General features: G+C 54.5%; 427 protein-coding genes, 6 tRNA genes, 4 rRNA genes, 2 other RNA genes and 6 pseudogenes (2 of these 445 cut by a window edge). 271 read left to right on the top strand and 174 right to left on the bottom strand.

From position 1 onward, the window contains the following. The 4 genes from GJ746_RS24410 to selB all read left to right on the top strand — a co-directional run. On the top strand, positions 1-175 hold the 3' end of the coding sequence (locus GJ746_RS24410; RefSeq protein WP_154682477.1) for an HlyD family secretion protein. Its footprint begins 962 nt before the window's first position; the window shows 175 of its 1,137 coding nt (coding positions 963-1,137); its start codon lies beyond the left edge, outside the window; its stop codon occupies positions 173-175. A gap of 91 nt (positions 176-266) precedes the next feature. Then, positions 267-875, top strand: a complete 609-nt coding sequence (locus GJ746_RS24405; RefSeq protein ID WP_154682476.1) for a glutathione S-transferase — start codon at positions 267-269, stop codon at positions 873-875. Positions 876-970: 95 nt separating this feature from the next. Then, positions 971-2,359, top strand: a complete 1,389-nt coding sequence (gene selA, locus GJ746_RS24400; RefSeq protein WP_154682475.1) for an L-seryl-tRNA(Sec) selenium transferase — start codon at positions 971-973, stop codon at positions 2,357-2,359. After that, positions 2,356-4,203 (top strand): selenocysteine-specific translation elongation factor, encoded by a 1,848-nt coding sequence (gene selB, locus GJ746_RS24395; RefSeq protein WP_154682474.1) that lies wholly within the window; start codon positions 2,356-2,358, stop codon positions 4,201-4,203. The genes selA and selB overlap by 4 nt, the downstream gene beginning before the upstream one ends. Positions 4,204-4,312: 109 nt before the next feature. Here selB and GJ746_RS24390 read toward each other — a convergent pair whose 3' ends face one another. After that, positions 4,313-6,268: a glycoside hydrolase family 127 protein gene (locus GJ746_RS24390; RefSeq protein ID WP_154682473.1), complete on the bottom strand. Its 1,956-nt coding sequence runs from the start codon at positions 6,266-6,268 to the stop codon at positions 4,313-4,315. Between the two features lie 10 nt (positions 6,269-6,278). Next, positions 6,279-7,679 (bottom strand): MFS transporter, encoded by a 1,401-nt coding sequence (locus GJ746_RS24385; RefSeq protein ID WP_154682472.1) that lies wholly within the window; start codon positions 7,677-7,679, stop codon positions 6,279-6,281. A gap of 252 nt (positions 7,680-7,931) precedes the next feature. Between GJ746_RS24385 and GJ746_RS24380 the strand changes: the two are divergent. Next, a pseudogene (locus GJ746_RS24380) lies at positions 7,932-8,734 on the top strand (helix-turn-helix domain-containing protein). Positions 8,735-8,845: 111 nt separating this feature from the next. Next, on the top strand, positions 8,846-9,334 hold the full coding sequence (locus GJ746_RS24375; protein ID WP_154682471.1) for a 4Fe-4S binding protein: 489 nt from the start codon (positions 8,846-8,848) through the stop codon (positions 9,332-9,334). A gap of 579 nt (positions 9,335-9,913) precedes the next feature. Here GJ746_RS24375 and avtA read toward each other — a convergent pair. Next, positions 9,914-11,170, bottom strand: a complete 1,257-nt coding sequence (avtA, locus tag GJ746_RS24370; RefSeq protein WP_154682470.1) for a valine--pyruvate transaminase — start codon at positions 11,168-11,170, stop codon at positions 9,914-9,916. Positions 11,171-11,344: 174 nt separating this feature from the next. Next, a complete protein-coding gene (locus GJ746_RS24365) occupies positions 11,345-13,375 on the bottom strand; it encodes an alpha-amylase (RefSeq protein WP_154682469.1) in 2,031 nt (676 codons plus the stop codon). Between the two features lie 315 nt (positions 13,376-13,690). Here GJ746_RS24365 and GJ746_RS24360 point away from each other — a divergent pair, with 315 nt between their 5' ends. Next, positions 13,691-14,518: a protein bax gene (locus GJ746_RS24360; RefSeq protein ID WP_154682468.1), complete on the top strand. Its 828-nt coding sequence runs from the start codon at positions 13,691-13,693 to the stop codon at positions 14,516-14,518. A 60-nt stretch (positions 14,519-14,578) separates the two neighbouring features. Here the strand turns inward: GJ746_RS24360 and xylR are convergent, their stop codons facing one another. The 4 genes from xylR to xylF form a co-directional block, all read right to left on the bottom strand. Beyond that, positions 14,579-15,757, bottom strand: coding sequence for a D-xylose utilization transcriptional activator XylR (xylR, locus tag GJ746_RS24355; RefSeq protein ID WP_154682467.1), 1,179 nt, complete (start codon positions 15,755-15,757; stop codon positions 14,579-14,581). A gap of 122 nt (positions 15,758-15,879) precedes the next feature. Beyond that, on the bottom strand, positions 15,880-17,061 hold the full coding sequence (gene xylH / locus GJ746_RS24350) for a xylose ABC transporter permease XylH (protein ID WP_154682466.1): 1,182 nt from the start codon (positions 17,059-17,061) through the stop codon (positions 15,880-15,882). Further along, complete coding sequence (locus tag GJ746_RS24345) at positions 17,039-18,580, bottom strand: xylose ABC transporter ATP-binding protein (RefSeq protein WP_154682465.1); 1,542 nt, start codon at positions 18,578-18,580, stop codon at positions 17,039-17,041. Before GJ746_RS24345 ends, xylH begins: the two co-directional genes overlap by 23 nt. Before the next feature lie 66 nt (positions 18,581-18,646). Then, positions 18,647-19,639: a D-xylose ABC transporter substrate-binding protein gene (gene xylF, locus GJ746_RS24340; protein WP_154682464.1), complete on the bottom strand. Its 993-nt coding sequence runs from the start codon at positions 19,637-19,639 to the stop codon at positions 18,647-18,649. 375 nt (positions 19,640-20,014) lie between these two features. Here xylF and xylA point away from each other — a divergent pair, with 375 nt between their 5' ends. The 3 genes from xylA to yiaB all read left to right on the top strand — a co-directional run bounded on the left by xylA (position 20,015) and on the right by yiaB (position 23,397). Then, positions 20,015-21,337 carry a xylose isomerase gene (gene xylA / locus GJ746_RS24335; RefSeq protein WP_154682463.1) on the top strand — a complete coding sequence of 441 codons (1,323 nt, stop codon included), beginning with the start codon at positions 20,015-20,017 and terminating at the stop codon, positions 21,335-21,337. 61 nt (positions 21,338-21,398) lie between these two features. Further along, complete coding sequence (gene xylB / locus GJ746_RS24330; RefSeq protein WP_154682462.1) at positions 21,399-22,853, top strand: xylulokinase; 1,455 nt, start codon at positions 21,399-21,401, stop codon at positions 22,851-22,853. 169 nt (positions 22,854-23,022) lie between these two features. Next, on the top strand, positions 23,023-23,397 hold the full coding sequence (gene yiaB / locus GJ746_RS24325; RefSeq protein ID WP_154682461.1) for an inner membrane protein YiaB: 375 nt from the start codon (positions 23,023-23,025) through the stop codon (positions 23,395-23,397). Between the two features lie 2 nt (positions 23,398-23,399). Here yiaB and GJ746_RS24320 read toward each other — a convergent pair whose 3' ends face one another. Continuing rightward, the gene (locus GJ746_RS24320; RefSeq protein ID WP_154682460.1) at positions 23,400-24,395 is read right to left on the bottom strand and encodes an acyltransferase; all 996 of its coding nucleotides are present in this window, start codon (positions 24,393-24,395) and stop codon (positions 23,400-23,402) included. Between the two features lie 179 nt (positions 24,396-24,574). Here GJ746_RS24320 and GJ746_RS24315 point away from each other — a divergent pair, with 179 nt between their 5' ends. The 5 genes and pseudogenes from GJ746_RS24315 to GJ746_RS24295 all read left to right on the top strand — a co-directional run bounded on the left by GJ746_RS24315 (position 24,575) and on the right by GJ746_RS24295 (position 30,524). Further along, entirely contained in the window at positions 24,575-24,880 is a 306-nt protein-coding gene (locus GJ746_RS24315; RefSeq protein WP_154682459.1) for a YsaB family lipoprotein, read from the top strand. A 127-nt stretch (positions 24,881-25,007) separates the two neighbouring features. Beyond that, positions 25,008-25,919: a glycine--tRNA ligase subunit alpha gene (gene glyQ / locus GJ746_RS24310; RefSeq protein WP_004126458.1), complete on the top strand. Its 912-nt coding sequence runs from the start codon at positions 25,008-25,010 to the stop codon at positions 25,917-25,919. 9 nt (positions 25,920-25,928) lie between these two features. Further along, entirely contained in the window at positions 25,929-27,998 is a 2,070-nt protein-coding gene (glyS, locus tag GJ746_RS24305; protein WP_154682458.1) for a glycine--tRNA ligase subunit beta, read from the top strand. Positions 27,999-28,496: 498 nt separating this feature from the next. Continuing rightward, a pseudogene (locus tag GJ746_RS24300) lies at positions 28,497-28,601 on the top strand (Hok/Gef family protein); the annotation flags it as partial. A 303-nt stretch (positions 28,602-28,904) separates the two neighbouring features. Then, on the top strand, positions 28,905-30,524 hold the full coding sequence (locus GJ746_RS24295; RefSeq protein ID WP_154682457.1) for an ATP-binding cassette domain-containing protein: 1,620 nt from the start codon (positions 28,905-28,907) through the stop codon (positions 30,522-30,524). Positions 30,525-30,616: 92 nt separating this feature from the next. Here the strand turns inward: GJ746_RS24295 and cspA are convergent, their stop codons facing one another. From cspA to GJ746_RS24280, 3 genes are all read right to left on the bottom strand, one after another. Next, on the bottom strand, positions 30,617-30,829 hold the full coding sequence (gene cspA / locus GJ746_RS24290) for an RNA chaperone/antiterminator CspA (protein WP_000014594.1): 213 nt from the start codon (positions 30,827-30,829) through the stop codon (positions 30,617-30,619). Between the two features lie 262 nt (positions 30,830-31,091). Next, entirely contained in the window at positions 31,092-31,382 is a 291-nt protein-coding gene (locus GJ746_RS24285; RefSeq protein WP_154682456.1) for an HTH-type transcriptional regulator, read from the bottom strand. Positions 31,383-31,618: 236 nt separating this feature from the next. After that, positions 31,619-32,977 carry an MFS transporter gene (locus tag GJ746_RS24280; protein WP_154682455.1) on the bottom strand — a complete coding sequence of 453 codons (1,359 nt, stop codon included), beginning with the start codon at positions 32,975-32,977 and terminating at the stop codon, positions 31,619-31,621. Positions 32,978-33,516: 539 nt separating this feature from the next. Between GJ746_RS24280 and GJ746_RS24275 the strand changes: the two genes are divergently transcribed. After that, positions 33,517-34,227 carry a DUF3053 domain-containing protein gene (locus tag GJ746_RS24275; RefSeq protein ID WP_154682454.1) on the top strand — a complete coding sequence of 237 codons (711 nt, stop codon included), beginning with the start codon at positions 33,517-33,519 and terminating at the stop codon, positions 34,225-34,227. Positions 34,228-34,277: 50 nt separating this feature from the next. On the opposite strand, the gene ghrB is transcribed toward GJ746_RS24275, so the two are convergent. From ghrB to GJ746_RS24245, 6 genes and pseudogenes are all read right to left on the bottom strand, one after another. After that, positions 34,278-35,249 (bottom strand): glyoxylate/hydroxypyruvate reductase GhrB, encoded by a 972-nt coding sequence (ghrB, locus tag GJ746_RS24270; protein ID WP_154682453.1) that lies wholly within the window; start codon positions 35,247-35,249, stop codon positions 34,278-34,280. Positions 35,250-35,273: 24 nt separating this feature from the next. After that, complete coding sequence (locus GJ746_RS24265; RefSeq protein WP_154682452.1) at positions 35,274-36,554, bottom strand: MFS transporter; 1,281 nt, start codon at positions 36,552-36,554, stop codon at positions 35,274-35,276. Between the two features lie 99 nt (positions 36,555-36,653). After that, complete coding sequence (locus tag GJ746_RS24260; RefSeq protein ID WP_154682451.1) at positions 36,654-37,592, bottom strand: sugar kinase; 939 nt, start codon at positions 37,590-37,592, stop codon at positions 36,654-36,656. A gap of 3 nt (positions 37,593-37,595) precedes the next feature. Continuing rightward, the gene (locus GJ746_RS24255) at positions 37,596-38,345 is read right to left on the bottom strand and encodes a sugar phosphate isomerase/epimerase family protein (protein WP_154682450.1); all 750 of its coding nucleotides are present in this window, start codon (positions 38,343-38,345) and stop codon (positions 37,596-37,598) included. 108 nt (positions 38,346-38,453) lie between these two features. Continuing rightward, entirely contained in the window at positions 38,454-39,470 is a 1,017-nt protein-coding gene (locus GJ746_RS24250) for a LacI family DNA-binding transcriptional regulator (RefSeq protein WP_154682449.1), read from the bottom strand. A gap of 95 nt (positions 39,471-39,565) precedes the next feature. After that, positions 39,566-40,228 (bottom strand): annotated as a pseudogene (locus GJ746_RS24245) (OmpA family lipoprotein). A gap of 167 nt (positions 40,229-40,395) precedes the next feature. Here GJ746_RS24245 and GJ746_RS24240 point away from each other — a divergent pair. Next, on the top strand, positions 40,396-42,726 hold the full coding sequence (locus GJ746_RS24240) for a molybdopterin guanine dinucleotide-containing S/N-oxide reductase (protein WP_154682448.1): 2,331 nt from the start codon (positions 40,396-40,398) through the stop codon (positions 42,724-42,726). On the opposite strand, the gene GJ746_RS24235 is transcribed toward GJ746_RS24240, so the two are convergent. Together GJ746_RS24235 and tag are read right to left on the bottom strand one after the other, a co-directional pair. Next, the gene (locus GJ746_RS24235) at positions 42,689-43,135 is read right to left on the bottom strand and encodes an N-acetyltransferase (protein ID WP_154682447.1); all 447 of its coding nucleotides are present in this window, start codon (positions 43,133-43,135) and stop codon (positions 42,689-42,691) included. The genes GJ746_RS24240 and GJ746_RS24235 overlap by 38 nt on opposite strands. After that, positions 43,113-43,694: a DNA-3-methyladenine glycosylase I gene (gene tag / locus GJ746_RS24230; protein ID WP_154682446.1), complete on the bottom strand. Its 582-nt coding sequence runs from the start codon at positions 43,692-43,694 to the stop codon at positions 43,113-43,115. The genes GJ746_RS24235 and tag overlap by 23 nt, the downstream gene beginning before the upstream one ends. A 359-nt stretch (positions 43,695-44,053) precedes the next feature. On the opposite strand from tag, the gene GJ746_RS24225 reads away from it, so the two are divergent. From GJ746_RS24225 to GJ746_RS24205, 5 genes are all read left to right on the top strand, one after another. Next, the gene (locus GJ746_RS24225) at positions 44,054-44,695 is read left to right on the top strand and encodes an autotransporter outer membrane beta-barrel domain-containing protein (protein WP_154682445.1); all 642 of its coding nucleotides are present in this window, start codon (positions 44,054-44,056) and stop codon (positions 44,693-44,695) included. A 239-nt stretch (positions 44,696-44,934) separates the two neighbouring features. Then, positions 44,935-46,137, top strand: a complete 1,203-nt coding sequence (locus tag GJ746_RS24220; protein WP_154682444.1) for an MFS transporter — start codon at positions 44,935-44,937, stop codon at positions 46,135-46,137. A 241-nt stretch (positions 46,138-46,378) separates the two neighbouring features. Further along, complete coding sequence (gene eptB / locus GJ746_RS24215) at positions 46,379-48,067, top strand: kdo(2)-lipid A phosphoethanolamine 7''-transferase (RefSeq protein ID WP_154682443.1); 1,689 nt, start codon at positions 46,379-46,381, stop codon at positions 48,065-48,067. An 89-nt stretch (positions 48,068-48,156) separates the two neighbouring features. After that, a tRNA-Pro gene (locus tag GJ746_RS24210) sits at positions 48,157-48,233 on the top strand. A 33-nt stretch (positions 48,234-48,266) separates the two neighbouring features. Next, a non-coding RNA gene (locus tag GJ746_RS24205) (RtT sRNA) lies at positions 48,267-48,398 on the top strand. Here the strand turns inward: GJ746_RS24205 and GJ746_RS24200 are convergent. After that, positions 48,389-48,679: a hypothetical protein gene (locus tag GJ746_RS24200; RefSeq protein WP_154682442.1), complete on the bottom strand. Its 291-nt coding sequence runs from the start codon at positions 48,677-48,679 to the stop codon at positions 48,389-48,391. The two genes, GJ746_RS24205 and GJ746_RS24200, sit on opposite strands and share 10 nt — an antisense overlap. Positions 48,680-49,350: 671 nt before the next feature. On the opposite strand from GJ746_RS24200, the gene dppA reads away from it, so the two are divergent. The 5 genes from dppA to dppF all read left to right on the top strand — a co-directional run bounded on the left by dppA (position 49,351) and on the right by dppF (position 55,057). Continuing rightward, positions 49,351-50,958 (top strand): dipeptide ABC transporter periplasmic-binding protein DppA, encoded by a 1,608-nt coding sequence (gene dppA, locus GJ746_RS24195; protein WP_154682441.1) that lies wholly within the window; start codon positions 49,351-49,353, stop codon positions 50,956-50,958. A gap of 163 nt (positions 50,959-51,121) precedes the next feature. Continuing rightward, complete coding sequence (gene dppB / locus GJ746_RS24190) at positions 51,122-52,141, top strand: dipeptide ABC transporter permease DppB (RefSeq protein WP_154682440.1); 1,020 nt, start codon at positions 51,122-51,124, stop codon at positions 52,139-52,141. Positions 52,142-52,150: 9 nt separating this feature from the next. After that, positions 52,151-53,053, top strand: coding sequence for a dipeptide ABC transporter permease DppC (gene dppC / locus GJ746_RS24185; protein WP_154682439.1), 903 nt, complete (start codon positions 52,151-52,153; stop codon positions 53,051-53,053). A 10-nt stretch (positions 53,054-53,063) separates the two neighbouring features. Beyond that, positions 53,064-54,047, top strand: coding sequence for a dipeptide ABC transporter ATP-binding protein (gene dppD, locus GJ746_RS24180; RefSeq protein ID WP_154682438.1), 984 nt, complete (start codon positions 53,064-53,066; stop codon positions 54,045-54,047). Continuing rightward, the gene (gene dppF / locus GJ746_RS24175; RefSeq protein ID WP_154682437.1) at positions 54,044-55,057 is read left to right on the top strand and encodes a dipeptide ABC transporter ATP-binding subunit DppF; all 1,014 of its coding nucleotides are present in this window, start codon (positions 54,044-54,046) and stop codon (positions 55,055-55,057) included. The genes dppD and dppF overlap by 4 nt, the downstream gene beginning before the upstream one ends. Before the next feature lie 134 nt (positions 55,058-55,191). Here the strand turns inward: dppF and GJ746_RS24170 are convergent, their stop codons facing one another. The 7 genes from GJ746_RS24170 to GJ746_RS24140 all read right to left on the bottom strand — a co-directional run bounded on the left by GJ746_RS24170 (position 55,192) and on the right by GJ746_RS24140 (position 63,303). Further along, a complete protein-coding gene (locus tag GJ746_RS24170; protein WP_154682436.1) occupies positions 55,192-56,790 on the bottom strand; it encodes a regulator in 1,599 nt (532 codons plus the stop codon). 16 nt (positions 56,791-56,806) lie between these two features. Beyond that, positions 56,807-57,202, bottom strand: a complete 396-nt coding sequence (locus GJ746_RS24165; protein WP_154682435.1) for a glutamyl-tRNA amidotransferase — start codon at positions 57,200-57,202, stop codon at positions 56,807-56,809. Between the two features lie 61 nt (positions 57,203-57,263). Continuing rightward, entirely contained in the window at positions 57,264-58,217 is a 954-nt protein-coding gene (locus GJ746_RS24160; RefSeq protein WP_154682434.1) for a carbamate kinase, read from the bottom strand. Continuing rightward, positions 58,210-59,610 (bottom strand): DUF1116 domain-containing protein, encoded by a 1,401-nt coding sequence (locus GJ746_RS24155; protein WP_154682433.1) that lies wholly within the window; start codon positions 59,608-59,610, stop codon positions 58,210-58,212. Before GJ746_RS24155 ends, GJ746_RS24160 begins: the two co-directional genes overlap by 8 nt. Before the next feature lie 3 nt (positions 59,611-59,613). Beyond that, positions 59,614-61,164 (bottom strand): acyl-CoA synthetase FdrA, encoded by a 1,551-nt coding sequence (fdrA, locus tag GJ746_RS24150; RefSeq protein ID WP_154682432.1) that lies wholly within the window; start codon positions 61,162-61,164, stop codon positions 59,614-59,616. Positions 61,165-61,235: 71 nt separating this feature from the next. Continuing rightward, complete coding sequence (locus GJ746_RS24145; protein WP_154682431.1) at positions 61,236-61,898, bottom strand: cysteine hydrolase family protein; 663 nt, start codon at positions 61,896-61,898, stop codon at positions 61,236-61,238. 484 nt (positions 61,899-62,382) lie between these two features. Continuing rightward, positions 62,383-63,303, bottom strand: coding sequence for a LysR substrate-binding domain-containing protein (locus GJ746_RS24140; RefSeq protein WP_154682430.1), 921 nt, complete (start codon positions 63,301-63,303; stop codon positions 62,383-62,385). Positions 63,304-63,984: 681 nt separating this feature from the next. On the opposite strand from GJ746_RS24140, the gene bcsO reads away from it, so the two are divergent. The 8 genes and pseudogenes from bcsO to GJ746_RS24100 all read left to right on the top strand — a co-directional run bounded on the left by bcsO (position 63,985) and on the right by GJ746_RS24100 (position 75,776). Further along, complete coding sequence (bcsO, locus tag GJ746_RS24135; protein ID WP_154682429.1) at positions 63,985-64,536, top strand: cellulose biosynthesis protein BcsO; 552 nt, start codon at positions 63,985-63,987, stop codon at positions 64,534-64,536. Position 64,537: 1 nt separating this feature from the next. After that, positions 64,538-65,330 (top strand): annotated as a pseudogene (locus GJ746_RS24130) (cellulose synthase operon protein YhjQ/BcsQ). Positions 65,331-65,350: 20 nt separating this feature from the next. Beyond that, positions 65,351-67,462 carry a UDP-forming cellulose synthase catalytic subunit gene (bcsA, locus tag GJ746_RS24125; RefSeq protein WP_154682427.1) on the top strand — a complete coding sequence of 704 codons (2,112 nt, stop codon included), beginning with the start codon at positions 65,351-65,353 and terminating at the stop codon, positions 67,460-67,462. Further along, entirely contained in the window at positions 67,459-69,867 is a 2,409-nt protein-coding gene (bcsB, locus tag GJ746_RS24120) for a cellulose biosynthesis cyclic di-GMP-binding regulatory protein BcsB (RefSeq protein WP_154682426.1), read from the top strand. The genes bcsA (GJ746_RS24125) and bcsB (GJ746_RS24120) overlap by 4 nt, the downstream gene beginning before the upstream one ends. Then, positions 69,864-73,916 (top strand): cellulose biosynthesis protein BcsC, encoded by a 4,053-nt coding sequence (locus tag GJ746_RS24115; protein ID WP_154682425.1) that lies wholly within the window; start codon positions 69,864-69,866, stop codon positions 73,914-73,916. Before bcsB (GJ746_RS24120) ends, GJ746_RS24115 begins: the two co-directional genes overlap by 4 nt. Continuing rightward, the gene (gene bcsD, locus GJ746_RS24110) at positions 73,916-74,392 is read left to right on the top strand and encodes a cellulose biosynthesis protein BcsD (RefSeq protein WP_195908886.1); all 477 of its coding nucleotides are present in this window, start codon (positions 73,916-73,918) and stop codon (positions 74,390-74,392) included. Before GJ746_RS24115 ends, bcsD begins: the two co-directional genes overlap by 1 nt. 11 nt (positions 74,393-74,403) lie before the next feature. Next, positions 74,404-75,402 (top strand): glycosyl hydrolase family 8, encoded by a 999-nt coding sequence (locus tag GJ746_RS24105; RefSeq protein WP_154682423.1) that lies wholly within the window; start codon positions 74,404-74,406, stop codon positions 75,400-75,402. A 266-nt stretch (positions 75,403-75,668) separates the two neighbouring features. Beyond that, complete coding sequence (locus tag GJ746_RS24100) at positions 75,669-75,776, top strand: type I toxin-antitoxin system toxin Ldr family protein (protein ID WP_154682422.1); 108 nt, start codon at positions 75,669-75,671, stop codon at positions 75,774-75,776. Positions 75,777-75,860: 84 nt separating this feature from the next. On the opposite strand, the gene bcsG is transcribed toward GJ746_RS24100, so the two are convergent. Genes bcsG through bcsE form a run of 3 tightly spaced genes read right to left on the bottom strand, consistent with a single transcriptional unit; the run spans position 75,861 to position 79,284 of the window. Beyond that, entirely contained in the window at positions 75,861-77,537 is a 1,677-nt protein-coding gene (gene bcsG, locus GJ746_RS24095) for a cellulose biosynthesis protein BcsG (protein ID WP_154682421.1), read from the bottom strand. Further along, positions 77,534-77,731 carry a cellulose biosynthesis protein BcsF gene (bcsF, locus tag GJ746_RS24090; protein WP_154682420.1) on the bottom strand — a complete coding sequence of 66 codons (198 nt, stop codon included), beginning with the start codon at positions 77,729-77,731 and terminating at the stop codon, positions 77,534-77,536. Before bcsF ends, bcsG begins: the two co-directional genes overlap by 4 nt. Further along, positions 77,728-79,284 (bottom strand): cellulose biosynthesis protein BcsE, encoded by a 1,557-nt coding sequence (gene bcsE, locus GJ746_RS24085; RefSeq protein ID WP_154682419.1) that lies wholly within the window; start codon positions 79,282-79,284, stop codon positions 77,728-77,730. Before bcsE ends, bcsF begins: the two co-directional genes overlap by 4 nt. Before the next feature lie 168 nt (positions 79,285-79,452). Here bcsE and bcsR point away from each other — a divergent pair, with 168 nt between their 5' ends. The 9 genes from bcsR to GJ746_RS24040 all read left to right on the top strand — a co-directional run bounded on the left by bcsR (position 79,453) and on the right by GJ746_RS24040 (position 95,411). Then, on the top strand, positions 79,453-79,641 hold the full coding sequence (bcsR, locus tag GJ746_RS24080; RefSeq protein ID WP_154682418.1) for a cellulose biosynthesis protein BcsR: 189 nt from the start codon (positions 79,453-79,455) through the stop codon (positions 79,639-79,641). An 11-nt stretch (positions 79,642-79,652) separates the two neighbouring features. Then, entirely contained in the window at positions 79,653-80,390 is a 738-nt protein-coding gene (bcsQ, locus tag GJ746_RS24075) for a cellulose biosynthesis protein BcsQ (protein ID WP_154682417.1), read from the top strand. Continuing rightward, the gene (bcsA, locus tag GJ746_RS24070) at positions 80,387-83,005 is read left to right on the top strand and encodes a UDP-forming cellulose synthase catalytic subunit (protein WP_154682416.1); all 2,619 of its coding nucleotides are present in this window, start codon (positions 80,387-80,389) and stop codon (positions 83,003-83,005) included. The genes bcsQ and bcsA (GJ746_RS24070) overlap by 4 nt, the downstream gene beginning before the upstream one ends. Positions 83,006-83,015: 10 nt before the next feature. Further along, positions 83,016-85,367 carry a cellulose biosynthesis cyclic di-GMP-binding regulatory protein BcsB gene (bcsB, locus tag GJ746_RS24065; RefSeq protein ID WP_154682415.1) on the top strand — a complete coding sequence of 784 codons (2,352 nt, stop codon included), beginning with the start codon at positions 83,016-83,018 and terminating at the stop codon, positions 85,365-85,367. A gap of 3 nt (positions 85,368-85,370) precedes the next feature. After that, positions 85,371-86,480 (top strand): cellulose synthase complex periplasmic endoglucanase BcsZ, encoded by a 1,110-nt coding sequence (gene bcsZ, locus GJ746_RS24060; protein WP_195908774.1) that lies wholly within the window; start codon positions 85,371-85,373, stop codon positions 86,478-86,480. Continuing rightward, complete coding sequence (gene bcsC / locus GJ746_RS24055) at positions 86,462-89,947, top strand: cellulose synthase complex outer membrane protein BcsC (protein WP_154682414.1); 3,486 nt, start codon at positions 86,462-86,464, stop codon at positions 89,945-89,947. The genes bcsZ and bcsC overlap by 19 nt, the downstream gene beginning before the upstream one ends. 292 nt (positions 89,948-90,239) lie before the next feature. Then, positions 90,240-92,246 (top strand): biofilm formation regulator HmsP, encoded by a 2,007-nt coding sequence (gene hmsP, locus GJ746_RS24050; protein WP_154682413.1) that lies wholly within the window; start codon positions 90,240-90,242, stop codon positions 92,244-92,246. A 153-nt stretch (positions 92,247-92,399) separates the two neighbouring features. Beyond that, positions 92,400-93,686: a dicarboxylate/amino acid:cation symporter gene (locus GJ746_RS24045; RefSeq protein ID WP_154682412.1), complete on the top strand. Its 1,287-nt coding sequence runs from the start codon at positions 92,400-92,402 to the stop codon at positions 93,684-93,686. 219 nt (positions 93,687-93,905) lie between these two features. Continuing rightward, complete coding sequence (locus GJ746_RS24040; protein ID WP_154682411.1) at positions 93,906-95,411, top strand: M16 family metallopeptidase; 1,506 nt, start codon at positions 93,906-93,908, stop codon at positions 95,409-95,411. A 193-nt stretch (positions 95,412-95,604) separates the two neighbouring features. On the opposite strand, the gene GJ746_RS24035 is transcribed toward GJ746_RS24040, so the two are convergent. Continuing rightward, positions 95,605-96,534 carry a sugar kinase gene (locus GJ746_RS24035; protein ID WP_154682410.1) on the bottom strand — a complete coding sequence of 310 codons (930 nt, stop codon included), beginning with the start codon at positions 96,532-96,534 and terminating at the stop codon, positions 95,605-95,607. A gap of 195 nt (positions 96,535-96,729) precedes the next feature. Here GJ746_RS24035 and GJ746_RS24030 point away from each other — a divergent pair, with 195 nt between their 5' ends. Then, entirely contained in the window at positions 96,730-98,781 is a 2,052-nt protein-coding gene (locus tag GJ746_RS24030; RefSeq protein ID WP_154682409.1) for an AsmA family protein, read from the top strand. Between the two features lie 49 nt (positions 98,782-98,830). On the opposite strand, the gene GJ746_RS24025 is transcribed toward GJ746_RS24030, so the two are convergent. The 3 genes from GJ746_RS24025 to GJ746_RS24015 form a co-directional block, all read right to left on the bottom strand. Then, the gene (locus tag GJ746_RS24025) at positions 98,831-100,153 is read right to left on the bottom strand and encodes an MFS transporter (protein ID WP_154682408.1); all 1,323 of its coding nucleotides are present in this window, start codon (positions 100,151-100,153) and stop codon (positions 98,831-98,833) included. A gap of 270 nt (positions 100,154-100,423) precedes the next feature. Next, positions 100,424-101,455 (bottom strand): inner membrane protein YhjD, encoded by a 1,032-nt coding sequence (yhjD, locus tag GJ746_RS24020; RefSeq protein WP_154682407.1) that lies wholly within the window; start codon positions 101,453-101,455, stop codon positions 100,424-100,426. Between the two features lie 269 nt (positions 101,456-101,724). Continuing rightward, entirely contained in the window at positions 101,725-102,624 is a 900-nt protein-coding gene (locus tag GJ746_RS24015) for a LysR family transcriptional regulator (RefSeq protein ID WP_154682406.1), read from the bottom strand. 119 nt (positions 102,625-102,743) lie between these two features. Here GJ746_RS24015 and GJ746_RS24010 point away from each other — a divergent pair, with 119 nt between their 5' ends. Both GJ746_RS24010 and GJ746_RS24005 read left to right on the top strand, forming a co-directional pair. Further along, positions 102,744-103,502, top strand: coding sequence for an SDR family NAD(P)-dependent oxidoreductase (locus GJ746_RS24010; protein ID WP_154682405.1), 759 nt, complete (start codon positions 102,744-102,746; stop codon positions 103,500-103,502). Positions 103,503-103,797: 295 nt separating this feature from the next. After that, a complete protein-coding gene (locus tag GJ746_RS24005; protein WP_154682404.1) occupies positions 103,798-104,406 on the top strand; it encodes a response regulator transcription factor in 609 nt (202 codons plus the stop codon). Between the two features lie 145 nt (positions 104,407-104,551). Here GJ746_RS24005 and GJ746_RS24000 read toward each other — a convergent pair whose 3' ends face one another. The 3 genes from GJ746_RS24000 to GJ746_RS23990 form a co-directional block, all read right to left on the bottom strand. Next, positions 104,552-105,088, bottom strand: a complete 537-nt coding sequence (locus GJ746_RS24000; protein WP_154682403.1) for a GNAT family N-acetyltransferase — start codon at positions 105,086-105,088, stop codon at positions 104,552-104,554. A 69-nt stretch (positions 105,089-105,157) separates the two neighbouring features. Continuing rightward, the gene (locus tag GJ746_RS23995; RefSeq protein WP_154682402.1) at positions 105,158-106,810 is read right to left on the bottom strand and encodes an alpha,alpha-trehalase; all 1,653 of its coding nucleotides are present in this window, start codon (positions 106,808-106,810) and stop codon (positions 105,158-105,160) included. A gap of 266 nt (positions 106,811-107,076) precedes the next feature. Further along, complete coding sequence (locus tag GJ746_RS23990) at positions 107,077-108,225, bottom strand: iron-containing alcohol dehydrogenase (protein ID WP_154682401.1); 1,149 nt, start codon at positions 108,223-108,225, stop codon at positions 107,077-107,079. Between the two features lie 120 nt (positions 108,226-108,345). Here GJ746_RS23990 and GJ746_RS23985 point away from each other — a divergent pair, with 120 nt between their 5' ends. Next, positions 108,346-108,969 carry a glutathione S-transferase family protein gene (locus GJ746_RS23985; protein WP_154682400.1) on the top strand — a complete coding sequence of 208 codons (624 nt, stop codon included), beginning with the start codon at positions 108,346-108,348 and terminating at the stop codon, positions 108,967-108,969. Positions 108,970-109,030: 61 nt separating this feature from the next. On the opposite strand, the gene gorA is transcribed toward GJ746_RS23985, so the two are convergent. The 5 genes from gorA to ompR all read right to left on the bottom strand — a co-directional run bounded on the left by gorA (position 109,031) and on the right by ompR (position 114,195). Beyond that, positions 109,031-110,383 (bottom strand): glutathione-disulfide reductase, encoded by a 1,353-nt coding sequence (gene gorA, locus GJ746_RS23980; protein ID WP_154682399.1) that lies wholly within the window; start codon positions 110,381-110,383, stop codon positions 109,031-109,033. A 71-nt stretch (positions 110,384-110,454) separates the two neighbouring features. Next, positions 110,455-111,297 carry a 23S rRNA (adenine(2030)-N(6))-methyltransferase RlmJ gene (locus tag GJ746_RS23975; RefSeq protein WP_154682398.1) on the bottom strand — a complete coding sequence of 281 codons (843 nt, stop codon included), beginning with the start codon at positions 111,295-111,297 and terminating at the stop codon, positions 110,455-110,457. A 72-nt stretch (positions 111,298-111,369) separates the two neighbouring features. Continuing rightward, positions 111,370-111,897, bottom strand: coding sequence for a hypothetical protein (locus GJ746_RS23970; RefSeq protein WP_154682397.1), 528 nt, complete (start codon positions 111,895-111,897; stop codon positions 111,370-111,372). Between the two features lie 220 nt (positions 111,898-112,117). After that, a complete protein-coding gene (envZ, locus tag GJ746_RS23965; RefSeq protein WP_154682396.1) occupies positions 112,118-113,479 on the bottom strand; it encodes a two-component system sensor histidine kinase EnvZ in 1,362 nt (453 codons plus the stop codon). Continuing rightward, positions 113,476-114,195 carry a two-component system response regulator OmpR gene (gene ompR, locus GJ746_RS23960; protein WP_001157751.1) on the bottom strand — a complete coding sequence of 240 codons (720 nt, stop codon included), beginning with the start codon at positions 114,193-114,195 and terminating at the stop codon, positions 113,476-113,478. The genes envZ and ompR overlap by 4 nt, the downstream gene beginning before the upstream one ends. 237 nt (positions 114,196-114,432) lie before the next feature. Between ompR and greB the strand changes: the two genes are divergently transcribed. From greB to feoC, 5 genes are all read left to right on the top strand, one after another. Next, positions 114,433-114,912 (top strand): transcription elongation factor GreB, encoded by a 480-nt coding sequence (gene greB, locus GJ746_RS23955; protein ID WP_154682395.1) that lies wholly within the window; start codon positions 114,433-114,435, stop codon positions 114,910-114,912. 101 nt (positions 114,913-115,013) lie between these two features. Beyond that, the gene (locus GJ746_RS23950; RefSeq protein ID WP_154682394.1) at positions 115,014-117,347 is read left to right on the top strand and encodes a Tex family protein; all 2,334 of its coding nucleotides are present in this window, start codon (positions 115,014-115,016) and stop codon (positions 117,345-117,347) included. 411 nt (positions 117,348-117,758) lie between these two features. Continuing rightward, positions 117,759-117,986: a ferrous iron transporter A gene (gene feoA, locus GJ746_RS23945; protein ID WP_154682393.1), complete on the top strand. Its 228-nt coding sequence runs from the start codon at positions 117,759-117,761 to the stop codon at positions 117,984-117,986. 27 nt (positions 117,987-118,013) lie between these two features. Further along, the gene (feoB, locus tag GJ746_RS23940; RefSeq protein ID WP_154682392.1) at positions 118,014-120,332 is read left to right on the top strand and encodes a Fe(2+) transporter permease subunit FeoB; all 2,319 of its coding nucleotides are present in this window, start codon (positions 118,014-118,016) and stop codon (positions 120,330-120,332) included. 9 nt (positions 120,333-120,341) lie between these two features. Next, positions 120,342-120,578 carry a [Fe-S]-dependent transcriptional repressor FeoC gene (gene feoC, locus GJ746_RS23935; protein ID WP_154682391.1) on the top strand — a complete coding sequence of 79 codons (237 nt, stop codon included), beginning with the start codon at positions 120,342-120,344 and terminating at the stop codon, positions 120,576-120,578. Between the two features lie 207 nt (positions 120,579-120,785). Here feoC and GJ746_RS23930 read toward each other — a convergent pair whose 3' ends face one another. After that, the gene (locus GJ746_RS23930; protein WP_154682390.1) at positions 120,786-121,055 is read right to left on the bottom strand and encodes a YdgH/BhsA/McbA-like domain containing protein; all 270 of its coding nucleotides are present in this window, start codon (positions 121,053-121,055) and stop codon (positions 120,786-120,788) included. 110 nt (positions 121,056-121,165) lie between these two features. Further along, positions 121,166-121,948, bottom strand: a complete 783-nt coding sequence (gene bioH, locus GJ746_RS23925; RefSeq protein ID WP_154682389.1) for a pimeloyl-ACP methyl ester esterase BioH — start codon at positions 121,946-121,948, stop codon at positions 121,166-121,168. Between the two features lie 37 nt (positions 121,949-121,985). Here bioH and gntX point away from each other — a divergent pair, with 37 nt between their 5' ends. From gntX to rsmJ, 5 genes are all read left to right on the top strand, one after another. Beyond that, positions 121,986-122,660, top strand: a complete 675-nt coding sequence (gene gntX, locus GJ746_RS23920; RefSeq protein WP_154682388.1) for a DNA utilization protein GntX — start codon at positions 121,986-121,988, stop codon at positions 122,658-122,660. Between the two features lie 58 nt (positions 122,661-122,718). Then, positions 122,719-123,294 carry a Fe-S biogenesis protein NfuA gene (gene nfuA / locus GJ746_RS23915; protein ID WP_154682387.1) on the top strand — a complete coding sequence of 192 codons (576 nt, stop codon included), beginning with the start codon at positions 122,719-122,721 and terminating at the stop codon, positions 123,292-123,294. A 333-nt stretch (positions 123,295-123,627) separates the two neighbouring features. Further along, the gene (gene gntT / locus GJ746_RS23910; RefSeq protein ID WP_154682386.1) at positions 123,628-124,944 is read left to right on the top strand and encodes a gluconate transporter; all 1,317 of its coding nucleotides are present in this window, start codon (positions 123,628-123,630) and stop codon (positions 124,942-124,944) included. 209 nt (positions 124,945-125,153) lie between these two features. After that, positions 125,154-127,196, top strand: a complete 2,043-nt coding sequence (gene prlC / locus GJ746_RS23905; RefSeq protein ID WP_154682385.1) for an oligopeptidase A — start codon at positions 125,154-125,156, stop codon at positions 127,194-127,196. Between the two features lie 7 nt (positions 127,197-127,203). Then, on the top strand, positions 127,204-127,983 hold the full coding sequence (rsmJ, locus tag GJ746_RS23900; RefSeq protein ID WP_154682384.1) for a 16S rRNA (guanine(1516)-N(2))-methyltransferase RsmJ: 780 nt from the start codon (positions 127,204-127,206) through the stop codon (positions 127,981-127,983). A 340-nt stretch (positions 127,984-128,323) separates the two neighbouring features. Here rsmJ and dtpB read toward each other — a convergent pair whose 3' ends face one another. Together dtpB and uspA are read right to left on the bottom strand one after the other, a co-directional pair. After that, positions 128,324-129,790 (bottom strand): dipeptide/tripeptide permease DtpB, encoded by a 1,467-nt coding sequence (dtpB, locus tag GJ746_RS23895; protein ID WP_154682383.1) that lies wholly within the window; start codon positions 129,788-129,790, stop codon positions 128,324-128,326. Between the two features lie 254 nt (positions 129,791-130,044). Beyond that, the gene (uspA, locus tag GJ746_RS23890) at positions 130,045-130,482 is read right to left on the bottom strand and encodes a universal stress protein UspA (RefSeq protein ID WP_004106650.1); all 438 of its coding nucleotides are present in this window, start codon (positions 130,480-130,482) and stop codon (positions 130,045-130,047) included. Between the two features lie 502 nt (positions 130,483-130,984). Here uspA and uspB point away from each other — a divergent pair. After that, positions 130,985-131,320, top strand: coding sequence for a universal stress protein UspB (gene uspB, locus GJ746_RS23885; RefSeq protein WP_154682382.1), 336 nt, complete (start codon positions 130,985-130,987; stop codon positions 131,318-131,320). 70 nt (positions 131,321-131,390) lie between these two features. Here uspB and pitA read toward each other — a convergent pair whose 3' ends face one another. Continuing rightward, complete coding sequence (pitA, locus tag GJ746_RS23880; RefSeq protein ID WP_154682381.1) at positions 131,391-132,887, bottom strand: inorganic phosphate transporter PitA; 1,497 nt, start codon at positions 132,885-132,887, stop codon at positions 131,391-131,393. A gap of 229 nt (positions 132,888-133,116) precedes the next feature. Between pitA and GJ746_RS23875 the strand changes: the two genes are divergently transcribed. After that, positions 133,117-134,313 carry an NAD(P)/FAD-dependent oxidoreductase gene (locus tag GJ746_RS23875; RefSeq protein WP_154682380.1) on the top strand — a complete coding sequence of 399 codons (1,197 nt, stop codon included), beginning with the start codon at positions 133,117-133,119 and terminating at the stop codon, positions 134,311-134,313. Between the two features lie 26 nt (positions 134,314-134,339). On the opposite strand, the gene GJ746_RS23870 is transcribed toward GJ746_RS23875, so the two are convergent. The 5 genes from GJ746_RS23870 to GJ746_RS23850 form a co-directional block, all read right to left on the bottom strand. Beyond that, positions 134,340-136,229 carry a sigma 54-interacting transcriptional regulator gene (locus tag GJ746_RS23870; RefSeq protein ID WP_154682379.1) on the bottom strand — a complete coding sequence of 630 codons (1,890 nt, stop codon included), beginning with the start codon at positions 136,227-136,229 and terminating at the stop codon, positions 134,340-134,342. 290 nt (positions 136,230-136,519) lie between these two features. Further along, positions 136,520-137,683 (bottom strand): metallo-dependent hydrolase, encoded by a 1,164-nt coding sequence (locus tag GJ746_RS23865; RefSeq protein WP_154682378.1) that lies wholly within the window; start codon positions 137,681-137,683, stop codon positions 136,520-136,522. A gap of 12 nt (positions 137,684-137,695) precedes the next feature. After that, positions 137,696-139,090: a DASS family sodium-coupled anion symporter gene (locus GJ746_RS23860; protein ID WP_154682377.1), complete on the bottom strand. Its 1,395-nt coding sequence runs from the start codon at positions 139,088-139,090 to the stop codon at positions 137,696-137,698. Positions 139,091-139,156: 66 nt separating this feature from the next. Beyond that, the gene (locus GJ746_RS23855; RefSeq protein WP_154682376.1) at positions 139,157-139,855 is read right to left on the bottom strand and encodes an RraA family protein; all 699 of its coding nucleotides are present in this window, start codon (positions 139,853-139,855) and stop codon (positions 139,157-139,159) included. Positions 139,856-139,866: 11 nt separating this feature from the next. Continuing rightward, positions 139,867-140,820, bottom strand: a complete 954-nt coding sequence (locus tag GJ746_RS23850; protein ID WP_154682375.1) for a hydroxyacid dehydrogenase — start codon at positions 140,818-140,820, stop codon at positions 139,867-139,869. 343 nt (positions 140,821-141,163) lie between these two features. Here GJ746_RS23850 and GJ746_RS23845 point away from each other — a divergent pair, with 343 nt between their 5' ends. Further along, positions 141,164-141,439, top strand: a complete 276-nt coding sequence (locus GJ746_RS23845; RefSeq protein ID WP_154682374.1) for a LysR family transcriptional regulator — start codon at positions 141,164-141,166, stop codon at positions 141,437-141,439. 134 nt (positions 141,440-141,573) lie between these two features. Here GJ746_RS23845 and nikR read toward each other — a convergent pair whose 3' ends face one another. From nikR to GJ746_RS23810, 7 genes are all read right to left on the bottom strand, one after another. Continuing rightward, on the bottom strand, positions 141,574-141,990 hold the full coding sequence (nikR, locus tag GJ746_RS23840; protein WP_154682373.1) for a nickel-responsive transcriptional regulator NikR: 417 nt from the start codon (positions 141,988-141,990) through the stop codon (positions 141,574-141,576). 5 nt (positions 141,991-141,995) lie between these two features. Continuing rightward, on the bottom strand, positions 141,996-142,766 hold the full coding sequence (nikE, locus tag GJ746_RS23835) for a nickel import ATP-binding protein NikE (RefSeq protein WP_154682372.1): 771 nt from the start codon (positions 142,764-142,766) through the stop codon (positions 141,996-141,998). Further along, entirely contained in the window at positions 142,763-143,527 is a 765-nt protein-coding gene (gene nikD, locus GJ746_RS23830; RefSeq protein ID WP_154682371.1) for a nickel import ATP-binding protein NikD, read from the bottom strand. The genes nikE and nikD overlap by 4 nt, the downstream gene beginning before the upstream one ends. Then, the gene (gene nikC, locus GJ746_RS23825) at positions 143,527-144,360 is read right to left on the bottom strand and encodes a nickel ABC transporter permease subunit NikC (RefSeq protein WP_154682370.1); all 834 of its coding nucleotides are present in this window, start codon (positions 144,358-144,360) and stop codon (positions 143,527-143,529) included. Before nikC ends, nikD begins: the two co-directional genes overlap by 1 nt. Continuing rightward, positions 144,357-145,301 (bottom strand): nickel ABC transporter permease subunit NikB, encoded by a 945-nt coding sequence (nikB, locus tag GJ746_RS23820; protein WP_154682369.1) that lies wholly within the window; start codon positions 145,299-145,301, stop codon positions 144,357-144,359. Before nikB ends, nikC begins: the two co-directional genes overlap by 4 nt. Next, complete coding sequence (nikA, locus tag GJ746_RS23815; protein WP_154682368.1) at positions 145,301-146,869, bottom strand: nickel ABC transporter substrate-binding protein; 1,569 nt, start codon at positions 146,867-146,869, stop codon at positions 145,301-145,303. Before nikA ends, nikB begins: the two co-directional genes overlap by 1 nt. An 849-nt stretch (positions 146,870-147,718) precedes the next feature. Then, the gene (locus GJ746_RS23810) at positions 147,719-148,579 is read right to left on the bottom strand and encodes a LysR family transcriptional regulator (RefSeq protein WP_154682367.1); all 861 of its coding nucleotides are present in this window, start codon (positions 148,577-148,579) and stop codon (positions 147,719-147,721) included. Positions 148,580-148,676: 97 nt separating this feature from the next. On the opposite strand from GJ746_RS23810, the gene GJ746_RS23805 reads away from it, so the two are divergent. From GJ746_RS23805 to arnF, 8 genes are all read left to right on the top strand, one after another. Continuing rightward, positions 148,677-149,183: a phenolic acid decarboxylase gene (locus GJ746_RS23805; protein WP_195908884.1), complete on the top strand. Its 507-nt coding sequence runs from the start codon at positions 148,677-148,679 to the stop codon at positions 149,181-149,183. Positions 149,184-149,580: 397 nt separating this feature from the next. Beyond that, positions 149,581-150,720 (top strand): UDP-4-amino-4-deoxy-L-arabinose aminotransferase, encoded by a 1,140-nt coding sequence (gene arnB, locus GJ746_RS23800; RefSeq protein WP_154682807.1) that lies wholly within the window; start codon positions 149,581-149,583, stop codon positions 150,718-150,720. Between the two features lies 1 nt (position 150,721). Next, entirely contained in the window at positions 150,722-151,705 is a 984-nt protein-coding gene (gene arnC, locus GJ746_RS23795; protein ID WP_154682365.1) for an undecaprenyl-phosphate 4-deoxy-4-formamido-L-arabinose transferase, read from the top strand. After that, positions 151,702-153,687, top strand: coding sequence for a bifunctional UDP-4-amino-4-deoxy-L-arabinose formyltransferase/UDP-glucuronic acid oxidase ArnA (arnA, locus tag GJ746_RS23790; RefSeq protein WP_154682364.1), 1,986 nt, complete (start codon positions 151,702-151,704; stop codon positions 153,685-153,687). Before arnC ends, arnA begins: the two co-directional genes overlap by 4 nt. Then, positions 153,684-154,586, top strand: a complete 903-nt coding sequence (gene arnD / locus GJ746_RS23785; protein WP_154682363.1) for a 4-deoxy-4-formamido-L-arabinose-phosphoundecaprenol deformylase — start codon at positions 153,684-153,686, stop codon at positions 154,584-154,586. Before arnA ends, arnD begins: the two co-directional genes overlap by 4 nt. Next, positions 154,586-156,241 (top strand): lipid IV(A) 4-amino-4-deoxy-L-arabinosyltransferase, encoded by a 1,656-nt coding sequence (gene arnT / locus GJ746_RS23780; protein WP_154682362.1) that lies wholly within the window; start codon positions 154,586-154,588, stop codon positions 156,239-156,241. Before arnD ends, arnT begins: the two co-directional genes overlap by 1 nt. Then, complete coding sequence (gene arnE, locus GJ746_RS23775) at positions 156,238-156,576, top strand: 4-amino-4-deoxy-L-arabinose-phosphoundecaprenol flippase subunit ArnE (RefSeq protein ID WP_154682361.1); 339 nt, start codon at positions 156,238-156,240, stop codon at positions 156,574-156,576. Before arnT ends, arnE begins: the two co-directional genes overlap by 4 nt. Continuing rightward, positions 156,576-156,959 carry a 4-amino-4-deoxy-L-arabinose-phosphoundecaprenol flippase subunit ArnF gene (gene arnF / locus GJ746_RS23770; RefSeq protein WP_154682360.1) on the top strand — a complete coding sequence of 128 codons (384 nt, stop codon included), beginning with the start codon at positions 156,576-156,578 and terminating at the stop codon, positions 156,957-156,959. Before arnE ends, arnF begins: the two co-directional genes overlap by 1 nt. Here the strand turns inward: arnF and GJ746_RS23765 are convergent. Next, positions 156,956-158,005 (bottom strand): AI-2E family transporter, encoded by a 1,050-nt coding sequence (locus GJ746_RS23765; RefSeq protein WP_154682359.1) that lies wholly within the window; start codon positions 158,003-158,005, stop codon positions 156,956-156,958. The genes arnF and GJ746_RS23765 overlap by 4 nt on opposite strands. A gap of 132 nt (positions 158,006-158,137) precedes the next feature. Here GJ746_RS23765 and GJ746_RS23760 point away from each other — a divergent pair, with 132 nt between their 5' ends. Next, positions 158,138-159,358 (top strand): MFS transporter, encoded by a 1,221-nt coding sequence (locus GJ746_RS23760; RefSeq protein ID WP_154682358.1) that lies wholly within the window; start codon positions 158,138-158,140, stop codon positions 159,356-159,358. On the opposite strand, the gene GJ746_RS23755 is transcribed toward GJ746_RS23760, so the two are convergent. Together GJ746_RS23755 and GJ746_RS23750 are read right to left on the bottom strand one after the other, a co-directional pair. Beyond that, on the bottom strand, positions 159,359-159,916 hold the full coding sequence (locus GJ746_RS23755) for a DcrB family lipoprotein (RefSeq protein WP_154682357.1): 558 nt from the start codon (positions 159,914-159,916) through the stop codon (positions 159,359-159,361). It abuts the gene before it with no gap. A gap of 73 nt (positions 159,917-159,989) precedes the next feature. Next, positions 159,990-160,655 (bottom strand): 7-cyano-7-deazaguanine/7-aminomethyl-7-deazaguanine transporter, encoded by a 666-nt coding sequence (locus GJ746_RS23750; RefSeq protein WP_154682356.1) that lies wholly within the window; start codon positions 160,653-160,655, stop codon positions 159,990-159,992. Positions 160,656-160,946: 291 nt separating this feature from the next. On the opposite strand from GJ746_RS23750, the gene tusA reads away from it, so the two are divergent. Beyond that, complete coding sequence (gene tusA / locus GJ746_RS23745) at positions 160,947-161,192, top strand: sulfurtransferase TusA (protein WP_004106582.1); 246 nt, start codon at positions 160,947-160,949, stop codon at positions 161,190-161,192. A gap of 149 nt (positions 161,193-161,341) precedes the next feature. Here the strand turns inward: tusA and GJ746_RS23740 are convergent, their stop codons facing one another. From GJ746_RS23740 to GJ746_RS23730, 3 genes are all read right to left on the bottom strand, one after another. Continuing rightward, a complete protein-coding gene (locus tag GJ746_RS23740; protein ID WP_154682355.1) occupies positions 161,342-161,836 on the bottom strand; it encodes a DUF2004 domain-containing protein in 495 nt (164 codons plus the stop codon). Between the two features lie 68 nt (positions 161,837-161,904). Continuing rightward, a complete protein-coding gene (gene zntA, locus GJ746_RS23735) occupies positions 161,905-164,109 on the bottom strand; it encodes a Zn(II)/Cd(II)/Pb(II) translocating P-type ATPase ZntA (RefSeq protein ID WP_154682354.1) in 2,205 nt (734 codons plus the stop codon). Between the two features lie 78 nt (positions 164,110-164,187). Continuing rightward, entirely contained in the window at positions 164,188-164,814 is a 627-nt protein-coding gene (locus tag GJ746_RS23730; RefSeq protein WP_154682353.1) for a lysoplasmalogenase, read from the bottom strand. 142 nt (positions 164,815-164,956) lie between these two features. Between GJ746_RS23730 and GJ746_RS23725 the strand changes: the two genes are divergently transcribed. Then, entirely contained in the window at positions 164,957-165,316 is a 360-nt protein-coding gene (locus GJ746_RS23725) for a DUF2500 domain-containing protein (protein WP_195908773.1), read from the top strand. A gap of 15 nt (positions 165,317-165,331) precedes the next feature. Here GJ746_RS23725 and GJ746_RS23720 read toward each other — a convergent pair whose 3' ends face one another. Continuing rightward, a complete protein-coding gene (locus GJ746_RS23720) occupies positions 165,332-165,610 on the bottom strand; it encodes a DUF1145 family protein (protein ID WP_004106574.1) in 279 nt (92 codons plus the stop codon). Then, a complete protein-coding gene (gene rsmD, locus GJ746_RS23715; protein ID WP_154682351.1) occupies positions 165,600-166,196 on the bottom strand; it encodes a 16S rRNA (guanine(966)-N(2))-methyltransferase in 597 nt (198 codons plus the stop codon). Before rsmD ends, GJ746_RS23720 begins: the two co-directional genes overlap by 11 nt. A 192-nt stretch (positions 166,197-166,388) precedes the next feature. On the opposite strand from rsmD, the gene ftsY reads away from it, so the two are divergent. The 4 genes from ftsY to rpoH all read left to right on the top strand — a co-directional run bounded on the left by ftsY (position 166,389) and on the right by rpoH (position 170,739). Then, complete coding sequence (gene ftsY, locus GJ746_RS23710; protein ID WP_154682350.1) at positions 166,389-167,906, top strand: signal recognition particle-docking protein FtsY; 1,518 nt, start codon at positions 166,389-166,391, stop codon at positions 167,904-167,906. Between the two features lie 2 nt (positions 167,907-167,908). Next, positions 167,909-168,577, top strand: a complete 669-nt coding sequence (gene ftsE / locus GJ746_RS23705) for a cell division ATP-binding protein FtsE (RefSeq protein ID WP_154682349.1) — start codon at positions 167,909-167,911, stop codon at positions 168,575-168,577. After that, positions 168,570-169,628 carry a permease-like cell division protein FtsX gene (ftsX, locus tag GJ746_RS23700; protein WP_154682806.1) on the top strand — a complete coding sequence of 353 codons (1,059 nt, stop codon included), beginning with the start codon at positions 168,570-168,572 and terminating at the stop codon, positions 169,626-169,628. Before ftsE ends, ftsX begins: the two co-directional genes overlap by 8 nt. A gap of 256 nt (positions 169,629-169,884) precedes the next feature. Next, a complete protein-coding gene (gene rpoH / locus GJ746_RS23695; protein ID WP_004106554.1) occupies positions 169,885-170,739 on the top strand; it encodes an RNA polymerase sigma factor RpoH in 855 nt (284 codons plus the stop codon). Positions 170,740-170,770: 31 nt separating this feature from the next. Here rpoH and GJ746_RS23690 read toward each other — a convergent pair whose 3' ends face one another. After that, the gene (locus GJ746_RS23690; protein ID WP_154682348.1) at positions 170,771-172,285 is read right to left on the bottom strand and encodes a PLP-dependent aminotransferase family protein; all 1,515 of its coding nucleotides are present in this window, start codon (positions 172,283-172,285) and stop codon (positions 170,771-170,773) included. Positions 172,286-172,402: 117 nt separating this feature from the next. Here GJ746_RS23690 and GJ746_RS23685 point away from each other — a divergent pair, with 117 nt between their 5' ends. From GJ746_RS23685 to GJ746_RS23675, 3 genes are all read left to right on the top strand, one after another. Further along, a complete protein-coding gene (locus tag GJ746_RS23685) occupies positions 172,403-173,668 on the top strand; it encodes a 4-aminobutyrate--2-oxoglutarate transaminase (RefSeq protein ID WP_154682347.1) in 1,266 nt (421 codons plus the stop codon). Between the two features lie 149 nt (positions 173,669-173,817). Beyond that, positions 173,818-175,062, top strand: coding sequence for an aromatic amino acid transport family protein (locus tag GJ746_RS23680; protein WP_154682346.1), 1,245 nt, complete (start codon positions 173,818-173,820; stop codon positions 175,060-175,062). A gap of 253 nt (positions 175,063-175,315) precedes the next feature. Then, positions 175,316-176,419, top strand: a complete 1,104-nt coding sequence (locus GJ746_RS23675) for a branched-chain amino acid ABC transporter substrate-binding protein (protein WP_154682345.1) — start codon at positions 175,316-175,318, stop codon at positions 176,417-176,419. 365 nt (positions 176,420-176,784) lie between these two features. Here GJ746_RS23675 and panM read toward each other — a convergent pair whose 3' ends face one another. Continuing rightward, positions 176,785-177,171 (bottom strand): aspartate 1-decarboxylase autocleavage activator PanM, encoded by a 387-nt coding sequence (gene panM / locus GJ746_RS23670; RefSeq protein WP_154682344.1) that lies wholly within the window; start codon positions 177,169-177,171, stop codon positions 176,785-176,787. A 422-nt stretch (positions 177,172-177,593) separates the two neighbouring features. Between panM and livK the strand changes: the two genes are divergently transcribed. The 5 genes from livK to livF are packed head-to-tail and all read left to right on the top strand — an operon-like array spanning position 177,594 to position 182,462. Continuing rightward, positions 177,594-178,703 (top strand): high-affinity branched-chain amino acid ABC transporter substrate-binding protein LivK, encoded by a 1,110-nt coding sequence (gene livK / locus GJ746_RS23665; protein ID WP_154682343.1) that lies wholly within the window; start codon positions 177,594-177,596, stop codon positions 178,701-178,703. Between the two features lie 60 nt (positions 178,704-178,763). Continuing rightward, complete coding sequence (gene livH, locus GJ746_RS23660; RefSeq protein WP_154682342.1) at positions 178,764-179,690, top strand: high-affinity branched-chain amino acid ABC transporter permease LivH; 927 nt, start codon at positions 178,764-178,766, stop codon at positions 179,688-179,690. Then, entirely contained in the window at positions 179,687-180,967 is a 1,281-nt protein-coding gene (locus GJ746_RS23655; protein ID WP_154682341.1) for a high-affinity branched-chain amino acid ABC transporter permease LivM, read from the top strand. The genes livH and GJ746_RS23655 overlap by 4 nt, the downstream gene beginning before the upstream one ends. Beyond that, a complete protein-coding gene (livG, locus tag GJ746_RS23650) occupies positions 180,964-181,731 on the top strand; it encodes a high-affinity branched-chain amino acid ABC transporter ATP-binding protein LivG (RefSeq protein WP_154682340.1) in 768 nt (255 codons plus the stop codon). Before GJ746_RS23655 ends, livG begins: the two co-directional genes overlap by 4 nt. Before the next feature lie 17 nt (positions 181,732-181,748). Next, a complete protein-coding gene (livF, locus tag GJ746_RS23645) occupies positions 181,749-182,462 on the top strand; it encodes a high-affinity branched-chain amino acid ABC transporter ATP-binding protein LivF (RefSeq protein WP_154682805.1) in 714 nt (237 codons plus the stop codon). A 47-nt stretch (positions 182,463-182,509) separates the two neighbouring features. Here livF and GJ746_RS23640 read toward each other — a convergent pair whose 3' ends face one another. The 4 genes from GJ746_RS23640 to GJ746_RS23625 form a co-directional block, all read right to left on the bottom strand. Continuing rightward, positions 182,510-184,105: a UxaA family hydrolase gene (locus GJ746_RS23640; RefSeq protein ID WP_154682339.1), complete on the bottom strand. Its 1,596-nt coding sequence runs from the start codon at positions 184,103-184,105 to the stop codon at positions 182,510-182,512. 33 nt (positions 184,106-184,138) lie between these two features. Continuing rightward, entirely contained in the window at positions 184,139-185,449 is a 1,311-nt protein-coding gene (locus GJ746_RS23635) for an MFS transporter (protein WP_154682338.1), read from the bottom strand. 18 nt (positions 185,450-185,467) lie between these two features. Beyond that, entirely contained in the window at positions 185,468-186,367 is a 900-nt protein-coding gene (locus tag GJ746_RS23630; protein WP_154682804.1) for a dihydrodipicolinate synthase family protein, read from the bottom strand. Between the two features lie 226 nt (positions 186,368-186,593). Next, positions 186,594-187,361: an IclR family transcriptional regulator gene (locus GJ746_RS23625; protein WP_154682337.1), complete on the bottom strand. Its 768-nt coding sequence runs from the start codon at positions 187,359-187,361 to the stop codon at positions 186,594-186,596. A gap of 271 nt (positions 187,362-187,632) precedes the next feature. On the opposite strand from GJ746_RS23625, the gene ugpB reads away from it, so the two are divergent. The 5 genes from ugpB (at position 187,633) to ugpQ (ending at position 192,616) form a co-directional block, all read left to right on the top strand. After that, positions 187,633-188,949 carry a sn-glycerol-3-phosphate ABC transporter substrate-binding protein UgpB gene (ugpB, locus tag GJ746_RS23620; protein WP_154682336.1) on the top strand — a complete coding sequence of 439 codons (1,317 nt, stop codon included), beginning with the start codon at positions 187,633-187,635 and terminating at the stop codon, positions 188,947-188,949. A gap of 128 nt (positions 188,950-189,077) precedes the next feature. Further along, positions 189,078-189,965, top strand: coding sequence for a sn-glycerol-3-phosphate ABC transporter permease UgpA (gene ugpA / locus GJ746_RS23615; RefSeq protein WP_154682335.1), 888 nt, complete (start codon positions 189,078-189,080; stop codon positions 189,963-189,965). After that, complete coding sequence (gene ugpE, locus GJ746_RS23610; RefSeq protein ID WP_004116045.1) at positions 189,962-190,807, top strand: sn-glycerol-3-phosphate ABC transporter permease UgpE; 846 nt, start codon at positions 189,962-189,964, stop codon at positions 190,805-190,807. The genes ugpA and ugpE overlap by 4 nt, the downstream gene beginning before the upstream one ends. 1 nt (position 190,808) lies before the next feature. Continuing rightward, complete coding sequence (locus tag GJ746_RS23605; protein WP_154682334.1) at positions 190,809-191,879, top strand: sn-glycerol-3-phosphate import ATP-binding protein UgpC; 1,071 nt, start codon at positions 190,809-190,811, stop codon at positions 191,877-191,879. Further along, on the top strand, positions 191,876-192,616 hold the full coding sequence (gene ugpQ, locus GJ746_RS23600; RefSeq protein ID WP_154682333.1) for a glycerophosphodiester phosphodiesterase: 741 nt from the start codon (positions 191,876-191,878) through the stop codon (positions 192,614-192,616). The genes GJ746_RS23605 and ugpQ overlap by 4 nt, the downstream gene beginning before the upstream one ends. A gap of 17 nt (positions 192,617-192,633) precedes the next feature. Here the strand turns inward: ugpQ and GJ746_RS23595 are convergent, their stop codons facing one another. Next, entirely contained in the window at positions 192,634-192,954 is a 321-nt protein-coding gene (locus GJ746_RS23595) for a DUF2756 family protein (RefSeq protein WP_154682332.1), read from the bottom strand. 120 nt (positions 192,955-193,074) lie between these two features. Here GJ746_RS23595 and ggt point away from each other — a divergent pair, with 120 nt between their 5' ends. Beyond that, a complete protein-coding gene (gene ggt / locus GJ746_RS23590) occupies positions 193,075-194,817 on the top strand; it encodes a gamma-glutamyltransferase (RefSeq protein WP_154682331.1) in 1,743 nt (580 codons plus the stop codon). 46 nt (positions 194,818-194,863) lie between these two features. On the opposite strand, the gene yhhY is transcribed toward ggt, so the two are convergent. Together yhhY and GJ746_RS23580 are read right to left on the bottom strand one after the other, a co-directional pair. After that, entirely contained in the window at positions 194,864-195,355 is a 492-nt protein-coding gene (gene yhhY / locus GJ746_RS23585; protein ID WP_004126120.1) for an N-acetyltransferase, read from the bottom strand. Between the two features lie 247 nt (positions 195,356-195,602). Continuing rightward, positions 195,603-196,262 carry a bactofilin family protein gene (locus GJ746_RS23580; RefSeq protein ID WP_154682330.1) on the bottom strand — a complete coding sequence of 220 codons (660 nt, stop codon included), beginning with the start codon at positions 196,260-196,262 and terminating at the stop codon, positions 195,603-195,605. Positions 196,263-196,522: 260 nt separating this feature from the next. On the opposite strand from GJ746_RS23580, the gene GJ746_RS23575 reads away from it, so the two are divergent. The 11 genes from GJ746_RS23575 (at position 196,523) to glgP (ending at position 212,774) form a co-directional block, all read left to right on the top strand. Then, complete coding sequence (locus GJ746_RS23575; protein ID WP_154682329.1) at positions 196,523-197,560, top strand: oxidoreductase; 1,038 nt, start codon at positions 196,523-196,525, stop codon at positions 197,558-197,560. A 121-nt stretch (positions 197,561-197,681) separates the two neighbouring features. Then, on the top strand, positions 197,682-198,377 hold the full coding sequence (gene yhhW / locus GJ746_RS23570) for a quercetin 2,3-dioxygenase (RefSeq protein ID WP_154682328.1): 696 nt from the start codon (positions 197,682-197,684) through the stop codon (positions 198,375-198,377). A 113-nt stretch (positions 198,378-198,490) separates the two neighbouring features. After that, entirely contained in the window at positions 198,491-199,486 is a 996-nt protein-coding gene (gene gntR, locus GJ746_RS23565; protein ID WP_154682327.1) for a gluconate operon transcriptional repressor GntR, read from the top strand. A 181-nt stretch (positions 199,487-199,667) separates the two neighbouring features. Further along, the gene (gene gntK / locus GJ746_RS23560) at positions 199,668-200,198 is read left to right on the top strand and encodes a gluconokinase (protein ID WP_154682326.1); all 531 of its coding nucleotides are present in this window, start codon (positions 199,668-199,670) and stop codon (positions 200,196-200,198) included. Next, a complete protein-coding gene (gntU, locus tag GJ746_RS23555; RefSeq protein WP_154682325.1) occupies positions 200,198-201,538 on the top strand; it encodes a gluconate transporter in 1,341 nt (446 codons plus the stop codon). Before gntK ends, gntU begins: the two co-directional genes overlap by 1 nt. A gap of 450 nt (positions 201,539-201,988) precedes the next feature. Further along, complete coding sequence (gene asd, locus GJ746_RS23550) at positions 201,989-203,095, top strand: aspartate-semialdehyde dehydrogenase (protein WP_154682324.1); 1,107 nt, start codon at positions 201,989-201,991, stop codon at positions 203,093-203,095. A gap of 247 nt (positions 203,096-203,342) precedes the next feature. Next, positions 203,343-205,529 carry a 1,4-alpha-glucan branching enzyme gene (glgB, locus tag GJ746_RS23545; RefSeq protein ID WP_154682323.1) on the top strand — a complete coding sequence of 729 codons (2,187 nt, stop codon included), beginning with the start codon at positions 203,343-203,345 and terminating at the stop codon, positions 205,527-205,529. Next, positions 205,526-207,502: a glycogen debranching protein GlgX gene (gene glgX, locus GJ746_RS23540; RefSeq protein ID WP_154682322.1), complete on the top strand. Its 1,977-nt coding sequence runs from the start codon at positions 205,526-205,528 to the stop codon at positions 207,500-207,502. Before glgB ends, glgX begins: the two co-directional genes overlap by 4 nt. Positions 207,503-207,582: 80 nt before the next feature. Next, positions 207,583-208,878 (top strand): glucose-1-phosphate adenylyltransferase, encoded by a 1,296-nt coding sequence (gene glgC, locus GJ746_RS23535; protein ID WP_154682321.1) that lies wholly within the window; start codon positions 207,583-207,585, stop codon positions 208,876-208,878. After that, on the top strand, positions 208,878-210,311 hold the full coding sequence (gene glgA / locus GJ746_RS23530; RefSeq protein ID WP_154682320.1) for a glycogen synthase GlgA: 1,434 nt from the start codon (positions 208,878-208,880) through the stop codon (positions 210,309-210,311). Before glgC ends, glgA begins: the two co-directional genes overlap by 1 nt. A 15-nt stretch (positions 210,312-210,326) precedes the next feature. Then, positions 210,327-212,774, top strand: coding sequence for a glycogen phosphorylase (glgP, locus tag GJ746_RS23525; RefSeq protein ID WP_154682319.1), 2,448 nt, complete (start codon positions 210,327-210,329; stop codon positions 212,772-212,774). Positions 212,775-212,846: 72 nt separating this feature from the next. Here glgP and glpD read toward each other — a convergent pair whose 3' ends face one another. Then, positions 212,847-214,355 carry a glycerol-3-phosphate dehydrogenase gene (gene glpD / locus GJ746_RS23520; protein WP_154682318.1) on the bottom strand — a complete coding sequence of 503 codons (1,509 nt, stop codon included), beginning with the start codon at positions 214,353-214,355 and terminating at the stop codon, positions 212,847-212,849. Positions 214,356-214,569: 214 nt separating this feature from the next. On the opposite strand from glpD, the gene glpE reads away from it, so the two are divergent. Genes glpE through GJ746_RS23505 form a run of 3 tightly spaced genes read left to right on the top strand, consistent with a single transcriptional unit; the run spans position 214,570 to position 216,567 of the window. Beyond that, positions 214,570-214,899: a thiosulfate sulfurtransferase GlpE gene (gene glpE / locus GJ746_RS23515; protein WP_154682317.1), complete on the top strand. Its 330-nt coding sequence runs from the start codon at positions 214,570-214,572 to the stop codon at positions 214,897-214,899. Positions 214,900-214,958: 59 nt separating this feature from the next. After that, complete coding sequence (gene glpG / locus GJ746_RS23510) at positions 214,959-215,789, top strand: rhomboid family intramembrane serine protease GlpG (RefSeq protein ID WP_154682316.1); 831 nt, start codon at positions 214,959-214,961, stop codon at positions 215,787-215,789. 19 nt (positions 215,790-215,808) lie between these two features. Beyond that, entirely contained in the window at positions 215,809-216,567 is a 759-nt protein-coding gene (locus tag GJ746_RS23505; RefSeq protein WP_154682315.1) for a DeoR/GlpR family transcriptional regulator, read from the top strand. Here GJ746_RS23505 and rtcR read toward each other — a convergent pair. Further along, a complete protein-coding gene (gene rtcR, locus GJ746_RS23500) occupies positions 216,549-218,147 on the bottom strand; it encodes an RNA repair transcriptional activator RtcR (RefSeq protein ID WP_154682314.1) in 1,599 nt (532 codons plus the stop codon). The genes GJ746_RS23505 and rtcR overlap by 19 nt on opposite strands. A gap of 188 nt (positions 218,148-218,335) precedes the next feature. Here rtcR and GJ746_RS23495 point away from each other — a divergent pair, with 188 nt between their 5' ends. The 4 genes from GJ746_RS23495 (at position 218,336) to rtcA (ending at position 222,499) form a co-directional block, all read left to right on the top strand. Continuing rightward, entirely contained in the window at positions 218,336-219,892 is a 1,557-nt protein-coding gene (locus GJ746_RS23495; protein WP_154682313.1) for a vWA domain-containing protein, read from the top strand. Between the two features lie 155 nt (positions 219,893-220,047). Beyond that, positions 220,048-220,171, top strand: a tRNA-OTHER gene (locus GJ746_RS23490). A gap of 87 nt (positions 220,172-220,258) precedes the next feature. Next, positions 220,259-221,473, top strand: coding sequence for an RtcB family protein (locus GJ746_RS23485; RefSeq protein WP_154682312.1), 1,215 nt, complete (start codon positions 220,259-220,261; stop codon positions 221,471-221,473). A 6-nt stretch (positions 221,474-221,479) separates the two neighbouring features. Beyond that, positions 221,480-222,499: an RNA 3'-terminal phosphate cyclase gene (rtcA, locus tag GJ746_RS23480; protein WP_154682311.1), complete on the top strand. Its 1,020-nt coding sequence runs from the start codon at positions 221,480-221,482 to the stop codon at positions 222,497-222,499. On the opposite strand, the gene malT is transcribed toward rtcA, so the two are convergent. Beyond that, on the bottom strand, positions 222,496-225,201 hold the full coding sequence (gene malT / locus GJ746_RS23475; protein ID WP_154682310.1) for an HTH-type transcriptional regulator MalT: 2,706 nt from the start codon (positions 225,199-225,201) through the stop codon (positions 222,496-222,498). The genes rtcA and malT overlap by 4 nt on opposite strands. A gap of 618 nt (positions 225,202-225,819) precedes the next feature. Between malT and malP the strand changes: the two genes are divergently transcribed. Both malP and malQ read left to right on the top strand, forming a co-directional pair. After that, a complete protein-coding gene (gene malP / locus GJ746_RS23470; RefSeq protein WP_154682309.1) occupies positions 225,820-228,210 on the top strand; it encodes a maltodextrin phosphorylase in 2,391 nt (796 codons plus the stop codon). Positions 228,211-228,220: 10 nt separating this feature from the next. Then, positions 228,221-230,314, top strand: a complete 2,094-nt coding sequence (malQ, locus tag GJ746_RS23465; RefSeq protein ID WP_154682308.1) for a 4-alpha-glucanotransferase — start codon at positions 228,221-228,223, stop codon at positions 230,312-230,314. A gap of 61 nt (positions 230,315-230,375) precedes the next feature. On the opposite strand, the gene pckA is transcribed toward malQ, so the two are convergent. The 5 genes from pckA to GJ746_RS23440 form a co-directional block, all read right to left on the bottom strand. Next, positions 230,376-231,995 carry a phosphoenolpyruvate carboxykinase (ATP) gene (gene pckA / locus GJ746_RS23460; RefSeq protein ID WP_154682307.1) on the bottom strand — a complete coding sequence of 540 codons (1,620 nt, stop codon included), beginning with the start codon at positions 231,993-231,995 and terminating at the stop codon, positions 230,376-230,378. Positions 231,996-232,342: 347 nt separating this feature from the next. Continuing rightward, complete coding sequence (gene hslO / locus GJ746_RS23455) at positions 232,343-233,227, bottom strand: Hsp33 family molecular chaperone HslO (protein ID WP_195908772.1); 885 nt, start codon at positions 233,225-233,227, stop codon at positions 232,343-232,345. A gap of 18 nt (positions 233,228-233,245) precedes the next feature. Beyond that, a complete protein-coding gene (gene hslR, locus GJ746_RS23450) occupies positions 233,246-233,647 on the bottom strand; it encodes a ribosome-associated heat shock protein Hsp15 (RefSeq protein WP_154682305.1) in 402 nt (133 codons plus the stop codon). After that, positions 233,644-234,327: a GMP/IMP nucleotidase gene (gene yrfG, locus GJ746_RS23445; protein WP_154682304.1), complete on the bottom strand. Its 684-nt coding sequence runs from the start codon at positions 234,325-234,327 to the stop codon at positions 233,644-233,646. The genes hslR and yrfG overlap by 4 nt, the downstream gene beginning before the upstream one ends. Before the next feature lie 63 nt (positions 234,328-234,390). Then, positions 234,391-236,520 carry an intracellular growth attenuator family protein gene (locus GJ746_RS23440; protein WP_154682303.1) on the bottom strand — a complete coding sequence of 710 codons (2,130 nt, stop codon included), beginning with the start codon at positions 236,518-236,520 and terminating at the stop codon, positions 234,391-234,393. Positions 236,521-236,850: 330 nt separating this feature from the next. On the opposite strand from GJ746_RS23440, the gene nudE reads away from it, so the two are divergent. Continuing rightward, a complete protein-coding gene (gene nudE / locus GJ746_RS23435; protein ID WP_154682302.1) occupies positions 236,851-237,411 on the top strand; it encodes an ADP compounds hydrolase NudE in 561 nt (186 codons plus the stop codon). Between the two features lie 85 nt (positions 237,412-237,496). Here the strand turns inward: nudE and mrcA are convergent, their stop codons facing one another. Beyond that, complete coding sequence (gene mrcA / locus GJ746_RS23430) at positions 237,497-240,055, bottom strand: peptidoglycan glycosyltransferase/peptidoglycan DD-transpeptidase MrcA (RefSeq protein WP_154682301.1); 2,559 nt, start codon at positions 240,053-240,055, stop codon at positions 237,497-237,499. A gap of 117 nt (positions 240,056-240,172) precedes the next feature. On the opposite strand from mrcA, the gene GJ746_RS23425 reads away from it, so the two are divergent. The 12 genes from GJ746_RS23425 to trpS all read left to right on the top strand — a co-directional run bounded on the left by GJ746_RS23425 (position 240,173) and on the right by trpS (position 250,133). Further along, entirely contained in the window at positions 240,173-240,964 is a 792-nt protein-coding gene (locus GJ746_RS23425) for a pilus assembly protein (protein ID WP_154682300.1), read from the top strand. Then, positions 240,961-241,500, top strand: coding sequence for a PilN domain-containing protein (locus GJ746_RS23420; protein WP_154682299.1), 540 nt, complete (start codon positions 240,961-240,963; stop codon positions 241,498-241,500). Before GJ746_RS23425 ends, GJ746_RS23420 begins: the two co-directional genes overlap by 4 nt. Continuing rightward, positions 241,484-241,924 (top strand): hypothetical protein, encoded by a 441-nt coding sequence (locus tag GJ746_RS23415; protein WP_154682298.1) that lies wholly within the window; start codon positions 241,484-241,486, stop codon positions 241,922-241,924. The genes GJ746_RS23420 and GJ746_RS23415 overlap by 17 nt, the downstream gene beginning before the upstream one ends. Continuing rightward, the gene (locus GJ746_RS23410; protein ID WP_154682297.1) at positions 241,914-242,321 is read left to right on the top strand and encodes a HofP DNA utilization family protein; all 408 of its coding nucleotides are present in this window, start codon (positions 241,914-241,916) and stop codon (positions 242,319-242,321) included. Before GJ746_RS23415 ends, GJ746_RS23410 begins: the two co-directional genes overlap by 11 nt. Continuing rightward, positions 242,230-243,471 (top strand): DNA uptake porin HofQ, encoded by a 1,242-nt coding sequence (gene hofQ / locus GJ746_RS23405; protein ID WP_154682296.1) that lies wholly within the window; start codon positions 242,230-242,232, stop codon positions 243,469-243,471. Before GJ746_RS23410 ends, hofQ begins: the two co-directional genes overlap by 92 nt. A 269-nt stretch (positions 243,472-243,740) precedes the next feature. Continuing rightward, positions 243,741-244,262, top strand: a complete 522-nt coding sequence (gene aroK, locus GJ746_RS23400; RefSeq protein ID WP_004106441.1) for a shikimate kinase AroK — start codon at positions 243,741-243,743, stop codon at positions 244,260-244,262. 54 nt (positions 244,263-244,316) lie between these two features. Beyond that, positions 244,317-245,411, top strand: a complete 1,095-nt coding sequence (gene aroB / locus GJ746_RS23395; RefSeq protein WP_154682295.1) for a 3-dehydroquinate synthase — start codon at positions 244,317-244,319, stop codon at positions 245,409-245,411. An 84-nt stretch (positions 245,412-245,495) separates the two neighbouring features. Then, complete coding sequence (gene damX, locus GJ746_RS23390; protein WP_154682294.1) at positions 245,496-246,782, top strand: cell division protein DamX; 1,287 nt, start codon at positions 245,496-245,498, stop codon at positions 246,780-246,782. Positions 246,783-246,860: 78 nt separating this feature from the next. Then, positions 246,861-247,688 carry an adenine-specific DNA-methyltransferase gene (gene dam / locus GJ746_RS23385; RefSeq protein ID WP_154682293.1) on the top strand — a complete coding sequence of 276 codons (828 nt, stop codon included), beginning with the start codon at positions 246,861-246,863 and terminating at the stop codon, positions 247,686-247,688. A 17-nt stretch (positions 247,689-247,705) separates the two neighbouring features. Further along, on the top strand, positions 247,706-248,383 hold the full coding sequence (gene rpe, locus GJ746_RS23380; protein WP_154682292.1) for a ribulose-phosphate 3-epimerase: 678 nt from the start codon (positions 247,706-247,708) through the stop codon (positions 248,381-248,383). Then, a complete protein-coding gene (gph, locus tag GJ746_RS23375) occupies positions 248,376-249,125 on the top strand; it encodes a phosphoglycolate phosphatase (RefSeq protein WP_154682291.1) in 750 nt (249 codons plus the stop codon). Before rpe ends, gph begins: the two co-directional genes overlap by 8 nt. Before the next feature lie 3 nt (positions 249,126-249,128). After that, positions 249,129-250,133 (top strand): tryptophan--tRNA ligase, encoded by a 1,005-nt coding sequence (trpS, locus tag GJ746_RS23370; RefSeq protein WP_154682290.1) that lies wholly within the window; start codon positions 249,129-249,131, stop codon positions 250,131-250,133. Between the two features lie 90 nt (positions 250,134-250,223). On the opposite strand, the gene cysG is transcribed toward trpS, so the two are convergent. From cysG to nirB, 4 genes are all read right to left on the bottom strand, one after another. Beyond that, positions 250,224-251,597, bottom strand: a complete 1,374-nt coding sequence (gene cysG, locus GJ746_RS23365) for a siroheme synthase CysG (RefSeq protein ID WP_154682289.1) — start codon at positions 251,595-251,597, stop codon at positions 250,224-250,226. A gap of 11 nt (positions 251,598-251,608) precedes the next feature. After that, on the bottom strand, positions 251,609-252,418 hold the full coding sequence (nirC, locus tag GJ746_RS23360; protein WP_154682288.1) for a nitrite transporter NirC: 810 nt from the start codon (positions 252,416-252,418) through the stop codon (positions 251,609-251,611). A gap of 196 nt (positions 252,419-252,614) precedes the next feature. After that, on the bottom strand, positions 252,615-252,941 hold the full coding sequence (nirD, locus tag GJ746_RS23355; RefSeq protein ID WP_154682287.1) for a nitrite reductase small subunit NirD: 327 nt from the start codon (positions 252,939-252,941) through the stop codon (positions 252,615-252,617). After that, positions 252,938-255,481, bottom strand: coding sequence for an NADPH-nitrite reductase large subunit (nirB, locus tag GJ746_RS23350; protein WP_154682286.1), 2,544 nt, complete (start codon positions 255,479-255,481; stop codon positions 252,938-252,940). Before nirB ends, nirD begins: the two co-directional genes overlap by 4 nt. A gap of 240 nt (positions 255,482-255,721) precedes the next feature. Between nirB and GJ746_RS23345 the strand changes: the two genes are divergently transcribed. Further along, entirely contained in the window at positions 255,722-257,044 is a 1,323-nt protein-coding gene (locus GJ746_RS23345) for a cytosine deaminase (RefSeq protein WP_154682285.1), read from the top strand. Here the strand turns inward: GJ746_RS23345 and tsgA are convergent. Then, positions 257,041-258,225 carry an MFS transporter TsgA gene (gene tsgA, locus GJ746_RS23340; RefSeq protein WP_154682284.1) on the bottom strand — a complete coding sequence of 395 codons (1,185 nt, stop codon included), beginning with the start codon at positions 258,223-258,225 and terminating at the stop codon, positions 257,041-257,043. The genes GJ746_RS23345 and tsgA overlap by 4 nt on opposite strands. A gap of 277 nt (positions 258,226-258,502) precedes the next feature. Here tsgA and ppiA point away from each other — a divergent pair, with 277 nt between their 5' ends. The 5 genes from ppiA (at position 258,503) to argD (ending at position 261,845) form a co-directional block, all read left to right on the top strand. Then, positions 258,503-259,072: a peptidylprolyl isomerase A gene (ppiA, locus tag GJ746_RS23335; protein WP_154682283.1), complete on the top strand. Its 570-nt coding sequence runs from the start codon at positions 258,503-258,505 to the stop codon at positions 259,070-259,072. A gap of 106 nt (positions 259,073-259,178) precedes the next feature. Further along, positions 259,179-259,346, top strand: coding sequence for a YhfG family protein (locus GJ746_RS23330; RefSeq protein ID WP_154682282.1), 168 nt, complete (start codon positions 259,179-259,181; stop codon positions 259,344-259,346). Beyond that, entirely contained in the window at positions 259,336-259,938 is a 603-nt protein-coding gene (locus tag GJ746_RS23325; RefSeq protein WP_154682281.1) for a putative adenosine monophosphate-protein transferase Fic, read from the top strand. The genes GJ746_RS23330 and GJ746_RS23325 overlap by 11 nt, the downstream gene beginning before the upstream one ends. Before the next feature lie 32 nt (positions 259,939-259,970). Beyond that, the gene (pabA, locus tag GJ746_RS23320; RefSeq protein WP_154682280.1) at positions 259,971-260,534 is read left to right on the top strand and encodes an aminodeoxychorismate synthase component 2; all 564 of its coding nucleotides are present in this window, start codon (positions 259,971-259,973) and stop codon (positions 260,532-260,534) included. 90 nt (positions 260,535-260,624) lie between these two features. Continuing rightward, positions 260,625-261,845: a bifunctional acetylornithine/succinyldiaminopimelate transaminase gene (gene argD, locus GJ746_RS23315; protein ID WP_154682279.1), complete on the top strand. Its 1,221-nt coding sequence runs from the start codon at positions 260,625-260,627 to the stop codon at positions 261,843-261,845. On the opposite strand, the gene GJ746_RS23310 is transcribed toward argD, so the two are convergent. Continuing rightward, positions 261,835-263,913, bottom strand: coding sequence for a YccS/YhfK family putative transporter (locus GJ746_RS23310; protein ID WP_154682278.1), 2,079 nt, complete (start codon positions 263,911-263,913; stop codon positions 261,835-261,837). The two genes, argD and GJ746_RS23310, sit on opposite strands and share 11 nt — an antisense overlap. A gap of 51 nt (positions 263,914-263,964) precedes the next feature. Further along, positions 263,965-264,597: a cAMP-activated global transcriptional regulator CRP gene (crp, locus tag GJ746_RS23305; protein ID WP_000242758.1), complete on the bottom strand. Its 633-nt coding sequence runs from the start codon at positions 264,595-264,597 to the stop codon at positions 263,965-263,967. Positions 264,598-264,901: 304 nt separating this feature from the next. On the opposite strand from crp, the gene GJ746_RS23300 reads away from it, so the two are divergent. Next, entirely contained in the window at positions 264,902-265,306 is a 405-nt protein-coding gene (locus GJ746_RS23300) for an OsmC family protein (RefSeq protein ID WP_004106401.1), read from the top strand. Positions 265,307-265,352: 46 nt separating this feature from the next. On the opposite strand, the gene GJ746_RS23295 is transcribed toward GJ746_RS23300, so the two are convergent. The 4 genes from GJ746_RS23295 to GJ746_RS23280 form a co-directional block, all read right to left on the bottom strand. Beyond that, positions 265,353-266,222, bottom strand: a complete 870-nt coding sequence (locus GJ746_RS23295) for a phosphoribulokinase (RefSeq protein ID WP_154682277.1) — start codon at positions 266,220-266,222, stop codon at positions 265,353-265,355. A gap of 35 nt (positions 266,223-266,257) precedes the next feature. After that, entirely contained in the window at positions 266,258-266,476 is a 219-nt protein-coding gene (locus tag GJ746_RS23290) for a YheU family protein (protein ID WP_138359210.1), read from the bottom strand. Continuing rightward, positions 266,473-267,471, bottom strand: a complete 999-nt coding sequence (locus GJ746_RS23285) for a hydrolase (protein WP_195908883.1) — start codon at positions 267,469-267,471, stop codon at positions 266,473-266,475. Before GJ746_RS23285 ends, GJ746_RS23290 begins: the two co-directional genes overlap by 4 nt. A 190-nt stretch (positions 267,472-267,661) precedes the next feature. Further along, complete coding sequence (locus GJ746_RS23280; protein ID WP_154682275.1) at positions 267,662-269,566, bottom strand: ABC transporter ATP-binding protein; 1,905 nt, start codon at positions 269,564-269,566, stop codon at positions 267,662-267,664. 175 nt (positions 269,567-269,741) lie between these two features. On the opposite strand from GJ746_RS23280, the gene kefG reads away from it, so the two are divergent. The 4 genes from kefG to slyD all read left to right on the top strand — a co-directional run bounded on the left by kefG (position 269,742) and on the right by slyD (position 272,989). Then, complete coding sequence (gene kefG / locus GJ746_RS23275; RefSeq protein ID WP_154682274.1) at positions 269,742-270,302, top strand: glutathione-regulated potassium-efflux system ancillary protein KefG; 561 nt, start codon at positions 269,742-269,744, stop codon at positions 270,300-270,302. Next, entirely contained in the window at positions 270,289-272,094 is a 1,806-nt protein-coding gene (kefB, locus tag GJ746_RS23270) for a glutathione-regulated potassium-efflux system protein KefB (RefSeq protein ID WP_154682273.1), read from the top strand. The genes kefG and kefB overlap by 14 nt, the downstream gene beginning before the upstream one ends. Before the next feature lie 12 nt (positions 272,095-272,106). Next, the gene (locus GJ746_RS23265) at positions 272,107-272,307 is read left to right on the top strand and encodes a YheV family putative zinc ribbon protein (RefSeq protein WP_154682272.1); all 201 of its coding nucleotides are present in this window, start codon (positions 272,107-272,109) and stop codon (positions 272,305-272,307) included. A 94-nt stretch (positions 272,308-272,401) separates the two neighbouring features. Further along, positions 272,402-272,989 carry a peptidylprolyl isomerase gene (slyD, locus tag GJ746_RS23260; RefSeq protein WP_139538955.1) on the top strand — a complete coding sequence of 196 codons (588 nt, stop codon included), beginning with the start codon at positions 272,402-272,404 and terminating at the stop codon, positions 272,987-272,989. Between the two features lie 58 nt (positions 272,990-273,047). Here the strand turns inward: slyD and GJ746_RS23255 are convergent, their stop codons facing one another. Beyond that, a complete protein-coding gene (locus GJ746_RS23255; RefSeq protein ID WP_154682271.1) occupies positions 273,048-273,266 on the bottom strand; it encodes a protein SlyX in 219 nt (72 codons plus the stop codon). Between the two features lie 222 nt (positions 273,267-273,488). Between GJ746_RS23255 and fkpA the strand changes: the two genes are divergently transcribed. The 11 genes from fkpA (at position 273,489) to bfr (ending at position 281,710) form a co-directional block, all read left to right on the top strand. Continuing rightward, a complete protein-coding gene (gene fkpA / locus GJ746_RS23250) occupies positions 273,489-274,334 on the top strand; it encodes an FKBP-type peptidyl-prolyl cis-trans isomerase (protein WP_154682270.1) in 846 nt (281 codons plus the stop codon). Positions 274,335-274,500: 166 nt separating this feature from the next. Further along, on the top strand, positions 274,501-275,223 hold the full coding sequence (locus tag GJ746_RS23245; protein WP_004106380.1) for a transcriptional regulator: 723 nt from the start codon (positions 274,501-274,503) through the stop codon (positions 275,221-275,223). Beyond that, on the top strand, positions 275,223-275,609 hold the full coding sequence (tusD, locus tag GJ746_RS23240) for a sulfurtransferase complex subunit TusD (RefSeq protein WP_154682269.1): 387 nt from the start codon (positions 275,223-275,225) through the stop codon (positions 275,607-275,609). Before GJ746_RS23245 ends, tusD begins: the two co-directional genes overlap by 1 nt. After that, on the top strand, positions 275,609-275,968 hold the full coding sequence (tusC, locus tag GJ746_RS23235; RefSeq protein ID WP_154682268.1) for a sulfurtransferase complex subunit TusC: 360 nt from the start codon (positions 275,609-275,611) through the stop codon (positions 275,966-275,968). Before tusD ends, tusC begins: the two co-directional genes overlap by 1 nt. Before the next feature lie 7 nt (positions 275,969-275,975). Continuing rightward, positions 275,976-276,263: a sulfurtransferase complex subunit TusB gene (tusB, locus tag GJ746_RS23230; protein ID WP_154682267.1), complete on the top strand. Its 288-nt coding sequence runs from the start codon at positions 275,976-275,978 to the stop codon at positions 276,261-276,263. A gap of 124 nt (positions 276,264-276,387) precedes the next feature. Beyond that, positions 276,388-276,762 (top strand): 30S ribosomal protein S12, encoded by a 375-nt coding sequence (rpsL, locus tag GJ746_RS23225; RefSeq protein ID WP_002920115.1) that lies wholly within the window; start codon positions 276,388-276,390, stop codon positions 276,760-276,762. 95 nt (positions 276,763-276,857) lie between these two features. Next, the gene (rpsG, locus tag GJ746_RS23220) at positions 276,858-277,328 is read left to right on the top strand and encodes a 30S ribosomal protein S7 (protein ID WP_004106370.1); all 471 of its coding nucleotides are present in this window, start codon (positions 276,858-276,860) and stop codon (positions 277,326-277,328) included. A 96-nt stretch (positions 277,329-277,424) separates the two neighbouring features. Further along, the gene (fusA, locus tag GJ746_RS23215; RefSeq protein ID WP_154682266.1) at positions 277,425-279,539 is read left to right on the top strand and encodes an elongation factor G; all 2,115 of its coding nucleotides are present in this window, start codon (positions 277,425-277,427) and stop codon (positions 279,537-279,539) included. 70 nt (positions 279,540-279,609) lie between these two features. Further along, the gene (gene tuf / locus GJ746_RS23210) at positions 279,610-280,794 is read left to right on the top strand and encodes an elongation factor Tu (RefSeq protein ID WP_004097636.1); all 1,185 of its coding nucleotides are present in this window, start codon (positions 279,610-279,612) and stop codon (positions 280,792-280,794) included. A gap of 170 nt (positions 280,795-280,964) precedes the next feature. Beyond that, positions 280,965-281,159 carry a bacterioferritin-associated ferredoxin gene (gene bfd / locus GJ746_RS23205; protein ID WP_004125913.1) on the top strand — a complete coding sequence of 65 codons (195 nt, stop codon included), beginning with the start codon at positions 280,965-280,967 and terminating at the stop codon, positions 281,157-281,159. A 74-nt stretch (positions 281,160-281,233) separates the two neighbouring features. Then, positions 281,234-281,710: a bacterioferritin gene (bfr, locus tag GJ746_RS23200; RefSeq protein ID WP_004125910.1), complete on the top strand. Its 477-nt coding sequence runs from the start codon at positions 281,234-281,236 to the stop codon at positions 281,708-281,710. Here the strand turns inward: bfr and GJ746_RS23195 are convergent. Further along, positions 281,694-282,170, bottom strand: a complete 477-nt coding sequence (locus GJ746_RS23195) for a prepilin peptidase (RefSeq protein WP_154682265.1) — start codon at positions 282,168-282,170, stop codon at positions 281,694-281,696. The genes bfr and GJ746_RS23195 overlap by 17 nt on opposite strands. Positions 282,171-282,547: 377 nt before the next feature. Here GJ746_RS23195 and rpsJ point away from each other — a divergent pair, with 377 nt between their 5' ends. The 31 genes and pseudogenes from rpsJ (at position 282,548) to GJ746_RS23040 (ending at position 297,411) form a co-directional block, all read left to right on the top strand. Further along, a complete protein-coding gene (gene rpsJ, locus GJ746_RS23190; RefSeq protein ID WP_001181005.1) occupies positions 282,548-282,859 on the top strand; it encodes a 30S ribosomal protein S10 in 312 nt (103 codons plus the stop codon). A gap of 32 nt (positions 282,860-282,891) precedes the next feature. Continuing rightward, positions 282,892-283,521 (top strand): 50S ribosomal protein L3, encoded by a 630-nt coding sequence (gene rplC / locus GJ746_RS23185; RefSeq protein WP_004106354.1) that lies wholly within the window; start codon positions 282,892-282,894, stop codon positions 283,519-283,521. A 10-nt stretch (positions 283,522-283,531) separates the two neighbouring features. Further along, the gene (rplD, locus tag GJ746_RS23180; protein WP_003031119.1) at positions 283,532-284,137 is read left to right on the top strand and encodes a 50S ribosomal protein L4; all 606 of its coding nucleotides are present in this window, start codon (positions 283,532-283,534) and stop codon (positions 284,135-284,137) included. Beyond that, a complete protein-coding gene (gene rplW / locus GJ746_RS23175; RefSeq protein ID WP_000617546.1) occupies positions 284,134-284,436 on the top strand; it encodes a 50S ribosomal protein L23 in 303 nt (100 codons plus the stop codon). Before rplD ends, rplW begins: the two co-directional genes overlap by 4 nt. Before the next feature lie 17 nt (positions 284,437-284,453). Then, positions 284,454-285,275, top strand: coding sequence for a 50S ribosomal protein L2 (gene rplB, locus GJ746_RS23170; RefSeq protein ID WP_042312092.1), 822 nt, complete (start codon positions 284,454-284,456; stop codon positions 285,273-285,275). 16 nt (positions 285,276-285,291) lie between these two features. Then, positions 285,292-285,570: a 30S ribosomal protein S19 gene (rpsS, locus tag GJ746_RS23165; RefSeq protein WP_001138117.1), complete on the top strand. Its 279-nt coding sequence runs from the start codon at positions 285,292-285,294 to the stop codon at positions 285,568-285,570. Positions 285,571-285,584: 14 nt separating this feature from the next. Beyond that, positions 285,585-285,917, top strand: coding sequence for a 50S ribosomal protein L22 (gene rplV, locus GJ746_RS23160; protein ID WP_002919773.1), 333 nt, complete (start codon positions 285,585-285,587; stop codon positions 285,915-285,917). A 17-nt stretch (positions 285,918-285,934) separates the two neighbouring features. Then, complete coding sequence (gene rpsC / locus GJ746_RS23155; protein WP_004106350.1) at positions 285,935-286,633, top strand: 30S ribosomal protein S3; 699 nt, start codon at positions 285,935-285,937, stop codon at positions 286,631-286,633. Positions 286,634-286,645: 12 nt separating this feature from the next. Further along, a complete protein-coding gene (gene rplP, locus GJ746_RS23150; protein ID WP_002919759.1) occupies positions 286,646-287,056 on the top strand; it encodes a 50S ribosomal protein L16 in 411 nt (136 codons plus the stop codon). Continuing rightward, complete coding sequence (gene rpmC, locus GJ746_RS23145) at positions 287,056-287,247, top strand: 50S ribosomal protein L29 (protein WP_002919754.1); 192 nt, start codon at positions 287,056-287,058, stop codon at positions 287,245-287,247. The genes rplP and rpmC overlap by 1 nt, the downstream gene beginning before the upstream one ends. Beyond that, a complete protein-coding gene (gene rpsQ, locus GJ746_RS23140; RefSeq protein WP_004106347.1) occupies positions 287,247-287,501 on the top strand; it encodes a 30S ribosomal protein S17 in 255 nt (84 codons plus the stop codon). Before rpmC ends, rpsQ begins: the two co-directional genes overlap by 1 nt. A gap of 165 nt (positions 287,502-287,666) precedes the next feature. Then, positions 287,667-288,038, top strand: a complete 372-nt coding sequence (gene rplN, locus GJ746_RS23135; protein WP_000613954.1) for a 50S ribosomal protein L14 — start codon at positions 287,667-287,669, stop codon at positions 288,036-288,038. 10 nt (positions 288,039-288,048) lie between these two features. Beyond that, positions 288,049-288,363: a 50S ribosomal protein L24 gene (gene rplX / locus GJ746_RS23130; RefSeq protein WP_004106345.1), complete on the top strand. Its 315-nt coding sequence runs from the start codon at positions 288,049-288,051 to the stop codon at positions 288,361-288,363. Between the two features lie 14 nt (positions 288,364-288,377). Beyond that, a complete protein-coding gene (gene rplE, locus GJ746_RS23125) occupies positions 288,378-288,917 on the top strand; it encodes a 50S ribosomal protein L5 (protein ID WP_001096202.1) in 540 nt (179 codons plus the stop codon). Between the two features lie 14 nt (positions 288,918-288,931). Beyond that, entirely contained in the window at positions 288,932-289,237 is a 306-nt protein-coding gene (rpsN, locus tag GJ746_RS23120; protein WP_002919667.1) for a 30S ribosomal protein S14, read from the top strand. Positions 289,238-289,270: 33 nt separating this feature from the next. Further along, the gene (gene rpsH / locus GJ746_RS23115; RefSeq protein WP_004106343.1) at positions 289,271-289,663 is read left to right on the top strand and encodes a 30S ribosomal protein S8; all 393 of its coding nucleotides are present in this window, start codon (positions 289,271-289,273) and stop codon (positions 289,661-289,663) included. Between the two features lie 12 nt (positions 289,664-289,675). Beyond that, complete coding sequence (rplF, locus tag GJ746_RS23110; protein WP_154682264.1) at positions 289,676-290,209, top strand: 50S ribosomal protein L6; 534 nt, start codon at positions 289,676-289,678, stop codon at positions 290,207-290,209. Positions 290,210-290,218: 9 nt separating this feature from the next. Next, positions 290,219-290,572 carry a 50S ribosomal protein L18 gene (gene rplR, locus GJ746_RS23105; protein WP_000358960.1) on the top strand — a complete coding sequence of 118 codons (354 nt, stop codon included), beginning with the start codon at positions 290,219-290,221 and terminating at the stop codon, positions 290,570-290,572. Between the two features lie 14 nt (positions 290,573-290,586). Beyond that, positions 290,587-291,090 (top strand): 30S ribosomal protein S5, encoded by a 504-nt coding sequence (gene rpsE / locus GJ746_RS23100; protein WP_004106339.1) that lies wholly within the window; start codon positions 290,587-290,589, stop codon positions 291,088-291,090. Positions 291,091-291,093: 3 nt separating this feature from the next. Beyond that, positions 291,094-291,273: a 50S ribosomal protein L30 gene (gene rpmD, locus GJ746_RS23095; RefSeq protein ID WP_001140434.1), complete on the top strand. Its 180-nt coding sequence runs from the start codon at positions 291,094-291,096 to the stop codon at positions 291,271-291,273. A gap of 3 nt (positions 291,274-291,276) precedes the next feature. Continuing rightward, positions 291,277-291,711 (top strand): 50S ribosomal protein L15, encoded by a 435-nt coding sequence (rplO, locus tag GJ746_RS23090; RefSeq protein ID WP_004106336.1) that lies wholly within the window; start codon positions 291,277-291,279, stop codon positions 291,709-291,711. 7 nt (positions 291,712-291,718) lie between these two features. Beyond that, positions 291,719-293,050 (top strand): preprotein translocase subunit SecY, encoded by a 1,332-nt coding sequence (gene secY, locus GJ746_RS23085; protein ID WP_004106334.1) that lies wholly within the window; start codon positions 291,719-291,721, stop codon positions 293,048-293,050. Positions 293,051-293,081: 31 nt separating this feature from the next. After that, positions 293,082-293,198 (top strand): 50S ribosomal protein L36, encoded by a 117-nt coding sequence (gene rpmJ, locus GJ746_RS23080; RefSeq protein WP_000868187.1) that lies wholly within the window; start codon positions 293,082-293,084, stop codon positions 293,196-293,198. Between the two features lie 146 nt (positions 293,199-293,344). Then, a complete protein-coding gene (gene rpsM, locus GJ746_RS23075) occupies positions 293,345-293,701 on the top strand; it encodes a 30S ribosomal protein S13 (protein WP_138361777.1) in 357 nt (118 codons plus the stop codon). A 16-nt stretch (positions 293,702-293,717) separates the two neighbouring features. Beyond that, a complete protein-coding gene (rpsK, locus tag GJ746_RS23070) occupies positions 293,718-294,107 on the top strand; it encodes a 30S ribosomal protein S11 (protein ID WP_004138423.1) in 390 nt (129 codons plus the stop codon). 33 nt (positions 294,108-294,140) lie between these two features. Then, the gene (gene rpsD / locus GJ746_RS23065; RefSeq protein WP_004106330.1) at positions 294,141-294,761 is read left to right on the top strand and encodes a 30S ribosomal protein S4; all 621 of its coding nucleotides are present in this window, start codon (positions 294,141-294,143) and stop codon (positions 294,759-294,761) included. 25 nt (positions 294,762-294,786) lie between these two features. Beyond that, the gene (locus GJ746_RS23060; protein ID WP_002919219.1) at positions 294,787-295,776 is read left to right on the top strand and encodes a DNA-directed RNA polymerase subunit alpha; all 990 of its coding nucleotides are present in this window, start codon (positions 294,787-294,789) and stop codon (positions 295,774-295,776) included. Positions 295,777-295,816: 40 nt separating this feature from the next. Further along, positions 295,817-296,203 carry a 50S ribosomal protein L17 gene (gene rplQ / locus GJ746_RS23055; protein ID WP_001216372.1) on the top strand — a complete coding sequence of 129 codons (387 nt, stop codon included), beginning with the start codon at positions 295,817-295,819 and terminating at the stop codon, positions 296,201-296,203. A gap of 107 nt (positions 296,204-296,310) precedes the next feature. Further along, positions 296,311-296,668: pseudogene (locus tag GJ746_RS23050) on the top strand (DUF1992 domain-containing protein). Continuing rightward, on the top strand, positions 296,668-297,093 hold the full coding sequence (gene zntR, locus GJ746_RS23045; RefSeq protein ID WP_154682263.1) for a Zn(2+)-responsive transcriptional regulator: 426 nt from the start codon (positions 296,668-296,670) through the stop codon (positions 297,091-297,093). Before GJ746_RS23050 ends, zntR begins: the two are co-directional and overlap by 1 nt. Before the next feature lie 57 nt (positions 297,094-297,150). Next, entirely contained in the window at positions 297,151-297,411 is a 261-nt protein-coding gene (locus GJ746_RS23040) for an alternative ribosome-rescue factor A (RefSeq protein ID WP_154682262.1), read from the top strand. On the opposite strand, the gene mscL is transcribed toward GJ746_RS23040, so the two are convergent. From mscL to def, 5 genes are all read right to left on the bottom strand, one after another. Further along, on the bottom strand, positions 297,365-297,778 hold the full coding sequence (mscL, locus tag GJ746_RS23035) for a large-conductance mechanosensitive channel protein MscL (protein WP_154682261.1): 414 nt from the start codon (positions 297,776-297,778) through the stop codon (positions 297,365-297,367). The two genes, GJ746_RS23040 and mscL, sit on opposite strands and share 47 nt — an antisense overlap. A gap of 140 nt (positions 297,779-297,918) precedes the next feature. Next, on the bottom strand, positions 297,919-299,295 hold the full coding sequence (trkA, locus tag GJ746_RS23030; RefSeq protein ID WP_154682260.1) for a Trk system potassium transporter TrkA: 1,377 nt from the start codon (positions 299,293-299,295) through the stop codon (positions 297,919-297,921). A gap of 21 nt (positions 299,296-299,316) precedes the next feature. Next, positions 299,317-300,606: a 16S rRNA (cytosine(967)-C(5))-methyltransferase RsmB gene (gene rsmB, locus GJ746_RS23025; RefSeq protein ID WP_154682259.1), complete on the bottom strand. Its 1,290-nt coding sequence runs from the start codon at positions 300,604-300,606 to the stop codon at positions 299,317-299,319. 52 nt (positions 300,607-300,658) lie between these two features. Then, a complete protein-coding gene (gene fmt, locus GJ746_RS23020) occupies positions 300,659-301,606 on the bottom strand; it encodes a methionyl-tRNA formyltransferase (RefSeq protein ID WP_154682258.1) in 948 nt (315 codons plus the stop codon). 14 nt (positions 301,607-301,620) lie between these two features. Next, positions 301,621-302,130, bottom strand: coding sequence for a peptide deformylase (def, locus tag GJ746_RS23015; RefSeq protein WP_154682257.1), 510 nt, complete (start codon positions 302,128-302,130; stop codon positions 301,621-301,623). Positions 302,131-302,262: 132 nt separating this feature from the next. On the opposite strand from def, the gene dprA reads away from it, so the two are divergent. Genes dprA through GJ746_RS22985 form a run of 6 tightly spaced genes read left to right on the top strand, consistent with a single transcriptional unit; the run spans position 302,263 to position 306,055 of the window. Next, complete coding sequence (dprA, locus tag GJ746_RS23010; RefSeq protein ID WP_154682256.1) at positions 302,263-303,387, top strand: DNA-protecting protein DprA; 1,125 nt, start codon at positions 302,263-302,265, stop codon at positions 303,385-303,387. Continuing rightward, a complete protein-coding gene (smg, locus tag GJ746_RS23005) occupies positions 303,359-303,832 on the top strand; it encodes a DUF494 family protein Smg (protein WP_004125874.1) in 474 nt (157 codons plus the stop codon). Before dprA ends, smg begins: the two co-directional genes overlap by 29 nt. A 27-nt stretch (positions 303,833-303,859) precedes the next feature. Next, the gene (locus tag GJ746_RS23000; RefSeq protein ID WP_154682255.1) at positions 303,860-304,402 is read left to right on the top strand and encodes a topoisomerase DNA-binding C4 zinc finger domain-containing protein; all 543 of its coding nucleotides are present in this window, start codon (positions 303,860-303,862) and stop codon (positions 304,400-304,402) included. Between the two features lie 4 nt (positions 304,403-304,406). Then, positions 304,407-304,979 (top strand): L-threonylcarbamoyladenylate synthase type 1 TsaC, encoded by a 573-nt coding sequence (gene tsaC, locus GJ746_RS22995; RefSeq protein ID WP_154682254.1) that lies wholly within the window; start codon positions 304,407-304,409, stop codon positions 304,977-304,979. 3 nt (positions 304,980-304,982) lie between these two features. Continuing rightward, positions 304,983-305,801 (top strand): shikimate dehydrogenase, encoded by an 819-nt coding sequence (gene aroE / locus GJ746_RS22990; protein WP_154682253.1) that lies wholly within the window; start codon positions 304,983-304,985, stop codon positions 305,799-305,801. Next, positions 305,798-306,055, top strand: a complete 258-nt coding sequence (locus GJ746_RS22985; protein WP_154682252.1) for a DUF1488 domain-containing protein — start codon at positions 305,798-305,800, stop codon at positions 306,053-306,055. The genes aroE and GJ746_RS22985 overlap by 4 nt, the downstream gene beginning before the upstream one ends. Here the strand turns inward: GJ746_RS22985 and GJ746_RS22980 are convergent. Next, positions 306,031-306,585 (bottom strand): gamma carbonic anhydrase family protein, encoded by a 555-nt coding sequence (locus tag GJ746_RS22980; protein ID WP_154682251.1) that lies wholly within the window; start codon positions 306,583-306,585, stop codon positions 306,031-306,033. The two genes, GJ746_RS22985 and GJ746_RS22980, sit on opposite strands and share 25 nt — an antisense overlap. Before the next feature lie 473 nt (positions 306,586-307,058). On the opposite strand from GJ746_RS22980, the gene GJ746_RS22975 reads away from it, so the two are divergent. The 6 genes from GJ746_RS22975 to rrf (GJ746_RS22950) all read left to right on the top strand — a co-directional run bounded on the left by GJ746_RS22975 (position 307,059) and on the right by rrf (GJ746_RS22950) (position 312,399). After that, positions 307,059-308,598, top strand: a 16S ribosomal RNA gene (locus tag GJ746_RS22975). Between the two features lie 87 nt (positions 308,599-308,685). Further along, a tRNA-Glu gene (locus GJ746_RS22970) sits at positions 308,686-308,760 on the top strand. Positions 308,761-308,942: 182 nt separating this feature from the next. Then, positions 308,943-311,848, top strand: a 23S ribosomal RNA gene (locus GJ746_RS22965). 191 nt (positions 311,849-312,039) lie between these two features. Further along, positions 312,040-312,155, top strand: a 5S ribosomal RNA gene (rrf, locus tag GJ746_RS22960). 14 nt (positions 312,156-312,169) lie between these two features. After that, positions 312,170-312,245, top strand: a tRNA-Thr gene (locus GJ746_RS22955). A gap of 38 nt (positions 312,246-312,283) precedes the next feature. Continuing rightward, positions 312,284-312,399 (top strand): 5S ribosomal RNA (rrf, locus tag GJ746_RS22950). The 16S, 23S and 5S rRNA genes sit together here with 2 tRNA genes alongside, the layout of an rRNA operon. Before the next feature lie 237 nt (positions 312,400-312,636). Here the strand turns inward: rrf (GJ746_RS22950) and GJ746_RS22945 are convergent. The 3 genes from GJ746_RS22945 to GJ746_RS22935 form a co-directional block, all read right to left on the bottom strand. Continuing rightward, positions 312,637-312,858 (bottom strand): hypothetical protein, encoded by a 222-nt coding sequence (locus GJ746_RS22945; protein WP_154682250.1) that lies wholly within the window; start codon positions 312,856-312,858, stop codon positions 312,637-312,639. Positions 312,859-313,140: 282 nt separating this feature from the next. Beyond that, the gene (locus GJ746_RS22940) at positions 313,141-316,251 is read right to left on the bottom strand and encodes an efflux RND transporter permease subunit (protein WP_154682249.1); all 3,111 of its coding nucleotides are present in this window, start codon (positions 316,249-316,251) and stop codon (positions 313,141-313,143) included. Between the two features lie 13 nt (positions 316,252-316,264). Further along, positions 316,265-317,404: an efflux RND transporter periplasmic adaptor subunit gene (locus tag GJ746_RS22935; protein ID WP_154682248.1), complete on the bottom strand. Its 1,140-nt coding sequence runs from the start codon at positions 317,402-317,404 to the stop codon at positions 316,265-316,267. Between the two features lie 374 nt (positions 317,405-317,778). Here GJ746_RS22935 and envR point away from each other — a divergent pair, with 374 nt between their 5' ends. Then, entirely contained in the window at positions 317,779-318,429 is a 651-nt protein-coding gene (gene envR, locus GJ746_RS22930; RefSeq protein ID WP_154682247.1) for an acrEF/envCD operon transcriptional regulator, read from the top strand. A 64-nt stretch (positions 318,430-318,493) separates the two neighbouring features. Here the strand turns inward: envR and fis are convergent, their stop codons facing one another. From fis to GJ746_RS22880, 10 genes are all read right to left on the bottom strand, one after another. Then, positions 318,494-318,790 carry a DNA-binding transcriptional regulator Fis gene (gene fis, locus GJ746_RS22925; protein ID WP_000462905.1) on the bottom strand — a complete coding sequence of 99 codons (297 nt, stop codon included), beginning with the start codon at positions 318,788-318,790 and terminating at the stop codon, positions 318,494-318,496. A gap of 24 nt (positions 318,791-318,814) precedes the next feature. Then, positions 318,815-319,780 (bottom strand): tRNA dihydrouridine synthase DusB, encoded by a 966-nt coding sequence (gene dusB / locus GJ746_RS22920; RefSeq protein ID WP_154682246.1) that lies wholly within the window; start codon positions 319,778-319,780, stop codon positions 318,815-318,817. 359 nt (positions 319,781-320,139) lie between these two features. Continuing rightward, positions 320,140-321,021 carry a 50S ribosomal protein L11 methyltransferase gene (gene prmA / locus GJ746_RS22915; protein ID WP_154682245.1) on the bottom strand — a complete coding sequence of 294 codons (882 nt, stop codon included), beginning with the start codon at positions 321,019-321,021 and terminating at the stop codon, positions 320,140-320,142. An 11-nt stretch (positions 321,022-321,032) separates the two neighbouring features. Further along, the gene (gene panF / locus GJ746_RS22910) at positions 321,033-322,484 is read right to left on the bottom strand and encodes a sodium/pantothenate symporter (RefSeq protein WP_154682244.1); all 1,452 of its coding nucleotides are present in this window, start codon (positions 322,482-322,484) and stop codon (positions 321,033-321,035) included. Next, positions 322,474-322,716: a YhdT family protein gene (locus GJ746_RS22905; protein ID WP_154682243.1), complete on the bottom strand. Its 243-nt coding sequence runs from the start codon at positions 322,714-322,716 to the stop codon at positions 322,474-322,476. Before GJ746_RS22905 ends, panF begins: the two co-directional genes overlap by 11 nt. Positions 322,717-322,826: 110 nt before the next feature. After that, positions 322,827-324,176: an acetyl-CoA carboxylase biotin carboxylase subunit gene (accC, locus tag GJ746_RS22900; RefSeq protein WP_004125846.1), complete on the bottom strand. Its 1,350-nt coding sequence runs from the start codon at positions 324,174-324,176 to the stop codon at positions 322,827-322,829. A 10-nt stretch (positions 324,177-324,186) separates the two neighbouring features. Further along, positions 324,187-324,660, bottom strand: coding sequence for an acetyl-CoA carboxylase biotin carboxyl carrier protein (gene accB, locus GJ746_RS22895; RefSeq protein WP_154682242.1), 474 nt, complete (start codon positions 324,658-324,660; stop codon positions 324,187-324,189). A gap of 393 nt (positions 324,661-325,053) precedes the next feature. Then, positions 325,054-325,653 (bottom strand): protein-methionine-sulfoxide reductase heme-binding subunit MsrQ, encoded by a 600-nt coding sequence (msrQ, locus tag GJ746_RS22890; RefSeq protein WP_154682241.1) that lies wholly within the window; start codon positions 325,651-325,653, stop codon positions 325,054-325,056. Next, positions 325,653-326,654 carry a protein-methionine-sulfoxide reductase catalytic subunit MsrP gene (msrP, locus tag GJ746_RS22885; protein WP_154682240.1) on the bottom strand — a complete coding sequence of 334 codons (1,002 nt, stop codon included), beginning with the start codon at positions 326,652-326,654 and terminating at the stop codon, positions 325,653-325,655. The genes msrQ and msrP overlap by 1 nt, the downstream gene beginning before the upstream one ends. A 77-nt stretch (positions 326,655-326,731) precedes the next feature. Then, the gene (locus tag GJ746_RS22880; RefSeq protein ID WP_154682239.1) at positions 326,732-327,706 is read right to left on the bottom strand and encodes an MDR family oxidoreductase; all 975 of its coding nucleotides are present in this window, start codon (positions 327,704-327,706) and stop codon (positions 326,732-326,734) included. Between the two features lie 219 nt (positions 327,707-327,925). Here GJ746_RS22880 and csrD point away from each other — a divergent pair, with 219 nt between their 5' ends. The 9 genes from csrD to GJ746_RS22835 all read left to right on the top strand — a co-directional run bounded on the left by csrD (position 327,926) and on the right by GJ746_RS22835 (position 340,442). After that, positions 327,926-329,866 carry an RNase E specificity factor CsrD gene (csrD, locus tag GJ746_RS22875; RefSeq protein ID WP_154682238.1) on the top strand — a complete coding sequence of 647 codons (1,941 nt, stop codon included), beginning with the start codon at positions 327,926-327,928 and terminating at the stop codon, positions 329,864-329,866. A 305-nt stretch (positions 329,867-330,171) separates the two neighbouring features. Continuing rightward, the gene (gene mreB / locus GJ746_RS22870) at positions 330,172-331,215 is read left to right on the top strand and encodes a rod shape-determining protein MreB (protein WP_002918653.1); all 1,044 of its coding nucleotides are present in this window, start codon (positions 330,172-330,174) and stop codon (positions 331,213-331,215) included. Between the two features lie 70 nt (positions 331,216-331,285). Then, positions 331,286-332,272: a rod shape-determining protein MreC gene (mreC, locus tag GJ746_RS22865; RefSeq protein ID WP_154682237.1), complete on the top strand. Its 987-nt coding sequence runs from the start codon at positions 331,286-331,288 to the stop codon at positions 332,270-332,272. Continuing rightward, the gene (gene mreD / locus GJ746_RS22860) at positions 332,272-332,760 is read left to right on the top strand and encodes a rod shape-determining protein MreD (RefSeq protein WP_154682236.1); all 489 of its coding nucleotides are present in this window, start codon (positions 332,272-332,274) and stop codon (positions 332,758-332,760) included. The genes mreC and mreD overlap by 1 nt, the downstream gene beginning before the upstream one ends. Before the next feature lie 7 nt (positions 332,761-332,767). Further along, on the top strand, positions 332,768-333,349 hold the full coding sequence (locus GJ746_RS22855; RefSeq protein WP_154682235.1) for a Maf family protein: 582 nt from the start codon (positions 332,768-332,770) through the stop codon (positions 333,347-333,349). A gap of 2 nt (positions 333,350-333,351) precedes the next feature. Continuing rightward, on the top strand, positions 333,352-334,821 hold the full coding sequence (gene rng, locus GJ746_RS22850) for a ribonuclease G (protein WP_154682234.1): 1,470 nt from the start codon (positions 333,352-333,354) through the stop codon (positions 334,819-334,821). 78 nt (positions 334,822-334,899) lie between these two features. Then, positions 334,900-338,697 carry an AsmA2 domain-containing protein YhdP gene (gene yhdP / locus GJ746_RS22845; protein WP_154682233.1) on the top strand — a complete coding sequence of 1,266 codons (3,798 nt, stop codon included), beginning with the start codon at positions 334,900-334,902 and terminating at the stop codon, positions 338,695-338,697. An 88-nt stretch (positions 338,698-338,785) separates the two neighbouring features. Further along, entirely contained in the window at positions 338,786-340,231 is a 1,446-nt protein-coding gene (gene tldD, locus GJ746_RS22840) for a metalloprotease TldD (protein WP_154682232.1), read from the top strand. Between the two features lie 58 nt (positions 340,232-340,289). Next, positions 340,290-340,442 carry a DeoR family transcriptional regulator gene (locus GJ746_RS22835; RefSeq protein WP_413773422.1) on the top strand — a complete coding sequence of 51 codons (153 nt, stop codon included), beginning with the start codon at positions 340,290-340,292 and terminating at the stop codon, positions 340,440-340,442. 70 nt (positions 340,443-340,512) lie between these two features. Here GJ746_RS22835 and aaeR read toward each other — a convergent pair whose 3' ends face one another. After that, complete coding sequence (aaeR, locus tag GJ746_RS22830) at positions 340,513-341,442, bottom strand: HTH-type transcriptional activator AaeR (RefSeq protein WP_154682231.1); 930 nt, start codon at positions 341,440-341,442, stop codon at positions 340,513-340,515. 131 nt (positions 341,443-341,573) lie between these two features. Between aaeR and aaeX the strand changes: the two genes are divergently transcribed. The 4 genes from aaeX to GJ746_RS22810 all read left to right on the top strand — a co-directional run bounded on the left by aaeX (position 341,574) and on the right by GJ746_RS22810 (position 345,099). Then, positions 341,574-341,777 (top strand): p-hydroxybenzoic acid efflux pump operon protein AaeX, encoded by a 204-nt coding sequence (gene aaeX, locus GJ746_RS22825; RefSeq protein WP_002918640.1) that lies wholly within the window; start codon positions 341,574-341,576, stop codon positions 341,775-341,777. Between the two features lie 7 nt (positions 341,778-341,784). Next, complete coding sequence (gene aaeA, locus GJ746_RS22820) at positions 341,785-342,717, top strand: p-hydroxybenzoic acid efflux pump subunit AaeA (RefSeq protein ID WP_154682230.1); 933 nt, start codon at positions 341,785-341,787, stop codon at positions 342,715-342,717. A gap of 5 nt (positions 342,718-342,722) precedes the next feature. Next, a complete protein-coding gene (gene aaeB / locus GJ746_RS22815; protein WP_154682229.1) occupies positions 342,723-344,690 on the top strand; it encodes a p-hydroxybenzoic acid efflux pump subunit AaeB in 1,968 nt (655 codons plus the stop codon). 139 nt (positions 344,691-344,829) lie between these two features. Beyond that, positions 344,830-345,099 (top strand): barstar family protein, encoded by a 270-nt coding sequence (locus GJ746_RS22810; protein WP_154682228.1) that lies wholly within the window; start codon positions 344,830-344,832, stop codon positions 345,097-345,099. 56 nt (positions 345,100-345,155) lie between these two features. On the opposite strand, the gene yhcN-B is transcribed toward GJ746_RS22810, so the two are convergent. From yhcN-B to argR, 3 genes are all read right to left on the bottom strand, one after another. Then, complete coding sequence (gene yhcN-B / locus GJ746_RS22805; protein ID WP_154682227.1) at positions 345,156-345,422, bottom strand: DUF1471 family stress response protein YhcN-B; 267 nt, start codon at positions 345,420-345,422, stop codon at positions 345,156-345,158. Between the two features lie 106 nt (positions 345,423-345,528). Further along, complete coding sequence (gene yhcN, locus GJ746_RS22800; RefSeq protein ID WP_154682226.1) at positions 345,529-345,792, bottom strand: peroxide/acid stress response protein YhcN; 264 nt, start codon at positions 345,790-345,792, stop codon at positions 345,529-345,531. A gap of 354 nt (positions 345,793-346,146) precedes the next feature. Next, a complete protein-coding gene (gene argR, locus GJ746_RS22795; protein WP_154682225.1) occupies positions 346,147-346,617 on the bottom strand; it encodes a transcriptional regulator ArgR in 471 nt (156 codons plus the stop codon). A gap of 402 nt (positions 346,618-347,019) precedes the next feature. Between argR and mdh the strand changes: the two genes are divergently transcribed. The 10 genes from mdh to GJ746_RS22745 all read left to right on the top strand — a co-directional run bounded on the left by mdh (position 347,020) and on the right by GJ746_RS22745 (position 356,729). Then, a complete protein-coding gene (gene mdh, locus GJ746_RS22790; RefSeq protein ID WP_154682224.1) occupies positions 347,020-347,958 on the top strand; it encodes a malate dehydrogenase in 939 nt (312 codons plus the stop codon). Between the two features lie 131 nt (positions 347,959-348,089). Continuing rightward, entirely contained in the window at positions 348,090-348,734 is a 645-nt protein-coding gene (locus GJ746_RS22785; RefSeq protein ID WP_154682223.1) for a GntR family transcriptional regulator, read from the top strand. Then, a complete protein-coding gene (locus GJ746_RS22780) occupies positions 348,706-349,371 on the top strand; it encodes a GntR family transcriptional regulator (RefSeq protein ID WP_004139740.1) in 666 nt (221 codons plus the stop codon). The genes GJ746_RS22785 and GJ746_RS22780 overlap by 29 nt, the downstream gene beginning before the upstream one ends. Before the next feature lie 210 nt (positions 349,372-349,581). Beyond that, on the top strand, positions 349,582-350,850 hold the full coding sequence (locus GJ746_RS22775) for an SLC13 family permease (RefSeq protein WP_154682222.1): 1,269 nt from the start codon (positions 349,582-349,584) through the stop codon (positions 350,848-350,850). A gap of 32 nt (positions 350,851-350,882) precedes the next feature. Then, the gene (gene ttdA / locus GJ746_RS22770) at positions 350,883-351,782 is read left to right on the top strand and encodes a L(+)-tartrate dehydratase subunit alpha (protein ID WP_154682221.1); all 900 of its coding nucleotides are present in this window, start codon (positions 350,883-350,885) and stop codon (positions 351,780-351,782) included. Further along, the gene (ttdB, locus tag GJ746_RS22765; RefSeq protein ID WP_154682220.1) at positions 351,782-352,399 is read left to right on the top strand and encodes a L(+)-tartrate dehydratase subunit beta; all 618 of its coding nucleotides are present in this window, start codon (positions 351,782-351,784) and stop codon (positions 352,397-352,399) included. The genes ttdA and ttdB overlap by 1 nt, the downstream gene beginning before the upstream one ends. Positions 352,400-352,555: 156 nt before the next feature. Next, positions 352,556-352,807, top strand: coding sequence for an oxaloacetate decarboxylase subunit gamma (locus tag GJ746_RS22760; RefSeq protein WP_154682219.1), 252 nt, complete (start codon positions 352,556-352,558; stop codon positions 352,805-352,807). A 15-nt stretch (positions 352,808-352,822) separates the two neighbouring features. Further along, positions 352,823-354,592, top strand: a complete 1,770-nt coding sequence (gene oadA / locus GJ746_RS22755; RefSeq protein ID WP_154682218.1) for a sodium-extruding oxaloacetate decarboxylase subunit alpha — start codon at positions 352,823-352,825, stop codon at positions 354,590-354,592. Between the two features lie 15 nt (positions 354,593-354,607). Next, positions 354,608-355,909: an oxalacetate decarboxylase subunit beta gene (locus tag GJ746_RS22750; RefSeq protein ID WP_154682217.1), complete on the top strand. Its 1,302-nt coding sequence runs from the start codon at positions 354,608-354,610 to the stop codon at positions 355,907-355,909. 121 nt (positions 355,910-356,030) lie between these two features. After that, complete coding sequence (locus GJ746_RS22745; RefSeq protein ID WP_154682216.1) at positions 356,031-356,729, top strand: triphosphoribosyl-dephospho-CoA synthase; 699 nt, start codon at positions 356,031-356,033, stop codon at positions 356,727-356,729. Between the two features lie 26 nt (positions 356,730-356,755). Here GJ746_RS22745 and degS read toward each other — a convergent pair whose 3' ends face one another. The 3 genes from degS to zapG all read right to left on the bottom strand — a co-directional run bounded on the left by degS (position 356,756) and on the right by zapG (position 359,842). Continuing rightward, complete coding sequence (gene degS / locus GJ746_RS22740; protein ID WP_154682215.1) at positions 356,756-357,817, bottom strand: outer membrane-stress sensor serine endopeptidase DegS; 1,062 nt, start codon at positions 357,815-357,817, stop codon at positions 356,756-356,758. Positions 357,818-357,903: 86 nt separating this feature from the next. Beyond that, positions 357,904-359,271 (bottom strand): serine endoprotease DegQ, encoded by a 1,368-nt coding sequence (gene degQ / locus GJ746_RS22735; RefSeq protein WP_154682214.1) that lies wholly within the window; start codon positions 359,269-359,271, stop codon positions 357,904-357,906. A 172-nt stretch (positions 359,272-359,443) separates the two neighbouring features. After that, positions 359,444-359,842, bottom strand: a complete 399-nt coding sequence (gene zapG, locus GJ746_RS22730; RefSeq protein ID WP_154682213.1) for a Z-ring associated protein ZapG — start codon at positions 359,840-359,842, stop codon at positions 359,444-359,446. A 190-nt stretch (positions 359,843-360,032) separates the two neighbouring features. On the opposite strand from zapG, the gene zapE reads away from it, so the two are divergent. From zapE to nanQ, 11 genes are all read left to right on the top strand, one after another. Continuing rightward, positions 360,033-361,166, top strand: a complete 1,134-nt coding sequence (gene zapE / locus GJ746_RS22725; RefSeq protein ID WP_154682212.1) for a cell division protein ZapE — start codon at positions 360,033-360,035, stop codon at positions 361,164-361,166. Between the two features lie 219 nt (positions 361,167-361,385). After that, a complete protein-coding gene (rplM, locus tag GJ746_RS22720) occupies positions 361,386-361,814 on the top strand; it encodes a 50S ribosomal protein L13 (protein WP_123756283.1) in 429 nt (142 codons plus the stop codon). 15 nt (positions 361,815-361,829) lie between these two features. Beyond that, the gene (gene rpsI / locus GJ746_RS22715) at positions 361,830-362,222 is read left to right on the top strand and encodes a 30S ribosomal protein S9 (protein ID WP_000829815.1); all 393 of its coding nucleotides are present in this window, start codon (positions 361,830-361,832) and stop codon (positions 362,220-362,222) included. Between the two features lie 311 nt (positions 362,223-362,533). Continuing rightward, a complete protein-coding gene (gene sspA, locus GJ746_RS22710; RefSeq protein WP_014226997.1) occupies positions 362,534-363,172 on the top strand; it encodes a stringent starvation protein SspA in 639 nt (212 codons plus the stop codon). A gap of 3 nt (positions 363,173-363,175) precedes the next feature. Beyond that, positions 363,176-363,664, top strand: a complete 489-nt coding sequence (gene sspB / locus GJ746_RS22705; protein ID WP_154682211.1) for a ClpXP protease specificity-enhancing factor — start codon at positions 363,176-363,178, stop codon at positions 363,662-363,664. A 93-nt stretch (positions 363,665-363,757) separates the two neighbouring features. Continuing rightward, a complete protein-coding gene (nanR, locus tag GJ746_RS22700) occupies positions 363,758-364,537 on the top strand; it encodes a transcriptional regulator NanR (RefSeq protein WP_154682210.1) in 780 nt (259 codons plus the stop codon). Between the two features lie 148 nt (positions 364,538-364,685). After that, positions 364,686-365,579, top strand: coding sequence for an N-acetylneuraminate lyase (gene nanA / locus GJ746_RS22695; RefSeq protein WP_154682209.1), 894 nt, complete (start codon positions 364,686-364,688; stop codon positions 365,577-365,579). Between the two features lie 104 nt (positions 365,580-365,683). After that, positions 365,684-367,171, top strand: coding sequence for an MFS transporter (locus GJ746_RS22690; protein WP_154682208.1), 1,488 nt, complete (start codon positions 365,684-365,686; stop codon positions 367,169-367,171). A 49-nt stretch (positions 367,172-367,220) separates the two neighbouring features. Next, positions 367,221-367,910: an N-acetylmannosamine-6-phosphate 2-epimerase gene (locus GJ746_RS22685; protein WP_154682207.1), complete on the top strand. Its 690-nt coding sequence runs from the start codon at positions 367,221-367,223 to the stop codon at positions 367,908-367,910. Beyond that, positions 367,907-368,791, top strand: coding sequence for an N-acetylmannosamine kinase (nanK, locus tag GJ746_RS22680; RefSeq protein ID WP_154682206.1), 885 nt, complete (start codon positions 367,907-367,909; stop codon positions 368,789-368,791). The genes GJ746_RS22685 and nanK overlap by 4 nt, the downstream gene beginning before the upstream one ends. Further along, a complete protein-coding gene (nanQ, locus tag GJ746_RS22675) occupies positions 368,778-369,245 on the top strand; it encodes an N-acetylneuraminate anomerase (RefSeq protein WP_154682205.1) in 468 nt (155 codons plus the stop codon). The genes nanK and nanQ overlap by 14 nt, the downstream gene beginning before the upstream one ends. Positions 369,246-369,316: 71 nt before the next feature. Here nanQ and gltD read toward each other — a convergent pair whose 3' ends face one another. After that, complete coding sequence (gene gltD / locus GJ746_RS22670; RefSeq protein ID WP_154682204.1) at positions 369,317-370,735, bottom strand: glutamate synthase subunit GltD; 1,419 nt, start codon at positions 370,733-370,735, stop codon at positions 369,317-369,319. 9 nt (positions 370,736-370,744) lie between these two features. Then, positions 370,745-375,205, bottom strand: a complete 4,461-nt coding sequence (gene gltB, locus GJ746_RS22665) for a glutamate synthase large subunit (protein ID WP_154682203.1) — start codon at positions 375,203-375,205, stop codon at positions 370,745-370,747. 673 nt (positions 375,206-375,878) lie between these two features. Here gltB and GJ746_RS22660 point away from each other — a divergent pair. The 4 genes from GJ746_RS22660 (at position 375,879) to mtgA (ending at position 380,971) form a co-directional block, all read left to right on the top strand. Beyond that, the gene (locus GJ746_RS22660) at positions 375,879-376,814 is read left to right on the top strand and encodes a TIGR01212 family radical SAM protein (RefSeq protein WP_154682202.1); all 936 of its coding nucleotides are present in this window, start codon (positions 375,879-375,881) and stop codon (positions 376,812-376,814) included. A gap of 207 nt (positions 376,815-377,021) precedes the next feature. After that, a complete protein-coding gene (gene arcB, locus GJ746_RS22655) occupies positions 377,022-379,361 on the top strand; it encodes an aerobic respiration two-component sensor histidine kinase ArcB (protein ID WP_154682201.1) in 2,340 nt (779 codons plus the stop codon). A 234-nt stretch (positions 379,362-379,595) separates the two neighbouring features. After that, the gene (gene elbB / locus GJ746_RS22650) at positions 379,596-380,249 is read left to right on the top strand and encodes an isoprenoid biosynthesis glyoxalase ElbB (RefSeq protein ID WP_154682200.1); all 654 of its coding nucleotides are present in this window, start codon (positions 379,596-379,598) and stop codon (positions 380,247-380,249) included. Continuing rightward, positions 380,246-380,971: a monofunctional biosynthetic peptidoglycan transglycosylase gene (gene mtgA / locus GJ746_RS22645; protein WP_154682199.1), complete on the top strand. Its 726-nt coding sequence runs from the start codon at positions 380,246-380,248 to the stop codon at positions 380,969-380,971. Before elbB ends, mtgA begins: the two co-directional genes overlap by 4 nt. 53 nt (positions 380,972-381,024) lie before the next feature. On the opposite strand, the gene npr is transcribed toward mtgA, so the two are convergent. The 11 genes from npr to GJ746_RS22590 form a co-directional block, all read right to left on the bottom strand. Next, the gene (gene npr, locus GJ746_RS22640; protein ID WP_004106170.1) at positions 381,025-381,297 is read right to left on the bottom strand and encodes a PTS phosphocarrier protein NPr; all 273 of its coding nucleotides are present in this window, start codon (positions 381,295-381,297) and stop codon (positions 381,025-381,027) included. Further along, on the bottom strand, positions 381,294-382,148 hold the full coding sequence (gene rapZ / locus GJ746_RS22635) for an RNase adapter RapZ (RefSeq protein WP_004106169.1): 855 nt from the start codon (positions 382,146-382,148) through the stop codon (positions 381,294-381,296). Before rapZ ends, npr begins: the two co-directional genes overlap by 4 nt. Positions 382,149-382,193: 45 nt before the next feature. Continuing rightward, positions 382,194-382,682, bottom strand: coding sequence for a PTS IIA-like nitrogen regulatory protein PtsN (ptsN, locus tag GJ746_RS22630; RefSeq protein ID WP_154682198.1), 489 nt, complete (start codon positions 382,680-382,682; stop codon positions 382,194-382,196). Between the two features lie 66 nt (positions 382,683-382,748). Next, complete coding sequence (gene hpf / locus GJ746_RS22625; protein WP_004106167.1) at positions 382,749-383,036, bottom strand: ribosome hibernation promoting factor; 288 nt, start codon at positions 383,034-383,036, stop codon at positions 382,749-382,751. A 22-nt stretch (positions 383,037-383,058) separates the two neighbouring features. Then, positions 383,059-384,492, bottom strand: a complete 1,434-nt coding sequence (gene rpoN / locus GJ746_RS22620) for an RNA polymerase factor sigma-54 (protein WP_154682197.1) — start codon at positions 384,490-384,492, stop codon at positions 383,059-383,061. Positions 384,493-384,539: 47 nt separating this feature from the next. Beyond that, positions 384,540-385,265, bottom strand: coding sequence for an LPS export ABC transporter ATP-binding protein (gene lptB, locus GJ746_RS22615; protein ID WP_004106165.1), 726 nt, complete (start codon positions 385,263-385,265; stop codon positions 384,540-384,542). Between the two features lie 6 nt (positions 385,266-385,271). After that, positions 385,272-385,817 (bottom strand): lipopolysaccharide ABC transporter substrate-binding protein LptA, encoded by a 546-nt coding sequence (gene lptA, locus GJ746_RS22610; RefSeq protein ID WP_154682196.1) that lies wholly within the window; start codon positions 385,815-385,817, stop codon positions 385,272-385,274. Continuing rightward, entirely contained in the window at positions 385,798-386,361 is a 564-nt protein-coding gene (gene lptC, locus GJ746_RS22605; RefSeq protein WP_154682195.1) for an LPS export ABC transporter periplasmic protein LptC, read from the bottom strand. Before lptC ends, lptA begins: the two co-directional genes overlap by 20 nt. After that, positions 386,358-386,924: a 3-deoxy-manno-octulosonate-8-phosphatase KdsC gene (gene kdsC / locus GJ746_RS22600; protein ID WP_154682194.1), complete on the bottom strand. Its 567-nt coding sequence runs from the start codon at positions 386,922-386,924 to the stop codon at positions 386,358-386,360. The genes lptC and kdsC overlap by 4 nt, the downstream gene beginning before the upstream one ends. A gap of 14 nt (positions 386,925-386,938) precedes the next feature. After that, positions 386,939-387,943: an arabinose-5-phosphate isomerase KdsD gene (gene kdsD, locus GJ746_RS22595; RefSeq protein ID WP_195908771.1), complete on the bottom strand. Its 1,005-nt coding sequence runs from the start codon at positions 387,941-387,943 to the stop codon at positions 386,939-386,941. Beyond that, complete coding sequence (locus GJ746_RS22590) at positions 387,940-388,917, bottom strand: calcium/sodium antiporter (protein ID WP_154682192.1); 978 nt, start codon at positions 388,915-388,917, stop codon at positions 387,940-387,942. The genes kdsD and GJ746_RS22590 overlap by 4 nt, the downstream gene beginning before the upstream one ends. A gap of 209 nt (positions 388,918-389,126) precedes the next feature. Between GJ746_RS22590 and mlaF the strand changes: the two genes are divergently transcribed. From mlaF to murA, 7 genes are all read left to right on the top strand, one after another. Then, positions 389,127-389,939, top strand: coding sequence for a phospholipid ABC transporter ATP-binding protein MlaF (gene mlaF / locus GJ746_RS22585; protein ID WP_154682191.1), 813 nt, complete (start codon positions 389,127-389,129; stop codon positions 389,937-389,939). A 7-nt stretch (positions 389,940-389,946) separates the two neighbouring features. After that, positions 389,947-390,729, top strand: a complete 783-nt coding sequence (gene mlaE, locus GJ746_RS22580) for a lipid asymmetry maintenance ABC transporter permease subunit MlaE (protein ID WP_154682190.1) — start codon at positions 389,947-389,949, stop codon at positions 390,727-390,729. 4 nt (positions 390,730-390,733) lie between these two features. After that, complete coding sequence (mlaD, locus tag GJ746_RS22575) at positions 390,734-391,285, top strand: outer membrane lipid asymmetry maintenance protein MlaD (RefSeq protein WP_154682189.1); 552 nt, start codon at positions 390,734-390,736, stop codon at positions 391,283-391,285. Between the two features lie 18 nt (positions 391,286-391,303). Further along, the gene (mlaC, locus tag GJ746_RS22570; RefSeq protein ID WP_154682188.1) at positions 391,304-391,939 is read left to right on the top strand and encodes a phospholipid-binding protein MlaC; all 636 of its coding nucleotides are present in this window, start codon (positions 391,304-391,306) and stop codon (positions 391,937-391,939) included. After that, a complete protein-coding gene (mlaB, locus tag GJ746_RS22565) occupies positions 391,939-392,229 on the top strand; it encodes a lipid asymmetry maintenance protein MlaB (protein ID WP_154682187.1) in 291 nt (96 codons plus the stop codon). Before mlaC ends, mlaB begins: the two co-directional genes overlap by 1 nt. A gap of 135 nt (positions 392,230-392,364) precedes the next feature. Continuing rightward, complete coding sequence (gene ibaG, locus GJ746_RS22560) at positions 392,365-392,619, top strand: BolA family iron metabolism protein IbaG (protein WP_004106141.1); 255 nt, start codon at positions 392,365-392,367, stop codon at positions 392,617-392,619. A gap of 54 nt (positions 392,620-392,673) precedes the next feature. Beyond that, entirely contained in the window at positions 392,674-393,933 is a 1,260-nt protein-coding gene (gene murA / locus GJ746_RS22555; RefSeq protein ID WP_154682186.1) for a UDP-N-acetylglucosamine 1-carboxyvinyltransferase, read from the top strand. 57 nt (positions 393,934-393,990) lie between these two features. Here murA and sfsB read toward each other — a convergent pair whose 3' ends face one another. Together sfsB and ispB are read right to left on the bottom strand one after the other, a co-directional pair. Beyond that, positions 393,991-394,263 (bottom strand): DNA-binding transcriptional regulator SfsB, encoded by a 273-nt coding sequence (gene sfsB, locus GJ746_RS22550; protein WP_004106127.1) that lies wholly within the window; start codon positions 394,261-394,263, stop codon positions 393,991-393,993. A 195-nt stretch (positions 394,264-394,458) separates the two neighbouring features. Continuing rightward, positions 394,459-395,430: an octaprenyl diphosphate synthase gene (ispB, locus tag GJ746_RS22545; protein ID WP_154682185.1), complete on the bottom strand. Its 972-nt coding sequence runs from the start codon at positions 395,428-395,430 to the stop codon at positions 394,459-394,461. Between the two features lie 260 nt (positions 395,431-395,690). Here ispB and rplU point away from each other — a divergent pair, with 260 nt between their 5' ends. The 4 genes from rplU (at position 395,691) to cgtA (ending at position 398,528) form a co-directional block, all read left to right on the top strand. Beyond that, positions 395,691-396,002: a 50S ribosomal protein L21 gene (gene rplU / locus GJ746_RS22540; RefSeq protein ID WP_004106123.1), complete on the top strand. Its 312-nt coding sequence runs from the start codon at positions 395,691-395,693 to the stop codon at positions 396,000-396,002. A 19-nt stretch (positions 396,003-396,021) separates the two neighbouring features. Continuing rightward, on the top strand, positions 396,022-396,279 hold the full coding sequence (rpmA, locus tag GJ746_RS22535; protein WP_003861831.1) for a 50S ribosomal protein L27: 258 nt from the start codon (positions 396,022-396,024) through the stop codon (positions 396,277-396,279). A gap of 95 nt (positions 396,280-396,374) precedes the next feature. Then, positions 396,375-397,340 (top strand): DMT family transporter, encoded by a 966-nt coding sequence (locus tag GJ746_RS22530; protein ID WP_154682184.1) that lies wholly within the window; start codon positions 396,375-396,377, stop codon positions 397,338-397,340. A 15-nt stretch (positions 397,341-397,355) separates the two neighbouring features. Further along, on the top strand, positions 397,356-398,528 hold the full coding sequence (gene cgtA / locus GJ746_RS22525; RefSeq protein WP_154682183.1) for an Obg family GTPase CgtA: 1,173 nt from the start codon (positions 397,356-397,358) through the stop codon (positions 398,526-398,528). Positions 398,529-398,573: 45 nt separating this feature from the next. Here the strand turns inward: cgtA and dacB are convergent, their stop codons facing one another. Beyond that, positions 398,574-400,007, bottom strand: a complete 1,434-nt coding sequence (gene dacB / locus GJ746_RS22520; RefSeq protein WP_154682182.1) for a serine-type D-Ala-D-Ala carboxypeptidase — start codon at positions 400,005-400,007, stop codon at positions 398,574-398,576. 234 nt (positions 400,008-400,241) lie between these two features. Between dacB and greA the strand changes: the two genes are divergently transcribed. Next, complete coding sequence (greA, locus tag GJ746_RS22515) at positions 400,242-400,718, top strand: transcription elongation factor GreA (protein ID WP_154682181.1); 477 nt, start codon at positions 400,242-400,244, stop codon at positions 400,716-400,718. Between the two features lie 152 nt (positions 400,719-400,870). On the opposite strand, the gene yhbY is transcribed toward greA, so the two are convergent. Then, positions 400,871-401,164 carry a ribosome assembly RNA-binding protein YhbY gene (gene yhbY / locus GJ746_RS22510; RefSeq protein WP_004139797.1) on the bottom strand — a complete coding sequence of 98 codons (294 nt, stop codon included), beginning with the start codon at positions 401,162-401,164 and terminating at the stop codon, positions 400,871-400,873. A gap of 124 nt (positions 401,165-401,288) precedes the next feature. On the opposite strand from yhbY, the gene rlmE reads away from it, so the two are divergent. From rlmE to GJ746_RS22480, 6 genes are all read left to right on the top strand, one after another. Next, the gene (rlmE, locus tag GJ746_RS22505) at positions 401,289-401,918 is read left to right on the top strand and encodes a 23S rRNA (uridine(2552)-2'-O)-methyltransferase RlmE (RefSeq protein WP_004106110.1); all 630 of its coding nucleotides are present in this window, start codon (positions 401,289-401,291) and stop codon (positions 401,916-401,918) included. A gap of 99 nt (positions 401,919-402,017) precedes the next feature. Next, on the top strand, positions 402,018-403,952 hold the full coding sequence (gene ftsH, locus GJ746_RS22500; protein WP_004139802.1) for an ATP-dependent zinc metalloprotease FtsH: 1,935 nt from the start codon (positions 402,018-402,020) through the stop codon (positions 403,950-403,952). A 97-nt stretch (positions 403,953-404,049) separates the two neighbouring features. Beyond that, complete coding sequence (gene folP / locus GJ746_RS22495; protein WP_154682180.1) at positions 404,050-404,898, top strand: dihydropteroate synthase; 849 nt, start codon at positions 404,050-404,052, stop codon at positions 404,896-404,898. After that, positions 404,891-406,228 carry a phosphoglucosamine mutase gene (gene glmM / locus GJ746_RS22490; protein ID WP_154682179.1) on the top strand — a complete coding sequence of 446 codons (1,338 nt, stop codon included), beginning with the start codon at positions 404,891-404,893 and terminating at the stop codon, positions 406,226-406,228. The genes folP and glmM overlap by 8 nt, the downstream gene beginning before the upstream one ends. 229 nt (positions 406,229-406,457) lie before the next feature. Beyond that, the gene (gene secG, locus GJ746_RS22485) at positions 406,458-406,787 is read left to right on the top strand and encodes a preprotein translocase subunit SecG (RefSeq protein WP_004106103.1); all 330 of its coding nucleotides are present in this window, start codon (positions 406,458-406,460) and stop codon (positions 406,785-406,787) included. Positions 406,788-406,801: 14 nt separating this feature from the next. After that, positions 406,802-406,888, top strand: a tRNA-Leu gene (locus GJ746_RS22480). A gap of 148 nt (positions 406,889-407,036) precedes the next feature. Here GJ746_RS22480 and argG read toward each other — a convergent pair. After that, a complete protein-coding gene (gene argG / locus GJ746_RS22475; protein ID WP_154682178.1) occupies positions 407,037-408,380 on the bottom strand; it encodes an argininosuccinate synthase in 1,344 nt (447 codons plus the stop codon). 307 nt (positions 408,381-408,687) lie between these two features. Between argG and GJ746_RS22470 the strand changes: the two genes are divergently transcribed. The 12 genes from GJ746_RS22470 (at position 408,688) to mtr (ending at position 422,392) form a co-directional block, all read left to right on the top strand. Further along, a tRNA-Met gene (locus tag GJ746_RS22470) sits at positions 408,688-408,764 on the top strand. A gap of 206 nt (positions 408,765-408,970) precedes the next feature. After that, positions 408,971-409,423, top strand: coding sequence for a ribosome maturation factor RimP (rimP, locus tag GJ746_RS22465; RefSeq protein ID WP_154682177.1), 453 nt, complete (start codon positions 408,971-408,973; stop codon positions 409,421-409,423). A gap of 27 nt (positions 409,424-409,450) precedes the next feature. Beyond that, complete coding sequence (gene nusA / locus GJ746_RS22460; RefSeq protein WP_004125657.1) at positions 409,451-410,938, top strand: transcription termination factor NusA; 1,488 nt, start codon at positions 409,451-409,453, stop codon at positions 410,936-410,938. A gap of 24 nt (positions 410,939-410,962) precedes the next feature. Continuing rightward, positions 410,963-413,653 (top strand): translation initiation factor IF-2, encoded by a 2,691-nt coding sequence (infB, locus tag GJ746_RS22455; protein ID WP_154682176.1) that lies wholly within the window; start codon positions 410,963-410,965, stop codon positions 413,651-413,653. Between the two features lie 91 nt (positions 413,654-413,744). Next, positions 413,745-414,146, top strand: a complete 402-nt coding sequence (gene rbfA, locus GJ746_RS22450; RefSeq protein WP_004106092.1) for a 30S ribosome-binding factor RbfA — start codon at positions 413,745-413,747, stop codon at positions 414,144-414,146. After that, positions 414,146-415,090, top strand: a complete 945-nt coding sequence (gene truB / locus GJ746_RS22445; RefSeq protein ID WP_154682175.1) for a tRNA pseudouridine(55) synthase TruB — start codon at positions 414,146-414,148, stop codon at positions 415,088-415,090. Before rbfA ends, truB begins: the two co-directional genes overlap by 1 nt. A 146-nt stretch (positions 415,091-415,236) precedes the next feature. After that, positions 415,237-415,506: a 30S ribosomal protein S15 gene (gene rpsO, locus GJ746_RS22440; RefSeq protein ID WP_004106090.1), complete on the top strand. Its 270-nt coding sequence runs from the start codon at positions 415,237-415,239 to the stop codon at positions 415,504-415,506. 241 nt (positions 415,507-415,747) lie between these two features. Beyond that, entirely contained in the window at positions 415,748-417,886 is a 2,139-nt protein-coding gene (gene pnp / locus GJ746_RS22435) for a polyribonucleotide nucleotidyltransferase (RefSeq protein WP_154682174.1), read from the top strand. Positions 417,887-417,993: 107 nt separating this feature from the next. Further along, positions 417,994-418,878: a lipoprotein NlpI gene (gene nlpI / locus GJ746_RS22430; RefSeq protein ID WP_154682173.1), complete on the top strand. Its 885-nt coding sequence runs from the start codon at positions 417,994-417,996 to the stop codon at positions 418,876-418,878. Between the two features lie 101 nt (positions 418,879-418,979). After that, positions 418,980-419,060 (top strand): protein YrbN, encoded by an 81-nt coding sequence (gene yrbN / locus GJ746_RS22425; RefSeq protein ID WP_085903200.1) that lies wholly within the window; start codon positions 418,980-418,982, stop codon positions 419,058-419,060. Continuing rightward, the gene (locus tag GJ746_RS22420) at positions 419,053-421,005 is read left to right on the top strand and encodes a DEAD/DEAH family ATP-dependent RNA helicase (protein ID WP_154682172.1); all 1,953 of its coding nucleotides are present in this window, start codon (positions 419,053-419,055) and stop codon (positions 421,003-421,005) included. Before yrbN ends, GJ746_RS22420 begins: the two co-directional genes overlap by 8 nt. A gap of 142 nt (positions 421,006-421,147) precedes the next feature. Further along, complete coding sequence (mtr, locus tag GJ746_RS22415) at positions 421,148-422,392, top strand: tryptophan permease (protein WP_154682171.1); 1,245 nt, start codon at positions 421,148-421,150, stop codon at positions 422,390-422,392. Between the two features lie 32 nt (positions 422,393-422,424). Here the strand turns inward: mtr and GJ746_RS22410 are convergent, their stop codons facing one another. From GJ746_RS22410 to ubiU, 3 genes are all read right to left on the bottom strand, one after another. After that, the gene (locus tag GJ746_RS22410) at positions 422,425-423,432 is read right to left on the bottom strand and encodes a luciferase-like monooxygenase (protein ID WP_154682170.1); all 1,008 of its coding nucleotides are present in this window, start codon (positions 423,430-423,432) and stop codon (positions 422,425-422,427) included. A 142-nt stretch (positions 423,433-423,574) separates the two neighbouring features. Then, complete coding sequence (locus GJ746_RS22405; protein WP_154682169.1) at positions 423,575-424,453, bottom strand: U32 family peptidase; 879 nt, start codon at positions 424,451-424,453, stop codon at positions 423,575-423,577. An 8-nt stretch (positions 424,454-424,461) separates the two neighbouring features. Further along, positions 424,462-425,457 carry a ubiquinone anaerobic biosynthesis protein UbiU gene (ubiU, locus tag GJ746_RS22400; protein ID WP_154682168.1) on the bottom strand — a complete coding sequence of 332 codons (996 nt, stop codon included), beginning with the start codon at positions 425,455-425,457 and terminating at the stop codon, positions 424,462-424,464. 221 nt (positions 425,458-425,678) lie between these two features. On the opposite strand from ubiU, the gene ubiT reads away from it, so the two are divergent. Continuing rightward, entirely contained in the window at positions 425,679-426,203 is a 525-nt protein-coding gene (gene ubiT, locus GJ746_RS22395) for a ubiquinone anaerobic biosynthesis accessory factor UbiT (protein WP_154682167.1), read from the top strand. Next, on the top strand, positions 426,197-426,700 hold the full coding sequence (locus GJ746_RS22390) for a GNAT family N-acetyltransferase (protein WP_154682166.1): 504 nt from the start codon (positions 426,197-426,199) through the stop codon (positions 426,698-426,700). The genes ubiT and GJ746_RS22390 overlap by 7 nt, the downstream gene beginning before the upstream one ends. Here the strand turns inward: GJ746_RS22390 and GJ746_RS22385 are convergent. Further along, the gene (locus GJ746_RS22385) at positions 426,687-426,980 is read right to left on the bottom strand and encodes a GIY-YIG nuclease family protein (protein WP_195908882.1); all 294 of its coding nucleotides are present in this window, start codon (positions 426,978-426,980) and stop codon (positions 426,687-426,689) included. The two genes, GJ746_RS22390 and GJ746_RS22385, sit on opposite strands and share 14 nt — an antisense overlap. A 46-nt stretch (positions 426,981-427,026) precedes the next feature. On the opposite strand from GJ746_RS22385, the gene GJ746_RS22380 reads away from it, so the two are divergent. Next, a complete protein-coding gene (locus GJ746_RS22380; RefSeq protein ID WP_154682165.1) occupies positions 427,027-427,470 on the top strand; it encodes a YhbP family protein in 444 nt (147 codons plus the stop codon). Here GJ746_RS22380 and GJ746_RS22375 read toward each other — a convergent pair. Continuing rightward, entirely contained in the window at positions 427,450-427,968 is a 519-nt protein-coding gene (locus GJ746_RS22375) for a type 1 glutamine amidotransferase domain-containing protein (RefSeq protein ID WP_154682164.1), read from the bottom strand. The two genes, GJ746_RS22380 and GJ746_RS22375, sit on opposite strands and share 21 nt — an antisense overlap. A 128-nt stretch (positions 427,969-428,096) precedes the next feature. Here GJ746_RS22375 and GJ746_RS22370 point away from each other — a divergent pair, with 128 nt between their 5' ends. Beyond that, positions 428,097-428,744, top strand: coding sequence for an NAD(P)H-binding protein (locus GJ746_RS22370; protein ID WP_154682163.1), 648 nt, complete (start codon positions 428,097-428,099; stop codon positions 428,742-428,744). A 72-nt stretch (positions 428,745-428,816) separates the two neighbouring features. Then, positions 428,817-429,857 (top strand): permease, encoded by a 1,041-nt coding sequence (locus GJ746_RS22365; RefSeq protein WP_154682162.1) that lies wholly within the window; start codon positions 428,817-428,819, stop codon positions 429,855-429,857. A gap of 106 nt (positions 429,858-429,963) precedes the next feature. Here GJ746_RS22365 and dolP read toward each other — a convergent pair whose 3' ends face one another. The 4 genes from dolP to GJ746_RS22345 all read right to left on the bottom strand — a co-directional run bounded on the left by dolP (position 429,964) and on the right by GJ746_RS22345 (position 433,720). Then, the gene (gene dolP / locus GJ746_RS22360) at positions 429,964-430,539 is read right to left on the bottom strand and encodes a division/outer membrane stress-associated lipid-binding lipoprotein (protein WP_154682161.1); all 576 of its coding nucleotides are present in this window, start codon (positions 430,537-430,539) and stop codon (positions 429,964-429,966) included. A gap of 9 nt (positions 430,540-430,548) precedes the next feature. Next, entirely contained in the window at positions 430,549-431,139 is a 591-nt protein-coding gene (gene diaA / locus GJ746_RS22355) for a DnaA initiator-associating protein DiaA (RefSeq protein ID WP_002918211.1), read from the bottom strand. A gap of 140 nt (positions 431,140-431,279) precedes the next feature. Next, complete coding sequence (locus tag GJ746_RS22350; RefSeq protein ID WP_154682160.1) at positions 431,280-431,666, bottom strand: YraN family protein; 387 nt, start codon at positions 431,664-431,666, stop codon at positions 431,280-431,282. Then, positions 431,624-433,720 (bottom strand): penicillin-binding protein activator, encoded by a 2,097-nt coding sequence (locus GJ746_RS22345; protein ID WP_154682159.1) that lies wholly within the window; start codon positions 433,718-433,720, stop codon positions 431,624-431,626. The genes GJ746_RS22350 and GJ746_RS22345 overlap by 43 nt, the downstream gene beginning before the upstream one ends. Before the next feature lie 63 nt (positions 433,721-433,783). Here GJ746_RS22345 and rsmI point away from each other — a divergent pair, with 63 nt between their 5' ends. Further along, complete coding sequence (gene rsmI / locus GJ746_RS22340; protein ID WP_154682158.1) at positions 433,784-434,644, top strand: 16S rRNA (cytidine(1402)-2'-O)-methyltransferase; 861 nt, start codon at positions 433,784-433,786, stop codon at positions 434,642-434,644. 34 nt (positions 434,645-434,678) lie between these two features. Here the strand turns inward: rsmI and GJ746_RS22335 are convergent, their stop codons facing one another. The 9 genes from GJ746_RS22335 to kbaZ all read right to left on the bottom strand — a co-directional run bounded on the left by GJ746_RS22335 (position 434,679) and on the right by kbaZ (position 444,066). Further along, positions 434,679-436,568 (bottom strand): enterotoxin, encoded by a 1,890-nt coding sequence (locus GJ746_RS22335; RefSeq protein WP_154682157.1) that lies wholly within the window; start codon positions 436,566-436,568, stop codon positions 434,679-434,681. Positions 436,569-436,667: 99 nt separating this feature from the next. Next, the gene (gene kbaY / locus GJ746_RS22330) at positions 436,668-437,540 is read right to left on the bottom strand and encodes a tagatose-bisphosphate aldolase subunit KbaY (protein WP_154682156.1); all 873 of its coding nucleotides are present in this window, start codon (positions 437,538-437,540) and stop codon (positions 436,668-436,670) included. Positions 437,541-437,552: 12 nt separating this feature from the next. Next, positions 437,553-438,707: an AgaS family sugar isomerase gene (locus GJ746_RS22325; RefSeq protein ID WP_154682155.1), complete on the bottom strand. Its 1,155-nt coding sequence runs from the start codon at positions 438,705-438,707 to the stop codon at positions 437,553-437,555. Between the two features lie 301 nt (positions 438,708-439,008). Then, complete coding sequence (gene nagA / locus GJ746_RS22320) at positions 439,009-440,142, bottom strand: N-acetylglucosamine-6-phosphate deacetylase (protein ID WP_154682154.1); 1,134 nt, start codon at positions 440,140-440,142, stop codon at positions 439,009-439,011. Continuing rightward, positions 440,139-440,573, bottom strand: a complete 435-nt coding sequence (gene agaF / locus GJ746_RS22315) for a PTS galactosamine/N-acetylgalactosamine transporter subunit IIA (protein WP_154682153.1) — start codon at positions 440,571-440,573, stop codon at positions 440,139-440,141. The genes nagA and agaF overlap by 4 nt, the downstream gene beginning before the upstream one ends. Positions 440,574-440,590: 17 nt before the next feature. Further along, a complete protein-coding gene (gene agaE / locus GJ746_RS22310; protein ID WP_154682152.1) occupies positions 440,591-441,469 on the bottom strand; it encodes a PTS N-acetylgalactosamine transporter subunit IID in 879 nt (292 codons plus the stop codon). Then, the gene (gene agaW / locus GJ746_RS22305) at positions 441,459-442,238 is read right to left on the bottom strand and encodes a PTS N-acetylgalactosamine transporter subunit IIC (RefSeq protein ID WP_061076209.1); all 780 of its coding nucleotides are present in this window, start codon (positions 442,236-442,238) and stop codon (positions 441,459-441,461) included. Before agaW ends, agaE begins: the two co-directional genes overlap by 11 nt. Before the next feature lie 10 nt (positions 442,239-442,248). Next, the gene (agaV, locus tag GJ746_RS22300; RefSeq protein ID WP_154682151.1) at positions 442,249-442,722 is read right to left on the bottom strand and encodes a PTS N-acetylgalactosamine transporter subunit IIB; all 474 of its coding nucleotides are present in this window, start codon (positions 442,720-442,722) and stop codon (positions 442,249-442,251) included. Positions 442,723-442,734: 12 nt separating this feature from the next. After that, positions 442,735-444,066 (bottom strand): tagatose-bisphosphate aldolase subunit KbaZ, encoded by a 1,332-nt coding sequence (kbaZ, locus tag GJ746_RS22295; RefSeq protein WP_195908770.1) that lies wholly within the window; start codon positions 444,064-444,066, stop codon positions 442,735-442,737. A 220-nt stretch (positions 444,067-444,286) separates the two neighbouring features. Between kbaZ and GJ746_RS22290 the strand changes: the two genes are divergently transcribed. Then, positions 444,287-445,096 (top strand): DeoR family transcriptional regulator, encoded by an 810-nt coding sequence (locus GJ746_RS22290; RefSeq protein ID WP_154682149.1) that lies wholly within the window; start codon positions 444,287-444,289, stop codon positions 445,094-445,096. 46 nt (positions 445,097-445,142) lie between these two features. Here GJ746_RS22290 and garD read toward each other — a convergent pair whose 3' ends face one another. Then, the gene (garD, locus tag GJ746_RS22285) at positions 445,143-446,714 is read right to left on the bottom strand and encodes a galactarate dehydratase (RefSeq protein ID WP_154682148.1); all 1,572 of its coding nucleotides are present in this window, start codon (positions 446,712-446,714) and stop codon (positions 445,143-445,145) included. Between the two features lie 598 nt (positions 446,715-447,312). On the opposite strand from garD, the pseudogene GJ746_RS25680 reads away from it, so the two are divergent. The 6 genes and pseudogenes from GJ746_RS25680 to GJ746_RS22260 form a co-directional block, all read left to right on the top strand. Continuing rightward, positions 447,313-447,408, top strand: a pseudogene (locus GJ746_RS25680) (hypothetical protein); the annotation flags it as partial. Between the two features lie 28 nt (positions 447,409-447,436). Continuing rightward, a complete protein-coding gene (gene garL / locus GJ746_RS22280; RefSeq protein WP_154682147.1) occupies positions 447,437-448,216 on the top strand; it encodes a 2-dehydro-3-deoxyglucarate aldolase in 780 nt (259 codons plus the stop codon). A 219-nt stretch (positions 448,217-448,435) separates the two neighbouring features. Then, positions 448,436-449,326 carry a 2-hydroxy-3-oxopropionate reductase gene (gene garR / locus GJ746_RS22275; RefSeq protein ID WP_154682146.1) on the top strand — a complete coding sequence of 297 codons (891 nt, stop codon included), beginning with the start codon at positions 448,436-448,438 and terminating at the stop codon, positions 449,324-449,326. Positions 449,327-449,391: 65 nt separating this feature from the next. Continuing rightward, complete coding sequence (garK, locus tag GJ746_RS22270; protein WP_154682145.1) at positions 449,392-450,537, top strand: glycerate 2-kinase; 1,146 nt, start codon at positions 449,392-449,394, stop codon at positions 450,535-450,537. Between the two features lie 32 nt (positions 450,538-450,569). Then, an RNA gene (gene rnpB / locus GJ746_RS22265) (RNase P RNA component class A) lies at positions 450,570-450,948 on the top strand. A gap of 434 nt (positions 450,949-451,382) precedes the next feature. Continuing rightward, positions 451,383-451,793, top strand: coding sequence for a Spy/CpxP family protein refolding chaperone (locus GJ746_RS22260; RefSeq protein WP_154682144.1), 411 nt, complete (start codon positions 451,383-451,385; stop codon positions 451,791-451,793). A gap of 33 nt (positions 451,794-451,826) precedes the next feature. On the opposite strand, the gene GJ746_RS25270 is transcribed toward GJ746_RS22260, so the two are convergent. Together GJ746_RS25270 and GJ746_RS22255 are read right to left on the bottom strand one after the other, a co-directional pair. Beyond that, positions 451,827-451,988: a hypothetical protein gene (locus tag GJ746_RS25270; RefSeq protein WP_195908769.1), complete on the bottom strand. Its 162-nt coding sequence runs from the start codon at positions 451,986-451,988 to the stop codon at positions 451,827-451,829. 24 nt (positions 451,989-452,012) lie between these two features. After that, complete coding sequence (locus GJ746_RS22255) at positions 452,013-452,714, bottom strand: pirin family protein (RefSeq protein ID WP_154682143.1); 702 nt, start codon at positions 452,712-452,714, stop codon at positions 452,013-452,015. A gap of 104 nt (positions 452,715-452,818) precedes the next feature. On the opposite strand from GJ746_RS22255, the gene GJ746_RS22250 reads away from it, so the two are divergent. Further along, on the top strand, positions 452,819-453,715 hold the full coding sequence (locus tag GJ746_RS22250; protein WP_154682142.1) for a LysR family transcriptional regulator: 897 nt from the start codon (positions 452,819-452,821) through the stop codon (positions 453,713-453,715). 36 nt (positions 453,716-453,751) lie between these two features. On the opposite strand, the gene GJ746_RS22245 is transcribed toward GJ746_RS22250, so the two are convergent. From GJ746_RS22245 to exuR, 10 genes are all read right to left on the bottom strand, one after another. Then, positions 453,752-454,120: a DUF805 domain-containing protein gene (locus GJ746_RS22245; RefSeq protein WP_154682141.1), complete on the bottom strand. Its 369-nt coding sequence runs from the start codon at positions 454,118-454,120 to the stop codon at positions 453,752-453,754. Positions 454,121-454,246: 126 nt separating this feature from the next. Then, complete coding sequence (locus GJ746_RS22240; protein ID WP_154682803.1) at positions 454,247-455,233, bottom strand: glutathione S-transferase family protein; 987 nt, start codon at positions 455,231-455,233, stop codon at positions 454,247-454,249. A 193-nt stretch (positions 455,234-455,426) separates the two neighbouring features. After that, positions 455,427-455,819 carry a DoxX family protein gene (locus GJ746_RS22235; protein WP_154682140.1) on the bottom strand — a complete coding sequence of 131 codons (393 nt, stop codon included), beginning with the start codon at positions 455,817-455,819 and terminating at the stop codon, positions 455,427-455,429. 339 nt (positions 455,820-456,158) lie between these two features. Further along, positions 456,159-456,458: a YqjK-like family protein gene (locus GJ746_RS22230; RefSeq protein ID WP_154682139.1), complete on the bottom strand. Its 300-nt coding sequence runs from the start codon at positions 456,456-456,458 to the stop codon at positions 456,159-456,161. Continuing rightward, positions 456,455-456,853: a phage holin family protein gene (locus GJ746_RS22225; protein WP_154682138.1), complete on the bottom strand. Its 399-nt coding sequence runs from the start codon at positions 456,851-456,853 to the stop codon at positions 456,455-456,457. The genes GJ746_RS22230 and GJ746_RS22225 overlap by 4 nt, the downstream gene beginning before the upstream one ends. 2 nt (positions 456,854-456,855) lie before the next feature. After that, positions 456,856-457,161 (bottom strand): DUF883 family protein, encoded by a 306-nt coding sequence (locus GJ746_RS22220; RefSeq protein WP_154682137.1) that lies wholly within the window; start codon positions 457,159-457,161, stop codon positions 456,856-456,858. Positions 457,162-457,203: 42 nt separating this feature from the next. Continuing rightward, entirely contained in the window at positions 457,204-457,572 is a 369-nt protein-coding gene (locus GJ746_RS22215; protein WP_154682136.1) for a DUF1090 domain-containing protein, read from the bottom strand. 150 nt (positions 457,573-457,722) lie between these two features. Beyond that, on the bottom strand, positions 457,723-458,100 hold the full coding sequence (gene mzrA, locus GJ746_RS22210) for an EnvZ/OmpR regulon moderator MzrA (protein WP_195908881.1): 378 nt from the start codon (positions 458,098-458,100) through the stop codon (positions 457,723-457,725). Between the two features lie 8 nt (positions 458,101-458,108). Beyond that, positions 458,109-458,771 carry a DedA family general envelope maintenance protein YqjA gene (gene yqjA, locus GJ746_RS22205; RefSeq protein WP_154682134.1) on the bottom strand — a complete coding sequence of 221 codons (663 nt, stop codon included), beginning with the start codon at positions 458,769-458,771 and terminating at the stop codon, positions 458,109-458,111. A gap of 339 nt (positions 458,772-459,110) precedes the next feature. Further along, on the bottom strand, positions 459,111-459,127 hold the 3' portion of the coding sequence (exuR, locus tag GJ746_RS22200; protein WP_154682133.1) for a transcriptional regulator ExuR. Its footprint extends 760 nt past the window's final position; 17 of the gene's 777 nt are visible here — the last part of the coding sequence; its start codon lies beyond the right edge, outside the window — the gene reads right to left on this strand; the stop codon is at positions 459,111-459,113.

Below are 459,127 nucleotides of genomic sequence, written 5' to 3'. Positions count from 1 at the left end.
CGACGGCGTGCTGGCGACTATCGAGCTGGAGCCCAATGCCGCCGTAGACGCTCTGCCGGACGGGATTTATGCCCAGGTGGCGGTCTATTCCGATCATTTCACCCACGTCTCAGTGATGCGCAAAGTGCTACTGCGCATGACCAGCTGGATGCACTATCTCTATCTGGATCATTAGCGTGAACGTTTTATCCTGAGGTGATTTTGCTCTCTGCTTTTTACCTGCTCCTGCGCCATACTGACTACTTTGTTGGCGAAAGGAGCAGGCAATGAAACTGATCGGCAGCTACACCAGTCCCTTTGTGCGCAAAATTTCCGTCATACTGCTGGAAAAAGCGATCCCCTTCGAGTTCGTCAACGAATCCCCTTATACCGATGCCAGCGGCGTGGCGCAGTACAACCCGTTAGGTAAAGTCCCTGCGCTGGTTACCGACGACGGCGAATGCTGGTATGACTCGTCCATTATTGCTCAATATCTGGAGCTGCTCGGCATCGCGCCGGATATGCTGCCAGCGGAACCGAAAGCGGCGCTGAAACTACGTCAAATTGAAGCGCTGGCTGATGGGGTGATGGAGGCCGCGCAAACGCTGGTAAGAGAGAAAACGCGCCCGGCAGCCCAGCAATCGGAAAGCGAACTGCTACGCCAGAGAGAAAAGGTCGCGCGCGGTCTTGATGCGCTGGAAGGATATGCGGGCGATGGAACGCTACGACCCGATGAACTCAACCTGGCGGGCATTTCAACCGCCTGCGCTATTGCTTATCTTAATTTTCGCCGCGTTGCGCCCGGCTGGTGCGCCACCCGACCCAAACTGGTTCGCCTGGTGGACTCGCTCTTTCAGCGTCCCAGCTTTGCACGTACCGAACCGCCGGTGAGTTGACTCAGGCAGGTAACAGTTTTTGCGCGGAAGCATTACAATTGCCGCTCATTTGTTGACTCCCTCTCCCGTCGGGAGGGGGGAAAATAGGTTCATTCATGACTACCGAAATTCGTGCGCTTTATACCCGGCTTCCGGCCATCGACCGTCTACTCCGCGATCCCGCATTTTCACCGCTGCTGACGCAATACGGTCACTCCCAGACGGTAGCGCTGCTGCGTCAGATGCTGGACGAAGCGCGGGAATTTATCCGCCTGAACCTGGCGCTGCCGACGTGGTGCGAAGAGTGGCAACAGGAAACTCTACGACGCCTGGAGCTGACGCAGCAAAGCGCTCTGCGCCCGGTTTTCAATCTTACCGGCACCGTGCTGCATACCAATCTTGGCCGCGCGATTCAGGCGGAAGCTGCGGTGAAGGCGGTGGCTCAGGCGATGCGTGCGCCGGTGACGCTGGAATACGATCTTGACGATGCCGGACGCGGTCACCGCGACCGCGCGCTGGCCGATCTGCTTTGCCAGCTCACCGGTGCGGAAGACGCCTGTATCGTTAACAACAACGCGGCGGCGGTGCTGTTGATGCTGGCGGCTACCGCTGGCGGTAAAGAGGTGGTGGTTTCGCGCGGCGAACTGGTAGAGATCGGCGGCGCGTTCCGTATTCCCGATGTGATGCGCCAGGCCGGCTGCGTCCTGCATGAAGTGGGGACCACCAACCGTACCCACGCGAAAGATTATCGTCAGGCTGTTAATGAGAATACCGGCCTGCTCATGAAGGTTCATACCAGCAACTACAGCATTGAGGGTTTTACTAAAGCTGTGGATGAGGCGGAGCTGGCGGAGATTGGCCGCGAGCTGAATATTCCGGTGGTTGCCGATCTCGGCAGCGGCTCGCTGGTTGATTTAAGCCAGTACGGCCTGCCGAAAGAGCCGATGCCGCAGGAGATGATTGCCGCCGGCGTGAGCCTGGTGAGCTTCTCCGGCGATAAACTGCTGGGCGGCCCGCAGGCGGGGATCATCGTTGGCAAAAAAGCGCAGATCGCTCGTTTGCAGAGTCATCCGCTCAAGCGCGCCCTGCGGGCGGATAAAATGACCCTCGCGGCGCTGGAGGCTACGCTGCGCCTCTATCTGCACCCGGAAAAACTGGCCGCTGAACTGCCGACCCTGCGTCTGCTGACCCGCCAGGCGGATGAGATCACTCAGCAAGGCGAGCGCATTCAGGCCACGCTGGCTGAGCATTATGCTGATTTTGAGCTGCGGGTTGAGCCGTGCCTGTCGCAGATCGGCAGCGGTTCGCTGCCGGTGGACCGGCTACCCAGCGCGGCGCTGACGTTTACTCCGCGCGATGGCCGCGGTAGCCAGCTGGAGGCCCTGGCGGCCCGCTGGCGTCTGTTGCCCGTGCCGGTTATCGGTAGGATCTACGATGGCCGTCTGTGGCTCGATCTGCGCTGTCTTGAGGATGAAACCCGGTTTATGGAGATGTTATTGAGATGATTATTGCCACCGCTGGTCACGTTGACCACGGCAAAACTACGCTGCTACAGGCGATTACCGGCATCAATGCCGATCGCCTGCCGGAAGAGAAAGCGCGCGGGATGACCATCGACCTCGGCTACGCCTACTGGCCGCAGCCCGATGGGCGGGTGCTGGGTTTTATCGACGTTCCCGGCCACGAAAAGTTCTTGTCCAATATGCTGGCCGGCGTTGGCGGTATCGATCATGCGCTGCTGGTGGTGGCCTGCGATGATGGGGTCATGGCGCAGACGCGCGAGCACCTGGCGATCCTCCAGCTTACCGGGAGCCCGACGTTAACCGTTGCGTTGACTAAAGCGGACCGCGTAGAAGCAACGCGGATCGAAGAAGTAAAGGCGGAAATCGACGCGGTACTGGCGGAGTTCGGTTTTACCGGAGCGACCCTGTTTGTCGTTGCGGCGACGGAAGGACGGGGTATCGCCGAGCTGCGGGAACATCTACTGCAGCTTGCAGCACGCGCGCATCCGCAGCATCAACGCTTCCGTCTGGCGATCGACCGGGCGTTTACCGTTAAAGGCGCGGGGCTGGTGGTTACCGGGACGGCGTTATCCGGCGAAGTTAACGTTGGCGATACGCTGTGGCTGACCGGCGTCGATAAACCGATGCGCGTGCGCGGTCTGCACGCGCAAAATCAGGCGGTTGAGCAGGCCTGCGCCGGCCAGCGTATTGCCCTGAATATTGCCGGCGATGCGCAAAAAGAGGATCTCAACCGCGGCGACTGGCTGCTGGCGGTGCCGCCGCCGGAAGCCTCTGAACGGGTCATTGTCGAACTCCAGTGCCACACGCCGCTTAGCCAGTGGCAGCCGCTGCATATCCACCATGCCGCCAGCCATATCACCGGCCGCGTGTCGCTGCTGGAAGGTTCGCTGGCGGAGCTGGTTTTTGATACGCCGCTGCGGCTGGCGGATAACGACCGCCTGGTGCTGCGCGATATTTCCGCGCGCCTGACGCTCGCCGGCGCGCGGGTAGTTGCGCTTAATCCCCCGCGCCGGGGCAAGCGTAAGCCGGAGTATCTACAGTGGCTGCACGCGCTGGCCGCTGCGCAGGGTGATGATGCCCGGGCGTTAGATATTCATCTCCAGCGCGATGCGGTGCGTCTCAATGATTTCGCCTGGGCGCGTCAGCTCAGCGATGAGGGCCTGAAAGCGCTGATTAACCGTCCTGACTATCTCCAGGCGGGAAATAGCCTGCTTAGCGCCCCGCTGGCCGCGCGCTGGCAGCGAAAGCTGCTTGATGCCCTTGCGCGCTATCACGATCAGCATCGCGATGAGCCGGGACCGGGACGCGAACGCCTGCGGCGTATCGCGCTGCCGATGGAAGATGAAGCGCTGGTGCTGCTGCTGATTGAACAGATGCGCGAAAGCGGTATTGTTCATAGTCACCATGGCTGGCTGCACCTGCCGGAGCATAAAGCGGGTTTTACCGATGAGCAGCAGGCAATCTGGCTGAGGGTTGCCGGGCTGTTTGCCGATGAGCCGTGGTGGGTGCGCGATCTGGCGCGGGAAGCCAACGTGGAAGAGTCGTTGATGCGTGCGGTACTACGCCAGGCGGCACAGCAGGGGATGATTACCGCGATCGTGAAAGATCGCTACTATCGTAACGATCGGATTATCGCCTTCGCTAAAATGATCCGCGAGCTGGACCAGGAGAGAGGATCAACCTGCGCGGCCGATTTTCGCGATACGCTGAACGTTGGGCGCAAGCTGGCGATTCAGATCCTCGAGTATTTCGACCGTATCGGCTTCACCCGCCGCCGTGGAAATGACCATATTCTGCGCGATAAGGCATTGTTTATTAAAGAATAAAATAATCCCCCGGAGGCGGCGCCTGGCGCGCCTGTCCGGGCTACTGGCTACGATAACGCACAAACCTTGTAGCCCCGGTAAGCGCAGCGCCACCGGGGAATGCTCACACTTACGCTTCCTTCACCCAGATACGCATTTCGCCTTCGCCGCGGTTGGCCCAGCTAAACCACGGAATAAAGGTCAGCGTTTGCGGCTGGCGGGTGGAGGGGACGTGGTCGTAGTTCCACAGCGTCTGGCTTTCAGCATCCTCCGCCGTTTGCTTATACCCCGGCGCCTGGAGAAGTATCTTGTGGGCAAAAATCCCTTTGCCTTCAAAGGCGGTAAACCGGGCATCGCGCGGCAACTGTAGGTTATGCAGCTGCTCGCCGTTATCCGCCTGCTCCAGGCAGTAAACCAGCGGGCCGCGCTGGACGGCGACCTGACCGACCTGATGGCGCACCAGCGGGTTGCCGTAAATGCGGCGTACCGGCATCGGTAGGGTCAACAGCAGCGTGTCGCCCTCCTGCCAGAGATGGCTAATATGCAGATAACCTCTGCGTACATCCTGCGTAGCCGGTACGCCGTTGAGCGTGACCTGCGGCTTATCACACCAGTCCGGCAGGCGCAGCGCCAGGGTATGATTAACCGGTGAAGATGAATCGATGACTATCTTCACCTGTTCCTGCCACGGATAGTTGCCGCTGATGCGCAGGTGTAGCGTCTCCTTGCCCACCGGGATCTCCACGCTGTTGCCGACATACAGGTTGATGTACAGGGCGTCATCGCGCGGCGTGTAGATATAGTGCCCCAGCGAGGTCAGCACGCGGGCGATATTCGGCGGACAGCAGGCGCAGCCGAACCAGCGCTGACGGACGGGTTTAACGTGATCGTAAATATGGTTGAATTTTAAGGATTTGGGATGCACTTCCAGCGGATTGACGTAGAAGAAGTGCTTGCCGTCCAGCGCCATACCGCCCAGAACGGTGTTATACAGCGCGCGCTCCATCACGTCGGCATATTGGCTGTCGGCTTCCATCTCCAGCATCCGACGGGCAAACATCATCAGCCCAATGGAAGCGCAGCTTTCGGCATACACCGTGTCGTTTGGCAGATCGTAGTCGCTGCTGAACGCCTCGCCGCTGCTCTGCGAACCAATACCGCCGGTGATATACAGCTGGCGCTGGGCCATGTTTTTCCACAGGCGCAGGCAGTCCTGACGCTTGCCCTCGTCCTGGCTTAAGCGAGCAAGATGGGCGATGCCGGTCATCAGATAGACGAAACGCACCGCGTGGCCGATGGCGACCGGCTGTTCGGAAACCGGCTGATGCGCCTGACTGTAGGGTTTATCCATGACCATCCACGCCGGACCGTAGGTGTTCCAGTAAGAGGTTTTGCCGCGCTTCTCATATTCGATATCGTAAAAATGCGGCCGCGTTCCGCGCGCCTCAACGAAGTAGTTTACTAACGCCAGGTAGCGCGGTTCCTGCGTCACTTCGTACAGACGCATTAACGCCAGCTCAATTTCCGGGTGTCCAGGGTAGCCGTGCAGCTGGTTATCTCCGGGGCCAAACACGCTATCAATGTGGTCAGCGAGGCGGCAGACGACATCCAGCAGACGACGTTTGCCGGTAGCCTGGAAGAAGGCGACGCCCGCTTCAATCATGTGCCCGGCGCAGTACAGTTCGTGGCATTCGGCGAGGTTGGTCCAGCGCTCCTCTGGCGCTTTGACCGTGAAATATGTATTCAGATAGCCATCTTCACACTGGGCGGCCGCGACCAGTTCAATCACCTCATCGGCGGTTTTTTCCAGCCCGGCGTCCGGCTTCTGACACAGCGACCAGGCCACCGCCTCCAGCCATTTCGCCACGTCGCTGTCCTGAAAGACCATGCCGTAGAATTCGCCCTCCTGTCGCCCGGCGGCGATGCGGAAGTTCTCTATCGCATGGCTCGGGTCCGCCTCCTCGATACGGTCGTTAAGCGCATCCCACTGATAAGGGATCACCACATCGCGCACCAGCTGCTGGTACTGGCCGAGGAACGAGTCGTTGATTTTCAGTTTGTGCAGATCGACTTCCATAACAGACATGACGGACTCCTTAAGGCTGAACATGACGCGTACGCAGATCGCTGGCGATGCGCGCCATCATCGGATTGTTGAGCTTGCAGGCGCGAATGGAAAAGGCCAGCAGCAGATGGAACAGGGCGGGCAGCAGGGTCTCCATGGAGGTGATACCCGCCAGTGATGATGCAGTCTGGTTTTCCGCACCCGGCAGATAAGCCACGTAGATAAACACGAGGCTAATAATCCCGGCGCTGGAGGCCCACGCCAGCTTGATAAAGAACAGGTTAAAGGCGAAGTTCATCCCGGAAGAGCGCACCCCGGTTTTCCATTCGCCGTAATCGTCGGAGAAGGCCATCAGCGAAAAGTGCAGCGGCAGGGTGAAGCCAAGAATAATGCCGTTGCCGAGGATGACGACCAGCCACAGGATCTGGTACGCCTGCCCGGTGGGCAAAAACCACATCGTCACGGCCAGCGCGGCCAGCGTCAGGTTGGTGTAGTAGTAGAGTTTGACGGTATCGAAGCGGTGCGACAGCAGGTTAATGATGACGGAACCGCCAATGGAGGCGAAGGTTACCATAGTGAAGAATAGCGATGTGTAGCCGGTAGAACCGCCCAGCACGTAGGTAATGAAGTACATGTAGCCGCCACCGCGGATATTGAAGACGTTGATGAGCAGAAATGACATCACCAGCATCAGCAGCAGCTGGTCGTTTTTACGCAGCCCGGCGATATGCTCGCGCAGGGTAAATTTCCCCATCACATCCAGCGAGACGCGTTCGCGAACCCAGAAAAAACAGCACAGGAACATCGCCACCGCGATAGCGCAGAGTACGCCAACGCCGTACTGATATCCCTGCGCGGTATCGCCCTGGCCGAGCGCTTTTACCATCCACGGCAGCCCAACGGAGACTAAGAAACCCGCCACGCCGCACAGCACAAAACGCCATGCCTGGCATGAGATAACCTCGGTATGACGCGTGGTCATGGTGTTAATCAGCGCGCAGTAGGGGACGTTTATCGCGGTGTAGCTCACCGACAGCAATAGATAGGTGCCGAATGCCCAGGCGATTTTTATCCCCATGCTGGCATCGGGCACGGTAAACGTCAGGACGCCGATAACGCCGATCGGCACGGCAATCCACAGCTGCCAGGGACGAAAGCGTCCCCAGCGGCTCTGGGTACGATCGGCGAGCACGCCCATGATCGGGTCGGAAACGGCGTCGAAAACGCGCAGGGCCAGGAACATGGTCCCGACCAGCGCGGGCGTCAGGCCGAAGACATCGGTATAGAAAAAAGTCAAAAAGTTCATGATCAGGCAGGTAATCACCGTCCCGCCCGCGTCGCCCAGTCCGTAGCCTATTTTTTCCCGAAGGGATAATTTGTCGTCCTGGGCACGCTGTGCCAAATCAGTTGTGGTAATCGGAGCCGAAGTCATAAATAACTCCCGGAGATGATGTGCGAATAATATCCCGCTGAAGTGCGGGCTTTAATTGTGTTATTTGCAAATGACGTTATTTATTCTGCACTAAATGTTGGGGGCAACAAGGGAAGGAAAAAGTATAAAAAGAGGACGATTCCGACCTGATGGTAAAAATGTGATTTCGATCCAGCAGGCGGCTATTTTATCGTGAATAATCAAAGTTAACAGGAGTTATTAATGATATTAAAAGCGGAATATTGAATGTCTATGCTTGAATTGTCCATGTCACTTCCGATTAAGGTGCAAAATGGGGGTTGTTTATTTCTCGTGGTATCGGTAGCCATCCAGCGCGCCAGCTTCACTCCTGGGAAATAATCTTTGTGGAAAAAGGGACATTAACGATTCGCGAAAACAACAACGTTTTTAGCGTTAATGCCGGGGAAAGTTTGCTGCTCTGGCCACAGCGATTACACGTTGGGATCGGACAATTTCCGGCAGATTTAAAATTCTACTGGCTGCATTTTGAAGTGACCTCTGCTGAAGGCGGTTCGCTGCTTTCTATTCCACAACACACGCGAGTTAATGAACCGCAGTATATTATTTCGCTGTTTCGCCAGTTCTTACGTGAGCAGGAAAATATTCATCGTAGCGTAGCGCTGGAATTAATCCTGCTGCTGATTTTGCAGCAAATCTCGGCGGCGGCAAATGAACAGCCTACCGATAGCCCCGGCAACGCGCTGGCGTGGAGAGCACAGCAAATCATTCATACCCAGTTTCATCTACCTATTTCCGCCTCAACGCTGGCGCGGGAACTGCACTGCAACGCCGATTATCTGGGGCGGGTTTATCGACATGCTTTTCGTCTAACTCTAACCGAAGCGCTGCACCGCCAGCGGGTGAGGGCGGCGGAAAAGCTGCTTATCAGCGATTTCCTGTCGCTTACCGAGGTGGCGATGAAATGCGGTTTTAACGACGTGGGCTATTTCCGTAAAATTTTCCGCAAGCACACCAGCCTGACGCCTGCAGCGTGGAAGCGCCGTTACTGCAAGGAACATATTAATTCGGTATAAGGAATAAATTTTGTACCGCATATGCCAAAAAAGCCGCTGACTCCATTCAGGATCAAGGCGCGGAAGCGGTTTTTTCTGGCACTCTGCGTTTTTATCCCCATTGGAGCAAGGATGAACCGGTTTATTATCGCGGATGCGCAAAAGTGCATTGGTTGCCGTACCTGTGAAGTCGCCTGCGTGGTGTCCCATCAGCAGAGTCAGGATTGTTCTGGCGTGTCAGCTGCGCGCTTTGCGCCGCGGATACGAGTGGTGAAAAGCGATGATCTTTCAACAGCAACGCTGTGCCGACAGTGTGAGGACGCTCCCTGCGCCAATGTGTGTCCTGAGGGCGCTATCCGCCGTGAAAACTCAGTCTGGCGCGTAGATCAGCGGCGCTGCATCGGATGCAAAAGCTGTATGGTGGCCTGTCCCTATGGCGCGATGACCGTGGTGCTGGTGGATGATGGGGTACAGGCGCTGAAGTGCGATTTGTGCAGCCATCGCGAGGAAGGCCCGGCGTGCGTGGCGGCGTGCCCGACTCAGGCGCTGTACTGCATGGAGCCGATGGAGCTGGAGAGAATGGCCGCTGAACGTCGCCAGAGAATGGCGCTGGCGATCTAGCCTGTCTCCCCGGAGGCGGCGCTTAACGTGCCTTGTCCGGGCTACTGGCCCACAGAGGGCTGTGACCTGGTAGCACGGTTAAGCGCAGCGCGAGCCGGGAAGAAAACAGCAGCAGTTCTTCAGGCTCCGCATCTTCCCGGAGGCGGCGCTTAACGCGCCTTGTCCGGGCTACCGGCCCGCAGAGGGCTGTGACCTGGTAGCCCGGCTAAGCGCAGCGCGAGCCGGGAAGAAAACAGCAGCAGTTCTTCAGGCTCCGGATATCCCCGGAGGTGGCGCTTAACGCGCCTTGTCCGGGCTACTGGCCCGCAGAGGGCTGTGACCTGGTAGCCCGCTAAGCGCAGCGCGAGCCGGGAAGAGAACAGCAGCAGTTCATCAGGCCCCGTATCTCCCCGGAGGCGGCGCTTAACGCGCCTTGTCCGGGCTACCGGCCCGCAGAGGGCTGTGACCTGGTAGCCCGGCTAAGCGCAGCGCGAGCCGGGAAGAAAACAGCAGCAGTTCATCAGGCCCCGAATCTCCCCGGCTAAGCGCAGCGCGAGCCGGGAATAGCCCTGGCTTATTCGGGCCTCTGGCGCGTGCTTATTACGCGCGCTGTTCACTCCATGCGCGTTCAACTTCTTCGGCGAGAATCTTCACGCCCGCTTCAATCTTCTGCGGATCCGGCACGTAGTTCATACGCATGCATTGATGCGTGTGCGGCCACGGCTTATCCAGTCCAGGAAAGAAATAATCGCCCGGTACCATCAGTACGCCGCGTTTTTTCAGACGCTGATACAGCAGCTCGGTAGAAATCGGCAGATCTTTAAACCATAGCCAGAGGAAAATCGCCCCTTCCGGCTTATGAATCAGGCAGCGATCTTCCGGCAGATAGCGGCGAATAATGGCGATAGTTTCCTGTACGCGCTGGAAATAGAACGGCTTAATCACCGTTTCTGACAGGCGCAGCAGGTCGTTACGTTTAATCATCTCACACATTATCGCAGGCCCCATTCCTCCAGGAGCGAGGCTGATAATGCCGTTCATATTACTGATGGCGGTGATGATTTTTTCATTGGCGACGATAATTCCGCAGCGGCTGCCCGGCAGGCCGAGCTTGGAGAGGCTCATACACAGGACAATATTCGGATTCCACAGCGGTCGGGCGTCGCTGAAAATAATCCCCGGGAACGGAACGCCATAGGCATTATCGATAACCAGCGGGATGCCGTGCTGGTTAGCCAGCGCATCCAGCTTGATTAGCTCATCGTCGGTTATCACGTTACCGGTGGGGTTAGTGGGACGGGAAACGCAGATCATGCCCGTTTCGTCCGTTACCTGTAAATGTTCGAAATCCACGTGGTATTTAAACTGGCCCTCAGGCAGCAGCTCGATGTTCGGGCGAGTGGCGACAAACAGGTCTTCTTCGAGGCCGGAATCGGCGTAGCCTATGTACTCGGGTGTCAACGGAAACAGCACTTTACGGGTGGTTCCATCCGCACGACGGCCTGCGAAGAGGTTAAACAAGTAGAAAAACGCGCTCTGGCTGCCGTTTGTCAGTGCAATATTCTGTGGTTCTATCTCCCACCCCAGTTCTTCGCGCAGCATTCGCGCCAGCAGGCTCAGCAGCTCGCTTTTACCCTGCGGACCATCATAATTGCAAAGCGCATCAAGGGCTTTGCCGTTATTTAGCATATCGTTCAGCAGGTTATGAAAGTAATCATTCATTTCAGGAATCTGTGCGGGATTACCGCCGCCCAGCATGATGGCGCCCGGCGTGCGCAGGCCGTCATTAAGGTCTTCCATCAAGCGGGTTATGCCCGAATGACGGGTAAATTTGTCGCCAAAAAGTGAAAATGTCATCGCGATTAGTCTGTCGGTATCCCAGGAAAGTGGGTAACCATAACGCCAGCACAGGCAGGGTGCAAATCGAGGTATCAGAAAGAAATTTTGTTTTTATGCTGCAAGATGTGGGTTTTTTGGACGTTTATCCTGATATGACTCCCCCGGAAGCCGGGGGAGCCTTGCGTCAGAAAGCTATTGCTGTCCCGCCCATACCACCATCACTTTGTCATCACCGCTCTCGCGGATAAAGCCGTAGCCTTTCGCCATCGATAGCGTGGTTTGTTTACCCATGCCAATGGCCGGATGACGGGCGCGGAACTGGCCCAGTTTCTCCCAGTGGGTTACGTTATGCGCGGCTTTACCGTTGACGTCCTGCCAGTTCATATCCGAACGCGTGCCCTGAAGCGGATCGGAGCCGGTCGGGCCGAACGGTCGTGAGGATTCGTCGCCATAGAAGATCTGCACTGCGCCAGGCGCGAGCAGCAGCAGTTCCGCCGCCGTACTGCCGCCCTTACGGAACAGGCTGGTGTCGTGTGAGGAGAGATAGCTTAAAACGTTGAAGTCCTGGAGCTTCTCCGCCATTTGTTGCCAGATCAGGTCCATATTTGCCAGGCAACTGGTCGCTTTTGCCGCCTGGTCCTGATAATCAAAGTTGAGCATTGCATCAAAGCCGTGGCGATAGTAATCACTCTGCATCACGCCGTGGCCCCAGGCTTCGCCGGTCATCCAGAAAGGCGCGCTATCCAGCGCTTTATCCGGATTCGCTTTTTTCCATTCGGCCAGCGCTTCTGTAGCCTGGGTTTTTAACTGTAGCCAGGCGGCCTGCTCAACGTGCTTAGCGGTATCGACGCGGAAACCGTCGATGCCGTAATCACGCACCCATTGGCTCAGCCAGTGGGTCAAATAATCGCGCGGCGTGTAGCCGGGGATCTCTTTAGCCGCGCTATCCGGCTTATGGCGATAGAAGTTCGGCAGACCGGATGGCTCTGTGGATTCAGTTTTCAGATCCGGCAGGAACGCCAGCGACATGGTCAGGTCGTCAAAACCGGGGTTGTCGTAGTCGCCAATGTCGGTGCGGATCCATTTTTTACCCCACCATTTCTCCCAACCGGCTTTATCGCTGAAGTTGATGTAGTCGTTAAAGCTGTGCCAGCTCTGACCGGCGCGGGGCTTCCAGTCGGTCCAGCGCTCTCCGAGGGTCTTTTTCAGCTCATCGCCCTGAATGTACAGAGAACCAAACTGAAACGCCTGCATATCGGCCAGGGTCGCGTAGCCGGTATGGTTCATTACAATGTCGAACAGAATACGGATCCCGCGCTTGTGGGCTTCATCCACGAGTCGACGCAGATCGTCTTCCGTCCCCATATTGGCATCGAGCTTCGTCCAGTCCTGGGTGTAATAGCCGTGATAGGCGTAATGCGGAAAATCGCCTTTCGTACCGCCGCCAACCCAGCCGTGAATTTGCTCCAGCGGTGAGCTGATCCAGAGCGCGTTGACCCCGAGCTGCTGAAGATAATCAAGTTTACTGGTCAGCCCCTGCAGGTCGCCGCCGTGGAAGGTGCCGATTTCCTCCATGCCGTCTTTATGGCGGCCATAGCTATTGTCGTTGGCCGGGTTGCCGTTAACAAAGCGATCGGTCAGGACAAAATAGACGGTGGCGTTATGCCAGTCGAAGGGCGCGGCGGCCTGCGTTTCCGCGCGCTCAAGCAGCAGTAGACCATTGCTGTTAAAGGCCGGTTGAAGGGTAATTTTACCGCCGCTTACGGTAGCAATATTGCCGCTGTAGAAGTCGCGAACTTTACTGCCTTCAGCAAATGATTTACTGACGTCAATGGTCAGCGGTTTGCCATCCCATTTCGGGCATTGCTGAATCTGCGGCGCGGCGGCGGCAGTCTGTGTCTCTACCAGGGAGACCATCAGAGTTGGCGTACCCGAGCGGGTATCGACTTCCAGGTTATAACGGCCATCGCGGAAGACGCGCCACTGCGGCGCAGAGTCGCGGCAGGGCTCCATAGATAGCATCTGGTTAAGCTTGATCGCGCCAGCGGGCTGCCAGCACTGTTGGTCAAAATTAATTCGCAGAGGGCGAGTACCCTTTGCCACCTCGTTCTGACTGATAAATCTGCCGGTGCCTTCTTCGGTAAAGGCGGGGAAATCTGCGGTAGTCCAGGCGGCGAAGGCCATCCCAGGCAACAGCAGCGATGCAAGCGCAGCGAGTTTCATTCCGGAGTCCTGTGTACGGTATTTTGTTCAGTTTGCGCGTCTGCTCCTCTAATGAACTCATCCCGGCTGCGCTTTTCGAGGGAGGATGAATAAGGGTGAGTGATCGCGTTCAAAAAATGAGCGCGAAATGAGATTTTTGTCGCATTTTTGAGCTGTTGTAATGCCGCAGAAACCGATTTCAGAGGACAGCTTTTCGGAATTGGACTATTTCTGTGGGTGCGTCATCTGGGTATTTTTGATACTATTCGCGATTCAACTATCGATTTTTTGTGAAAAACAAGGCGTTGCAATGATTGCATCCGACCAGGAGACCTAATGATATCGACTCCCATTCGACGATATGGGGCCGCGATACTCATGTTACTTACCTGTATATTTTCAGGTAGTGTGCTGGCAACAACACACACGGCAACAACGAGTCATAAAGCCCCAATTGTTAAAAAGAAAAGTACCGATAAAGTAAGCAAGGTAAGCAGTAAACAAGAGTATTCTCGCAATAGTGTAAAGAGCAGTTCACTTCCTGATTTGCGAAAATACCCTTCCGGGACACCAAGGAAAAAAGCGTTTCTCCGGACGGTAATGCCTTATATTACGAAACAGAATCAGGTGATTACTGCCGATCGTAACTGGCTGGTTTCCAAGCAGTACGATGCGCGTTGGTCACCTTCGGAGCGTGCGCGCCTGAAAGAGCTCGCCTCTCGCTACAAAGTGAAATGGTCCGGCAATACTCGCCATATTCCATGGAACTCGTTGCTTGAGCGCGTGGATATTATCCCGAACAGCATGGTAGCTACCATGGCGGCGGCGGAAAGCGGTTGGGGAACGTCAAAGCTGGCGCGCGTTAACAACAATCTGTTTGGTATGAAGTGTGGCGGTGGAAACTGCCGCGGCGCGGTGAAGGGTTACTCCCAGTTTGATTCTGTGGAACAGTCCGTTCAGGCCTACGTGAGAAACCTGAATACGCATCCGGCCTATTCATCGTTCCGTAAATCGCGTGCGCAGCTGCGTAAAGCCGATCAGGAAGTGACCGCCAGCACAATGATTCATAAGCTGAAGGGCTATTCGACCAAAGGGTCGAGCTATAACAACTATCTCTTCGCGATGTATCAGGATAACCAGCGGTTGATTGCTGCACACATGTAATTGCTCATACATGTTTTTATGAATGCCCGGCGCGCAAGCCCGGGCATTTTTCTTTGCGCTTTACATCATCACTTCACTGTGCCGATCGCGGTACTCCTTCGGCGTCACGTCGTACTCTTTCTTAAACACCGAATAGAAATACTGCAGCGATGGATAACCGCACATTTGGGAGATTTCGTTAATCGATAGCGTGGTCGAGACCAGCAGGCTGCGCGCTTTTTCCAGCTTCTCGCTATGAATTACCGTATGTATGGTCTCGCCCACTTCCTCTTTAAAGCGCTTTTCCAGATTTGAGCGAGAAATGCCAACGGCATCCAGTACCTGTTCAACTTTAATCCCTTTACAGGCGTGGTTGCGAATATAGTGCATTGCCTGAATAACCGATGGATCGGTGAGCGAGCGGTAGTCGGTGGAACGGCGCTCTATCACGCGCATCGGTGGGATCAGCTGGCGCTGGAGCGGTAACTCTTCTTTCTCCAGCAGGCGGTGCAGCAGCTTTGCCGCCTGGTAGCCCATCTGACGTGTTCCCTGGGCAACTGATGACAGCGCCACGCGCGACAGGTAGCGGGTGAGCTCTTCGTTATCAATGCCGATAACGCACAGTTTTTCCGGCACCGGGATGTGCAGTAGCTCACAGGCCTGTAAGACGTGGCGCGCACGGGCGTCGGTGACGGCGATAATGCCGGTTTGCGGCGGCAGAGTTTGCAGCCAGTCGGCAAGGCGATTTTGCGCATGCTGCCAGTTTTCTGGCGCCGTCTCGAGGCCCTGATACACCACGCCGCGATACTTCTCTCTGGCGACCAGCTGGCAAAACGCATGTTCGCGCTCGGCGGCCCAGCCCTTACAGCTGGAAGTTGGCAGGCCGTAAAAAGCGAAGCGGTTGATGCCTTTTTCCTTCAGATGCAGGAAAGCGCTCTCAACCAGAGCGGCGTTATCGGTGGCGATATAGTGTACTGGGGGATAGCATTCAGGGCGATGGAAAGAGCCACCGACGCCGACAATCGGAACATTAACGTCGATCAGCAGGTTTTCAATTTCCGGATCGTCGTAATCGGCAATAACGCCGTCGCCTAACCAGTCCTTGATGTTTTCAATTCGCGCCCGAAAATCTTCCTCGATGAAGATATCCCATTCCAATTGCGATGCTTGTAGATATTCGCCAACGCCCTCAACGACCTGACGGTCGTAGGCCTTGTTGGCGTTAAATAACAGCGTAATACGGTGACGCTTTTCAAACATAGTGTTGTTCCTGGTCTTTCTGGCAGGCCATACAATACCGGCCAATGCCCGGTTTATTTCAAGCTACTTGTGTCTAAGTTTGGCGGTAGCGCAAATAATTCGGGCATTTTTTTTCACGGTCCTCAGTTTCGACGTTTAGTTGCTGAATCCATCCACACCGCCAGCAATAAAATGACTCCTTTAACGATGTACTGCCAGAAGGTGGCGACGTCCATCATGCTCATGCCGTTGTCCAGCGCGGACATGATAAAAGCGCCCATTACTGCGCCCGCGACGCTGCCTATACCGCCGGCAAGGCTGGTACCACCGATCACGCAGGCGGCGATAGCGTCCAGTTCGGCAATGTTACCGGCGGAAGGGGAGCCAGCTCCCAGGCGTGAGCTGAGAATTAGCCCGGCGATAGCCACCATCAGGCCGTTAATGGCAAACACCGCCAGCTTGGTGCGTTCCACGCTGATGCCGGATAAACGCGCGGCTTCCAGATTGCCGCCGATGGCGTAGATGCGTCGCCCAAAGGCGGTACGGGTGGCCATGAACATGCCTGCCAGCAGCAGTGCTGCGAGAATAAGTACCGGCGTTGGAACGCCGCGATAGTCGTTTAACAGCCAGATGGCTCCCAGCACAATAACGGCGGTAATCGTCTGGCGCCCTACGGTTGAAGCGGATGCTGGCGTGGAAAGCCCAAGGGACTGGCGTCGCATACGGCCGCGCCATTGCCAGACGATAAAGGCCGCCATACCCACCACGCCGATGCCAAAGCCAATACCATCAGGCAGATAGCTTTGGCCAATTTGCGACATAGCCGGACTGGTCGGGGAGACGGTAGTGCCATTAGTGATGCCTATCAGAATGCCGCGAAATGCCAGCATGCCGGCAAGCGTTACGATAAACGACGGGACTTTACGGTAGGCGACCCACCAACCGTTCCAGGCCCCCAGCAGCAGACCCAGGGCCAGCGTAACCACAATCGTCAGCGGTAACGGCCAGCCGAACCAGACGTCAAAAATCGCCGCAGCGCCGCCGAGCAGGCCCATCATTGAGCCGACGGAGAGGTCGATCTCGGCGGAAATAATCACAAACACCATACCGACCGCGAGAATGCCGGTAATGGCGGTCTGACGCAGCAGGTTGGAGATATTACGCGCGCTCAGGTAAGCGCCTTCGGTAGTCCAGGTGAAAAACAGCATAATGGCCACGATAGCGGCAATCATCACAAATACCTGGAGATTTATCCCTTTCAGCCCTGTCAGCGCGCCAGGGGCTGGTGGGGTGAGTTTCATTTCAGACGACGTGTTCTTCGACATGGCGTTCGCTCCTCAGTGCGGCTTCCATCACCTTTTCCTGGGTCAGACCCTGATTGACCAAATTGGCCTTCAGTTTTCCTTCATGCATTACCAGCACCCGGTCGCTCAGCCCCAGGACTTCGGGCAGTTCGGATGAAATGACAATGACGGCGATCCCCTGCTGCACCAGCTGGTTAATTAACTTATAGATTTCGTATTTGGCACCGATATCGATGCCGCGGGTGGGTTCATCAAGAATCAGGATGCGCGGATTCAGCAGCAGGCAGCGGGCGAGAATCGCCTTTTGCTGATTGCCGCCGCTCAGGCGACCAATCGCCAGCTCCGGCGATGAGGTTTTGATCTTCAAACGCTGAATGGATTGCTGGATACAGTGCTGCTCTCCGGCATCGTCAAGGCTGCTCAGCGGGCCGGTAAACTGATTTAACGCGGCGAGGGTGATGTTTTTACCCACCGCCATCACCGGCACGATACCGTCTTTTTTTCTGTCTTCCGGCACCATGGCGATGCCCTGCGCGATGGCCTGCTGGCAGTTTTGAATCGTCACCTGCTGGCCATCAATAAAAATTTTACCCTGCCAGCGGCCCGGCCAGACGCCAAAAAGACACTGTACCGCCTCGGTTCGGCCCGCGCCGACCAGCCCGGCAATTCCCAGAATTTCGCCGCGTCGCAGCGAGAATGAAACGTCATTGACTCGCTTAATATGGCGATTCACCGGGTGCCAGGCAGTTAGATTCTCTACTCGCAGGATTTCATCGCCGCAGCTGTGGGCTTCGTTCGGATAGAGGGCGGTTAGCTCGCGGCCTACCATCATGGTGATAATGTCATCTTCATCCATGCCGTCAGCGCTGCGGGTACCGATATGCTGCCCATCGCGGATTACGCAGACGGTGTCAGAGATAGCTTTGACTTCATTGAGCTTGTGGGAAATGTAAATGCAGGCAATACCGTGATTTTGCAGATCGCGAATGATGTTCAGCAGAATTGCCGTCTCTTGCTCCGTTAATGAGGCGGTGGGTTCATCGAGAATTAACAGCCGTACCTGTTTATTCAGCGCTTTGGCTATTTCAACCAGCTGCTGCTGGCCGAGGCCCAAATCCCCAACGCGAGTATCTGGCGAAATGGATAAATTAACCTGAGCCAGCAGCTTCTCACAGCGCAGGGTCATGGTTTCATAATCCAGCAGACCGTAGCGGGAGATCTCGGTGCCGAGAAAAATATTCTCCAGAACGGTCAGATGTTTTACCAGCGCCAGTTCCTGATGAATGATGGCAATCCCTTTACGCTCGGTATCGCGAATATGGCCAGGCTGCAAAGTTTCCCCGGAAAAAATAATCTCTCCATCATAGCTACCGTGCGGGTATATTCCGCACAGTACCTTCATAAGAGTCGATTTTCCGGAACCGTTTTCTCCGCACAGCGAGACCACTTCACCGGCGTTAAGCCGCAGACTGACATTATCAATCGCCTTCACCGTGCCGAAGGTTTTAGTAATGTTTTTCATTTCGAGTAACCAGGACATAGAGGCTCCGCATAAGCGATATCCGGCTGGATGGGGTAACGCCCCCGGAAGAGGGGGCGTCAGAAATTACAGTTCGCTTTTTTTGTGGAAACCGTCTTTGATCACCGTCTGGTCAATGTTGTCTTTATTGACTTCGATAGGCGTCAACAGGCGGGAAGGCACGTCTTTAAGGCCGTTGTTGAGCGTGGCGTCGGACTGCGGCTGCTTATCGTTACCCAGCTCAACGGCGATCTCTGCCGCGGTAGTGGCAAGCGTAGTGATAGGTTTATAAACGGTCATCGTTTGGGTGCCGGCGATAATACGTTTCACGCCGGCAAGATCGGCATCCTGACCGGAAATCGCCACTTTGCCTGCGAGCCCCTGAGCGCTTAAGGCCTGAATAGCGCCACCGGCGGTGGCATCGTTGGAGGCGACGACCGCATCGATTTTGTTATTGTTGGCGGTCAGGGCGTTTTCCATAATTTTCAACGCATTTTCTGGTAACCATCCGTCGACCCACTGATCGCCGACGACTTTAATTTTTCCGTCATCAATATAGGGCTTAAGGACTTTCATTTGTCCGGCGCGGAAAAGCTTGGCGTTATTATCTACTGGCGAGCCGCCCATCAGGAAATAGTTACCCTGAGGTACTTTATCGACCAGGCTTTGTGCCTGCATTTCACCGACTTTTTCATTATTAAAAGAAATATAAAAATCAATATCAGCGTTATTGATAAGACGATCGTAGGCGAGAACTTTAATTCCCTCCTGTTTGGCCTCTTTGATAACATTGCTCAGTACCTGGCCGTTATAGGGAATAATCACCAAAACGTCGACGCCGCGATTGATCATATTTTCGATTTGCGACATTTGTGTTTCTTCGTTGCCGTTGGCAGACTGAACGAATACTTTTGCACCTAATGATTCAGCTTTATTGACAAAAATATCGCGATCTTTTTGCCAGCGTTCCAGTCGCAGGTCGTCAATCGCCATGCCAATTTTAACTTCTTTAGCCATGCCCGAGAGACTGGTGAGGAGGAGTGAAGCGCAGAGCGTTAGGCAAAGGTTCTTTATCTTCATAATAATAACACCTTTATTGTAAAGTGCAGGATAAGACGAACGATAAAAATAAACAGCCTGATACGTAGCAGATTTTTAACAGGGAAACGAGCGCTGGCAATTATCTATGCTTATTTTGCTGTTATGAAATTTTGTTTATTTGTTAATTTATGACCGCGATCGTACTTTAATAATTATTTATCATCGTATTTCATTGATTTTTCGAGGCGTAAGCAGAGCAATGGTTACTTTGATGTATTATTTTTGCGACCTGGCGCACGTTTGTGGATTCTCTCAATCACGGTGTGAAATAACGTAATTGAGGAAACTAAAAAGAGAATTCTATATTGGGTCATGACTTATTTACTCGCCGCATCCCTGAATATGGAGTTCATTATGCAGACCTATTTTGATCAGCTCGATCGCGTTCGTTATGAAGGCCCGAAATCCGCTAACCCATTGGCTTTCCGTCATTACAATCCGGATGAGCTGGTTCTGGGCAAACGAATGGAAGACCACTTGCGCTTTGCGGCCTGCTACTGGCACACCTTCTGCTGGAATGGTGCTGATATGTTTGGCGTGGGATCCTTTAATCGCCCATGGCAGCAACCGGGCGAAGCGATGGAAATGGCGAAACGTAAAGCCGACGTTGCGTTTGAGTTTTTCCACAAACTGAATGTGCCGTACTACTGCTTCCACGATGTTGACGTTTCTCCTGAAGGGGCATCGTTGAAAGAATATGCTAATAACTTCGCACAAATGGTTGATGTACTGGCGGAAAAACAGCAGCAGAGCGGCGTCAAGCTGCTGTGGGGTACCGCGAACTGCTTCACTAACCCGCGTTACGGTGCGGGTGCGGCGACTAATCCGGATCCGGAAGTGTTCAGCTGGGCGGCGACTCAGGTAGTCACCGCGATGGATGCGACCCACAGACTGGGGGGTGAAAACTATGTCCTGTGGGGCGGTCGTGAAGGTTATGAAACCCTGCTGAATACCGACCTGCGTCAGGAGCGCGAACAGATTGGCCGCTTTATGCAGCTGGTCGTTGAGCATAAGCACAAAATTGGTTTCCAGGGCACGCTGTTGATTGAACCAAAACCGCAGGAGCCAACCAAGCACCAGTACGATTACGACGCATCTACCGTGTATGGCTTCCTGAAACAGTTCGGTCTGGAAAAAGAGATCAAGCTGAATATCGAAGCGAACCACGCGACGCTGGCTGGCCACACGTTCCATCACGAAATTGCTACCGCGATCGCCCTCGGCTTGTTTGGTTCCGTTGATGCGAACCGCGGCGACCCGCAGCTGGGCTGGGATACCGACCAGTTCCCGAACAGCGTTGAAGAGAACGCGCTGGTAATGTATGAAATCCTTAAAGCGGGCGGTTTCACCACCGGCGGCCTGAACTTTGATGCTAAAGTGCGTCGTCAGAGTACCGACAAATACGACCTGTTTTACGGCCATATCGGCGCGATGGATACTATGGCGCTGGCGTTGAAAGTCGCTGCTCGTATGATTGAAGGCGGTGAGCTGGATAAGCGCGTTGCCAAACGCTATGCCGGGTGGAACGGCGAGTTAGGTCAGCAAATCCTCAAAGGCCAGATGAATCTGGCAGACATAGCTCAGTATGCCACACAGCATAATCTGGCACCGCAGCACCAGAGCGGCCATCAGGAACTGCTTGAAAACGTAGTGAACCGCTACCTCTTTGATAACTAATGATGATGCCCGGCTGGCCCGGGCATTAACTCTAACAGAGGCGCCAGTAAGGAGAGGCTGAATGTATATCGGGATTGATCTGGGTACTTCGGGCGTTAAGGCCATTCTGCTCAACGAGCAGGGTGAGGTAGTGGCTTCGCATACCGAAAAGCTCAACGTGTCGCGTCCGCATCCTTTATGGTCTGAACAAGACCCAGAGCACTGGTGGTTGGCGACGGACAGCGCGATGAAAGCGCTGGGCGCACAGCACTCTCTGCGCGCAGTGAAAGCACTGGGTATTGCTGGACAGATGCACGGCGCGACGCTGCTCGATAAGCAACAGCGCGTCCTGCGTCCGGCGATTTTGTGGAACGATGGTCGCTGCGGCGAAGAGTGCGCGCTGCTGGAAGAGAAAGTTAGCCGTTCGCGGCAGATCACCGGTAACCTGATGATGCCGGGATTTACCGCGCCGAAGCTGCTGTGGGTGCAACGTCATGAGCCCGAGACTTTCAGTCAGGTTGATAAAGTACTGTTGCCAAAGGATTATTTACGTTTACGTATGACTGGCGAATTTGCCAGCGATATGTCAGATGCCGCCGGAACGATGTGGATGGACGTGGCGCGGCGCGACTGGAGTGATGAGATGCTGGCCGCCTGCGGTCTGAGCCGCGATAATATGCCCGCGCTGTTCGAAGGCTGCGAAGTGACGGGCTCGCTGCGCCCGGCCGTTGCCCAGGCGTGGAATATGCCGGAAGCGCTGGTGGTCGCTGGCGGCGGTGATAACGCGGCGGGCGCGGTGGGCGTGGGCATGGCGGATGCTGGCCAGGCGATGCTGTCGCTGGGGACTTCGGGCGTCTATTTTGCCGTTAGCGACGGCTTTCTTAGCAAACCGGAAAGCGCTGTTCACAGTTTTTGCCACGCCCTGCCTGGCCGCTGGCACCTGATGTCGGTGATGCTGAGCGCGGCTTCCTGTCTCGATTGGGCTGCGACATTAACCGGTCTCGGCACGGTTCCGGCGCTGATTGCAGCGGCGGAATCAGCCAACGACAATGCCGATCCGGTCTGGTTTCTGCCTTATCTCTCCGGCGAACGTACGCCGCATAATAATCCGCAGGCGAAAGGCGTCTTTTTCGGCCTGACTCATCAACATGGTCCGGCGGAACTGGCGCGGGCTGTGCTGGAGGGGGTTGGCTATGCTCTGGCGGACGGTATGGATGTGGTTCACGCCTGCGGCGTCAAACCGCAAAGCGTAACGTTGATCGGCGGCGGTGCGCGAAGCGCGTACTGGCGGCAAATGCTGGCGGATATTAGCGGCCAGCAGCTTGATTTTCGCACCGGTGGCGATGTCGGACCAGCCCTTGGCGCGGCGCGGCTGGCGCAGCTGGCGTTGCATCAAAACGTCGCTTTCTCCGATTTGCTGCCGCAGCTCCCGCTGGAACAGGCTCATCGTCCGGACGCCGAACGTTTTGCCCGCTATGCCCCCCGTCGGGAGACCTTCCGACAGATTTATCAGCAGCTTTTACCGTTGATGTCCTGATATTTTCGCCCCTGTTGATGGGGCGAGATTCATCCCATGAATGCTTTTAAATTCATTTAGTTATCGCTTGTATTTATATATTCCGAATTTGTCGTTTCGGATGCGAAAAGTGCGGATAATCACCTGCTACCAGTACACAATGGGGGCTGTCTTTTGCCAGGGAGTCCTCATGAAAAATAATATTATTCCAGGGTTATTGATGTCCATTGGGGCGCTGGTTTATCTGGTGGGTATCTGGCGCACCTGTCCGCTCTTCAGCGGAAAAGGCTATTTTTTGAGCGTTCTGGTGATGGGCATGTTCGCGATTTTAGCCCATCAGCGTACGAGGCGGCAAAAAGAGGCTGACGATGGCTTTGCTTCACTGTGCCGCCTTGTACTGTTGCTGTCAGTCGGTTTACTTATGGTCGGAGCCTGGTTCGTCCCCGTCGGATGGGATGAAAAGATTATCTACGTGGTTGCCTGGTTTGTGTGCTTATACGGCGTTTCTGCATTGCCCCATAAAACGGTATCAACCTATATAGCGCAGCAGGATTCGCCGGAATAGCTTTAGCTGACCAGGCGACGGGTATCAAACCGCTGTACCAGGATCGAGAGCAGTAAACTACCCAGCAGCGCGGCGCTGAAGATCCAGACGATATCCAGTAACGGCCAGGAGGTTAGCTCAATCTTGCTGGCGCGTAGTGCGTGAATAATCAGCGCATGAAAACCGTAAATTCCTAACGAATGACGCGCAATCAGCGCAATAAGCGGCAACGGACGCGTATTAAGCGTATTTTTTACCAACGTCAGTAGGGCAATTGCGCAGACAAAAACCGCGGGACCACAGTATAAATACCAGGTATCACCAAAATCGCCGCGCCAGCGCAGTTCGTGTAGCGTGCCGCGTGATATCACCCAGACTCCCGCAATGAAAAGCGCGGCGCAGAGCGGAGTCAGCCATTTTTTATTGGTATCCAGCATGCCGATTGCCCGTCCCAGCACGCCGTACATCACATAGTAAAATGTATCACCATTAATATAGAGATTGACCGGCAACCACTCTATCCCCCCCGCTTTCACCGTTACCATATTGGGGTTGGCGATAATCCCTATCACCAGCATCAGCGCCAGCAGCATTTTGCCGTTAATCTGTTTGACCTGAACCAGAGGCGACAGCAGGTAGATGACGACGATAGCGAAGAAGAACCACAGGTGGTAGAACACCGGTTTTTGCAGCAAATTCTTCAACGATAGCTCAACGTTGATATGGGTAAACAGAGTGATGTAGAGCAGCGAAAACGTGCTATAAAACAGGATACACAGCGCGATACGCAGAAAATGTCGGGACTGCGCGCTGCGCTCGCCGAAAAACAGATAGCCAGAAATCATAAAAAACAGCGGTACGCTGACGCGAGACGCAGAGTTCAGGATATTCGCTAAATCCCACTCCAGCAGGGTGATGGTGTGCGGGTGGGTGATATACCAGGTCGTGCTGTGAATCATGACGACCATCAGGCAGGCAATGCCGCGCAAGTTAGTAATCCAGTTTATTTTTTCCTGCATCAGTACCTCTGTTTCTCCTCTCATAAAGAGTCTGACTGCCCTTATCCGCTTGTATTTCAGTGGAATAATCCGAGTTTTTCGGCATAGACTTGTCGAGGTGTGGCCCAATTCGCACAATGAGCCGGTCATTTAACGTAACCTGCACGATAACAATTTACTAACAAGGCGGTCGAGAAAAAATGGTAATGAAATATGCGTTTTCTGGGCTGCTGCTCTGCATGCTGGCGGGCTGTAGCACAACGTCGTCTCAGCCGGTGCAGAAGGCGCAAAAAGGACGGATAACGCCGCAGGCGACGCTTAATATGGAGCAATTGTGCAAAGATAACGCCGCAGTGCGCTACAGCACGGGCGTACATCAGATTGATGTCAGTCGTTTCGAACAGTTCCAGGGGAGCTACGAGCTTTCAGGAGTGACTTCGCGTAATGAACGCTTTATCTGTTCTTTTGACCCGGAAGGGCAGTTTTTACATCTTTCCATGCGCTAAATGCGCCTCCGGTGGCGCTTATTTCCGCAATTTTCCCTAAACAATCCCGTTTCGTACTGTATATCTCGCAGCCAGCGGGTATACTGGCTCCTTCCTTTAAATCCACACGTATCCAGCACGAAATCATATGCAAAAGTTTGATACCAGGACCTTCCAGGGCCTGATCCTGACCTTACAGGATTACTGGGCTCGCCAGGGCTGCACCATTGTTCAACCACTGGACATGGAAGTTGGCGCCGGCACCTCTCACCCGATGACCTGCTTACGCGCATTGGGCCCGGAGCCGATGGCTACCGCTTACGTGCAGCCTTCTCGCCGACCGACCGACGGCCGCTATGGTGAAAACCCGAACCGTTTACAGCACTACTATCAGTTCCAGGTGGTGATAAAACCTTCTCCGGATAACATTCAGGAGCTGTACCTTGGGTCTTTGAAAGAGCTGGGTATGGATCCGACCATCCATGATATTCGCTTTGTCGAAGACAACTGGGAAAACCCGACGCTGGGCGCCTGGGGTCTGGGTTGGGAAGTGTGGCTGAACGGTATGGAAGTTACGCAGTTCACCTACTTCCAGCAGGTAGGCGGTCTGGAGTGTAAGCCGGTTACCGGCGAGATCACCTATGGCCTCGAGCGTCTGGCGATGTATATTCAGGGCGTAGACAGCGTTTACGACCTGGTCTGGAGCGATGGCCCGCTGGGTAAAACCACCTACGGCGACGTGTTCCATCAGAACGAAGTTGAGCAATCCACCTACAACTTCGAATACGCTGACGTTGACTTCCTGTTCTCCTGCTTTGAGCAGTATGAGAAAGAAGCTCAGCAGCTGCTGGCGCTGGAAAATCCGCTGCCGCTGCCTGCCTACGAGCGCATTCTGAAGGCCGCCCATAGCTTTAACCTGCTGGATGCGCGTAAAGCCATCTCCGTCACCGAACGTCAGCGCTACATCCTGCGTATTCGTACCCTGACTAAAGCAGTGGCTGAAGCTTACTATGCTTCCCGTGAAGCCCTTGGCTTCCCGATGTGCAACAAGAATAAATAAGAGGCGGCCATGTCTGAGAAAACTTTCCTGGTGGAAATCGGCACTGAAGAGCTGCCACCAAAAGCACTGCGCAGCCTGGCTGAATCCTTTGCTGCGAACGTGACCGCTGAGCTGGATAACGCTGGCCTGGCGCACGGTAAAGTTGAATGGTTTGCTGCCCCGCGTCGCCTGGCGCTGAAGGTGGCGAATCTGGCGTCTGCACAAGCAGATCGAGAAGTTGAAAAACGCGGTCCGGCGATTGCCCAGGCGTTTGATGCCAGCGGTCAACCGAGCAAAGCGGCTGAGGGCTGGGCGCGTGGTTGTGGCATTACCGTCGATCAGGCTGAGCGTCTGGTGACCGACAAAGGCGAATGGTTGCTGTATCGCGCCCACGTGAAGGGCGAGAGCACCGAAGCGCTGCTGCCGAATATGATTGCCGCTTCGCTGGCCAGGCTGCCGATCCCGAAACTGATGCGCTGGGGAGCCTCTGACGTCCACTTCGTACGTCCGGTTCATACCGTGACTCTGCTGCTGGGTGACACCGTGATCCCGGCGACAATTCTGGGCGTACAGTCCGACCGCGTTATTCGCGGCCATCGCTTTATGGGTGAGCCGGAGTTCACCATCGATAATGCCGATCAGTACCCGCAAATCCTGCTGGAGCGCGGTAAAGTCATCGCCGATTACGAACAGCGTAAAGCCAGAATCAAAGCCGATGCGGAAGAAGCAGCGCGTAAAATTGGCGGCAATGCCGATCTAAGCGAAAGTCTGCTGGAAGAGGTGACTTCACTGGTGGAATGGCCGGTGGTGCTGACGGCGAAGTTCGAAGAGAAATTCCTCGCGGTGCCTGCTGAAGCGCTGGTTTACACCATGAAGGGCGATCAGAAGTACTTCCCGGTTTACGACAACGCGGGCAAGCTGCTGCCGAACTTTATCTTTGTGGCCAACATCGAGTCGAAGGACCCGCAGCAGATTATCTCCGGTAACGAGAAGGTCGTTCGGCCGCGTCTGGCAGATGCTGAGTTCTTCTTCAATACCGACCGTAAAAAACGTCTGGAAGATAACCTTCCGCGTCTGCAAACCGTGCTGTTCCAGCAGCAGCTGGGTACCTTACGCGATAAAACGGACCGCATTCAGGCGCTGGCCGGCTGGATCGCCGGGCAGATTGGCGCTGACGTGAACCATGCTACCCGCGCGGGCCTGCTGTCTAAGTGCGATCTGATGACCAACATGGTCTTTGAGTTCACCGATACTCAGGGCGTGATGGGTATGCACTACGCGCGCCATGATGGCGAAGCGGAAGACGTCGCGGTTGCCCTTAACGAGCAGTATCAGCCGCGTTTCGCTGGCGATGATCTGCCGTCAAATCCGGTAGCCTGCGCGGTTGCGATTGCCGATAAGATGGACACCCTGGCGGGAATCTTTGGTATCGGTCAGCATCCGAAAGGTGACAAAGACCCGTTTGCGCTGCGTCGTGCCGCGCTGGGCGTGCTGCGTATCATCGTTGAGAAGAACCTGAATCTGGACCTGCAGACTCTCACTGAAGAAGCGGTGCGTTTATACGGCGACAAGCTGACTAACGCCAACGTTGTTGATGATGTTATCGATTTCATGCTGGGCCGTTTCCGAGCCTGGTATCAGGATGAGGGTTACACTGTCGACACTATTCAGGCGGTGCTGGCGCGTCGTCCGACCCGTCCGGCAGACTTTGATGCGCGTATGAAGGCGGTTTCGCATTTCCGTACCCTCGAAGAGTCTTCCGCGCTGGCGGCGGCGAACAAGCGTGTCTCCAACATTCTGGCGAAATCAGACGTTACGCTGAACGATATCGTTCATGCCTCCGTGCTGAAAGAAGCTGCTGAAATCAAACTGGCAGGTAATTTAGTCGTGCTGCGCGATAAGCTGCAGCCGTACTTCGCCGAAGGACGTTACCAGGATGCGCTGATTGAGCTGGCGTCCCTGCGCGAGCCGGTGGATGAGTTCTTCGAGAACGTGATGGTGAACGCTGAAGACCAGAACGTGCGCGTGAATCGTCTGACGCTGCTGTCCAAGCTGCGCGATCTATTCCTGCAGGTAGCGGATATTTCCCTGCTGCAGTAAGCGTATCGTTAATAATAAAAGACCTGCCTCAGGGCAGGTTTTTTTATCTGTGAAATATAAATAGCCGAACCGTTAATAATTCTTTCGCTGATATTTCTATTATTTTTATTCATTAGTGAGAAATATTTTAGGAATATGCCAACGCAGTCTGCTCAGATATTTGCGGTAGAATAGCTGCGGGTGCTTGAGACTGTTTGACTCAGGCATTTAGCGGGAGACAGACAGAGAAAAACCCCACCTGATGATAAATCAAAGTGAGGCTCCCCTATGCATCAACACCGTAAAAGTAGCCTCTTACTTGTTGGAAATCAACACCGGAAGCGAGGAATGCCGCAAAAGTATCTGTTGTTTGGCTTAATAGTGATTTGCTTCGCTATACCTAAATAATTCGATTTGCAGGAAGGCGGCAAGTGAGGGAATCCCAGGAGCTTACTGAGGTAAGTGACCGGGATGAGCGAGGGCCGCCAACGCACGTGCAAATTGAAGTATGACGGATATATTTTATTATTCACCTGGATGGTACGTGACTCACCATGTGAATTACAGCTCAGACAGGGGAATATTGAGCTGGTGGCCTTCTTAGCCTGTGGAATTAAACAGTAAGAGCATCTGGCGGGGAGCGATTCCCGTCATTCTTACGGCGTGAAGCATTCTCAGTGCACCCTGTTATTTTCCATCAAATAGATATTTTGCCTCCTGTCACCAGGAGGCTTTTTTTTAACTTTCGTTATCTGGTGAAAAAACAGACTTGAAATTCATGTCGGGGTGTGGCTATCCTATGTCCCGACGAATCCCTCGTCTCACTGGAGAGCACACGCCAAATGAACAAACACGACTGATGAATTTCACGCCTTGCTTAGCGCTAATTGCCAGCAGGGGAAGTATTGATTTCATTCAGGAGTGCTTATGGCTCATTGTGCCCAGTCCCCCTCTTTTATTTTGCATCAGGTCACCTGTCAGTTTGCGACGGGAGATACCCTTTTTGGTCCGCTAAATTTATCGCTGGAAGCCTCACTGTGTGGTCTTGTCGGTCGTAATGGCGTTGGGAAAACCCGGCTGTTGCGTTTGCTGGCGGGGCTTGACTCGCCGTCAGGCGGACATATCGAACGTATGGCTTCAGTCGGCTATGTTGCTCAGCAGCAGATGATTACGCCAGCTACGACATTAGCGGAATTGTTGGGTTTCGAATTCATTTTTTCTGCTCTGACTCGTCTTGAGCGAGGCGAGGGGCGAGCCGACGATCTTGAACGCCTGGATGGTTTTTGGGATCTCCCGGATCGTCTGAATACCGCATTCCTGGCCGCTGGCTTGGGTGAGTTTTCCCCCGGGCGGCTCGCCTCTTCGTTGAGCGGCGGCGAAAGAGTTAAGGCGCAACTCAGCGGAGCATTTTTATCCGGCGCGGATTTTCTGCTGCTTGACGAACCTACCAACCATCTCGATCGGCAGGGTCGGAAGTGGTTGTATCAGCAGCTTGAGCAATGGCGCGGTGGGGCGCTGATTGCCAGCCATGACCGGGAGCTGTTGATGTTAATGCCGCGTATCATGGAGCTGACGCCCACTGCTTTGCGAATCTATGGGGGCAACTATGCGGATTATCAGCAGCAACGAGAGGTGGAGCAGCAGGCGGCTCGCGCCGCGCTGGAACATGCCGTAACTGAACGTCGTCGTACTCGCGCACGAATGCATAAAGAGCACGATGCCTGCCAGCGGCGTTCCGCGCAGACGCTACGCACCGTTGATACGCTAAATATCGCGTCGTTCGAGCGGGTGGCTTACAAAGGCGCGGCGAAAGAACGGCCTGGCAGCCTTCAGCGCCAGCATCGCCAACAAAATGGCGCGCTCAACAATGCTGTAATGCAGGCCCGGGAGCGGGTAGAAGAGGACAGCCCGGTGATGTTTACGTTGGCGGGCAGTCATATAGCCGCCGGAAAACAGGTGCTGGAGCTGGAGGCATTGCAGCTGGCGCATACGGTTATGGCGCCGCTGAACTGGCGTATGGATGGACCGATGCGCGTGGCCCTGCGTGGCCCCAACGGCTGCGGTAAGACCACGTTGCTCAAAACGTTGCTGGGGCTGGAGCCTCCGCTTTCAGGAAACTGCCGCTTATCGGTTAACGCGGCGTATCTCGACCAGCATCTGACTCAGCTGGATCTGTCTCTGTCGGTAATGGCGCTTCTGAATCTCGGCGACACGCCCTTAGAAGAAGGCGTGTTACGCAGCCAGCTGGCGCAGCTACAGCTTGGCGCGGATAAAGTCCATCTGCCGCTATCGGCGCTGAGCGGAGGAGAAAGATTGAAGGCGGCGCTGGCCTGTGTGCTCTGGCGACGGGATGCCACTCAGCTCCTGCTGCTGGACGAACCGACTAACCATCTCGATCTGGCGTCTACTCAGGCCATTGAAGCTGCGTTGGCGGCGTTTCCCGGCGCAATGATAGTGGTGTCGCATGATGACGCTTTTTTACAGGCTCTCAAGCTGACTCACAGCCTGGAATGGCGGGAAGGCGACTGGTACTTTGAGACGATATAAATACAAAACCGCCATCCTGCGATGGCGGTTTGTTAAGTGCAAAAAAATCCCCGCCGTTTGGCAGGGACTTTAGAATTCTGAGCTTTTTAAGCTTACAGGCTGGTTACGTTGCCAGCTGCCGGGCCTTTAGCGCCGCTTTCGATGGTGAAGGAAACTTTCTGACCTTCATCAAGGGATTTGTAGCCATCGTTCTGGATAGCAGAGAAGTGTACGAACACGTCTTTAGAGCCATCGTCAGGAGTGATGAAGCCGAAGCCTTTGTCAGCGTTGAACCATTTTACGATACCAGTCATTTTACCGGACATAGTGAATTACCTTTAAAAAAATAAATGAGCCTTTCGGCGTTACGGTCTGGACTACAGATTTGAAGCGATAAAGGGAAAGTTCACTACCGGGGTATCAACGGATAACCTTTGAAGGACTGCTCTATTCGAATGCTCTGTGGTCTTTACATCAAACCTGCGAGCATTAACGCATTTTCGCGGGGTGATAGCAAACTTTTTTTTCGCTGGCTTGAAAACGGCCCTTAACAGGACCGCTAGCCAAAATCAAAAATATTTAAATTTATCAATCAATAAGCTGTCTTGAAAGCTGTGGGTTAGCCTGTATTAAGCGCATCAGTTTTAGCTCTGTAATCGAGGGTTTGACGCGTCTCGATTCCCACTCTTGCACCATTGCTACGCTGACGCCCATGGCGTTGGCAAAATCATCTATCTTCAGCCCGGTACCTTTGCGCAGCTGTTCAAATTCGCTGAATACGGCGGGCTTACGCGTCAGGGAGGCCGCCTGAGACTGATCTTTAAAAATAATTTGTTCCAGGTTGCTCAGTAGTTCAAATGCAGGATCTTTATATTCCATTGAGAACTCCTCTCTTTCATACGGCGGAGGGTGAATTATGTAGAGCTTCTTAAGAATAGTCGTAAAAAAACAAAAAAATGATCACGCTAGTGATTATTTGCCGGCATGGCTTAGGTCAGGGGGGATCGCCCGGAGATAAGGCGATGATTAATATCAATACAAACGGATTAGAAAATTATTGTAAACAGTTAAGAAGAAAAGCGGAAAAGGCCAGCGCGCTCACGCTGGCCTCGGGGTTACGCTTTCTGCAGTTTATCCACTTCACTCTGCAAAGTCGTGGGTTGGCGCTGGCTCAGCTTGTATTTCACCAGCAGCGCAATGGCGGACAAGAAGGCCGGGATAGCCAGCAGTGAGAAGATTGTTTCGAAAGAGAGCTGGGCCTGCATCAGAAATGCGCCGCTAAATGCGCCAAGGATGCCACCAAAGCGACCAATTCCTAACATCCAGGCGACGCCGGTCGCACGTCCTTGCGTAGGATAAAACCCTGCCGCCAGCGCAGGCATTGACGATTGCGCGCCGTTCATAATGCTGCCGGCAATAAATACCATTACTCCCATCAACAGCAGACTGTGGGTTGAGAAACCGACCAGGCAAACGAATACCCCGGTTAGCAGCCAGCCTACGGCAACCACTTTGTTCGGGTTGATTTTATCCATCAGCGCTCCGAGGATGAGTACGCCGATGCCGCCACCCAGCGGGAACAACGCGGTGATAATAGAGGCCTGGCTCATCGTCGCGCCGGTTTCGCGAATCAGCAGCGGTAGCCAGCTGGTCAGTAAATAGAAGATCAGCAGGCCCATAAAGTAGGTCAGACAGAGCATGACGGTACCGACGGCGTAGCGCGGAGAAAAAATAACGCCGATGGCGGACTTCTCTTGTATCTGTCCCGCCTCACGGAGTTCAAATTCTGCCTGCTCGGGAACAGGCGCGATGCGGCGCAGAATAGCGGCGATACGCTCAGCGGATTGCCGTTTGACGACCATATAGCGCGCTGACTCCGGCAGAAGAAAAATCAGTACTACCGCCAGCAGCAGCGGCATCACGCCACCAAGCACCAGCACGCTTTGCCAGCCGTAATGGGGAATCATCCACGCGGAGAGAAAGCCTCCCAGCGAGGAGCCCATCGGGAAGCCGACGAACATCAGGTTGACCATCAGCGCCCTACGGCGCTCGGGGGCATATTCGCTCATCAGCGTTGCGGCGTTCGGCATGGCGGCCCCCAGCCCAAGGCCGGTGAGAAAACGCAGTAGCGTCAGCTGATTCAGGCTGGTTGCAAAGGCGGTCAGCAGGCTGAAGCCGCCGAAAACCACGATGGACATAATCAGCACTTTTTTACGCCCAACGCGATCGGCGAGCGGGCCGGCGGTGAGCGCGCCGACGGCGAGTCCGACTAAGGCGGCGCTCATCACCGGGCCTAACGCTGATTTTTCGACGCCCCATTCCTGCACCAGGTCAGAGGCGATAAAGCCGATTATCGCGGTATCGAATCCGTCCATCGCGACGGTGATAAAACATAAGGCCAGAATCATCCACTGGTATTTCGTGAAGGGATGTTCATTAATAAAAGCCTGAATATCGATGGTTGTTTTCTTCATGCGGCATTCCTGGCAGGCAGAGCGGGGGACAGAGATATACCCGTCATATTTCAAGTTGCCTGTGCGTTGGCTTCGCCTTTAGGGGCTGCGCAAGCGCTGTTCAGCTTGTCCTGCAACTCGGATTATGTTGGGTATAGATTATTATTATCTCCCTCGCGGGCGTTGATGTTGTTTGTGCGATTATCGAACAAGTTGTCGTTAATCGCTCATTTAATAAAATCATCGAACGGCGGTTCAGGCAATGCAGGCAAAAAGGGAAGCGTGCGATTATCGTCCGCTTTACTGGTGCGTAAAGAGCCCTGTTTAATTAAAAATAATTAAATCAGTCTATTAGATAAATTCGTTGCGGGCTGAGCGATGATGGTAATTGTGATGAGCTTAACAGACGGTACTACCGCACGCGAAAACGCCAAAAACCCGGTTTTAAGGCGGAAGATTGTGAGGAAAAGGTATCCTGCAAGGCCGACCTGGACTATCCTTGTCAGCGTCTGGCACGTGTGTGTCTGTTTGCGCTTTTTTTGGCTGAAAGGAGTAAAAAAATGGCGACAGGAAAGTCCTGCTCTCGCTGGTTTGCGGCTATTGCGGCCCTGTTAATGGTGGTTAGCCTGAGTGGGTGTTTTGATAAAGAAGGCGATCAGCGCAAAGCGTTTATCGACTTCCTGCAAAATACGGCAATGCGTAGCGGCGAACGTCTGCCGACGCTGACCGCCGATCAGAAAAAACAGTTTGGGCCTTTCGTTTCCGATTACGCGGTGATTTACGGCTACTCGCAGCAGGTGAGCCAGGCGATGGATGCGGGTTTGCGTCCCGTGGTTGATAGCGTCAACGCGATTCGCGTACCGCAGGATTATGTGACCCAACGCGAGCCTCTGCGTCAGGCAAACGGCGCGTTAGGTGTCCTTAGCCAGCAGCTCGAAAACGCAAAAATGCAGGCGGATGCCGCTCGCGGTGCGCTGAAACAGGGTGACGATCTCAAGCCGGTCTTTGACCAGGTATATAATAAAGTCGTCACCGCTCCGGCGAACGCGCTACAGCCGTTAATCCCGGCCGCGCAGGTATTTACTCAGCAGCTGGTGCAGGTGGGCGATTTTATTGCTCAGCAGGAAGCCCAGGTCAGCTTCGTGGCAAACGGTATTCAGTTCCCGACTTCACAGCAGGCCAGCCAGTACAATACGCTGATTGGGCCGCTGGCTGCTCAGCACCAGGCCTTTAACCAGGCATGGACTGCGGCAGTTAACGCGACCCGTTAACGCTTCTGACAACCCGGGCTGGGATTGACCTTTGCCCGGGTTTTCTTTTCTCACTTCACCTGCGGGTTTACGCAGTTTTTCTCTACCTTGCCGTTCAGGGCATCAATCAGGTTATCTACCGCACAGGCCGCCATGTTGTAGCGCGTTTCATGGGTCGCAGAGCCGATATGCGGCACCGCAACGACGTTCGGCATGCTCAGCAGCGGGGAGTCTTTCGCCAGCGGCTCTTGCTCGAAAACGTCCAGTCCGGCGGCATGAATAACGCCTTCCTGCAGCGCGGCAATCAGCGCTTTCTCATCAACTACCGGACCGCGCCCGGCGTTAATAAAGATGGCGGATCGTTTCATTCTGGCGAACTGCGCTTTGCCGAACAGATGATGAGTCTCTTCGGTCAGCGGCAGGATCAGACAGACAAAATCAGCTTCCTGAAGCAGGGTGTCAAGATCGCAGTAGCGGGCGTTAAAGCGCTCTTCCGCCTGCGGATGCGGGCGGCGAGCGTTATACAGAATCGGCATGCCGAAGCCGGCGTGGGCGCGCTGGGCAAGCGCCATTCCAATACGTCCCATGCCGACAATACCAAGCGTTTTATGGTGCACGTCGTTACCAAACCAGTCCGGGCCGATGCTTTTGGTCCACTCTCCGGCCTTCACGCGGTTAGCTACTTCAACTACCCGACGCGCGGTGCTTAACATCAGCGCCATAACGGTATCGGCGACGGTTTCGGTCAGCACGGTTGGCGTGTGCACCAGCAGCACGCTACGCGCGTTCAACGCCTCGACGTCAAAGTTGTCGTAGCCGACGGAGATAGTCGAGGTTGCACGAAGCTTCGGCATTTTCTCCAGTAACGCGGTATCGACTTTTTCGCTGGAACCCAGCAGTCCAACCGCTTCGGCGAAGGCGGCGGCGTGCTGCGAAACGGTCTCCGGGCTCAGGTTCTTCACCTGAGTAACGGCGAAGTGTTGTTCCAGACGCTGTTGCAGGTCGTCGGGAAGCGTTTTGTAGAGAATAACTGACGGCTTCATGCGGTTCTCCGTTGCGTTGAGGTTTCAGGCGTGACGTGCGCCGAGCGGAAGGTTTTGATTATTAGCAGGCTTAACAATCAGAGTAAGCCATACCGAGACGAAAAGCGCCACTCCCATGAAGATGTACGATGCTGACGGGCTGCCGGTGGTACCGTTCAGGTAGCCAACAAACCATGAGCCAAAGAATGAGCCCAGCGCGCCCATGCTGTTAATCAGCGCCATGGCGCCCCCAGCAACGTTACGCGGCAGCATTTCAGGAATGATAGCGAAGAACGGCCCGTACGGGGCGTACATCGCCGCGCCGGCAATCACCAGCAGAGTATAAGAAGCCCAGAAATGGTTCGCGCCGACGGCCCACGAGCCGATAAACGCGAAGGCGGCAATTAACAATAGCGGCCAGACGAACAGTTTGCGGTTCTGCATTTTATCGGAGGCCCATGACACCACGATCATCGCAATGGTTGCCGCCAGATAAGGAACGGAAGAGAGCCAGCCGACTTCCACCATGCCCATATTTTCTCCGCCGCTGCGGATGATTGACGGTAGCCACAGTACAAAACCATAAACCCCGATGCTCCAGGCAAAATACTGCATGCACAGCAGAATAACGTTACGCGAGCGGAAGGCCTCGCCGTAGTTGCGCACCGGTTTGATCCCCTGCTGTTCACGCTCCAGCTGCTCCTGCAGGGCCGCTTTTTCGCTTTCCGCCAGCCAGTTGACCTGCGACGGTTTATCTTTCACCAGCACCCACCAGCAGAAAGCCCAGATAATTGCCGGAACCCCTTCAATAATAAACATTTCCCGCCAGCCGAAGGCCTGAATCAGATAGCCGGAAACCACCGACATCCACAAAACCGTTACCGGGTTGCCGAGGATCAGGAAGGTGTTAGCGCGCGAGCGCTCGGATTTGGTAAACCAGTTGCTGATATAAATCAGCATCGCCGGCATTACCGCCGCCTCTACCACGCCAAGGATAAAACGGATCGCCGCCAGCGCGGGAATATTGTGTACCATCCCGGTCAGCGAGGCGCACGCGCCCCACAGGATCAGGCAGATAAAAATCAGTTTGCGGACGCTGCGGCGTTCGGCGTAAATCGCACCGGGGATTTGAAAGAAGAAGTAGCCGAGGAAGAACAGCGCCCCCAGCAGGGAGGAGATGCCTTTGGTGATCCCCAAATCTTCAGTGATACCGGCCGCCGAAGCGAAGCTGAAGTTAGCGCGGTCGAGGTATGCCAGGCTGTACGTGATAAACACGATAGGCATGATGTACCACCAGCGTTTTGTTGCATTCGTCGAGCTATTCATAGGTTTGCCTCTGTTAGTGAGGTGACACTTATCATTGTGGTCTGTTACGCCGCGCTGCATGTAGGGTACAGGGCGGCCCTGACGTTGTACTGAATCTGCTTACTCGCCCAGCGCTTCGCGCGTGGGTAATCCTTCGCTATCGCCCTGAACCTGAATGGCCAGCGAACCGATTTTGTTACCGCGTTTAACCGCCTGCGGCAGCGGCTTACCTTCCAGCAGGGCGCTAATCACCCCAACGGCAAAACCATCGCCTGCGCCGACGGTATCGACGACGTTATCCACTTTTATCGCCGCCACGGCCCCTTGTTCGCCGTCGGCGGTTTTATACCAGGCGCCGTCGAAACCGGTTTTAATGATCACCGCGCGAACGCCGCGAGTGAGATAAAAATCCGCGATGGCTTCCGGCGTTTGCTGCCCGGTCAGGATCATCCCTTCTTTTAAACCCGGCAGAACCCAGTCGGCCTGGAAGGCGAGCTGGTTGAGCCTCTCGACCATTTCGGCTTCACTTTTCCACAGAGTGGGGCGCAGATTAGGGTCGAAAGAGATCGTTTTTCCGTGTGCCTTCATGGTGCGGGCCGCGAGGTCCAGCAGGGCATATGAGCTTTCCGACAGCGCAGCGGCTACGCCGCTTAAATGCAGATGGCGGGCGCTGGTGAAGTACGACTCGTTGAAATCATCCGACGACAGATGGCTGGCAGCGGAACCTTTACGGAAATACTCCACAATGGGATCGGTTCCATTTTCAACTTTAGATTTCAGCTGAAAGCCGGTAGCGTAGCGGCCATCGGTGCTCACTCCGCATGCGTCGATCCCCTCTTTTGCCAGCGCATTGAGGACGAAACGGCCGAAGCTGTCCTGACCAACGCGGCTCACCCAGCCGACGCTTAAGCCGAGGCGGGCCAGGCCGGTTGCGACGTTAAGCTCCGCGCCCGCCACGCGCTTCATAAAATGTTCTATATCGGCCAGCTCACCGGTTTCGGTGGCGATAAACATCGCCATGGCCTCGCCTATGGTGATGACATCTAACGTTTTTTGCATAACTTAATCCTCGCGTAACAGGTTGACGTAGCGGCGGGTCACGGCCGTCAGGTCATGGCCGGTCAGCGGAAACTCAATCCCGCGTGGGGCATCGGCGGGCAGGTTGTCGAGCAGCGCCAGCCAGCGCCCGGAGGCTTCATCCGGCGGAACTGCGCGAAACTGAGAATGGTGCGGCTCAGCGGCCTTAACATGAATATAGCTGACGGCAGGAGCCAGGTGACGCGCGGCCTCTTCCGGCGAATCACCTACCCATAGCCAGTTGCCCATATCAAAGGTCAGGGTGATCGGCAGCTGATTAATCCGGCAGGCGGCTTTAAAGCGCTGCATCGGCGCCAGCTGGCCGCAGTTGGTTTGATCGTTTTCCACCACCAGCGCCATGCCGCTCTCTTGCAGAATATCGCGCAGGCTTTCGAGACCTTCGTGATGGATAAAGTGGCCCAGCGAGAGCTTCAGCCACAGTGCGTTAAGCGTTTGTGCTTCCAGTAAAAGCGCGGAAAGATGGGGGTTGAGCGAACCGTCTGCGGCGAACAGGGGTTCCGGCGCGGAATAGCAGGCCAACAGGCCGCGGCGCTCAATTTTTGCGGCTAAATCCGCCAGACGATGTCGTTCATCAGCGCTGAACAGCTCGCGGCGGATCTCCACGCCGTCCGCGCCGGAATCGGCGATAAACGGCAGCACGGCGGACTGCCCGCCCAGCGCTTTAACATGGTCATTCCCGTACGCGGCGGTAACGACAATAATTTTTCTGGCCATCCTGTAAACTCCGGCGATTATCTGATGCGTTGTTTATTACGCTAGATGGTATCGGTTCCAAAACAAAGGCCAGGATGTCTAATTTATGATCGTCATCACGAAGGATCGTTAGCGGGAGGTGGAGCCCCTGACGATCAGTTCTCCGGAAAACACGCGCTCACAAACCGGATCGGTGCTGCCTTCAATCCGGCGGACCACCTGCTCAACGGCGGCAAAGCCAATCTGCCAGGTTGGCTGCTTGAGGGTCGTTATCCCCACGCCTGCCAGCTCGGCCCACTCCAGCTCGTCGAAGCCCAGCAGGCCGATATCGCTACCCCAAATCAGGCCAACGCGTTTCAGGGAGCGCGCAACTTGTAGAGTCAGCGCACCGTTGGCGGAAATCACCGCTTTACGCATTCCACGATGGTGGGAGTGAAAATGACGCAGGACGTTATCGAGCATCGCGCTATCGTTAAGCGGTACTTCGGCGTTTTCCGCAACGATGCCGGTATGGCGCTGGAGAGTGCTACGAAAGGCGCTCAGACGTTCGCGGCGGGTGTTGACCGAGCCTATAGGTTCGCTGAGGAACAGTAAGGCTTCGAAGCCTTTTTCCACCAGATGTTCCGTGGCGGTGGTGGCGGCCTGGGCATTATCAAGTCCGACGACATCGCAGGCGAATTCCGGGATTTTGCGATCGATAAGCACCATTGGCAGCGCCGACTGCTGCAGGCGGTTGAGGCCATCCTCACGCATCCCGACGGCGTTGACCACGATCCCTTCAACCTGATAACTGCGCAGCAGGTCGAGATAGTGCAGTTCCTGATCCAGCTCGTTATTGGTATTACACACCAGCAGGGTGAAGCCTTTTTCGCGACAGGCGGCTTCGATGCCGCTGAGCACATTGACGGAGTAGGGGTTGGTTATATCGGCGATGATCAGGCCAATTAGCCGGGTGCGGCCATGCTTCAGGCCGCGGGCCATCAGGCTGGGACGATAATCGAGCTCGGCAATCGCTTTTTCAATACGCCTCAGTAAATCGTCGGAAAGCAGATGCTTCTCGCCGTTCAGATAACGTGAAATGCTGGTTTTGCCGGTCTTTGCGGCTTTCGCCACATCGCTGATGGTTGCTCGCGCCGCTTTCGCCATGGTGGCTTCCTTTGCTGAAATCTGCACACACCTTAGCGCGAAAATTCGCTATATCAAGCATTTTGCCCGGCAATTCGCCGGGCAGAGGAGGGAGGTTACTGCAGCGGGCTGAGGGTAATCTCAACGCGGCGGTTCTGCGCTTTACCTTCTGCGGTGCTATTGCTGGCGATAGGGTTTGCCGGGCCCATACCGGTAGTACGAATACGATTAGCCGCTACGCCCTGGGTGATAAGCGAGCTGGCGACGCTCTCTGCACGCTGTTGTGACAGGCGCATATTCAGCTCCTAGCTGCCGGTGCTGTCGGTGTAGCCAACCACGTTAACCGCGGTTTTTTCATACTCTTTCAGCACCATCGCCACGCCGGTCAGGGTATTGGCGCCCGCTGGTTTGAGGTTGGCGCTGCTGCTGTCGAAGGTCACGTTGTTGGGCATATTCAGCACGATGTTGTTGCCGTTGCGCGTCACGCTGACGCCGGTTCCCTGCATTTTCTCGCGCAGCTTCGCTTCCTGAACGTCCATATAGTAACCGATGCCGCCGCCCAGCGCCGCGCCGGCCGCAGCGCCAATGAGCGCGCCTTTGCCGCGGTCATGTTTGGATGACGAGAGCGCCCCGACGCCAGCGCCGACTAACGAACCAATACCCGCGCCGATACCGGATTTACCCGCTTCACGTTCGCCGGTATACGGGTTGGTGGTACAGCCAGAAATGACCAGTGCGCCGCTAACGATAGCCGCAATCATGAGTACGCGTTTTTTCATCTTATTTCCTTAATCCTTTTTATTCTTTGCCACAGCGACCGTGACGGTTGATTATGACGCCCGAAGCCGGAGAAAATTCCGCAGAGCGCATCTCAATTTGTAAATAACATTGAACAACTGAATAACTTATCGTCACCATACCTGCTATCGCTGACCAGGAGCCTGCTTTGCCAACCTCATCTACCACTAAAACTATCCTGACCGCAGCCCACTGGGGACCCATGCTGGTCGAAACCGACGGAGAAAACGTCATCTCGTCGCGCGGGGCGCTTGATACGCCTTTTGCCAACTCCCTGCAAACGGCCGTGCGCGATCAGGTACATAGCAAGACTCGGGTGCGTTATCCGATGGTGCGTAAGGGATTTCTTGCGTCTCCTGAAAGTCCACAAGGCGTGCGCGGCAAGGATGAGTTTGTGCGGGTGAGCTGGGAACAGGCGCTGGATCTGATTCACGCTCAGCATCAACGCATTCGCGACAGTTATGGCCCGAGCGCCATCTTCGCGGGCTCCTACGGCTGGCGTTCTAACGGCGTGCTGCACAAAGCGGCGACGCTGCTCCAGCGCTATATGAGCCTGGCGGGCGGCTATACCGGGCATCTGGGGGATTATTCCACCGGCGCGGCGCAGGCAATTATGCCGTACGTGGTAGGCGGTAATGAGGTTTATCAGCAGCAGACCAGCTGGCCGATGGTGCTGGAACATAGCGAGGTGGTAGTGCTGTGGAGCGCTAACCCATTAAATACGCTAAAAATTGCCTGGAATGCTTCTGACGAACAGGGGATCCCGTGGTTTGACCGCTTGCGCCAGAGCGGGAAGCGGGTGATCTGCATCGATCCAATGCGATCGGAAACGGCGGAGTTCTTTGGCGATACGGCGGAGTGGATCGCGCCGCATATGGGCACTGACGTGGCGCTGATGCTCGGCATCGCCCACACGCTGGTGGTAAACGGCTGGCAGGATGATGCATTTTTGGCCCGCTACACCAGCGGCTACGACGTTTTTGCCCGCTATCTGACCGGGGAAAGCGACGGAACGCCTAAAACGGCAGAGTGGGCTGCCGAGATATGTGGCGTTAATGCAGATAAAATTCGCCAACTGGCAAAATTATTCCACGAAAATACCACGATGTTGATGTCCGGCTGGGGAATGCAGCGCCAGCAGTTTGGTGAACAAAAGCACTGGATGCTGGTGACGCTTGCCGCCATGCTCGGCCAGATTGGCACCGAGGGCGGAGGCTTTGGCCTCTCCTATCACTTTGCCAACGGCGGTAATCCAACGCGCCGCGCAGCGGTGCTGGCCTCGATGCCGGGTAGCGTGGCGGGTGGTACCGACGCGGTAGAAAAAATTCCGGTCGCTCGTATCGTTGAAGCGCTGGAGAACCCCGGCGCGGTCTATCAGCATAATGGTATGGAACGCCGCTTCCCGGATATTCGTTTTATCTGGTGGGCGGGCGGCGCCAACTTTACTCATCATCAGGATACCAATCGCCTGATCCGCGCCTGGCAAAAGCCGGAGCTTATCGTTATTTCCGAATGCTTCTGGACCGCGGCGGCGCGCCATGCCGATATCGTGCTGCCCGCGACCACTTCTTTTGAACGTAACGATATGACCATGACCGGAGATTACAGCAACCAGCATCTGGTGCCGATGAAGCGGGTGGTTGCGCCGCGCGATGAGGCGCGCGATGACTTCGATGTTTTTGCCGACCTTAGCGAACGCTGGGAAAAGGGCGGGCGGGAGCGCTTTACCGAAGGTAAAAACGATCTGCAGTGGCTGGAGACGTTTTATCAGATTGCCGCCCAGCGCGGGGCGCAGCAGCAGGTAACGCTGCCGCCGTTCGCCCAGTTCTGGCAGGCGAATCAGCTGATTGAAATGCCGGAAAATCCTCAAAACGCGCGTTTTGTCCGCTTTGCCGCCTTCAGGGCCGATCCGCTGGCAAACCCGCTGAAAACCGCCAGCGGTAAAATTGAAATACACTCGCCAACCATCGCCGGGTTTGCTTATCCTGATTGTCCTCCGCACCCGATGTGGCTGGCGCCGGACGAGTGGCATGGCAATGCTCAGGCAGGCCAGCTGCAGGTGCTTTCCGCGCATCCGGCGCATCGTCTTCACAGCCAGCTCAATCATACGTCGCTGCGCGAGCAGTATGCGGTGGCGGGGCGCGAACCGTTAACCATTCACCCGCAGGATGCGCAGGCGCGTAATATTGCCGATGGCGATCTGGTGCGGGTATGGAATTCACGCGGCCAGGTGCTGGCCGGCGCGGTGGTCACCGACGGCATTCGTCCGGGGGTTATCTGCTTGCATGAAGGAGCCTGGCCCGATCTTGACCCTCAGGCGGGCATTTGCAAAAACGGCGCCGTGAACGTGCTGACCAAAGATATTCCGACATCGCGGTTAGGCAACGGCTGCGCCGGAAATACGGCGCTGGCCTGGCTGGAAAAATATACCGGACCCGAGCTTACGCTAACGGCATTTGATCCGCCGACCAATGCATAATCCATGTCGGATGCTGGGTTTCATCCTGCCATGCGCAGTCTTCAATGCGGAAGCCTTGCGCATGGTAGAAATTCACCGCCTGCACGTTTTTCTGATACACCTCAAGGCTTAGCCAGCCGTAGTGTTTTTTGACTTCACCGATCAGGGCGCTGCCGATACCCTGCCTGGCGGCATCCGGCGCGACGAACAGCGCGCCGATGAAGCGGGATTCCATCACGCTGATAAAGCCCTTCAACGCGTCGCCCTGCTCCCAAACCCAGGTTCGGGCGGCGGGCAGATAAACGTCGCGTACTATCGCCAGACTGTCATGCCAGTAGCTTTCAGCGATAAACGGGTGCGCGTGGATCGTACTTTCCAGCCATAGTTCAAGCAGCGGGCCGGTTTCGTTAGCGTCCCAGTTGCGAATCATTCTGGCCTCCCGGGTGACAGAAGCAGTCGGTGACGTGGTCATTGACCAGACCGCAGGCCTGCATAAAGGAGTAGCAGATGGTTGAGCCGACAAACTTAAAGCCGCGTTTTTTTAGCGCTTTTGACAGCGCGTCCGAAGCCGGGGTAGTCGTCGGAATCTCCGCCAGGGTGGCGGCGTGAGTCACCTGCGGTTGATTGTCGACGAATGACCAGACGAAATCTGCGAAAGGTTCGCCATTTTCTTCCATTGCCAGGAAGGCACGGGCGTTACCGATGATGGCCTGAATTTTACCGCGATGGCGAATAATGCCGGCATCCAGAACCAGGCGTTCAACGTCTTCTTCGCCCATAGCCGCCACGCGAACCGGGTCAAACTGGTGAAAGGCGTTGCGGTAGTTTTCACGCTTTTTCAGCACAGTGATCCACGATAGTCCGGCCTGCTGGCCCTCAAGACAAATCATCTCAAACAGCTTCCGGGGATTCTTTTCAGCTACGCCCCATTCGCTATCGTGATACTCAATATATAAAGGATCCTGACTGACCCATCCGCAACGTTGCATCTGTCTCTCCCTTTTGTCATAAAACTCAGCCGTTCAACTTGACGGCTGAAAGATAAAGATAATAGTTAATACAGGGTTATTATCCCTAATACAGGGATATATCCGTCATACTTCAAGTTGCTTATGTGTTGGCTACGGATTACTCGGCCCATCCATGGGCCTCGCCCTCACGGGCCGTCGCAAGAGACGTTCAAATCTGCTCCCGGCAGATTTGTCACTCACCCCAGTCACATAGTTATCTATGCTCCTGGGGGTTCACTCCCTTGCCGCCTTAAAGCAACTCGAATTATTTAGGGTATAGGACACCCCATAAAAAACACAGCAACCTTGCCGTTTCGGCTCTTTTTGGAGTCGCATTAATGATAATAAAGAAATGCAATGGCCTCCGGGGACTCCTGGTCCCGGCTTGCGTATCAGTCTGGGCGTCGTGTGTTGTCGGTGCGAACGCCTGGCAACAGGAATATATCGCTATCGATACAAAAAGTAATACAGCAGAACGCTATACATGGGACAGCGATCACCAACCGCGCTATGAAGATATTCTCGCGGAACGAATAAATGCGTCCGATGAGGCTCCCGGGCTGGCGTTTAATCAGGCAATACCGCCTGCGGATAGCGCGCGCGGCATGAGCGTCGGCTGGAATTTCTCTCTGGTCGACGGCATAACCTCCGGCCCGGTAGCCAGTTTACATTCAGACCTGACGTCGCCCCCTCTTAGCCATAATCCGTCCGCAGCGGGTTACGTCAATACGCTGGGATGGCGGGTTGATTATCAGAAATTGTGGGGCGTACATCCCTGGGCGCAGGTGAGCTATAACCAGGGATTGACGGCGGATGCTGGTGGACCGAATCGTCAGGACGGGGCATGGCGTGACGTGACGTTGGGCGCGGATATGTCGCTCAACTCCCATCTTGCCGCCTGGGCGGCGCTATCGCAGGCGGATAATTTGCCCTCCGGGGAAAATTATCTCTATTTGATGGGCGTAAGCGCCAATTTTTAATTTATTCGCATCATGTTTGATTTAATTTGTTAACGTATTATTTACAGTAATGACGCATATTACAGCGATAGTGGGCACTAACTTTCCGGTAAATATTTAAGGTGTGAATGTTTTGCAATGTCATTCATTCCGCCTTTAATGCATTTCATTCCGCGCTGACGGCAGCTCATGCCTTTTTTCCCCAGACCCGGAGGGGACTTCGCTATTGTGGCGGCAGTTAATTATTCAGGACAACTGCTATGAACGCTGAGAACCGTCAATACACCCGCTGGCTTACCCTGCTCGGCACCATTATTACGCAATTTGCGCTGGGCTCGGTTTATACATGGAGTTTGTTCAATAGCTCTCTTTCCACCAAGCTGGATGAGCCGGTAAGTCAGGTGGCGTTCTCATTTGGCCTGTTAAGCCTCGGTCTGGCGCTCTCCTCATCCGTAGCGGGTAAATTACAGGAGCGTTTTGGCGTCAAACGCGTCACCATGGCGTCCGGCGTTTTGCTCGGCCTCGGGTTCTTTCTTACCGCACATTCAAACAGTTTGATGATGCTGTGGCTTAGCGCGGGTCTGCTTGTGGGGCTAGCGGACGGTGCCGGCTATCTGTTGACGTTGTCGAACTGCGTCAAATGGTTCCCGGAACGTAAGGGGCTGATCTCCGCCTTTTCTATAGGTTCCTACGGGCTTGGCAGCCTGGGTTTTAAATTTATAGATTCCCATCTGCTGGCGACGGTCGGCCTCGAGAAAACCTTTATTATCTGGGGCGCTATTGTGCTGGTGATGATCGTTTTCGGCGCGACGCTGATGACCGATGCGCCGGACCATACCGCTGTTGCGAATAATGGCGTGGTCGAGAACGACTTTACCCTTGCCGAATCGATGCGTAAGCCGCAGTACTGGATGCTGGCGGTAATGTTTCTGACTGCCTGCATGAGCGGTCTGTACGTGATTGGCGTGGCGAAAGATATTGCTCAGGGGATGGTGCATCTCGATGTGGCGACCGCAGCCAACGCGGTAACCGTGATTTCCATCGCTAACCTTAGCGGCCGTCTGGTGCTGGGGATTCTGTCCGATAAAATGTCCCGTATCCGGGTGATTACCATCGGCCAGGTTGTGTCGCTTATCGGTATGGCGGCGCTGCTGTTCGCCCCGCTGAACGCCACCACCTTCTTCGCCGCCATTGCCTGCGTGGCCTTTAACTTCGGCGGCACTATTACCGTTTTCCCGTCGCTGGTCAGCGAGTTCTTTGGACTCAATAATCTGGCGAAAAACTACGGCGTAATTTATCTCGGTTTCGGTATCGGCAGCATCTGCGGTTCGCTGATTGCTTCCCTGTTTGGCGGATTCTACGTGACCTTCTGCGTTATCTTCGCTCTGCTGATCCTTTCCCTGGCGCTGTCGACCACCATCCGCCAGCCGAAAAGTGAGATTTACCATCAGGCCCATGCCTGAAACAGGCGGGCGTCGTGCTCCTGATGTTTAATGAATTAAGCTAATAGTGCCTATCCAGCCAAATATTTTGTAAATGTTTGGCTGGATCACATTCCCTCCTGATACTTTTCCCGTTTGCTGTGGTCTACTTAGCGCGCTTTGTAGAGGTTTCTTATAACCAAGCTAAACGCACTTTATTAACCTGCTTACTTATATCGCTTAAGTAGGGCGGTTTTATCTTTTCGTTTTCCAGGTTTTTTGCATGAAATACATTAAAACGATGACGCAGCTGAAGCTAAGTATCTGGCTGGCGCTGTACATCGGCTGGTTTATGAACGCTGCCGTATTCTTTCGTCGTTTCGAAGGGTACGCTCAGGAATTTACCATCTGGAAAGGACTCTCAGGTGCAGTAGAACTGGTCGGGGCTTTCCTGGTCACCTTCTTTCTATTGCGTATTTTGTCGCTTTTCGGGCGCAGGGTCTGGCGTGTCCTCGCGACCATCGTCGTTATCTTCTCCGCTGCCGCCAGCTATTACATGACCTTCCTGAACGTAGTAATTGGCTACGGCATTATTGCGTCGGTAATGACCACCGATATTGATTTGTCCAGAGAGGTCATCGGCTTACATCTGATTCTCTGGCTGATACTGATGAGCGCGCTGCCGCTACTGCTTATCTGGAGCAACCGCTGTCGCTTTACACTGCTGCGCCAGATTCGTACGCCTGGTCAGCGTATGAAGAATATTACTATCGTGGTGCTGGCTGGACTGATGGTCTGGGGACCAATCCGTCTTCTTGAGGTCCGGCAGAAGAACTTCGAGCGCAGCTCAGAGGTCGACCTGCCAAGCTATGGCGGCGTGGTGGCCAACTCCTACCTGCCGTCTAACTGGCTTTCGGCGCTGGGGCTGTACGCGTGGGCGCAGGTTGATGAGTCTTCAGATACTAAATCCCTGATTAACCCGGCAAAAAAATTCACCTACGTAGCTCCTGAAGGGCTGGATGATACTTACGTAGTGTTTATCATCGGCGAAACTACCCGCTGGGATCATATGGGTATCCTTGGCTATAACCGCAATACCACCCCTAAGCTGGCGCAGGAGAAAAACCTGGTCGCTTTCCGCGGATACTCCTGTGATACCGCTACTAAGCTATCGCTGCGTTGTATGTTTGTACGTCAGGGCGGGGCGGATGATAATCCGCAGCGGACGCTGAAAGAACAGAATGTCTTTGCCGTCCTGCATCAGCTCGGTTTTACCGGCGACCTGTATGCTATGCAGAGTGAGATGTGGTTCTACAGCAACACGATGGCGAACAATATCGCCTATCGCGAGCAGATTGGCGCCGAGCCGCGCAACCGTGGGAAGAGCGTTGACGATATGCTGCTGGTGGACGAAATGCAGCGCGGTCTGGCGAAGAATCCTGGCGGTAAGCACCTGATCGTTTTGCATACCAAAGGTTCGCATTTTAACTACACCCAGAGATATCCTCGCAGCTTCGCGCAATGGCAGCCGGAGTGCGTGGGCGTCGATAATAAATGTTCGAAGGATGAGCTGATCAACTCGTACGATAACAGCGTGACCTATGTCGATCACTTTATCGTCAGCGTGCTGGATCAGCTGCGGGATAAGAAAGCGATTGTTTTCTATGCGGCCGACCACGGCGAGTCTATTAATGAGCGCGAGCATCTGCACGGCACGCCGCGCAAGATGGCGCCGCCGGAACAGTTCCGGGTACCGATGATGGTGTGGATGTCGGATAAGTATCTGGAATCTCCTGACCATGCAGCTTCATTTGCGCGCCTGAAGCAGCAGGCGGCGATGAAGGTACCGCGTCGTCATGTAGAGCTGTATGACACCATTATGGGCTGTCTTGGCTATACCTCGCCGGACGGCGGAATAAACGATTATAACAACTGGTGTCACGTGCCTGACGCTGCGGCGAAGAAGGGATAAGAGAGTGGCGAGTTTCTCGCCGTTTGAGCGACTTTTTCATAATAAGGCATTGACGGGTGTGTATCTCAGCAGTAAGATGCGCCCGCATTCGGTGATTGGCGCAGCCTGGTAGCGCACTTCGTTCGGGACGAAGGGGTCGGAGGTTCGAATCCTCTATCACCGACCAAATTCAAAAGCCTGCTCAACGAGCAGGCTTTTTTGCATCCGTAGTAGATGAGGATGAGAACCTCCGGGGGAAGAGGTTCGACTCGAGCGAAGCGAGAGAACGTTGCGTCAGCAACGGCCCGCAGGGCGAGCCACATAGTGGCGAGTCATCCTCTATCACCGACCAAATTCAAAAGCCTGCTCAACGAGCAGGCTTTTTTGCATCCGTAGGCTCGTGAAATCCCCGGCTCGCGCTGCGCTTAGCCGGGCTACAGGTTCACCGCCGACTACGGTCCGGTAGCCCGGACAGATGCGCAGCATCGCCTCCGGGAAATGCAGCCATATGTACACCGCTTCCGAGGGCGGCGCAAAGCGCCTTGCCTGGGCTACAGGTTCACCGCCGGCTACGGTCCGGTAGCCCGGACAGATGCGCAGCATCGCCTCCGGGAAATGCAGCCATATGTACACCGCTCCCGGGGGCGGCGCAAAGCGCCTTGCCCGGGCTACAAGTTCACCGCCGGCTGCGGGCCGGTAGCCCGGACAGATGCGCAGCATCGCCTCCGGGAGATATGCAGCTCGTCAGGAGTGCGAAAAAACGCATCCATCCTCATTTCCTGCCGCCAGTTCCCTGTTTTGTGACATCTTCCATTGTATTTTTTTATATATACTCCGATCTTTTTTCGCGAAGCTTATGGCTAACTTCAGCATTTTTCGCTGTGCGCTTTAACGTTCGCGCTATTTCTCGCTCACATATTGGTCACATTACAAGAATTTTTTACCATTTCACATAATTGCTTATCACTGGCTGCCGAAGGATATTAAGGGCTTTATTCTGTCTACTGGCCGCTAGCATAAATTTCTCTGCTGGAAATAGCGCTTTGCACTTTTTTTAATCTTTGCCCGCAGATTCTCACCCCGGATGTAAAACCAGGTTGGCTGTATTGACGTTTCCCCATTCTGTTGACAGATTGTAGGGCATGAGGGGCATTTGATGGAGAATCCGTACTGCAACTCAGTCGTTTTTGCGAAAGGAATCCCCATCTCTCTCAACGCTTTCGGGCACCACCGACCGGACCGGGCATAACATAAATAAAGGTCTGGCGGATATATGCAAACAACATCACATTTGGAGCAGAATAATGAGTATTTCCTTGAAAAAGTCAGGGATGCTGAAGCTTGGTCTGAGCCTGGTTGCCATGACCGTCGCAGCAAGCGTACAAGCGAAGACCCTGGTTTATTGTTCAGAAGGTTCGCCGGAAGGCTTTAACCCACAGCTCTTCACCTCTGGCACCACTTACGACGCCAGCTCGGTACCAATTTATAACCGCCTGGTCGAATTCAAAACCGGCACCACGGAAGTGATTCCTGGCCTGGCTGAAAAGTGGGAAGTTAGCGAAGATGGTAAAACCTATACCTTCCATCTGCGTAAAGACGTGAAGTGGCAGGATAACAAAGATTTCAAACCGACCCGCACGCTGAACGCCGATGACGTTGTCTTCTCATTCGACAGACAAAAAAATACCAACAACCCGTACCATAAAGTGTCTGGCGGCAGCTATGAATACTTTGAAGGCATGGGGCTACCTGACCTGATTAGCGAAGTGAAGAAAGTGGACGATAACACCGTCCAGTTTGTGCTGACTCGTCCGGAATCACCGTTCCTCGCTGACCTCGCCATGGACTTTGCCTCTATTCTGTCAAAAGAGTATGCCGACAACATGCTGAAAGCCGGTACGCCGGAAAAAGTGGACCTGAACCCAATCGGTACCGGCCCGTTCCAGCTGCTGCAGTATCAGAAAGACTCCCGTATTCTTTATAAAGCTTTCCCGGGCTACTGGGGCACCAAGCCGCAAATCGATCGCCTGGTCTTCTCCATTACCCCTGACGCTTCCGTGCGCTACGCTAAGCTGCAGAAAAATGAATGCCAGATCATGCCTTATCCGAATCCGGCAGATATCGCGCGTATGAAGGAAGACAAGAACATCACCCTGCTGGAGCAGCCGGGCCTGAACGTGGGCTACCTCTCTTTCAACACCGAGAAGAAGCCGCTGGATGATGTGAAAGTTCGCCAGGCGCTGACCTACGCGGTCAACAAAGAAGCGATTATCAAAGCGGTTTACCAGGGCGCAGGCCAGGCCGCGAAGAACCTGATCCCGCCGACGATGTGGGGCTATAACGACGACGTTAAAGACTACACCTACGACCCTGAGAAAGCGAAAGCGCTGCTGAAAGAAGCAGGCCTGGAAAAAGGCTTCACCATTGACCTGTGGGCAATGCCGGTACAGCGTCCGTATAACCCGAACGCGCGCCGTATGGCTGAGATGATTCAGGCCGACTGGGCTAAAGTTGGCGTCCAGGCCAAGATCGTCACCTTCGAGTGGGGTGAATATCTGAAGCGCGCGAAAGCGGGCGAACACCAGACCGTAATGATGGGCTGGACCGGCGACAATGGGGATCCGGATAACTTCTTCGCGACTCTGTTCAGCTGCGCTGCGGCCAAAGATGGCTCTAACTACTCCCGCTGGTGCTACAAGCCGTTTGAAGATCTGATTCAGCCGGCCCGCGCTACCGACGACCACAACAAACGCATTGAGCTGTACAAGCAGGCTCAGGTGGTGATGCATGACCAGGCTCCGGCGCTGATCGTCGCTCACTCCACCGTCTACGAGCCAGTGCGTAAAGAAGTCAAAGGCTACGTGGTCGATCCATTAGGTAAACACCACTTCGATAACGTCTCTATCGAATAATCAGCAAGACGTTCCCCTCTCCCCTGAGGGAGAGGGGCGGGTTGAGGGTGGGAAATAACTCCCCTCAACCTTACCTTCTCCCCCAGGGGAGAGGGAGTTTACTTTTGTGAGCAATACAGACGCCCTGTCACCAGGCGGGTCGTCACTAGAGAGAATCCGGGTTATGTTGCAGTTCATTCTCCGACGTTTGGGACTTGTCATCCCAACATTTATCGGTATTACCCTTCTCACTTTTGCCTTCGTCCATATGATCCCCGGCGACCCGGTGATGATTATGGCGGGCGAACGTGGTATTTCCCCTGAACGTCATGCGCAGCTGCTGGCCGAAATGGGTCTTGATAAACCCATGTGGCAGCAGTACGTCAACTATATTTGGGGCGTGATGCACGGTGATTTAGGCATCTCGCTGAAAAGCCGTATTCCCGTCTGGGAAGAGTTTGTACCACGCTTTAAAGCCACTATGGAGCTGGGCGTCTGCGCGATGATTTTTGCCGTCATCGTCGGGATCCCGGTTGGCGTGCTGGCAGCGGTCAAACGCGGCTCTATCTTCGACCACACCTCCGTAGGTCTGGCGCTGACCGGCTACTCTATGCCCATCTTCTGGTGGGGCATGATGCTGATTATGCTGGTCTCCGTGCACTGGAACCTGACGCCGGTCTCCGGGCGTATCAGCGATACCGTCTTCCTTGACGATACCCTTCCTCTGACCGGCTTTATGCTGATTGATACCGCGATTTGGGGCGAACAGGGCGACTTTATTGATGCGGTAATGCATATGATCCTGCCCGCCGTGGTGCTGGGCACCATTCCGCTGGCGGTGATCGTGCGTATGACGCGCTCATCGATGCTGGAAGTGTTGGGCGAGGATTATATCCGTACGGCGCGAGCGAAAGGGCTAACCCGTATGCGGGTGATCATCGTCCATGCTCTGCGTAATGCGATGCTGCCGGTGGTCACGGTTATCGGCCTGCAGGTTGGTACGCTGCTGGCGGGGGCTATTCTTACCGAAACCATCTTCTCCTGGCCGGGCCTTGGCCGCTGGCTGATTGACGCGCTACAGCGCCGCGACTATCCGGTGGTGCAGGGCGGGGTACTGCTGGTGGCGACGATGATTATTCTCGTCAACCTGCTGGTCGACCTGTTGTATGGCGTGGTGAACCCGCGTATTCGGCATAAGAAGTAAGGGGCCATCATGTCACAAATAACTGAAAATAAAGTTGTCGCCGCGCCGGTGCCAATGACCCCTCTGCAGGAGTTCTGGCACTATTTTAAACGCAACAAAGGCGCCGTCGTGGGGCTGGCTTATGTCGTGGTGATGATTATCATCGCCGTCTTCGCCAACTTCCTTGCGCCCTATAACCCGGCGGATCAGTTCCGCGATGCGCTGCTGGCTCCGCCGTTCTGGCAGGAGGGTGGTAGCGTAACCCATCTGCTCGGTACCGATGACGTTGGCCGCGATATCCTGTCGCGCCTGATGTACGGCGCGCGCCTGTCGCTGCTGGTCGGCTGTCTGGTGGTGGTGCTGTCGCTAATTCTCGGGGTGGTGCTCGGTCTGATTGCTGGCTATTTTGGCGGCGTTGTTGACTCGGTCATTATGCGCGTTGTCGATATTATGCTGGCCTTGCCGAGCCTGCTGCTGGCGCTGGTGCTGGTGGCGATCTTTGGTCCGTCGATCGTCAACGCCTCGATAGCGCTGACCTTTGTCGCCCTGCCACACTACGTGCGCCTGACCCGCGCCGCGGTGCTGGTGGAAGTGAACCGCGACTACGTCACCGCGTCTCGGGTGGCGGGCGCAGGCGCGATGCGCCAGATGTTTATCAATATTCTTCCAAACTGTCTTGCGCCGCTGATTGTTCAGGCGTCGCTGGGCTTTTCAAACGCCATTCTCGATATGGCCGCTCTTGGCTTCCTGGGCATGGGTGCGCAGCCGCCAACACCGGAGTGGGGCACCATGCTCTCCGATGTGTTGCAGTTCGCGCAGAGCGCCTGGTGGGTCGTCACCTTCCCGGGTGTCGCGATCCTGCTGACGGTGCTGGCATTTAACCTGATGGGTGACGGTCTGCGTGACGCGCTCGATCCCAAACTGAAGCAGTAAGAGGTTCGAGATGGCGTTATTAAATGTAGATAAACTATCGGTGCACTTCGGCGACGAAGGGACGCCGTTCCGCGCCGTAGACCGCGTGAGCTACAGCGTAAATCAGGGCGAAGTGGTCGGTATCGTCGGTGAGTCCGGCTCGGGTAAATCGGTCAGCTCGCTGGCGATTATGGGGCTGATTGACTACCCCGGCCGGGTGATGGCTGAAAAGCTGGAGTTTAACGGCCGCGACCTGAAGCGCATTTCCGAAAAAGAGCGCCGCCAGCTGGTGGGTGCGGAAGTGGCGATGATCTTCCAGGACCCGATGACCAGCCTGAATCCGTGCTATACCGTTGGCTACCAGATTATGGAAGCCATCAAGGTCCACCAGGGCGGCAATAAGAAAACCCGCGTGCAGCGGGCGATCGACCTGCTGACGCTGGTCGGTATTCCCGACCCGGCTTCGCGCCTTGATGTCTATCCACACCAGCTTTCCGGCGGTATGAGCCAGCGCGTCATGATTGCGATGGCTATCGCCTGTCGGCCAAAGCTGCTGATTGCCGATGAACCGACGACGGCGCTGGACGTGACCATCCAGGCGCAGATCATTGAGCTACTGCTGGAGCTGCAGCAGAAAGAGAATATGGCGCTGATCCTGATCACCCACGATCTGGCGCTGGTGGCCGAAGCGGCGCACAAAATCATCGTTATGTACGCGGGTCAGGTCGTGGAAACCGGCGACGCGAAGGATATCTTCCGCGCCCCGCGCCATCCGTACACCCAGGCGCTGCTGCGCGCGCTGCCGGAGTTTGCCCAGGATAAAGCGCGGCTGGCCTCGCTGCCGGGCGTGGTGCCGGGCAAATATGACCGTCCGAACGGCTGTTTGCTCAACCCGCGCTGTCCCTATGCGACGGACAAATGCCGCACTGAAGAACCTGAGCTGAACCTGCTCAACGGCGGTCGCCAGTCAAAATGTCATTACCCACTTGATGATGCCGGGAGGCCTGGGCTATGAGTACGCATGAGGCCACCACGCAACAGCCGCTGTTGCTGGCCACCGATCTGAAAAAATACTATCCGGTGAAGAAGGGGCTATTTGCGCCGGAGCGCCTGGTCAAAGCGCTGGATGGCGTCTCATTTACCCTTGAACGCGGCAAAACGCTGGCAGTTGTCGGGGAGTCCGGCTGCGGTAAATCGACGCTTGGTCGTCTGCTGACGATGATCGAAATTCCCACCGGCGGCGAGCTGTATTATCAGGGCCAGGACCTGCTTAAGCACGATCCGCAGGCGCAGAAGCTGCGTCGGCAGAAAATCCAGATTGTGTTCCAGAACCCCTACGGTTCGCTAAACCCGCGCAAAAAGGTGGGGCAGATTCTGGAAGAGCCGCTGCAGATCAACACCAGCTTAAGTAAAGAGCAGCGTCGTGAGAAAGCGCTGGCGATGATGGCGAAAGTCGGCCTGAAAACCGAACACTACGACCGCTATCCGCATATGTTCTCCGGCGGCCAGCGTCAGCGTATCGCGATTGCCCGCGGTCTGATGCTTGATCCGGACGTGGTGATTGCCGATGAACCGGTCTCCGCGCTGGACGTTTCGGTGCGCGCGCAGGTACTGAACCTGATGATGGATTTGCAGCAGGAGCTGGGGCTTTCTTACGTCTTTATCTCCCACGACCTGTCGGTGGTTGAGCACATTGCTGATGAAGTGATGGTGATGTATTTAGGCCGCTGCGTGGAGAAAGGGTCGAAGGATCAAATTTTCAACAACCCGCAGCATCCTTATACTCAGGCGCTGCTGTCGGCAACGCCGCGCCTGAATCCGGATGACCGCCGCGAACGCATTAAGCTGACCGGCGAGCTGCCGAGCCCGCTGAATCCGCCGCCGGGCTGCGCGTTTAACGCCCGCTGTCGTCGTCGCTTCGGCCCATGTACCCAGCTTCAGCCGCAGCTGAAAGACTACGGTGGCCAGCTGGTGGCCTGCTTTGCCGTCGACCAGGATCAAAACGGCGAGAAACCGCTGAGCTGATAATCAGGTATTGTCTTCCCCGGTGGCGCTAACGCTTACCGGGGCTACGGGTTCGCAGACGCCTGCGTTCCCGTAGCCCGGCTAAGGCGTTACGCCGCAAGCCGGGGAAAATCCCGGCAGCGGCGGTTTATGACTTAATGTACCACCTCATCACCATTATCAATTGGCGACCAGTCAATTTTCCCTTCTTCCTGAACCTGTCGCCAGGCCATAAAGGTCAGGAACAGCGTGGCAACGCCATAGCCAAACGTCACCGTCGGTGAAGCGTTAAACGCCATCTGATGGCCGTGAATAAAGCCGAAGAACGACAGGACGGTGGCCGCAGCGGCATAAAGCGCCGCCCAGTTAAAGCGCCGGTCGATAATAAACGCGGCAATGGCGCCCATCATCAGGCCCGCCAGTACCGCCCCGCCGCCAGTCGTTGCCATGCCGTGATACAGCACGCCATTATTGGCCATGGTATTCACCACCTCCGTCGGGAGATTGACGGTATTAGCCCCGGCGGCGGCCAGCGCGCCATCGACCTGGGTCTTCGCCCATTCGGCGATATTCGGCACCAGCGCCAGCACGATGGCCGGAGCGTGGCGTTTGGGCGAAACCTGAAACGCCTGAGCGCCAATGACCAGACCGATAAACAGCAGAATCGGCACAATCGCCACCAGTGGGATAATCGACAGCAGCAGCGCAGTTAAGCCCAGAAAGCAGACGACAGCCATGCAAATGCCGGTTACCAGCGAATAGCCGATACGCCCACCCATCGCTTTCCAGCCCGGATGACCGATATAGACTGCGGGCGGGAACGGTGAACCCAAGAGCGCGCCGACAATTGCGCCCAGTCCGTCAGCCGCCAGTACCGCGCGCAGGTTGTAGCTATCGCCGCCTACTGCCGCGGACTCAACGTTGTTGAGGATTTCGGTAAAGTTGAAAATCCCTAGCGGGATTGCCGTCACCAGCAGCGGCCATACCAGATGCATGGGGACGTTAAAGACATCGGTTGATAGGGTAGGTAAATAGAGCGAGAAGCGCCCCGCCGCCTCTTTGACTTCCGCCGGATTCATCAGGTCGCTAAAGCCGAGCCAGGTTGCGCCCCAGCCCAGCAGGCAGCCCACCAGAACCACCGCCAGTCCGCCCGGTAGACCAAACGGCAGACGTACGTTACCGACCCAGTTGAGCAGGATAATGGCGAAGCAAACAATACCTATCCACGCGGTATCGAACATCTGATACGCCGGACGCATGGCGATAAACGCAATCGCGATACCTGCAAGCGTGCCCAGCATCGCGGCTCGCGGCGTATATTTACGAATCGCCGGGCCAACCAGCACGCCAGCCAGCACAATGAAGCCGACGATCATTGCCCAGATAAGCCCCAGCTTCCACGCCAGCATCCAGTCCTTATGGATAAGCAGCGTTGGTAGCATTACGACGAACACGACGATAAACATATGCGGCACGCTTGGCCCATACGGTAGGGCCGTCACGGTGTCGCGGCCCTCTCGTTTTGCCAGACGCCAGGCAAGCCAGGCATAAAAGAGGTTACCCAGCGGTAGTGCGATACCGAGCGCCGGCAGGATGCGGCCATAGACCGTCGCTGCCGGAATCTGCGCGACATACAGCGCCAGGCCTGACAGAACCAGCACGTTCAGCAGTACGTTAGTAAAGAGTCCGAAAAAAGCGTTAAGATCGCCCGTCACCCATAGCCGTGGGCGGATAGTGAGTTTTCCTTGCTCCATAATCCTTCTCCTGATGTTAATCAGTCAGATGATGACCGGTATATGCGCGCCAGCCGCCGAGGTCGGTGATCTCCGGCTGTCCTTTAACCAGCCATGATTCCGCCAGAACGCCCAAAACTTCGCTGCCGTCTTCCAGTACCACTTTACCAATACAGAGCCCGGCAGGTTCTTTTTGCAGAATATTTCCCAGCCCGGCCGGAGGAACCGCCCAGATTTCCAGCGCAATCTTCGCCCCGCCTTCGGGCGAGCGAATCATGCCCGGATGATCGTCATTGATGCTCCAGCAGCGGTAGCAGGGCGCCGTTTTATCTTCACGAACAAATTCAGCATTTACAGCCAGCATGTTGGGATTGAGCTTCAGGCCTCGCATCAGCGTGCCGTTGACCGCCAGTAGAATTTTGCTATCCGACATCTTTTTATCCTTATTTCTCTGAATACAGGGCCGCCATTCGCCGTGCGCATGGCGGCATAAATTAACCGATAAACCGGGTTCCGCCGTTGCCGCCAATGGCCCGAACGATAGCCTCCGGGCTGGTAATTAGCCCGACGCCTGCCGGATTACCTCTGAGATAGGTCAACATGGCTTCGACTTTTGGCGCCATGCTTCCCGCGCCGAACTGACCGCTTGCGAGCAGCGTTTGCGCTTCTGCTAACGTCAGCGTGTCGAGCCAGCGCTGCTCAGGGGTACCAAAGTTGATAGCGACCCGTTCAACGCCGGTTGGGATGAGCAGCATATCCGCCTGTAATTCGCAGGCCAGCAGCGCCGAAGCCCGGTCCTTATCGATGACCGCCTGAGCGGCGATGAGCTTGCCTGAGGCATCGCGCCAAACCGGAATGCCGCCGCCGCCGCAGGCAATAACCAGAACGTTTTGTTCGAGCAGGGTGCGAATGACCGGCGTTTCAATGACCTCTTGCGGAGCGGGCGAGGCTACGACGCGTCGCCAGCCGCGGCCAGAATCTTCCGCGATATCCCAGCCCTGTGCGTTCGCCAGCGTTTCCGCCGTTTCCTGCGTCATATAGTCGCCGATAGGCTTATCAGGATGGCTGAAGGCGGAATCGTTGGGGTCGATCAGCGTCTGCGTTACCAGCGCGACCACCGGCGTGGTAGCAATACCACGTGCGGACAACGCGTTGTTGAGGGCGTTCTGAAACATAAAGCCAATGGCGCCCTGGGTATCGCCAACCGCGTACTCCAGCGGTACCCCGGGGACGGCGTCTTTGGCTATCTCGCTCCGGCGCAGGATAAAACCCACCTGCGGACCGTTGCCGTGCGTCAATACCACGCGCCAGCCTGCGGCAATCAGATCGACGACGTTTTCAGCGGTGGCCTTTACCGCTTCGTACTGCTGCTCCAGCGCGTTTTCGCCGGGATTGCGGATTAGCGCATTGCCGCCGACGGCCACGACGGCGATTTTCGTTTTAACCATGAGATACCTCCTCTGCCAGCGCGAGAAGCGCAGCGGTAAAACAGGCCAGCGGCGCGGTGGTGATCCCCGCGCCTATCTGCCCTACGCCCGCATGTTTATGGGCAATCCCGGTGTTGATGACCGGCAAAATATTGCGGTCGACAACGTAGCGGGCATCGATACCACAGCCGCTACCGGCGAAGTTCAACGCCGGCAGCGTGAACGCCGGATGAGTCGTGAGAGTGATCTCCTGCATCGTCAGACTATGGCGCACGGCATCGGCCGGCGTACCGCCGACGAATTTGACGATTGCCGGCGAAGCCGCCATCGCAAATCCGCCAATCCCGGCGGTCTCGGTGATCGCCGAGTCGCCTAAATCCGCCGCCGCATCGTCTATGCCGTAGCCCGGGAAGAACAGGCCGTCGACCGGGTTTGCCGGAGCCTGGAACCAACGGTCACCGGTACCGGAAAGGCGAATACCGAAGTTAACGCCGTTGCGCGCCATCACCGTGACCATTGAGCTGTGCGGCACATCGCAGGCGGCATCCAGCATCGATTTACAGGCCGCCATCGACAGGTTAAGGAAGAAGTGATCGTTGGCGGCGATAAATTCGAGGGCTTCCGGGCCATGCTCAATACGCGCCAGATGCGGCGCCAGGCGTTTAAAGAACAGCCCGCTTGCCGCCGCGTTGCGGTTATGGCACTCGTCGCCCATATGCAGCGCCTGGGCAATCAGCGGTTTGAGTTCGATTTCACCGCTCAGCGCCAGCGCCTGCTTCAGCGCGGGAGCCAGCACATCACCCATCCAGGCGAGACGACTCAGCACATCTTCATTATTGGCGCCGAAACGCAGCACTTTGCCGAGTCCTTCATTGAAGTTACAGAACGCGCGGTTGCCGTGAGTACGGTTTTCCACCACCCATACCGGCATAGAAGGGCTGATAATCCCGGCCATCGGCCCGGTTGCATGGTGGTGGTGGCACGGCTCGAGGTCTACCTGTCCCGTTGCCGCCATTTGCATCGCTTCTTCCGTGCTGCTGGCCCAGCCCTCGAAGACAATGGCGCCAGCAATCGCGCCCTGCATCGGTCCGCACATGTTGGCCCAGGCGATTGGCGGCCCGGCATGCAGGATTTTACGTATCCCATTAAGACCTGAAATCGCCTCGCTGGCCCTGGCGATATCGACCAGTACCGGCTGGGCGTCGAGATAGCGCTGCAGCGCCTGTTGATTAGCGGCTTTTATCCGCTCGTCGGCCAGCAGAGTCGCCAGCGTCCAGCCGGTTTGCTCATTGCCCTGGGCGACCGGTTGCCATTGCAGGTGGAGTACTTCGCCGCCGGCTTCGCGCAGATTATCGGCAAAACTTTCCAGCCCGAGATTGATCACCGAAAGCGGTTGTTGAAATAACGTCGTCATAATTTATTTCCGTTGTTGCGCGATAAATGCCGCCAGGCGAGCGGCCTCAATGTTGCTGTCAGCTACCACTACCCCGGCATGCTGCAGCAGCGCTATCTGCTGTGCTCTGTCCTGCGGGTCGGCGTCCGTGCCGCAGACGTGAGCGAGCAAGACAATGTGGCGCTGCCCGGCAGCTTCAATACGCTGAATTTCTTCGATGACGGGAAGCAGAGCGCTGCATGGCTCGCTGCTGGCGCCATAGCCCAGCACGATGTCAAACAACAGAACGGCTGTGCGCGGATCGAGAGCTTCCGAGAGCAGGCGCGCGTTACGCAGCGCAGGGTCGATCATCGGATGCGGACGTCCCTGGGTGAACTCATCGTCCCCCATGTCCACCAGGCTGTGCCCGTGACCGTGGTTTTTGTCGAGTAACGCCCGCGCGCCCGCCACCGGGGCATTGGACTCACAGGATAATCCTGCCGCCTGAAGCGCGAGCTGGGCTTCATAGCAGAACGTTCCACCAGCGAAAACGCCGCGGATATCGCTTTGCTCAACGCTCATCCCGGCAATCCACTGCATTGCCTGTTGCTGTAGCGGTTCCGATAAGCCATGGCTGGCGGCTGGCGTTTCGCCCCTCAGCGTGGCTACAGCAATGTCCGCTGCATGTTGCAGGCTGTGTGCCGGAATGATGCCGTAGGCCAGCAGCGCCGCATCGCTTGCGCCGAGGAAATGCGCCACAACGGGCTTACCGCACTGGCGCGCAGCCTCCAGCACTTTATCCATAATGGCAGGTGAGGGCGGCTTAGAGACCAGCGCAATCAGCCGGGTATCGGGGTCGTCCGCCAGCATTGCGATCCCTTGCAGCATGCTCAGGCCGCCGATCTCTTCATGCAGATCGCGACCGCCGGTGCCGATGGCTTGTGAAACTCCTTCGCCGAGATGATGAATGCGGCAGCTCACTTCCTGTAAACCGGTGCCGGAAGCGGCCACGAGGCCAATCGACCCGCGACGGACCACGTTAGCAAATCCCAGCGGCATACCATTGACGATCGCGGTGCCGCAGTCAGGTCCCATCACCAGCAGATTCCGCTGGCGTGCATACTGTTTTATGGTCGCTTCCTGGCACTCCGGAACGTTATCGCTGAACAGCATCACGTTCAGGCCCGCGGCGAGCGCTTTGAGCGCTTCAGCGGCGGCGTAGCTGCCCGGAACGGAAATCAGCGCCAGGTTAGCCTGGGCGCGCGCTTCCACGCCTTCGGCAATGCTGGTCGCGGGACGGCGGGCGGTTCCTTCGGTGTTTTCCGTGGGCGTTGGCGGGCTCAGCAGCTCATCCGCCAATGCCAGCGCCCGTTGTGCCGTCTCCTCATCGGCCAGCAGCGCAATAAGCAGGTCGTTAGGGCGAGCTTCAAGCTCTACGGGCATTCCCGCATCGCGCATGCGTTCGATGTTGGCCGCCGTCGCCATGGCGACGGAAGCTTGTTCAACCCCCTCCATGGCGTTAAGTTTTGCGGAAACCTGCATCAACGAGACGGAGTCTTTATACAGGTTAGGGAAACATTGGTAATGCAGAGTCATTTCCTGTCCTCGGGCAATAAGAGGCCACCGCCACTCACGTGGCGGAAGATTATTACCGGTTGTCGAAAAAATTAGTTTCGCAGTGCGCCGATGATGCTTGCTGAATCGCTGACCCAGCCGACGATGGCTCCCTGGGCTTTCATCATGTCGAGCGCGGCGCGATGGAATTCTGGAAAGTAGGAGGCGCAGCAGTCTTCGGGGATCACCAGCTCATACCCTCTGTCATTGGCTTCCCTTGCGGTGGTTTGTACGCAGACTTCCGTGGTTACGCCGCAGATAATCAGTGACTTAATACCGCGAGTTTGCAAAATCAGCCCCAGATCGGTGGCGTAGAAAGCCCCTTTACCGGGTTTATCGATAATGGGTTCGCCGGGCAGCGGCAAGAGCTCCGGGATTATGTCGTGGCCCTGCTCGCCGCGGATTAGGATGCGGCCCATCGGGCCGGACTCGCCGATAAATGTTTTACCGCCTCGGGTTTTTTTCGCCTGGGGACAGTCGGTCATATCTGCGCGATGGCCTTCCCGAGTATGAATAATAAATAAGCCCGCGGCTCTGGCCTGCTCCAGTAGCTGACGGCATGGGACGATAGTTCTGCGCAGATGCGAGACGTCATTCCCCAGCACTTCACCAAAACCGCCGGGTTCGACAAAGTCACGCTGCATGTCGATGATGATCAGGGCGGTACTGGCAGGATCAAACGTGAAATCAAAAGGTTGAGCTTGAATAGTTCGCATAAACGATCCCTTGTTAGCTATGACTACACTAGTTGCAGTCTATGGAGAGAATTCTGCGGATGCGCAGAAAGGTTTTCTGCTTATCCCTCAAAAAATATGAGGGATAAATCCATATCGACACGGCAAAATGGCTGCGATCCCGATGCCATGGGGACTGCGGTAAAAAGGAGATATCAGGCGCACGGACATCGGAGCGAAAATGGATGTGCAAAAGTGTGAAGCCCCTCGGAAAATAAGGATAACCTATGACTCTGAATGCGCTTAAGCATTGCGCCATGCTGAAGGGTGGGCAGGAGGGGCGCGTACATTCGGTCTTCACCCATGCCTGAAATGCTGGGGCATGCATGCCGAGGCCGCCACAGTCAGCATTTATTAGCCGCGGTGACGTTTTCTGCGGCCGATTTTTGTGCGGCGGCTCATTATGGCCATACTTCAGTCCTGGATATGCTGGCCGGTATGGCGGCGATGGTTAGCGTGTTAGCGGCTAACCGGCTTCGCTGAGATCGGTTAAAAACCCCTGCAGAACGTCTGCCCGCTGTAGCTGAGTTAACCACCAATGGCAGCAGGGCCGGGGAGGCTCATTTTGCCAGGCGAGGAAAAGCGGCGTCGGGGGTTTACTGACATCCACCGGCACGCTTACCAGACTGCCGTTATCAATGTAGCGCTGGCAAAAATGGCGAGGAAGAAAACCGATTCCCAGGCCGTGGAGATGCATCGCGATTTTACTGTGATAATCGGCGGCAACCAGCGCTTTCTGTCCGCGTAATTGCCAGGCTACCTTCGGCTCCAGCTGTACGGAGGTATCCTGGATACAAATAGCGGGATAGCGGCGCAGGTCGTCGGCCTGTAGCGGCCGATGTACCGCAGCCAGCGGATGGTGGGGGGCAATGGCAAACAGCCACTCAACGGCGGGCATTTCCGCACAAAGTACTTCACCGCTACGAACCACCTGATTAGGCGCGCCGATAGCAATATCCGCCCGTTTTTCCAGCAGGGCATCCCAGACGCCATCGTGCACATCGATACTTAACTGAATCTCGGTTTGTGGGAAGTGTTGCTCGCTTTGTTTCAACAGCGCATATAGCGGCTGCAGGCTGATAATATTATTCAGCGTCAGGCTTAAGCTTGTCTCGGCACCGCTGGCAATACGACGGGTAGTGTGCTGTAACTCCCCCAGTTCGCTCAGGATCAGTTGGCCTTTTTTGATGAAATAGCGGCCCGCCTCCGTCAGGATCAGCTGTTTGCCCTGGCGCTGAAACAGTTTGGCTCCAAGCTCATCCTCCAGCTTGTGTACCGTATAGCTGAGCGCCGTCGGCACCTTATGCAGCTCCTCGGCCGCAGCGCTAAAGCTGCCACAGCGTGCGATGGTGACGATGACGTTCAATGCCTGGACGTTTATCAACATGCCTTCTTCCTGCCGGTAGCCTGAACAATCCCTTCATGACCGGGAACATAAAACGAACATTTATCGAATATAGAGGATTTTAAATCACTCTGTCCATTGGCCGGGGTAACTCTATGAATATATTTTATTTTAATTTTCCTGGGCCCTGCTTAAATTGTAAAAAGAACGTATGGCGACGGTTAGCGCTGTTCTTTGTTGCCCGGTCAACTCATTATATTTTTGATTTTTGGATAACATCCTGAGCTATTTATTTTAACCCTGAACGTTACTTATTTTTTTAATAAGCATGGTAAGTAATATCTAAACACATGAAAAAATATTAAAATGTATTCTCTTTAGCGCCCGGCAGGCGTGTATTACGCCAATTTTAAAAATGTAGGCAGTATAAAAAACTACTCAACGCTAATAGCCTCTCAGGTAGCGGGGAGATTGACGGTGCGGACGCCTAAAAAATGGGGGCTATCATTTTGAAAAAGAACTGATAGTGTAGCCACACTACCACTATGGAATTACACCAATCCGGATTAATTTAAATAATCAAATCGATACTTTAGTTTGCGTATTGTTACGTACTAAATGTGGGCGACTGCCGAAAAAAACAACAAATTAAACTATGCTTTAGCGGTATAGAGTGACAATTAAAAAAGATTAAATTGATGTATTTAAATCATGAGGTTATCTATGAACCATTATGATGATTTGCAGCGCTTCAAGGAAAAGACGCGGACACTCAGTCTAAAATTCAAGGACCTTTCATCAGAAGCCGCCGCCGGTGAAAAAGGGGATTGGGTTATTCTCAACCAACTTATTCCTGCGGAAGAAAAATCCTCTTTGGCTATGGGAGGGTCAGTTTCGTTACCGCAGCCGCAGCTGGTTCCTGCAGATATGTTCCACAAGGTGGAACCTGAGGCCGTTCAGCGGACAGTCGAACCCTCTTTTGTTACTCCGGCCATGACCATTCCTGAGGCTGCGGCGGTATCCGCGCCGCGGCCCGCCCCCGTACAGACTGAGGCGCAGGCAAGCGCGGCTGCGCCTGAATCAGCCCCTCTGGCGGCGGCGTCTCAACCGCCATCTGCCAGCGTCTCTGCCCCGGCAATTCGACCCCGCCCGGCGACAGCGCCGACGGCGGAAGGTTTTGCCCATCTTTTTGCCGCCAAAACCGTGGAGCCGGTGGCAAAAGATAAAGATCAGTCCCTGAAATCTCTCTTAGAAAGGATTGCTACATGCCGTTGATCTGCGTGTGTTCTCCCAAAGGCGGCGTAGGAAAAACGACCCTGGCGGCAAACCTGGCCTGGGCGCTTGCGCGCGCAGGCAGCAAAGTTCTGGCTCTGGATTTTGATGTGCAGAACGCTCTGCGTCTGCATTTTGGCGTGCCTCTCGGCGATGAGCGCGGCTATGTCGCCAAAGCGCTGGATCTCCATGACTGGAGCCAGTGCGTGTTAAGCGCCGGCAGCAATATTTTCGTTCTGCCCTACGGCGACGTGAGCGAAGCGCAGCGCCAGGCTTTTGATGAACGATTGATTCTCGATGAGCATTTCCTGACGCGCGGTCTGGCTGCACTCCTCAATTATCCAGGGTTGATTACTATCGCCGACCTGCCGCCTGGCCCTTCGCCCGCGCTAAAGGCGCTGGCTCCGCTTGCCGACATGCATCTGGTACCGCTGCTGGCGGATACCGCGTCGATGTCCGCGTTGTCGCACATTGAAAAACAGCGCCTGACCGGCGATGAGCTCAACGATAAACATGGGCACTATTTTGTCATTAATCAGAGCGACAACCGTCGCCAGGTCAGTCGCGATGTTACGGCGCTGATGGAAGAAAAGCTGGGCGATCGTCTGCTGGGTATCATCCATCGTGATGAAAGCGTGGTGGAAGCAAACGCTTCCCAGAAGTCGATACTCGACTTTAATTCATCCTCTGCAGCCGCCTTTGATATTGAAATTATTGCCAAAAAAATCTCTGCGCAGTTGGGTATCAATATTGGCGATGGCAAGGTGCATAACCAGCCTCGCAGGTCAGGGCTTTAATTTAATTGCAGGGCTGCTGAATGAAAAAGACGCTTTTCTGGTTGCTGGTACTGGTGCTTTCGCCCGTTGCCGTGCTGGTGGTGATCACGCCGATGGATAGCCAAAAGCAGTATATTTTTGGTCTGCTGAGCATCGGTATTCTCTTCGTTATGGGCTTCAGTAAGAACCGTAGCGTTTCTGTCATTATGGTCGTGACATCGCTGCTGATGTCGACCCGTTATATGTATTTTCGTCTGACCCAGACCCTGCATTTTAACTCCACAATCGAAGCGATTCTGGGCATGGGCTTGTTCCTGGCCGAAGTCTATATCTGGGTAATGCTGCTGCTGAACTATCTGCAAACGGTCTGGCCGCTGAAGCGTGAGATCGTGCCGCTGCCCGACGATATGAGCACGTGGCCGACGGTAGATATCTACATTCCAAGCTATAACGAGCCGCTTGAGGTGGTCCGTGACACCGTGCTGGCCGCACAATGTATTGATTATCCAAAAGATAAGTTAAAAATCTATTTGCTGGATGATGGGAAACGCAACGAATTTGCGGTCTTTGCCGCCGACGTTGGCGTCGGCTATATCACCCGTAACGATAACAAGCACGCCAAGGCAGGTAACCTCAACCACGCGATGACGCTGACCAACGGCGAGCTGATCTGCGTTTTTGACTGCGACCACGTGGCGACCCGGGTCTTCCTGCAGGCGACGGTTGGCGGATTTCTTAACGATCCTATGCTGGCGCTGGTGCAGACGCCGCACTATTTCTACTCACCGGATCCCTTTGAGCGTAACCTTTCCGTTGGCCGCAATATTCCTAACGAAGGGATGCTGTTTTATGGCCCGATTCAGCAGGGGAACGATAACTGGAACGCAACCTTCTTCTGCGGCTCCTGCGCCGTCATTCGCCGCGCCGCGCTGGATCAGATCGGCGGCTTTGCGGTAGAGACCGTCACCGAAGATGCCCATACCGCGCTGAAGTTCCAGCGTCTGGGGTGGAAATCAGCGTTTCTTGATATTCCACTGGCGGCGGGTCTGGCGACCGAACGTCTGGTGGTGCACGTTATCCAGCGTACCCGCTGGGCGCGCGGAATGACGCAAATCTTCCGTCTGGATAACCCGTTACTGGGTCGCGGACTTACGTTCCAGCAGCGCCTGTGTTACCTCAGCGCCATGCTTTACTACCAGTTTGCTTTGCCGCGCGTGGTGTTTGTCACCGCTCCGCTGGCCTACCTGCTGTTTAACCTGAATATTATCTATTCTTCGGCGAGCCTGATCGTCTCCTACGCGCTACCGCATCTGTTCCTCGCGATCTATGTTGGATCGCGAATGAACGGCCGTTATCGCTACAGTTTCTGGGGTGAAATCTACGATATCGTACTGGCTTTCCACCTGGTGCTGCCAACGCTGGTAACCATGATTTTCCCCAAACGCGGGAAATTCAACGTAACGGATAAAGGCGGCCTGCTGGACGTCGGCTACTTTGACTTTACCGTCGTCAGGCCGCATCTGGTCGTTGCCTGTCTGCTGGGACTGGGCGTAGTGGTCGGCATTGTGCGCGCTATTGGCCATGATTACTTTGGCTCAGACCCGAACGTTATCGCGCTGAACGTCGGCTGGGGGATCTACAGCCTGATCTTCCTGCTGGCCGCCATTGCCGTGGCGCGCGAAACCCGCCAGGTACGAAAAACGATTCGTATTGATGTTGATATCCCGGTGCTTATTCACTACGCCAGCGGCATTGTGTCCCGTAGCCACACCGCGGATCTGTCGATGGGCGGATGCCGCGTTAGCGCGCCGGATAAGCGTCACCAGCAGGATGAAATTGAAGAGATTGAGCTGATTCTCCGGTCCGGAGCGATCTCAATTCCGGTTCGCCAGGTGACCGCCGACGAACGTTTTATACGTCTGCAATTTGACGAAAATATTCCGCTGTCCCGTCGCCGCGAACTGGTGCGCGTAGTTCTGGCCCGCGCCGATGCGTGGATTAACCCACCGCGCCCGCAGGACAACCCGTTCCGCTCTTTTGCCACTATTTTGCGCTGCGTTTTTGAACTGTTCTGGCTGACGTGGAGGACGCGGCGTAGCCAGCGTCGTCAGCCGCCTGCGGCGAAGCCCGCGCAGGAGGATGGCGGTCTATGAAACGATTAACAACGCTCGCGCTGCTGATCGGTATGCTCTCTGCGCCAGCGCTGCATAGCGAGGAGACGCCTGCAGGATCATTGCCGCCGCTAAATTTTCCGCTGCCTGATGGCGCAGCGGCGACGGAAGCCGCGCCTGCCAGCGAAACGAACCCTCCGGCCACGGTGGAGCCCTACCCTGCAAACGCCGCTGAACCGACTCCGCTCCCGTCCATGCCGCCGCCGGTTGTTTCTGGCGAACCTGATAGAGTCCCGTTATCCCCAGTTGTCGGGGGAGACCTCAACCTGATGCAAATGGGAATGCCGGATGGCATCATCCTCAGCGGTGGACAAAACCAGGGCGGCGCCAGCTTTACGCTTCCCTCGGATCAGGTTGTCACCCACGCCCAGCTGATGCTGGAGGTGAAAGTTTCACCGGAGATAGCGACCCGTAACGCCACGCTGCAATTAATGCTTAACGGCCAGCCGCTCGGCACTTTACCGCTGGGCGCAGATGGCGAGGATATTTCGCACTACCAGCTGGATATTCCGGCGGCGCTGATGGTGTCCAGTAACAACCTGAGCTTTAAGATTAACGACGGCGATGCGATGCAGTGTCGGCTCGATATCCACGACACCTCGCGGGTGACCATTTTGCCGGCCTCGCACTTCAGCTGGGAGAGCCAGCAGCTTAATATCAGCAACGATTTAAGCTACTTTCCGCGTCCGTTTTTCGACAACATGCAAATGACTCCGGCGGACATTGCTATCGCCTGGCCGGAGAACGCGACGGCGGATATCTTTAGCGCTGCGGCGCTGGTGTCGTCATGGCTGGGAATACAGGCCGACTATCGCGGTATCGCTTTTGACGCCCTGCGCGATCGCTTACCCGAGAAGCACGGTATTATCATTGGCCATCCCGGCGAGCAGGTGGGTGGCCTGACGCTACCGCAGAGCGACAAACCGCTGCTGCGGATCGTAGAAAATCCCGGTAATCCGGCCTATAAACTGCTACTGATCGTCGGAAAGAATGATGCCGCGCTGCGGATGGCCGCCTGGCGCCTGACTCGCGGGGATTTCGCTCCGCAGACGGCCAGCGTGGATGTAGATCCGCAGGCGATACCCGTCGGCAAGCCGTATGACGCGCCGCGCTGGATCTCCACCGATCGTCCGGTAAAAATTAGCGAACTGATCCGCCCGGATCAAAGCATGACCGTCAGCGGCGTATGGCATGAACCGCTGCGGGTGGCCTTCCGCGCCGCGCCTGATCTCTATTTGTGGGATGGTGAAACCATTCCCCTGCAGATTGGCTATCGTTTCCCTTCGGAGAGCTGGATTAACGAGGATAAGTCGCTGCTCAGCGTGACGCTCAACAGCACTTTCCTCAACAATTTGCCGATGAACAAACAGGGACCGCTGGAGAAACTGTGGCGTCATCTGGGCGGCGATGCGCGTCAGGAGCGTTTTACCATCCCTCTCGCGCCGTATCTGATTTACGGCGATAACCAGCTGTCGCTCTATTTCAACCTGGTGCCGAAGGATGACGCGCCTTGTACCGTTCTGTTAAACAGCAATATCAAGAGCCGAATCACCGACGATTCGTGGATTGATTTAAGCGGCACGCGGCACTTCTCGTTGTTGCCGAATCTTTCTTATTTTGTCGGCGCTTCGTTCCCGTTTTCCCGCTTAGCGGATTACTCGCAAACCACGCTGTTGCTACCCGAGAGGCCCTCGGAAATACAGGTTGCGACCATGCTGAATCTGGCTGCCCGCTCGGGTAATTCCACCGGTAAAGCGCTGGCGAATAATCGCGTCGTGCTCGGGATCCCTGATGGCGGCGCTAATTCACAGTTGCTGCGCGATCGCGACGTGCTGGCGGTGAGCGCTCTTGATCAAAAAGCGTTTAATCAGCGCCTGCTGGCCAATTCTCCCTATAACCCGGTCGATAATCTCCTGAGCGTACGTGAACCCACGCTGTGGCAAAAAATCCAGCGCAGGCTAAGCGGCGACTGGGCCTCCGACGGCGTAGATGCCGACCGCTATTTCTCCTCCAGCAGCGCCTGGCGTGGGTTTATCAGCTATCGCTCGCAGTGGGATCCGCGGCGGGTGGTGGTGGTGGCGATGGCCAGCAGCGACGACCAGCTGGAAAAACTGGAAGACGATCTGAATTCTCCGCGTATCAACGCCGGTATTCGCGGCGATACGGCGGTGATCACCAGCGATAACGGCGTTCGTAGCTTTCAGGTCAGCACGCCGTTTCCGAGCGGTCAGATGCCGTGGTACATGATGGCGGTGTGGTATGCCAACCAGCATTCCGGCCTGCTGGCGGTGCTGGGGTTAATTGTGACATCGATTCTGGGCCTGGCGCTGACCGCTATGTTTAAACGCCATGCCCGTAAGCGCCTCGGTTCGGGGGATAGCCAATGAAAAGAGTCAGCAGAATGAATAATAAGGCGGCTCGTCAATTTTCCACGCTGTGCCTGTCCGGCGCGCTCACGCTCGGCGCTTTCGGCGAGGCGCGGGCGGCGAGTAACGATGCGGCGCTACAGGCGCTGTTTGCGCAGGCCAATTACTGGCATGAAAAATCGCACGATGAGCTGGCGATAGAGTCGCTGCAGAAAGTGCTTTCAGTTGATGCTAATAACACTCAGGCGCTGTACCTGATGGCGCTGTGGACCCAGCAAGGGGGGAATCTTAAGGCTGCGGCCCAGTGGCGGGCGCGGCTGGAGAAAGCGGACCCTAACAGCCACGAATTGCAGGATCTGGATAGCGCTAAAAAAATGGCGCAGGTCCCGCAGGGACAGTTAAACCTCGCAAGACAACAGGCGCGAAGCGGCAACGTTCCCGCCGCGCTGACGACCTGGCGGAGTATGTTTAACGGTAACCTTCCGCCTTCCGGACTGGCGGCGGAATACTATATGACGATGGCCAGCGATAAATCGCTTTATCCGCAGGCGGTGAGCGAGCTGCGCCAGTACGTCGCGCAGCACCCGCAGGAGAATGGAACGCGCGTGGCTCTCGGTAAGGCGCTGACCTGGCGGGAAGATACCCGCCGGGAAGGGATCGCCATGCTGGAGTCGATGGCCAGCGGCAGCAAGGAAGCCGATGCGGGATTGCGTCAGGCGCTGCTGTGGCTGGGGCCGCAGCCGGGGGATGAGCAGTTTTACGCGACCTGGATGCAGCGCCACCCGCAGGATAGCGAAGTGCAAAACTACTTCCGCGAGCGGCACAGCGGCCAGGCTCGCGGCCAGGGCTATTCTGACCTCAACAGCGGCAATACCGCCGCGGCGAAGCAGCAGTTTGAACAGGTTCTGCAAAGCAACCCGCAGGATGCTGACGCGCTGGCCGGAATGGGCTATATCGCCCAGCGCAGCGGCGATTTTCAGGCGGCCTCTCAGTATTTGAGCCGGGCGGCGGATCTCGGCGGCGATGGCTCGGAAACCCGTCGTCAGCAGGCGGCGGATGCGCTGTTTTACGGGCAGCTCGCTCAGGCGCAGCAGGCTTACAAGCAAGGGAATATTAGCCAGGCGCTGGCGCTCTCTGCGCCGCTGGCGCAGCAGAGCGGGACGCAGGGCACGGCGGCGAAGCTGTTCCGCGCCGACGTTCTGCGCCATAACAAAGATTTGCCGCAGGCCGAACAAACGCTACGGGCGCTGCTCAACGACCAGCCGCAAAACGGCCCGGCGCGGGAGAATCTCTATTACGTTCTGCGCGAACAGAATAAAACGGCGGAAGCGCAGGCGATGCTGCGCACGCTGCCGGAAAGCCTGCAGCAAAAACTGCAGCCGCGGGTGGTCATCGGACAGCCCGGCGATTCGCTGCGTCGCCAGGCGCAGGAGCAGGCCAGCGCCGGTAACGTGACGGCGGCTATCGCCATGCTGCGCCAGGGGCTTTCTCGCTATCCGGACGATGCGTGGATGCGCCTCGATCTGGCCCGTATGCTGCAAAAAGCCGGTAACGACGGTGAGGCAAATGCGGTTATGGGCGCCGCCTGGCGTCCCGGCGCCGGCGCCAGCTCGCTGTACGCCGCGGCACTTTTTGCCAGCGAGAACGGCGGCTGGCAGCAGGCGCAAACCCTGCTGGCAAGAATTCCCCCCGCCAGTCAGACCAGCCAGATGCGCGACCTGAAACAACGGGTGAACTACAACCTGCAGCTGGCGACGGCGGAGGGCTATCTGGCGCAGGGCAATACCGTTGCCGCTGCTAATACGCTCAGGACGATGACCGCAACGCCGCCTGAAGCCCCGGCGGATGTGGGTAAACTGGCGCGGCTGCTGGCCCAGAGTGGCGATGTCACCACCGCGGTATCGCTGGTGCGCAACAATATTAACGGCGGTATCTCAGGTAATGCCGGGGATTATGCCGATCAGGTGACGGTACTTAACCAGGCGGGCCTGACAACCGAAGCGCAGAGTCTGCTCACTAACCCGCAGCTGCAGGCAAGCAGTACGCCGACGCAGCTGGCCAGTATTCGCAACGGTTATGTGATTAACGAAGCGGACCATCTGCGCGAGCAGGGCAACTACGCGGCAGCGTATGACAGGCTGATGGGCGCGATGCAGAACGACCCGCAAAATACCGATCTGATGTTCGCTATGGCGCGGCTCTATCAGAGCGGCAAAATGAACAAAGAGGCCGGTGTCGTCTATGACTATCTGATGACCCGCGATACGCCGACGCAGGATGCGCGCAGCGGGGCTATTGATGTCGCACTCTCGGCGGGGAATAGCGAACGGGCGGCGCAGCTGGCGGGTGGACTGCGCCCGGATAACTCGCCGGACCGCTTGCTGCTGCTGGCGCGCGTTGCCGAGTCGCAGGGGCATCATCAGCAGGCGATGACTTACCTGCGCAGCGCCCGCGGCAGGCTGCTGGGACAACAGAGCAGCAATGGCGCGCAAACGCCGACCGTGGGCGGCGCGCTGGCGGCGGATAATCCGTTTGTCGGCGTCTCGCGTACCCCCGGGGCGACGCGTGCGGCCTCCGCCTACGGGCAATATATGCCGTGGCAGGTCTCTCAGGTATCGACCGGGGATGGCGGCGCGCTGCCGGGGATCCAGCGCACCGATCTGCCGGTCGAAACCGCCCAGACCCGGATGCTGCGCCAGGTGGATACCATGATGGAGACGTTGCAGGAAAAAACCGGCACCTGGCTGCAGGGGGGCATGGAGGTTCGCGGTCGCGACGGCGAATCCGGCACCAGTAAGTTCAGCGAGATAAAAACCCCGCTCACCTGGTCCTCATCGCCGTTTGGTGATTCGCGTTTCGATTTTACCGTTACGCCGATTACGCTGAACGCGGGGACGGCGACCGGCGACGCCTGGCGGCGTTACGGCGCGAACCCGCTATCCAATGCAGTCTCCAATATGATTTCCACCGCGACCAGCGAGCAGGCGGCGATTGCGGCGATGACCGCGACCGAGCGCACGACGTACTTTGCCAACAATCCGGGGGCAGAAGCCTTGAGCGGTTTGGGCACGCTCAAGGCCTCTGACTTTAACGCCACCACCAGCAGCGGTATGGAGAATCTGGCGAAACTCGGAACTTACGATTCCGGGCAGGTCGCCAGCTATCTGGCCTCTTCCAGCCTGAAGCCGAATGTCGATCAGGCGAGCGGCTCAACCGATTCACAAAAAGCCAACGGCGTGGAGCTGGCTCTGGCGCTGAGCGGCGACGAATACCGCGTCGATATCGGCAGCACGCCGCTGGGCCAGGATCTCAATACCGTGGTGGGCGGCGTAAAGTGGTCGCCGAAGCTGACCAACTATCTGTCGTTGATTTTTACCGGCGAGCGTCGGTCGCTGACCGACAGTCTGCTCTCCTGGGTAGGGCTGAAGGATTCCTATTCCGGCAAGACCTGGGGGCAGGTGACCAAAAACGGCGGTACCCTGCAGCTAAGCTATGACGACGGCGATGCCGGTTTCTACGTCGGCGGCGGGGGCTATAGCTACCTGGGACAAAACGTCGCCAGCAATACCAGCATAAACGCCAACGCCGGAGTTTATTTGCGGCCTTACCACGATGAGTATCGTCAGCTGCAGACCGGGTTGAGCATGAGTTACATGGATTACTCGAAAAACCTGAGCTACTTCACCTACGGGCAAGGGGGCTACTTCAGCCCGCAGAACTACGTCAGCGTATCGCTGCCGGTGAGCCTGACGGAAAAATATGACAACTGGACGATGAAACTTGGCGGCTCGGTGGGCTATCAATCCTATAGCCAGGATAAGAGCGCTTATTTCCCGACTAACGCCGGGTGGCAGCAGGCCCTCGAGACCGCAGTGAGCAACGGTTTTGCCAAAGAAGCCTACTATTCAGCCACTTCGAAGAGCGGTATCGGCTATACCCTACGCGCCGGCGCGGATTACAAAGTGAATAAGCAGATGACGCTTGGCGGCCAGGTAGGTTATGACACTTTTGGTGATTATAACGAGAGCACCGCTGGTCTCTATATCCGCTACATGCTGGGAGATAACTGATCGTGACGGACAATAATAACGCGCAGGTTATGACGTGGTTTCAGCAGCAGCAAACACCTGCCGGATGGTTCGATCTGCTGCTCATTATGGTTGATGGGATGGTCAACAACGCGGGTGAGCTGGAGAGCCAGCCCTTTCTGCGGCAGATGGGCGAGGCGCTGGCCGATGAACATCCGCTGCCGGAGTCTGAGACTCTCGGCCAGCTGGAGACCAACATGAATGCGCTGCTAAGCCGCTTTCAGTGGGGCTTCGTCAGCGTCGAGGTGAACGATGAAGGCCTGCGATTACGCCATCAGGCTCTGCCGGTCAGCCGCGATGAAGTGCGGCGCATCCGCTGGTGTAATGCATTTTGTGCCATACTCGAGGGGCTCTATTCCCGCTGGTTACAGGGACAGGGCGGCGCGGCGCACGTGGTTTTACAGCGCGAGCGGCTGTTTTCAGTCTCTTACGTTCAGTTTCTTTACTTCCATCCCTAATGGGTGAATTTATGTCCTTGCGTGCTTTAGCGACAGTCGTGGTCACGACGGTGATGATGCTTCCCCACGCGTGGGCCGATACGGCGTGGGAAAGTTATAAATCGCGTTTTATGATGCCGGACGGGCGTATTGTTGATACCGGTAACGGCAACGTCTCTCATACTGAAGGGCAGGGTTTTGCCATGCTGTTAGCGGTGGCCAACGACGATCGTCCCGCCTTTGACAAGCTCTGGCAGTGGACAGATAAAACCCTGCGCAACAAAGATAACGGGCTGTTTTACTGGCGCTATAACCCGGTGGCGCCCGATCCGGTGGCGGATAAAAATGACGCCACCGATGGCGATACCCTGATTGCCTGGGCGCTGCTGCGCGCGCAGCAGCAGTGGCATGAAAAAACCTACGGTACCGCTTCGGATGCGATAACCGCTTCGCTGCTGAAGCATACGGTGGTGACCTTCGCCGACCGTCAGGTGATGCTCCCGGGCGCAAAGGGATTTTATCTCAACGACCATCTGAATCTGAATCCATCCTACTTTATCTTTCCCGCCTGGCAGGCCTTCGCCGCGCGTACGCACCTGACCGCATGGCGAAAGTTGCAAACCGATGGGCAGGCCCTGCTGGGGAAAATGGCGTGGGGGAAATCGCAGCTTCCCAGCGACTGGGTGGCCTTAAGAGCTGACGGCAAGATGGAGCCGGCAAAAGAGTGGCCTGCTCGGATGAGCTATGATGCGATCCGTATTCCGCTGTATGTCTACTGGAGAGACCCGAAAAGCAGCCTGTTGACGCCGTGGAAAAACTGGTTCCAGAGCTATTCGCGTCTGCAAACGCCGGCGTGGATAAACGTCAATACTAATGAAGTTGCTCCGTGGTTTATGGCCGGCGGGCTGCTGGCGGTCCGGGATTTAATCCTCGGCGAAGAACTGGCCGATCCTGTGATTAGCTCGCAGGATGACTACTACTCCGCCAGCCTGAAGCTGCTGGTCTGGCTGGCAAATAAAGACCAACAGTAAACTCTGGAATGTGTCTCGCACGGCTTGTTATCGCGGCGTGCGGGTATCAGGGTAGCGCAGTAGAATCGTCGGCAAGCCGGGCTTGCCCGGTGAGGCGCAGTGTTGCGGGGGCTTGAACCCCGGCGGCATAGAGAGATGGGTTGCTGGAAAGAGAAAAACCCCCGCACGTTGTTTGGTATACACCTGTCAACATATCGGGGGCTACTCTCGAACCTCAACAATTCGAGGATAGCCGCGAACGGTTGCCATTGCAACAAGGCGGCTGTATGACGCTCGCTCAGTTGGGCCTGGTATTCTGGGACGATCTGGCGGCTCCGGTGATTGCTGGCATTCTCGTCAGCATAATCGTGAGCTGGATGGATAGCCGGAAGTAAACCGGCCAGTGGGTATCTGCCTGCCTCAGTGGCAGCATGCGCCCGGACGGGGCCGCAGGAATAAAATCCTGCGGCCTTTTTCGCTTATTGCGGATAAGGCACCCAGCTGCCGCCGTTCAGCTGAACGTAAGGTTTGCCCTGATACTGAATCACTTTAGCGTTTGAGTTTTCCGACACTGCGGCGCTCTGCGGCAGGTTGGCAATATACTGCTGCCAGTTGATATCGGTGTCGTCAAACATCTTGCCGTCCAGGGCCCGGACTACCAGTTCAGAAACCGCCAGATAGCTGCTTGGCTGATCGATGACAATCGGCGCATCGGGATGCCGCGCTTTGATGCCGAAGAATTTCACCGCCGCCGGAACGTTGGTAATGGATGGGCTAGGAATATCTCGCAGGCCAGAAACCTGCATTTTGTCGCCTTTCAGCGCCGCACCGTGTTCCGGTACGACGATGACCATCACTTTACGACCCGATTTCTCCAGCTCAGTAAAGAAACTGTCCAGCTCATCGAAGAATTTCTGCGCACGAGCTTTATAGTCCGCGGTTTTGCTCTGGCCAGGATAGTGATTACCATCGTGCAGCGGCAGAGTGTTGTAGAAGGTTGCGGTGCGCGGGGTATTCAGTTTATCTACCGTCTGCAGCCAGCGGTTCAGCGTCGCCTGATCGTCATAGACCGGCGAACCATCAAAGCCCTGCAGAATCACCGGCAGGCCAGTTTGATCCATCAGCGGACTCTGGATACCGCCCAGCTCGCGAAGCTCTTTCAGGAAGTCGCCGAAGACACCGTTGTGGCCGAGCATGAGCTGCTGAGTAAAACCTAGCTTAGCAAGATTTTCAAACAGATAGCATTCGCTGCCCGATGGCTTATACAGGTTGGTGTGGGAGAGCTGGCCGCAGCTTGCGCGCAGCAGACGCGCCGCCGCCGGGCCGCTGTAAGAGGTCGCCGAGTTGAAGTTTTTGAATAATAAATCGAAATGCTTCCACAGCGGATGATCCATTAATCCGGCAGCTTCAATATCTGACCATGAGAGAGAGCAGATATTGATAACCAAAATATCAAACGGCTGCGCATCGGCCGGGAGCGTGTCCGGGAAAGGGGTTTTACGTTTCTGCTCAGAGGCATAAAAGGTGTTCAGCCAGTTGTTCAGGTTCGCTGACGTCGGTGGCTCCGTTTGCGGCGGAATATCGTTATTCGCCGCTGCAGCCGTAGCGGTGGTGGCCGTCGTACCGCCCGTATTTGCCGCGGTGTTCGCCGTTGCGGCAGTTGGCTGACCTGCTGGCCAAAGGGTGAAAGAGGGCAGCAGCGGGCTGATAACCAGCCAGACCATGATCGCCGAGACGAATACCGTGACTCGTAGCCACTGGCTAATAAACAACCACATGACCAGCAGCACGAAGAACGCGCCGATCATATTCCAGTTAATAAAGCGGGTGATCAGATCCCAGATATAGTCGGCGCTAAAGCCGGCAATCTGCGAACCCTGGCTGAAAATGCTTTCCGGGCCGGGTAGCCAGGTATCGTGCCAGAACAGGAAGAAGCCCAGCGGGAGCGCTATCCAGTGACGAATCCGGTGCAGCTTATATTGCGGAATCGGCACCAGCAGGAAAGCCAGGAACACCAGGTTCAACATGGGGTGAAAATTGAGATATCCCGCCCACAACAAAGCAAACTTCACCAGAAAGTAAAAGTTCCAGCCGGATAAGCCGCGCCAGTACTGCCAGAGTGGAAGCGACGCGGTGGATGTTTTGGGTTTGGTCATTTTATTGATTTGCCTTGCCTGGATGCCGCTTCCCGGCGTAGCACGCCAGCCGGTTTGACATAACGGGGTTTAAAGAACATCAGTCTTAATGTGGTGCGAATACGCCGCTGGTAGTGGCGCGTCAGGTATCCCAGCGGAAAGAATAACAGGGCGCACAGGATGACCAGCTGAATAATATCGGCGATAGACATCATAAGGTTGGCTCCCCATCGATGGACAGACGGTGCGGCTCGGGGTTTCGCCGCCAGCTTCGCCCGTCGTGGGTTGCGTTGATGGTTTCATTTTTGCCAAGCGAAATGGGCAGCGGCGTGTTCCAGTTCTCCGGCATCAGCCCGCGCATCTGCATGATTTCGGCGGATATCTGCTTATCTTCAAACCAAATCATGCGGTTAGAGAAAATATCGCCGGTAGGCAAAGGGAAGATATGGTTTAACGCGGTGTCCAGGTCATTTACGCGACAAAACGACAGAAACAGCACCAGACGATTGTTGCCGATGGTCATAATATCGCCCATACGGTTGGGTTTACACAGCGTCAGAGCCTGTTCTACGCGCAGCCCCGGGGCCGGGCGCAGCGCGACCATGACGCCTTTGCCGTCGTCAGGCAGCATGGTGTTGGCCATAATATTGTGCACCGCTTCGCAGAAGGCGTCCCACTTCTGGTAGCCACGCAGTTTTAACGGCTGGCTCCAGGCGAGCAGGGTAGAAAAATCTTCCGGGATATGGCGGGTAAATTGTTGTTTTTGAACGCTCTCTATCAGCGTAAGGCAGCGGGATAGCGGCGCGCCGCTGGGGATAACCATATTTGCGCCGCTGCTCAGCAACAGCCGTTCATCGGTGGCGCGCAGGCTCGGCGTCTGTTCACGGACGATGATTTTTAAGGCGCTGCCGCGCTGTCGGCGCAGAGTGTGGATATAACGTCCCAGCTGTTCAATCTGTTCATTCTGGGTGACGGAGAAGATAAGCGTCGCCGCCTGAGCCGTTCTGCCGGCGTTGAAAACGGCGTCGTTGGTCTCAAGCAATGTCCAGTACTCGGAAAGGGCAGGCGCTCCTTCCAGGACGCGCAGGTTGCTGAAAATCGCTTTTTCATCGCTGCGCGGCTGTACTTCCGTCTCTTCATCCTGCGCCAGCCGCCATCCGCTCTCATCCTGCAGGATAACCAGCTGCTGCCGGGCGCTGATGCCTTTTTCGCTGCCCCACCAGGCAATATCAAACAGGTGGCTATCCCCCTGGTAACGTATACTTGCCAGACCGGAAAGCGAGCGGTACTCACGTAATAAAGGGGAGAGTTGCATATCGATATCGTGCCCTGAATTAAGCACTAATAATGAACAACGATGATAATTAGTCCACCGATATGATTTCTCAACCCAATTGCATAATTCTGCGCTTTTAATATTCTGCCAGGCATTTTCGGCACATAGCAGAATAAACAAATAATTTCCAGGTTCGAGGGAACAAACTAAATCACGATGCATTTCTTCCAGCCCTTCAAAACGGTTGGGCATGGTGAATAATTCAACCTTTTCAGGTCCGCGATCTTTTTCTAATGAAATGATTTTATTTGGATTCTCACCCATGACTATCGCCGCAACATGGCTTTTTTTATCCTGAGCCGCAAGCGTATGGTTGAGCAGGCTTACCGCATCGGCATAGCGGTCAACGTTAAGCCACCATACTCCACCAACGGGCATATGGCGTACTTCGTCCCATAATGATGAAATACCCAAAGAATATACGATATCCACGGTGTCCCTCGTGAGACTTGATTTACACTTGATTAGTTTACTAGCGAAAGCGTGAGAGTAAACCTAACATTGAAATTAAAGGATATCAGTTTTAGCATGTAAACCTATTTTACGTATGAACTTACACCTTTCAGTTTAATTTGTTGTATTTTGCAACGGACAGAGATAATGCCAGCGAAAGAGCCTGCTGTACCCACTGATGCAAGTTTGGGCTATACGTTTCAAAATGATTTCCTGGCCTTGAGCCGGGCATTTTCCCTGCCTGATATTGATTACCACGATATTTCCCGACGCGAGCAGTTAAACGCGGCATTGAAACGCTGGCCATTACTGGCTGAATTAGCAGAGAAAAAGTAAGGAAGCCATCGATGGCTATTCTGGGATTACAAGGCGTGCGCGGCGGCACAGGTACTACGTCGATTACCGCTGCGCTGGCCTGGGCGCTGCAGTTACTCGGGGAAACCGTGCTGGTGATAGACGCCAGCCCGGACAATATGCTGCGCTTCTTTTTCAACGTCGACTTTAATCATAAAGCGGGCTGGGCGCGCGCAACGATCGACGGCAATGACTGGCGCGACGCCGGACTACGCTACACTTCGCATATCGACCTCCTGCCCTTTGGCCAACTGACGCCGGGCGAGCGCCAGAATATTGACCAGCTTCAGTCGACCCTGGAGCCGATGGCCGAAATGGTGCAGAAGCTTCAGCAGCAGGGCGACCATCGCTGGCTGCTGATTGACCTGCCGGACGGTTATTCCCCGCTGACCCGCTCTTTAATCAACATCTGCGACCGCACGCTAGTGGTAGTTCATCCGGACGGTAACAGCCATATTCGCCTCCATCAGCAGGCGCTGCCGGTAAATAGCGATATTTTGATTAACGATCTGCGCGTCGGCAGCCAGCTGCAGGAGGATTTGTATCAACTGTGGCTGGAAAGCCAGCGCCGCATTTTGCCGGTGACTATTCATCGCGATGAAGCTATGGCGGAGTGTCTGGCGGCGAAACAGCCGCTTGGCGAATACCGTCAGGACTCTCTGGCGGCGGAGGAGATACTGACGCTTGCCAACTGGTGCCTGCTGCACTATGCCGGCAAGGAGGCTGGATGATTCGCCTGAGTACGCTGCTGCTGGCTCCGCCGGTCGGAGAGCGTCTGAGCGAGCGCTATCGCGACTATCGCCAGAACGGCGCGTCGTGGCTGGCGGCCGCGCTGGGCTGCCTGTGGGCGTCTCTGGCATGGGCCTTTATGCCGCTGGAAACGCCGCGCTGGCAGGCTATACGCGAGCGCCACGACGAGTTTTTCCCGCATATCAATCCGCATCGGCCACGTCCGTTAGATCCGATTCGCTATCTGCTGCAGTCCCTGTGGCTGCTGGCGACGCGGGGACCGGATCCGGATAAAAAAGTTAGCTGGCGTTCACTGGTTGCGCTGAAAGGCGTGCAGGGACGCTATGCGCAGTGGCTGGAAAAGCTGCCGGAAAAGGTCAACGACCGCACCGGTCATCTGGACAAGCAAAAAGAGCTGGCGCACCTGCATCCGAAGATTCGCCGGTTTATTCTTGGCACGATTACCTTTTTCTCACTCATTCTGGCGCTGCTCTGTATTACCCAGCCGTTTAACCCGCTCTCGCAGTTTATTTTCCTGCTGCTGCTGTGGGGCGTGGCGCTGTTGGTGCGCCGTATCCCGGGACGTTTCTCGGCGCTGATGCTGATCGTGCTTTCGCTGACCGTCTCCTGCCGCTATATCTGGTGGCGCTACACCTCCACGCTAAACTGGGATGACCCGGTGAGCCTGGTATGCGGGATCGTGTTGCTGTTTGCGGAAACCTACGCCTGGTTGGTGCTGGTGTTGGGTTATTTCCAGGTGGTCTGGCCGCTGAACCGTCAGCCCGTACCGTTGCCGAAAGACATGGAGCAGTGGCCGACGGTCGACATCTTCGTACCAACCTATAACGAAGACCTCAACGTGGTGAAAAACACCATTTACGCCTCGCAGGGGATCGACTGGCCGAAAGACAAACTCAATATCTGGATCCTCGACGACGGCGGGCGCGAAGAGTTTCGCCAGTTTGCCAAAGACGTCGGGGTACACTACATCGCGCGCACCACCCACGAACACGCGAAGGCCGGTAATATCAACAACGCGCTGAAGTACGCCAAAGGCGAGTTCGTGTCGATTTTCGACTGCGACCACGTGCCGACCCGTTCGTTCCTGCAGATGACCATGGGCTGGTTCCTGAAAGAGAAAGAGCTGGCGATGATGCAGACGCCGCACCATTTCTTCTCTCCGGATCCGTTTGAACGCAACCTAGGACGTTTTCGCAAAACGCCGAACGAAGGCACGCTGTTTTATGGCCTGGTGCAGGACGGGAATGACATGTGGGATGCGACCTTCTTCTGCGGCTCCTGTGCGGTGATCCGCCGCGGTCCGCTGGATGAAATCGGCGGGATTGCCGTGGAAACGGTTACTGAAGACGCCCACACTTCTTTGCGCCTGCATCGCCGCGGCTATACTTCAGCCTATATGCGTATTCCACAGGCTGCCGGTCTGGCGACGGAGAGCCTGTCGGCGCATATCGGCCAGCGTATCCGCTGGGCGCGTGGGATGGTGCAGATATTCCGCCTTGATAACCCTCTGTTCGGCAAAGGGCTGAAGCTGGCGCAGCGCGTCTGCTACGTTAACGCCATGATGCACTTCCTGTCCGGTATTCCGCGTCTCATCTTCTTGACCGCGCCGCTGGCGTTTCTGCTACTGCACGCCTATATCATTTATGCGCCCGCGCTGATGATAGCCCTGTTCGTTCTGCCGCATATGATTCACGCCAGCCTGACCAACTCGAAGATTCAGGGTAAATACCGTCACTCTTTCTGGAGTGAGATCTACGAAACGGTGCTGGCGTGGTATATCGCGCCGCCGACGTTTGTCGCGTTGATTAACCCGCATAAAGGCAAATTCAACGTAACGGCGAAAGGCGGACTGGTGGAGGACGAGTACGTCGACTGGGTGATTTCTCGTCCCTATATCTACCTGGTGCTGCTGAATCTGGTCGGCGTCGGCGTCGGGATCTGGCGCTTTATGTACGGCCCGGAAAACGAAATTTTAACCGTCTGGGTGAGCATTATCTGGGTGTTCTATAACCTGATTATTCTCGGCGGCGCGGTAGCGGTATCGGTTGAAAGCAAACAGGTTCGGCGCTCGCATCGCGTAGAGATGTCTATGCCGGCGGCAATTGCCCGCGAGGATGGGCACCTGTTCTCCTGTACCGTCCACGACTACTCTGATGGCGGCCTGGGCGTCAAAATTCACGGCGAGGCGCAGGTGCTGGAAAGCCAGCACGTCAAGCTGCTGCTAAAACGCGGGCAGCAGGAGTACGCCTTCCCGGTGCGGGTAGCGCGGGTGAACGGCAGTGAGGTTGGGCTGCAGCTGCTACCGTTAAGCAATCAACAACATATCGATTTTGTGCAATGTACGTTTGCCCGCGCAGATACGTGGGCGCTTTGGCAGGATAGCTTCCCGGAAGATAAGCCGATGGAAAGCCTGCTGGATATCCTGAAGCTGGGGTTCCGTGGATATCGTCACCTGGCGGAGTTTTCGCCGCCGTCGGTGAAGGTTATTTTCCGCTCGCTCACCATGCTGGTGGCCTGGTTTGTATCGTTTATTCCGCGCCGTCCGGAACGGGAAGCGGCGATACTCTCGGCCGATCCGGCGATGGCTCAACAATGATGATAATGCGATGAACAGAAAACTCTCTTTGATTTGTGCAGTAGCGGTGGGCATTGGCGGTTGGTCTCCCTTCGCTTCCTATGCGGAACGGGCTACAGCGGTGGCGGCAGCTCCAGAAGCCGCGCAGACCACGGCCGTTCCCGGTATTGCCGGTACGGTGGCCGACGGCCAGCCAACGGCCACCGTCGCCGACCCGGCAGCGCCGGTAGTGGTGATGGAGAACGCCCCGACTCGCGACGTGAAGCTCACCTTCGCCAAAATCGCCCCGCCTCCGGGCAGCATGGTGCTGCGCGGCGCGCGCCCGGATGGTTGGGTGGAGTTCGGCATGCGCAGCGATGAAGTCGTGGCGAAGGCGATGCTGAATCTTGACTACACCCCATCACCGTCACTGCTGCCGGTGCAGTCGCAGCTGAAGGTTTATCTTAACGATGAGCTGATGGGCGTTTTGCCGGTCACCAAAGAGCAGTTGGGCAAAAAGGTCAGCGCGCAGATCCCCGTCGATCCGCTTTATATCACCGACTTTAACCGCGTGCGTCTGGAGTTTGTCGGCCACTATCGCGATGTCTGCGAAAACCCGGCCAGCAGCACCCTGTGGCTGGACGTGGGTCGCGATAGTTATCTGGATTTAACCTACCAGTCGCTGAACGTGCGCAACGATCTCTCGCATTTCCCGGTCCCGTTCTACGACTCTCGGGATAACCGTCCGCTGACGCTACCGATGGTCTTTGCCTCCTCGCCGGATGTCCAGCAGCAGCAGGCTGCGGCGATCGTCGCCTCCTGGTTCGGCAGCAAAGCGGGCTGGCGCGGCCAGCAGTTCCCGGTTCAGTTCAACGCGCTGCCGGATCGCAACGCCATTGTTTTCGCTACCAACGATAAGCGCCCGGACTTCCTGCGCGAGCATCCCCCGGTTAACGCGCCAACGATTGAAATGATCGACCACCCGGACAACCCTTACGTTAAGCTGCTGGTGATATTCGGCCGGGATGACAAAGATCTGCTGCAGGCGGCGAAAGGGATAGCCCAGGGCAATATTCTGTTCCGCGGCAGCAGCGTAACGGTAGACGATGTTAAAGAGCTACAGGCGCGTAAACCGTACGATGCGCCAAACTGGGTGCGTACCGACCGGGCGGTGACCTTTGGCGAGCTGAAAACCTACGAACAGCAGCTGCAATCCAGCGGCCTGGTGCCGGATTCCATCAACGTGGCGCTGAACCTGCCGCCGGACCTGTATCTGCTGCGCGCGAACGGCATCGATATGGACCTGAACTACCGCTACACCATGCCGCCTATCAAAGACAGTTCGCGCATGGATATCAGTCTTAATGACCAGTTCTTGCAGTCGTTCAGCCTGAATAGCTCGCAGGATGCGAACAAACTGATACTGCGTCTGCCGGTGCTCCAGGGACTGCTGGACGGTAAAACGGAAGTCACGATCCCGGCGCTGCGCCTCGGCGCGATGAACCAGCTGCGCTTCGACTTCCAGTACATGAACCCGATGCCGGGCGGTTCCATCGAAAACTGTATTACCTTCCAGCCGGTGCAGAACCACGTGGTAATCGGCGACGACTCGACCATCGATTTTTCAAAGTACTATCACTTTATGGCGATGCCGGATCTGCGCGTGTTTGCTAACGCGGGCTTCCCGTACACCCGGATGGCCGATCTTTCCGACACTCTGGTCGTGGTGCCAAAAACTCCTACTCAGGGTCAGGTCGCCACGCTGCTGCAAACTGCCGGCGGCATCGGGGCGCAAACCGGTCTGGCGGCAATCAACCTGCGTATGACCGATGACGGTAGCCAGATTAAAGATAAAGACGCCGACCTGCTGCTGATTGGCTCTATTCCGCAGGCGCTGAAGGACGATACTAAAATTAATCTGCTGGTTGAAGCGACCAAAAGCTGGGTGAAAATGCCGATGCGCCACTACGACCTGGCCAGCATCTATCCTGACGCCGAGGCCAGAACGCCGAATACCCGTACTGATATCACCTCGTCCGGACCTATGGCGGCAATTATTGGCTTCCAGTCGCCGTACAACGATCAGCGTAGCGTCGTGGCGCTGCTGGCCGATAGCCAGCGCGGCAACGAACTTTTGACGCAGGCGCTTAACGACAGCGGTAAGCGTGCGGCGATGTTTGGTTCGGTTTCGGTGATTCGTGAATCGGGCGTCAACAGTCTGCGGGTGGGCGATATTTACTATATCGGGCATTTGCCGTGGTTCGAACGTATCTGGTTTGCGCTCTCCAACCACCCGGTGCTGCTGGCGATTCTGGCTGCGGTAAGTATCGTGCTGCTGGCATGGGTACTGTGGCGCATGCTGCGCATTATCAGCCGTCGTCGCCTGCATCTTGATGATGAGTAATTGATGATGAACGCGGTACGCGGCGTGGTGATATCGATATTGATACTGGCGGCGGCGCAGGTTAGCGCCGCCTGCCGGTGGCCGGCCTGGGAGCAGTTTAAAAAAGAGTACGTCAGCGCCGAAGGGCGAGTTATCGACCCCAGCGATTCACGGAAAATCACCACTTCGGAAGGGCAAAGCTATGGGCTGTTCTTTGCTCTGGCAGCCAATGACCGCGAGGCCTTCCGCAAGCTGTTTGAGTGGACGCAAAATAACCTTGCCGAGGGCGATCTGCGCGCGCATCTGCCGGGCTGGCTGTGGGGGAAAAAAAGCGATGACGAATGGACGGTTCTGGACGACAACTCGGCGTCGGACTCGGATTTGTGGATAGCCTGGGCGCTGCTGGAGGCCGGGCGCCTGTGGGAAACGCCTCAGTATACCGATGTCGGTAAAGCGCTGCTGACGCGGATTGCCGATGAAGAAGTCGCGACGTTGCCGGGGCTGGGACCGATGATACTGCCGGGGAAAGTCGGCTTCGTCGATGATGGAGGCTGGCGTTTTAATCCCAGCTACCTGCCGCCGCAGCTGGCGACCTACTTTGCCGCTTTTGGCGCTCCCTGGCCGAAGATTCGCGACAACAACCTGCGTCTGCTGCTGGAGACCGCGCCAAAAGGTTTTTCGCCGGACTGGGTGCGCTACGAAAAAGGCAAAGGCTGGCAGCTGAAAGCGGATAAACCGATTATCGGCAGCTATGACGCCATTCGCGTCTATTTGTGGGTAGGTATGCTCAATGACGGCGATAAGCAAAAAGCGCCTCTGCTGGCGCGCTTTAAACCGATGGCTGCCCGGACGATCGATCAGGGCGTGCCGCCGGAAAAAAACAATATCGCTACTGGTAAAACCTCCGGCAATGGCCCGGTGGGCTTCTCCGCTTCATTATTGCCTTTTTTGCAAAACGAAGATGCCCGAGCCATTCAGCGTCAACGCGTCGCCGATGAATATCCAGGCGCGGATGCTTACTACAGCGCGGTCCTGACCCTTTTCGGCCAGGGATGGGATCAACACCGTTTTCGCTTCACCGCAGGTGGCGAATTACAGCCCGACTGGAACCAGGAATGCACAAGTTCTCACTAAGTTTATTCACGCTCTCTTTAAGCGTTGCGCTGATGCCGCTGGCGCACGCCGCGAACACGCCCGCTCAGGATCATCTGCTGGAGCAGGTGCGTCTCGGCGAGGCCAGCAATCGTGAAGATCTGGTTCGTCAGTCGCTATATCGTCTGGAGCTGATCGACCCGAACAACCCGGACGTTATCGCCGCGCGGGTGCGCTATCTTCTCCGTCAGGGCGATACCGACGGGGCGCAAAAGCTGCTGGAGCGTCTGAATAAACTCGCTCCCGACTCCGGCGCGCTCGCTGATTCACGCAATGAGTTAAACGTTACGCATGGTGAAGGAGAGCAGGAGCTGCAGCAGGCCCGCCTGCTGGGAGCTACGGGGCACATTGAGGAGGCGATCGCCAGCTATGAGAAAATCTTTGGCGGCGTGCCTGGCGCAATGCCTTACGCACAAGAGTATTGGGTATTGGTGTCGCGGCTACCGGCGCGCCATAACGAAGGCGTCAGCCAGCTCGAGAAACTGAACGCTAAGCAATCGGGTAACATCGAACTGCAGTCAATCCTTGCAAAACAGATGTTTCGCGACAACAACAGGCAAAAAGGTTTTGCCTACCTGGAACAGATGGCCCGCTCGCCGGCCGGCCGTGGAACGGCCGCTTCCATATGGTTTGATGCGATTAACGATATGCCGGTCAGCCAGGCGAGCGTTGAGGCTTTACAGCGTTTCCTGATTCTGTTTACTGATTCTGAAAAACTGGACGATGCCAGGTCATTGCTCAGCAAATACCAGACTGAATTAAAAGATCCAGCTTTTCGTTCTCGTAACGAGGGGCTGGCGGCGGTGAAAGCCGGAAAAGGCTCGGTAGCGGTAGCCGATTTGCAGCAGGCCGTCCGGGCGAATTCCAGAGATAGCGATGCGGTTGGCGCGCTCGGGGAGGCGTACTCCCAGCGCGGCGATCGGGCGCGAGCGATTAGCCAGTTGAGCAAAGCTATCAAAATGGATCCGCAGAGCCCGAGCCGCGATAAGTGGGACAGTCTGCTTAAGACTAACCGCTACTGGCTACTGATAAAGCAGGGCGATGACGCGCTGAAGAGCGGTCAGCCGGAACAGGCGAAAAATTATTACGCGCAGGCGCAGCGGATAGACAATACCGACAGCTATGCGGTACTGGGACTGGGTGACGTGGCGGCGGCGAATAAAGAAAGCGCCGCGGCAGAGCGCTACTACCAGCGCGCGCTGCGCATGGATCGCGGCAACAGTCTGGCGGTGCGCGGTCTGGCGAATCTGTATCGCGCCGAATCGCCGGAAAAAGCCAGCGCATATATCGCCAGCCTGTCCCCGAGCCAGCGGCGGAGTATTGATGATATCGAACGCAGTCTGACGAACGATCGGCTGGAAAAACAGGCCGAGACGCTGGAGAGCCAGGGTAACTGGGCGCAGGCGGCGGAAGTGCAGCGCAGACGGCTGGCGCTGGATCCGGATAGCGTGTGGATCACCTACCGCCTGTCGCGGGATCTGGTTAGCGCGGGCAGACGCAGCGAGGCCGACGCGCTGATGCGCGCTATGGTCAACCGCAAGCCCGGTGATGCCGACCGGGTCTACGCTTACGGTCTCTATTTATCCGGTAATAATCAGGATGATATGGCGCTGGCACAGATTAACGCCCTGCCGCGCGGGCAGTGGACGGACAATATTCGCGAGCTGGACGCGCGGCTGCAAAGCGACAAGATTTTGCGCCAGGCAAACCAGCTGCGCGATAGCGGCCAGGAAGCCCAGGCTATCGCGCTGATTAAACAGCAGCCGACGTCAGTGCGCTACGAGCTTACGCTGGCGGATTGGGCGCAGCAGCGCGGCGACAGCCAGACGGCGATAGCTGAATATCAGCGAGTGCTGGGCCAGCAGCCGGACAATGGCGATGCGCGTCTGGGGCTCGCGGAGGTTTATCTTGCCGACGGCGATAAGAATGCCGCACGCGCCCAGGTAGCTCAGCTCAAGGGCGAGGAGATAGACTCCATTAATATGCAGCGACGTATTGCCCTCGCGCAGGCCGGTCTGGGCGATCGCGCACAGGCGCAGCAAATTTTCGCCCGTATCGTTCCGCAGGCGAAAGCGCAGCCGCCGTCGATGGAAAGCGCGCTGGTGCTGCGCGATGCCGCGCGTTTCCAGGCGCAAAACGGCGAGCCGCAGCAGGCGCTTGAGGGTTATAAAGATGCGATGGTTGCTTCCGGCGTGACCGCCTCCCGCCCGCAGGATAACAATACTTTCACACGGTTGACGCGTAATGACAGCAGCGATGACTGGCTGAAGCGCGGGATCCGCAGCGATGCCGCCGATCTCTATCGCCAGCAGGATCTGAACGTTACTCTCGAACATGATTACTGGGGATCCAGCGGCACCGGCGGCTATTCCGATCTGAAAGCGCATACCACCATGCTGCACGTGGACGCGCCGCTGGCCGATGGCCGAATGTTCTTCCGTACCGACCTGGTCAATATGGATGTCGGGACTTTTTCTACGAAGAGTGACGGCAGCTATTCGCCTGACTGGGGAACCTGCGGCGAAATCGCCTGTACTGGCGGCAGTAAACATCAGAGCGATAGCGGCGCCAGCGTCGCGGTGGGCTGGAAGAACGATACTTGGAGCGGCGATATCGGCACCACGCCGATGGGCTTTAACGTCGTTGATGTGGTCGGCGGCCTGAGCTACAGCAGCGATGTCGGCCCGCTGGGCTACACCGTTAATCTCCATCGACGCCCCATTTCCAGCTCGCTGCTGGCCTTTGGCGGACAAAAAGACAACCCTAACGGCGGCCATACCGGCAAGACCTGGGGCGGGGTACGCGCCGACGGCGCCGGTTTGAGCCTGAGTTACGATAAAGGTAAAGCCAACGGCGTCTGGTCCTCACTGGGCGTTGATCAGCTAACCGGCAAAAACGTCGCCGACAACTGGCGCGTGCGCTGGATGACCGGCTACTACTATAAAGTGATTAACGAAGATAACCGCCGGGTCACCGTTGGCCTGAACAATATGATCTGGCACTACGATAAGGACCTGAGCGGTTATACGCTTGGCCAGGGCGGTTATTACAGCCCGCAGGAATATGTCTCTTTCTCGGTACCGGTGACCTGGCGTCAGAGAACGGAAAACTGGTCCTGGGAGCTGGGGGGCTCGGTTTCGTGGTCCCATTCGCGGACCAAAACCGAAGCCCGCTATCCGCTGCTGAATTTGATTCCCTCGGAGTATCGTCATGATGCCAGCCTGCTCAAAGAAGAAGGCGGCAGCAGCCAGGGAACCGGCTATACCGCGCGGGCGCTGATTGAGCGCCGGGTGAGCAGCAACTGGTTTGTCGGGGCGGCGGTGGATATTCAGCAGGCGAAAGATTACACCCCAAGCCACGCGCTGCTGTACGTGCGCTACTCGGCTTCCGGCTGGCAGGGCGATTTGGATATGCCGCCTCAGCCGCTGGTCCCTTACGCCGACTGGTAGCAGATTAGGCTGAATTTCGCGACAGGGCGCCACTCCACGGCGCTCTTCGCGTATACTCGTTGCCTCCGGCCATGCAGTCCGATTTCCCCTCCGGTGGTGATTGTGAACCTGTAGCCCCGGTAAGCGCGGCGCCGCTGGGGAGAGCTACCGAAGCTGCATTGCGCGCTGTATCCCGGGCATTGCGGCACTCCTCGCGGGCGTGAGCGAACAATTTAAGTATATAATCAGCCTGAAAACGACCGGTGAAAGGGATCTACATCGGCTAGGCGTTCAGTTTCAGTGGAGAACCCCGTTGCGCGTCAGTCGTTCACTTACAATTAAACAGATGGCGATGGTCGCGAGCGTGTCCATGGCATTTGTCCTGGTCTTCTGTTCTATTTTGCTGTTCCACTTTGTTCAGCAGAGTCGCTATACCACGGCCACGCAGCTTGAAAGCATCGCGCGCTCCGTTCGCGAACCGTTATCAGCGGCTATCCTGAAAGCCGATATCCCTGAGGCGGAAGCCATTCTAAGCCGCATTCAGCCTGCTGGCGTCGTCAGCCGGGCGGACGTTGTGCTGCCCAATCAGTTTCAGGCGCTGCGGATGCGCTTTATCCCCGAGCGTCCGGTACCGGTAATGATCACCCGGATGTTCGAGCTGCCGGTACAGATTTCGCTCCCCATCTACTCCCTTGAAAGGCCAGCCAACCCGCAGCCGTTGGCCTATCTGGTGCTGCAGGCCGACTCTTATCGCATGTATAAATTCGTGATGAGCACCCTGGCGACATTAGTGACCGCTTACTTACTTTTAGTGTTAATTCTGACGGTGGCGATCACCTGGTGTATCAACCGCCTGATCGTTCGTCCGCTGCGTAAAATCGCCCGTGAGCTAAACGATATTCCGCAACAGGAGCGTTTGGGCCATCAGCTCACGCTACCGCGCTTACATCATGACGATGAAATTGGCATGCTGGTGCGCAGCTATAACCGTAACCAGCAAACGTTGCTGCGTCAGCATGATGAACTCTCTTTGCAATCGACCCGTTTCCCGGTATCCGAGCTGCCTAATAAAGCTTTCTTGATGGCGATGCTGGAGCAAACCGTCGGGCGCCCGCAGACTTCGGCGCTTCTGATTGTCGCCTGCGAAACTCTGCAGGATACCGCTGGCGTACTGAAAGAGACGCAGCGTGAAATGCTGCTGTTAACCCTCGTCGAAAAGCTACGGGCGGTTATACCTGCGCAGATGGTGCTGGCCCAGGTGAGCGGCTATGACTTCGCGATTCTGGCCCACGGAATTACTGAACCCTGGCAGGCGGTGACGTTAAGTAAGCAAGTACTTACTGTCGTAAATGAACGTTTGCCGCTGCACGGAATTCAGCTGCGCCCCTGCGCCAGCGTCGGGATTGCAATGTTTAACGGCGAAATTAACGCCGAACAGCTTTATCGTCGGGCGTTTTCCGCCGCCGTGACCGCTCGCCGTAAAGGTAAAAACCAGATTGAGTTCTTCGATCCGCAGCAGATGGAAAAAGCGCAGCGCCGGTTGATGGAAGAGCACGATATTCTGACTGCGCTTGATAACCAGCAGTTTGCTATCTGGCTGCAGCCGCAGGTGGATACCGTCAGCGGAGAGGTTTGCGGAGCTGAAGTGCTGCTGCGTCAGCGTCAGGCGGACGGGAGCTGGTCGCTGCCGGGGAATTTAATTGAGCGTATCGAAGCCTGTGGGCTGATGATTCCGGTAGGCTACTGGGTGATGGAAGAGGCCTGCCGACAGCTTGCTGCCTGGCAAAATCAGGGCATTATGCTGCCTCTGTCGGTCAACGTATCGCTGCTACAGCTGCTGCATCACGATCGCGGCGCTGAAATGCTGGCGCTCCTGTCGCGCTATCGTATCGCGCCGGGCACGCTGGTGCTGGAAGTGACCGAAAGCAGCCGTATGGACGATCCGCAGGCGATTATCTCGCTGCTGCGTCCGCTGCGTGAAGCGGGCGTTCGCATTGCGCTGGATGACTTTGGTATGGGCTACGCGGGGTTGCGCCAGCTGCAGCATATAAAATCACTGCCGGTGGATATCCTGAAAATCGATAAAGTCTTTATTGATATGTTGCCGGATGACATCAGCATGGTTCCCGCCATTATCCAGCTGGCGCGTGGCCTGAACCTGCATATTGTCGCAGAGGGTGTCGAAAACGATACGCAGTACGAGTGGCTGCGGCAGGCTGGCGTCGAAACGGTGCAGGGATATCTGTTCGGTTGCGCCATGCCGCCAGAGGTATTTATGGCCCGCTTTGTACAGGGTGAGTCAGAGGGTGCAACTTTGTAACAACATTGTTAGCTTACGCGAGTCAGCTCAAATAAATTAACAATTACATTGCAATTCCATCACTCGTTATTTCTGAAATGTTTCATGGGTGTTATTTTTAAGCCACGGATGCAATATCCCTTCGCAGTCTGTGGTTATCTCCAAAGGACACCTATGAAAATCTCTATATTTAAAAGCCTCTATGTCCAGGTTCTATCGGCCATAGCGATTGGTATTCTGCTGGGCCATTTTTACCCTGAACTCGGCGCGCAGATGAAACCACTCGGCGATGCCTTCGTTAAGCTGATTAAAATGATTATTGCACCGGTTATCTTCTGTACCGTCGTTACGGGGATTGCCGGCATGGAAAGTATGAAGGCCGTCGGTCGTACCGGTGCGGTGGCGCTACTCTATTTTGAGATTGTTAGTACTATCGCGCTAATCATCGGTTTAATTATTGTTAACCTGGTGCAACCCGGCGCGGGAATGAACGTTGACCCGGCAACCCTCGACGCGCACGCCGTGGCGGTTTATGCCGAACAGGCTAAAGAGCAGGGGATTGTGGCGTTTTTGCTCGATATTATCCCCGGTAGCGTGATTGGCGCTTTTGCCAGCGGCAACATCCTTCAGGTACTGATGTTCGCGGTACTGTTTGGTTTTGCCCTGCATCGCCTGGGCAGCAAAGGCCAGCTGATTTTTAACGTCATCGAAAGCTTCTCGCAGGTGATCTTCGGCATCATCAATATGATTATGCGCCTGGCGCCGATTGGTGCTTTCGGGGCAATGGCCTTTACTATCGGTAAATACGGCGTCGGGACGCTGGTGCAGCTTGGTCAGCTGATCGTCTGTTTCTACATTACCTGTATCCTGTTTGTGGTCGTCGTACTTGGGTCAATCGCCAAAGCTACCGGCTTCAGCATCTTTAAGTTCATCCGCTATATCCGCGAAGAGCTGCTGATCGTGCTGGGGACCTCTTCATCCGAGTCGGCGCTGCCGCGTATGCTCGATAAGATGGAAAAGCTGGGCTGCCGTAAGTCAGTCGTAGGATTGGTGATCCCGACGGGGTACTCGTTTAACCTCGATGGCACCTCTATATATCTGACGATGGCGGCGGTTTTTATCGCCCAGGCAACCAACAGCCATATGGATATTTTCCATCAGATAACCCTGCTGGTAGTGCTGCTGCTCTCTTCGAAAGGGGCGGCGGGCGTGACGGGAAGCGGCTTTATCGTTCTTGCGGCGACGATTTCCGCCGTTGGCCATTTGCCGGTCGCCGGTCTGGCGTTAATCCTGGGTATCGATCGCTTTATGTCCGAGGCGCGCGCGCTGACCAACCTGGTGGGTAACGGCGTTGCGACCATCGTGGTTGCTAAATGGGTGAAAGAACTGGACTCCAAACAGCTGGATGATGTTCTTAATAATCGTACTCCAGCAGGCAATTCGCACGAATTATCCTCATAAATCCATCTGTTAGGCCCGTTGTCCTTGCTGGACTACGGGCTCCTGCGCATAATTAGGGGTCACTGTCGTTTGAGCGGCAGTGACCCTAAATGATTATTTCACGTCAACATGTGACATTTTCATCTCCGTGTGGTCTAACCGACGTAATTAACTCACCATATTTTCGGCGGCCCTCCCGTGGGCCGCTGTTGTAACCAGGATTGTTCATCAGGGGTTCACATGCAGGGCACAAAAATTCGACTCTTAACCGGTGGTTTGCTGATGATGGCGACGGTTGGTTATGTGCAGGCAGAAGCGCTCCAGCCGGACCCGGCCTGGCAACAGGGAACGTTAGCGAACGGGTTTCAGTGGCAGGTATTAGCCACCCCCCAGCGCCCCAGCGATCGTATCGAAGTTCGCCTGTCCGTGAATATTGGCTCGCTGAGCGAAAGTACTCAGCAGAGCGGCTTTAGCCACTTTCTCCCGCGTCTCGCGCTGACGCAAAACGGCGGCCTCCCGACCATGCAGGCCCGCTCTCTGTGGCAGCAGAGTATTGACCCGAAGCGTCCTCTGCCGCCCGCCATTGTCTCTTATGACTACAGTTTATTTAATCTGAGCTTACCGAATAACCGTAACGATCTGCTAAAAGAAGCCCTGAGCTGGCTGGCGAATAACAGCGGTAACATGACTATCACTCCGGAAACGGTCAGCCACGCGCTGAAAGGCGAAGACATGGTGGCGACCTGGCCTGTGGATACCAAAGAAGGCTGGTGGCGCTATCGGCTGAAAGGGTCCACCATGCTTGGACACGATCCGGCAGCTTCGCTGAAGCAACCGGTTGATATTGCTCAGCTAAAAGAATATTACCAGAAGTGGTACACGCCGGATGCGATGACCCTGATAGTGGTCGGCAACGTTGACAGCCGCAGCATCGCCGAGCAAATCAACAAAACCTTCGGTGGCCTGAAGGGCAAACGCGAAACCCCGGTGGCGGTTCCTACGCTGTCGCCGCTGCCGACGGCGCCGGTCAGTATTATGACCGATGCGGTGCGCCAGGATAAGCTATCGCTGATGTGGGATGCGCCGTGGCAGCCTATCCGCGACTCGGTAGCCCTTCAGCGCTACTGGCGTGACGATCTCGCCCGAGAAGCGCTGTTCTGGCACGTTCAGCAGAATCTGAGCAAAAGTAACATCAAGGATATCGGCCTTGGCTTCGACTGTCGGGTGCTCTACCAGCGCGCTCAGTGCGCTATCAATGTTGAATCCCCGGGCGAGCGTCTGAACGCCAACCTGGCAACGGTGGCGCGTGAGCTGGCGAAAGTGCGCGATAACGGCCTGCCGCAGGATGAGTTTGATGCCCTGATCGCGCAGAAAAACCTGGAGCTACAGAAGCTGTTCGCTACCTATGCGCGCACCGATACGTACATTCTGATTAGCCAGAGGATGCGTTCGTTGCAAAATCAGGTGGTGGATATCGCCCCGGAGCAGTATCAAAAGCTGCGCCAGGAGTTTCTGAACTCGCTGACGGTCGACATGCTGAACCAGTATCTGCGTCAGCAGCTGTCGCAGGATATGGCGCTGGTGTTGCAGCAGCCGCAGGGCGAGCCGGAATACAATATGAAGGATCTCCAGGCGACGTGGGAGAAGGTGATGACGCCTGCGCCAGCGGCCGCGACGGCGGCCAGCAGTACCGGTGATGTGGCGGAAAGGCGTAATGAAGCGACGGATATTCCGCCAGCGCAATAAACAAAAACCGGATAGCGCGGCTATCCGGTGAGGTTATGGTTAAGTATTGCTCGGGGTTAGCCCGGTGATTTTCCCGGAGGCGGCGCTGGCGAGCCTTCTCCGGTCTACCGGCCCGCAGATGGCGGTAAACCCGTAGCCCGGCTAAGCGCAGCGCAAGCCGGGATTCACTCCGGCGGGCGTAACTCCATCGAAATTACTGCGGCATCGCCTCGCGCGGAATAATTGCGCCGCGATACTGGATTACCGTGCTGGCGGTCAGGTGGCCGCGTTTTGCCGCAGCTTCGGCATCGCCGCCGGTCAGGCGCACGGCCAGGTAGCCCGCGCTGAATGAATCGCCCGCTGCAGTCGTATCCACGACTTTTTCTTTTGGCAGCTTCACGGCCGGGATTTCCAGCTGCGGCTGTCCGGCAATCGCCACCAGGCAGGAGTCTGCGCCGCGCTTGACCACCACTTCTTCAACGCCCGCGGCGTGCGTGCGGGCAATCACTTCCTCAACTGGCTTCTCGCCCCACAGCGCATCTTCATCGTCGAGTGTAAGGAACGCGATATCGGTGCAGCTCAGCATCTGCTGATAAACCCGCTGCGTCTCTTCTTTGCTGCTCCACAGGCGCGGGCGATAGTTGTTATCAAAGATAACCTTGCCGCCGTTTGCCCGGCATTCCCTCAACAGAGTCAGTAGTTTCTCACGGCTGGTTGGGCTCAGGATCGCCAGGCTAATACCGCTGAGATAAAGATAGTCAAAGGTCGCCAGCTCTTCGCAAATGGCCGCAGACCGCTCGCTCTCCAGCCAGAACTTCGCCGCGGCTTCATTACGCCAGTAGTAGAAGGTACGCTCGCCGGTCTCGTCGGTTTCGATGTAGTACAGGCCCGGTAAACGGTCGGCCATGCGCTGAATCAGGTCTGTCTGAACGTTTTCGCCTTGCCAGGATTCGAGCATTTGCTGGCTGAACGTATCCGTTCCTAACGCGGTAACGTAGTGCACGCTAAGAGCGCTGGTATCGGCCTGGCGGGCAATGTAGACGGAAGTGTTTAAGGTATCGCCGCCGAAGCCGCGATTTACCGCCGCGTCTTTTTCTGACAGCTCAATCATGCATTCGCCAATGACGGCAATTTTCTTAGACATAGTGGTGACCTGAAATGAAATCAATATTAACCCTAGTGTGCGCCGGGCCGCTTTTATGGTCAATGATATTAAAACAACGTTCCATTATTTTTTTGACCTGAGGCGGATTATGTGACGAAAACCTCATTCGGCGGAGCACCCGGCGTTTCTCAACTATATTCAGGACTGACGAGATGCTAAAGGAGTGCAGAAGGGATGAGCAGAACCCGTAAAACCGTAGCTATTGTTGCTGGAACGATAGTGTTACTGATTGTGGTGTTTTTTATCGTGCTGGCGACCTTTGACTGGAACCGCCTGAAGCCGACGATTAACCAAAAAGTTTCGGCCGAGCTAAACCGCCCGTTTGCTATTCGTGGCGATCTGGGCGTCGTCTGGGAACGCCAGCCCGGCGAAAGCGGCTGGCGCAGCTGGATACCCTGGCCGCACGTTCACGCCGAAGATATTGTCCTCGGCAACCCTCCTGATATCCCGCAGGTAACCATGGTCCACCTGCCGCGCGTCGAGGCGACGCTCGCTCCGCTGGCGCTGCTCAGCAAAACGGTCTACCTGCCGTGGATAAAGCTTGAACAGCCTGACGCGCGATTGATTCGTTTGTCGGAGAAGACCAACAACTGGACTTTCGACCTCGCTTCGAGCAACCCAGAGGAGAAAACTGCGCAGCCTTCCAGCTGGTCTTTCCGTCTCGACAATATTCTGTTTGATCGCGGCAAGATTGCTATCGATGACAAAGTGACGCGCGCTGATGTGACAATTTTGGTCGATCCGCTCGGTAAGCCGCTGGCGTTTAGCGAAGTGACCGGCGTGAAGGGCAAGGGGCAGGCGCAGAAAGTGGGGGATTATGTTTTTGGCCTGCAGGCGAAAGGGAGCTACAACGGCCAGTCGCTCTCCGGGAGCGGAAAAATCGGCGGCATGCTGGCGCTGCGCAGCGAAGGTACGCCGTTCCCGCTGCAGGGAGATTTTCGTTCCGGCAATACCCGGGTTGCTTTTACCGGTACGGTTAACGACCCGCTTAACCTTGGCGGCGTCGATCTACGCCTCAAGTTTTCCGGAGACTCGCTGGGCGATCTGTACGATCTGACCGGCGTGCTGTTGCCGGATACCCCGGCATTTTCGACCGACGGCCATCTGCGGGCCACGTTCAAGGATAAGGCCGGATCACGCTTCAGCTATCAGGATTTTAATGGCCGCATCGGTGAGAGCGATATCCACGGCTCGCTGACCTACACCACCGGTAAACCCCGGCCTAAGCTCGAAGGCGATATGGAGTCCAGACAGCTAAGACTGGCGGATTTAGGGCCGTTAATCGGCGTCGACTCAGGCGGAAAAGGAAGCCAGACCGAACGACGCAAAGGGGAGTCCTCCCCGCAGCCCGCGGGAAAAGTACTGCCTTATGACCGCTTTGAAACCGACAAGTGGCAGGTGATGGATGCCGATGTACGTTTTAAAGGGCGGCGCATTGAACACGGCGGCACGCTGCCCATCAGCGACCTCTCCACCCACGTGATACTTGAGCGAGGCGACCTGCGTCTGCAGCCGCTGCGTCTGGGGCTGGCCAACGGCACCATTGCCGGCAGCATTCATCTTGAGGGGGATAAAAAACCGCTGCAGGGGACGGCAAACCTGCAGGCGCGCCGTCTGAAGCTGAAAGCGCTGATGCCAGACGTAGAGATGATGCAGAAAACGCTCGGTGAGATGAACGGCGATGTGCAGCTTCGCGGTACCGGTAACTCCGTCGCCGCTCTGCTGGGCAACAGCAACGGCAATCTGAAGCTGCTGATGAACGACGGCCTTATCAGCCGTAACCTGATGGAAATCCTTGGTCTGAACGTCGGGAACTATATCATCGGGCAGATATTTGGCGATGACGAGGTGCGGGTGAACTGCGCGGCGGCAAATATCGACGTGGTTAACGGCGTCGCCAGGCCGCAGGTGTTTGCTTTTGATACGGAAAATGCGCTGATCAACGTTACCGGCACCGCCAGCTTCGCGTCGGAGCAGCTGGATTTGACAATCGATCCGGAAAGTAAGGGTTTTCGCATTATCACTCTGCGTTCGCCGCTGTACGTGCGCGGCAGCTTTAAGTCGCCGAACGCTGGCGTGAAGGCGGGACCGCTTATTGCGCGCGGCGCGGTGGCGGCAGCGCTGGCGACGCTGGTGACGCCGGCCGCAGCGCTGCTGGCGCTGATATCACCTGCCGAAGGCGAGGCGAATCAGTGCCGGGCAATATTGTCGCAGATGAAAAAATAGTCGGGAAGAGGTCTCCCCTGGCCGGATGGCCAGGGGAGATTGCGGAGTATTACAGCGACTGATGGCGCGTTTCGTGAGTAAGCAGCAGCGCAATCATCGTCAGCCCTGCCATGGCGGCGAGGTAGAGACCAACCGCAGGCAAGCCGTAGTTACCCTGCAGCCAGGCGGCGATATACGGCGCCACGGAAGCGCCGAGGATCGACGAGACGTTGTAGGAGAACGATGCGCCGGTGTAGCGAACTTCGGTCGGGAACAGCTCCGGCAGCAGCGCGCCCATTGGGCCAAAGGTCAGCCCCATCAGGCTCAGGCCAATCAGCAGGAAGGCAAAGACCAGCAGCGGATTACCGGAACCGAGCAGAGGTTTAAAGGCAAACAGCGCAAAGAGGATAATCAGGGTCGTGATAACGACCATGCTCTTACGACGACCGAAGGCATCCGCCAGCAGACCAGCAACCGGCACCATCACGCCAAAACCAATGACCGCCATCATTAGCATCCACAGCACTTCGTTGCGCGGCATGCCGAGGCCAACCGGCGCGGCGGCGGTGCTGAAGGTCATGGAGTAGACGGTCATGATGTAAAACAGCGTGTAGGTCGCCAGCATGATAAAGGTGCCGAGCACGGTAACGCGAACGTGTTTGGTCAGCAGCGTACCTAACGGGATTTTCACCTGCTTCTTCGCGGCGGCAACCTTAGCGAACACCGGCGATTCATGCAGTGAAACGCGAACGTACAGGCCAATAATGACCAGCACGGCGGAGAAGATAAACGGCAGGCGCCAGCCCCATTCCATAAACTGCTGGTCGGTCAGCAGCCAGGAAAGCAGCAGGAAGGTGCCGTTGGCGAAGAAAAAGCCAATGGGTGCGCCCAGCTGTGGAAAAGAGCCATACAGCGCGCGTTTGCGCGGCGGGGCGTTTTCCGTCGCCAGCAGCGCTGCACCTCCCCACTCACCGCCAAGGCCGAGCCCCTGGCCGAAGCGCGCCAGCGCCAGCAGCACCGGAGCCATAATCCCGATAGTCTCATAGCCAGGCAGCAGGCCGATAACCACGGTGGAGATGCCCATAGTCAGCAGCGATGCTACCAGGGTCGCTTTACGACCTACGCGGTCACCGAAGTGGCCGAATACTGCGGAGCCGATAGGGCGGGCAATAAAGGCGATAGCGAAGGTCGCCAGCGATTGTAGCGTCGCGGCAGCAGGATCGCCCTGGGGGAAGAAAATGTGCGGAAATACGATAACCGCCGCGGTGGCATAGATATAGAAGTCGAAGAACTCAATGGCGGTACCAATGAGTGAGGCGACGACGACTTTATTGCGTGAGTTAACCGGTACGGTTTCCTGCGCGTTGTCGAGTGTGGTGGCTGTGGCTTGCATAGATCTTTCTTATTTTTTGCGAACGAAAGGCCATATAGCCACAGCCTTGGGGACATTTCAATCTGTAACAAGGGGAGGTAAAGGCTAAAAAACAGGCAAAAAGTGAATAATTTCTGTGCCGGAAGAATAACTTCTATGAAATGCTTCACATAATTAAAATAATGGAAGATAAAACCAGATTTAGGTTAAATAAAAGTTACATGTTGGATTTATATGCTGAAATGCCCGGTTGGGCTGAATATTGCGTCTTTTATTCAGCCCAATGATGGTTTAGTTGTGGGCTTTACCCGGCATCCGGCGATCGTCTTTGTATTCGGCGGTGGCAATCCACGCGGCGCAGAAAAGCGTGAGGCGGGCGAAGAAATAGAAGAAGGCCATTATGCCCAGCACCGATCCGAACGCCGCTCCGGACGGAGACTTCACCAGCGCCGGAAGCGTCCAGGTCATGATGATCTTAATTATTTCAAAGCCAACGGCTGCAATCAGGGTACCGCGAATCAGCGCCTTACGGCGCGGGCGGTGGCGCGGCAGGCGCCAGAAAATCCAGAAAAACAGCAGGTAGTTGGCGAAGATGGAAATGGCCAGGCCAATCATCCGCCACGCCGGTTTCAGCCACTCAATAGCATCGAGGTAGAGCGCCGAAATGATCATCTGCTGGGCCGAACCGGCGATTGATGTAATCGACAAGGTGATCACCAGCGCAACCAGCAGCCCAATCAGGGAGATAAAGTCGCGGAAATACTTCACCCAAATTTTCTCCTGATCCTGCGGCGTGCGTTCCCAGACGTCGCGCGACTGGGCGCGTATAGCTTCGCGCAGGTTGCCCATCCAGTTAATTCCGGAATAGAGCGCCACCAGCAGACCAACGATACCAACGGTAGTGCGCTGCTGTACGGCCGTGTTAATGGTATTTTTCAGCGTAGCCGCCAGCGTCGGATCGCTAACGTTGAGCAGGATTTTATCGAAGATGTCCTGTAGCAGCGTGGGATGCGAAGCCAGAACAAAACCGGCGGCCGCGAAAGAGACCATCAGAATTGGGATCATGGATAAAAACGAGAAGTAGGTGATGGCTGCGCCAAACTGATTACCGAGCCTGTCGTTGAAGCGCTCTGCGGCACGAATGAGGTGCGCAATAATGGGGTTACGCTGGACTTTTTCCGCCGTTCCGGTGACGCTTTTCAGCGCCTGATTGGCTTTTTTCGCCACGGCAGAATCATTTATCGCAGCCATGGTGCTTTTGTTTTTATCCGGCTGCTGGACCGGATCCTCGGCTGGGCGTTGAACGTCGTTTTCCGGCGTCATAAATTATTTCTTCCTTTTTTACAGCGATATTCATCAAAATTATATACGTAAAATCCCTGATGAGGCATTTTCGGGGCTCCAGGGGGATGAATCAGATGGTGGTTGAATCGTCACCTTCGGCAATTTTCCGGCGGCGCTTCGCTTGTATGGACGTGAAGATAAATATCAATTATTTGATATTATTGGTTTTTTATTTTTGCTAAGGCATTGGCGGCCGTCCGACAGAAAATATTGGCACTATTTCAAATACAGAATTTTCATCATTCGGACTAATCAACGTAGTTTTTCATTAGCCCGCCCAGCCACTCCATAAACAGATGTATCCGGCGCGAGAGATTGCGTCGATGCGGATAGATTAAGGAAACCGGCAGCGGTTCGGCGCGGTAGTGGGGCAGAATTTCTATCAGCTCGCCGGTGCGCAGCCTTTCACGTACGCCCACCCGCGGTACCTGAATAATCCCCAGCCCTGCCAGACACGACGCCTGATAGGTTTCGGTGCTATTAACCGTAAGCACGCCGCCGGTTTTGATCCAACGAACCGCGCCATCGCTGACCACTTCAAAACCCAGCGGACGTACGCCGAGGTTGCTTGCATAGTGGATCAGGGCATGATCGGCCAGATCGTCCAGCGACTGCGGGTAGCCGAAACGCGTCAGGTAGTGCGGGCTGGCGCAGTTAATTTGCGTCAGCTTACCCAGCGGCCGCGCGATCAGCCCGGAATCTTTCAGGGCGCCGACGCGGACCACGCAGTCAAAGCCCTCGCGGACCACATCGACCAATCTGTCGCTGCTGCTGAGCTCCAGCTCAATGCCGGGATACTGCTGGAGAAATGCCGGCAGCTGCGGAATGACCAGCTTTTTCGCTACTCCGACAGGCATGTCGACCCGTAAACGCCCGCTAATGCTGGAGGGATCAAGCTGAAACATACCGTCCAGTTCCTCAAGGTTGCTGAGCAGGTCTCTGGCGCGTTCGTAGTAGACCATACCGTCCTGAGTCAGCTGCACCCGGCGGGTTGTTCGGTGCAGCAGGCGAGCGCCAAGATGGCTCTCCAGCGCCTGAACCTGACGCGATACGCTCCCTTTCGGCAGGCCGAGGGTGTCTGCGGCACGGGAAAAACTTTCCAGTTCCGCTACCCTAATAAACAGCTGCATTGCGTGAATTTTATCCATCGCGAAGGCCTATTGTTGTTCTGAAGGAAACAGTAAAACGTAATTAGCCATATTTATTGTTTTTATAGCAGCTAATAAGCTCGTAAACCATGCAAACGTAATCATGAAGGGGTTTTCTGATGACACAACGTATCGCTTTAGTCACCGGTGGTAGCCGTGGGCTGGGAAAAAATGCCGCATTGAAGCTGGCGGCGAAGGGAACCGATATTATTCTGACCTGGCACAGCAACCAGCAGGCAGCGCTGGAAGTTGTGGCCGAAATTGAACGAACAGGCGTAAAAGCTGCAGCATTACCTTTAAACGTCGGCGATGTGGGCAGCTTTGAACATTTTGCGCAGACTGTTGCGGTACTACTTCAACAGCGCTGGAAGCGCAATACCTTCGACTACTTATTGAACAATGCCGGAATCGGGCTGAATGTTCCCTTTGCTGAAACCAGCGAAGCACAGTTTGACGAACTGCTGAATATCCAGTTTAAGGGGCCGTTTTTCCTGACCCAACGCCTGCTGCCGTTATTACAGGATGGGGGGCGGATCCTTAATGTTTCCAGCGGTCTGGCGCGTTTTGCCCTGCCGGGCTATGCGGCCTACGCTTCAATGAAAGGCGCTATGGAGGTGCTGACGCGCTATCAGGCGAAGGAGCTGGGCGCGCGCGGGATTTCGGTCAATATCATCGCTCCGGGCGCGATTGAAACGGATTTTGGCGGCGGCGTGGTGCGGGACAACGCGCAGGTTAATCAGCATATTGCCGCGCAAACGGTGCTGGGAAGAGTCGGTCTTCCGGATGATATTGGCGATGCCATCGCCGCGCTGCTCAGCGATGATCTGCGCTGGATGAACGCTCAGCGGGTAGAAGTTTCAGGCGGGATGTTCTTGTAATCCACGTTCGTCCAGAGATGACGAAGAGGCTAACGCATTTAACGCGTTAACCTCTCCGCAACGGACTTTCTCCATTTACCATTACCCGTTTTACTAAGGATTTCCTTAAGTTAAATGTAATAAATATTGTGAATGAGTAATGGCGCCAACAGGCCATGTAACTATTCATTGTTTTGATATTTAGTTAATCCTCTCTATCGGTAAAATGCGCTGACCAAACAGCGAGTTCTTTTTTCTGGCTGATATTTTCCTCCGCCCTCGTTCTATTGGCCATTTTTTTGATGGAGAGAAATCCATGCAAATCATGATGTTTGACAGGCAGCCAGTATTTATTCACGGAATGAAAGTTGGCCTGCAGCAATACATTCCTGAAGTTAATATTTTTGGCACCTGTCAGGCTGAACAGCTCTGGCTGAAGCTCTCGGCGTATCCGCAGGCGCCGATCCTTCTGGATGGTGATATGCCGAGTGAGTTTTGCTGTTGGTTATTGCAGGAGAAACAGCTGCGCTTCCCGCAATCTCAGGTTCTGCTGGTTGTCTCTGACGATAATAAGAGCTGGCTACAGCGTGCGCTGTCTTACAACGTGCGGGCCGTTATTCAACGCGAAGAAAGTTTGCAAACTTTCGCGCAGGCAATCAACAGTCTCCTGACTGGCTCGCTCTGTTTGCCGGGGGATTGGCTGATGACGATGAAACTGCGGGATAATAAATGGGTTTATTTGAGCCAGCGCCAGCGTGAGATATTGCAGCTGCTGGCAGCGGGAGACTCAAATAAAGAGATTAGCCGTACGTTAAATATTAGCGCGGGGACGGTGAAGACTCATCTTGAGTCGCTGTACCGTCGTCTGGATGTGAAAAATCGCACACAGGCGGCGAGGTTGTTTAATGACCTCAGCGTAACGTAGGCCGTTCGGGCTTTAAATTTTGCGCACGCACCGCCGCTCTCTCTGGTAGTGCAGAAGAGCGGCGGTGTCATCGGGAATAGGTATTTCTCTCTCTTTGGCTGGCCCATAGTGGAGAGAAAAGGATAAGCGCCTCTTATTGGGCAGATTATCCTGGCTGTTTGTAGTCGCGGTGCAGCAGACCAAATAACCAGTCGTTGTGCCAGCGCCCGTTGAGCCAGTAGCATTCGCGTAGCTCGCCTTCCTGATGAAAACCGACCTTTTGCAGCAGCTTTTTTGATGCCATATTGCCCGCGGTGACCGTCGCCGTGAGTCGACGGATGCCGCCCGTGGAGAACGCGTAATCGCAGAGCGCGCGCAGCGATTCGTAGCCATAACCCTTACCCTGCGCCTGGGGAGCGAAGAGAAACCCTGCTTCAGCGCTATCGACGGCGTGATGCACATATCCGGTGAGTCCCAGGGGGGCGTGGGTTTTCCGGTCGCGCACGACCAGACATAGCCAGTGGGAAGCGCCCGGCGACCAGGCGGGAAGGCGCGAATCGAAAGCCGCGCGAATTTCAGCCACCGGACGAGGATCCGCGACGTAGAGCATCACCTGAGGGTCCTGCTGCAGGGCCAGAAAAAAGGGCCAGTCATCAAGCTGCAGCGGGGAACAGCGCAGGCGCTGAGTGATAAGTTCTGGCATAGCGGGGCTTCCGGCGAAAGTCGATGCCCATGAACATAGCAGGACATCGACTTCGGGAATAGTGCGCTTTTACAATGGCTCACCGTAGAGACCAATCAGTCGACGCACGACGCCGTTGGTCCAGCCGAATCCATCCTGCAGGGGATATTCGCCGCCGCCGCCCTCAAGCGGAGTCGCGCTGGCAATATGGTACTTTTCAATCAGCTTATAGTGACGTTTGTAGAAATGGTGAACCGTTTGCAGCCAGCTGTGGGCTATCTCATCGCCCAGCGGATCCTGGCCGTACATTTTAAAGCCCTGCACCGCCATCCACTGTAACGGCGCCCAGCCGTTGGGTTTGTCCCACTGCTCGCCGCTTTCATATTCGGTCGCCATGATCCCTCCGGGAGTGAGCAGGCGGGCGCGTACCGCATCGGCAAGCCTGTCGGCCTGTTCATGGGTCGCCATACCGACATAAAGCGTGACGATGCTGGCGGCGGAGAACAGCGCCAGCTGCTCGCGGCGCCAGTCGTAATCGCGAAAACAGCCGCCTTCCTCATCCCACAGGTAGCGGGTCACCGCCGCCCGGCGGTCGTTGGCCTTCTGGCGAAAAGCGGCCTCCGTTTCCCGATCGCCCTTCAGGCCGGAGAGATTAGCGATGGTGTGCTCGAGTTTGAACAGGAAGGCGTTCAAATCAATGGGGATAAACTGGGTGGTGCGAATACTCGCCAGCCGGGTAATATCACGCAGCCAGCGGCTGGAATAGTCCCAGCCGGACTCCGCCCCGGCGCGCAGGTCTCGATAAACCTCATTCGGCGGCCGCCCGGAATGCTTCGCCGTTTCTACATCCTCCCGCCACGACTCATCGCGTGGCGTATCGCGATCGTCCCAGTAGCGGTTCAGCAGCGAGCCGTCCGGCATACGCACTACCCGGCGATAGGCCTGATTAGGGATCAGCGATTCCGCGCCATCCATCCAGAAGCTGTACTCCATCTGCAGGTGATCGAGATACCGTTTGGCGCCGCGAATGCCGTCTTCCTCAAACAGTTCGACCATCAGAGCAAAAACCGGCGGCTGCGAACGGCTGAGATAATAGGTGCGGTTGCCGTTAGGAATATGGCCGTAGATTTCGATCATCCACGCGAAGTTATCGGCCATGCATTTCAGCAGGTCTTCGCGTCCGCTTTCCGCCAGCCCCAGCATGGTGAAGTAAGAATCCCAGTAGTAGGTTTCGCTGAAACGGCCGCCGGGAACAATATACGACTGCGGCAGCGCCAGCAGCGAAGACCAGGGAATATGATCCTGCGGCTCGCGGGTCAGAACTGGCCAGAGATTATCGATATGCTCCTTCAACGATCGGTTGGGATCGGAGACGTAATCTTCGGCGCGACTATCCGGTAGCCAGAAGTGATCTTCAACGAACTGGCGTAAGTCGAATCCAGGGGTGCGCCTTACGCGACGGTAGTGAATCAAAATATCCAGCGGATCCTGTTTCGGCGCGCAGTCGGGAAAGGTTTTGCTATCGGCAAAAATGCCTGATTTCTGCACGTGAGCGAACAGTTCCAGATAGCGATCGGCAGGCGTCAGGGCATCCGAGGCGGGTAGACCTTCAATGATCTCCGGTTCGGGTTCGGCGTCTAACATTTCATCCAGCTTTAACTCATACGGATCGGCTTCGTAGCACGGATCGTCTTCGATCCGTAGCTCATCGTCATCAGCGTTGCGTAATTTCTGGCTGAACATAGTGATTCGGACCTTCGGATTTCGTCAATAGAGGATGCCGGGCGCGCCCGGCCTGTCTATTAAGCTTAGACATTCGCAGCGGGAAACGAAAAGAGAAGTGTGCGGTAGATCACGCTTTATCCTTAACGATAATTTCCGGGATAGAGCTTTAAGTCATTGAGCTACCGCTGTAAAACCGGTTTAACCGCTTCGTATTACGCTAAAAAATTCGGAGATTTCGTTTTGCAACAAAATCTAAATTTCCACGCGCGCTGCGTAATCAGCGATTATTCCCACGCCGCTTCCAGCATCTCCAGCAGCTGTTCGCTGGTTAGCGTGGCCGGGTTAGCCTTCATTGAAGATGAGCTGCTGGCGGCGAGGGCCGCCGGTTCCAGCGCAGCTCGGGGAACGCCGAGATCGCGCAGATTACCCAGACCGGCGCGCTGGCTCCACTCGCGCAGGCCCTCCCAGGCGCTGTTCGGAGCGACGTCTAACCCAACGGCTAGCCACTGGCGTACATCAGTAAAACGCTGACGAATTTTCGCGTCGCTAATCTGTGTTTCATTAAGCGCCAGACCGAAAGGGAGCAGACTGCCGCAAAGCGCGCCGTGGGCGGCATTGCTCAGCCCCCCCAGTGGGCCAGCCAGACCATGAATTACGCCAAGTCCGGCGTTGGCCAGCGCCAGCCCGCCGCACAGGCTAACCCACGCCATCTCGTCGCGGCTATCCGCACACTCTTTTTCCATCAGCGTTCTGAGCGCTTTAATACCGCGCGGGATCGCCTCCCGACAGAGAGCGTCGGTAAAAGGATTGGCGCGGGTGCACAGCCACGGCTCAATCACCTGGGTGATGGCATCCAGACCGGAGGCGAGGGTAACCGCGCGCGGCGCGCCGTCGGTGAGCGACGGGTCGACAATCGCCAGGTCCGGCAGCATGCGGTCATCGCGCAGGCTGACTTTGCGCTGCTGCTCGGGCACGTTGATCACCGCGTTCTTTGTGACTTCCGCACCGGTGCCGGCGGTGGTGGGAATGGCGACAAACGGCAGCGGGTTAGCTTCTAACACGCGCCCGCTCCCCACGACTTCCAGATAGTCGATAGCGGGTCCCTGGGCCGGAACCAGCGCCGCAATGGCTTTGCCCGCGTCAATCACCGCGCCGCCGCCGAGGCTGACGACCGCTCCGATACCTTTTTCCCGCGCCAGGCGGACGCCCCGTTCAATATCCTGCAGGCAGGGTTCATGGGCGATAGAGAGCGTGGAGACGTGCAGCTGGTGAGCGTGGAGTTCGGCTAACAAAAACTCCGCGCGTTTCAGGCTGGCACCGTGAACCAACAGGATGTGTGCGGAGCGTCCGGCGAGCCAGGGAGCGGCGCTTTGAGCAAGACCGCGCCCAAAGCGGATATTGCCCGGGGTTAAAACGTTAAAAGAGGTCAACATGTCGGATAACCTGTTCTGGAGAAAAATCCTGCAATCCACTATACACATTATCCGGGGGTATATGAGCCGCCGATGCAGTATTGTGAAACAACCATCTTTTTGATTGAGGAATTGCTGACAATGATAAAAATACTGGGCAAACGCTCATCAATTAACGTTCGTAAAGTGCTGTGGACTTGCGAAGAAGCGGGACTGGAGTACCAGCAGGAAGATTACGGCAGCGGGTTTCAATCAATTGAGACCCCGGAATTTCGCGCCCTTAACCCAAACAGCCTGGTTCCGGTACTGCTGGATGATGACTTTGTGCTGTGGGAGTCGAATAGCATCTGCCGTTACCTGGCGCGCAAAGCGGGACGAGAAGACCTGCTGCCCGTAGCGCCTCAGGCTGCCGCTGAGGTTGAGCACTGGATGGACTGGCAGGCGACGGAGTTCAATACTGCCTGGCGCTACGCTTTTATGGGGCTGGTGCGCAAGGACCCGCGTTTTCAGGATCCGACGGCTATCAAAGAGAGTATTGCCGCCTGGACCCGCTGCGTGCAGATCGTCAATGCGCAGCTTCAGCAAACCGGGGCATGGGTTGCCGGCAGCCAGTTTACGCTCGCGGATATTGTGCTTGGACTGTCGGTGCATCGCTGGAAAATGACGCCCTTCGCGCATCCGGAAATGGCTGAGGTTGAGCGCTGGTATATGGCGCTGAATCAGCGCCCGGCGTTCAAACGCCACGGCAATAATGGCGTAGCGTAGCGATAAAAAAAGAAGCTCCGGAGAGCTTCTTTTTAACAGCAGGCCATCGCTGACAAACGCCTTAACGCATCGTCACAAACTCTTCCGCTGCGGTTGGGTGAATCGCCACGGTATTGTCGAAGTCTTTCTTGGTTGCGCCCATCTTCAGCGCCACCGCGAAGCCTTGCAGCATCTCATCCATACCGAAGCCGATACCGTGAATGCCGACAATTTTCTCTTCCGGGCCGACGCACACCAGCTTCATACGGCACGGCTGGCGGTGTGAAGTCACGGCGGTATACATGGCGGTGAAAGAGGATTTATAGACTTTCACCGCTTCGTCGCCGTATTGCTCGCGCGCCTGCGGCTCGGTCAGGCCGACGGTGCCGATAGGCGGATGGCTGAAGACCACCGTCGGGATGTTGCTGTAGTCCAGGTGCTCGTCCGGTTTGTTGTTAAACAGACGCTCGGAGAGGCGGCGGCCCGCGGCAACGGCTACCGGGGTCAGCTCGACGGCGCCGGTATTATCGCCGACCGCGTAAATGCCCGGAACGTTTGTATTCTGGAACTTATCAACGACGATATAGCCTTTATCGTTAGTTTTCACCCCTGTAGCGGCGAGGTTGAAGTTATCGGTTGCCGGTTCGCGACCAATCGCCCAAATCAGGCAATCCACGGTCTGGCTGCGGCCATCCTCCAGCTCCAGAGTCAGGCTGCCGTCGTTATTCTTGACCACCGCTTTCGGAATTGCGTTGGTGTGCAGCTGTGGGCCTTCAGCGTTCATCACCTCGACCAGCGTTTCAACGATCAGCGGATCGAAGCTGCGCAGCGGCGCGTGTTTACGCACGAACAGATGGGTCTCTGCGCCCAGGCCGTTAATCACGCCCGCCAGCTCAACGGCGATATAGCCTGCGCCGACTACCGCAACGCGCTTCGGCAGCGCTGGCAGTTCGAAGAAACCGTCGGAGTCGATACCGTATTCGACGCCGGGAACGTTCGGATGGCTCGGGCGCCCGCCGGTAGCGATCAGGATATGATCGGCGGTAATCGTCTCACCGTTCACTTCGATGGTTTTGGCGTCGACAAAACGGGCGAAGCCTTTAATCACGTCGACCTTGTTTTTGCCCAGCACGTTATCGTAGGAGGTATGAATACGGTCGATATAGGCGCTACGGCTGGCGACCAGTTTGTCCCAGTCGAAATTATTGATGGTGGCATCAAAACCGTAATCCGGGCCATACAGATGGATGGCTTCGCGGATTTGCGCCGCATGCCACATCACTTTCTTCGGCACGCAGCCGACGTTCACGCAGGTGCCGCCCAGGTCTTTGGCTTCAATCAGCGCGCACTTCTGGCCGTACATAGCGGCACGGTTGATGGAGGCGATACCGCCGCTGCCGCCGCCAATGGCGATATAGTCATAATGCTTGCTCATGAGTCTTATCCTTAATGTCTGATTGGCGCGATTGTATACCTGAAATCAATAGTTTCCACCGATGACTGCGATTACTCAGGCACGATCCAGCTAACGGTTGTATGGCCGATGCCGGTTGGAACCAGCTTCTTATGCAGCCACGGCAGAACGTTGTTCATCTGCTGCTCCAGCTTCCACGGCGGGTTGATGACGATCATTCCGGAGGCGGTCATCCCGCGCTGGTCGCTATCCGGACGCACCGCCAGCTCAATTTGCAAAATTTTGCGAATGCCGGTGGCCTCTAACTCTTTGATCATGCGCTTAATCTGCGCCCGTAACACCACCGGATACCACAGCGCGTAGGTGCCGGTAGCAAAGCGTTTGTAGCCTTCATGAATACCGGTGACGACCGCCTGGTAGTCGCTTTTTATTTCGTAAGGCGGGTCGATCAGTACCAGCCCGCGACGAGAAAGCGGCGGCAGTTTAGACTTCAGCTGCTGATAGCCATCGCTTTTTTCTACCCGCGCGCGGTCGTCTTTCTGGAACTCAGCGCGCAGCAGCGGGAAATCGCTCGGGTGCAGCTCGGTCATCTGCAGGCTGTCCTGCTCGCGCAGCAGTTGGCGGGCAATCAGCGGAGAGCCGGGGTAGTAGCGCAGCTGGCCGCTGCGGTTGAAGTGCTGAACGACGGAGATGTACGGTTCCAGCTCGGCGGGCAGGTCATCCTGCTGCCAGATACGGGCAATGCCTTCGAGATATTCACCGGTACGCTCGGCGTGTTCGCTGCTCAGCTGATAGCGGCCTGCGCCGGCGTGGGTGTCCAGATAGAGAAACGGTTTTTCTTTCTCTTTGAGCGATTCAATGATCAGGCTCTGAACGGTATGTTTAAGAACGTCGGCGTGATTGCCTGCGTGAAAGCTGTGGCGATAACTGAGCATGGATTCGGTGATTCCGGGAATTAAACAAGATAAGCGATAGTTTACCGCAGATCCGCCTGGATTACCGCTGCGCTACCATGCTGTTTTAATTCCTGCCCGGTGTGGTGTGAGTCGCGACTCCCCGGAGGCGGCGCTGGCGCGCCTGTCCGGGCTACCAACTCGCAGATGGCCGGAACCCTGTAGCCCGGCTGAGCGCAGCGCGAGCCGGGAACAAAACGGCATCGAAGCATCAGCTTTGGTCCTTTTCCCGGAGGCGGCGCTGGCGCACCTGTCCGGGCTACCAACTCGCAGATGGCCGGGACCCTGTAGCCCGGCTGAGCGCAGCGCGAGCCGGGAACAAAACGGCATCGAAGCATCAGCCTTGGTCCTTTTCCCGGAGGCGGCGCTGACGCGCCTGTCCGGGCTACCAACCCGCAGATGGCCGGGACCCTGTAGCCCGGCTGAGCGCAGCGCGGGCCGGGAACAAAACGGCATCGAAGCATCAGCCTTGGTCCTTTTCCCGGAGGCGGCGCTGGCGCGCCTGTCCGGGCTATCAACCCACAGATGGCCGGGACCCTGTAGCCCGGCTGAGCGCAGCGCGAGCCGGGAACAAAACGGCATCGAAGTATCAGCGCCGGTCCTTTTCCCGGAGGCGGCGCTGGCGCGCCTGTCCGGGCTTCCGGCCCGCAGATGGAGGGACCCTGTAGCCCGGCTAAGCGCAGCGCGAGCCGGGAACAAAACGGCATCGAAGCATTAGCCTTGGTCCTTTCCCAGGAGGCGGCGCTGGCGCACCTGTCCGGGCTTCCGGCCCGCAGCCAGCGGACAGCGGATGATTGCGGAATTAGCTCTCTTTTGTGGGTTTTACCGTGGGCAGAGTACGATTCATCGGCACCGGTAGCCAGGCGCGAATCAATAATCCGCCGCGCGCGCTGGAGCCCAGTTCCAGTTTGCCATTGTGGTTGTCGATAATGCGCTGGACGATAGCCAGCCCAAGGCCGGTTCCGCTTATGGTGCGGGCGCTGTCGCCGCGTACGAACGGCTGGAACAGATGCTCGCGCTGCTCCGGTTTAATTCCCGGACCATCGTCTTCTACCTGGAACCAGGCACGGTTCCCCTCGCTGCCGCTGCTGACCTTGATCCAGCCGTTGCCGTAGCGGGCGGCGTTGACCACCATATTCGCCAGCGCGCGCTTGATGGAGAGCGGATGCACGCGCAGCGGGATCTCGCCGGACTGCAGATCGGTGTCGATTTCGCGCTCATAGCCGCTTTCCGCCGCAATCACTTCGCCCAGTACCGCATTAAGGTCTACCAGTTCTACCGGCATCTCCTGACCGGTACGCAGGTAGTCGATAAACTGCTCGATAATGGCGTTGCACTCTTCGATATCTTTATTGATCGACTCGGCGAGATAACCGTCCTCTTCGCCCATCATCTCGGTCGCCAGGCGGATACGCGTCAGCGGAGTGCGTAAATCGTGGCTCACCCCGGCCATCAGCAGCGTACGGTCATCCGCCAACTGCTTCACGCCTGCTGCCATATGGTTAAAGGCGCGGGTCACCGAACGCACTTCCGACGCGCCGTATTCGCGCAGCGGGGGAGGAATAATGCCGCGTCCAACCTGCAGCGCCGCGTGTTCAAGGTCGACCAGCGGCCGGTTCTGAATACGAATAAAGAGCCAGGCGCCGCCAATCGCCAGCAGCATGATCGCCAGGGTGTAGCGGAACAGCGGCGAAAAGTCGCCCTGGTGGATTTCGGTCAGCGGTACGCGCACCCAGATGTTGGGGGAGAGCCAGGTTTTCAGCCAGACGACAGGGGAGCTTTTGTTCACCTCAACCCGCACTTCCGTCGGCCCGCCGAGCTGATGCGCCATCTGCTGGCTTAAGAATTCATAATGCTGCGCCCAGCGCAGGCCTGCGTCTTCCGCCGCTTCGTTGGAATAGAGCGAAATGCCCAGCTCGCGATAAATTTCGCGGCGAAACGCCGGTGGAACCACCAGTTGGGTGCCGTCCTCCAGCTGCAGCTTATCGGTCATCAGCATACGAACTTCGTAAGCCAGAACCTTATTGAACTGCTGAAGACTTGGCAGAATCGCGAAATTCAGCACCACTAAATAGGTCGTCACCAGGCTGGCGAACAGCAGGGTGACGATCAGTAACAGGGTGCGGGCAAACGAGCTTCGCGGCGAAAAGCGCACGCGTTTCATGCCTTAGAGCCGTCCGGAACGAAAACGTAGCCCAGGCCCCAGACGGTCTGGATATAGCGAGGATGCGCCGGGTCTTCTTCCACCATGCGGCGCAGGCGTGAGATTTGCACGTCGATGGAACGCTCCATGGCCGAATATTCACGGCCGCGGGCGAGGTTCATCAGCTTATCGCGGGACAGCGGTTCGCGCGGATGGCTTACCAGCGCTTTCAGCACCGCGAATTCACCGCTGGTCAGCGGCATGGGTTCATCTTCGCGGAACATTTCGCGGGTGCCAAGATTCAGCTTGAACTTACCAAAGGCGATAACCGCTTCTTCCTGTGAAGGCGCGCCCGGCAGCTCGTTGGCCTGGCGGCGCAGCACGGCGCGGATACGGGCCAGCAGCTCGCGCGGGTTGAACGGTTTTGGGATGTAGTCGTCGGCACCGATTTCCAGCCCCACGATACGGTCAACTTCTTCCCCTTTCGCCGTCACCATAATGATCGGCATCGGGTTGCTCTGGCTGCGCAGGCGGCGGCAGATGGAGAGGCCATCTTCGCCCGGCAGCATGAGATCCAGCACCATCAGGTGGAAGGATTCACGGGTCAGCAGGCGATCCATCTGTTCAGCGTTCGCCACGCTACGAACCTGGAAGCCCTGCTCGGTCAGATAACGCTCGAGTAGCGCGCGCAGGCGCATGTCGTCATCGACAACCAGAATCTTATAATTCTCTTGCATTGTTTATACTCCCAAAGGTTCACTGCAATTGTCTGTACGTATTCTCAAAAAAGCCCGGGTCGCCCACCAGCGAAATCTGGTATATATTCCAGGCTAAATTGTTACAAAGCATATTTAACAGCAGCTTAAGTATACATTTAAGCATAAGACGCATTATTTATCCTGCTGCTAGTATGACGTGCGACGAATTGTGCGCAGCATTGCACAAAGATCTGTAATCAGGAGCCGGAATCTTCGATGAAAACGCCGCTAATCACCCGTGAAGGGTATGAAAAACTGAAGAAAGAGATGGACACCCTGTGGCGCGAAGAACGTCCGGAAGTCACCAAAAAAGTGACCTGGGCGGCGAGCCTCGGCGACCGTAGCGAAAACGCCGACTATCAGTACAACAAAAAGCGCCTGCGTGAAATCGACCGCCGGGTGCGCTACCTGACCAAATGCCTCGAGCAGCTTAAAATCGTCGATTATTCACCGCAGCAGGAGGGCAAAGTGTTCTTCGGGGCGTGGGTGGAAATTGAAAACGATGCGGGCGATACCCGGCGCTTCCGGATTGTCGGCTACGATGAAATCTTTGGCCGCAACGACTACATCTCCATTGATTCGCCGATGGCGCGCGCGCTGCTGAAAAAAGAGGTCGGCGATTTAGCTATCGTTAACACGCCCGCGGGCGAGGCGGCCTGGTACGTGAACGAAATTGAATACGTCAAAGCTAAATAGGTGCGGAACATTCCGAGAGGCTTTGGTCGTGGCTGGCATTTTAGCGTGTCAGTCCGTATAACTATCCCCCTGATTTTTGATCCTAAAGATGAATTAAACCGATGATGAATGATTCGCTCTGCCGCATTATTGCGGGTGAACTTCAGGCCAGGGCCGAACAGGTAGAAGCTGCCGTTCGCCTGCTTGATGAAGGGAACACCGTGCCGTTTATCGCACGCTATCGTAAAGAAGTCACCGGCGGTCTGGATGACACGCAGCTGCGTAATCTGGAAACCCGCCTGGGTTATCTGCGTGAGCTCGAAGAGCGTCGCCAAGCGATCCTGAAGTCCATCGGCGAGCAGGGCAAACTGACCGAGTCGCTGGAAAAAGCCATCAACGGTACGCTGAGTAAGACCGAGCTTGAAGACCTCTATCTGCCGTATAAGCCGAAGCGCCGCACCCGCGGACAGATCGCCATTGAGGCCGGGCTGGAACCGCTGGCCGAGCTGCTGTGGAACGAACCGTCTCACGACCCGGAAACCGAAGCTGCCAAATATATCGACGCCGATAAAGGTATCGCGGACAGTAAAGCCGCCCTCGACGGCGCGCGCTATATCCTGATGGAGCGCTTCGCTGAAGACGCCGGGCTGCTGGCGAAAGTACGTGATTACTTGTGGAAAAATGCCCATCTGGTAGCGACCGTCGTCAGCGGTAAAGAAGAGGAAGGCGCGAAATTCCGCGACTACTTCGATCACCATGAACCGATCTCCACCGTGCCGTCGCACCGCGCGCTGGCGATGTTCCGCGGGCGTAACGAAGGCGTGCTGCAGCTCTCTTTGAACGCCGACCCGCAGTTTGACGAGCCGCCGAAAGAGAGCCACGGTGAACAAATTATTATTGACCATCTCGGTCTGCGCCTGAATAACGCCCCGGCGGACAGCTGGCGTAAAGGCGTGGTGAGCTGGACGTGGCGGATCAAGGTGCTGATGCATCTGGAAACCGAGCTAATGAGCACCGTACGTGAACGCGCCGAAGACGAAGCCATTAACGTCTTTGCCCGCAACCTGCACGACCTGCTGATGGCGGCTCCGGCCGGGCTGCGCGCGACCATGGGCCTTGACCCGGGCCTGCGCACCGGTGTGAAAGTCGCCGTGGTTGACGGTACCGGCAAACTGGTCGCGACGGATACTATCTACCCGCATACCGGACAGGCCGCTAAAGCGGCGGTGGCGGTTGCCGCGCTGTGCGAAAAGTACAACGTAGAGCTGGTGGCTATCGGTAACGGTACCGCCTCGCGTGAAACCGAGCGTTTCTTCCTCGACGTGCAAAAGCAGTTCCCGAAAGTGACCGCCCAGAAGGTGATTGTCAGCGAAGCGGGCGCATCCGTTTATTCCGCCTCCGAGCTGGCGGCGCAGGAGTTTCCGGACCTCGACGTTTCTCTGCGCGGCGCGGTTTCTATCGCCCGTCGTCTCCAGGATCCGCTGGCTGAACTGGTGAAAATCGACCCCAAATCTATCGGCGTTGGCCAGTATCAGCATGATGTCAGCCAGACCCAGCTGGCGCGTAAGCTGGATGCGGTGGTGGAAGACTGCGTGAACGCCGTCGGCGTCGATCTGAATACCGCTTCCGTCCCGCTGCTCACCCGCGTGGCCGGCTTGACCCGCATGATGGCGCAGAATATCGTCTCCTGGCGCGACGAGAACGGCCAGTTCCAGAACCGCCAGCAGCTGTTGAAGGTCAGCCGTCTGGGGCCAAAAGCCTTTGAGCAGTGCGCGGGCTTCCTGCGCATTAACCACGGCGACAACCCGCTGGATGCTTCCACCGTCCACCCGGAAGCTTATCCGGTAGTGGAACGTATTCTGGCGGCGACTCAACAGGCGCTCAAAGATTTAATGGGCAACAGCAGCGAGCTGCGCAATCTTAAAGCCGTTGATTTCACCGATGATAAATTCGGTGTGCCGACGGTTACCGACATCATCAAAGAGCTGGAAAAACCGGGGCGCGATCCGCGTCCTGAGTTCAAAACCGCCCAGTTCGCCGATGGCGTGGAGACCATGAACGACCTGCTGCCGGGGATGATCCTCGAAGGCGCGGTCACCAACGTCACTAACTTCGGCGCATTCGTTGATATCGGCGTTCATCAGGACGGCCTGGTGCATATCTCTTCCCTGTCGAATAAGTTCGTAGAAGACCCGCATACGGTAGTGAAAGCGGGGGATATCGTGAAGGTCAAAGTGATGGAAGTCGACCTGCAGCGTAAGCGTATCGCGCTGACTATGCGTCTCGACGAACAGCCAGGCGACAGCAACGCGCGCCGCGGCGGCGGCGGTAACGAACGTCCTCAGGGTAACCGTCCGGCGGCGAAGGCCGCCAAACCTCGCGGTCGCGAGGCGCAGCCTGCGGGCAACAGCGCGATGATGGATGCGCTGGCGGCGGCAATGGGTAAAAAACGCTAATGATATTGTGGCCCCTTTTTCTAAGGGGCCGTTTCTGCTTTGCTTATCGCCATATTGCGCAAAACAAGCATGAGTATTTTCTTATAACCTCTTAATAAGCGCGAATTACGTCGATAAGAATATTATTTGCATTTCGTTAACTAACGAAACTTTAATTAAACATTCCGGCTTTAAGAATAATGAGCGTCTCTGTGCCTGTTACAAAATAGATTTTGCTCAATATCAACAAATACTCACTTTCCTGTTTAAAAAAAGAATCGACCGCATTATATGTATTGATGATAAAAACTATTCTCATTATCATTATGTGCGTTAAGCATTTTTTATCCTTCGTTGGCTATGGTCCCTTGCGCTGCATCTAAGGCGCATATGGAAAACTCTCTTTCGGTTAGCGATATACAAGTAGGTTCTATGCAATTCACACCTGATAGTACGTGGAAGATTACCGGTTTCTCCCGCGATATTAGTCCGGCGTATCGGCAGAAGCTGCTGTCCCTTGGGATGCTGCCGGGTTCTTCTTTTCATGTGGTTCGCGTGGCGCCGCTTGGCGACCCTATTCATATTGAAACCCGACGCGTTAGCCTGGTATTACGTAAAAAGGATCTTGCGTTAATTGAACTGGAAGCGGTTGCACAATAATGCCTGACCGGTACTAAGAGCATGAATATGAAAAAATTAACCCTTGGTTTAATTGGTAATCCTAATTCCGGTAAGACCACGCTATTTAACCAGCTCACCGGTGCGCGCCAGCGCGTGGGTAACTGGGCTGGGGTGACCGTTGAGCGTAAAGAGGGTGGTTTCAACACCACCGATCATCAGGTCACGCTGGTGGATCTGCCGGGCACTTATTCTCTGACCACTATCTCTTCGCAAACTTCGCTGGATGAGCAGATTGCCTGCCACTATATCCTCAGCGGCGACGCCGACATGCTGATTAACGTCGTTGATGCGTCCAATCTTGAACGTAACCTTTATCTGACCCTGCAGCTGCTGGAGCTTGGCATACCCTGCGTGGTCGCGCTGAACATGCTTGATATCGCGGAAAAACAAAAAATCCGCATTGATGTCGACGCGCTGTCAGCTCGCCTGGGATGCCCGGTGATCCCGCTGGTTTCTACCCGCGGGCGTGGTATTGAAGCCTTAAAAATAGCGATCGACCGCCATCAGCAGAACCAGGCTATTGAACTGGTGCATTACCCTCAGCCGCTGCTGCGAGAAGCGGACAAGCTGGCGCAGTTTATGGCTGCGGACATTCCGCAGCGCCAGCGTCGTTGGTTAGGGTTGCAGATGCTCGAAGGCGATATTTACAGCCGCGCCTATGCCGGTGACGCCGCCCACAAACTGGACGTGGCGCTGGCGCATCTGAGCGAAGAACTGGACGACCCGGCGCTGCATATCGCCGATGCCCGTTACCAAAGTATTGCCGCGATTTGCGATGCGGTGAGCAATACTCTGACCGCCGAGCCCAGCCGCTTTACCACGGCGATGGATAAAGTGATTCTCAACCGCTTCCTCGGGCTGCCGGTGTTTCTGTTTGTCATGTATCTGATGTTCTTACTGGCGATTAATATCGGCGGTGCGCTACAGCCCATTTTTGATGCCGGTTCCGTCGCTATTTTTATTCACGGTATTCAGTGGATTGGCTACACCCTGCACTTCCCGGACTGGCTGACGGTTTTCCTTGCCCAGGGGATTGGCGGCGGTATCAACACCGTGCTGCCGCTGGTGCCGCAGATTGGCATGATGTATCTGTTTCTCTCTTTCCTTGAAGACTCAGGCTATATGGCGCGAGCGGCGTTTGTGATGGACCGCCTGATGCAGGCGCTGGGTCTCCCGGGTAAATCCTTCGTGCCGCTCATCGTGGGGTTTGGCTGCAACGTTCCATCGGTGATGGGCGCGCGTACTCTTGATGCGCCGCGCGAACGCCTGATGACCATTATGATGGCGCCGTTTATGTCCTGCGGCGCGCGTCTGGCGATCTTTGCCGTCTTCGCCGCCGCCTTTTTCGGCCAGAACGGCGCGCTGGCGGTCTTCTCGCTGTATGTGCTGGGGATCGTCATGGCGATTGCGACCGGCCTGATGCTGAAACATACCATTATGCGCGGCGAAGCTTCGCCGTTCGTGATGGAGCTGCCGGTATACCATGTACCGCACGTAAAGAGCCTGATCATCCAGACCTGGCAGCGCCTGAAAGGCTTCGTACTGCGGGCGGGTAAAGTTATCGTCATCGTCAGCATCTTCCTCAGCGCGCTGAATAGCTTCTCGCTGAGCGGTAAGATCGTCGATAACATCAACGATTCGGCGCTGGCGTCGGTCAGCCGGGTGATTACTCCGGTGTTTAAACCGATTGGCGTGCATGAGGATAACTGGCAGGCGACCGTCGGCCTGTTTACCGGCGCGATGGCGAAGGAAGTCGTGGTCGGGACGCTGAACACGCTCTACACCGCCGAGGATATCCAGAACGAAGAGTTTAATCCGCAGGAGTTTAGCCTGGGCGCTGAGCTGCTGGACGCGGTGGATGAGACCTGGCAGAGCCTGAAAGACACCTTCAGCCTGAGCGTCCTGGCTAACCCAATCGAAGCCAGCAAAGGCGATGGTGAAATGGAAACCGGCGCGATGGGCGTGATGGGCAGCAAGTTCGGCAGCGCCGCTGCGGCGTACAGCTACCTGATTTTCGTTCTGCTCTACATTCCGTGCATCTCGGTGATGGGAGCGATTGCCCGCGAGTCGAGCCGGGGCTGGATGATGTTCTCGGTTCTGTGGGGGCTGAATATCGCCTACTCGCTCTCTACGCTGTACTACCAGACCGTCAGCTTTAGCCAACATCCGCGCTATAGTCTGGTGTGCATTCTGGCGGTGGTGCTGTTCAATATCGTCGTCTTTGGCCTGCTGCGCAGAGCGCGTAGCCGGGTGGAGATCTCGCTGCTGGCAACGCGCAAAACGCCGTCGACGTGCTGCCAGAGCCCGACCGGTGATTGTCACTAGGGAGCGATAATGGCGTCGTTAATTGAGGTTCGCGATATGCTGGCCCTGCAGGGCAGGATGGAAGCGTCGCAGCTAAGCGCCCGTCTTGGTACGCCGCGGCCGCTAATCGATGCCATGCTTGGGCGTCTGGAAGCGATGGGTAAAGCGGTAAGAATTACCGAAGATGCCGAAGGCTGTCTCTCCGGCAGCTGTAAAAGCTGTCCCGAAGGCAAGGCCTGTCTGCGAGAGTGGTGGTCGCTGCGCTGATGGGCCTGTAAAGGCTGGTTTCCCGGATTGCGGCCGGGCTACACGCCAGTGAGGTTTTGGGGCTGGTAGCCGGGTAGGGCGTTTACGCCTCGACCCGGGAGATTCGAACACCGATTTGTACGGTTTTGGGGTGGATAGACCGGACAGGCGCAACGCGCCGCCTCTGGGCCCAGGGCTGCGAGCGGGTCCTGAGACCCGCTTTCTGGCTTACTTGTAGACGTCCGCGTTAGCGTGAACCGTTTTCTCGTTCTTCTCGCCTGCAATCACCACAAAATAGGTGCCGCCCAGCTCATCTGCTTTTTTCGACAGATCGCGCTTTGCATCCATAGGAGAGGTTGTTCTTGAAGTGGTAATAGAACCAATTTTGGTCAGATTCAGTTTATCTACTTCATCTTTTTGAATTTCCTTGGCGGCAAAAGCGCCGAAGGACAGGGAGCCAATAACCAGAGATGCAACAATTCCTGTAACAAGTTTCATAGCCTCTACTCTCCATTAGGTTGTTTTTTTAGGTCGCGGGGATAATGTGAAATAGTCAACCACCGCAACAACCTAAGTATTACTGCACCCTGCGTTTTTACCACGTTCCGCTAAAAATATTTACTGACCAGACCCTGCAGCTCGACCAGCGGAGCGCAAAACGCCTGCGGATGAGAAATGAACGGCGCATGGGCGGCTTTATCGAACACCACCGATACGCTATCGGGCCACAGGGCGTCGAGAAGCGGAATGATTTTACGCGGCACCAGGCCATCCAGGCGGCCGTACATGCGCAAAAACGGCATCTCGAGGGCCGTTAACGGCTGGCGTAAATCGGCGGTTTTCAGGATCTCCAGCCCGCCGTTTAAAACTTCCGGCGACGGCATCGGTAACGACAGTACCGTGTTCTTTAGCGCTCTCGCATCCTGGCGCGCGCTCTCGGTACCCATGGTTTGCAGCGCCAGAAAACGCTCAACGGTGCGTTGGAAATCCTCTCTCAGCTGCTGCTGGAATCCGCTCAGCACCTCGGGTTTGATTCCCGGCCAGCTGTCGTGAGCAGCAAAACAGGGGGAAGAAGCAACGGTGGCCAGCGCCAGCACGCGCTCAGGATGCGTTAATGCCGCCTGGCTCGCGACCAGACCGCCCAGGCTCCAGCCAAGCCAGATAGCGCGCTCCGGCGCTTTCTCCAGCACTAACTGCGTCATCTCCTCCAGCGACAGAGCGCCAAAGCCACTGCTGCGGCCATAACCCGGGAGGTCGACGAGGTGCAGCGTAAAATGCGAGGCCAGTTCCGGCGCGATGCAATCCCACACTTGCGCATTCAGCCCCCATCCGTGCAGCAGCACAAGATGACAATTTCCTTCGCCTGTGGTCTGCCACCAGATCTCTTTCATCAGTTACTGTTCTCTTTCCACCAATATGAGGGGAAATATGCTAACAGCACACAGCTTATGCTGGCTATGCCAAATGCCGCTGGCCATCGCCCGCTGGGGGATTTGCTCGCGTTGCACGTCGGCGCTGCTGGCTTCTGAACCGCTCTGCCCGCAGTGCGGCCTGCCGGCCCACTCAGTCTCGCTTCCCTGCGGACGTTGCCTGCAAAAACCGCCGCCGTGGCAGCGGCTGGTGACGGTAAATGACTATCGCTCGCCGCTGAGCGGCCTGATTCATCAGCTGAAATTCAACAAGCGGCCCGAACTGGCCCCGGCGCTGGCGCGTCTGCTGCTGCTGCGCATACGCCAGAGCCCCGATCTTCCTCGTCCTGACCGGATTATCAGCGTGCCGCTCTGGCAGCGCCGTCAGTGGAGGAGAGGATTTAATCAGAGCGACCTGCTGTGTCGCCCGCTATCCCGTTGGTTGGGCTGCGCCTGGCGTAGCGATACGCTGATCCGCAGACGGCGCACCGCTACCCAGCATCAGCTCAGCGCCAGTTTGCGCAAACAGAACCTGAAAAACGCCTTTCAGCTTGAATTGTCGCTACGGGGCCTCCATATCGCCCTTGTGGATGATGTCGTCACAACCGGAAGCACCGTCGCCGAGATATCCCGCCTGCTTTTGCGAAACGGCGCCGCGACGGTTCAGGTATGGTGTATATGCCGTACCTTGTAGACCCCTGCCGATGGGCGTATTATAACCAACTAAAATAGTCAACTATTAGGCCAACGCTATGATCCGTATTTCCGATGCTGCACAAGCGCACTTTGCCAAACTGCTGGCAAATCAGGAAGAAGGGACACAAATTCGCGTATTTGTGATCAATCCCGGCACCCCAAACGCCGAGTGCGGCGTCTCCTACTGCCCACCGGATGCGGTGGAAGATTCCGATACTGCGCTGAAGTTTGAGCAACTCACCGCTTATGTCGATGAACTTAGCGCGCCGTATCTGGAAGACGCTGAAATCGATTTTGTTACTGACCAGCTCGGTTCCCAGCTGACGCTGAAGGCGCCAAACGCCAAGATGCGCAAAGTATCTGACGATGCCCCGCTGATGGAGCGCGTAGAGTACCTGCTACAGTCGCAGATTAACCCGCAGCTGGCCGGTCACGGCGGGCGCGTCACGTTGATGGAAATCACCGATGATGGTCTGGCGATTCTGCAATTCGGCGGCGGCTGTAACGGCTGCTCGATGGTCGACGTGACCCTGAAAGAAGGGATTGAGAAGCAGATGCTCAGCGAGTTCCCTGAATTGAAGGGCGTACGCGACCTGACTGAACACCAGCGCGGTGAGCACTCTTACTACTAATTCCCTCCCGCCCGGCAGATTTATTCTGCCGGGTAACTCCCTTCATGTTACCGGGCAACATTCCCTGCCAGGCTATCCGGTAAAAACCAGCTAAAGAGTATGACTTAAGTCTCAAATTTGAAATTTTCATCGCCCAGGTGATTCTCAAACTTCATATGTTACCCGTATCATTCACTTCAGACGCTACAGATAAAAAAATAGCCAGCTATCCTTTCTCTGGGTAAGGATAAAGCCAGCTTCTACAGCGTAAGACATTTTTTGTTCCTGTCGGAACGGATGAAGTCAATGTTCAAACTATGACGTTACCCATAACAAATTAAGGCCAGGTAAATCATGCCATTAGTCATCGTTGCTATCGGGGTTGCCCTGTTATTGTTGCTGATGATCCGTTTCAAGATGAACGGGTTCATCGCTCTGGTTCTGGTGGCACTTGCCGTCGGGCTCATGCAGGGTATGCCTCTGGATAAAGTTATCGTATCCATCAAAAACGGCGTAGGGGGAACCCTTGGCAGCCTCGCGCTGATCATGGGCTTCGGCGCTATGCTTGGTAAAATGCTGGCAGATTGCGGCGGTGCGCAGCGTATCGCCACCACGCTGATTGCCAAATTTGGTAAAAAGCATATTCAATGGGCGGTTGTGCTGACCGGCTTTACCGTCGGCTTTGCGCTGTTCTATGAAGTAGGCTTCGTACTGATGCTGCCGCTGGTCTTTACCATCGCTGCATCTGCCGGTATTCCGCTGCTCTATATCGGCGTACCGATGGCGGCCGCGCTCTCCGTGACGCACGGCTTCCTGCCTCCGCACCCGGGCCCGACGGCGATTGCCACCATTTTCCATGCTGACATGGGTAAAACCCTGCTGTTCGGTACGATTCTGGCGATCCCGACGGTTATCCTCGCGGGTCCGGTTTACGCGCGTTTCCTGAAAGGTATCGATAAGCCGATTCCGGAAGGTCTGCATAACCCGAAAACGTTCACTGAAGAAGAGATGCCGGGCTTTGGCGTCAGCGTCTGGACCTCTCTGGTGCCGGTGATTCTGATGGCGATGCGCGCCGTGGCTGAGATGGTTCTGCCAAAAGGCCACGCCTTCCTGCCTGTAGCGGAATTCTTCGGCGACCCGGTGATGGCGACGCTGATCGCGGTACTGATCGCGATGTTCACCTTCGGTCTTAACCGCGGTCGTTCAATGGAGCAGATCAACGATACGCTGACCTCCTCAATCAAAATTATCGCCATGATGCTGTTGATCATCGGCGGCGGCGGCGCCTTCAAGCAGGTGCTGGTTGATAGCGGCATGGACAAATACATTGCTTCTATCATGCATGAATCCAACATGTCTCCGCTGTTTATGGCATGGTCGATTGCCGCGGTACTGCGTATCGCCCTGGGTTCCGCGACCGTTGCGGCTATCACCGCTGGCGGTATTGCCGCGCCGCTGATTGCCACCACCGGCGTGAGCCCGGAACTGATGGTTATCGCCGTGGGCTCCGGTAGCGTTATCTTCTCTCACGTGAACGATCCTGGCTTCTGGCTGTTTAAAGAGTACTTCAACCTGACCATCGGCGAGACCATCAAGTCGTGGTCGATGCTGGAAACCATTATCTCAGTGTGCGGTTTGATCGGCTGCCTGCTGTTGGGGATGGTGGTGTAAGCGGGTCATCAGTCAAAAACGGGCCGGGTAGCAACGATGCTAACCCGGCTTTTTTATGCGCTATAACCTCAACGGCCGTACTTATCGCAGTAATACCCGGCTCCGCGCGGCGCCTGACATTGAAATTCCCCTGACTATCCCCCATTCTAGATCTCATGCTATAGCGCCGGACGCGCGCTTCATTCACCCTATTCAACAGGACTGTGTAAATGACCAATCCATTACTGACGCCTTTTTCATTGCCGCCATTTTCTGCAATCAAACCCGAGCACGTGGTCCCCGCGGTCACCAAAGCGCTGGATGATTGCCGGCAGGCGGTAGAAAGCGCGGTGGCGCAAGGGGCGCCGTATACCTGGGAAAATCTTTGCCAGCCGCTGGCGGAAGTGGACGACGTGCTGGGGCGTATTTTTTCCCCGGTCAGCCATCTGAATTCGGTCAAGAACAGCCCGGAACTGCGCGAAGCCTACGAGCAAACCCTGCCGCTGCTCTCGGAGTACAGCACCTGGGTTGGGCAGCATGAAGGCCTGTATAAAGCGTACCGCGACCTGCGTGACGGCGACCATTACGCCACCCTGAATACCGCGCAGAAAAAAGCGGTGGATAACGCGCTACGTGATTTTGAACTCTCCGGTATTGGCCTCGCAAAAGAGAAGCAGAAACGCTACGGCGAAATCGCTGCCCGCCTTTCCGAACTGGGCAATCAGTACAGCAACAACGTGCTCGACGCCACCATGGGCTGGACGAAGCTGGTCACCGATGAATCTGAGCTCTCCGGGATGCCGGAAAGCGCGCTTGCCGCGGCGAAAGCACAGGCTGAAGCCAAAGAGCAGGAGGGGTTCCTTCTCACCCTGGATATCCCAAGCTATCTGCCGGTGATGACCTATTGCGACAACCAGGCGCTGCGTGAAGAGCTCTATCGCGCCTACTCCACCCGCGCCTCTGACCAGGGCCCGAACGCCGGTAAATGGGATAATGGCCCGGTGATGGCGGAAATCCTCGCCCTGCGTCACGAGCTGGCGCAGCTGCTGGGCTTCGACAGCTATGCCGATAAGTCGCTGGCGACCAAAATGGCCGAGAATCCGCAGCAGGTGCTCGACTTCCTGACCGATCTGGCCAAACGCGCCCGTCCGCAGGGTGAGAAAGAGCTGGCCCAGCTGCGTGCGTTCGCCAAAGCCGAATTCGGCGTAGATGAACTCCAGCCCTGGGATATCGCCTGGTACAGCGAAAAACAGAAGCAGCATCTTTACAGCATCAGCGACGAACAGCTGCGCCCCTATTTCCCGGAAAACAAAGCCGTTAACGGCCTGTTCGAGGTGGTTAAGCGCATTTACGGCATTACCGCTAAAGAGCGTACCGATGTAGATGTCTGGCATCCGGAAGTTCGCTTCTTCGAGCTTTACGATGATAAAAATGAGCTGCGCGGCAGCTTCTACCTCGACCTCTACGCTCGCGAACATAAACGCGGCGGGGCATGGATGGATGACTGCGTCGGCCAGATGCGCAAGCTTGATGGTTCGTTGCAAAAGCCGGTCGCCTACCTGACCTGCAACTTTAACCGTCCTGTCAGCGGTAAACCGGCCTTGTTTACTCATGATGAAGTGATCACGCTGTTCCATGAGTTCGGTCACGGTCTGCACCATATGCTGACCCGCATCGATACCGCCGGCGTTTCCGGCATCAGCGGGGTGCCATGGGATGCCGTCGAGCTGCCGAGCCAGTTTATGGAAAACTGGTGCTGGGAGCCGGAAGCGCTGGCGTTTATCTCCGGTCACTATGAAACCGGCGAGCCGCTGCCGCAGGAGCTGCTGGAGAAAATGCTGGCGGCGAAGAACTACCAGGCGGCGATGTTTATTCTGCGTCAGCTGGAGTTCGGCCTGTTCGACTTCCGTCTGCATGCGGAATTCAGCCCGCAGCAGGGGGCTAAGATTCTGGAAACGCTGGCGGAAATTAAGCAGCAGGTCGCGCTGATTCCCGGGCCTTCATGGGGCCGCTTCCCGCACGCCTTCAGCCACATTTTTGCCGGCGGCTACGCGGCGGGATATTACAGCTACCTGTGGGCTGACGTGCTGGCGGCGGATGCTTTCTCGCGCTTCGAAGAAGAAGGGATCTTCAATCGGGAAACCGGTCAGTCTTTCCTCGACAACATTCTCAGCCGCGGCGGTTCAGAAGAGCCAATGGTCCTGTTTAAACGCTTCCGCGGTCGTGAGCCGCAGCTGGATGCGATGCTTGAGCATTACGGTATTAAGAGTTAATCCTGTTGTGAAAATCTCCTTAATAGATGAAACGGGCGCCGGAGACGGCGCCTTATCTGTTCTTGCCGCCCGCTGGGGGCTGGAGCAGGACGACGGCAACCTGATGGCGCTGGTGTTGACGCCGGAGCGTCTGGAACTGCGCAAGCGAGATGAACCGAAGCTTGGTGGCATCTTTGTTGATTTTGTCGGCGGAGCGATGGCCCACCGGCGCAGGTTCGGCGGCGGCCGAGGCGAGGCGGTGGCAAAAGCGGTGGGCATCAAAGGCGACTACCTGCCGGATGTGGTCGATGCGACCGCCGGCCTGGGAAGGGATGCTTTTGTTCTTGCCTCCGTAGGCTGTCGCGTGCGGATGCTGGAACGTAACCCGGTGGTTGCCGCACTGCTCGACGACGGCCTAGCGCGCGGCTATGCCGATGCGGAAATCGGCCCGTGGTTGCAGGAGCGGTTGCAGCTGATCCACGCTTCCAGCCTGACGGCGCTGACCGATATCACCCCGCGCCCGCAGGTGGTGTATCTCGATCCGATGTTTCCGCATAAACAGAAAAGCGCGCTGGTGAAGAAAGAGATGCGGGTATTCCAGTCGCTGGTGGGGCCGGATTTAGACGCTGACGGTCTGCTGGAACCCGCGCGTCAGCTGGCAACCAAACGCGTGGTGGTTAAGCGTCCGGACTACGCGCCGCCGTTGGCGGATGTCGCGACTCCCAACGCGGTGGTGACCAAAGGCCACCGGTTTGATATTTACGCCGGAACGGCGGTTGAGCCGCAATCCGGGCATGTTTCTGACTGAAATAACGTGCGCGCTTTCCCCGGGGGCGGCGCTCGGCGCGCCTTGCCCGGGCTACAGGTTCACTGCCGTCTGGGGGTTTTGTAGCCCTGACAGGTGCGTAGCACCGCCTCCGGGAAATTTTGCCGCTCTGTGCGCGGTGGGCTACGGGTTTGTGCGGCCTGAGGATGTTGTAGCCCGGAACGGCGGTTGAGCCGCAATCCGGGCATGTTTCTGACTGAAATAGCGTGCGCGCTTTCCCCGGGGGCGGCGCTCGGGCTACAGGTTCACTGCAGCCTGGAGGTTTTGTAGCCCGGATAAGGCGTTAGCCGCAATCCGGGAAACCTCGTCGACCGTACCGTTTTTACGCGCTTTTGGTATTAATCATCCGGTTCAGCCATGGCACCATTAACGCCATGACTACCGTCACGCCCAGGGTCACGAGGCCGATTTTGCTGAAGACATTGGTATAGACTGGCAGCGTCTGCAGCGGGTCGGTAATATTCTCCGGTACGGCGGTGAAGGTGGCGACGTAGCCGCCCAGCAGGAACGCGGCGGCCTGCGTCAGGAACCACATCCCAAGAATAAAGCCCATCAGATGCTGCGGTACCAGCGCGGCGACCATCGCCAGCCCCAGGGCGCTAATCAGCAGTTCCCCCAGGCTCTGGAACAGATACACGAGCACGATAAACCATGGCGAGGTCAGGCCCCGGGCATCGGCAAACCACATCCCTGCGGCGGCGGCGGTGAGAAAACCCAGAGAGCACAGGAACATACCGAGGGTGAACTTCATTGGCATGGTCAGGTCTTTGCCCTTGTTGCCCAAACGCGTGTAAATAGCGGCCAGTATCGGGCTGGCAACCACCACCCAGAACGGGTTTAGCGCCTGGAAACTCACCGGATTAATCGCGAAGCCGAGTATTTCGTGGTGGACGTTATTGATAGCAAAGAAGTTGAGGGAGGTGGGCATCTGCGCGTACAGAATATAAAACAGCACCGCTTCCAGCATCAGGATAAAGGCGACGAACATTTTGTTGCGCCCGGTCTTATCCAGCCTGAAGGCCTCGCGGAAGAAGAAAATCGTCACCACCATCGAGAGGACAATCAGCACCAGATTGGCGATCTTTACGTTATGCATCAGCCAGGCGCAGGTAAAAATCATGACTACCGTTCCTGCCAGCACGTACAGCAAATTACGCAGGCTGAGCGGTCTGTGGTCCGGTTCTGAACCGATATCCTTCACCATTCCACGACAGGCGAAGTACACCAGCAGGGCGACAATCAGACCCGCCCCGCACAGGTTGTAGGTCACCGCGTAGCCGAACTTATCGGCAATCACCGGCGCCAGCGATAGCGACAGCAGCGAACCAATGTTGATCGACATATAAAACAGCGTGAAGGCGCCATCAAGGCGGGCGTCTTTGGGCGGATAGCACTTGGCAAGCAGGCTTGCCGGGTTAGCTTTGAACAGCCCATTCCCTACCGCAATGGTTCCCAGCGCGATAAAAATCAGATCGGGTTTGTGCAACGACAGGCCGGTCAGAAAGTAGCCCGCGGCCAGCACAATCGCGCCCAGCACCAGCGTGCGTTTGGTGCCGAGGAGGTGATCGCCGACGTAGCCGCCGATGGAGATCAGGCCATACACCAGCGCGGCAAAAGCGCCAAAGGTAATGAACGCCTGTTCCTGAGAGAAGCCGAGCTGTTTAACAAAGAAAACGGCCAGGATCCCCTGAACGCCGTAATAGCCAAATCGTTCCCAAAGTTCCACAAAGAAGATCATGAAGAAGGGGCGAGGTTGCTGCAGCAAGCCTCTCGGTGCGGTGGAATTCATCTTTCTTCGCCTTTTAGTCCTGTCCGGAAAAGTATGAACGCGTATGCCAAAACGCGCTCAAAATGCTTAACTTTGCGCAATGATATGATTTTTACGGCTGTTAGCGAATTATTATATGGATTAAAGGCGATTTTATTGGTTTATAAATCTGTTTTAATACGGTTTATATGGTTTTAAATGCTATTTTTCGCGTGAAAAATAAAAACGCCCGCGTTGGCGGGCGTTGATTATCAGCGAATTTCAATAACGTTCTGTTATTCCTCTTCTTCGTCGCGCAGCGGGACAATCAGCATGTCGACGTGTACGGTATTGATTAGCTGACGCGCGGAGGACATCAGTTTGCTCCAGAAGTCCTGGTGGTGACCGCAAACCACGAGGTCCATATCATATTTCTTAATCGCATCGACCAGGACCTGGCCGAGATCGCCGCTGCCGCTCAGGGTCTCGGTGATCGGATAGCCAGCGTTAGTAGACAGTTCGCTTAACGCGTGATGAGTCTCTTCGGAGATGCGCTTCTGCATGTCGCCAAGATTAACATCGATAAGGCCGGTGTATAGATCGGAGTAATTCACATCAACGTGGATCAAGGACACTTTTGCATTGTAGGGACGGGCCATAGAAACGGCTTTTTCTACCAGTACTTTGCTTTCCGGGGACAGGTCTACTGCAATAAGGATATGTTTGTAAGCCATAGTGTTACTCCTTCCATAAGTTGTCGACGACCGTTGGACCTGACAGCCAGCGCTGCCGCTTCGCCCGCGTCCTGCGTGCCACATTCGCGGGGGGTAGTCCTTAAGGACTTAATTGTAGAAGATATTTCTACCTTATAGCTCCCCTCGCGATCCGTCAATCTACCTTGTTCAGCAAATGGTTAAACAAATATATCCGTCATACTTTCAGTGGCATATCTGTTGGCTTTTAGCCCCGTCTCCTGCGAGACCAGCGTAAGCGCGGTTCAAACAGTTAATCGTTTTGTCTCATAATTCAAATGATTCAGGTTAAATATCAGACTTATGCATTGATAATGATTAACCTTGTGGTAAAAAAATTAACTGATCTCCTACACTATTTAATGAGCCGGTCGGATAAATAAATGTGATCGGAATCGCACTCTTTAACTGTACAAGTCGGTTTGACATTGGGGAGCGGTAGTCCCGGAGGGAGCCTCCGAGGACGGGTCGCCGGGGAGGAGGTATGATCAGCACTATCGCGCTGTTTTGGGCCCTGTGTATCGTATGTGTAGTGAATATGGCACGCTACTTCTCGTCGCTGCGTGCATTGCTTGTTGTGCTACGTGGTTGTGACCCTTTGCTCTATCAATATGTCGATGGCGGCGGTTTTTTTACGTCGCATGGGCAGCCCAGCAAACAGATGCGCCTGGTGTGGTATATCTACGCTCAGCGCTACCGCGATCACCACGATGATGAGTTTATCCGTCGCTGTGAGCGGGTTCGTCGGCAGTTTATTCTCACCAGCGCGCTATGCGGCCTGGTTATGGTGAGCATGATAGCCCTCATTATCTGGCACTAGTTGCGCGGCAGGCAAAAAAAACGGGCCAGTTTCCTGACCCGTTTAAAATTTCTTATTTCCAGATATACGCTTAGATAATCTGCAGCGAGATCCAGTACAGCGCGCCGGACAGCAGAATCGCTGCGGGCAGGGTGAGCACCCAGGCCATCAGGATGCTGGTGACGGTTTTCTTCTGCAGACCGCCGCCATCAACGAGCATAGTCCCCGCCACTGACGATGAGAGTACGTGGGTGGTGGAAACCGGCATACCGGTATAGCTCGCCAGACCAATCGATACGGCTGCGGTCATCTGGGCTGACATACCTTGCGCGTAGGTCATTCCTTTCTTACCGATTTTCTCGCCAATGGTGGTCGCCACGCGACGCCAGCCGATCATGGTGCCGATACCCAATGCCAGAGCGACCGCCATAATAATCCAGATCGGTGCATACTCGATGGTGCTCAGCATATCGGTTTTCAGCTTTTTCAGCAGACGCTTATCGTCGGCACTCACTTCCGGCAGTTTCGCCACTTTATCGGTGGTGTCGGAGATGCAGAGCATAATACGGCGCAGGTGGCTACGCTGCTCGACGGTGAGCGTATCGTAGCTTTCAGTACCCGCAAGCATTGTCTTCACGCGGTCAAGCGCGTTGATGGTGTTTGCCGGGTGACAGTGAAACTCGCCGTTGGCGGCAGCGCCAGCTTCCGGAGACGGAATGAGCTGCTCGGCGCCGGTCGCTTTCTTCAACAGATCGGGGTGCTGCTGGAAGAAGGTTTCCACGTTGTTGACCGCATCGCGAGTACGGGTGATTTCGTAGCCGGAAGCGTTCATGTTGACGACGAAGCCCGCCGGAGCAACGCCAATCAGAACCAGCATAACCAGACCAATGCCTTTCTGACCATCGTTGGCGCCGTGCGAGAAGGCGACGCCAATAGCGGAGAGAATCAGCGCGATACGCGTCCAGAACGGCGGCTTTTTCTTGCCATCTTTCTTTTCACGTTCGGCAGGAGTCAGGTGGATACGGGCACGTTTTTTGGTTCCGCTCCAGTAGCGACGCAGTATGAAAATCAGGCCGCCCGCAACCACCAGGCCAACGATCGGCGAGATGATTAGTGAGCCAAAAATACCCATGACTTTCGGGATATTCAGCGCGTCCACAACCGAAGTGCCGGTCATCAGCGCATTGGTTAAACCAATACCGATAATCGCGCCGATCAGGGTGTGTGAGCTGGAGGCCGGAAGGCCGAAGTACCAGGTGCCGAGGTTCCAGATAATTGCCGCCAGCAGCATGGAGAAGACCATGGCGAGGCCATGTGCTGAACCCATGTTAAGCAGCAGGTCGGTCGGCAACATATGCACAATGGCATAAGCTACGCTGAGACCGCCCAACAGAACGCCGAAGAAGTTAAAAAGAGCCGCCATCGCCACAGCAAGCTGCGACCGCATTGCGCGCGTGTAGATCACGGTTGCAACAGCGTTTGCGGTATCATGAAAACCATTGATCGCTTCGTAAAAAAGCACGAAAGCCAGAGCAAGCAATAATAGTAGCCCGGTATGTAAATCAAGACCGGCAAATAAATGTAGCATAGGACGTTACGCCATTTTGAGGACATGAACGCGGCGCATTATCAGTGACTTTAGCGGCGCGGGCAAAGTGAAATATAGACTTTTTTTGATTTTCTTCCTGTTTAAGTTTTAGCTCGTTGGGAGTATTCCTATATCTTTCAATAAGCTAGATAAATCTGTTTTTTTCGTGCTGGTGCGACCAGAGTGAAAAATTTACAATTCCCGACAATCGGGAGATGAGGAATGTTGTGTGGAAAGGTTTGATGCCATCGTAATCGGCGCCGGAGCGGCGGGAATGTTTTGTGCGGCGCAGGCAGGGCAGGCAGGTTGCCGCGTTCTGCTGCTCGATAATGGCAAAAAGCCTGGACGGAAGATTCTGATGTCCGGCGGCGGCCGCTGCAACTTTACTAACATGTATATCGAACCCGCGGCATATCTCAGTCAAAACCCGCATTTTTGCAAATCTGCGCTGGCGCGCTACAGCCAGTGGGACTTTATCGAGCTGGTGGGTAAATACAGTATTGCCTGGCACGAGAAAACCCTGGGCCAGCTTTTTTGCGATGATTCAGCCGAGCAAATTGTTAACCTGCTGCTGGCCGAGTGCGAAAAAGGCGGCGTGGAAATTCGCCTGCGTAGCGAAATTATCAGCGTTGAGCGGGATGATGAGGGCTACACCCTGCAGCTTAACGGCGATACGGTCGCGGCGAAAAAGCTGGTTGTCGCTTCCGGCGGGCTCTCCATGCCAGGCCTGGGCGCTTCGCCGTTCGGCTATAAGCTTGCCGAGCAGTTTGGCCTGAAGGTGTTGCCAACCCGGGCAGGGCTCGTGCCGTTCACCTTGCATAAGCCGCTGCTTGAACAGCTACAGGTACTTTCCGGGGTATCGGTGCCATCAACCATTACGGCGGAAAACGGTACCGTCTTTCGGGAAAACCTGCTCTTTACCCATCGTGGGCTATCCGGCCCGGCGGTATTGCAAATTTCCAGCTACTGGCAGCCGGGGGAGTTCGTCAGTATTAATCTGCTACCGGATTGCCAGCTTGATGAGTTTCTCAACGAGCAGCGCGCGGCGCATCCCAACCAGAGCCTGAAAAACACCCTGGCGATACAGCTGCCGAAGCGGCTGGTCGAGTGTCTACAGCTGCTGGGGCAGATTCCGGATGTTACCCTGAAACAGCTTAACGTTCGCGAGCAGCAGGCGCTGGTTGAGACGCTGACCGCATGGCGCGTGCAGCCAAACGGAACCGAAGGCTATCGCACCGCGGAAGTGACCCTCGGCGGCGTTGATACTAATGAACTCTCCTCGCGCACCATGGAAGCCCGTAAGGTGCCGGGCCTCTATTTTATTGGCGAAGTGATGGACGTAACCGGCTGGCTGGGAGGTTATAACTTCCAGTGGGCGTGGGCGTCAGCCTGGGCGTGCGCGCAGGCTTTGGCGGAACAGCAATAATTGCGGCTTTCTGTCAGCGGAAAGGATTAGTCCTGACCGCTGATATTATGCTGCTTTAATTTACGCCACAGGGTGGTGGGGCTGATACCCAGCATTACTGAGGCTCTGGTTCTGTCTCCGTCCGTTTTCGCTAACACGCTGGCAATCAATAATCTTTCCTGTTTTTTTAACAGATCGGTTTCATCATCCGTCGCACCGACGCTTGCATCAGGAGATATATCTTCGTGGTAAGCGGGTGAAATGTGGCTGATTTGCTGCAAAACCTCTTTGCTTACCGTTTCCATTTCCACCAGTACGACCAGCCTGTAGATAACTGCCTGTAGTTCGCGAATGTTGCCGGGCCAGCGATAGCTATGTAAAAAATCTACCGCGTCGGGGGTAAAGGTGATTTGCTTACCCTGTTGATTCAGCTGGTGCTGAATCAACAGCATGATATCTCCCGGACGCTGATGCAGGGCCGGGAGCTTCAATTCAAGAATATTGATTCTGTAGTACAGATCTTGCCTGAACTCGCCGTTGGTCACGAGATCGCGCAGATCTTTGTTGCTGGCGGTGATCAGACGAAAATCTGCGGTAATAAGCATATCGCCGCCCAAACGAGAAAACTGCTTTTCCTGCAACACGCGCAGCAGTTTGACCTGTACCGATAGCGGCGCTTCGCTGATTTCATCGATAAACACCGTACCGTTCATCGCCATTTCAAAAACGCCGGGCTTGCCTCCCTTGCGCGCGTGAGTAAATGCCCCTTCGGCATAGCCAAAAAGTTCGCTTTCAAGAAGGCTTTCGGGAATCGCTGCACAGTTGAGCGCAATAAAAGGACGATGGCTTCTGGAGCTATAGTGATGAATACTTTGGGCAAAGAGCTCTTTACCTGTGCCGGTTTCACCCAAAATATGAACCGGAAGATCGTGTCGTGCACAGAGTTTCGCTTTTTTAATAACTTCACTCATTATTTGCGACTGGCCAATAATATCATCGAAAGACCAGGTGGTGGAAAAGCCACGAAGCTTACTCTTTTTGCTAATACTATTTTGCCAGAGCGTACTTTCCTGGCTTAATCCGGTGATAATACTGTAAGATATCTGCCGGTTGGAAAAATGGCGTAAGGAAATAAAAATAGTTATGCCGTTAATTTCAATAGGTTGTTCTTTAATATCTAATTCATTAATAATACTGGCGTAGATGTCTTTAAAGGCCTCTTTCTTGAATATTTTATCTCCGCTTTGACACTGGAACAACTCTACGCCAATGGCGTTAATATTAATAATTTCACCCAGCTGATCGATGCACATGATGCCCTCGCGTGCCTGATTCAACGCTGCGTGGCTCATGATTAGCCTGGAGCTTTCACGATTGATATATTTTAACAGACTGAAGGACTCATTGATGGCCTGCTCAATCGAGATATTATCAGTATCGCCCATAAGAGCATTGAGATTATATTTCTTAGCCATTTCGGCAACCGTAAGGCCGCCAATAACGGTGTGGTAATCATTTTCTGAAAGGTTTTTTATAACGTTTTCAATATCATTATGGTTATATACCTGACAAATTTTAAAGTCTTCATTAGTCATGTTCTGGTAATGCCGCAAGGCATTACAAAACTGTGGAAAGCCAACGGCAGCAATTTTTTGTGATTTAATTTTTGCCTGTTGTAAAATTCTGTACACGCCATGAAAATCATGGGCAATCTCAATAACCGGAATACTGATGTTACTACGAAGAAGTGCGGCAGTACCTCCTCGACTAATAATGATTTTAGTCCCGGACTGGATCATCTCATTTGCTTTATCCAGAACGTCTGAATAACGGAATTCATACACAGGAATATCAAGCTCTCGCTCAATAAGAATATTCATGATGCGTTGGGTTATTGTTTTTGATACTGAAAAAATGACAATCTCATTATTCTTCATGAATTATTCGCTTAGGTCTTCTGGGCCGCAATGATGATTATATAATGAGTGTAGGGATAATCTATGAAGGAGGTCATATAATACGTTTTTCAGAATATATCCTTCATGTTTTAAGGTGCCGGTGTGTTGGCCGCTTTCGCTCAGTCGACCGCTTACTGCAGTAGGTGGTTCCGGATTCATCGATGACTGCGTGCTTTGTCCAGCAGTCTCACCGTTTTGTTATGTAGCTTGAATTATCCAGGCTATAAAAGCCTTACGCAAAGGATGGCGTAAGGCTTAATAATTATTGATTAGAAATGCAGGCGGCGGTAGACAATTTGACCGTTGCACAGCGTCGCGCAGTTATCAATGTACCGGTCGCCTTCAATTTTGACCCCTTGAGTATCTTCAAACATGATTTTTTCTTTGCGTAGCTTAATAATGGATATGTCAGCAAAAGCGCCGGGAGCCAGGGTGCCAATTTGCCCCTGCATCTTCATTAAGCGCGCTGGCGTGGTGGTAACCGCGCGCAGGACATCAAAGAAGGACATTCCCATATTAAGATATTTCGACATGACGTGGAGCAGACTGTAGACTTTATCCGTTCGTAAACTATTTCGTAAGGTGAGGTCGGTACTAATGATATCAGGATAGAATCCCTGCTCCATAGCTTTACTGGCAACGTTAAAATCGAAGTGGGCGACGCCGTTTGAACAATCGAAAATAACCCCTCTGGTTTGAGCCTCTTTTATTGCCGAGTAGACTTGACCCTGCTCATCGAGAATCGAGTGACCGGTACCGTGGAAGCAGTGGGCGTAAATATCATCAGCATTAAAATAGCGAATCAGTTCGTCCGCGCAGAGCAAAGAATCGGTAACGTGCACGCAAATAGAAGTATCGAGTTTACGCGCCAGGGAGACCGTAGATAAAAGCGGATCGCTGGCATATTGTTTTCCTTTGGCAATATCCTGACTGTAGCGTAATTTCAAACCCAGAATATTGTCTCGGTTGCTATTCAGCGTTTGAGTAATTTTCTCTTCGTTATAGTTCGCAGGATTCGTATTTTCAAGATAACCCGTAGGCCCGCCTCCAAGAGTGGAAAGGCCGACGTTGACTACGTTCAGGTAGCTTTTTATTTTGGTCATTGAAGTATTCATGACGCTGTTTCGAAACAGCTGATAGTTCACCCAGCCGCTGCTGCCTGCATCCACCACGCTGGTGACCCCGTTGGGCAGGCATATGATATCAGGGTTAACGCTGATGGCGGTTCCACCATGAAAAAAATGGCCATGGAAGTCGATTAAGCCAGGAAGCACGATACAACCTGCGGCATCAATAACCGTTTCGGCCTGTAAATCATCAACGGCATTTAAGTCAACGATACGATTACCGATAATGCCAATGTTACGATTAATATAATCGTGGCTTTCGATATCAGCGACCAGACCGTTTTTAATCAGAATATCCAGTTTCATTTTATGCTCCTGTTAAATGCCGATAAACTTCCAGTAAGGAATACCAATTAAGAAGAAGACTAATACGTTAACTAGTACCATGACGGTCCCCAGCAACCAGAACGTTTTTTGCGGGACATAGCCGCTGGAGAAGGTAAATACGCCAGCGCCGTTGCCATAATGCGTCAGCAATGCGCCGTAGCCTGCGGAGAAGGCCAGAGAAAGCGCCACGTACATCGGATGCGCCTGAGTCGTCATTCCCAGAGTAAAGAGTACCGGATAGAAAGAGACAACAAACGCGCTATTAGAGACGAAGAAGTAGCGGACCGCAAGGCTGATAAAGACCAGCACGGCAATAGCGCTGATTTCATTCAGATGCGACAGGTCGAGATAGTTTTTAATGACGTCGACCAGAAAGACATAGAATCCGCCTTTTGATAGCGCAACCGCGCAACCATAAAACGCACCGTACCAGACGAACGTCTGCCAGGCCGATTTTTCGCTTACCACATCGTTCCAGCTTAGTACGCCGAAAAGCAGCAGGCAGGCGAGGAAGGCCAGGCCGACGGGAATGAAGGCGATACCGGTGAGAGAGCCCGTCATCCAGCCTAATACACCCAGAATAAAGAACACGATCAACAGCTTTTCTTCACGCTTGACCGGACCCAGTTCATTCAGCCCCTTCTCGGCAATTTCGTTGACGTTATCAATAACTTTGAGCTTAGGAGCATAGATTTTATACAGTATCCACGGTGCGAGCAGCAGCACCAGCCCGGCGGGAACAACGGCGGCTTTGAACCAGGTCATCCACTCGAGATTAACTTTCATGATCTCGTTAGCCAGCGACACGGTAATGGAGTTGGTCGCCATCCCCGTCAGGAACAGGCTGGAGGTGCCCATAGAAACGACATACATCAGGATGGTCAGATAGGCGCCTATTTTGCGGCTGCCATCGTCGGGCTTCGAACCCAGCGCTTCGGCGATATTTCTGAATATGGGATAGGTAATTCCCCCCGAACGGGACATGTTTGATCCGGTTGCCGGAGCCAGCACGGTATCCGTGACCATCATCAAATATCCCAGGGTAAGGGTATTTTTACCATAGCGTCTCAGCAGCAGATAGGCGATACGTTTACCTAAGCCAGTAATGACAAACGCTTTGCAAATAATAAATGCGCTGATGATAAACCAGACCATCGGGCTGCCGAAGCCGGCGAAAAGAGGGCCGGGATCGAGAACCAGGGAGGCAAATCCAAGGATTATCAACATAATAACTGCATCAGTAAACGGACGTAAAACCAGCCCGCATAGCATCGCCAGATAAATACCGACCATATGCCAGGTGGGGGCGGAGACGCCTTCCGGATGAGGTATTATCCAAAATAAAACGGGAAAAAAGATAATGGGTAAGAGTTTTAAATAAAGCATATTTGTTACCTTTGCTTTAAAGCCACGGCTCGTCGGAGAGCCGTGGTCTGATATTATTTAATCAAATTAACGATACGTGTCGTCGATAAACTCAACGCCCGATTCATCCAGTGATTTTTTAACCCATTGGCGATTCGCGGTGCCGTTTTTTGCCGCTTCTACTTTATTTGCATCGAATTTTGCATACTCTTTGGCTTTATCCAGCACGGCTTGCGCGTCGCCGAGTGGGATAACAATCACGCCATCCGCATCGCCAACAATCAGGTCGCCGGGGCAAACCGCGACGCCGCCAACGGCAATCGGCGTGTTTACCTCTCCGGGGCCTTGCTTAAAAGGACCCGCGGGGTTGGAACCGGTGGCGAACAAAGGAAAATCGAGAGTCGACAGCGCATCGATATCGCGGATAGGTCCGTCCAGCACGATACCGGCGATTTTCTTCATGTAGTGGGCATAAGCCACCATGATCTCGCCCATTAATGCGCGTGAACGATCGCCTTCGTTGGAGACCACAATGACATCGTTTTCTCCCGCCATATCCAGCGCGGCATGCAGCATCAGGTTATCGCCCGCTCGTGCTTTTACCGTGATAGCAAAGCCCGCCATAATCGGTTTTTTCGGCGAAGAAATACGTTTAATTCCGTTACCCAGCACGGCGATCCGGTTCATTGTGTCAGCTATATTCGCCGCCGGAAGGTGCTCAAATTCTTTAAGAAGATCGACGTTATAGTTCGGACGCTTTAAAAAAATACGGTTACCAATAGTCATGTTTTTTCTCCTTAAAAACCTGGAACCGGCCAGGACGGTTTCTTACCGGATAAAACTTCATCAATGCCAATAGCGGAATGGAGTGAGGCTCTGTCGGTGGCTTCGATAGTGGCGGCGCCTATGTGCGGAGCAATAACGATATTGCTCAGCGCGAAAATTGGATCGTTGGCATCAAACGGCTCTTTCTTTAAAACATCGACGCCGGCGCCGGCAATGGCGTGAGTGCTCAATGCGTGATACAGCGCTTTTTCATCAACCAGTTTTCCGCGCGCGGTATTAATGAAATAGGCGCTGGGCTTCATCATGGAAAACTGTTTCTCACCGACAAAATCGGTGGTTTCCGCCGTGGTTGGACAGTGCAAAGAAACGAAGTCGCTCTCTTTGAAAATACGGTCAAAATCGTCGGTGAGCTCTACGCCTTCAGGGATCTGCTGCTGAGTTTTATACGGATCGTAGGCGATAACTTTCATATTAAAGCCATGCAGCGCTTTTATTGCCACGCGCGAACCAATATTCCCTACGCCAATTAAGCCCAGCGTTTTACCATCCAGCTCCACTTTTGGTGTGCGCAGTTTTGCCCAGTAATAATCTTCCAGCATCTTTTCCTGCACCAGCTTGAAATTACGCGAGCAGTGCAGCATATAAAATATTGCCAGTTCAGCGACGGACATACTGTTAGCAATCGGCGCATTTAATACGACCACGCCGTGTCGTTTCGCTGACTCCAGATCGACCGTATCATAACCGGCACCGTGACGGGCAACGACTTTCAGCTTTTTAGCCGCCTCAAATACGCGATCGGACATTTTTGAAAGGCGTACAATAATCCCGTCACAATCTACGATGTCGCGAATGATATCTTCTTCTTCCATCCCTGAACCGTTAATCAGTTCATAGCCGCGGCTTTCCAGATATGCTCTCCCTTCTGCCATGATTTCCTGTGGGAGTAAAATTTTATACGTCATTTAACTATCTCCAGTGTGGTTTACGAGTAGTTAATTGCATACGCTGTGCCATAAAATTTTCATGATGACTGTTTTGCATTTAACATCATGATAATTATGGGTAATTTATTTATTGTTTTTTTGTTGCAGGCTGGCGTCTGGTGATTCCTCTCACATATTTACTTGTGCCTGTCGTGAGGTTTATTTAATTTTGAAATGCATGAATTGCAAAATTAAATGGAAGCGTTATAGGCCTCTCACTTTTATTTCTTGTGTAAACCAGAGGGCAATTGATTGTTTATTGACAATGTTTTTTTAACCGCTTAAAAAGTGGGGGAGGTTTTTTAGTAAGAGCGCACCGGTGATGAAAAAGTCAGAAGTCGAAATATTTATGCTTATGGTACAGATGGGCGATATTCATCAGGCTGCGCAGAGGCTTGCTACGGATCCATTATTAATAACGGCGAGCATTTGTGCGCTTGAAAATTCTCTGGGTTTTAATCTGATTAAGCGCGGCAGGAATATCAGAAAGGTCATCTTAACGGAAAAGGGGCTTGCTTTTTATCAGCTGGCTCCAGAATTAATGAGATTACTTAACGCAATTGCTGATATTCGACTGGGAATAAAAAAGCCCGGCTAGCGATTTTTCCCGCCAGCGTGTGGCTGAATGAACATACTGATAAATTTGATGTGTCATTCATTTAATCAAATGCGCCGCCTTTTATCATTCAGCGGCTGTTATATCGAGTTCCGTACGTTGCACTGGCCTGCGCTTTATGAGTGGCTTGATGGCTTCTCGTCAGGCAAACACTGCAAATGACCGTGACGTACGCCGCGCTGGGCGATAACGTCATCGGCAAAATGCTGAACGTCGCCCATATCTCCCTTCAGGACGGCAATCTCCAGGCAATCGTCGTGATTAATATGTACGTGCAGGGTGGCGACGGAGAGGTCGTGGTGGTGGTGCTGGGTGGAGACCAGGCGACTGGCTAAATCGCGCTTCTCGTGTTCATAAACGTAGGAGAGAACCGCGAAGCCTTGGGTGCCGTGCTCCTGAGTGGTTTCCTGGGCCAGCGCGCCGCGCAGAATATCGCGGATAGCTTCGGAACGGTTGTTGTAGCCACGGCGCTGGCTCAGGCTATCCAGCGTATCGAGTAAATCGTCATCGAGAGTAATGGTAATTCGTTGCATCTGACTTAAACCTTATTTCGGCGCACGGGAAAGGCGGGAAGTACCGCATTTTGTAACACGCGACCGGCGTCAGAGGAAAAAGTTAATGCGTCGCCCACGGTTTGTATCTCCACGATTTTCCCCTCATCCATCACCAGCACCTGCTGACAGAAACGCTGCACCAGACGTAAATCGTGAGTGATAAACAGGCAGGCGGTGCCGAACTGCTGCTGGAGCTTTTTGAGTAGACGTATGATGCCTGCCTGTATCACAAGATCGAGATTAGAAACCGCTTCATCGAGGATCAGCAGCTTCGGCTCTACCGCCAGCGCCCGCGCCAGGCAGACGCGCTGGAGCTGGCCGCCGCTCAGCTGGGGCGGCCGTTTATCCAACATGCTATCGTCGAGATCCACCGCCCTGAGCATTTCGCTTGCCCGGGACAGCTGCTCAGATTTTTTCAGCGACAGCAGATGGCGCATGGGTTCACGCAAAATCTCACGTACGGTTTTACGCGGATTTACCGCGCCGATGGAATCCTGAAACACCAGTTGAATATCCCGGCGAAACGCTTTTTGTTTAGCGCGATTGAGCCGGGAGAGCGGCTCTCCCCGCCAGCTTACGCTGCCCTCCTTTGGCGTTTCCAGCCCGACGAGCAGGCGCGCCAGAGTGCTTTTCCCGCAGCCGCTGCGCCCCAGCAGGGCAACGGTTTCGCCGCTTTTCAGCGCCAAAGAGACCTCTTTGAGCACCTGTAAATTCATATACTGATGGGTAATTGCAGATACGCTCAGTAACGTCATAGGGCCAGCTCCAGACCATAAAGGGCGAGATGCGCCGCTACCAGACCGCGGGTGATGGCGTGCCGCGGAGAGCTGAATATCGTTGTAACATCGCCCTGTTCTACGAGGCTGCCGTTATCCATCACCGCCACATCGTCCGCCAGCCGCGCCACGACGCCCATATCGTGGGTGACCAGCAGCATCCCCGGCCCGCGGTTTTGCATGATGTCTGCCAGCAGATCGAGAATGCGCGCCTGGGCCACAGCGTCCAGATCGGTGGTCGGTTCGTCGGCGACGATAAACGGCGCATCGCACAGCAGCGCCAGGGCAATCATCATTCGCTGCAGCATACCGCCGCTCATCTCAAACGGATAAAGCTTCAGCACGCGCTGCGCCTCCTCCAGCCCAACGGCTTCGAGGACCGCGATAAGCGTGGCGTCGTCTGAGGGTTTACCCAATGCCCGGCAAGTTTCCCGCGCATGGGTCGCCATGGTGTGCAGCGGGTTAAAGGCGCTACGCGGGTTCTGCATAACGGTGGCGATTGTACTGCCGCGCAGTTTGCAGGGGGAAACCGGCTGGCCGTCAGCAAGAATCATCCCCGCCGTCTGGCGTACGCCGGAGGGAACAATACCCAGCGCCGCCGCGCAGGTCAGCGATTTCCCACTGCCGCTACCGCCTACCAGCGCCAGCACGCGTCCGCGTTGGATCGTCAGCGAAACGTTATGCACCAGCGAGCGTTCGGCACGTAAGGTAATGTTTTGCAGTTCAATTCGTTGCGGCATCAGTGGGCATGCTCCGCGATCAAATGAGGATCCAGGCGATCGCGCAGCGCGTCGCCCACCATGTTGAACGCCATGACGGTGATAAACAGCGCCAGTCCCGGCCAGAACATTTGCAGCGGCTGGGTCCAGATATACTGGCGGGCATCGTTAATCATCACTCCCCATTCGGCGGTTGGCGCGGTGACGCCAAGGCCGAGGAATGACATCCCGGCGACGTGCAGCATCATATGGCCGATATCCAGCGTTGCCAGCACCAGCAGCGAGGGGATCACCGCTCCGGCAAGATGGTCGATAAACACCCGAATATGGCCCGCACCGGAAAGCCGGGAAGCGAGGACAAACTCGCGCTGGCGCAAAGATATCGTCAGGCTGCGCACCATGCGTGCGTACCACGCCCAGTGCGACAGGGCGATGGCGATAATCACGTTGGTCAACCCGGTTCCCAGTACTCCGACCATAAAGAAAGAGAGGATCGAGGTCGGGAAGGTCATAAACATCTCCGCGACGCGCATGGTGGCCTGATCGACACGGCCGCCGATAAGCCCCGCGCTGCCGCCAACGATTAAACCCAGCGCCAGAACCAGCAGCAGGCAGGCCATCACTGAACCGAGCGATACGCGGGGCGCCGCCAGCAGGCGCGAGAAGATATCGCGACCCAGATGATCGGTCCCCAGCCAGTGCTGACCGTCAGGGGGCTGCAGGCGCGAAGGCAAATCAATGACCTGTGGGTCATATGGCAACCACCACTGGCTGGTGAGCGCAATGACTGCCAGCAGGAAGATGATGATCAAAGAGATACGGACGGACCCGCGTGAAGAGAGGAAAAAGTTCACGAATGCGCTCCTTCATGGTGGCGAATACGCGGATCGAGCGCGGCGTTCAGCAGGTCAACAAGCAGGTTACAGACTACAAAAACAATCACCATCATCAGGGTAAAACACTGAATGACCGGGTAGTCACGGTTAAAAATTGCCGAGACGGCGTAGCGCCCGACGCCGGGCCAGGCAAAGATATTCTCAATAATCATTGTGCCGCCAATCAGCTCGCCGATGTGCATCCCGACGGCGGTAATCATCGGCAGCGAGGCGTTGCGCAGAATATGACGACGTTCGGTCTGCTTCTCGTCCAGGCCGCGCAGGCGCGCCCAGGTGACGTGACGCTGCCCGGCGACCTCCAGCATGCTGGCGCGCAGCAGACGGGCGTTGATCGCCAGCGACATAAAAGCAATCGACACCGCAGGCAGAACGATATGCTGCCAGCCGCCGTAGCCCATTGCCGGCAGCCATTGCAGGTAAACCGAAAAGAACATCACCAGCAGGAAAGCCAGCCAAAAGTTGGGCATCGACACGCCGAGGAAGGCGATAACCCGCACAATGAAATCCGGCAGGCGGTCGCGGTGGCGCGCCGCCCAGATACCGAGCGGGACGGAGGTAAGCAGGATCAGCACCAGCGCGGCCCCCGCCAGCTGTAGCGTGGCGGGCAGGAAGCTGAGCATATCATCCAGTACCGGGCGCTGGGTGGCGAACGAGACGCCGAAATCCAGATGCAGCGCCTTCCACAGCCAGCTGCCGTACTGCACGATAAGCGGCTGGTCCAGTCCCAGCATGACGCGAGTGGAGGCGACCATCTCCGGCGTTGGCGGCAGGTTTGACAGACGTAGATAGTCAAGCGCCGGGTCACCGGTTCCCAGACGCAGCAGGAGAAAGATAATCACCGAGGCGGCGAAAATCATCGGAATCAGCAGCAGAATACGCCGCAATACATAATGCAACATCAGGGTTTCACCGGCTTAATCTGTTCGAAAGGAATTTCAGACGCAATCGGCGCGTAGGGGATCGCGCCCAGCTCCGGTCTGGCCACCACCATCATCGAGACGTAGCTGATGGGCAGGTAGACCGCATCGTTGTGCAGGCGGGTCAGAATATCGCGATACAGCGCCTGGCGTTGCGTTTCATCGGTGGTTTCCAGCACCTCGCTAATCTCTTTATCGATAACCGGTTTGTCGGCTAAACCCTGCTGCGCCTGAAAGTCGGCGTGCGACGGAACGCGCATCGAACTCATAAAGGCATGCGGATCGTACGGCGCGCCCCAGGTGCGGTTGAAAATCATGCCGAAGCGGCCATCGCGCTGGCGGGCGTAAATACTGCTCTCTTCCTCGCCGACCAGCGCCACGTCCACGCCAACCTGGCGCAAATCGGCCTGGATGATTTCCGCCATCGATTTACTCAGGGCATCGGTGCCGATAAAAGACAGTTCAATACGCAGCGGTTGGCCATTTTTCTGACGGATATCTTTTCCTTCAGGTAGCGTCCAGCCCGCTTTTTCCAGCAACGCCTTCGCCTGCTGTGGATCGTAGCGGCGCGGCTTGAGGCCAACGTCCGCATAAGGCACGGTGGGGGCAAATAGCGTATCGGCAACCTGCTGGGTGCCGTACAGGGCGTTATCGATCAGCGATTGTTTATTTATCGCGTGGTTCAGCGCTTCGCGTACCGATAGCTCGTTGGTTGGGGCTTTGGCGGAGTTCAGCGCCAGCATTACCGTCTCTATTGGCCGGGAAAGCTGGGTACGGTAAGCCGGGTTGTGGCTGAAGCGAGCGAAGGTGTCAAGCGGCAGCAGCCCTTCGTTGCCGTAGAGCAGGTCGATATCGCCGGTTTCAAAGGCCACCGCGCGGGTGGTCGGGTCGGGGATTACTTTGACGGTGATCTTTTGAATTTGCGGCTTTTCACCCCAGTAGCGGTCGTTACGCACCAGCACGTCGTATTGGTTCAGCTTTGACTCCTTCAGTACCCACGGACCGGTGCCAATCGGCGCTTTAATGCCGTGCAGGGTTTCATTATCTTTGAACTGCGACGGGGCGATAAAGCGGAAAGGGCGCGGCAGGGCCAGCTCTTGCAGGAACGGGTAATAAGCGCTTTTCAGGGTGATTTGCAGCTGGTTTTTGGCGAGCGCTTTAACGTCGACGATTTGATTAACCAGCTCCAGCCAGGCGTGGCGCTGGCGGTTATCGAGCACCACGCGGAAGTTCTCCGCCGCCGCAGCGGCATCAAACGCTTCACCGTTGGAGAATGTCACATCATCGCGCAGGGTAAAGGTCCAGACTTTACCGTCATTCGAGTGGGTCCAGCTTCTGGCCAGCCAGGGTTTTACCGAACCGTCCGCCTGATATTTTACCAGCGGCTCATAAACCATGCTCTGGGCGAACATCTGGTTGGGGGTGTAGAGATGAGGGTTGAGCGGTCCCACGTTGACCGGCCACGCGGTGGTGAGCTCATTGGCGACGGCGTTAGCCAGTAAAGGGGCGCAGGCAAGTAGCGCCAGCAGAGTGGTGCGGATGATAGACAAGGCTTTTTCTCAGCGACAGGAAAGTATGACGATTTTAATGATTCATCATACTTTCGGCGTAAGCTGGATCAATATAGGGCCTGAAAGTATAAGAAAACGGTATATCTCTTTTGGCTGTATAAGATTGCGAACCCGCCTGCGGCCTGGCTAAGCGTAGCGCAAGCCGGGAAGCACCTGCTTCGGCATATCTCCCGGGAGCAGAGCGCAGCGTGGCAGAGTTTCCCGGAGGCGATGCTGCGCATCTGTCCGGGCTACCGGCCTGCAGACGGTGGTGACCCTGTGGCCCGGGCAAGGCGCTTTGCGCCGCCCCCGGGAGCAGAGCGCAGCGTGGCAGAGTTTCCCGGAGGCGATGCTGCGCATCTGTCCGGGCTACCGGCCCGCAGACGGTGGTGAATCTGTAGCCCGGGCAAGGCGCTTTGCGCCGCCCCCGGGGGCATGGCGCAGAGAGGCAGAGTTTCGGAGGTGATGTTGCGCATCTGTCCCGGCTACCGGCCTGCAGACGGCGGTGATCCTGTAGCCCGGGCAAGGCGCTTTGCGCCGCCCCCGGGGGCAGAGCGCAGAGTGGCGGAACTTCCCGGAGGCGATGCTGCGCATCTGTCCGGGCTACCGGGCCGCAGACGGCGGTGAATCTGTAGCCCGGCAAGGCGCTTTGCGCCGCCCCCGGGAGCAGAGCGCAGCGTGGCGGAACTTCCCGGAGGCGATGCTGCGCATCTGTCCGGGCTACCGGCCCGCAGACGGCGGTGATCCTGTAGCCCGGGCAAGGCGCTTTGCGCCGCCCCCGGGAGCAGAGCGCAGAGTGGCGGAATTTCCCGGAGGCGATGCTGCGCATCTGTCCGGGCTATCAGACCTTCAGGGCGTTCTGAACAGATCCAGCAGCATGGCGACCTGCTCATCGATGGGCGTTAAATCACGCTTAACGATCAAATGCAGCGGTGTGGCGCGCCGTGCGCCGTGGCCCAGCGGCAGCGCCTTTAGCAGCCCCTGTTGGAGCTGCGGGCGGATGCGTTCTTCCGGCAGCCAACCGAAACCAACCTGATACAGCACCGCGTCAATAGCGGCATCAATAGTGGAAAACGTCCACGCATCGCGCGCGGACTGCGGATCGTTGTTACGGTCGGCGATGCGCACCAGCGGCCAGGGGGCCAGCGCGCTATCGTCCAGCGGTCCCTCGAGGTCCGAGAGGGGGTGATCGCGATGGGCGACGGCGACAAAATCAATATTCATCAGCCATTCGCCGCGACCGGTAATATCCTGGCGGCGGGTCAGGACCATCACGTCCGCTTCGCTGCGCGCCGGGTGTTCTTCTTCAACGTTTTCCAGCACTTCGGTCAGCCTGACCTGCGTCTGCGTATAGCGCTGTTGGAACCGGCGCAGGATGGCGAATAATCGTTCGCGCGGAAAAATGCTGTCGACCACCAGGTCCAGCCGGGTTCGGACACCGTCGCGCAGGGTAGCGGCGTGGGTTTCGACATAGGCGAAAGCTTGCAGCAGCGGCTTCACCTGGCCGAGGAGCAGCTCGCCCGCCGGGGTCAGCACCGCGCGACGGCCAGATGGCGTGAGCAGCGTGACGCCGAGGCGCTCCTGCAGCAGCGCGAGATTATAGCTAACCGATGACTGACTGCGGTGGGTCTCTTCCGCCGCCTTCACGAAGCTACCCAGCTCGACAACCTTTTCCAGCAGCGCCCATTGCTCCAGAGTCGTTTTGTGCATAATTAATCTAAAAAGTGAATTGATTTAATCCAAACATAGCGTTATTCATCCATTTTTTAAAGCAGTATGCTTCTTCTCAACAAACAGAGGAGAACAGATTATGAGCACTTTCGACAAACATGACCTGAGCGGTTTTATCGGCAAACATCTGGTTTATACCTACGATAACGGCTGGAACTACGAAATTTACGTTAAAAACGCCACCACCCTTGATTACCGTATTCACAGCGGTATCGTCGCAAATCGTTGGGTGAAGGACCAGCTGGCTTACATCGTGCGCGTTGGCGAGAGCATCTATAAAATTTCCTGGACCGAACCGACCGGCACCGACGTGAGCCTGATTGTTAACCTTGGCGACAAACTGTTCCACGGCACCATCTTTTTCCCGCGTTGGGTGATGAATAACCCAAAAAAAACCGTCTGCTTCCAGAACGAACATATTCCGCTGATGATTTCTTACCGTGAAGCCGGTCCTGCCTACCCGACTGAAGTGATCGATGAGTTTGCTACTATCACTTTTGTTCGCGATTGCGGTGCGGATAATAATGAAGTTATTAATTGTCCGGCTAATGAATTACCTGACAACTTTCCTGCCAATCTGTAATTAATTCGATAAAGTGTGGTGCTGAGACTGGATTTTTTATATCGCGTAAACCATGTTTAAAGATGGTTTATTGGAATCTGGTTTAACTTCCGTTTACTTTCCGTCAGGGCGTTTCCGCTATTTCTTCGCAGTTGGGAACGCCACACCTCTTTTTAGTACGCCATATTTTCTTTTATCTTCATGATTTTAAAAAAGATTGTGGTGAATATCTAATTAATATTAATTTCTTAATATTATCCTAAGCAAACCTGACTAAATTTAATAACATCTGAATTCAAAGTAATGAAACGCGCTATCGGGCCGATCTCGCTTTCATTTTCATTTTGTTTAAGTCAGCAGGTGCAGGATATTTCATATCGACCCGTCTTCGACGGGTCATTTACAGAGCAGGAACATGATGAGCGATTTTTTGCCGTTTTCGCGCCCGTCGATGGGCGACGCAGAGCTGGCTGCGCTGCGTGAAGTTTTACAATCAGGATGGATCACCACCGGACCAAAAAATCAGGCGCTGGAAGAGGCGTTCTGCACGTTAACCGGCAACCGCCACGCCATTGCCGTCAGTTCGGCGACGGGCGGTATGCACGTCACGCTGATGGCGCTGGGTATCGGCGCGGGCGATGAAGTTATCACCCCTTCCCAGACCTGGGTCTCCACGCTGAACATGATCTGTCTTCTCGGCGCGACCCCGGTGATGATCGATGTTGATCCCGATAACCTGATGGTTACTCCCGAAGCGGTTGAAGCCGCGATCACCTCACGAACCAAAGCTATCATCCCGGTACACTATGCGGGCGCGCCGGCGGATATCGACGCCATTCGCGCTATCGGCGAGCGTCACGGCATTCCGGTGATTGAGGATGCCGCCCACGCGGCGGGAACGTACTACAAAGGCCGCCACGTAGGCTGGCGCGGCACCGCCATTTTCTCGTTTCATGCGATCAAAAACATGACCTGCGCCGAAGGCGGTCTGGTCGTGACCGACGACGACGAACTGGCCGCGCGCATTCGCAGCCTGAAGTTCCATGGTCTTGGGGTTGACGCCTACGACCGTCAGACTCTGGGCCGCGCCCCGCAGGCGGAAGTTATTTCACCGGGGTTTAAATACAACCTTGCGGATATCAACGCCGCGCTGGCACTGGTACAGCTGGATAAGCTTGCTCACGCCAATCAGCGTCGCGCCAAAATTGCTCAACGTTATCTGAGCGAGCTGGCAGACACACCGTTCCGTCCGCTGGTCTCGCCGTCGTGGCAGCATCAGCATGCCTGGCATCTGTTTATTATCCGCGTTGACGAAGCCGTTTGCGGCATCAGCCGCGATGCCCTGATGGAAAAACTAAAAGCCATGGGGATCGGCACCGGCCTGCACTTCCGCGCGGCGCATACGCAAAAGTATTACCGCGAGCGTTTCCCCGAAGTTTCATTGCCGCATACGGAATGGAACAGCGCGCGCATATGTTCCATCCCTCTGTTCCCGGACATGACCGATGACGATGTCACTCGGGTGATTTCCGCTCTGCACCAGCTGTCAGGACGTTGATATGTTTAGCTATCCTCCCGTGAAAAAGGTCTCTGTTGTTATCCCTGTTTATAACGAACAGGAGAGCCTGCCGGAGCTTATTCGCCGCACCGACACCGCCTGCGCAACGCTCGGACGCCAGTATGAAATTCTGCTGGTCGACGACGGCAGCAGCGATGAGTCGGCGCGGATGCTGACCGAAGCCGCCGAGGCCGAAGGCAGCCATGTGGTCGCGGTGCTGTTGAACCGCAACTACGGCCAGCATTCGGCGATTATGGCGGGCTTCAGCCATGTCACCGGCGACCTGATTATTACCCTCGATGCAGACCTGCAAAACCCGCCGGAAGAGATCCCGCGTCTGGTGGAGAAGGCCGACGAGGGCTATGACGTGGTCGGTACCGTACGTCAGAATCGTCAGGATACCTGGTTTCGAAAAAGCGCGTCGAAGATGATCAACCGTCTGATTCAGCGCACTACCGGTAAAGCGATGGGCGACTACGGCTGCATGCTGCGCGCCTATCGTCGCCATATCATCGACGCGATGCTCAACTGCCATGAGCGCAGCACCTTTATCCCGATTCTGGCGAACACCTTTGCCCGCCGGGCGGTTGAGATCCCGGTGATGCACGCCGAGCGCGAATTCGGCGATTCCAAATACAGCTTTATGCGCCTGATTAACCTGATGTACGACCTGGTGACCTGTCTGACCACCACGCCGCTGCGTCTGCTGAGCCTGTTCGGTAGCGCCATCGCTCTGCTGGGCTTCGCCTTTGGCCTGCTGCTGGTGGTGCTGCGCCTGGTGTTCGGTCCGCAGTGGGCGGCGGAAGGGGTGTTCATGCTCTTCGCGGTGCTGTTCATGTTTATCGGCGCCCAGTTTATCGGTATGGGCCTCCTTGGGGAGTACATCGGCCGCATCTATAACGATGTTCGCGCCCGTCCTCGCTACTTTATTCAACGTGTTGTTCGCCAGCCGGAAACGGCATCTCAAGAGGAAGATCGTTCATGAAAGCCGTAGTCTTCGCTTATCACGATATGGGTTGTGCAGGTATTCAGTCTCTGTTGGATGCCGGTTATGACATCGCCGCCATTTTTACCCATCCGGATAACCCTGGCGAAAACCATTTCTTTGGCTCCGTAGCGCGTATTGCCGCCGAGCAGGGCATTCCGGTATGGGCGCCGGAGGATGTGAACCATCCGCTGTGGATCGAACGTATCCGTGAGATAAACCCTGACGTGCTGTTCTCGTTCTACTACCGCAACCTGCTGTGCGATGACATCCTGAATATTGCCCCGCAGGGGGCATTTAACCTGCATGGTTCACTGCTGCCGAAATATCGCGGTCGCGCGCCGCTGAACTGGGTGCTGGTGAACGGCGAAAGCGAAACCGGCGTCACGCTGCATCGTATGGTTAATCGTGCCGATGCCGGCAATATCGTGGCGCAGAAAAGCGTGGCTATCGGCGCGGATGACGCGGCGCTGGCCCTGCACCGCAAACTCTGCGCTGCAGCGTCCGATCTTCTGGCTCAGGCCCTGCCGGCAATTCGCGACGGCAAAATCGAAGAGCGAGCGCAGGATGAAAGCCAGGCGACCTGTGTGGGCCGCCGTACGCCGGAAGATGGTCGTCTCGACTGGGAAAAATCGGCTCAAACGCTGCATAACCTCGTGCGTGCGGTTTCCGATCCGTGGCCAGGCGCGTTCGGCTATGCCGGGGCGAACAAATTTATCGTCTGGAAGTCCCGCGTACGTGACGATCTACCTGCCGCCAAAGCGGGGACAGTACTTTCCGTCACGCCGCTGGTCGTCGCCTGTCAGGAAGGGGCGTTAGAAATCGTCACCGGGCAGACCGAGCACGGCGTATATATGCAGGGTACGCAGCTGGCGCAGGCGCTGGGGTTGGTTGCGGGCGCGGTGCTGAGCAGCAAACCGGTAGTGGCGATTAAGCGCCGTACCCGCGTGCTAATCCTCGGGGTGAACGGCTTTATCGGCAACCACCTCACCGAGCGTCTGCTGCAGGACGACAACTACGAGATTTACGGACTGGATATTGGATCAGACGCCATCAGCCGCTTCCTCGATAACCCGCGCTTCCACTTCGTTGAGGGCGATATCAGCATCCACTCCGAGTGGATCGAGTACCACATTAAGAAATGCGATGTGGTGCTGCCGCTGGTGGCGATTGCCACGCCTATTGAATATACCCGCAATCCGCTGCGCGTCTTTGAGCTCGATTTTGAAGAGAACCTGAAGATTATCCGCGACTGCGTGAAATACGATAAACGCATCATCTTCCCGTCGACTTCTGAAGTGTACGGTATGTGTACCGATAACAACTTCGATGAAGATACCTCCAACCTGGTGGTCGGTCCGATCAACAAACAGCGTTGGATTTACTCGGTCTCTAAGCAGCTGCTGGACCGCGTTATCTGGGCCTATGGCGATAAACACGGCCTGAGGTTTACCCTGTTCCGTCCGTTCAACTGGATGGGGCCGCGCCTCGATAATCTCAACGCTGCGCGCATCGGTAGCTCCCGCGCTATCACTCAGCTGATCCTCAACCTGGTCGAAGGTTCGCCGATCAAGCTGATTGAGGGCGGCAAGCAGAAGCGCTGCTTTACCGATATTAGCGACGGTATCGAAGCGCTGTTCCGCATCATTGAGAATAAAGATGACCGCTGCAACGGGCAGATAATCAACATCGGCAACCCGGATAACGAAGCGAGCATCAAAGAGCTGGCGGAAATGCTGCTGGCCTGCTTTGAACGCCACCCGCTACGCGACCGTTTCCCGCCGTTTGCCGGTTTCCGCGAAGTTGAAAGCAGCGATTACTACGGTAAAGGTTACCAGGACGTTGAGCACCGTAAGCCGAGCATTCGCAACGCGAAGCGCTGCCTGAACTGGGTGCCGACGGTGGAAATGGAAGAGACGGTAGAACACACCCTGGACTTCTTCCTGCGTACGGTTGAGCTGACGGACGACAGTAAATCATGAAACAGGTCGGCTTACGCATAGATGTCGATACCTTTCGCGGTACGCGGGACGGGGTTCCGCGGCTGCTGACTCTGCTGAGCAAGCACGGGATTCAGGCAAGCTTCTTTTTTAGCGTCGGGCCGGACAACATGGGGCGTCATTTATGGCGCCTGGTAAAACCGAAATTCCTGTGGAAGATGTTGCGTTCAAAGGCCGCTTCGCTGTACGGCTGGGATATCCTGCTGGCAGGTACTGCCTGGCCGGGGCGCAGGATTGGCGCGGGAAATGAAGGGACGATCCGCGCCGCCGCGCAGGCTCATGAAGTTGGCCTGCACGCCTGGGATCACTATAGCTGGCAGGCGTGGAGCGGCGTCTGGCCGCAGGAAAAGCTGACCCTGGAGATTGAACGCGGGCTGCTGGAACTGGAGCGGATCATCGGTCGCCCGGTGACCTGCTCCGCCGTTGCCGGATGGCGCGCCGATCAGCGGGTCATTAAAGCCAAAGAAGCTTTTGATTTCCTCTACAACAGCGACTGCCGGGGAACCGCCCCTTTTCTGCCGCAGCTTGGTAACTGCGTTTTCGGGACCGTGCAGATTCCGGTGACGTTACCTACCTGGGATGAAGTGGTAGGCAGCGCGGTAGATAGTGCGGGCTTCAATCGCTATCTGCTTGATTGTATCCACCGCGACGCAGGGACCCCGGTCTATACCATCCATGCCGAAGTCGAAGGGATTGCCTTCGCGGAACAGTTTGATGAACTGCTGACTTTGGCCGCTCAGGAAGAGATCCAGTTTTGCCCGCTAAGCCAGCTGCTGCCCGCCGATTTCAGCGTGCTGCCGCGAGGCAAGGTGGTACGTGGTGAACTGGCCGGCCGGGAAGGCTGGCTTGGGCGTGAACAATTACTGAATTCGGGTGTTTGATGAAAAGCATTCGCTATGGCGCCTCTCTGGTCGCCCTTTTTGTCCTCTACTATTTACTGCCGCTCAACTTCCGTTTGCTCTGGCAGCCCGACGAAACCCGCTACGCGGAGATCAGCCGCGAGATGCTGGCGACCGGCGACTGGATAGTGCCGCACTTCCTCGGACTGCGCTATTTTGAAAAGCCGATTGCCGGATACTGGATCAACAGCATTGGCCAGTGGCTGTTCGGCCATAATAATTTTGGCGTGCGTTTCGGTTCGGTCTTCGCTATCACCGTCACCGCGCTGCTGGTAGCCTGGCTGGCGTGGCGTATCTTCCGCGACAAACGTCTTGCTATCCTGTCGCCGGTTATTTTTCTGAGCGCGCTGCTGGTTTACGGTATCGGCACCTATGCGGTGCTCGATCCGATGATCACCATGTGGCTGGCGCTGGCGATGTGCAGCTTCTGGGGCGCAGCGCAGGCCCAGAGCCATAGCGGTAAAATCCTCGGCTACGCGTTACTTGGCGCGGCCTGCGGCATGGGCGTTATGACCAAAGGCTTCCTCGCCCTGGCGGTGCCGGTGGTCGGGGTGCTGCCGTGGATAATTGCGCGTAAGCGCTGGCGCGAAGTGCTGACTTACGGCTGGCTGGCGGTGGGCGTTTGCGTGCTGGTGGTGCTACCGTGGGGACTGGCTATCGCTAAACGCGAGCCGGACTTCTGGCGCTACTTCTTCTGGGTTGAGCATATTCAACGTTTTGCAGAAAAAGATGCTCAGCATAAAGCGCCGTTCTGGTACTACATTCCGTTCCTGATTGCCGGCAGCCTGCCGTGGCTGGCGCTGCTGCCGGGAGCGATTAAGCGCGGCTGGGCCGAACGCGATGAGTCGCGCGGTGCGCTCTATTTACTCGGATGGGTGGCGATGCCGTTCCTGTTCTTCAGTATCGCTAAAGGAAAACTTCCGACCTATATTCTGCCCTGTTTCGCACCGCTGTCGATTCTGATGGCGCGCTACGCGCTGGATGCGGCAAAAGCGGGAGCGAAAGCGCTGAAAATCAACGGTGCGATTAACCTGGCCTTCGGTCTTATTGGCCTGGTCGCCGTGCTGGTAGTTTCACCGTGGGGCTTTATGCACAAGCCGGTATGGAGCCATATCGAGCTGTATAAGTGCCTGCTGGCGGCGATAATATTCGGCTGCTGGGCGTTAATGGGCTGGTTGGCGATGAAGGATAACGGTCGCCGCTGGACTCTCGCCGCCTGCTGCCCGCTGGGGCTGGCGCTGCTGGTGGGGTTTGCTATCCCGGATCGGGTTATCGACAGCAAGCAGCCGCAGTTCCTGGTAGATATCGTCAGCGAATCTCTGACGCCGAGCCGCTACGTGTTGACCAACAACGTTGGCATTGCCGGCGGGCTGTCATGGGAGCTCAAGCGCAGCGATATCATTCTGTACGACAAACAGGGTGAGCTGAAATATGGCCTGTCCTGGCCGGATGCGCAGGACCAGTTTGTTGATAAACAGCATTTTGCTGACTGGCTGGCGGAGCACCGCCAGCAGGGCCCTGTATCGCTGGTTCTGCTGATGGATAAAGGAGAGACGATGGCCGATTTATCGTTACCGACACCAGATAGCTCCTATGAGCTGGGGCGGGTCGTGTTTATCCAGTATTTGCCGCAATGAGCGTCTGGATCTGTCTGGTTTTCGCCAGCTTACTGAGCTGCGCCGGACAGCTGTGCCAGAAACAGGCTACCCGCCCGTCCAAATCCGGACGGCGCGGGCATCATATCCTCGGTTGGCTGGGCTTAGCGCTGCTCTCTCTGGGCTGTAGCATGCTGCTGTGGCTTAGCGTGCTGCAGTCGATCCCGGTCAGCATTGCCTATCCCATGCTGAGCCTGAACTTCGTTTGGGTGACGCTTGCGGCATGGGGGATCTGGCGCGAACCGGTGGCGCGCCGCCACTGGCTTGGCGTGGGGCTGATTGTCGTCGGGATCGTTATTCTGGGGAGCCGCGTCTGATGGGTTTAGTCTGGGCGTTACTTAGCGTCGGTCTGGTGAGTGGCGCGCAGCTGCTGCTGCGCAGCGCGATGGTCGAACTGCCGCCGCTGACGGATTTACTCACCTTTCTCAACCATCTGCTGCATCTGCGGGCGGGCACTCTCGGCCTGGCGTTCGGCCTGTTGGGTTATCTCCTGTCGATGGTCTGCTGGTACTTCGCCCTGCATCAACTGCCGCTGGCGAAGGCCTATGCGTTGCTGAGTCTGAGCTACATTCTGGTCTGGGCCGCCGCCATCTGGCTCCCCGGCTGGCATGAGCCTTTCCACTGGCAATCGCTGCTCGGTGTGCTGCTGATTGTCGCCGGGGTGCTGACTATCTTCTGGCCGGTAAAGCGGCGGGGCTAGCCCGGTAGCCTGCTTTTCGGCCGTCCGGGCCCGAGCAGGATGGCTAACTTGCTGCCGCCTTTGGTGGTTTCCATCCATATTTTACAGACGCTGGTTAACGGCACCGACAGCAGCATCCCCACCGGGCCGAGCAGCCATCCCCAGACCAGCAATGAAAGAAAGACTACCAGCGTCGACATCCCCAGTCGGTGGCCCATCATGCGCGGTTCGAGAATATTACCGATAATCATATGCACGACTAAAAAGAGCGCGCCCACCAGCAGGCATTCATAATAACCGTTGAAGAGTAGCGCCTGGATCATTGGCGGGACGGCGGAAATCACCGAGCCAATGTTCGGCACATAGTTCAGCAGAAAAGCCAGCACGCCCCACATCAGCGCAAACTGAACGTCCATCAGCATCAGCCCTAACCAGATAATCACCCCGGTCCACAGGCTGAGCAGCGTTTTCAGCGCCAGATAATGCGAAACGCCTTTCAGGGCCCGGTGCAGACCGGCGATATGGATTTGCGGGTTATTGAGGGCAAAGCGGAGTTTATAAGGCACATGGCGGACTTCAAAAAGCATAAAGACCACGGTCATGACCAGCAAAATGACGCTGGCCATAGCGCCAGACAGCCCGGTCATAAGGACGGTTGTGAAGGTCATCAGCTTGTCAGAGTCCATGCGTTGCAGCATACGCTCCGGGGACATGTGGATATGCAAAAACGGTAGCATCTCCTGCAGCCGCAGGACTTTCGCCGTCAGCTCTTTATTATACTTCGGCAGCATGGCAACGAATTCGTTAACCGACGCGGCCAGTACGCCAATTAACGCGGTGAGCACGATCAGCATCACCACCACCACGATAGTAATGGCTACCGGGCGACGGACGCCGCGACGAATAAACCAGGTGACCAGAGGGTTGAGGACTATAGCGAAGAAAAGCGCCAGGAGTAGCTGCACGATGATATCTGCTGCGGCATGAATACCGGCGAGGATAACCACCAGCGATGCCAGTTTGAGCAGAATATGCATGCCCGTTTTATCGGGCTGAGGGGTTGTCATTCACTCTTCCTTTCTATGATTTTGATTAAGTGTAGCGGCTGGCTTGTTTCCGAGAATCCTAATCTGGCTGCTGATTTATAACGCGTGGCATGATAGAAACGAAACACTGTTGTAAAAATCTGGTGGAACCCGATGCCTGAAAACGTCGCCGAACCGGCGCTCAATGGATTGCGCCTCAATCTGCGGATTGTCTCTGTCGTTATTTTTAACTTTGCCAGCTACCTGACCATTGGCCTGCCGCTGGCGGTGCTGCCCGGCTATGTTCATGATGTGATGGGGTTTAGCGCTTTCTGGGCCGGGCTGGTGATTAGCCTTCAGTATTTCGCGACATTGCTGAGCCGGCCTCACGCCGGGCGCTACGCAGACCTGCTGGGGCCGAAAAAAATTGTCGTATTCGGTCTGTGCGGCTGTTTTCTGAGCGGGCTGTGCTATCTGCTGGCGGCGTTCAGCGACGGCTGGCCCGTTGTTAGCCTCGCGCTGTTGTGTCTTGGGCGCGTTATTCTCGGCATCGGGCAGAGCTTTGCGGGAACCGGCTCCACGCTATGGGGCGTCGGGGTGGTCGGGTCGCTGCATATCGGGCGGGTTATTTCCTGGAACGGGATTGTGACCTACGGGGCGATGGCAATGGGCGCACCGCTTGGCGTGCTCTGTTATTCGCTGATTGGCCTGCACGGGCTGGCGTTGACGATTATGGCAGTGGCGCTGGTGGCCGTGCTGTGTGCATTGCCGAGAGCGGCGGTGAAAGCGGGCAAGGGAAAAGCGATGTCGTTTCGCGCGGTGCTGGGGCGCGTCTGGCTCTACGGAATGGCTCTGGCGCTGGCATCTGCTGGTTTTGGCGTGATCGCCACCTTTATCACCCTGTTTTATGAAGCCAAAGGCTGGGACGGTGCGGCCTTCGCCCTGACGTTGTTTAGCTGCGCCTTCGTCGGCACTCGCCTGCTGTTTCCCAACGGAATCAACCGTCTCGGCGGGTTGAACGTAGCGATGATCTGTTTTGTCGTCGAGATTATCGGGCTGCTGTTAGTCGGATTCGCGCACACGCCGCTGATGGCGAAAATCGGTACTTTCTTTGCCGGAGCTGGTTTTTCGTTAGTTTTCCCGGCGCTTGGCGTGGTGGCGGTGAAGGCCGTGCCGCAGCAAAATCAGGGGTCTGCGCTGGCAACCTATACGGTCTTTATGGACCTCTCCCTGGGAGTAACCGGTCCGCTTGCCGGGCTGCTGATGGCGTGGACGGGCATTTCTTCGATCTATCTGGCGACGGCGGGGCTGGTTGCGATAGCGCTGCTGCTGGGGTGGCGGTTAAAAAAACGGCCCCCGGTCAGTGAACCGAAGGCCGCTGCGTCAGGCCAGTAGTTACTGGATGACGAGGGTGTTAATAATATTTTCCGCTTCGGTCTGCGCCTTCTGCTGGTTGTCTGCTGGCAGCGTGATTTGCAGCGTCAGCAGTTTGTCATCAACCTTACCGAGAATCACCGAAGACCAGGCGGTCTGGCCTTTGGCGGAGATGATGGTGTCCAGCTGCTGCAGAGTATGACCTTTAACCTCAATGGATTTGTTGCTCACAACCTGCAGCTGCGGGTCGCGGCTGCGCTGCTGCTCTTCCAGACGCTGAGTCATGACGGCCAGATCTTCATTAGTGCTGTCGCCGACAATCACGATTACCGCTTTCTGCCCGGTGGCATCAGAATAGACGTGCATATTGTTGGCCTGGGTGCCCAGCTTGCCGCTCTGATCGGTCATACCGGCAGGCAAGGAGAAGCTCAGTTTGCCGTCCAGCAGATTAACAGGTTGCCCGCTGGCGTTGCTTTCTGCAGCAGCCCCGGCAGTCGGCGTTTTTGTGTCGCTGTTATCACAGGCCGCAAGCCCCATAACCAGCAGGCCAATACCGACATATTTAACCAAATTGCGCATTGACATCTTCCTTTCGATAAACGGCCATTAACGGCTCATTCGCTTATCTTATCACATCGTTTCGCCAGTACTCTTAACCTGGCTGGAATGCGGATAAATCAGATTTATCTGCCAGCTTTTTCAGCAGCATATTCAACAACATGCCATACATTGGCAGGAAAAATACAATGCTAATCAGCACTTTGAAGCAGTAATCAACGATGGCGATTTCGCCCCAGTGCGCCGCCATAAACGGATCCGGGCTGCGCCAGAAGGCGATAAAGAAGAAGGCCAGGGTATCGCTGACGTTGCCGAAAAGAGTGGACGCGGTGGGCGCCAGCCACCAGCGGCGGTTCTGACGCAGGCGATTAAAGACGTGGACGTCGAGGATTTGCCCCAGCGCGTAAGCCATAAAGCTGGCGGTGGCGATACGGGCGACAAACAGGTTAAAGCTGGCTAATGCGGCAAAACCCTGCCACTCGCCCATATAGAACAGCGCGGAAACCGCGTAGGAGATAAGCAGCGCCGGGACCATGACCGCAAAGATAATGCGTCGCGCCAGCGGAGCGCCGAAAATCCGCACCGTTAAATCGGTGGCGAGGAAAATAAACGGAAAGCTGAACGCGCCCCAGGTGGTATGAAAACCAAAAATGGAGATCGGTAGCTGTACCAGATAGTTACTGGAGGTAATGACCAGCAGATGGAAAAGCGATAGCCAGAACAGCGCTTTTTTACGCTGAAGAGAAGTAAACGGATTCATATTGTGACCTTTTTATGCCCGTCATACTTCAAGCTGCAGATGCGTTAACTTTCCTCGCTGATCCCAGTCACTTACTTAGGTAAGCTCCTGGGAATTCATTGCGTCGTCGCCTTTCTGCAACTCGAACCATTTAGGGCCAGAGAGTTGGGGTGAGGGAACCCAATAAAAACGGCTGCATGATACTGCGTTGGGGGAGTAATGCAATGGTTGTTTTTCGCGCAAACGTTAACCTGGCTTGCGTACTGGCAAACTGGGGGTAAACTAGGGCCGTTTTGTTAATGTGAGATGAAAATGAGCGAACTTTTCTCCAGCCCTGACCATACGCTTGATGCGCAGGGGCTTCGTTGCCCGGAACCGGTAATGATGGTGCGCAAGACCGTGCGTACGATGCCGGTGGGCGAAACGCTGCTAATCGTTGCCGACGATCCGGCGACCACCCGCGATATTCCCGGTTTCTGCCGCTTTATGGAGCATGAGCTGCTGGCGCAGGAAACCGAGGCGCTGCCGTACCGTTATCTGATTCGTAAAAGCCACTGATCTGCTTCAGGTTGCCCCGGAGGCGGTGCTGCGTACCTGTCCGGGCTATAAAAAACCAGACCGCACTAACCTGTAACCCGGGCAAAGAGCGCAGAATATTTCAGTCAGAGACATACCTGATTGCGGCACGATGCGTTCTTTATCCGGGCTTAGCTTTCCCAGGAAATGTCACGCAGGGTGCTGTTTTCATCAAAATCAAATACCAGCAACTGGTCGGAAAACTCTTCTGGCAGCCCATAATCCAGCGTCATGCTCAGAGTACCCGGCGCGGGAGCGGCCAGCCAAATCCCTACACCGCGCAGGATGAGGCTTTTGGCGCAGATGAGCCGGGTCGGCGTTGTAATATTTAACGTCTGCAATGTTTCTTCGTCATATTCCTGTACATATTCAAGAAAATCATCAATAAAGGCGTTTTCTCCCGCCTCCCGGACGAGCATGTTTTGGATCTGCTCTTCGCAGGTAGGGACGCTATCAAGCAACGCGATGATTTTCGCTGCTGGCGTTGCGGGCAGTACATCCTCAAATATATTCAGCCAGACATTCCGCTGTTTGCCGTTTACCGTCAGCATAACGATTTCCGCGAATCCATCATCTTCATCGATGTTGAGCGTTCCCCAGCGTGCCGTGTTTAACGTAATGGCCATTTTCTACATGTTCCTTATGTTCAAAGAGGCATTAGTTTAATGGATTTTTCACGCCGCTGGGGAGATCATTATTTTTTACGCAACAACCGCAACGCGTTGGCGGTGACCAGCACCGTTGCCCCGGTATCCGCCAGTACCGCCAGCCACAGGCCGGTCAGACCGAGCAGGGTGGTGACCAGGAAAACTCCCTTCAGACCCAAAGCGATGGCGATATTCTGGCGGATATTGGCGTGGGTGGCGCGCGCCAGCGAAATCATCTGCGCCAGTCCGGTCAGGCGATTATGGGTCAGAGCCGCGTCGGCGGTCTCCAGGGCAACGTCGGTGCCGCTGCCCATGGCGATGCCGATGGTCGCCGCTTTCATTGCCGGCGCATCGTTGATACCGTCGCCGACCATCGCCAGCGGCGCCTGTGCGTTAAGCGCCATGACCGCCTGTACTTTATCCGCAGGTAGCAGCCCGGCGCGGAACTCCAGCCCCAGTTCGCTGGCGATGGCCGCCGCCGCGCGCGGGTTGTCGCCGGTAAGTATGACCCCCTGAACGCCTAACTGATGGAGCTCATCCACCGCCTGGCGAGCATCATCGCGCAGCGTATCGCGCAACGCCAGAATCCCCAGCAGGGTCTCATCGCGCATGACCAGTACAACCGTCTGTCCGGCGCTTTCCAGCTGCTGAATACGTTCATCGTACTGCGGAGCGCTATTTTTACCGGCGGCGCAAATCAGCACCCGGCGCCCTTCGACCTGCGCTTCAATACCGGAGCCGGCCAGCGCGCGCTGGTCTTGAGCCAACGGAATAACCAGCTCTCGCTGCTCTGCTTCCCGTACGACGGCCTGGGCTAACGGATGGCTGGAGCCTTGTTCCACGGCAGCCGCCAGCGCCAGCAGCTCGTTTTCATTGATGTCTGCGGTCGAAATAACGGTGGTGACGCGCGGCTGGCCGATAGTGAGAGTACCGGTTTTATCAAACGCCACCTGGCGCACGCGGCCTAACTGCTCCAGCGCCGCTCCGCCTTTAATCAGCGCGCCGCGACGCGCCGCCACCGCCAGCCCGGAGGTAATCGCCGCCGGGGTAGAGATCACCAGCGCGCACGGACAGCCAATCAGCAGCAGCGTTAAGCCTTTATAGATCCACGGTAGCCAGGCGCCCGCAAACAGCAGCGGCGGAACAACAGCCACCAGCAGCGCAACGACCATAATTGCCGGGGTATAGATGCGGCTAAAGCGATCGATAAAACGCTCAATCGGCGCGCGGCGCTCTTCCGCTTCTTCAATCAGCTTAAGGATGCGATCGATAGCGCTGTCGCCGGGTTCGGAGATAACCGTTAGCTGTACCAGACGATCGACGCTGGTGGCGCCGGCCGCCACGCGTTCCCCGGCCTTACGCTCTACCGGTACGGATTCACCGGTTAACGCACTTTCATCAAAGCTGGCGAAGGGGGAGAGCAGCTGGCCATCGGCGGGCAGGCGGCCTCCGGCGGCGACTTCAATCACGTCGCCGGGGCGCAGGTCGCGCTGGGCTACGGTTTCACGCACGCCGTCGCGCACGCGGATTGCCGTGTCGGGTTTCAGCGCCATCAAGGCGCTGACGCCTTGCCGTGCGCGGCTGGCGGCCCAGCCCTCAAGACGTTCGCCGATTAAGAACAGCAGCAGCACCATCGCCGCTTCAGCGGTAGCGCCGATGAACAACGCGCCGATAGCCGCTACGCTCATCAGCGTTTCAATGGCGAACCAGCTGCCGCTTTTGATCAGACGTACTGCCTGGCGGGCGACCGGCCACAGGCCGACAAGAGTCGTCGCGATGAAGGCGATTTCGCCAAGAGGCGGATTGAGCTGCGTCAGCCCCCAGCTCAAGGCCATCATGACGACCAGGGTAATGAGCGACAGATTTTCGCGCAGCCACGAGGCTGACTCCTCTTGTCGGGGGGCGTTTTCATCGCGTAGCTGGTAACCCGCAGCGCGCACCGCGCTTTCAATTTGCGGGCGAACATCGCCATCGGCGTTAACCAGCAGCTTTTCGGTGGCAAACAGCACCTGAACCTGGCTGACTCCCGGCACCTGGCGGACGGCGGTTTCGACCTTGCGCGCGCAGGCCGCGCAATCCATACCTTCTACCAGCCAGCTATAGCGGGCGTGACGCAACGCTTCATTGTCAGCGGCGGTTTCGCTGCTGCAGGCGCGATCCGCACAGCAGCTTTCGGAAGGCTGCGCGGCTGGCGTGAATTTTAATGATGAGAATTGTGGGACTTTTTTATCCTGCGATTCTGGAGCCGACATAGGACCCTCCGGGTAATGATAATTTTCTCATTACCCGAAGGATACACTCTGGAGTCGACTCCAGAGTCAAGCGCTTAATTACAAATAAAGCGCGCGGACGATCAGGAAGTGACCGGCGAAGTAAAATGCCGTAGAGATTGCGGTATCGGCGCGGAAGCGGCGGCGGTAATGACTGACGAGCCAGACTGCGTTACCGAGCAGCAGGGAGGCTGCGCCAGCGAAGCCGGACAGTGCCGTATCCGTCGGACGGGCGAACCACAGCTCCCCGGCTAACCAGGCCATTACCAGCGTCATGGCGATAAAGGTAAACACCGGCATTCGCATCTCTTCCAGACGCGTCCAGATAATCGCCAGCAGCAGGGCGCCGAGGATCAACAGCACCAGCGGCAGCGGCCAGAAGAACGAGAGCGTTAGCTGGCTGGCAAACCAGATGGTGTAGAGCAGATGAGAGAGAAAAAATGCTCCCACGGCGTACATCACCCGTTGACGAGGCAACAGGGTCAGCGCGTCGCCAACCAGCGAGGCGCAAAGCCCCGCCAGCACCAGATAGCTGATGGCGTTAAACATTGGCGCTTGCCAGGCCAGCAGCAGAAGCAGGAGCAGCGTGACGGGTTTAAACACCCAGCAACGCCAGGCGGGCCCACGCCAGGATGCATCGATATAGAGAATTGCGGAGAAACAGACAGCAATAAACGACCAAAGCATAGTAAGTCCCTGTATCTGTTATCATTAAGTAAGTGTTTGTACTTACGGCACTGAGTCTCAGTGTAGTGGTTTGCAGAGGAAGATGACAATGATAATCAAGCCGCTGTACTCTTATTCCTGATAATTCCTGGGGACAAGGTCAATGAGTAAAGTTCCGCTGTTTTTTATGGTTGCCGTTGCCATCATTGCGGTTGCCGCGTCGTATCGCTATGTGCAGCAGCGTCGGGAAAAGATGGAGAACGACGCCGCGCCGCTGCTGCAAAAGCGGGTGGTGGTGAGCAATAAAAGGGAAAAGGTGATTAACGATCGTCGTTCACGCCAGCAGACGGTGACGCCTGCCGGTAGCGAGATGCGTTATGAAGCCAGCTTCAGGCCGGCAAACGGCGGGCTGGAAGTGGTTTTTCGCCTGCAGGCACCGCAGTATCACGCGCTAAGCGTCGGAGATAAAGGTGTACTGAGCTATAAGGGGTCGCGGTTTGTAGACTTTACGCCAGACCCCTGAACCTTTTAGCCTGTGTTATTTCTTCTTCAGGGTCGCCTTGAGCTTTTTCTGCCAGGCGACCAGTTCGAATACGCCGAAGATGAAAATACGAATCTGCTCGAAGCGCCCCAGCGGCGGCATCTCTTTTGTCTGCGTCGCTTTCAGCAGCGTCAGCTGCAGGCCGTGCATCAGAATCATAAAGATCAGCGCCACGTTAACGAAGATATTCAGCGGCTTCGGGAACGGTTGAAACAGGTTCAGCAACAAAAACGCCCACACGCACAGCATCAGCAAGCGGCCAAAGTTAATCAGCATGGTTTTCTCCTTGAGCCTCACGTTGGTACAGACGGTAGGCGACCTGTCCGGCCACTTTCTCACGGTACGGATGCCAGTTTGTGGGCACCGGCGGTAGACCGTTTTCGACTTCGCTCTCAATGTAGATGAGCGCTTCCTCGCTAAGCCAGCCGTTGTTTTCCAGCAGCGTCAGCGTCTCTTCAAGCAGCCCTTTGCGAAACGGGGGATCGACAAACACGATATGGTGCGGCGTACCCGTCTGAGCGAGAAACGCTAACGTATTGGAATTCACGACCTTACCGTTACTGGCCTTCAGGGTGGCGAGATTTTTTTGCAGCTGCTGGGCGACGCCGCGCTCCATTTCCAGCAGCGTGGCGCTGGCCGCATAGCGGGAGAGCGCTTCAAGGCCCAGCGCGCCGCTGCCGGCGAAGCAGTCGAGGCAGTTTGCGTCAACGATTGACGGCGCCAGCCAGTTAAATAGCGTTTCGCGGACCCGGTCGGTGGTCGGGCGCAGACCCGGGCTCTCCGGCACCGGTAATTTACGGCCTCGCCATTGTCCGCCGATAATACGGATCTGGCCGCTGCCTGCGTGGTTTGGTTTCTTCATCTCTTTGCTCAAGTCTCAACTTCCGGGCTGCTATTCTAACGATCGTCAGCGGTTGACGAAACCTTAATCCGGGGGCGGTGATGCGAGTTAAGTTAAGTGGTAGACTATCCGACTAATTTCATCATTTTTCAGCTTCCGCTATCAACATGCCGAAGCTGTGCCATGAATTAACAGCGAGGAGTGTAGTCGCAAATGGCGAAAGACAAAAAACGTGGCTTCTTTTCCTGGCTGGGCTTTGGACAAAAAGAACAGGCGCAGGACACCGAAACAGAACAAAAAGTAGAAGCCCAGCAAGAGGTTGAAGAACAGTCTCCGGAAAGCGAAGCGCCTGCGGTTGTTTCCGAAGCTGTCGACGCGCCTGCGACGGAGAAGCCGGATGCCGAAGCTTTTGCCGCCGACGTGGTCGAGGTCACCGAACAGGTCGTGGAGAGCGAACAGCTGCAGGCGGTTGCCGAATCGCCGGTTATTGAGGAAATTGCTGAACAGCCAGTGGTTGAGGAGATTATCCCTGAGCCAGTGGTTGAGGAGGTTATTGCCGAGCCGGTGGTCGCTGAAGCGCTGGTTGAACAGCAGCCGGAAGAGGTTATGCCTGAGCCGGAAGCTGCAGTTATTGAAGAGGCCGTTGTTGAAGAAGCGGAACCAGAGGAACCGGTAGAGGACGCGGAAGCTGAACTCACCGACGAAGAGCTGGAAGCGCAGGCTCTGGCGGCAGCCGATGCGGCGGAAAACGCCGTAGAAGTGGTGCCGGACGCAACCGTCGTGACGCCGTTAGAGCAGGAAAAACCGACCAAAGAAGGGTTCTTCGCTCGCCTTAAACGCAGCCTGATAAAAACCAAGCAGAACCTCGGTTCCGGATTTATCAGTCTGTTCCGCGGCAAGAAAATCGACGATGATCTGTTTGAAGAGCTGGAAGAGCAGCTGCTGATTGCTGATGTCGGCGTGGAAACCACCCGTAAGATCATCACTAATCTTACCAACGACGCCAGCCGCAAGCAGCTGCGCGACGCCGAGGCGCTGTACGGCCTGCTGAAAGAAGAGATGGGCGATATTCTGGCGAAAGTGGACGAGCCGCTGAATGTGGAAGGCAAAACGCCGTTTGTTATTCTGATGGTCGGCGTCAACGGCGTCGGTAAAACCACCACCATCGGCAAGCTGGCGCGTCAGTTCGAGCAGCAGGGCAAGTCGGTGATGCTGGCGGCGGGGGATACTTTCCGCGCGGCGGCGGTGGAGCAGCTGCAGGTATGGGGCCAGCGTAACAATATTCCGGTGATTGCCCAGCATACCGGCGCGGATTCGGCATCGGTTATTTTTGATGCTATCCAGGCGGCGAAGGCGCGCAATATTGACGTCCTGATTGCCGACACCGCGGGTCGTCTGCAGAATAAATCGCATCTGATGGAAGAACTGAAGAAGATTGTCCGCGTCATGAAAAAGCTGGACGTTGATGCGCCGCATGAAGTCATGCTGACTATTGACGCCAGCACCGGGCAGAATGCGATTAGCCAGGCCAAACTGTTCCACGAAGCGGTTGGACTGACCGGTATCACTTTGACTAAGCTGGATGGTACCGCCAAGGGCGGGGTTATCTTCTCGGTTGCCGACCAGTTCGGTATTCCGATTCGCTACATCGGTGTTGGCGAACGTATTGAAGATCTGCGTCCGTTTAATGCGGGCGACTTTATTGAGGCACTTTTTGCCCGAGAGGATTAAAAATGATTCGCTTTGAACAAGTCAGCAAAGCCTATCTCGGTGGGAGACAAGCGCTGCAGGGGGTGACTTTCCACCTGCAGGCGGGTGAGATGGCGTTTCTGATCGGCCATTCCGGCGCAGGGAAAAGTACTCTGCTGAAGCTTATCTGCGGTATCGAACGGCCCAGCGCTGGCAAAATCCTCTTCGGCGGCCATGATATTAGCCGCCTGAAGAGCCGCGAGGTGCCGTTTTTGCGCCGTCAGATCGGCATGATTTTCCAGGACCATCATCTGCTGATGGACCGCACGGTATACGATAACGTGGCGATTCCGCTGATTATCGCCGGCGCCAGCGGCGACGACATTCGTCGTCGCGTGTCGGCGGCGCTGGATAAAGTCGGGCTGCTGGACAAAGCGAAGAACCTGCCGATTCAGCTTTCCGGCGGTGAACAGCAGCGCGTGGGCATCGCCCGCGCGGTGGTCAACAAACCAGCGGTCCTGCTGGCGGATGAACCGACCGGTAACCTCGATGAAGCGCTGTCGGAAGGGATCTTACGTCTGTTTGAAGAGTTTAACCGCGTTGGGGTGACGGTGCTGATGGCGACGCATGACCTGGGGCTTATCTCCAGTCGTCCGTACCGCGTCCTGTCCCTCAGCGAGGGGCATATGCATGGAGGCCACATCGGTGAATAAGCGCGAGGCAATGAACCACATTCGCCGGTTCGGCAATCGATTCGACCGTTTTCGCAACGCGGGTGGCGCGGGCGGTAGCGGCGGACGCAATACGTCGAAACGGCCAAAAGCGGCGCCTGGTCCGGCTTCCCGCAAGAGCAACGTATTCAATGAGCAGGTGCGATACGCCTGGCACGGCGCGCTACAGGATCTGAAAAGCACGCCGCTGGCGACCTTCCTGACGGTGATGGTTATCGCTATTTCGCTGACCCTGCCAAGCGTGTGCTACATGGTCTACAAAAACGTCAGTACCGCGGCGTCGCAGTATTATCCCACGCCGCAAATCACCGTCTATCTGGAGAAAACGCTGGATGACGATGCCGCTGCGCGGGTAGTCGGTCAGCTGCAGGCGGAGCAGGGCGTCGAGAAGGTCAACTATCTGTCGCGCGATGAAGCCCTTGGCGAATTCCGCAACTGGTCAGGCTTTGGCGGCGCGCTGGATATGCTGGAAGAGAACCCGCTGCCCGCCGTGGCGATCGTAGTGCCGAAGATTGATTTTCAGAGCGTCGAGGCGCTGAACACGCTGCGTGACCGCGTGAGCCGCGTCCAGGGCGTTGATGAAGTGCGGATGGATGACAGTTGGTTTGCGCGCCTGTCGTCGTTAACCGGCCTGGTCGGTCGCGTGTCGGCGATGATTGGCGTACTGATGGTGGCGGCGGTGTTCCTGGTGATCGGCAACAGCGTGCGTCTGAGCATCTTCGCCCGTCGCGATACCATTAACGTGCAGAAACTGATCGGCGCCACAGACGGTTTTATCCTACGTCCGTTCCTGTACGGCGGGGCGATGCTGGGATTCTCCGGCGCGTTTCTGTCGCTGATCCTGTCGGAAATTATGGTCATGCGCCTGTCATCGGCGGTCACCGAGGTGGCGAAAGTGTTCGGTACGCAGTTTGAACTCAGCGGCCTGGGCTTTGACGAGTGTCTGCTGATGCTGATTGTTTGTTCAATGATTGGCTGGGTCGCTGCCTGGCTGGCAACCGTTCAGCATTTACGTCATTTTACCCCGGAGTAGTAAAAATCTGGTATAATCTTTCCCTGCACTGAATATCTCTCTGCAGGGAAAGAGTCCCTGTTGACGCTTCCCTAAACTTCATTACGATGTCACATTTTGTGCGTAATCTATTCACATCATTGCATGGAACTTGTGGATAAAATCACTGTCTGATACTAATGTGAGTGATATTCTCGTTGCTCATCAATGCTGGCATGTTTGTTGCTCCGTTGTGAGGACAGAACGATGCCGGAAGATATCGATTGAGAGGATTTGAATGACCAAAGATATGCAAACTTTAGCCTTAGCCCCCGTTGGTAACCTGGAATCGTACATCCGGGCTGCTAACACTTGGCCGATGTTATCGGCTGACGAAGAGCGGGAGCTTGCTGAAAAGCTGCATTACCAGGGCGATCTGGAAGCAGCGAAAAAGCTGATCCTGTCTCACCTGCGCTTTGTTGTTCATATTGCTCGTAACTACTCGGGCTATGGCCTGCCGCAGGCGGATTTGATTCAGGAAGGTAATATCGGCCTGATGAAAGCCGTGCGCCGGTTTAACCCGGAAGTGGGCGTGCGCCTGGTTTCCTTCGCCGTGCACTGGATCAAAGCGGAGATTCATGAATACGTGCTGCGTAACTGGCGTATCGTGAAGGTCGCGACCACTAAAGCGCAGCGTAAGCTGTTCTTTAACCTGCGTAAAACTAAGCAGCGTCTGGGCTGGTTCAACCAGGACGAAGTCGAAATGGTGGCCCGCGAGCTGGGCGTGTCGAGCAAAGACGTGCGTGAGATGGAGTCACGTATGGCGGCGCAGGACATGACCTTCGACATGTCTTCGGATGATGAGTCCGATAGCCAGCCGATGGCGCCGGTGCTCTATCTGCAGGATAAAACGTCTAACTTTGCCGACGGCATCGAAGACGATAACTGGGAAGAGCAGGCGGCGAATAAGCTGACCGATGCGATGCAGGGGCTTGACGAGCGTAGCCAGGATATTATTCGCGCCCGCTGGCTGGACGAAGACAACAAGTCCACGCTGCAGGAGCTGGCGGATCGCTACGGCGTGTCGGCCGAGCGTGTGCGTCAGCTTGAAAAGAACGCCATGAAAAAACTGCGCGCCGCTATCGAAGCCTAATCTGAGCGCCAGTCCCCGATAACGCCCCACATTACGTTGGGGCGTTTTGTTTTTCCGCCCTCGCCAGCGCCCGCGGGCAATGTATTTCCAGACACGCCACCAGGACGTTGAACGCTGACTCCATCTGCGTCTCAGGCTGGGAAGCAAACCCCATCAACAGCCCTTTCTTACGCTGCGCCGTCAGGTAATAGCGCGACAGCGGACGCACGAGTATATTGCGCGCGTTGGCATCGCGGGCAATCGCCACGTCATCCGCCTCATCCGGCAAATTCAGGATCAGATGCAGCCCGGCATTATCGCTGAAGTCCAACAGCGCGTGCGGCCCGCAGTGCCGCAGGATCAGCTCGGTCAAAAAGACGCGGCGGCGGCTGTAGAGCAGGCGCATGCGGCGAATGTGCGCCGAGTAATGGCCGGCGTTAATAAACTCCGCCAGCGCCAGCTGGATAAGCGAATGGCCGCCGCGATAAAGCTCGGCATGAGCGTTTTTGAGCTCAGCCGCCAGCGGACGAGGCAGGACCACGTAGCCCAACCGCAGTCCCGGATACAGCGTCTTACTGAACGTGCCGACGTAGACCACCGGCGCTTCGGCGACTAACCCCTGTAGCGCCGGGATCGGCTGGCCGGAAAAGCGAAATTCGCTGTCGTAATCATCCTCCACAATCCAGCTGCCGTGCTGATGAGCCAGCGCCAGCAGGCGCTGTCGGCGCTCAAGGCTCATTACCGCGCCGAGAGGATACTGATGGGATGGCGTCACGAAGATCAGCCGCGGCGCTTCGGCTATGTTTTCGGGCGGACACAGGCCGCTGGCATCCACCACAATGGGCTCGGCCCGCACTTCATTCATCGCCAGCACATGGCGAATGCCCCAGTAGGAAGGCTCCTCAACCCAGGCGAGATCGCCGCTATCGCACAGCATACGCGTGACCAGATCGATGGCCTGGTGAATCCCTTCAGTGATAAGAATTTGATCTGCCTGGCACTGAACGCCGCGCGCTACTCTCAGATAGTCCACCAACGCGTGCTGTAGCTCGGCCGTTCCGCCGTTGCAGCTATAGCTGAGTTGCTCGGGTTTGGGACGGCGGCTGATGCGCGCCTGGATTTTACTGAACAGCGGGTGGGGAAACGCGTTGACGTCCGGCACGCCGGGGATAAAAGCCCCCCATTGACGCGGGCTGGCGCTGATATGCCCCAAAAGATGCTGGCCGCGCCGGGAGATAGATGCGCTGGCTGCTGACGCGGGGCTGCTTTCTCTGGTGCTGCTGGCGGGAAGAAACATATCGGGCAGCGTTTTCGCGACGAATGTTCCGCTACCGCGGCGGGATACAACGTACCCTTCAGCAAGCAATTGTTCGTAAACTGTTAAAATTGTGTTGCGTGACATTCTCAGCTCGCCAGCCAGATCCCGTGAAGGGGGAAGCCGACTATGGGGCGGCAGAGAACCATCCAGAATGGCGTGGCGAATCGCCTTATACAGGCGTTTGTGCAGGAGCGGATCGGCTTCTTGCTGCAATCTGACCAGCACCAGGTCGGCGATAAGCGAACGCAATTGGATCCCTCAGATAATCTGAATTGGTACTCGATTATAGGGCCAAATCCTGTGTAAATAAACGACATGGTTTCGAATTTGTTGCGATAACGTGACATACATGACAGGAGATTCCCGGTGAAAAGTTCAGAACTGAATCAGCGTCGCCAGCAGGCGACTCCGCGCGGCGTAGGGGTGATGTGCAGCTACTTTGTTGAGAAAGCAGAGAACGCCACGCTGTGGGATATTGAAGGGAATGAGGTGATTGATTTCGCCGCCGGTATCGCGGTGCTGAATACCGGCCATCGCCATCCCAAAATCGTTGCCGCCGTTGAGCAGCAGCTGCAGGCCTTTACCCACACTGCCTATCAAATTGTGCCGTACGAAAGCTATGTCACGCTGGCTGAGCGAATTAACGAACTGGCGCCGATTGACGGTCCGGCGAAAACCGCCTTTTTTACCACGGGGGCTGAAGCGGTTGAAAACGCGGTGAAAATCGCGCGCGCTTATACCCGTCGACCGGGGTTGATTACCTTTGGCGGCGGCTTCCACGGTCGTACGTTTATGACCATGGCGCTGACCGGCAAAGTGGCGCCTTACAAGATTGGTTTTGGCCCGTTCCCGGGCTCGGTTTACCACGCCGTCTACCCTAACGCCGCTCATGGCATTACCACCGCCGACGCGATGAAAAGCCTTGAACGTATTTTCAAAGCCGATATCGCGGCCGACCAGGTCGCGGCGATTGTGCTGGAGCCAATTCAGGGCGAAGGCGGCTTTAACGTGGCCCCGCCTGAGTTTATGCAGGCGCTGCGCGCCCTGTGCGATACCCACGGTATTCTGCTGATTGCCGATGAAGTACAAACCGGCTTCGCGCGCACCGGCAAGCTATTTGCGATGCAGCACTATGATGTGAAGCCCGACCTGATGACGATGGCCAAAAGTCTGGCCGGTGGTTTCCCGCTCTCCGGCGTGGTGGGTCGCGCCGAGGTGATGGATGCGCCTGCGCCGGGCGGCCTGGGCGGTACCTATGCCGGTAACCCGCTGGCGGTCGCAGCTGCGCACGCGGTGCTGGATGTGATTGAAGAAGAGCAGCTGTGTCAGCGCGCTGAGCGCTTAGGTAGCCATCTGAAAGAGGTGTTGAATCAGGCGCGTCAAAGCTGCCCGGCTATTGCTGATGTTCGCGGTCAGGGGTCGATGGTGGCGGTGGAGTTTAACGATCCGCAGACCGGCGAGCCGTCGGCGGAGATCACTCGTCAAATTCAGCAACAAGCCCAGCAGAACGGCCTGCTGCTGCTGAGCTGCGGCGTGTATGGCAACGTCATTCGTTTCCTCTATCCGTTAACGATTCCGGATGCGCAGTTTACCAAAGCGCTGGATATCCTGGCCCGCGTGCTGAAGCGCTAACTTTTCTCCGGTCAGGCTGCGGCGGCAGGGAAGCCGAACAGAAACAGGAGGCTGCGGCCTGGTTATTCATGCTCAGCGTGAGTGGTTTATCACCCTGATATCACCTTTTTTCCGGCAGCGGACGTTGCCGGAATAAAACGGAAAATATTATGTCTGACAACTCCACCTTTTCTTCGGTTCTGACGAGCCGGGAGCGTACCGCTGTACCTGCAAAATCCCTGAGTTTCGTTGAAGGCGTGTCGATGATCGTCGGCACTAATATCGGCGCGGGCGTGCTATCCATCGCTTATGCTTCCAGCAAAGCGGGTTTTCTGCCATTGCTGTTTTGGCTGGTCGTTGTCGGTAGCCTGACGACCGTTACTATGCTGTATGTTGCGGAGTCGACGCTGCGCACGCGCAGGCATCTGCAGCTTAGCGGCCTGTCGCAGCGCTACGTTGGGCGCTTTGGCGCGCTGATGATGTTTCTTTCCGTGTGCGTCAACAGCGTCGGCGCGCTGACGGCGTATATGACCGGCAGCGGTAAATTACTGCATTCGTTATTCGGCATCTCGCCGGCTCTCGGCAGCGCGCTGTTTTTTATTCCGGCGGCAGGGGTGCTTTATCTTGGCCTGAAGGCGATTGGCCGGGGTGAAAAATTTATTAGTATCGGGATGGTCGTTATGATCGCCATTCTCGTTGCCGCCACGTTGCTAAAAGAGACGGCGAGCGTGAGCTATCTGCTGGACGGTAACTGGCTGTATATGGTGCCGGTATTTAACGTTGTCGCCTTCTGCTTCTCCGCGCAGTATATCGTGCCGGAAATGGCCCGCGGTTTTGCAGACAAACCGGAAAAACTGCCGAAGGCCATCATGGTAGGGATGTTGTTAACCTTTTGTCTGCTGGCGCTGGTTCCGCTCTCGGTGATTGTGTTAAGCGGGCTGGATAACATTTCTGATGTGGCAACCATCTCCTGGGGAAGGGCGCTCGGCGAGTGGGCCTTCTTCTCGGCAAACCTTTTTGCGCTCTGCGCGATGCTGACTTCCTATTGGGGGCTGGGCGGCAGCTTCCTGACCAATATCTTCGATCAATTTCGCCTCGGCAGCGATGAGCAGCCGTTCAAACGCTTTAAGGTGCTAGTCGTGGTAGCCGTGCCGCCTTTTATTCTGGCCTATAGCGGAATGGTGTCCTTCGTGAACGCGCTCTACTTTGCCGGGGTATTCAGCGGAGTAATTTTATCCATCATGCCGATTCTGATACTTAAGGGCGCGCGTCGGCAAGGCGATATTACCCCCGGCTGGACCTGTCCGGCGCTGATAACGCACCCCTTAATCCAGATCTTCATCGTATTACTCTATCTTTGCAGCGCCGCCTACGCCATTGCTTCCGCCTTTGGCTACCTGCCTGCGGGTTGGTAACGCTTTTGTTTACTCCACCGCGCCTGGTGTATTCCTGCGCGGTTTTTTTGTCACTTATCTGTTACATACTCCGCAATTTTATCGTTTCCAATTCTTCTGAATGACGGTATGTTTAGCATAGTGTGCTGCAAAAGCGCAGGCGGCAGACCCTAATCTAACTATCATATGCTTTTCTTATGTGTCTAATTAGAATAATGCGCTAATAAACAACATCATAACAAATGCAAAAACCATAATAATGGGGAGCCTCAGGATGAATATGAAGGGTAAAGCGTTACTGGCAGGATGTATTGCCTTAATCATGAGCGGTGCGGCAATGGCCGAGGATATTAAAGTGGCCGTCGTTGGCGCGATGTCCGGCCCGGTAGCGCAGTATGGCGACCAGGAGTTTACTGGTGCAGAGCAGGCCATTGCTGATATCAACGCCAAAGGCGGTATCAAAGGCAATAAGCTGCAGATGGTAAAATACGACGACGCCTGTGACCCGAAACAAGCGGTTGCGGTCGCTAACAAGGTGATTAACGACGGTATCAAATACGTTATCGGCCACCTGTGCTCTTCTTCTACTCAGCCAGCGTCAGATATCTATGAAGATGAAGGTGTGCTGATGATCACCCCGGCGGCCACCGCGCCGGAGCTGACCGCTCGCGGCTATCACCTGATTCTGCGCACCACCGGACTCGACTCCGACCAGGGGCCAACCGCCGCTAAATATATTCTGGAAAGCGTTAAACCACAGCGCATCGCGATTGTTCACGATAAGCAGCAGTACGGCGAGGGTCTGGCCCGTGCGGTACAGGACAACCTCAAGAAGGGCGGCGCTAACGTGGTGTTCTTTGACGGTATCACCGCCGGTGAGAAAGATTTCTCAACCCTGGTGGCGCGTCTGAAGAAAGAAAATATCGACTTCGTTTACTACGGCGGCTATCACCCGGAGATGGGGCAGATCCTGCGCCAGTCTCGCGCCGCTGGCCTGAAAACGCAGTTTATGGGGCCGGAAGGGGTAGCGAACGTTTCCCTGTCTAACATCGCGGGCGCTTCTGCGGAAGGGATGCTGGTGACTAAGCCGAAGAACTACGACCAGGTGCCGGCGAACAAACCGATCGTGGATGCTATCAAGGCGAAGAAACAGGATCCGAGCGGCGCGTTCGTGTGGACCACCTATGCCGCGCTGCAGTCGCTGGAAGCGGGCCTGAATCAGTCTGACGACCCGGCGGAAATCGCTAAATATCTGAAGGGAACAACGGTTGAAACCGTGATGGGGCCGCTCTCCTGGAACGAGAAGGGTGACCTGAAGGGCTTCGAATTCGGCGTGTTTACCTGGCATGCCAATGGTACCGCGACTGACGCCAAATAATTTAACCTGCGCCTTTCACGCCGCAGATGCGTTGTCTGCGCCCCTCAACCCCGGTCGCTTACTGATGTAAGCTCCCGGGGATTTCGGGTCTTGACGCCTTTCTGCAGCGCGAAATTCTTGGTTAAATCCGTTGATCCTTTCCTCTGCGCATAGGCGAGGATAAACGTAAAAGCAAAAAGGCAACGTAAGTTGCCTTTTTTAGCGTTTGCTCTCTCTTCTGTGGGAGAGAGCATCAGGCGGCGCTATGCCGCATTTTCCCGGGGGCGGCGCCTGGCCCGGGCTACAGGCTGGTACGGTCTGGTTTTTTATAGCCCGGGTAAGGCGTTCGGCCGCAATCCGGGAATACTCGGCCTTCTTTCGCCGATTTATTGATTTTTTACCCAGCCGCCGGTTTGCGCGCTGAAGCCCAGCGCCTGCATAAACGCCGCCATCACGCCGCGGTCTTCTACTCCGCTATCGGCTACGCGCCAGCTGTTGATGTTCGGGTTATCGCTCAACGTCTCTTCCACTAAATACTGCCCGACGCCGCGACGGCGGGTGACTTCGCGCACGCACAGCGCGCCGAGCTCGCCCTCAACGCCATTCAGCGTTACGCGAACCGCGCCCAGCAGGCGCTCGTTAAAGCGGGCGGCATAAATACGATGGTTCTCATCTAACGTCAGCGCCGCGAGATCCTGCGACGGCCAGATTTTCCCTAAATCGATGCAGTCCTGATCGCTGAAGTGCTGTAAACGAATAATAGTCAGTTTCATGCGCGGTAGGTCCAGTTAAAACAGATGCATTAGTGTATCTAAATTCGCTGTCTGGCGGAGCGTCGTTTTTGACGGATGCATCAGGGGATTCGTTTTCCTGAACGGTGCAGGGTAGAGCAATTCATCATGGATCGAAAAATAAGCAGAATTTTAACCTGAAAAGTAGCGTTTTATTCCGCCTTATGTATCGTTATTTTATGCTGTTTACTGGACTTTTTTTGTTTATCTTCCCGCAAATACAGAATATTATCTTTGCTTAATCGCCTGAAAAATAGAGATTTTACTCTGATTTGAGGCAGAAAACATCGCTAAACCATTAAAGATAATGGTAAAAGTAGCGTTGTTTAATAAAAGCACAGCATGCTTTTTAACCATAAAAATACAAAATATTTACACCACATCATGAACGGGGTTCTGCAAGCATGAAAAGGAACGCGAAAACAATTATCGCGGGGTTAGTCGCACTGGCGATGTCCCACTCGGTAATGGCCAGGGATATTAAAGTCGCGGTTGTTGGCGCGATGTCTGGCCCGGTAGCCCAGTGGGGCGATATGGAATTCAACGGCGCGCGTCAGGCGATCAAAGATATTAATGCCCAGGGTGGTATTAAGGGCGATAAGCTGGTCGGCGTGGAATATGATGACGCCTGCGATCCAAAACAGGCCGTTGCGGTGGCGAACAAAATCGTCAATGACGGCATCCAGTATGTGATCGGCCACCTCTGCTCTTCCTCCACTCAGCCAGCTTCTGATATCTATGAAGATGAAGGCATTCTGATGATCTCCCCGGGAGCGACCAACCCGGAGCTGACCCAGCGCGGCTATCAGTACATCATGCGTACCGCAGGTCTGGACTCTTCACAGGGGCCGACCGCCGCTAAATACATCATGGAAACCGTCAAACCGCAGCGCATTGCTATCATTCATGATAAGCAGCAGTACGGCGAAGGTCTGGCGCGCTCTGTCCAGGAGAGCCTGAAAAAAAGCAACGCGAATATTGTCTTCTTCGACGGTATTACCGCCGGTGAGAAAGACTTCTCCGCGCTGCTGGCGCGCCTGAAGAAAGAAAATATCGACTTCGTTTACTACGGCGGCTACTACCCGGAAATGGGCCAGATGCTGCGTCAGGCGCGCTCCGTGGGTCTGAAAACCGTGTTTATGGGGCCAGAAGGCGTGGGTAACGCGTCGCTATCCAATATCGCGGGCGAGGCGGCGGAAGGCATGCTGGTCACGATGCCGAAGCGTTATGACCAGGATCCGGCAAACAGCGCTATCGTTGACGCGCTTAAAGCGGAGAAGAAAGACCCAAGCGGACCGTATGTCTGGATCACCTACGCCGCCGTGCAGTCGCTGGCGCAGGCGATGGACCGGGCCGGAAGCCAGGAGCCGCTGGATTTAATCAAAGATCTGAAAGCTCATGGTGCGAAAACCGTGATTGGGCCGCTGACCTGGGACGAAAAAGGCGATTTGAAGGGATTTGAGTTTGGCGTCTTCCAGTGGCATGCGGACGGGTCATCCACCCTCGCGAAATAAGCCATAAGACAAGTTATCCCACCGCCCGTGCAAAGCGGGCGGGTAGAAAAAGGTTACCTTATGTCCGAGCAGTTTCTCTATTTTCTGCAGCAGATGTTTAACGGCGTTACGCTGGGAAGCACCTACGCGCTGATTGCCATTGGCTATACCATGGTGTACGGCATTATCGGCATGATCAACTTCGCCCACGGCGAAGTGTATATGATTGGCAGCTACGTCTCCTTCATGATTATTGCCGCTCTGATGATGATGGGCATCGATACCAGCTGGCTGCTGGTCGCCGCCGGTTTTGTCGGCGCTATCGTTATTGCCAGCGCCTACGGCTGGAGTATTGAACGCGTGGCCTACCGGCCCGTGCGCAGCTCCAAACGCCTGATTGCGCTCATCTCTGCCATCGGGATGTCCATCTTCCTGCAAAACTACGTCAGCCTGACGGAAGGTTCACGCGATGTCGCCCTGCCAAGCCTGTTTAATGGTCAGTGGACGATAGGCAGCAGCGACAACTTCTCCGCTACTATCACTACCATGCAGCTGGTTATCTGGGTGGTGACGTTTATCGCTATGCTGGCGCTGACGCTGTTTATCCGCTATTCCCGTATGGGTCGCGCCTGCCGCGCCTGTGCGGAAGACCTGAAAATGGCCAGCCTGCTCGGGATTAACACCGACCGCGTCATTGCGCTGACGTTTGTTATCGGCGCGGCCATGGCGGCGGTAGCCGGTGTGCTGCTCGGCCAGTTCTACGGCGTGATCAACCCCTACATCGGCTTTATGGCCGGGATGAAGGCTTTTACCGCTGCGGTTCTTGGCGGCATCGGCAGCATTCCCGGCGCGATGATCGGCGGCCTGATTCTCGGTATTGCCGAAGCGCTTTCATCTGCCTATCTCAGCACGGAATATAAAGACGTGGTCTCCTTCGCGCTGCTGATCCTGGTTCTTCTGGTGATGCCTACCGGTATCCTGGGTCGCCCGGAGGTAGAAAAAGTATGAAACCGATGCATTTCGCGATGGCGCTGCTGTCCGCAGTAATGTTCTTTATTCTGGCTGGCGTCTTTATGGGCGTGCAGCTGGAGCTGGACGGCACCAAACTGGTAGTGGATACCGCCGCCGATATTCGCTGGCAGTGGATCTTTATCGGTACCGCAGTGGTCTTTCTCTTCCAGCTGCTGCGTCCTGTATTCCAGAAAACCATGAAGAACGTCTCCGGGCCGAAGTTTATTCTGCCGGCTATCGACGGTTCGACGGTGAAACAGAAGCTGTTCCTGATAGCCCTGCTGGTTATCGCCGTGGCGTGGCCGTTTATGGTGTCGCGCGGAACGGTGGATATCGCTACGCTGACCATGATTTACATCATCCTCGGCCTGGGTCTTAACGTGGTGGTGGGGCTTTCCGGCCTGCTGGTGCTGGGCTACGGCGGTTTCTACGCCATCGGCGCCTACACCTTCGCGCTGCTGAACCACTATTATGGTCTGGGCTTCTGGACCTGCCTGCCGCTGGCGGGGCTGGTTTCGGCGGCTGCGGGCTTCCTGCTGGGCTTCCCGGTGCTGCGCCTGCGCGGTGACTATCTGGCGATTGTGACGCTCGGTTTCGGTGAAATCGTGCGTATCCTGCTGCTCAACAACACCGCGGTGACCGGTGGTCCTAACGGGATCAGCCAGATCCCGAAACCGACGCTCTTTGGTCTTGAATTTAGCCGCAGCGCCCGCGAAGGCGGCTGGGATACGTTCAGCAATTTCTTTGACGTGAAGTACGACCCGTCCGATCGCGTTATTTTCCTCTACCTGGTTGCTCTGCTGCTGGTGGTGCTAAGTCTGTTCGTGATTAACCGCCTGCTGCGTATGCCGCTGGGCCGCGCCTGGGAAGCGCTGCGCGAAGATGAGATCGCCTGTCGTTCACTGGGCCTCAGCCCGACGCGCATCAAGCTGACCGCCTTTACCATCAGCGCTGCGTTTGCCGGTTTTGCCGGCACCCTGTTCGCCGCCCGTCAGGGCTTCGTCAGCCCGGAATCCTTTACTTTCGCCGAATCCGCTTTTGTGCTGGCGATTGTGGTCCTGGGCGGAATGGGCTCCCAGTTCGCGGTGATCCTGGCGGCGGTGCTGCTCGTGGTGTCGCGCGAGCTGATGCGTGATTTCAATGAATACAGCATGCTGATGCTGGGTGCGCTGATGGTACTGATGATGATCTGGCGTCCGCAGGGGCTTCTGCCGATGACCCGTCCACAGCTGAAGCTGAAAAATGGGCAGGCCAAAGAAGGAGAGCAGGCATGAGTCAGCCATTATTATCCGTAAACGGCCTGATGATGCGTTTTGGCGGCCTGCTGGCGGTCAACAACGTATCGCTGGAGCTGCACGAGCGGGAAATTGTTTCGCTTATTGGCCCTAACGGCGCGGGAAAAACCACCGTCTTTAACTGTTTGACCGGCTTTTATAAGCCAACTGGCGGCACCATTATGCTGCGCGATCGGCATCTGGAAGGGCTGCCGGGCCAGCAGATTGCCCGCATGGGCGTGGTGCGAACTTTCCAGCACGTGCGTCTGTTCCGCGAAATGACGGTGATTGAAAACCTGCTGGTGGCGCAGCATCAGCAGCTCAAGTCCGGTGTCTTCTCCGGTCTGCTGAAAACGCCGTCCTTCCGTCGCGCCCAGAGCGAAGCGCTGGATCGCGCCGCAACCTGGCTTGAACGTATTGGTCTGCTGGAACATGCCAACCGCCAGGCCAGCAACCTGGCCTACGGCGACCAGCGCCGTCTGGAGATTGTCCGCTGTATGGTGACCCAGCCGGAAATCCTGATGCTGGATGAACCGGCGGCAGGGCTGAATCCGAAAGAGACCAAAGAGCTGGATGAGCTGATCGTCGAGCTGCGCAGCCATCACAACACCACTATCCTGCTGATTGAGCATGATATGAAGCTGGTGATGGGCATTTCCGACCGTATTTACGTGGTAAACCAGGGCACGCCGCTGGCCAACGGTACGCCGGAAGAGATTCGCAACAACCCGGACGTGATCCGCGCCTATTTAGGTGAAGCATAATGGTGGTGACGCATAAGATGGAAAAAGTGATGTTATCTTTTGACGATGTCAGCGCCCACTACGGCAAAATCCAGGCGCTGCATAACGTCAGCCTGCATATCAATCAGGGGGAGATTGTCACCCTGATTGGCGCGAACGGCGCGGGGAAAACCACGCTGCTGGGGACGCTGTGCGGCGACCCGCGCGCCTCCAGCGGACGCGTGGTTTTCGACGGTAAAGATATTACCGACTGGCAGACGGCGAAAATCATGCGCGAAGCGGTGGCGATCGTGCCGGAAGGGCGCCGGGTCTTCTCGCGGATGACGGTGGAAGAGAACCTGGCGATGGGCGGTTTTTTTGCCGATCGCGACCAGTTCCAGACCCGCATCAAATGGGTGTATGAGCTGTTTCCGCGCCTGCATGAGCGCCGTGTTCAGCGGGCGGGCACCATGTCCGGCGGCGAGCAGCAGATGCTGGCCATCGGGCGCGCGCTGATGAGCCAGCCGCGCCTGCTGCTGCTGGATGAGCCTTCGCTCGGTCTGGCGCCGATTATCATTCAGCAAATCTTCGACACCATCGAACAGCTGCGCGAGCAGGGGATGACCATCTTCCTCGTTGAGCAGAACGCCAACCAGGCGCTGAAGCTGGCCGATCGCGGCTACGTGCTGGAGAACGGCCATGTGGTGCTGGAGGATACCGGAGACGCGCTGCTGGCGAATGAAGCCGTACGCAGCGCCTATCTGGGCGGGTAAGTAAAAATGCCCGGCAGCTGTGGACTGCCGGGCATTTTGTTTAATTTCTACAGCTCCAGCGAGCGTTTCCACAGCATAAAATCATACTGTTCAAGCGCATCCGCTTTGGTTCGCCAGGTTCCGCTGGCGGTGGCGATGATTTTCTCAAACAGGCCGTCGGCGATGTCCGCCAGCGGCGTACCCTCGATAATCGGCCCGCAGTCATAATCGATAATATCCGGCATCTTTTTCGCCAGCGCCGAGTTGGTGGATACTTTAAGCACCGGAACGATAGGGTTACCCGTCGGCGTACCCAACCCGGTTGAGAAGATCACCACGTTGCACCCCGCCGCGACCAGGCCCGTTACCGCGTCCACATCGTTGCCCGGCGTACAGACCAGTGAAAGACCGCTTGCGCCCATCGGTTCGGCGTAGTCGCATACTGCGCTAACAGGCGCTCTGCCGCCTTTTTTTGCCGCTCCGGCGGATTTGATGGCGTCCGTAATCAGCCCGTCGGCAATGTTTCCCGGACTGGGATTATCGGCGATGGTGGTACCGAAAAAGTTAGCGACATGCTCATAGTTTTTCATCAGCGCCAGAAACTTCTCTTTTAGCTCGCGGGTCGCGCAGCGTTGAACGATATCCCCTTCCGCGCCGCACAGTTCGGGAAATTCTGCCAGCCCCGAAGCGCCGCCGAGCGCGACAAGGCGATCTGAAACCTCGCCCATCGCCGGGTTGGCGCTGATCCCCGAGAATCCGTCTGAAGCACCACACTTCACGCCGATTTTGAGGTGGGAGAGCGGGACGTCCTGCCGCTCGGCGATGGGGGCCTCACGAATCGCGTTATAGGTCTCGGTCAACGCATCCTGCATCATCTTTTCTTCACTACTCCAGTCCTGCTGCCTGAAGTAGATAACCGGCTTGTTGAAGTGCGGGTTGCGCTTCGCCAGAGCGGCCTTGAAATCAACAATTCGCGCTTTTTCACAGCCGAGGGCAAAGACCGTTACGCCAAGAACGTTAGGGTGGTCGGAATAGGCGGCCAGCACGTCGCACATCGTCATGCTGTCTGAGGTGGCGCCGCCGCAGCCGGAGTTAACGGTAATACAGCGGATGCCGTCAAGATGCGGGAAGGGCAGATGGCGAGTATCGTTTAAGGCTCCAGCCGACGTTACCTGGCGAGCAAAGTTTTTCAGGCCGTTATTGGCGTAGCCAAGAGCGTCGTTTAATGCGTCGGTGACGCGCTGAACGTTGCGGTTTTCACAGAATACCAGCGGAATGACCAGCCAGTAGTTCGCGGTGGCGACCCGGCCATCTTCACGCACGATTCCCTTAAACGTCCGCTGCTGCCAGGCGGAAACATCGGGCTGCTGCCAGTCGTAGGGGGCGACGTCGTCAAGCGAAACCGGGGCCGCGTAGTGTTTGATATTCTCGGTCGTGATGGCTTCACCGCAGGCAATGGGCCGCGTCGCTTTGCCTACCGGTACGCCGTACAGCGATACAATATCGCCGGTCTCGATATCTTGAGTCGCGAACTTATGTTTGGCTTTGACATCGCTACGCAGAACGTAGGCTTCATCGTTCCAGTTCACCTGCTGCTCTTTGCGTAAGTCCTGCAGCGCAACGATCAGGTTATCGGTAGGGTCAATTTTTAAGATGGTCTGCATGTTATTTATCCTTTGTTATAGGCGCATCAGGACTTAGTGATGAGTGATCGCGACGCCGTTTGTCGCTTTTCTGCCGGCGAGGGCGGCAATAAGCAGCGCGCAGCAGACGGTGATGAGCGACAGGGCGACCAGACCAGCCGAATCGTTGCCGAAGAAGGCATCGACCTCGACGCGAATGAGCGGGGCCAGAAAGCTACAGAACGCGCCCATGGTGGTGCAAAAGCCGATACTGGCAGCCAGCGCTGACCCTGACACGATTTGCGCCGGGAAGGTCCAGAAAATAGGTTGCACGGAGAGGAAACCGATGGCCGATAGCGAGAGGGCGGCAATCGCCAGTACCGGGCCGGACCAGGCAGAAACAAACAGGCCCAGCGCTGCAGCCAGCATACAGAATACCGAGATAAGAATCCGCCGGGCTGGCATTTTGTCCGCCAGACGCGGGATGTAATAGACCCCAACGGCGGAGCAGGCCCAGGGGATAGCGGCGACCAGCGACTCTTTAAAACCGAGCGTGGAACCCATTAGCGAGGCGACTTGCGAAGGCAGGAAGAACATCAGCCCGTAAACGCTGATCTGGATGGTGCCGTAGATCAGCGCCAGGTGCCAGACCTTAAGGCTTTTCAGAGCGGTACCTACGCTGCTGGTTTCCGTCTGCTGCTGCTCCTGCTGAAGCTGGGCAATCAGCGCTTTTTTCTCTTCATCGGTGAGAAAGCGCGCTTTAGCTGGCGTATCATCAAGCCAGAACCAGGCAAAGATTCCCATGATGACCGCCGGGATGCCTTCGATAAAGAACATCCAGAACCAGCCGGGTTTACCGAGGAAGCCGTGCATTTCCAGAAGCGCGCCGGAGATGGGCGAGCCTAAGGTCAGCGCCAGCGGCACGCCGAGGACGAAGATACCGACCACGGAGGCGCGCACTTTATTAGGAAAGTAGATTGAAGCCAGCAGCAGAATACCGGGATAAAAACCGGCTTCGCCTAATCCCAGTAAAAAACGCAGAACGATAAACTGGGTCTCCGTTTGTACTAACCCGGTGAGGGCGGAGAGTAGGCCCCACAGTGCGGTAGTAATGCTTAACCATTTCTGCGCGCCAATTTTATTGAGGATCAGGTTCGCGGGAATACCAAATAGCGCGTAGGCGGCAAAAAAGATCCCCGCCCCGAGCGCAAAGGCGGAATTGGAGAGCCCAATGTCCACCTGCATCGCTTCTTTGGCAAATCCCACGTTCACCCTGTCGATAAAGGCGATGAAGTACAGAATAAACATTAGAGGAACCAGGCGTTTCCACGATTTTGTAATCGCGGAATTAAGGACCGGGTTATCATAAGCAGTGATTGTTTTCATAATACCTCCGCGTGGGGGTCAGGCATTAATTTCAATACCAGCGCGGGAAAGTATTCGTTGAATACTTTCGGTCTGGCAGGTTGCGAGTGTGCTAAAAGGCGGCGTGCAGCGGTCGGACTGAATAATACCGCGTAGCTGTAATGCTTTTTTAAAGGTTGGAATGAATGGATCGTTAACCGCGTAAATATCCATTAAATCATCCACTTTTTTCTGCAAAAGCGAAATCTGGTTCAGATCGTTATCGTTAAATGCCTGCATCCAGTCGCGGAAGACTTCAGGGCAGATATTTGATAATCCGCCTATACATCCATCTCCTCCAGATAAGACGTTGTGCGCAAAGTTATTGTCATAACCGGCATAGACTTCAAAATACGGTAGTTCAGATTTTACCTGGCGAATTACCTGCGACGTATGATTGGTGTCCGGTATGGTATCTTTAAGACCGACAATATTCGGGAACTCTCTGGCGAGCCGTAAACAAACTGCTGGCGAGACGGAGTAGCCGGTGCGCTCCGGAAAGTTATAGATAAATATTTTGGCGGCAGTGCGGCGGGCAATCTGGCTATAAAATGTATAAACGCCTTCATCCGTCAGGCGGAAGTACCACGGGCTGATAATCATGACGCCATCCAGTCCGCACTCATCTGCGTAGTTTGCCAGCTCTACGCATTCGTCAATATCCATGCGGCTGGTACCCGCATAGGCCTTTATTCCCTCGCGCGGGAATTCTGCCGCCATTTGAATTATCTGACGGGATGTTTTCATATCCAGCGAGAAAAACTCACCGGTACTGCCCATGACGACAAATCCCGATACGTTATTTTTTATGAAATCGTACAAGCGAAAATTTCCATCAGGATCCAGCCTGCCCTGTTCATCAAAAACCGTTATTGCGGGGGTGATGTAACGACTTTGCATATTTAGCCTCTTTTGTTCGTATATACAAACGTTGTTTGTATTTGCGATTAAGCATAAGTAAACACGCCATCGACGTGAAGTCAAATAGCGCAAAAGGCGGGCGGATAATTGATTAACTCAATGAATAAATGGGGAATTATGCAGAATAGTCGGGCGCCACGGAGGATCATTAAATATCGGTATTGTGTGGGTAATCACAATTCCGAAGGCGCCGTTGGCAAATAAATCAGTAATTTTTAATATCAGGAAGCTTATTCAGCACGCTTTCGATACGACCCTTGGCCTCTTTTAGCGCGTGAATAACCTGCCGCGTTTTTTCATCGCTGGCGCGGAAAGAGGGCAATGAGACGCTGATCGCCGCCAGAATAATGCCTTTCTGCTGCAGGGGGACGGCGAAACAGATGGTATCATCGTTGATTTCCCGATCGTCCATGGCATAACCGTTGGCGGCAACAAAATCCAGCTGCGGACGGAGCTGAGCCATATTCGTTACGCTGCGAGCGGTAACGGAAGGAAAACCCTGCGGATAAAGTTCCACAATTTCTTCGTCGCGGTGCTTATGCAGCAGCGCTTTGCCCAACGCGGAACAGATGGCCGGAAGGCGAGTCCCTACCTTAGAGACCAGTTGTACGGTTTGGTCGCCCTGAACTTTATCGACGTAAAGAACCCAGGCATCATCCAGAATGCCGAGCTGGCAAACCTCATTGCATTCATTGACCACCGTGTGCATTTCACCGTTGATCATTTTAAGCCAGAACTCTTTTTCAACCGTTGAGCTTGCCAGAACCGCGCATGAGATCCCCAGCGTGTAAATACCCTTGCGATCGTCGTGACTAATATATTTCCGGTACTGAAGCGATTTGAGAATTGGGAAAATGGTTCCCTTTGAAATATCGGTTTTGAGCGACAGCTCGGAGAGCGTCATTCCATCCGCGTTGGCTAATGTTTCCAGAATCAGTAAAACGCGCTCGGTAGGTTTATGAAGCGTCTTCATATTTTTCCTTGTGACGGCTCGCTGGAGAGTGCTCTTAAACGAACCCTATTTAACTACAGATCCCGGTTTATCTGTAGTCCGTCCCGCCTCTCTTTTTCGCTTTGCCATTTCCCTGACACTTTTTTTTCACCGTTTCATCATGCTTTCGCCAATTTATTGTAATATTTTTGTAATGCAATAGTTATTTTTCTGTCATTCGAGCATGTCATGTTACCCCCGCGAACATAAAACGCGTGAAATCGCGCATCCGGAACAACAAGAGAGATAACCGATGAGATCGTTACGACATACAGCTTTAGGACTGGCGCTCAGCCTGGCATTTGCCGGACAGGCCCTGGCGGTAACCACGATTCCGTTCTGGCACTCAATGGAAGGGGAGCTGGGAAAAGAAGTTGATTCCCTGGCGCAACGTTTCAACGCAGCCAACCCGGACTATAAAATTGTTCCGGTATACAAGGGTAACTATGAGCAGAGTCTGAGCGCAGGTATTGCCGCCTTCCGTACCGGCAACGCGCCGGCGATTCTGCAGGTGTATGAAGTCGGCACCGCGACGATGATGGCCTCGAAGGCGATTAAGCCGGTTTATCAGGTGTTCAGCGATGCGGGCATTAAGTTTGATGAAACGCAGTTCGTGCCTACCGTCTCTGGTTATTACACCGACTCGAAAACCGGTCATCTGCTCTCCCAGCCGTTTAACAGCTCCACGCCGGTACTGTACTACAACAAAGATGCCTTCAAAAAAGCCGGTTTAGACCCGGAGCAGCCACCAAAAACCTGGCAGGATCTGGCGGCGTATACCGCGAAGCTGAAAGCAGCCGGGATGAAGTGCGGCTACGCCAGCGGCTGGCAGGGCTGGATTCAGATTGAAAACTTCAGCGCTTGGCACGGCCTGCCGGTGGCAAGCAAAAACAACGGCTTCGACGGTACCGATGCGGTACTGGAGTTCAACAAGCCGGAACAGGTCAAGCATATCGCCCTGCTCGAAGAGCTGAACAAGAAGGGCGACTTCAGCTACTTCGGGCGTAAAGACGAATCCACCGAGAAGTTCTATAACGGCGACTGCGCCATCACCACCGCTTCCTCCGGCTCGCTGGCGGATATCCGTCAGTACGCGAAGTTCAACTACGGCGTCGGTATGATGCCTTACGACGCCGACGTGAAGGGCGCGCCGCAGAACGCCATTATCGGCGGGGCCAGCCTGTGGGTGATGCAGGGTAAAGATAAAGAAACCTATACCGGCGTCGCCAAATTCCTCGATTTCCTGACCAAACCGGAAAACGCTGCCGAATGGCACCAGAAAACCGGCTACCTGCCGATTACCACCGCCGCCTACAACCTGACCCGCGAACAGGGCTTCTATGATAAGAACCCGGGCGCGGATATCGCTACGCGTCAGATGCTGAACAAGCCGCCGCTACCGTTCACTAAAGGCCTGCGTCTGGGCAATATGCCGCAAATCCGCACCATCGTGGATGAGGAGCTGGAAAGCGTCTGGACCGGTAAGAAAACGCCTCAGCAGGCGCTGGATGCCGCCGTTGAGCGCGGTAATCAGCTGCTGCGCCGTTTTGAGCAGTCGACGAAGTCGTAATCTTATAGCCAGCCCCTTATCCTGACCTTCTCCCCGACGGGGAGAAGGGATCGCCCGGAGCCGTCTTTTCTCCCTCGCCCCGCCGGGGAGAGGGCCGGGATGGGGGAAAACCAACTCAGAGTTTAACTATGTCATCATCCCGTCCGGTGTTCCGCTCGCGTTGGCTGCCCTATGTGCTGGTCGCGCCGCAGCTGGTTATCACCGTTATTTTCTTTATCTGGCCTGCGGGCGAAGCGCTGTGGTATTCGCTACAGAGCGTTGACCCTTTTGGGCTCTCCAGCCAGTTTGTCGGTCTGGACAACTTTTTAGCCCTGTTCCACGACCCGTACTATCTGGATTCCTTCTGGACCACCATTAAGTTCAGTACCCTGGTCACCGTCAGCGGCCTGCTGATCTCGCTGTTTTTCGCCGCGCTGGTGGATTACGTGGTGCGCGGCAGCCGCTTCTATCAGACGCTGATGCTGCTGCCCTATGCCGTTGCGCCCGCGGTAGCCGCGGTGCTGTGGATCTTTTTATTCAATCCGGGACGCGGGCTGATTACCCACCTCCTCGGCGAGATGGGCTATGACTGGAACCATGCGCAGAACAGCGGCCAGGCGATGTTTCTTGTCGTCTTCGCCTCGGTCTGGAAGCAGATTAGTTACAACTTCTTATTCTTTTTTGCCGCACTGCAGTCTATTCCGCGCTCGCTGGTTGAAGCCGCCGCCATTGACGGCGCCGGGCCGATTCTCCGCTTCTTCAGGCTGGCGCTGCCGCTGATCGCTCCGGTGAGTTTCTTCCTGCTGGTCGTCAACCTGGTATACGCCTTTTTTGATACTTTCCCGGTTATCGATGCCGCAACCGGCGGCGGGCCGGTACAGGCAACGACGACGCTGATTTATAAAATCTACCGTGAGGGTTTTGCCGGGCTCGACCTGTCCGCTTCCGCTGCCCAGTCGGTGGTGCTGATGTTCCTCGTCATTATTCTGACGGTGGTGCAGTTCCGCTATGTTGAGAGAAAGGTGCGCTACCAATGATTGAGAACCGTCGCGGGCTGACGATTTTCAGCCACACTATGCTGATTTTAGGCATCGCGGTCATTCTATTCCCGCTGTATGTCGCCTTTGTTGCGGCAACGCTGGACAGTAAAGCGGTCTTCGACACGCCAATGACGCTGATACCTGGCGGGCATCTGCTCGAAAACATGAAATTCATCTGGGTGAACGGCGTAGGGGCCAACAGCGCGCCGTTCTGGCTGATGATGCTCAACAGTTTCATCATGGCCTTTGGCATCACGGTGGGCAAAATTACGGTATCGATGCTCTCCGCTTTCGCCATCGTCTGGTTTCGCTTTCCGCTGCGCAACCTGTTCTTCTGGATGATCTTTATCACCCTGATGCTGCCGGTTGAAGTGCGTATTTTCCCGACCGTGGAAGTGATTGCCAATCTGAAGATGCTCGACAGCTATGCCGGACTCACGCTGCCGCTGATGGCCTCGGCGACCGCCACCTTCCTGTTCCGACAGTTCTTTATGACCCTGCCGGACGAACTGATTGAAGCCGCGCGCATTGACGGCGCCTCGCCGATGCGTTTCTTCCGTGACATCGTGCTGCCGCTGTCGAAAACCAACCTGGCGGCGCTATTCGTGATCACCTTTATTTACGGCTGGAACCAGTATCTGTGGCCGTTGCTGATTATTACCGACGTTAATCTCGGCACGGCGGTTGCGGGCATCAAAGGGATGATCGCCATCGGCCAGGGAACCACGCAGTGGAATCAGGTGATGGCGGCGATGCTGCTCACGCTGATTCCTCCGGTTGTTATCGTTTTAGCCATGCAGCGCGCGTTTGTGCGTGGTTTAGTGGATAGTGAGAAATAAAATGGCAGGACTGAAGCTACAGGCAGTAACCAAAAGTTGGGATGGTAAAACCCAGGTGATCCAACCGCTGACGCTGGACGTCGCGGACGGTGAATTTATCGTCATGGTTGGCCCTTCGGGCTGTGGAAAGTCAACCCTGCTGCGTATGGTGGCGGGTCTGGAGCGGGTCACCAGCGGCGATATCTGGATTGACCGCAAGCGCGTCACCGAAATGGAACCGAAAGATCGCGGCATTGCGATGGTGTTCCAGAACTACGCTCTCTACCCGCATATGAGCGTGGAAGAGAATATGGCGTGGGGCCTGAAAATTCGCGGTTTAGGTAAAGGATTAATTGCTGAGCGCGTCCAGGAAGCGGCGCGTATTCTGGAGCTGGATGGCCTGCTGAAGCGCCGTCCGCGTGAGCTCTCCGGCGGCCAGCGCCAGCGGGTAGCGATGGGACGCGCTATCGTGCGCGACCCGGCGGTATTCCTGTTTGACGAACCGCTCTCCAACCTTGATGCCAAACTGCGCGTGCAGATGCGTCTTGAGCTGCAGCTGCTGCACCGGCGGCTGAAAACCACCTCGCTGTACGTGACCCACGATCAGGTGGAGGCGATGACTCTCGCCCAGCGGGTAATGGTGATGAATAAAGGCATTGCCGAGCAGATCGGTACACCGGTCGAAGTCTATGAAAAACCGGCCAGCCGCTTTGTGGCGAGCTTTATCGGCAGCCCGGCAATGAACCTGCTGGAAGGTCGGGTCAGCGACGACGGAAGCCGCTTCGAGCTTGAGGGCGGAATGCTTTTACCTGTCAACAGCGAGCATCGCCGCTTCGCCGGGCGTAAGATGACGCTGGGTATCCGCCCGGAACATTTTGCATTAAGCTCCGGGGCGGAAGGTGGCGTACCGCTGGTGATGGATACGCTGGAAATTTTAGGTGCCGATAACCTCGCCCACGGGTGCTGGGGTGAGCAGAAGCTGGTGGTCCGGCTGCCGCACCAGCAGCGTCCGCGCTCGGGCAGCACCCTGTGGCTGCATCTGCCGCAGGAAAGTCTGCACTTTTTTGATAGTGAAACAGGACAACGCGCATGAGCCACTGGCCTTATCCCCATATCGTCGCCCACCGCGGCGGCGGTAAGCTGGCCCCGGAAAACACCCTGGCGGCCATCGATACCGGCGCTCGTTACGGTCATACGATGATTGAGTTTGACGCTAAGTTATCGAAAGACGGGCATATTTTTTTACTGCACGATGACAATCTCGAACGCACCAGCAACGGCTGGGGCGTGGCGGGCGAGCTGGCGTGGAACGATCTGCTCAAAGTGGATGCCGGCAGCTGGTACAGCGGCGAGTTTAAAGGCGAGCCGCTGCCGCTGCTGAGCGAGGTGGCCGAACGCTGCCGCCAGCACGGCATGATGGCCAACATCGAAATTAAACCGACTACCGGTACCGGTCCGCTGACCGGTAAAGTTGTGGCGCTGGCGGCCCGCGAGCTGTGGCAAGGAATGACCCCGCCGCTGCTGTCATCGTTTGAAATCGATGCTCTGGAAGCTGCGCAGGAAGCCGTGCCCGAACTACCGCGCGGGCTGTTGCTTGATGAGTGGCGGGACGACTGGCGCGAGCTTACCGCGCGCCTCGGCTGCGTTTCGATTCATCTCAACCATAAGCTGCTGGATGAAGCGCGCGTCGCGAGCCTGAAGGCCGCAGGCCTGCATATTCTTGTCTATACCGTCAATAAACCCCAGCGTGCCGCCGAACTGCTGCGCTGGGGGGTCGACAGCATCTGCACCGATGCGATTGACGTTATCGGCCCCGGCTTCCCGGCATAATCTGTTACAGACGACCCTTACGGGGTCGTCTGTCGCTGTAGCATCCCACCGTTGTTGTTGGGGAGGGGCTGCTGGCGGTTCAGGTTGTTATTCTGCTGTACTCGCTGCCGATCGTTATTCAACTGCGTCTGCAGACGCTGCTGCTGGGTGCGCGACTGGCTTTGAATACCCTGCTTCAGGTTATTTTGCTGCTGCATTTGCTGGGTCTGCATCTGGTTTTGCATCCGCTGCTGGCTGGGCACCACGTACCCCGGCTGATTAGGGTTATTGTCGATATTGATCGGCTGCGCCAGAGCGCTTAGCGGCAGCAGCGCCGCCAGAAATAGCATAGCTTTCATTGTTCTCTCCTCCCTTTCATGGGATCCCTTAAGTTTATCCTCTTTCCGGCACAACAATGATTTTTTAAGACTTATCATCCAGGATTATGGGTAAATAAAAACATCATCAGGAGTATGACAATGATAAAAACAACGCGCTGGCGTCAGGTCGTCATCGCTGCTTTGCTGGCGGGCGGGAGCTTTACCGTCGCGGCAAATCCAGCACCGCCTCCGGTTTCTTATGGTGTAGAGGAAGACGTTTTTCATCCGGTCCGCGCTCAGCAGGGGATGGTGGCCTCGGTAGATGCGCTGGCCACTAAGGTCGGCGTGGATATTCTGCGTCAGGGCGGCAACGCGGTGGATGCCGCCGTGGCGGTAGGCTATGCGCTGGCGGTTACCCATCCGCAGGCCGGTAATATTGGCGGCGGCGGGTTCATGATGCTGCGAACCAAAGACGGTAATACGACGGCGATTGATTTTCGAGAGATGGCACCGGAACAGGCCACCCGCGATATGTTTCTCGACGACCAGGGCAATCCGGACAGCAAGAAATCGCTGGCCTCCCATCTGGCTTCCGGCATCCCGGGCACCGTGGCCGGTTTCTCTCTTGCGCTGGAGAAATACGGCACGATGCCGCTCAATAAAGTGATTCGCCCGGCGATTAAGCTGGCGGAAGAGGGCTTCACGGTCAACGATGCGCTGGCCGACGATCTGAAAACCTACGGTAGTGAAGTGATCCCTGGCCACGCCAACAGCCGGGCCATCTTCTGGAAAAACGGCGAGCCGCTGAAAAAGGGCGATAGGCTGGTGCAAAAACAGCTGGGCAAAAGCCTGGAGCTGATTGCCGAGCTGGGGCCGGATGCCTTCTATAAAGGCGCAATTGCCGATCAGATTGCATCAGAGATGAAGAATAACGGCGGGCTTATCACCAAAGCGGATCTGGCAAATTACAAAGCGGTCGAGCGCACGCCGGTTAGCGGTGATTATCGCGGCTACCAGGTGTTCTCCATGCCGCCGCCTTCATCCGGGGGCGTTCATATCGTGCAGATCCTCAATATCCTGGAAAACTTCGATATGCATAAGTACGGCTTCGGCAGCGCCGACGCCATGCAGGTGATGGCGGAAGCGGAAAAGCACGCCTATGCCGACCGCTCGGAATACCTTGGCGATCCGGACTTCGTCAAAGTGCCGTGGCAGGCGCTGACCAGCAAAGCGTACGCCAAATCGATTGCCGAACAGATAGACATCAATAAAGCCAAACCGTCGAGCCAGATTCGCCCCGGCAAACTGGCGCCGTATGAAAGCAACCAGACCACGCATTTTTCGGTGGTGGATAAGGACGGTAACGCCGTTGCGGTGACCTATACGCTGAATACCACCTTTGGTACCGGCATCGTGGCGGGAGACTCCGGGATTTTGTTGAACAATCAGATGGATGACTTCTCCGCTAAGCCCGGTGTGCCGAACGTCTACGGGCTGGTAGGCGGCGACGCCAACGCCGTTGAGGCGAAGAAGCGCCCCCTGTCGTCGATGTCGCCGACCATTGTGGTGAAAGATGGTAAAACCTGGCTGGTGACCGGTAGTCCAGGCGGCAGCCGTATCATTACTACCGTCCTGCAAATGGTGGTGAATACTATCGACTTCGGTATGAACGTTGCGGAAGCTACCAACGCCCCGCGCTTCCATCATCAATGGCTGCCGGACGAACTGCGGGTAGAAAAGGGCTTTAGCCCGGACACGCTGAAGCTGCTGGAGAGTAAAGGGCAGAAAGTGGCGCTGAAAGAGGCGATGGGCAGTACCCAGAGCATTATGGTTGGCCCGGACGGCACGCTGTACGGCGCATCCGATCCGCGTTCGCCGGATGATCTCACGGCAGGATATTAGTTTTCCCCTAACCCTCTCCCTTTCAGGGCGAGGGTTAGGGTGAGGGTCATCCCTTCAGCCGCGCCATAAAGTACGCATCAACATATTCGCCGTTGCGCAGGGCATACTTTCTCCCCGTACCTTCAATTTCAAAGCCTAATTTCTGATACACCGCCACCGCGGGAGCGTTATCCACAAACACCGTCAACTCAATACGGTCGACGCGCAGCCAGTTGTCGCACATGTCGATCATGGTGCGAATCAGCTCACTGGCAACGCCGCGATTGTGCCATCGTGAATCCACGCAAATGCCGAAATCGGCGACGTGGCTCCGGCGCGGGCGCTGGATAACCTCAATGGCGAGGTGCCCCACGACCTGGTCATCTATGCTGGCGACCAGCTGTTTGACGCCCGGTCGGTCGGTTAGTCGCTCGTGCCACATATGGCTGGAAGGATGAGGAACCTGTAGCGTGTTGTGATACACCTCCGGCTGAGCATGGATCTGACGGATTGCGTCGTAATCTTTGGCTTCGGCATGGCGTATCACTATGTCGCTCATTCTTCATTTCCTCGGTGGGTTTATAGTCCCTGTAAACATCACTGACTTTAAAAAATGCGTCAACGACTATTTTTTGCAAAAAGGAGTGGACAAGTGCGAATGAGAATGATTATTATTGCATTGCGTTCAGGGAGACCCTCGCGGAAAGCCTGAAAGCACGACATTGCTCACATTGCTTCCAGTATTACTTTAGCCAGCCGGGTGCTGGCTTTTTTTTTGCTTTTTTCAGGAAGCACCCGGATGAGCTTTATTGCGCCACTTCTGCGCTTTGTCTATCGATCTTGTCTTTGCTTTCAGGCGCGGTATCCGCGATAAAACCCACGACGTTGCTCTTTTCCGCTACCGGCGGCAACACTTCTGCCTGACCGGAAAACACGCCACCCTTTTTAATCGCCAGCGTACGGTAGGTCAACGTGCCGGTGACTTTGCCGTTCTTATCGATTTCAATCGTCTCACCGTGACACTGGCCGATGACGCAGCCGTCGATAATCAGCTCGCGACAGGTGATATTTCCCTCTACCAGACCTCCGGTCATAATCTTAATTTGGCTCTCTTCAGCGTCGATATTGCCGCTTACTGTACCGTAAATATCAACATTGCCCTCGGAAGTGATGTTGCCCTCCAGGCGGATACCGCTGGCGATAACCGTGGCGACAGGTTTTTTGGTCACCGCTGGCTGAGGGTCGCTGTTTGGCACGGTAGTATTCAGCGCGGAAGGCGTAGCTTCAATGGTTTTATTCTTTTTAAACATATGGTTAATCCGATGGTATTGAAAATGAATAACGAAAGATGACAAAGACAAGGAGCCCGAGAGGCAGGCCAGATAGGCGGATTCGAAGCACCAGGCCATCAGGCCAAGCAGCCAAAAAAGAAGGGCGCTATTTAAGGCAATATATTTGCTTTCCATGCGAACGAGATGGCTACTCCTTTAGTCATCGTGTTTTGGAAAAGGTGAGTGCGACGGATGGGACGTCAAGCCGGCTAGCGCACTGGATAAAAAATGCTCTTTCCCGAGGATTCCTCTTATCCGGAATTTAACCGTTAGGGTCAATGAATTTAAGCGATAAATTTAACATTTAAGAATTTACCAATACTAATTGCAGGGGTTAAGTTCGGGACTGGCTTGCGCTATGGTTAATAGCAGAGATCTTAACTAAGGACAGCGTTATGACTTTGCACTGCGCATTTATTGGATTTGGCAAAAGCACCACCCGCTACCATCTTCCCTACGTACTGTACCGAAAAGACCGCTGGCACGTAGCGCATATCTTTCGCCGCAGCGCAAAACCGGAGGAGCAGGCGCCGCAGTATTCGCATATCCATTTCACCAGCGACCTCGACGAAGTGCTTAACGACCCGCAGGTAAAACTGGTGATTGTCTGCACCCACGCGGACAGCCATTTTGCGTATGCGAAACGGGCGCTGGAGGCGGGTAAAAATGTGCTGGTTGAAAAGCCCTTTACCCCGACTCTGGAAGAGGCAAAAACGCTGTTCGCTCTGGCGAAAAGCAAGGGGCTGACCATTACTCCCTACCAGAATCGTCGCTTCGATTCCTGCTTCCTGACGACAAAAAAGGTGATTGAGAGCGGTAAGCTTGGCGAACTGGTCGAGATAGAGAGCCATTTCGACAACTATCGCCCGGTGGATGGAGGGAAACCAGGACTCCCGCAGGACGGCGCGTTCTACGGCCTCGGCGTCCATACTATGGACCAGATTATCTCCCTGTTTGGTCGCCCGGACCATGTCGCTTACGATATCCGTAGCCTGCGCAATAAGGCCAATCCGGACGATACCTTTGAGGCTCAGCTGTTCTACGGCGATCTGAAAGCGATTGTGAAAACCAGCCATCTGGTGAAGCTGGCCTACCCAAAATTTATCGTCCATGGACGTAACGGTTCGTTTATTAAATACGGAATTGACCAACAGGAGACCAGTCTGAAGGCCAATATTATGCCGGGCGAGCCGGGATTTGGCGCGGACGATACCGTTGGTCTGCTGGAGTACGTCAATGAGGCGGGAGAAACCGTGCGGGAAGAGATTGCGCTGGAAACCGGCGACTATGGCCGAGTCTATGATGCGCTGTATGAAACCCTGGTTAACGGCCAGCCAAATTTCGTCAAGGAATCTGAAGTTCTCACAAATATGGAGATTCTCGAACGCGGCTTTGAACAGCCTTCTCCAGCCACGATAACCCTTTCCAGATAAGCGATAACGGCTCCTCTGCACTTGTTCATATTTTTTGAAAAGAGGAGTCAATTTTCACCCTCTATGATCGTTTGGGGTTTGGGTCCACACTTACTCCATCGACAACATACGGGGGTGCAACATGATCTACTTACGCAAAGCTAACGAACGCGGTCACGCTAACCACGGCTGGCTGGATTCCTGGCATACTTTCTCTTTCGCTAACTATTATGACCCTAACTTTATGGGCTTCTCGGCGCTGCGGGTTATCAATGACGATGTGATTGATGCAGGCCAGGGGTTCGGTACCCATCCGCACAAAGATATGGAAATTCTGACCTATGTGCTGGAAGGGGCCGTTGAGCACCAGGACAGCATGGGTAACAAAGAGCAGGTTCCGGCGGGTGAGTTTCAGATCATGAGCGCAGGTACCGGGATCCGTCACTCTGAGTACAACCCAAGCGCCACGGAAAAACTGCATCTTTACCAGATCTGGATTATGCCGGAAAAAAATGGCATCACTCCGCGCTACGAACAGCGCCGCTTTGACGCCGTTCAGGGCAAACAGCTGGTGCTGTCGCCGGATGCTCGCGAAGGTTCGCTGAAGGTGTTCCAGGATATGGAACTTTACCGCTGGGCGCTGCTGAAAGATGAGCAGTCGGTGCACCAGATTGCCGCTGAACGTCGGGTGTGGATCCAGGTGGTGAAAGGTGAAGTGACTATCAACGGAACCAAAGCCACCACCAGCGATGGTCTGGCGATTTGGGATGAACAGGCAATTTCCGTACATGCCGACGGCGATAGCGAAATTCTGCTGTTTGACCTGCCGCCGGTTTGATCCCTTACGGAAGATGCTTAAATAAATTGCCCAACCTCCCCAAACATCCGGGAAGGTTGGGCTTTGTCCGTGATAAACTGAGAAAATGTCTCTCGTTTAACACAGTCAGGACGATGAAAAAGAAAAGACCCGTACTTCAGGATGTAGCCGATCTTGTCGGCGTGACCAAAATGACGGTCAGTCGCTACTTACGTAACCCGGAACAGGTTTCCGAAGCGCTGCGTGGCAAGATTGCCGTTGCTCTCGATGAACTGGGTTATATTCCTAATCGCGCCCCTGACATCCTCTCTAATGCCACCAGCCGCGCCGTTGGCGTGCTGCTGCCCTCGTTAACCAACCAGGTTTTTTCAGAAGTACTGCGCGGTATTGAAAGCGTGACCGATTCATTCGGTTATCAGACCATGCTGGCGCACTACGGCTATAAGCCTGAAATGGAAGAAAAACGCCTGGAGTCAATGCTCTCCTGGAACATTGACGGCCTGATCCTCACGGAACGAACCCACACGCCGCGCACATTAAAGATGATTGAAGTGGCGGGGATCCCGGTTGTCGAACTGATGGACAGCAAATCGCCGTGTCTCGATATCGCCGTCGGTTTTGATAACTTCGAAGCGGCCCGGCAGATGACCGCGGCGATTATCAATCATGGTCACCGTCACGTTGCGTATCTTGGCGCACGTCTTGATGAACGTACTATCATCAAACAGAAGGGGTATGAGCAGGCGATGCTCGACGCCGGAATGACGCCCTACAGCGTGATGGTTGAGCAGTCTTCGTCCTATTCATCGGGCATTGAACTGATGCGCCAGGCGCGTCGTGAATATCCGCAGCTTGACGGTATTTTCTGTACCAACGATGACCTGGCGGTCGGCGCGGCGTTTGAGTGCCAGCGCCTGGGGCTGAAGATCCCTGACGATATGGCGATTGCTGGTTTCCACGGTCACGATATCGGTCAGGTGATGGAGCCTCGTTTGGCCAGCGTGCTGACGCCGCGTGAGCGGATGGGGCGAATTGGTGCTGAACGACTGCTGGCGCGTATTCGCGGTGAAGAGGTGACGCCTAAGATGTTAGATTTAGGTTTCACGTTGTCACCGGGCGGATCTATTTAAACTGACAAATTTGAAGTAGATCACACATATTCACATCTGGCACGAATGGTTATTGCTTCTCCATAACTCCGGCATGACAATGTTACCGATAACAGTTACCCGTAACAATTAACCTGTACGCCAGTATTTCATGCCGTTAAAAGCTGCCAGGCTGTGCGTATGTGTCCAGTGGGAGGAAGCTTTGAGCACGACTAACCATGATCACCACATCTATGTCCTGATGGGCGTTTCCGGCAGCGGTAAATCCGCTGTCGCCAGCGAAGTGGCGCATCAACTGCACGCCGCGTTTCTCGACGGCGACTTTCTGCATCCGCGCAGCAATATCAATAAGATGGCCTCCGGTGAACCGTTAAATGACGATGACCGCAAGCCGTGGCTGCAGGCGCTGAACGATGCTGCCTTTGCCATGCAGCGTACCAATAAAGTGTCACTGATTGTCTGCTCGGCGCTGAAAAAGAGCTACCGCGACATTCTGCGTAAAGGTAACCCGAACCTCTCCTTTATCTACCTGAAAGGCGATTTTGCGGTTATTGAACAACGTCTGAAGGCGCGTAAAGGCCACTTCTTTAAAACTCAAATGCTGGTCACGCAGTTCGAGACTCTGCAGGAACCGGGCGCGGATGAAAGCGATGTTTTAATCGTCGATATCGACCAGTCATTGGAAGGCGTGGTCGCCAGCACCATTGAGGTGATCAACAAAGGCAGTAACTAGTGAGTACATTAACGCTTGTTTTAACAGCAGTCGGCTCCGTTTTGCTGCTGCTGTTTTTAGTCATGAAGGCGCGCATGCATGCCTTCGTGGCTTTGATGGTGGTTTCTATTGGAGCAGGACTTTTTTCCGGAATGCCGTTGGATAAAATCGCGGCGACGATGGAAAAAGGCATGGGCGGCACGCTGGGTTTTCTGGCTATCGTCGTCGCGCTAGGGGCAATGTTCGGAAAGATCCTGCATGAAACCGGCGCGGTCGACCAGATCGCCGTTAAAATGTTGAAATCTTTTGGCCATAATCGCGCCCACTATGCGATAGGCCTGGCCGGGCTGATCTGCGCGCTGCCGCTGTTTTTCGAAGTGGCGATCGTGCTGTTGATCAGCGTGGCTTTCTCGATGGCGCGTCATACCGGCACCAACCTTGTGAAGCTGGTGATCCCGCTGTTTGCCGGTGTAGCCGCTGCGGCTGCGTTCCTGCTGCCGGGGCCTGCGCCGATGCTGCTGGCATCGCAGATGCACGCTGATTTTGGCTGGATGATCCTGATTGGCCTGTGCGCCGCGATACCGGGGATGATTATTGCCGGGCCGCTGTGGGGTAATTTCATTAGCCGCTACGTTGAGCTGCATATTCCTGACGATATCAGCGAGCCGCACCTGGGCGAAGGCAAAATGCCGTCATTTGGCTTCAGCCTCTCGCTGATTCTGCTGCCGCTGGTGTTGGTTGGTCTGAAAACTATCGCCGCGCGCTTTGTACCGGAAGGTTCTACCGCCTACCAATGGTTTGAGTTCATCGGCCATCCGTTTACCGCGATTCTGGTCGCTTGCCTGGTGGCAATCTATGGCCTGGCGGTGCGTCAGGGAATGGCGAAAGACCGAGTAATGGAGATTTGCGGTCATGCTCTCCAGCCTGCGGGCATTATTCTGCTGGTCATCGGTGCAGGCGGCGTCTTCAAGCAGGTGCTGGTCGACTCCGGCGTAGGTCCGGCGCTCGGCGAAGCGCTTACCGGCATGGGGCTGCCGATTGCCATCACCTGTTTCGTGCTGGCGGCGGCGGTGCGTATTATTCAGGGTTCCGCGACCGTTGCCTGCCTGACGGCCGTCGGCCTGGTCATGCCGGTTATCGAACAGCTGCACTACAGCGGCGCGCAGATGGCGGCGCTGTCTATCTGTATCGCCGGCGGCTCTATCGTGGTCAGCCACGTCAACGACGCAGGGTTCTGGTTGTTCGGTAAGTTTACCGGCGCGACCGAAGCGCAAACGCTGAAGACCTGGACGATGATGGAAACTATCCTCGGCACCGTCGGGGCAATCGTCGGTATGATTGCGTTTACGCTGCTGAGCTAAGCGCCACAGCATTAACCCGGCGGAACGAGATAACGCCGGGTTAATTTTTCCGCTCTACTTTTATCCAGAAAACCTCGCTTTCAATCCCGCCAGATTTGCCGTTATCAGAAGTACGACATACATCACATAGCTCGTAATCCCTTGCTATATCTGGGTTTGTCGGGTTTTGTCAGGAAGGTTAAAACAACCTGATTTCTGCTGATATCCATAATCCTGATCAATAAAATAGCAGCGGAAATTATTCCCTTTGCAATATAAATACCCTGATAATCATCAAGGTATTCCGGGGGCCAGCGACGGCTACCGCTCTGCGAAATTAGCTGCGTTACTGATTGCCTTGCAATCATTGATTAATTTCACTTGCGACTTTAGCTGCATTTTGTAATGTGAAGGGCTAACCAGTAGGAAACTGGCCTGGAACAAACAGCACACACCTCGCAGGAATACGTTATGAAAAATGTTGGTTTTATCGGCTGGCGCGGAATGGTCGGCTCTGTCCTCATGCAACGCATGGTTGAAGAGCGCGATTTTGACGCCATTCGCCCTGTTTTTTTCTCCACCTCACAGCTGGGGCAGCCTGCTCCATCTTTTGGTGGCAGTACCGGTGGCACGCTTCAGGATGCTTTTGATCTGGAAGCTCTGAAGGCGCTGGACATTATTGTTACGTGTCAGGGCGGCGATTACACCAACGATATTTACCCGAAGCTGCGTGAAAGCGGCTGGCAGGGTTACTGGATTGACGCGGCCTCTTCGCTGCGCATGAAAGATGACGCCATTATCATTCTTGACCCGGTGAACCAGGATGTCATCACCGCTGGCCTGAACAACGGCGTTAAAACCTTTGTCGGCGGCAACTGTACCGTCAGCCTGATGCTGATGTCCCTCGGCGGCCTGTTTGCTCAGGATCTGGTTGAGTGGGTTAGCGTGGCGACTTATCAGGCGGCTTCCGGCGGCGGCGCGCGTCATATGCGCGAGCTGCTGACCCAGATGGGCCAGCTGCATAGCCATGTTGCGGCTGAGCTGGCGGATCCGGCTTCTGCGATTCTGGATATTGAACGCAAAGTGACTTCGTTGACCCGCAGCGGCGAGCTGGCGGTAGACAACTTTGGTGTTCCTCTGGCGGGCAGCCTGATCCCTTGGATCGACAAGCAGCTGGATAACGGCCAGAGCCGTGAAGAGTGGAAAGGGCAGGCGGAGACCAATAAAATCCTCGCCACTGCCTCAGCGATTCCTGTAGACGGCCTGTGCGTTCGCGTTGGCGCGCTGCGCTGCCATAGCCAGGCGTTTACTATCAAGCTGAAAAAAGATGTTTCTATTCCGACCGTTGAAGAACTGCTGGCCGCGCACAACCCGTGGGCGAAAGTGGTACCAAACGATCGTGAAATTACTATGCGTGAGCTGACCCCGGCTGCTGTTACCGGCACCCTGACCACCCCGGTGGGTCGCCTGCGTAAACTGAACATGGGGCCGGAGTATCTGTCGGCCTTCACCGTCGGTGACCAGCTATTGTGGGGGGCCGCCGAGCCGCTCCGCCGAATGCTAAAACAGCTGGCGTAGCCGTCACAAGATGAGACAAGGGGTGTTGAAACACCCCTTTTTTTTGCGTAATACAAAGAGTAAACGCGAATGTTAGATTTTTCTCAACGGAGGTAACTCAGCCTTGGCTATGCTTTAAGTAAGGGGTCATGACGTCTCCTTACCTGAAGGTGGGACGGAGCAGGGGAAGGCATAACGTGCTGCGCCGTTCAGGGCAAAAAAAGTCGCCAGAAACAGGAAAGTGCGACACCTACAACAGGATGAAAACATGTCTGATCGTATTGATAAGGACGTGATTAATGCGCTTATCGCCGGCCATTTTGCGGATCCATTTTCCGTGCTTGGCATGCATTACACCGACGCCGGGCTGGAAGTTCGTGCATTATTACCCGATGCCACCGATGTGTGGGTCATTGAACCAAAAACCGGACGCAAAGTCGGCAAGCTAGAAAGACTTGATGCGCGTGGTTTCTTTAGCGGCGTTCTGCCGCGTCGTAAAAACCCTTTTCGCTACCAGCTGGCCGTTACCTGGCACGGACAGCAGAATCTGATTGACGATCCGTACCGTTTTGGCCCGCTGCTGCAGGATCTCGACGTTTGGCTGCTGTCGGAAGGCACGCATCTGCGTCCCTATGAAACGCTGGGCGCGCATGCCGATACCATGGACGGCGTGGTCGGCACGCGGTTTTCGGTGTGGGCGCCCAACGCCCGCCGGGTGTCGGTGGTCGGCCAGTTTAACTATTGGGACGGCCGTCGCCACCCGATGCGTCTGCGCAAAGAGTCCGGCATCTGGGAGCTGTTTGTTCCCGGGGCGCTGAACGGCCAGCTGTATAAATTCGAGCTTATTGATGCTCACGGTCATCTACGGGTGAAGTCCGACCCTTACGCCTTTGAAGCACAAATGCGTCCGGAAAGCGCCTCGCTTATCTGCGGGCTGCCGGAAAAGGTCGAACAGCCGCCGGAGCGCAAGCAGGCTAACCAGTTTGATGCACCGATATCGATTTACGAAGTGCACCTGGGGTCCTGGCGACGCCATACCGACAATAACTTCTGGCTGAGCTACCGCGAGCTTGCCGACCAGCTGGTGCCTTATGCCAAATGGATGGGCTTCACTCACCTGGAGCTGTTGCCGGTTAACGAACATCCGTTCGACGGCAGCTGGGGCTATCAGCCAACAGGCCTGTATGCGCCAACCCGTCGTTTCGGCACCCGGGAGGATTTCCGCTACTTTATCAACGCCGCGCATGCTGCGGGCCTTAACGTCATTCTGGATTGGGTACCTGGCCATTTCCCGGCGGATGATTTTGCTCTTGCCTCGTTTGACGGTACTTCCCTGTATGAACATAGCGATCCGCGCGAAGGCTACCATCAGGACTGGAACACCCTGATTTACAACTATGGCCGTCGTGAAGTCAGCAATTTCCTGGTCGGCAATGCGCTGTACTGGATTGAGCGCTTCGGCATTGACGCGCTGCGGGTCGACGCGGTGGCATCGATGATTTATCGCGATTACAGCCGCAAAGAGGGTGAGTGGGTGCCGAATGAATTCGGCGGCCGGGAAAATCTGGAAGCCATTGAGTTTCTGCGTAATACCAACCGCGTGCTGGGCGAACAGACGCCAGGCGCGGTGACGATGGCGGAAGAGTCTACCGATTTTGCCGGAGTTTCTCGTCCTTCATCCACCGGTGGACTGGGCTTCTGGTTCAAGTGGAATCTCGGCTGGATGCACGACACCCTCGACTACATGAAGCTGGACCCGGTGTATCGCTGCCATCATCACGACAAGATGACCTTCGGTATGCTCTACAACTACACCGAAAACTTCGTCCTGCCGCTCTCCCATGACGAAGTGGTGCACGGCAAAAAATCGATTCTCGACCGTATGCCTGGCGACGCCTGGCAGAAGTTCGCAAACCTGCGCGCCTATTACGGCTGGATGTTCGCTTTCCCGGGTAAAAAGCTGCTGTTTATGGGCAATGAGTTTGCCCAGGGGCGCGAGTGGAACCACGATGCAAGCCTCGACTGGCATCTGCTGGAAGGCGGCGACAACTGGCACCACGGCGTCCAGCGGCTGGTGCGCGACCTCAACCATACCTATCGTCACCATAAAGCGTTATATGAGCTGGATTTCGATCCTTACGGTTTCGAATGGCTGGTGGTGGACGATCACGAGCGCTCGGTATTTATCTTTGTTCGTCGCGACAGGGCGGGCAACGAAATTATCGTCGCCAGCAACTTCACCCCGGTACCGCGCCATGACTATCGCTTCGGTATCAACCAGCCTGGCCGCTGGCGTGAAGAGCTCAACACCGACTCAATGCACTACCACGGCAGCAATACCGGCAATGGCGGCGTCGTGGAAAGCGAAGCGATTGCCAGCCACGGTCGTGAACACTCGCTCTCCATTACGCTGCCGCCGCTGGCGACGGTCTGGCTGGTGCGGGAGGCGCAATGATCGCACTCACAGCAGGAAATCCCGCCCCCCTGGGGGCCAGCTACGACGGCAAGGGGGTGAATTTCGCCCTCTTTTCCGCCCATGCGGAGCGGGTGGAGCTCTGTGTGTTTGATGAACAGGGTAACGAACGGCGTGTCGATCTGACCGCGCGCAGCGGCGATATCTGGCACGGCTGGCTGGCTGATGTCGGACCGGGACTGCACTACGGTTACCGCGTCCATGGCCCCTGGGACCCGGCGCAAGGACACCGCTTTAATCCAGCAAAGCTGCTACTTGACCCCTGCTGTCATCAGGTGGTCGGCGGGCTGCCTGACGACGAGCGCCTTCACGGCGGCGACCATGCTCCCGATAACCGCGATAGCGCGGCGGTAGCGCCCAGGTCGCGGGTGATCGACCTGCATTATGACTGGCGCGGAGATAAGCCGCCGCGTACCCCCTGGGGTCAGACGGTGATTTATGAAGCGCACGTGAAAGGGCTGACGTATCTGCACCCTGAGCTCCCGGAAGAGATTCGCGGTACCTACAAAGCGCTGGGCCATCCGGTGATGATCGAATACTTCCGCACGCTTGGCATTACTGCACTAGAGTTAATGCCGGTGGCGCAGTTTGCCAGCGAACCGCGCCTTCAGCGGTTGGGATTGAGCAACTACTGGGGCTATAACCCGCTGGCGATTTTCGCCCTCGACACCCGCTACGCCAGCGCGCCTGAACAAGCGTTAAATGAGTTTCGCGATGCGGTAAAGGCGCTGCATGCGGCGGGGATAGAAGTGCTCCTTGATGTGGTTCTCAACCATAGCGCGGAGATAGACCTTGAGGGGCCAACCTTCTCCCTGCGCGGAATTGATAACCGTAGCTATTATTGGATTAAGGAAGACGGTGATTACCACAACTGGACCGGCTGCGGCAACACCATCAACCTCAGTCATCCCGGCGTGGTGGAATATGCGCGCCAGTGCCTGCGTTTTTGGGTCGATGAGTGCCACATCGACGGCTTTCGTTTCGACCTGGCCTCGGTGATGGGGCGCACGCCGGAGTTTCGCCAGGATGCGCCATTGTTTGAGGCTATCCGTAACGATCCGCGCCTGGCGGAAGTAAAGCTGATTGCTGAGCCCTGGGATATTGGCCCCGGCGGTTATCAGGTGGGTAATTTTCCGCCGTTATTCGCTGAGTGGAACGATCATTTTCGTGATACCGCGCGTCGATTCTGGCTACAGCAAAATGTTTCTCTGGGCGACTTTGCCCAGCGTTTTGCCGCTTCCAGCGACGTTTTTCAGCGTAACGGAAGAGAGCCGGCGGCGGCGGTTAACCTGGTCACCGCGCATGATGGTTTTACCCTGCGCGACTGCGTTTGTTTCAATCAGAAACACAATGAGGCAAACGGGGAGGAGAATCGCGATGGGACTAACAATAACTACAGTAACAATCATGGAATAGAAGGTTTAGAAGGGAGTCTTGCTGTAATTGAACGGCGCCGTGCCAGCGTTCACGCCCTGTTGGCGACGCTACTACTGGCGCAGGGAACGCCGATGCTGCTGGCGGGTGACGAACATGGTCACAGCCAGCATGGCAACAATAATGCTTACTGTCAGGATAATGCGTTGACCTGGCTGGACTGGAACCATACTAACCGCGGGTTGACCGCGTTCACCGCCGCGTTAATTCATCTGCGCCAGCGTATTCCGGCTTTAACCGAGAATCGCTGGTGGCAGGAGGGAGACGGCAGCGTTCGCTGGTTAAACCAATATGCACAGCCGCTATCTGTCGATGAATGGCAGCACGGTGCGCCGCGTTTGCAGATCGTATTGTCCGATCGCTGGCTGCTGGCGCTCAACGCCACCGCCGAGGTGGCAGAGATGGCTTTACCTGCGGGGGAATGGCGAGCCATTCCACCTTTCGCCGGAGAGGATAATCCGGTCACTATGGCTGTCTGGCATGGGCCCGCGCACGGAGTGTGCGTATTTCAAAGGTCGTAACCTCGGGGCTTCCGGTTGGACTCGAAGCGACGACGCGGCGAGAAGGGCAGGCAAGCTGGGGAGTAAAAAAGGAGTTAATTATGGTTGGGGTAGAAAAGAACGATCCGTTGATGCTGGCGCGTCAGTTGCCGATCAAATCCGTTGCGCTGATCCTTGCCGGGGGACGTGGTACCCGTCTGAAAGATCTGACCAATAAACGCGCGAAACCTGCTGTCCATTTTGGCGGTAAGTTCCGTATTATCGATTTTGCGTTATCTAACTGTATTAACTCAGGTATTCGTCGTATCGGCGTCATCACCCAGTATCAATCGCATACTCTGGTGCAGCATATCCAGCGCGGCTGGTCGTTCTTCAATGAAGAGATGAACGAGTTTGTGGACCTGCTGCCCGCTCAGCAAAGAATGCAGGGGGAAAACTGGTACCGCGGCACGGCGGATGCGGTGACGCAGAACCTCGATATTATTCGTCGCTACAAGGCGGAGTATGTTGTTATCCTCGCCGGTGACCATATTTACAAGCAAGACTACTCGCGCATGCTTATCGATCACGTCGAAAAAGGCGCGCGTTGCACCGTTGCCTGTATGCCGGTGCCTATTGAAGAGGCGCGGGCGTTCGGGGTGATGGCGGTGGATGAGACCGATAAAATTATCGATTTCGTCGAAAAACCGGCTAACCCTCCGGCGATGCCGGGAGATGCCAGCAAATCGCTGGCGAGTATGGGTATCTATGTCTTTGATGCTGATTATCTTTATGAGCTTCTGGAAGACGACGACAGCGATGAAAACTCCAGCCACGATTTTGGTAAAGACATTATTCCGAAAATCACCAAAGCTGGCATGGCATATGCACATCCTTTCCCACTCTCCTGCGTGCAGTCCGATCCGCAGTCAGAGCCCTACTGGCGCGATGTCGGGACCCTGGAAGCATACTGGAAAGCCAACCTCGACCTGGCTTCGGTAACCCCGGAACTCGACATGTACGACCAGAACTGGCCGATCCGCACCCATATGGAGCCTTTACCGCCGGCCAAATTCGTTCAGGACCGCTCGGGCAGCCACGGAATGACCCTGAACTCACTGGTTTCCGGCGGATGTATTATCTCCGGCTCGGTGGTAGTGCAGTCGGTGCTGTTCCCGCGCGTGCGGGTGAATTCGTTCTGTAATATTGATTCGGCCGTCTTGTTGCCAGAGGTTTGGGTTGGCCGTTCGTGCCGCCTGCGTCGCTGCATTATTGACCGCGCCTGCGTAATCCCGGAAGGTATGGTTATTGGTGAGAACGCGGAAGAGGACGCACGTCGTTTCTACCGCTCGGAGGAAGGTATCGTGCTGGTCACCCGCGACATGCTGCGGAAATTGGGGTACCCACAGGAGCGCTAATGCAGGTATTACATGTATGTTCAGAGATGTTCCCGCTGTTAAAAACCGGTGGCCTGGCGGATGTGATCGGCGCGCTACCGGCAGCGCAAATTGCAGGTGGCGTCGACACGCGCGTTCTGCTGCCAGCGTTTCCTGATATCCGTCGCGGCGTGACGGATGCGCAGGTTGTGACGCGCCGGGAGACTTTTGCCGGGCGTATTACGCTGCTGTTTGGCCACTTTAACGGCGTGGGCATCTATTTGATTGATGCCCCTCATCTCTACGATCGCCCAGGGAGCCCTTATCACGACACTAATCAGCATGCCTATACCGATAACGTGCTGCGCTTTGCGCTGCTGGGTTGGGTCGGAAGCGAAATGGCCTGCGGGCTGGATCCTTTCTGGCGTCCTGACGTGGTTCACGCCCACGACTGGCATGCGGGGCTGACGCCTGCTTATCTGGCGGCACGCGGCCACCCGGCGAAGTCGGTTTTTACGGTGCATAACCTGGCTTACCAGGGGATGTTCTATTCGTGGCATATGAACGACATTGAACTGCCGTGGTCGTTCTATAACGTTCATGGCCTGGAGTTTAACGGCCAAATCTCTTTTCTGAAGGCGGGTCTCTACTACGCCGATCATATTACGGCGGTCAGCCCGACCTATGCCCGCGAGATAACCGAGCCGCAGTTTGCTTATGGGATGGAAGGGCTGCTGCGCCAGCGCCAGCACGAGGGACGTCTCTCCGGGATCCTCAATGGAGTCGATGACCGGATCTGGAATCCGGAAAGCGATCTGCTGCTGGCAACACGCTATGATCGCGATCGGCTGGAAGAAAAAGCGGAGAACAAACGCCAGCTGCAAATCGCCATGGGACTTAAGGTGGATGACAAAGCGCCGCTATTTGCCGTTGTCAGCCGCCTGACCAGCCAGAAAGGGCTGGATCTGGTGCTTGAAGCGCTGCCGGGTCTGCTTGAACAGGGTGGCCAGCTGGCGCTGCTGGGCGCGGGCGATCCGGTGCTGCAGGAGGGGTTCCTTGCGGCCGCCGCTGAGCATCCAGGCAAGGTTGGCGTACAGATTGGCTACCATGAAGCCTTTTCCCACCGCATTATGGGCGGCGCCGATGTGATTCTGGTACCCAGCCGTTTTGAACCGTGCGGCTTAACGCAGCTGTATGGTCTGAAATACGGCACGCTACCGCTCGTGCGGCGTACCGGCGGTCTGGCGGACACCGTTTCCGACTGCTCGCTGGAGAATCTCGCCGACGGTCTGGCTACCGGATTCGTTTTTGAAGATAGTAATGCCCTGTCGCTGCTGCGGGCGATTCGACGCACATTCGTATTGTGGTCGCGTCCGTCGCTCTGGCGTTACGTCCAGCGGCAGGCGATGAACATGGATTTTAGCTGGCAGGTTGCCGCAAATTCTTACCGCGAACTTTATCAACGCTTGCTGTAAGCAGGAGCCAACGCTATGAATGTACCTTTTAGCTACTCATCACCGACTCTGAGCGTTGAGGCGTTAAAGCACTCTATTGCTTATAAGTTGATGTTTATCATCGGCAAAGACCCGGCTATCGCTAACAAACATGAATGGCTCAACGCCACGCTGTTCGCCGTTCGCGATCGCATGGTTGAGCGCTGGCTGCGCTCAAACCGGGCGCAGCTCTCTCAGGAAGTTCGTCAGGTTTATTACCTGTCTATGGAGTTTTTGATTGGCCGTACTTTGTCCAACGCGCTGTTATCGCTCGGTATTTACGAGGATGTAAACAGCGCGCTGGAAGAGATGGGGCTGAATCTCGAAGAGCTGATTGACGAAGAGAACGACCCCGGCTTAGGCAACGGTGGTCTTGGCCGTCTGGCGGCCTGCTTCCTCGACTCGCTTGCGGCGCTGGGATTACCGGGCCGCGGCTACGGTATTCGCTACGACTACGGCATGTTTAAGCAAAATATCGTCGATGGGCGGCAGAAAGAGTCCCCGGATTATTGGCTGGAGTACGGGAACCCGTGGGAGTTCGAGCGCCATAATACGCGTTACAAAGTGCGCTTCGGCGGCCGCATTCAGCAGGAAGGTAAAAACTCACGCTGGGTGGAGACCGAAGAGATTATCGCAGAAGCCTATGACCAGATTATCCCTGGCTTTGACACCGACGCGACCAACACGCTGCGTCTGTGGAGCGCTCAGGCCAGCAGCGAAATCAACCTCGGTAAATTCAACCAGGGCGACTACTTCGCGGCGGTGGAAGATAAAAACCACTCCGAAAACGTTTCCCGCGTGCTTTACCCGGATGACTCCACCTACTCCGGTCGCGAGCTACGTCTGCGTCAGGAGTATTTCCTTGTTTCGGCAACGGTGCAGGATATTCTCAGCCGCCACTACCAGCTGCATAAAACCTACGCCAATCTGGCGGATAAAATCGCGATTCATCTCAATGACACGCACCCGGTGCTGTCGATTCCGGAGCTGATGCGCCTGCTGATTGACGAGCATAAGTTCAGCTGGGATGAGGCGTTCGAGGTGACCTGCCAGGTCTTCTCCTATACCAACCATACCCTGATGAGTGAAGCGCTGGAGACCTGGCCTGTCGATATGCTGGGTAAAATCCTGCCGCGTCATTTGCAGATTATCTTCGAGATTAACGACTACTTCCTGAAGACCCTGCAGGAGCAGTATCCCAACGATACGGCGCTGCTGGGCCGGACATCGATTATCGACGAGTCTAACGGTCGCCGCGTGCGTATGGCGTGGCTGGCGGTGGTCGTGAGCCACAAGGTCAACGGCGTATCAGAACTGCACTCCCGGCTGATGGTCGAATCGCTGTTCGCTGAATTTGCCAAAATCTTCCCGATGCGTTTTACCAACGTCACGAACGGCGTAACTCCGCGCCGCTGGCTGGCGCTGGCGAATCCGCCGTTATCGGAAGTGCTTGATGAAAATATCGGTCACACCTGGCGTACGGATTTGAGCCAGCTGAAAGAGCTAGAACAGCATATTGATTATCCGAAGGTTAACAATGCGGTGCGTCAGGCGAAGCTGGAAAACAAGCAGCGGCTGGCGAACTACATCGGGCAGCAGCTTAACGTGGTGGTGAACCCGAAGGCGCTGTTTGATGTGCAGATCAAGCGTATTCACGAGTACAAACGTCAGCTGATGAACGTGCTGCATGTGATCACTCGCTACAATCGCATCAAAGCCGATCCTGACGCTGAGTGGGTACCGCGAGTGAATATTTTCGCCGGAAAGGCAGCTTCGGCTTACTACATGGCTAAGCATATTATTCATTTAATCAACGATGTCGCGGCGGTCGTGAACAACGACCCGCAGATTGGCGATAAGCTGAAAGTGGTGTTTATCCCTAACTATAGCGTTAGCCTGGCGCAGCTGATTATTCCGGCGGCGGATCTTTCCGAGCAGATCTCGCTGGCGGGAACGGAAGCATCCGGGACCAGTAACATGAAGTTCGCGCTTAACGGCGCGTTAACCATTGGTACCCTTGACGGCGCTAACGTTGAGATGCAGGAGCACGTAGGAGCGGAGAATTTCTTTATCTTCGGTAATACGGCGGAAGAGGTGGAGGCCCTGCGTGCCAACGGCTACAAGCCGCGTGATTACTATGAACAGGATGAAGAGCTGCACCAGGCGCTGACGCAGATCGGCACCGGACTGTTCAGCCCATCGGAGCCCGGCCGCTATCGCGACCTGCTGGATTCGCTGATTAACTTCGGCGATCACTATCAGGTACTGGCGGATTACCGCAGCTACGTGGATTGTCAGGACAAGGTGGATGAGCTGTATCGCCACCCGGAAGAGTGGGCCACCAAAGCGATGCTTAACATCGCCAATATGGGGTACTTCTCATCGGATCGCACGATTAAAGAGTATGCCGATCATATCTGGCATATCAATCCGGTACGACTATAACGCGCGAAGCACAAAAACGGGGCCCGCTTGCGGGCCCCGTTTTTTATCTGCGGAAGATTGTCGAATCCGGCTTTATGACGCCAGCGACAGTTCAGACTTTCCCGCGTGCTGCGCCAGCCATTCGCTGATACGGGTCTGCTGTTCTGCCGTCAGCCACATTCCCTGCTTAGTCCGCCGCCAGATTGCATCATCCAGTGAGCGAACCCATTCATGTTCAACAAGATAACGCAGCTCGGCTTCGTAAAACTCATGGCCGAAATCCTCTCCCAGTTCGGCAACCGAAGTCGCTTCGCCGAGGATCCATTCGCTATTGCTGCCGTAAGTCCGCGCATAGTGGCGGGCCATGGACTCGCTGATAAATGAGAAGCGACGGCGCAGCTTAGCCGCGTAGTCGTCACGGTCGCCGCCGATATCACCGCCGGGTAGTACCGCGGTTTTAGTCCATGCCGGGCCAATACCTTTATAGTAGGGCGTCAGTTTCTCCAGCGCGTGCTCGGCCAGCTTGCGGTAGGTCGTGAGTTTACCGCCAAATACCGACAGCAGCGGCGCCTGGCCGTTTTCATCGTGGATATCAAGAGTGTAATCACGGGTGATGGCCTGCGGCGAATCGGATTCATCGTCGCACAGCGGGCGCACGCCGGAGTAGGTCCAGACAATGTCGTCGCGGGTGAGCGTCTTTTTAAAGTGCGCGTTGTAGACGTTCAGCAGGTAGTTAACCTCTTTGTCGTCGATTGCTACGGCTTTCGGATCGCCTTGATATTCAACGTCGGTGGTGCCGATGATGGAGAACTCATCCATCCACGGGATCACGAACACAATGCGTTTGTCTTCATTTTGCAGAATGTAGGCCTGCTTTTGGGTATGCACGCGCGGCACGACAATATGGCTGCCCTTTATCAGGCGAATACCATAAGGTGAACGCAGGTGCATCCCTTCGTCGAAGAACTGTTTGACCCACGGGCCGGTAGCATTGACCAGGCCACGCGCCTGCCAGGTAAACTTCTCGCCGCTATCTATGTCTTCCGCTTCGACGACCCATAAACCATTTTCACGTTTTGCCGAGATGGCGCGGGTTCGCGTGCGGACTTCTCCACCTTTACGCACCACCATCTGGGCGTTGGCCAGCACCAGGCGTGCATCGTCAACCCAGCAGTCGGAATATTCGAAACCGCGCACAATTTCAGGTTTAAGTACTGACTCTGTGCCAAAACGCAACCCGGTTGAGCCTGGTAAGCTGGTGCGCTTGCCAAGATGATCGTACATAAACAGACCAATGCGGATCATCCACGCCGGGCGCAGGTGTGGGCGATGAGGTAAACGAAAGCGCATCGGAAAGGCGATATGCGGGGCCATTTTTAACAAGACCTCACGTTCGGCCAGCGCTTCGCTCACCAGGCGGAATTCGTAGTGCTCAAGGTAGCGCAGCCCGCCGTGGATCAGCTTTGAGCTGGCGCTGGAGGTGGCGCATGCCAGATCGCTGGCCTCCAGCATCAGCACGGATAAACCACGCCCTGCGGCGTCTGCCGCGATACCGGCACCGTTGATGCCTCCCCCTATCACAATCAGATCTTTGGTTTCCACGCTCGCTACCTCTTACACTTTCGTTTAAGCTCATAAATGTTCGATATCGCTCAATATAGCAAAAGATCGCGCTCTTGGTAACATCAAAAAAACATTTCAGAGTGATGCGTGTAACATATTGGCGTTTATTTAGCGCCAGGCTGTACACTAGGCGCTAAAATCCGGGGCGTTTCGCCGCAGCCTGTCGATAAAGAGTCGATAAAGAAGAGAACTTATGGATCACTTTGAATGTATTAACGTAGAAGAAGCCCACCAGAAGATGCATCAGCAGACGGCGGTGCTGGTGGATATCCGCGACCCGCAAAGTTTTGCAATGGGCCATACGCCGGGTGCCTTTCATCTGACTAACGATACGCTGGGCGCGTTTATGCGAGATAACGATTTTGATACGGCGGTCATGGTGATGTGCTACCACGGTAATAGCAGCAAAGGCGCTGCGCAGTACCTTTTGCAGCAGGGCTACGATAAAGTTTACAGCGTGGATGGCGGCTTTGACGCCTGGCACCGGCATTTTCCGGCGGAAGTCGCGCACGGCGCGCTTTAGGCGTTAGCGCGAGTTGTGGCTATAATATCTCCCTTTGTGTGGAATAAGCGATCCGCTGCATGTTAATGATCACCTCTTTTGCCAACCCGCGCGTGGCCCAGGCGTTTGTCGATTATATGGCGACGCAGGGAATTATTCTGACTATTCAGCAGCATACGCAGAGCGATATCTGGCTGGCTGATGAGAGCCAGGCCGGACGCGTGCAGGCCGAGCTGGCCCGCTTCCTGGAGAATCCTGCCGATCCGCGTTACCTCGCCGCCAGCTGGCAGGCGGGGCAGACCAACAGCGGGCTGCACTATCAGCGTTTCCCCTTTTTAGCGACGCTTCGCCGTAACGCCGGGCCGGTAACCTGGGGAGTACTCTTCGCCTGCATCGCCGTCTTTGTCCTACAAACGGTTCTTGGCGACCAACCGGTCATGCTGCTGCTGGCCTGGCCCTACGATCCTTCGTTGAAATTTGAAGTCTGGCGCTACTTTAGCCATGCGCTCATGCACTTCTCGCTGATGCATATTCTGTTTAACCTGCTATGGTGGTGGTATCTCGGCGGGGCGGTAGAAAAGCGCATTGGCAGCGGCAAGCTGGTGGTGATTACCGTAATCAGCGCCTTGCTGAGCGGCTTTGTTCAGCATCAGTTTAGCGGCCCGTGGTTTGGCGGTCTCTCCGGTGTGGTCTATGCGCTGATGGGCTATGTCTGGCTACGAGGCGAGCGCGATCCCCAGAGCGGCATTTATTTACAGCGCGGCTTGATACTCTTCTCTTTAGTATGGTTAATTGCTGGATGGTTTGATGTTTTCGGCATGTCGATTGCGAATGGCGCACACGTGGCTGGTCTGGTGACCGGGCTGGCGATGGCGTTTGTTGATACGCAGAATGTGCGAAAACGAACGTAGAGGTTCCCAGGGATATTTCATGAAACAAACACAACGTCATGACGCGATTATCGAGCTGGTAAAGAAACAGGGATACGTCAGCACCGAAGAGCTGGTCGAACAATTTGCCGTCAGCCCGCAGACCATTCGTCGCGATCTGAATGATTTAGCCGATCAGAAAATGATTCTCCGCCACCACGGCGGCGCCGCGCTGCCTTCCAGCTCGGTGAACACCTCCTGGCACGACAGGAAATCGACTCAGACCCAGGAAAAAGAGCGCATTGCCCGCAAGGTAGCCAGCGAAATTCCGGACGGCGCGACGCTGTTTATCGATATCGGCACCACGCCGGAAGCGGTCGCGCATGCGCTGCTCAACCATAACGATCTGCGCATCGTCACCAATAACCTCAACGTCGCCAACACGCTTATGGCGAAAGAGGACTTCCGTATCATTCTGGCCGGCGGCGAGCTGCGCAGCCGGGATGGCGGCATTATCGGTGAAGCCACCCTCGATTTTATCTCCCAGTTCCGCCTCGATTTCGGCATTCTCGGCATTAGCGGCATTGATAGCGATGGCTCGCTGCTGGAGTTTGACTACCATGAAGTGCGCACCAAGCGGGCGATTATTGAAAACTCGCGCCACGTAATGCTGGTTGTTGATCATTCTAAATTTGGCCGCAATGCGATGGTGAACATGGGCAGCATCAGCATGGTCGATGCGGTGTACACCGATGTGATGCCGCCCGCGGGCATACTTAAGGTGATTACTGATAACAACCTTCAGCTGGAGCTGTGCTGATTTTTCAGCGTTTCCCAGCTCAGGCCAAAGCGCGCCAGATACTTACGCAGCCGGTCCGCGTCGTTGACGGTGGCTTTGCCGAGGCGCGAGACGTTAAAGAGCTGACGTCCGGCATCGGAAATGGTTTTAGCCTGCTGGCATACGGCAATGACGTTCTGCAGATGCAAACGGTCGAACAGATCGATATTTTCCGCCTCCGCCCCTAAGAGCGTATCGAGCACTGAAGGGCGGTTATCATTCCAGCTGTAGCGTAGACGCTCAATCTCATCCTCTACCGTATTTACCGTAATGCGACCGTTTTCCGCCAGGGTTGCCATGCGGGTGACGCTGGCTGAAAGCTCGCGGAAATTGCCGTTCCACGACGCCTGCGGCGAGGTGGCGAATGTCAGCCACGCGCGGCGCGCTTCGGTATTGAAACGTACGCTGTCGCCGGTTAGCGCGGCGTGACGCTCAATTTCATAATCGAGATTCGGCTCGATATCTTCCTGCCGCTGGCGCAGGCCGGGTAGTTCAAAGGTCCACAGATTGATACGCGCGTACAGGTCCTCGCGGAACTGACCATTGGCAACCAGCTGGCGCAAATCGCGCACGGTTCCGGCGATGAGCTGAAAATCGCTGCTAACCTGCTGGTCGCTGCCGAAGGGATAAAAGCGTTGTTCTTCAATGGCCTTAAGCAGCATCGCCTGTTCATCCGCGCCCAGCTCGCCAATCTCGTCGAGAAAAAGCATCCCCCCGTTCGCGCTGCGCAGCAGACCGGCCCGCTCCTCCCGCGCGCCGGTAAAGGCGCCTTTGACATGGCCAAATAACGTCGACATCGCGGTATCGCCGCGCAGAGTCGCGCAGTTCACTTCGACAAACGGGCCGTTAAACTGATGGCGCGCCAGCTTTAACTCATAGATGCGGCGGGCGAGAAACGATTTCCCTGCGCCAGTGGGACCGTTGAGCAGGATGGGGGAGCGGGAACGTATCGCGACGCGCTCGATTTGCTCAATCATCCGATTGAAACGCTGGTTACGGGTTTCGATGCCGGATTTCAGAAAGTTAAGCGTTTCTTCCCGTTCCTGGGCAAAGCGGCTGGCGATGTTGTTATAACGGCTGAGGTCGAGATCAATGATTGTTATGCCGCCGGAGCTGTGCGGCTTATCTTTCTTGTGCGGCGGTGAGGTTTGCGCTAACCGTGCCGGGAGATAGCGCGCTTCGGCCAGCAGGAACCAGCAGATCTGCGCCACGTGAGTGCCGGTAGTAATATGAATCAGATAGTCTTCATCTTCCGGATGGAACGTATGGCTGCGGGCGAAATCGTGCAGGCAGGCGTAAACCTCTTCGAAATCCCACGGATTGCGGATGGTTATCTCGACGCCGATGACCTCCGTTTCCGGCGAGACGCTGGCGATATCCTGCTTTAAGGTTTCAAACAAGCCGCGCGAACGGGCGTCGTACAGCAGCTCAAGGCGATGAACGACCAATGTTTCCTGCTGGCACAGGCATAAGGTTGGCCGCCATTTTTCCCAGCGCTGGCTGCCGCGGCCAACGTAATCCAGTACCGTACCGACAAAACCGAAAGCCACCGTTTTACGCATCTTAGATTTCCTTATAAAAGACGATATTTAATTATCGCCTTTTAGCTTTTCTCATGCAGTGACTTTTTCGACCTGATGCACATAAAAATTATTAACTCATTAAAATCATATGGTTAATGATTTATTTAATTTCTGGCACGCCGGTTGCAATAGCTATGGCATGGAGAATAACGGAAATGGGAAAACAGATGGCTAATCCACTTTTGTTCCGTTCATTGTTACGGAATGCACCGCTGGCCGATACGCAAAATCACCAATGCGCGGCGGCTTTTGCCTTAAGTCCGCGTCATCGCTTAGCGCAGATGGTCATGACCGGCTGCATGAACGAAACCTTTTATGCCAGCGCTCAGGCGCAGCTGGATGATGTACTGGTTATTGCGCAGGATGTCGACGATCTCTTTTTGGCCCAGCTGGCGATTTATGGTCGCGAGCGGGGAATGATGAAGGATATGCCCGCGCTGTTAACTGCCTTACTTGCGGCGCGCGGCTCGGCTCTGCTACCGCTGGTGTTTGCGCGGGTGATTAACAACGGTCGGATGCTGCGTAACTTTGTGCAGATACTGCGTAGCGGCGTCACCGGGCGGCGTTCGCTGGGTACCCGGCCGAAGAAGCTGGTCCAGCGTTGGCTGCAGGAAGCCAGCGAAGAGCGTTTATTACAGGCCTCGCCAGGCAACTCTCCGTCTCTCGCGGATGTTGTCAAAATGGTTCACCCGCGTCCGCAGGCTGCATGGCAGGAGGCTTTTTTCGCCTGGCTAATCGGTAAGCCTTGCGACAAAGCGCTGTTGCCGGAGAAAACGCGCGCGCTGCTGGCGTTTCGCGAAGGGGTGAATGGCGCGGCGCTGCCCGATGTGCCGTTTTTACTGCTGACCCACTTGCCGCTGAGTGCTGAACAGTGGGCGCAGCTGGCACAGCGGATGAGCTGGCAAACGCTACGAATGAATTTGAATACTCTGGCGCGTCACGGCGTTTTTGAGAATGCAGATCTGACCTCCCGCGTGGCGAAGCGGCTGGCGGACAGGGAGCAGGTGCGTCAGGCCAGAGTTTATCCCTATCAGCTGCTGTCTGCGTGGAGCAACCTGCAAAGCGGCGTGCCGCAGGCGATCGGCAATGCTTTAGAACACGCGATGGAGTTTGCGCTGGAGAACGTTCCGCAGCTGCGCGGCAACGTGGTGGTCTGCCCGGACGTATCGGGGTCGATGAGCTCATCGATAACCGGCTATCGTCAGGGAGCAACCAGCAAAATTCGCTGCGTGGACGTGGCCGGGCTGATTGCTGCCGCCGTGCTGCGTAATCATTCGCAGGCCCGGGTGCTGCCGTTCGAATGCGATGTGGTAAACGTCGCGCTCGACCCCTGGCAGTCGGTGATGCGCAACGCGCAGAAGCTGGCGGCGGTCGGCGGCGGCGGCACCAACTGCTCCGCGCCGCTGCGCAAGCTGCTGGCCGAGCGGGCGCGGGTGGATCTGGTGATCATGGTGTCGGATAACGAATCCTGGATTGATAAGTCGCGCCATGGCTCGACCGCAACTATGGAGTGCTGGGCCGCGCTAAAAAAACGCAACCCGCAGGCTCGCCTGGTGTGTATCGATCTGCTGCCTTACGGCACCACCCAGGCGGCGGAGCGGGACGATATTTTGAACGTCGGCGGTTTTAGCGACGAGGTGTTTACGGTGATTGATAACTTTGTTAACGGTCGCTACGGCAGCGCGCACTGGCTCGAGGAAATCGGGTCCGTGACGCTGCAATGAGTATTCAGCGCGACGCGAATGCTGGCCGGGATTACATCTTTCCCGATGCGTATCATCCCGGCTATGAATTTGTCGCGCGGCGCTGAAGGCACGAATGCTGGTGGATCTACACCCTATGATGGTCCAGGTCGCAGGTTCGAGTCCTGCCGGAGTCTGACTCCGTAGCTCAGAGGTAGAGCAGGCCGATCCACCTCTTTTTGTCGTGCCACCCTGTTCTGGCGAATGCCGGCGAATCTACATGGGACAGTAAGGTTGCAGGTGCAAATCCTGCCGGAGCCAGCCTCTGTAGCTCAATCAGATAGAGCATACTGATAACGATCCGCCATAAAACTTGTCGCCACCCTATTAATAAAATGAGAAAAGACAATGAGTTATGAATTAATGACCACCCAGAACGCCCCGATAAAAATGTGGACTAAAGGCGTGCCTGTGGAAGACGACGCGCGTCAGCAGCTGATCAATACGGCAAAAATGCCTTTTATTTTCAACCACGTTGCCGTTATGCCCGATGTGCATCTCGGAAAAGGCTCGACTATCGGCAGCGTGATCCCAACGCGGGGTGCGATTATCCCGGCGGCGGTTGGCGTGGATATTGGCTGCGGAATGAACGCGCTGCGCACCAGCTTAACGGCGGCGGATCTTCCGGACAACCTGGCTGAACTGCGTAGTGCGATTGAAGCCGCCGTGCCGCACGGACGGACGACCGGACGGGGACGTCGTGATGCGGGGGCATGGGAAAATCCGCCTGCGAACGTTGATGCGCACTGGGCAACGCTGCACGCGGAGTTCCAGTGGTTAACGAGCAAATATCCGCGTTTCCTTAACACTAATAACTATAAGCACCTGGGAACGCTGGGTACCGGTAACCACTTTATCGAAATCTGCCTCGATGAGGCGCAGCAGGTATGGGTAATGCTGCACTCTGGTTCGCGCGGTATTGGTAACGCTATTGGTAGCTATTTCATTGAAATGGCCCAAAAAGATATGCAGCAGCATATTGCTAACTTACCCTCGCGCGATCTGGCTTATTTCTCTGAGGGCAGCGAGCATTTTGCTGATTACGTTCGGGCTGTCGGCTGGGCGCAGGATTATGCGCGCGCCAACCGTGAAGCGATGCTGGAAAACGTGCTGCTGGCGCTGCGAAAAATCATCACTAAGCCCTTTACCTTGATGAGCGAGGCAATTAACTGTCACCATAACTATGTGCAAAAAGAGCAGCACTTTGGTGAAGAGATCTTTGTAACCCGTAAAGGCGCAGTATCCGCGCAGCGCGGTCAGTACGGTATTATTCCGGGATCCATGGGGGCGAAAAGCTTTATTGTGCGCGGATTGGGTAACGAAGAGTCGTTCTGTTCATGCAGCCACGGCGCCGGGCGCGTCATGAGCCGTACTAAAGCGAAAAAGCTGTTTAGCGTCGCCGATCAGATTCGCGCCACCGCGCATGTGGAATGTCGTAAAGATGCGGACGTTATCGATGAGATACCGATGGCCTATAAGGACATTGACGCGGTGATGGCCGCGCAATCGGATCTGGTGGAAATTGTGCATACCCTGCGTCAGGTGGTGTGCGTTAAAGGATAACCAAAAATGAAAAGGATGATTACGCTGGACGGTGCGCAGGGGGAAGGCGGCGGGCAGATTTTGCGCTCGGCGCTGAGCCTGTCGATGATAACCGGACAGCCGTTTGAAATTACCGGCATTCGTGCCGGTCGCGCCAAACCGGGTCTTCTGCGCCAGCATCTTACGGCGGTGCGGGCGGCAGCCGAAATCTGTAGCGCCGAAGTGAGCGGCGGTGAGCTGGGCTCGCAGCGGCTGCATTTTGTGCCGGGAAGAGTTCACGGCGGCGCGTATAAATTTGCTATTGGCAGTGCGGGCAGCTGCATGCTGGTGCTACAAACGATTTTACCTGCGCTGTGGTTTGCCGATAGCCCGGCCCGCGTGGAAGTCAGCGGTGGGACGCATAATCAGTCAGCTCCCAGCGCGGATTTTATTTGCCGCGTCTGGGAACCGCTGCTGGCGAAGATGGGAATAAACCAGCAAACCTCGTTGCTGCGCCACGGTTTCTATCCGGCAGGCGGCGGCGCGGTACTGGCGCAAGTAGAGCCGGTCGCGTCGTTGAGCGGACTACAGCTGATTACGCGTGGTGAAACGGTGGCTATAACAGCCGAAGCGCTGCTGGCTGCTGTTCCTTACCACGTCGGCGAGCGTGAAGTGATAGCGCTGGAGTCCTGGCTGCCGCTGGCGGAGAGAAAGGTTCAGGTGCTGGAAGGCGGAGCCGGGCCGGGAAACTCGCTGTCACTGACCATTGAGTGCGAACATCTCACGGAATTGTTTATTGCCTTTGGCGCCAAAGGCGTGAGCGCCGAAAATGTCGCGCACCAGCTGGCAACGGAGGCAACGCGCTATCTGGCAAGTACGGCGGCGGTAGGGGAATATCTGGCCGATCAGCTGATTTTACCGCTGGCGCTGGCGGGGGAAGGCGCTTTTACCGTGGCGAAAACCTCAGCGCATCTGCTGACGAATATCGCGGTGGTCGAGCAGTTTCTGCCGGTGAGATTTATCCGCGAGCCGCTCGACGACGGCTATCTTATTCAGGTACGGAGTTAAACCCCGTACCCCATCATCTTAAGCAGCCGCTGGGCATGCTGAACGGCATCCTGACGGTGGGCCACGCCCAGCTTCTGATACAAATTGCGAATGTGCGTTTTGATGGTGGTGGCGGCGACATCCAGCTCGCCGGCGATTTGCTCGTTGCTGTAGCCGGAATAGATAAGTCCGAGTACCTGCCATTCGCGCTGAGTTAGCGGGCTGGTGCGGATCAGCTCCGGCACTTCCGGATGATTCAGCAGCTTTTCGACGAAGCTCTCGTCAAAGTGGGCGAATTTATGCCGGTGATGCTGGTTAATATCGCGCAGAATACGCTGGGCGCGGTGCTGCTCCAGCTCCGGCAGCGTATTGAGCTGAATCAGCTGGCGTAGCTGCTGCGCCATCGCTTCACCTTCGATCACAAAATGGTTGATAAAACCGGTGCGGTTGGCGAGGGTGAGGGCTTCCAGCAGCGCTTTTTGCGCTTCGCTCTTACGCCCCGCCTGCCAGTAGAGCTGGTTGAGCAGCAGCAGGTTGCGGTTGAGATCGCTCATCAAACGCAGCGAGCGGGCATTGTCGTTTAGCTCTTCGAGAACCATTTCAGCGGAATCAAAATCGCCGAGCAGGATCTGCGCGCGGGCGATATTACGCCACTGGCTCTGTAGAAAGTGGTTATTGGCAAATTCTGGTTTCGGCGTCTGGCGTAGCCAGTTTGCCGCGGCAGCTTTGTCGCCGATCATCTGCCAGTAAATTACCCTCACTTTATCGGCATTGGACACCCAGTCGCTATGGTAGTGGCCGTTGCCAAGCAGGTTTTCGAGGCGATTTAAATGGCTGCGGGCATTATCCAGATCGCCGCGCGCCAGCGAGCACTGCACCATCAGCGTCAGGCACTGTAGCTGCTGCTGCGGCTGATAGGACGAAAGCACGTTCATACCGCTGCGCGCGGAGGTTTCCGCTTCGTCCAGCCGCGCCCAGGCCCACAGTAGCTGGGAGCGAATACGCAGCAGGAATTCATGCATCGGCAGCTGTTCAAGATGCTGTTCGCGGATGAGCTGGAAAGCTTTTTCCTGAATTTCCCATGCTGCCTGCAGGAAACCCTGCGCAAAAAGAATTTCGCTTTGCTGGATCATGCTCCATAGCGCGTAGTGCCAGACATCATGGCGGCGGGCCATCTGTTCCGTCTGCTGCATGACCGCCAGCGATTTACTCAGCTGGCCTTTACAGTGCAGCACTTCACCGTGCACGGAGGTTGCAACGATACGGCTGTAGTAGCTGGCCAGCGGTAGTTCATCAAGGGCGACCATCGCCAGGCGTTCGGCTTCGTCCTGATCCCCGGCGTTAATCGCCACCTGAGCACGCAGAGCGTTGAAATCGCCGTGCATGGCGGTATCCATTTCCGCGTCCATCTCCTGCTCGGCGCGCGCCAGCAGGGTATTCACTTCGCTATAGCGGTGCTGGCTTTGCATTAGCCAGGCCTGCAGCAGTATTAAGCGCGGATTTTCCAGCAGGTTTGACCACGGCAGCGCGGCGAGGGACTGTTCCAGCAAACTCAGTTCGCTGTGGTTAAATAACCCCCACGCGTGGTTAAGCAGAATATCGCGCAGCATTTTGGCGTCGCCCGCCGCGAGGGCGTGGTGAATAGCCTCCGTCGGGAAGCCTTGCGCCATCCAGCTCTCTGCCGCCGCACGGTGAATTTCCGGTAGCTCAGCCGCCAGCTCCCACTGGCAGCGCTGGCGCAGGAAGTTACCGAATAGCGGATGGTAGCGGAACCACTCGCCGGAGTCGTCCATTCGCTGCAGGAATAGCCCCTGACGTTCAATTTCCTCCAGCTGCATCTGACCATTCTCTTCGCCGGTAACGCGGACGATGAGCGCATCGTTCATCGAGCGAAGCAGCGAGCTTTTCAGCAGGAAATTACGCGTCCGCGAATCAACGTTATCCAGCACCTCATCAACCAGATAGTCCGAAAGATGGCTGGCGTTAATCCCGGCCAGTCGGCGGGCGGAGTGATGGGCGGAGGTATTGTTCTGACGCGCTGAGAGGGCAATTAGCTGCAGCGCGGTGGCCCAGCCGGCGACATCGTCGCATAGCCTTTTACTGTCGTCTGCTTCGATGGGCGAGCTAAGACGACAGTCGAAAAACTGTTTGGCTTCCTGATGGGTAAAAGCCAGCTGTTGACTGCCAATTTCCAGTAGCTGATCGCGTACCCGCAGATTGGCGATACCCAACTGCGGCAGATTACGCGACAGAACTACCAGCGTCATATTTTCCGGCTGATGGCGGAGGAAGAAGCGCATTGCATCATGAATAACCGGATTGCTGATTAGATGGTAATCATCAATCACCAGGTACAGCGGGCGCTGCCAGTCGGCCAGCTCGATAAACAGTTGTGCAAAGAGGGAAGGTAGACTGGCGTACTGGCGCTTTTGCACCATGGCTTCGCTGGCTGCACAGTGACCGCCGGTAGCCTGTTGAATCGCGGCGATAAGATAGCTGGAAAAACGCTCTTGTTGGTTATCGCCTTCATCCAGTGAGAACCAGCCAAGGTCAGTTTTCCCCGCCGCCCATTGAGAAACGAGCGTGGTCTTACCGTATCCAGCCGGGCTGGTGACCAACGCGAGACGATAATTGTTCGCGCCGGAAAGTTTCGCCAGTAGTCGCTCACGAACCACAGTGTGTTCAAGGCGGACCGGACGACTTAATTTAGACGGAATCAACATAGTTCTTCATTTCGCTGTGCAAGGGAGGGATTGCGAATTTTTTTGCGCTTCGTAATTAATACCCAATAAGGTCGGCCATAATGAATTTTATTGCAAGTTATGTCCGAGTTTTATGCTCTTGAATTTGCTCTATGTCACAATTTTGGATATGGAGCGAAATTCATAGAAATGGGTGTCAGCTGGCGCGGTTACTGGGCTAGCAGAAAATTTAGACATAAGAAGACAATCTTTTTTTTCAAAACTAGTAGCTGTTTGTTTTTATTAAAATATTATCAGTGAATTCTTATAAGTCATCTTTTTGAGCTATTTCCGCATTAAAGACCGTATATTCTGCGGATATTTACTTTTATTTTGTCATATTTACAAAAAGGAATTTTGCGTACTTTCACCGTCGCGGCTTGTAACAAAGTTCAGGCGGCAAGCGGTGACGATTTGTTGTTCCGGTGTGGTGAATTTTGCAGCATAATTTTGCCGGTAAGCTATCGCAATAGTGGCCAGGATCACACTTTTCGCTCATCCCTGCTACTCCTCCCCGGCTAATCCCTGGCGGGATGAGGACGTGACTCCGGGAGGTCGGCACACTAACGCTAACGTTTTAGTAAAGGACCCGGATTTCTTATGTCACAGACTTCTTTTAACAAAGCTCAGTTTCAGGCTGCACTGACGCGTCAGTGGCAGCATTTCGGTTTACAGTCAGCTTCCGAGATGACCCAGCGTCAGTGGTGGCGTGCCGTTAGCGGTGCGTTGTCTGAGCTGTTGTCAGCTCAACCGGTTGTAAAAGCGACCGAAGGGCAGCGTCACGTAAACTATATTTCAATGGAGTTTTTGATTGGTCGCCTGACCGGCAACAATTTGCTCAACCTTGGCTGGTATCAGCAGGTGAGCGATGAACTTCAGACGCATGACGTTAACCTGACCGACCTGCTGGAAGAGGAAATCGACCCGGGTCTGGGCAACGGTGGTCTGGGCCGTCTGGCGGCGTGTTTCCTGGATTCAATGGCAACCGTTGGTCAGTCGGCGACCGGCTACGGCCTGAACTACCAGTACGGTCTGTTCCGCCAGTCTTTTGCTGACGGTCAACAGATGGAAGCGCCGGATGACTGGGGGCGCAGCAGCTATCCGTGGTTCCGTCATAATGAAGCGTTGGACGTGCAGGTTGGCCTCGGCGGTAAAGTGACCAAAAGCGGTGAATGGGTACCGGCATTTGTGATTACCGGCGAAGCCTGGGATCTGCCGGTGCTGGGCTATCGCAACAACGTGGCCCAGCCGCTGCGTCTGTGGCAGGCCAAACATGCGCATCCGTTTAACCTGACCAAATTCAACGACGGCGATTTCCTGCGTGCCGAACAGCAGGGTATTGATGCCGAAAAGCTGACTAAAGTCCTCTATCCGAACGATAACCATCAGGCGGGCAAAAAACTGCGTCTGATGCAGCAGTACTTCCAGTGCGCCTGTTCGATTGCCGATATTCTGCGTCGCCATCATCTGGCGGGCCGTAAGCTGGCCGAACTGGCGGATTACGAAGTCATTCAGCTGAACGATACCCACCCGACAATTGCGATTCCGGAACTGCTGCGCGTGCTGATCGATGAGCATCAGCTGAGCTGGGACGACGCCTGGGCGATTACCAGCAAAACCTTTGCCTATACTAACCACACTCTGATGCCGGAAGCGCTGGAGTGCTGGGATGAGAAGCTGGTGAGAGCATTGCTGCCGCGCCACATGCAGATAATCAAAGAGATTAACGACAGATTTAAAAAGCTGGTGGATAAAACCTGGCCGGGCGACAAGCAGGTGTGGGCGAAACTGGCGGTGGTGCACGACAAACAGGTTCGTATGGCGAACATGTGCGTGGTGAGCGGCTTTGCGGTTAACGGCGTTGCCGCGCTGCACTCCGACCTGGTGGTGAAAGATCTGTTCCCGGAATATCACCAGCTGTGGCCGAATAAATTCCATAACGTCACCAACGGCATTACTCCGCGCCGCTGGATCAAACAGTGCAACCCGGCTCTGGCCGCGCTGCTGGATAAGACGCTGAAGAAAGAGTGGGCCAACGACCTCGATCAGCTGATCAACCTCGAAAAATATGCTGACGACGCGAAGTTCCGTCAGACGTATCGCGAGATTAAGCTGGCCAACAAGGTTCGCCTGGCGGAGTTTGTGAAGCGGCGCACCGGTATCGAGATTAACCCGCAGGCGATTTTCGATATCCAGATTAAGCGTCTGCACGAGTACAAACGTCAGCACCTTAACCTGCTGAATATCCTCGCGCAGTATAAAGAAATTCGCGAGAATCCGCAGGCGGACCGCGTACCGCGCGTCTTCCTGTTTGGCGCGAAGGCGGCTCCGGGCTACTACCTGGCGAAGAATATTATCTGGGCGATCAATAAGGTTGCCGCGGCGATCAATAACGATCCGCTGGTAGGCGATAAGCTCAAAGTGGTGTTCCTGCCGGACTACTGCGTGTCGGCGGCGGAAATGCTGATCCCGGCGGCGGATGTCTCCGAGCAGATCTCCACGGCGGGCAAAGAAGCCTCCGGTACCGGCAACATGAAGCTGGCGCTGAACGGCGCGCTGACCGTGGGTACTCTCGACGGCGCCAACGTTGAAATTGCTGAGCAGGTGGGCGAAGAGAACATCTTTATCTTCGGTCATACCGTAGAAGAAGTGAAAGCGCTGAAGGCCAAAGGCTACGATCCGCTGAAATGGCGTAAGAAAGACAAGCTGCTGGATGCGGTGCTGAAAGAGCTGGAAAGCGGTAAATACAGCGATGGCGATAAACATGCTTTCGACCAGATGCTGCACAGTCTGCTGAAAGGCGGTGACCCGTACCTGGTGCTGGCGGATTTCGAAGCCTACGTGGCGGCGCAGAAGCAGGTTGACGAGCTGTATCGCGACCAGGAAGCCTGGACTCGCGCGACGATTCTGAATACCGCGCGCTGCGGCATGTTCAGCTCCGACCGCTCGATTCGCGATTATCAGCAACGTATCTGGCAGGCAAAACGCTAAGGACAGGCCTATGGAGACTAAACGCCTTGATAACGCTGCCCTGGCGGCGGGAATAAGCCCAAGCTACATCAACGCGCACGGGAAGCCGCAGTCTATTGCTGCGGCGACCAAGCAGCGTCTGCTGGATGCGATGCATCGTACAACAGCCGCCACAAAGGTGGCGGTTAACCCGCTGCCTGTGGTGCAGGTATTCACCCATGGCAAAAAGATGTCTCTGCCGGTGGCGGGCCAGGGGGAGTTCCACTGGATCCTCACCACTGAAGAAGGGAAACAGTATCAGGGCCAGGCGCGCGGCGGTGAAACGCTGTCGCTGCCTGCAAGATTACCGGAAGGGTACCACACGCTGACCCTGACCCAGGACGGCGATCGCTGGCACTGCCGGACTATTATTGCTCCTGCGCGCTGCTATGAACCGCAGGCGCTGAAGGATGGCAAGAAGCTATGGGGAACCTGCGTACAGCTGTATACGCTGCGCTCGGAGAAAAACTGGGGAATAGGCGATTTCGGTGATTTACGCGCGATGCTGCCGGAAATCGCCCGCCGCGGCGGCTCGTTCATTGGGCTTAACCCGATTCACGCGCTTTACCCGGCTAATCCGGAGAGTGCCAGCCCCTACAGCCCCTCTTCGCGCCGCTGGCTCAACGTTATCTATATTGACGTCAATGCGGTAGAAGATTTCCGTCACAGCAAAGAAGCGCAGAAATGGTGGCAATCACCGGCCACACAGCAGGCTTTACTGGCCGCACGCCAGACCGATGATGTTGACTATACCGCCGTCACGGCCCTCAAGCTCACCGCGCTGCGTATGGCCTGGAAAAGCTTTTCCGCGCGTAACGATGAAACGACGGCAGAATTTCGCCAGTTTGTGTCGCGCGAGGGCGAAAGCCTGTACTGGCAGGCGGCGTTTGACGCGCTGCACGCCTGGCAGGTTAAGCAGGATCCGATGCGCTGGGGCTGGCCTGCCTGGCCTGAAGCCTACCGGGATACCGATAGCCCGGAAGTTAAAGCGTTCTGTACCGAACATGCCGACGAGGTGAATTTTTATCTGTGGCTGCAATGGCTTGCTTATACACAGTTTGCTGAGTGCTGGCATACCAGCCAGAACGATGCCATGCCGATTGGCCTGTATCGTGACCTGGCGGTCGGCGTCGCGGAAGGCGGGGCTGAGACCTGGTGCGATCGCGAGCTGTACTGCCTGAAAGCCTCCGTCGGCGCGCCGCCGGATATCCTCGGCCCTCTGGGACAGAACTGGGGCCTGCCGCCGATGGATCCGCATATTATCGTGGCGCGCGCCTATGAGCCGTTTGTCGAGCTGCTGCGCGCTAACATGCAAAACTGCGGCGCGCTGCGCATCGATCACGTGATGTCGGTACTGCGTCTGTGGTGGATCCCATACGGTGAAACGGCCGATCACGGTGCCTATGTGCAGTATCCAGTGGATGATCTACTGTCGATTCTGGCGCTGGAGAGTAAGCGTCATCGCTGTATGGTGATCGGTGAGGATCTGGGGACCGTACCGGTTGAGATCGTCGGTAAGCTGCGTAAAAGCGGCGTTTACTCCTATAAAGTGCTCTATTTCGAAAATGACCACGAGAAGAATTTCCGTGCGCCGAAGGCGTATCCGGAGCAATCAATGGCTGTGGCAACGACGCATGACCTGCCAACGCTGCGCGGCTACTGGGAAAGCGGCGACCTGACGCTGGGTAAAACGCTGGGCCTGTATCCGGATGAGGTAGTGCTGCGTGGGTTGTATCAGGATCGCGAACTGGCGAAACAGGGGCTACTGGACGCTCTGCACCGCTATGGTTGCCTGCCGAAACGTACCGGGCATAAAGCGTCGCTGATGGCGATGACGTCCACCCTGAATCGCGGAATGCAACGCTATATTGCCGACAGCAACAGCGCGCTGCTGGGCCTGCAGCCGGAGGATTGGCTGGAAATGGCCGCGCCGGTCAATATTCCTGGAACCAGTACGGAGTATCCAAACTGGCGTCGTAAGCTTTCCACCACGCTTGAGGCGATGTTTGCCGATGAGCAGGTGAATAAGCTGATTAAGGATCTGGATAAGCGGCGTAAGGCGGCAGGTAAGAAGAAGTCAGCCTGATTTGCAGTTTATAAAAAAAGCCGGGAAGCGATTCCCGGCTTTTTCATTTCTGATAATCCGCTTAGAGTTTTGGCCCCGCGGCTACCAGCGCTGCGCCCGCAGGCGTATCGGTGTACTTCTCGAAGTTCTCAATAAACAGCTTCGCCAGCTGCTCGGCTTTCTCCTGCCACTGCTCTGGCGAGCCGTAGGTGTTGCGTGGATCGAGGATATGGGTATCCACGCCCGGCAGCGCCGTTGGGATCTGCAGCTCAAACATCGGCAAAGTGAAGGTTTCTGCATTGTCCAGCGAGCCATCAAGGATCGCATCGATGATAGCGCGGGTATCTTTGATCGAGATACGTTTACCGGTGCCGTTCCAGCCGGTGTTAACCAGATAGGCCTGCGCGCCGGAAGCCTGCATACGTTTCACCAGCACTTCTGCGTATTGCGTTGGATGCAGCGACAGGAACGCGGCGCCGAAGCAGGCGGAGAAGGTCGGCGTTGGCTCAGTGACTCCACGCTCGGTACCGGCCAGTTTGGCGGTGAAGCCAGACAGGAAGTGGTACTGGGTCTGATCGGCGGTCAGGCGAGAAACCGGCGGCAGGACGCCAAATGCGTCGGCGGTCAGGAAGATAACCTTGGTGGCGTGTCCCGCTTTGGAGATCGGCTTAACGATGTTCTCGATATGGTTGATCGGATAGGAGACGCGGGTGTTTTCGGTCTTCGAACCGTCGTTAAAGTCGATAGTACCATCGGCCAGCACCACGACGTTCTCCAGCAATGCATCGCGGCGAATCGCATGGTAAATATCCGGCTCTGCGGCTTCGGAAAGCTTAATGGTTTTCGCGTAGCAGCCGCCTTCGAAGTTAAACACCCCGTCATCATCCCAACCGTGTTCGTCATCGCCAATCAGGCGGCGTTTCGGGTCGGTGGATAGCGTGGTTTTGCCGGTGCCGGAAAGGCCGAAGAAGATGGCGACATCCTCTTTTTCCCCGACGTTGGCGGAGCAGTGCATAGAGGCGATACCCTGCAGCGGCAGCAGGTAGTTCATGATGGAGAACATCCCCTTTTTCATTTCGCCGCCGTACCAGGTTCCGCCGATTAGCTGGATGCGCTCGGTCAGGTTGAAAGCGATGAAGTTCTCAGAGTTCAGGCCCTGCTCTTTCCACTGCGGGTTAGTGCATTTGGCGCCGTTCATCACGATGAAATCTGGTTTAAAGTTTGCCAGCTCTTCATCGCTCGGGCGAATAAACATGTTCTTCACGAAATGCGCCTGCCAGGCGACTTCGGTAATAAAGCGGACGCTCAGGCGGGTGTCGGCGTTGGCGCCGCAGAAGGCATCAACGATAAACAGACGTTTACCGGAGAGCTGGCGGGTGACCAGACCCTTCAGGTGCTGCCAGGTTTCTTCTGAGAGCGGCTTGTTGTCGTTCTTACCTTTGCCTTTATCGGCCCACCACACGGTATCGCGGGTAGTGTCGTCACGAACGATATATTTATCTTTTGGAGAACGGCCGGTAAAAATACCGGTATCTACGGCGATTGCACCAAGATTTGTTAACACGCCACGTTCATAACCTTCCAGATTAGGGGCGAGCTCTTCCTGATACAGAGTATCGTAGCTGGGGTTATGGACGATATCCTGGACGTCATTGATACCATAAGCCTTGAGATCCTGCGGGGTTAAACTATTAACGCGCATGTCACTGCTCCTTAGCCAATATGTACTGCTTTAAATTGTAGGGTTTATTACAGGGTATAGACCGCGACCAGGCTCATAGATTTACGTATCTCGACAAACTACAGACTTACGAAAAACGTTGTGACTCCTGTCACGAAGCGTAGGGCATTATCTCAGGAAATAGGGCTTCGGTGGGGGTAGATGTTTCTTAATGGTTAAAAAGAAATTAAAAAAACTATAGAAATGTGAATGTAATCGCTTAACTGAAAGAAAATTACGTAACTCTTTCCTAAGGAATCGATTCATCACGCGTAGAAAAACGCTTGACGCCAGGGCGATATAAAACATCGCCTCTGGCGTATTGCAAATTAATGGATCTTCGGGTCAGCCGGGGAGGCGTTGTTGCGGATCTCGGCAATGTCCATCGCATTAAAGATGTAATGATTGCCGCAATAATCGCAGTGCATATCAATTTCACCTTCGTCAGCGAGGATGCTGTCGATCTCTTCATCCGGCAGAGTTTTCAGCGCGCCGGCGCAGCGCTCGCGGGAGCAGGTACATTTAAATTCGACGCTCTGCGGCTCGTAAACGGTGACTTCTTCTTCATGGTACAAACGCCAGAGCACATCGTTCGCGGGCAGGGTAAACAGCTCTTCAGCTTTGATGGTTTCGGTCAGCGTACTGAGATGTTCGAAATCAGCCGCCTGCGCGTCTTGTGCCGGAAGTACCTGTAGCAGCATGCCGCCGGCCATCGGTTTACCTTCGTGTTCGCCGCTACGGATGATCAGGCGGGTCGGCAGCTGTTCGGAGCGCTGGAAATAATCTTCCAGACAGGCTGCCAGCGTATCGCCTTCAAGACCTACCACGCCCTGATAGCGCTCGCCTTCTTCCGGAGAGATGGTAATGACCAGATATCCGTTACCGACCATGGTTTTCAGGTCCGCCCCTTCCGGGATCTCACCCTGCGTGCGGGCGACGCCGCGCATCTGCTGCTGATTGTTGCCGTTGATCACCGCTAACGACAGCGGGCCATCGCCCTGTAGCTGAACGGTGATATCGCCCGCGAACTTTAGCGTCGCGGTCAGCAGGCTGGTGGCGACCAGCAGTTCCGCCAGCACGGTTTTCACCGGCTGCGGATAGCTATGGTTTGTCAGAATCTGTTCTAAAGTTTCTGAAACTGTCACCAGCTCACCGCGTACGGCATAGTTTTCAAACAGATAGCGGTGTAATTGATCGTGTTGAGTCATAATCATCTCTCTTGCGGGCCACAGTTATTCACTATCGCCGTGTTTAAATCTCATCAGGTCGCGGCGCTCTTTCTTATCCGGACGTCTGTCGGGATGCGGCATGGTTAACGCGTTCATTTTTCGCGCCAGCGCCACTTTCTCGCGTTTCTCGATGCTCTCAGCCGTCTCTTCATAAAGCGCGACGGCTTCACTGGCGGGTCTGCGCTGTTCGGTAATGCCTTTTACCACGATAGTGCGTTCGTCATTGCCCTGGCGCAGCATCAGGATGGCGCCTGGTTCGACGACTTTCCCCGGCTTGCTGCGCTGTCCGTTATAGTGCACCTTTCCGCCTTCAATCATCTCGCGCGCCAGCGCACGAGTTTTATAAATGCGGGCAGCCCACAGCCATTTGTCCAGCCTGACGGCCTCGACATCTTTTTCTTTCATGGCTTCTCCTGTTGGCTCAGCGAGGGGATCAGATGCCGGTAATCATTTAATCCTGGATGGCGAACGTAGCTTTTTTCCGCCAGTCCGGAATCGGGGTTGGTGATACCCAGGCAATAGCGGATGCCAAACTCCGCCGCCGCGTCAAGAATGGCTTCGTTATCATCGACGAAGAGCGTGTTGCGCGCCTCGAAGCCGGTTTCTTCAGCTACAGCGTGCCACAGCCGCTGATCTTCTTTCGGATAACCAAATGTGTGGGTGGAAAGTAATAAATCAAGGTGCGCGTCCAGTCCGGTGTGTTTTAGCTTCACCGCCAGATTATGCGGATGGGCGTTAGTCAGCAAAATCCGCCGCTTACCGCTGGTTTTAAGCGCCTCAAGGAACGGCACGGTATCTTCACGCAGCACGGCTCTTGGCCCCTGCTCGCTGGTCATCGCACAAATATCCAAACCCAGGCGCTCGCTCCAGTAATCCAGGCAGTACCAGTTTAGCGTATGTTGTACCGCATGATACTCCTGACGCATCGCGTCTCTGGCTTCCTGCAGGTTGAGTCCCCGCGCGGCGCCCCAGGTTTCCGGGACCAGTTTTTGCCAGAAGTAGTTGTCGAAAGCGAGGTCGAGCAGCGTGCCGTCCATATCCAGCAGAACGGTATCAACCTCTTGCCAGGCAATATCAAAATGCATGGTAAGTCTCCAGCGAGGGGGGGAAATTGCGCGACAGGGTATCATACCCCGTCGCACAGAGGTTTATTCTTGCGGGTCAGGCGAGGAAAGTAAAACCGGATTCAGGCAGCTTTCGTAGTATTTCTGGATCTCTTCCTGACGTTGGCGATGGCGCTGATAACGACGTAAAGCCAGGATGCCGTGATACGCCGCACAGCCCAGCATGGTCAGCAGCAGTAGCGTGGTTCCAAGATAGCGCCACAGCCCGGTGCGATCGGGAATACGATGCAGGTTGATATGCTGAGTACCGTTGGCATCGGTGTAAATACTGGTGACGATCCCTTCAGCCTGGAACGGCGTGTTCATCAGCATACCCGCGAGGCGCCGTAGTTCGCTCCACTGCTGGTGTGCCGGGAAATCGTATAACCCAGTGCTCGGCCATGGCTGATTCACCAGCTCGCTGCCCTCATCGCTGGCAATCAGGAAACCGCCAGGCGCCGGGCTGTTTAATGCCTGAGCCGCGCGCGCGGTTTCCCGGCTGACGAACGGAGCGGTTGAGGTGGTGACCAGATTTTCTAACGATTCCGCGCTTACCGGACGTAGCAGCACATTGACACCGTCAAGTTTACCCGCGCTGGCGCGTTTGATCAGCGTTTCCCAGTTACGAGTGTTACCGAGGTTAACCAGCGCATTTTTCAAACGAACGCAGTCGTCTTTTGCAGAGCACAGGTCGTTGGTTTTTGTGACGATATCGCCAAAGTCATCCAGTAGTACCATGCCGGATTTCTGAATAGCCGAACGCAAGGCCGGGCTGACTCGCGAATCCTCTGCGGATTCTGGATGGAGCTGGCGTTGAACGGTCTGCATCAGCGCGGTGGCTTTACTGACGATATCGGACTCCGGCAGCGGCAGGGGAGGTGCATCATTCCAGACGATTTGCGAACAGTCGAACGGCATAAACGGCGAATTCTCTTTTGCCGTCCAGGTGCCCGGCGTGTGGATATTGCACATTCCCGAGCCCTTCAGACGCAGCGTATCGCCAATGCGAATTTTCGACTTATCCAGCTGGGCTACCGTCGTGGCTTCGATAGTTTGCGCGCCTTTTAGCCATGAAAGCGTGAATTTAAACGGCATATTCAGCGGGACGCTGGCCCACAGCATCACAACAACCAGCAGCGCTCCCAGCGCGATAATTGTGCTGCGAAGCCAGTACTGAAGCGGGAAGTTTTTGACTTCATCATGCAGGGACAGGAAACGCCCCTGGCGCACAACGTGGCGGCTGAGATAAATATCAATATCCGTCTGCTGGCCCAAATCCTGAGCAATCCACGGTTGCCAGTGGCGAGGGTAGATCAGGTCGATGATGCCAAGAGAAATATTGTTGATATGCTCCTGATTGTTTTCGCCAAACAGCCCCCAGCGTTTGGGCATGCCGCGTAGACAGTGAATCTCGCGGAGCGATGTTTTGCGCGGCGGCGCGTAAATCCCCCAAATGCTGGCAAGCAGAAGTACTAAACCGCCCCCCAACAGCCAGGGAGAAAAAACATCGGGAGTTATCAGGCTGCAATAAAACAGCAGGAAAGCAGCGACCGCCAGAATGGCTTCGCGAAGACCTTCCGGGCGGCTGAGCGCGTGTTCTTCAGTCGTTTCCGGGCGGATGCTGAGCAGCTCAATTTGCTCGCTCTCTTCTCCGCGGATGGATGCCTGGGTCGCAGGAGCTTTTTCAAGAGCCAGCGCCTGGGATTCCTGCGGATAGTCGCTTAGCGTCTGGCCGTTGAGAGCAATGACCAGAGGCAGGCTGTCGGTGGAGATTAATTCGACGCTGTTTTCATCATTGATATGCTGCTCCCAGAACGGGGGCAGGTGAATCTCCACTGAATCAAGGAAATAGCGCCATTTATTGAGATCGTCAGTGGTGATGCCGTAGCGCGTAATTGCGCGGGTGACGCTATACACGGTGCCGCTCTGTTCGGTCAACGTCAGGTTTACCGGCGCGGTGCTGGCGCCAGACGCAGGGAGCTGCTGGCTGCGGCTGAGGCTTTCGAGGTATTTTTCTACGGCGCTGCGTTCTTCGTCGGAAAGCTTGCGCGTAGCGGCATCGCTAAAGGCATGCAGCAGCGGCAGGCGGCGACGTCTTGCATGCGTGCGATACCACCAGCCGATAAGCAATGCGCAGATTAGCAGAGCTATTAAAAATATCAGAAAGGTGCCCATGCCCATCCCATCATAATTATTCTTTTCTTACTGGTATCGTCGGTTGCCATTCATCATGAAGCTAAAACAGCCGCCGCAATCGGCACTTATCCTGTTAATACGGGAAAATCTATTATGCAATGCAGCAGCATACAACCTTATCAAAAACGTTAAAATCCAGAAATCGGTATATTCTCAAATACTATTCAACCTATTGACTTTTTAGTCTTTGTGGCACCAGATTTTAAAACGAAAAAGTTGCAACTATGTAAATTAGTGGCGAATTGAATTGCCGAAACCGTGCTGCGTATCGCACAATGACCTCTGTAATCACACTATAGACCGATGACAATGAGCAAATCATTACAAAAACCCACCATTCTCAATGTTGAAACAGTCGCGCGCTCGCGTCTATTTAATGTTGAAAGCGTGGATCTTGAGTTCAGCAACGGCGTACGCCGGGTGTATGAACGGATGCGGCCTTCAACTCGTGAAGCTGTGATGATTGTGCCAATTGTCGATGCCCATATAATTTTGATTCGTGAATACGCGGTTGGTACGGAGTCCTATGAGCTGGGCTTTTCAAAAGGCTTGATCGATCCGGGCGAAAGCGTACTGGAGGCCGCCAACCGTGAACTGAAAGAAGAAGTGGGTTTTGGTGCGCGAAAACTGACGTTTTTGAAAAAGTTGAGTATGGCGCCGTCCTATTTTTCCAGCAAAATGAATATCCTGGTGGCGGAAGACCTTTACCCGGAGTCGCTGCCTGGCGATGAGCCAGAGCCGCTGCCGCAGGTTCGTTGGCCGCTGTCGCAGCTGATGGCGCTGCTTGATGAAGAAGACTTCAACGAAGCCCGTAACGTTAGCGCGCTTTTTCTGCTGCGCGAATGGCTGCAGGCTCAAGGGCGGCTGTAGCGTATCGTTTCGCATGAATACGGGGTTGATACCTACAAACCGATTTCCCCCAGCCAAAAAAAAGCGCCCGCAGGCGCTTTTTTTGTCAGAACAGTTCGTGGGTCTCGCCCCCGCCATCGGTGATGGTGGTGCCAACTTCACGAACCGCCTGCTGGGTCGGCTGAGTACCCTCAATAAAGTACTCAGCGCGGCTGTTGCCGCCGCTGGCCAACTGGCCGGTACTGCGGTCGATGTTAACCGTAATGATTCCCGGCGGCGGCGTCAGCGGCTCTTCCGGCACGCCTTCCAGCACTCTCTTCATAAAATCATCCCAGGCTGGCTGCGCGCTTTTTGCGCCGCCTTCATAGCCCGATATCTGATTTTTGATTGCCCCGGAGGCGGTGGTACGGCCGAGATCGCGGCGGTGGTCATCAAAGCCAATCCAGACTGACGTCACAACGCCTGGACCATAGCCGGAGAACCACGCATCTTTTGAACTGTTAGTAGTTCCTGTTTTACCGCCGATATCGTGACGCTGCAGATCGCGGCCTGCGCGCCAGCCGGTTCCCATCCAGCCAGGTTCGCCAAAAATGTTGGTATTGAGAGCGCTTTTAATCAGGAATGCCAGCGGCGTGTTGATCACGTGTGGAGCATACTCAGGAGCCCCGCTTTGTGCCACCAGTGACTGATTTGCCTGCGCAAGCTGAGGCTGCGGAGGGACGCTGGCGTTTTGCGGCTCCTCAGAGGTCACGACGTCTTCAACATCTTTATTTTCCAGAACATTTGATTTTGGAGTATCACCGTAAATCACCGGAATATTGCACTCCGGGCAGGCAATTTTTGGACGCTCTTCAAAAATGACGCCGCCCTGATCGTTCTCAATTTTGCTGATAAACCAGGGGCTGATCAGGAAACCACCGTTAGCCATCACCGAGTAGCCGCGAGCCACCTGAAGCGGCGTAAAGGACGCGGAACCCAGCGCCAGCGATTCGGTGCGTACAATATTCTGCGCCGGGAAGCCGAAACGCTGGAGATACTCAGCCGCGTAGTCCACGCCCATGGCCCGCATCGCGCGCACCATGACAACGTTCTTTGATTGACCCAATCCCTGGCGAAGGCGGATAGGACCCGCATACTGCGGCGGTGAGTTTTTGGGCCGCCAGTCGGAGCCGGAACCAGCGTCCCAGCGGGAAATCGGCACGTCATTGAGCATGCTCGCCAGCGTTAAACCTTTATCCATAGCGGCGGTGTACAGGAATGGCTTAATGTTAGAACCAACCTGGCGCAGCGCCTGAGTCGCGCGGTTGAACTTGCTTTGGTTGAAATCGAAACCGCCCACCAGCGCAATGATTGCCCCGTTTTGCGGGTTGATCGATACCAGCGCCGAGTTGACATCAGGCACCTGCGATAGCCACCAGCTGTTACCTACCTCGCGGACCCAGACCTGCTGTCCGCTTTGCACTACATCGTTCACTTTACGCGGCGTAGCGCCCTGCTGGGTATCAGAGATAAAGCGACGTGCCCAACGGACGCCTTCCATGTTCAGCGATACCGAGGTTCCGTTGCTCAGTAACGCGACGGCCTCCTGCGGGCTTGCCGAAGTAATTACCGCCGGTGAGAGAGGTCCGGAGCCGGGAATTTTTTTCAGCGTATCGATGATTTTCTGGTTATCCCACGGCGTTTCACCCACTTTCCACAGGACGTTTGCCGGACCGCGATAGCCGTGGCGCATATCGTAATCCAGCACATTGTTACGCACCGCCTGCTGGGCTGACTGCTGATTTTTACGCGTAATGGTGGTGTAGACGCGATAGCCGTCTTCATAGGCCTGCTCGCCGTAGCGGCTGACCATTTCCTGACGCACCATTTCGCTGAGATACGGGGATGAGAAGGCAATTTCCGGCGTATGGTATCTCGCGTCGATAGCCTGGCTACGCGCCTGATCGTACTGCGACTGCGAGATATAGCCTTCGCTCAACATTCGTGACAGAACAACGTTGCGGCGGGCGGTCGCGCGGTCCATCGAATAGAGCGGGTTAAAGGTTGACGGCGCTTTAGGCAAGCCCGCAATTACCGCCATTTCGCTCAGCGTCAGCTGATCCACCGTTTTGCCGAAATAGACCTGTGCGGCGGCGCCGACGCCGTAGGCGCGGTAGCCGAGATAGATTTTATTCAGGTACAGCTCAAGGATTTCATCTTTGTTGAGCAACTGCTCAATGCGGATCGCAAGGAAGGCTTCTTTCACCTTACGCATCAGCGTCTTTTCAGGACTCAGAAAGAAGTTACGCGCCAGCTGCTGAGTAATCGTACTGGCGCCCTGCGAAGCGTGGCCGGAGAACATCGCAACGCTGGCGGCGCGGAAAATCCCTACCGGGTCAACGCCATGATGCTCATAAAAGCGGCTGTCCTCGGTGGCGATAAACGCTTTTATCAGCTCAGGCGGCATTTGCTGCAGCGTGACGGGAATACGGCGCTTTTCGCCATATTGCGCGATCAGCTCGCCATCCGCGCTATAGACCTGCATCGGGATTTGCAAGCGCACATCCTTCAGGGTTGCGACATCGGGGAGCTGCGGCTCTATATATTTATAAAGACCAAAAATCGAGCCTGCTCCCAGCAGTACGCAACAGACTGCAAGGATAAAAAGATACTTTACGAACTTCACCGGAGATTTCTCATTTAGTTTTCATTGGGCAGTTTATAAACAAACGCGCAGTAGTATAAAGGCAAGCCTGGTGCATTGATATAGCGAAGCATATTGGCTGATAAGGAGATCGTAAGCATGGCTTTTGGAAACTGGCGCATAGGAATGCATATCCAGCAGGACCATATTGCTATTGTCGCATTATTACATGAGCGTTCACGCTGGGCGCTGCGCCGCTGGTGGAATATCCCACTAATTTCCGGCACCGTGCGGCAGGGAATGGTGATGGACGCAGAGTCACTGGCCCGGCAGCTGCAAAGCTGGCGGCGCGAGCTGCCTTTACAACATCAAGTGTATATCGCTTTCCCGGCGGCGCGAACGTTGCAAAAACAGCTCCCGCGTCCGCAGATTTCATTAAGAGAAAGCGAGCAGGCAACGTGGATTGCCAGCGCCATGTCGCAGCAGCTGGAAATGCCTGCATCTTCGCTATGTGTCGACTATTCAGAAACTACCGCGGCCGATGGCTGGCGGGTTACCGCCGCGCAACGGTTGGATATTAACGTATTGTGCCGCCTGGCAAATCTTCTGAAGCTCAGGGTTGTAGGCGTTGTTCCGGATGCCAGCGCGCTTAGCGTTTTTCTCCCCTCGCTACCCGCTGAGATTCAGGGGCTGGCGTGGCGTGACGAAGCAAACTGGCTCTGGGCAACTAGCGATAGTTGGGGATACTGTCCGTGCAGCGAAGTCCCCTCTTTTTCCCACCTGGTTTCACAGCTCAACGCCGGCGCGTTCAGGCTCTGCACCGCAGAATCGCTTGATGGGCAGAGCTTTGACGCCTGGAGCGTCATTTCTCGCCTGCAGCCTCCGCTGCCGAGCGATGGCGAGCGTTTTACCATTGCCCTGGGGCTGGCGCTGGGAGCGCGTCGCTCATGAGCCAGCTCGTAAACTTTCTTCCCTGGCGCGAAACTCGCCGACGGCAGCGTTTGCAGAGGACGGGGCTGCTGATCGTCAGTTTGCTGCTTATTCTGTTTGCGGCCCTGATTGCCTCACGGTTCAACAACAGGGCCGAACACGCGCTCGATACGGCAAAGATAAATGCGGATAGCCGGCTTGAGAGCGCTTTTCAGCAGCGTGAGCGGGACATGCGTCAGAGTTTACAGCAGCAGGAACAAAGGCGCTTGCGTCTGCTGCGGCGCGACAAAACCGCTGCCTGGCAGACAAGATTGCAGGGGATAGCGGCGCTTATCCCGGCGCAAGCCTGGTTAACTCACCTGGAATACCGTCAGGATACCCTGCTGCTGAGCGGGTTAACGTTGAATCTTAAGGAGGTAGCCGCGCTGGAAAAAGCGCTGAGAAAGATCGGCGGATTTCGTCCTCCCAGGACTGGTGAAACGCAGCGCGATAGCGAAGGGCGCTGGTTGTTTCACTTTTCAATGACAGGAGAGAGCGCAAATGCAGGAACGCCTTGAACGTTGGCTAATAGCACCTAAAAGCCGGTTCGCCATAGCTGTCGTTCTGGTTCTTATTATCGGTGCCTGGACAGGGTTCTTTCTGTGGCCCCGGGCAGAATTACAAGAGGGGCGAGCGACGCGTCCCCAGGAGCAGTGGCGAAAACTGTTGTCGCTGCGGGCAGCTCTGCAGGCCATCGCGATCGATGAGGAGCGGCTGCAGGCCTTTTCTCCTGTTGATCTTCCGGTTGCAGGAGCGGCGCTTATCTCCTGGCGACCGACAGGAACTGGAGGCGAGATGCAGCTGGCGGTTAACTGGCAGGCAGTACCAGCGCTCTTTTCCTGGCTGGCCCGCTGCGGGGTGCAGATCACCGGGTTCTCAATGCACCCGGAAAAACAGGCTTTGCGGCTGACTCTACAGCTGGAGGCGGAAGATGCGCCGTAGGTGGTGGTGTTTATTGATTTTTCCGTTACCGCTATTTGCGGAAGAACGCGATCCGTTCCAGCCAGTAGCCGATACCTGCCGTACGGCGCAGCTTAGCCAGTGGCGCTACGGCGGAGCCATCGGCGATCCGCTAATGCCGATTGGCCTCTTGCAGGATAGCGCGGGGAAGTGGCGTCGCGTGAGGACAGATGAGACGTTGCCTACCAGCTGGCGGGTTACCCTCCTGACATCCGAGAAAATTGTAATTTCAACCGGCTCTGGGTGTGAACCTGCACAGTGGGTCTGGCTACGAAAAGGAATAAAGAATGATGCGATGGATAAGCCTGCTGTTTTTGCTCCTGCCGCTGATGGGAGCCGCGGCAAAAAAAGATCTACCGATGTCGTTGGTCGTCGATGATGTGCCGGTAGCCCAGGTATTGCAAACCCTGGCTGAATTAAAACAAAAAAATCTCGTGGTGGCTCCGGACGTCAGCGGCACGATATCTCTCCATCTTAAGGATGTGCCCTGGCTACAGGCGCTGCGCTCGGTTATCGATACCGCCGGTCTGGCCCTGACCCAGCAAGGCTCAGTGCTGTATGTTCATACTCAATCCTGGCAAAAGGCGCAGCAGGCACAGCTTGAGGCAGAAAGAGCGAAGCGTCTGCAGAATCTTCCTTTGCAGGGGCATAGCATGGCCTTACGCTACGCTGATGCTGAAGAGCTGGTTAAAGCCGGAGAAAAACTGCTGAGTGCGCGTGGGCATCTGGCGGTTGATAAACGAACTAACCGCCTGTTAATTCGTGATGATGCCCGGCATCTTCCGGCGTTAAAAGCATGGGCCCTTGAAATGGACGTGCCCGTGGGCCAGGTTGAGCTGGCGGCGCATATTGTTTCCATGAGCGAAACCAGCCTGCGCGAACTGGGCGTTAAGTGGAGCCTGGCGGACGCCGGCACTCCTCCGGGTTCCGGTAAATTGACAACCTTGAGCAGCAATCTGGCGGTGGGGGATGCCAGTACGAGAGCTGGGTTTAATATCGGCCGCATTAGCGGGCGACTTTTAGAGCTGGAACTTTCTGCCCTTGAGCGGAAGCAGCAGGTGGACATCATCGCCAGTCCCAGATTGCTGGCTTCGCATATGCAGCCCGCCAGCATTAAGCAGGGAAGCGAGATACCATATCAGGTTTCCAGCGGCGAAAGCGGCGCGACCTCCGTTGAGTTTAAAGAAGCGGTACTGGGAATGGAGGTGACGCCGACGGTGCTATATAAAGATCGGGTGCGTTTAAAACTTCGAATTAGCGAAAATACGCCGGGCCAGGTGCTCAAGCAGGAAAATGGTGAAGTACTGGCTATCGATAAACAAGAAATTGAAACCCAGGTTGAAGTAAAAAGCGGCGAGACCCTGGCTTTGGGGGGGATTTTTTCGCAAAAAAATAAATCTTCTCGCGATGGTATTCCTCTACTTAGCGACATTCCCTGGCTTGGTCAGCTGTTTCGCCGTGATGGTAAGGATAACGAACGACGTGAACTGGTTGTATTCATTACTCCACGTATTCTGGCAGCGCATTAGGCGGGTTTTTCATGCTAAACACGTTTCAGGTGTTTGACGTGAGGACGGATTTAGCATACAAGGGGTACCGATTTGAGAGTCGGGTACGACATCAATCCTCCCTTTCTTGTCCGGTGATTTATTCTGTTGCCAAACCAGCCGGAGTATTGAGATAATTTTTAGTCTGACTCTCGCTCTATTGCATATGAGGTTTCAGTTCATGTCCTGCTGCGCTGGGTGTCTGCGAAGCGGGTTTACCATTAACGAATAGTCTTAGTAGTACCGAAAAAATGGCAGAGAAACGCAATATCTTTCTGGTTGGGCCTATGGGTGCCGGCAAAAGCACTATTGGGCGCCAGTTAGCCCAACAGCTCAACATGGAATTTTACGATTCCGATCAAGAAATTGAGAAACGCACTGGCGCAGATGTGGGTTGGGTCTTTGATGTAGAAGGCGAAGACGGCTTCCGCGACCGTGAAGAAAAAATCATCAATGAGTTGACGGAAAAACAGGGAATCGTGCTGGCAACCGGCGGTGGCTCTGTAAAATCCCGTGAAACGCGTAACCGTCTCTCCGCCCGCGGCGTGGTGGTCTACCTGGAAACAACTATCGAAAAGCAGCTTGCCCGTACGCAGCGCGATAAAAAGCGTCCTTTGTTACAAGTTGATGCGCCGCCTCGCGAAGTTCTGGAAGCGTTGGCAGACGAACGTAATCCGCTGTATGAAGAGATTGCTGATGTCACTATCCGCACTGACGATCAAAGCGCGAAAGTGGTAGCAAACCAGATTATTCATATGCTGGAAAGCAACTGATTCTGGCTTAATAAAGTGCGTCAGAGTAAAAGCAACTGAGGTGGACGTCGCGTTATGGAGAGGCTTACTGTAACTCTCGGGGAACGTAGTTACCCGATTACCATCGCGGCTGGTTTGTTTAACGATCCAGCTTCCTTCCTGCCACTGAAATCCGGCGACCAGGTTATGCTGGTCACCAATGAAACGCTGGCGCCGCTTTATCTGGATACCGTGCGCTCCGTACTTGAGCAAGCGGGAATAAAAGTCGATAGCGTGATTCTTCCCGACGGCGAGCAGTTTAAAAGCCTGACGGTAATGGATACCGTTTTTACTGCGCTATTGCAAAAACCACACGGCCGCGACACTACTTTAGTGGCGCTCGGCGGTGGGGTGATCGGTGATTTAACCGGATTTGCCGCTGCCAGCTACCAGCGTGGCGTGCGCTTTATCCAGGTACCAACCACCCTGCTGTCACAGGTGGACTCTTCGGTCGGCGGCAAAACCGCCGTCAACCATCCTCTCGGCAAAAATATGATTGGCGCCTTCTGGCAGCCGGTATCCGTTGTTGTCGACCTCAACTGTCTCAAAACGCTGCCGAAGCGCGAGCTCTCCTCCGGCATGGCTGAAGTGATAAAGTACGGCATCATTCTTGATGGCGAATTCTTTGACTGGCTGGAAAATAACATCGATGCCTTGATGGCGCTGGATGAAAAAGCAATGGCGTACTGTATTCGTCGTTGTTGTGAGCTGAAAGCTGAAGTTGTCGCTGCCGACGAGCGAGAAACCGGGTTACGTGCTTTACTCAATCTTGGTCATACTTTTGGTCATGCTATCGAAGCTGAAATGGGCTACGGTAATTGGCTGCATGGTGAAGCGGTAGCTGCCGGTATGGTGATGGCGGCACATGCGTCTGAGCGTTTGGGAAGGTTTAATCCGCAGGATACGCAGCGAATTATTCATCTGTTGCAACGTGCTGGCTTGCCGGTATGTGGTCCTCAGGAGATGGCAGCAGACGCGTATTTGCCCCACATGATGCGTGACAAAAAGGTGCTGGCAGGCGAGATGCGGCTGGTGCTACCCCTCGCAATAGGGAAGAGCGAGATACGCGGCGGAGTACCGCATGATGTTGTTCTTGGCGCGATTGCTGATACGCAGCAGGCGCAACAATAAGAAGGTCTGGCCGCGTTCGCGCGGCGTTATCATTTCGGGTGACGTGCAATAGTCGTGAGCATAAGCCTTTTAGTGGGGTGTTAAATGGATGAATTAAAACCAGAAGACGATATGAAAGCCGATCGCAGCGATCGTCGTACTGGTCGTTCTCGTCAGTCTTCAGAGCGTGATGCCGATCCGCAGATCAATTTTGATGATGTCGATCTTGATGAGGCTGACGATGGTCGCCCGACGCGCGGTAGCAAAGCACGCCGTGAGCGCGACGAAGAACAGTATGAAGAGTATGAAGAAATAGAGACTGACGAAAGCGATGACGCAGAGCGTCAGGTTGAGCGTCGTCCACGTAAGCGTAAAAAGGCCCCAGCGAAACCGGCATCTCGTCAGTACATCATGATGGGCGTGGGGATCCTCGTTCTGCTACTGCTGATCGTTGGCGTCGGCTCCGCGCTTAAATCACCGTCTTCCTCATCCAGCGAGCAAACGGCTTCCGGTGAGAAAAGTATTAACTTGTCCGGCGCTCAGGACAATAACACCCAGCCTGCAGCTCAGGAGTCGTCAACGACGAGCAATTCGCAGCCGCAGGATGTTTCCCTGCCGCCGATTGCTTCTAATCCGACTCAGGGCCAGACTACCGCTGAACCACAAGGCCAGCAGCGTGTTGAAGTTCAGGGCGACCTGAACAACGCGCTGACCCAGCAGCAGGGCCAGATTGACAGCGCTGTGGCAAATTCTACTCTACCAACTGAACCTGCTACCGTAGCTCCGGTGCGCAATGGTGCCGCCCCGCGCCAGGCCACCACGGAGCGTCAGACGGCAGCGGCAACAACGGCAACGCGTCCGGCTGAGCGTAAACATACGGTTATCGAACCGAAACCGCAGACAACGGCGAAAGCGACAGCACAGCCGAAGCCAGCTCCAGCTCAGCCTAAGCGCGTGGAAAGCGTCGCGACCACAGCTCCAGCAACAGCTCAGACGACAAAGCCTGCCGCAACTGCGCAGACCAAACCGGCTGCGACTGCCGCTACCGCTCCAGCAGCAACTGCTGCTGCCGCTCCGGCAGCAGCGGCTTCTACGGGTAAAAGCGCGGGTGATGTCGGCTCGATGAAGTCCGCGCCGTCCGGCCATTACACTCTTCAGCTCAGTAGTTCTTCTAACTACAACAACCTCAACAGTTGGGCGAAGAAAGAGAAGCTGGAAAAATATGTTGTCTATGAGACTACGCGTAACGGTCAGCCCTGGTATGTTCTGGTGAGCGGTATTTACGCTTCGAAAGATGAAGCGAAACGTGCTGTTGCCACTCTGCCAGCAGATGTACAGGCAAAAAATCCGTGGGCAAAACCGCTGCATCAGGTTCAGTCTGATCTGAAATAATGCCGCGATGTAGTCTGAAGCGCAGGATGCTGTCGGAGCTTTCTCCACAGCCGGAGAATGTGTAATTAGTTAGGCAGCATGAAAAAGAATCGCGCTTTTCTGAAATGGGCGGGGGGGAAATACCCCCTGCTCGACGATATTAAAAAGCATTTGCCGCAGGGTGATTGCTTGATTGAGCCCTTCGTGGGCGCCGGGTCGGTATTTCTGAATACCGACTTTTCTCGTTATATCCTCGCTGATATCAATAGTGATTTGATTAGTCTGTATAACATCGTCAAACTGCAAACCGATGAATATGTAGCGGCTGCGCGTGAGATGTTTACGCCAGAGAACAACGTTGCGGAACAGTATTATCAGTTACGTGATGAGTTCAACCTTAGCAAGGAACCCCTGCGTCGCGCGGTGCTGTTTCTTTATCTGAACCGTCATGGTTACAACGGTCTGTGCCGTTACAACCTGCGCGGTGAGTTTAACGTGCCGTTTGGCCGCTATAAAAGGCCCTACTTTCCCGAAGCAGAGCTCTACCATTTTGCGGAGAAGGCGCAGCATGCCGAGTTTCATTGTGAGTCTTATGAAGACTGCATGAAGCGAGCAGATAACCGTTCGGTGGTTTACTGCGATCCCCCTTACGCGCCGCTGTCGTCAACGGCGAATTTTACGGCTTATCATACGAACAGCTTTAGCCAGGAACAGCAGGAGCTGCTGGCTAAAAAAGCGGAATCGCTAATGAAAAAGCGTATTCCAGTGCTTATTTCAAACCATCGCACGCCGCTCACTCAGGAGTGGTATAAAAATGCCGCTGAGACGCATATTGTGAAGGTTCGACGCAGTATTAGCAGTAACGGTGGTACACGTAAGAAGGTGGACGAGCTTCTGGCTCTGTACCGTCCGCCCAAGACCAAATAAATTTCAAGGAGATGCGGATGAAGCAGTATTTGATTGCCCCTTCGATTTTGTCGGCTGATTTTGCCCGTCTGGGTGAGGATACCGCCAGGGCGTTGGCTGCTGGTGCCGATGTCGTGCACTTTGACGTGATGGACAACCACTACGTGCCGAATCTGACCATTGGTCCGATGGTACTGAAATCACTGAGAAATTACGGTATCACCGCGCCGATAGATGTACATTTGATGGTCAAACCGGTTGACCGCATCATCCCTGATTTTGCCGCGGCTGGCGCCAGCATCATTACTTTCCATCCGGAAGCCTCTGAACACGTGGATCGCACGCTGCAGCTTATTAAAGAGCACGGCTGTAAAGCTGGTCTGGTGTTTAACCCCGCCACCTCGCTGAGCTATCTTGATTACGTGATGGATAAGCTGGATGTCATTTTGCTGATGTCTGTAAACCCGGGCTTTGGCGGCCAGTCTTTTATTCCGCACACTCTGGATAAACTACGTCAGGTTCGCCGCCGTATTGATGAATCCGGCTACGACATTCGTCTGGAAGTCGATGGCGGCGTAAAAGTGAGTAATATCGCTGAGATCGCTGCCGCCGGCGCGGATATGTTTGTTGCCGGTTCGGCCATTTTCGATCAGCCGGACTACAAAGCAGTGGTCGAACAAATGCGTAGTGAATTAGCTAAGGTTAGCCATGGATAAGTTACAGAATATTCGCGGCGTGGCGTTTGACCTTGATGGGACGCTGGTGGACAGCGCGCCGGGGTTGACGGCTGCCGTTGATAACGCGCTGTATGCGCTGGAACTCCCGATGGCGGGAGAAGAGCGGGTCGTGACCTGGATTGGCAACGGCGCAGACGTTCTGATTCAGCGAGCGCTGACCTGGGCCCGTCAGGAGCGAGCGACGCTAAGAGCCGCGCAGGGTAAACCTTCCGTCGATCACGATGATATTCCACAGGCTGAACAACAGGCGATTTTGCGCAAGCTGTTCGACCGCTATTATGGCGAAGTCGCGGAGGAGGGGAGCTTTCTGTTTCCAGCCGTTGCCGATACGCTGGGGGCGCTGCACGCACAAGGCCTGCCGCTGGCGCTGGTGACCAATAAACCGACGCCATTTGTCGCGCCAATTCTTGAGTCGCTGGATATCGCCAAATATTTTACCGTTGTTATTGGCGGTGATGATGTAAAAAATAAAAAACCGCACCCGGAACCGCTGCTTCTGGTTGCCGAGAAACTGGGTCTGGCTCCCGCAGAGCTGCTGTTTGTTGGCGACTCTCGCAATGATATTCAGGCTGCGAAGGCGGCGGGTTGCTACTCAATCGGTCTGACGTACGGATACAACTACGGCGAACCGATTTCGCTGAGCGAGCCGGATGACATCTTTGACCAATTTAATGAACTCTTGCCCGCTTTAGGGCTACCGTACAGTGAAAATCAGGAATAAAAAATGACTAAGCCCATCGTTTTTAGTGGCGCACAGCCCTCAGGTGAATTGACCATTGGCAACTACATGGGTGCGCTGCGTCAGTGGGTAAACATGCAGGACGATTACCACTGCATTTACTGCATCGTTGATCAGCATGCGATTACTGTCCGCCAGGATCCGCAGCAGCTGCGTAAGGCTACGCTGGATACGCTTGCTCTGTACCTGGCGTGCGGTATCGACCCGCAGAAAAGCACCATTTTCGTTCAGTCCCACGTCCCGGAGCATGCGCAGCTGGGCTGGGCGCTGAATTGCTACACCTATTTCGGCGAACTGAGCCGCATGACCCAGTTTAAAGACAAGTCATCGCGCTATGCGGAAAACATTAACGCCGGTCTGTTTGACTATCCGGTGCTGATGGCCGCCGACATCCTGCTGTATCAGACTAACCAGGTGCCGGTCGGTGAAGACCAGAAGCAGCATCTGGAGCTGAGCCGCGATGTTGCTCAGCGTTTCAATGCTATCTACGGCGACGTGTTTAAAGTGCCGGAGCCGTTTATTCCAAAATCCGGCGCGCGCGTGATGTCGTTGCTGGAGCCGACTAAAAAGATGTCCAAGTCCGATGATAACCGCAACAACGTTATCGGCCTGCTGGAAGATCCGAAATCGGTGGTGAAGAAGATCAAACGCGCGGTTACCGACTCCGACGAGCCGCCGGTTGTTCGCTACGACATCCAGAACAAAGCGGGCGTTTCCAATCTGCTGGATATCCTCTCTGCCGTAACCGGTCAGAGCATTCCAGAGCTGGAGCAGCATTTTGAAGGCAAAATGTATGGTCACCTGAAGGGTGAAGTGGCAGACGCCGTTTCCGGTATGCTGACGGAGCTGCAGGAGCGTTACCACCGTTTCCGTGGTGATGAGGCGTTCCTGAATCAGGTGATGAAAGAGGGCGCGGAGAAAGCCAGCGCTCGCGCTTCCGTTACCCTGAAAGCGGTTTATGAAGCGATCGGTTTTGTCGCCAAACCCTGAGCCATTTGCTGGTTAACGCGCAATGAAAAGCCGGGTGCAAAAGCATCCGGCTTTTTAACAAGCGCGCTGTCTTGAGCCTGGTCAGAGTAACTAGTGGTTTGAGAACCAGTTCAGTTTGCCGCGCAGGCCGACCACTCGGCCGACAATAATCAGCGCCGGGCTGGCCATCTGCTTCGCCAGAATATCCAACTGCTCCAGGGTTCCGGTGACAACTTTCTGAGTTATCGCGGTACCGTTCTCAACGATAGCTGCGGGCATATCCGCCGCCATACCGTGAGCTATCAGTTTTTCCCTGATGGCAGGCGCCTGGTTCAGACCCATATAGAACACCAGGGTTTGTTTTTCTACCGCCAGGTTTTCCCAGTCCAGCTCGCCGCCGGTTTTAAGGTGTCCGGTGACCAGACGCACGCCCTGGGCAAAATCACGATGGGTCAGAGGGATGCCTGAGTAGGCGGAGCAGCCGGAAGCCGCGGTAATTCCCGGTACCACAGAGAAAGGAATACCGGCATGGCACAAGGTTTCCAGCTCTTCGCCGCCGCGCCCAAAGATAAACGGATCGCCGCCTTTCAGCCGCACCACCCGTTTCCCGCTCTGGGCCTCGCGCAGCAGAATCTGGTTAATCTCCTCCTGCGGTACGCAGTGGTAGCCTGAGCGTTTGCCCACGAAGACCCGATCGGCATCGCGGCGCACCAGGTTCATAATATCGTCGGAGACCAGGCGATCATAAACCACGACGTCGGCCTGCTGTATTTGCTGCAGCCCTTTAAGAGTCAGCAGCCCGGCATCGCCGGGGCCTGCGCCCACCAGCACCACTTCACCACGATGGTCCAGCGGCTCGTTCAGAAGCTGCTCCGTAGCATCAGCCACGGCCTGGCGGTCTTCGTTGGCCAGCGACTGCGCCAGCCTGTCGTTAACAAACAGCTTCTCCCAGAAGCGGCGGCGTTCGCCAACGGTGGCAAACTGTTTCTTCACCCGGGAGCGTAGCTGACCTGCGTAGTGGGCCAATTGACCTAAATGTAGCGGCAGAACCGACTCCAGCTTTTCGCGCAGCAGGCGCGCCAGCACCGGCGAGGTGCCGCCAGAAGAGACGGCTACCATAAGCGGCGAGCGGTCGATAATTGACGGCATGATAAAGCTGGCCTGCTGGGGAGCATCGACCACGTTGCAAAATATTCGCCTTTCTTCCGCTGACCTGCTGACCTGCTGATTCACCGCCTCGTTATCGGTAGCGGCAATCGCCAGCCAGCAGTTATCCAGCAGCGCAGGATTAAACTCGCCTTGTACCAGGGTCAGCATGTTCGAATCAGCCCAGACCTGGAATTGCGGTACGAAATCCAGGGCGTTGACTGTTAATCTGGCGCCCGCATCCAGCAACAGGCGAGCTTTACGCTCAGCAACATCGCCACCGCCGACTAACAGGCAATCGCGATCGCGTAATTGGCAAAAGATAGGCAAATGGTCCACGACATTACCTCTTAATTATTGGCTGCAGCCTCTGATTGTTTAATTTTTTCCGGAACGGGGCGCTCCGATTTCGGCGTAGCATACCAATAACCTAACCCCATAAATACGACACCGGACAAAGTATTGCCGAGTGTTACCCATAACAAATTATGCCCAATTCCGCTCAGGGTATAGGCATCGCTGTGATGGCCGAACCAGGAGAGGGCAAACAGCGTCATGTTGGCGACCGAGTGCTCATAGCCGGAGGCGATAAATGCCAGCAGGCACCACCAGATAGCGATAAATTTCGCCGCGCCTTCAGTACGAATTGCCATCCAGATTGCCAGACATACCAGCCAGTTACATAGCGCACCTTTGAAAAAGAGCGCCATCGCAGATTGGCTGGTTTTGGCTAGCGCGACGGTGTGGACCAGGCTGCTATCGACCGGCAGCAGGCTGCCGCTGCCCCAGTTGTACAATAGCGCCACAAAAACAGAACCTAAAAAGTTACCTGCCCAGGTTTGCGGTAAAATCGCCCACATCTGACTCTGGTTGATGGTGCCCGCTTTTACGCCGAGGGTCAGAAACATAGTGTGGCCGGTAAACAGTTCAGAACCGGCGATAATCACCAGGGTTAACGCAATGCCAAAGGTGGCTCCCATTACCAGCGGACGAACGGCAGGATCGAGCAGATTTCCGAGGGTGAAAATAAGAATTATGCCGATGCCGACGTAGGCGCCAGCCATCATTGAGCTAACCCAAAAGCTGAATGGATTATTGGCTGAGAGGCGTGCAATGCGTGCAGCGTTAGCCGCGCACTTGTTAATCGTGTCCGTAAACATAGGATTGTCCTTTTACACTTTATCCTTTGCGCTGTCTTTTTGTTGGCGGCCTTCGTTATTCGGCCCGTCCCTGAGTCTCATCCCGGGGTGACCAGGGCTCGCTCAGTTGCCTTCGCGATGCAGCACAAATGATTTTGTGTTATCAATTGAAGAAAAAATTTAAAAAAAGGGAGGCGTTGCGCCTCCCGTAAAGTTGTTAACCGCGTAGCTGCACGACGCCATCTTTCACTCGCGCTTCATAGTGCGCGACTGAATGGCTTTCATCTTCCATACATAAGCCGTCACGCAGGCGGAAGCGCTGTTTTTTCAGCGGGCTGGCAACCCATAGTTCGCCCTGATGCTCGGCGATCAGGCCCCGTGACAGGACGCTGGACTCAAAGAACGGGTCGATATTGCTGATCGCAAATACCTGGTCGCTGTGAAACGGGCGGAAAATCGCCACCTGTTTATCACCTAACAGCGCGCAGACGCCGGTTTCCGGCAGGATGTCATCAAGTTTGCAGATGTTTTTCCACTGGCTCATGCGTTTTCCTCCACCAGAGTCACCGGGATACGTTCGTACGGCGCGGCCGGACGATGCTGTTCACGTTCAGGCACGACCTGGACGTTCGGGTCGCGCTTGTCGCTGTTGATGAAGTGCCTGAAACGCACCTGGGCAGATGGCGTGTTAACGGTTTCCGTCCACTCGCAGACCACCGCTTCACGCAGGCGGGACATCTCTTCTTCCAGATGCTCATTCAGACCCAGCTTGTCGTCGATGATCACTGACTTCAGGTAGTCGATGCCGCCTTCAAGGTTATCCAGCCACGGCGCGGTACGGGTCAGTTTGTCGGCAGTACGGATATAGAACATCATGAAGCGGTCGAGATATTTCATCAGCGTTTCACGATCAAGATCGGCGGCCAATAGATCCGCGTGACGAGGCTTCATGCCACCGTTGCCGCAGACGTACAGGTTCCAGCCTTTTTCCGTGGCGATGATGCCGACATCTTTGCCCTGGGCTTCGGCGCATTCACGGGTACAGCCGGAGACGCCAAACTTCATTTTGTGTGGGGTGCGGATACCTTTGTAGCGGTTTTCCAGCTCCACGCCGAAGCCGACGCTGTCGCCGACGCCGTAGCGGCACCAAGTGCTGCCTACGCAGGTTTTTGCCATCCGTAGCGCTTTGGCGTATGCGTGACCGGTTTCGAAGCCTGCGTCGATTAGCTGACGCCAGATTTCCGGCAGGTCGTCTTTCTGCGCACCGAACAGGCCGATACGCTGAGAACCGGTGATCTTGGTGTACAGGTTAAATTCACGAGCGATACGCCCTACGGCTACCAGGCCTTCCGGGGTGATTTCACCACCCGCGGAGCGCGGAATAACGGAGTAGGTACCGTCTTTCTGGATATTGGCCAGGAAATTGTCGTTGGTATCCTGCAGCGGGGTGTGCTGCGGCTTGAGGATATATTCATTCCAGCAGGAGGCCAGCAGGGAGCCAACGGTCGGCTTACACACTTCACAGCCGTAGCCTTTACCGTGTTTCGCCAGCAGCTCTTCAAAAGTTTTGATGCCTTCCACGCGAATAAGGTGGAACAGTTCCTGGCGGGAGTATGCGAAGTGCTCGCACAGGTTATTGTTGACTTCGATGCCCTGTTTCGCCAGTTCGGCGTTGAGAACCTGAGTCACCAGCGGAATACAGCCGCCGCAGCCGGTTCCGGCTTTGGTTTCCGCCTTCAGCGCCGCCACCGTGTGGCAGCCTTTATTAATGGCGGCAATCAATGCGCCTTTGGTGACATCGAAGCAGGAACAAATTTGCGCGCTATCCGGCAGCTTATCCACGCCAATGGACGGCTTACCGCTGCCCGCGTGCGCAGGAAGAATTAGCGAGTCCGGGTTTTCCGGCAGTTCGATGGCGTTCAGCACCAGCTGCAGCAGGTTGCCGTAATCGCTGGTATCGCCCACCAGCACCGCGCCGAGCAGGGTTTTATTATCTTCACTGACGATAAGGCGTTTGTAGACCTCTTTGCTTTCGTCGAGGTACACGTAGCTGCGGGCGCCAGGGGTGTGACCGTGGGCGTCGCCAATTCCGCCAACGTCAACGCCCAGCAGCTTCAGCTTGGCGCTCAGGTCCGCGCCTTCAAAGGCGTTTTCGGTGTTGAGGATATGGTCAACGGTCACCTGGGCCATTTTATAGCCCGGGGCCACCAGGCCGTAAACGCGGTTGTTCCAGCTGGCGCATTCACCGATGGCGTAGATATCCGGGTCGGAGGTCTGGCAGGCGTCGTTGATCGCGATACCGCCGCGCGGAGCGACTTCCAGACCGCACTGGGTGGCCAGCTTATCGCGCGGGCGGATACCGGTAGAAAAGACGATGAAGTCGACTTCCAGCTCGCTGCCGTCGGCGAAGCGCATGGTTTTACGCGCTTCGGTACCTTGCTGAACGATCTCTTGGGTATTTTTGCTGGTGTGCACGCGCACGCCCATGCTTTCAATTTTACGGCGTAGCTGTTCGCCGCCCATCTGATCGAGCTGTTCAGCCATCAGCATCGGCGCGAATTCAATGACGTGGGTTTCAACGCCGAGGTTTTTCAGCGCGCCCGCGGCCTCCAGGCCTAACAGCCCACCGCCGACCACTGCGCCGCGTTTGCTGCGACGGGCGCAGGCTTCAATGGCGTTGAGGTCTTCAATGGTGCGATAAACAAAACAATCCTGCGTTTCAGAACCTTTGATCGGCGGGATCCATGGATAAGAGCCGGTTGCCATGACCAGCTTGTCATAGAATACGGTACGGCCCGCGCTGGAGTGGATAACCTTCTCCTGACGGTTGATGGTGATGGCGCGTTCGCCGACCAGCACCTTAACGCCGTGCTTTTCATAAAACCCCTCCCGTACCAAAGAGAGCTCTTCGGCGGTGTGGTGGGAAAAGTAGGATGAGAGGTGTACGCGGTCGTAGGCGATACGGGGTTCTTCACAGAAGACGGTAATATCGAACAGGCTGGCGTCGGATTTATCAAGAAGGTCCTCAATAAAGCGATGGCCGACCATACCATTACCAATGATAGCGAGTCTGACTTTGCTCATTTTTGCCTCGATTTCTTTTATATTACCGCCTACCTTAACGATTCAGCCACGATACTTATTGATGCAAATCAATTACACCTTTACCTACCACTTAAGTGGTATGTTTATGATTTGTCAGTATTTTTATAAGTGCTGGAAAATGCTGGCTTTTCCTTTTCGCCTTTTTTATGTACAAAATTGGCAACAGAGACCCACAGCGGGTTGGACAAAACTTCAGCAACAATTACGGGAGTCATCGATATGACAGCAGCGCCGCTTTGGTTAATTGAGAACGTTCGTCTGCCCGAACGTGAAGGGCTATGGCAGATAGTGATAGACAAGGGGCGCTTTGGGGATATCACCCCAATGGGAGAGGCGCGCAGTGAGAATTTTGAAGTGCTGAATGCACGCGGTGGGCTGGCGATCCCTCCTTTTATTGAACCGCATATTCACCTTGATACCACCCAAACCGCCGGAGAGCCGAACTGGAATCAGTCCGGAACGCTGTTTGAAGGAATTGAGCGCTGGGCGGAGCGTAAGGCTTTATTGAGCCATGAGGATGTTAAAGCCCGCGCGTGGAAGACGCTGAAATGGCAAATTGCCAATGGTATCCAGTTTGTACGTACCCACGTCGACGTTTCAGATCCTACGCTAACCGCGCTCAAGGCCATGCTGGAGGTAAAACAGGAAGTCGCGCCGTGGGTAGATCTGCAGATTGTCGCCTTCCCACAAGAGGGTATTTTATCCTACCCCAATGGTGAGGCTCTGCTTGAAGAGGCGCTGCGTCTGGGAGCCGATGTGGTGGGCGCAATTCCCCATTTTGAATTTACTCGCGAATATGGCGTGGAATCCCTGCATATCGCTTTTCGTCTGGCGAAACAGTATCAGCGCCCTCTGGATATTCACTGCGATGAAATCGACGATGAACAGTCACGGTTTGTTGAAACCGTAGCGGCTCTGGCGTTAAAAGAGGGTATCGGGCCGCAGGTTACCGCGAGCCATACTACCGCTATGCACTCCTATAACGGTGCTTACACCTCGCGTCTTTTCCGTTTGCTAAAGCTATCCGGTATTAACTTCGTCGCTAACCCGCTGGTCAATATTCACCTTCAGGGACGCTTTGATGACTATCCGAAGCGTCGCGGCATTACGCGCGTGAAGGAGCTGATGGCGGCGGGAATTAACGTCTGTTTTGGCCATGATGATGTGTTTGATCCGTGGTACCCGCTGGGCACCGGTAATATGCTACAGGTGCTGCATATGGGGCTGCACGTTTGCCAGATGATGGGCTATCAGCAGATTAACGATGGACTTAAGCTGGTGACGGAAAATAGCGCGCGTACGTTTGGCCTGAGCGATTACGGCATTAAGACGGGTAATACGGCGAACGTGGTGATTCTGCCCGCTGAAAACGGCTTTGAGGCTGTGCGTTGCCAGGTTCCGGTACGTTGGTCAATTCGTCAGGGGAGGGTGATTGCTACGACGCAGCTGGCGCAAACCTGGGTACAGACAGACAGGGGCGGAGAGGAGCTGTTCTTTACCAGAAATAGCCCCTTTGCCGGAACAAAGGGGCCAGAGGCTTAGTGCGATACCGCTGCCGCGTTGTTCTGGCGGTGGCGGGAAACAAAACCGAGGATCAGACACATCACAAACACCACGGCGTACAGGCCGTTAGCGGTATGCAGTGCTGCCAGCGGTCCGCTGGCGGCCACGATTGGACCGGTAACGACGAAGGTCAACATGGTACCCACGGTGCCGCAGGTCAGAATGAAGTTCACCAGCTTCGGCGATGATACTTTGGTCTGGAGTGAACCCAGGGTGATGATCGAGGTATAGATGGCGCTGGAGAAGAAGCCAAGGCTCAGGATAAACCACGGCATATGCTCCGGCGAACCGTTGATAAACAGATACATCAGCACCGTCGCCACGCCAGCCAGTACGGTCAAAATTCGCTGCAGGTCAAAGAAGCGCAGAATAAAGCTGAATGACCACATGCCTATCATGTACGACATCCAGAAATCGCTCACCAGTTTACCCGCATCGCCCAGGCTCATTCCCAGTCCTTTGGCGTATTCCGGTACCCATGAGATAAAGCCCAGCTGGCCGAGGATATAGCACAGTGCGGCGATGGAGAGAAACAGTACGCCGATACCCCATTTTTCTTTCACTACCGGCTGGCTATCCTGCCGGGCTTTTTTACCCAGCACCGGAAATTCGCAGCCGAAGGTCAGCACGAAAATAGCCACGTAGACCAGGCCGATACAGGCATAAACCCAGTACCATTCAATACTGCGCGCCAGCAGATAAGCCGCCAGCATCGGGAAGATCATTCCCGCCATGCTAAAAAAGGAGTCGGTGAACAGCAGACGCGCGCCGCGCTGACGTCCTTCATACATATGGGTAATCAGGAAGGTACCGATCGACATGGTGATACCGCTGACCAGCCCCAGCACAAACATTGAGGCGGAAAACAGCGCCAGGCTATGGCTGAACATTAAACCAGCGACGGCCAGAATCATCAGGATAAAGCCAAAGCGAAGCTGGGTTTTCAGCGGAACAATTTCCATCAGCCAGGCGTTCAGGAAGATAGAGATGAGAATACCGGCGTTAAGAAAAGTAAAGGTGTTACTCATACTGGAAACGGGCAGATGGAAATAATCTGCGATATTTCCCATCACCATCCCGGTGACGATCACCAACGCGCCGGTCAGGGCGTAGGAGAAAAAGCTGATCCATGTGAGCTTGATACGATTGCTGTTAGTCATGACTGGCCTGTGAATAGAAATGTAAAGCGCGTTGACTCTGCGCCGGGCGGACAGATTTTATTCGCTGGAGTGATGTAATCAAACTTTTATTGTGAAATTTGGATCTATTTGCAATTTTAAATGTGAAATAAGTCACATTTTATTATTTTGCTGATAAATCAGAACATCGTTACAAGTGTTTCAGCTAAGTAAAATTAGGTAAAAGGCTAGCCCAGGATGCAAAGGCTCTTTAGAATCAAAGCACTCGCTTTTTATTCTGCTCCGTTAAGGAATTTCCATGCTCAAATCAACTCTCGCGGCGGTGGCTGCCGTTTTAGCCATTTCAGCATTCTCCCCGGCCATGGCGGCAAAGGGCGATCCTCATGTTTTGCTGACCACGTCTGCGGGCAATATTGAGCTTGAGCTGAATAGCCAGAAAGCGCCTGTCTCGGTAGAGAACTTCCTGAAGTACGTCAACAGCGGTTTTTACAACAACACCACTTTTCACCGCGTGATCCCGGGCTTTATGGTACAGGGCGGCGGTTTTAACGAGCAAATGCAGCAAAAGCAGCCTAATCCGCCAATTAAAAACGAAGCCGATAACGGCCTGCGCAACACTCGCGGAACCATCGCTATGGCGCGTACTGCGGAGCAGGATAGTGCGACCAGCCAGTTCTTTATCAATATTGCGGACAACGCCTTCCTCGATCATGGCCAGCGTGATTTTGGCTATGCGGTGTTTGGTAAAGTCGTCAAAGGCATGGACGTGGCGGACAAAATTTCTCAGGTGCAGACCCATAACGTTGGGCCGTATCAAAATGTACCGTCCAAACCTATCGTTATTCTTTCCGCAAAAGTTCTGCCGTAACTATTTTGCGCGGGTAGCCCTTACCCGCGCATTTCCCACTTCCCTGCGAAATCGTTTTTTGCCGCTTATACTTGTGGCAACTGCGGAAATGTCAGGGAGGTGTTAAATGAAAAAGCTCACCGAAAAACAGAAATCCCGTCTTTGGGAGGATCAACGTAACCTTAATTTTCAGGCCAGCCGACGGCTTGAGGGCGTTGATATTCCGCTGATAAACCTTACCTCTGAAGAGGCCCTGGCGCGAATTGCGGCGTTAAGGAGCCACTATGAGCGATAAATTTGGCGAGGGTCGGGATCCTTATCTTTATCCTGGCCTGAAGGTCATGCGTAACCGCTTAGGCATTCGCCAGGCTCAGCGCCTTGAGCAGGCTGCGTGGGAACTGACTGCACTACGGGCTGCTACCATTGAACTTGGGCCGCTAATCCGTGGATTACCGCATCTCTGCGCGATTCACCGGCAGCTTTACCAGGATATTTTCGACTGGGCGGGGCAGCTGCGCGAAATTGATATCTATCAGGGGGACACCCGTTTTTGCCATTTCGCCTACATCGAAAAGGAGGGGAATGCCCTGTTTCAGGAGCTTGAAGGGGAAGGTTATCTGGTTGGGCTGGCGACCGATAAATTCATTGAACGCCTCGCTCACTATTACTGTGAGATCAACGTCCTGCATCCTTTCCGTATTGGCAGCGGCATGGCACAACGCATTTTCTTTGAGCAACTGGCTATCCACGCCGGCTATACGCTGGATTGGCGCAATATTGCTGTCGATGTCTGGAACCAGGCCAACCAGAGCGGTGCAATGGGCGACCTCTCCGCGCTGCAGATGATATTTCGCAAAGTGGTAAGCGAAGCTGTAGAAACTGAGTAGAATAGCGCGGTTCTTTTTTCCCCGGAGCCGCTATGATCCTGCTTATCGACAACTACGATTCTTTCACCTGGAACCTGTACCAGTATTTCTGCGAACTGGGGGCGGAGGTACAGGTCAGGCGTAATGACGAGCTGACGATAGCGGAAATTATTGCCCTGGCGCCAGAGAAAATCGTTATTTCACCGGGCCCCTGTACGCCAAATGAGTCAGGAATTTCGCTGGCGGCGATCCGCCACTTTTCCGGAAAAACGCCTGTCTTAGGCGTTTGCCTCGGCCATCAGGCCATCGCCCAGGTTTTCGGCGCAACCATTGTGCGGGCCGCTCGGGTGATGCACGGGAAAACGTCGCCTGTCAGCCATAATGGTCAGGGGGTATTCCGTGGACTGAATAACCCGCTTACCGTGACCCGCTATCACTCCCTGTTGATTGACCCGCTAACGCTGCCTGACTGTTTTGAGGTTACCGCCCGTAGCGAAGAGGGAGAGATCATGGGTATTCGCCACCGCCAGTTCGACCTTGAAGGCGTGCAGTTTCATCCGGAGAGTATTCTCAGCGAGCAGGGACATCAGCTGCTGGCAAACTTCCTCAATCGTTGATTTTTAGTTGCCATCAAGTGATTTTTTATGCATATTTTGTGATTAGATTAGCATAATCATTGCTGCATAACGAAGAAGGATGGGCATGACATGGCAACTGAACAACCGGCAATCACCCGCGCGACATTCGACGAAGTCATTTTGCCAATCTATGCACCGGCAGAATTTATTCCGGTGAAGGGGAAGGGGAGCCGAGTATGGGATCAGCAGGGTAAAGAGTACGTTGATTTCGCCGGTGGAATTGCCGTGACCGCGCTTGGTCATTGCCATCCGGCGCTGGTGGCGGCGCTGTATGAACAGGGCGAAAAGCTGTGGCACACCAGTAACGTTTTTACCAACGAACCGGCTCTGCGCCTGGGACGTAAGCTGGTCGAGGCGACTTTTGCCGATCGCGTTGTGTTTATGAACTCCGGTACGGAAGCCAATGAAACGGCTTTCAAGCTGGCGCGCCATTACACCGTGACGCGCCATAGCCCTTACAAAACCAAAATCATCGCCTTCCATAACGGATTCCACGGTCGGTCGCTGTTTACCGTCTCCGTCGGCGGCCAGCCCAAATATTCTGATGGTTTCGGGCCGAAACCGGCCGATATCGTTCACGTACCGTTTAACGATTTACACGCGGTGAAAGCGGTGATGGACGATCATACCTGCGCGGTGGTGGTTGAACCGATTCAGGGAGAAGGCGGTGTGACCGCGGCGACCCCGGAATTCCTGAAGGGTCTGCGCGAACTCTGCGACCAGCACCAGGCATTACTGGTGTTTGATGAAGTTCAGAGCGGTATGGGACGCACTGGTTCACTTTTTGCGTACATGCAATACGGCGTGACGCCGGATATTCTGACCAGCGCTAAGGCGCTTGGCGGCGGCTTTCCTATCAGCGCAATGCTGACCACCCATGAAATCGCCAGTGCTTTCCACGCCGGATCTCATGGTTCGACCTACGGCGGTAATCCGCTGGCCTGCGCGATCGGTGGGGTAGCGTTCGATCTGATTAACACTCCGGAAGTGCTGGATGGCGTCACGGCGAAGCGCGAACTGTTTGTTCAGCACCTTCAGCAGATTGACGCGCGGTTCGATCTGTTCAGCGATATTCGTGGAATGGGCCTGCTTATCGGCGCCGAACTGAAGCCGCAGTACCATGGGCGGGCGCGTGATTTCCTGTATGCGGCTGCGGAAGCGGGCGTGATGGTCCTCAATGCGGGGCCGGATGTGATGCGTTTTGTGCCTTCTCTGGTAATTGATGACAGCGATATTGCTGAAGGTATGGCGCGCTTTGCCCGGGCGGTTGAAAGCGTGCTTAGCGCTTAGTCGCGCGTAGCCAGATACCATGATGTGGACGCTGACGCCATGCCACCGATGAAATGGTGTGCATGGTGTTCAGGTGTCCGAGGATGCGCTGCAAATGCTGCTCCATTGTGCTGAGCGGGCCGCGAGGAACCTCGGCATCCTGCGCTTCCATAATATTCACATCTCCTGCGCTGCCCGGCCCGTCGGTATCCAGCCGCTGCTGACAGCGCTGTAGCGCAATTTCGCAGGACTCCAGATAACGCTGCGCCAGAGCCGGCGTCAGCATATTGTGCTCACGCGCCAGAGTAGTCATGGCATTGATATGCTCGACAATAAACTGGCTATGCGTCACCCACAGCTTCATATCTTCCAGATAGTGCGAGTTAAAGCCGGGCTCCTGCATCGCCTGATTCAGCGAGTTGAACAGCGCGTTGTGCGCCTGATTGACGAGCATTCGCTGATAGGCCAGCGCCGGTGCCTGATGGTCGTCGCTAAGAATAAGCCTGATGGCCTCCTGATCGGCTTCCAGCGCATCGTGAGCATTTTTGCGCAGCAGGCCGCTTTGCCACTGCGGCCATAGCCAGACCATTCCACCGAAGGCGATCAAACAACCAATCAGGGTATCAATCAGTCTGGCGATGATGAACTGCTCGCCGTTCAGGGTGAGCAACTGCAGGGTATAAACCGCGGTGACCGTAAATCCGACCATTGCCCAGCCGTAATGTTTGCGAATAATCAGATAGCTTAACAGCGTAATGAACAGCATCGCGGTCAGCGTATAGCCTTCAGGGACGTGAAAGTGCAGCGTCAGTCCGGCTATTAACAATCCAGCTATCGTCCCGGCAGCCCGGTGGACAATGCGTACCCGCGTCGCGCCGTAGCCGTTTTGCGTCACGAATAGCACCGTCATCAGGATCCAGTAGGGTTTTGGCAGGTGCAGCGCGCTGCCCATCAGGCTGGCTGCGCTCAACATAACGCTGATCCGAGCGGCGTTACGTAACGCCGGTGATTTAAACGACAGATAGTTTTTCAACGCCGGCAGCAGCGGCAGACGGCGGGTTTTATCCGCCATCAGATTCCGCGCGTAAAGCGGGCGCTGGGTGCGCAGAACCCGGGCAATACGGCTGAAGTGCCAGGCGCAAAACTGCCCGACAGGATTATCCGGATGCTGCGAAGCGATTTTTTCCAGCGCACCGATCTGCTTATCCATCTGAAAGCGCCGAGGATAGCGATGGTAGAGCAGATCGTCCGCCAGTTCCCGCAGGCGGGCGGCAACGGTTTGTGCGCTCCAGCGGATCACCGCTTCAGCGTGGCTGCGTTCCACCAGCTTCTGTACCTCTTCCGGCTGATGAAGGCTGACGGAAATATGCTCCTGCAGGTCCAGCCCGACCTGGAAAGCGCGCAGCAGGCGTTTGTGATCGCTGCGCTGATTGGCCGCCAGCATATGCATCTGCTGATAGCACTGGGTAATCAGATCCACCACCTTTTGTTGGCGATTAAGCAGCGGGGGCAGAGATGTGGTGGGGTCCGTATGCTGGGTAAGCAGACTGTATTTAGCCTCGCAGTAGTTGGCTAATTCCCGGTAAAGCAGGCTCAGGGACTCGCGCAGCGGCTGTTCGCGCCATAGCCAAAACCAGAACCAGTTAAAAACGCCATACCACAGGGTGCCGAGGGCATAGATCAGCAGCGGCTCCCAGACCGGCATATTGCCTGCGAGACTCAGAGTAAAGATAGCCGCGATAAGCGAGGCTGGCAGCAGCCTGGCATGCAGCGGGCTGATTTCGGCAGTGACGCCGAGGATAAGCGCGAGGCCCGTGAGAATAATCGGCAGCGGGATTTCACGCAGCAGGAGGAGCTGGACAATCAGGCTACAGCCAGCAAACAGGCAGCCGCCGATAATCAGACGTTTGAAGAAACGTTTATGCGGCGTATCCAGCCCGGCAATGTTGCAGCAGGCGGGAACAAGAGAAAACAGAAGCCCCTGCTGTAAATGGCCAAACAGAAGACCAATGGCGACCGGCAGACACAACACCAGCGTTTGCCGCAGTGCATAGTTGACTTCAGGGTGGTAAATCAGCCTGCGCCACATGGGGAGAAAACAAAAACGGCGTATTGTCTGGCAATACGCCGTTTTACCGACTTAACGGGTACCGTAGACGACGATAGTTTTACCGTGCGCGGAGATCAGGTTTTGATCTTCCAGCATTTTCAGAATACGACCCACGGTCTCGCGAGAGCATCCGACGATCTGACCGATTTCCTGACGAGTAATTTTAATTTGCATACCGTCCGGGTGGGTCATCGCATCCGGCTGTTTTGCCAGATTCAGCAGCGTCTGAGCGATACGACCGGTAACGTCGAGGAAGGCAAGGTTGCCCACTTTCTCAGATGTAACCTGCAGACGGCGTGCCATTTGCGAAGATAGACGCATCAGGATATCCGGGTTTACCTGGATCAGCTGACGGAATTTTTTGTAGGAGATCTCGGCCACTTCACATGCGGTTTTCGCACGTACCCAGGCGCTACGCTCCTGACCTTCTTCAAACAGGCCTAATTCACCGATGAAATCGCCCTGGTTGAGGTAAGAGAGGATCATCTCTTTACCTTCTTCATCCTTGATGAGTACAGCCACGGAGCCTTTAACGATGTAGTACAACGTTTCTGCTTTCTCACCCTGGTGGATCAGCGTGCTCTTTGATGGGTACTTATGAATGTGGCAATGAGACAAGAACCATTCAAGGGTAGGGTCTGTTTGCGGTTTGCCAAGCACCATGCGCGGTTATCCTCTGTTATAAGCTATCTCCGGGTGCCGACACAACACGGCATCCGGGCATGCAATCGTATTGAATCCCTGTACCTGGGAATCCGGCTGAAAGTTTTCTGCAGCCTGTAATGTGAACTCCTCTGCATACATGCAGTACATCAATGTATTACTGTAGCATCAAGACTGTTTTAGCATAGCTTTCGCTGCATGTCTCCTGGTGTCTCGCTTCAGCATGACCCAGGTCGCCTTCCGTTGCGAGAAATGTTATGTGCGCGTAATCTGTCAGGAAAATTACAGACCTGGAGTTAAATTTATGCAAGCGCGAGTGAAGTGGGTTGAAGGGTTAACCTTCATCGGTGAGTCGGCTTCCGGTCACCAGATTCTGATGGACGGCAATTCCGGGGATAAAGCGCCGAGCCCAATGGAAATGGTGCTAATGGCGGCGGGCGGATGCAGCGCGATTGATGTCGTGTCCATTTTGCAGAAGGGTCGGCATAACGTTACCAACTGCGAAGTTAAGCTGACTTCTGAGCGTCGCGAAGAAGCGCCGCGTCTGTTTACCCATATCAACCTGCATTTTATTGTGACCGGTAAAGAGCTGAAAGATGCAGCCGTTTCCCGCGCTGTCGACCTGTCGGCGGAAAAATATTGCTCGGTGGCGCTGATGCTGGAGAAAGCGGTAAACATTACCCACTCTTATGAAGTCATCGAAGGGTAAAGCGACCGGACCCCGGCAGTGCAATCGTGCTGCCGGGATTGGCTTCTTAGCTAATTTTTCTGCCTTCCATCAGCCGTTCGACCAGCGGCGCCATAATAAGCTCCATCGCCAGTCCCATTTTTCCGCCCGGAACCACCAGCGTATTCATATGTGAGATAAATGAACCCTGCAGCATCGCCAGCAGCCAGGGGAAATCGATATTTTTCAGATTCCGAAAGTGAATGACGACAAAGCTTTCATCCAGCGAAGGGATGGCTTTAGCCGCAAACGGGTTGGACGTATCCACCGTCGGTACACGCTGGAAGTTGAGATGGGTGCGCGAAAACTGCGGGGTGATAAAGTTGATGTAATCTTCCATTGAGCGGACGACGGAATCCATCACCGCCTCACGAGAGTGCCCGCGTTCGCTGGTGTCGCGGATAAGCTTCTGGATCCACTCAAGATTGACGATCGGCACCACGCCGACCAGCAGGTCAACATGGTTAGCGACATTATGCTGAGGCGTAACCACGCCGCCGTGCAGCCCTTCATAAAACAGAACGTCAGTTGGTTCGGGCAGCGGCTGCCAGGGCGTGAAGGTTCCTGGAACCTGATTCCACGGCACGGCTTCATCATAGGTATGTAAATACTTGCGCGACTGACCTTTGCCGCTGAGCCCATATTCCGCAAAGGTCTGTTCCAGCAGGCCGAAGTCGTTGGCCTCGGGGCCAAAGTAGCTGATATGTTTACCCTGATCGCGTGTTTTACGGATCGCCATGTCCATTTCCGGACGGGTGTAGCGGTGAAAGCTATCGCCTTCTACTTCGGCGGCATGCAGATTTAGCTGGGCGAAAATTTTGCGAAAGGCAAGGCTGGTGGTCGTGGTTCCCGCGCCGCTGGAGCCCGTGACGGCAATCACCGGATGTTTGGCAGACATAACTACTCCCAGGATAAACGATAGTGTGTGCCGCCTTAGCCGTGAAACTGCTTGCGGGGCATGATGTTGACCGTCTCGTGCAGCTCTGACCACACCAGCACGGCTTCTCCGCTTTTCAACTGTTGTTTAACATCGGAGACTTTATCAGTCAGCGAACGTTCATGTTCACCATAATCGGTGCCTTCACGTAATACAAAACTTTCGATCAGATTGTCCAGCGTTTCGGGATCGAGATCTTGCCAGGGAATGATCATATTTTCGCTCCTAACCAACGGGTTAGCCAATCCGGGATGCGCTTTTCAAGCCACATTTCCGGCTTACGCAGCGTGCCGCCGACGAAACCAACGTGCCCACCGTGCTCCGTGAGCTGATATTCAACGTTCGCCGGCAGCTGCTCTTGCGGAGGAATTGAGTGGTGATCCATAAAAGGATCGTCCTTCGCGTGAATAATCAGCGTTGGCTTAGTGATATCGCTTAATCGCGGCATGGCGCTGCACTGGCGATAATAGTCCAGCGCATCGGCAAAACCGTGGATCCTGGCGGTGATGCTGTCGTCAAATTCGCGGATACGGCGCATGCTTTTTAGCTGACGTAAATCGACAGGCAGAGAGCCGGGATAGGCTTTGAGTTTACGTGCGGCGTTAGCTTTCAGCAGGTTGAGCAAGTAGCGCTGATAAACGCGGGAGAAACCTTTGTCCATATGCGAGCTGCAGGCTTCCAGCATAAACGGAGCCGAGACGATAACCGCGGCATCGACGGGAATATCATCGCCTTCTTTTGCCAGCAGGCAGCCCAGCATATTGCCCCCGAGCGAATATCCAACCGCTGCGGTTGGGACATCGCCGTATTCGCGCTGGAGCCAGCGTAAAAACCAGGCGCCGTCTTCCGTTTCACCCGAATGGTAAATACGGTTATTGCGGTTTGGTTCGCCGCTACAGCCGCGAAAGTGCATTACCACGCCCAGCCATCCGCGCTGCATTGCCGCGTGGATGAGTCCGTGCGCGTAAGGGCTGTGCAGGCTGCCCTCCAGGCCGTGAAAAACGACTAACCGAGGTTTATGGCGCGCCTGAGAAGGGTCTTCACTCCATGCGAGATCGACAAAATCGCCATCCGGCAGTTCAAGACGCTGCCAGTGGGGAGTGAAACGGAGTTTGCGACGGATTAGCCGCGGCAACATGGTTTGCAAATGACGATTGCCCAGGCCGCGCATCGGGTGAAACTGCTGCGAGTCGTTTTCAGGGGGCGTCATTTCTGTAGGAGTGATATCAACCATAGCACCAGAGCAATTAATAATCTTTGTCCATACTATACCGCGCATGAAGTGCGCAGGTTAGCCAATATGTGGTCTTGCGGCTAATCGGTAAGCAGGTTACGTGAAAAAGCCGCGGAGAGAGATGAAAAAAGGCGGGTTTCCCCGCCTTGCTGGATGCATATTGCCGCTAGCCTTCCTGCAGCATTTGCTCCAGCTGTTCCTGGGCATCCAGCCAGGCCATTTCACACTCTTCCAGCCCGGACTTCGCGCTAGCCTGTTGCTGTAAACAGGCGGTGAGTTCTGCTTTGCGGCTTTGATCGTACAACTCGCTGTCGCCGAGCTGCTCTTCCGCCTGCGCCAGCAGTGCGTTGAGCTTTTCCATCTCTTTTTCCAGTCGGGCAATCTCTTTGCGCAGCGGCTGGGTTTGCGTACGCAGCTCGGCTTCCCGGCGTTTCTGATCTTTACGCGCCTGGGCGCTATTGCCGTTTTCTTTCGGCTCTTCAGAGGCCTGACTTTCCTGCTTTTGCGAGTCGCTTAACCACTGCTGGTAGTCTTCCAGATCGCCGTCGAAAGGTTCGACTTTGCTATCGTGTACCAGGTAGAGATCGTCGGTAGTGGAGCGAATCAGATGACGGTCATGCGAAACCACTACCAGCGCGCCTTCAAAATCAATGAGCGCTTCGGTTAGCGCCTGGCGCATATCGAGATCGAGGTGGTTAGTCGGTTCATCAAGCAGCAGCAGGTTTGGCCGCTGCCAGACGATTAACGCCAGCACCAGACGTGCTTTCTCGCCGCCGGAGAAACGCTTTGTCTCTTCGTTGACTTTATCGCTCTGGAAGCCAAAACCGCCCAGATAGTCGCGCAGCTTCTGCTCCAGCTCCTGCGGCGCCAGCCGGGCAAGATGCTGCAGCGGCGATTCGTCCGCACGCAGGAACTCAAGCTGATGCTGGGCAAAGTAGCCAAGCTTGATACCTTTCGCCAGACCAATTTCACCGTGCAGCGGCTGTAGCTCACCGGCCAGTAGTTTAATTAGCGTCGATTTACCGGCTCCGTTGCGCCCCAGCAGACCGATCCGCGAACCTGGAACCAGATTCAGTTTGATTGAGTCGAGGATCACGCGTTCGCCATAACCGGCGCTGACTTTTTCCATCTTCAGCAGCGGATTGGGCAGGCTTTCCGGCGCGCGGAAGCTGAAGTGGAACGGGTTATCGACATGGGCTGGTGCAATGAGCTCCATGCGCTCAAGCATTTTGATGCGGCTTTGCGCCTGCTTGGCTTTAGTGGCCTTGGCGCGAAAACGATCGATATAGCTCTGCAAATGGGCGACGCGCTGCTGCTGGCTCTCATACATCGCTTGCTGTTGAGAAAGGCGGGTTGCGCGCTGGATTTCAAACGAACTGTAGTTGCCGGTGTACTCGAACATGGTTTGCTGTTCGATATGAATAATTTTATCGACGATCGGGTCAAGGAAATCGCGATCGTGGGAAATCAGGATCAGCGTGCCGGTATAGCCTTTAAGCCATTTCTCCAGCCAGATGACCGCATCAAGGTCCAGGTGGTTAGTCGGTTCATCAAGCAGCAGCAGGTCGGAACGGCAAATGAGCGCCTGAGCGAGGTTAAGGCGCATACGCCAGCCTCCGGAAAAATCGCTCACCGGTCTTTCCAGCTGTTCGTTGCTGAAACCCAGACCGTGGAGAAGGCTGGCCGCACGAGAGCGTATAGTCCAGGCGTCGATGGCGTCCAGCTTGCCGTGTACCGTCGCGATGGCATGACCATCGTTGCGTTCGTTGGCCTCCCGTAAATCGGCCTCCAGCTTGCGAAATTCGCGATCGCCGTCAATAACATAGTCAATAGCCGGCTGCGGTAGCGCAGGGGTTTCCTGATTAACCCACGCCAGCTGCCAGCTGCCGGGGAAGGTCATCGAGCCGCCGTCGGCGCTAATCTCGTTTTTCAAAAGCGAAAGCAGGGTGGATTTACCGCAGCCGTTTTTACCCACCAGGCCGACTTTTTGCCCTGGGTTGATAGTGGCGGTAGCGTTATCCAGCAGGACGCGTACGCCGCGACGAATTTGTAACGAGGAGAAAACAATCATAAGGCGCCGTATGTTCTGACTATGTTAATTTGTCATTATGATAATGTAGTGTGGAGCGAATCGCTCAACCGGGCCGCAATGGTAGCCCAAAACGAAGATGATACACAAAGTCATTCTGGTTGCGTCGGGACGCAGCCGCTGCACAGGCCGCCAGAAGACGTTCGGGAGGGGAAAGATGTCTCAGACAGCGAAAGTTTTGCTGCTGTATGCCCACCCAGAATCTCAGGATTCCGTGGCCAACCGGGTTTTGCTTGAACCGGCCTTACAGTTGTCGAATGTGACCGTGCACGATCTTTACGCGCACTATCCGGATTTTTTTATTGATATCGCCTGGGAGCAGGAGCTCCTGCGCCAGCACGAGGTGATTGTTTTCCAGCACCCGCTCTATACCTGGAGCTGTCCGGCGTTGATGAAAGAGTGGCTGGATAGGGTTTTAAGCCGCGGATTTGCCAGCGGAGCGGGAGGGAATCAGCTGGCGGGAAAGTACTGGCGTAGCGTGATAACCACCGGCGAGCCTGAGAGCGCCTACCGTCGCGATGCCCATCGTTATCCGATGAATGACATTCTTCGTCCTTTTGAACTGACCGCCGGTATGTGCCGCATGCACTGGATGAGCCCAATTATTGTCTACTGGGCGCGACGACAATCACCTGAAGACCTGAAAAGCCGCGCTCGTGCGTATCGAGACTGGTTAAGTCACCCTATCAGCGCAGGAGGCTCAAATGGCGGGAGCTGATTTACTGCTGGCCGGGGTGTTATTTCTGTTTGCCGCCGTGGTGGCGGTGCCGCTGGCGGCAAGGCTGGGGATTGGGGCCGTGCTGGGGTATCTGCTGGCCGGTATCGCCATCGGCCCATGGGGATTAGGATTCATCAGCGATGTTGAGGAAATTCTTCACTTTTCAGAATTAGGCGTCGTCTTCCTGATGTTTATCATCGGGCTGGAGCTGAACCCGTCCAAGCTCTGGCGACTGAGAAGCTCAATTTTCGGCGTGGGGGCCGCGCAGGTCGCTTTCAGCGCGCTCATTCTTGGCGCTTTGCTCATGCTGAGCGACTTTTCATGGCGCGCAGCGGTGGTTGGCGGTATTGGGCTGGCGATGTCTTCAACCGCGATGGCGCTGCAGCTGATGCGTGAAAAAGGCATGAGCCGCAGCGAATCCGGACAGCTGGGCTTCTCGGTGCTGTTGTTTCAGGATCTGGCCGTTATTCCGGCCCTGGCGCTGGTTCCCCTGCTTGCGGGTTCAGGCGACGATCATTTTAACTGGCTCACCATAGGGATGAAGGTACTGGCTTTCGGTGGAATGCTGATTGGCGGTCGCTATCTGTTGAGGCCGGTATTCCGTTTTATCGCCGGTTCCGGGGTGCGGGAGGTTTTCACTGCTGCAACGTTGCTGCTGGTTCTTGGCTCGGCTCTGTTTATGGACGCTCTTGGTCTGTCGATGGCGCTGGGGACCTTTATCGCCGGCGTTCTTCTGGCCGAGAGTGAATACCGCCACGAGCTGGAAATCGCCATTGAGCCGTTCAAAGGGCTCCTCCTCGGGCTGTTCTTTATCTCCGTTGGCATGGCGCTCAATCTGGGGGTGCTATACACCCATTTGCTATGGGTCGTCGCCAGCGTTGTAATATTAGTGGCGGTAAAGGGCGTCGTCCTGTATTTCCTGGCGCGCGTGTACGGCCTGCGTAGCTCGGAACGGGTGCAGTTTGCCGGTGTGCTTAGCCAGGGAGGGGAGTTCGCTTTTGTCCTCTTTTCACTACCCGCTTCGCTGCGTTTGTTTCAAAACGATCAGATGGCCCTGCTGCTGGTCACGGTGACATTGTCGATGATGACCACGCCGCTTTTAATGAAGTTGATCGATAGCGTTCTTTCGCGACGCTTTAATCAATCTGATGAAGAGGGGGAGGCCCCGTGGGTTGAAGATGATAAACCGCAGGTCATTATCGTTGGTTTTGGTCGCTTCGGTCAGGTGATTGGCCGCCTGCTGATGGCGAACAAAATGCGTATTACGGTGCTGGAGCGTGATATCAGCGCGGTCAATCTGATGCGCAAATATGGTTATAAAGTTTATTTTGGTGATGCGACTCAGCTGGAGCTCCTGCGTTCGGCGGGAGCCGAAGAAGCGAAGTCGATCGTTATTACCTGTAATGAGCCGGAAGATACCATGAAGCTGGTGGAGATGTGTCAACAACACTTTCCACATCTGCATATTCTGGCGCGAGCGCGGGGACGCGTTGAAGCACATGAATTGCTGCAGGCGGGCGTGGCGCAATTCTCACGCGAAACATTCTCCAGCGCGCTGGAGCTGGGACGTAAAGCGCTGATCTCGATAGGTATGCATCCCCATCAGGCGCAGCGCGCGCAGCTGCATTTTCGGCGTCTTGATATGCGGATGCTGCGTGAGTTGATGCCGGTGCATAGTGATACTCAGCAGATATCCCGGGTGAGAGAAGCCAGACGCGAGCTGGAAGAGATCTTCCAGCGTGAGATGCAAAAAGAGAGCAGGCAGTTAGACGGCTGGGATGAATTTGAATGAAAGGTAAATAATATGGCTGTGCGTAAACGTTTTATTGCCGGTGCGAAATGTCCGGCGTGCCAGGCGCAGGATTCGCTGGCGATGTGGCGTGAGAATAATGTCGATATAGTTGAGTGCGTTAAGTGTGGTCATCAGATGCGGGAGGCGGATAAACAGGTCCGCGAGCATGTTCGCAAAGAAGAGCAAGTGATAGGCATTTTTCATCCGGACTAGCGTTATCTATCGGCTTTTTTTAAGCTAGAGAGTACACGGCTGCAGAATTCCGCTACAATCTGCGCCACTATTCTTCCCATGCTCAGGAGATATCATGAAAGTAGCAAAAGACCTGGTGGTCAGCCTGGCCTATCAGGTACGTACAGAAGACGGTGTGTTGGTTGATGAGTCTCCGGTAAGCGCGCCGCTGGACTACCTGCATGGTCACGGTTCCCTGATTTCCGGCCTGGAAAATGCGCTGGATGGTCACGAAGTTGGCGACAAATTTGACGTAGAAGTCGGCGCGAACGACGCGTACGGCCAGTATGACGAAAACCTGGTTCAGCGCGTTCCTAAAGACGTTTTTATGGGCGTTGATGAGCTGCAGGTTGGCATGCGCTTCCTGGCGGAAACCGATCAGGGTCCGGTACCGGTAGAAATCACCGAAGTAGGTGACGAACACGTTGTTGTCGACGGTAACCACATGCTGGCTGGTCAGAACCTGAAGTTCAACGTGGAAGTTGTCGCCCTGCGTGAAGCAACGGCGGAAGAGCTGGAGCACGGTCATGTACACGGAGCTCACGGCCACGATCATGGGCACGACCACGATCATGATGGTTGCTGCGGTGGCCACGGTCACGGCCATGATCATGAACATGGTAAAGGCGGTTGCGGCGGTAACGGCGGCTGCGGTTGCCACTAATTTCGTTACGCTAGCGTTGCGGAAGAGAAAAAGCGGGGAGACCCGCTTTTTTTACGTCTTAATAATGTGGTGGCGGCGTTTCTTCTGCCTGTGAAGCCAGGTGGGATGGTTGAGTGGCTTTTAGTTTCTCCACCATCAGGCGCATATGTTCGCGCATTCTGGCCATTTCTATCTCGTGGGCGGTGACGGTCTTGTTGAGGTCTTCAATAGTGATTTCCTGAAACGCCAGTCTGCTCTCCAGCTCCGCAAGGCGAGTCTCTAAAGTGCTATCGTGCATGAGTAACCTCTTCTGTCTTATCCAGCGGGCGGATTCTACTGAAGTTTCAGCATCCGCGCAGCATCGTTACGTCTGACGGGAAACTAATTTACACAAAAATAGTCTTAAATGAGGCGATATTCAGGTACGTCTGTATGTTGATTTGTTCTGCAACGTTTTATAGTACGTTTTTTGTTTTTTACGATAACCTTGGGGTGAGATGCCCCGGCCCTGGAGAAATGGATGAAATCACTGTTTAAAGTAACGCTGCTGGCGACCACAATGGCCATCGCCCTGAACGCACCGCTGTCATTGGCTGCGGAAACTGTTGCGAAAGGAGCATCAGCAGAACCTGCAGCGACTGCGGCACCTGCAACGGATAGCAAATCGGCATTCAAAGATGACGATCAGAAATCTGCTTATGCGCTGGGTGCATCGCTGGGACGTTACATGGAAAACTCCCTGAAAGAACAAGAAAAACTGGGCATCAAATTAGATAAAGCTCAGCTGATTGCCGGTGTTCAGGATGCTTTCGCTGATAAGAGCAAACTGTCCGATCAGGAGATTGAACAGACTCTGCAAGCGTTTGAAACACGCGTAAAAACTGCCGCTCAGCAGAAAATGGAAAAAGATGCCGCTGAGAATGAGATAAAAGGCAAAGCCTACCGCGATGCCTTTGCTAAAGAGAAAGGCGTGAAAACGTCTAAATCTGGCCTGCTGTACAAAGTTGAGAAAGCAGGTACCGGTGAAGCGCCAAAAGATAGCGATACTGTGGTTGTGAACTACAAAGGTACGCTGATCGATGGCAAAGAGTTTGATAACTCCTTCACCCGCGGCGAGCCGCTCTCTTTCCGTCTGGACGGCGTAATCCCTGGCTGGACCGAAGGTCTGAAGAACATCAAGAAAGGCGGTAAAATTCAGCTGGTCATTCCACCAGATCTGGCTTACGGAAAAACCGGCGTTCCGGGTATTCCGGCAAACTCTACGCTGGTATTTGACGTAGAGCTGCTGGATATTAAACCGGCTCCGAAAGAGGATGCCAAGCCTGAAGCAGCCGCTGAAGCGCCTGCCGCTGACGCTAAGAAGTAATCCGGTTTATGCCGCCGCCTCCAGGGGCGGCGGTTTTTTTATTGCGGGCAAATATAATTAAAACTGGAAAGAACCTCAGGCGCTGTATTACTTTAGATAGATTAATAATGATGATGAGCCTGCCCTGACGATAACGACAGGCTCCTGAAAAGGAGTGCTTTTTTTCATGTCCAGGTCGCTTTTAACCAACGAGACCAGCGAGCTTGATTTGCTGGATCAACGTCCTTTTGACCAGACCGACTTCGATATCCTCAAATCCTATGAAGCGGTAGTGGACGGGTTAGCGATGCTCATCGGTTCCCATTGTGAAATCGTACTGCACTCATTGCAGGACTTAAAATGTTCCGCTATTCGTATCGCCAACGGTGAACACACCGGCCGTCAAATCGGCTCGCCAATTACCGACCTTGCGTTGCGCATGTTGCACGATATGACTGGGGCCGATAGCAGCGTTTCCAAATGCTATTTTACGCGAGCCAAAAGCGGTGTACTGATGAAATCGGTCACGATCGCTATCCGTAACCGTGACCATCGGGTTATCGGCCTGCTGTGCATTAACATGAATCTTGATGTGCCGTTCTCTCAAATTATGAGCACCTTTATTCCGCCGGAGACGACGGAAGTGAACTCTCAGGTCAACTTTGCTTCATCCGTTGACGATCTGGTTGCGCAGACGCTTGAGTTTACTATTGAAGAGGTGAACGCCGATCGGAACGTTTCTAATAACGCCAAAAATCGCCAGATTGTGCTGAACCTCTATGAGAAAGGGATCTTTGATATCAAGGATGCCATTAATCAGGTTGCTGACCGGCTGAACATCTCCAAGCACACGGTATATCTCTATATTCGCCAGTTCAAAAGCGGAGATTTCCAGGGGCTTGATAAATAATGCGCTTCGCCATTACGGTGACGGGGCCGGCTTACGGTACGCAGCAGGCCAGCAGCGCATTACAGTTTGCCCGAGCCGTATTGCAGGAAGGCCATGAGTTGCTCAGCGTCTTTTTCTATCGTGAGGGCGTATATAACGCGAATCAGCTAACGGCCCCCGCCAGCGATGAATTTGATCTGGTCAGGGCCTGGCAGGCGCTACATGAGGAACACTCTGTTTCCTTACATATCTGTGTAGCTGCAGCTTTACGCCGTGGAATTACCGATGAACAGGAGGCCCGTCAGCTGGGTTTACCTGCCCATAATTTACAGCCAGGCTTTACGCTGAGCGGATTAGGCGCGCTGGCGGAAGCCGCGTTAACCAGCGATCGAATGGTGCAGTTCTGATGAAACGTGTGGCCTTTGTATTTTCATCCGCGCCTCATGGTTCAGCCTCGGGCAGGGAGGGGCTGGATGCCCTGCTGGCGACTTCAGCGCTGACGGAAGAGATCGGCGTTTTCTTCATCGGTGATGGCGTGTTTCAGCTTCTCCCGGAGCAGCAGCCAGCTGCGGTGCTGGCGCGCGACTATATCTCTACCTTCAAACTCTTATCGCTATACGATATCGAACAGCGCTGGATTTGCGCGGCATCAGCACGCGAGCGCGGTCTGAATGGTGCCACGCCGTGGATCGTTGATGTTGAATGTCTGGAGCCGGAGGCTCTGCGCGCCCGGCTTGATGATTTTAACGTGATACTGCGTTTTTGAGGCCTGAATGCTCCACACACTAAGCGTATCCCCCTGGCACGCCGATATTGCGGCAATGCTGCGTTTGATAAAAGAAGGTGACGAGCTTCTGCTGCTGTCGGACGGCGTCATCGCAGCCATTGCGTCAGGTCGTTTCCTTGAAATCCTGCAATCTGCCTCCATATCCATCTACGCTCTGCAGGAAGATATCGAAGCCCGCGGGCTGGCTGGTCAAATTGCGGACAGTGTTATCAGGGTTAGCTATACTGATTTCGTCAGACTGTCTGTCAAACATGCAGGTCAGTTAGCCTGGTAATGGCGGGATCGTTGTATATTTCTTGACACCTTTTCGGCACCGCCCTAAAATTCTGCGTCCTCATATTATATGAGGCGATTTATTACGTGTTTACGAAGCAAAAGCTAAAACCAGGAGCTATTTAATGGCAACAATTAACCAGCTGGTACGCAAACCACGCGCGCGCAAAGTTGCAAAGAGCAACGTGCCGGCGCTGGAAGCCTGCCCGCAGAAACGTGGTGTATGTACTCGTGTATATACCACTACTCCTAAGAAACCGAACTCCGCACTGCGTAAAGTTTGCCGTGTGCGTCTGACTAACGGTTTCGAAGTCACCTCCTACATCGGTGGTGAAGGTCACAACCTGCAGGAGCACTCCGTGATCCTGATCCGTGGCGGTCGTGTTAAAGACCTTCCGGGTGTTCGTTACCACACCGTTCGTGGTGCGCTTGACTGCTCCGGCGTTAAAGACCGTAAGCAAGCTCGCTCCAAGTATGGCGTGAAGCGTCCTAAGGCTTAATGGTTCTCCGTTAAGTAAGGCCAAACGTTTTATATTAATGTCAAACTAAACTCTTAGAGTTTTGGACAATCCTGAATTAACAACGGAGTATTTCCATGCCACGTCGTCGCGTCATTGGTCAGCGTAAAATCCTGCCGGATCCTAAGTTCGGATCAGAACTGCTGGCTAAATTTGTAAATATCCTGATGGTAGATGGTAAAAAATCTACTGCAGAAGCAATCGTATACAGCGCGCTGGAGACCCTGGCTCAGCGCTCTGGTAAAAATGAACTGGAAGCTTTCGAAGTCGCTCTCGACAACGTGCGCCCGACTGTAGAAGTTAAGTCTCGCCGCGTTGGTGGTTCTACTTATCAGGTTCCAGTTGAAGTCCGTCCGGTTCGTCGTAATGCCCTGGCAATGCGTTGGATCGTTGAAGCTGCTCGTAAACGTGGTGATAAATCCATGGCTCTGCGTCTGGCGAACGAACTCTCTGATGCTGCAGACAACAAAGGTACTGCAGTTAAGAAACGTGAAGACGTTCACCGTATGGCAGAAGCCAACAAGGCGTTCGCACACTACCGTTGGTAATCCCTTCGGAGTCATAGTCACCAGGCGGGCGCTTCAGGTAAGTCGCCCGTTTTGGATAACTTAACTGAACGCCTAAAGAAATAAACGAGGAATCAAATGGCTCGTACAACACCCATCGCACGCTACCGTAATATCGGTATCAGTGCGCACATCGACGCCGGTAAAACTACTACTACCGAACGTATTCTGTTCTACACCGGTGTAAACCACAAAATCGGTGAAGTTCATGACGGCGCTGCCACCATGGACTGGATGGAACAGGAGCAGGAGCGTGGTATTACTATCACCTCCGCAGCGACTACTGCATTCTGGTCAGGTATGGCTAAGCAGTATGAACCGCATCGCGTAAACATCATCGACACCCCGGGGCACGTTGACTTCACTATCGAAGTAGAACGTTCCATGCGTGTGCTTGATGGTGCAGTAATGGTTTACTGCGCAGTTGGTGGTGTTCAGCCTCAGTCTGAAACCGTATGGCGTCAGGCAAACAAATATAAAGTTCCGCGCATTGCGTTCGTTAACAAAATGGACCGTATGGGTGCGAACTTCCTGAAAGTTGTTGGTCAGATCAAAACCCGTCTGGGCGCGAACCCTGTTCCGCTGCAGCTGGCGATTGGCGCTGAAGAAGCGTTCACCGGTGTTGTTGACCTGGTGAAAATGAAAGCCATCAACTGGAACGAAGAAGATGCAGGTGTAACCTTCACTTACGAAGATATCCCGGCAGACATGCAGGAACTGGCCGAAGAATGGCACCAGAACCTGATCGAGTCCGCGGCTGAAGCTTCTGAAGACCTGATGGAGAAATACCTGGGTGGTGAAGAACTGACTGAAGAAGAGATTAAAACTGCTCTGCGTCAGCGCGTTCTGAACAACGAAATCATCCTGGTAACCTGTGGTTCTGCGTTCAAGAACAAAGGTGTTCAGGCGATGCTGGATGCGGTAATTGACTACCTGCCATCCCCGATTGACGTACCTGCGATCAACGGTATCCTGGACGACGGTAAAGATACTCCGGCTGAGCGTCACGCTAGCGATGATGAGCCGTTTGCTGCTCTGGCATTCAAAATCGCTACCGACCCGTTCGTGGGTAACCTGACCTTCTTCCGTGTGTACTCCGGTGTGGTTAACTCTGGTGATACTATCCTGAACTCCGTGAAAGCTGCACGTGAGCGTTTCGGTCGTATCGTACAGATGCACGCTAACAAACGTGAAGAGATCAAAGAAGTTCGCGCGGGCGATATCGCTGCGGCTATCGGTCTGAAAGACGTAACTACGGGTGACACGCTGTGCGACCCTAACGCGCCGATCATTCTGGAGCGTATGGAATTCCCTGAGCCGGTAATCTCTATCGCTGTTGAACCGAAAACCAAAGCTGACCAGGAAAAAATGGGTCTGGCTCTGGGCCGCCTGGCAAAAGAAGACCCGTCTTTCCGCGTATGGACTGACGAAGAATCTAACCAGACTATCATCGCCGGTATGGGTGAGCTGCACCTCGACATCATCGTTGACCGTATGAAGCGTGAATTCAACGTTGAAGCGAACGTCGGTAAACCTCAGGTTGCTTACCGCGAAGCGATTCGCGCGAAAGTTACCGATATCGAAGGTAAACACGCTAAACAGTCTGGTGGTCGCGGTCAGTACGGTCACGTCGTTATCGACATGTACCCGCTGGAGCCGGGCTCTAACCCGAAAGGTTACGAGTTCATCAACGACATTAAAGGTGGTGTAATTCCTGGCGAATACATCCCGGCCGTTGATAAAGGTATCCAGGAGCAGCTGAAAGCTGGTCCTCTGGCTGGTTACCCGGTAGTTGATCTGGGCGTGCGTCTGCACTTCGGTTCTTACCACGACGTTGACTCCTCTGAACTGGCGTTTAAACTGGCCGCTTCTATTGCCTTTAAAGATGGCTTTAAGAAAGCGAAACCAGTTCTGCTTGAGCCGATCATGAAGGTTGAAGTAGAAACTCCGGAAGAGAATACTGGTGACGTTATCGGTGACCTTAGCCGTCGTCGCGGTATGCTGCGCGGTCAGGAATCCAACGTGACTGGCGTTGTGATCCACGCTGAAGTTCCGCTGTCTGAAATGTTCGGATATGCAACTCAGCTGCGTTCTCTGACCAAAGGTCGTGCTTCTTACTCCATGGAGTTCCTGAAGTATGATGATGCGCCGAACAACGTTGCTCAGGCCGTAATCGAAGCCCGTGGCAAATAAGCCGCAGGGTTAAAACCAAAGTCCCGTGCTCTCTCCTGAAGGGGAGAGCACTATAGTAAGGAATATAGCCGTGTCTAAAGAAAAATTTGAACGTACAAAACCGCACGTCAACGTCGGTACTATCGGCCACGTTGACCATGGTAAAACTACTCTGACCGCTGCAATCACTACCGTTCTGGCTAAAACCTACGGTGGTTCTGCTCGCGCATTCGACCAGATCGATAACGCGCCGGAAGAAAAAGCTCGTGGTATCACCATCAACACTTCTCACGTTGAATATGACACCCCGACTCGCCACTACGCGCACGTAGACTGCCCGGGCCACGCCGACTATGTTAAAAACATGATCACCGGTGCTGCGCAGATGGACGGCGCGATCCTGGTTGTTGCTGCGACTGACGGCCCGATGCCGCAGACTCGTGAGCACATCCTGCTGGGTCGTCAGGTAGGCGTTCCGTACATCATCGTGTTCCTGAACAAATGCGACATGGTTGATGACGAAGAGCTGCTGGAACTGGTTGAAATGGAAGTTCGTGAACTTCTGTCTCAGTACGATTTCCCGGGCGACGACACACCGATCGTTCGTGGTTCCGCTCTGAAAGCGCTGGAAGGCGACGCAGACTGGGAAGCGAAAATCATCGAACTGGCTGGCTACCTGGATTCTTACATTCCGGAACCAGAGCGTGCGATTGACAAGCCGTTCCTGCTGCCGATCGAAGACGTATTCTCCATCTCCGGTCGTGGTACCGTTGTTACCGGTCGTGTAGAGCGCGGTATCATCAAAGTGGGCGAAGAAGTTGAAATCGTTGGTATTAAAGAGACTGCGAAGTCTACCTGTACTGGCGTTGAAATGTTCCGCAAACTGCTGGACGAAGGCCGTGCTGGTGAGAACGTTGGTGTTCTGCTGCGTGGTATCAAACGTGAAGAAATCGAACGTGGTCAGGTACTGGCGAAGCCGGGTTCTATCAAGCCGCACACCAAGTTCGAATCTGAAGTGTACATTCTGTCCAAAGACGAAGGCGGCCGTCATACTCCGTTCTTCAAAGGCTACCGTCCGCAGTTCTACTTCCGTACAACTGACGTGACTGGCACCATCGAACTGCCGGAAGGCGTAGAGATGGTAATGCCGGGCGACAACATCAAAATGGTTGTTACCCTGATCCACCCGATCGCGATGGACGACGGTCTGCGTTTCGCAATCCGTGAAGGCGGCCGTACCGTTGGCGCGGGCGTGGTTGCTAAAGTTCTGGGCTAATAATTAGTTCTGAATTAAAAAGGGCGCTCAGGCGCCCTTTTTGCTGCCTGCTATTTGTATGAACAAGCCAATACTGGCATGAATAAACGGGATGTATATTTAATAAACAGGCTATTGTAATCATAACTATTCTCATTTACACTTTGGATGTAATTTAAACGGGAGTATCTATGTACGTTTGTCTGTGTAATGGGGTGAACGATAAAAAAATTCGCCAGGCAGTACGCCAATTTAATCCTCAGTCTTTCCAGCAACTGCGAAAATTTATTCCCGTTGGAAATCAATGTGGTAAGTGTGTTCGTGCAGCGCGTGAAATTATGGAAGATGAATTAACCCGTATGCCGGAATATCAAGAGATCGCCTGAAGAGCTTCAGCTTTGCTTTGACATCCCTATAGCCCGAACTACGCTTCAATGAGTGGAAGCGGAGGGACTATATAATGAAAGGTGATGTCAAAATCATAAGTTATCTCAATAAATTATTGGGAAATGAGCTTGTCGCAATTAATCAATACTTTCTCCATGCGAGAATGTTCAAAAACTGGGGCCTGATGCGCCTCAACGATGTTGAATACCATGAATCTATCGATGAAATGAAACATGCCGATAAGTATATCGAGCGTATTTTGTTTCTTGAGGGTATCCCAAACCTGCAGGATCTTGGCAAACTTCGTATTGGCGAGGATGTCGAGGAGATGTTGCAGTCTGACTTGAGGCTGGAACTGGAAGGTGCAAAGGATCTACGAGAAGCTATTGCCTATGCCGATAGCGTTCATGACTATGTCAGTCGTGATATGCTAATTACCATTCTTGCAGATGAAGAAGGCCATATTGACTGGCTGGAAACTGAGCTGGACTTAATAGGCAAGATTGGTCTGCAGAATTATCTCCAGTCGCAGATTAAAGTGGCTGACTAAAAAAAGTCTGCCATGCACATGTTAAGCCCGCTGCGGCCAGGAAAGGGCCAAAAGGCAGCGGGTTATACAACACCTCCTTTTTTCGTCTCCAGAGCGCCAGCAGAATTACGGTTACGCATGCCAGAATCGTTGCGATAAGAACCAGCTGCGGTAAAACACTCCAGCCATACCAGGCCCCAAGAGCGGCAAGAAATTTAACATCGCCGTAGCCGATACCCTCATACCCACGAATCCCTCTGTAGAACCAATAGAGCAGCGCAAAGGCCAGATAGCCAGTTATTGCTCCCCATACCGCATGCGCCAGATGGGCCGGTGACATACACAGATAATAAAGCAGACCGCTCCACAGCAGAGGACAGGTATATTTATCGGGAAGTAAGCCATGACGCAGATCGTGCCAACAAAGCATTAGTAATAACCCGCCATGGATAATAAAGAATGTAAACGCTGCTACTGCCATCGACAGGTGTCCTGAATGTGGGTGTTGGTGCTGAGTGTGGCGGGGAACTTCATAACGGGCAAAAGGCAATAACAAAGAATGGATTCCAGTGTCCAGAGTATTCGCCGGCGGCTTAGCGCATTGCGAGAGGTTCTGAAGCCTGTTCTCATAAACCAGTGCTGATTTTCTACGCAGCTATTGCGTTGTATCTGTATTTGCGTATAATGCGCGGGCTTGTCAAAATTGACGGCCGGTTCGATATGAACCCGGTAGCGTACTTTGCTATCAACAATGTTCCCGATTGGGGAACTATGTAAGAACGGTTACACTCTCCCATCAATCGTAATGGGTATGAGGAGTAACCATTTCGTCTATAAAATAATTGGAGCTCTGGTCTCATGCAGAACCAAAGAATCCGTATCCGCCTTAAAGCGTTTGATCATCGCCTGATCGATCAATCAACCGCGGAAATCGTCGAGACTGCTAAGCGCACTGGTGCGCAAGTCCGTGGTCCGATCCCGCTGCCGACCCGCAAAGAGCGCTTTACCGTTCTGATCTCTCCGCACGTTAACAAAGACGCGCGCGATCAGTACGAAATCCGCACTCATAAGCGTCTGGTTGACATCGTTGAGCCAACTGAAAAAACCGTTGATGCTCTGATGCGTCTGGATCTGGCTGCCGGTGTAGACGTGCAGATCAGCCTGGGTTAATCAGGTCATCGAGCGATTGAGAGGTTGAAACAATGATTGGTTTAGTCGGTAAAAAAGTGGGCATGACCCGCATCTTCACTGAAGATGGCGTATCTATCCCAGTAACCGTAATCGAAGTTGAAGCAAACCGCGTTACTCAGGTTAAAGATCTGGCTAACGATGGCTACCGTGCCGTTCAGGTTACCACTGGTGCTAAAAAAGCTAACCGTGTAACCAAACCGGAAGCGGGTCACTTCGCTAAAGCTGGCGTTGAAGCTGGCCGTGGTCTGTGGGAATTCCGTCTGGCTGACGGCGAAGAATTCACCGTAGGTCAGGATATTAGCGTTGAGCTGTTTGCTGACGTTAAAAAAGTTGACGTAACCGGTACCTCTAAAGGTAAAGGTTTTGCTGGTACCGTTAAGCGCTGGAACTTCCGTACCCAGGACGCTACTCACGGTAACTCCTTGTCCCACCGCGTTCCGGGTTCTATCGGTCAGAACCAGACTCCGGGCAAAGTGTTCAAAGGCAAGAAAATGGCAGGTCAGCTGGGTAACGAACGTGTCACCGTTCAGAGCCTGGACGTAGTACGTGTTGACGCTGAGCGCAACCTGCTGCTGGTTAAAGGTGCGGTCCCGGGTGCAACCGGTAGCGACCTGATCGTTAAACCAGCTGTGAAGGCGTAAGGGGATAGCAATGGAATTAGTATTGAAAGACGCGCAGAGCGCGCTGACTGTTTCCGAAACTACCTTCGGTCGTGATTTCAACGAAGCGCTGGTTCACCAGGTTGTAGTTGCTTATGCAGCTGGTGCTCGTCAGGGTACTCGTGCTCAGAAGACTCGTGCTGAAGTAACTGGTTCAGGCAAAAAGCCGTGGCGCCAGAAAGGTACCGGCCGTGCGCGTTCAGGTTCTATCAAGAGCCCGATCTGGCGTTCAGGTGGCGTGACCTTCGCTGCTCGTCCGCAGGACCACAGTCAAAAAGTTAACAAAAAGATGTACCGCGGCGCGCTGAAAAGCATCCTGTCCGAACTGGTACGTCAGGATCGTCTGATCGTTGTCGAATCTTTCTCTGTAGAAGCGCCTAAAACTAAGCTGCTGGCACAGAAACTGAAAGACATGGCTCTGGAAGATGTGCTGATCATCACCGGTGAGCTGGACGAGAACCTGTTCCTTGCTGCGCGCAACCTGCACAAGGTTGACGTACGTGATGCAACTGGTATCGACCCGGTTAGCCTGATCGCCTTCGACAAAGTCGTAATGACTGCTGATGCTGTTAAGCAAGTTGAGGAGATGCTGGCATGATTCGTGAAGAACGTCTGCTGAAGGTGCTGCGCGCACCGCACGTTTCTGAAAAAGCGTCTACTGCGATGGAAAAAACTAACACCATCGTTCTCAAAGTTGCTAAAGACGCGACCAAAGCAGAGATCAAAGCTGCTGTGCAGAAACTGTTTGAAGTCGAAGTCGAAGTCGTTAACACCCTGGTTGTTAAAGGGAAAGTTAAACGTCACGGACAGCGTATCGGTCGTCGTAGCGACTGGAAAAAAGCTTACGTCACCCTGAAGGAAGGCCAGAATCTGGACTTCGTCGGCGGCGCTGAGTAAGTCGGAGGAGTAATACAATGGCAGTTGTTAAATGTAAACCGACATCTCCGGGTCGTCGCCACGTTGTTAAAGTGGTCAACCCAGAGCTGCACAAGGGCAAACCTTTTGCTCCGCTGGTTGAAAAAAACAGCAAATCCGGTGGTCGTAACAACAATGGCCGTATCACCACTCGTCATATCGGTGGTGGTCACAAACAGGCCTACCGTATTGTTGACTTCAAACGCAACAAAGATGGTATCCCGGCAATTGTTGAGCGTCTTGAGTACGATCCGAACCGCTCCGCGAACATCGCGCTGGTTCTGTACAAAGACGGTGAGCGCCGTTACATTCTGGCCCCTAAAGGCCTGAAAGCTGGCGACCAGATTCAGTCTGGCGTTGATGCTGCAATCAAAGCAGGCAACACCCTGCCGATGCGCAATATCCCGGTTGGTTCTACCGTTCATAACGTAGAAATGAAACCAGGTAAAGGCGGTCAGCTGGCTCGTTCCGCTGGTACTTACGTTCAGATCGTTGCTCGCGATGGTGCTTATGTCACTCTGCGTCTGCGTTCTGGTGAAATGCGTAAAGTCGAAGCAGACTGCCGCGCTACTCTGGGCGAAGTTGGCAATGCTGAGCATATGCTGCGCGTTCTGGGTAAAGCAGGTGCTGCACGCTGGCGTGGTGTTCGTCCTACCGTTCGCGGTACTGCGATGAACCCAGTCGACCACCCACATGGTGGTGGTGAAGGTCGTAACTTTGGTAAGCACCCGGTAACTCCGTGGGGCGTTCAGACCAAAGGTAAGAAGACCCGCAGCAACAAGCGTACTGATAAATTCATCGTACGTCGCCGTAGCAAATAATTTTAGAGGATAAGCCATGCCACGTTCTCTCAAGAAAGGTCCTTTTATTGACCTGCACTTGCTGAAGAAGGTAGAGAAAGCGGTGGAAAGCGGAGACAAGAAGCCCCTGCGCACTTGGTCCCGTCGTTCAACGATCTTTCCTAACATGATCGGTTTGACCATCGCTGTCCATAATGGTCGTCAGCACGTTCCAGTTTTTGTTACCGACGAAATGGTTGGTCACAAACTGGGTGAATTCGCACCGACTCGTACTTATCGCGGCCACGCTGCTGATAAAAAAGCGAAGAAGAAATAAGGTAGGAGGAAGAGATGGAAACTTTAGCTCAACATCGCCATGCTCGTTCTTCTGCTCAGAAGGTTCGCCTTGTTGCTGACCTGATTCGCGGTAAGAAAGTGTCGCAGGCCCTGGATATTCTGACCTACACCAACAAGAAAGCTGCTGTACTGGTCAAGAAGGTACTGGAATCTGCCATTGCTAACGCTGAACACAACGATGGCGCTGACATCGATGATCTGAAAGTTGCGAAAATTTTCGTAGACGAAGGCCCAAGCATGAAGCGCATTATGCCGCGTGCTAAAGGTCGTGCAGATCGCATCCTGAAGCGCACCAGCCACATTACTGTGGTTGTGTCCGATCGCTGAGACTCTGGAGACTAGCAATGGGTCAGAAAGTACATCCTAATGGTATTCGCCTGGGTATTGTAAAACCATGGAACTCTACCTGGTTTGCGAACACCAAAGAATTCGCTGACAACCTGGACAGCGATTTTAAAGTACGTCAGTACCTGACTAAGGAACTGGCGAAAGCGTCTGTATCTCGTATCGTTATCGAGCGTCCGGCTAAGAGCATCCGTGTGACCATTCACACTGCTCGCCCGGGTATCGTTATCGGTAAGAAAGGCGAAGACGTAGAAAAACTGCGCAAGGTCGTCGCGGATCTCGCTGGCGTTCCTGCACAGATCAATATTGCCGAAGTTCGTAAGCCTGAACTGGACGCTAAATTGGTTGCTGACAGCATCACTTCTCAGCTGGAACGTCGCGTTATGTTCCGTCGTGCTATGAAGCGTGCTGTACAGAACGCAATGCGTCTGGGCGCTAAAGGTATCAAAGTTGAAGTTAGCGGCCGTCTGGGCGGCGCGGAAATCGCACGTACCGAATGGTACCGTGAAGGTCGCGTACCGCTGCACACTCTGCGTGCTGACATCGACTACAACACCTCTGAAGCGCACACCACTTACGGTGTAATCGGCGTTAAGGTATGGATCTTCAAAGGTGAGATCCTGGGTGGTATGGCTGCTGTTGAACAACCGGAACCGGCTGCTCAACCTAAAAAGCAGCAGCGTAAAGGCCGTAAATAAGGAGCGTCGCTGATGTTACAACCAAAGCGTACAAAATTCCGTAAAGTGCACAAAGGCCGCAACCGTGGTCTGGCGCAGGGTACGGATGTTAGCTTCGGCACTTTCGGTCTGAAAGCTGTTGGCCGTGGTCGTCTGACTGCACGTCAGATCGAAGCAGCACGTCGTGCTATGACCCGTGCAGTTAAGCGTCAAGGTAAGATCTGGATCCGTGTATTCCCGGACAAACCGATTACCGAGAAGCCGCTGGAAGTTCGTATGGGTAAAGGTAAAGGTAACGTGGAGTACTGGGTTGCCTTGATTCAGCCGGGTAAAGTCCTTTATGAAATGGACGGCGTACCGGAAGAGCTGGCCCGTGAAGCATTCGGCCTGGCAGCAGCGAAACTGCCGATCAAAACCACCTTTGTAACTAAGACGGTGATGTAATGAAAGCAAAAGAGCTGCGTGAAAAAAGCGTTGAAGAGCTGAACGCTGAGCTGCTGAACCTGCTGCGTGAGCAGTTCAACCTGCGTATGCAGGCTGCAAGTGGCCAGCTGCAACAGACTCATCTGCTGAAGCAAGTGCGTCGTGATGTTGCACGCGTTAAGACTTTACTGACTCAGAAGGCGGGTGCGTAATGACCGATAAAATCCGTACTCTGCAAGGTCGCGTGGTTAGCGACAAAATGGAAAAATCCATTGTTGTTGCTATCGAACGTATGGTGAAACACCCGGTATACGGCAAATTCATCAAGCGTACGACCAAACTGCACGTACATGACGAGAACAACGAATGCGGTATCGGTGACGTGGTTGAAATCCGCGAATGCCGTCCGCTGTCCAAGACTAAGTCCTGGACGCTGGTTCGCGTTGTAGAGAAAGCGGTTCTGTAATACAGTACGCGTTCTCGATACGGATAAACGGCTCAGCGATGAGCCGTTTATTTTTTCTACCCATATTGCAGAAGCGGTGTTATAATGCCGCGCCCTCGATATGGGGCTTTTTTAACGACCCTATTTTTGGGTCTCAGTAGTAGTTGACATTAGCGGAGCACTAAAATGATCCAAGAACAGACTATGCTGAACGTCGCCGACAACTCCGGTGCACGTCGCGTAATGTGTATCAAGGTTCTGGGTGGCTCGCACCGTCGCTACGCAGGCGTAGGCGACATCATCAAGATCACCATCAAAGAAGCAATTCCGCGTGGTAAGGTCAAAAAAGGTGATGTGCTGAAGGCGGTAGTGGTGCGCACCAAGAAGGGTGTTCGTCGCCCGGACGGTTCTGTCATTCGCTTCGATGGTAATGCATGCGTTATTTTAAACAATAACAGCGAGCAGCCTATCGGTACGCGTATTTTTGGGCCGGTAACTCGTGAACTTCGTAACGAGAAGTTCATGAAAATTATCTCTCTGGCCCCAGAAGTACTCTAAGGAGCGAATCATGGCAGCGAAAATCCGTCGTGATGACGAAGTTATCGTGTTAACCGGTAAAGATAAAGGTAAACGCGGTAAAGTTAAGAATGTCTTGTCTTCCGGCAAGCTCATTGTTGAAGGTATCAACCTGGTTAAGAAACACCAGAAGCCGGTTCCGGCTCTGAACCAACCGGGTGGCATCGTTGAAAAAGAAGCTGCTATTCAGGTTTCTAACGTTGCAATCTTCAATGCGGCAACCGGCAAGGCTGACCGTGTAGGCTTTAGATTCGAAGACGGCAAAAAAGTCCGTTTCTTCAAATCTAATAGCGAAACTATCAAGTAATTTGGAGTAGTACGATGGCGAAACTGCATGATTACTACAAAGACGAAGTAGTTAAAAAACTCATGACTGAGTTTAACTACAATTCTGTCATGCAAGTCCCTCGGGTCGAGAAGATCACCCTGAACATGGGTGTTGGTGAAGCGATCGCTGACAAGAAACTGCTGGATAACGCAGCAGCTGACCTGACAGCAATCTCCGGTCAAAAACCGCTGATCACCAAAGCACGCAAATCAGTTGCAGGCTTCAAAATCCGTCAGGGCTATCCGATCGGCTGTAAAGTAACTCTGCGTGGCGAACGCATGTGGGAGTTCTTTGAGCGCCTGATCACTATTGCTGTACCGCGTATCCGTGACTTCCGTGGCTTGTCCGCTAAGTCTTTCGACGGTCGTGGTAACTACAGCATGGGTGTCCGTGAGCAGATCATCTTCCCAGAAATCGACTACGATAAAGTCGACCGCGTTCGTGGTTTGGATATTACCATTACCACTACTGCGAAATCTGATGAAGAAGGCCGCGCTCTGCTGGCTGCCTTTGACTTCCCGTTCCGCAAGTAAGGTAGGGTTACTTAATGGCTAAGCAATCAATGAAAGCACGCGAAGTAAAGCGCGTGGCTTTAGCTGATAAATTCTTCGCTAAACGCGCTGAACTGAAAGCTATCATCTCTGATGTGAACGCAACCGACGAAGATCGTTGGAACGCTGTTCTCAAGCTGCAGACTCTGCCGCGTGATTCCAGCCCGTCTCGTCAGCGTAATCGCTGCCGTCAAACAGGTCGTCCGCATGGTTTCCTGCGGAAGTTCGGGTTGAGCCGTATCAAGGTCCGTGAAGCCGCAATGCGCGGTGAAATCCCGGGTCTGAAAAAGGCTAGCTGGTAATTGTCACCAATTGAATCACGGGAGTAAAGACAGATGAGCATGCAAGATCCGATCGCGGATATGCTGACCCGTATCCGTAACGGTCAGGCCGCGAATAAAGCTGCGGTCACCATGCCTTCCTCCAAGCTGAAAGTGGCAATTGCCAACGTGCTGAAGGAAGAAGGCTTTATTGAAGATTTTAAAGTTGAAGGCGACATCAAGCCGGAACTGGAACTGACTCTTAAGTATTTCCAGGGTAAAGCTGTTGTAGAAAGCATTCAGCGTGTCAGCCGCCCAGGTCTGCGCATCTACAAACGTAAAGATGAGCTGCCGAAAGTTATGGCGGGTCTGGGTATCGCGGTTATTTCTACCTCTAAAGGTGTTATGACTGATCGTGCAGCGCGCCAGGCTGGTCTTGGTGGCGAAATTATCTGCTACGTAGCCTAATCGGAGGAAAAAATGTCTCGTGTTGCTAAAGCACCGGTCGTTGTTCCTGCCGGCGTTGATGTAAAAATCAACGGTCAGGTTATTACGATCAAAGGTAAAAACGGCGAGCTGACTCGTACCCTCAACAATGCTGTTGAAGTTAAACATGCAGATAATGCTCTGACCTTCGGTCCGCGTGATGGTTACGCTGACGGTTGGGCTCAGGCTGGTACCGCGCGTGCCCTGCTGAACTCAATGGTTGTTGGTGTTACCGAAGGCTTCACTAAAAAGCTTCAGCTGGTTGGTGTAGGCTATCGTGCAGCGGTCAAAGGGGATGTAGTAAACCTGGCTTTAGGTTTCTCTCATCCTGTTGAGCATAAGCTGCCGGCCGGTATCACTGCAGAATGTCCGACTCAAACTGAAATCGTGCTGAAAGGCGCTGATAAGCAGGTGATCGGCCAGGTTGCAGCAGATCTGCGCGCCTACCGTCGTCCTGAGCCTTATAAAGGCAAGGGTGTTCGTTACGCCGACGAAGTCGTGCGTACCAAAGAGGCTAAGAAGAAGTAAGGTAACACTATGGATAAGAAATCTGCTCGTATCCGTCGTGCGACCCGCGCACGCCGCAAGCTCCAGGAGCTGGGTGCAACTCGCCTGGTGGTACATCGTACCCCGCGTCATATTTACGCACAGGTAATTGCACCGAACGGTTCTGAAGTTCTGGTAGCTGCTTCTACTGTAGAAAAAGCTATCGCTGAACAACTGAAGTACACCGGTAACAAAGACGCGGCAGCAGCTGTGGGTAAAGCTGTTGCTGAACGCGCTCTGGAAAAAGGCATCAAAGATGTTTCCTTTGACCGTTCCGGGTTCCAATATCATGGTCGTGTCCAGGCACTGGCAGATGCTGCCCGTGAAGCTGGCCTTCAGTTCTAAGGTAGAGGTGTAAGATGGCTCACATCGAAAAACAAGCTGGCGAACTGCAGGAAAAGCTGATCGCGGTTAACCGCGTATCTAAAACCGTTAAAGGTGGTCGTATTTTCTCCTTCACAGCTCTGACTGTAGTTGGTGATGGTAACGGTCGCGTCGGTTTTGGTTACGGTAAAGCGCGTGAAGTTCCAGCAGCGATCCAGAAAGCGATGGAAAAAGCCCGTCGCAATATGATTAACGTCGCGCTGAACCACGGCACCCTGCAACACCCGGTTAAAGGTGTTCACACGGGTTCTCGTGTATTCATGCAGCCAGCTTCCGAAGGTACCGGTATCATCGCCGGTGGTGCAATGCGCGCCGTTCTGGAAGTTGCTGGAGTTCATAACGTTCTGGCCAAAGCATATGGTTCCACTAACCCGATCAACGTGGTTCGTGCAACTATTGATGGTCTGGAAAATATGAATTCTCCAGAAATGGTCGCTGCCAAGCGTGGTAAATCCGTTGAAGAAATTCTGGGGAAATAAACCATGGCAAAGACTATTAAAATTACTCAAACCCGCAGTGCAATCGGTCGTCTGCCAAAACACAAGGCAACGCTGCTTGGCCTGGGTCTGCGTCGTATTGGTCACACCGTAGAGCGCGAGGATACTCCTGCTGTTCGTGGTATGGTCAACGCGGTTTCCTTCATGGTTAAAGTTGAGGAGTAAGAGATGCGTTTAAATACTCTGTCTCCGGCCGAAGGCTCCAAAAAGGCGGGTAAACGCCTGGGTCGTGGTATCGGTTCTGGCCTCGGTAAAACCGGTGGTCGTGGTCACAAAGGTCAGAACTCTCGTTCTGGCGGTGGCGTACGTCGCGGTTTCGAAGGCGGTCAGATGCCTCTGTACCGTCGTCTGCCGAAATTCGGCTTCACTTCTCGTAAAGCAATGATCACTGCAGAAGTTCGTCTGTCTGATCTGGCTCACGTAGAAGGCGATGTTATCGACCTGAACACGCTGAAAGCGGCTAACATTATCGGTATCCAGATCGAATTCGCGAAAGTGATCCTGTCTGGTGAAGTATCTCGTCCGGTAACTGTTCGTGGCCTGCGCGTGACTAAAGGTGCTCGTGCTGCTATCGAAGCTGCTGGCGGTAAAATTGAGGAATAAGTAGCAGATGGCTAAGCAACCGGGATTAGATTTTCAAAGTGCCAAAGGTGGGATTGGCGAACTGAAGCGCAGACTGTTGTTTGTAATCGGTGCGTTGATTGTGTTCCGTATTGGCTCTTTTATTCCGATCCCTGGTATTGATGCCGCTGTACTTGCCAAACTGCTTGAGCAACAGCGAGGCACCATCATTGAAATGTTTAACATGTTCTCTGGTGGTGCACTCAGCCGTGCTTCTATCTTTGCTTTGGGTATCATGCCGTATATTTCGGCATCGATTATCGTCCAGCTGTTAACGGTTGTTTATCAGCCGCTAGCAGAGCTGAAGAAAGAAGGGGAGTCTGGTCGTCGTAAGATCAGCCAGTACACCCGCTACGGTACTCTGGTGCTGGCGATATTCCAGTCGATCGGTATTGCTACCGGTCTACCGAATATGCCTGGTATGCAGGGCCTGGTGATTAATCCAGGCTTTGCATTCTATTTCACCGCTGTTGTTAGTCTGGTCTCAGGAACCATGTTCCTGATGTGGCTCGGCGAACAGATTACTGAACGTGGTATCGGTAACGGTATCTCAATCATTATCTTCGCCGGTATCGTTGCGGGTCTCCCGCCGGCCATAGCCCATACTATCGAGCAAGCGCGTCAAGGCGACCTGCACTTCCTCCTGTTGCTGTTGGTTGCAGTATTAGTATTTGCAGTGACCTTCTTTGTTGTATTCGTTGAGCGTGGCCAGCGCCGCATTGTGGTAAACTACGCAAAACGTCAACAGGGTCGTCGTGTCTATGCTGCACAGAGCACACATTTACCGCTGAAAGTGAATATGGCAGGGGTAATCCCGGCAATCTTCGCTTCCAGTATTATTCTGTTCCCGGCAACCATTACATCATGGTTCGGGGGCGGTACTGGTTGGAACTGGCTGACAACAATTTCGCTGTATTTGCAGCCTGGGCAACCGCTTTATGTGTTACTCTATGCGTCTGCAATCATCTTCTTCTGTTTCTTCTATACGGCGTTGGTTTTCAACCCGCGTGAAACAGCAGATAACCTGAAGAAGTCCGGTGCATTTGTACCAGGAATTCGTCCGGGAGAGCAAACGGCGAAGTATATCGATAAAGTAATGACTCGCCTGACTTTGGTCGGTGCGCTGTACATCACTTTTATCTGCCTGATCCCGGAGTTCATGCGTGATGCAATGAAAGTACCGTTCTACTTCGGTGGGACCTCACTGCTTATCGTTGTTGTCGTGATTATGGACTTTATGGCTCAAGTGCAAACTCTGATGATGTCAAGTCAGTATGAGTCTGCATTGAAGAAGGCGAACCTGAAAGGCTACGGCCGCTAACAGGGCGCCCGAGAAGTTACGGAGAGTAAAAATGAAAGTTCGTGCTTCCGTCAAGAAATTATGCCGTAACTGCAAAATCGTTAAGCGTGATGGCGTCATCCGCGTGATTTGCAGTGCCGAGCCGAAGCATAAACAGCGCCAAGGCTGATTTATTCGCATATTTTTCTTGCAAAGTTGGGTTGAGCTGGCTAGATTAGCCAGCCAATCTTTTGTATGTCTGTACGTTTCCATTTGAGTATCCTGAAAACGGGCTTTTCAGCATGGTGCGTACATATTAAATAGTAGGAGTGCATAGTGGCCCGTATAGCAGGCATTAACATTCCTGATCACAAACATACCGTAATCGCATTAACTGCTATTTTCGGTATCGGCAAGACCCGCTCTAAAGCCATCTGTGCTGACACGGGTATCGCTGAAAATGTTAAGATCAGTGAGCTGTCTGAAGAACAAATTGATTCCCTGCGTGAAGCGGTTGGTAAATTTGTCGTTGAAGGTGATCTGCGCCGTGAAATCACCCTGAGCATCAAGCGTCTGATGGACCTTGGTTGCTATCGTGGTTTACGCCATCGTCGTGGTCTTCCGGTTCGCGGTCAGCGTACTAAGACCAACGCACGTACCCGTAAGGGTCCGCGTAAACCGATCAAGAAATAATCGGGGTGATTGAATAATGGCAAAGGCACCAGTTCGTGCACGTAAGCGTGTAAGAAAACAAGTCTCTGATGGCGTGGCTCATGTCCATGCTTCTTTTAACAACACCATCGTTACCATTACCGATCGTCAAGGTAACGCACTGGGTTGGGCAACAGCCGGTGGTTCCGGTTTCCGTGGTTCTCGCAAATCCACTCCGTTTGCAGCTCAGGTTGCAGCAGAGCGTTGCGCTGAAGCCGTAAAAGAATACGGCATCAAGAATCTGGAAGTTATGGTCAAAGGTCCGGGTCCAGGTCGCGAATCTACTATTCGTGCACTGAACGCCGCTGGTTTCCGCATCACTAACATTACTGATGTGACTCCGATCCCTCATAACGGTTGTCGTCCGCCGAAAAAACGTCGCGTATAACGCGTTCGTTTCTAGGATTGTTGGAGAAAGAAAATGGCAAGATATTTGGGTCCTAAGCTCAAGCTGAGCCGTCGTGAGGGCACAGACCTGTTCCTTAAGTCTGGCGTTCGCGCGATCGATACCAAGTGTAAAATTGAACAAGCTCCTGGCCAGCACGGTGCGCGTAAACCGCGTCTGTCTGACTATGGTGTGCAGTTGCGTGAAAAGCAAAAAGTTCGCCGTATGTACGGTGTGCTGGAGCGTCAGTTCCGTAACTACTATAAAGAAGCAGCGCGTCTGAAAGGCAACACCGGTGAAAACCTGTTGACTCTGCTGGAAGGTCGTCTGGACAACGTTGTATACCGTATGGGCTTCGGCGCGACTCGTGCTGAATCACGTCAGCTGGTTAGCCATAAAGCTATCATGGTAAACGGTCGTGTTGTTAACATCGCTTCTTATCAGGTTAAAGCGAATGACGTTGTCAGCATTCGTGAGAAAGCGAAAAAGCAATCTCGCGTGAAAGCCGCTCTGGAGCTGGCTGAGCAGCGTGAAAAGCCAACCTGGCTGGAAGTTGATGCTGGCAAGATGGAAGGTACGTTCAAGCGTTTGCCGGAACGTTCTGATCTGTCTGCGGACATTAACGAACACCTGATCGTCGAGCTTTACTCCAAGTAAAGCTTAGTACCAAAGAGAGGACACAATGCAGGGTTCTGTGACAGAGTTTCTAAAACCGCGCCTGGTCGATATCGAGCAAGTGAGTTCGACGCACGCCAAGGTGACCCTTGAACCTTTAGAGCGTGGCTTTGGCCATACTCTGGGTAACGCACTGCGCCGTATTCTGCTCTCATCGATGCCGGGTTGCGCGGTGACCGAGGTTGAGATTGATGGTGTACTTCATGAGTACAGCACCAAAGAAGGCGTTCAGGAAGATATCCTTGAAATCCTGCTCAACCTGAAAGGGCTGGCGGTGAGAGTTCAGGGTAAAGATGAAGTCATCCTTACTTTGAACAAATCTGGCATTGGCCCTGTGACCGCAGCCGACATTACCCATGACGGTGATGTCGAAATCGTCAAGCCGCAACATGTGATCTGCCACCTGACCGATGAGAACGCAGCTATTAGCATGCGTATCAAAGTTCAGCGCGGTCGCGGTTATGTGCCGGCTTCTGCCCGAATTCATTCGGAAGAAGATGAGCGCCCAATCGGCCGTCTGCTGGTCGACGCATGCTACAGCCCGGTAGAGCGTATTGCCTACAATGTTGAAGCAGCGCGTGTAGAACAGCGTACCGACCTGGACAAGCTGGTCATCGAAATGGAAACCAACGGCACAATCGATCCTGAAGAGGCGATTCGTCGTGCGGCAACCATCCTGGCAGAACAACTGGAAGCTTTCGTTGATTTACGTGATGTACGTCAGCCGGAAGTGAAAGAAGAGAAACCAGAATTCGATCCGATCTTGCTGCGCCCTGTTGACGATCTCGAATTGACTGTCCGCTCTGCTAACTGCCTCAAGGCAGAAGCTATCCACTATATCGGTGATCTGGTACAGCGTACCGAGGTTGAGTTGCTGAAAACGCCGAACCTGGGTAAAAAATCTCTTACCGAGATTAAAGACGTGCTGGCTTCACGTGGTTTGTCTCTGGGCATGCGCCTGGAAAACTGGCCACCGGCAAGCATTGCTGACGAGTAACCGGATCACAGGTTAAGGTTTTACTGAGAAGGATAAGGTCATGCGCCATCGTAAGAGTGGTCGTCAACTGAACCGCAACAGCAGCCATCGCCAGGCTATGTTCCGTAACATGGCTGGTTCGCTGGTTCGTCATGAAATCATCAAGACGACCCTGCCGAAAGCGAAAGAACTGCGTCGCGTAGTTGAGCCGCTGATTACTCTTGCCAAGACTGATAGCGTTGCTAATCGTCGTCTGGCATTCGCCCGCACTCGTGATAACGAGATCGTGGCAAAACTGTTTAACGAGCTGGGCCCGCGTTTCGCGAGCCGCGCCGGTGGTTACACTCGTATTCTGAAGTGTGGTTTCCGTGCAGGCGACAACGCGCCGATGGCATACATCGAGCTGGTTGATCGCTCTGAGTCGAAAGCAGAAGCTGCTGCAGAGTAATCTGTAGTAACGTAAAAAAACCCGCTTCGGCGGGTTTTTTTATATTCTCTCTATTCCTGCTTGTTTAAAATGTCTGCATTATTTTTGTTCGTCGCCGGAGCCTTCTGATGTGGTTACTGGATCAATGGGCAGAACGCCATATTCTTGATGCACAGCGTAAAGGTGAGTTAGATAACCTTCCGGGAAGTGGGGAACCGCTGGCCCTGGACGATGATTCACATGTACCGCCTGAGCTGCGTGCAGGTTATCGGTTACTCAAGAATGCAGGCTGTTTACCTCCCGAACTTGAATCTCGTAAAGAAGCGGTAATGCTCACTGACTTACTGAGAGGTGTGGAGGAGAGCGATCCGCGCTATTCGGAACTGAGCCGTCGTCTGGCGCTACTCGAATTAAAGCTGAGACAGGCGGGCCTGACGTGGCGACTATGCTGATAAGTTGCTACATAAGATTAACGAGGAGCGATAATGTACCGTATTGGCGAACTGGCAAAATTGGCTGACGTTACTCCCGACACCATCCGCTACTATGAAAAGCAGCAGATGATGGATCATAATGTGCGCACTGAAGGTGGATTTCGTCTCTATTCTGATAACGACCTGCAGAGACTGCGTTTTATTCGCTATGCCCGGCAGCTGGGATTTACCCTGGAATCGATCCGCGAACTTCTCTCGATCCGCATCGATCCTGAACATCATACCTGTCAGGAATCTAAAGGTATTGTACAGGCCCGTTTGAGTGAAGTTGAATCGCGGATTAAAGAACTACAGACCATGCGCCGCTCATTGCAGCGCCTTAATGATGCCTGTTGTGGTACTGCGCACAGCAGCGTCTATTGTTCAATTCTTGAAGCGCTTGAGCAGGGCGCCAGCAGTCAAAATACGGCGCGTTGATTTTTTCATCATACGCGTCTACACTCACGCCGATTGTTCTACTAATCTGGAGAATTTATGAGCCGCTATCAACACACTAAAGGGCAAATAAAAGATAACGCTATAGAGGCATTACTTCATGACCCATTATTCAGACAGCGAGTCGAAAAGAATAAGAAGGGGAAAGGTAGTTATCAAAGAAAAGAAAAATATGCAGGGTGGGATGGTCGGGAGGCCAGCGGTAAGAAAGTAACTAACTTTTTTACCGCTGGCCTCCTGCTTTTGAAGCTGATTAAGAACGATTGTTCTGTTCTTTTAACAGGTCGCGAATTTCGCTAAGCAGAACTTCTTCTTTAGTCGGAGCCGGTGGCGCTGCCGGAGCCTCTTCTTTTTTCCTGTTCAATTTATTTATCAGTTTGATTGCCATAAAAATAGCAAACGCTACGATAATAAAATCGAAGACATTCTGGATGAATACGCCATAGTGCATTACGACAGCCGGAATATCGCCCTGGGCATCCCGCAGCGTGACAGCAAACTGTTTAAAGTCGATTCCGCCAATGAGCAAGCCTAATGGCGGCATAATAATATCGGCGACTAGCGACGATACGATTTTACCAAATGCTGCACCAATGATGACACCGACTGCCAAATCAACCACGTTTCCGCGCATCGCAAATTCGCGAAATTCTTTTAAAAAACTCATTTTATTCTCCTTGAGCCAGCTAACACTGATAAGTTTAACAAATGTATTCCTATTTTCCATTGTTGGTAAATAATTGCAGGAAAATATTATCCCTTGATATATAAGGGATAAAAGAAAGGCGTCTTACGGACGCCTGTAAACTATAGAAAGAAAGGGCTTGGCTGGAATAGTCTCTCGACATCTGAGATAAATTTTTTGTCAGTCAGGAACATAACTACATGGTCCCCCTGCTCAATGCGCAAATTGTTATTAGCTATCATGACATCATTGCCGCGTACAACTGCGCCGATAATTGTTCCGGGGGGTAGCTTAATCTCATCGATTGAGCGACCAACAACTCGTGAAGTACTTTCATCTCCGTGCGCTACAGCTTCAATGGCCTCAGCAACGCCGCGACGTAGTGAGGAAACGCCAACGATATCCGCTTTGCGGACATGGCTAAGAAGGGCTGATATTGTTGCCTGCTGCGGTGATATTGCAATATCGATCACGCTTCCCTGAACAAGATCAACGTAGGCCCGGCGTTGAATCAGGACCATCACTTTTTTGGCGCCCATCCGCTTGGCGAGCATTGCGGACATAATATTAGCTTCATCATCGTTGGTGACGGCAATGAAAAGATCGACTTGATCGATGTGCTCTTCAGCCAGCAATTCCTGATCTGAAGCATCGCCATAAAAGACGATAGTGTTTTGTAACTTTTCGGCAAGTTCGGCGGCACGCTGTTGATTACGTTCAATAAGTTTGACGCTGTAGTCTTTCTCCAGCTTATGGGCGAGACCGGCACCAATATTTCCGCCCCCAACCAGCATGATGCGCTTATAAGGTTTTTCCAGGCGCTGAAGTTCGCTCATCACTGCTCGAATATGCTGCGATGCGGCGATAAAAAATACCTCGTCCCCGGCCTCAACAATCGTTGAACCTTGTGGTCTGATAGGGCGATCGTGGCGGAAAATAGCCGCTACCCGAGTTTCGATATGCGGCATATGTTCACGCATTGTTGAAAGCGCGTTTCCGACCAAAGGACCGCCATAATAGGCTTTCACGACGGCCAGACTGACTTTGCCTTCAGCAAAATTGACAACCTGCAATGCGCCTGGATACTCAATCAGGCGGTAAATACTGTCAATAACCAGCTGTTCTGGAGCGATTAGGTGATCGATAGGCACCGCTTCTGAATGGAAAAGTTTTTCGGCATCTCGTACATAATCCGGCGAACGGATGCGGGCAATGCGATTAGGCGTATTAAACAGCGAATAGGCAACCTGGCACGCTACCATGTTGGTCTCATCTGAGCTGGTCACAGCAACCAGCATGTCAGCATCATCTGCGCCGGCCTCGCGCAACACGCGCGGATGCGAGCCATGACCCTGAACGACCCGGAGATCAAATTTGTCCTGAAGGCTGCGAAGACGATCGCCATTAGTATCGACCAGCGTAATATCGTTGTTCTCACCGACGAGATTTTCAGCCAGAGTTCCGCCAACCTGTCCTGCGCCCAATATGATAATTTTCATTAGTCGCGACCCGTTACCTCATTACTTTTTGATTAGCTTAGCGTAAAAGAAACCATCACCCTCTTCGGCACCTGGCAAATTTTGCTGTCCCGGTAAATCAGGGGTTCCTGTTTCGCTAAGCACCGCATCAGCTGTACGTTGCAGAAAGGCCTTAATTTGCTGGCCGTTCTCTTCTGGTAATATGGAACAGGTCGCATAAACCAGAGTACCGCCGGATTTCAGATGCGGCCATACGGCATCAAGAATTTCAGACTGTAGTTGAGCGAGTTCTGCGATATCCCGATCGCGGCGTAGCCACTTGATATCCGGGTGGCGGCGAATAACTCCGGTAGCGGAACAAGGGGCATCGAGTAGAATACGATCGAATTGCTGCTCTCCACACCACTGGGCTGGATAGCGGCCATCGCCTTGTTTTACGGTTGCCTTCATTCCCAGGCGCTTCAGGTTGTCATAGACGCGGGAAAGTCTCTGCTCATCAATATCAACGGCCAGAACCAGTGCTTCGGGAGCTGCTTCGAGAATATGCGTGGTCTTGCCGCCAGGTGCAGCGCATAGATCCAGAATTTGCTCGCCGTTTTTTGGCGTAAGGAACGTGATGCAGCCCTGGGCGGAGGCATCCTGCACGGTAACCCACCCTTCTTCAAATCCGGGTAAGACATGGACAGGAACCGGTGTTTCCAGACGTACCGCGTCGGGATAAGCGGGATGAGTAAAACCTTTCATGCCCGCCTCTTCCAGCAATGCCAGCCAACTATCGCGCGAATGATGCCGTTTATTCACCCGCAACCACATCGGCGGGCGCTGGTTATTCGCTTCGATAATAGCTTCCCACTGCGTGGGATATGCCTTCTGCAGACGTTTCAGCAACCAGGAGGGGTGCAAAAAGCGGGCTTCACTGCGAGAAAATTCAGACATCAGCTCTTCCTGCTGACGTTGAAACTGTCGTAATACGCCGTTAATTAATCCCTTGAGCTGGGGGCGTTTGATGACAACAGCGCCTTCAACCGTTTCCGCTAATGCTGCGTGAGGGGGGATGCGGGTGTATAACAGTTGATAAAAGCCCACCATAATCAGGTAGTGCACAGTACGCTGCTTACCCGTCATCGGACGAGACATGAGCTTATTGATCAGCCAATCTAGCTGCGGAAGCGTACGCAGGACGCCAAAGCATAGCTCCTGAAGTAGCGCTTTATCTTTATCGGATACCTTTTGTTGCAGCGAGGGCAGGACGTTGCTTAAGGATTGCCCTTGCTCGAGAACCTGTTCAACGGCTTGCGCCGCCAGACTGCGTAAATTGAGTTGTTTTTTCATAAGTACAAAAATAAAAATGCCCGGCAACACCGGGCGTATTAAGAAGGGGCCGTCAGACCAGACGGTTGCCAGGAGCGAACCACTCCCGGCGCGAGTTGAGGAGATCCTGGGCACTCATTGCTTTTTTACCGGCTGGCTGTAGCGACAGTAAATTCAAAATACCATCGCTGGTCGCAACCTGAATCCCTTGTTTTGTCGCTTCAATAATGGTCCCCGGTTCAGCTTTTGTTGCTGCATCAATAACGGATGCCTGCCAAACTTTTACCGGCTGACCATCAATTTCTATCCAGCTCATTGGCCACGGATTAAAGGCGCGAATGCAGCGTTCTAACTGCGCTGCCGACAGGGACCAGTCAATGCGCGCCTCTTCTTTGCTGAGTTTTTGTGCATGGGTCACCAGCGCTTCATCCTGAACAACCGGTTTTGCGGTGCCAGCGGCAAGTTGCTTAAGGGTTTCTATAAGACCCTGAGGTCCCAGGTTAGCCAGTTTGTCGTACAACGTTCCGCTGGTATCTTCTGCCGTAATTGGGCACGCAAGCTTATATAGCATATCGCCCGTATCAAGGCCGACATCCATCTGCATGATGGTTACACCAGTCTCGGTGTCGCCAGCCCAGAGAGAGCGTTGAATTGGTGCTGCACCGCGCCAGCGCGGAAGTAGAGAACCGTGTACGTTGATGCAGCCCAGACGTGGCATATCCAGTACGGCTTTGGGCAGAAGTAGCCCATAGGCTACGACAACCATAACGTCTGCGCCCAGGCCAGAGACTAATTGCTGGTTTTCCTGAGGACGTAGCGAGGCGGGCTGGAATACCTGTATGCCTTTCTCTTCCGCTAGTACCTTCACCGGACTGGGCATAAGTTTTTTACCACGACCAGCCGGACGGTCCGGTTGGGTAAACACGCCAACGATGTTATGTCCAGAAGACAGCAAGGCGTCAAGATGACGCGCTGCAAAGTCTGGTGTACCCGCAAATATAATACGTAGTGAATCTGACACGTTAATTCTCGTCCTTAAGCTCGAGCATTCAGGCGATCAAGTTTCTCAACTTTCTGACGAATGCGTTGTTGCTTTAGCGGCGACAGGTAATCGATAAACAGTTTACCGACAAGGTGATCCATCTCATGCTGAATACAGATTGCCAGTAGTCCGTCAGCTTCCAGCTCAAAAGTTTTACCTTCACGATCGAGAGCGCGAATTTTCACTTTTTCAGCACGTGGCACTAAAGCACGTTGCTCAGGAATTGAGAGACAACCCTCTTCAATGCCGGTTTCTCCGCTCTTTTCAAGCAGTTCCGGGTTAATTAATACCAGCTGCTCGTCACGATTTTCGGACACGTCGATAACGATAATACGCTGATGAATATCCACCTGCGTTGCGGCCAGGCCGATACCTTCTTCAGCGTACATCGTCTCGAACATATCATCGACGATACGCTGAATTTCTGCATTTACTTCTTCAACCGGTTTTGCGACTTTGCGAAGACGCTCGTCCGGAATATGTAACACTTGCAAAACTGACATAGTTATCCAGAGTTGTGTTCAGGAGTTGGAAAGATTATTACCTCTATTCTAGACAAAACCCCCTGCAATTGACAGTCTCGCTGTCCAATCGCAAAGATTGTTAAAGTCGTTTATGGCAGGGAGAGAACAGGGATGACGCCGACGGAAATTTGGCTACGTTTGATGAGAGTGAGCAGCCTGTATGGCGACCGTGCCATCATAGTTGCCCGCAAGTTGTGTTCCTCTCCAACCTTAGATCATGACGGTTTGCAGGCCTGTGGTCTGAATCAGGTGCAATCGAAGCACTTTCTCAATGTTAATCAAGGAGAACTTGATGCAACGTTGCGATGGCTGGAGCAGCCAAATTGCTTTCTCCTCACTGCTGAAGATCCTCTTTATCCGCCTCAGTTGCGGGCTATTACAGATTTTCCTGGCGCTATTTTGGTCCGTGGCGATCCTGGGTTACTGAGTAGCCGGCAGCTATCCGTTATTGGGAGTCGAGCACATTCATGGTATGGCGCTCGTTGGGGAAAATTGTTTAGCGAATCTTTAGCTCGCTATGGCATTACGATCACTAGCGGATTAGCTCTGGGCATTGATGGAATAGCTCACCGTGGTGCGCTGGAAGGAAAAGGTAAAACGGTTGCGGTTTTGGGCAATGGCTTATGGGACATTTATCCTCGTCGGCATCAGGCTCTGGCGGAACAGATTACTGACAATGGCGGGGCAGTACTCTCTGAGTTTCCGTTTTTTACTCCGCCTTTACCAGGTAATTTCCCTCGCCGTAATCGTATTATCAGCGGGTTAAGTGCCGGTGTGTTAGTTGTGGAGGCTGCATTGAAAAGTGGCTCATTAGTAACGGTTCGTTGTGCTCTGGAACAGGGAAGAGACGTATTTGCCCTGCCAGGGCCGATTGGTAGCCCTGGATCAGAAGGTCCGCATTTACTTATCAAGCAGGGGGCTATTCCCGTTACAGCGCCAGAAGACATTATTGACTATTGGCGGGATGAGCTTTCATATCTTCTTCATGAGTCCGATGATGCAAATAATTGCGATAATGGGCCTTCTGCAGCATTGCCATTTCCAGAGCTCCTGGCTAACGTAGGAGATGAGGTAACACCTGTTGACGTTGTCGCTGAACGTGCCGGCCAATCTGTGCCAGTAACCGTAGCCCAGCTACTTGAACTGGAGTTAGCAGGCTGGATCGCAGCTGTACCCGGCGGCTATGTCCGATTAAGGAGGGCAAGCCATGTTCGACGTACTCATGTATCTGTTTGAGACTTACATCCATAACGAAGCAGAAATGCGCGTGGATCAAGACAAGTTGACTCGGGATCTTACCGATGCTGGTTTTGAACGAGAAGACATTTATAACGCCCTGATGTGGCTCGAAAAGCTGGCTGATTATCAGGAAGGGCTTGTTGCGCCCATGCAGCTTGCTTCTGACCCGCTCTCGTTACGAGTTTATACTGACGAGGAGTGTCAGCGTCTTGATGCGAGTTGCCGAGGATTCTTACTGTTCCTTGAGCAAATTCAGGTGTTGAACCTCGAAACACGGGAAATGGTGATAGAACGTGTGCTTGCGCTGGATACGGCAGAGTTCGATCTGGAGGACCTGAAATGGGTCATCCTGATGGTGCTATTCAATATTCCCGGTTGTGAAAATGCCTACCAGCAAATGGAAGAATTACTCTTTGAAGTAAATGAGGGTATGCTGCACTAACATTTTTGCTGCGACATTAGAGTAGTTATGACCAAAACTGCACTGTTTTCGGTGCGTAAAAAAGAGCCTTGCCCGCAGTGTGGGGCTGAACTGGTAATACGCTCCGGGAAGCACGGACCTTTTCACGGCTGCTCGCATTATCCAGACTGTGACTATGTCCGTCCCCTGAAAAGCCAGGCGGACGGACATGTTGTCAAAGTCCTGGAGGGGCAAATGTGTCCGTCTTGCGGCGCAGTACTGGTGCTACGCCAGGGACGTTTTGGTATGTTTATCGGTTGTAGCAGCTATCCGGATTGCGAACATACTGAGCTTATTGATAAGCCTGATGAAACGGCGATTGCCTGCCCGCAATGTGGGCAAGGGCACCTGGTTCAGCGCCGTTCCCGTTATGGGAAAAACTTCCATTCCTGCGATCGTTATCCCGATTGCCAGTTCGTCATTAATTTCAGGCCGGTAGCGGGCGAGTGTCCCGAGTGTCATTACCCGTTGCTAATTGAAAAGAAAACGGCACAGGGCGTTAAGCGTTTTTGTGCCAGCAAACAATGTGGAAAGCCGATATCGGCGGAATAAATCTGTGAATAATAACCTGCCCTCAGAAGCCATCGTACATGCAGTGGAGCTTCTGAATAATGAACACGTTATCGCCTATCCTACAGAAGCTGTTTTTGGCGTCGGTTGCGATCCTGATAGCGAAAAAGCGGTAATGAATCTGCTTACTCTTAAACAGCGGCCCGTCGACAAAGGGCTGATCCTGATTGCCGCTAATTTCGAGCAACTTAAACCGTATATTGATGCTACTCAACTCAGCGATGAGCAGCTAACGACCGTTTTTTCGTGCTGGCCCGGGCCCGTGACATTTGTCTTCCCCGCCAGTACTTCGACGCCGCGTTGGTTGACTGGACGTTTCAATTCCCTGGCTGTACGAGTTACGGATCATCCGCTGGTGGTCGCATTGTGTGAGGCCTACGGCAAGCCGTTGGTTTCAACCAGCGCAAATCTATCCGGCCAGCCTCCTTGCCGCACTACTGAGGAAGTTCATTTGCAGTTTGGGGCGGATTTCCCGGTCGTTGATGGGAGAACCGGAGGGCGTCAAAACCCATCTGAAATACGTGATGCCTTGACGGGCAAACTTTTCCGCCAGGGATAATTCATGGAAACCTATGCTGTCTTCGGACACCCCATTGCTCATAGTAAGTCGCCATCCATTCATCGGCTTTTTGCGCAGCAGCTGCAAATTGTGCACCCATACGGACGTATTCTCGCTCCTCTTGATGATTTTGTTACGACGCTTAATACCTTCTTTAATGAAGGAGGTAAGGGGGCTAACGTTACCGTTCCTTTTAAAGAAGAGGCCTTCGCGCGAGCAGATGAGTTAACCGAGAGAGCTGCGCTTGCCGGCGCGGTGAACACGCTTAAACGTCTGGAGGATGGTCGACTGTTGGGGGACAATACTGATGGTATTGGGCTATTGACTGATTTAGAGCGGCTCAGCTTTATTAAACCCGGATTTCGGGTGTTGCTTATTGGCGCGGGTGGCGCTTCACGCGGAGTATTACTTCCCCTTCTCTCGCTGGACTGTGCTGTCACTATTGTTAATCGTACCTTTTCTCGTGCGCATGAGCTGGCTACGCTTTTTGCTCATACTGGCAGCGTCAGCGCTATGAATATAGAGGCATTGGGCGATAAAGAATTTGATCTTATTATTAATGCCACATCGAGCGGCATTGACGGTGAAGTCCCTGCGATCCCTGTTAATTTAATCAATCCCGATGTTTGTTGTTATGACATGTTCTACCAGAAAGGCTGTACGCCATTTTTAAGCTGGTGTCAGGAGCATGGGGCGAAACGATGTGCTGATGGTTTGGGTATGCTGGTGGCTCAGGCTGCCCATGCGGTACTGTTGTGGCATGGGGTCCTGCCTGAAATTACGCCAGTAATTCAGGCGTTGCATCAGGAACTAAATGCATGAACCAGGCTATCCAGTTTCCAGACAGGGAAACCTGGGACGAAGAGCATCAATGCATTGCTTTTCCGGCACTGGTTAACGGTATGCAGCTAACCTGTGCCTTAACGTTGGCGGTACTTAAGAAGCGCTTTGGCGGTGAAGCGCCGGCACAGTGGCTGGTTGCTTTTCGTGAACATCGTTGGGATTTGGAGGACGAAGCTCAGGATCTCATTCTCAACCAGCTGGAAGATGCTCAAGGCTGGGTCTGGCTTTCCTGAGTCAGATAGTCATTTTTCCAGTTTACATAGTTATTCGCTGAATATATTAGTCCCGCAATTTCTGCCTCCGTCAGGGGGCGTATCTGTTTTACAGGGTTGCCAAAGTAGAGATAGCCTCCTTTAAGGTGTTTGTTTTGTGGTACCAGGCTTCCTGCGCCAATCATCACATTCTCTTCTACCACTACGCCATCCAACAAAATTGAACCCATGCCGATCAGTACCCTGTTACCAACGGTGCAGCCGTGCAGCATAACCTTATGGCCGACAGTAACATCTTCGCCAATGATAAGTGGGTTGCCTTGTGGGTTGGAGAGAGACTTATGAGTGACATGCAGGACGCTACCGTCCTGGATGTTGGTGCGGGCGCCTATCTCAACGTAATTCACATCACCGCGAATAGCGACAAGCGGCCAGATGCTGACATCATCAGCTATTCTGACATCTCCGATCACCACGCTACTGGTGTCGATCATCACGCGTAGACCCGTTTTCGGGAATAAATCTTTATAACGACGCAAATTAGTGGCCATAGATACCTCAATACACTTAGGGAGTGTAAAGACTTTGGGTGCTTTTTTGGCCCTCTGCAACCCTTTATTGTGGTAAAAATTGAGCGAATTGGCTAAGAACGCTGCGAAGAGGCTGAAAAAACATCATATGGAAAAAAAGATCGAAAAAAGGCTTGTGCAAAAAAATGGGATCCCTATAATGCGCTCCCACTGACACGGCAGATGTGAATCACTTCACACAAACAGCCGGTCGGTTGAAGAGAAAAAATCCTGAGATTCAGGGTTGACTCTGAAAGAGGAAAGCGTAATATACGCCACCTCGCAACGGTGAGCGAAAGCCGCGTTGCACTGCTCTTTAACAATTTATCAGACAATCTGTGTGGGCACTCAAAGTGACATGGATTCTTAACGTCTTCGGACGAAAAATGAATACCAAGTCTCAAAGAGTGAACACGTAATTCATTACGAAGTTTAATTCTACGAGCATCAAACTTAAATTGAAGAGTTTGATCATGGCTCAGATTGAACGCTGGCGGCAGGCCTAACACATGCAAGTCGAACGGTAGCACAGAGAGCTTGCTCTCGGGTGACGAGTGGCGGACGGGTGAGTAATGTCTGGGAAACTGCCTGATGGAGGGGGATAACTACTGGAAACGGTAGCTAATACCGCATAACGTCGCAAGACCAAAGAGGGGGACCTTCGGGCCTCTTGCCATCAGATGTGCCCAGATGGGATTAGCTAGTAGGTGAGGTAACGGCTCACCTAGGCGACGATCCCTAGCTGGTCTGAGAGGATGACCAGCCACACTGGAACTGAGACACGGTCCAGACTCCTACGGGAGGCAGCAGTGGGGAATATTGCACAATGGGCGCAAGCCTGATGCAGCCATGCCGCGTGTATGAAGAAGGCCTTCGGGTTGTAAAGTACTTTCAGCGGGGAGGAAGGTGTTGTGGTTAATAACCGCAGCAATTGACGTTACCCGCAGAAGAAGCACCGGCTAACTCCGTGCCAGCAGCCGCGGTAATACGGAGGGTGCAAGCGTTAATCGGAATTACTGGGCGTAAAGCGCACGCAGGCGGTCTGTCAAGTCGGATGTGAAATCCCCGGGCTCAACCTGGGAACTGCATTCGAAACTGGCAGGCTGGAGTCTTGTAGAGGGGGGTAGAATTCCAGGTGTAGCGGTGAAATGCGTAGAGATCTGGAGGAATACCGGTGGCGAAGGCGGCCCCCTGGACAAAGACTGACGCTCAGGTGCGAAAGCGTGGGGAGCAAACAGGATTAGATACCCTGGTAGTCCACGCTGTAAACGATGTCGACTTGGAGGTTGTTCCCTTGAGGAGTGGCTTCCGGAGCTAACGCGTTAAGTCGACCGCCTGGGGAGTACGGCCGCAAGGTTAAAACTCAAATGAATTGACGGGGGCCCGCACAAGCGGTGGAGCATGTGGTTTAATTCGATGCAACGCGAAGAACCTTACCTGGTCTTGACATCCACAGAAGTTTTCAGAGATGAGAACGTGCCTTCGGGAACTGTGAGACAGGTGCTGCATGGCTGTCGTCAGCTCGTGTTGTGAAATGTTGGGTTAAGTCCCGCAACGAGCGCAACCCTTATCCTTTGTTGCCAGCGGTCCGGCCGGGAACTCAAAGGAGACTGCCAGTGATAAACTGGAGGAAGGTGGGGATGACGTCAAGTCATCATGGCCCTTACGACCAGGGCTACACACGTGCTACAATGGCATATACAAAGAGAAGCGACCTCGCGAGAGCAAGCGGACCTCATAAAGTATGTCGTAGTCCGGATTGGAGTCTGCAACTCGACTCCATGAAGTCGGAATCGCTAGTAATCGTGGATCAGAATGCCACGGTGAATACGTTCCCGGGCCTTGTACACACCGCCCGTCACACCATGGGAGTGGGTTGCAAAAGAAGTAGGTAGCTTAACCTTCGGGAGGGCGCTTACCACTTTGTGATTCATGACTGGGGTGAAGTCGTAACAAGGTAACCGTAGGGGAACCTGCGGTTGGATCACCTCCTTACCTGAAAGAACCTGCCTTTGTAGTGCTCACACAGATTGTCTGATAGATGTAAAGAAGCAAGACGGCTGCGAAGTCGTGACACCTCGTGTCCCCTTCGTCTAGCGGTTAGGACTCCGCCCTTTCACGGCGGCAACAGGGGTTCGAATCCCCTAGGGGACGCCACTTGCTGGGTGTGAGTGAAAGGCACAACCAACCGGTATCTCAAAACTCATCTTCGGGTGACGTTTGAGATATTTGCTCTTTAAAAATCTGGATCAAGCTGAAAATTGAAACGACACACAGTTAATGTGTGTTCGAGTCTCTCAAATTTTCGCAATCAGAAGTGAAACATCTTCGGGTTGTGAGGTTAAGCGACTAAGCGTACACGGTGGATGCCCTGGCAGTCAGAGGCGATGAAGGACGTGCTAATCTGCGAAAAGCGTCGGTAAGGTGATATGAACCGTTATAGCCGGCGATGTCCGAATGGGGAAACCCAGTGCAATTCGTTGCACTATCGTTTGATGAATACATAGTCAAACGAGGCGAACCGGGGGAACTGAAACATCTAAGTACCCCGAGGAAAAGAAATCAACCGAGATTCCCCCAGTAGCGGCGAGCGAACGGGGAGCAGCCCGGAGTCTGAATCAGCGTGTGTGTTAGTGGAACGGTCTGGAAAGTCCGACGGTACAGGGTGATAGTCCCGTACACCAAAATGCACATACTGTGAACTCGAAGAGTAGGGCGGGACACGTGGTATCCTGTCTGAATATGGGGGGACCATCCTCCAAGGCTAAATACTCCTGACTGACCGATAGTGAACCAGTACCGTGAGGGAAAGGCGAAAAGAACCCCGGCGAGGGGAGTGAAAAAGAACCTGAAACCGTGTACGTACAAGCAGTAGGAGCCTCCATGTGGGGTGACTGCGTACCTTTTGTATAATGGGTCAGCGACTTATATTCTGTAGCAAGGTTAACCGTATAGGGGAGCCGCAGGGAAACCGAGTCTTAACTGGGCGTTAAGTTGCAGGGTATAGACCCGAAACCCGGTGATCTAGCCATGGGCAGGTTGAAGGTTGGGTAACACTAACTGGAGGACCGAACCGACTAATGTTGAAAAATTAGCGGATGACTTGTGGCTGGGGGTGAAAGGCCAATCAAACCGGGAGATAGCTGGTTCTCCCCGAAAGCTATTTAGGTAGCGCCTCGTGAACTCATCTTCGGGGGTAGAGCACTGTTTCGGCTAGGGGGTCATCCCGACTTACCAACCCGATGCAAACTACGAATACCGAAGAATGTTATCACGGGAGACACACGGCGGGTGCTAACGTCCGTCGTGAAGAGGGAAACAACCCAGACCGCCAGCTAAGGTCCCAAAGTCATGGTTAAGTGGGAAACGATGTGGGAAGGCCCAGACAGCCAGGATGTTGGCTTAGAAGCAGCCATCATTTAAAGAAAGCGTAATAGCTCACTGGTCGAGTCGGCCTGCGCGGAAGATGTAACGGGGCTAAACCATGCACCGAAGCTGCGGCAGCGACACGATGTGTTGTTGGGTAGGGGAGCGTTCTGTAAGCCGTTGAAGGTGGCCTGTGAGGGCTGCTGGAGGTATCAGAAGTGCGAATGCTGACATAAGTAACGATAATGCGGGTGAAAAACCCGCACGCCGGAAGACCAAGGGTTCCTGTCCAACGTTAATCGGGGCAGGGTGAGTCGACCCCTAAGGCGAGGCCGAAAGGCGTAGTCGATGGGAAACAGGTTAATATTCCTGTACTTGGTGTTACTGCGAAGGGGGGACGGAGAAGGCTATGTTGGCCGGGCGACGGTTGTCCCGGTTTAAGCATGTAGGCGGAGGCTCCAGGTAAATCCGGAACCTTATTAACGCTGAGGTGTGATGACGAGGCACTACGGTGCTGAAGTGACAAATGCCCTGCTTCCAGGAAAAGCCTCTAAGCATCAGGTAACATCAAATCGTACCCCAAACCGACACAGGTGGTCAGGTAGAGAATACCCAGGCGCTTGAGAGAACTCGGGTGAAGGAACTAGGCAAAATGGTGCCGTAACTTCGGGAGAAGGCACGCTGATGGTAGGTGAAGTGACTTGCTCATGGAGCTGAACTCAGTCGAAGATACCAGCTGGCTGCAACTGTTTATTAAAAACACAGCACTGTGCAAACACGAAAGTGGACGTATACGGTGTGACGCCTGCCCGGTGCCGGAAGGTTAATTGATGGGGTTATCCTCGCGGAGAAGCTCTTGATCGAAGCCCCGGTAAACGGCGGCCGTAACTATAACGGTCCTAAGGTAGCGAAATTCCTTGTCGGGTAAGTTCCGACCTGCACGAATGGCGTAATGATGGCCAGGCTGTCTCCACCCGAGACTCAGTGAAATTGAACTCGCTGTGAAGATGCAGTGTACCCGCGGCAAGACGGAAAGACCCCGTGAACCTTTACTATAGCTTGACACTGAACACTGGTCCTTGATGTGTAGGATAGGTGGGAGGCTTTGAAGTGTGGACGCCAGTCTGCATGGAGCCATCCTTGAAATACCACCCTTTAATGGCTGGTGTTCTAACGTGGGCCCGTAATCCGGGTTGCGGACAGTGTCTGGTGGGTAGTTTGACTGGGGCGGTCTCCTCCCAAAGCGTAACGGAGGAGCACGAAGGTCAGCTAATCCTGGTCGGACATCAGGAGGTTAGTGCAATGGCATAAGCTGGCTTGACTGCGAGCGTGACGGCGCGAGCAGGTGCGAAAGCAGGTCATAGTGATCCGGTGGTTCTGAATGGAAGGGCCATCGCTCAACGGATAAAAGGTACTCCGGGGATAACAGGCTGATACCGCCCAAGAGTTCATATCGACGGCGGTGTTTGGCACCTCGATGTCGGCTCATCACATCCTGGGGCTGAAGTAGGTCCCAAGGGTATGGCTGTTCGCCATTTAAAGTGGTACGCGAGCTGGGTTTAGAACGTCGTGAGACAGTTCGGTCCCTATCTGCCGTGGGCGCTGGAGAATTGAGGGGGGCTGCTCCTAGTACGAGAGGACCGGAGTGGACGCATCACTGGTGTTCGGGTTGTCATGCCAATGGCATTGCCCGGTAGCTAAATGCGGAAGAGATAAGTGCTGAAAGCATCTAAGCACGAAACTTGCCCCGAGATGAGTTCTCCCTGACTCCTTGAGAGTCCTGAAGGAACGTTGAAGACGACGACGTTGATAGGCCGGGTGTGTAAGCGCAGCGATGCGTTGAGCTAACCGGTACTAATGAACCGTGAGGCTTAACCTTACAACGCCGAAGATGTTTTGGCGATTTGAGAGACGATTTTCAGCTCTGATTCAGAGTCCGAAGGATTTTACGCTGAGACAAGGCGGCAAGCGAAGCGATGGAAGGAGCATACTGAAGTATGTGACTGACATTCGCGAGAGCAGCCAACGCAGTATGAGCGTAAAAGACACAGGACGAGCACAAAGAATTTGCCTGGCGGCAACAGCGCGGTGGTCCCACCTGACCCCATGCCGAACTCAGAAGTGAAACGCCGTAGCGCCGATGGTAGTGTGGGGTCTCCCCATGTGAGAGTAGGGAACTGCCAGGCATCAAATTAAGCGTGCTGATATGGCTCAGTTGGTAGAGCGCACCCTTGGTAAGGGTGAGGTCCCCAGTTCGACTCTGGGTATCAGCACCAGTTTTTAGGTTAAAGTTCGGCGATTTGAAAAGAATTTGCCTGGCAACGATAGCGCGGTGGTCCCACCTGACCCCATGCCGAACTCAGAAGTGAAACGCCGTAGCGCCGATGGTAGTGTGGGGTCTCCCCATGTGAGAGTAGGGCATTGCCAGGCACCAAATAAGTGAAGAGCCCATCCGTCAGGATGGGCTTTTTGCGTTCTGCTTCGTGAGAAAATTTTCTTAGCATAATCCTTAAATTAGCCAGCGACTTACTCTTGTTGACATGAGCTGGTAGCTTAAGCTCGTCCATTCAGAATGGGGGCTAAGTGATTAAAAATGCAGGTTTCTCCTGAAGAAAAAGGTACCGGATATTACACCGGTACCCATCATGGCAGAGAAGAGAAAAGGAATTAGCGAGTCAATGCCACGATACCCAGCGTCAGGCCAGCTATCGCGGCTGCTCCTCCGGCAATAGCGCCAGCGGTTTCCCAGTTATCCTGGGTCGTCCCTTTCATACAGGTATTGGTATGCACTAATCGACCTTCAGAATCGTAGACCGGCACGCACGGAGAGTCATGTGCACAGCCAGCGAGCAGCGTTGCCAGCAGCGCTACTACAATAAATTTATTCATGATGTTACCTCTAAATGATCCGCTTCGCTGTATTGGAGAACCCACACACATACGCAACGGTTTATTTTATCATCAGTAATACAGGACTCCGCCAGAGTAAATAATCTCAATTTATGAGTAACGTAAATATCATGAAGAAAGTCAGAGAATTACGTGAAAATAATATTTTTTAAGAAATGAAGAAATTATTAAAAAGAAATAAATATATTTAATATCATCAGGATAGTTTTTAAATTGCAGAAAAGAAAAAAGGCACCATACGGGTGCCTTTAAAAATGATATTTATTCTGCATGCTTTGTGAAACGTCGTCTTACCACCACAAAGAAGACAGGGACGAAGAAGATAGCCAACAAGGTTGCCGTTAACATTCCGCCCATAACTCCTGTACCCACCGCATTTTGAGCACCGCTACCCGCTCCATGGCTAACAACTAAAGGTAGAACACCCAGGATAAAGGCCAGTGAGGTCATTAAGATAGGACGTAAACGCATACGTGAGGCTTCAAGCGTCGCTTCGATAATTCCCTTATTTTCTTTATCCATAAGGTCTTTAGCAAACTCGACAATAAGAATAGCGTTTTTTGCAGAGAGGCCTATTGTTGTTAATAAACCCACCTGAAAATAAACGTCATTATTAAGTCCGCGAAGAGAGGCTGCTAATAAAGCCCCAACAACGCCTAATGGCACGACAAGCATGACGGAAAATGGGATCGACCAGCTTTCATAGAGCGCCGCAAGACAGAGGAAAACGACAATGAGTGAAATAGCATATAGGGCTGGCGCCTGGTTACCAGACAGGCGTTCTTGATAAGACATTCCCGTCCAGTCGTAGCCAATGCCGGCAGGAAGCTTGCTGGCCAGCTGTTCCATCAAAATCATCGCATCACCGGTACTTTTCCCTGGTGCAGCTTCGCCAAGGATCTCCATAGAGGGTAAGCCATTATAGCGTTCCAGCCGCGGTGAACCATAAACCCAGCGTGAGGTGATAAAGGCGGAGAACGGAACCATTTCGCCATTCGTGCTGCGGACGTACATATTATTGATATCGGCCGGCAGCATACGGAATCTGGCATCGGCCTGAACGTAGACTTTTTTCACTCGTCCATGGTCTATAAAGTCATTTACGTAATAGCCTCCCAGCGCTGCGGAAATGGTTTCGTTGATATCAGAGAGTGATATCCCCAATGCCTGAGCCTTCTCTTGATCGACATCGAGCTTAAATTGCGGCGTGTCTTCAAGCCCGTTTGGTCTCACGCGCACCAGCCGATCCGGATGTTCCTTTACCATACCAAGAAGTTGATTTCTTGCCTGGGTCAATGCGCTGTGGCCAAGGTTACCCTGGTCAATAAGTTCGAAGTCGAAACCAGTAGCCGTACCCAATTCGATAATGGCCGGAAGGTTGAAGGGAAAGACCATCGCATCTTTAATCTGACTAAAGGCAACGGTCGCTCGTTTGATGATTGCCTCAACGCCATTTTCTGAACCACTTCGTTGCTCCCATGGCTTCAGGCTGACAAACGCCATACCGGAGTTTTGTCCCTGACCGCTAAAGCTAAAGCCGTTAACGGTAAAGACGCTTTCAACATTCGCCTTCTCTTTATGTAGATAGTAATCGGTAACCGTATCAAGAACCTTCTGCGTACGTTCCTGCGTTGCGCCCGAAGGGAGTTGAATCATGGTCATAAATACCCCCTGATCCTCATCCGGCAAGAAGGAGGTGGGCAGACGCATAAACAGGACGGCCATACCCACAACGATCAGTAAATAGATGATCAGGTAGCGCCCGGTGCAGCGCAGGATCCCGCTAACGCTGTTAGTGTAGTGGTTCACGCTACGATCGAATTTCGCATTAAACCAGCCAAAAAAACCTGTTTTCTCATGATGATCGGCTGATGCGGGTTTCAGTAATGTGGCACAAAGCGCGGGGGTCAGGATCAGCGCGACCAGTACGGACAGCGCCATGGCGGAGACGATGGTGATAGAAAATTGCCGATAAATTGCCCCCGTAGAGCCGCCGAAGAAGGCCATCGGCACAAATACTGCCGACAGGACCATCGCAATGCCGACCAGCGCCCCCTGAATTTGCGACATCGATTTTTCCGTCGCCTCTTTGGGAGGAAGCTTCTCTTCAACCATCACGCGTTCTACGTTTTCCACTACCACGATAGCGTCGTCGACCAGCAGGCCTATTGCCAGCACCATGCCGAACATCGTTAGCGTATTGATGGAGTAACCGAACATAGCCAGTACGGCAAAAGTCCCGAGCAGGACGACTGGAACTGCAATGGTGGGGATCAGCGTGGCCCGGATATTCTGTAAGAACAGATACATCACCAGGAAGACGAGGATAATCGCTTCAAACAGCGTCTTCACAACCTCATGAATAGAGATTTTCACAAATGGCGTAGTGTCGTAGGGATAGACAACCTTCATCCCCTGTGGAAAGTAGGGCTGCAGTTCGGCAAGCTTTGCTTTGATTGCCGCGGCGGTATCGAGGGCATTGGCGCCGGTAGCGAGCTTAATTCCCAGTCCTGAAGCCGGCTTTCCATTGATTTTTGCTACAACGTTGTAGTTTTCACCTCCCAGCTCAATACGTGCCACATCTTTCAGATGCACCACTGAGCCATCCGCGTTCACGCGCAGAGTTACTTTGCCAAACTCTGCGGGATCCTTCAGGCGCGTCTGAGCAATGATGGAGGCATTTAGCTGCTGGCCTTTAAGGGATGGAGTGCCGCCAAGCTGGCCTGCAGCAATCTGATCGTTTTGGATCTTAAGCTGGTTAATGACGTCAACTGGCGTCATGTTGTACTTATTCAGCAGATTACCGTCCAGCCAGACGCGCATAGCATACTGCGCGCCGAAGAGCTGTACATCGCCGACGCCGTTAAGGCGGCTGATGGTATCTTTGACGTTCGAGGCAACGTAGTCGGATATATCATCCTGAGCGGTGCTCGTGTTATCGGAGATGAACCCAGCGACCATCAGGAAGCTACTGCTTGATTTCTCAACGCTAATCCCCTGCTGCTGTACTTCCTGAGGAAGAAGCGGCGTCGCCAGCTGGAGTTTATTCTGCACCTGAACTTGCGCAATATCCGGATCCGTACCTGATTTAAAGGTCAGGGTGATGGTAACGCCGCCTGCGGAATCGCTGGTTGAGGACATGTACATCAGGTTATCGATACCGTTCATGTTCTGTTCGATAACCTGAGTCACCGTATCCTGAACGGTTTGTGCGTCCGCGCCTGGATAGGTAGCGGAAATAGCCACCGCGGGCGGCGCGATGGTCGGGTATTGTGCAATGGGGAGCTGCATAATCGCGAGACCACCGGCAATCATCATGATAATTGCCAGTACCCAGGCGAATACCGGTCGATGGATAAAGAACTTAGACATAGGAATTCGTACCTTATTGCGCGACGGACATCGCGGTATCTTCTTCGGTCTTCACCGTGATGCCGGGACGCACTTTTTGCAGACCGCTGACGATAACCTTTTCACCGGCTTTCAGGCCGCTGGTGATCAACCACTTATCGCCAATCGCCTGCGAGGCGGTGACGGCACGGGTTTCAACCTGGTCTTTGTCATTGACGAGCATCACGCTGGCGTCGCCGCGCGGTGTACGGGTCACCCCCTGCTGAGGGACCAGGATGGCATCTGGTGAAACTCCCTCATCAATGCGGGCTCGAACAAACATGCCAGGCAGCAGAACATGCTGTGGGTTAGGAAAGATCGCGCGCAGCGTGATAGAACCAGTGCTCTCATCCACCGTCACGTCAGAGAATTGCAGAGTGCCCTGAAGCGCGTAAGGTTGCCCATTTTCCATCATCAACTGCACGCTTTTAGTATCATTGCCGTGCTGCAGGCTTTCCTGTTTAAGGCGCATGAAATCATTGCTCGATTCAGTGACATCGACGTATATAGGATCGAGCTGCTGTACCGTGGCTATGGCGTTTGCCTGGCCATTAGTCACCAGCGCCCCTTCAGTCACGTTGGATTTACCGATACGTCCGCTGATAGGCGATGTCACTTTGGTGTATGCCAGGTTAATACGCGCGCTTTCAACGGCAGCTTTTGCGGCAATAACATCAGCATCCGTCTGGCGCGCCGTCGCCACTGCCTGATCGTATTCTTGCCGGCTGATATATTGTGTGCCGAGCAGTGGCTGATAACGTTTCACCGTCAAATGAGCGATAGCCGCGGCGGCTTCTGCTTTCGCTTCATCACCCTTTGCGCTGTTGTAGGCTGCCTGATAAGTTGCCGGATCGATCTGATAAAGAGATTGTCCGGCAGTGACATCGCTGCCTTCAACAAAGTTACGTTGCAGGATAATTCCACTGACCTGCGGGCGAACTTCCGCTATACGGTATGCCGATGTGCGGCCAGGTAGCTCCGTGGTAACGGACAGCGGTGCGCTGCTCACCACATGTACGGAGACCTGCGGTATCTGCGCATGCGGTTGCCGAGCGCCTGAATCATCGCAACCGTTAAGTAAAATGGTTGCGATGATTAGGCTGGATAAAAGTGTAACCCTGACATAACGTGTCATTGCTGTTCCTTATAGATTATGAGCCAGGTCTGGTCACGAATCTGTGCAAGAAATAATGAATTTAAATGCGGTTGGTTATCCTACAAATAAAAAATGTTTGATGTAAGGAATAGTTATTTTTTAACCATCAGCAAGGCACGCAAAAAAAAATATCCGTGATTATGTTTTTAAAGATTTCTTAAATTAAAGTTTTCTTACATTGATATTTAATTTATGAATGATTTTATTTTAATCATTCTTGTAGTGTATTTATTTTTTTTGTTTAAGATTTAACTTATCTCTCTTTTTGCTAAAAAATAGTTATTGTCAGATGCTAGGTTGAGACGTATTCAGTTATTCCCAAATTTTTAATCCGGCGTCGAGCGGAGCACCATATGCCTGGAAGAACGAAAGAGGATGCGTTAAAGACGCGGCAGCTTCTGATTGAGTCTGCCATTCAGCAGTTTGCCCTACGTGGCGTAACCCGCACCACTTTGACCGATATCGCTGATGCTGCAGGCGTGACGAGGGGAGCCGTCTACTGGCACTTTTCCAGCAAAGCGGATCTATTTAATGAAATGTGGCAGCAGCAGCTCCCGCTACGTGACCTTATTCAGCATGAAGATAATTCAGCGGATGGCCAGAATCCGCTGAGCAAACTACGTGAGAAATTTATTTACGGTTTGCAATTTGTCGCTAATAATCCTCGTCAACGTGCGCTAATGCAAATTCTGTATCAAAAGTGTGAGTTTTCTTGCGATATGATGTCAGAGGCTGAGATTCGCCAAAAAATAGGTTTTAGCTATCCTGTAATACGCGGAGTTTTGCAGCTCTGTATTCGTAATGGATTATTACCAGTAGAAACGAATGTTGAAATTCCTTTAATCGTATTACACAGCGCATTGGTCGGGATTATTAAAAACTGGCTAATGGAAAACGGCACGTTTGATCTATATCACCAGGCACCAGCCCTGGTTGATAATATTATGTCGACCCTTTTCGGTAACCATCAGCTGCAGGCGATAGTCAATCAGCAAATCAGATGAAATAAAAAAGGCGCTTCCCCATGCCGAAGAGCGCCTTTTATATCAAACATTTAACTGATTAGTATCAGTTCATGCCGTATTTTTTCAGTTTTTTACGCAGAGTACCACGGTTGATGCCCATCATCAGGGCAGCACGGGTCTGGTTACCGCGGGTGTATTGCATCACCATGTCCAACAGGGGCTGTTCTACTTCAGCCAGTACCAGCTCATACAGGTCATTCACATCCTGACCGTTCAGTTGAGCAAAATAGTTCTTCAGTGCCTGTTTAACCGAGTCACGCAGGGGCTTTTGAGTTACCTGATCCTGAGAGTTAACGGTAGAAACGGTCAGTACGTCAGAATTTACGCGTTGTTCGAACATAGTTCTGTCAGCTCTTTATTTCTATTACGCAAAATTTTCGAAGTATGCCTCCAACGCCTCCAGCTGTTCGCTGGAATCTTCTATGGCGTTGAATGTGCGCCGAAACTGGTCATCCGGAGCGTGTTCCTGTAGATACCAGGATACGTGTTTGCGCGCGATTCGGTACCCTTTTGCCTGGCCGTAAAAGCCATGCAGTTCCCGAACGTGCGAACAAAGCAAGCGCTTAACCTCTGCCAAAGGCAGCGGGGACAGCAGCTCTCCAGTGTCCAGATAGTGCTGGATTTCCCGAAAGATCCAGGGTCTTCCCTGAGCTGCGCGGCCTATCATAAGGGCATCCGCCCCCGTATAGTCGAGCACAGCTCTGGCTTTAAGCGGGTCGGTAATGTCACCATTCGCGATAATCGGAATGGAAACTTTCTGCTTAACTGCCCGAATACTGTCGTACTCAGCTTCTCCATTAAACAAGCAGGCGCGGGTGCGTCCGTGAATAGTCAGAGCCTGAATGCCACATTCTTCAGCCAGTTGGGCAATCTCTACGCAGTTACGGTGTTCCGGTTCCCAGCCGGTGCGAATCTTGAGAGTTACGGGAACGTCCACTGCTTTAACGACCGCCGCCAGGATTGATTTCACCTGGTCGGGGTACTGCAAGAGGGCTGAACCTGCAAGCTTACGATTCACCTTTTTCGCCGGGCACCCCATATTAATATCAATAATTTGGGCGCCGCTTTCCACGTTAATACGGGCGGCTGCAGCCATCTCTTCCGGCACGCTACCGGCGATTTGCACGGTACGAATACCGGGCTCATCAACGTGCACCATCCGTAAGCGGGACTTGTCGCTCTCCCAAACCTGCGGGTTAGAGGACATCATCTCGGATACGGTCAAGCCTGCCCCCATCTCGTAACACAGCGTCCGGAATGGTCTGTCAGTAATGCCAGCCATAGGCGCTGCGATCAGTCGATTTCTGAGCTGGTAGTGTCCGATGCGCATGAGTTAAGAAATGACCATACTGTGACTGCAAGGCGGCGTATATTACGCATTTTTTGCACGAGATGAAAGGCCAAACTTTGAGCAATCCTCTGTTACAGATCAATGAATCCGATAGTCGGGTCAGGCTGATGAATAAATTTGCCTATTAATCATTGGCTTAATACAGGAAGGATAATTTGTGTCCAATTATAAAATCGTAAAACTTCTCGATTTTTCTTAGAAAAAGGTTGCTGCTGGTGGCATAAAACGCTGTTTTTGTCGCCAAAAAAGAACGTCATAATGGGATCTGACTCTCATTTCTTGACGTCATTAGGCGATAACTGGAAACAAAAATGCGGTCCGCAGACCGCATTGAATGATTATTTTTTTTGACCGGTAATGCGGCACCACTCTTCTTTTTCGACAACAGGATCAAGTGCAAAGAGATCGGCATAGGCTTCACAAACGCTCTCCGCCTGGCTGGCAAGAATACCAGAAAGACCCAGCAGGCCTCCTGTAACGGGCAGTACGCTGATAAGAGGGGCTAACTCGCGTAAAGGGCCGGCCAGGATGTTTGCGACCACGACATCGGCTTTCATTGCCTCTGGCTGATCCTTCGGCAGATAGAGTTCCAGGCGTTCAGAAACCCCGTTACGTTCCGCATTATCGCGGCTGGCCTGAATGGCCTGGGGATCGATATCAATACCAATGGCTTTCGCTGCGCCCAGTTTTAATGCTGCGATGGCCAGAATGCCGGAGCCGCAGCCAAAATCGATAATCGTTTTACCTTCGAGGTCGAGTCCATCCAGCCACTCCAGGCACATGGCTGTTGTGGGATGTGTACCGGTTCCGAAGGCCAGGCCCGGGTCGAGCATCACGTTGACGGCGTTTTCGTCTGGCACATCGCGCCAGCTAGGGCAAATCCACAGACGTTTTCCGAAGCACATTGGGTGGAAGTTATCCATCCACTCGCGCTCCCAGTCTTTGTCTTCCAGCTGTTCGATTTTATGGACGAATCCGTTACCCAGAAGCGGGTGCTGCTCCAGGATTGCTACCACCTCTTTCATATCGGTTTCTGCGTCAAACAGGCCAATAACGTCAGTATCGCCCCACAGACGGGTTTCGCCCGGTAAAGGCTCGAATACTGGCGTGTCGTGCGTATCCTGGAAGGTAATAGAAACGGAACCCGCCTCCATCAAAGCTTCACTTAGTTCTTCCGCATTCGCGCCGGTAGTATTCAGTTTCAGTTGGATCCATGGCATGGCAAAACTCTTTATTTATCAGTAGTCAATACGGCGGCTTGCGGGACGGAAGGACCAAACTGGTTTCCGACCAGGAAAGCCAACAAGCTTAACAGCAACGAGGGGACTATCGGATGGAGCCCCAGGTACTGAAGATTAAATGTGGCGAGTATGGCATACAGTACGCCGCCAACGATCATCGCGCTTAACGCGCCTGTTGCGTTCGCCCGTTCCCAGTACAGACCCAGCACCAGCGGCCACAAGAACACGGCTTCAAGACCGCCGAACGCCAGCAGGTTGAGCCAGATGATCATCTCAGGTGGGCGCCAGGCGGCCAGCAGCAGCAGCGCGCCCAGGAGCAGCGTAATAACCGCCGACATCCGCTTCAACCGCTTCTCATTTTGTAGCTGTTCCGGACGGATGTTCAGATAAAGATCTTTAATGATCGTAGCGGAACTTTGCAGAAGCTGAGCATTGATAGTCGACATAATCGCGGCCATTGGCGCTGCGAGGAAGATCCCGGCGGCAAATGGCGGTAATACTTTGACCATTAATGTGGGAATAACCAAATCCGGCACCGTCAGATCGGGGATCACTGCCCGTCCCAGAGCGCCAGCCAGATGCATCCCAAACATCAGGACCGCGACCACGATGGTACCGATGATAATGCCCCGATGTACCGCTTTGCTGTCTTTGTAAGAGATGCAACGTACTGCCGTGTGGGGCAGGCCGATAACCCCAAAACAGACCAGTACCCAGAACGAGGTCATAAAGGTCGGCGACAGAATATCGTCAGCCCCTTGTGGAGTGATGAGCTTTGGATCAATGGTTTGCAGCGTCTCAACCGCATGACTTAGTCCCCCCGCCGCATGAACGACGCCGACCAGTAAAACGATGGTGCCAACCAGCATCACCATTCCCTGCATGGTATCGTTGAGTACGCTGGCACGGAAGCCTCCGAACGCGGTGTACAACGCAATACTGATGCCAAAAATCAGTAAACCCGTCTCATAAGGAATTCCGGCGGCGGTTTCCAGCAGACGCGCGCCGCCGATAAACTGCACCGTCATCGCTCCGACAAATGCCACGAGTAAACTGAGGCTCGCCAGCCACACCAGCAGGCGACTCCGGTAACGGGCAAATAGCATATCGTTGAGCGTTACGGCGTTGTAACGCCGCGCCAGAATAGCGAATTTTTTTCCAAGGATACCCAACGAGAGCCAGACTGCGGGAAGTTGGATCATCGCCAGCAATACCCAGCCCAACCCATATTTATAGGCAGCGCCCGGCCCGCCAATAAATGAGCTGGCGCTAATGTAGGTTGCCGTCAGCGTCATCGCCAGGACAATCCCGCCCATTGAGCGGCTGCCGAGGAAGTATTCATTCAGGAAGGTGCCTGTCGTGCGTTTGCGCATGGCGTAAATGGAGATGCCAAACACCACTACCAGATAGGCAATTAGCGGCAGAATAACTTCAAGCTGCATTGTCATCCTCCAGCGAGATATCGCGGAAGATGAAACGTACCATCGCCCAGCACAGCAGAATAAACACCAGCGGTACCAGCAGGCAGGCCATTTCGAACCAGTGTGGCAGGCCGGTAATGCCAATTCTTACGTCCGGCAGATAGGCGGCAGCCAGCCAGGCGGCAAGATAGAGAAGGGTTAGCCACAGCGCCCAGCGCGCCTCTTTATGGGCCTGAACAAAACGTTTGTCCATTTTTTGTCCCTTGAGGATGAAGAAAGCGGGGATTGTACCGCATGGAAAAGATGAGAGGAGAGAAAAAGAAAAAAGGCCGGATTACCCGGCCCTTTACTGCGATGGCAGAATTACTTCTCCTGCAATCCGAGTTTTTTCTCCAGATAGTGGATGTTGGTACCACCATTCTGGAAATGCTCGTCGTTCATGATGCGGATCTGCAGATCAACGTTGGTTTTGATGCCATCGATAATCAGCTCCTGCAGCGCATTCTTCATGCGAGCAATCGCGACATCACGGTTTTCGCCATAGCAAATCAGCTTGCCGATCATTGAGTCATAGTACGGAGGTACGGTGTAGCCTGCGTAGATATGAGACTCCCAGCGCACGCCAAAACCGCCCGGCGCGTGGAAGCGGGTGATTTTACCCGGGCTCGGCAGGAAGGTGTTCGGGTCTTCGGCGTTGATACGGCATTCCACCGCATGGCCTTTAACCACTACTTCTTCCTGCTTGATGGAAAGCGGCTGACCCGCTGCAATGCGCAGCTGCTCTTTAATCAGATCAACGCCGGTGATCATTTCGGTTACCGGATGTTCAACCTGAATACGGGTATTCATTTCGATGAAATAGAACTCGCCGTTTTCGAACAGGAATTCGAAAGTACCCGCACCGCGATAGCCGATATCAACGCATGCTTTGGAGCAACGTTCGCCGATATAGCGACGCAGTTCCGGCGTAATGCCCGGCGCTGGCGCCTCTTCGACAACTTTCTGGTGACGACGCTGCATGGAGCAGTCGCGTTCGGCCAGATAGATAGCGTTACCCTGGCCGTCAGCCAAAACCTGGATCTCAATGTGGCGAGGATTTTCCAGGTATTTCTCCATATAAACCATGTCGTTATTGAAAGCAGCTTTTGCTTCCGCTTTGGTCATGGAGATGGATTGAGCCAGTTCAGCATCGCTGCGTACAACGCGCATACCGCGACCGCCGCCGCCGCCGGAGGCTTTGATAATCACCGGATAGCCAATGCGTTTCGCATGGGCGCGGTTAACGTCCATATCTTCGCCCAACGGGCCATCAGAACCCGGTACGGTAGGAACGCCCGCTTTCTTCATGGCGGTGATAGCGGACACTTTGTCGCCCATCAGGCGGATAGTGTCTGCTTTCGGACCGATAAAGATAAAACCGGAGCGCTCAACTTGCTCAGCGAAGTTAGCGTTTTCGGACAGGAAACCATACCCCGGGTGAATAGCCACCGCGCCGGTGATTTCGGCAGCGCTGATAATAGCCGGGATATTCAGATAGCTTTTTACGGACGGAGCCGGGCCAATACAGACCGTCTCATCCGCTAACAATACGTGTTTTAAATCGCGATCCGCCGTTGAATGCACAGCAACGGTCTTGATGCCCAGTTCTTTACAGGCACGCAGGATACGCAATGCAATCTCGCCGCGGTTGGCGATAACAATTTTATCCAGCATGTTCGCCTCGTTATTCGATGACGACCAGTGGCTCGTCAAATTCTACCGGTTGACCACTTTCGACCAGGATGGCTTTCACCACGCCGGATTTATCGGCTTCGATCTGGTTCATCATTTTCATGGCTTCAACGATGCACAGGGTATCGCCGGCGTTAACTTTCTGACCGATTTCGATGAAGGCTTTCGCGTCCGGGCTCGGGGTGCGGTAGAAAGTACCAACCATTGGGGAACGTACGATGTGGCCACTGATTTCCGCTGCCGCAGAGGCTTCCATTGCTGGAGCTGCCGCTGGTGCGACGGCGTTAGACAGAGCTGGCTGTTGCTGCATCATTGGTGCGGCGTAAGCCTGTTGCATCACCGGGAAACCTGCGTTTGGCGCGGCACGGCTAATGCGTACAGACTCTTCGCCTTCAGAAATTTCCAGTTCGGAGATACCTGATTCTTCAACCAGCTCGATCAGTTTTTTAATCTTACGAATATCCATGAGTGGGTTCCGTACTCTTTGTTTAGTGTGATTGTGACAAGCGTGTTAACGCCGTCTGTAAAGCATATGAATTACTGCTGCTTCAGGATGCCGCGCCTCTTCAGAAGCCGACAGGTTAAGCTCCGGTGACTCAAAAGCAAAAATCGGAACTTACCAGCCAATATGCGGCCATCTTCTGCCATTCTCGGGTAAAAAACAAAATATACCTTCGATACGCGATTGTCACCTTTTCGAGGCTTAAAAAGCCCGTCAGGAAAACCAAAGTCGCACATTATAACGATTTCGTAGCATTTGGCAGCTAAATACTGGTCTTATCAGGGAAGATTATCAACCGCTATCGTGTAAAGAGTCGCGGTTGATAAAAGATCTGCGGGAAACTGCACATATCCGGAATTAGCGCCACCACTGGCGGAACTTCTTGTATCGCCATACTAAAAGCAGCAGCGCCAGCAGGGCATAAATTATCGGCTGCGGGGATAAAATCTTCACCGACCACAGGTAGTGAATCGGGGCGAGGATCGCGACAATATAGACGAAGTTATGCAATGTTTGCCAACGGCGACCCAATTTTCGCTGCATTGCCTGCGTTGACGTCGCCGCCAGAGCCAGCAGAATCAGCCAACTGACTAACCCCAGCGTCAGGTAAGGCCTGGTAAGCACTTCTTTACCCAATAGCGCCAGATTGTTAATCCCGAGTTCGAGCAGCGTATAGCTGGTCAAATGCAGGGTTGCCCATGCGAAGCACCATAGACCCAATAAGCGTCGGGTACGTATCAGTAACGGCTGTTTAGCGTAACGCGCCAGCGGCGAAACAAGCAAGGTGGCAAGCAGGAATTTAAGAGCCATCCTACCGGTAAAGTGCTGGATATCTTTTGCCGGATCGGCGCTGAAATATCCTTGATATCCAGCCCAGAATAGCCAGATAAATGGCAGCAAACCCGCCAGATGGAGAATGACTTTCAGCCAGGTTATCTGCTTTACGTTCAGGCGCACTAGTAATTCTCCCGCAAGTTCAGACCCCGATAGAGCGATGCGACCTCATCGGCATAGCCGTTGAATAGCAGCGTTGGCTGGCGTTTAACGTCGAGCACGCCTCCAGAACCGATAAAGCGCTCGGTCGCCTGTGACCAACGGGGGTGATCAACATGCGGATTGACGTTGGCATAGAAACCGTACTCCTCAGGCCCGGCAAGGTTCCAGGTGGTAGGAGGGCGGTCGCGGGTCAGTTCGATACTGACGATAGACTTGATACCTTTGAAGCCGTACTTCCAGGGAACGGTGAGCCGCACCGGCGCGCCGTTTTGCGGGGGAAGCGCTTTGCCGTATACGCCGACGCTGAGCAGCGTCAGAGGATGCATGGCCTCATCGAGCCGCAGGCCTTCAACATAGGGATATGCCAGACCGCCGCCGATAAAACGATCCTTCTGGCCAGGCATTTGCTCCGGGGCATAAAGCGTTTTAAATGCGACATAGCGTGCATTGCTGGTAGGTTCAACCAGCGACAGCAACTTATGTAGCGGGAATCCTACCCACGGAATCACCATTGACCAGGCTTCTACGCAGCGCATCCGGTAAATTCGCTCTTCAAGCGGGAAACGGCTGGTCAGGTCATCATGATCGAGGGTTAGCGGTTTTGCCACTTCGCCGCCAATGGTCAGCGTCCAGGGATCGGTGCGCAGGCTACCGGCATTGGCCGCCGGATCGGCTTTATCCAGGCCGAACTCATAAAAGTTATTGTAGCCGGATACCTTGTTTTCCGGTGTTAGCGGCAGATTGTTTTGCCATTGCGCGGGTTTATCGAAAGTCAGCGCTTTACCCGCTGGTGCCGGCGGTCGATCGTTGCCTTTGAACCAATCCAGCAGGTCGGCTTGCGCGGAGGGTGAGAGGGAAAGGGCGGTCGCACTAATGCCCAGCATTTTCAGGACCTGGCGTCGTTGCAGCATAAAAACGGATTCTGCCGTAACGTCGGCTTCCGTTAGTTTTTTGGGTTTCATAGCATCCTCCGTCATGCGTTTTACTAAGCATGACGGAGGCGGAGAGTTATTGCGAATATGTCACGAAAAATTGCAGATTAGGCGATTTTGACCAGCGTGCGGCCCTGAATCTGATTGGACATGATCTTATCGGCAAACTCACGGGCCTCAGCGAGGCTAATTTCAGTCGCGCTATGCGCGTAGAAAGATTCGGGCAGATCGCGAACCAGCCGTTGCCAGGCCTCGGCCCGACGTGCTGCTGGCGTCATCACCGAGTCGACGCCCTGCAGGCGTACATTACGCAGAATAAACGGCATGACGGTAGTCGGCAGGGCAAAGCCGCCGGCCAGGCCGCAGGCTGCGACGCAGCCGCCGTAGTTCATCTGCGCCAGAACTTTTGCCAGCACTTTGTCACCAACGGTATCAACGGCGCCGGCCCACAGCTGTTTTTCCAGCGGGCGGGTTTCCGCGAATTCATCACGGCTAAGGATACGCTGGGCGCCGAGGGCTTTCAGATACTCATGCGTGCTTTCACGTCCGGAAACCGCCGCCACCTGGTATCCCAGATGATGCAGCAAAGCGACCGCGGTGCTGCCGACGCCGCCGCTGGCTCCGGTGACCACGATTTCCCCCTCTTCAGGACGAATCCCCGCGTCCTCCAGCGCCATCACGCACAGCATCGCGGTGAAACCTGCGGTACCAATAGCCATAGCTTTACGTCCATCCAGGCCTTGAGGCATTGCCACCAGCCAGTCGCCTTTAACGCGAGCGCGTTCCGCCAGCCCGCCCCAGTGATTTTCACCAACACCCCATCCGGTCAGCAGCACCTGCTGCCCGGCGTGGAAACGAGGATCTTCGCTGCTATGGACAAAACCGGCGAAATCGATGCCAGGAATCATCGGAAAGTTGCGGATGATTTTCCCTTTACCAGTGATAGCCAGTGCATCTTTATAGTTAAGGCTCGACCATTGGATGTCCACTGTCACATCACCCTGCGGCAGTTGGCTGGCATCAATGGTTTGCACCGAAGAGAGAGTTTTGCCATCCTGCTGTTCTAAGATTAAAGCCTGCATGCGCCGGTCCTCATAGGTTGGGTGATTGGAAAATTTTTTCTGCAGACTATACTCGCTAACGGCATTATTACACCGATGTAACGCAATAAATTGCCAGATGCGCCAGCTTTGGTAGTATGCGTCGCTCTTTAGAAAGTTAGTGCTTACTCTAGTTTAGGCGCCAGCACATGAGCCCGGATGTTTATCGGGTAGTCATTCACACGCGGAGTTAACACAGGGATGCGATTAACGACGAAATTCTCAGCCTTTGTCACGCTACTCACTAGCCTGACCATCTTTGTCACGCTGGTTGGCGCTTCGCTGAGTTTTTATAACGGCATTCAGCTAAAAATGACCAACCGCATTCAGGCGGTGGCGACGATGCTGGATAACCGCCTGGCCTCTGTGTCTTTTGACCAGCTTGAACCTCAGATGGATGAGCTGATGACGCCGGTTGAAGTGGTGCGCGTTGATTTTCAGCTCAACGGTAAATCGCTCTATAGCCATTCACGTACCGATAATTATCGCCCTTTAGGGACCAGCAATCAGTTCCGCAATATCACGGTTCCGTCGCTCAAGCATCCCGGAATGTCCATCCATCTGGTTTATCTGGATCCGATGGCTAATTACTTCCGTTCGCTACACATCACCGCACCGCTTTCCATCGCTATTGGTTTTATGGTGTTGATTATCTTTTTTTCCGTGCGCTGGATCCGTCGTCAGCTGGCGGGCCAGGAGCTACTGGAACTTCGTGCTGCGCGTATTCTTAACGGCGAACGAGGGCCGCAGGTGCGTGGGTCGGTACATGAATGGCCTGCTAACATCAGTAGTGCGCTGGATATGTTGCTATCAGAACTTCAGTTTGCCAGCGATCAGCGCAGCCGCATGGATACCCTGATTCGTTCCTATGTCGCGCAGGATTCGAAAACCGGGCTGAGCAACCGCCTCTTCTTTGATAATCAGCTGACGACGCTGCTTGAAGATCAGGAGAAAGTCGGCTCATACGGTATTGTTATGATGATCCGCTTGCCGGATTTTGACCTGCTGAGCGACAACTGGGGGCGTGGAGCGACCGAGGAGCATTACTTTACGCTGGTCAATCTGCTCTCTACTTTTATTATGCGCTATCCCGGCGCGCTGCTGGCTCGCTACCACCGCAGCGATTTTGCCGTCCTGCTGCCTCATCGCACGTTAAAAGAGGCGGATAGCATCGCCGGATTGCTATTGAAGGCCATGGACGCCCTGCCGCCGACGCGAATTCTCGATCGTGACGATATGATGCATATCGGAATCTGCGCTTTCCGTAGCGGTCAAACGGCGGCCCAGGTGATGGAGCATGCGGAAGCGGCAACGCGTAACGCGGTATTACAGGGCAGCAACAGCTGGTCCGTTTATGACGACTCGTTGCCGGAGAAAGGGCGCGGCAATGTGCGCTGGCGTACGCTCATCGAGCAAATGCTCAGCCGCGGCGGTCCGCGGCTGTACCAGAAACCGGCGGTAACCCGTGATGGTCGTGTGCATCATCGCGAGCTCATGTGTCGTCTTTATGATGGTAAGGAAGAGGTGATCTCGGCGGAATATATGCCAATGGTGCTGCAGTTTGGCCTGGCGGAAGAGTATGACCGTCTGCAAATTACACGCTTGCTGCCATTTTTAGGATTCTGGCCGGAAGAAAAGCTCGCGTTGCAGGTAACGGTGGAGTCATTAATTCGCCCTCGATTCCAGCGCTGGCTGCGCGATACGTTGATGCAATGTGAAAAATCGCATCGTCGACGCATTATTTTTGAACTTGCAGAGGCGGATGTTTGTCAATATATCGGCCGCCTGCAGCCAGTTATGCGGTTGGTTAACGCTTTAGGTATTCGGGTTGCCGTTATTCAGGCCGGTCTGACGCTGGTTGGCACCAGCTGGATTAAGCAACTTGATGTTGAAGTGATTAAGCTGCATTCGGGGTTATCGCGCAATATAGAAAAACGTAGTGAGAATCAGCTGCTGGTTCAGAGCCTGGTCGAAGCCTGTAAAGGAATGCCGATTCAGGTTTTCGCAACCGGCGTGCTCAGCCGAAGCGAGTGGCAGGTGCTGTCTCAATGCGGTGTTACCGGTGGTCAGGGGGAATTTTTTGCCGCCTCACAGCCACTTGACACAAATGTGAAAAAATATTCGCAAAGATACTCTGTTTGATCTGCCGTTTAGCGTGATTTCACGTAGAATAATGCGCGCCATAGTGATGGGGGTGTGCTTGTCTACCTGCCGGATTGTCGCAATGTAAATGCCAGTGAATGACCTTTGACAGGTTGCAGATTCAAGCGCGGAGCGCTGCTGAAGATTTCGGCATTGGACGGACTCAGTCAAATTTGTAACAAAGGTAACGAACTGCACTAATTTTCACCGCAGCAGATGATTTTTGCGCCTTGTCGCTGCTGCGCGTGGTTGGTAAAGTAAGCGGATTTTGTTTTCCGCCCCAGCTTTCAGGATTATCCCTTAGTATGTTAAAAAAATTTCGTGGCATGTTTTCCAATGACCTGTCCATTGACCTGGGTACCGCGAATACCCTGATTTATGTAAAAGGACAAGGCATCGTATTGAATGAGCCTTCCGTTGTGGCCATTCGTCAGGATCGTGCCGGATCGCCGAAAAGCGTCGCCGCTGTGGGCCATGAAGCGAAGCAAATGCTTGGGCGTACACCGGGCAATATTGCAGCTATTCGCCCAATGAAAGACGGCGTTATTGCCGACTTCTTCGTTACCGAAAAAATGCTCCAGCACTTTATTAAACAGGTGCACAGCAATAGCTTTATGCGTCCGAGCCCGCGCGTGCTGGTCTGCGTGCCGGTTGGTGCGACCCAGGTTGAACGTCGCGCTATTCGTGAATCCGCACAGGGCGCTGGCGCCCGTGAAGTCTTTCTGATTGAAGAGCCGATGGCGGCTGCGATTGGCGCAGGCCTGCCGGTTTCCGAAGCAACCGGTTCTATGGTTGTGGATATTGGCGGTGGTACGACTGAAGTGGCGGTTATCTCCCTGAACGGCGTGGTTTACTCCTCTTCTGTGCGTATTGGCGGCGACCGTTTTGACGAAGCCGTGATTAATTATGTCCGTCGTAACTACGGTTCCCTGATCGGCGAAGCGACCGCAGAACGTATCAAACACGAGATCGGTTCCGCTTATCCGGGTGATGAAGTTCGTGAAATCGAAGTTCGCGGGCGTAACCTTGCTGAAGGTGTACCGCGCGGCTTTACGCTGAATTCCAACGAAATCCTCGAAGCGCTGCAGGAGCCGTTGACCGGTATCGTTAGCGCGGTGATGGTGGCGCTGGAACAGTGCCCGCCGGAGCTGGCATCCGATATCTCCGAACGAGGGATGGTTCTGACCGGCGGTGGCGCTCTGCTGCGTAACCTTGACCGTCTGTTAATGGAAGAGACAGGAATTCCTGTCGTAGTTGCAGAAGATCCGCTGACCTGCGTCGCTCGCGGCGGCGGTAAGGCACTGGAAATGATCGATATGCACGGCGGCGATTTGTTCAGCGAAGAGTAGTCAGGCTGAGATCCGGGTAGCTGGTTTACGGCTGCCCTGGTCTTAACTGACACGAGAATACGCATAGCCTATGAAGCCAATTTTTAGCCGTGGCCCGTCGCTACAGATTCGCCTTATTCTGGCGGTGTTGGTGGCGCTTGGCGTGATAATCGCCGATAGTCGCCTGGGTACGTTCAGCCAGATACGAACGTACATGGATACTGCCGTCAGCCCTTTCTACTTTGTCTCTAATGGTCCCCGGGAATTGCTGGATAGCGTTTCGCAAACGCTGGCCACCCGCGACCAGCTCGAACTGGAAAACCGCGCGCTGCGTCAGGAGCTGTTGCTGAAGAACAGCGACTTACTGATGCTGGGCCAGTATAAACAGGAGAACGCGCGTCTGCGCGAGCTGCTGGGCTCTCCGCTGCGTCAGGACGAGCAAAAAATGGTGACTCAGGTCATCTCAACGGTTAACGATCCTTACAGCGATCAGGTTGTTATCGATAAAGGCAGTGTTAACGGCGTTTATGAAGGCCAGCCGGTGATCAGCGATAAAGGCGTGGTCGGGCAGGTGGTCGCGGTGGCTAAACTGACCAGCCGCGTGCTGCTGATCTGCGATGCCACCCATGCGTTACCGATTCAGGTATTGCGTAACGATATTCGCGTGATTGCTGCCGGTAACGGCTGTACCGATGATTTACAGCTGGAACATCTGCCGGCCAATACGGATATTCGCGTTGGCGACGTCCTGGTGACTTCGGGTCTCGGCGGCCGATTCCCGGAAGGGTATCCGGTCGGCGTGGTTTCGTCGGTTAAGCTCGATACGCAGCGCGCGTATACGGTGATTCAGGCTCGTCCAACCGCCGGTCTGCAGCGCCTGCGCTATCTGCTGCTGCTGTGGGGCGCCGATCGCAACGGCGCGAATCCGATGACGCCGGAAGAGGTTCATCGCGTAGCTAATGAACGTCTGATGCAGATGATGCCGCAGGTTCTGCCTGCACCGGATGCTATGGGGCCGCAGATGCCGGCTCCGGCAACGGGGATGCCGCAGCAGTCGCCGCCAGCAGGGGGGCAATAGTGGCAAGTTACCGTAGCCAGGGACGCTGGGTTATCTGGCTCTCGTTTCTTATCGCACTATTGCTGCAGATTATGCCCTGGCCGGCGGACATTAGCGTCTACCGGCCAAACTGGGTATTGCTTATCCTGTTGTACTGGATCCTCGCGTTACCCCACCGGGTTAACGTCGGCACCGGTTTTTTGATGGGGGCAATCCTCGATCTCATTAGCGGGTCGACGCTTGGCGTGCGCGCACTATCATTAAGTATTGTGGCTTATCTGGTCGCGCTGAAATATCAGCTGTTTCGTAATCTGGCGCTCTGGCAACAGGCGCTGGTGGTGGTCATGTTATCCCTCGCCGTGGATATTATTGTTTTCTGGGCCGAGTTTTTAGTGATCAACGTCTCTTTCCGTCCGGAAGTGTTCTGGAGTAGTGTAGTAAACGGCGTGCTCTGGCCATGGATTTTCCTGCTGATGCGTAAAGTACGCCAGCAGTTTGCGGTGCAATAAGGTTGATATGACGACTCTTTATCTTGCTTCTGGCTCTCCGCGTCGGCAGGAACTGCTGGCTCAGCTTGGCCTCTCTTTTGAACGTGTGGTTCCCGGTATTGAGGAACAGCGTCGTCCACAGGAGAGCGCGCAGCAGTATGTTGTCCGGCTGGCGCGAGAAAAGGCGCAGGCTGGCGTCGCGTTAGCGCCGCGCGATCTCCCCGTTCTGGGAGCGGATACCATTGTCATCCTTAACGGCGAAGTGCTGGAAAAGCCGCGTGATGTCGAGCATGCTGCCGAGATGCTACGCATGCTTTCCGGGAAAACCCATCAGGTTATGACCGCCGTGGCCCTGGCCGATAGGCAGCAGACGCTGGATTGCCTGGTGGTCACGGAAGTCACTTTTCGCGTGCTCTCAGTACAGGATATCGCCGATTATGTTGCCAGCGGCGAACCTTTAGATAAAGCAGGTGCATACGGTATTCAGGGGTTGGGTGGCTGTTTCGTCAGGAAGATAAATGGCAGCTATCACGCCGTAGTCGGCTTACCGCTGGTGGAAACGTATGAGTTGCTGAGTAACTTTAACTCACTGCGTGAAGAAAAGGGATAAAGATGACGGCTGAATTATTAGTTAACGTAACGCCATCAGAAACGCGCGTCGCGTACATTGATGGCGGTATTCTTCAGGAAATTCATATTGAGCGTGAAGCGCGACGAGGAATAGTAGGCAATATCTACAAAGGTCGTGTCAGTCGGGTTCTGCCGGGAATGCAGGCGGCTTTTGTAGATATTGGCCTCGATAAGGCCGCATTCCTGCACGCTTCCGATATCATGCCGCACACCGAGTGCGTGGCGGGCGAAGAGCAAAAACAGTTTGCCGTCCGTGATATTTCTGAACTGGTGCGTCAGGGGCAGGATTTAATGGTACAGGTGGTGAAAGATCCGCTTGGTACTAAAGGCGCGCGTCTGACCACCGATATTACCATTCCCTCTCGCTATCTGGTTTTTATGCCTGGGGCCTCGCATGTCGGCGTCTCTCAGCGTATTGAAAGCGAAGCAGAGCGCGAACGCCTGAAAAAAGTGGTGTCAGAATATTGCGACGACCAGGGCGGATTCATTATCCGTACTGCGGCGGAAGGTGTGCAAGAGCAGGAGATGGCCGCCGATGCCGCTTATCTCAAGCGCGTCTGGACCAAAGTCATGGAGCGCAAAAAACGCCAGCAGACGCGTTATCAGTTGTACGGTGAACTGGCGCTGGCGCAGCGCGTGCTGCGTGATTTCGCCGATGCGCACCTTGACCGTATTCGCGTTGATTCGCGTCTGACCTACGAATCGCTGCTCGAATTCACCGCCGAATATATCCCGGAGATGACCAGTAAGCTGGAGCACTACAGCGGCCGTCAGCCGATTTTCGATCTCTTTGATGTAGAAAATGAAATTCAGCGCGCGCTGGAGCGTAAAGTTGAGCTGAAATCAGGCGGGTATCTGATTATTGACCAAACTGAGGCAATGACCACCGTTGATATCAATACCGGGGCATTCGTCGGTCATCGTAATCTTGACGATACTATCTTTAATACCAATATTGAGGCGACTCAGGCGATTGCCCGTCAGCTGCGGCTGCGTAATCTCGGCGGCATTATCATCATTGATTTCATTGATATGAATAATGAGGATCATCGTCGGCGGGTGCTGCATTCGCTGGAACAGGCGCTGAGCAAGGATCGGGTCAAAACCAGCATCAACGGCTTCTCTCAGCTTGGGCTGGTAGAGATGACCCGCAAGCGTACTCGGGAAAGCGTGGAGCACGTGCTGTGCAATGAGTGTCCTACCTGTCACGGCCGCGGCACGGTGAAAACGGTAGAAACGGTGTGCTATGAAATTATGCGCGAGATCGTGCGCGTGCACCACGCTTATGATTCCGACCGCTTCCTGGTCTACGCTTCTCCTGCGGTGGCGGAAACGCTGAAAGGGGAAGAGTCGCACGCACTGGCGGAAGTCGAGATCTTTGTCGGTAAGCAGGTCAAAGTGCAAATTGAACCGCTCTATAATCAAGAGCAGTTTGATGTAGTAATGATGTAATCATCCGTTTTGCCTGCTTATGCCGCAACAGGAAGCAGGTAAAAGTATGATGCGTAACAGGCTGACAAGGAGAGATGCGTGAGGCGACTGCCCGGGATATTACTGCTCACCGCGGCAACATTGATTGTTGTCGTCGCGCTGCTGGTGAGCGGCCTGCGTCTCGTGCTGCCGCAGTTGAACAACTGGCGTCCGCAGGTGCTGGAAAAAGTATCGGCGATTGCCGGCGTTCCGGTTGATGCTTCACAAATTACCGCCAGCTGGCAGACTTTTGGCCCAACCCTTGATGTCCGCGATATTAAAGCGGGCCTGAGCGACGGCGGCGAACTTTCCGTTAAACGCGTCACCCTGGCGCTCGACGTATGGCAAAGCCTGCTGCATATGCGCTGGCAGTTTCGCGACCTGACCTTCTGGCAGCTTCAGGTTCATACCAATACCCCCATTCAAACGAATAACAGCGGCGAAGGACTGAAAGCCGACCGTATCAGCGACCTTTTCCTCCGCCAGTTCGACCACTTTATCCTTCGCGATAGCCATCTCAGCTTTCTGACCATTTCCGGTCAGCGGGCAGAGCTCACTATTCCACAGCTTACCTGGCTGAACGGTAAAAATCGCCATCGTGCTGAGGGGCAGCTTAGCCTGAGTAGTCTGACCGGCCAGCATGGCGTGATGCAGGTACGAATGGACCTGCGAGATGAAGACGGTTTGCTCAATAAGGGGCGCGTCTGGCTTCAGGCTGATGACATCGACGTTAAGCCGTGGTTTGGGCGCTGGATGCAGGACAATATTGCACTGCAAAGCGCGCGGTTCAGCCTTGAGGGCTGGATGACTATCGACAAAGGCGATGTCGCCAGCGGCGATGTATGGCTGAAAAAAGGCGGCGCCAGCTGGCAGGGGGACAAAGATAAACACCAACTGTCGGTCGATAATCTGACGGCGCACATCTATCGCGATAATCAAAGCTGGGGCTTCAGGATCCCTGACACGCGTATTTCCATGGATGGCAAATCCTGGCCGCGCGGGGCGTTGTCGATGGCATGGATCCCGGCGCAGGACGTCGACGGAAAAAATGGTGAACGCAGCGATGAGCTGCGCATTCGTGCCAGCAATCTTAACCTGAGCGGCCTGACCGGGCTGCAGCCGATGGCGGATAAACTGGCGCCATCGCTGGGTGAAATCTGGCGTAAGACGCAGCCGAACGGCAAAATCAACCTTCTGGCCCTGGATATCCCGCTACAGATGGCGGAAAAAACTCGCTTCCAGGCAGACTGGAGCGACATGTCCTGGAAGCAGTGGAAGCTGCTGCCTGGCGCGGAGCATTTCTCCGGCAGCATCGCCGGGAGCGTGGAAAACGGTACTCTGCATGCCAGCATGACGCAGGCGAAAATGCCTTATGAGACGGTTTTTCGCGCGCCGCTGGAGATAGCCAAAGGCGATGCGACCCTCAGCTGGGTGAAGAATGATAAAGGTTTTATGCTCGACGGTCGCGATATCGACGTACAGGCGATCGGGGTTCGCGCTCGCGGCGGATTCCGCTATCTGCAGCCGCAGGGCGATGAACCCTGGCTCGGTATTCTGGCCGGAATCAGTACCAACGATGGCGGTCAGGCATGGCGCTACTTCCCGGAAAACCTGATGGGCAAAGAGCTGGTAGATTACCTCAGCGGGGCGATTAAAGGCGGCCAGGCGACCGACGCCACGCTGGCTTACGGCGGCAATCCCCATCTTTTCCCGTACAAGCATAATGAAGGTCAGTTCCAGGTCTCGGTACCGTTAAAAAACGCCACCTTTGCTTTTCAGCCTGACTGGCCCGCGCTAACCGGCCTGAATATCGACCTTAACTTTATCAATGACGGACTTTGGATGCGGGCCGATAAGGCGCTGCTCGGCAAAGTGACCGCCAGTAACCTGGATGCGGTGATTCCCGACTATTCGCGAGAAAAGCTGCTGATTGATGCCGACGTTAACGGCCCGGGTAAAGAAGTAGGCCCTTACTTTAACGAGACCCCGCTAAAAGAGACGCTGGGCGCGGCGCTGGATGAGCTCCAGCTGGACGGTAATGTTAGCGCTCGCTTACATCTTGATATTCCGCTGAACGGTGAGATGACTACCGCGAAAGGTGACGTTCAGTTGAATAACAACAGCCTGTTTATCAAACCCATTGATGCCACGCTGCAGAACCTGAGCGGTAAATTTAGCTTTGTAAATGGCGACCTGAAAAGCGAGCCGATGAGCGCGAACTGGTTTAATCAGCCGCTGAATATTAATTTCTCCACCACCGAGGGTGAGAAAGCGTTCATGGTCAACGTCGGCATGAATGCCAACTGGCAGCCCGCGCGTACCGGTTTGTTGCCGAAAGCCCTGGACGGCACTCTGAGCGGCAGTGTGCCCTGGGACGGGAAAGTGGCGATTGAGCTGCCGTATCACGGCAGCGCAAACTACAAAGTGGATATCAACGGCGATCTGAAGAATGTAAGTAGTCACTTACCTGCGCCAGTTGATAAGCAGGCAGGTGAACCTCTGCCAGTAAAAATTAAGGTTGAGGGGGGATTAAGTAGTTTTAATCTGACCGGTTCCGTAGGTTCGAAGAATCACATCAATAGCCGCTGGCTGCTGGGCCATAAGCTAACCCTCGACCGCGCGATTTTAACTTCTGACAGTAAAGCCGTATCTCCGCTTCCCGCACAACAAGGCGTGGAACTGAATATGCCGCCGATGGATGGCGCGCAGTGGCTGGCGCTGTTCCAGGGCGGTGCGGTAAATGACGTCAGCAGTAATATGGTCTTCCCGGAGCAGGTGACCCTGCGTACGCCGACGTTAGCGATGGCGGGTCAAAGCTGGAACAACGTTAGCCTGGTCTCCCGACCCGAGGCGGGAGGGACGAAGATTGAAGCTCAGGGACGTGAAATCAATGCAACCCTGACAATGCGTAAAAATGCTCCGTGGCTGGCGGCCATTCGTTATCTCTATTACAACCCAGCTTCGCTGAAAAGCAGCGAGACGACAAAAAGCGGCGGTCCGCTGGCTGATACTAAAGTTGATTTCCACGGTTGGCCGGATCTTCAGCTTCGCTGCGCGGAGTGCTGGCTGTGGGGGCAAAAATATGGTCGCATTGAAGGGGATTTCAATATCAGCGGCGATACCCTGACCCTGGCGAACGGACTGGTGGATACCGGTTTTGGCCGTCTGACAACCGATGGCGTATGGGTCAGCGCGCCGAGAGGTACCCGAACCTCTTTGAAAGGCAAACTGCACGGTAATAAAACCCAGGACTTCGTGAATTTCTTCGGCGTATCCACGCCGGTGAAAGGTTCCTCGTTCGATATAGATTACGATCTGCACTGGCGTGCGCCGCCGTGGCAGCCGGATGTTGCCTCGCTTAACGGGATCCTCAAAAGTCATCTTGGAAAAGGTGAATTTACCGATCTAAGCACCGGCCATGCCGGTCAGCTTTTGCGTTTACTGAGCGTTGACGCGCTGCTGCGCAAGCTGCGTTTCGATTTTAGCGATACGTTCAGCGAAGGTTTCTACTTCGATTCAATTCGCAGTACGGCGTGGATTAAAGACGGCGTTCTGCACACCGACGATACGCTGGTCGATGGCCTGGAAGCGGATATCGCGATGAAAGGTTCGGTGGATCTTGTTCGCCGTCAGCTGGATATGCAGGCCGTGGTCGCGCCGGAGATTTCCGCGACCGTAGGCGTTGCGGCAGCTTTTGCCGTGAACCCAATTATCGGTGCTGCGGTGTTTGCCGCCAGTAAGGTGCTGGGGCCGCTGTGGAATAAAGTCTCTATTTTGCGCTATCGCATCACCGGTCCTATCGATCAGCCGCAAATTAACGAAGTGCTGCGCCAGGCGCGAAGCGACAAAAAGCAATGATTTGACGATTGTGCGTAATTACCGCACTCTCAATAGATAGCCTTTTTTATTTCCGCCTGAGAGGCGGCAACAAACGAGTAGCATAACGATGAGTCTGAACCTGGTAAGTGAACAATTACTGTCGGCAAACGGCCTGAATCATCAGGATCTGTTTACCATTCTTGGCCAACTGGCCGAGCGTCGTCTGGATTACGGCGATCTCTATTTTCAGTCGAGCTATCACGAGTCCTGGGTTCTGGAAGACAGCATCATTAAAGATGGTTCGTACAATATCGATCAGGGCGTCGGCGTGCGCGCGGTGAGCGGGGAAAAAACCGGCTTTGCGTACGCTGACCAGATTAGCCGACTGGCGCTGGAACAGAGCGCGCAGGCGGCCCGCACCATCGTGCGCGATCGCGGTGATGGTAAAGTTCATACTCTCGGTGCGGTGGAATATAGCTCCCTTTATACCAGCATCGACCCGCTGCAGAGCATGAGTCGGGAAGAGAAGCTGGATATTCTGCGCCGGGTTGATAAAACCGCCCGAGCCGCTGATAAACGGGTGCAGGAAGTTTCCGCCAGCCTCACCGGCGTTTATGAATTAATCCTTGTCGCCGCTACCGACGGTACGCTGGCGGCGGACGTTCGCCCGCTGGTTCGTCTTTCCGTTAGCGTGCTGGTTGAAGAAGACGGCAAACGCGAGCGCGGCGCCAGCGGCGGCGGCGGCCGTTTTGGCTATGACTATTTCCTGGCTTCTCAGGATGGCGACGTGCGCGCCGATGTTTGGGCGAGAGAAGCGGTGCGTATGGCGCTGGTTAACCTGACCGCCGTCGCGGCGCCTGCCGGAATGCTTCCGGTCGTGCTGGGGGCTGGCTGGCCGGGTGTGCTGTTGCATGAAGCCGTCGGTCACGGCCTGGAAGGTGATTTTAACCGTCGCGGGACGTCGGTATTCAGCGGTCATATGGGAGAACTGGTGGCTTCTGAGCTGTGTACCGTGGTGGATGATGGCACCATTGCCAACCGCCGGGGCTCCCTTGCCATCGATGACGAAGGCACGCCGGGTCAGTACAACGTGCTGATCGAAAACGGCATCCTTAAAGGCTATATGCAGGACAAACTCAATGCCAGGCTGATGGGCGTGGCGCCAACCGGCAACGGTCGCCGCGAATCTTACGCGCATCTGCCTATGCCGCGTATGACCAACACCTATATGCTGGCGGGGAAATCCACGCCGCAGGAGATTATCGAATCGGTCGATTACGGGATCTATGCGCCGAATTTCGGCGGTGGTCAGGTGGATATCACTTCCGGGAAATTTGTCTTCTCAACTTCTGAAGCCTACCTGATTGAAAAAGGGAAAGTGACGAAAGCGGTGAAAGGGGCGACGCTTATCGGTTCCGGGATTGAAGCGATGCAGCAAATTTCCATGGTCGGGAACGACCTGAAGCTGGACAGCGGCGTTGGCGTTTGCGGCAAAGAGGGCCAGAGCGTGCCGGTTGGCGTTGGTCAGCCAACGCTTAAAGTGGATAACCTTACCGTCGGCGGTACCGCCTGATATCTCACAATGCGCTTTCGTACTCCGCGAAGGCGCAATTCACCTCTGCGAGGCAGCGATGAAAGCCGCCCGTCAGCAGCAGCTCGTCGAGCTACTCAATCAGCACTACACCTTAACTACCGCAGCGCTGTCCCATTTTCTGCAGGTCAGCATTGAGATCATTCGCCGCGATTTGAACGGGTTGCAGAAGCAGGGAAGCATTCAGCCGTAACCACGGGCAGGCGCGACCACCTCAGCGAGACAATCGTAACAGCGAGAAGCCTTAATCCGGTATAAGGCCACTAGCGGGCAATTCCACGGCCGTGCATACCCTGGTAAATTTTGGCCACTCCGACAAAATACTCGGTCAGGTAATTAATGCACACCTGTACCTTCAGAGGGAGCTTATCTTTTTCCGTATATAGCGCGTAAACCGGGCGCGGATCGGACTGGTAGCTCGGCAGCAGGATCTCCAGTTCGCCGCGGTTGATCTCATCGATCGCCCACATCAGCGGAACGTATGCGACGCCGACGCCTGCCGTTAGCCAGCGCACCAGAGTCATCGGATCGTTAGTGACGAATCGTCCCTGTGGGATCAGCTTGGTTGAGATCCCTTCCGGAGCGATAATTTCAAATTCGTTATCCGGTCGGACGCTATATTCAAGCCAGGAGTGACTGGCGAGATCGCCCGGTTTTTCCGGACAGCCAGCATGCTGGAGATAGCTTTTTGCCGCGCAAAGCACCATCGGCATTGAGCCCAGCCGGCGGGAAAAGAGGCTGGAGTCCTGCAGTGCGCCCACGCGAATAACCACGTCCAGACCGTCGGCGATCAGATCCGGTGCAGGAATTCCTGTCACCAGATTTATCGACAGCCCCGGGTGTTCTTTCAGCATTTCCGCGGTTATGCGAGCCAGGACATTCTGTGCCATAGTTGAAGAACAGCCGATGCGCAGCGTACCGATGGGCGTATTGTTAAACGCGTAGAGCTGTTCGTGAACATCCTGGACTTCGAACAGCATTCGCCGGCAGCCCTGGTAATATATTTTTCCCGCTTCTGTTAAGCCAAGGCTACGCGTGCTGCGGTTGAGGAGCTTAACCTGCAGTTCATCTTCCAGTTTGGCTACGGTCTGGCTGATGGAAGAAACGCTCATCTGGAGCTGACGGGCCGCGGCGGTAAATGAACCTAATTCAACCACTCTGGCAAAAACGGACATGCGTTTTAATCGTTCCATTATTCACTCTGGCTTAAAAGTGATTTAGATCACAAATTATAGATAAGGCTGCAATTGTTACGGTACTATATAGTTAGCTAAATAATAAACGCATTGCGCATACCACCTGCACGCTTCTTATCAAGGTCATCATGAGTCTGTTTCCTGTCATTGTGATTTTCGGCTTATCGTTTCCGCCGATCTTCTTTGAGTTGCTATTGTCGCTAGCCATCTTCTGGCTGGTGCATCGTCTGCTGGTTCCGACCGGCATCTATGATTTTGTCTGGCACCCGGCACTGTTTAATACCGCGCTCTATTGCTGCCTGTTTTATCTGATATCGCGTTTGTTCGTTTGAGGTAGATGTGAAAACACTAACAAGAAATATCCTCCGTACCGCAATCACTGTGATACTGGTTATCCTGGCATTTATGGCGATTTTTCGCGCATGGGTGTACTACACCGCCTCGCCCTGGACGCGCGATGCGCGCTTTAGTGCGGATATCGTGGCCATCGCTCCCGATGTTTCCGGACTGATTTCGCAGGTGAATATTAAGGATAACCAGCTGGTTAAGAAAGACCAGGTTTTGTTCATCATCGATCAACCCCGTTACCAGAAAGCATTAGCCGAGGCGGAAGCCGATGTTTCCTACTACCAGACTCTGGCGCAGGAGAAACGGGTTGAAGCCGGTCGTCGTAATCGTCTTGGCGTCCAGGCGATGTCCCGGGAAGAAATTGATCAGGCGAATAACGTTTTGCAAACCGTTGAGCATCAGCTAGCCAAAGCGGTCGCGAGCCGCGATCTGGCGAAGCTTGATCTCGAACGCACGGTAATTCGCGCCCCGGCCGATGGCTGGGTGACTAACCTGAATGTTTACCGCGGCGAGTTTATTACCCGCGGTTCGACCGCTGTAGCGCTGGTTAAACAGAATACTTTCTATGTGATGGCCTATCTTGAAGAGACCAAGCTTGAGGGCGTACGTCCCGGCTTTCGAGCCGAAATTACGCCGCTGGGAAGCGTGCAAACCCTTAAGGGTACCGTCGACAGCATTGCCGCCGGCGTCACTAATGCCAGCAGCAGCAGCGATTCTAAAGGGCTGGCTTCTATTGATTCAAACCTTGAATGGGTGCGCCTGGCGCAGAGGGTACCGGTACGCATTCGTCTTGACCAACAGCAGGGTAACCTCTGGCCTGCGGGGACTACCGCAACGGTGGTGATTACCGGTAAAGACGATCGTGATACCCGTCGGGCAAACTTTTTCCAGAAACTGGCGATGCGCCTGCGTGAGTTTGGTTAACCGCCATGGGGATCTTCACCATCGAGCTTCGGCATCTCCGCTTTGCCGTTAAATTAGCCTGTGCGGTGGTGCTGGCGTTATTCGTCGGTTTTCACTTCCAACTGGAAACACCGCGTTGGGCGGTGCTTACCGCCGCTATTGTTGCTGCTGGTCCTGCATTTGCCGCCGGAGGTGAGCCTTACTCTGGCGCTATTCGCTATCGCGGGATGCTGCGTATTGTCGGTACTTTCATTGGCTGTATTGCGGCGCTGGCGATCATCATTGTGATGATCCGCGCCCCGCTACTGATGGTTCTGGTCTGCTGCCTGTGGGCGGGATTCTGTACCTGGATCTCCTCGCTGGTACGGGTTGAAAACTCCTACGCCTGGGGTCTGGCGGGCTATACCGCGCTTATCATTGTTATCACCATCCACGAAGAACCGATGCTGGCACCGCAGTTCGCCGTCGAACGCTGCAGTGAAATTGTGGTGGGTATCGTCAGCGCCATCGTGGCGGACCTGCTATTTTCGCCGCGTTCGATTAAAAAAGAGATCGACCTTGAGCTGGATAATCTGCTGATCGATCAATATCGCCTGATGCAGCTTTGCGTGGCATATGGCGATAAAGATGAGGTCGATAAGGCCTGGAGCGCGCTGGTTCGCCGTACCAACGGGCTGGAAGGGATGCGCGCCAATTTGATCATGGAATCTTCACGCTGGGCAAAAGTGAACCAGCGGCTGAAGGCTATCAATACGCTCTCTCTGACCTTGATTACTCAGGCCTGTGAAACCTTTTTGATTCAGAATACCCGGCCTGAGATGGTCACCGATGATTATCGGGAGCTGTTTGCTGAACCGGTAGAGACCGTGCAGGATGTGCACCGGCAGCTAAAGCGCATGCGCCGCTTTTTGACCTGGAAGGGGGAGCACAATACGCCGGTGACGATCTACAGCTGGGTCGGGGCCGCTACGCGCTATCTGCTTTTGAAACGGGGAGTCGTCGGTAATACCAAAATCAGCCGTATTGAAGAGGAAGTGCTGCAAGGGGAAGTGGTAGTGAAGGCGGAATCCGCCGAGCGACACCATGCGATGGTTAACTTCTGGCGCACGTCCATCTCCTGTATCCTCGGAACGCTGTTCTGGCTATGGACTGGCTGGACTTCCGGTAGCGGAGCGATGGTGATGATTGCGGTTGTCACTGCCTTAGCCATGCGTCTGCCCAATCCGCGAATGGTGGCTATTGATTTCCTCTACGGCACGCTGGCGGCTTTACCGCTGGGCGCGCTGTTTTTCCTCGTGATTATGCCCGCCACTCAACAAAGTATGCTGCTGCTGTGTATCAGCCTCGCGGTGATGGCATTTTTTATCGGCATTGAGGTACAAAAGCGGCGGCTGGGATCGCTGGGGGCACTGGCCAGCACGATTAATATTCTGGTGCTCGATAATCCGATGAAGTTTGAATTCAATCAGTTTCTCGATAGCGCTTTAGGTCAGATCGTGGGATGTTTCCTCGCGCTGATGGTGATCTTGCTGGTTCGCGATAACTCGCAGGCCCGCACCGGTCGCGTGTTGCTCAACCAGTTCGTGTCGGCAGCGGTATCATCGCTGACCACCAATACCGCGCGACGTAAAGAGAACCATTTACCGGCCCTCTATCGCCAGCTCTTTTTGCTGCTGAATAAATTTCCGGGTGATATTGCCCGGTTTCGCCTGGCGTTGACCCTGATTATCGCGCACCAGCGTTTACGCGATGCGCCGGTACCGATAAATGACGACCTCTCCGCCTTTCACCGGCAGCTGCGTCGTTCGGCGGATCGCGTTATTTCCGCCAGCAATGATGACAAGCGGCGCTACTATTTTACTCGCCTGCTTGATGAGCTGGATGTCTACCAGCAAAAATTACAGCTCTGGGAAGCCTCTGAGCAGGTGACCGAGCCGGTACGCAGGCTGGTGGATATGCTGCATAAGTATCAGCATGTTTTAACCAATAGCTAACCGCCAGAACCGACGCCTGAAGCGTCGGTTTTTTTATCGCTATACTTAACTGTCAGAACAATAACTCCTCCGTCAGAGTGGAACTACATGCCGGGGTTCCGGGCTATGAAGAGCTGCAGGTGTGGACAGGATGCGGGCAATGAATACCTATACCTTTGATTTCGATGAAATAGCTGAGCAGCAGGATTTTTATCGTGAGTTTTCACGCACCTTCGCTCTGGAGCATGAGAGAGTGAACAACCTTGATTCGTTGTGGGAGGCGGTGACCGCCGGTCTGTTGCCCCTACCGCTGGAGATCGAGTTTGTTCATCTAAGCGAGAATCAGCGGCGGCGCTTTGGCGCGTTAATATTGCTATTTGATGAGGCGGAGGAAGAACTGGAAGGAGAACTTCGTTTTAACGTGCGGTAGCCATAAAAAAGCCCCCGACAGGGCGGGGGCAAGTCGTCGGATAAGACGACGAGGGTTTATTTGTACAACTCAGCTGTAGCGTGCCAGTTGTCGCCGGTGCGTGCTTCAATAATACGGTAGCTGCTGGCACCTTCTTTCTCAGCTTTAGCTGCCAGTTCCTGACGCATATCCATCGGAGCGCTGCCTACCTGAGAAACGGAAACGGTGCCCATGGATTGCAGATTTTGCGCCTGCTCTGCGCTCACTTGATTCACGGCTGCGTTTGCGCCGAAAGAGAGAACGGAAGCCAGACCCAGGGATGCGATGATAATTGCGCTTTTCATAATTTTTTCTCCAACCTTAATTTTTTGCAGCGGCATCAGACTATTGTGCGTCTGTGAGGCCGCTGGCGAGATTCTGTTTCAGTAAATGGCCGACAATTGTTAAATCTTATTTATACAGTTCAGCGGTTGCGTGCCAGTGATCGCCGGTACGTGCTTCAATGATGCGATAAGAAGAAGCACCTTCTTCTTGCGCTTTTTTGTTCAGCATTTCGTGCATATCCATCGGGGAAGAGCTTACCGCGCCGACGGAAATAGTGCCGATTGCCTGACGGCCTTGAGCCTGTTCGCTGTTGATGGAGTCAGCGGCGAAGGCGCCAAAGGACAGAACGGAAAGAATGCTTAATGTTGCTACAGTGGTTTTGATTTTCATGATGTTCACCTCGTCGAATCTTTTTGTTGGGGGCCTTTGTTTCGTGACCCTCATCACAAAATCAAGTATACACTAATCACTGAAAATATTAATACCTTGCTAATTGTTATTCATGTAAATGATTACAAAGAAATGTCGTTTTTATAACGTATAAGTATTAGAAATGTTATTTTTTAGCCACGTATGATCAATATATCTATTAAAATCATAATGATATATGGATTTGATCTTTTGTGCGTTTAAGTCGTTTTTGTTAGGTAAAAGTATGTATATAAGCGGAAAAACACACAAAATGTTAAAGAAATGATAATTTTTTGAAGGGTGCCCTCTGGTGTTAACCAGAGGGGGAGGGAATCAGAGTTCCTGTTCAAACAGGACGAGAATGGCGTCATGCAGCTCTTTAACGGTAAAACCTCTCGCTGGGGTGGTAAAGATAGTGTCATCACCCGCAATGCTACCAAGGATACCTTCAGCCTTGCCAAGAGAGTCCAGCAGGCGGGCAATCAGCTGTGCTGCTCCCGGGCTGGTATGAATGACCACGACCGAATCGTTGTAATCGATATCCAGCACCAGGTTTTTTAGCGGACTGGAGGTCGTCGGAACGCCAAGCTCGGCAGGCAGACAATAAACCATCTCCATTTTGGCGTTACGCGTACGGACGGCGCCAAACTTAGTGAGCATACGTGAGACTTTAGATTGGTTAATATTATCAAAGCCTTCATCCTGAAGCGCCTGGACGATTTCACCTTGAGAGCTGAATTTTTCTTCTTTAAGCAGCGCTTTAAACGCCTTAACCAGTTCTTCTTGTTTTGCCGAACTACGCATAAGTCACCCAGTTATGGTGGTAAAAACAACATCATTATGCATAAGCATGCATTTTTATGCAAATAATCCGCAGGGGAGAAGCGTAAATAATGTTATGAAGGGCGCATATTTTAGCAAAAAACACTAACAAGGAACATGCTTTCGTCACGGGTCGCAAATTGATAAAAAAGTAAATGAAATGTTATTAAATGATGTTGTTCTGCTCAATGTGCTGGGTGTATTGTAACCAATAGTCGATCCGGTTCTACGTTTTGCTGGATGGTCAGTCTCAGGGAGGAAAATGCATCGCTGCGCACGACCACGCATTCTTCAGCCATAATTATTGTAATTGTTCATCTTGTGAATTAAGGTCCAGGCGACGGAATAACGAAAGATTATTTTAACCATAATAAGGAGTTTAGGATGAAAGTTGCAGTCCTTGGCGCCGCTGGTGGAATTGGCCAGGCGCTTGCCCTACTACTTAAGACCCAACTGCCTTCAGGTTCAGAACTCTCGTTGTACGACATTGCTCCGGTAACTCCGGGCGTGGCGGTTGATCTAAGCCATATCCCTACCGATGTAAAAATCAAAGGTTTTTCCGGCGAAGACGCCACTCCTGCACTGGCAGGCGCTGATGTCGTGTTAATATCTGCTGGCGTAGCGCGTAAACCTGGTATGGATCGCTCCGATTTATTCAACGTTAATGCCGGTATTGTGAAAAATCTGGTACAGCAAATCGCTAAAACCTGCCCGCAGGCCTGCGTCGGGATTATTACCAACCCGGTAAACACTACCGTTGCAATTGCCGCAGAAGTACTGAAAAAGGCCGGTGTTTACGATAAGAACAAGCTATTTGGCGTAACTACGCTGGATATTATTCGCTCAAATACCTTTGTTGCCGAACTGAAAAATAAATCCTCTTCAGATGTCGAGGTCCCGGTTATCGGCGGCCACTCAGGCGTGACCATTCTTCCCTTATTGTCACAAATCCCGGATGTGAGCTTCAGCGAACAGGAAGTGGCGGATTTGACTAAACGTATTCAAAACGCCGGTACTGAAGTTGTCGAAGCAAAAGCCGGCGGCGGTTCCGCGACGCTATCGATGGGACAGGCAGCCGCGCGTTTCGGTCTCTCTTTAGTTCGCGCTCTGCAGGGAGAGAAAGGCGTGATCGAATGTGCCTACGTTGAAGGCGATGGCCAGTATGCCCGTTTCTTCTCGCAGCCGCTGCTGTTAGGTAAAAATGGCGTAGAAGAGCGTCGCTCGATTGGCAAACTAAGCGCTTTCGAACAGCAGGCGCTGGAAGGGATGCTGGATACGTTGCAGAAAGATATCGCACTGGGCGAAGAATTTGTGAATAAATAACGTTTCATAAAAAGATTAGCCGGAGCCTGGGTTCCGGCTTTTTTATGCCTTTCTCCCGCCCCTGAATGACTCAACCTGCTGGTAAATCTGCTAAACTCCCCGCGTCTTGAGCGGCAACAAACGAGGGCGTCGTGAAAAAAATCGAAAGAAAGCAGACCAGGGACCACATTACTCAAATGATCCGTTACGAGATCCTTTCCGGCAGTATGAAACCGGGAGATGAGCTCACGCAGGAGAGTATTGCGGAACAGCTGGGGCTTTCTCGTATGCCGGTTCGTGAAGCGTTACAGGCCCTGGAGCAGGAAGGGTTTCTGGTGCGCTTGCCAAACCGCCATATGCAGGTCTCACGGCTGGAGCCTGACCACATCAGCCATATTTTCCAGGCCATTGCCGCAATGGCAACGGTGCTTTTTTCACTGGTGCCTGCGGCGGCAGGCGAGTCGCTGGCTACGAGAGCGCGAGAGTTGGGGCATCCAGGTGAGAAGATACGGGAGCTGGCGTTTCATCAGGCGCTCATTTCTTATATTGATAACCGCTATCTGGAAAAGATTTATCAGCAGTTTTTAGATGGTTATATCGGCTATGTCATTCTGTATCTGAAAGAGGATAATCAGGAGTCGGCGCAAATACTCAGTTCTCTGATGGATGCTATCCGTCAAGGCGACTGCGCCGGGATCGTGCAGGAAACGCAGCGTTATTTCCTCTCTCTGGCAGAAATAATGCGTCAACACATGAAGGATTGGGAAAGTGCAGAAGCCTCGATTAGGGAAAATTAAGCTTCTTTCAGCGAAAGAGCAGGTCGCGGCAGTATTACGTAAAGCGATACTGTCGCGAGATTTAGTTGAAGGGCAAGAAATTACCCTTGAAGGGATCGCCAGCATGGTTGGCGTATCCAGTATGCCCGTGCGTGAAGCATTTCAGATACTGGCTGCGGATGGGCTGATTAAAGTCCGCCCCAATAAAGGGGCGGTTGTGCTGGGGATTAACGAACAAACGATTCGCGAGCATTACGAGATTCGCGCTCTGCTGGAGAGCGAAGCGGTCGCTAAAGCTTCTCGCCCTGGGACGGACATTTCGCGCATTGCCGAAGTCCATTACGCTGCGGAAAAAGCGCTGGCGGAAAATAACTCAGCTGAATATTCTGACCTCAATCAGGCTTTTCATATGGAGATATGGAACGCTGCCGGAAACGGCAAAATGAAGCTGCTGCTCAGCAATATGTGGAACGGGCTATCGATGGGGCATAAGGTCACCGAGGAAGAGTACGCGATCATTTCCATACGCGAGCATAAAGGGATTTTACAGGCCCTGGAGCAGCATAATGAAGCGCTGGCCCGTCAGCGAATGCGCGAGCATATCATCCGTTCGATGGAGAATATGCTGACGCGCTACGTCGGCGAGCCCTCGGCATGACCTAACCGCCTGCATGATCGTTGCAGGCTCCTTATCTATTCGCTCCATGAATTAATTACTCTAAGTTACTGCTTTTGTGAGATTTTGATGAAGATCTCAATCCTGACGCTTTCGTGAAAAACGCATTGACTTACTCTTTGCATGGGAATAATTTCCCCCCTGTCAATATTGGATACAATATCATATATCATTGATTGGATAACTATAAATATGGAACCGATTACCATTACTCTATGTTTGCTGGTGTTTGCTATCGCCATGTTTGTGTGGGAAAAAATACCGCTCGCGGTCACATCTATGGTGGTTTGCGTCGCACTGGTTCTCACCGGCGTGCTCAATCTCAAGCAGGCTTTCGCCGGCTTTATCGACACCAACGTCATTCTCTTCGTCGCCATGTTTATCGTCGGCGGGGCGCTATTTGAAACCGGGATGGCGAATAAGGTGGGGGGCGTGATTACGCGCTTCGCTAAAACGGAAAAACAGCTGATTTTTACCATTATGGTCGTGGTTGGCGTGATGTCCGGTTTCCTCTCCAATACCGGTACCGCAGCTGTCCTGATCCCGGTCGTTATCGGCGTGGCGGCAAAATCAGGCTTTGCCCGTTCCCGACTGCTGATGCCGCTGGTTTTCGCCGCTGCGCTCGGCGGTAACCTGTCGTTGATTGGCGCGCCGGGCAACCTTATTGCACAATCAGCATTACAGAATATCGGCAGCGGCTTCGGTTTCTTTGAATACGCAAAAGTGGGCCTGCCGATGCTGGTCTGCGGCATTCTTTACTTTCTGACTATCGGCTATAAGTTCCTGCCGAATTACCCAAACAGCGGCGAAGTAGGCAGCGTCGGCGAACAGCGCGATTACAGCCACGTCCCGCGCTGGAAGCAGATCCTCTCTTTGCTTGTTCTGATCGCCACGATCCTCGGCATGATTTTCGAAAAGCAGACTGGTATTAGCCTGGCGGTAGCTGGCTGTATCGGTGCGCTGGTGCTGGTAGTAACTGGCGTGCTCACTGAAAAACAGGCTTATAAAGCCATTGATTCACAAACTATTTTTATCTTCGGCGGCACTCTGGCCCTGGCAAAAGCGCTGGAAATGACCGGGGCGGGAAAACTGGTTGCCGATCACGTGATTGGCATGCTGGGACAAAACTCTTCGCCGTTTATGCTGCTGGTCGTTGTCTTTGCCCTGTCCGTCATCATGACCAACTTTATGTCCAACACCGCGACCGTTGCGCTGCTGGTGCCGGTCAGTCTATCGATTGCCGCAGGCATGGGCGCCGATCCTCGGGCAGTACTGATGGCGACGGTTATCGGCAGCTCCTGCGCCTACGCCACGCCTATCGGCATGCCGGCCAACATGATGGTGCTGTCGGCCGGCGGGTATAAGTTTGTTGATTACGCCAAAGCTGGCATCCCTTTGATCATCGTTTCCACCATTGTCAGCCTGATTCTGCTGCCAATCCTTTTCCCTTTTCATCCGTAATTAACGGACGCTGTTCTGACTAAGGAGCATTTATGAGCAAAAGTGAACAGATATCCCATATGACCAATATTATGGCCAAATTTGTGGGGTACACCGGCAAAGTCTTGCCAGATGATGTCACCGCAAAACTGGAAGAGTTGCATAAGAAAGAGACCAGTAAACTGGCCGACGTCATCTTTACGACCATGATTGAGAACCAGCGTCTGGCAAAAGAGCTGGATCGCCCTTCCTGCCAGGATACTGGCGTGATTCAGTTTCTGGTGGAGTGCGGGGCTAACTTCCCGCTGATCGGTGAACTGGAGGCGCTACTGCGTGAAGCGGTGATCAAAGCGACCGTGGATTCCCCGCTGCGCCACAACAGCGTTGAAACCTTTGATGAATACAACACTGGTAAAAACGTAGGTAAAGGTACGCCGACGGTATTCTGGGAGATCGTTCCCAATTCCGATCGGTGCAGTATTTACACCTATATGGCGGGCGGCGGCTGTTCTCTGCCGGGTAAAGCGATGGTGCTGATGCCGGGCGCAGGTTATGAAGGCGTAACCCGCTTTGTGCTGGACGTGATGACCAGCTATGGCCTTAACGCCTGTCCGCCGCTGCTGGTTGGCGTGGGGGTGGCGACTTCCGTTGAAACGGCGGCGCTGCTGTCGAAAAAAGCACTGATGCGCCCGATAGGTTCGCACAATGAGAATGAGCGCGCGGCTTCGCTGGAAAAAATGCTTGAAGACGGCATTAACAAAATCGGCCTCGGGCCGCAGGGGATGTCCGGTAATACCTCCGTTATGGGCGTAAATATTGAAAACACCGCGCGTCATCCTTCCACCATCGGGGTGGCGGTGAACGTTGGCTGCTGGTCGCACCGTAAAGGGCATATCGTTTTTGATAAAGATTTGAACTACACCATTACGTCTCATAGCGGAGTGAATTTCTGATGACTAAAAAAATCCTTACTACGCCAATTAAAGATGAAGATTTAGCCGATATTAAGGCTGGCGATATTATTTATCTCAATGGCCATATTGTTACCTGCCGTGATGTTGCCCATCGTCGTTTAATTGAAGGCGGTCGTGAACTCCCGGTAAATGTTCGCGGTGGCGCTATTTTACACGCAGGGCCAATTGTTCGCCCAATTAAAGGCGAAGACGATAAGTTTGAAATGGTATCCGTTGGACCAACGACCAGTATGCGTATGGAAAAGTTCGAAAAAGAATTTATTGCGCAGACCGGCGTGAAATTAATTGTTGGTAAAGGTGGAATGGGTAAAGGCACCGAAGAAGGCTGTGCTGAACATAAGGCCCTGCACTGCGTATTCCCTGCTGGCTGCGCGGTCGTTGCCGCCGTATGTGTAGAAGAAATTGAAGATGCGCAGTGGCGCGACCTGGGAATGCCGGAAACGCTGTGGGTATGCCGGGTAAAAGAGTTTGGCCCGCTGATTGTTTCTATTGATACCCATGGAAATAACCTGTTTGAACAGAACAAGATTATTTTTAATCAGCGTAAAGAGCTCGTCGCTGATGAAATATGCCAGAACGTAAGTTTTATCAAATAATCCTGATTACCTAAATTGCACGGTAATGGTGGTAATACATTATGACGATAATAATAACCAAGGGTTCTGGCCGGGGGCGGCTCAGGGAAATCCACCCTTATTATTTCTTCGTCATAAACAGCACCATTATCGTGCCTCCTGCCTGAAGGCTATTTTATGACTGATGCAGTACTGCTATTAGGTGAAGGCTTCACCCTGATGTTTCTCGGCATGGGGTTTGTGCTGGCGTTTCTGCTCCTGCTGATTTTCGCCATCCAGGGCATGTCCGCCGCCGTCAACCGCTTCTTCCCCGAACCGGTCCCGACGCCAAAACCGGCTTCCGCACCTGTCGCGCCCGCCGACGACTTCGCCCGCTTAAAGCCGGTGATTGTCGCCGCTATTCATCACCATCGCCGCCTTAACCCCTAATTCACGGAGGAATCCATGACCGTTGCCATTACCGATGTCGTCCTGCGCGACGCCCACCAGTCCCTGTTCGCCACCCGCCTGCGCCTCGACGATATGCTCCCCGTTGCGGCCGCCCTCGATGACGCGGGCTACTGGTCCCTTGAATGCTGGGGCGGCGCCACCTTTGACGCCTGCATCCGCTTCCTCGGCGAAGACCCCTGGGTCCGCCTGCGCGAGCTGAAAAAGGCCATGCCGAAGACCCCGCTGCAGATGCTGCTCCGCGGCCAGAATCTGCTGGGCTACCGCCACTACGCCGATGACGTGGTGGAGCGCTTCACTGAGCGCGCCGTCAAAAACGGCATGGACGTGTTTCGCGTCTTCGACGCCATGAACGACCCGCGCAATATGAAAGCGGCGCTTCAGGCGGTGCGCAGCCACGGTGCCCACGCCCAGGGCACCCTCTCCTACACCACCAGTCCGGCCCACAGCCTGCAGACCTGGCTGGATTTAACCGAACAGCTGCTGGAGACCGGGGTGGATTCCATCGCCATCAAGGATATGTCCGGCATTCTCACCCCGATGGCCGCCTGTGAGCTGGTCAGCGAAATCAAGAAGCGCTACGACGTCCGGCTTCACCTGCACTGTCACGCCACCACCGGCATGGCGGAGATGGCCCTGCTGAAGGCCATCGAGGCGGGCGTCGACGGCGTCGATACCGCGATTTCCTCCATGAGCGCCACCTATGGCCATCCGGCCACCGAGGCGCTGGTCGCCACCCTGGCAGGCACAAAATATGACACCGGGCTGGATATCCTGAAGCTGGAGAGCATCGCGGCGTACTTCCGCGAGGTGCGCAAAAAATATCATCAGTTTGAAGGCCAGCTGAAGGGCACCGACAGCCGTATTCTCGTGGCCCAGGTGCCGGGCGGCATGCTCACCAACCTTGAGGGCCAGCTGAAGCAGCAGAACGCCGCCCACCGTCTGGATGAGGTGCTGGCGGAAATCCCCCGGGTACGCGAGGACCTCGGCTTTATCCCGCTGGTGACGCCGACCTCGCAGATTGTCGGCACCCAGGCGGTGATCAATGTCCTCACCGGCGAGCGCTATAAAACCATTGCCAGGGAAACGGCGGGCATTCTGAAGGGGGAATACGGCCACACGCCGGTGCCGGTCAACGCGGCGTTACAGGCGAGAGTGCTGGAAGGCGCCGCCCCGGTAACCTGCCGCCCGGCGGACCTGCTGAAACCGGAGCTTTCTGTGCTGGAAACCGATGTGAAGCGCCAGGCGCAGGAAAAGGGCATCACCCTTGCCGAAAACGCCATCGACGACGTGCTCACCGTGGCCCTGTTCCCGCAGGTCGGCCTGACGTTCCTTGAGAATCGCCATAACCCGGCGGCGTTCGAACCGGCACCGCAGGTGGAAGAAATGAAACCCGCCGCACAGGCAGATAAACCGGCGGCCTCCGGCGTCTACACCGTGGAAGTGGAAGGCAAAGCCTTTGTGGTGAAGGTCAGCGACGGCGGCGATATCAGCCAGCTGACGGCGGCCGCTCCGACCGCTGCGCCAGCCGCTGCTGCGGCTCCGGCGGGCGCAGGTACCCCGGTGACCGCCCCGCTGGCGGGCACTATCTGGAAGGTGATTGCCACTGAGGGCCAGAGCGTGGCCGAAGGCGAGGTGCTGCTGATTCTGGAAGCCATGAAGATGGAAACCGAAATCCGCGCCGCGCAGGCCGGGACCGTGCGCGGTATCACGGTGAAATCCGGCGATGCGGTCTCGGTGGGCGACGCCCTGATGACCCTGGCGTAAGGACGAGGAGCGGAAATGGAAAGTCTGAACGCCCTGATTCAGGGGATGGGGCTGATGCACCTCGGCGCCGGCCAGGCCATCATGCTGCTGGTGAGCCTGCTGCTGCTGTGGCTGGCCATCGCGAAGAAGTTCGAGCCGCTGCTGCTGCTGCCGATTGGCTTCGGCGGTCTGCTGTCAAATATTCCGGAGGCCGGGCTGGCATTGACCGCCCTGGAGAGCCTGCTGGCCCACCACGACGCCGGGCAGCTGGCGGTGATTGCCGCGAAGCTCAACTGCGCGCCGGACGTTCACGCCATTAAGGAAGCTCTGGCGCTGGCCCTGCCGTCGGTGCAGGGGCAGATGGAGGACCTGGCGGTGGATATGGGCTACTCGTCCGGGGTGCTGGCGATTTTTTATAAGGTTGCCATCGGCTCGGGCATCGCCCCGCTGGTGATATTTATGGGCGTGGGGGCGATGACCGACTTCGGCCCGCTGCTGGCCAACCCCCGCACTCTGCTGCTGGGGGCGGCGGCGCAGTTCGGCATCTTCGCCACGGTGCTCGGGGCGCTGACGCTGAACTACTTCGGCATTATCAGCTTTACCCTGCCGCAGGCGGCGGCCATCGGCATCATCGGTGGGGCAGACGGCCCGACGGCGATTTACCTGTCGGGCAAGCTGGCGCCGGAGCTGCTGGGGGCCATCGCGGTGGCGGCGTACTCGTATATGGCGCTGGTACCGTTGATTCAGCCGCCAATTATGAAAGCGCTGACCACGGAGAAGGAGCGAAAAATCCGCATGGTGCAGCTGCGCACGGTGAGTAAGCGGGAAAAAATCCTCTTCCCGGCGGTGCTGTTGCTGCTGGTGGCGCTGCTGCTGCCGGACGCGGCGCCGCTGCTGGGGATGTTCTGCTTCGGTAACCTGATGCGCGAGAGCGGGGTGGTGGAGCGCCTGAGCGACACGGTGCAGAACGGGCTGATAAATATCGTGACCATTTTCCTGGGGCTGTCGGTGGGGGCGAAGCTGGTGGCGGACAAGTTCCTGCAGCCGCAGACGCTGGGCATTCTGGTGCTGGGGGTGATTGCGTTCTGCGTGGGTACGGCGGCGGGGGTGCTGATGGCGAAGCTGCTGAACCTGTGTAGCCGGAACAAAATCAACCCGCTGATTGGCTCTGCCGGGGTGTCGGCGGTGCCGATGGCGGCGCGGGTGTCGAACAAGGTGGGGCTGGAGTCGGACGCGCAAAACTTCCTGCTGATGCACGCAATGGGCCCGAACGTGGCCGGGGTGATTGGCTCGGCGATCGCCGCCGGAGTGATGCTCAAGTACGTGCTGGCGATGTAAAAGCGCATTATTCCCGGCTTGCGCTGCGCTTAGCCGGGCTACCCAGACCCCCAGACCGCGTGGACCTGTAGCCGGATAAGGCGTCAGCCGCGACCCGGGGATTTCCCATAAGGAGACTTTGATGAATGAAACCATAGCATTACGTCCTGGCAGCAGGGCGTCGGCAAAGGACGTAGTCGTTGATTACATCCTTGCGTCGCTGGGTGAGCTTGAACAACTGCACCCGGCTCTGAATCTGCTGGCGCATCCACCAATCGGTCAGGGGAGTCATGATTTCTTCTTCCAGTGTTATGATGCTGGCGTACAGCATGCGCAAACTGGAGTCGTTGAAACGGTATCGGCGCTGCCTGAATCGCTGTCACATAAGCTGCAAAGATGCGCGCTGCTGTGTGCCGCTGCGGGTCGCCTGAATGCCCTGGGCCAGCCGCTGACGCACAATCGTCTATGCGATCTGGCCGGTCAGTATTGCGCCAGCGTGGCGGATGCTGATGCCGAAACCCGCAGCGGTTTCTATACCGTGCGCAGCATATCGCTACCGGTTTACCGGCGGTTGCGGCGGGATAAGCATTCACATGACATCTGCCTGCAGCAGGCGCTGCTGCATCTGTTGGCCTGGAAGAGCGATTCCCCCTGGGCCCGGCAGCAGGCTCAACGGTTGCTCTGGCAGGGCGGCGTTCTGGGGGATAAAGGCGAGTTTGCGCTCATGACGCTGGATGACGAGCTGCGGGAGCGCCAGTTTGCGTGGCCCGAGCTGTGGTCGTTGCTGGCCGTGACCGGGTTTCTGGCGAAATTCCCGGCCGGGCCGATTTTTGCTGATTGAATAGCGCTCCCCGTTCGGGGAGCCCGTCAGTTGGTTGCCGGATATTCCTGGACGGCGATATGCAGCGTAATTTTTTTATCGTCGCGCATAATCACCACCGGAATGTCCGAGCCCGGGCGGATCTCTGCGACCTGATCCATCGTTTCCAGGGCAGAAACGGCGGGCTTATCGTTAACCGAGATAATCACGTCGTTGGCGCGGATCCCTGCCTGAGCCGCCGGGCCTTCCGGCGCAACATCATTCACCACAATCCCCTGCAGCTGATCGATTCCGCCGCCGCCCTGCGCATGCAGCGGCGCAATTTCGCGGCCGCTGATCCCAATGTAGCCGCGAATAACCCGGCCATCGCGGATCAGCTTATCCATAATCTTGGTTGCCAGCTGGAAAGGTATGGCAAAGCCGATCCCTTCCGGCGTTTCGCCATCGTTACTTTTATCAAATGACAGGGTGTTGATACCCATCAGCTCACCCAGCGAGTTCACCAGCGCGCCGCCGGAGTTACCGTGGTTGATTGATGCGTCGGTTTGCAGGAAATTCTGGCGTCCTGTAGGGTTCAGGCCGATACGACCGGTGGCGCTGATAATCCCCTGAGTAATGGTTTGCCCGAGGTTGTAGGGGTTGCCAATCGCCAGCACGACATCACCGATATGCGGCACTCTTTTCGGGTTAATCGGAATGACCGGCAGCCCGCCGCTGGCGTTGATTTTTAATACCGCCAGATCGGTGAGGGTGTCTGAGCCGACCAGCAGCGCTTCAAAAACCCGGCCATCCTGTAATGCCACGATGATCTGATCGGCATCGTTGATAACGTGCTTATTGGTCAGGATATAGCCGCGTTGATCCATGATCACGCCAGAACCGAGCGTTAGCTGGTTATGACTGGTGCTGTTTAGAGCTCGGTTATATACGTTGACTACCGCAGGGGCCGCGCGACGAACGGCGGGGTTATAGCTAGCGGGAGATTCATCCGCGCTATCGTATTGCGTGGTCGGCGAAAGCTGCCACTGGCGCAGCGAAGGCATAACGGCCAGCAGCAGGCCGCCGACAATTAAACCGATAAGTATCGAACGTAAAAGCTTTCCAGGCATGATGCAGATATCGTTGATGGATAGACAGGGGAAGCATAACACGACTTGTCCGGACATCGCACTGCACGCGATGTCCGGATAGCGAGTTAGCGCAGCAGCAAATAGATGCTTTCGTTGCCGCGAATCACGTTCAGAGCGATAACAGTCGGTTTGCTTTCGAGCACTTTGCGCAGTTCGGCAATGGAACGCACGCGCTCGCGGTTGAGGGCAATAATGATATCGTCTTTATGCAGGCCCGCCTGTGCGGCAGCGCTGCCTTTATCGACATTATCAATGACCACGCCTTTGGTCCCGTCTTTCATCTGACCGTCGCTTAACGATGCGCCCTGCAGGGCCGGAGCGATAAGCTCAGCGCTGGCGGAAGACGAGGTGCTCTTGTCCAGGGTGACATCAACTTCCAGCGGCTTCCCATCGCGCAGGAGCCCCAGCTTCACCTTGGTTCCCGGTTCAGTAGTGGCGATGCGTGAACGTAGTTCAGCGAAGCTATTGAGCGGTTTGCCGTTCATGCTGACGATGACGTCGCCAGATTTTACGCCTGCTTTAGCCGACCCGGAGTTTGGCAGAACTTCGCTGACGAATGCGCCGCGCTGAACATCAAGATTCATCGCTTTGGCGATATCCGCGCTCATCTCCATCCCTTTAATACCCAACAGACCGCGTTTGATTTCACCAAACTGGATAAGCTGCTGAGAGAGGGTTTTTGCCATATTGCTGGGGATCGCGAAACCAATTCCGACGCTGCCGCCGCCCGGGGCGAGAATGGCGGTATTGATGCCAATCAGTTCACCGTTAAGGTTCAGCAGCGCACCGCCTGAGTTACCGCGGTTGATGGAGGCATCAGTCTGGATAAAGTTCTCCAGACCTTCAAGGTTCAGGCCGCTGCGGCCAAGGGCTGAAATAATTCCGGAAGTCGCGGTCTGACCAAGACCAAACGGGTTGCCAACGGCGACGGCGAAGTCACCCACCCGGAGCTTATCAGAGTCGGCGATAGCGATTTGCGTGAGATTGCTGGGCTTTTGTATCTGCAGCAGGGCGATATCGCTTTGCTCGTCGCTGCCGATCAGTTTGGCATCGAATTCACGGCCATCGTTGAGCTGGACGCTGATCTTCTGGGCCTGATTAATGACATGATTATTGGTCAGTACATAGCCTTTTGCAGCGTCAATAATGACCCCGGAACCCAGCCCTTCAAAGGGCTGAGCGGGTTCCTGTGGTGCATTGTCGCCAAAATATTTCTTCAGCTCTTCCGGCATATTCTGTTCAGGGGACGCGGTGCCTTCAACCTGAACGCTCACCACTGCAGGCAGCACTTTTTCCAGCATCGGCGCGAGGCTCGGCAACGCGTTCTGACCCGGAAGTTGTGTCGGTAGAGACGCTGCTGCCGGAGGTAAGGCGGACAACGACAACCCAATGCTTAACGCTAACGCACTCAACAGCAAAGTCTGTTTCTTCATTAGATGCTGGCTCTCGTAACCTGAGGTGTATGGGAAACGTCCCGAATGGCCCGATGTTATTGAATTTTCGACCCGGTAACAACGTGGGCAATATTTAAATTGTAGCTGGGATGAGAGGTTGAAACGGGCGCAGAGGGTGCGCCCGGAAAATATTTTTACTGTTGTTAACGGATTACTCGCGTTTTGCGCCTCCGCGCAGCAGGCCGGAAGCGCCTTCAGAATAGTCGCGCGGCATCTGTACCGGCGCCTGATCGTTACCCGCTTCAGATTCTTCCAGACGATTGCGGAACGGATTCGCGTCCGCCATGCTGTCCGGCAGCAGATTGCTGGAGCTGTTCGCCATATGTTGATACAGCTGGCGGTAATCATGCGCCATGTTATCCAGCAGCTCTGCGCTCCGGGCAAAATGGCTCACCAGCTCTTCGCGGTACTCCTCCAGCTCTGCTTTATTCTTTTCCAGTTCGAACTGAAGCGCCTGCTGTTGGCGTAATTTGCGGTTGCCAAAACGCATCGCGACGGCACCAATGATGATACCGACAACTAGCCCAATTAGCGCGTATTCCCAGGTCATGAACATCTCCCGTTGTTTTGTGGTTCCGTAGGGTGGCTGTGAGGCTCTCCGCCTGCGCCCGATAGTGCCACTATAACCGCTAATTCCACAGAAGTGGAATCCTGGCGTATCATCACGTAGTGTAGAGCAGCCTTTTTTTCGTCAATCGTGAGCTACAGCGTTACGGTTTTCAAGGAATAACAATTAGATCATGCAAAGCCTGTCCCCAACATCGCGTTACCTCTCCGCCCTGAAAGAGGGGAGCCATCAACCTGACGACGTTCAGCGAGAAGCGGTCAGTCGCCTCGATATTATTTATCAAGAATTACAGAATAAACCTTCGGCAGCGCCGCAGGCCGGCGGCGGTTTGCGGGCGAAGTTCGGTAAGCTGCTGGGCAAGCGAGAACCCGTTGCCGACGCGGTCGCGGTTCGTGGTCTCTATATGTGGGGCGGGGTTGGCAGAGGGAAAACCTGGCTGATGGATCTGTTCTATCAAAGTCTGCCGGGGGAACGTAAACAGCGTCTGCATTTTCATCGCTTTATGCTGCGGGTCCATGAAGAGTTGACGACTCTGCAAGGGCACAGCGATCCGCTGGAAATCGTGGCCGACCGTTTCAAAGCTGAAACCGATGTACTCTGTTTCGATGAGTTCTTTGTCTCTGATATTACCGATGCAATGCTGTTGGGCGGTTTGATGAAAGCGCTGTTTGCTCGCGGCATCACCCTGGTTGCTACGTCGAATATTCCTCCTGATGAGCTGTACCGGAACGGTCTTCAACGAGCGCGTTTCCTGCCCGCTATCGACGCTATTAAGCAACATTGCGATGTTATGAATGTTGATGCCGGCGTGGATTACCGATTACGTACGCTGACCCAGGCGCATCTGTGGCTGTCGCCGCTTAATGACGAGACTCAGCGGCATATGGATAAACTGTGGCTGGCTTTAGCAGGCGCAAAGCGTGAGAAGGCGCCGACGCTGGAGATCAACCATCGTCCGCTGCCGACGTTAGGCGTTGAGAACCAGACTGTGGCGGTTTCATTTGCGACGCTGTGCGTGGATGCGCGCAGCCAGCATGACTATATTGCGCTTTCGCGCCTGTTTCATACCGTGATGATCTTTGATGTGCCGGTGATGACCAGGCTGATGGAAAACGAGGCGCGGCGTTTTATCGCCCTGGTTGATGAGTTCTATGAACGTCACGTCAAACTGGCGATCAGCGCAGCGGTACCGCTGTATGAAATCTATCAGGGCGAGCGGTTAAAATTCGAGTTCCAGCGCTGTTTATCGCGCCTGCAGGAGATGCAGAGCGAGGAGTATCTGAAGCTGGACCACTTGCCTGGGTAAAACCGGGTACAAATCATATAAAGGGGTCGATCTTTGACCCCGACTTCTCTATAATCTTGCGACCCCACGTTACGAGAAGGTTTTTTTCCCAAAACTTTCTATGCGCCGGCATAGGCTATTCGAAGGGGTAGGTTTGCTGGACAATGTCGTGTGAACCTCAACTGACTAAACGTTTGGGTGTTCACCAACGTGTAACTTATTTATTTGGGTAAGCTTTTAATGAAAACTTTTACAGCTAAACCAGAAACCGTTCAACGCGACTGGTATGTTGTTGACGCGACCGGTAAAACTCTGGGCCGTCTGGCTTCCGAACTGGCACGTCGCCTGCGCGGCAAGCATAAAGCGGAATACACTCCGCACGTTGATACCGGTGACTACATCATCGTTCTGAACGCAGAAAAAGTTGCTGTAACCGGCAACAAGCGCGAAGACAAAATGTACTACCACCACACCGGCCACATCGGTGGTATCAAAGAAGCGACCTTTGAAGAGATGATTGCCCGCCGTCCTGAGCGTGTGATTGAAATCGCGGTTAAAGGCATGCTGCCAAAAGGCCCGCTGGGTCGTGCTATGTACCGTAAACTGAAAGTTTACGCGGGCAATGAGCACAACCACGCGGCACAGCAACCGCAAGTTCTTGACATCTAATCGGGATTATAGGCAATGGCTGAAAATCAATACTACGGCACCGGTCGCCGCAAAAGTTCCGCAGCTCGCGTTTTCATCAAACCGGGCAACGGTAAAATCGTTATCAACCAGCGTTCTCTGGAACAGTACTTCGGTCGTGAAACTGCCCGCATGGTAGTTCGTCAGCCGCTGGAACTGGTCGACATGGTTGAGAAATTAGATCTGTACATCACCGTTAAAGGTGGTGGTATCTCTGGTCAGGCTGGTGCGATCCGTCACGGTATCACCCGCGCTCTGATGGAGTATGATGAGTCCCTGCGTGGCGAACTGCGTAAAGCTGGTTTCGTTACTCGTGATGCTCGTCAGGTTGAACGTAAGAAAGTCGGCCTGCGTAAAGCACGTCGTCGTCCTCAGTTCTCCAAACGTTAATTGTTTTCTGCTTACGCGGAACAGTTTGCGAAAAAACCCGCCTCGGCGGGTTTTTTTATGGATAAACTTGCCATTTTCCCTCTACAAAGGTCCGATTGTTACCACTTTTTCAGCATTTCCAGAATCCCCTCACCACAACCTCTTCAAAATCTGGTAAACTATCATCCAATTTTCTGCCCAAATGCAGGTGATTGTTCATTTTTTGTTTGGATGACGAACGAAATGAGATCGCGCATATGGGGTTTTTACATCTGGCTGGCCATGAATGGTCGGCAGCAGTACAAAAATTCTGAATATACCTGGAGGTTTTCATGGCTGTCGCTGCCAACAAACGTTCGGTAATGACGCTGTTTTCTGGTCCTACTGACATCTATAGCCATCAGGTCCGCATCGTGCTGGCCGAAAAAGGTGTTAGTTTTGAGATAGAGCACGTGGAGAAGGACAACCCGCCTCAGGATCTGATTGACCTCAACCCGAATCAAAGCGTACCGACGCTTGTGGATCGTGAGCTCACTCTGTGGGAATCTCGCATCATTATGGAATATCTGGATGAGCGTTTCCCGCATCCGCCGTTAATGCCGGTTTATCCGGTTGCCCGTGGGGAAAGCCGTCTGTATATGCACCGTATCGAAAAAGACTGGTATTCGTTGATGAATACCATTCAGACCGGTACCGCTGCGCAGGCAGATACTGCGCGTAAGCAGCTGCGTGAAGAACTGCAGGCGATCGCGCCCGTTTTCACCCAGAAGCCATACTTCCTGAGCGATGAGTTCAGCCTGGTCGACTGCTATCTGGCACCGCTGCTGTGGCGCCTGCCTGTTCTCGGCGTGGAGCTGGTCGGCGCTGGCGCAAAAGAGCTTAAAGGTTATATGACTCGCGTATTTGAGCGTGATTCTTTCCTGGCTTCTTTAACTGAAGCCGAACGTGAAATGCGTCTCGGTCGGGGCTAAATAATGGATGTATCACAGCTGACGCCGCGTCGCCCGTACCTGTTACGAGCGTTCTATGAGTGGCTGCTGGATAACCAGCTGACCCCGCATCTGGTCGTTGACGTCACTCTGCCGGGCGTACTTGTCCCGATGGAGTACGCTCGCGATGGGCAAATCGTTCTCAATATTGCCCCGCGGGCCGTCGGTAATCTCGAACTGGCCAACGATGAAGTGCGTTTTAACGCGCGCTTTGGCGGCGTGCCGCGTAATGTCTCAGTGCCGATGGCCGCCGTACTGGCGGTCTACGCGCGTGAGAATGGGGCGGGGACGATGTTCGAACCGGAAGCGGCCTACGATGAAGACGTCACTAGCCTGAACGACGACGAAGAGCTGACTGAAAGCGAAACGCTCATGTCGGTGATCGATGGTGATAAGCCGGATAATCACGATGACGATCCCGACGATACGCCGCCGCCTCGCGGTGGCCGTCCGGCGCTGCGCGTCGTGAAATAATCCTTACCAGGCCCTTCGGGGCCTGTTTTATGCTCTCTGCAAAATTCTTGTGTTAAGATGGAACAGCCGTCACATGCTGTCACAAATCACACAATGGTCCCTATGAGCGCATTTGATCCACAAGCCGAAGATACTCCGTCCTCCATTGGCAACAGCCTTGGCCGCCGTCCTCTGGCGCGCAAAAAACTATCTGAAATGGTGGAAGAAGAGCTGGAGCAGATGATCCGGCGCCGGGAGTTCGCGGAGGGTGAACAGCTGCCGTCCGAACGTGAGCTGATGACCTTTTTTAACGTCGGACGTCCGTCGGTTCGTGAAGCGCTGGCGGCGCTGAAGCGTAAGGGACTGGTGCAGATTAGCAACGGCGAACGCGCTCGCGTTTCGCGACCTTCAGCAGACACCATCATTGGCGAGCTTTCCGGCATGGCGAAAGACTTTTTGTCTCACCCTGGCGGTATCGCGCACTTTGAACAGCTGCGTCTGTTTTTTGAGTCCAGTCTGGTTCGCTATGCCGCAGAACACGCCAGCGATGAGCAGCTGGAAAAGCTGACGCAAGCGCTAAAGATCAATAGTCAATCGCTGGATGACAATGCGCTGTTTATCCGCTCTGACGTTGAATTTCACCGCGTGCTTGCAGAGATCCCCGGCAATCCAATCTTTATGGCTATCCATGTGGCCCTGCTGGACTGGCTAATCGCCGCCCGGCCAACGGTGCCCGAACGCGAACTGCACGAACATAACAGCGTTAGTTATCAACAGCATATCGCAATTGTGGATGCTATTCGTCGTCGCGATCCTGACGAAGCCGATCGCGCTCTCCAGACCCACCTCAATAGCGTATCCGCCACCTGGCACGCCTTAGGTCAGAAAGCTTAACCTCGTAAGCAATCCTCACGATCCTCAGGATCGTTTAGTGAAGTAGATCGCATTATAAGCGTTCTCTATTACTCTGCTGCTTATTTTATCTGGTATAACAGGTATAAAGGTACATAGTTAATCATTAGAAATTCACAAAGAGGTAGATATGGCGGTCAATTTACGTGGGGTTATGGCGGCGTTGCTTACGCCGTTCGATGGGCAGCAAAAACTGGATAAAGAGAGCCTGCGTCGACTGGTGCAATTTAATCTGCGTCAGGGTGTTGATGGACTATATGTCGGAGGCTCTACCGGTGAAGCCTTTGTCCAGAGCGGCACAGAGCGTCAGGAAGTGCTGGAGATCGTAGCGGAAGAGGCGAAAGGCAAAATGACCCTTATCGCCCATGTCGGCTGTGTGAGTACCCTCGAAAGCCAGCAGCTGGCAAGGGCTGCGGTAGGTTATGGCTACGACGCGGTCTCCGCCGTCACGCCGTTCTATTATCCGTTTAGTTTCGAAGAACACTGCGCGCATTATCAGGCCATTATTGAGTCGGCTGATGGCTTGCCGATGGTGGTGTACAACATCCCGGCGCTAAGCGGGGTTAAGCTGACTCTCGATCAAATCAATACCCTGGTGACGCTGCCTGGCGTTGGTGCGCTAAAGCAGACTTCAGGCGATCTATTCCAGATGGAACAGATCCGACGGGCTCATCCGGATCTGGTGTTGTACAACGGTTACGATGAGATATTTGCCTCAGGCCTGTTGGCAGGAGCCGATGGTGGTATTGGTAGTACTTACAACATCATGGGCTGGCGTTACCAGGGAATTGTCGCGGCGCTGAAAGCGGGTGATGTTGCCAAAGCACAGCAGCTGCAATGTGAGTGCAACAAGGTAATCGACCTGCTGATTAAAACCGGCGTATTCCGTGGTTTGAAAACCGTACTGCACTATATGGATGTGGTCTCTGTGCCGCTGTGCCGTAAGCCGTTTGCACCAGTAGACGAAAAATTCTTGCCGGAGCTGAAAGCGCTGGCGCAGCAGCTAATGCAGGAACACGGCTGATCGATAGTCGGGGGGCGACAGCGCTTTCCGGCCTGCGGTTGACCTTTCCTGGCCGGGCAAGCGAAGCTCCCCGGCACGACAACAAACATCGTCGGGAGAGTAAAATGAGTACAGTGCCCCAGAACATCCCGTGGTACCGCCATCTTAGCCGTCCCCAGTGGCGGGCTTTTTCCGCCGCCTGGCTTGGGTATTTGCTTGATGGTTTTGATTTTGTATTAATCGCCCTGGTGCTCACTGAAGTGCAGGGGGATTTTGGCCTGACGACCGTTCAGGCTGCAAGTCTCATCTCAGCGGCTTTCATTTCTCGCTGGTTTGGCGGTCTGATGCTTGGCGCGATGGGCGATCGCTATGGTCGACGCCTGGCGATGGTGACCAGCATTATTCTGTTCTCTCTCGGTACTCTGGCCTGCGGTTTTGCGCCGGGTTACACAACAATGTTTATCGCACGTCTGGTTATCGGTATGGGAATGGCTGGAGAGTACGGCTCCAGCGCCACTTACGTTATCGAAAGCTGGCCGAGGCATTTACGCAATAAGGCCAGCGGTTTTCTGATTTCCGGGTTTTCCGTCGGAGCAGTTATCGCCGCACAGGTTTATAGCCTGGTGGTACCCGTCTGGGGCTGGCGCGCGCTTTTTTTCATCGGTATTGTCCCCATCGTATTTGCCCTCTGGCTGCGGAAAAATATTCCGGAAGCCGAAGACTGGAAAGAGAATCATGAAGGCAAAGAACCGGTACAGACGATGGTCGATCTGCTGTATCGCGGCAAGCATCGGGTAATTAACATCCTGATGACCATCGTGGCGGCGACTGCGCTATGGTTCTGTTTTGCCGGTGACTTGCAAAATGCAGGTATCGTTCTGCTGCTGGGCGTAATGTGCGCGGTGATATTTATCAGCTTTATGGTGCAGAGCAGCGGTAAACGCTGGCCTACGGGCGTGATGCTGATGGTGGTGGTACTTTTCGCTTTCCTTTATTCATGGCCAATCCAGGCGCTGCTGCCGACTTATCTGAAAACAGAGCTGGCCTATGACCCGGCGACTGTGGCAAAGATTTTGTTTTTCAGCGGGTTTGGCGCGGCGGTTGGCTGCTGCGTGGGCGGATTTCTCGGGGACTGGCTGGGAACCCGCAAAGCCTACGTTTACAGCCTGCTGGCTTCACAGCTGTTGATTATTCCGGTCTTTGCAATTGGCGGCACAAACATATGGATCCTCGGCCTGCTACTGTTTTTCCAGCAGATGTTAGGGCAAGGGATCTCCGGGATCTTGCCGAAACTGATTGGCGGCTATTTCGATACCGATCAGCGGGCGGCCGGTCTTGGTTTTACCTACAACGTGGGGGCGCTGGGCGGCGCGATTGCGCCGGTGCTTGGCGCCTTAATCGCCCAGCGTCTGGATCTGGGTACCGCGTTGGGATCGCTCTCTTTTGGTCTGACCTTCGTTGTAATCCTGCTGATTGGTCTGGATATGCCTTCCCGCGTACAGCGCTGGATTCGACCGGAAGCGATACGAACCCATGATGCGATCGATGGTAAACCTCTGAGCGGAGCGGTGCCTTTTGGCGGTAGCAAAAGCGGCTTAGTTAAGACCAGATAACAACAGCCCGGCTGCGGTGCCGGGTGTACATATTTATCAGGGAGCGAGTATGTCTTTGCTTAAAGAATTGGATTTACGCATTAGCGCTAACGGTGGTCTTATTGTTTCCTGCCAGCCGGTCCCCGGCAGCCCATTGGATAAGCCGGAGATCGTTGCCGCGATGGCGCTGGCGGTGGAACAGGCCGGGGCGATCGCGTTGCGCATTGAAGGCGTTGAGAATCTGCGCGCGGTACGTGCGCTGGTAAAGGTGCCGATTATCGGCATTATTAAACGCGATCTGGATGATTCACCGGTACGGATCACGCCATATCTGGAAGATATCGATGCGTTAACGCAGGCTGGCGCCGATATCATCGCTGTTGATGGCACAGAGCGTGTGCGCCCTGTTCCAGTGGCAACGCTGCTGGCGCGTATCCACCAGCACAAACTGGTGGCGATGGTCGACTGCTCCTCGCTTGAGGATAGCCTGGCCTGTCAGGCTCTTGGCGCGGAAATCATCGGCACTACGCTGTCGGGCTATACCACGACGTATACGCCGGATGAACCAGACCTGGAGCTGGTAAAAGCTCTGGCGGAGGCTGGCTGCCGGGTGAACGCGGAAGGGCGCTATAACACACCGGCTCAGGCAGCAGAAGCCATGCGCCACGGCGCGTGGGCGGTGACCGTTGGTTCTGCGATTACCCGCCTTGAACATATTTGCCAGTGGTATAACACGGCGTTAAAAGAGGCGCAGCCATGACGACGCTGGCGATAGATATTGGCGGCACTAAGCTCGCGGCTGCGCTGGTAGCGGATGACCTGCTGCTCCGCGATCGTCGCGAGCTACCAACCCCCGCCAGCAAAACCCCGGATGCGCTACGGGCCGCGTTAAAAACGCTGGTTGAGCCGCTGTTCACACGGGCAAAGCGCGTCGCGGTAGCCTCGACCGGGATTATTCGCGAAGGAAACCTGATTGCAATTAATCCGCAGAATCTTGGCGGACTCATGCACTTCCCGTTGGTAAAAACGTTACGAGAGATAACCGGTCTGCCAACGCTGGCGGTCAATGATGCTCAGGCAGCAGCCTGGGCGGAATACCAGGCGATGGCCTATAAAGTCAGCGATATGGCGTTTATTACCGTCTCTACCGGAGTTGGCGGCGGCGTGGTGAGCAACGGCACTTTACTTACCGGGACCGGAGGCCTGGCCGGACACCTGGGGCACTCGTTGGCCGATCCTGGCGGACCGCTTTGCGGCTGCGGTCGGGTCGGCTGCGTAGAGGCTATTGCTTCCGGACGGGGAATAGCCGCGGCGGCAACTGACGATCTCTGTGGACTGGATGCGAAATCTATTTTTACTTTTGCGGCACAAGGCCATCCGCAGGCGCGTTTACTTATTCAGCGCTCGGCACAAACTTTGGCGCGGATGATTGCCGATCTTAAAGCGTTGACCGATTGCCAGCGCGTGGTCGTTGGCGGCAGTATTGGCCTGGCGGCTGGGTACTTACCGCTGGTGAGGGACTATCTGGCGCAAGAGCCTGATATTTACCAGCTGCCACTATGCGCAGCACACTATCGCCATGATGCTGGCCTGCTGGGCGCGGCACTATGGAGCAGGGAGGAACGTCATGATATTCGGTAATTTAGTTAATCCATTACAGGCCGGCGTGCCTTCAGCGCTGCAAAAGGCGATATCCCTCGCCAGGGAGCATGATTTACCTGCCATTTCTCCCGGAAGCTACGAGCTGCAAGGGGATAATATCTTTATGAACGTGATGCAGTTTGCCACGGGGTTACCGGACGTGAAAAAGGCAGAGCTGCATACGCAGTTTATCGATATTCAGATTTTACTGGCGGGTGCGGAGCGGATTTTTTATGGGGTGAGCGGTTCGGCAATGCAGTGCGAGGAGATGCACGTTGAGGAGGATTATCAGCTGTGCAACGCCATTGATGGCGAACAGTCGGTCATTCTGACGCCAGGCATGTTCGCCATCTTTATGCCGGGCGAACCGCATAAGCCGGGATGCGTAATAACCGAGCCCGCAGAGATTAAAAAAGTAGTGATTAAAGTTCGCTCAGATTTGTTAAGCGCATAAAAAAGCCCGAGGGGATTAACCATCGGGCCTGGGTCATATACCCGGATAAAACCGCTATCCGGGTTTTCGCATTACACTTCCAGATAGTTGAGGATCCCGTCAGCCGCCTTACGGCCTTCGGCGATCGCCGTCACAACCAGGTCGGAACCGCGAACGATATCGCCGCCGGCGAAGATTTTCGGGTTGCTGGTCTGGAACGCGTTGTCGCTGCCTTCCGGCGCGATGACGCGGCCCTGAGAATCCAGCTCAACGCTGTGTTTCGCCAGCCATTCCATGCTGTGCGGGCGGAAACCGAACGCCATAACCACCGCATCGGCGGGCACGACATGCTCAGAACCAGCTACGATTTCCGCACGGCGGCGGCCCTTCGCGTCCGGCTGGCCCATCTCCGTACGCGCCATCTTGACGCCGCATACTTTACCGTTAGCATTGACTTCGATGCCCAGCGGCTGGACGTTGAACTGGAATTCCACGCCTTCTTCACGCGCGTTCTTCACTTCGCGTTTAGAGCCCGGCATGTTCTCTTCATCACGGCGATAGGCGCAGATAACATGAGTCGCGTTCTGGCGAATTGAGGTACGTACGCAGTCCATTGCGGTATCGCCACCGCCGAGAACCACGACGCGCTTACCTTCCATACTGACGTACGGTTCGTCCGCCGTTTCGCCAAAGCCCATGATCTGCTTGGTATTGGCGATCAGGAACGGCAGCGCATCGAATACGCCGGAAGCGTCTTCGTTTTCCAGCCCGCCGCGCATTGACTGATAGGTGCCAACGCCGAGGAATACCGCATCGTAATCTTTCAGCAGATCGTCGAGCTGCACATCGCTGCCCACTTCAGTATTGAGTTTGAACTCAATTCCCATACCGGTGAAGATCTCACGACGGCGGGTCATCACCTCTTTTTCCAGCTTAAATGCCGGAATACCAAAGGTCAGGAGGCCGCCGATCTCCGGATGGCGATCGAAGACCACCGCCTTGACGCCGTTACGGGTTAATACGTCTGCGCAGGCCAGGCCTGCCGGGCCCGCGCCGATGATGGCGACGGTTTTACCGGTTTGCTTCACGCCGGTCAGATCCGGACGCCAGCCCATTTCGAACGCTTTATCGTTGATATAGCGCTCAATATTGCCGATGGTGACCGCGCCGAACTCATCGTTCAGGGTGCAGGACCCTTCGCACAGGCGATCCTGTGGGCAAACGCGCCCGCAGACTTCCGGCAGGGTATTGGTCTGATGCGACAGTTCTGCCGCTTCAAAAATACGCCCTTCATTGGCCAGCTTCAGCCAGTTCGGGATGTAGTTGTGCACCGGGCATTTCCATTCGCAGTACGGGTTGCCGCAGGACAGGCAGCGGTCCGCCTGCGCTTTGGCCTGGCCTTCTGAAAACGGCTCGTAAATTTCTACAAATTCAATTTTACGGATCTTCAGCGCTTTCTTCGGCGGATCAACTCGCTGTAAGTCGATAAATTGATAGACATTCTGACTCATCTTAACCCCTTACTGCGCCTGCACCCGCAGCTCAGCTGCGGAACGACTACGGTGACCCAACAGTGCTTTAACATCGCTGGACTTCGGTTTAACCAGCGCAAATTTCGCTGAGAAGGCCGGCCAGTTGGCCAGGATCTCTTCACCGCGCTGCGAACCGGTAAGCTGTACGTGCTCGGTAATTAAACCGCGCAGGTGCTCTTCGTGGATAGCCAGAGAATCAACGTCCAGCACTTCCACCAGTTCAGGGTTTACGCGTTTGCGGAAATCGCCATCTTCATCGAGAACGTAACCGAAGCCGCCGGTCATCCCCGCGCCAAAGTTAACGCCGGTTTTGCCCAGCACGCAGACGATGCCGCCGGTCATATATTCACAACCGTTGTCGCCAATACCTTCGACGACGGTGATGGCGCCGGAGTTACGCACCGCGAAGCGCTCGCCCGCGCGGCCTGCAGCATACAGGCGACCGCCGGTGGCACCGTACAGGCAGGTGTTGCCGATGATGCTGGCTTCGTGGCTGCGGAAAGCGGAGCCGACCGGAGGACGAATGGCGAGCAGGCCGCCAGCCATCCCTTTACCAACATAATCGTTCGCATCGCCGGTCAGATGCAGCTCAACGCCGCCGGCGTTCCACACGCCGAAGCTCTGGCCCGCAGTACCGCTGAAGTGAGCGATAATCGGGTCGGCTGCCAGCCCCTGGTCGCCGTGAGTCTGGGCGATATAACCGGACAAGGAAGCGCCAACGGAGCGGTCGGTGTTGCGGATATCGAACCAGAAAGTTTTGCTCTGCTTGCTGTCCACGAACGGTTTTGCCTGCTGCAGCAGCTGAGCATTGAGCACGCCATTGTCGAACGGCGGGTTATTCTCCGTGCAGTACAGCGCTTTACCTGGATGCGGCTCTGCGGTCTCCAGCAGTTTACCCAGGTCCAGCTTCTGCTGTTTGGCGGTAAAGCCATCCAGCTCTTTCAGCAGGTCGGTGCGGCCAATCAGATCCACCAGACGCTTAACGCCAAGCTGCGCCATCAGCTCGCGGGTTTCGCGGGCGATGAATTCAAAGTAGTTGGTCACTTTGAACGGCAGGCCGTGGTAGTGGTTCTTACGCAGCTTGTCATCCTGGGTTGCTACGCCGGTTGCGCAGTTGTTCAGGTGGCAAATACGCAGATATTTACAGCCCAGCGCCACCATTGGGCCGGTACCGAAGCCAAAGCTCTCAGCGCCGAGGATGGCTGCTTTGATGATATCGAGGCCGGTTTTCAGGCCACCGTCCACCTGCAGGCGAATCTTATGGCGCAGTCCGTTTGCGACCAGCGCCTGCTGGGTTTCGACCAGACCCAGCTCCCACGGACATCCCGCGTACTTCACTGAAGATAACGGGCTGGCGCCGGTACCGCCGTCGTAGCCGGCAATAGTGATCAGGTCTGCGTAAGCTTTTGCGACACCGGTGGCGATAGTACCGACCCCGGGTTCAGAAACCAGCTTCACGGAGATCATCGCTTTCGGGTTGACCTGTTTCAGATCGAAAATCAGCTGCGCCAGATCCTCGATAGAGTAAATATCGTGGTGCGGCGGCGGAGAAATTAACGTCACGCCCGGTACTGAATAACGCAGTTTGGCAATATATGGCGTGACTTTATCGCCCGGCAGCTGGCCGCCTTCGCCAGGCTTTGCGCCCTGGGCGACTTTAATCTGAATCACATCGGCGTTGACCAGGTAAGCCGGGGTAACGCCGAAGCGACCGGAAGCGACCTGCTTAATACGCGACACTTTATTGGTGCCGTAGCGCGCCGGGTCTTCACCGCCTTCGCCGGAGTTAGAGTTGCCGCCGATGCTGTTCATGGCTTCCGCCAGCGCTTCGTGCGCTTCCGGGCTCAGCGCGCCGATAGACATTGCCGCGGTATCGAAGCGTTTGAACAACTCGCTCGCTGGTTCAACATCGTCCAGGCTCACGGTAGTTCCGTCCGGCGTGACGGACAGCAGGTCACGCAGCGTTGCCGCCGGGCGCTCGTTAACCAGTTTCGCGTACTGTTGGTAATCGCTGTATTCGCCGCTTTGCACCGCTTGCTGCAGGGTACGAACCACGTCCGGGTTGTAGGCGTGATATTCGCCGCCGTGGACGTATTTCAGCAATCCGCCCTGGTCCAGCGGTTTACGCGCCAGCCAGGCACGTTTTGACAGGTTTAACAGATCCTGCTGGAAGTCATCGAAGCCCGCGCCGCCGATACGGCTGACGACGCCCTGGAAGCACAGCTCGGAGACTTCGCGATGCAGACCGACCGCTTCAAACAGCTTCGAGCAGCGGTAGGACGCGATGGTCGAAATCCCCATCTTCGACATGATCTTATACAGACCTTTGTTAATGCCGTTACGATAGTTCAGCATTACCGCGCGGTACTCTTTGTCGATGGCCTTGTTGTCCACCAGCTTCGCCAGGGTTTCATAGGCGAGGTACGGGTAGATAGCCGTCGCGCCGAAGCCGAGCAGCACGGCAAAGTGGTGCGGGTCGCGGGCGCTGGCGGTTTCGACAATGATGTTGGCATCGCAGCGCAGGCTCTCGTCGACCAGACGAGTCTGAATGGCGCCCACCGCCATCGGCGCCGGTACCGGCAGACGGTTTTTAGCAATATTACGGTCAGAAAGCACCAGCAGAACGGTCCCGTTGCGCACCATCTGTTCCGCTTTATCGCACAGCGCCTTCACCGTCTCAGCCAGCGTGGTTTCGGTGGCATCAAAAGTGATATCCAGGACGTCGGCGCGATAGTGCTCCTCTTCCATGGTGGTCAGCTGTTTAAAATCGGAGTACAGCAGTATCGGCGACTTAAAGCTCAGGCGGTGCGCCTGGCCTTCCGCTTCGCAGAAGACGTTCATTTCACGGCCGATGCTGGTGGCCAGCGACATGACGTGCGCTTCGCGCAGCGGATCGATCGGCGGGTTGGTGACCTGCGCGAACTGCTGGCGGAAGTAATCGTAAATGATACGCGGCTGGCTGGAGAGCACGGCAAATGGAGTATCGTCGCCCATCGAGCCGACGGCTTCCTGGCCGTTTTCACCAAGCACGCGAATAACGGAGTCCAGCTCTTCAGCGCTGTAGTTAAACTGTTTCTGGTAGCTGGCGAGGGTATCATCATCCAGCTGGCGGCTACCGACGTCTTCATCCGGCAGCTCTTCGAACGGCACCAGACGGCGGACGTTTTTCGCCATCCACTCTTTATACGGGTGACGGCTTTTCAGATCGTTGTCGGTTTCCGCGGAGTGCAGAATTCGCCCCTCGCGGGTATCGATAACCATCAGCTCACCCGGACCAACGCGGCCTTTTTCAACCACTTCATCCGGCTGGTAATCCCAGATACCCACTTCGGAAGCGCAGGTGATGAGCTTGTCTTTGGTAATCACGTAGCGCGCCGGACGCAGACCGTTACGGTCAAGGTTACAGGCGGCGAAGCGGCCATCGGACATCACGATGCCCGCCGGGCCGTCCCACGGCTCCATATGCATGGAGTTAAAGTCAAAGAACGAGCGCAGCTCGGGATCCATATCCGGGTTGTTCTGCCAGGCCGGTGGTACCAGCAGACGCATAGCGCGGATAATATCCATCCCGCCCGCCAGCAGCAGCTCCAGCATGTTATCCATGGAGCTGGAGTCAGAGCCGGTTTCATTGACGAACGGCGCGGCGTCGTGGAGGTCCGGGATTAGCGGCGTCTGGAACTTATAGGTACGGGCGCGGGCCCACTGGCGGTTACCGGTAATGGTGTTGATTTCGCCGTTGTGCGCCAGGTAGCGGAACGGCTGCGCCAGCGGCCAGCGCGGTACGGTGTTGGTGGAAAAGCGCTGGTGAAACAGGCAGATGGCTGATTCCAGACGCAGGTCCGCAAGGTCCAGGTAGAAGCGCGGCAGATCCGCCGGCATACACAGACCTTTATAAATGTTGACCAGATTCGACAGGCTGCAAACGTAGAAATCTTTATCTTCCTGCAGACGTTTTTCGATACGGCGACGTGCGATGAATAAACGGCGTTCCATATCACGCGGACGCCAGCCAGCCGGGGCGTTAACGAAGATTTGTTCAATACGGGGCAGCGAGGAGAGGGCGATTTCACCGAGAACGCCTTCATTGGTTGGCACATCGCGCCAGCCGACAATAGACAGCGTTTCGCGCTGAAGTTCTTCTTCGACGATGCGGCGCGCCGCGTTAGCCAGTTCAGGATCCTTATTAAGGAATAGCATCCCAACGGCGTAATTTTTGGCTAAACGCCAGCCGCGCTCTTCCGCAACAATGCGGAAGAAACGATCGGGTTTTTGTAGCAGCAAGCCACAACCGTCGCCGGTTTTTCCATCGGCGAGAATCGCGCCGCGGTGCTGCATTCGGGCCAGTGCGTGTATAGCGGTACGCACTACCTTGTGGCTAGGTTCGCCTTCTATGTGGGCGATCAGGCCGAAACCACAGTTATCCCTCTCAAGGGATTTATCGTACAACATATCAGTGAACCTCCCCAGGCTCTACGGGACACCCTCCGATACCGATTGCGCACGGGCACAGAAAGAGCATGGCGACGGGGTTTACACCTCGCATTCGCCCTCTTTAAATCCTTTTCGCATCGGTACACAAGTTTGAGGACTTGCTGTTAAGAGGGAATCTCAATTACTGCATAAATATGATGAGCAGAGCGCTCATCCAGAAAGCTTCCAGCGGATTCCCAACTTATCGGGAATCCACACATACGTCAAATGGCAATCTTATTTATACAAAAATGTGCTATGCAACGTGTAATTTTATGATTTTTAAGAAAATAACTGCATTTTAAATACTGCTGAAACGCGCCAGATAGAATAATCGAGTGTGATCTGTCTCACTATATGGACGGCGAGACATTATCTGTCTGTGCTAAATTGCTATTTCATTGTGGTTTTTTAAACTGCTTTTTGTTTAATTTTAAGTAATAAATACTGTTTTATGCCTGGGTAAAGATAATCGCAAATCAGAGGCAATGTATAAGGAAAACTCATTATCACCGGGGTGAATTAAATTGCAGTTATCTTGAGTGTTTATGCAATAAGGTGAGCGGCCGCGTTGACGATTGATCCAGGTCATCGCCGTCGGTGGCTAAAAATGGCAGGCTTGGCCCCTTTCTTAAGGCCGGTCTATCAGATTATGCAGTTACAAAAATTAGTCAATATGTTTGGTGGGGATCTTGCGCGCCGATATGGTGAAAAGGTTCATAAGCTGACGCTGCATGGTGGATTTAGCTGCCCCAATCGTGATGGTACTATTGGCCGCGGCGGCTGTACGTTCTGTAATGTTGCCTCTTTTGCCGATGAAGAACAGCAGCATCGTTCGATCGCCGAACAGCTGGCCCATCAGGCGCAGCTGGTAAACCGCGCGAAACGGTATCTGGCCTATTTCCAGGCCTATACCAGCACTTTTGCTGAGGTTCAGGTTCTGCGCTCCATGTATCAACAGGCGGTCAGCCAGGCCAGCATCGTTGGGCTGTGCGTAGGCACTCGCCCGGACTGCGTCCCCGGTGCGGTATTAGATCTGCTAAGTGAATATCGGGAGCAGGGTTACGAAGTATGGCTCGAACTTGGGTTACAAACCGCACACGATAAAACGCTGCACCGCATTAATCGCGGCCACGATTTTGCCTGCTATCAGCGTACAGCTCGTCTGGCGCGCGAGCGCGGTCTTAAAGTGTGTAGCCATCTTATCGTTGGCCTGCCGGGCGAAGGGCAGGGTGAATGCCTGGAGACCTTAGAGCAGGTGGTAGAGACGGGCGTTGACGGTATTAAGCTGCATCCACTTCATATTGTGAAGGGAAGCATTATGGCCAGGGCCTGGCAGGCCGGTAGGTTAAACGGTATTGAACTGGACGACTACACGGTCACCGCAGGAGAGATGATCCGCTATACTCCGCCAGAGGTGATTTATCACCGTATTTCCGCCAGCGCGCGCCGCCCGACGCTGCTGGCGCCGCTGTGGTGTGAGAATCGCTGGACCGGGATGGTTGAGCTGGATAAATACCTCAATGAATTCGGCGTTCAGGGTTCCGCCATCGGCCGTTGCTGGCTATCTCCGGTTGCTGGCGAATAGCGTCATCCCGTCCTTTTTGTATGAAGGGGCAGCGGTAAGTGCCCGGTAAATGCTAACGCTCGTAGTTATACCTCCGGCCTGTTTGCTGTCGGCTGCTATCCGAAGTCAGCGGCCTAACTACAATCCTTCCCGCATTTTTCGCACAACTTACAGCGTCTTGCTCAGAATTGAGTATTATTGTGCCAGGTTGTCGCGAAGGAATCCTTTATGAAGCAAATCCGTATGCTGGCGCAGTATTATGTTGACCTGATGATGAAGCTGGGTCTGGTGCGCTTTTCAATGTTGCTGGCCTTTGCGCTGGTCGTGCTGGCAATAGTCGTGCAGATGGCAGTTACTATGGTGCTGCACGGCCAGGTGGAAAGTATTGATGTCATCCGCTCCATCTTTTTTGGCCTGTTGATTACCCCATGGGCGGTCTATTTCCTTTCGGTGGTGGTTGAGCAACTGGAAGAGTCCAGGCAACGTCTCTCGCGGCTGGTGGAGAAACTGGAGGAGATGCGCGAGCGCGATCTAACGCTGAATGTGCAGCTTAAGGACAACATCGCCCAGCTTAATCAGGAAATTGGCGAGCGTGAAAAAGCGGAAGCGGAACGTGAAACGACCCTCGAGCAGCTGAAAATTGAGATGAAGGAGCGCGAAGAAACGCAAATTCAGCTTGAACAACAATCCTCCTTTCTGCGTTCTTTTCTTGATGCCTCGCCAGATTTAGTTTTCTATCGTAATGAAGATAAAGAGTTTTCCGGCTGCAACCGCGCTATGGAGCTGTTGACCGGTAAAAGTGAAAAGCAGCTTATCCACCTGAAACCGCAGGATGTGTACAGCGAAGAGGTGGCGGAGAAGGTGCTGGAAACGGATGAAAAAGTCTTCCGTCATAACGTGTCGTTGACCTACGAGCAGTGGCTGGATTATCCGGACGGACGTAAGGCCTGCTTTGAAATACGTAAAGTGCCTTATTATGACCGCGTCGGTAAACGACGTGGCCTGATGGGATTTGGCCGTGATATTACCGAGCGTAAGCGCTATCAGGACGCTCTGGAGCGGGCCAGCCGTGATAAGACCACCTTTATTTCAACGATTAGCCACGAGCTGCGTACGCCGCTTAACGGCATCGTCGGTCTTAGCCGAATTTTGCTGGACACCGATTTGACCGATGAACAGGAAAGATACCTGAAAACCATCCATGTCTCAGCGGTAACTCTTGGCAATATCTTCAATGATATTATTGAGATGGATAAAATGGAGCGGCGTAAAATTCAACTGGATAACCAGCCGGTTGATTTTACGGGCTTCCTTGCCGATCTGGAAAACCTCTCCGGTCTGCAGGCGCAGCAAAAAGGCCTGCGCTTTGTGCTGGATCCCACGCTTCCGCTGCCGCACAAGGTCATTACCGATGGCACGCGTTTACGCCAAATCTTATGGAATCTTATTAGCAACGCCGTGAAATTCACTCCGCAGGGGGGGAATGTGAGCGTACGCGTGCGCTACGACGAGGGAGATATCCTGCACTTTGAAGTAGAGGATTCAGGCATCGGTATCCCTGAAGCGGAACAGGATAAAATTTTCGCTATGTATTACCAGGTGAAAGATAGCCAGGGAGGCAAGCCGGCGACAGGCACCGGTATCGGTCTTGCCGTATCACGTCGTCTGGCTCGCAATATGGGGGGGGATATCAGCGTTGCCAGCCTGCCGGGCAAAGGCGCGACCTTTACCCTCACCGTCCATGCACCTGCTGTAGCAGAAGAAGTCGAAGATACGCTGGCGGAAGATGAAATGCCGTTACCTGCGCTGAACGTGCTGCTGGTGGAAGATATCGAGCTAAACGTCATTGTGGCGCGCTCGGTGCTGGAGAAACTGGGCAACAGCGTGGATGTCGCGATGACCGGTAAAGCCGCGCTGGAGATGTTTGTACCCGGCGAGTACGACCTTGTTCTGCTCGATATCCAACTGCCGGATATGACCGGTCTCGATATTTCTCGCGAGCTGAAACAGCGCTTTGCCGCTGATGAGCTGCCGCCTTTGGTTGCGCTGACGGCAAACGTATTGAAGGACAAGAAAGAGTATCTGGACGCGGGAATGGACGATGTTCTGAGTAAGCCATTATCGGTTCCGGCATTAACCGCGATTATCAAAAAATTCTGGGATGCTCCGGAAGAGGAGGAGAGTGAGATGCCATCTGTTGATATCAGTAAATCGGCTTCCGTACTGGATATTCCGATGCTTGAGCAGTACATCGAACTGGTAGGACCGAAGCTTATTAATGACGGTCTGGCCGTTTTTGAAAGGATGATGCCGGGCTACCTGGCGGTTCTGGAATCAAATTTGACCGCGCGCGACCAGAAAGGCATTGTCGATGAAGGACATAAGATTAAAGGGGCCGCCGGTTCAATCGGTTTGCGCCATATTCAACAGCTAGGTCAGCAGATTCAAACTCCGGACTTGCCAGCCTGGGCGGATAACGTTGGAGAATGGGTGGAAGAGATGAAATCCGAGTGGCAAAACGATGTGGCGGTACTCAAGGCGTGGGTTGCGGCGGCAGATAAAAAATGACCCCGGATAAACCGGGGTGCGCGAATACTGCGCCAACACCAGGGAACCGGTCATTGCGCCAGAATCATTTGAGTGATTTTTTTACACGGCACAACCTGAGGATTTGGCTTGCTCGCCCATTAAGATAGCAAACCTTAAATAATTTGTTACGTGAATCAGTAAAATATGTGAAGCATAGCGAGTAAATCAAAATTTTTGACTGCTTTCATAAACTTGTACTAAGAGGCTGATGTGATGAAAAAAATTGGTGTCGTGCTGAGCGGCTGTGGCGTATATGACGGAAGTGAAATCCATGAAGCTGTCATTACCCTGCTGGCAATTGCCCGCAGCGGCGCTCAGGCTATCTGCTATGCGCCTGATAAAGCGCAAACCGATGTTATCAATCACCTGACAGGCGAAGTCCAGGCGGAAAGCCGTAACGTGCTTGTCGAGGCTGCGCGTATTGCACGCGGCGAAATCCAGCTTCTGGCCAATGCCCGAGCGGAGGAGCTGGATGCGCTGATTGTGCCCGGTGGTTTTGGCGCGGCAAAGAATCTCAGCAGCTTTGCTTCCCGGGGGAGTGAATGTGAAGTCGATAGCGACCTGAAGGCTTTGGCTCTGGCGATGCATCAGTCCGGTAAACCGTTGGGCTTTATCTGCATCGCTCCGGCGCTGTTGCCGAAAATATTCGCCATTCCGTTACGCGTGACCATTGGTACCGATCTTGATACCGCCGATGTGGTTGAGGAGATGGGGGCTGAACACGTGTCGTGCCCGGTTGATGATATTGTGGTTGATGAAGACAACAAGGTCGTGACGACTCCGGCGTATATGCTGGCTCAGAACATTGCTGAAGCAGCGAGTGGCATTGAAAAGCTGGTCGCTCGCGTATTGGTTCTGACGGCATGACATTCCGCTTTTCGCCATTGCGTATGATTAAACGTTTATTGCTGAGGCTGCTGTTAGCTTGTGCCGTTGTATGGGCCGGTGGGATTGCTCTGTTTAGTATTGTGCCAGTGCCTTTTTCGGCCGTGATGCTGGAGCGACAGGTCAGCGCCTGGCTCTCAGGGAATTTCCATTACCTCGCTCATTCCGATTGGGTGGGAATGGATGAGATTTCTCCCTGGATGGGACTGGCGGTCATCGCTGCAGAAGATCAGAAATTCCCGGAGCACTGGGGGTTTGACGTTTCGGCCATAGAGAAAGCGCTGGCGCATAACGAACGTAATGAAAACCGGATCCGCGGCGCATCAACCCTGTCGCAGCAGACAGCAAAAAATTTGTTCCTGTGGGATGGCCGCAGCTGGCTACGAAAAGGGCTGGAGGCGGGACTGACCGTCGGCATCGAGACCGTGTGGAGCAAAAAAAGGATCCTCACCGTTTATCTTAATATTGCTGAGTTTGGCGAAGGAACGTTTGGCGTGGAAGCTGCGTCGCAGCGTTATTTCCATAAGCCGGCCAGTAAACTGACAGCTGCCGAAGCTGCACTTTTAGCCGCGGTCCTGCCCAATCCCCTTCGCTTTCGCGCGGACGCGCCGTCGGGTTATATTCGCAGCCGCCAGGCGTGGATCCAGCGACAGATGAAACAGTTAGGTGGGGAAGGTTTTATGCGGGCGAATAAGCTACATTAATAAACTTGCTATCAGATACCCCCGGTAAGCACCGCTGCAGCCGGGGAATACCTCTAGTCTTCATCAAACCCGGCGTTGAATAGCGCGATAACCGCTGCCAGCGCTTCAACCTCCTGCGGGCCGTTGGCTTCAATCTCAATCTGACGGCCTTTAGCCGAGTCGAGCATCAGCAGGGCAATCACGCTATTCGCTTCAGCTTCGGTGCCTTCATCATTGCGCAGCAGCACTTCAGCATCATAGTTTTGCATTAATTCAAACAGCTTCATCGCCGGGCGAGCGTGCATGCCCAGCTTATTGGTGATTTCAACGGTTTGCTTAACGGTCATGATTTGCGTTTTTCCAGCGTCCGATGACGAGACTGCACGTTCTTACCGCGTGAACGGAAGTAGTCAGCCAGCTGTTCGGCGATGTAAACCGAACGATGTTTACCGCCGGTACAACCAATGGCGACCGTCAGATAGCTACGGTTATTGGTCTCCAGCATAGGTAACCATAGCTCAAGATAGCTGCGGGTCTGGTAAATAAAATTATGAACTTCCGTGTGGCGATCGAGGAAAGCGGCAACCGGTTTATCAAGGCCGGTCATAGGACGTAGCTTCGGATCCCAGTGCGGGTTCGGCAGGAAGCGGACATCGAAGACGTAGTCAGCATCGATAGGAATTCCGTGCTTAAAGCCAAAGGACTCAAACACCATTGTCAGTTCGCGTTCGCGTTTGCCCAACAAACGCGTACGCAGCATCTCTGCCAGCTCATGGACCGACATTTCGGAGGTATCAACGATCAGGTCGGCGCGCGAGCGCAGAGGTTCCAGCAGGTCGCTCTCTTCATCAATGGCGCTTTCCAGCGACAGATTTTTGCTCGACAGCGGATGTAAACGACGAGTGTCGCTGTAGCGGCGAATCAAGGTGTTACGATCGGCATCCAGGAACAGCAGCTGAGGTGAAAACTCTGCGGGCAGATTTTTCATCGCCTGCTCGAAGATTTCCGGCGACTCCGGCATATTTCGCACGTCTATACTGACGGCAGCCGAGATGTTCCTGTCGGCCAGCGATCGAGCGAGCTCGGGTAGCAGCACAACCGGCAGATTGTCCACGCAGTAAAAACCCATATCTTCCAGCGCTCGCAGGGCGACGGATTTCCCCGACCCTGAACGGCCGCTGACGATCATCAGTACCATGTACCGTTTCTCCTCAGTACGATAAAGAGTAAGGTGCGACTTCCGTTACGCATCATTATTACTTCCCGCTTCAGTGATGATTTCATACAGCTCTTCATCACTTTGTGCAGCGCGCAGACGGCGGCAAATTGTTTTATCCGCCAGACGCTTTGCTACCAGCGAGAGCGTATGCAGATGCGTTTTAGTTTGATCGGCCGGAACGAGGAGGGCAAACAACAGATCGACAGGCTGATTGTCGATAGCATCAAAGGCGATCGGGGTTTCCAGCTGGACAAAAACGCCCACGGCCCGCAGCGTATCCTCTTCGAGTTTTCCGTGCGGAATAGCAATGCCGTTGCCAATTCCGGTACTGCCCATTTTCTCACGAGTCAGGATCGCCTCGAATACTACCTGGGGCGGTAGGCCTAACTGCTTTGCTGCCAGCTCGCTGATAATTTCCAGCGCGCGTTTCTTGCTCTGGCAGTGAACCTGGCTACGGGTACATTCCTGGTTAAGGACATTGCTCAGTTGTAGAGCCGAATCGTTATTTATCATAATTTCACCTGAGCTCTTCCTGGCCAACCGCCTGCTGGCGGTTGGCGTAGGCTATTGCCCGGACAATTAGTGTTGTTTCAGTTTATCTTTATGTTTTGTTAATTGTCTTGCCAGCTTATCGATAAGACCATCGATAGCGGCATACATATCCTGCCCTTCCGCACTGGCATGGATTTCACCACCGTTGACATGCAGATTGGCATCCGCAATTTGCGTTACCTTCTCCACCTTTAACACAATATAGACCTGGTTGATCCTGTCGAAAAACTGCTCCAGTTTGCTGAACTTCGCGGTAACGAAATCACGCATAGCGGGGGTTATTTCGACGTTGTGTCCTGTAATGTTGAGCTGCATAGTGTCTTCCTTATCGGTTGGGTCAAACTAGCTGCTTGCGCTGGTTTGACGGCGGAATGGATAAAGACTCTCGGTACTTAGCAACGGTTCGGCGCGCTACCATAATACCCTGATCGGATAGCATGGTGGTGAGCTTACTGTCACTCAATGGTTTCGCCGGGTTTTCCGCGGCGATTAATTTCTTCACCAGCGCACGAATGGCCGTCGACGATGCTTCGCCGCCGCCTTCGGTGTTGACATGGCTGGAGAAGAAATACTTCAGCTCAAAAATACCGCGTGGACTGTGCAGGTATTTTTGCGTGGTAACGCGTGAAATGGTGGATTCATGCATTTCGACGGCCTGGGCGATGTCCGCCAGCACCATCGGTTTCATAAACTCTTCACCCTGTTCAAAAAAGGCCTGCTGCTGTTCGACGATACAGCGGCTGACGCGCAGAAGGGTGTCGTTACGGCTCTCAAGGCTTTTGATAAGCCAGCGCGCTTCCTGCAGGTTGCTGCGGATAAACTGACCGTCAGCATCGTTGCGCGTACTGTTGCCCATGGCGGCATAGTGCTGATTGATCTTCAGGCGCGGAAGGCTATCTGAATTGAGTTCAACCACCCAACGCTCGTTAACTTTGCGTACCAGTACGTCAGGAATAACATATTCCGGCTCGCTGGTTTGGATTGACTGGCCGGGGCGCGGATCCAGCGATTGGATCAGATTTACCGCTTCCTTTAACACTTCTTCTTTCAGGCGGGTCACGCGCATCAGAGTGCGGAAATCATGGTTGGCGAGCAGATCGAGGTGATCGCTGATGATCAGGCGAGCTTCTTCGATCCACGGCGTCTCTTTGGCAAACTGCGACAGCTGAACCAGCAGGCAATCGCGTAAATCTTTTGCCGCCACGCCGACGGGATCGAAACGCTGAATGCGCTTGAGAACCGCTTCAACTTCTTCAAGTCCGATTTCATCATCGCCAATGCTTTCAACGATGTCTTCCACGGAAATAGTCAGGTAGCCGGTATCATCAACGGCATCGACGATCGAGGTCGCGATGGCGCGATCGGTGTCGGTGAATGGCGTAAGCTCAACCTGCCACATCAGGTAATCCTGCAGGCTTTGGGTGGTCTCGCCCTGGTAGACCGGCAGTTCGTCATCCTGGTAATCAATGCCGTTTCCTGATGGCGTTCCCGCGGTATAAATCTCATCCCAGCTGGCATCAAGAGGCAGCTCTTCGGGCATCTCTTTCTGCTCAAGGGCATCGACGGTATCCAGAGACTCGCGATCCTCGGCCTCTTTGGTTTCCACCTCATCGTGAAGATCGGTTTGCTCCAGCAACGGGTTGCTGTCCAGCGCCTGCTGGAGTTCCTGCTGGAGTTCTAACGTAGACAACTGCAGTAGACGAATTGCCTGCTGCAGTTGTGGCGTCATGGCAAGCTGTTGGCTTAGCCTTAATTGCAAACCTTGCTTCATATTCAGGGCCAATATCTCCGGCTAAAACGTCTGTAACCTCTACCCTATCAGAGTCTGAAGTCTTCCCCAAGATACACGCGCTTAACCTGCTCGTCTTCAAGGATTTGCTGCGGCGTACCGTGAGCGATAAGGTGCCCCTGGCTGACGATATACGCTCGCTCACAAACGGCCAGCGTCTCCCTGACGTTGTGGTCGGTTATCAGAACGCCCAGACCGCTGTCGCGCAGGTGTTCAATGATGCGTTTGATATCAATAACGGAAATGGGGTCAACGCCGGCAAAGGGTTCATCCAGCAGGATGAATTTCGGGTTGGCGGCCAGCGCGCGGGCGATTTCTACGCGGCGGCGTTCACCACCGGAAAGTGCCTGGCCGAGACTATCGCGCAGGTGCTCAATGTGAAACTCCTCCATTAGCTCCTTCGCGCGATCTTCACGCTGCTCGGTACTCAGGTCGTCACGAATCTGCAATACCGCCATCAGGTTATCGTAAACGCTCAGGCGGCGGAAAATGGAGGCCTCCTGCGGCAGATAGCCAATTCCACGACGCGCGCGCGCGTGCAGCGGCAGCAGGCTGATATCTTCGTCATCGATGATAATGTTCCCTGCGTCGCGCGGTACGATGCCAACGACCATATAGAAGGTGGTCGTTTTACCGGCGCCGTTTGGGCCGAGCAGGCCTACAATTTCGCCCGAGTTCACGGTCAGACTGACATCTTCCACGACGCGGCGGCCTTTATAGGCTTTAGCAAGGTTCTTTGCAGTTAATGTTGCCATAACGAATTACTTACCTTTCTTTGACTGATCGCCACTTTTGTCCTGCAGCTGCGAAGGAACCAGAACCGTGGTCACGCGCCCGCCTTTATTGCTGAAAGCCTGCATTTTTTGTTCTTTCACCAGGTAAGTGATTTTGTCACCCTGGATATTGCTGTCGATCTGTTCCAGATGCGCGTTGCCGGTCAGGACGACAAAGTCGTTTTGCAACTCATAATGCATTTTTGACGCGCGGCCTTTCACCGGTTTGCCGTTGTCCTGCATCTGGTAGAAGGTTGCCGGATTACCGTAGCCATCGATAACCTCTTTGCCCTTTTCTCCACCTGGACGAGTCACGACAACTTTATCGGCGTTGATTTTGATGGTTCCCTGAGTGACGACGACATTTCCCGTAAAGGTGACGACGTTACCCTGCATATCCAGCGACTGCTGATTGGATTCAATGTGGATCGGCTGATCGGTATCACCCGTCTTCGCCTGTGCCGACAGGCTGGCGGCCAGTAAGGCGCTGGCGAGCGCAATCTTAAGGCTGAGTTTATTTGTTCTGAATTTCATATGAGGTTCTAACCTTTTCAATCAGCTCGGCATTTTTGCTGCGTAGGTTCCCGCGCATTTTCAGGCCGCTGGAATTAAATGTTGTTCCGTATAACGTCACCATGTCATCGGAGGTAACATCCTGTGTTACCAGGTTTATCTGGGCGTTATCCGTCGTAATCTTGCGCAGTTGAGAATCCGCCGTTAGCGCATTCACCTCAACGTGCCCGTAAAGATACAGCATGCGGTCACTCGTCAACTTGGCTTTATCCGCTTTGACAGACCAGGTTGGTACTTTATTCGTATCAAAGGTGGTCATCACCGGCTTCGCGAACCACGAAAGCTGCTGTTCGGAAAAATACTCAACGTGTTCAGCGATTAACCGATAGTTGAGCGCCCCTTCGGGACTATAAACGACGGTATCGGTATGCTCGCTGGTGTACGTTGGGTCATCAGGATTGACCACTTGCTGGGTGCTATCGTCCGTGCTCGCCAGGTTCAGGCCGATCAGGATCAGCGCGACCAGCGATAGTAAAATGATAACCCAACGTCTGGTTTTACTCATATAGATTGCCCTTTGGCCTCATCCAGCTTGCCTTGCGCCAATAGTAGCAAATCGCATACTTCCCGTACCGCTCCGCGCCCGCCGTTTATTCGGGTAACGTAATCCGCGCGCGGGGGCAGCAACGGATGCGCATCGGCTACCGCTATGCTTAAACCAACTTCAGCCATCACCGGCCAGTCGATTAGATCATCGCCAATATAGGCCACTTCATCGGCGCTAACGGCCAGTTTATTGAGTAGTTCATGAAACGCCAGCAGCTTATCAGACTGCCCCTGGTACAGATGCTGGATACCCAGCGTTTGGCAGCGATCTTCCACCAGTTTAGCTTTTCGGCCGGTAATTATCGCCACTTCAATATCCGAGGTCAGGGCGCAACGGATGCCGTAGCCATCGCGCACGTTAAACGCTTTTAGCTCTTCGCCGTTGTTGCCCATATAGATAAGGCCATCGGAAAGGACGCCGTCTACATCAAGTATCAGTAAACGGATTTTCGCCGCCCGGTCAATAAAGTTCTGGCTCACTGGCCCATAGCAGGTCGCTAACAGGGCATCAGCATTATTCATTATTTTTTCCTTACTTACACTACGCCCGCGCGCAGGAGATCGTGCATATGTATCACACCTACCAGGCGGTCGCCATCGGCAACCAGCACGCAGGTGATATGACGGGACTGCATCAGGTTAAGCGCATCAACGGCCAGCGTTCCCGGACGAATACGGATACCGCCTCGCGTCATCACGTCGGCAATACTGGCGTTACGCATATCAATGCCGGTATCAAAAACGCGGCGCAGATCGCCATCGGTAAAGATACCGATAATATTCATGTCATCATCGCAAATGGCCGTCATGCCCAAATTCTTGCGCGTGATTTCCAGCAGCGCGTCGCGTAGCGTAGCCTGCAGGCTCACATGGGGGATTTCTTCCCCAGTGTGCATAATATCATTGACCCGCAGCAGTAGCTTACGGCCAAGAGCACCGCCAGGATGCGATAGCGCAAAATCCTCCGCGGTAAAACCGCGAGCTTCCAGCAGCGCGACGGCAAGCGCATCGCCCATAACCAGAGCAGCAGTCGTACTTGATGTTGGGGCTAATCCTAACGGACACGCCTCTTTGGGCACCTTTACGCACAGATGAATATCTGCCGCGCGCGCCATGCTGCTTTCCGGGCGACTGGTAATACAAATAAGCGACACCTGCTGGCGCTTGAGAACCGGAATTAGCGCGAGAATTTCATTGGATTCTCCAGAGTTGGACAGCGCGATGACGACATCGCCTGGAGTCACCATGCCCAAATCGCCGTGCGCGGCCTCGCCGGGATGAACGAAGAATGATGAGGTGCCGGTACTGGCAAAAGTCGCCGCCATTTTGCGGCCTATGTGACCGGATTTACCCATTCCCATGACGACGACTTTACCGCTGCAGCGAAAAATGGTTTCACAGGCGCGGGTAAAATCTTCATTAATGTATTGATCGAGCTGGGCCAGACCTTCACGTTCAATTTCCAGAACCTCACGGCCTGCCCGTTGAAAGTCAAAATCCGCTGGCAAATCTGTTGGTGACATAATCTTATCCCGAATCATTCAACGAAGAGCGGTGCTGTCCAGTACAGCATCGCTAACCAAAGCACAAAACCTCCAACCAGCAGGAGACCTGCAAGGCGACCGGGCTGCTGGTTACGGCGCCAGCACAGCACGGCAAATATCAGGCTAACCAGCAGCATGACGCCATAGTCGCGGGTAAAAGCCTCGGCGGCAAAGGTACCCGGGGCTATCAACGCCGGGAGGCCGAGGACCAGCACGATATTGAGAATATTAGCGCCAATAATATTGCCAATGGCGATGTCATTTTCACCTTTTCGTGCACCGGCGATGGCGGTTGCCAGTTCAGGCAGACTGGTGCCGATGGCGATTACCGTTAAGCCGACGGTCAGTTCGCTGATAGCAAAAAAGTTTGCCAGCACCGTGGCGTTATCAACCACCATGCGCGTAGCCATCGGCATCACTATCATCGCCACGCCCAACCAGAGCAGCGCCACGGGAAGTGAACCTTCTCGCGGTAGCTCCGCCAGCTGTTCACGAGTCAGGCTGTCGTTACCCTGGCGTTCCGCAAGCCGGGCAATTTTAATGGTGAATAACAGCCACAGGATGGCAAGCGCCAGCAAAAAAAGGCCATCTATTCGCGTTAGCTGCCCGTCGTACAGTACAAACCCGGCCACTACGCTGACCAGCAACATTAGCGGTAATTCGCGGCGCAGGATATCAGAATGCACGGTAAAAGGTTGAAACAGAGCCGTAAGACCGAGGATCAGCAGAATGTTGGTGATGTTAGAGCCAAGAGCGGTTCCGATCGCCAGATCGGTTTGCCCATGCAGAGACGCGGCGGCGGAAACAATGATCTCCGGTAAACTGGTACCGATGCTGACTACCGTCATGCCAATAATAAGCGGGGGGATCCCCAGCATACGGCAGAGGATTGAAGCGGCGTAGACCAGACGATCGGCGCTGTAGACAACCAGCAATAAACCAATAATTAACAGAGCCGTCGCTAAGAGCATCTAAAGTCCTTTATTCAGGTATAATCGTCGTCTCGCTGGCCGTCCGTAGGCAGCGTAACGAATTCTTAATTTTGACTTTATGTGTGTCAAAAGTAAAACAAATGCCAGCTTTCGCTAACCCTGGCAGGTAAGATTCTGTAAAAATGTTGGGTTTGTGGTGAAAGAAAGCGCCATGCTTAGCCCGATGGGTGTCTAGTAAGGATGATTTTATGAGCCAGAGTTTGGCGAATTTAGTCGAAGTACGCGGTATTCGCTTCTCGAGAGGCGACCGCGTGATCTTCGATGATATCTCGCTGTCGGTACCCCGCGGTAAAATCACCGCGATTATGGGGCCATCAGGGATCGGCAAAACTACCCTGTTACGTCTGATCGGTGGGCAGATTCCGCCTGATAAAGGCGAGATCCTGTTTGATGGTGAAAATGTACCGCAGATGTCGCGCTCGCGCTTGTATACCGTGCGCAAACGCATGAGCATGCTATTTCAGTCCGGCGCGCTGTTCACCGATATGAACGTGTTTGATAACGTCGCTTATCCGCTGCGCGAGCATACGCGTCTGCCGGAAGCGCTGCTGCACACCACGGTGATGATGAAGCTGGAGGCCGTCGGGCTACGCGGAGCCGCCAAATTGATGCCTTCTGAACTCTCCGGCGGGATGGCGCGCCGCGCCGCGCTGGCGAGGGCCATCGCCCTGGAACCTGATTTAATCATGTTCGATGAGCCTTTTGTCGGGCAGGACCCCATTACTATGGGCGTGCTGGTGAAGCTGATTTCTGAACTCAACAGCACCCTGGGTGTCACTTGTATCGTGGTTTCCCATGATGTGCCGGAAGTGCTTAGCATTGCGGACTTCGCCTATATTGTGGCGGACAAAAAAGTCGTGGCGCATGGGAGCGCGCAGGCGCTGCGTGAAAACGCCGATCCTCGGGTTCGTCAGTTCATTGATGGTATCGCCGACGGCCCGGTGCCGTTCCGCTATCCGGCGGGTGATTATCATCATGATTTATTGAGCAAAGGGAGTTAAGCGACTCATGTTGTTAAATGCGCTAGCCGCGCTCGGGCACCGCGGTATTAAAACTATCGCGACGTTCGGGCGTGCTGGATTGATGCTCTTCAACGCTGTTGTGGGCAAGCCTGAGTTTCGCAAGCATGCGCCGCTGCTGGTACGTCAGCTGTATAACGTTGGCGTGCTTTCGATGTTAATCATCATTGTATCGGGGCTGTTTATCGGTATGGTGCTGGGTCTGCAGGGCTATCTGGTATTAACCACCTATAGCGCCGAAACCAGTCTGGGTATGCTGGTGGCACTGTCGCTGCTGCGTGAGCTGGGGCCGGTGGTTGCCGCACTGTTGTTTGCCGGACGGGCAGGTTCGGCGCTGACAGCCGAAATTGGTCTGATGCGCGCAACTGAACAGCTCTCCAGTATGGAGATGATGGCGGTTGACCCGCTTCGCCGAGTAATTTCCCCGCGTTTCTGGGCCGGGGTGATTTCACTGCCGTTGTTGACGATTATTTTTGTGGCGGTCGGCGTATGGGGCGGCTCGCTGGTTGGTGTCAGCTGGAAGGGCATCGATGGCGGATTCTTCTGGACCGCCATGCAAAGTGCCGTTGACTGGCGGATGGACCTGGTTAACTGCCTGATTAAGAGTCTGGTTTTCGCCATTACGGTAACATGGATCGCGTTATTTAACGGTTATGACGCTATCCCCACTTCCGCCGGGATTAGCCGGGCGACGACGCGTACCGTGGTACATGCGTCGCTGGCGGTACTGGGGCTGGATTTTGTGCTGACTGCGCTGATGTTTGGGAATTGAGTTCATGCAAACGAGAAAAAATGAAATCTGGGTCGGGGTATTTTTACTGGTTGCGCTGCTGGCCGCGCTGTTTGTCTGCCTGAAGGCGGCAAACGTAACCTCTTTACGTACGGAACCGACCTATCGGCTTTATGCCACTTTTGACAATATTGGCGGTCTGAAAGCACGCTCTCCGGTGAGAATTGGCGGCGTTGTCGTGGGACGCGTGGCGGATATTACCCTCGATCCTAAAACCTACCTGCCTCGCGTAGCGCTCGATATTGATGAGCGCTACAACCACATCCCGGATACCAGCTCGCTGGCGATCAGAACTTCCGGCCTGCTGGGCGAACAGTACCTGGCGATGAACATCGGGTTTGAAGACCCTGAACTGGGAACATCTATCCTTAAAGATGGCGGCATCATTCAGGACACCAAATCCGCAATGGTGCTGGAAGATTTGATAGGCCAGTTCCTTTATAACAGTAAAGGTAGCGACAATAAGAATTCTGGCGATGAACAGGCTGCTGGAGAGAGTCATACTGACGCTACGCAGCCAGCCGGCACGACGCACTAATTTCAGGAGAGATGAGACATGTTTAAACGCTTACTAATGGTCGCTATGCTGGCGATCGCCCCCTTAACTGCGGCGACCGCTGCGGATCAATCTAATCCGTATAAGCTTATGGACGAAGCGGCACAGAAAACTTTCGATCGCCTGAAGAACGAGCAGCCTAAAATCCAGGCTAATCCGAACTACCTGCGCGATATCGTCGATCAGGAGCTGCTGCCGTACGTTCAGGTGAAATACGCCGGTGCGCTGGTATTAGGTCGTTACTACAAAGAAGCGACCCCGGCCCAGCGTGAAGCCTATTTTGCCGCCTTCCGTGAATATCTGAAGCAGGCCTACGGCCAGGCGCTGGCGATGTATCACGGTCAGACCTATCAGATTGCACCTGAACAGCCTCTGGGTGACGCGACCATTATTCCTATCCGCGTAACTATTCTTGACCCAAATGGCCGTCCGCCGGTTCGCCTGGATTTCCAGTGGCGTAAAAATACCCAAACCGGTAACTGGCAGGCGTACGACATGATTGCGGAAGGGGTGAGCATGATCACCACTAAACAAAATGAATGGAGCGACCTGCTGCGCACCAAAGGCGTTGATGGTCTGACCGCACAGCTGAAGGCAAGCTCCGCGCAGCCGATTACCCTGGAACAGAAAAAATAATGACCGGACAGCTAAGCTGGGCTCGCGATGGCGAGACGCTGGCGCTGCGCGGAGAGCTGGATCAGGATCTGCTGGTCCCGCTGTGGGAAGCACGCGCTCAGGCGACGGATGGCGTGTCGGCGATCGACCTGAGCGCAGTGACCCGCGTGGATACTGCCGGGCTGGCGCTATTGGTGCATTTTATTGCGCTGGTGCGTCAGCAGGGCCGGGAAGCCAAACTGATCGGAAAGAGTGAGAATCTGCAAACGCTGGTCAAGCTATATAACCTTCCTGCCGATATGATCCCATAAATTTTTCAGTGCCTTACTGCTAAAGCTATTCTGAAAGCCCCATCAAACTTTTCGATGGGGCTTTTTGCTTGTTTAAGACAGCGCCACTTTCCTCTAAGATGTTGGGCTGTTTTCACTATCAGATAAATTTAGCCCATGGAAAATCATGAAATTCAGACCGTGCTGATGAACGCACTCTCCCTCCAGGAAGTCCACGTCTCTGGCGATGGCAGCCACTTTCAGGTTATTGCTGTGGGTGAGATGTTCGACGGCATGAGTCGGGTCAAGAAGCAGCAGGCTATCTACGCCCCGCTGATGGAATATATTGCCGATAACCGCATCCATGCTCTGTCGATTAAAGCGTTTACTCCGCAGGAGTGGGCGCGAGACCGCAAACTAAATGGCTTATAAGCTGTGGGGATGTTCCCCGCAGCGAATGTGATTTCTTAACAGAGAACAGAATCAATGGATAAATTCCGTGTTCAGGGGCCGACTCGTCTTCAGGGCGAGGTCACCATTTCCGGCGCGAAAAACGCCGCCCTGCCAATCCTCTTTGCCGCGCTGCTGGCCGAAGAGCCGATTGAGATCCAAAATGTACCGAAGCTAAAAGACATCGATACCACCATGAAACTGCTGAGCCAGCTGGGCGCGAACGTTAAGCGCAATGGCTCGGTATGGATCGACGCTGGCCCGGTTGACGTTTTCTGTGCTCCGTATGACCTCGTTAAAACCATGCGCGCATCTATTTGGGCGCTGGGGCCGCTGGTGGCTCGTTTTGGTCAGGGTCAGGTTTCACTCCCCGGTGGTTGCGCCATTGGCGCGCGTCCCGTTGATTTACATATCACCGGCCTTGAGCAGCTGGGCGCGGAAATCAAACTGGAAGAAGGTTATGTTAAGGCGTCGGTCAATGGACGTCTGAAAGGGGCGCATATCGTGATGGATAAGGTCAGCGTTGGCGCTACCGTCACCATCATGAGCGCCGCAACGCTGGCCGAAGGCACTACCATTATCGAAAACGCCGCGCGTGAACCGGAGATTGTCGATACCGCGAACTTCCTTAATACGCTGGGCGCGAAAATCAAAGGTCAGGGGACCGATCGCATCACCATCGAGGGCGTAGAGCGCCTTGGCGGTGGCGTCTATCGTGTTCTACCGGATCGCATTGAAACCGGGACATTCCTGGTGGCTGCGGCGATCTCTGGCGGTAAGATTATGTGCCGCAATGCGCAACCGGATACCCTTGATGCTGTTCTGGCGAAGCTGCGTGATGCCGGAGCGGATATCGAAACGGGCGAAGACTGGATTAGTCTCGACATGCACGGCAATCGCCCGAAGGCGGTCAACGTTCGCACCGCTCCGCACCCGGGATTCCCGACCGATATGCAGGCCCAGTTCACCTTACTGAATCTGGTTGCTGAAGGAACGGGCGTGATCACCGAAACTATCTTTGAAAACCGTTTCATGCATATTCCGGAACTGATCCGTATGGGTGCGCATGCGGAAATCGAGAGTAATACGGCGATTTGCCACGGCGTGGAGCAGCTTTCTGGCGCCCAGGTGATGGCAACGGATCTACGCGCATCAGCCAGTCTGGTACTGGCTGGCTGTATCGCGGAAGGTACGACGATTGTCGATCGTATTTACCACATTGACCGCGGTTACGAACGTATCGAAGATAAACTGCAGGCGCTGGGCGCGAATATTGAGCGTATCAAAGGCGAATAAATCTTGTAGCAGCAGCCCTCTGACGTTGGTCCGGGGGCTGTTACCTGCGGCCTCGCTCTATTTGTTATTCTTCCTTTGGCGCATCATTTGCGTTCTGTCGATAAACTGGTGGGTATGAGGATCGTGATAGCGCGATGGCCAGATCACCCACGGATCGGTTTCCAGCGCGTTAGCAATAATCAGCTCGCCTTTGGGCCACGGCCGGGTTAAAGCATTGGCGAGAGTTGAAGAACTTAAACCATTACGCCGCGATTCAGCTGCCAGCGACGTCCCTTTTTTGCGTAATCCGGCAATAATATCCGCCGGATGCCAGTCGATGAACTTATCCATAAATTCTCCGGGTAATTAAATTCTGCTCGTCCTTAATGGGCGACAAAATGACTATACCTTTAGTTCCAGTATTGTTCTAACAAGTTCTTTTAATGGGTTTGATATTAGGAATATATCAAGACCAGAGGCTGGAAAGAGATTTTTTGGAATTTACTGGAGCTTTCCCGCGATTTACGCGGGAAAGGGAGAGGGGGCTTAATGATCGCGCTTCACGGCGATATGGGCGAGGCCAATTAGCGCTTCGCGCCATTGGGTATCCGGAAGGACCTGAAGCGCGGCAATCGCTTTATCAGCTTCTTCCTCCGCGCGCTTTTGGGTCCATTCAAGCGAGCCGCAGGTAGCCATCGTTTCCAGTACGGCTTCGAGAAGATGACGGCCGTTGCCCTGCTCAATCGCTCCACGGATCATGGCTGATTGCTCGGAGTTGCCGTGTTGCATAGCGTGCAGCAGCGGAAGGGTGGGTTTGCCTTCATTCAGATCGTCACCGACATTTTTACCCAGCCGTTCACCGTCTGAACTGTAGTCGAGTAAATCGTCAATCAGCTGGAAAGCGGTACCCAGATAGCGTCCATAATCCTGTAACGCTTGTTCTTCTTCTGCGGTACAGCCGGCGAGAATTCCGGAGCACTGAGCTGCGGCTTCAAATAAACGGGCGGTCTTGCTGTAAATGACCCGCATATAGTTTTCTTCTGTGATATCCGGGTCGTTAACGTTCATTAACTGCAGGACTTCGCCTTCTGCAATAACGTTAACGGCTTCCGACATCACTTCGAGAACTCTTAATGAACCAAGGCTGGTCATCATCTGAAAGGCGCGTGTGTAGATGAAATCGCCAACCAGCACGCTAGCGGCGTTGCCAAAAGCGGCGTTTGCCGTGGCTTTTCCCCGGCGCATGTCAGACTCATCGACGACATCATCATGCAGCAGGGTGGCGGTATGGATAAATTCGATCAGTGCAGCAATGGCGACATGAGCATTACCCTGATAGCCGACGGCACGTGCAGCCAGTACGGCAATCATCGGGCGAATGCGTTTACCGCCTCCGCTAATGATGTAGTAGCCTAACTGATTGATAAGCTGGACATCAGAGTCGAGTTGCTCAAGGATTGTCGCATTAACGCCCGCCATGTCCTGCGCGGTTAACTCATTGATTTTTTCTAAATTCATCGCAAAAGCCGGGCCAAATGTCCTGTTACTGCGTATCCGAATGGGATCACAGAAGGATTAAGATAGAATTAAAAGAAGATGTGATTGTACTGAAAAATTGCCGTAGTTAAACGCTGGAGTGAAAGTTGTGTTTTTTTTCTGCGTTGATCGCTGATCGCTCTTGTCAAAGGCTCGCGTTTTGCGTAATATTCGCGCCCTATTGTGAATATTTATAGCGCACTCTGAATCATACGAAGAGGTGCGCGGAAGCGGAGTTCTATATGTACGCGGTTTTCCAAAGTGGTGGTAAACAACACCGAGTAAGCGAAGGTCAAACCATTCGCCTGGAAAAGCTGGACATCGCAACTGGCGAAGCTGTTGAGTTCGCTGAAGTGCTGATGATCGCAAACGGTGAAGAAATTAAGATCGGCGTTCCTTTCGTTGAGGGCGGCGTAATTAAAGCTGAAGTTGTTGCACACGGTCGTGGCGAGAAAGTTAAAATCGTTAAGTTTCGTCGTCGTAAACACTACCGTAAGCAGCAGGGCCATCGTCAGTGGTTCACTGATGTGAAAATTACTGGCATCAGCGCCTAAGACCTGAGGAGAGATTTAAATGGCACATAAAAAGGCTGGCGGCTCAACTCGTAACGGTCGCGATTCAGAAGCTAAACGCCTGGGCGTTAAGCGTTTCGGTGGCGAATCCGTTCTGGCGGGTAGCATCATCGTTCGTCAACGTGGTACCAAGTTCCACGCTGGCACTAACGTAGGTTGCGGTCGTGACCACACTCTGTTTGCTAAAGCAGACGGTAAAGTGAAATTCGAAGTTAAAGGCCCGAACAACCGTAAATACATCAGCATCGTTGCTGAGTAAGTTTTTCGTGGTCCGGTAACGGATTAAAGCCCCGCAACGTGTTGCGGGGCTTTTTACATTGAAAACCCGGAAAACTTTCTGCAAGGATAACGGGCATGAAGCAGCAGGCCGGCATCGGCATAGTTTTAGCGCTCACCACAGCGATGTGTTGGGGGGCCCTGCCGATCGCAATGAAGCAGGTTCTTGAGGTCATGGAACCGCCGACGGTGGTTTTTTATCGCTTTTTGATGGCAAGTATTGGTCTTGGCGCCATTCTGGCTATGAAAAGAAAACTGCCTCCGCTGCGTATTTTTCGCAAGCCGCGCTGGCTGATATTGCTGGTTATTGCGACAGCTGGCTTGTTCGGTAACTTCATTCTGTTTAGTTCTTCCTTGCAATATCTCAGCCCCACCGCTTCTCAGGTGATTGGCCAGTTATCCCCGGTCGGTATGATGGTGGCCAGCGTTTTTGTCCTCAAGGAGAAAATGCGCGGCACTCAAGTCGTGGGTGCGCTAATGCTGGTGAGCGGTCTGGTGATGTTTTTTAACACCAGCCTGATTGAGATTTTTACCCGCCTGACGGACTACACGTGGGGGGTAATTTTCGGCGTAGGGGCGGCAATGGTATGGGTCAGCTACGGCGTCGCGCAAAAGGTGTTATTACGCCGTCTGGCGTCACAGCAAATTCTTTTTTTGCTGTACACTTTATGTACGATATCGCTCTTGCCGCTGGCGACGCCTTCACAGGTGTTGGCATTAAGCGACTGGCAGCTGGCCTGCCTGGTTTTTTGTGGGCTAAACACCCTTGTAGGATACGGTGCGCTGGCGGAAGCGATGGCGCGCTGGCAGGCGGCGCAGGTGAGCGCGTTGATTACTTTAACGCCGCTATTCACGCTGCTATTTTCAGATTTATTATCACTGGCCTGGCCCGACGTTTTCGCCAGACCGCTGTTGAACCTGATGGGTTATCTCGGTGCGTTTGTCGTGGTTGCGGGCGCGATGTATTCCGCCGTCGGTCATCGTCTTTGGGGACGGTGGCGTAAGCGAGAAGCGGTTGTGCCGCTCCCCCGCTCAGGCGAATGATTTACGGAGAGTAAAATGAAGTTTGTTGATGAAGCAACGATCCTGGTCGTTGCAGGCGATGGCGGTAATGGTTGCGTTAGCTTCCGCCGCGAAAAATATATCCCGCGAGGCGGCCCGGACGGCGGTGACGGCGGTGACGGCGGTGATGTCTGGCTTGAAGCGGACGAAAACCTGAACACCCTGATTGACTATCGTTTTGAAAAGTCTTTCCGCGCCGAGCGCGGGCAGAACGGCCAGAGCCGCGACTGTACCGGTAAACGTGGTAAAGACGTGACGGTGAAAGTGCCGGTAGGGACGCGTGTGATTGACCAGGGAACCGGCGAAACGATGGGCGATATGACCAAACACGGTCAGCGCCTGATGGTCGCAAAAGGCGGCTGGCACGGCCTGGGTAATACCCGTTTCAAATCTTCCGTTAACCGTACCCCGCGCCAAAAGACGATGGGTACGCCGGGCGATAAGCGCGACCTGCAGCTGGAGCTGATGCTGCTGGCGGACGTTGGAATGCTGGGAATGCCCAATGCGGGCAAATCGACCTTTATCCGTGCTGTTTCTGCAGCGAAGCCTAAAGTCGCTGACTATCCGTTCACGACGCTGGTGCCGAGCCTCGGCGTGGTGCGTATGGATAACGAGAAGAGCTTCGTGGTTGCGGATATTCCAGGGCTGATTGAAGGCGCTGCTGAAGGCGCAGGCCTCGGTATCCGCTTCCTGAAGCACCTGGAGCGCTGCCGCGTGCTGCTGCATCTCATCGATATCGAACCGATTGACGGCTCCGATCCGGTTGAGAACGCGCGGATCATTATCGGTGAGCTGGAAAAATACAGTGAGAAGCTGGCTTCTAAACCGCGCTGGCTGGTCTTTAACAAAATTGACCTGATGGACAAAGCCGAGGCGGAAGCCAAAGCGAAAGCCATCGCTGAAGCTTTGGGCTGGGAAGATAAGTTCTACCTGATTTCGGCTGCCAGCCAGCAGGGCGTCAAAGACCTGTGCTGGGACGTCATGACCTTTATCATTGAAAACCCGGTTGTGCATGTGGAAGAAGCGAAGCCCGCGGAAAAAGTCGAGTTTATGTGGGACGACTACCACCGCCAGCAGCTTGAAGAAGCTGAAGTGGAAGATGATGAAGACTGGGATGACGATTGGGACGAAGACGACGAAGAAGGCGTTGAATTCATCTACAAACGTTAATTCTGAGCAAACTAAAAGGGCCGCATCATATGCGGCCCTTTTGTTTTAGTTATTCTGATAAAGATCTTTGTACAGCCGGCTCTCGAACCGCACCAGCGGAATCCGCCGGTTACGCTGATCGGCCGGTGGTACGGCGTAGCCTGACAAATATTGCACGAACGCCATCTTCTGCCCGCTGGCCGTAGTGATGAAGCCGGCCAGGTTATACACCCCCTGCAACGAACCCGTTTTGGCGGAAACTTTGCCATCAACGCCAGCCTGATGCAGACCGGCGCGATATTGCAGAGAGCCATCATGACCAGCCAGAGGCAGCATCGAGATAAAGTTGAGCTCGTTATCGTGCTGGGCGATGTACTGCAGTACCTGCATCATCGTCGCCGGCGCGATAAGGTTGTGGCGCGACAGGCCTGAGCCATCGGCAATAATGGTATTCCCGAGATCGACACCGGCCTGCTGGCGCAGGATTTGCCGTACGGCATCGGAGCCCGCCCGCCAGGTACCCGGTACGCTGAAACGAGCATGACCAATAGTGCGGAATACCGTATCAGCGATCATGTTGTCCGATTTTTTCAGCATAATACGCAGCAGATCGTGCAGCGGCGCAGACTGTGTACTCGCCAGGACGGTACCCGGATCGTTCGCCAGCGTTTGACGCAGCAGCGTGCCGCTCCAGGTGATGTCGGCATCAGTCAGCTCGGCTTTCAGTATCGCACCGGCATAGCTGGCGCCATCCTGAATGGCGAATGCCAGCGGCAGAGGTTCGCTACGCTGCGGCAGACAGCCGGTCAGGGTATAGCGGTTCAAATCGCCGGGGACCACGTCGAGTTCACAATACTGCGCTTCAGCAGCGCCGCGGGCCAAAGTTCTCACCTGACTGAACATGGTCACCGGGTAGTAAGATGCCACGCGGATAAACGCCAGGTCGCCCGGCTTTTGCGCGCTATAGAGCGAGATGGAGAAACAGTTACGATCGACAATAGCCGCTGCCGGAGGTGCGCTAAAGCACTGCGTCATATCGTTCCATGGCCATCCCGGCGCTTTGTCATGGCTGGCGAAAACGGAGGTATCGATTAGTACGTTGCCTTCGATGCGCTGCACGCCCGCTTTCTTCAGCGTGGCCACCATATTGCGAATATCCTGGCGCTTTAAGGTCGGATCGCCGCCAAAGCGTGCGATAAGATCGCCCTTCAGAACGCCGCCATCGAGTGTGCCTTTTGTTTCCAGCGTCGTGGTAAAGCGAAAGTCGGGACCCAGCTGCAGTAGCGCGGCAAGCGCGGTTATAACCTTCTGGGTGCTGGCGGGAAGCGCCATCTGCTGGCTATGATAATCTATCTCCGGCGTCGCGGAGCCTACCTTCTGCGCCATAAAGGCAAGGTTTGCGCCCGCAGGTAGTTGGTTGATGTACTCGTCAATATTCGCCGCTTGAGCGCTAATCGCTATGCCGGCAGTCAATCCGATGATAAATCTGGGAAATCGCATAATCTCGCGCTAACAACCTGAAACCAGTCCGTCATACTACGGTGCAACGCCCTGTAAAGTAAACGATGACCCATAGTGAACTTCAGGGTAAAATACGTATCAAATTGAAAATTGCTGCTGACCTGGGGATGATTTCCCGGGTCGGTTTTCTTTTGCTCCGGCCCTGCTCAAGTCTTGACCGGCTGCGGAGCGACGTTGTCCGCTCCTTGAAGGAATGACAAAGAGGTATAACAAATGCAAGCTATTCCGATGACCTTACGTGGTGCTGAAAAACTGCGCGAAGAACTGGATTTCCTGAAGTCCGTACGTCGTCCTGAAATTATCGCGGCTATTGCCGAGGCGCGAGAGCACGGCGATCTGAAAGAAAATGCCGAGTATCATGCTGCCCGCGAACAGCAGGGCTTCTGTGAAGGCCGCATTAAAGATATTGAAGCGAAGCTCTCCAACGCGCAGGTCATTGATATCACCAAAATGCCTAACAATGGCCGGGTGATTTTTGGCTGTACGGTCAGCGTTCTGAATCTTGATACGGATGAAGAGCAAACTTATCGTATCGTCGGCGATGATGAGGCCGACTTTAAGCAAAATCTGATCTCTGTGAATTCACCGATTGCACGTGGTCTGATCGGCAAAGAGCAGGATGATGTTGTTGTCATTCGCACGCCGGGCGGTGAAGTCGAATTCGAAATTATTAAGGTTGAGTACCTTTAATCCGAATTTAACGCTACGATGTTGATGGATTGTAAAGAAAGGAAAAAGGCCGCGTAGCGGCCTTTTATCAACGTCCGGAGCATGGCATTTTGCTCGTCTACCCGCAGAAAACCCTCGATTTACACAAAGTTGTGTCGATAACCAGGATATTCTTAGCGTGGCAGCGAGATTTTACGCTCTTTAGTCGGGCGGTACAGAACTAGCGTTTTCCCGATGACCTGTACATTACAGGCGCCGGTTTCGCGCACGATAGCTTCCACGATCAAGGTTTTAGTTTCGCGATCTTCCGAGGCGATCTTCACCTTGATAAGTTCATGGTGCTCTAACGCTTGTTCAATCTCGGCCAGTACCCCTTCGGTCAAACCATTGTTGCCAAGCATAACTACCGGCTTGAGCGGATGTGCCAGACCTTTCAGGTGCTGTTTTTGTTTAGTACTCAGATTCATCGTATTATTTTGCTTACGTTGGGATTGAAAACGGTTCATTCTACCGCCATCTCCCATATATCGCCAAACTACCGCGTCGATTTTTACGTCGCGAAGTACGATGAACCCGAAATGGGAATGTTAAATGACAGGTAAAAAGCGTTCTGCCAGCTCAAGTCGTTGGCTTCAGGAACACTTTAGCGATAAATATGTTCAACAGGCACAGAAAAAGGGGTTACGTTCCCGCGCCTGGTTTAAACTTGATGAAATACAGCAAAGTGACAAGATTTTTAAACCGGGGATGACGATAGTCGACCTCGGCGCTGCACCCGGTGGCTGGTCGCAATATGCGGTTACGCAAATCGGTAACAGCGGCCGCATCATTGCTTGCGATCTTTTACCTATGGATCCAATCGTTGGTGTGGACTTCCTTCAGGGCGACTTTCGTGATGAATTAGTCCTGAAAGCGTTACTTGAGCGTGTAGGTGACAGTAAAGTACAAGTTGTCATGTCCGATATGGCGCCAAATATGTGTGGAACACCGGCGGTGGATATTCCCCGGGCCATGTATCTGGTGGAACTGGCGCTTGGAATGGCTCGTGATGTATTAGCGCCAGGTGGTAGTTTTGTAGTGAAGGTGTTCCAGGGCGAAGGCTTCGATGAGTATCTAAGAGAGATTCGCTCCCTGTTTACGAAGGTCAAAGTTCGTAAGCCGGACTCTTCTCGCGCCCGTTCGCGTGAAGTGTATATTGTAGCGACCGGGCGTAAACCATAACCGGCAGAATTCAACCGAAAGTTTGAAAGACGCTGGATATAGAGTATCCTGACGCTGTTTTTAACACAGTTGTAATAAGAGGTTAATCCCTTGAGTGACATGGCGAAAAACCTAATACTCTGGCTGGTCATTGCCGTTGTGCTGATGTCAGTTTTCCAGAGCTTTGGGCCCAGCGAGTCGAATGGCCGAAAGGTAGATTATTCAACCTTCCTGCAAGAGGTCAATCAGGACCAGGTTCGCGAAGCGCGTATCAACGGACGTGAGATCAACGTTACCAAGAAAGATAGTAACCGTTACACGACTTACATTCCGGTTAACGATCCGAAGCTGCTTGATAACCTGTTGACTAAAAACGTCAAAGTGGTTGGCGAACCGCCGGAAGAGCCAAGCCTGCTGGCTTCTATCTTCATTTCATGGTTCCCGATGCTGTTACTAATCGGCGTCTGGATCTTCTTTATGCGCCAGATGCAGGGCGGCGGTGGCAAAGGCGCCATGTCGTTCGGTAAGAGCAAGGCGCGCATGCTAACGGAAGATCAGATTAAAACCACTTTTGCCGACGTTGCGGGTTGTGACGAAGCGAAAGAAGAAGTGGCTGAGCTGGTTGAGTACCTGCGTGAGCCGAGCCGTTTCCAGAAGCTGGGCGGTAAAATCCCGAAAGGCGTCCTGATGGTCGGTCCTCCGGGTACTGGTAAAACCTTGCTGGCAAAAGCCATTGCAGGTGAAGCGAAGGTCCCATTCTTTACGATTTCCGGTTCTGACTTCGTTGAAATGTTCGTTGGTGTTGGTGCATCCCGCGTGCGCGACATGTTCGAGCAAGCCAAGAAAGCGGCTCCGTGCATCATCTTTATCGATGAAATCGACGCCGTAGGCCGCCAGCGTGGCGCAGGCCTGGGCGGTGGTCACGATGAACGTGAACAGACGCTGAACCAGATGCTGGTTGAGATGGATGGCTTCGAGGGTAACGAAGGTATCATCGTTATCGCGGCAACCAACCGTCCGGATGTTCTTGACCCTGCGCTGCTGCGTCCGGGCCGTTTCGACCGTCAGGTTGTCGTTGGTCTGCCGGATGTTCGCGGTCGTGAACAGATCCTGAAAGTGCATATGCGTCGCGTACCGCTGGCGCCGGATATCGACGCGGCAATCATTGCTCGTGGTACTCCTGGCTTCTCCGGTGCCGATCTGGCAAACCTGGTGAACGAAGCGGCGCTGTTTGCTGCTCGTGGCAACAAGCGCGTTGTATCGATGGTGGAATTTGAAAAAGCGAAAGACAAAATCATGATGGGTGCGGAACGTCGCTCCATGGTGATGACGGAAGCGCAGAAAGAGTCCACCGCATATCACGAAGCGGGCCACGCGATTATCGGTCGCCTGGTGCCGGAACACGATCCGGTGCACAAAGTAACGATTATTCCGCGCGGTCGCGCATTGGGTGTGACTTTCTTCCTGCCTGAAGGCGATGCGATCAGCGCCAGCCGTCAGAAGCTTGAGAGTCAGATTTCTACCCTGTACGGCGGTCGTCTGGCGGAAGAGATTATCTACGGCGTAGAACATGTTTCTACCGGTGCGTCGAACGACATTAAAGTGGCGACCAACCTGGCGCGTAACATGGTGACCCAGTGGGGCTTCTCTGACAAACTCGGCCCGTTGCTGTATGCCGAAGAAGAAGGTGAAGTATTCCTTGGCCGCAGCGTCGCGAAAGCGAAGCATATGTCCGATGAAACGGCTCGTATCATCGACCAGGAAGTGAAGTCACTGATTGAGCGTAACTACAATCGTGCACGTCAGCTCCTGAACGATAACATGGACATCCTGCATGCAATGAAAGATGCGCTCATGAAATATGAGACCATCGATGCTCCGCAGATTGATGATCTGATGGCTCGCCGCGATGTTCGCCCGCCAGCGGGTTGGGAAGAACCGGGTTCGTCCAACAATTCTGACAACAATGGCACCCCTCGTGCTCCGCGTCCGGTCGATGAACCGCGTACGCCAAACCCGGGCAATACCATGTCAGAACAGCTGGGCGACAAATAAGTCAGCCGTTATTGATGCTGTTGTACTTTTTAAAACCCCTGGGCGTTTGCTCCGGGGTTTTTCTTTTTCAATCTTTCTCTGACTCAGGGATTTAGCGATGAAACTTGTAGCCCAGGGCTCAACCCTCGATCTCTCTCATCCACATGTGATGGGTATTCTTAATGTTACTCCAGATTCATTCTCTGACGGTGGAACACACAACACGCTGATAGAGGCCGTTAAACATGCCAATCTGATGATTAACGCTGGAGCGACCATCATTGATATCGGTGGAGAATCGACGCGTCCTGGGGCTGCTGATGTCAGCGTTGACGAAGAGCTGGCGCGAGTGATTCCGACGGTAGAAGCGATTGCCCAGCGTTTTGAAGTATGGATTTCCGTTGATACCTCAAAGCCGGAGGTCATTCGTGAGTCAGCGCGCGTTGGTGCGCATATCATCAATGATATCCGTTCGCTTACCGAACCGGGAGCGCTGGAAGCCGCAGCCGAAACGGGATTGCCAGTATGCCTGATGCATATGCAGGGGCAGCCGAAGACGATGCAGGAAGCGCCGAAGTATGCGGACGTGTTTGCTGACGTAGAGCGCTTTTTTGTCGAACATATTGTGCGCTGCGAGCGGGCAGGTATCTCAAAAGATAAATTGTTGCTCGACCCGGGATTCGGTTTCGGTAAAAATCTTTCCCATAATTATGAACTGCTTGCCCGACTTGGTGAGTTCCATCATTTCGGTCTTCCGCTGCTGGTAGGTATGTCGCGGAAATCGATGATAGGTCAGTTACTTAACGTCGGGCCAGCGGAACGTCTGAACGGCAGTCTGGCTTGCGCAGTCATTGCTGCCATGCAGGGCGCGCAAATTATTCGCGTCCATGATGTCAAAGAAACGGTAGAAGCGCTGCGCGTGGTGGAAGCTACCCTGGCCGCTAAGGAAAATAAACGTTATGAGTAACCGCAAATATTTTGGTACCGATGGTATTCGTGGCCGCGTGGGTGATGCGCCAATTACGCCTGAGTTTGTGTTAAAGCTGGGCTGGGCGGCAGGTAAAGTGCTGGCGCGCCACGGTTCACGGAAGATTATTATTGGTAAAGATACCCGTATCTCTGGCTATATGCTGGAGTCCGCTCTGGAAGCGGGCCTGGCGGCCGCGGGATTATCAGCATCTTTTACCGGCCCTATGCCAACCCCGGCAATTGCCTATCTGACGCGTACCTTCCGTGCGGAAGCCGGGATTGTGATTTCCGCGTCGCATAATCCGTTCTATGACAACGGCATTAAATTCTTCTCTATCGAAGGCACTAAGCTTCCGGATGAAGTTGAAGAAGCTATTGAAGCCGAAATGGAAAAAGAGCTGACCTGCGTCGATTCTGCGGAGTTGGGTAAAGCCAGTCGTATCGTTGACGCAGCCGGTCGCTATATCGAGTTTTGTAAAGGCACTTTTCCGAATGAGCTGAGCCTCAATTCTCTGAAAGTGGTGGTCGATTGCGCCCATGGGGCGACTTATCATATCGCGCCGAGCGTTTTCCGTGAGCTGGGTGCTCAGGTTATCGCGATGGGCTGCGAGCCTGATGGACTCAACATTAATGAAGAAGTAGGGGCGACGGATGTGCGTGCTCTGCAGGCGCGCGTATTAGCGGAAAAAGCTGACCTCGGTATTGCCTACGATGGTGATGGCGATCGGGTCATTATGGTTGATCATGAAGGCAATAAAGTCGATGGTGACCAGATCCTTTATATCATTGCCCGTGAGGGATTGCGTCAGGGGCAGCTGCGCGGCGGCGCCGTCGGGACGCTGATGAGCAACATGGGGCTGGAACTGGCGCTCAAACAGCTGGGAATTCCTTTTGTTCGCGCGAAGGTGGGAGACCGCTATGTGCTGGAGAAACTTCAGGAGAAAGGCTGGCGTATTGGCGCAGAAAACTCCGGTCATGTGATCCTGCTGGACAAAACCACCACGGGGGATGGGATTGTCGCCAGCCTGCAGGTGGTGGCAGCGATGGTACGCAACCATATGAGCCTGCACGACCTGTGCAGCGGAATGAAAATGTTCCCGCAGATTCTGGTTAACGTGCGCTTTACTGAAGGTAGCGGTAACCCGCTGGAACATGAGCACGTGAAAGCGGTAACGGCAGAAGTAGAAGCTGCGCTGGGGAACCGCGGTCGCGTATTACTGCGCAAATCAGGCACCGAGCCGCTGATTCGCGTCATGGTAGAAGGCGAGCATGAAGAACAGGTGCATGAATTTGCCCATCGTATCGCTGATGCCGTAAAAAGCGTTTAATTTGACTTGCTAAGTGATTAAAAAGGCGGCGCTTGCCGCTTTTTTAATCGACAATAAATCGCTTTTTGCTGTTTTTTTCTGCACTTGATACAATGCGCTGAAATTGCCCTTGCGAAGGTCATTCGCTTTGGTTAGTATTCACACCCGCTTCAGTGGGAAACATTAAAACGTCCCGCTTTATTGGTCGAAGCACTTGGTATGCGGCGAATCCGCAAGGAACAGGTTGATTATGTACGAAGCTCTTTTAGTTGTTTTCCTTATTGTAGCGATTGGCCTTGTTGGTCTGATTATGCTGCAGCAAGGTAAAGGCGCTGATATGGGAGCCTCCTTCGGAGCAGGCGCTTCCGGCACTCTGTTTGGATCCAGCGGTTCTGGTAACTTCATGACCCGCATGACTGGTATCCTGGCTGCGCTGTTCTTCATCATCAGTCTGGCGCTGGGTAATATCAACAGCAACAAGACCAATAAAGGAAGTGAGTGGGATAACCTGAGCGCTCCGAAAACTGAGCAAACTCAGCCGACAGCTCCGGCACAGCCGAGCAGTGATATCCCGCACTAATAAGTTGTATCCGTACCGAGGTGGTGGAATTGGTAGACACGCTACCTTGAGGTGGTAGTGCCCTAACGGGCTTGTGGGTTCGAGTCCCATCCTCGGTACCAATTTCTGAAAAAGAGACGCTAAAAGCGTCTTTTTTTCGTCCCGAGAAAGGTGGGGACGCGAGGCCGCTTCTGATATTTCAGCGAAGCTTTGGGTGATTATTTCTGTATAAAAAAGGCCGCTTGCGCGGCCTTAGTATTTTCTGGTGGGTTACTTACCCTTGTTTTCCAGATTTTCCACCTGCGGTAAACCGGTGGCGGAAGACGCTGTCAGCAGTCCGGACTGGGCATAACCAAAAAGTTTTTCGCGCGTATCGGTGATATCCAGATTACGCATAGTGAGCTGGCCGATACGGTCCTCTGCGGAGAACATCGAGTCGCCTTTTTCCATTGTCAGACGCTCTGCTTTATAGGTCAGATTATCTGAGACGGTATTCAGGATGGAGTAGTCGTTACCGCGACGGAGCTCAAGAGTGACTTCACCGGTGATTTGGCTTGCTACCCAGCGCTGCAGGCCGTCACGCAGCATCAGTGCCTGTGAGTCGAACCAGCGCCCCTGATACAGCAGACGACCCAGCTGACGGCCGTGTGCATGATATTGCTCAATGGTATCTTCGTTATGAATACCGGTTAAAAGACGTTCATAGGCGATATGCAGTAACGCCATTCCCGGGGCCTCATAAATGCCGCGGCTCTTCGCTTCTATAATACGGTTTTCAATTTGATCGCTCATACCCAGGCCATGGCGGCCGCCGATGCGGTTAGCCTCCATCATCAGCTCAACGTCATCGCTGAAGGTCTGGCCATTCAGCGCTACCGGATGACCCTGTTCAAAACGAACGGTAACTTCTTCCGCAGCGATTTTGACGTTTTCGTCCCAGAATTTGACGCCCATAATCGGGTTCACAATCTTGACGCTGGAGTTCAGGAACTCAAGATCTTTAGCTTCGTGCGTTGCACCCAGCATATTGGAGTCGGTGGAGTAGGCTTTTTCAACCGACATTTTATAGTCAAACCCGCAGGAGATCATAAACTCTGACATCTCCTGGCGGCCGCCTAACTCGTCGATAAAGTCGCTATCCAGCCACGGTTTGTAAATTTTCAGCTCAGCGTTGGTCAGCAGACCGTAACGATAGAAACGTTCGATATCGTTACCTTTATAGGTACTGCCGTCGCCCCAGATGTTAACGCCGTCTTCTTTCATTGCGGCGACCAGCATAGTACCAGTCACTGCGCGGCCCAGCGGAGTGGTATTAAAGTAGGTTAACCCGCCGGTGGTGTTATGAAATGCGCCGCACTGGATTGCAGCAATACCTTCCGCAACCAGCTGCTTACGGCAGTCGATCAGACGAGCTCCTTCAGCACCATACTCTTTGGCACGACGAGGAATGGCTTCGTAATCGTCTTCATCTGGCTGTCCCAGGTTAGCAGTATATGCATAAGGGACCGCCCCTTTTTTACGCATCCACAGCAGCGCGGCGCTGGTATCCAGTCCACCAGAAAAAGCGATACCAATACGTTGGCCAACCGGGAGATGCTTGAGAATCGTCGTCATAAAATAAAACCCTGCTAGATAGACTGTGGTGAGTTTGACTCAACAATCTTTATTGCATGTTTATGCATTAATTGTGAGTTTTCATTTAATCATCTTTTGCTGGCGACAGGAAGAGGCTCTGCGTCTTTTTGCCAAAAAACCCAGAAATACCAGCGTGAAGAGAAACCTGCAACGTGAAATTCATGTTGACAAAATATATGAAGTATCAATACAATTCACTACGATTTTATGTCCCGTCTCTCGGTACCAAATCCCAGCAGTATTTGCGTCTTTTGCTCAAAACGAGTAAAATATGCCACGTTTCAGGCGCGGGGTGGAGCAGCCTGGTAGCTCGTCGGGCTCATAACCCGAAGGTCGTCGGTTCAAATCCGGCCCCCGCAACCACTTTCCCAATAAGTACTTTTTCAAATATACTGTGAGGACCGGGTCCTTCGTAGACGAATTTGAAAGAATTCTTCTGGAAAGTGTTCCAGATCGCAGTTGCGATCTCAGGGTTCAGTTATCTAAAGCCCCGATTTATCGGGGTTTTTTGTTATCTGACTTCAGAATAACTGGGCTATACGCCCTTTTTTTATGTCTTGGGGGTGGGTTTGTCCACATTAGAGCAAAAATTAACAGAGATGCTCACTGCGCCAGTTGAAGCGCTTGGCTTTGAGCTGGTCGGCATCGAATTTATTCGCGGTCGCACGTCCACACTGCGCATCTATATTGATAGTGAAGATGGCATCAATGTTGATGATTGTGCTGATGTGAGCCACCAGGTCAGTGCTGTTATGGATGTCGAAGACCCGATCACAGTCGCTTATAACCTGGAAGTTTCTTCCCCTGGTCTCGATCGTCCTATGTTTACCGCCGAGCACTATGAGCGTTTCATCGGCGAAGAAGTTTCGCTGGTTTTGCGCATGGCGGTACAAAACCGACGCAAATGGCAGGGCATTATCAAAGCGGTAGACGGTGAGATGATCACGGTAACCGTCGAAGGCAAAGATGAAGTGTTCGCGCTGAGTAACATCCAGAAGGCGAACCTGGTTCCCCACTTTTAACAGTCTGGATTGAGGTGAAAGGCCCCGATGAACAAAGAAATTTTGGCTGTTGTTGAAGCCGTTTCCAACGAAAAGGCGCTGCCGCGTGAGAAAATTTTCGAAGCGTTGGAAAGTGCGCTGGCAACGGCTACCAAGAAAAAATACGAGCAAGAGATCGACGTTCGCGTAGAGATCGATCGCAAAAGCGGTGATTTTGATACTTTCCGTCGCTGGTTGGTGGTTGAAGAAGTCACTCAGCCGACGCGCGAAATCACGCTGGAAGCTGCGCGCTACGAAGATGAAAGCATGAATCCTGGCGATTACGTCGAAGACCAGATTGAATCTGTCACCTTTGACCGTATCACTACGCAGACCGCAAAGCAGGTTATCGTACAAAAAGTACGTGAAGCTGAACGCGCAATGGTCGTTGATCAGTTCCGTGAGCACGAAGGTGAAATCATCACGGGCGTAGTGAAGAAAGTTAACCGCGACAACATCACGTTGGATCTGGGCAACAATGCTGAAGCTGTGATCCTGCGCGAAGATATGTTACCGCGTGAGAACTTCCGTCCGGGTGACCGTATCCGCGGCGTACTGTATGCAGTTCGTCCGGAAGCGCGCGGCGCACAGCTGTTCGTGACTCGCTCCAAGCCGGAAATGCTGGTTGAACTGTTCCGCATTGAAGTGCCGGAAATTGGTGAAGAAGTTCTCGAAATTAAAGCGGCGGCTCGCGATCCTGGCTCCCGCGCCAAAATCGCAGTGAAAACCAACGACAAGCGTATTGACCCGGTCGGTGCCTGCGTCGGTATGCGCGGCGCGCGCGTTCAGGCAGTTTCTACTGAACTGGGCGGCGAGCGTATCGATATCGTCCTGTGGGATGATAACCCGGCGCAGTTCGTGATTAACGCCATGGCTCCGGCTGATGTCGCATCTATCGTGGTAGATGAAGACAAGCACACTATGGATATCGCGGTAGAGGCGGGTAACCTGGCACAGGCCATTGGCCGTAACGGTCAGAACGTGCGTCTGGCCTCTCAGCTGAGCGGTTGGGAACTCAACGTTATGACCGTTGATGATCTCCAGGCTAAGCATCAGGCCGAAGCCCATGCAGCGATTGATACCTTCACTAAATATCTTGATATTGATGAAGATTTCGCCACGCTGCTGGTTGAGGAAGGTTTCGCCACTCTGGAAGAGCTGGCCTATGTGCCAATGAAAGAACTGCTGGAAATTGACGGTCTGGATGAAGCGACCGTTGAAGCACTCCGTGAGCGTGCGAAAAACGCGCTGACCACGCTGGCGCTGGCTAAAGAAGAAAGCCTGGGAGACAGCAAACCTGCCGACGATCTTTTGAATCTGGAAGGCATGGATCGCGCCCTGGCATTTACCCTGGCCGCTCGTGGTGTTTGTACGCTGGAAGATCTCGCCGAGCAGGGCATTGATGATCTGGCTGATATCGAAGGCTTGACCGATGAGAAAGCCGGAGAACTTATCATGGCCGCTCGTAATATTTGTTGGTTCGGCGACGAAGCGTAATAAACTGTAGCAGGAAGGAACAGCATGACAGATGTGACCATTAAAGCGCTGGCCTCAGAGATTCAGACCTCTGTGGATCGCCTGATACAGCAATTTGCTGATGCAGGGATCCGCAAATCAGCTGATGATTCTGTGACCGCGCAAGAGAAACAAACTTTGTTGACGCACCTGAACCGTGAACATGGCTCAGCGCCCGACAAACTGACGCTGCAGCGCAAAACGCGCAGTACGTTAAATATTCCAGGTACCGGTGGAAAGAGTAAATCGGTACAAATCGAAGTCCGCAAGAAACGCACCTTTGTGAAACGCGATCCGCAAGAGGCCGAGCGCCTTGCCGCGGAAGAGCAGGCGCAGCGTGAAGCGGAAGAGCAAGCCCGTCGTGAGGCAGAAGAATCAGCCAAACGCGAGGCGCAATTAAAAGCTGAACGTGAGGCCGCAGAACAAGCGAAACGTGAACTCGCCGACAAAGCGAAACGTGAAGCCGCGGAAAAAGACAAAGTGAGCAATCAACAAACCGACGATATGACCAAAACCGCCCAGGCTGAAAAGCAACGCCGCGAAAACGAAGCTGCGGAGCTGAAGCGCAAATCGGAAGAAGAAGCACGCCGCAAACTTGAAGAAGAAGCGCGCCGTGTAGCGGAAGAAGCACGCCGTATGGCTCAAGAAAATGAAAAAAACTGGACTGAAGCGCCAGAAACTCCGGAAGAAACCACTGACTATCACGTAACCACGTCTCAGCATGCACGTCAGGCTGAAGACGATAACGACCGTGAAGTTGAAGGCGGCCGCGGCCGCGGACGCAACGCTAAAGCCGCGCGTCCGGCGAAGAAAGGCAACAAACACGCTGAATCTAAAGCCGATCGTGAAGAAGCCCGCGCGGCGGTTCGCGGTGGTAAAGGCGGTAAACATCGCAAAGGTTCCACCTTGCAGCAAGGCTTCCAGAAGCCCGCTCAGGCTGTTAACCGCGATGTGATTATCGGTGAAACCATCACCGTTGGCGATCTGGCCAACAAAATGGCCGTCAAAGGTTCTCAGGTCATCAAAGCGATGATGAAACTGGGCGCCATGGCAACCATCAACCAGGTCATCGACCAGGAAACCGCACAGCTGGTTGCCGAAGAGATGGGCCACAAAGTTATCCTGCGTCGTGAAAACGAGCTGGAAGAAGCGGTAATGAGCGACCGTGATACCGGCGCTGCGGCTGAACCGCGCGCACCGGTAGTGACCATTATGGGTCACGTTGACCATGGTAAAACCTCTCTGCTGGACTACATTCGTTCCACGAAAGTTGCCTCTGGCGAAGCGGGCGGCATTACCCAGCACATCGGTGCGTACCACGTCGAAACCGACAACGGTATGATCACCTTCCTGGATACTCCGGGCCACGCCGCGTTTACCTCTATGCGTGCTCGCGGTGCGCAGGCGACGGATATCGTGGTTCTGGTTGTGGCGGCAGACGACGGCGTGATGCCGCAGACCATCGAAGCTATCCAGCACGCGAAAGCGGCGGGTGTGCCGGTTGTGGTTGCGGTGAACAAAATCGATAAGCCGGAAGCGGATCCGGATCGCGTTAAAAACGAACTGTCCCAGTACGGCATTCTGCCGGAAGAGTGGGGCGGTGAGAGCCAGTTCGTCCACGTATCTGCTAAAGCGGGTACAGGTATCGACGAACTGCTGGACGCAATCCTGCTGCAGGCTGAAGTTCTGGAGCTGAAAGCGGTTCGTAAAGGTATGGCGAGCGGCGCGGTTATCGAATCCTTCCTGGATAAAGGTCGTGGTCCGGTTGCTACCGTTCTGGTACGTGAAGGTACGCTGCATAAAGGCGATATCGTTCTGTGCGGTTTCGAATACGGTCGCGTTCGTGCGATGCGTAACGAACTGGGTCAGGAAGTGCTGGAAGCGGGCCCATCCATTCCGGTGGAAATCCTTGGCCTGTCAGGCGTACCGGCTGCCGGTGACGAAGTTACCGTTGTTCGTGATGAGAAGAAAGCACGTGAAGTTGCGCTGTATCGTCAGGGTAAATTCCGTGAAGTTAAACTGGCTCGTCAGCAGAAATCTAAGCTTGAGAACATGTTCGCCAACATGACCGAAGGCGAAGTTCACGAAGTGAACATCGTCCTCAAAGCGGACGTTCAGGGCTCTGTGGAAGCGATCTCCGACTCCTTACTGAAACTGTCGACCGACGAAGTGAAAGTGAAGATCATCGGTTCCGGCGTAGGTGGTATCACCGAAACCGACGCGACCCTGGCTGCGGCATCCAACGCAATTCTGGTTGGCTTTAACGTTCGTGCTGATGCATCCGCACGTAAAGTTATCGACGCGGAAAGCCTGGATCTGCGCTACTACTCCGTCATCTACCATCTGATCGACGAAGTGAAAGCAGCGATGAGCGGCATGCTGTCTCCGGAACTGAAACAGCAGATCATTGGTCTGGCGGAAGTTCGTGATGTGTTCAAATCGCCGAAATTCGGCGCTATCGCGGGCTGTATGGTTACCGAAGGTACGATCAAGCGTCACAACCCAATCCGCGTACTGCGCGACAACGTGGTTATCTATGAAGGCGAGCTGGAATCCCTGCGCCGCTTCAAAGATGACGTTAACGAAGTTCGTAACGGTATGGAATGTGGTATCGGCGTTAAGAACTACAACGACGTTCGCGTTGGCGATATGATCGAAGTGTTCGAAATCATCGAGATTCAACGTACCATCGATTAATCGTTTAGTAGACCGGGGAAGCGCAGCGCCACCCGGTTATACAAAATTAAAGGGGGCCGCGTGGCCCCCTTATTTGTCTGGAGAATTTATTATGGCGAAAGAATTTGGTCGCCCGCAGCGCGTGGCCCAGGAGATGCAAAAAGAGATCGCAATCATCCTGCAGCGCGAAATTAAAGACCCGCGTCTGGGCATGATGACCACCGTTTCCGGTGTCGAAATGTCCCGCGATCTGGCCTATGCCAAAGTGTTCGTAACCTTCCTTAACGACAAAGACGAAGCCGCCGTAAAAGCGGGCATCAAGGCTTTGCAGGAAGCGTCTGGTTTCATCCGCTCGCTGCTGGGCAAAGCAATGCGCCTGCGTATCGTGCCGGAACTGACCTTCTTCTACGATAATTCATTAGTCGAAGGGATGCGCATGTCGAACCTGGTGACCAGCGTGGTGAAACATGACGATGAGCGTCGTGTGAATCCGGACGACAGTAAGGAGGACTAATGAGTCGTCCTCGTCGTCGCGGTCGCGACGTGCACGGCGTACTGTTGTTGGATAAACCGCAAGGTGCCTCCAGCAACGACGTGCTGCAGAAAATTAAACGACTTTATAATGCTAACCGGGCAGGGCATACGGGAGCGCTGGATCCGCTGGCGACCGGCATGCTGCCGATTTGCCTCGGGGAAGCGACAAAGTTTTCCCAGTATCTGCTCGATTCTGACAAGCGCTACCGCGTGATTGCTAAGCTTGGCCAGCGCACCGATACCTCTGATGCCGATGGCCAGGTGGTGGAAGAACGTCCGTTGACTTTTAGTCCTGAGCAGCTGGCAGCCGCGCTCGACAGCTTCCGCGGGGAAACCCAGCAGGTGCCATCGATGTATTCGGCGCTGAAATACCAGGGGAAAAAACTGTACGAATATGCCCGTCAGGGGATTGAAGTACCGCGTGAATCCCGGCCGATTACGGTTTACGAGCTGCTGTTTATTCGCCATGAGGGGACGGAGCTTGAGCTGGAAATCCACTGCTCGAAAGGCACCTACATTCGCACGATTATTGATGATTTAGGCGAGAAGCTAGGATGTGGCGCGCACGTCATTTTCCTGCGTCGCCTGGCGGTCAGTAAATATCCCGTTGAACGAATGGTGACGCTTGAGCAGCTGCAGGCGCTGGTTGAACAGGCGAATGCCCAGGATATTCCCGCAGCCCAACTGCTGGATCCGCTTTTGATGTCGATGGACAGTCCGGCTTCGGATTACCCGCTGGTTAATATTCCGGAAACATCAGCCGTCTACTTTAAAAACGGTAACCCGGTTCGGACATCGGGCGCGCCGCTGCAGGGACTGGTTCGCGTCACCGAAGGTGATGAAGAGAAGTTTCTTGGCATGGGTGAAATCGACGATGAAGGCCGCGTGGCGCCTCGTCGTCTGGTGGTTGAATACCCTGTCTGAGCGCTTTCCTTGCGATAAAAGGCTGCTGCGAGTAGAATATCGCCGCTTAACGCCCGCTAAAGTGTTTTAACATTTGCGAGCGTTATATCAGGGGTTGCTGAATTAGAGATCGGCACCCTTTCTTTCTTTTAATTTGGAGTTCGAAAATGTCTCTAAGCGTTGAAGCTAAAGCAAAAATCGTTTCTGAGTTCGGTCGTGGCGAAAACGACAGTGGTTCTACTGAAGTTCAGGTTGCACTGCTGACTGCACAGATCAACCACCTGCAGGGTCACTTTGCAGAGCACAAAAAAGATCACCACAGCCGTCGTGGTCTGCTGCGCATGGTTTCTCAGCGTCGTAAACTGCTCGACTACCTGAAACGTAAAGATGTTGCACGTTACTCTTCGCTGATCGAGCGTCTGGGTCTGCGTCGCTAATTCTGCGAGTTTCAGAAGAAGGGGCCTCACGGCCCCTTTTTTCGACCGGGCGGCAGCAATTCATTAAAAACTCATGTATTGTTGCTATTAATGATCTTCGTGCAGAGGTTCGCGCGGCTAATGAGAGGCTTGACTCGCAAGGGCGGGTAAAGGTTGTCATTAGTCGCGAGGATGCAGAAGATCGGGTCATACGATGTCTTATCGTGGATTTGACATCATCTATAGATAAAAGGATAGAATTTTGCTTAATCCGATCGTTCGTAAATTCCAGTACGGCCAACATACCGTAACGCTGGAGACTGGCATGATGGCGCGTCAGGCAACTGCCGCTGTTATGGTTAGCATGGATGACACTGCGGTATTCGTTACCGTTGTTGGTCAGAAAAAAGCGAAGCCAGGCCAGGATTTCTTCCCGCTGACCGTTAACTATCAAGAGCGTACCTACGCTGCAGGTAAAATCCCGGGTGGTTTCTTCCGTCGTGAAGGCCGTCCGAGCGAAGGCGAAACCCTGATCGCGCGTCTGATTGACCGCCCGGTTCGCCCGCTGTTCCCGGAAGGCTTCGTTAACGAAGTCCAGGTAATTGCGACCGTTGTTTCCGTTAACCCACAGGTTAACCCGGATATCGTCGCGATGATTGGCGCTTCCGCAGCGCTGTCCCTGTCCGGTATTCCGTTCAACGGCCCAATTGGCGCCGCGCGCGTGGGTTATATTAATGACCAGTACGTACTGAACCCGACCCAGGAAGAGCTGAAGTCCAGCAAACTGGATCTGGTTGTTGCGGGTACCGAAGCCGCTGTGCTGATGGTTGAATCTGAAGCTGAACTGCTGAGCGAAGACCAGATGCTGGGCGCTGTGGTGTTCGGTCACGAACAACAGCAGGTTGTTATTCAGAACATCAACGACCTGGTGAAAGAAGCCGGTAAACCGCGTTGGGACTGGCAGCCAGAAGTAGTTGACGCAGCGCTGAACGCGCGCGTTGCTGCGCTGGCTGAAGCTCGCCTGAGCGATGCTTACCGTATCACCGACAAACAGGAGCGTTATGCTCAGGTTGACGTGATCAAATCTGAGACTATCGCGACCCTGGTTGCGGAAGATGAAGCCCTGGACGCTAACGAACTGGGTGAAATCCTGCACGCAATCGAGAAAAACGTGGTGCGTAGCCGCGTACTGGCCGGTGAGCCGCGTATTGATGGTCGTGAAAAAGATATGATCCGTGGTCTGGACGTTCGTACCGGCGTTCTGCCACGTACCCACGGTTCCGCACTCTTTACCCGTGGCGAAACTCAGGCGCTGGTTACCGCGACTCTGGGTACCGCACGCGACGCGCAGAACATCGATGAACTAATGGGCGAGCGCACTGACTCCTTCCTGTTCCACTATAACTTCCCTCCGTACTCCGTAGGCGAAACGGGAATGGTCGGTTCTCCGAAGCGTCGTGAAATCGGTCACGGTCGTCTGGCTAAGCGCGGCGTACTGGCCGTGATGCCGACTATCGAAGAGTTCCCGTACACCGTACGCGTGGTTTCTGAGATCACCGAATCGAACGGCTCCTCCTCCATGGCTTCCGTCTGTGGCGCTTCTCTGGCGCTGATGGACGCAGGTGTACCGGTGAAAGCCGCCGTTGCGGGTATCGCAATGGGCCTGGTGAAAGAAGGCGACAACTTCGTCGTGCTGTCTGACATTCTGGGCGATGAAGATCACCTGGGCGATATGGACTTCAAAGTCGCGGGCTCCCGTGAAGGTATCTCTGCTCTGCAGATGGATATCAAAATTGAAGGTATCACCAAAGAGATCATGCAGGTTGCTCTGAACCAGGCTAAAGGTGCGCGTCTGCACATCCTGGGCGTGATGGAACAGGCGATTAACGCGCCGCGTGGCGACATCTCTGAATTCGCACCACGTATCCACACGATCAAGATCAGCCCGGACAAGATTAAAGACGTTATCGGTAAAGGCGGTTCCGTCATTCGTGCTCTGACCGAAGAAACCGGCACCACTATCGAAATCGAAGATGACGGTACCGTGAAGATCGCTGCAACCGATGGCGACAAAGCGCAGCATGCAATTCGTCGTATCGAAGAGATCACCGCTGAGATCGAAGTTGGCCGTATCTATAACGGTAAAGTGACCCGTATCGTTGACTTTGGTGCGTTTGTTGCCATTGGCGGCGGAAAAGAAGGTCTGGTTCACATCTCTCAAATCGCCGACAAGCGCGTTGAGAAAGTGACCGACTATCTGCAGATGGGTCAGGAAGTGCCGGTTAAGGTTCTGGAAGTTGACCGTCAGGGCCGTGTCCGTCTGAGCATCAAAGAAGCAACTGAACAAACTCAGCCTGCGGCTGCGCCGGAAGCTCCGGCTGCTGAACAGCAGGGCGAGTAAGGTTGCCGTTTGCCCTCCGCATTGCGGAGGGCGCATTACGGGCAGGAAGCCCTGTTTGCAGCCGGGGAACTGGACGTTCATCCAATCGTTGTCTTCGGGAGTGGGAAATGAAGCCTTTTTTGCGCTGGTGTTTCGTGGCGACAGCTCTCACGCTGGCAGGATGCAACAGCTCTGCCTGGCGTAACGACGCAGTCCTCGCGGTGCCATTGCAACCGACTTTGCAGCAGGAAGTGATTCTGGCGCGCATGGAACAAATTCTTGCCAGTCGGGCTTTAACCGATGACGAACGCGCACAGCTTTTATATGAGCGCGGAGTGTTGTATGATAGTCTCGGTCTGAGGGCATTGGCGCGGAATGATTTTTCACAAGCGCTGGCAATCCGACCGGATATGCCTGAAGTATTCAATTACTTAGGCATTTATTTAACGCAGGCAGGCAATTTTGATGCTGCCTATGAAGCGTTTGATTCTGTACTTGAGCTTGATCCAACTTACAACTACGCGCACTTAAATCGCGGCATCGCTCTGTATTACGGCGGTCGCGCTAAGTTAGCGCAAGATGATCTGCTGGCGTTTTATCAAGACGATCCCAATGATCCTTTCCGAAGCCTGTGGCTTTATCTCGCTGAGCGTCAGCTCAATGAGAAGCAGGCACTTGAAGCACTGAGACAGCGCTTAAACAAGTCGGATAAAGAACAATGGGGATGGAACATTGTCGGGTTCTACCTTGGCGACATTAGCGAAAAAGAGCTAATGAACCGTCTGAAGGCAGACGCAACGGATAACACCTCGCTCGCTGAGCATCTCAGTGAAACCAACTTCTATTTAGGTAAGTACTACCTAAGTCTGGGGGACAAGGACAGCGCTACGGCACTGTTCAAACTGGCGGTCGCAAACAACGTTCACAACTACGTTGAGCACCGATACGCATTGTTGGAATTATCGCTCTTGGGCCAGGAGCAAGATGACCTGGCAGAATCGGACCAGCAATAGCTGACGAACACATCAGCCCTTTTTTTGATTGCCATCACCTTCGCGGGTGAGGGCGTTGTTGTTCGTTAATACATCTACTTTGAGCCGGTTCACACTTTTCAATGAAAATTACCGTAAATTTTCACGATGAGTTATGTAGACTGGCCGCCATTAATTTTGAGGCACACGTACTACATGGCTGAATTCGAAACCACTTTTGCAGATCTGGGCCTGAAGGCTCCCATCCTTGAAGCGCTTAACGATCTGGGTTACGAAAAACCATCTCCGATCCAGGCTGAGTGCATTCCGCATCTGCTGGGCGGCCGCGACGTTCTGGGTATGGCCCAGACGGGTAGCGGTAAAACCGCAGCGTTCTCTTTACCGCTGCTGAACAATATTGATCCTGAGCTGAGAGCACCGCAGATTCTGGTGCTGGCGCCGACCCGCGAACTGGCGGTACAGGTTGCTGAAGCAATGACGGAATTCTCTAAACATATGCGCGGCGTAAACGTGGTTGCCCTTTATGGCGGCCAGCGTTATGACGTGCAGCTGCGCGCGCTGCGTCAGGGTCCACAAATCGTTGTTGGTACTCCGGGTCGTCTGCTGGACCACCTGAAACGCGGCACGCTGGATCTCTCTAAACTGAGCGGTCTGGTGCTGGATGAAGCTGACGAAATGCTGCGCATGGGCTTTATCGAAGACGTAGAAACCATTATGGCGCAGATCCCGGAAGGTCATCAGACCGCTCTGTTCTCTGCCACTATGCCGGAAGCGATTCGTCGTATTACCCGCCGCTTTATGAAAGAGCCGCAGGAAGTACGCATCCAGTCCAGCGTAACCACGCGCCCGGACATCAGCCAGAGCTACTGGACTGCTTACGGTATGCGTAAAAACGAAGCGCTGGTGCGTTTCCTGGAAGCGGAAGATTTTGATGCGGCGATTATCTTCGTTCGTACCAAAAACGCGACCCTGGAAGTGGCCGAAGCGCTGGAACGTAGCGGCTATAGCAGCGCCGCGCTGAACGGTGATATGAACCAGTCCCTGCGTGAGCAGACTCTGGAGCGTCTGAAAGACGGTCGTCTGGATATCCTGATCGCCACCGACGTTGCGGCCCGTGGCCTGGACGTTGAGCGTATCAGCCTGGTTGTTAACTACGATATCCCGATGGATTCTGAGTCTTACGTTCACCGTATCGGTCGTACCGGTCGTGCGGGTCGTGCTGGCCGCGCGCTGCTGTTCGTTGAGAACCGCGAGCGTCGTCTGCTGCGCAATATCGAACGTACGATGAAGCTGACTATTCCGGAAGTTGAACTGCCGAACGCAGAACTGCTGGGCAAACGTCGTCTGGAAAAATTCGCCGCGAAAGTTCAGCAGCAGCTGGAAAGTAGCGATCTGGATCAGTACCGCGCGCTGCTGGCGAAAATCCAGCCGTCTGCTGAAGGTGAAGAGCTGGATGTTGAAACTCTGGCCGCAGCACTGCTGAAAATGGCTCAGGGCGAGCGTCCGCTGATTCTGCCGCCGGATGCGCCTATGCGTCCTAAGCGCGAGTTCCGCGACCGTGACGATCGTTTCGAACGTCGTGGCGACCGTAACGATCGTGGCCCACGCGGTGAGCGCGGTGGCGAAGATCGTCCTAAGCGCGAGCGTCGTGATGTCGGCGATATGGAGCTGTACCGCATTGAAGTGGGCCGTGATGACGGCGTTGAAGTTCGTCATATCGTTGGCGCGATTGCTAACGAAGGCGATATCAGCAGCCGTTACATCGGTAACATCAAGCTGTTCGCTTCTCACTCAACAATCGAACTGCCGAAAGGTATGCCGGGCGAGGTGCTGCAGCACTTTACGCGTACGCGCATCCTGAACAAGCCGATGAACATGCAGCTGCTGGGCGATGCTCAGCCGCGTCCTGAGCGCAGCGGCGAACGTCGTGGCGGCGGTGAGCGTCGTGAAGGCGGCCGTAGCTTCGGCGGCGGTGAACGTCGTGAAGGTCGTGGTTTCGGTGGTGAGCGTCGCGAAGGCGGTCGTGGTGAAGGTCGTCGCTTCAGCGGCGAACGTCGTGAAGGTGGCCGTGCGCCGCGCCGCGATGATGCTTCTGCTCCGCGTCGTGATGACTCCGCTGGTCGTCGTCGTTTCGGTGGCGATGCATAATTAGCGTTCCGCTGACGTAAAGTAAACGATACAGCCCCGATCTTAACGATTGGGGCTTTTTTTATTTCTTTTGTACTCGTGTACTGGTACAGTGCGTCACGTTAATAACAAGAAAAGTTTTTTTGACTGGAGATTTCGGCAAATGGCGACACTTACCACTACGGCAACCCGACCGTCCTTATTTGGCGGCGTAGTGATTATTGGCGGGACGATTATTGGCGCGGGGATGTTCTCACTGCCGGTCGTAATGTCCGGAGCGTGGTTCTTCTGGTCTCTGGCGGCCCTGGTTTTTACCTGGTTTTGCATGCTTCACTCAGGGTTAATGATCCTCGAAGCGAACCTGAATTATCGAATTGGCGCAAGCTTCGATACCATTACTAAGGATTTGCTCGGCAAAGGCTGGAATCTGATTAACGGCGTGTCGATCGCCTTTGTACTTTATATTCTGACTTACGCTTATATTTCCGCCAGCGGCTCGATTCTGCACCATACGTTTAGCGAAATGTCACTGAACGTACCGGCAAGGGCGGCTGGCTTCGGTTTTGCGCTGCTGGTGGCGTTTATCGTCTGGCTGAGTACCAAAGCGGTGAGCCGTATGACGGCCATTGTTCTGGGAGCAAAGGTGATTACTTTCTTTCTCACCTTCGGCAGCCTGTTGGGGCACGTCCAGCCGACAACCCTGTTTAACGTTGCTGAACAAAATGCGTCATACATGCCCTACCTTTTGATGACGCTGCCGTTCTGCCTTGCGTCTTTCGGCTATCACGGTAACGTGCCGAGCCTGATGAAGTACTACGGCAAGGATCCACGTACTATTGTTAAATGCCTGGTTTATGGCACGCTGTTAGCGCTGGGTCTGTACGTGGTATGGCTGCTGGTAACGATGGGCAATATCCCTCGACCGGAATTTATCGGGATTGCGCAGAAGGGGGGCAACATAGATGTCCTGGTCCAGGCGCTCAGCGGCGTACTGAATAGCCGGAGCCTTGATCTGCTGTTAGTTATCTTCTCGAACTTTGCCGTTGCCAGTTCATTCCTGGGCGTAACGCTCGGTCTGTTTGATTATCTTGCTGATTTATTCGGTTTTGATGATTCCTCATTGGGACGTTTTAAAACCGCGCTTCTGACCTTCGCTCCGCCGATAATTGGCGGCCTGCTGTGGCCGAACGGATTCCTGTACGCGATTGGTTATGCAGGCCTGGCGGCGACGATCTGGGCGGCAATTGTACCGGCGCTGTTGGCTCGCGCATCGCGTAAACGCTTCGGCAGCCCATTATTTCGCGTTTGGGGTGGAAAGCCGATGATTGCTTTGGTCCTGCTGTTTGGTCTGGGTAATGTTATTGTGCATTTCCTGTCGAGTTTTAACGTATTACCAACCTATCAATAATTAGAAATGCGGCAAAAATGCCGCATTACTCACTATCCGAGAAGCTCTTCTTTCACCTGCATCGCCAAATCAAATGAATGCAGGCGCGCCTGATGATCGAATATTTGGCCGTTGACCATGATTTCATCGGCCTGAGTTTCCCGCAGGATTGATTCTAGCCCATGACGAACTTTGGCTTTATCGCCCACCAGCGACATGCTCAGCGCCTGCTGGACGCCATATTGCTCAGACGCTGACCATAGCTGATGCATATTTTGCACCGGCGGCGGTAGCTGCCCGGTCTCGCCGCGACGTAGTTTGACAAACGCCTGCTGCATGGACGTAAACAGGAACTCGGCATCTCTGTCGCTATCGGCGGCGATGATGTTAATGCACACCATCGCATACGGTTTCTCTAACCGTTCTGATGGTTTGAAATGAGTGCGGTAGAGGTGCAGAGCCTGGAAGAGCATGTCCGGCGCGAAGTGAGAGGCGAAGGCAAACGGCAGACCAAGCTGCGCCGCCAGCTGCGCGCTGTACAGGCTGGAGCCGAGCAGCCAGACCGGAATCTTCTCGCCATAGCCGGGAACCGGACGGACGTGCGGATTAGGATCGCGGGCGTCGAACCAGTCCACCAGTTCCGCGACATCGCGCGGGAAGTTATCGACATCGCCGCTCATATGACGCCGCAGCGCGCGCATGGTCGGCTGGTCGCTACCCGGCGCGCGGCCAAGGCCAAGATCGATACGTCCGGGATAAAGCGTATTGAGCGTGCCGAACTGCTCGGCAATCACCAGCGGCGAATGGTTCGGCAGCATCACGCCGCCGGAGCCAAGATGCAGAGTGGTGGTATTGGCTGCAAGGTAGCCAATCAGCACCGAAGTCGCGGCGCTGGCGATACCGACCATATTATGGTGCTCGGCCAGCCAGTAGCGGCGATAGCCGCGTTTTTCCGCCAGCTGCGCCAGAGCTAAAGAGTGGGAGAAGGCTTCCTTCGCGGAAGAACCTTGCGGGATCGGCGCTAGATCGAGCACCGAAAACGAAACAGATTTGTCAGTCATAAAGGCTCACTTTGCTACAGCATAGTCATCAGATTGAAGGTCTTCTTCCAGCCTGGCGCATTCGCGATACACCTGCCAGAAAAGCTGCGTCTTTAATAGTGCATTAAAAAGCAGCGATAGCCATTAACAAAGTGAGCTGTACTCAGCTCTGCAGTTCCAGCCCGGCCAGCCGCCGCCAGTAGCCGTTACAGTCGCTGTTTGCCGTCAGCGGCAGCGGCGCTGCGCCGTTTTCATTGGCGCGGAAGGCATCGAGCATTGCGAAGGTCTCGCTGCCCAGCGGCGACAGGCGAACCATATCTACCAGGCCGTTCATGGTGCTTAGCTCATTCCCGAGGTTGTAGACGTAGCCGCTCATGGTTTGGATGCCGTTGAGGACGAATACCTGCTGGTTCTCCTGCGAGAGCACGTCGCGTCCGTTAGGATATTTGATGCAGCAGGTTTCGCACTCATCTTTTGGCCGGTCTTCCGAGCGTGCGGTAAAGCAGCGGGCGGAGTAAGCCAGCGGCAGGTGACCGTAGCTGAGGACTTCTACCTCAAACTGATTGCGGATGCCCAGCTCGTCGCACTGGGTTAGCAAATTCGCCAGCCAGTCGCGGGAAAGCTCAACCGGCATGCACCAGCGCATCATGCCTTGCTTAAGCAGCAGGCGCAGGGTGACTGCGTTATAGCAGTTGAGCGCATGGCCGGCGACGAACGGCAGCTTGCGTTCCGCGCACAGGTTGACGACCCCGAGATCGCTGGCTTCAATCAGAAACTCACCGTTATCGACGTAGCGTTTCAGTTCGCCGAGCTCAGAGGAAGCCTGCACCAGCGCGAGGGTGGAAAGCACCACCTGCTTACCGCTTTCTGCCAGCGCTTTTGCCATTTCGATCCAGTCGCCGACTTTGGTCGCCCGGCGTTTACTGCATACCGCTTCGCCGAGATAAATGGTGTCCGCGCTGCAGCCCGCCGCCTGCTGGTAAAAATCTTCCAGCGTCTCTTTTGGCCAGTAATAAAGCACCGGCCCTAATGAATATTTCATTGCTGTTCTCACTGCCATTTACGGTGATAGGCGCCAAGAGTGGTTTGTGTCCCTTCGGACATGGAACCGAGAGTTTCCATCCATGTAGATTGCGGCACGAAGTTTTGCGGATCGGCTTTGCAGCGATCGATCGCCTGACGCCAGACTTTCGCCACCTGGGTGACGTACGCCGGGCTGCGCTGGCGGCCCTCAATTTTCACCGAAGCAATATTTGCCGCCATCAGTTCCGGCAGCAGCTCCAGGGTATTCAGGCTGGTGGGTTCTTCCAGCGCGTGATAGCGCTCGCCGTCGACCAGATAGCGCCCTTTACACAGCGTCGGGTAACCGGCGTTTTCACCGTCCTGATAGCGGTCGATTAGCACTTCGTTAAGGCGCGACTCCAGACCCTGCGGCGTTTGCTGCCAGCGGACGAAGCGCGCAGGCGAGCAGGCGCCGACGGTATTCGGCGATTCACCGGTCAGATAAGAGGAAAGATAGCAGCGGCCTTCCGCCATGATGCACAGGCTGCCGAAGGCGAAGACCTCCAGGGGGACCGGCGTGGCGCGAGCCAGCTGTTTAACCTGGTGAATCGACAGAACGCGCGGTAGCACCACGCGGGCGACGTCGAAATTGCGATGATAAAACTTCACCGCTTCTTCATTGGTGGCTGAAGCCTGAACGGAGACGTGACGCTCAATATGCGGATAGCGCTCGGCGGCGTACTCCAGCATCGCGATATCGGCGAGGATCAGCGCATCGGCGCCCAGCTGGGCCGCCATATCGACCGCGCGCTGCCAGCGAACATAACCATCAGGATGGGCGAAGGTATTAATGGCGATATGCAGTTTGCGGCGATGCTGGTGTACAAAGTTGACGGCTTCCTGCAGTTTCTTTTCGGTGAAATTAAGGCCGGCAAAGTGGCGGGCGTTAGTGTCATCTTTCAGCCCGATGTAGACGGCATCGGCACCATTTTCGATGGCCGCCTTAAGCGCCGGGAGGTTACCGGCTGGGCAGAGCAGCTCCATAATCTTTCCTGAAAAACGCGGCCCGTCAGGGACGCTGGATGGTTAATGAGCTGGGATTTTAGTTAACCTTCTGGTGACAATTTTTGATTTGAGGCAGTTAAAAGCGTATTGGCGGGATCAATACCTGAGACCCGACATTGTGATTTTGTTGATTTACGCCGCTATGTCGTTTATTTGATATGGCACAATAGATGGACTATTGCATTCATGGAGTAAAGCTTGTGTTGGATAAACTGCGTTCCAAACTGGTTCAATTTGGCCCGTCAATGATGAGCGTGCCGGTTAAGCTGGCGCCATTTGCCCTCAAGCGCCAGGTGCTGGAACAAGTATTAAGCTGGCAGTTTCGCCAGGCGCTGGCCGATGGTGAGCTGGATTTTCTCGAAGGGCGCTGGCTAAGTATTAATGTGCGTGATATCGGCCTGCTGTGGTATACCTCGGTAGTTGATGGTCGTCTGGTCGTCAGCTCTGCGGCTGAAGCAGACGTCAGCTTCAGCGCCGACGCCAGCGATTTGCTGATGATTGCGGCGCGTAAGCAGGATCCGGATACGCTGTTCTTCCAGCGTCGCCTGGTTATCGAAGGCGACACCGAGCTGGGGCTGTATGTAAAAAACCTGATGGATGCCATTGAGCTGGAGCAGATGCCTAAGGCGCTGCGTGTCATGCTGCTGCAGCTGGCGGACTTTGTTGAAGCTGGCCTGAAAGGCCCGCAGAAACCTGAACAGACATCGGTAGGTGAGGCATGCTGATTCGAGTAGAGATAGGGATTGATGCACCGGGCATCGACGCGCTGTTGCGTCGTACCTTCGGCAGTGATGCGGAAGCGCAGCTGGTACATAGCCTACGTGAAGACGGTCTGATCACGCTGGGCCTGGTGGCGACGGATGACGAAGGTCAGGTTGTGGGCTACGTGGCATTTAGCCCGGTCGCCGTCGAAGGTGAGGAGCTACAGTGGGTCGGGCTGGCTCCGCTGGCGGTAGACGAAAGCTACCGCGGTCAGGGAATCGGGCGTCAGCTGGTCTATGAAGGGCTTGATTCGCTTAACGAGTTTGGCTATGCCGCCGTCGTGACTCTTGGCGATCCGGCGCTGTATGGTCGTCTGGGCTTTGAACCTGCGGCGCGTTTTAATCTGCGTTGCCGTTGGCCGGATAGCGCGGAAGCTTTCCAGGTTCACCGCCTGGCCGATAACGCCCTTGATGGCGTAAGCGGGCTGGTCGAATATAGCGACCACTTCAACCGCTTCTGAGACTTTCCAGCAAAGCCTCAAACGAACCATCCCCGGCAACGAGGCGCTCTTTCTGGCGCTTCGTTAGCTGCTTGATACGATACTCCAGGCGCAGAGCTAGTGAGTGTTCACCAACCTCCTGGCTGAAGGCCAGCTGAAGCTCTCCTTTTCCACGCAGCGCTTTTGCTCCTTTGCCATCCTGGTGCTGGCAAAAGCGGCGTGAAACATCGGTGGTAATCCCGGTATAGAGGCGATTATCGGCGGTACGAATCAGATAGAGAAACCAGCACACGGTACACAGGTCGCTATGTTAAGGTGTGAGCACCATAACATACTGGAGAGTAAAGATGGATACGCTCGCCGCTATCAGCCGTTGGCTGGGCAAGCAGCACGTTATTACCTGGTGCGTTTCCCGGGATGAAGAGCTGTGGTGCGCTAATGCTTTTTACGTCTATGATCCGGAAAAGGTCGCTTTTTATCTTCTCAGCGATGAAAAAACGCGCCACGGTCAAATGACCGGAGCACGCGCTAAAGTTGCCGGAACCGTTAACGGGCAGCCCAAGACCGTGGCGCTGATCCGCGGCGTTCAGTTTAAAGGAGAGATTCGCCGGCTATCCGGAGAAGAAGAAGCGGCCATGCGCAAACTCTACGTCAGCCGTTTCCCGGTGGCCCGCATGCTATCGGCGCCCGTCTGGGAGATTCGTCCCGATGAGATCAAGTTCACCGATAACACGCTGGGTTTTGGTAAAAAGCTGCACTGGCTGCGTGAATCAGGCTCCGAGCAGGCGTAAGGCTTCGCGATTAAACGCCGGCAGGTCGTCAGGCGTTCTGCTGGTTACCAGCTGTTCATTGTCGATGACCACTTCCTGATCGTAGAATTCACCACCGGCGTTTTTGACGTCAACAACGATAGGTTTCACTGCCGTCAGCTTACGCCCGCGAATCACATCAGCGCTAATCAAAAGCTGTGGACCGTGGCAAATTGCGAATACCGGCTTGCCGCTGTTCACGAAATCACGGGTGAAGGTGACAAAACGCTCGTCACCGCGCAGTGAGTCCGGTGAATAGCCGCCCGGCAGCAGTAAGGCATCGAAGTCGGCAGGGCTAACGTCATCAATAGCTTTGTCGATGACCACTTCGGCTTCTCCCTTTTTCCCTTTTACCTTCTTACCCGCCTGTTTTTCAATCGTCACCACCTCATGACCGGCCAGACGGTAGGCGTCTGCGGGCGATGTGTATTCCGAGTCTTCAAAGTCGTCGGTAATTAAAACGGCAATCTTCTTACTCATTCTTCCTCCAGTGTTTTGGTGTGGAATGAGGCATTTCCCTGATGATGATGGATAATTACCTCGTAGAGTATTAAGCCTGGAACATGAGCCGGGGATCGCAAGGTAGAAAAATCTGCAAAGGAGTTTCGATGAGTCAGGTACTGTTAACGGGAGCAACCGGGTTAGTTGGTGGTCACTTACTTCGGATGCTGTTGAATGAGCCGGAGATTAAGTCCATTGCTGCGCCTACTCGTCGGCCGCTGGCCGATATTTCCGGCGTGTTTAATCCACACGACCCGCAGCTAACGGATGCCCTGGCGCAGGTCGTTGATCCGGTAGACATCGTTTTCTGCTGTCTGGGAACGACTCGCCGTGAAGCCGGAAGTAAAGAAGCGTTTGTGCATGCAGATTATACGCTGGTCATTGATACCGCGCTGGTGGGAAAAAAGCTGGGCGCCCGGCATATGCTGGTGGTCAGCGCGATGGGAGCGAATGCGCACTCGCCTTTTTTCTATAATCGGGTAAAAGGCGAGATGGAAGAGGCGCTGATTGCGCAGCAGTGGCCGCGCCTGACCATTGCCCGGCCGTCAATGCTAATCGGCGAGCGCGAAAAAAAACGCACCAGTGAGACGCTGTTTGCGCCGTTTTTCCGCCTTTTGCCGGGAAACCTCAAATCGATAGACGCGCGAGATGTGGCCAGCGCCTTACTCGCGGAGGCGTTATCGCCAACGCATGAAGGCGTACAAATTCTCTCTTCGTCGCAGCTTCGGGAGAGAGCTGCGCGTTCAGCGGATTAATAATTTCCAAAATTTCCCTGAAAGCGTAGTATTCATGACCTCTATTTTTCATGACACTCCCTGGGGAATGCTATGGCTGGTCAGTCTTCATCTCAGGCGGCAACACCGTTGCAATGGTGGAAGCCCGCTCTCTTTTTTCTCGTCGTTATTATTGGGTTGTGGTTCGTTAAATGGCAGCCCTATTACGGCAAAGCCTTTACCGCAGCTGAGACGCACAGTATTGGTAAATCCATTCTCGCCAACGGTAACGCTAATCCTTTAGCAGCGGCCTGGGATTACGCGCTGGTCTATTTCCTGGCGGTATGGAAAGCGGCGGTTTTAGGCGTCCTGCTGGGATCGCTTATTCAGGTGCTGATCCCTCGAGACTGGCTTTTGCGCACGCTGGGACAGGCGCGTTTTCGCGGTACCTTGTTGGGGGCCGTGTTCTCTTTGCCGGGCATGATGTGTACCTGCTGCGCCGCGCCGGTGGCGGCGGGAATGCGTAAGCAACAGGTTTCTATGGGCGGCGCGCTGGCATTCTGGTTGGGCAACCCGCTGCTGAACCCTGCGACCCTGGTATTTATGGGCTTTGTGCTGGGCTGGCAGTTTGCGTTGATTCGCCTGCTGGCCGGGCTGGCGACGGTACTGGTGGTTGCCACGCTGGTGCAGAGATGGGTGAAAGAAGCGGCGATACAACCTGTTTCTGTGCCTGAAGAGACGGTGGAAATCACGCAGGGCGGTTTTTTCAGCCGCTGGCTGCGCGCGCTGTGGACGCTGTTCTGGAATACCATCCCGGTTTATATTCTGGCGGTGCTGGTGCTGGGAGCCGCGCGGGTGTGGTTATTTCCTCACGCCGATGGCGTGGTGGATAACACGTTGTTCTGGGTGATTGCGATGGCAATTGCCGGCTGTCTGTTTGTTATTCCGACGGCGGCGGAAATCCCGATTGTGCAGACCATGATGCTGGCGGGGATGGGCGTGGCGCCCGCGCTGGCGCTGCTGATTACGCTGCCTGCTGTCAGCGTACCGTCGCTGATTATGCTGCGTAAAGCATTCCCGGCGAAAGCGCTATGGCTGACCGGTGGACTGGTGGCGCTGTGCGGCGCGGTAGCTGGCGGGTTGGCTTTAATCTGATATTTTCCCGGGTTGCGGCGTAAACGCCTTACCCGGGCTACGGGTTTACAGCCGTCTGCGGGCCGGTAGCCCGGCTCAGCGTAGCGCAAGCCGGGATGTATCGTGTTTATTTGATATAGGTAAAGGCGGTGGTGACGCGAGACACGCCGCTCACCCGGCTGGCGATATCCGCTGCCGCGCGTCCTTCACGGTCGGTGACCAGACCCATCAGGAAGACTTCACCGTTTTCCGTTGTTACTTTCACGTTAGAGGATTTCACCTGGTCGGTACCCAGCAGCTGGGAGCGGACTTTAGTGGTTATCCAGGTATCCGAAGAGGCGGTACCTAAGCCGATGGGCTGACCTTGACGCACTTCGTTAAACACCTCGGTTGTACCTTCTACACCCATCGCGATTTGCTTCGCTCGTGCGGAGAGGTCTGACGTTGGAGACTGCCCGGTCAGCAGGACTTTACCCTGGTACGCGGTAACGTTGATGCGAGCCTCTTTTTTAATTTGTTCATCTTTCGACAGGGCGCTGTTGACGCGTAGCTCGAGCGTGCCGTCATCAACCTGAGTACCGACCGTACGCGGGTCTGTCGCGGCTTTAGTGCCGACTGCTGCCGTTCCGACTACCGCTGCAGCAACGCATCCCTGAAGTAATAGCGCAGAAAGCAGAATGGCGAGGGGCGAGAGAGCCTTCATGTGTTCTCCTTAATCGTCCTGGTGTGGAAAAAGCGTGTTATCGATCAAATCGCACAGACAGTTTACGGTGAGCATGTGCATTTCCTGAATTCGCGCGCTGCGATGCGAAGGAATACGGATTTCGACGTCCTGCTGCCCTAAAAGGCCAGCCAGTTCACCGCCGTCATAGCCGGTTAACGCCACGATAGTCATATCGCGGGTGACCGCCGCTTCGACGGCTTTCACGATATCACGGCTATTGCCGCGCGTAGAAATCGCCAGCAGCACATCGCCAGCGTGTCCCAACGCACGTACCTGTTTAGCATAAATCTCGTCATGCAGGCGATCGTTGGCAATTGCGGTTAAGACCACATTATCGGTATTTAGTGCAATGGCGGGTAAACCGGGGCGCTCTGTTTCAAAACGATTAATCATGCTGGCAGCAAAATGCTGTGCGTTGGCGGCGGAAGTGCCATTACCACAACAGAGGATTTTGTTGCCGTTCAGCAGCGACTGGACGAGCGTCATAGCCGCACGGGAGATGGCGTCCGGGAGTGCTTCCGCTGCTGCAATTTGAGTTTGAATGCTTTCAGTAAAGCAGGCTTTGATTCTATCGAGCACAGGATCCCTTAATTCATTTATACCCGTCATACTTCAAGTTGCTTGTGCTTTGGCTTTGTTACTCGGCTCATTCATGATGGGACCAGCGCTATTCAAAGCATAAGTGCCTTGCCCTGCAACTCGAATTATTTGGGTATACATTATTCGCCAAAGGCGTTTTTTAGCCATTGGATGTCGTTTCCGGTGAAGGCTACCACATCGAAACGGCAATCCACAGTCTCAAAACTCCCATTCTTTCGGGAAAGCCACAGACGCGCGGCTTTGAGCAGTTTTTGTTGCTTTTGCGGCGTGACGCTGGAGGCGGCATCGCCGTAGTTTGCGCTGCGACGATAGCGCACTTCCACAAAGACGGTGATGCTACCGTCGCGCATGATGAGGTCAATTTCGCCGCCACGCTCATGGACGTTGGCGGCGATAAAACGCAGGCCCTGGCTCTCAAGCCAAAGGCGAGCCCGGATTTCCCAGGCGTCGCCGGTCTGCTTATTTAGTTGGCTGCGACGATTTGCCCACCCTGGTATTTGAGCCATGACAGTTTCCTGTTGATAACGCACTCCTGGGTAGCCGTGAGATCGCCGGTGTTGCCGTTCAGCTCAAAGCCGGGAACCTGGCGGATCTGCGAGAAATGGTTGGCCAGCGACCAGGCGTCGGCGCCCATCGCGTACAGACGGGCCAGCGAGTAATCGTTGCGAACCGCGGCGAGCGCCTGCTGCTGCAGCGCCGGATTACTTCCGGCCAGCATCGGGATCTCGCTGTATTGCAGACCTTCCATCTCCAGACGGAAATCCGGGCTGGATGCGCCCTGGGCGCTACGGGAGCTGGCATACAGCGTCACGCCGCTCTGGCTGCCGTTACGCAGGGCGATCATTGGTTTGATATACGCGATTTGTTCCGGCGTAGCCAGAATATATGCGGCATCGACACCACCGGTGCTGCTTACCGGCATATCGCTCGGGCTACCCAGGGCGCTGTCCTGCGATGATGGCAGGGTAGAGACTGGAGTACCGCTCAGGGAGATCCCGCTGTTAACGCTGCCGCGCAGCTCGGCGGTAGAGCCCAGGCGCTGTTGCAGTACCGTACCGCCGCCCAGCTTAAGCCACTCGTTGGCGAAGGCATTCACCACGCGATCGCCCAGCGCGCCGCGCGGTATCAGCAGCAGAGGAGTCTGCTTGCCCTGATCGTGAATATGGCGTGCGGCGTCGCGTGCTTCGTCTTCAGGAGAGAGGGCGAAATAGCAGATATTGATTCGGCTTTCGACTCTCTCCGGTTGATTAAGCGCCAGCACGTTGAGCGAGGTGTTGCTCTTGATGACCTCTTCAACGTTATCTTTTAACAGAGGGCCGACGACGATAGTCGCGCCGTCCTGCTGTACCTGGGCCAGCAGCTGGCTTATGGGCTGAGCGGTGGTGTCGTAGATTTTCAGCTCTGCGGAAGGATTGGCTGGGGTCGCGGCGACCGCCTGAGCAGCAGCAGCTGCTGGCTGGCTGGTGGTTTCAGGGCTATTTGTGGTTTCCGATGCCGGGGCTTGTACTGCCGCAGGAGCGGTGACCGGAGCCGTTGTTTGCGCCTGGTCAGCAGCCGGAGCCTGTACCGGCTGCTGAGCGTTATTGCCGGTAGTGAGATCGGTGACTTCCGCCTGCGACGGGCTTACCACCGTGCTATCAGCAACGTTCGCTGCCTGGGCGACCTGCACGGGGATCGCGCTTCCTGCAACAGCAGGCGCGCCGTTTTTCGCCGCTTCAAAGCCCTGCTTAATTGTGCGGCCAAATATCGCCGCCTGGCCGTTCAAAGGCAGTAGCAGAGCGATTTTATTGGTCGATGCGGCCTGGTAATTCTGCATATTCACCAGCGCCGTCGGCAGCATTTTCGCCCCCGGGTTTTGCGGATAGCGGGTCTGCCAGTCTTTCACGCCGGCCTTGAGCAGCGTCGGATCGGTGCGGTTATCTAACCACATGCGCTGCAGATCCAGCCAGCCTTGCAGCACGTTTTCATCGGCGTTAATCACCAGCGCGTTGGCCTGCTCTCTGGTCATGGCGGTGAGCGCTTTCCAGGTTGCGTCGATGTTTTTCTGTTTTTGCGCGGGCAGGCTCAGCAGCGGCTGCTGGGCAATCAGGGCCCGCAGCAGGTTCAGCGAGGGTTGACCCTGGCTGGCGTCAATTTGCGCCTGCCAGTAGCGGGGCAGTTGATTCTGCTCAAAGCTTGCCGGGTCGAGTTTGCTCAGCAGCGTCTGCGCGCCCTGGAAATCGTTCTGCGCCAGCTTCACTTCTACCGCCAGCAGCGACTGCTCTCGGCTCTGCGCGCCTTTGAGGTTCGATGGCAGCTTGTTAAACAGGTCAATGGCCTGCGGTTTCTTACCTTCTGTTAGCAGTGCACGAATGGCGAGTAATTGCCAGTTGGTCTTGCTATCATTCGAGCTTTGCTGCATCTGTTCCAGATAGTAACTGGAGTTTGCCTGTGCCGTACCCTGCAAATGCGCCGTGCTCTGGTCCGGGGTATGGGTGCCGCAGCCGGCAAAAATCAGAGCGGCCAGCAGTACGGGCAGACAACGCACGGGTTTAGAACGAAGAAATGTTGAAGGTACCATATGTGTCCAGTGATATTTTTTTGGCTCAATGCTCAATATTAAATCGGCAATACGGACGAAACAATGAAACAACACGAATCAGCGGATAATTCTCAGGGACAGCTCTATATTGTGCCCACTCCGATAGGAAATCTGTCTGATATCACGCAACGCGCGCTGGAAGTGTTGCAAGCCGTTGATTTAGTTGCAGCGGAGGACACGCGTCATACCGGTTTGCTGCTGCAGCATTTTGCAATTAACGCCCGTTTATTTGCACTTCATGACCATAATGAACAGCAAAAGGCGGAAACGCTGGTAGCGAAGCTAAAAGAGGGGCAAAACATTGCGCTGGTTTCCGATGCCGGAACGCCGCTGATTAACGATCCCGGTTATCATCTGGTGCGCATCTGCCGCGAGGCTAATATCCGCGTGGTGCCGCTGCCGGGCCCCTGTGCGGCGATTGCGGCGCTGAGCGCGGCCGGACTGCCTTCGGATCGTTTTTGCTATGAAGGTTTTTTACCAGCCAAATCAAAAGGCCGCCGCGACACGCTGAAGGCGCTGGAAGAAGAGCCGCGCACGATTATTTTTTATGAATCCACCCACCGTTTACTGGAAAGCCTGGAGGATATTTGCACCGTGCTCGGTGAGTCCCGTTATGTGGTGCTGGCGCGTGAGCTAACCAAAACCTGGGAATCGATTCACGGCGCGCCAATCGGCGAGCTGCTGGCATGGGTGAAAGAGGACGAAAATCGTCGTAAAGGCGAGATGGTCCTGATCGTCGAGGGCTTTAAAGCGCAGGAAGAAGCGCTGCCAGCGGTGGCGCTGCGCACGCTGGCGCTGCTGCAGGCTGAATTGCCGTTGAAGAAAGCTGCTGCCCTGGCCGCAGAAATTCACGGCGTGAAGAAAAACGCGCTCTATAAGTACGCCCTGGAGCAGCAGGGGTAAGCAGAACGCCCGGGGAGTGCCCCGGGCTGATAGCTTATTTAGCGGGGGTTGCTTCGAAGACCAGCATCTGTAACGGTTGGAGCGTGACGATAACCGCACCCTGATAATTGTCCGGGAATGTCGAATTATTCCCGTAAATGCTTTTTAACGTGAAGTGTGAGGCTTCTCCATGCGGAAGCTCAAAGGCTTTTGTCAGGTCGAGATAGTATTGCTGCGGTTTGTCCGACGGATTGCGCAGTCCAAGTATGGCTTTTTCTTTACTCCAGGATGCCCAACCATACACTTCCAGCGCCGTTGGATCGCCGCCCACCCAGTGGGTATCGACTAATATATCGGCGTTAGCACGAGACCATTTTGCCGCCTGCGCCAGGGTATCCCATTTCGCCTTGTTGAGCATAGAAGGTGTGATGTAGAGCTCCTGTAGCTGCGTGCCCGTGGCGAAATAGCTCCAGACCTGATCGGCAAAATCGCTATCCGTTTGCACTTTCTCCAGTCCATAATAGGCGTTTTCAGCACTTACAATGCCGTGATACATCAGTGAGTTAAGCGGGAATAGCGGACCTTTTCTTACGATAGAGCGCCAGGTTTCAGCATCCCGGTAAGTCATCCATTGTTGTACCGGCGTGCCGGGTCCGTAGAGATTAATGTCATCGCCCTGCCGCCAGATTGAGTCGGCATAGAATAGCCATGAGGGGCTGGCGTTGGTCCCGGTAGTTAAATTAATAAACTGGTTCGGGTTGGCGCTACGCATATTATGAAGAAGGGCAATTGAAGCATCGAAATCGGAAGCGAACTCGCTGCCTTTAATATGTGAATTGGCATTCCCCATTCCATCCAGTTTAAATGACGTGATATGCTCTTCTTTAATCAGCTTAATAATCTGCTCATTAAAGTTTTTAAAATAATTTGGCCCGGAGAGAGCAAATTTACCGTCAACGGTTTCGAAGCCGTATTCTTTCGCATGGGATACGCGAATATCTCGCGGTTTGTTATATCCTCCCCAGGGCGAAAGCCAGAGGCCGACGGAACTGTGCATACTGTCGGCTTTTTCCCTGACTTTACTAAAGCCATTGCTAAACGCAGGGCCAAATAACCATCTTCCGGTCCGGTCATCCCAGCCATCGTCTAACAGGAAGGCGTCCAGCGCTACGCCGCGTCCGGTAATGAATTCTTTATTCCACTCATCCATGCGCGCTAAAACGTCAGATTCGGTATAGGTGGTAAAGAAGCCGATATCCATCCAGCTGTTGTAGTGCAGGTATGGTTTATAGGGGCGCGGGCGGACTGCGTCGATAAATTGGTTAACGCTGCGGCGTAGCTGGTTGGTTTCCGGGAAGGTGCCGAACCAGGTGGTGTAGCTGACGGGAGTACCCGGCTGCAAAGGCGTTTTTAGTTCGACGTTAAGATTAGTCGTCGCTTCATAAGCCCAGGTATTCACTACGGGTTTATTCGGCAATATAAAAAAGGAATCGGCAATAATCGGGGAGCTATTTATTGCACCGTCTACAAATGGCGCCTGCGACTGTTTTCTGGTAGGGAAGAACGTTATTTTTGCGATATTTTGCTCTTTCCCGAGGGCGGTAATCGTATAATCAATGCTGGCGTATTTATCTTTAACCAGGTTCAGTTTTACTACGACGTTAAAATCAGGATGGGTATAGTCAATGCTGATGGTATTATCTTTTTTGTCTACATGCTTTATTTTAAAATCCGCGGCGTGGATAACCTTTTCATCAGGTAGAGTGAGAAAGAAAAGTTCCTCAGGCGCAAGCTGATTCTGCGACTTTACGTCTTTAAGCACCATCGCAGAGTTCGTATCATTAAATGAAACGGCGAGGTATTCGCTGTTTAATGCATATTGGGCGGCGAAAGCGCTATTAGAAATAAACAGGGCCAGTAACGAAACATTGAGCGTTTTTTTCATCAGAAAAGTCCTTGTTTTCGTTTTTTTCAGAGGTAAGCAGCGTTAGCCCTGAAGGGCTAACGCCTGGGTACGGCAGCGTCTCGGGTGTGCTGGTAACAATCAGGCTTCGGCGGGTTGTAGCAGGCGGTTCGCCGAACCGCATACGGCGATCTTACTGCGTATCACCTCTTTCATCGCGTCCATGCCGACGCGCATGTAATAGCGCGGATCGTTACCTTGTGGATTTTCGGCAAACCATTTTTTCACCGCATCGGCAAAGGCGATTTTTAGTTCGGTGGCGACATTGACCTTGCACACGCCCAGTTCGATGGTGCGGCGGACATACTCATCGGGTACATCGCTGGCGCCATGCAGCACCAGAGGAATATCAACCACTTCACGAATTTCAGCCAGACGCTGGAAATCAATTTTGGGCTTTTTGGTATAAAGGCCATGGGCGGTACCGATAGCTACGGCAAGGCTGTCTACACCCGTTAGTTCGACGAAGCGCCTGGCTTCCTGCGGGTCGGTTAAAAACGCGCTTTCCGCATCAACGCTCATGTCATCTTCAACTCCGCCCAGGCGTCCCAGCTCAGCTTCAACGCTACAGTCGCGTGCATGACAGAAATCGACAACGGCTTTCACCAGCTTCACATTCTCTTCAAACGGAAAATGGCTGCCGTCGATCATGGCGCTGCGTACGCCCGCATCTACCTTGCGACGGATATCATCCAGTGATTCATGGTGATCGAGATGCAGCGCCAGCGGTATACCGAAACTGGTGGAGTAGGCGCTGCATAGCGCGTAGATCTCTTCCAGCGCAATATGTTTAAAGGTTCCCGGTGTCCCGGCGAGGATCACCGGGGATTGCATTTCGCTGCACACTTCCAGGATCGCCTGGATCGTTTCGGCGTTATGGATGTTGAAAGCAGGTACCGCATAGCCTTTTGCCTGGGCATCCTGCAGAAGATACTTGGTGGAAATGATGCTCATGATCGGATCCTCTTAAGCCTGCCATGGATGAATAACAACACCCTGTACCACGCGGTTGACCGTGCCGCTGGCGGATGGGGTATCCGGCGTATTTCCTACCGCTAGCGACTGCGTAAGGGCGAACACCTGGGCGTACATCAGGAAGCAGAAGGCCAGTTCCATATCGATGAAATGACGCGCTGACGGCAGCAGAATATGCGGACCGGCTTCGATAACCGCATCGCTTTCTGCGGCAATAGCGACCACCCGCATTGCCTGCCCGTCGCGCCGCAGTTCAGCCAGCAGGTCGAGATCGTACTGGCGGGTGTAAGGATGGCTGGAGATATACACCACGACCAGCGTTTCGTTATCGACCAGCGATTTTGGCCCGTGGCGGAAGCCGGTCGGTGAATCGTAGAACGCCGCCAGTTTGCCCGCCGTCAGTTCCAGTACCTTTAAGGCTGATTCACGCGCCGCGCCCTGTAATCCGCCGCTACCGAGGTAAACGATTCGTTTCCAGGGTTCATTGCCAAATACCCCGTGGCTGAAATCGCCGAGTGAAGTCAAGATGGCGTGGCAGCGATCGGCTACGTCGCGGAATGTCTGGCTGTTAATCACTTCCGGTACGAAGACCGCCAGGCAGCTGGCCATCATGGTGGTAATACTGCTGGTCATCGCAAAGCCGCGATCGTGCGTTTCTGCAGGCATCAGCAGCGCAAAGGCGTTGTCGCTCTCAACCGCGTTCTGATACAGGCTCCCCGCTTCGTTGCAGGTAATAGAAAGGTGATAGCACTCAGGGACGAACTGGTTTGCCAGTTCAACGGCGGCGACGCTCTCCGGACTGTTGCCGGAACGGGCGAAGGAGACCAGCAGTAGCGGATGTGCCGGATTCAGATAATCCATCGGGTTGGTCACCAGATCGGTGGTCGGTACTGCGCTAATGTTTTTTCCGGTGTGGCTGGCAAGCCATGGAGCGACGATATCGCCGATAAATGCTGAAGTGCCTGCGCCGGTCAGGATGATCCGCAGATTATCTTTGCGCAGTAGCGGGGCGAGAAAGCCATCGATAGTTGGCCGAATACTGTCGATATTTTTTAGTGAGCGGATCCAGCAGGCGGGCTGCTGACGGATCTCTTCTTCGGTCCAGGTTCCGGTCGTCGTGGCTGCAGGGGCGTAGGTTTCTGACATAACGTAAGTCCTTAGTCTTGTGAATTCCACATCAGACGCTGGCAAAGTGTCGCTATCTTTCGTTTCGTTTCACTTGTTCATATGATCGATTAATTAAAATCTATAGGAAAGAAATCGAAAGTTCAACAATGCAAAATGAAATAAAACGAAATTTGTGATCGTTGAAAGCGTTTTTGTTTATATATTATTGATATTTATAGAGTAAATTTTGCTGAATCGATGTTGGGGTTTTTATTGTCGAAAGGAAAAGAAAGGCCTTGCGACGATTAACCGAAGGCCAATATGACGTACAATGAAAGGGCTATAGGGGGAGGAGCTGGCCCTGAATCCAAATCTGTTGTAAATACAGCCCGTCGTCGAGTGCGATAATGCTGGCGCGTTTACCCACCTTAAGCGAACCCAGCTGGTTGTCGATTCCCAGCAGGCGGGCCGGATGCCATGAAGCCATATGGATAGCATCCTCTGGAGCGAGCCCTGTGAGTTTAACCATATTGCGCACCGCCGCATCGACCGACAGCGTACTACCCGCCAGGCTACCGGAAGCGGTCCGCACAATGCCGCCGCGCATCTCTACCTTTTCGCCACATAGCGTGTAGCTCCCATCAGGCATGCCGGCTGCCTGCATCGCATCGGTAATGAGTACTATCCGGTCCTGTGCGCAGCAGCAGCATAGCTTCATGGCGGCAGGATGAACGTGGTGTCCGTCGGCGATAAGTTCCAGCCACGCTCGCGGATCGGTTAACCCTGCGCCGACCATGCCCGGCTCCCGATGATGCAAACCGGTCATACCGTTATAGCAGTGCACCAGTCCGTCAGCACCGGCGTCAAAAGCCATGCGAGTTTGCTCCCAGGTTGCCGCGCTATGCCCCAGCATCACCCGTAGCCCTCGTTGCTTAAGATGTTTAATTGCCTGAAGTGCGCCGGGCTTTTCCGGTGCCAGCGCGACTACGCGCAGGGTCTGGCGGGAAACGGCTATTAGCTCATCCAGTTCAGCGAGCTCCAGTTCGCGAAACAATTCCGCGGGATGAGCGCCTTTGTTTTGTGGCGTAAAGTAGGGGCCTTCCAGATAGCTCCCCAGCACCTGCGCTCCGGGACCGCCGGAACGGCAGCGTTGCGCTATACGTTCCAGCGCGCGGTGTATCATCTGCAGCGGAGCCGTAACGGTGGTCGGGAGCCAGCTGCTGACGCCTTCGCGTGCTTTATGCATCGCCAGTCTATCGAGTACATCTGGCGCGTCGTCCATGACATCAACCCCTGCGCCGCCGTGGACGTGAATATCGATGTAAGCGGGAGCGAGCAACTCTGCATCGCGCCGTGCGGTGCCTACAGGAACAGGTTCTATGGCGGTAATCACGCCATCTTCAATCCGCAGTTGATGATCGTCCAGCCAGCCTTGTTCCGTGAGCAGACGCCTGGCGCGCAGAACTTGTGTCATATCCCTTCCTCGATAGCGCTCTCTTCACGGCAGCGACCCAGTTCGTCCACCAGGCTAGTCAGGCCACGATGCCCGCATTCCAGAGCCTGTATGCGAAACGCTTCGCCGCTGAGCTCATCGCGATCCAGCACCATTTCCAGCAGTAGCTGCAGGTTGGTGCCGGTAATCACTTCACGTCCGGTTTTTTGCATCGCCAGAGTGGAGGCAACGCGGAATGGCGTACCGCCGAGCAGGTCGGTCAGGAAGACGAGGCCCTCCTCGCCGTCCAGTTCTTCAACTGCCTGCTCAAGCTGTGAGGTAAGCAATGCGGTGGTAGAGGTCTCAGGAAAATCGATAGCGATAAACTGAGACTGTTCACCGAGGATCTGCTTCATCGCTTTTTCCATTCCGCTGGCAAATCCGCCATGTCCCGTCAAAATAATACCTAACATCTCAGACCTCTTTTGTTTTACAGGAAGTGACAGAATTTGCCGACGATACCGAGCACCACGGTGATACCGATAAGGCGTAGCGGGCTCCAGCCGCGGCGTACCAGCCAGTACATGGTCAGGGTGTAGACCAGCGGCAAGAAGGCAGGCATCAGCTTATCAATAACGTCGGCCTGCAATTTTACAACCGCGTCGCCGGCCTTGATTTCAAGGGTGGTATTCAGACGAACATAGGTTGCCACCAGTGCCCCAATGACCGTCATCCCAACGATAGACGCTGCGTGACCTACTTTCTTGGTGTTCGCTTTGATAAGCGGAATCGCCGCGACGCCCATTCGGTAAGCATAGTGCGCCAGGCCAAACCGCAGGCCGAGGTGGACGACGTTAAACAGCACAATAAAGACCACGGCGCCGAGGATAGAACCTTGCAGAGCCAGGCTGGCTCCAATCCCGCCGCAAATCGGCAGCAGCGTCAGCCAGAACATCGCATCGCCAATCCCGCCGAGCGGCGCGCCAACGGCGATTTTGGTACTCTGAATGCTGTTGACATCCTGCTTGGAACGCTCCATTGCCAGAATGATGCCAATAACAAACGTCACCAGGAAAGGATGGGTATTGAAGAAGCCCATATGTCCTTTCATCGCACGGGCCAAATCGCGTTTATTGGTATGGATCTTTTTCAGTGCGGGCAGCAAACCGTACAACCAGCCGGATGCCTGCATACGTTCATAGTTAAAAGACGCCTGCAGCAGCATGGAACGCCATGCTACGCGGTTAATGTCCTTTTTGGTGAGATCCGCGCCAATGTTCTGATCTTCATAGACGTTTTCGTTCACTCCGGTCAGCAGAGTCTCTTCGTTTTCAGCCACGTTCGGCAGAGTATGTTGATTAGATGCCATCTTCGAATTCCTCTTTCTGTGCCGCTGGCTGAGTGGGTTCTGGAGATTTACGCAGCAGATCGATAAGCGCCATAGCCAGCGCGGCGGCGGCGATAGCCAGCACCGGCAGCTTGAGCCAGGCAGCGCCAACGAAACCAATGATAAAGTAAGGGATGTAGACGTTCTTCATCATGATTTTAAGCAGTACGGCAAAACCAATCGCTGGCATGATGCCGCCCGCGACGCCCAGGCCGTCAATCAGCCTTTCAGGCAGAACGTCAATAGCGGTTTTTGCGTGCTCCGCTCCGAAGTAAATCGGCAGGAAAGCGCAAAGGAAGTAAAAAATCCCAAGCGCCAGCAGCGCCAGATAGTTAACCCGTTCAATGCCCGCGGTGTCCGCATTTGCCGCCATACGATCGCAGCGGGACATCACGCCGGACATGACCGAGAACAGGAAGGTAATGCCCATTTGTACGGCGACGGCAAACGGTACGGCGACCCCGACGGCGACGTCAGGCTTCACGCCGGTAGTGATGGCGAACGTAGTCCCGACGATAGTACCGATAATGACGTTCGGCGGTTGAGCGCCGGCCAGCGGCGCCAGACCCATCCACACCAGTTCCAGCGTACCGCCGGTTAATATACCGGTATGCAGATCGCCCAGAATCAGACCCACCAGCGGCCCGAGCACCACCGGACGGTGCATATGCGTTAACCCGTTGAACATATCCAGGCCAGCAATAAAGGCGAGAATACCTAATGCAAAAGCCTGTAACAGACTAATTTCCATTGTGAATCCCTCAAAGTAGTTTAAAGAGATCCAAAGCCGGTTCCGTTGGGACGCCCTGAACGAAGCATTCCACTCCAGCCGCTTTCAGGCCGTTAAACGCGCTAATATCATTCGCGTCGACAGAAACCGTTTTGGCAATTTGTTTTTTACCTTCGGCGTAATGCATGTTTCCAACGTTGATGCGAGTGACGGGCACGCCGCCTTCAACCAGCTTGAGAAAATCAGTCGGCGTTCTGCATACCAGCAAAATTTTCTGCCGGTCAGCAGCGCGGTGAATGTTATCGATCACTTTCTGCAGCGACCAGAAACGTACGGCAATCCCTTCCGCCAGTACCATTTCCATCAGGTTCTGCTGCACGGTGTCTTCCGCTACTTCATCATTAGCGACCAGTACCAGATTTGCCCCCGCAAATCCGACCCACTGTACGCCGACCTGACCATGAATGAGTCTTTCGTCGATACGGCTAAGTACGATATTTGGCATAGCGTTTTCCTCTTAGTTGTTATCCGTTATGGAAGTAACGCCCTGACAGGCGGCATGGTACTGCTGCAGTATGTCCTGAATGTGGTTGATGATGAGTTCCCGCGGCGTGGCTCTGAGATCTCCCTCGCGGACTTTTACGTATTGCAAAGGCAAATACTGACTGATTAGCGGCAGCGGAATCGGATCGTCCGCCAGATTGCGCACTAATCTCTCGAAGGCGTCATCGATCTGGCTGTCCGGCCAGTAGTAACGAACGCGATCTGAATAGCTGTAGCCGCGGGCCAGACGACGCGCGTTGCCATCACCGTGGTAGTGGCTTTGCCAGTATTCCGGGCGATCGAGCATCACGGACTCAAGGACTTGACGCAGGCCTGAGCAGGCTTTGGCCGGAAGCAACTCCTCTTCAATGGCGGCCAGTGAGAACAGCGCTTCGCGCAGTGCGAAGGTCAACGCCGGACCCACTTTCAGAATGGCGAAGTGATCTTTCACCAGCTGACGCAGAGACTGCGGCGTCTGGTAATCCGTGGAGTGTGCCTCGAAGACCAGCGTGTCGTACGCTTCCACCATTTTGCTTAGAGCGACGGCTTTTTGCGGTTGATAATCAATGATGTGCGTATGATCGAACTCGACGCCGGGTTGCACCACCAGGGCGATAATGCGGGGCCAGATGGTATCCAGACCCAGCTTTTCAAATGCATGGTGATGGGCTTCCAGCGTGGCGCGCGCCGCATCGGGAGTTGTGACAGCCAGTTCAGTTAGCGTCTCATGGGCACCGCCCGGCACCGGTACTTCGGTACCGATGACGTAGACGAGATCGGATTTGCCAAACAGTTCAGCGCAGGTCTCTTCGGCAACCCTGGCCAGACGCGCGGCACGTTCAGCGACGATAGCATCGGTTAATGGCACCGGATCGCCCTGACAGGACATGCTGCAATCAAGATGGATTTTTTTAAAGCCGGCAGCCACATAGCTTTTGATCAGGTCGTCGGCATTGGCCATCGCCTGCTCCGCTGGCAAGCTTTGCCAGCGGTTTGGTCCGAGGTGGTCGCCGCCCAGAATCAGCTGCTCCTGGGGAAAATCAAGCGAGTCGGCCAGCTGGCAAACGAAGTGGCGAAAATCGGCTGGGATCATTCCCGTATAGCCGCCAAACTGATCAACCTGATTGGAGGTTGCCTCAATCAGCAGCGGCGTGTGTTTAGCATGGGCGTAACGTATTGCGGACTCCAGAACCAGCGGGTGCGCCGAACAAACGGCATATATCCCGTTTGCTTTTCCCCATTTATGCTGTTCCACCATAGTAGTCAGATGTTTCACTTTCCTCTCCAGGTCGGATAACTTCGACATAAATCTTTCGTTTTGTTTCATTTGATACTGCATCATGGTGTTATAAAAATAAAACGAAAGATAATGGTTTTCCGATCTGTTTCACAAAAGAAACGTAATGAAAGGTTTGTGTGATGAATTTATGGGCAGAGGTACTCATCATGGGGCTTGCATTCGGCTAAAAGAAAGGTGTTAATAGTCAAAACGAAATGAAACGAAAGAATTAATCAAAGGATTTCTTATGAGCAACACCGACCCTTCCGCAGATAAACGGGTACCCGGTACCAGCGAAAGACGCGAGCAGATCATTCAGCGGTTGCGGCAGCAAGGAAGCGTACAGGTGAACGATCTTTCTGAATTGTTCGGCGTTTCCACAGTGACAATCCGTAACGATCTGGCTTTCCTCGAAAAGCAGGGGATCGCCGTTCGGGCTTATGGTGGCGCGTTGATCTGCGACAGCAATATGCCAGGCGTAGAGCCCTCAGTTGAAGATAAAAGCTCGCTGAATACGGCGGTAAAACGGCGTATTGCCGGAGCCGCCGTTGCGCTGATCGAATCGGGCCATCGCGTTATCCTCGATTCCGGTACCACGACCTATGAGATTGCCCGTCTTCTGCGTGAGCATACTGACGTTATTGCGATGACCAATGGGATGAATGTGGCGAATGCGTTGCTGGAGGCAGAGGGCGTCGAGTTGCTGATGACCGGCGGGCATTTACGCCGCCAGTCGCTGTCTTTCTATGGCGATCAGGCCGAACAGTCTTTGCAAAATTACCACTTTGATATGCTGTTTCTCGGGGTTGATGCGATCGATCTGGAGCGGGGCGTCAGCACCCATAATGAAGATGAGGCCAGACTTAATCGCCGGATGTGTGAAGTAGCGGAACGAATTATCGTGGTCACCGACTCGACGAAGTTTAACCGTTCCAGCCTGCATAAGATTGTCGACACCCAGCGGATTGATACCATCATCGTCGATGATGGTATCCCGGCGGAAAGCCTTGAAGGGCTGCGTAAAAACGGCGTTGAAGTGATTCTGGTGAGCGCGTAAATCTTGCAATGCCGGGGCGTTGCTCCGGCATGTCGACGAAAGATTTTCAGGTTACCGGCGCTGGGTTAAACACCGCCAGCTGGTTGTGCAGGCCCCATTGATCTGAAAAGGTCTTCTTACGGCCGCTGGCGACATCAAGAATAAACTCAAACAGCTTCAGACCCACGTCTTCGATCGTTTCTTCTCCGGTCGCAATGGTTCCCGCATTGATGTCCATTAAGTCATACCAGCGGTTTGCCAGTTCGGTACGCGTCGCCATTTTAATGACCGGTACGGCGACCAGTCCATACGGCGTACCGCGACCGGTGGTAAAGACCTGTACGGTGATCCCGGAAGCCACCTGCTGAGTACCGCAGACAAAGTCGCTCGCCGGAGTCGCGGCGTAAATCAGGCCGCGTTTGGTTGGGCGCTGTCCCGGTGAGAGTACCTCGGCAATCGCGCTCTTCCCGGACTTGGCGATAGAGCCCAGCGCTTTTTCTACGACGTTTGCCAGGCCGCCTTTCTTGTTGCCCGGAGAAGGGTTAGCGCTGCGGTCGGTTTTGCCCATATCGAGATAGTTATCATACCAGGCCATCTCTTCCAGCAGGCGTTTACCCACCTCTTCGTTAATGGCGCGCGGCGTCAGAAGATGGATCGCATCGCGAACTTCGGTGACTTCGGAGAACATAACGGTGGCTCCGCAGCGCACCAGCAGATCGGACGCGTAGCCCACCGCCGGGTTGGCGGTTACGCCAGAAAAGGCATCGCTGCCGCCGCACTGCATGCCAACGACCAGCTCGGAAGCGGGACAGGTTTCACGCTGACGCTGGTTCAACTTCTCCAGATGGCGTTCGGCGACCTGCAGAATGTCATCAACCATCGATTTAAAACCGACGTGCTTTTCATCCTGCAGGCTGACGATGCTGGCGCTATCTGGCGGAATGCTTTGCGCATCGTCGGTGCCTTCCAGCAGTCGCTCCGGCTGCAGTTTTTCGCAGCCAAGGCCAATTACCATCACTTCGCCGCCGAAGTTTGGATTGAGCGCCAGGTTGTGAATGGTGCGGATAGGAACGACCGCCGCCGGCGCGTTAATCGCCACGCCGCAGCCATAAAGGTGGTTCAGACCTACGACGCCGTCGACGTTGGGATACTTCGGCAGCAGATCGCGTTCGATAATTTTCACCACGTAATCGACGACTCCCGCCACGCAGTGCACGCTGGTGCTAATGCCGAGCAGGTTTTTCGTACCAACGCTACCGTCGGCGTTGCGATACCCTTCGAAGGTATAGCCTTCCAGCGGCGGCAGCGGCGCCGGGACTTTTGTCGCCAGCGGTAGGGTATGCAGCGGCGGTGCCTCAGGTAGTTCCACCAGCGATTCGTCAATCCAGCTGCCCTGTGGGATATCGCGCACCGCGTAGCCAATCACTTCGCCATAACGGATGATTTCACCGTGTGCGGGAATATCAACCAGCGCAACTTTGTGCCCTTGCGGGATATGTTCAACCAGCGTGAGGCCATCAGGAAAACGCGTTCCGGCCTTTAAACCCTGGTCGTTAACAATTATCGCTACGTTATCCGTATCGTCTACTTTTATATAAAACGCCGTTGGCGATTCTTGTCTAATTTCAATGCTAGCCATTGTTCAGTATTCTCCAGCAAGGTGCGAATAATAAATAAAACGTTTATTCAATTTCTGGTGGGAAGATTTTCTGAATAAAGGATGTCAGGTGTTTGAATTTGAAAATGTGATCTTAATCACCCATTGCTGCGAGAGGAAACTCGGCAAGGGGGGAAATCACTGGAACTGTGGATCAGCGCCCACTGATTGTGGCATCTGCACAGTAATAATGATTTTTTATTACTTTTTTATGGTTTTTTTGCACAGTGTTCAATGGCCGGGAGCTGATTATACTGAGTCATGCTTGCAATATGCAGTATGGGTTAATCGATACGACTGAAACAGGAACCATTAAATAATTACACGTAGCATCAAAAATAAATAACAGAAGGTTTCAGGTTGCCGGGGAATAATTAATGGATAGTGTATTCAACAATAGAGAAGAAAATAATTGTGTCAACCGGATATTTAATTCTGTTGTCTCCCTTTATTGTTACCACCCTCGGCTCCGTAAATCGGGTCATGTTCTCTGTTGCGGATGCGGACATCGTTAAAGAGCCGCAGATAAGCGCGGTGTCTGTGGGGTACATCTCCTGCCAGGTTTTGTGTATACGCTCCCGCAGGACTGGTTTTCGTCGGATGGGCGGTTCTGCTAGCGATGGTTTGCTATCTGTTTATTGTCGGTGACATCAAACGTAGGGAACTGCAGAAATAATTAACGGTTAAGTGACAAGGTATAAACGATGAATAACGATATCTTCCCGAACAAATTCAAGGCCGCCCTGGCGGCGCATCAGGTACAGATTGGCTGCTGGTCCGCGCTGGCCAGCCCGATTAGCACCGAAGTTTTAGGTCTGGCTGGTTTTGACTGGCTGGTACTGGACGGCGAGCATGCGCCAAACGACATTTCGACCTTTATCCCGCAGCTGATGGCGCTCAAAGGCAGCACCAGCGCGCCGGTCGTGCGCGTGCCGACCAACGAACCGGTCATCATTAAGCGCCTGCTGGATATCGGTTTTTATAACTTCCTGATCCCGTTTGTGGAAACGGAAGAGCAGGCGATTAACGCCGTTGCCTCAACCCGCTATCCGCCTGAAGGTATCCGCGGCGTTTCCGTATCGCATCGCGCCAATATGTTCGGTACCGTGCCGGACTACTTCGCCCAGTCGAACAAAAACATCACCATCCTGGTACAAATTGAAAGCCAACAGGGCGTAGATAACGTTGACGCGATTGCCGCCACTCCCGGCGTTGACGGTATTTTTGTCGGCCCAAGCGATCTGGCCGCAGCGCTGGGTCATCTGGGCAATGCCTCCCATCCGGAAGTACAGAAAGCTATTCAGCATATTTTTGCCAGCGCGAAAAAGCACGGTAAGCCGAGCGGTATTCTGGCGCCGGTTGAAGCCGATGCGCGCCGTTATCTGGAATGGGGCGCGACCTTTGTCGCTGTCGGCAGCGACCTGGGCGTTTTCCGTTCTGCCACGCAGAAGCTGGCTGACTCCTTTAAGAAATCTACCCAATAAATTTCGAGCTGCATCAAGGTGGCAACTAAGCGAATCCCCAGGAGCTTACATGAGTAAGTGACTGGGGTGAGCGACAAATCTGTCTGGAACAGATTTGAACGCCGCTTGCGGCGGCCCGTAAGGGCGAGGCCTATGGATGGGCCGAGTATTTGCCGCCAACGAAGAGGCAGCTTGAAAGGTGAAGGGTATTACCACCACCGAAACTAGAGAGATAAAGACATGACAATGAAAGTTGGTTTTATTGGCCTTGGCATCATGGGTAAACCAATGAGTAAAAACCTCCTCAAGGCAGGTTACTCGTTGGTGGTTGCGGACCGTAATCCGGAAGCCATTGCCGAAGTGGTTGCCGCAGGTGCTGAAACCGCCGCTTCAGCGAAAGCGATTGCTGAACAGTGTGATGTGATCATCACCATGCTGCCAAACTCTCCGCACGTGAAAGAGGTGGCGCTGGGCGAAGGCGGCATCATTGAAGGTGCGAAGCCAGGCACCGTATTGATCGACATGAGCTCCATCGCGCCGCTGGCGAGTCGTGAAATCAGCGAAGCGCTAAAAGCGAAAGGCGTGGATATGCTGGATGCGCCGGTCAGCGGCGGCGAACCGAAGGCCATCGACGGTACTCTGTCGGTCATGGTTGGCGGCGATAAAGCAATTTTCGACAAATATTACGATTTGCTGAAAGCGATGGCGGGTTCCGTGGTGCATACCGGCGAGATTGGCGCAGGCAACGTGACCAAGCTGGCTAACCAGGTGATTGTTGCGCTGAACATTGCGGCGATGTCCGAAGCGTTAACGCTGGCGACTAAAGCGGGCGTGAATCCGGATCTGGTGTATCAAGCCATTCGCGGCGGCCTCGCCGGGAGTACGGTGCTGGATGCTAAAGCGCCAATGGTTATGGATCGCAACTTTAAGCCGGGATTCCGTATCGATCTGCACATCAAAGATCTGGCGAATGCTCTGGACACTTCTCACGGTGTAGGCGCCCAGCTGCCGTTAACCGCCGCGGTAATGGAGATGATGCAGGCGCTGCGCGCCGACGGTCTGGGCACCGCCGACCATAGCGCGCTTGCATGCTACTACGAAAAACTGGCGAAAGTGGAAGTCACTCGCTAACAAGAAGGGCGCTGATGAGCGCCCTGTAATTCTTGCCTTGCGCGGCACTGTCAGGCTACATAACTATGAAAATCGTAATCGCCCCAGACTCTTATAAAGAAAGCCTCTCGGCCACTGAGGTTGCACAGGCTATAGAAAAAGGTTTTCGGGAAATATTCCCCGATGCGCTCTACGTGAAGGTTCCTCTCGCCGATGGCGGAGAAGGTACCGTTGAGGCGATGATTGCCGCCACGCGGGGGATCAGGATGAGCGCCTGTGTCACGGGGCCGCTGGGTATTCCGGTCGATGCCTGTTGGGGGCTTTCCGGCGATGGTAAAACCGCGTTTATTGAAATGGCAGCAGCCAGCGGGCTGGGGCTGGTGCCGCCTGCGCAGCGTAATCCGCTACTGACGACATCGCGCGGTACCGGTGAGCTTATTCTGGAGGCGCTGGATCACGGGGCGAAAAATATCATCATTGGTATTGGCGGTAGTGCGACGAATGACGGCGGTGCGGGGATGGTACAGGCTCTGGGCGCGCGTCTTCGTGATGCAAATGGCACGGAGATTGGCAACGGTGGCGGTAGTCTGTGTAGCCTGAATTCGATAGATATTTCTGGCCTTGATGCGCGACTGCAGAAGTGCGCTATTCGGGTGGCCTGCGATGTTACCAATCCGTTGATCGGCGATACCGGCGCTTCACGGATATTTGGGCCGCAGAAAGGGGCTGACGAAGCGATGATCCGTGAGCTGGACAACAACCTGGCGCACTACGCTGATGTTATTAAGGCCGCCTTGCATGTTGATGTGAAGCAGGTTGCCGGAGCGGGTGCTGCGGGCGGCATGGGCGCTGCGCTGATGGCGTTTCTCAACGCTGAGTTACGCAGCGGAATTGAAATTGTGACCCAGGCGCTGCATCTGGAAGAGCATATCCTCGATTGCTCGCTGGTGGTAACCGGCGAAGGCCGACTGGATAGCCAGAGCATTAACGGTAAAGTACCGGTTGGCGTGGCGAGCGTGGCGAAAAAGTATCGTAAGCCGGTGATCGGCATTGCCGGTAGTCTCACCCGGGATGTCGGCGTGGTTCACCAGTATGGGATTGATGCGGTGTTTAGCGTGCTGAGCAGCATATCTACGCTGGAAGAGGCGTTTCGCGGCGCGGCGGACAATATTTATCATGCGTCGCGTAATATAGCGGCGACATTACAGGTCGGGATGGCTACGGAAGGATGACAACCGACGACAAACCCTCTATACTTCGCGCCGAAGCTGACCAGACAGTCGCCGCTTCGTCGTCGTCCTCTTCGGGGGAGACGGGCGGAGGGGAGGAAAGTCCGGGCTCCATAGGGCAGGGTGCCAGGTAACGCCTGGGGGGCGCAAGCCCACGACCAGTGCAACAGAGAGCAAACCGCCGATGGCCCACGCAAGTGGGATCAGGTAAGGGTGAAAGGGTGCGGTAAGAGCGCACCGCGCGTCTGGTAACAGTTCGCGGCACGGTAAACTCCACCCGGAGCAAGGCCAAATAGGGGTTCACAAGGTACGGCCCGTACTGAACCCGGGTAGGCTGCTTGAGCCAGTGAGCGATTGCTGGCCTAGATGAATGACTGTCCACGACAGAACCCGGCTTAACGGTCAGCTTCCTCATTCAACGAAAACCCTCGCCAGCAATGGCGGGGGTTTTTGCTTATGGCCTCAGGTTTATCCAACGACAACCCCTATCAGAAACGCCAGTAATTGCGAGGGTAGGCAACGTTCGCTGCTTTAATTGCCCAGTGGCGAGTAGCGCCTTAGCGGGCATACGGGCGCGGGTGTAGTAGGTCAGGTAAGGCGTCAGCCGCAACCTGACAAAAACGCGGGCACGATGCGTAAAACTGATTTGTTATCAGCTTCAACATGACTCATAAGATAAAGAATAGTTATTTTGTATACTTTAAATAAATTGGTTTGTTTAAAGTATTCATATTAATTATAAATCGCCGATCTTAACTACATTCATACGTACTATTTATTACATTTCGTCATCTGCTTCTGAAAAATAATAGCTCGCTAAATCGGTGATAATTATTCAGGATAAAACAATGAAATTAATGACCCGCATTGCATTTACTGCCGTTCTCGCCACTGGATTCTCAATGGCGGCTCAGGCTGCGGATGTTAACGCTGCGCCCGCCCCGGCGCAGGATCCGATTGTCCAGCACTTAAAGCTGACCAACGATCAGGTGGCGAAAATTAAAAGCCTGCATCAGCAGCTGGAGAAAAGCGTGCAGCAGATTTCGCAAAAAGAGATTAAAGACGGCGCACTGTTTGAGGTGATTGATTCCGGAAAATGGAATGAGCAGGCGGTCAAAGATCAGCTGGCGGCGTTTAGCAAAGTGGAACAGCAGGTTCGTTACTATCGCGTGAAGTACTATTTCGATGTAAATCAGGTGCTGACGCCAGAGCAGCGTAAGCAGGTGCAAAAAGATTTGGCGCAGGAATTGAGTGAGTAAAGCCATCGGCCCCGGCAGGGGCCGATACCGGCGTCAGGAGACGCTCTCTTCATCCTGGAGCCGGATCTCCGCTTCCGCGACGATCGCTTCCAGTTCGCTCAACATCTCTTCATAACCAAAGCTAACCATCGTGATGGTTTCTGGCTGCGGCTGCTGCATCGATGCCGCTACTTTTTTTGTTTTCTTTTTGCTCACAGGCAAACTCCCTTACCGCCGTTGTTACACAGGTAAATCTATCAGCAAAGCGCGCAGCGGCGTATCGGCGACGAGGGTAATGTTAGCTTCATCACGAATAAATGCGCCATCACCGCAGGTTAACGCCTGCTTCTCATCTTCCTTCACCAGGGCGAGTATCGTCCCGTGAATTGACTGCAGGTAGGCGCGCGGGCCGTGAAGCTGCACATTAAGCTGCTCGCCTTTAGCCAGTTCAATATGGTGGATCCATACCTGCTGACGCAGCTGAAGACTTTGCTGGCTGCCGTCCGGCGAAGCCAGCAGCTGCTGCGGTCCTGCGCCAATAGCGATTTTTTGTACCAGCGGGTTTTCATGCTGTGGGCAGGCATCCAGCCACAGCTGCATCCGCGTCAGTGAGTTCTCTTTACTCAGATTGTGCTCGCTGTAGCTAACGCCGGGTTGAGTCGAGATAAGCAGCGCTTCGCCAGTTTTGGCCTGGATGTGGTTGCCATCGCTGTCGCGGTATTCCGCTTCCCCTTCCAGAATCAGGTTCAGAATGTCGACTTTCGGGTAGGTACGCGGCTGGAAAGATGCGCCAGGAGCCAGAACTTCCTGGTTGAGCACGCGCAGCGACGCGTAGCCCAGCAGTTTCGGGTCGAAGTAGTGGCCAAAGGAAAAGGTGTAGCGGGCCTGCAGCCAGCCGAAGTCTGCTTGACCACACTGTTTGGCTGTTCGTGTTGTAATCATCTTCTTGACCTCTCTTTACACTTAATCAATGGTAAAGGTATGGACGCTGTATTGTTAGCCAGATATTCTGCCCGGTATGTTCAAATTTACTGAATGAGAGTGCGATGGCTAAAGAGAGAGCATTAACGCTGGAAGCGTTGCGCGTAATGGATGCGATTGACCGACGCGGAAGCTTTGCGGCGGCGGCAGATGAGCTTGGTCGAGTGCCTTCAGCGCTGAGCTATACCATGCAAAAGCTGGAAGAGGAGCTGGATGTCGTTCTGTTTGACCGTTCAGGTCACCGAACAAAATTCACCAACGTTGGCCGAATGTTGCTGGAGCGCGGGCGCGTTCTGCTGGAGGCTGCGGATAAGCTGACCACCGATGCCGAAGCGCTATCTCGCGGCTGGGAAACGCACTTGACGATCGTCACCGAGGCGCTGATTCCGACGACAAATCTGTTTCCGTTAATTGAAAAGCTGGCGACCAAATCGAATACTCAGCTGTCGATTATTACCGAAGTGCTGGCCGGAGCCTGGGAGCGTCTTGAGCAGGGACGGGCGGATATTGTTGTTGCGCCGGATATGCATTTTCGCTCCTCCTCGGAAATTAACTCCCGCAAACTCTATTCGTTGATGAGCGTCTACGTTGCTGCGCCGGATCACCCCATTCACCAGGAGCCGGAGCCTCTTTCTGAAGTCACGCGCGTTAAGTATCGCGGCGTGGCGGTTGCGGATACCGCCCGTGAACGTCCGGTGCTGACGGTACAGCTGCTCGACAAACAGCCGCGTTTAACCGTAAGTACGATTGAAGATAAACGTCTGGCGCTGCTGGCAGGACTGGGGGTTGCCACCATGCCTTATCCGTTGGTTGAGCAGGATATTGCCGAAGGGCGTCTTCGGGTGGTCAGCCCGGAGTACAGCAACGAGGTCGATATTATTATGGCCTGGCGTCGCGATAGCATGGGTGAAGCAAAATCGTGGTGCCTGCGGGAAATCCCGAAACTGTTTTCGGGAAGATAAAAAAAATACGCCCCTTTTTAATGAGGGGCGCATCGTTTAGTAAGAGGTTGGTTTTGGATCGGGCCCGAAGCGGTTATTACCGGGGGTGCCGCTCTGGCAGTTGAAAGCCAGAATCACCAGCCAGCCGATAATCGGTATCAGCAGTAATAACAGCCACCATGCCGAGCGGTCAGTATCGTGCAGGCGACGAAACTGTACCGCCCACCACGGTAAAAATATCAGCACGCCATAAATGGTGGTCAGAATACCTTCACCTCCTGCTCGCTGCCATCCGAGCATCTTATCGATGATGCTGAGGACGCCGGTCAGGATGATATTGACCAGAATAAACATCCAGTACTCTTTGCGCCGGGCGCGACCGCCAAATCCAATATAGTTTTTTAATACTTTAAGATACCAGTCCATTTTTACGCCTCAATTAGCCGTCAATCACTTGTTTTTAAAGCGATTGAAATAAGAATAGACGCGAATGTAATGATGGCAAATATTTGTTTCGTGAATTATTGGGCGCGGAAAGTCGCGCCCAGGATTTTAGCGGAAAAGAAGATCGCGGCCGTGCGGTTCGTTGAGATCCTGCTGCGGGCCAGCGGAGATAATTCCGGTAGGATTGATGGTTTTATGGCTACGGTAGTAATGGTTGCGGATATGAGCAAAGTCTACCGTATCAGCAATGCCCGGCATCTGGTAGATATCGCGCAGGAAGCCATAAAGATTGAGATAATCGATGATGCGGCGTTTGTCGCATTTGAAATGGGTCACGTATACCGGGTCGAAGCGTACCAACGTAGTCCACAGGCGGATGTCGGCTTCGGTCAGCTGGTTACCTGTCAGGAAGCGATGTTGACCAAGGATTTGCTCCAGACGCTCCAGCGAGGTAAATACCCCATCGACGGCTTCATCATAGGCCTGCTGGCTGGTCGCGAATCCGGCTTTGTAAACACCGTTGTTGACGTTGTCATAGATCCAACCGTTCAGCTCATCAATTTGAGCGCGCAGTTCAGGCGGGTAGTAATCGCCTGCGCGAGCACCAAGTCCATCAAACGCGGTATTAAACATGCGGATGATTTCCGCCGACTCATTGCTGACGATGGTGTGCTGCTTTTTGTCCCACAGTACCGGCACCGTAACGCGTCCGCTGTAGTGCGGATCGGCATGCAGATAAAGCTGATAAAGATATTCGTGCTGATAAAGCGTATCGCCCGTGGCTGCCGGAAAGCTGTCGTCGAAAGTCCAGCCATTTTCGAACATCAAGGGGTTGACCACGGAAACGGAAATGAACGGCTCCAGCCCTTTCAGGCTGCGCAGAATCAAGGTGCGATGCGCCCATGGACAGGCCAGAGAAACGTACAGATGATAACGGTCTTTTTCGGCGGCGAACCCGGCTTCTCCGCTTGGTCCCGGCGCACCGTCGGCGGTCAGCCAGCTGCGAAAGGCGGAAACGGAACGCTTGAATCTTCCACCGGTGGATTTGGTGTCATACCAGGTATCGTGCCAGACGCCGTCAATTAATTGTCCCATCATTTCCTCCTTTATACCCGTCATACTTCAAGTTGCATAACTCGCCCCATCCTTGTCTTCGCCCCTTCAGGACCCGCGCAAGCGATGTTCAAAACGGTTATCCGTTATGTCCTGCAACCCGAATTATTTCGGCTATAGATAGCAAAAGCGAGGAGATATCCCCTCGCTATTTTTATTCATTAGTATAGTTCGCTTACCACTTTTTATTCAGGACGCGGTCGATGCTAAACGCGCCCGGGCCAGTGATAGCCAGTAGCAGGAAGCCGCCTGCGATGGTCAGGTTTTTCATGAACATCAGCGAGTTGACGCCTTCAGCAAAGTTGCTGTGGAACAGGAACGCGGTCAGCACGGTGAAACCGGCGGTGAACAGCGCGGTAGTACGAGTCAGGAAACCGACCAGGACTGCCAGACCGCCACCAAATTCAAGCAGAATAACCAGCGGCAGCATAAACCCAGGGACGCCCATGGCCTCCATATACTGTTGAGTACCCGCATAACCGGTGATTTTGCCCCAACCTGCGGTAATAAACAGAATGGGCATCAGAATGCGCGCTACCAGTACACCAACATCTTCTAATTTTTTCATTTCCTACTCCAGAAAACCCAAAGGGCGGCGATTTTTGTTTTTAGACGCAATCCTGCGTGTGGTGCGGGGTTGCTGTCGATGGAGTGAATATTAGCGAGGCCGTGACCTAATTGTTAGCAAGGAAAACTGTAGATCTTCTTCAAAGAATCTGAGTGATTTTAGATAAATTAGATGAATAGAAAAGGGGATACAACGGCGCGAAAAGCAGGGCGCTGGCTGAATGTTTCAGGTAGTTGAATGAGAAAGAAGAAGGGCAAATCTGATAGATATTGTACGTTGATGTTAGTGCGGCTGACGACTGACCGGTCTGTAGAGTAGTTCAGACTCAGCCAGTCACTTTCAGCGAGATGAGGTCTGGCGCAGCAGATTGCGGGCCATACGCCAGGTACTCCAGATACCGAGGCTGCGTTTTGCCCAGCGCAGTAAAAAACGCGGATGGCGAACTGACCATACTGCCACGATGCCGCTACCGACCATCGCCCATGAACGCAGATTCAGCAGGGTGTTCCAGCCCCGGTCAATGGGGGCGGTCGCTTCAAGCCAGCGGCGGTGGCTGGCGCTAAGGTCCAGCCGCTGCTGTTGGATCAGGCGGAGCAAAAGCGCTTTTTGTCTTTCACGTTCCTTCTGCTCGCGGCTCATGGCTTATCGTCCTCCAGCAATGCGCGGTCGTTTGCCAGCTCCTGGCGCGTAAAGCGCAGGAACGTTGAACGACGAGCCTTGCGTAACGTCCAGATACCGCCTATCAACGCTGCCAGCAGGAGCGTCACCGTCGTGGCGAGCATTACGTTCAGGCGATACTGAGCATCAACGGCCCAAATAATCAGGACCAGCAGGCTCATCAGGCCAAACGCGGCAAACAGCAGCGTCAGTCCAAGCATCAGGAATAGCTGGAAGAGATTGGCTTTCTCCTCTTCCAGCTCCACGACTACCAGGCGCAGGCGCGTTTCCACCATCTCAACCAGCAAAGTGACTATCCGCTGACCGATGCCGAAAATGCTTTGCCCGGGCCCTTGAGTGTGTTGAGAATTCGCCATAATTAGCGACGCGTCAGCAGGACACCCAGCACCAGCCCGACGGCTGCGCCGATCCCTACCCCGGTCCACGGATTTTCACGGACGTATTCATCAGCACGTGCAGCGGTTTCACGCGTTTGCTTCAAAATGGCGTCGCTGGTTTCACCCAGGCGAGCACGACTTTCTTTCAGCGCACTTTCGGCTTTACTGCGCAGCTTACCGATCTCTTCTTTCGACTTGTCCGTGGAGGAGTTCAGCACTTCTTCCAGGGTGTCAGCCAGCGTCTTCAGTTCCGCACGCAGGTCTTCTGCAACGTTATCTTTAGCCATGTTTATCTCCTGTTAAAGTGGTCCATATTGGTCTTGCTTAAATCAGTACTCGCGAGACTGCAGCTCTTTCAGTTCTTGCTGCGCTTCGTCGAGTTTACGTTGGCGCTTGCTGATTTTGTCAGCATCACCTTTCTGTTCAGCTTCGCGCAGGTCGCTCTGGCGTTCGGCAATTTCTTCCTTCTGTTTAGCTATTTTTTGCTGGTGATCGGCTTTGAGCTTGCTGTCGCTGCAGTTATCTTTAACTTCGCTGAGCGCCCGCTTCAGACCATCAATACGATGCTGATTTTGATGTTTTTCTGCGTAGCTGATCTCCCGCTGAATATCCTGCTCTTTTTCCTGACAAGGGGAGATGGCAAAGGCGCTGGCGCTAAGCGAAGTCAGAACCAGGATCAAAGCGATGCGGTGTTTCATGGATACTACCTTCCATTGTGTGAGGACATATCTTAAGGATATATCCGATCCAGTTGATTAACGTGAGCCTGGTGACTCCCGCAAACTTAATGATAGTAAGTAAAACGGGAAATCACCAAACAGGGTGAATATATTCGGAATTTTCGGTGATTACCCGAATCTGTGTGGGGTATCGCGCAGGCGCGAAATCCAGGCAGTTGGTGAGTCATCGTCTTCCAGTAGAGCGATAATATAACCATGTGGCAGGGCGCGGCCCAGAACTTCTTTTGCCGCGGCGCCCTGAGCGCTGGAGTCAAACTTGATGAGCAAGCCGTCTTTTTGCGGCGTAATGCTTTTAAAGCGGATGCCGTTGGCATCAAGGTGGTGCCAGACGGAAAAACCGTCCGGCATGCTGATACCCTGGCTCACGGGACGAATAGCCAGGGTGGATTCCTGATGCTGCACGGTAAGCCAAAGCCAGAACAGAGCGCACAGGAGTAGCGAACCGCCCAGCACCCATCTTATCTGACGCAGAGAGGGTCGTTGCATCGCCATGGTTAGCCCCGGCTCCGGTGTTTTTTCTTCCACAGAACAATCAGTGAGCCAATCAGACCGAATACCAGCAGCGCGACGGGTAGCAGCATCAGGCAGGACATTAGCTGATCTTCATACTTCAGGAAGACCGGCGTTTTTCCCAACAGGTATCCCAGCGAGGTCAGAATCAGGACCCACAGCAGACCGCTCATCCAGTTGAAAAACTGGAAGCGTGCACTACTGAGGCCTGATAGTCCGGCAATGGTTGGCAGCAGCGTACGAACAAAGGCGATAAAGCGGCCAATCAGCAGTGCGGAAAGCCCGTGCTTATGGAACAGGTGATGCGCGCGCTGATGGTAGTGCGAGGGGAGATGCGATAGCCAGTTTTGTACTATTCGCGTATTGCCCAGCCATCGGCCCTGGATATAACTTAGCCAGCAGCCAAGACTCGCCGCAGCGGTAAGCAGCAGCAGCGTTTGCGGAAAGCCCATCGCGCCTTTAGCAATCAGGACGCCGACCAGTACCAACAGGCTATCGCCCGGTAAAAAAGCGGCGGGCAGTAAACCGTTCTCAAGGAACAAAATCATAAATAAGACAAAGTACAGCATGCCAATCATGGAGGGATTAGCGAGGGTTTCGTAATCCTGAGCCCACAAGGCATTCAATAATTGGGTTAATAGTTCCATTCACGATTCCTGGTACATCGGTTAACGGCACGTCTGAACGCGGTATTATGCATGGCGACATCGTTTCTTATTAGATTATGGTCGCTACTGCGCTCTGAACTGTTCCCTGTTTAAAAGTGAAGTCAGCAAAAGCTAACTCTCAGAACGACGAAATGCATCTAATTGTAACAAACCCGCTGACTTTACGTCAGAGAAATTGCAGTTTGTTGCATTCTGATTTTGCTGATTGCGAGGGAGGGTGGCGAGTGTATTTACACAGGCTGACACTATATATGCTTTGCTTACCCTGAGGGCTTTGCGGGCAGCAGATGCATTGCCACCCGGTGTAGAGATAACTGTCTATTTTGCGCCGTTAG

The organism is Klebsiella oxytoca, assembly GCF_009707385.1.
GTDB classification, from domain to species: domain Bacteria; phylum Pseudomonadota; class Gammaproteobacteria; order Enterobacterales; family Enterobacteriaceae; genus Klebsiella; species Klebsiella oxytoca_C.
Note: the sequence above shows the minus strand (reverse complement) of the source record. Positions and strands in the feature narration are given on the sequence as shown.

What these genes read in the sequence shown, in the direction of transcription:
- bcsQ (WP_154682417.1), top strand. Translation starts at nt 79,653, where the DNA reads ATGGCTATTCTGGGATTACAAGGCGTGCGCGGCGGCACAGGTACTACG.
- GJ746_RS23245 (WP_004106380.1), top strand. Translation starts at nt 274,501, where the DNA reads ATGTCCAGGTCGCTTTTAACCAACGAGACCAGCGAGCTTGATTTGCTG.
- tusB (WP_154682267.1), top strand. Translation starts at nt 275,976, where the DNA reads ATGCTCCACACACTAAGCGTATCCCCCTGGCACGCCGATATTGCGGCA.
- GJ746_RS22405 (WP_154682169.1), bottom strand. Translation starts at nt 424,453, where the DNA reads ATGAAATATTCATTAGGGCCGGTGCTTTATTACTGGCCAAAAGAGACG.
- zntR (WP_154682263.1), top strand. Translation starts at nt 296,668, where the DNA reads ATGTACCGTATTGGCGAACTGGCAAAATTGGCTGACGTTACTCCCGAC.
- GJ746_RS24035 (WP_154682410.1), bottom strand. Translation starts at nt 96,534, where the DNA reads ATGTCTAAGAAAATTGCCGTCATTGGCGAATGCATGATTGAGCTGTCA.
- GJ746_RS22420 (WP_154682172.1), top strand. Translation starts at nt 419,053, where the DNA reads ATGGCTGAATTCGAAACCACTTTTGCAGATCTGGGCCTGAAGGCTCCC.
- GJ746_RS23345 (WP_154682285.1), top strand. Translation starts at nt 255,722, where the DNA reads ATGACAGCAGCGCCGCTTTGGTTAATTGAGAACGTTCGTCTGCCCGAA.
- lptA (WP_154682196.1), bottom strand. Translation starts at nt 385,817, where the DNA reads ATGAAATTCAGAACAAATAAACTCAGCCTTAAGATTGCGCTCGCCAGC.
- GJ746_RS23295 (WP_154682277.1), bottom strand. Translation starts at nt 266,222, where the DNA reads ATGTCTGCCAAACATCCGGTGATTGCCGTCACGGGCTCCAGCGGCGCG.
- rplB (WP_042312092.1), top strand. Translation starts at nt 284,454, where the DNA reads ATGGCAGTTGTTAAATGTAAACCGACATCTCCGGGTCGTCGCCACGTT.
- GJ746_RS23415 (WP_154682298.1), top strand. Translation starts at nt 241,484, where the DNA reads ATGCAGGAACGCCTTGAACGTTGGCTAATAGCACCTAAAAGCCGGTTC.
- GJ746_RS23950 (WP_154682394.1), top strand. Translation starts at nt 115,014, where the DNA reads ATGATGAATGATTCGCTCTGCCGCATTATTGCGGGTGAACTTCAGGCC.
- GJ746_RS23765 (WP_154682359.1), bottom strand. Translation starts at nt 158,005, where the DNA reads ATGACAACCCCTCAGCCCGATAAAACGGGCATGCATATTCTGCTCAAA.
- malP (WP_154682309.1), top strand. Translation starts at nt 225,820, where the DNA reads ATGTCACAGACTTCTTTTAACAAAGCTCAGTTTCAGGCTGCACTGACG.
- rsmB (WP_154682259.1), bottom strand. Translation starts at nt 300,606, where the DNA reads ATGAAAAAACAACTCAATTTACGCAGTCTGGCGGCGCAAGCCGTTGAA.
- bfd (WP_004125913.1), top strand. Translation starts at nt 280,965, where the DNA reads ATGTACGTTTGTCTGTGTAATGGGGTGAACGATAAAAAAATTCGCCAG.
- ompR (WP_001157751.1), bottom strand. Translation starts at nt 114,195, where the DNA reads ATGCAAGAGAATTATAAGATTCTGGTTGTCGATGACGACATGCGCCTG.
- tusC (WP_154682268.1), top strand. Translation starts at nt 275,609, where the DNA reads ATGAAACGTGTGGCCTTTGTATTTTCATCCGCGCCTCATGGTTCAGCC.
- GJ746_RS24010 (WP_154682405.1), top strand. Translation starts at nt 102,744, where the DNA reads ATGACACAACGTATCGCTTTAGTCACCGGTGGTAGCCGTGGGCTGGGA.
- GJ746_RS22660 (WP_154682202.1), top strand. Translation starts at nt 375,879, where the DNA reads ATGCAGTTACAAAAATTAGTCAATATGTTTGGTGGGGATCTTGCGCGC.
- GJ746_RS23865 (WP_154682378.1), bottom strand. Translation starts at nt 137,683, where the DNA reads ATGAAACTGGATATTCTGATTAAAAACGGTCTGGTCGCTGATATCGAA.
- rlmE (WP_004106110.1), top strand. Translation starts at nt 401,289, where the DNA reads ATGACAGGTAAAAAGCGTTCTGCCAGCTCAAGTCGTTGGCTTCAGGAA.
- eptB (WP_154682443.1), top strand. Translation starts at nt 46,379, where the DNA reads ATGAAATACATTAAAACGATGACGCAGCTGAAGCTAAGTATCTGGCTG.
- rplU (WP_004106123.1), top strand. Translation starts at nt 395,691, where the DNA reads ATGTACGCGGTTTTCCAAAGTGGTGGTAAACAACACCGAGTAAGCGAA.
- garR (WP_154682146.1), top strand. Translation starts at nt 448,436, where the DNA reads ATGACAATGAAAGTTGGTTTTATTGGCCTTGGCATCATGGGTAAACCA.
- GJ746_RS23410 (WP_154682297.1), top strand. Translation starts at nt 241,914, where the DNA reads ATGCGCCGTAGGTGGTGGTGTTTATTGATTTTTCCGTTACCGCTATTT.
- gltD (WP_154682204.1), bottom strand. Translation starts at nt 370,735, where the DNA reads ATGAGTCAGAATGTCTATCAATTTATCGACTTACAGCGAGTTGATCCG.
- rplC (WP_004106354.1), top strand. Translation starts at nt 282,892, where the DNA reads ATGATTGGTTTAGTCGGTAAAAAAGTGGGCATGACCCGCATCTTCACT.
- GJ746_RS22750 (WP_154682217.1), top strand. Translation starts at nt 354,608, where the DNA reads ATGGAAAGTCTGAACGCCCTGATTCAGGGGATGGGGCTGATGCACCTC.
- greA (WP_154682181.1), top strand. Translation starts at nt 400,242, where the DNA reads ATGCAAGCTATTCCGATGACCTTACGTGGTGCTGAAAAACTGCGCGAA.
- kefB (WP_154682273.1), top strand. Translation starts at nt 270,289, where the DNA reads ATGGCGGGAGCTGATTTACTGCTGGCCGGGGTGTTATTTCTGTTTGCC.
- dppF (WP_154682437.1), top strand. Translation starts at nt 54,044, where the DNA reads ATGAGTACGCATGAGGCCACCACGCAACAGCCGCTGTTGCTGGCCACC.
- GJ746_RS22255 (WP_154682143.1), bottom strand. Translation starts at nt 452,714, where the DNA reads ATGATTACAACACGAACAGCCAAACAGTGTGGTCAAGCAGACTTCGGC.
- garD (WP_154682148.1), bottom strand. Translation starts at nt 446,714, where the DNA reads ATGGCTAGCATTGAAATTAGACAAGAATCGCCAACGGCGTTTTATATA.
- selA (WP_154682475.1), top strand. Translation starts at nt 971, where the DNA reads ATGACTACCGAAATTCGTGCGCTTTATACCCGGCTTCCGGCCATCGAC.
- hofQ (WP_154682296.1), top strand. Translation starts at nt 242,230, where the DNA reads ATGATGCGATGGATAAGCCTGCTGTTTTTGCTCCTGCCGCTGATGGGA.
- dppB (WP_154682440.1), top strand. Translation starts at nt 51,122, where the DNA reads ATGTTGCAGTTCATTCTCCGACGTTTGGGACTTGTCATCCCAACATTT.
- arnT (WP_154682362.1), top strand. Translation starts at nt 154,586, where the DNA reads ATGAAAAGCATTCGCTATGGCGCCTCTCTGGTCGCCCTTTTTGTCCTC.
- rplX (WP_004106345.1), top strand. Translation starts at nt 288,049, where the DNA reads ATGGCAGCGAAAATCCGTCGTGATGACGAAGTTATCGTGTTAACCGGT.
- dtpB (WP_154682383.1), bottom strand. Translation starts at nt 129,790, where the DNA reads ATGAATTCCACCGCACCGAGAGGCTTGCTGCAGCAACCTCGCCCCTTC.
- bcsB (WP_154682415.1), top strand. Translation starts at nt 83,016, where the DNA reads ATGAACAGAAAACTCTCTTTGATTTGTGCAGTAGCGGTGGGCATTGGC.
- nanR (WP_154682210.1), top strand. Translation starts at nt 363,758, where the DNA reads ATGGTCCCTATGAGCGCATTTGATCCACAAGCCGAAGATACTCCGTCC.
- GJ746_RS22230 (WP_154682139.1), bottom strand. Translation starts at nt 456,458, where the DNA reads ATGAGCCGCGAGCAGAAGGAACGTGAAAGACAAAAAGCGCTTTTGCTC.
- dam (WP_154682293.1), top strand. Translation starts at nt 246,861, where the DNA reads ATGAAAAAGAATCGCGCTTTTCTGAAATGGGCGGGGGGGAAATACCCC.
- uspA (WP_004106650.1), bottom strand. Translation starts at nt 130,482, where the DNA reads ATGGCTTACAAACATATCCTTATTGCAGTAGACCTGTCCCCGGAAAGC.
- GJ746_RS23425 (WP_154682300.1), top strand. Translation starts at nt 240,173, where the DNA reads ATGGCTTTTGGAAACTGGCGCATAGGAATGCATATCCAGCAGGACCAT.
- GJ746_RS22985 (WP_154682252.1), top strand. Translation starts at nt 305,798, where the DNA reads ATGAACCAGGCTATCCAGTTTCCAGACAGGGAAACCTGGGACGAAGAG.
- nikD (WP_154682371.1), bottom strand. Translation starts at nt 143,527, where the DNA reads ATGCCGCAACGAATTGAACTGCAAAACATTACCTTACGTGCCGAACGC.
- uspB (WP_154682382.1), top strand. Translation starts at nt 130,985, where the DNA reads ATGATCAGCACTATCGCGCTGTTTTGGGCCCTGTGTATCGTATGTGTA.
- GJ746_RS23060 (WP_002919219.1), top strand. Translation starts at nt 294,787, where the DNA reads ATGCAGGGTTCTGTGACAGAGTTTCTAAAACCGCGCCTGGTCGATATC.
- GJ746_RS23630 (WP_154682804.1), bottom strand. Translation starts at nt 186,367, where the DNA reads ATGCAAAGTCGTTACATCACCCCCGCAATAACGGTTTTTGATGAACAG.
- gntR (WP_154682327.1), top strand. Translation starts at nt 198,491, where the DNA reads ATGAAAAAGAAAAGACCCGTACTTCAGGATGTAGCCGATCTTGTCGGC.
- GJ746_RS22855 (WP_154682235.1), top strand. Translation starts at nt 332,768, where the DNA reads ATGACGACTCTTTATCTTGCTTCTGGCTCTCCGCGTCGGCAGGAACTG.
- garL (WP_154682147.1), top strand. Translation starts at nt 447,437, where the DNA reads ATGAATAACGATATCTTCCCGAACAAATTCAAGGCCGCCCTGGCGGCG.
- GJ746_RS22775 (WP_154682222.1), top strand. Translation starts at nt 349,582, where the DNA reads ATGGAACCGATTACCATTACTCTATGTTTGCTGGTGTTTGCTATCGCC.
- msrP (WP_154682240.1), bottom strand. Translation starts at nt 326,654, where the DNA reads ATGAAACCCAAAAAACTAACGGAAGCCGACGTTACGGCAGAATCCGTT.
- prlC (WP_154682385.1), top strand. Translation starts at nt 125,154, where the DNA reads ATGACCAATCCATTACTGACGCCTTTTTCATTGCCGCCATTTTCTGCA.
- rtcR (WP_154682314.1), bottom strand. Translation starts at nt 218,147, where the DNA reads ATGCGTAAAACGGTGGCTTTCGGTTTTGTCGGTACGGTACTGGATTAC.
- GJ746_RS22240 (WP_154682803.1), bottom strand. Translation starts at nt 455,233, where the DNA reads ATGGGACAATTAATTGACGGCGTCTGGCACGATACCTGGTATGACACC.
- nanK (WP_154682206.1), top strand. Translation starts at nt 367,907, where the DNA reads ATGACGACGCTGGCGATAGATATTGGCGGCACTAAGCTCGCGGCTGCG.
- GJ746_RS23640 (WP_154682339.1), bottom strand. Translation starts at nt 184,105, where the DNA reads ATGCAGACCATCTTAAAAATTGACCCTACCGATAACCTGATCGTTGCG.
- tsgA (WP_154682284.1), bottom strand. Translation starts at nt 258,225, where the DNA reads ATGACTAACAGCAATCGTATCAAGCTCACATGGATCAGCTTTTTCTCC.
- GJ746_RS23595 (WP_154682332.1), bottom strand. Translation starts at nt 192,954, where the DNA reads ATGAAAGCTATGCTATTTCTGGCGGCGCTGCTGCCGCTAAGCGCTCTG.
- GJ746_RS22945 (WP_154682250.1), bottom strand. Translation starts at nt 312,858, where the DNA reads ATGAATAAATTTATTGTAGTAGCGCTGCTGGCAACGCTGCTCGCTGGC.
- feoB (WP_154682392.1), top strand. Translation starts at nt 118,014, where the DNA reads ATGAAAAAATTAACCCTTGGTTTAATTGGTAATCCTAATTCCGGTAAG.
- yhjD (WP_154682407.1), bottom strand. Translation starts at nt 101,455, where the DNA reads ATGACGCCGGAAAACGACGTTCAACGCCCAGCCGAGGATCCGGTCCAG.
- GJ746_RS23290 (WP_138359210.1), bottom strand. Translation starts at nt 266,476, where the DNA reads ATGATCATTCCCTGGCAAGATCTCGATCCCGAAACGCTGGACAATCTG.
- GJ746_RS22335 (WP_154682157.1), bottom strand. Translation starts at nt 436,568, where the DNA reads ATGAAAAAAACGCTCAATGTTTCGTTACTGGCCCTGTTTATTTCTAAT.
- GJ746_RS22905 (WP_154682243.1), bottom strand. Translation starts at nt 322,716, where the DNA reads ATGGACAAACGTTTTGTTCAGGCCCATAAAGAGGCGCGCTGGGCGCTG.
- malT (WP_154682310.1), bottom strand. Translation starts at nt 225,201, where the DNA reads ATGTTGATTCCGTCTAAATTAAGTCGTCCGGTCCGCCTTGAACACACT.
- GJ746_RS22370 (WP_154682163.1), top strand. Translation starts at nt 428,097, where the DNA reads ATGAGTCAGGTACTGTTAACGGGAGCAACCGGGTTAGTTGGTGGTCAC.
- dacB (WP_154682182.1), bottom strand. Translation starts at nt 400,007, where the DNA reads ATGCGATTTCCCAGATTTATCATCGGATTGACTGCCGGCATAGCGATT.
- fusA (WP_154682266.1), top strand. Translation starts at nt 277,425, where the DNA reads ATGGCTCGTACAACACCCATCGCACGCTACCGTAATATCGGTATCAGT.
- GJ746_RS22345 (WP_154682159.1), bottom strand. Translation starts at nt 433,720, where the DNA reads ATGGTACCTTCAACATTTCTTCGTTCTAAACCCGTGCGTTGTCTGCCC.
- xylR (WP_154682467.1), bottom strand. Translation starts at nt 15,757, where the DNA reads ATGTTTGAAAAGCGTCACCGTATTACGCTGTTATTTAACGCCAACAAG.
- nikR (WP_154682373.1), bottom strand. Translation starts at nt 141,990, where the DNA reads ATGCAACGAATTACCATTACTCTCGATGACGATTTACTCGATACGCTG.
- GJ746_RS24405 (WP_154682476.1), top strand. Translation starts at nt 267, where the DNA reads ATGAAACTGATCGGCAGCTACACCAGTCCCTTTGTGCGCAAAATTTCC.
- xylH (WP_154682466.1), bottom strand. Translation starts at nt 17,061, where the DNA reads ATGTCGAAGAACACGTCGTCTGAAATGAAACTCACCCCACCAGCCCCT.
- GJ746_RS22365 (WP_154682162.1), top strand. Translation starts at nt 428,817, where the DNA reads ATGGCTGGTCAGTCTTCATCTCAGGCGGCAACACCGTTGCAATGGTGG.
- GJ746_RS24280 (WP_154682455.1), bottom strand. Translation starts at nt 32,977, where the DNA reads ATGAAGAAAACAACCATCGATATTCAGGCTTTTATTAATGAACATCCC.
- glgX (WP_154682322.1), top strand. Translation starts at nt 205,526, where the DNA reads ATGATCGCACTCACAGCAGGAAATCCCGCCCCCCTGGGGGCCAGCTAC.
- prmA (WP_154682245.1), bottom strand. Translation starts at nt 321,021, where the DNA reads ATGCCATGGATCCAACTGAAACTGAATACTACCGGCGCGAATGCGGAA.
- GJ746_RS23760 (WP_154682358.1), top strand. Translation starts at nt 158,138, where the DNA reads ATGCCTGAAAACGTCGCCGAACCGGCGCTCAATGGATTGCGCCTCAAT.
- secG (WP_004106103.1), top strand. Translation starts at nt 406,458, where the DNA reads ATGTACGAAGCTCTTTTAGTTGTTTTCCTTATTGTAGCGATTGGCCTT.
- GJ746_RS23720 (WP_004106574.1), bottom strand. Translation starts at nt 165,610, where the DNA reads ATGCTGATTAACTTTGGCCGCTTGCTGATGCTGTGCGTGTGGGCGTTT.
- mlaB (WP_154682187.1), top strand. Translation starts at nt 391,939, where the DNA reads ATGACCGGACAGCTAAGCTGGGCTCGCGATGGCGAGACGCTGGCGCTG.
- GJ746_RS22215 (WP_154682136.1), bottom strand. Translation starts at nt 457,572, where the DNA reads ATGAAACACCGCATCGCTTTGATCCTGGTTCTGACTTCGCTTAGCGCC.
- GJ746_RS22390 (WP_154682166.1), top strand. Translation starts at nt 426,197, where the DNA reads ATGCTGATTCGAGTAGAGATAGGGATTGATGCACCGGGCATCGACGCG.
- GJ746_RS23300 (WP_004106401.1), top strand. Translation starts at nt 264,902, where the DNA reads ATGCAAGCGCGAGTGAAGTGGGTTGAAGGGTTAACCTTCATCGGTGAG.
- rpmD (WP_001140434.1), top strand. Translation starts at nt 291,094, where the DNA reads ATGGCAAAGACTATTAAAATTACTCAAACCCGCAGTGCAATCGGTCGT.
- asd (WP_154682324.1), top strand. Translation starts at nt 201,989, where the DNA reads ATGAAAAATGTTGGTTTTATCGGCTGGCGCGGAATGGTCGGCTCTGTC.
- feoA (WP_154682393.1), top strand. Translation starts at nt 117,759, where the DNA reads ATGCAATTCACACCTGATAGTACGTGGAAGATTACCGGTTTCTCCCGC.
- GJ746_RS22250 (WP_154682142.1), top strand. Translation starts at nt 452,819, where the DNA reads ATGGCTAAAGAGAGAGCATTAACGCTGGAAGCGTTGCGCGTAATGGAT.
- nirC (WP_154682288.1), bottom strand. Translation starts at nt 252,418, where the DNA reads ATGTTTACGGACACGATTAACAAGTGCGCGGCTAACGCTGCACGCATT.
- GJ746_RS22380 (WP_154682165.1), top strand. Translation starts at nt 427,027, where the DNA reads ATGGATACGCTCGCCGCTATCAGCCGTTGGCTGGGCAAGCAGCACGTT.
- GJ746_RS24250 (WP_154682449.1), bottom strand. Translation starts at nt 39,470, where the DNA reads ATGGCGAAAGCGGCGCGAGCAACCATCAGCGATGTGGCGAAAGCCGCA.
- GJ746_RS23495 (WP_154682313.1), top strand. Translation starts at nt 218,336, where the DNA reads ATGGCTAATCCACTTTTGTTCCGTTCATTGTTACGGAATGCACCGCTG.
- GJ746_RS22980 (WP_154682251.1), bottom strand. Translation starts at nt 306,585, where the DNA reads ATGGCCACTAATTTGCGTCGTTATAAAGATTTATTCCCGAAAACGGGT.
- fdrA (WP_154682432.1), bottom strand. Translation starts at nt 61,164, where the DNA reads ATGACTCTGCATTACCAATGTTTCCCTAACCTGTATAAAGACTCCGTC.
- nikB (WP_154682369.1), bottom strand. Translation starts at nt 145,301, where the DNA reads ATGTTGCATTATGTATTGCGGCGTATTCTGCTGCTGATTCCGATGATT.
- hpf (WP_004106167.1), bottom strand. Translation starts at nt 383,036, where the DNA reads ATGCAGCTCAACATTACAGGACACAACGTCGAAATAACCCCCGCTATG.
- rplP (WP_002919759.1), top strand. Translation starts at nt 286,646, where the DNA reads ATGTTACAACCAAAGCGTACAAAATTCCGTAAAGTGCACAAAGGCCGC.
- rpoN (WP_154682197.1), bottom strand. Translation starts at nt 384,492, where the DNA reads ATGAAGCAAGGTTTGCAATTAAGGCTAAGCCAACAGCTTGCCATGACG.
- GJ746_RS23265 (WP_154682272.1), top strand. Translation starts at nt 272,107, where the DNA reads ATGGCTGTGCGTAAACGTTTTATTGCCGGTGCGAAATGTCCGGCGTGC.
- GJ746_RS23850 (WP_154682375.1), bottom strand. Translation starts at nt 140,820, where the DNA reads ATGACGTATAAAATTTTACTCCCACAGGAAATCATGGCAGAAGGGAGA.
- GJ746_RS23485 (WP_154682312.1), top strand. Translation starts at nt 220,259, where the DNA reads ATGAGTTATGAATTAATGACCACCCAGAACGCCCCGATAAAAATGTGG.
- GJ746_RS24160 (WP_154682434.1), bottom strand. Translation starts at nt 58,217, where the DNA reads ATGGTTAAAACGAAAATCGCCGTCGTGGCCGTCGGCGGCAATGCGCTA.
- folP (WP_154682180.1), top strand. Translation starts at nt 404,050, where the DNA reads ATGAAACTTGTAGCCCAGGGCTCAACCCTCGATCTCTCTCATCCACAT.
- arnE (WP_154682361.1), top strand. Translation starts at nt 156,238, where the DNA reads ATGAGCGTCTGGATCTGTCTGGTTTTCGCCAGCTTACTGAGCTGCGCC.
- GJ746_RS24155 (WP_154682433.1), bottom strand. Translation starts at nt 59,610, where the DNA reads ATGACGACGTTATTTCAACAACCGCTTTCGGTGATCAATCTCGGGCTG.
- argR (WP_154682225.1), bottom strand. Translation starts at nt 346,617, where the DNA reads ATGCGTAGTTCGGCAAAACAAGAAGAACTGGTTAAGGCGTTTAAAGCG.
- damX (WP_154682294.1), top strand. Translation starts at nt 245,496, where the DNA reads ATGGATGAATTAAAACCAGAAGACGATATGAAAGCCGATCGCAGCGAT.
- ghrB (WP_154682453.1), bottom strand. Translation starts at nt 35,249, where the DNA reads ATGAAGCCGTCAGTTATTCTCTACAAAACGCTTCCCGACGACCTGCAA.
- xylB (WP_154682462.1), top strand. Translation starts at nt 21,399, where the DNA reads ATGTATATCGGGATTGATCTGGGTACTTCGGGCGTTAAGGCCATTCTG.
- rsmI (WP_154682158.1), top strand. Translation starts at nt 433,784, where the DNA reads ATGAAACAACACGAATCAGCGGATAATTCTCAGGGACAGCTCTATATT.
- feoC (WP_154682391.1), top strand. Translation starts at nt 120,342, where the DNA reads ATGGCGTCGTTAATTGAGGTTCGCGATATGCTGGCCCTGCAGGGCAGG.
- lptB (WP_004106165.1), bottom strand. Translation starts at nt 385,265, where the DNA reads ATGGCAACATTAACTGCAAAGAACCTTGCTAAAGCCTATAAAGGCCGC.
- mtr (WP_154682171.1), top strand. Translation starts at nt 421,148, where the DNA reads ATGGCGACACTTACCACTACGGCAACCCGACCGTCCTTATTTGGCGGC.
- fis (WP_000462905.1), bottom strand. Translation starts at nt 318,790, where the DNA reads ATGTTCGAACAACGCGTAAATTCTGACGTACTGACCGTTTCTACCGTT.
- panM (WP_154682344.1), bottom strand. Translation starts at nt 177,171, where the DNA reads ATGAAACTGACTATTATTCGTTTACAGCACTTCAGCGATCAGGACTGC.
- xylF (WP_154682464.1), bottom strand. Translation starts at nt 19,639, where the DNA reads ATGAAGATAAAGAACCTTTGCCTAACGCTCTGCGCTTCACTCCTCCTC.
- glpG (WP_154682316.1), top strand. Translation starts at nt 214,959, where the DNA reads ATGTTAATGATCACCTCTTTTGCCAACCCGCGCGTGGCCCAGGCGTTT.
- slyD (WP_139538955.1), top strand. Translation starts at nt 272,402, where the DNA reads ATGAAAGTAGCAAAAGACCTGGTGGTCAGCCTGGCCTATCAGGTACGT.
- ttdA (WP_154682221.1), top strand. Translation starts at nt 350,883, where the DNA reads ATGAGCAAAAGTGAACAGATATCCCATATGACCAATATTATGGCCAAA.
- nlpI (WP_154682173.1), top strand. Translation starts at nt 417,994, where the DNA reads ATGAAGCCTTTTTTGCGCTGGTGTTTCGTGGCGACAGCTCTCACGCTG.
- GJ746_RS24140 (WP_154682430.1), bottom strand. Translation starts at nt 63,303, where the DNA reads ATGTTGATAAACGTCCAGGCATTGAACGTCATCGTCACCATCGCACGC.
- GJ746_RS23280 (WP_154682275.1), bottom strand. Translation starts at nt 269,566, where the DNA reads ATGATTGTTTTCTCCTCGTTACAAATTCGTCGCGGCGTACGCGTCCTG.
- livH (WP_154682342.1), top strand. Translation starts at nt 178,764, where the DNA reads ATGTCCGAGCAGTTTCTCTATTTTCTGCAGCAGATGTTTAACGGCGTT.
- nikE (WP_154682372.1), bottom strand. Translation starts at nt 142,766, where the DNA reads ATGACGTTACTGAGCGTATCTGCAATTACCCATCAGTATATGAATTTA.
- glgP (WP_154682319.1), top strand. Translation starts at nt 210,327, where the DNA reads ATGAATGTACCTTTTAGCTACTCATCACCGACTCTGAGCGTTGAGGCG.
- GJ746_RS23750 (WP_154682356.1), bottom strand. Translation starts at nt 160,655, where the DNA reads ATGAATCCGTTTACTTCTCTTCAGCGTAAAAAAGCGCTGTTCTGGCTA.
- yrbN (WP_085903200.1), top strand. Translation starts at nt 418,980, where the DNA reads ATGAAAATTACCGTAAATTTTCACGATGAGTTATGTAGACTGGCCGCC.
- GJ746_RS23635 (WP_154682338.1), bottom strand. Translation starts at nt 185,449, where the DNA reads ATGAAAACAATCACTGCTTATGATAACCCGGTCCTTAATTCCGCGATT.
- degQ (WP_154682214.1), bottom strand. Translation starts at nt 359,271, where the DNA reads ATGAAGAAACAGACTTTGCTGTTGAGTGCGTTAGCGTTAAGCATTGGG.
- GJ746_RS24145 (WP_154682431.1), bottom strand. Translation starts at nt 61,898, where the DNA reads ATGCGAACTATTCAAGCTCAACCTTTTGATTTCACGTTTGATCCTGCC.
- GJ746_RS23440 (WP_154682303.1), bottom strand. Translation starts at nt 236,520, where the DNA reads ATGGGCACCTTTCTGATATTTTTAATAGCTCTGCTAATCTGCGCATTG.
- rpsC (WP_004106350.1), top strand. Translation starts at nt 285,935, where the DNA reads ATGGGTCAGAAAGTACATCCTAATGGTATTCGCCTGGGTATTGTAAAA.
- GJ746_RS23195 (WP_154682265.1), bottom strand. Translation starts at nt 282,170, where the DNA reads ATGGCAGTAGCAGCGTTTACATTCTTTATTATCCATGGCGGGTTATTA.
- rpsH (WP_004106343.1), top strand. Translation starts at nt 289,271, where the DNA reads ATGAGCATGCAAGATCCGATCGCGGATATGCTGACCCGTATCCGTAAC.
- kbaY (WP_154682156.1), bottom strand. Translation starts at nt 437,540, where the DNA reads ATGAGCATCATTTCCACCAAGTATCTTCTGCAGGATGCCCAGGCAAAA.
- accC (WP_004125846.1), bottom strand. Translation starts at nt 324,176, where the DNA reads ATGCTGGATAAAATTGTTATCGCCAACCGCGGCGAGATTGCATTGCGT.
- bioH (WP_154682389.1), bottom strand. Translation starts at nt 121,948, where the DNA reads ATGAAAGAGATCTGGTGGCAGACCACAGGCGAAGGAAATTGTCATCTT.
- pckA (WP_154682307.1), bottom strand. Translation starts at nt 231,995, where the DNA reads ATGCGCGTTAATAGTTTAACCCCGCAGGATCTCAAGGCTTATGGTATC.
- GJ746_RS22530 (WP_154682184.1), top strand. Translation starts at nt 396,375, where the DNA reads ATGAAGCAGCAGGCCGGCATCGGCATAGTTTTAGCGCTCACCACAGCG.
- rpmJ (WP_000868187.1), top strand. Translation starts at nt 293,082, where the DNA reads ATGAAAGTTCGTGCTTCCGTCAAGAAATTATGCCGTAACTGCAAAATC.
- yhhY (WP_004126120.1), bottom strand. Translation starts at nt 195,355, where the DNA reads ATGAGCGACATAGTGATACGCCATGCCGAAGCCAAAGATTACGACGCA.
- ftsH (WP_004139802.1), top strand. Translation starts at nt 402,018, where the DNA reads ATGGCGAAAAACCTAATACTCTGGCTGGTCATTGCCGTTGTGCTGATG.
- murA (WP_154682186.1), top strand. Translation starts at nt 392,674, where the DNA reads ATGGATAAATTCCGTGTTCAGGGGCCGACTCGTCTTCAGGGCGAGGTC.
- gltB (WP_154682203.1), bottom strand. Translation starts at nt 375,205, where the DNA reads ATGTTGTACGATAAATCCCTTGAGAGGGATAACTGTGGTTTCGGCCTG.
- mdh (WP_154682224.1), top strand. Translation starts at nt 347,020, where the DNA reads ATGAAAGTTGCAGTCCTTGGCGCCGCTGGTGGAATTGGCCAGGCGCTT.
- GJ746_RS23675 (WP_154682345.1), top strand. Translation starts at nt 175,316, where the DNA reads ATGAATATGAAGGGTAAAGCGTTACTGGCAGGATGTATTGCCTTAATC.
- rpsI (WP_000829815.1), top strand. Translation starts at nt 361,830, where the DNA reads ATGGCTGAAAATCAATACTACGGCACCGGTCGCCGCAAAAGTTCCGCA.
- aaeX (WP_002918640.1), top strand. Translation starts at nt 341,574, where the DNA reads ATGAGTCTGTTTCCTGTCATTGTGATTTTCGGCTTATCGTTTCCGCCG.
- zntA (WP_154682354.1), bottom strand. Translation starts at nt 164,109, where the DNA reads ATGTCGGCTCCAGAATCGCAGGATAAAAAAGTCCCACAATTCTCATCA.
- GJ746_RS24005 (WP_154682404.1), top strand. Translation starts at nt 103,798, where the DNA reads ATGCAAATCATGATGTTTGACAGGCAGCCAGTATTTATTCACGGAATG.
- gorA (WP_154682399.1), bottom strand. Translation starts at nt 110,383, where the DNA reads ATGAGCAAGCATTATGACTATATCGCCATTGGCGGCGGCAGCGGCGGT.
- bcsA (WP_154682427.1), top strand. Translation starts at nt 65,351, where the DNA reads ATGAAAAAGACGCTTTTCTGGTTGCTGGTACTGGTGCTTTCGCCCGTT.
- rpsD (WP_004106330.1), top strand. Translation starts at nt 294,141, where the DNA reads ATGGCAAGATATTTGGGTCCTAAGCTCAAGCTGAGCCGTCGTGAGGGC.
- GJ746_RS22235 (WP_154682140.1), bottom strand. Translation starts at nt 455,819, where the DNA reads ATGAAAAAATTAGAAGATGTTGGTGTACTGGTAGCGCGCATTCTGATG.
- GJ746_RS23330 (WP_154682282.1), top strand. Translation starts at nt 259,179, where the DNA reads ATGAAAAAGCTCACCGAAAAACAGAAATCCCGTCTTTGGGAGGATCAA.
- GJ746_RS23730 (WP_154682353.1), bottom strand. Translation starts at nt 164,814, where the DNA reads ATGCTTTGGTCGTTTATTGCTGTCTGTTTCTCCGCAATTCTCTATATC.
- rplF (WP_154682264.1), top strand. Translation starts at nt 289,676, where the DNA reads ATGTCTCGTGTTGCTAAAGCACCGGTCGTTGTTCCTGCCGGCGTTGAT.
- livF (WP_154682805.1), top strand. Translation starts at nt 181,749, where the DNA reads ATGGAAAAAGTGATGTTATCTTTTGACGATGTCAGCGCCCACTACGGC.
- def (WP_154682257.1), bottom strand. Translation starts at nt 302,130, where the DNA reads ATGTCAGTTTTGCAAGTGTTACATATTCCGGACGAGCGTCTTCGCAAA.
- gntT (WP_154682386.1), top strand. Translation starts at nt 123,628, where the DNA reads ATGCCATTAGTCATCGTTGCTATCGGGGTTGCCCTGTTATTGTTGCTG.
- yhbY (WP_004139797.1), bottom strand. Translation starts at nt 401,164, where the DNA reads ATGAATCTGAGTACTAAACAAAAACAGCACCTGAAAGGTCTGGCACAT.
- dppC (WP_154682439.1), top strand. Translation starts at nt 52,151, where the DNA reads ATGTCACAAATAACTGAAAATAAAGTTGTCGCCGCGCCGGTGCCAATG.
- GJ746_RS23000 (WP_154682255.1), top strand. Translation starts at nt 303,860, where the DNA reads ATGACCAAAACTGCACTGTTTTCGGTGCGTAAAAAAGAGCCTTGCCCG.
- dppD (WP_154682438.1), top strand. Translation starts at nt 53,064, where the DNA reads ATGGCGTTATTAAATGTAGATAAACTATCGGTGCACTTCGGCGACGAA.
- nanA (WP_154682209.1), top strand. Translation starts at nt 364,686, where the DNA reads ATGGCGGTCAATTTACGTGGGGTTATGGCGGCGTTGCTTACGCCGTTC.
- glyS (WP_154682458.1), top strand. Translation starts at nt 25,929, where the DNA reads ATGTCTGAGAAAACTTTCCTGGTGGAAATCGGCACTGAAGAGCTGCCA.
- kbaZ (WP_195908770.1), bottom strand. Translation starts at nt 444,066, where the DNA reads ATGTCGAAGTTATCCGACCTGGAGAGGAAAGTGAAACATCTGACTACT.
- tag (WP_154682446.1), bottom strand. Translation starts at nt 43,694, where the DNA reads ATGCAACGTTGCGGATGGGTCAGTCAGGATCCTTTATATATTGAGTAT.
- rpsG (WP_004106370.1), top strand. Translation starts at nt 276,858, where the DNA reads ATGCCACGTCGTCGCGTCATTGGTCAGCGTAAAATCCTGCCGGATCCT.
- rplQ (WP_001216372.1), top strand. Translation starts at nt 295,817, where the DNA reads ATGCGCCATCGTAAGAGTGGTCGTCAACTGAACCGCAACAGCAGCCAT.
- GJ746_RS22760 (WP_154682219.1), top strand. Translation starts at nt 352,556, where the DNA reads ATGACTGATGCAGTACTGCTATTAGGTGAAGGCTTCACCCTGATGTTT.
- mreB (WP_002918653.1), top strand. Translation starts at nt 330,172, where the DNA reads ATGTTAAAAAAATTTCGTGGCATGTTTTCCAATGACCTGTCCATTGAC.
- GJ746_RS24170 (WP_154682436.1), bottom strand. Translation starts at nt 56,790, where the DNA reads ATGGAGCAAGGAAAACTCACTATCCGCCCACGGCTATGGGTGACGGGC.
- gntX (WP_154682388.1), top strand. Translation starts at nt 121,986, where the DNA reads ATGCTAACAGCACACAGCTTATGCTGGCTATGCCAAATGCCGCTGGCC.
- GJ746_RS23970 (WP_154682397.1), bottom strand. Translation starts at nt 111,897, where the DNA reads ATGCCGTTTTGTTCCCGGCTCGCGCTGCGCTCAGCCGGGCTACAGGGT.
- nudE (WP_154682302.1), top strand. Translation starts at nt 236,851, where the DNA reads ATGAGCAAATCATTACAAAAACCCACCATTCTCAATGTTGAAACAGTC.
- ftsE (WP_154682349.1), top strand. Translation starts at nt 167,909, where the DNA reads ATGATTCGCTTTGAACAAGTCAGCAAAGCCTATCTCGGTGGGAGACAA.
- fkpA (WP_154682270.1), top strand. Translation starts at nt 273,489, where the DNA reads ATGAAATCACTGTTTAAAGTAACGCTGCTGGCGACCACAATGGCCATC.
- greB (WP_154682395.1), top strand. Translation starts at nt 114,433, where the DNA reads ATGAAAACGCCGCTAATCACCCGTGAAGGGTATGAAAAACTGAAGAAA.
- dprA (WP_154682256.1), top strand. Translation starts at nt 302,263, where the DNA reads ATGACGCCGACGGAAATTTGGCTACGTTTGATGAGAGTGAGCAGCCTG.
- ubiU (WP_154682168.1), bottom strand. Translation starts at nt 425,457, where the DNA reads ATGGAGCTGCTCTGCCCAGCCGGTAACCTCCCGGCGCTTAAGGCGGCC.
- glmM (WP_154682179.1), top strand. Translation starts at nt 404,891, where the DNA reads ATGAGTAACCGCAAATATTTTGGTACCGATGGTATTCGTGGCCGCGTG.
- GJ746_RS24165 (WP_154682435.1), bottom strand. Translation starts at nt 57,202, where the DNA reads ATGTCGGATAGCAAAATTCTACTGGCGGTCAACGGCACGCTGATGCGA.
- rpe (WP_154682292.1), top strand. Translation starts at nt 247,706, where the DNA reads ATGAAGCAGTATTTGATTGCCCCTTCGATTTTGTCGGCTGATTTTGCC.
- GJ746_RS24025 (WP_154682408.1), bottom strand. Translation starts at nt 100,153, where the DNA reads ATGCAAGCCACAGCCACCACACTCGACAACGCGCAGGAAACCGTACCG.
- GJ746_RS23755 (WP_154682357.1), bottom strand. Translation starts at nt 159,916, where the DNA reads ATGCGCAATTTGGTTAAATATGTCGGTATTGGCCTGCTGGTTATGGGG.
- GJ746_RS23985 (WP_154682400.1), top strand. Translation starts at nt 108,346, where the DNA reads ATGATAAAAATACTGGGCAAACGCTCATCAATTAACGTTCGTAAAGTG.
- dusB (WP_154682246.1), bottom strand. Translation starts at nt 319,780, where the DNA reads ATGCGCATCGGACACTACCAGCTCAGAAATCGACTGATCGCAGCGCCT.
- GJ746_RS22835 (WP_413773422.1), top strand. Translation starts at nt 340,290, where the DNA reads ATGAAAGCCGCCCGTCAGCAGCAGCTCGTCGAGCTACTCAATCAGCAC.
- degS (WP_154682215.1), bottom strand. Translation starts at nt 357,817, where the DNA reads ATGCCTGGAAAGCTTTTACGTTCGATACTTATCGGTTTAATTGTCGGC.
- GJ746_RS23505 (WP_154682315.1), top strand. Translation starts at nt 215,809, where the DNA reads ATGAAACAAACACAACGTCATGACGCGATTATCGAGCTGGTAAAGAAA.
- GJ746_RS24320 (WP_154682460.1), bottom strand. Translation starts at nt 24,395, where the DNA reads ATGCAGGAAAAAATAAACTGGATTACTAACTTGCGCGGCATTGCCTGC.
- cspA (WP_000014594.1), bottom strand. Translation starts at nt 30,829, where the DNA reads ATGTCCGGTAAAATGACTGGTATCGTAAAATGGTTCAACGCTGACAAA.
- nusA (WP_004125657.1), top strand. Translation starts at nt 409,451, where the DNA reads ATGAACAAAGAAATTTTGGCTGTTGTTGAAGCCGTTTCCAACGAAAAG.
- GJ746_RS22935 (WP_154682248.1), bottom strand. Translation starts at nt 317,404, where the DNA reads ATGACACGTTATGTCAGGGTTACACTTTTATCCAGCCTAATCATCGCA.
- rplM (WP_123756283.1), top strand. Translation starts at nt 361,386, where the DNA reads ATGAAAACTTTTACAGCTAAACCAGAAACCGTTCAACGCGACTGGTAT.
- mtgA (WP_154682199.1), top strand. Translation starts at nt 380,246, where the DNA reads ATGACATTCCGCTTTTCGCCATTGCGTATGATTAAACGTTTATTGCTG.
- mlaE (WP_154682190.1), top strand. Translation starts at nt 389,947, where the DNA reads ATGTTGTTAAATGCGCTAGCCGCGCTCGGGCACCGCGGTATTAAAACT.
- bcsZ (WP_195908774.1), top strand. Translation starts at nt 85,371, where the DNA reads ATGATGAACGCGGTACGCGGCGTGGTGATATCGATATTGATACTGGCG.
- ttdB (WP_154682220.1), top strand. Translation starts at nt 351,782, where the DNA reads ATGACTAAAAAAATCCTTACTACGCCAATTAAAGATGAAGATTTAGCC.
- GJ746_RS24345 (WP_154682465.1), bottom strand. Translation starts at nt 18,580, where the DNA reads ATGTCCTGGTTACTCGAAATGAAAAACATTACTAAAACCTTCGGCACG.
- kdsD (WP_195908771.1), bottom strand. Translation starts at nt 387,943, where the DNA reads ATGATTCGGGATAAGATTATGTCACCAACAGATTTGCCAGCGGATTTT.
- GJ746_RS24365 (WP_154682469.1), bottom strand. Translation starts at nt 13,375, where the DNA reads ATGAAACTCGCTGCGCTTGCATCGCTGCTGTTGCCTGGGATGGCCTTC.
- GJ746_RS22350 (WP_154682160.1), bottom strand. Translation starts at nt 431,666, where the DNA reads ATGGCTCAAATACCAGGGTGGGCAAATCGTCGCAGCCAACTAAATAAG.
- ugpB (WP_154682336.1), top strand. Translation starts at nt 187,633, where the DNA reads ATGAGATCGTTACGACATACAGCTTTAGGACTGGCGCTCAGCCTGGCA.
- rpsE (WP_004106339.1), top strand. Translation starts at nt 290,587, where the DNA reads ATGGCTCACATCGAAAAACAAGCTGGCGAACTGCAGGAAAAGCTGATC.
- aroK (WP_004106441.1), top strand. Translation starts at nt 243,741, where the DNA reads ATGGCAGAGAAACGCAATATCTTTCTGGTTGGGCCTATGGGTGCCGGC.
- GJ746_RS22810 (WP_154682228.1), top strand. Translation starts at nt 344,830, where the DNA reads ATGAATACCTATACCTTTGATTTCGATGAAATAGCTGAGCAGCAGGAT.
- GJ746_RS24315 (WP_154682459.1), top strand. Translation starts at nt 24,575, where the DNA reads ATGGTAATGAAATATGCGTTTTCTGGGCTGCTGCTCTGCATGCTGGCG.
- rtcA (WP_154682311.1), top strand. Translation starts at nt 221,480, where the DNA reads ATGAAAAGGATGATTACGCTGGACGGTGCGCAGGGGGAAGGCGGCGGG.
- GJ746_RS24235 (WP_154682447.1), bottom strand. Translation starts at nt 43,135, where the DNA reads ATGATTCGCAACTGGGACGCTAACGAAACCGGCCCGCTGCTTGAACTA.
- ugpQ (WP_154682333.1), top strand. Translation starts at nt 191,876, where the DNA reads ATGAGCCACTGGCCTTATCCCCATATCGTCGCCCACCGCGGCGGCGGT.
- aroB (WP_154682295.1), top strand. Translation starts at nt 244,317, where the DNA reads ATGGAGAGGCTTACTGTAACTCTCGGGGAACGTAGTTACCCGATTACC.
- GJ746_RS23930 (WP_154682390.1), bottom strand. Translation starts at nt 121,055, where the DNA reads ATGAAACTTGTTACAGGAATTGTTGCATCTCTGGTTATTGGCTCCCTG.
- infB (WP_154682176.1), top strand. Translation starts at nt 410,963, where the DNA reads ATGACAGATGTGACCATTAAAGCGCTGGCCTCAGAGATTCAGACCTCT.
- rplW (WP_000617546.1), top strand. Translation starts at nt 284,134, where the DNA reads ATGATTCGTGAAGAACGTCTGCTGAAGGTGCTGCGCGCACCGCACGTT.
- crp (WP_000242758.1), bottom strand. Translation starts at nt 264,597, where the DNA reads ATGGTGCTTGGCAAACCGCAAACAGACCCTACCCTTGAATGGTTCTTG.
- bfr (WP_004125910.1), top strand. Translation starts at nt 281,234, where the DNA reads ATGAAAGGTGATGTCAAAATCATAAGTTATCTCAATAAATTATTGGGA.
- GJ746_RS22290 (WP_154682149.1), top strand. Translation starts at nt 444,287, where the DNA reads ATGAGCAACACCGACCCTTCCGCAGATAAACGGGTACCCGGTACCAGC.
- GJ746_RS23310 (WP_154682278.1), bottom strand. Translation starts at nt 263,913, where the DNA reads ATGTGGCGCAGGCTGATTTACCACCCTGAAGTCAACTATGCACTGCGG.
- rplD (WP_003031119.1), top strand. Translation starts at nt 283,532, where the DNA reads ATGGAATTAGTATTGAAAGACGCGCAGAGCGCGCTGACTGTTTCCGAA.
- nirD (WP_154682287.1), bottom strand. Translation starts at nt 252,941, where the DNA reads ATGAGCCAGTGGAAAAACATCTGCAAACTTGATGACATCCTGCCGGAA.
- yiaB (WP_154682461.1), top strand. Translation starts at nt 23,023, where the DNA reads ATGAAAAATAATATTATTCCAGGGTTATTGATGTCCATTGGGGCGCTG.
- GJ746_RS22940 (WP_154682249.1), bottom strand. Translation starts at nt 316,251, where the DNA reads ATGTCTAAGTTCTTTATCCATCGACCGGTATTCGCCTGGGTACTGGCA.
- aaeB (WP_154682229.1), top strand. Translation starts at nt 342,723, where the DNA reads ATGGGGATCTTCACCATCGAGCTTCGGCATCTCCGCTTTGCCGTTAAA.
- GJ746_RS22880 (WP_154682239.1), bottom strand. Translation starts at nt 327,706, where the DNA reads ATGCAGGCTTTAATCTTAGAACAGCAGGATGGCAAAACTCTCTCTTCG.
- agaV (WP_154682151.1), bottom strand. Translation starts at nt 442,722, where the DNA reads ATGCCAAATATCGTACTTAGCCGTATCGACGAAAGACTCATTCATGGT.
- oadA (WP_154682218.1), top strand. Translation starts at nt 352,823, where the DNA reads ATGACCGTTGCCATTACCGATGTCGTCCTGCGCGACGCCCACCAGTCC.
- GJ746_RS24100 (WP_154682422.1), top strand. Translation starts at nt 75,669, where the DNA reads ATGACGCTCGCTCAGTTGGGCCTGGTATTCTGGGACGATCTGGCGGCT.
- GJ746_RS23580 (WP_154682330.1), bottom strand. Translation starts at nt 196,262, where the DNA reads ATGGAAAGCAAATATATTGCCTTAAATAGCGCCCTTCTTTTTTGGCTG.
- sspB (WP_154682211.1), top strand. Translation starts at nt 363,176, where the DNA reads ATGGATGTATCACAGCTGACGCCGCGTCGCCCGTACCTGTTACGAGCG.
- yhhW (WP_154682328.1), top strand. Translation starts at nt 197,682, where the DNA reads ATGATCTACTTACGCAAAGCTAACGAACGCGGTCACGCTAACCACGGC.
- mreC (WP_154682237.1), top strand. Translation starts at nt 331,286, where the DNA reads ATGAAGCCAATTTTTAGCCGTGGCCCGTCGCTACAGATTCGCCTTATT.
- GJ746_RS24275 (WP_154682454.1), top strand. Translation starts at nt 33,517, where the DNA reads ATGGCGACAGGAAAGTCCTGCTCTCGCTGGTTTGCGGCTATTGCGGCC.
- ppiA (WP_154682283.1), top strand. Translation starts at nt 258,503, where the DNA reads ATGCTCAAATCAACTCTCGCGGCGGTGGCTGCCGTTTTAGCCATTTCA.
- GJ746_RS23285 (WP_195908883.1), bottom strand. Translation starts at nt 267,471, where the DNA reads ATGACGCCCCCTGAAAACGACTCGCAGCAGTTTCACCCGATGCGCGGC.
- agaW (WP_061076209.1), bottom strand. Translation starts at nt 442,238, where the DNA reads ATGGAAATTAGTCTGTTACAGGCTTTTGCATTAGGTATTCTCGCCTTT.
- tldD (WP_154682232.1), top strand. Translation starts at nt 338,786, where the DNA reads ATGAGTCTGAACCTGGTAAGTGAACAATTACTGTCGGCAAACGGCCTG.
- dolP (WP_154682161.1), bottom strand. Translation starts at nt 430,539, where the DNA reads ATGAAGGCTCTCTCGCCCCTCGCCATTCTGCTTTCTGCGCTATTACTT.
- trpS (WP_154682290.1), top strand. Translation starts at nt 249,129, where the DNA reads ATGACTAAGCCCATCGTTTTTAGTGGCGCACAGCCCTCAGGTGAATTG.
- envZ (WP_154682396.1), bottom strand. Translation starts at nt 113,479, where the DNA reads ATGAAACGCGTGCGCTTTTCGCCGCGAAGCTCGTTTGCCCGCACCCTG.
- zapE (WP_154682212.1), top strand. Translation starts at nt 360,033, where the DNA reads ATGCAAAGCCTGTCCCCAACATCGCGTTACCTCTCCGCCCTGAAAGAG.
- rsmD (WP_154682351.1), bottom strand. Translation starts at nt 166,196, where the DNA reads ATGAAGAAACCAAACCACGCAGGCAGCGGCCAGATCCGTATTATCGGC.
- ibaG (WP_004106141.1), top strand. Translation starts at nt 392,365, where the DNA reads ATGGAAAATCATGAAATTCAGACCGTGCTGATGAACGCACTCTCCCTC.
- GJ746_RS22590 (WP_154682192.1), bottom strand. Translation starts at nt 388,917, where the DNA reads ATGCTCTTAGCGACGGCTCTGTTAATTATTGGTTTATTGCTGGTTGTC.
- GJ746_RS23325 (WP_154682281.1), top strand. Translation starts at nt 259,336, where the DNA reads ATGAGCGATAAATTTGGCGAGGGTCGGGATCCTTATCTTTATCCTGGC.
- smg (WP_004125874.1), top strand. Translation starts at nt 303,359, where the DNA reads ATGTTCGACGTACTCATGTATCTGTTTGAGACTTACATCCATAACGAA.
- kdsC (WP_154682194.1), bottom strand. Translation starts at nt 386,924, where the DNA reads ATGAATAATGCTGATGCCCTGTTAGCGACCTGCTATGGGCCAGTGAGC.
- rpsS (WP_001138117.1), top strand. Translation starts at nt 285,292, where the DNA reads ATGCCACGTTCTCTCAAGAAAGGTCCTTTTATTGACCTGCACTTGCTG.
- sspA (WP_014226997.1), top strand. Translation starts at nt 362,534, where the DNA reads ATGGCTGTCGCTGCCAACAAACGTTCGGTAATGACGCTGTTTTCTGGT.
- selB (WP_154682474.1), top strand. Translation starts at nt 2,356, where the DNA reads ATGATTATTGCCACCGCTGGTCACGTTGACCACGGCAAAACTACGCTG.
- GJ746_RS22245 (WP_154682141.1), bottom strand. Translation starts at nt 454,120, where the DNA reads ATGGACTGGTATCTTAAAGTATTAAAAAACTATATTGGATTTGGCGGT.
- bcsA (WP_154682416.1), top strand. Translation starts at nt 80,387, where the DNA reads ATGATTCGCCTGAGTACGCTGCTGCTGGCTCCGCCGGTCGGAGAGCGT.
- GJ746_RS23860 (WP_154682377.1), bottom strand. Translation starts at nt 139,090, where the DNA reads ATGCTTTATTTAAAACTCTTACCCATTATCTTTTTTCCCGTTTTATTT.
- GJ746_RS22325 (WP_154682155.1), bottom strand. Translation starts at nt 438,707, where the DNA reads ATGTCAGAAACCTACGCCCCTGCAGCCACGACGACCGGAACCTGGACC.
- glgB (WP_154682323.1), top strand. Translation starts at nt 203,343, where the DNA reads ATGTCTGATCGTATTGATAAGGACGTGATTAATGCGCTTATCGCCGGC.
- mlaC (WP_154682188.1), top strand. Translation starts at nt 391,304, where the DNA reads ATGTTTAAACGCTTACTAATGGTCGCTATGCTGGCGATCGCCCCCTTA.
- GJ746_RS23605 (WP_154682334.1), top strand. Translation starts at nt 190,809, where the DNA reads ATGGCAGGACTGAAGCTACAGGCAGTAACCAAAAGTTGGGATGGTAAA.
- rpoH (WP_004106554.1), top strand. Translation starts at nt 169,885, where the DNA reads ATGACCAAAGATATGCAAACTTTAGCCTTAGCCCCCGTTGGTAACCTG.
- rpsN (WP_002919667.1), top strand. Translation starts at nt 288,932, where the DNA reads ATGGCTAAGCAATCAATGAAAGCACGCGAAGTAAAGCGCGTGGCTTTA.
- rpsL (WP_002920115.1), top strand. Translation starts at nt 276,388, where the DNA reads ATGGCAACAATTAACCAGCTGGTACGCAAACCACGCGCGCGCAAAGTT.
- glgC (WP_154682321.1), top strand. Translation starts at nt 207,583, where the DNA reads ATGGTTGGGGTAGAAAAGAACGATCCGTTGATGCTGGCGCGTCAGTTG.
- GJ746_RS22690 (WP_154682208.1), top strand. Translation starts at nt 365,684, where the DNA reads ATGAGTACAGTGCCCCAGAACATCCCGTGGTACCGCCATCTTAGCCGT.
- aroE (WP_154682253.1), top strand. Translation starts at nt 304,983, where the DNA reads ATGGAAACCTATGCTGTCTTCGGACACCCCATTGCTCATAGTAAGTCG.
- hslO (WP_195908772.1), bottom strand. Translation starts at nt 233,227, where the DNA reads ATGATTATGACTCAACACGATCAATTACACCGCTATCTGTTTGAAAAC.
- GJ746_RS23725 (WP_195908773.1), top strand. Translation starts at nt 164,957, where the DNA reads ATGAGTAAAGTTCCGCTGTTTTTTATGGTTGCCGTTGCCATCATTGCG.
- nirB (WP_154682286.1), bottom strand. Translation starts at nt 255,481, where the DNA reads ATGAGCAAAGTCAGACTCGCTATCATTGGTAATGGTATGGTCGGCCAT.
- rplN (WP_000613954.1), top strand. Translation starts at nt 287,667, where the DNA reads ATGATCCAAGAACAGACTATGCTGAACGTCGCCGACAACTCCGGTGCA.
- yhcN (WP_154682226.1), bottom strand. Translation starts at nt 345,792, where the DNA reads ATGAAAATCAAAACCACTGTAGCAACATTAAGCATTCTTTCCGTTCTG.
- malQ (WP_154682308.1), top strand. Translation starts at nt 228,221, where the DNA reads ATGGAGACTAAACGCCTTGATAACGCTGCCCTGGCGGCGGGAATAAGC.
- cgtA (WP_154682183.1), top strand. Translation starts at nt 397,356, where the DNA reads ATGAAGTTTGTTGATGAAGCAACGATCCTGGTCGTTGCAGGCGATGGC.
- mlaD (WP_154682189.1), top strand. Translation starts at nt 390,734, where the DNA reads ATGCAAACGAGAAAAAATGAAATCTGGGTCGGGGTATTTTTACTGGTT.
- GJ746_RS22410 (WP_154682170.1), bottom strand. Translation starts at nt 423,432, where the DNA reads ATGACTGACAAATCTGTTTCGTTTTCGGTGCTCGATCTAGCGCCGATC.
- rpsK (WP_004138423.1), top strand. Translation starts at nt 293,718, where the DNA reads ATGGCAAAGGCACCAGTTCGTGCACGTAAGCGTGTAAGAAAACAAGTC.
- GJ746_RS24285 (WP_154682456.1), bottom strand. Translation starts at nt 31,382, where the DNA reads ATGGAATATAAAGATCCTGCATTTGAACTACTGAGCAACCTGGAACAA.
- glyQ (WP_004126458.1), top strand. Translation starts at nt 25,008, where the DNA reads ATGCAAAAGTTTGATACCAGGACCTTCCAGGGCCTGATCCTGACCTTA.
- GJ746_RS22375 (WP_154682164.1), bottom strand. Translation starts at nt 427,968, where the DNA reads ATGAGTAAGAAGATTGCCGTTTTAATTACCGACGACTTTGAAGACTCG.
- rplV (WP_002919773.1), top strand. Translation starts at nt 285,585, where the DNA reads ATGGAAACTTTAGCTCAACATCGCCATGCTCGTTCTTCTGCTCAGAAG.
- rplO (WP_004106336.1), top strand. Translation starts at nt 291,277, where the DNA reads ATGCGTTTAAATACTCTGTCTCCGGCCGAAGGCTCCAAAAAGGCGGGT.
- GJ746_RS23845 (WP_154682374.1), top strand. Translation starts at nt 141,164, where the DNA reads ATGAAAAAGTCAGAAGTCGAAATATTTATGCTTATGGTACAGATGGGC.
- bcsB (WP_154682426.1), top strand. Translation starts at nt 67,459, where the DNA reads ATGAAACGATTAACAACGCTCGCGCTGCTGATCGGTATGCTCTCTGCG.
- livG (WP_154682340.1), top strand. Translation starts at nt 180,964, where the DNA reads ATGAGTCAGCCATTATTATCCGTAAACGGCCTGATGATGCGTTTTGGC.
- bcsC (WP_154682414.1), top strand. Translation starts at nt 86,462, where the DNA reads ATGCACAAGTTCTCACTAAGTTTATTCACGCTCTCTTTAAGCGTTGCG.
- ugpE (WP_004116045.1), top strand. Translation starts at nt 189,962, where the DNA reads ATGATTGAGAACCGTCGCGGGCTGACGATTTTCAGCCACACTATGCTG.
- mscL (WP_154682261.1), bottom strand. Translation starts at nt 297,778, where the DNA reads ATGAGTTTTTTAAAAGAATTTCGCGAATTTGCGATGCGCGGAAACGTG.
- rng (WP_154682234.1), top strand. Translation starts at nt 333,352, where the DNA reads ATGACGGCTGAATTATTAGTTAACGTAACGCCATCAGAAACGCGCGTC.
- GJ746_RS24385 (WP_154682472.1), bottom strand. Translation starts at nt 7,679, where the DNA reads ATGACTTCGGCTCCGATTACCACAACTGATTTGGCACAGCGTGCCCAG.
- GJ746_RS24375 (WP_154682471.1), top strand. Translation starts at nt 8,846, where the DNA reads ATGAACCGGTTTATTATCGCGGATGCGCAAAAGTGCATTGGTTGCCGT.
- gph (WP_154682291.1), top strand. Translation starts at nt 248,376, where the DNA reads ATGGATAAGTTACAGAATATTCGCGGCGTGGCGTTTGACCTTGATGGG.
- hslR (WP_154682305.1), bottom strand. Translation starts at nt 233,647, where the DNA reads ATGAAAGAAAAAGATGTCGAGGCCGTCAGGCTGGACAAATGGCTGTGG.
- GJ746_RS22220 (WP_154682137.1), bottom strand. Translation starts at nt 457,161, where the DNA reads ATGGCTAAAGATAACGTTGCAGAAGACCTGCGTGCGGAACTGAAGACG.
- rpmC (WP_002919754.1), top strand. Translation starts at nt 287,056, where the DNA reads ATGAAAGCAAAAGAGCTGCGTGAAAAAAGCGTTGAAGAGCTGAACGCT.
- yqjA (WP_154682134.1), bottom strand. Translation starts at nt 458,771, where the DNA reads ATGGAACTATTAACCCAATTATTGAATGCCTTGTGGGCTCAGGATTAC.
- ispB (WP_154682185.1), bottom strand. Translation starts at nt 395,430, where the DNA reads ATGAATTTAGAAAAAATCAATGAGTTAACCGCGCAGGACATGGCGGGC.
- agaE (WP_154682152.1), bottom strand. Translation starts at nt 441,469, where the DNA reads ATGGCATCTAATCAACATACTCTGCCGAACGTGGCTGAAAACGAAGAG.
- bcsR (WP_154682418.1), top strand. Translation starts at nt 79,453, where the DNA reads ATGCCAGCGAAAGAGCCTGCTGTACCCACTGATGCAAGTTTGGGCTAT.
- GJ746_RS24260 (WP_154682451.1), bottom strand. Translation starts at nt 37,592, where the DNA reads ATGCAAAAAACGTTAGATGTCATCACCATAGGCGAGGCCATGGCGATG.
- yrfG (WP_154682304.1), bottom strand. Translation starts at nt 234,327, where the DNA reads ATGCATTTTGATATTGCCTGGCAAGAGGTTGATACCGTTCTGCTGGAT.
- sfsB (WP_004106127.1), bottom strand. Translation starts at nt 394,263, where the DNA reads ATGGATAAGTTCATCGACTGGCATCCGGCGGATATTATTGCCGGATTA.
- arcB (WP_154682201.1), top strand. Translation starts at nt 377,022, where the DNA reads ATGAAGCAAATCCGTATGCTGGCGCAGTATTATGTTGACCTGATGATG.
- aaeR (WP_154682231.1), bottom strand. Translation starts at nt 341,442, where the DNA reads ATGGAACGATTAAAACGCATGTCCGTTTTTGCCAGAGTGGTTGAATTA.
- mzrA (WP_195908881.1), bottom strand. Translation starts at nt 458,100, where the DNA reads ATGCAACGACCCTCTCTGCGTCAGATAAGATGGGTGCTGGGCGGTTCG.
- GJ746_RS23740 (WP_154682355.1), bottom strand. Translation starts at nt 161,836, where the DNA reads ATGGCCATTACGTTAAACACGGCACGCTGGGGAACGCTCAACATCGAT.
- zapG (WP_154682213.1), bottom strand. Translation starts at nt 359,842, where the DNA reads ATGACCTGGGAATACGCGCTAATTGGGCTAGTTGTCGGTATCATCATT.
- GJ746_RS23810 (WP_154682367.1), bottom strand. Translation starts at nt 148,579, where the DNA reads ATGCACAAAACGACTCTGGAGCAATGGGCGCTGCTGGAAAAGGTTGTC.
- GJ746_RS24265 (WP_154682452.1), bottom strand. Translation starts at nt 36,554, where the DNA reads ATGAATAGCTCGACGAATGCAACAAAACGCTGGTGGTACATCATGCCT.
- trkA (WP_154682260.1), bottom strand. Translation starts at nt 299,295, where the DNA reads ATGAAAATTATCATATTGGGCGCAGGACAGGTTGGCGGAACTCTGGCT.
- GJ746_RS23575 (WP_154682329.1), top strand. Translation starts at nt 196,523, where the DNA reads ATGACTTTGCACTGCGCATTTATTGGATTTGGCAAAAGCACCACCCGC.
- rpsJ (WP_001181005.1), top strand. Translation starts at nt 282,548, where the DNA reads ATGCAGAACCAAAGAATCCGTATCCGCCTTAAAGCGTTTGATCATCGC.
- GJ746_RS23870 (WP_154682379.1), bottom strand. Translation starts at nt 136,229, where the DNA reads ATGAAGAATAATGAGATTGTCATTTTTTCAGTATCAAAAACAATAACC.
- envR (WP_154682247.1), top strand. Translation starts at nt 317,779, where the DNA reads ATGCCTGGAAGAACGAAAGAGGATGCGTTAAAGACGCGGCAGCTTCTG.
- nfuA (WP_154682387.1), top strand. Translation starts at nt 122,719, where the DNA reads ATGATCCGTATTTCCGATGCTGCACAAGCGCACTTTGCCAAACTGCTG.
- rpsO (WP_004106090.1), top strand. Translation starts at nt 415,237, where the DNA reads ATGTCTCTAAGCGTTGAAGCTAAAGCAAAAATCGTTTCTGAGTTCGGT.
- bcsO (WP_154682429.1), top strand. Translation starts at nt 63,985, where the DNA reads ATGAACCATTATGATGATTTGCAGCGCTTCAAGGAAAAGACGCGGACA.
- GJ746_RS24000 (WP_154682403.1), bottom strand. Translation starts at nt 105,088, where the DNA reads ATGCCAGAACTTATCACTCAGCGCCTGCGCTGTTCCCCGCTGCAGCTT.
- secY (WP_004106334.1), top strand. Translation starts at nt 291,719, where the DNA reads ATGGCTAAGCAACCGGGATTAGATTTTCAAAGTGCCAAAGGTGGGATT.
- arnD (WP_154682363.1), top strand. Translation starts at nt 153,684, where the DNA reads ATGAAACAGGTCGGCTTACGCATAGATGTCGATACCTTTCGCGGTACG.
- ggt (WP_154682331.1), top strand. Translation starts at nt 193,075, where the DNA reads ATGATAAAAACAACGCGCTGGCGTCAGGTCGTCATCGCTGCTTTGCTG.
- nanQ (WP_154682205.1), top strand. Translation starts at nt 368,778, where the DNA reads ATGATATTCGGTAATTTAGTTAATCCATTACAGGCCGGCGTGCCTTCA.
- ptsN (WP_154682198.1), bottom strand. Translation starts at nt 382,682, where the DNA reads ATGATAAATAACGATTCGGCTCTACAACTGAGCAATGTCCTTAACCAG.
- GJ746_RS24295 (WP_154682457.1), top strand. Translation starts at nt 28,905, where the DNA reads ATGGCTCATTGTGCCCAGTCCCCCTCTTTTATTTTGCATCAGGTCACC.
- GJ746_RS23255 (WP_154682271.1), bottom strand. Translation starts at nt 273,266, where the DNA reads ATGCACGATAGCACTTTAGAGACTCGCCTTGCGGAGCTGGAGAGCAGA.
- GJ746_RS24255 (WP_154682450.1), bottom strand. Translation starts at nt 38,345, where the DNA reads ATGGCCAGAAAAATTATTGTCGTTACCGCCGCGTACGGGAATGACCAT.
- GJ746_RS22745 (WP_154682216.1), top strand. Translation starts at nt 356,031, where the DNA reads ATGAATGAAACCATAGCATTACGTCCTGGCAGCAGGGCGTCGGCAAAG.
- argG (WP_154682178.1), bottom strand. Translation starts at nt 408,380, where the DNA reads ATGACGACGATTCTCAAGCATCTCCCGGTTGGCCAACGTATTGGTATC.
- GJ746_RS24115 (WP_154682425.1), top strand. Translation starts at nt 69,864, where the DNA reads ATGAAAAGAGTCAGCAGAATGAATAATAAGGCGGCTCGTCAATTTTCC.
- csrD (WP_154682238.1), top strand. Translation starts at nt 327,926, where the DNA reads ATGCGATTAACGACGAAATTCTCAGCCTTTGTCACGCTACTCACTAGC.
- GJ746_RS24225 (WP_154682445.1), top strand. Translation starts at nt 44,054, where the DNA reads ATGATAATAAAGAAATGCAATGGCCTCCGGGGACTCCTGGTCCCGGCT.
- arnF (WP_154682360.1), top strand. Translation starts at nt 156,576, where the DNA reads ATGGGTTTAGTCTGGGCGTTACTTAGCGTCGGTCTGGTGAGTGGCGCG.
- rbfA (WP_004106092.1), top strand. Translation starts at nt 413,745, where the DNA reads ATGGCGAAAGAATTTGGTCGCCCGCAGCGCGTGGCCCAGGAGATGCAA.
- GJ746_RS22685 (WP_154682207.1), top strand. Translation starts at nt 367,221, where the DNA reads ATGTCTTTGCTTAAAGAATTGGATTTACGCATTAGCGCTAACGGTGGT.
- GJ746_RS23855 (WP_154682376.1), bottom strand. Translation starts at nt 139,855, where the DNA reads ATGACTATTGGTAACCGTATTTTTTTAAAGCGTCCGAACTATAACGTC.
- bcsF (WP_154682420.1), bottom strand. Translation starts at nt 77,731, where the DNA reads ATGATGTCTATCGCCGATATTATTCAGCTGGTCATCCTGTGCGCCCTG.
- GJ746_RS23975 (WP_154682398.1), bottom strand. Translation starts at nt 111,297, where the DNA reads ATGCTCAGTTATCGCCACAGCTTTCACGCAGGCAATCACGCCGACGTT.
- bcsG (WP_154682421.1), bottom strand. Translation starts at nt 77,537, where the DNA reads ATGACCAAACCCAAAACATCCACCGCGTCGCTTCCACTCTGGCAGTAC.
- arnB (WP_154682807.1), top strand. Translation starts at nt 149,581, where the DNA reads ATGAGCGATTTTTTGCCGTTTTCGCGCCCGTCGATGGGCGACGCAGAG.
- agaF (WP_154682153.1), bottom strand. Translation starts at nt 440,573, where the DNA reads ATGTTAGGTATTATTTTGACGGGACATGGCGGATTTGCCAGCGGAATG.
- livK (WP_154682343.1), top strand. Translation starts at nt 177,594, where the DNA reads ATGAAAAGGAACGCGAAAACAATTATCGCGGGGTTAGTCGCACTGGCG.
- ftsY (WP_154682350.1), top strand. Translation starts at nt 166,389, where the DNA reads ATGGCGAAAGACAAAAAACGTGGCTTCTTTTCCTGGCTGGGCTTTGGA.
- GJ746_RS24220 (WP_154682444.1), top strand. Translation starts at nt 44,935, where the DNA reads ATGAACGCTGAGAACCGTCAATACACCCGCTGGCTTACCCTGCTCGGC.
- GJ746_RS24015 (WP_154682406.1), bottom strand. Translation starts at nt 102,624, where the DNA reads ATGGATAAAATTCACGCAATGCAGCTGTTTATTAGGGTAGCGGAACTG.
- panF (WP_154682244.1), bottom strand. Translation starts at nt 322,484, where the DNA reads ATGCAGCTTGAAGTTATTCTGCCGCTAATTGCCTATCTGGTAGTGGTG.
- pitA (WP_154682381.1), bottom strand. Translation starts at nt 132,887, where the DNA reads ATGCTACATTTATTTGCCGGTCTTGATTTACATACCGGGCTACTATTA.
- arnC (WP_154682365.1), top strand. Translation starts at nt 150,722, where the DNA reads ATGTTTAGCTATCCTCCCGTGAAAAAGGTCTCTGTTGTTATCCCTGTT.
- rpsQ (WP_004106347.1), top strand. Translation starts at nt 287,247, where the DNA reads ATGACCGATAAAATCCGTACTCTGCAAGGTCGCGTGGTTAGCGACAAA.
- nagA (WP_154682154.1), bottom strand. Translation starts at nt 440,142, where the DNA reads ATGACACAAGTTCTGCGCGCCAGGCGTCTGCTCACGGAACAAGGCTGG.
- GJ746_RS24040 (WP_154682411.1), top strand. Translation starts at nt 93,906, where the DNA reads ATGCAGGGCACAAAAATTCGACTCTTAACCGGTGGTTTGCTGATGATG.
- GJ746_RS24030 (WP_154682409.1), top strand. Translation starts at nt 96,730, where the DNA reads ATGAGCAGAACCCGTAAAACCGTAGCTATTGTTGCTGGAACGATAGTG.
- rplR (WP_000358960.1), top strand. Translation starts at nt 290,219, where the DNA reads ATGGATAAGAAATCTGCTCGTATCCGTCGTGCGACCCGCGCACGCCGC.
- GJ746_RS23625 (WP_154682337.1), bottom strand. Translation starts at nt 187,361, where the DNA reads ATGAAGACGCTTCATAAACCTACCGAGCGCGTTTTACTGATTCTGGAA.
- xylA (WP_154682463.1), top strand. Translation starts at nt 20,015, where the DNA reads ATGCAGACCTATTTTGATCAGCTCGATCGCGTTCGTTATGAAGGCCCG.
- GJ746_RS23420 (WP_154682299.1), top strand. Translation starts at nt 240,961, where the DNA reads ATGAGCCAGCTCGTAAACTTTCTTCCCTGGCGCGAAACTCGCCGACGG.
- dppA (WP_154682441.1), top strand. Translation starts at nt 49,351, where the DNA reads ATGAGTATTTCCTTGAAAAAGTCAGGGATGCTGAAGCTTGGTCTGAGC.
- garK (WP_154682145.1), top strand. Translation starts at nt 449,392, where the DNA reads ATGAAAATCGTAATCGCCCCAGACTCTTATAAAGAAAGCCTCTCGGCC.
- argD (WP_154682279.1), top strand. Translation starts at nt 260,625, where the DNA reads ATGGCAACTGAACAACCGGCAATCACCCGCGCGACATTCGACGAAGTC.
- tusA (WP_004106582.1), top strand. Translation starts at nt 160,947, where the DNA reads ATGAGCGAACTTTTCTCCAGCCCTGACCATACGCTTGATGCGCAGGGG.
- GJ746_RS24390 (WP_154682473.1), bottom strand. Translation starts at nt 6,268, where the DNA reads ATGTCTGTTATGGAAGTCGATCTGCACAAACTGAAAATCAACGACTCG.
- glgA (WP_154682320.1), top strand. Translation starts at nt 208,878, where the DNA reads ATGCAGGTATTACATGTATGTTCAGAGATGTTCCCGCTGTTAAAAACC.
- GJ746_RS23990 (WP_154682401.1), bottom strand. Translation starts at nt 108,225, where the DNA reads ATGTTGACCTCTTTTAACGTTTTAACCCCGGGCAATATCCGCTTTGGG.
- yhcN-B (WP_154682227.1), bottom strand. Translation starts at nt 345,422, where the DNA reads ATGAAAAGCGCAATTATCATCGCATCCCTGGGTCTGGCTTCCGTTCTC.
- mlaF (WP_154682191.1), top strand. Translation starts at nt 389,127, where the DNA reads ATGAGCCAGAGTTTGGCGAATTTAGTCGAAGTACGCGGTATTCGCTTC.
- ugpA (WP_154682335.1), top strand. Translation starts at nt 189,078, where the DNA reads ATGTCATCATCCCGTCCGGTGTTCCGCTCGCGTTGGCTGCCCTATGTG.
- rpmA (WP_003861831.1), top strand. Translation starts at nt 396,022, where the DNA reads ATGGCACATAAAAAGGCTGGCGGCTCAACTCGTAACGGTCGCGATTCA.
- GJ746_RS24045 (WP_154682412.1), top strand. Translation starts at nt 92,400, where the DNA reads ATGAAAATCTCTATATTTAAAAGCCTCTATGTCCAGGTTCTATCGGCC.
- avtA (WP_154682470.1), bottom strand. Translation starts at nt 11,170, where the DNA reads ATGACATTTTCACTTTTTGGCGACAAATTTACCCGTCATTCGGGCATA.
- rapZ (WP_004106169.1), bottom strand. Translation starts at nt 382,148, where the DNA reads ATGGTACTGATGATCGTCAGCGGCCGTTCAGGGTCGGGGAAATCCGTC.
- GJ746_RS24360 (WP_154682468.1), top strand. Translation starts at nt 13,691, where the DNA reads ATGATATCGACTCCCATTCGACGATATGGGGCCGCGATACTCATGTTA.
- GJ746_RS22260 (WP_154682144.1), top strand. Translation starts at nt 451,383, where the DNA reads ATGAAATTAATGACCCGCATTGCATTTACTGCCGTTCTCGCCACTGGA.
- truB (WP_154682175.1), top strand. Translation starts at nt 414,146, where the DNA reads ATGAGTCGTCCTCGTCGTCGCGGTCGCGACGTGCACGGCGTACTGTTG.
- glpE (WP_154682317.1), top strand. Translation starts at nt 214,570, where the DNA reads ATGGATCACTTTGAATGTATTAACGTAGAAGAAGCCCACCAGAAGATG.
- npr (WP_004106170.1), bottom strand. Translation starts at nt 381,297, where the DNA reads ATGACCGTTAAGCAAACCGTTGAAATCACCAATAAGCTGGGCATGCAC.
- GJ746_RS23040 (WP_154682262.1), top strand. Translation starts at nt 297,151, where the DNA reads ATGAGCCGCTATCAACACACTAAAGGGCAAATAAAAGATAACGCTATA.
- GJ746_RS22225 (WP_154682138.1), bottom strand. Translation starts at nt 456,853, where the DNA reads ATGGCGAATTCTCAACACACTCAAGGGCCCGGGCAAAGCATTTTCGGC.
- GJ746_RS24105 (WP_154682423.1), top strand. Translation starts at nt 74,404, where the DNA reads ATGTCCTTGCGTGCTTTAGCGACAGTCGTGGTCACGACGGTGATGATG.
- GJ746_RS23680 (WP_154682346.1), top strand. Translation starts at nt 173,818, where the DNA reads ATGTCTGACAACTCCACCTTTTCTTCGGTTCTGACGAGCCGGGAGCGT.
- GJ746_RS23655 (WP_154682341.1), top strand. Translation starts at nt 179,687, where the DNA reads ATGAAACCGATGCATTTCGCGATGGCGCTGCTGTCCGCAGTAATGTTC.
- accB (WP_154682242.1), bottom strand. Translation starts at nt 324,660, where the DNA reads ATGGATATTCGTAAGATTAAAAAACTGATCGAGCTGGTTGAAGAATCA.
- arnA (WP_154682364.1), top strand. Translation starts at nt 151,702, where the DNA reads ATGAAAGCCGTAGTCTTCGCTTATCACGATATGGGTTGTGCAGGTATT.
- elbB (WP_154682200.1), top strand. Translation starts at nt 379,596, where the DNA reads ATGAAAAAAATTGGTGTCGTGCTGAGCGGCTGTGGCGTATATGACGGA.
- tusD (WP_154682269.1), top strand. Translation starts at nt 275,223, where the DNA reads ATGCGCTTCGCCATTACGGTGACGGGGCCGGCTTACGGTACGCAGCAG.
- GJ746_RS23995 (WP_154682402.1), bottom strand. Translation starts at nt 106,810, where the DNA reads ATGTTCAGCCAGAAATTACGCAACGCTGATGACGATGAGCTACGGATC.
- pabA (WP_154682280.1), top strand. Translation starts at nt 259,971, where the DNA reads ATGATCCTGCTTATCGACAACTACGATTCTTTCACCTGGAACCTGTAC.
- rplE (WP_001096202.1), top strand. Translation starts at nt 288,378, where the DNA reads ATGGCGAAACTGCATGATTACTACAAAGACGAAGTAGTTAAAAAACTC.
- kefG (WP_154682274.1), top strand. Translation starts at nt 269,742, where the DNA reads ATGTCTCAGACAGCGAAAGTTTTGCTGCTGTATGCCCACCCAGAATCT.
- lptC (WP_154682195.1), bottom strand. Translation starts at nt 386,361, where the DNA reads ATGAGTAAAACCAGACGTTGGGTTATCATTTTACTATCGCTGGTCGCG.